The organism is Schaalia hyovaginalis (genome assembly GCF_014208035.1).
Classification (GTDB): domain Bacteria; phylum Actinomycetota; class Actinomycetes; order Actinomycetales; family Actinomycetaceae; genus Pauljensenia; species Pauljensenia hyovaginalis.
Genome location: NZ_JACHMK010000001.1, coordinates 1,494,674 through 1,950,617, shown reverse-complemented (window position 1 = coordinate 1,950,617; position 455,944 = coordinate 1,494,674). Strand labels below are relative to the sequence as shown.

410 protein-coding genes, 17 tRNA genes, 3 rRNA genes, 1 other RNA gene and 10 pseudogenes (1 of these 441 only partly in view) are annotated in these 455,944 nt (G+C 67.2%); 312 read left to right on the top strand and 129 right to left on the bottom strand.

What is annotated here, in order from left to right; translation table 11 throughout:
* Positions 1-8: 8 nt before the first annotated feature.
* The gene (locus HD592_RS08580; RefSeq protein ID WP_343058778.1) at positions 9-1,289 is read left to right on the top strand and encodes a YlbL family protein; all 1,281 of its coding nucleotides are present in this window, start codon (positions 9-11) and stop codon (positions 1,287-1,289) included.
* A 28-nt stretch (positions 1,290-1,317) separates the two neighbouring features.
* On the opposite strand, the gene HD592_RS08575 is transcribed toward HD592_RS08580, so the two are convergent.
* Complete coding sequence (locus tag HD592_RS08575; RefSeq protein ID WP_184453358.1) at positions 1,318-1,887, bottom strand: PPA1309 family protein; 570 nt, start codon at positions 1,885-1,887, stop codon at positions 1,318-1,320.
* 121 nt (positions 1,888-2,008) lie between these two features.
* Here HD592_RS08575 and HD592_RS08570 point away from each other — a divergent pair, with 121 nt between their 5' ends.
* From HD592_RS08570 to HD592_RS08470, 22 genes and pseudogenes are all read left to right on the top strand, one after another.
* Positions 2,009-5,053 (top strand): UPF0182 family membrane protein, encoded by a 3,045-nt coding sequence (locus HD592_RS08570; protein WP_184454590.1) that lies wholly within the window; start codon positions 2,009-2,011, stop codon positions 5,051-5,053.
* A gap of 156 nt (positions 5,054-5,209) precedes the next feature.
* Positions 5,210-5,286, top strand: a tRNA-Met gene (locus HD592_RS08565).
* Positions 5,287-5,961: 675 nt separating this feature from the next.
* Positions 5,962-6,135: pseudogene (locus tag HD592_RS12665) on the top strand (helix-turn-helix domain-containing protein); the annotation flags it as partial.
* 360 nt (positions 6,136-6,495) lie between these two features.
* A complete protein-coding gene (locus HD592_RS12210) occupies positions 6,496-6,975 on the top strand; it encodes a hypothetical protein (protein WP_246430008.1) in 480 nt (159 codons plus the stop codon).
* A 77-nt stretch (positions 6,976-7,052) separates the two neighbouring features.
* Positions 7,053-7,490: a single-stranded DNA-binding protein gene (locus HD592_RS08555; protein WP_184453354.1), complete on the top strand. Its 438-nt coding sequence runs from the start codon at positions 7,053-7,055 to the stop codon at positions 7,488-7,490.
* 203 nt (positions 7,491-7,693) lie between these two features.
* A complete protein-coding gene (locus HD592_RS08550) occupies positions 7,694-8,614 on the top strand; it encodes a conjugal transfer protein (RefSeq protein WP_184453352.1) in 921 nt (306 codons plus the stop codon).
* 16 nt (positions 8,615-8,630) lie between these two features.
* Positions 8,631-8,855, top strand: coding sequence for a hypothetical protein (locus HD592_RS08545; RefSeq protein ID WP_184453350.1), 225 nt, complete (start codon positions 8,631-8,633; stop codon positions 8,853-8,855).
* 5 nt (positions 8,856-8,860) lie between these two features.
* Positions 8,861-9,406: a hypothetical protein gene (locus HD592_RS08540; protein WP_184453343.1), complete on the top strand. Its 546-nt coding sequence runs from the start codon at positions 8,861-8,863 to the stop codon at positions 9,404-9,406.
* 487 nt (positions 9,407-9,893) lie between these two features.
* On the top strand, positions 9,894-11,885 hold the full coding sequence (locus HD592_RS08535) for an ATP-binding protein (RefSeq protein ID WP_184453341.1): 1,992 nt from the start codon (positions 9,894-9,896) through the stop codon (positions 11,883-11,885).
* Positions 11,875-12,300, top strand: a complete 426-nt coding sequence (locus HD592_RS08530; RefSeq protein ID WP_184453339.1) for a hypothetical protein — start codon at positions 11,875-11,877, stop codon at positions 12,298-12,300. The genes HD592_RS08535 and HD592_RS08530 overlap by 11 nt, the downstream gene beginning before the upstream one ends.
* Positions 12,270-14,174 (top strand): hypothetical protein, encoded by a 1,905-nt coding sequence (locus HD592_RS08525; RefSeq protein ID WP_184453337.1) that lies wholly within the window; start codon positions 12,270-12,272, stop codon positions 14,172-14,174. The genes HD592_RS08530 and HD592_RS08525 overlap by 31 nt, the downstream gene beginning before the upstream one ends.
* A 320-nt stretch (positions 14,175-14,494) precedes the next feature.
* Positions 14,495-14,872, top strand: coding sequence for a hypothetical protein (locus tag HD592_RS08520; protein WP_184453335.1), 378 nt, complete (start codon positions 14,495-14,497; stop codon positions 14,870-14,872).
* 13 nt (positions 14,873-14,885) lie between these two features.
* Complete coding sequence (locus tag HD592_RS08515; RefSeq protein ID WP_221437861.1) at positions 14,886-15,878, top strand: C40 family peptidase; 993 nt, start codon at positions 14,886-14,888, stop codon at positions 15,876-15,878.
* Positions 15,879-15,891: 13 nt separating this feature from the next.
* Complete coding sequence (locus HD592_RS08510) at positions 15,892-16,122, top strand: hypothetical protein (protein WP_184453331.1); 231 nt, start codon at positions 15,892-15,894, stop codon at positions 16,120-16,122.
* Positions 16,123-16,413: 291 nt separating this feature from the next.
* Positions 16,414-17,118, top strand: a complete 705-nt coding sequence (locus HD592_RS08505) for a replication-relaxation family protein (protein ID WP_184453329.1) — start codon at positions 16,414-16,416, stop codon at positions 17,116-17,118.
* A complete protein-coding gene (locus HD592_RS08500) occupies positions 17,118-19,154 on the top strand; it encodes a type IV secretory system conjugative DNA transfer family protein (protein ID WP_184453328.1) in 2,037 nt (678 codons plus the stop codon). The genes HD592_RS08505 and HD592_RS08500 overlap by 1 nt, the downstream gene beginning before the upstream one ends.
* 592 nt (positions 19,155-19,746) lie before the next feature.
* Positions 19,747-19,983 (top strand): glutaredoxin-like protein NrdH, encoded by a 237-nt coding sequence (gene nrdH / locus HD592_RS08495; protein ID WP_184453326.1) that lies wholly within the window; start codon positions 19,747-19,749, stop codon positions 19,981-19,983.
* A 660-nt stretch (positions 19,984-20,643) separates the two neighbouring features.
* Positions 20,644-21,084: a hypothetical protein gene (locus HD592_RS08490; protein ID WP_184453324.1), complete on the top strand. Its 441-nt coding sequence runs from the start codon at positions 20,644-20,646 to the stop codon at positions 21,082-21,084.
* 117 nt (positions 21,085-21,201) lie between these two features.
* Positions 21,202-21,477 carry a hypothetical protein gene (locus tag HD592_RS08485; RefSeq protein WP_184453322.1) on the top strand — a complete coding sequence of 92 codons (276 nt, stop codon included), beginning with the start codon at positions 21,202-21,204 and terminating at the stop codon, positions 21,475-21,477.
* A gap of 138 nt (positions 21,478-21,615) precedes the next feature.
* Positions 21,616-22,158: a recombinase family protein gene (locus tag HD592_RS08480; RefSeq protein ID WP_184453320.1), complete on the top strand. Its 543-nt coding sequence runs from the start codon at positions 21,616-21,618 to the stop codon at positions 22,156-22,158.
* Positions 22,159-22,200: 42 nt separating this feature from the next.
* Positions 22,201-22,452, top strand: coding sequence for a hypothetical protein (locus tag HD592_RS08475; protein WP_184453318.1), 252 nt, complete (start codon positions 22,201-22,203; stop codon positions 22,450-22,452).
* Between the two features lie 31 nt (positions 22,453-22,483).
* The gene (locus tag HD592_RS08470; protein ID WP_184453316.1) at positions 22,484-22,762 is read left to right on the top strand and encodes a ribbon-helix-helix domain-containing protein; all 279 of its coding nucleotides are present in this window, start codon (positions 22,484-22,486) and stop codon (positions 22,760-22,762) included.
* 56 nt (positions 22,763-22,818) lie between these two features.
* Here the strand turns inward: HD592_RS08470 and HD592_RS08465 are convergent, their stop codons facing one another.
* From HD592_RS08465 to HD592_RS12660, 4 genes are read right to left on the bottom strand one after another with little or no spacing between them, the layout of a single operon-like run.
* Entirely contained in the window at positions 22,819-23,160 is a 342-nt protein-coding gene (locus HD592_RS08465; protein WP_184453314.1) for a hypothetical protein, read from the bottom strand.
* Positions 23,157-23,999 carry a ParA family protein gene (locus tag HD592_RS08460; RefSeq protein ID WP_184453312.1) on the bottom strand — a complete coding sequence of 281 codons (843 nt, stop codon included), beginning with the start codon at positions 23,997-23,999 and terminating at the stop codon, positions 23,157-23,159. Before HD592_RS08460 ends, HD592_RS08465 begins: the two co-directional genes overlap by 4 nt.
* Positions 23,999-24,199 (bottom strand): hypothetical protein, encoded by a 201-nt coding sequence (locus HD592_RS08455; RefSeq protein WP_184453310.1) that lies wholly within the window; start codon positions 24,197-24,199, stop codon positions 23,999-24,001. The genes HD592_RS08460 and HD592_RS08455 overlap by 1 nt, the downstream gene beginning before the upstream one ends.
* 11 nt (positions 24,200-24,210) lie before the next feature.
* Positions 24,211-24,903, bottom strand: a complete 693-nt coding sequence (locus HD592_RS12660; protein ID WP_407826451.1) for a tyrosine-type recombinase/integrase — start codon at positions 24,901-24,903, stop codon at positions 24,211-24,213.
* A gap of 936 nt (positions 24,904-25,839) precedes the next feature.
* Here HD592_RS12660 and HD592_RS08445 point away from each other — a divergent pair.
* Positions 25,840-26,613: a sulfite exporter TauE/SafE family protein gene (locus HD592_RS08445; RefSeq protein WP_184454588.1), complete on the top strand. Its 774-nt coding sequence runs from the start codon at positions 25,840-25,842 to the stop codon at positions 26,611-26,613.
* Between the two features lie 87 nt (positions 26,614-26,700).
* On the opposite strand, the gene HD592_RS08440 is transcribed toward HD592_RS08445, so the two are convergent.
* On the bottom strand, positions 26,701-27,312 hold the full coding sequence (locus HD592_RS08440) for a DUF5052 family protein (RefSeq protein WP_184453308.1): 612 nt from the start codon (positions 27,310-27,312) through the stop codon (positions 26,701-26,703).
* A 9-nt stretch (positions 27,313-27,321) separates the two neighbouring features.
* Positions 27,322-27,873: a rhodanese-like domain-containing protein gene (locus tag HD592_RS08435; protein WP_184453307.1), complete on the bottom strand. Its 552-nt coding sequence runs from the start codon at positions 27,871-27,873 to the stop codon at positions 27,322-27,324.
* 249 nt (positions 27,874-28,122) lie between these two features.
* Here HD592_RS08435 and HD592_RS08430 point away from each other — a divergent pair, with 249 nt between their 5' ends.
* Together HD592_RS08430 and HD592_RS08425 are read left to right on the top strand one after the other, a co-directional pair.
* Positions 28,123-28,719, top strand: a complete 597-nt coding sequence (locus HD592_RS08430) for a SatD family protein (protein WP_184453305.1) — start codon at positions 28,123-28,125, stop codon at positions 28,717-28,719.
* Positions 28,720-28,722: 3 nt separating this feature from the next.
* A complete protein-coding gene (locus tag HD592_RS08425) occupies positions 28,723-29,145 on the top strand; it encodes a hypothetical protein (RefSeq protein WP_221437860.1) in 423 nt (140 codons plus the stop codon).
* A 512-nt stretch (positions 29,146-29,657) separates the two neighbouring features.
* Here HD592_RS08425 and HD592_RS08420 read toward each other — a convergent pair.
* On the bottom strand, positions 29,658-30,614 hold the full coding sequence (locus HD592_RS08420) for a GIY-YIG nuclease family protein (RefSeq protein WP_221437859.1): 957 nt from the start codon (positions 30,612-30,614) through the stop codon (positions 29,658-29,660).
* Between the two features lie 259 nt (positions 30,615-30,873).
* Between HD592_RS08420 and HD592_RS08415 the strand changes: the two genes are divergently transcribed.
* The 10 genes and pseudogenes from HD592_RS08415 (at position 30,874) to HD592_RS08370 (ending at position 42,381) form a co-directional block, all read left to right on the top strand.
* Entirely contained in the window at positions 30,874-32,433 is a 1,560-nt protein-coding gene (locus HD592_RS08415) for a type I restriction-modification system subunit M (protein ID WP_184453301.1), read from the top strand.
* On the top strand, positions 32,433-33,659 hold the full coding sequence (locus HD592_RS08410) for a restriction endonuclease subunit S (RefSeq protein ID WP_184453299.1): 1,227 nt from the start codon (positions 32,433-32,435) through the stop codon (positions 33,657-33,659). Before HD592_RS08415 ends, HD592_RS08410 begins: the two co-directional genes overlap by 1 nt.
* A gap of 5 nt (positions 33,660-33,664) precedes the next feature.
* Positions 33,665-34,660 (top strand): GIY-YIG nuclease family protein, encoded by a 996-nt coding sequence (locus HD592_RS08405; protein ID WP_343058777.1) that lies wholly within the window; start codon positions 33,665-33,667, stop codon positions 34,658-34,660.
* Positions 34,657-37,701: a type I restriction endonuclease subunit R gene (locus tag HD592_RS08400; RefSeq protein WP_184453296.1), complete on the top strand. Its 3,045-nt coding sequence runs from the start codon at positions 34,657-34,659 to the stop codon at positions 37,699-37,701. The genes HD592_RS08405 and HD592_RS08400 overlap by 4 nt, the downstream gene beginning before the upstream one ends.
* Positions 37,702-37,771: 70 nt before the next feature.
* Positions 37,772-38,293, top strand: a complete 522-nt coding sequence (locus tag HD592_RS08395; protein ID WP_184453294.1) for a hypothetical protein — start codon at positions 37,772-37,774, stop codon at positions 38,291-38,293.
* Positions 38,259-38,546: pseudogene (locus HD592_RS12655) on the top strand (helix-turn-helix domain-containing protein); the annotation flags it as partial. The gene HD592_RS08395 and the pseudogene HD592_RS12655, both read left to right, overlap by 35 nt.
* 62 nt (positions 38,547-38,608) lie before the next feature.
* A complete protein-coding gene (locus HD592_RS08385; RefSeq protein ID WP_246430006.1) occupies positions 38,609-39,217 on the top strand; it encodes a hypothetical protein in 609 nt (202 codons plus the stop codon).
* A gap of 61 nt (positions 39,218-39,278) precedes the next feature.
* Positions 39,279-40,277: a DMT family transporter gene (locus tag HD592_RS12490; RefSeq protein ID WP_184453288.1), complete on the top strand. Its 999-nt coding sequence runs from the start codon at positions 39,279-39,281 to the stop codon at positions 40,275-40,277.
* A 90-nt stretch (positions 40,278-40,367) separates the two neighbouring features.
* Positions 40,368-41,597: an exonuclease domain-containing protein gene (locus HD592_RS08375; protein ID WP_184453286.1), complete on the top strand. Its 1,230-nt coding sequence runs from the start codon at positions 40,368-40,370 to the stop codon at positions 41,595-41,597.
* Between the two features lie 190 nt (positions 41,598-41,787).
* Positions 41,788-42,381 (top strand): cation efflux transmembrane domain-containing protein, encoded by a 594-nt coding sequence (locus HD592_RS08370; protein WP_184453283.1) that lies wholly within the window; start codon positions 41,788-41,790, stop codon positions 42,379-42,381.
* Between the two features lie 24 nt (positions 42,382-42,405).
* Here the strand turns inward: HD592_RS08370 and fumC are convergent, their stop codons facing one another.
* Positions 42,406-43,812, bottom strand: a complete 1,407-nt coding sequence (fumC, locus tag HD592_RS08365) for a class II fumarate hydratase (protein ID WP_184453282.1) — start codon at positions 43,810-43,812, stop codon at positions 42,406-42,408.
* 186 nt (positions 43,813-43,998) lie between these two features.
* Complete coding sequence (locus HD592_RS08360; RefSeq protein ID WP_184454584.1) at positions 43,999-45,234, bottom strand: MFS transporter; 1,236 nt, start codon at positions 45,232-45,234, stop codon at positions 43,999-44,001.
* A 184-nt stretch (positions 45,235-45,418) separates the two neighbouring features.
* Here HD592_RS08360 and HD592_RS08355 point away from each other — a divergent pair, with 184 nt between their 5' ends.
* Together HD592_RS08355 and HD592_RS08350 are read left to right on the top strand one after the other, a co-directional pair.
* Positions 45,419-45,859: an MmcQ/YjbR family DNA-binding protein gene (locus HD592_RS08355; RefSeq protein ID WP_184453280.1), complete on the top strand. Its 441-nt coding sequence runs from the start codon at positions 45,419-45,421 to the stop codon at positions 45,857-45,859.
* Positions 45,860-45,991: 132 nt separating this feature from the next.
* Positions 45,992-49,171, top strand: a complete 3,180-nt coding sequence (locus tag HD592_RS08350; protein WP_184453278.1) for a hypothetical protein — start codon at positions 45,992-45,994, stop codon at positions 49,169-49,171.
* A 151-nt stretch (positions 49,172-49,322) separates the two neighbouring features.
* On the opposite strand, the gene HD592_RS08345 is transcribed toward HD592_RS08350, so the two are convergent.
* Genes HD592_RS08345 through HD592_RS08325 form a run of 5 tightly spaced genes read right to left on the bottom strand, consistent with a single transcriptional unit; the run spans position 49,323 to position 52,420 of the window.
* Complete coding sequence (locus HD592_RS08345) at positions 49,323-49,853, bottom strand: dihydrofolate reductase (RefSeq protein ID WP_184453276.1); 531 nt, start codon at positions 49,851-49,853, stop codon at positions 49,323-49,325.
* Entirely contained in the window at positions 49,850-50,653 is an 804-nt protein-coding gene (locus tag HD592_RS08340) for a thymidylate synthase (protein ID WP_184453275.1), read from the bottom strand. Before HD592_RS08340 ends, HD592_RS08345 begins: the two co-directional genes overlap by 4 nt.
* Positions 50,654-50,693: 40 nt before the next feature.
* Positions 50,694-51,479, bottom strand: a complete 786-nt coding sequence (locus HD592_RS08335) for a VPDSG-CTERM exosortase interaction domain protein (protein WP_184453273.1) — start codon at positions 51,477-51,479, stop codon at positions 50,694-50,696.
* Positions 51,457-51,915: an OsmC family protein gene (locus tag HD592_RS08330; protein WP_184453271.1), complete on the bottom strand. Its 459-nt coding sequence runs from the start codon at positions 51,913-51,915 to the stop codon at positions 51,457-51,459. Before HD592_RS08330 ends, HD592_RS08335 begins: the two co-directional genes overlap by 23 nt.
* 25 nt (positions 51,916-51,940) lie before the next feature.
* The gene (locus tag HD592_RS08325) at positions 51,941-52,420 is read right to left on the bottom strand and encodes a DUF2505 domain-containing protein (RefSeq protein WP_184453269.1); all 480 of its coding nucleotides are present in this window, start codon (positions 52,418-52,420) and stop codon (positions 51,941-51,943) included.
* A gap of 82 nt (positions 52,421-52,502) precedes the next feature.
* On the opposite strand from HD592_RS08325, the gene HD592_RS08320 reads away from it, so the two are divergent.
* Positions 52,503-53,963: a sensor histidine kinase gene (locus HD592_RS08320; protein ID WP_184453266.1), complete on the top strand. Its 1,461-nt coding sequence runs from the start codon at positions 52,503-52,505 to the stop codon at positions 53,961-53,963.
* A gap of 116 nt (positions 53,964-54,079) precedes the next feature.
* On the opposite strand, the gene HD592_RS08315 is transcribed toward HD592_RS08320, so the two are convergent.
* Together HD592_RS08315 and HD592_RS08310 are read right to left on the bottom strand one after the other, a co-directional pair.
* Positions 54,080-54,328 carry a WhiB family transcriptional regulator gene (locus HD592_RS08315; RefSeq protein ID WP_154476617.1) on the bottom strand — a complete coding sequence of 83 codons (249 nt, stop codon included), beginning with the start codon at positions 54,326-54,328 and terminating at the stop codon, positions 54,080-54,082.
* A 156-nt stretch (positions 54,329-54,484) separates the two neighbouring features.
* Positions 54,485-57,502: an FtsK/SpoIIIE domain-containing protein gene (locus HD592_RS08310; RefSeq protein WP_184453265.1), complete on the bottom strand. Its 3,018-nt coding sequence runs from the start codon at positions 57,500-57,502 to the stop codon at positions 54,485-54,487.
* 156 nt (positions 57,503-57,658) lie between these two features.
* Here HD592_RS08310 and ligA point away from each other — a divergent pair, with 156 nt between their 5' ends.
* Complete coding sequence (gene ligA, locus HD592_RS08305; protein ID WP_184453263.1) at positions 57,659-60,028, top strand: NAD-dependent DNA ligase LigA; 2,370 nt, start codon at positions 57,659-57,661, stop codon at positions 60,026-60,028.
* An 87-nt stretch (positions 60,029-60,115) separates the two neighbouring features.
* Here the strand turns inward: ligA and HD592_RS08300 are convergent, their stop codons facing one another.
* The 3 genes from HD592_RS08300 to HD592_RS08290 form a co-directional block, all read right to left on the bottom strand.
* On the bottom strand, positions 60,116-60,559 hold the full coding sequence (locus HD592_RS08300; protein WP_184453261.1) for an SIR2 family NAD-dependent protein deacylase: 444 nt from the start codon (positions 60,557-60,559) through the stop codon (positions 60,116-60,118).
* Positions 60,556-61,320: a macro domain-containing protein gene (locus HD592_RS08295; protein WP_184453259.1), complete on the bottom strand. Its 765-nt coding sequence runs from the start codon at positions 61,318-61,320 to the stop codon at positions 60,556-60,558. The genes HD592_RS08300 and HD592_RS08295 overlap by 4 nt, the downstream gene beginning before the upstream one ends.
* A 77-nt stretch (positions 61,321-61,397) precedes the next feature.
* The gene (locus tag HD592_RS08290; protein ID WP_184453257.1) at positions 61,398-62,024 is read right to left on the bottom strand and encodes an NAD(P)-dependent oxidoreductase; all 627 of its coding nucleotides are present in this window, start codon (positions 62,022-62,024) and stop codon (positions 61,398-61,400) included.
* Positions 62,025-62,150: 126 nt separating this feature from the next.
* Between HD592_RS08290 and HD592_RS08285 the strand changes: the two genes are divergently transcribed.
* Positions 62,151-62,486, top strand: a complete 336-nt coding sequence (locus HD592_RS08285) for a winged helix-turn-helix transcriptional regulator (RefSeq protein WP_184453255.1) — start codon at positions 62,151-62,153, stop codon at positions 62,484-62,486.
* Positions 62,487-62,609: 123 nt separating this feature from the next.
* Here the strand turns inward: HD592_RS08285 and HD592_RS08280 are convergent, their stop codons facing one another.
* Positions 62,610-63,875: a phospholipase D-like domain-containing protein gene (locus HD592_RS08280; RefSeq protein ID WP_184453253.1), complete on the bottom strand. Its 1,266-nt coding sequence runs from the start codon at positions 63,873-63,875 to the stop codon at positions 62,610-62,612.
* Positions 63,876-63,960: 85 nt separating this feature from the next.
* Between HD592_RS08280 and gatC the strand changes: the two genes are divergently transcribed.
* The 4 genes from gatC (at position 63,961) to HD592_RS08260 (ending at position 68,601) form a co-directional block, all read left to right on the top strand.
* A complete protein-coding gene (gatC, locus tag HD592_RS08275) occupies positions 63,961-64,257 on the top strand; it encodes an Asp-tRNA(Asn)/Glu-tRNA(Gln) amidotransferase subunit GatC (RefSeq protein WP_154476633.1) in 297 nt (98 codons plus the stop codon).
* Positions 64,257-65,762, top strand: coding sequence for an Asp-tRNA(Asn)/Glu-tRNA(Gln) amidotransferase subunit GatA (gene gatA / locus HD592_RS08270; protein ID WP_184454582.1), 1,506 nt, complete (start codon positions 64,257-64,259; stop codon positions 65,760-65,762). Before gatC ends, gatA begins: the two co-directional genes overlap by 1 nt.
* Positions 65,762-67,258: an Asp-tRNA(Asn)/Glu-tRNA(Gln) amidotransferase subunit GatB gene (gene gatB / locus HD592_RS08265; protein ID WP_184453251.1), complete on the top strand. Its 1,497-nt coding sequence runs from the start codon at positions 65,762-65,764 to the stop codon at positions 67,256-67,258. Before gatA ends, gatB begins: the two co-directional genes overlap by 1 nt.
* A gap of 953 nt (positions 67,259-68,211) precedes the next feature.
* Positions 68,212-68,601 carry a hypothetical protein gene (locus tag HD592_RS08260; protein ID WP_184453249.1) on the top strand — a complete coding sequence of 130 codons (390 nt, stop codon included), beginning with the start codon at positions 68,212-68,214 and terminating at the stop codon, positions 68,599-68,601.
* 122 nt (positions 68,602-68,723) lie between these two features.
* Here HD592_RS08260 and HD592_RS08255 read toward each other — a convergent pair.
* Positions 68,724-69,135: pseudogene (locus tag HD592_RS08255) on the bottom strand (transposase domain-containing protein); the annotation flags it as partial.
* A 10-nt stretch (positions 69,136-69,145) separates the two neighbouring features.
* On the opposite strand from HD592_RS08255, the gene HD592_RS12650 reads away from it, so the two are divergent.
* The 4 genes from HD592_RS12650 to HD592_RS08240 all read left to right on the top strand — a co-directional run bounded on the left by HD592_RS12650 (position 69,146) and on the right by HD592_RS08240 (position 74,391).
* Complete coding sequence (locus HD592_RS12650) at positions 69,146-69,538, top strand: hypothetical protein (protein ID WP_407822382.1); 393 nt, start codon at positions 69,146-69,148, stop codon at positions 69,536-69,538.
* Positions 69,539-70,224: 686 nt separating this feature from the next.
* Positions 70,225-71,775, top strand: a complete 1,551-nt coding sequence (locus tag HD592_RS08250; protein ID WP_184453248.1) for a sugar ABC transporter ATP-binding protein — start codon at positions 70,225-70,227, stop codon at positions 71,773-71,775.
* 34 nt (positions 71,776-71,809) lie between these two features.
* Positions 71,810-73,066, top strand: coding sequence for an ABC transporter permease subunit (locus tag HD592_RS08245; protein ID WP_184453246.1), 1,257 nt, complete (start codon positions 71,810-71,812; stop codon positions 73,064-73,066).
* Between the two features lie 197 nt (positions 73,067-73,263).
* Positions 73,264-74,391 (top strand): substrate-binding domain-containing protein, encoded by a 1,128-nt coding sequence (locus HD592_RS08240; protein ID WP_184453245.1) that lies wholly within the window; start codon positions 73,264-73,266, stop codon positions 74,389-74,391.
* A 344-nt stretch (positions 74,392-74,735) separates the two neighbouring features.
* On the opposite strand, the gene HD592_RS08235 is transcribed toward HD592_RS08240, so the two are convergent.
* Entirely contained in the window at positions 74,736-75,485 is a 750-nt protein-coding gene (locus HD592_RS08235; protein ID WP_184453243.1) for an ATP-binding cassette domain-containing protein, read from the bottom strand.
* The gene (locus HD592_RS08230) at positions 75,482-76,678 is read right to left on the bottom strand and encodes an ROK family protein (protein ID WP_184453241.1); all 1,197 of its coding nucleotides are present in this window, start codon (positions 76,676-76,678) and stop codon (positions 75,482-75,484) included. Before HD592_RS08230 ends, HD592_RS08235 begins: the two co-directional genes overlap by 4 nt.
* A gap of 159 nt (positions 76,679-76,837) precedes the next feature.
* Between HD592_RS08230 and HD592_RS08225 the strand changes: the two genes are divergently transcribed.
* The 6 genes from HD592_RS08225 (at position 76,838) to HD592_RS08200 (ending at position 87,473) form a co-directional block, all read left to right on the top strand.
* Positions 76,838-78,058, top strand: coding sequence for an ABC transporter permease subunit (locus HD592_RS08225; RefSeq protein WP_246430005.1), 1,221 nt, complete (start codon positions 76,838-76,840; stop codon positions 78,056-78,058).
* A gap of 104 nt (positions 78,059-78,162) precedes the next feature.
* Positions 78,163-79,590, top strand: coding sequence for an NAD-dependent malic enzyme (locus tag HD592_RS08220; RefSeq protein WP_184453239.1), 1,428 nt, complete (start codon positions 78,163-78,165; stop codon positions 79,588-79,590).
* Positions 79,591-80,525: 935 nt separating this feature from the next.
* A 16S ribosomal RNA gene (locus HD592_RS08215) occupies positions 80,526-82,070 on the top strand.
* Positions 82,071-82,379: 309 nt separating this feature from the next.
* Positions 82,380-85,504, top strand: a 23S ribosomal RNA gene (locus tag HD592_RS08210).
* Positions 85,505-85,635: 131 nt separating this feature from the next.
* Positions 85,636-85,753, top strand: a 5S ribosomal RNA gene (gene rrf / locus HD592_RS08205).
* Together the 16S, 23S and 5S rRNA genes form the textbook arrangement of a ribosomal RNA operon.
* Before the next feature lie 355 nt (positions 85,754-86,108).
* Positions 86,109-87,473: a threonine/serine exporter family protein gene (locus tag HD592_RS08200; protein WP_184453237.1), complete on the top strand. Its 1,365-nt coding sequence runs from the start codon at positions 86,109-86,111 to the stop codon at positions 87,471-87,473.
* A 662-nt stretch (positions 87,474-88,135) separates the two neighbouring features.
* On the opposite strand, the gene HD592_RS08195 is transcribed toward HD592_RS08200, so the two are convergent.
* On the bottom strand, positions 88,136-89,731 hold the full coding sequence (locus HD592_RS08195; protein ID WP_184453235.1) for an aspartate:alanine exchanger family transporter: 1,596 nt from the start codon (positions 89,729-89,731) through the stop codon (positions 88,136-88,138).
* Between the two features lie 314 nt (positions 89,732-90,045).
* Between HD592_RS08195 and HD592_RS08190 the strand changes: the two genes are divergently transcribed.
* The 7 genes from HD592_RS08190 (at position 90,046) to cydC (ending at position 99,551) form a co-directional block, all read left to right on the top strand.
* On the top strand, positions 90,046-91,899 hold the full coding sequence (locus HD592_RS08190; RefSeq protein WP_184453233.1) for an acetolactate synthase large subunit: 1,854 nt from the start codon (positions 90,046-90,048) through the stop codon (positions 91,897-91,899).
* A 3-nt stretch (positions 91,900-91,902) separates the two neighbouring features.
* On the top strand, positions 91,903-92,415 hold the full coding sequence (gene ilvN, locus HD592_RS08185; protein ID WP_184453231.1) for an acetolactate synthase small subunit: 513 nt from the start codon (positions 91,903-91,905) through the stop codon (positions 92,413-92,415).
* Positions 92,416-92,417: 2 nt separating this feature from the next.
* Complete coding sequence (ilvC, locus tag HD592_RS08180) at positions 92,418-93,443, top strand: ketol-acid reductoisomerase (RefSeq protein ID WP_184453229.1); 1,026 nt, start codon at positions 92,418-92,420, stop codon at positions 93,441-93,443.
* 130 nt (positions 93,444-93,573) lie between these two features.
* Positions 93,574-94,632 (top strand): 3-isopropylmalate dehydrogenase, encoded by a 1,059-nt coding sequence (locus tag HD592_RS08175; protein ID WP_184453227.1) that lies wholly within the window; start codon positions 93,574-93,576, stop codon positions 94,630-94,632.
* Between the two features lie 124 nt (positions 94,633-94,756).
* A complete protein-coding gene (locus tag HD592_RS08170) occupies positions 94,757-95,902 on the top strand; it encodes a branched-chain amino acid aminotransferase (protein WP_184453225.1) in 1,146 nt (381 codons plus the stop codon).
* 203 nt (positions 95,903-96,105) lie between these two features.
* Positions 96,106-97,707 (top strand): ABC transporter ATP-binding protein/permease, encoded by a 1,602-nt coding sequence (locus tag HD592_RS08165; protein WP_184453224.1) that lies wholly within the window; start codon positions 96,106-96,108, stop codon positions 97,705-97,707.
* The gene (gene cydC, locus HD592_RS08160) at positions 97,704-99,551 is read left to right on the top strand and encodes a thiol reductant ABC exporter subunit CydC (protein ID WP_184453222.1); all 1,848 of its coding nucleotides are present in this window, start codon (positions 97,704-97,706) and stop codon (positions 99,549-99,551) included. The genes HD592_RS08165 and cydC overlap by 4 nt, the downstream gene beginning before the upstream one ends.
* Here cydC and HD592_RS08155 read toward each other — a convergent pair.
* On the bottom strand, positions 99,520-100,713 hold the full coding sequence (locus HD592_RS08155) for a cobalamin-independent methionine synthase II family protein (protein WP_184453220.1): 1,194 nt from the start codon (positions 100,711-100,713) through the stop codon (positions 99,520-99,522). The two genes, cydC and HD592_RS08155, sit on opposite strands and share 32 nt — an antisense overlap.
* Before the next feature lie 187 nt (positions 100,714-100,900).
* Between HD592_RS08155 and ilvD the strand changes: the two genes are divergently transcribed.
* The 10 genes from ilvD (at position 100,901) to lplAB (ending at position 113,311) form a co-directional block, all read left to right on the top strand.
* On the top strand, positions 100,901-102,772 hold the full coding sequence (gene ilvD, locus HD592_RS08150) for a dihydroxy-acid dehydratase (RefSeq protein WP_184453218.1): 1,872 nt from the start codon (positions 100,901-100,903) through the stop codon (positions 102,770-102,772).
* Between the two features lie 12 nt (positions 102,773-102,784).
* A complete protein-coding gene (cimA, locus tag HD592_RS08145) occupies positions 102,785-104,401 on the top strand; it encodes a citramalate synthase (RefSeq protein ID WP_184453216.1) in 1,617 nt (538 codons plus the stop codon).
* Positions 104,402-104,479: 78 nt separating this feature from the next.
* On the top strand, positions 104,480-105,526 hold the full coding sequence (locus tag HD592_RS08140) for a LacI family DNA-binding transcriptional regulator (RefSeq protein ID WP_184453214.1): 1,047 nt from the start codon (positions 104,480-104,482) through the stop codon (positions 105,524-105,526).
* Between the two features lie 141 nt (positions 105,527-105,667).
* Positions 105,668-106,417: a cupin domain-containing protein gene (locus HD592_RS08135; protein ID WP_184453212.1), complete on the top strand. Its 750-nt coding sequence runs from the start codon at positions 105,668-105,670 to the stop codon at positions 106,415-106,417.
* 38 nt (positions 106,418-106,455) lie between these two features.
* Positions 106,456-107,490 (top strand): substrate-binding domain-containing protein, encoded by a 1,035-nt coding sequence (locus HD592_RS08130; RefSeq protein ID WP_184453210.1) that lies wholly within the window; start codon positions 106,456-106,458, stop codon positions 107,488-107,490.
* A 66-nt stretch (positions 107,491-107,556) separates the two neighbouring features.
* Positions 107,557-109,080 (top strand): ATP-binding cassette domain-containing protein, encoded by a 1,524-nt coding sequence (locus tag HD592_RS08125; protein WP_184453208.1) that lies wholly within the window; start codon positions 107,557-107,559, stop codon positions 109,078-109,080.
* On the top strand, positions 109,077-110,123 hold the full coding sequence (locus tag HD592_RS08120; protein ID WP_184453206.1) for an ABC transporter permease: 1,047 nt from the start codon (positions 109,077-109,079) through the stop codon (positions 110,121-110,123). Before HD592_RS08125 ends, HD592_RS08120 begins: the two co-directional genes overlap by 4 nt.
* Positions 110,120-111,124, top strand: coding sequence for an ABC transporter permease (locus HD592_RS08115; RefSeq protein WP_184453204.1), 1,005 nt, complete (start codon positions 110,120-110,122; stop codon positions 111,122-111,124). Before HD592_RS08120 ends, HD592_RS08115 begins: the two co-directional genes overlap by 4 nt.
* Positions 111,124-112,179: a DUF4432 family protein gene (locus tag HD592_RS12645; protein ID WP_184453202.1), complete on the top strand. Its 1,056-nt coding sequence runs from the start codon at positions 111,124-111,126 to the stop codon at positions 112,177-112,179. The genes HD592_RS08115 and HD592_RS12645 overlap by 1 nt, the downstream gene beginning before the upstream one ends.
* An 82-nt stretch (positions 112,180-112,261) precedes the next feature.
* Positions 112,262-113,311, top strand: coding sequence for a lipoate-protein ligase LplAB (lplAB, locus tag HD592_RS08105; protein WP_184453200.1), 1,050 nt, complete (start codon positions 112,262-112,264; stop codon positions 113,309-113,311).
* Between the two features lie 37 nt (positions 113,312-113,348).
* On the opposite strand, the gene HD592_RS08100 is transcribed toward lplAB, so the two are convergent.
* Together HD592_RS08100 and HD592_RS08095 are read right to left on the bottom strand one after the other, a co-directional pair.
* Entirely contained in the window at positions 113,349-115,088 is a 1,740-nt protein-coding gene (locus HD592_RS08100) for an SWIM zinc finger family protein (protein ID WP_184453198.1), read from the bottom strand.
* A gap of 10 nt (positions 115,089-115,098) precedes the next feature.
* Entirely contained in the window at positions 115,099-115,797 is a 699-nt protein-coding gene (locus HD592_RS08095) for a YggS family pyridoxal phosphate enzyme (RefSeq protein ID WP_184453195.1), read from the bottom strand.
* 173 nt (positions 115,798-115,970) lie between these two features.
* Between HD592_RS08095 and HD592_RS08090 the strand changes: the two genes are divergently transcribed.
* Together HD592_RS08090 and ybaK are read left to right on the top strand one after the other, a co-directional pair.
* The gene (locus HD592_RS08090; protein WP_184453194.1) at positions 115,971-116,360 is read left to right on the top strand and encodes a YccF domain-containing protein; all 390 of its coding nucleotides are present in this window, start codon (positions 115,971-115,973) and stop codon (positions 116,358-116,360) included.
* Positions 116,360-116,869, top strand: coding sequence for a Cys-tRNA(Pro) deacylase (gene ybaK, locus HD592_RS08085; protein ID WP_184453192.1), 510 nt, complete (start codon positions 116,360-116,362; stop codon positions 116,867-116,869). Before HD592_RS08090 ends, ybaK begins: the two co-directional genes overlap by 1 nt.
* Here the strand turns inward: ybaK and HD592_RS08080 are convergent.
* The 4 genes from HD592_RS08080 to HD592_RS08065 form a co-directional block, all read right to left on the bottom strand.
* Complete coding sequence (locus HD592_RS08080) at positions 116,860-118,215, bottom strand: CapA family protein (protein ID WP_184453190.1); 1,356 nt, start codon at positions 118,213-118,215, stop codon at positions 116,860-116,862. The genes ybaK and HD592_RS08080 overlap by 10 nt on opposite strands.
* Positions 118,216-118,385: 170 nt before the next feature.
* The gene (locus HD592_RS08075; protein WP_184453188.1) at positions 118,386-118,592 is read right to left on the bottom strand and encodes a hypothetical protein; all 207 of its coding nucleotides are present in this window, start codon (positions 118,590-118,592) and stop codon (positions 118,386-118,388) included.
* Positions 118,593-118,675: 83 nt separating this feature from the next.
* Positions 118,676-119,428 carry a GIY-YIG nuclease family protein gene (locus HD592_RS08070; RefSeq protein ID WP_184453186.1) on the bottom strand — a complete coding sequence of 251 codons (753 nt, stop codon included), beginning with the start codon at positions 119,426-119,428 and terminating at the stop codon, positions 118,676-118,678.
* Positions 119,429-119,435: 7 nt separating this feature from the next.
* On the bottom strand, positions 119,436-122,099 hold the full coding sequence (locus tag HD592_RS08065) for a DEAD/DEAH box helicase (protein ID WP_184453184.1): 2,664 nt from the start codon (positions 122,097-122,099) through the stop codon (positions 119,436-119,438).
* 181 nt (positions 122,100-122,280) lie between these two features.
* Here HD592_RS08065 and HD592_RS08060 point away from each other — a divergent pair, with 181 nt between their 5' ends.
* From HD592_RS08060 to HD592_RS08040, 5 genes are all read left to right on the top strand, one after another.
* Entirely contained in the window at positions 122,281-123,759 is a 1,479-nt protein-coding gene (locus HD592_RS08060; protein ID WP_184453182.1) for an alanine/glycine:cation symporter family protein, read from the top strand.
* 142 nt (positions 123,760-123,901) lie between these two features.
* Positions 123,902-124,675: a fumarylacetoacetate hydrolase family protein gene (locus HD592_RS08055; protein ID WP_184453180.1), complete on the top strand. Its 774-nt coding sequence runs from the start codon at positions 123,902-123,904 to the stop codon at positions 124,673-124,675.
* Positions 124,672-125,466 carry a fumarylacetoacetate hydrolase family protein gene (locus tag HD592_RS08050; protein WP_184453178.1) on the top strand — a complete coding sequence of 265 codons (795 nt, stop codon included), beginning with the start codon at positions 124,672-124,674 and terminating at the stop codon, positions 125,464-125,466. Before HD592_RS08055 ends, HD592_RS08050 begins: the two co-directional genes overlap by 4 nt.
* 151 nt (positions 125,467-125,617) lie before the next feature.
* Complete coding sequence (locus tag HD592_RS08045) at positions 125,618-127,102, top strand: purine-cytosine permease family protein (RefSeq protein ID WP_246430004.1); 1,485 nt, start codon at positions 125,618-125,620, stop codon at positions 127,100-127,102.
* A gap of 1 nt (position 127,103) precedes the next feature.
* Positions 127,104-127,916: a purine-nucleoside phosphorylase gene (locus tag HD592_RS08040; RefSeq protein ID WP_184453176.1), complete on the top strand. Its 813-nt coding sequence runs from the start codon at positions 127,104-127,106 to the stop codon at positions 127,914-127,916.
* 171 nt (positions 127,917-128,087) lie between these two features.
* Here HD592_RS08040 and HD592_RS08035 read toward each other — a convergent pair whose 3' ends face one another.
* Positions 128,088-129,272, bottom strand: coding sequence for an aminotransferase class I/II-fold pyridoxal phosphate-dependent enzyme (locus HD592_RS08035; protein WP_184453174.1), 1,185 nt, complete (start codon positions 129,270-129,272; stop codon positions 128,088-128,090).
* Between the two features lie 115 nt (positions 129,273-129,387).
* Between HD592_RS08035 and gltX the strand changes: the two genes are divergently transcribed.
* The 4 genes from gltX to HD592_RS08015 all read left to right on the top strand — a co-directional run bounded on the left by gltX (position 129,388) and on the right by HD592_RS08015 (position 131,687).
* Positions 129,388-130,893 carry a glutamate--tRNA ligase gene (gene gltX, locus HD592_RS08030; protein WP_184453172.1) on the top strand — a complete coding sequence of 502 codons (1,506 nt, stop codon included), beginning with the start codon at positions 129,388-129,390 and terminating at the stop codon, positions 130,891-130,893.
* A 501-nt stretch (positions 130,894-131,394) separates the two neighbouring features.
* A tRNA-Gln gene (locus HD592_RS08025) sits at positions 131,395-131,466 on the top strand.
* A 29-nt stretch (positions 131,467-131,495) separates the two neighbouring features.
* Positions 131,496-131,568: transfer RNA gene (locus HD592_RS08020), tRNA-Glu, on the top strand.
* A gap of 46 nt (positions 131,569-131,614) precedes the next feature.
* Positions 131,615-131,687, top strand: a tRNA-Glu gene (locus tag HD592_RS08015).
* A gap of 423 nt (positions 131,688-132,110) precedes the next feature.
* On the opposite strand, the gene HD592_RS08010 is transcribed toward HD592_RS08015, so the two are convergent.
* A complete protein-coding gene (locus tag HD592_RS08010; protein WP_184453170.1) occupies positions 132,111-132,845 on the bottom strand; it encodes an IclR family transcriptional regulator in 735 nt (244 codons plus the stop codon).
* A gap of 124 nt (positions 132,846-132,969) precedes the next feature.
* Here HD592_RS08010 and leuC point away from each other — a divergent pair, with 124 nt between their 5' ends.
* The 5 genes from leuC to HD592_RS07985 all read left to right on the top strand — a co-directional run bounded on the left by leuC (position 132,970) and on the right by HD592_RS07985 (position 138,302).
* On the top strand, positions 132,970-134,370 hold the full coding sequence (gene leuC / locus HD592_RS08005; protein ID WP_184453168.1) for a 3-isopropylmalate dehydratase large subunit: 1,401 nt from the start codon (positions 132,970-132,972) through the stop codon (positions 134,368-134,370).
* Between the two features lie 22 nt (positions 134,371-134,392).
* The gene (gene leuD / locus HD592_RS08000; protein ID WP_184453166.1) at positions 134,393-135,052 is read left to right on the top strand and encodes a 3-isopropylmalate dehydratase small subunit; all 660 of its coding nucleotides are present in this window, start codon (positions 134,393-134,395) and stop codon (positions 135,050-135,052) included.
* 168 nt (positions 135,053-135,220) lie between these two features.
* Positions 135,221-136,546 (top strand): UDP-N-acetylglucosamine 1-carboxyvinyltransferase, encoded by a 1,326-nt coding sequence (gene murA, locus HD592_RS07995; protein ID WP_184453164.1) that lies wholly within the window; start codon positions 135,221-135,223, stop codon positions 136,544-136,546.
* Positions 136,543-137,490, top strand: a complete 948-nt coding sequence (locus HD592_RS07990) for a diacylglycerol/lipid kinase family protein (protein WP_184453162.1) — start codon at positions 136,543-136,545, stop codon at positions 137,488-137,490. Before murA ends, HD592_RS07990 begins: the two co-directional genes overlap by 4 nt.
* A 23-nt stretch (positions 137,491-137,513) precedes the next feature.
* Positions 137,514-138,302 (top strand): lysophospholipid acyltransferase family protein, encoded by a 789-nt coding sequence (locus tag HD592_RS07985; RefSeq protein WP_184453160.1) that lies wholly within the window; start codon positions 137,514-137,516, stop codon positions 138,300-138,302.
* 41 nt (positions 138,303-138,343) lie between these two features.
* Here HD592_RS07985 and HD592_RS07980 read toward each other — a convergent pair whose 3' ends face one another.
* A complete protein-coding gene (locus tag HD592_RS07980) occupies positions 138,344-139,015 on the bottom strand; it encodes an AMIN-like domain-containing (lipo)protein (RefSeq protein ID WP_184453158.1) in 672 nt (223 codons plus the stop codon).
* Between the two features lie 51 nt (positions 139,016-139,066).
* Between HD592_RS07980 and HD592_RS07975 the strand changes: the two genes are divergently transcribed.
* The 8 genes from HD592_RS07975 (at position 139,067) to HD592_RS07940 (ending at position 147,342) form a co-directional block, all read left to right on the top strand.
* A complete protein-coding gene (locus tag HD592_RS07975; protein WP_184453156.1) occupies positions 139,067-140,098 on the top strand; it encodes an NAD(P)H-dependent glycerol-3-phosphate dehydrogenase in 1,032 nt (343 codons plus the stop codon).
* 60 nt (positions 140,099-140,158) lie between these two features.
* On the top strand, positions 140,159-141,292 hold the full coding sequence (locus HD592_RS07970) for a D-alanine--D-alanine ligase family protein (protein WP_184453154.1): 1,134 nt from the start codon (positions 140,159-140,161) through the stop codon (positions 141,290-141,292).
* A gap of 60 nt (positions 141,293-141,352) precedes the next feature.
* Positions 141,353-142,270: an ATP-grasp domain-containing protein gene (locus tag HD592_RS07965; RefSeq protein WP_184453152.1), complete on the top strand. Its 918-nt coding sequence runs from the start codon at positions 141,353-141,355 to the stop codon at positions 142,268-142,270.
* Positions 142,271-142,313: 43 nt separating this feature from the next.
* Complete coding sequence (locus HD592_RS07960) at positions 142,314-142,667, top strand: metallopeptidase family protein (RefSeq protein WP_184453150.1); 354 nt, start codon at positions 142,314-142,316, stop codon at positions 142,665-142,667.
* A 121-nt stretch (positions 142,668-142,788) separates the two neighbouring features.
* Positions 142,789-142,861: transfer RNA gene (locus HD592_RS07955), tRNA-His, on the top strand.
* Between the two features lie 97 nt (positions 142,862-142,958).
* On the top strand, positions 142,959-145,355 hold the full coding sequence (locus HD592_RS07950; protein WP_246430003.1) for an ATP-binding cassette domain-containing protein: 2,397 nt from the start codon (positions 142,959-142,961) through the stop codon (positions 145,353-145,355).
* 132 nt (positions 145,356-145,487) lie between these two features.
* Complete coding sequence (locus HD592_RS07945; RefSeq protein ID WP_184453146.1) at positions 145,488-146,309, top strand: formate/nitrite transporter family protein; 822 nt, start codon at positions 145,488-145,490, stop codon at positions 146,307-146,309.
* A 49-nt stretch (positions 146,310-146,358) separates the two neighbouring features.
* Positions 146,359-147,342, top strand: coding sequence for a potassium channel beta subunit family protein (locus tag HD592_RS07940; protein WP_221437856.1), 984 nt, complete (start codon positions 146,359-146,361; stop codon positions 147,340-147,342).
* Positions 147,343-147,503: 161 nt separating this feature from the next.
* On the opposite strand, the gene HD592_RS07935 is transcribed toward HD592_RS07940, so the two are convergent.
* A tRNA-Pro gene (locus HD592_RS07935) sits at positions 147,504-147,580 on the bottom strand.
* 103 nt (positions 147,581-147,683) lie between these two features.
* Here HD592_RS07935 and HD592_RS07930 point away from each other — a divergent pair.
* The 5 genes and pseudogenes from HD592_RS07930 (at position 147,684) to HD592_RS12740 (ending at position 150,284) form a co-directional block, all read left to right on the top strand.
* Positions 147,684-147,757: transfer RNA gene (locus tag HD592_RS07930), tRNA-Gly, on the top strand.
* Between the two features lie 204 nt (positions 147,758-147,961).
* A pseudogene (locus HD592_RS12640) lies at positions 147,962-149,054 on the top strand (IS1249 family transposase).
* Between the two features lie 198 nt (positions 149,055-149,252).
* Complete coding sequence (locus tag HD592_RS07920) at positions 149,253-149,894, top strand: phage antirepressor (protein ID WP_343058774.1); 642 nt, start codon at positions 149,253-149,255, stop codon at positions 149,892-149,894.
* Entirely contained in the window at positions 149,833-150,054 is a 222-nt protein-coding gene (locus HD592_RS12485) for a phage antirepressor KilAC domain-containing protein (RefSeq protein ID WP_343058773.1), read from the top strand. The genes HD592_RS07920 and HD592_RS12485 overlap by 62 nt, the downstream gene beginning before the upstream one ends.
* On the top strand, positions 150,051-150,284 hold the full coding sequence (locus HD592_RS12740) for a DUF7768 domain-containing protein (RefSeq protein ID WP_484592953.1): 234 nt from the start codon (positions 150,051-150,053) through the stop codon (positions 150,282-150,284). The genes HD592_RS12485 and HD592_RS12740 overlap by 4 nt, the downstream gene beginning before the upstream one ends.
* A 14-nt stretch (positions 150,285-150,298) precedes the next feature.
* Here the strand turns inward: HD592_RS12740 and HD592_RS07915 are convergent.
* Positions 150,299-151,277, bottom strand: a pseudogene (locus tag HD592_RS07915) (IS256 family transposase); the annotation flags it as partial.
* Positions 151,278-151,461: 184 nt separating this feature from the next.
* A pseudogene (locus HD592_RS07910) lies at positions 151,462-152,569 on the bottom strand (phage portal protein).
* A gap of 273 nt (positions 152,570-152,842) precedes the next feature.
* Between HD592_RS07910 and HD592_RS07905 the strand changes: the two are divergent.
* Positions 152,843-153,619, top strand: coding sequence for a hypothetical protein (locus tag HD592_RS07905; RefSeq protein WP_184453144.1), 777 nt, complete (start codon positions 152,843-152,845; stop codon positions 153,617-153,619).
* Here the strand turns inward: HD592_RS07905 and HD592_RS12480 are convergent.
* A pseudogene (locus tag HD592_RS12480) lies at positions 153,605-154,257 on the bottom strand (terminase TerL endonuclease subunit); the annotation flags it as partial. The gene HD592_RS07905 and the pseudogene HD592_RS12480 overlap by 15 nt on opposite strands.
* A gap of 140 nt (positions 154,258-154,397) precedes the next feature.
* Positions 154,398-154,769: an NINE protein gene (locus tag HD592_RS07895; protein ID WP_246430002.1), complete on the bottom strand. Its 372-nt coding sequence runs from the start codon at positions 154,767-154,769 to the stop codon at positions 154,398-154,400.
* Positions 154,770-154,923: 154 nt separating this feature from the next.
* Here HD592_RS07895 and HD592_RS07890 point away from each other — a divergent pair, with 154 nt between their 5' ends.
* Positions 154,924-155,202, top strand: a complete 279-nt coding sequence (locus HD592_RS07890; protein WP_184453142.1) for an FMN-dependent dehydrogenase — start codon at positions 154,924-154,926, stop codon at positions 155,200-155,202.
* A gap of 30 nt (positions 155,203-155,232) precedes the next feature.
* Here HD592_RS07890 and gndA read toward each other — a convergent pair whose 3' ends face one another.
* On the bottom strand, positions 155,233-156,699 hold the full coding sequence (gene gndA, locus HD592_RS07885; RefSeq protein WP_184453140.1) for an NADP-dependent phosphogluconate dehydrogenase: 1,467 nt from the start codon (positions 156,697-156,699) through the stop codon (positions 155,233-155,235).
* A 76-nt stretch (positions 156,700-156,775) separates the two neighbouring features.
* Entirely contained in the window at positions 156,776-157,489 is a 714-nt protein-coding gene (locus tag HD592_RS07880) for a FadR/GntR family transcriptional regulator (RefSeq protein ID WP_184453138.1), read from the bottom strand.
* A 140-nt stretch (positions 157,490-157,629) separates the two neighbouring features.
* On the opposite strand from HD592_RS07880, the gene HD592_RS07875 reads away from it, so the two are divergent.
* Together HD592_RS07875 and HD592_RS07870 are read left to right on the top strand one after the other, a co-directional pair.
* Positions 157,630-158,172 (top strand): gluconokinase, encoded by a 543-nt coding sequence (locus HD592_RS07875; protein WP_320658254.1) that lies wholly within the window; start codon positions 157,630-157,632, stop codon positions 158,170-158,172.
* A 42-nt stretch (positions 158,173-158,214) separates the two neighbouring features.
* Positions 158,215-159,615, top strand: a complete 1,401-nt coding sequence (locus HD592_RS07870) for a GntP family permease (RefSeq protein ID WP_184453136.1) — start codon at positions 158,215-158,217, stop codon at positions 159,613-159,615.
* A gap of 123 nt (positions 159,616-159,738) precedes the next feature.
* Here the strand turns inward: HD592_RS07870 and HD592_RS07865 are convergent, their stop codons facing one another.
* The gene (locus HD592_RS07865) at positions 159,739-161,148 is read right to left on the bottom strand and encodes an MBL fold metallo-hydrolase RNA specificity domain-containing protein (protein WP_184453134.1); all 1,410 of its coding nucleotides are present in this window, start codon (positions 161,146-161,148) and stop codon (positions 159,739-159,741) included.
* Positions 161,149-161,369: 221 nt separating this feature from the next.
* Between HD592_RS07865 and tig the strand changes: the two genes are divergently transcribed.
* From tig to HD592_RS07850, 3 genes are all read left to right on the top strand, one after another.
* Positions 161,370-162,698 (top strand): trigger factor, encoded by a 1,329-nt coding sequence (gene tig, locus HD592_RS07860; RefSeq protein WP_184453132.1) that lies wholly within the window; start codon positions 161,370-161,372, stop codon positions 162,696-162,698.
* A gap of 269 nt (positions 162,699-162,967) precedes the next feature.
* Positions 162,968-163,549 carry an ATP-dependent Clp protease proteolytic subunit gene (locus HD592_RS07855; protein WP_154477784.1) on the top strand — a complete coding sequence of 194 codons (582 nt, stop codon included), beginning with the start codon at positions 162,968-162,970 and terminating at the stop codon, positions 163,547-163,549.
* Positions 163,546-164,190, top strand: coding sequence for an ATP-dependent Clp protease proteolytic subunit (locus HD592_RS07850; protein ID WP_184453130.1), 645 nt, complete (start codon positions 163,546-163,548; stop codon positions 164,188-164,190). The genes HD592_RS07855 and HD592_RS07850 overlap by 4 nt, the downstream gene beginning before the upstream one ends.
* A gap of 59 nt (positions 164,191-164,249) precedes the next feature.
* Here the strand turns inward: HD592_RS07850 and HD592_RS07845 are convergent, their stop codons facing one another.
* The 7 genes from HD592_RS07845 to HD592_RS07815 all read right to left on the bottom strand — a co-directional run bounded on the left by HD592_RS07845 (position 164,250) and on the right by HD592_RS07815 (position 172,279).
* Positions 164,250-165,404, bottom strand: coding sequence for a Gfo/Idh/MocA family protein (locus tag HD592_RS07845; RefSeq protein WP_184453128.1), 1,155 nt, complete (start codon positions 165,402-165,404; stop codon positions 164,250-164,252).
* Positions 165,397-166,797, bottom strand: a complete 1,401-nt coding sequence (locus HD592_RS07840) for an alpha-L-fucosidase (protein WP_184453126.1) — start codon at positions 166,795-166,797, stop codon at positions 165,397-165,399. Before HD592_RS07840 ends, HD592_RS07845 begins: the two co-directional genes overlap by 8 nt.
* Positions 166,787-167,926: a GNAT family N-acetyltransferase gene (locus HD592_RS07835; RefSeq protein WP_184453124.1), complete on the bottom strand. Its 1,140-nt coding sequence runs from the start codon at positions 167,924-167,926 to the stop codon at positions 166,787-166,789. Before HD592_RS07835 ends, HD592_RS07840 begins: the two co-directional genes overlap by 11 nt.
* On the bottom strand, positions 167,926-168,804 hold the full coding sequence (locus HD592_RS07830; protein WP_184453122.1) for a carbohydrate ABC transporter permease: 879 nt from the start codon (positions 168,802-168,804) through the stop codon (positions 167,926-167,928). The genes HD592_RS07835 and HD592_RS07830 overlap by 1 nt, the downstream gene beginning before the upstream one ends.
* Positions 168,801-169,691 carry a carbohydrate ABC transporter permease gene (locus tag HD592_RS07825; RefSeq protein WP_184453119.1) on the bottom strand — a complete coding sequence of 297 codons (891 nt, stop codon included), beginning with the start codon at positions 169,689-169,691 and terminating at the stop codon, positions 168,801-168,803. The genes HD592_RS07830 and HD592_RS07825 overlap by 4 nt, the downstream gene beginning before the upstream one ends.
* A gap of 102 nt (positions 169,692-169,793) precedes the next feature.
* Positions 169,794-171,089: an ABC transporter substrate-binding protein gene (locus tag HD592_RS07820; protein ID WP_184453117.1), complete on the bottom strand. Its 1,296-nt coding sequence runs from the start codon at positions 171,087-171,089 to the stop codon at positions 169,794-169,796.
* Positions 171,086-172,279, bottom strand: a complete 1,194-nt coding sequence (locus HD592_RS07815) for an ROK family transcriptional regulator (protein WP_184453116.1) — start codon at positions 172,277-172,279, stop codon at positions 171,086-171,088. Before HD592_RS07815 ends, HD592_RS07820 begins: the two co-directional genes overlap by 4 nt.
* Before the next feature lie 961 nt (positions 172,280-173,240).
* Between HD592_RS07815 and clpX the strand changes: the two genes are divergently transcribed.
* The 5 genes from clpX (at position 173,241) to HD592_RS07790 (ending at position 176,217) form a co-directional block, all read left to right on the top strand.
* On the top strand, positions 173,241-174,497 hold the full coding sequence (clpX, locus tag HD592_RS07810) for an ATP-dependent Clp protease ATP-binding subunit ClpX (RefSeq protein ID WP_184453114.1): 1,257 nt from the start codon (positions 173,241-173,243) through the stop codon (positions 174,495-174,497).
* 20 nt (positions 174,498-174,517) lie between these two features.
* The gene (locus HD592_RS07805) at positions 174,518-174,856 is read left to right on the top strand and encodes a chorismate mutase (RefSeq protein ID WP_184453112.1); all 339 of its coding nucleotides are present in this window, start codon (positions 174,518-174,520) and stop codon (positions 174,854-174,856) included.
* Between the two features lie 66 nt (positions 174,857-174,922).
* Positions 174,923-175,198: a hypothetical protein gene (locus HD592_RS07800; RefSeq protein ID WP_184453110.1), complete on the top strand. Its 276-nt coding sequence runs from the start codon at positions 174,923-174,925 to the stop codon at positions 175,196-175,198.
* The gene (locus HD592_RS07795; protein ID WP_184453108.1) at positions 175,198-175,821 is read left to right on the top strand and encodes a hypothetical protein; all 624 of its coding nucleotides are present in this window, start codon (positions 175,198-175,200) and stop codon (positions 175,819-175,821) included. The genes HD592_RS07800 and HD592_RS07795 overlap by 1 nt, the downstream gene beginning before the upstream one ends.
* A 159-nt stretch (positions 175,822-175,980) precedes the next feature.
* Positions 175,981-176,217, top strand: coding sequence for a hypothetical protein (locus tag HD592_RS07790; protein WP_184453106.1), 237 nt, complete (start codon positions 175,981-175,983; stop codon positions 176,215-176,217).
* Between the two features lie 105 nt (positions 176,218-176,322).
* Here the strand turns inward: HD592_RS07790 and HD592_RS07785 are convergent, their stop codons facing one another.
* The 6 genes from HD592_RS07785 to HD592_RS07760 all read right to left on the bottom strand — a co-directional run bounded on the left by HD592_RS07785 (position 176,323) and on the right by HD592_RS07760 (position 186,952).
* Positions 176,323-178,209: an AMP-dependent synthetase/ligase gene (locus tag HD592_RS07785; RefSeq protein ID WP_184454571.1), complete on the bottom strand. Its 1,887-nt coding sequence runs from the start codon at positions 178,207-178,209 to the stop codon at positions 176,323-176,325.
* A gap of 267 nt (positions 178,210-178,476) precedes the next feature.
* Positions 178,477-181,209, bottom strand: a complete 2,733-nt coding sequence (gene valS / locus HD592_RS07780) for a valine--tRNA ligase (RefSeq protein WP_184454569.1) — start codon at positions 181,207-181,209, stop codon at positions 178,477-178,479.
* A gap of 122 nt (positions 181,210-181,331) precedes the next feature.
* On the bottom strand, positions 181,332-182,678 hold the full coding sequence (locus HD592_RS07775; protein WP_184453104.1) for a Na+/H+ antiporter family protein: 1,347 nt from the start codon (positions 182,676-182,678) through the stop codon (positions 181,332-181,334).
* A 56-nt stretch (positions 182,679-182,734) separates the two neighbouring features.
* The gene (proC, locus tag HD592_RS07770) at positions 182,735-183,541 is read right to left on the bottom strand and encodes a pyrroline-5-carboxylate reductase (RefSeq protein ID WP_184453102.1); all 807 of its coding nucleotides are present in this window, start codon (positions 183,539-183,541) and stop codon (positions 182,735-182,737) included.
* A 127-nt stretch (positions 183,542-183,668) separates the two neighbouring features.
* Entirely contained in the window at positions 183,669-185,519 is a 1,851-nt protein-coding gene (locus HD592_RS07765; protein WP_184453100.1) for a helicase HerA-like domain-containing protein, read from the bottom strand.
* 47 nt (positions 185,520-185,566) lie between these two features.
* The gene (locus HD592_RS07760; RefSeq protein WP_184453083.1) at positions 185,567-186,952 is read right to left on the bottom strand and encodes a hypothetical protein; all 1,386 of its coding nucleotides are present in this window, start codon (positions 186,950-186,952) and stop codon (positions 185,567-185,569) included.
* Between the two features lie 74 nt (positions 186,953-187,026).
* On the opposite strand from HD592_RS07760, the gene HD592_RS07755 reads away from it, so the two are divergent.
* Positions 187,027-188,043 (top strand): hypothetical protein, encoded by a 1,017-nt coding sequence (locus HD592_RS07755; RefSeq protein ID WP_184453081.1) that lies wholly within the window; start codon positions 187,027-187,029, stop codon positions 188,041-188,043.
* 5 nt (positions 188,044-188,048) lie between these two features.
* Here the strand turns inward: HD592_RS07755 and HD592_RS07750 are convergent, their stop codons facing one another.
* From HD592_RS07750 to HD592_RS07740, 3 genes are read right to left on the bottom strand one after another with little or no spacing between them, the layout of a single operon-like run.
* Positions 188,049-189,704 carry a WXG100 family type VII secretion target gene (locus HD592_RS07750; protein WP_184453079.1) on the bottom strand — a complete coding sequence of 552 codons (1,656 nt, stop codon included), beginning with the start codon at positions 189,702-189,704 and terminating at the stop codon, positions 188,049-188,051.
* A 2-nt stretch (positions 189,705-189,706) separates the two neighbouring features.
* A complete protein-coding gene (locus HD592_RS07745) occupies positions 189,707-190,012 on the bottom strand; it encodes a type VII secretion target (RefSeq protein WP_184453077.1) in 306 nt (101 codons plus the stop codon).
* Between the two features lie 8 nt (positions 190,013-190,020).
* The gene (locus HD592_RS07740) at positions 190,021-190,449 is read right to left on the bottom strand and encodes a YbaB/EbfC family nucleoid-associated protein (protein WP_184453075.1); all 429 of its coding nucleotides are present in this window, start codon (positions 190,447-190,449) and stop codon (positions 190,021-190,023) included.
* 144 nt (positions 190,450-190,593) lie between these two features.
* Here HD592_RS07740 and HD592_RS07735 point away from each other — a divergent pair, with 144 nt between their 5' ends.
* From HD592_RS07735 to holA, 3 genes are all read left to right on the top strand, one after another.
* Positions 190,594-191,316 carry a ComEA family DNA-binding protein gene (locus tag HD592_RS07735; RefSeq protein WP_221437850.1) on the top strand — a complete coding sequence of 241 codons (723 nt, stop codon included), beginning with the start codon at positions 190,594-190,596 and terminating at the stop codon, positions 191,314-191,316.
* A complete protein-coding gene (locus HD592_RS07730) occupies positions 191,313-193,052 on the top strand; it encodes a ComEC/Rec2 family competence protein (RefSeq protein WP_184453073.1) in 1,740 nt (579 codons plus the stop codon). Before HD592_RS07735 ends, HD592_RS07730 begins: the two co-directional genes overlap by 4 nt.
* A gap of 79 nt (positions 193,053-193,131) precedes the next feature.
* Positions 193,132-194,112 (top strand): DNA polymerase III subunit delta, encoded by a 981-nt coding sequence (holA, locus tag HD592_RS07725; protein ID WP_184453072.1) that lies wholly within the window; start codon positions 193,132-193,134, stop codon positions 194,110-194,112.
* Positions 194,113-194,270: 158 nt separating this feature from the next.
* Here holA and rpsT read toward each other — a convergent pair whose 3' ends face one another.
* Together rpsT and HD592_RS07715 are read right to left on the bottom strand one after the other, a co-directional pair.
* On the bottom strand, positions 194,271-194,534 hold the full coding sequence (gene rpsT, locus HD592_RS07720; protein WP_184453070.1) for a 30S ribosomal protein S20: 264 nt from the start codon (positions 194,532-194,534) through the stop codon (positions 194,271-194,273).
* Positions 194,535-194,750: 216 nt separating this feature from the next.
* Positions 194,751-195,317: a type II toxin-antitoxin system PemK/MazF family toxin gene (locus HD592_RS07715; RefSeq protein WP_184453068.1), complete on the bottom strand. Its 567-nt coding sequence runs from the start codon at positions 195,315-195,317 to the stop codon at positions 194,751-194,753.
* A gap of 257 nt (positions 195,318-195,574) precedes the next feature.
* Between HD592_RS07715 and HD592_RS07710 the strand changes: the two genes are divergently transcribed.
* The 10 genes from HD592_RS07710 to HD592_RS07665 all read left to right on the top strand — a co-directional run bounded on the left by HD592_RS07710 (position 195,575) and on the right by HD592_RS07665 (position 207,314).
* Positions 195,575-196,537, top strand: a complete 963-nt coding sequence (locus HD592_RS07710; RefSeq protein WP_184453066.1) for a tetratricopeptide repeat protein — start codon at positions 195,575-195,577, stop codon at positions 196,535-196,537.
* Positions 196,538-196,631: 94 nt separating this feature from the next.
* Positions 196,632-198,488, top strand: coding sequence for a translation elongation factor 4 (gene lepA, locus HD592_RS07705; protein WP_303778102.1), 1,857 nt, complete (start codon positions 196,632-196,634; stop codon positions 198,486-198,488).
* Positions 198,485-199,336: a tRNA (guanosine(46)-N7)-methyltransferase TrmB gene (gene trmB / locus HD592_RS07700; RefSeq protein ID WP_343058769.1), complete on the top strand. Its 852-nt coding sequence runs from the start codon at positions 198,485-198,487 to the stop codon at positions 199,334-199,336. The genes lepA and trmB overlap by 4 nt, the downstream gene beginning before the upstream one ends.
* Complete coding sequence (hemW, locus tag HD592_RS07695) at positions 199,333-200,586, top strand: radical SAM family heme chaperone HemW (RefSeq protein WP_184453064.1); 1,254 nt, start codon at positions 199,333-199,335, stop codon at positions 200,584-200,586. The genes trmB and hemW overlap by 4 nt, the downstream gene beginning before the upstream one ends.
* Positions 200,587-200,748: 162 nt before the next feature.
* A complete protein-coding gene (locus tag HD592_RS07690; RefSeq protein WP_154477237.1) occupies positions 200,749-201,165 on the top strand; it encodes a cupin domain-containing protein in 417 nt (138 codons plus the stop codon).
* 159 nt (positions 201,166-201,324) lie between these two features.
* Positions 201,325-203,292: an OPT family oligopeptide transporter gene (locus HD592_RS07685; RefSeq protein WP_184453063.1), complete on the top strand. Its 1,968-nt coding sequence runs from the start codon at positions 201,325-201,327 to the stop codon at positions 203,290-203,292.
* Positions 203,293-203,375: 83 nt separating this feature from the next.
* Entirely contained in the window at positions 203,376-204,284 is a 909-nt protein-coding gene (locus HD592_RS07680) for a DUF3097 family protein (protein WP_184453061.1), read from the top strand.
* A gap of 84 nt (positions 204,285-204,368) precedes the next feature.
* Complete coding sequence (gene hrcA, locus HD592_RS07675; RefSeq protein ID WP_184453059.1) at positions 204,369-205,388, top strand: heat-inducible transcriptional repressor HrcA; 1,020 nt, start codon at positions 204,369-204,371, stop codon at positions 205,386-205,388.
* 40 nt (positions 205,389-205,428) lie between these two features.
* Positions 205,429-206,544: a molecular chaperone DnaJ gene (gene dnaJ / locus HD592_RS07670; RefSeq protein ID WP_184453057.1), complete on the top strand. Its 1,116-nt coding sequence runs from the start codon at positions 205,429-205,431 to the stop codon at positions 206,542-206,544.
* On the top strand, positions 206,541-207,314 hold the full coding sequence (locus HD592_RS07665) for a 16S rRNA (uracil(1498)-N(3))-methyltransferase (protein WP_184453055.1): 774 nt from the start codon (positions 206,541-206,543) through the stop codon (positions 207,312-207,314). The genes dnaJ and HD592_RS07665 overlap by 4 nt, the downstream gene beginning before the upstream one ends.
* Positions 207,315-207,346: 32 nt before the next feature.
* On the opposite strand, the gene HD592_RS07660 is transcribed toward HD592_RS07665, so the two are convergent.
* A complete protein-coding gene (locus tag HD592_RS07660; protein WP_184453053.1) occupies positions 207,347-208,246 on the bottom strand; it encodes an aldose-1-epimerase in 900 nt (299 codons plus the stop codon).
* Between the two features lie 135 nt (positions 208,247-208,381).
* Here HD592_RS07660 and HD592_RS07655 point away from each other — a divergent pair, with 135 nt between their 5' ends.
* Positions 208,382-209,728 (top strand): C1 family peptidase, encoded by a 1,347-nt coding sequence (locus HD592_RS07655; RefSeq protein WP_184453051.1) that lies wholly within the window; start codon positions 208,382-208,384, stop codon positions 209,726-209,728.
* A gap of 94 nt (positions 209,729-209,822) precedes the next feature.
* Positions 209,823-210,434, top strand: coding sequence for a peptide deformylase (locus tag HD592_RS07650; protein WP_184453049.1), 612 nt, complete (start codon positions 209,823-209,825; stop codon positions 210,432-210,434).
* Positions 210,435-210,517: 83 nt separating this feature from the next.
* On the opposite strand, the gene HD592_RS07645 is transcribed toward HD592_RS07650, so the two are convergent.
* The 10 genes from HD592_RS07645 to pflB form a co-directional block, all read right to left on the bottom strand.
* Positions 210,518-211,690, bottom strand: a complete 1,173-nt coding sequence (locus tag HD592_RS07645) for a 5'-nucleotidase C-terminal domain-containing protein (RefSeq protein WP_221437849.1) — start codon at positions 211,688-211,690, stop codon at positions 210,518-210,520.
* 8 nt (positions 211,691-211,698) lie between these two features.
* Positions 211,699-212,760 (bottom strand): metallophosphoesterase, encoded by a 1,062-nt coding sequence (locus tag HD592_RS07640; protein WP_184453045.1) that lies wholly within the window; start codon positions 212,758-212,760, stop codon positions 211,699-211,701.
* A gap of 235 nt (positions 212,761-212,995) precedes the next feature.
* Entirely contained in the window at positions 212,996-213,181 is a 186-nt protein-coding gene (locus tag HD592_RS07635) for a hypothetical protein (RefSeq protein WP_154477245.1), read from the bottom strand.
* A gap of 17 nt (positions 213,182-213,198) precedes the next feature.
* Complete coding sequence (locus HD592_RS07630) at positions 213,199-213,699, bottom strand: NAD(P)/FAD-dependent oxidoreductase (protein WP_184453043.1); 501 nt, start codon at positions 213,697-213,699, stop codon at positions 213,199-213,201.
* A gap of 292 nt (positions 213,700-213,991) precedes the next feature.
* Positions 213,992-215,305 (bottom strand): hypothetical protein, encoded by a 1,314-nt coding sequence (locus HD592_RS07625; protein ID WP_184453041.1) that lies wholly within the window; start codon positions 215,303-215,305, stop codon positions 213,992-213,994.
* Between the two features lie 10 nt (positions 215,306-215,315).
* Complete coding sequence (locus HD592_RS07620) at positions 215,316-216,107, bottom strand: hypothetical protein (RefSeq protein WP_184453039.1); 792 nt, start codon at positions 216,105-216,107, stop codon at positions 215,316-215,318.
* A gap of 123 nt (positions 216,108-216,230) precedes the next feature.
* Positions 216,231-216,617, bottom strand: coding sequence for a hypothetical protein (locus HD592_RS07615; RefSeq protein WP_184453037.1), 387 nt, complete (start codon positions 216,615-216,617; stop codon positions 216,231-216,233).
* A gap of 128 nt (positions 216,618-216,745) precedes the next feature.
* Positions 216,746-217,675 (bottom strand): pyruvate formate-lyase-activating protein, encoded by a 930-nt coding sequence (pflA, locus tag HD592_RS07610; protein WP_184453035.1) that lies wholly within the window; start codon positions 217,673-217,675, stop codon positions 216,746-216,748.
* A gap of 100 nt (positions 217,676-217,775) precedes the next feature.
* A complete protein-coding gene (grcA2, locus tag HD592_RS07605; RefSeq protein ID WP_154477258.1) occupies positions 217,776-218,027 on the bottom strand; it encodes an autonomous glycyl radical cofactor GrcA2 in 252 nt (83 codons plus the stop codon).
* A gap of 73 nt (positions 218,028-218,100) precedes the next feature.
* Positions 218,101-220,221 (bottom strand): formate C-acetyltransferase, encoded by a 2,121-nt coding sequence (gene pflB / locus HD592_RS07600; protein WP_184454561.1) that lies wholly within the window; start codon positions 220,219-220,221, stop codon positions 218,101-218,103.
* 354 nt (positions 220,222-220,575) lie between these two features.
* Here pflB and HD592_RS07595 point away from each other — a divergent pair, with 354 nt between their 5' ends.
* From HD592_RS07595 to HD592_RS07470, 27 genes are all read left to right on the top strand, one after another.
* Entirely contained in the window at positions 220,576-221,883 is a 1,308-nt protein-coding gene (locus HD592_RS07595) for a homoserine dehydrogenase (RefSeq protein ID WP_184453033.1), read from the top strand.
* Positions 221,884-221,887: 4 nt separating this feature from the next.
* Positions 221,888-222,835 carry a homoserine kinase gene (gene thrB / locus HD592_RS07590; protein ID WP_184453031.1) on the top strand — a complete coding sequence of 316 codons (948 nt, stop codon included), beginning with the start codon at positions 221,888-221,890 and terminating at the stop codon, positions 222,833-222,835.
* 285 nt (positions 222,836-223,120) lie between these two features.
* A complete protein-coding gene (gene rho / locus HD592_RS07585; RefSeq protein WP_184453029.1) occupies positions 223,121-224,869 on the top strand; it encodes a transcription termination factor Rho in 1,749 nt (582 codons plus the stop codon).
* A gap of 76 nt (positions 224,870-224,945) precedes the next feature.
* The gene (locus tag HD592_RS07580) at positions 224,946-225,776 is read left to right on the top strand and encodes an inositol monophosphatase family protein (protein WP_184453027.1); all 831 of its coding nucleotides are present in this window, start codon (positions 224,946-224,948) and stop codon (positions 225,774-225,776) included.
* 263 nt (positions 225,777-226,039) lie between these two features.
* The gene (rpmE, locus tag HD592_RS07575; RefSeq protein WP_154477266.1) at positions 226,040-226,261 is read left to right on the top strand and encodes a 50S ribosomal protein L31; all 222 of its coding nucleotides are present in this window, start codon (positions 226,040-226,042) and stop codon (positions 226,259-226,261) included.
* An 86-nt stretch (positions 226,262-226,347) separates the two neighbouring features.
* Positions 226,348-227,454 (top strand): peptide chain release factor 1, encoded by a 1,107-nt coding sequence (prfA, locus tag HD592_RS07570; RefSeq protein ID WP_184453025.1) that lies wholly within the window; start codon positions 226,348-226,350, stop codon positions 227,452-227,454.
* The gene (locus HD592_RS07565; RefSeq protein WP_343058767.1) at positions 227,451-228,356 is read left to right on the top strand and encodes a N5-glutamine methyltransferase family protein; all 906 of its coding nucleotides are present in this window, start codon (positions 227,451-227,453) and stop codon (positions 228,354-228,356) included. Before prfA ends, HD592_RS07565 begins: the two co-directional genes overlap by 4 nt.
* A complete protein-coding gene (locus HD592_RS07560) occupies positions 228,353-229,000 on the top strand; it encodes an L-threonylcarbamoyladenylate synthase (RefSeq protein ID WP_184453023.1) in 648 nt (215 codons plus the stop codon). The genes HD592_RS07565 and HD592_RS07560 overlap by 4 nt, the downstream gene beginning before the upstream one ends.
* A 24-nt stretch (positions 229,001-229,024) precedes the next feature.
* Positions 229,025-230,152 carry a glycosyltransferase family 4 protein gene (locus tag HD592_RS07555; protein WP_184453021.1) on the top strand — a complete coding sequence of 376 codons (1,128 nt, stop codon included), beginning with the start codon at positions 229,025-229,027 and terminating at the stop codon, positions 230,150-230,152.
* Positions 230,145-230,570 (top strand): hypothetical protein, encoded by a 426-nt coding sequence (locus tag HD592_RS07550; protein ID WP_184453019.1) that lies wholly within the window; start codon positions 230,145-230,147, stop codon positions 230,568-230,570. Before HD592_RS07555 ends, HD592_RS07550 begins: the two co-directional genes overlap by 8 nt.
* A 138-nt stretch (positions 230,571-230,708) precedes the next feature.
* Positions 230,709-231,566, top strand: a complete 858-nt coding sequence (atpB, locus tag HD592_RS07545; RefSeq protein ID WP_303774702.1) for a F0F1 ATP synthase subunit A — start codon at positions 230,709-230,711, stop codon at positions 231,564-231,566.
* A 54-nt stretch (positions 231,567-231,620) separates the two neighbouring features.
* Positions 231,621-231,830 (top strand): ATP synthase F0 subunit C, encoded by a 210-nt coding sequence (gene atpE, locus HD592_RS07540; protein WP_184453017.1) that lies wholly within the window; start codon positions 231,621-231,623, stop codon positions 231,828-231,830.
* A 5-nt stretch (positions 231,831-231,835) separates the two neighbouring features.
* Complete coding sequence (gene atpF, locus HD592_RS07535; RefSeq protein ID WP_184454555.1) at positions 231,836-232,399, top strand: F0F1 ATP synthase subunit B; 564 nt, start codon at positions 231,836-231,838, stop codon at positions 232,397-232,399.
* Entirely contained in the window at positions 232,396-233,214 is an 819-nt protein-coding gene (locus HD592_RS07530; RefSeq protein WP_184453015.1) for a F0F1 ATP synthase subunit delta, read from the top strand. The genes atpF and HD592_RS07530 overlap by 4 nt, the downstream gene beginning before the upstream one ends.
* A gap of 42 nt (positions 233,215-233,256) precedes the next feature.
* Positions 233,257-234,894 carry a F0F1 ATP synthase subunit alpha gene (gene atpA / locus HD592_RS07525; protein ID WP_184453013.1) on the top strand — a complete coding sequence of 546 codons (1,638 nt, stop codon included), beginning with the start codon at positions 233,257-233,259 and terminating at the stop codon, positions 234,892-234,894.
* 3 nt (positions 234,895-234,897) lie between these two features.
* A complete protein-coding gene (locus HD592_RS07520; protein WP_184453011.1) occupies positions 234,898-235,827 on the top strand; it encodes a F0F1 ATP synthase subunit gamma in 930 nt (309 codons plus the stop codon).
* 23 nt (positions 235,828-235,850) lie between these two features.
* On the top strand, positions 235,851-237,299 hold the full coding sequence (gene atpD, locus HD592_RS07515; RefSeq protein WP_184453009.1) for a F0F1 ATP synthase subunit beta: 1,449 nt from the start codon (positions 235,851-235,853) through the stop codon (positions 237,297-237,299).
* Positions 237,299-237,562, top strand: a complete 264-nt coding sequence (locus tag HD592_RS07510) for a F0F1 ATP synthase subunit delta/epsilon (RefSeq protein ID WP_184453007.1) — start codon at positions 237,299-237,301, stop codon at positions 237,560-237,562. Before atpD ends, HD592_RS07510 begins: the two co-directional genes overlap by 1 nt.
* A 78-nt stretch (positions 237,563-237,640) precedes the next feature.
* Positions 237,641-238,051: a DUF2550 family protein gene (locus tag HD592_RS07505; RefSeq protein WP_184453005.1), complete on the top strand. Its 411-nt coding sequence runs from the start codon at positions 237,641-237,643 to the stop codon at positions 238,049-238,051.
* Positions 238,052-238,072: 21 nt separating this feature from the next.
* Positions 238,073-238,771 (top strand): endonuclease NucS, encoded by a 699-nt coding sequence (gene nucS, locus HD592_RS07500; protein ID WP_184453003.1) that lies wholly within the window; start codon positions 238,073-238,075, stop codon positions 238,769-238,771.
* Positions 238,771-239,307, top strand: a complete 537-nt coding sequence (locus HD592_RS12195) for a DNA glycosylase AlkZ-like family protein (protein WP_246430001.1) — start codon at positions 238,771-238,773, stop codon at positions 239,305-239,307. Before nucS ends, HD592_RS12195 begins: the two co-directional genes overlap by 1 nt.
* Positions 239,214-239,705: a DNA glycosylase AlkZ-like family protein gene (locus HD592_RS12190; RefSeq protein WP_343058819.1), complete on the top strand. Its 492-nt coding sequence runs from the start codon at positions 239,214-239,216 to the stop codon at positions 239,703-239,705. The genes HD592_RS12195 and HD592_RS12190 overlap by 94 nt, the downstream gene beginning before the upstream one ends.
* A gap of 34 nt (positions 239,706-239,739) precedes the next feature.
* Positions 239,740-240,951, top strand: a complete 1,212-nt coding sequence (locus HD592_RS07490; protein WP_184453001.1) for an N-acetylglucosamine-6-phosphate deacetylase — start codon at positions 239,740-239,742, stop codon at positions 240,949-240,951.
* Positions 240,952-240,967: 16 nt separating this feature from the next.
* Positions 240,968-241,267 (top strand): hypothetical protein, encoded by a 300-nt coding sequence (locus HD592_RS07485; RefSeq protein WP_246430000.1) that lies wholly within the window; start codon positions 240,968-240,970, stop codon positions 241,265-241,267.
* A 136-nt stretch (positions 241,268-241,403) separates the two neighbouring features.
* Positions 241,404-242,786 (top strand): hypothetical protein, encoded by a 1,383-nt coding sequence (locus HD592_RS07480; RefSeq protein WP_184452997.1) that lies wholly within the window; start codon positions 241,404-241,406, stop codon positions 242,784-242,786.
* On the top strand, positions 242,783-243,787 hold the full coding sequence (locus tag HD592_RS07475) for a hypothetical protein (RefSeq protein WP_184452995.1): 1,005 nt from the start codon (positions 242,783-242,785) through the stop codon (positions 243,785-243,787). The genes HD592_RS07480 and HD592_RS07475 overlap by 4 nt, the downstream gene beginning before the upstream one ends.
* Before the next feature lie 45 nt (positions 243,788-243,832).
* Complete coding sequence (locus HD592_RS07470; protein ID WP_184454553.1) at positions 243,833-244,693, top strand: tetratricopeptide repeat protein; 861 nt, start codon at positions 243,833-243,835, stop codon at positions 244,691-244,693.
* Between the two features lie 88 nt (positions 244,694-244,781).
* On the opposite strand, the gene glgB is transcribed toward HD592_RS07470, so the two are convergent.
* The 5 genes from glgB to glgX all read right to left on the bottom strand — a co-directional run bounded on the left by glgB (position 244,782) and on the right by glgX (position 253,500).
* Complete coding sequence (gene glgB / locus HD592_RS07465; RefSeq protein ID WP_184452993.1) at positions 244,782-246,977, bottom strand: 1,4-alpha-glucan branching protein GlgB; 2,196 nt, start codon at positions 246,975-246,977, stop codon at positions 244,782-244,784.
* Positions 246,978-247,079: 102 nt separating this feature from the next.
* Positions 247,080-249,125: an alpha-1,4-glucan--maltose-1-phosphate maltosyltransferase gene (locus tag HD592_RS07460; protein WP_184452991.1), complete on the bottom strand. Its 2,046-nt coding sequence runs from the start codon at positions 249,123-249,125 to the stop codon at positions 247,080-247,082.
* Positions 249,126-249,198: 73 nt separating this feature from the next.
* Positions 249,199-249,942 carry a VIT1/CCC1 transporter family protein gene (locus HD592_RS07455; RefSeq protein ID WP_184452989.1) on the bottom strand — a complete coding sequence of 248 codons (744 nt, stop codon included), beginning with the start codon at positions 249,940-249,942 and terminating at the stop codon, positions 249,199-249,201.
* Positions 249,943-250,074: 132 nt separating this feature from the next.
* A complete protein-coding gene (gene trpS / locus HD592_RS07450) occupies positions 250,075-251,175 on the bottom strand; it encodes a tryptophan--tRNA ligase (RefSeq protein ID WP_184452987.1) in 1,101 nt (366 codons plus the stop codon).
* A 30-nt stretch (positions 251,176-251,205) separates the two neighbouring features.
* A complete protein-coding gene (glgX, locus tag HD592_RS07445) occupies positions 251,206-253,500 on the bottom strand; it encodes a glycogen debranching protein GlgX (RefSeq protein WP_184452985.1) in 2,295 nt (764 codons plus the stop codon).
* A gap of 212 nt (positions 253,501-253,712) precedes the next feature.
* On the opposite strand from glgX, the gene HD592_RS07440 reads away from it, so the two are divergent.
* From HD592_RS07440 to HD592_RS07420, 5 genes are all read left to right on the top strand, one after another.
* On the top strand, positions 253,713-254,504 hold the full coding sequence (locus tag HD592_RS07440) for an electron transfer flavoprotein subunit beta/FixA family protein (RefSeq protein ID WP_184452983.1): 792 nt from the start codon (positions 253,713-253,715) through the stop codon (positions 254,502-254,504).
* Positions 254,505-254,506: 2 nt separating this feature from the next.
* Entirely contained in the window at positions 254,507-255,505 is a 999-nt protein-coding gene (locus HD592_RS07435; RefSeq protein WP_184452981.1) for an electron transfer flavoprotein subunit alpha/FixB family protein, read from the top strand.
* 4 nt (positions 255,506-255,509) lie between these two features.
* Positions 255,510-256,757 (top strand): aminotransferase class V-fold PLP-dependent enzyme, encoded by a 1,248-nt coding sequence (locus HD592_RS07430; protein ID WP_184452979.1) that lies wholly within the window; start codon positions 255,510-255,512, stop codon positions 256,755-256,757.
* Positions 256,757-257,908, top strand: coding sequence for a tRNA 2-thiouridine(34) synthase MnmA (gene mnmA, locus HD592_RS07425; RefSeq protein ID WP_184454545.1), 1,152 nt, complete (start codon positions 256,757-256,759; stop codon positions 257,906-257,908). Before HD592_RS07430 ends, mnmA begins: the two co-directional genes overlap by 1 nt.
* A 39-nt stretch (positions 257,909-257,947) precedes the next feature.
* Positions 257,948-258,028: transfer RNA gene (locus tag HD592_RS07420), tRNA-Leu, on the top strand.
* Between the two features lie 59 nt (positions 258,029-258,087).
* Here the strand turns inward: HD592_RS07420 and HD592_RS07415 are convergent.
* A complete protein-coding gene (locus HD592_RS07415) occupies positions 258,088-259,722 on the bottom strand; it encodes a Na+/H+ antiporter NhaC family protein (RefSeq protein ID WP_184452977.1) in 1,635 nt (544 codons plus the stop codon).
* A gap of 100 nt (positions 259,723-259,822) precedes the next feature.
* On the opposite strand from HD592_RS07415, the gene HD592_RS07410 reads away from it, so the two are divergent.
* Positions 259,823-260,299, top strand: a complete 477-nt coding sequence (locus HD592_RS07410; protein ID WP_184452976.1) for a peroxiredoxin — start codon at positions 259,823-259,825, stop codon at positions 260,297-260,299.
* 467 nt (positions 260,300-260,766) lie between these two features.
* Here HD592_RS07410 and HD592_RS07405 read toward each other — a convergent pair.
* Both HD592_RS07405 and HD592_RS07400 read right to left on the bottom strand, forming a co-directional pair.
* Positions 260,767-260,839, bottom strand: a tRNA-Lys gene (locus HD592_RS07405).
* Between the two features lie 34 nt (positions 260,840-260,873).
* Positions 260,874-260,946, bottom strand: a tRNA-Lys gene (locus tag HD592_RS07400).
* A gap of 97 nt (positions 260,947-261,043) precedes the next feature.
* Between HD592_RS07400 and HD592_RS07395 the strand changes: the two genes are divergently transcribed.
* Positions 261,044-261,739 (top strand): metal-dependent transcriptional regulator, encoded by a 696-nt coding sequence (locus HD592_RS07395; RefSeq protein ID WP_184452974.1) that lies wholly within the window; start codon positions 261,044-261,046, stop codon positions 261,737-261,739.
* Positions 261,740-261,756: 17 nt separating this feature from the next.
* Here HD592_RS07395 and HD592_RS07390 read toward each other — a convergent pair whose 3' ends face one another.
* Positions 261,757-262,203: an HIT family protein gene (locus tag HD592_RS07390; protein ID WP_184452973.1), complete on the bottom strand. Its 447-nt coding sequence runs from the start codon at positions 262,201-262,203 to the stop codon at positions 261,757-261,759.
* Between the two features lie 121 nt (positions 262,204-262,324).
* Between HD592_RS07390 and HD592_RS07385 the strand changes: the two genes are divergently transcribed.
* Positions 262,325-265,255 carry a leucine--tRNA ligase gene (locus HD592_RS07385; RefSeq protein WP_184452971.1) on the top strand — a complete coding sequence of 977 codons (2,931 nt, stop codon included), beginning with the start codon at positions 262,325-262,327 and terminating at the stop codon, positions 265,253-265,255.
* Between the two features lie 86 nt (positions 265,256-265,341).
* Complete coding sequence (locus HD592_RS07380; RefSeq protein ID WP_184452969.1) at positions 265,342-266,304, top strand: Fpg/Nei family DNA glycosylase; 963 nt, start codon at positions 265,342-265,344, stop codon at positions 266,302-266,304.
* Positions 266,305-266,326: 22 nt separating this feature from the next.
* Here the strand turns inward: HD592_RS07380 and HD592_RS07375 are convergent, their stop codons facing one another.
* The 6 genes from HD592_RS07375 to HD592_RS07350 form a co-directional block, all read right to left on the bottom strand.
* On the bottom strand, positions 266,327-266,818 hold the full coding sequence (locus HD592_RS07375; RefSeq protein WP_184452967.1) for a GNAT family N-acetyltransferase: 492 nt from the start codon (positions 266,816-266,818) through the stop codon (positions 266,327-266,329).
* A 97-nt stretch (positions 266,819-266,915) separates the two neighbouring features.
* On the bottom strand, positions 266,916-267,524 hold the full coding sequence (cysE, locus tag HD592_RS07370) for a serine O-acetyltransferase (protein WP_184452965.1): 609 nt from the start codon (positions 267,522-267,524) through the stop codon (positions 266,916-266,918).
* 120 nt (positions 267,525-267,644) lie between these two features.
* On the bottom strand, positions 267,645-268,577 hold the full coding sequence (cysK, locus tag HD592_RS07365; protein ID WP_184452963.1) for a cysteine synthase A: 933 nt from the start codon (positions 268,575-268,577) through the stop codon (positions 267,645-267,647).
* Positions 268,578-268,812: 235 nt separating this feature from the next.
* Entirely contained in the window at positions 268,813-269,469 is a 657-nt protein-coding gene (locus HD592_RS07360; protein WP_184452961.1) for an IMPACT family protein, read from the bottom strand.
* A gap of 1 nt (position 269,470) precedes the next feature.
* Complete coding sequence (locus tag HD592_RS07355) at positions 269,471-269,638, bottom strand: hypothetical protein (protein WP_184452959.1); 168 nt, start codon at positions 269,636-269,638, stop codon at positions 269,471-269,473.
* A gap of 67 nt (positions 269,639-269,705) precedes the next feature.
* On the bottom strand, positions 269,706-270,758 hold the full coding sequence (locus HD592_RS07350; protein WP_184452957.1) for a GTP-binding protein: 1,053 nt from the start codon (positions 270,756-270,758) through the stop codon (positions 269,706-269,708).
* 108 nt (positions 270,759-270,866) lie between these two features.
* Here HD592_RS07350 and rpmB point away from each other — a divergent pair, with 108 nt between their 5' ends.
* From rpmB to HD592_RS07295, 14 genes are all read left to right on the top strand, one after another.
* Entirely contained in the window at positions 270,867-271,103 is a 237-nt protein-coding gene (gene rpmB, locus HD592_RS07345) for a 50S ribosomal protein L28 (protein ID WP_184452955.1), read from the top strand.
* A complete protein-coding gene (rpmG, locus tag HD592_RS07340; protein WP_154477334.1) occupies positions 271,103-271,273 on the top strand; it encodes a 50S ribosomal protein L33 in 171 nt (56 codons plus the stop codon). The genes rpmB and rpmG overlap by 1 nt, the downstream gene beginning before the upstream one ends.
* A gap of 1 nt (position 271,274) precedes the next feature.
* The gene (rpsN, locus tag HD592_RS07335; protein ID WP_184452953.1) at positions 271,275-271,580 is read left to right on the top strand and encodes a 30S ribosomal protein S14; all 306 of its coding nucleotides are present in this window, start codon (positions 271,275-271,277) and stop codon (positions 271,578-271,580) included.
* A 100-nt stretch (positions 271,581-271,680) separates the two neighbouring features.
* Entirely contained in the window at positions 271,681-271,959 is a 279-nt protein-coding gene (locus HD592_RS07330) for a type B 50S ribosomal protein L31 (RefSeq protein WP_184452951.1), read from the top strand.
* Complete coding sequence (gene ykgO, locus HD592_RS07325) at positions 271,956-272,078, top strand: type B 50S ribosomal protein L36 (protein WP_154477337.1); 123 nt, start codon at positions 271,956-271,958, stop codon at positions 272,076-272,078. Before HD592_RS07330 ends, ykgO begins: the two co-directional genes overlap by 4 nt.
* 223 nt (positions 272,079-272,301) lie before the next feature.
* Positions 272,302-272,472 (top strand): 50S ribosomal protein L32, encoded by a 171-nt coding sequence (gene rpmF, locus HD592_RS07320; RefSeq protein ID WP_154477338.1) that lies wholly within the window; start codon positions 272,302-272,304, stop codon positions 272,470-272,472.
* A gap of 221 nt (positions 272,473-272,693) precedes the next feature.
* Positions 272,694-272,816, top strand: coding sequence for a hypothetical protein (locus HD592_RS12355; RefSeq protein WP_281398999.1), 123 nt, complete (start codon positions 272,694-272,696; stop codon positions 272,814-272,816).
* Between the two features lie 32 nt (positions 272,817-272,848).
* Entirely contained in the window at positions 272,849-273,139 is a 291-nt protein-coding gene (locus HD592_RS07315) for a putative quinol monooxygenase (RefSeq protein ID WP_184452949.1), read from the top strand.
* A 95-nt stretch (positions 273,140-273,234) separates the two neighbouring features.
* A tRNA-Arg gene (locus tag HD592_RS07310) sits at positions 273,235-273,307 on the top strand.
* A gap of 285 nt (positions 273,308-273,592) precedes the next feature.
* A complete protein-coding gene (locus HD592_RS07305; RefSeq protein ID WP_184452947.1) occupies positions 273,593-274,039 on the top strand; it encodes an IS110 family transposase in 447 nt (148 codons plus the stop codon).
* 53 nt (positions 274,040-274,092) lie between these two features.
* Entirely contained in the window at positions 274,093-274,365 is a 273-nt protein-coding gene (locus tag HD592_RS12635; RefSeq protein WP_221437845.1) for a transposase, read from the top strand.
* Positions 274,355-274,579: a transposase gene (locus HD592_RS12630; RefSeq protein WP_221437844.1), complete on the top strand. Its 225-nt coding sequence runs from the start codon at positions 274,355-274,357 to the stop codon at positions 274,577-274,579. Before HD592_RS12635 ends, HD592_RS12630 begins: the two co-directional genes overlap by 11 nt.
* A 37-nt stretch (positions 274,580-274,616) precedes the next feature.
* Entirely contained in the window at positions 274,617-274,922 is a 306-nt protein-coding gene (locus HD592_RS12625; protein WP_221437843.1) for a transposase, read from the top strand.
* 24 nt (positions 274,923-274,946) lie between these two features.
* On the top strand, positions 274,947-275,300 hold the full coding sequence (locus tag HD592_RS07295; protein ID WP_184452945.1) for a hypothetical protein: 354 nt from the start codon (positions 274,947-274,949) through the stop codon (positions 275,298-275,300).
* A gap of 126 nt (positions 275,301-275,426) precedes the next feature.
* Here HD592_RS07295 and HD592_RS07290 read toward each other — a convergent pair whose 3' ends face one another.
* The 4 genes from HD592_RS07290 to HD592_RS07275 all read right to left on the bottom strand — a co-directional run bounded on the left by HD592_RS07290 (position 275,427) and on the right by HD592_RS07275 (position 279,896).
* On the bottom strand, positions 275,427-275,936 hold the full coding sequence (locus tag HD592_RS07290; protein ID WP_184452943.1) for a hypothetical protein: 510 nt from the start codon (positions 275,934-275,936) through the stop codon (positions 275,427-275,429).
* Positions 275,937-276,141: 205 nt separating this feature from the next.
* Positions 276,142-276,645 carry a hypothetical protein gene (locus HD592_RS07285; protein ID WP_184452941.1) on the bottom strand — a complete coding sequence of 168 codons (504 nt, stop codon included), beginning with the start codon at positions 276,643-276,645 and terminating at the stop codon, positions 276,142-276,144.
* A 132-nt stretch (positions 276,646-276,777) separates the two neighbouring features.
* Positions 276,778-279,540, bottom strand: a complete 2,763-nt coding sequence (locus HD592_RS07280; protein WP_184452939.1) for a hypothetical protein — start codon at positions 279,538-279,540, stop codon at positions 276,778-276,780.
* A gap of 17 nt (positions 279,541-279,557) precedes the next feature.
* Positions 279,558-279,896, bottom strand: a complete 339-nt coding sequence (locus HD592_RS07275; RefSeq protein WP_184451430.1) for a hypothetical protein — start codon at positions 279,894-279,896, stop codon at positions 279,558-279,560.
* Positions 279,897-280,076: 180 nt separating this feature from the next.
* On the opposite strand from HD592_RS07275, the gene HD592_RS12620 reads away from it, so the two are divergent.
* The gene (locus HD592_RS12620; RefSeq protein WP_425503096.1) at positions 280,077-280,337 is read left to right on the top strand and encodes a hypothetical protein; all 261 of its coding nucleotides are present in this window, start codon (positions 280,077-280,079) and stop codon (positions 280,335-280,337) included.
* Between the two features lie 51 nt (positions 280,338-280,388).
* Here HD592_RS12620 and HD592_RS07265 read toward each other — a convergent pair whose 3' ends face one another.
* Positions 280,389-280,547, bottom strand: a complete 159-nt coding sequence (locus tag HD592_RS07265) for a hypothetical protein (RefSeq protein WP_184452937.1) — start codon at positions 280,545-280,547, stop codon at positions 280,389-280,391.
* A gap of 161 nt (positions 280,548-280,708) precedes the next feature.
* Here HD592_RS07265 and HD592_RS07260 point away from each other — a divergent pair, with 161 nt between their 5' ends.
* Positions 280,709-280,849 (top strand): hypothetical protein, encoded by a 141-nt coding sequence (locus HD592_RS07260; protein WP_184452935.1) that lies wholly within the window; start codon positions 280,709-280,711, stop codon positions 280,847-280,849.
* A 141-nt stretch (positions 280,850-280,990) separates the two neighbouring features.
* Here HD592_RS07260 and HD592_RS07255 read toward each other — a convergent pair whose 3' ends face one another.
* The 4 genes from HD592_RS07255 to HD592_RS07240 all read right to left on the bottom strand — a co-directional run bounded on the left by HD592_RS07255 (position 280,991) and on the right by HD592_RS07240 (position 286,159).
* Entirely contained in the window at positions 280,991-282,496 is a 1,506-nt protein-coding gene (locus HD592_RS07255) for an endonuclease/exonuclease/phosphatase family protein (protein ID WP_184452933.1), read from the bottom strand.
* Positions 282,497-282,773: 277 nt separating this feature from the next.
* The gene (gene nhaC, locus HD592_RS07250) at positions 282,774-284,249 is read right to left on the bottom strand and encodes a Na+/H+ antiporter NhaC (protein WP_184452931.1); all 1,476 of its coding nucleotides are present in this window, start codon (positions 284,247-284,249) and stop codon (positions 282,774-282,776) included.
* Between the two features lie 36 nt (positions 284,250-284,285).
* A complete protein-coding gene (locus tag HD592_RS07245; protein WP_184452929.1) occupies positions 284,286-285,494 on the bottom strand; it encodes a MalY/PatB family protein in 1,209 nt (402 codons plus the stop codon).
* Positions 285,491-286,159, bottom strand: a complete 669-nt coding sequence (locus tag HD592_RS07240; RefSeq protein ID WP_184452927.1) for a helix-turn-helix transcriptional regulator — start codon at positions 286,157-286,159, stop codon at positions 285,491-285,493. Before HD592_RS07240 ends, HD592_RS07245 begins: the two co-directional genes overlap by 4 nt.
* Before the next feature lie 363 nt (positions 286,160-286,522).
* Here HD592_RS07240 and HD592_RS07235 point away from each other — a divergent pair, with 363 nt between their 5' ends.
* Entirely contained in the window at positions 286,523-286,954 is a 432-nt protein-coding gene (locus HD592_RS07235; RefSeq protein ID WP_184452925.1) for a winged helix-turn-helix domain-containing protein, read from the top strand.
* A 38-nt stretch (positions 286,955-286,992) separates the two neighbouring features.
* Here HD592_RS07235 and ilvA read toward each other — a convergent pair whose 3' ends face one another.
* Positions 286,993-288,273: a threonine ammonia-lyase IlvA gene (gene ilvA, locus HD592_RS07230; protein WP_184452923.1), complete on the bottom strand. Its 1,281-nt coding sequence runs from the start codon at positions 288,271-288,273 to the stop codon at positions 286,993-286,995.
* Between the two features lie 104 nt (positions 288,274-288,377).
* Between ilvA and orn the strand changes: the two genes are divergently transcribed.
* The 3 genes from orn to ettA all read left to right on the top strand — a co-directional run bounded on the left by orn (position 288,378) and on the right by ettA (position 291,624).
* Complete coding sequence (orn, locus tag HD592_RS07225; protein ID WP_184452922.1) at positions 288,378-289,010, top strand: oligoribonuclease; 633 nt, start codon at positions 288,378-288,380, stop codon at positions 289,008-289,010.
* Between the two features lie 176 nt (positions 289,011-289,186).
* Positions 289,187-289,822: a single-stranded DNA-binding protein gene (locus tag HD592_RS07220; protein ID WP_184452920.1), complete on the top strand. Its 636-nt coding sequence runs from the start codon at positions 289,187-289,189 to the stop codon at positions 289,820-289,822.
* Positions 289,823-289,941: 119 nt separating this feature from the next.
* Positions 289,942-291,624: an energy-dependent translational throttle protein EttA gene (gene ettA / locus HD592_RS07215; RefSeq protein ID WP_184452918.1), complete on the top strand. Its 1,683-nt coding sequence runs from the start codon at positions 289,942-289,944 to the stop codon at positions 291,622-291,624.
* A gap of 397 nt (positions 291,625-292,021) precedes the next feature.
* Here ettA and HD592_RS07210 read toward each other — a convergent pair whose 3' ends face one another.
* Positions 292,022-292,969 carry an acyl-CoA thioesterase gene (locus HD592_RS07210; protein WP_184452916.1) on the bottom strand — a complete coding sequence of 316 codons (948 nt, stop codon included), beginning with the start codon at positions 292,967-292,969 and terminating at the stop codon, positions 292,022-292,024.
* Positions 292,970-293,086: 117 nt separating this feature from the next.
* Between HD592_RS07210 and HD592_RS07205 the strand changes: the two genes are divergently transcribed.
* Positions 293,087-293,335: a PTS sugar transporter subunit IIB gene (locus tag HD592_RS07205; RefSeq protein ID WP_184452914.1), complete on the top strand. Its 249-nt coding sequence runs from the start codon at positions 293,087-293,089 to the stop codon at positions 293,333-293,335.
* Between the two features lie 101 nt (positions 293,336-293,436).
* On the top strand, positions 293,437-295,587 hold the full coding sequence (malQ, locus tag HD592_RS07200) for a 4-alpha-glucanotransferase (RefSeq protein ID WP_184452912.1): 2,151 nt from the start codon (positions 293,437-293,439) through the stop codon (positions 295,585-295,587).
* A gap of 70 nt (positions 295,588-295,657) precedes the next feature.
* Here malQ and HD592_RS07195 read toward each other — a convergent pair whose 3' ends face one another.
* The 4 genes from HD592_RS07195 to HD592_RS07180 all read right to left on the bottom strand — a co-directional run bounded on the left by HD592_RS07195 (position 295,658) and on the right by HD592_RS07180 (position 298,529).
* Positions 295,658-296,122: a PTS sugar transporter subunit IIA gene (locus HD592_RS07195; protein WP_184452911.1), complete on the bottom strand. Its 465-nt coding sequence runs from the start codon at positions 296,120-296,122 to the stop codon at positions 295,658-295,660.
* A complete protein-coding gene (locus tag HD592_RS07190) occupies positions 296,119-296,349 on the bottom strand; it encodes a PTS sugar transporter subunit IIB (RefSeq protein ID WP_184452909.1) in 231 nt (76 codons plus the stop codon). Before HD592_RS07190 ends, HD592_RS07195 begins: the two co-directional genes overlap by 4 nt.
* A gap of 95 nt (positions 296,350-296,444) precedes the next feature.
* The gene (locus HD592_RS07185) at positions 296,445-297,701 is read right to left on the bottom strand and encodes an MFS transporter (protein ID WP_184452907.1); all 1,257 of its coding nucleotides are present in this window, start codon (positions 297,699-297,701) and stop codon (positions 296,445-296,447) included.
* A gap of 9 nt (positions 297,702-297,710) precedes the next feature.
* Positions 297,711-298,529 carry an HAD family hydrolase gene (locus tag HD592_RS07180; RefSeq protein WP_184452905.1) on the bottom strand — a complete coding sequence of 273 codons (819 nt, stop codon included), beginning with the start codon at positions 298,527-298,529 and terminating at the stop codon, positions 297,711-297,713.
* A 247-nt stretch (positions 298,530-298,776) separates the two neighbouring features.
* Here HD592_RS07180 and HD592_RS07175 point away from each other — a divergent pair, with 247 nt between their 5' ends.
* The 6 genes from HD592_RS07175 to HD592_RS07150 all read left to right on the top strand — a co-directional run bounded on the left by HD592_RS07175 (position 298,777) and on the right by HD592_RS07150 (position 309,003).
* Positions 298,777-301,149: a glycoside hydrolase family 3 N-terminal domain-containing protein gene (locus HD592_RS07175; protein ID WP_184452903.1), complete on the top strand. Its 2,373-nt coding sequence runs from the start codon at positions 298,777-298,779 to the stop codon at positions 301,147-301,149.
* Positions 301,150-301,239: 90 nt separating this feature from the next.
* Positions 301,240-301,665, top strand: a complete 426-nt coding sequence (locus HD592_RS07170) for a hypothetical protein (protein WP_184452901.1) — start codon at positions 301,240-301,242, stop codon at positions 301,663-301,665.
* Between the two features lie 99 nt (positions 301,666-301,764).
* Positions 301,765-304,698: a glycoside hydrolase family 3 C-terminal domain-containing protein gene (locus HD592_RS07165; RefSeq protein WP_184452899.1), complete on the top strand. Its 2,934-nt coding sequence runs from the start codon at positions 301,765-301,767 to the stop codon at positions 304,696-304,698.
* A 115-nt stretch (positions 304,699-304,813) separates the two neighbouring features.
* A complete protein-coding gene (locus tag HD592_RS07160; RefSeq protein WP_184452897.1) occupies positions 304,814-307,216 on the top strand; it encodes a glycoside hydrolase family 3 C-terminal domain-containing protein in 2,403 nt (800 codons plus the stop codon).
* Positions 307,217-307,265: 49 nt separating this feature from the next.
* Complete coding sequence (locus tag HD592_RS07155) at positions 307,266-307,877, top strand: hypothetical protein (RefSeq protein WP_184452895.1); 612 nt, start codon at positions 307,266-307,268, stop codon at positions 307,875-307,877.
* A gap of 106 nt (positions 307,878-307,983) precedes the next feature.
* A complete protein-coding gene (locus HD592_RS07150; RefSeq protein ID WP_184452893.1) occupies positions 307,984-309,003 on the top strand; it encodes a glycosyltransferase in 1,020 nt (339 codons plus the stop codon).
* Here HD592_RS07150 and HD592_RS07145 read toward each other — a convergent pair.
* Together HD592_RS07145 and HD592_RS07140 are read right to left on the bottom strand one after the other, a co-directional pair.
* Entirely contained in the window at positions 308,996-310,318 is a 1,323-nt protein-coding gene (locus tag HD592_RS07145; RefSeq protein WP_184452891.1) for an ATP-binding protein, read from the bottom strand. The genes HD592_RS07150 and HD592_RS07145 overlap by 8 nt on opposite strands.
* Complete coding sequence (locus HD592_RS07140; RefSeq protein ID WP_184452889.1) at positions 310,318-311,028, bottom strand: LytR/AlgR family response regulator transcription factor; 711 nt, start codon at positions 311,026-311,028, stop codon at positions 310,318-310,320. Before HD592_RS07140 ends, HD592_RS07145 begins: the two co-directional genes overlap by 1 nt.
* Positions 311,029-311,137: 109 nt before the next feature.
* On the opposite strand from HD592_RS07140, the gene glf reads away from it, so the two are divergent.
* The 4 genes from glf (at position 311,138) to HD592_RS07120 (ending at position 315,116) form a co-directional block, all read left to right on the top strand.
* The gene (gene glf, locus HD592_RS07135) at positions 311,138-312,280 is read left to right on the top strand and encodes a UDP-galactopyranose mutase (protein ID WP_184452887.1); all 1,143 of its coding nucleotides are present in this window, start codon (positions 311,138-311,140) and stop codon (positions 312,278-312,280) included.
* A 43-nt stretch (positions 312,281-312,323) separates the two neighbouring features.
* Complete coding sequence (locus HD592_RS07130; protein WP_184452885.1) at positions 312,324-313,259, top strand: AEC family transporter; 936 nt, start codon at positions 312,324-312,326, stop codon at positions 313,257-313,259.
* An 88-nt stretch (positions 313,260-313,347) separates the two neighbouring features.
* Positions 313,348-314,973, top strand: coding sequence for a sodium-dependent transporter (locus tag HD592_RS07125; RefSeq protein ID WP_184452883.1), 1,626 nt, complete (start codon positions 313,348-313,350; stop codon positions 314,971-314,973).
* Complete coding sequence (locus HD592_RS07120; RefSeq protein WP_184452881.1) at positions 314,970-315,116, top strand: methionine/alanine import family NSS transporter small subunit; 147 nt, start codon at positions 314,970-314,972, stop codon at positions 315,114-315,116. The genes HD592_RS07125 and HD592_RS07120 overlap by 4 nt, the downstream gene beginning before the upstream one ends.
* 69 nt (positions 315,117-315,185) lie before the next feature.
* Here HD592_RS07120 and HD592_RS07115 read toward each other — a convergent pair whose 3' ends face one another.
* The 4 genes from HD592_RS07115 to HD592_RS07100 form a co-directional block, all read right to left on the bottom strand.
* Positions 315,186-316,061 (bottom strand): TrmH family RNA methyltransferase, encoded by an 876-nt coding sequence (locus HD592_RS07115; RefSeq protein WP_184452879.1) that lies wholly within the window; start codon positions 316,059-316,061, stop codon positions 315,186-315,188.
* A complete protein-coding gene (locus tag HD592_RS07110; RefSeq protein ID WP_184452877.1) occupies positions 316,058-317,113 on the bottom strand; it encodes a quinone-dependent dihydroorotate dehydrogenase in 1,056 nt (351 codons plus the stop codon). The genes HD592_RS07115 and HD592_RS07110 overlap by 4 nt, the downstream gene beginning before the upstream one ends.
* Positions 317,114-317,131: 18 nt before the next feature.
* The gene (locus HD592_RS07105; RefSeq protein ID WP_184452875.1) at positions 317,132-317,632 is read right to left on the bottom strand and encodes a hypothetical protein; all 501 of its coding nucleotides are present in this window, start codon (positions 317,630-317,632) and stop codon (positions 317,132-317,134) included.
* A 129-nt stretch (positions 317,633-317,761) separates the two neighbouring features.
* Positions 317,762-318,352, bottom strand: a complete 591-nt coding sequence (locus HD592_RS07100) for a DUF3043 domain-containing protein (RefSeq protein ID WP_320657664.1) — start codon at positions 318,350-318,352, stop codon at positions 317,762-317,764.
* A 92-nt stretch (positions 318,353-318,444) separates the two neighbouring features.
* Between HD592_RS07100 and HD592_RS07095 the strand changes: the two genes are divergently transcribed.
* From HD592_RS07095 to HD592_RS07060, 8 genes are all read left to right on the top strand, one after another.
* Positions 318,445-319,821, top strand: coding sequence for a M20/M25/M40 family metallo-hydrolase (locus tag HD592_RS07095; RefSeq protein ID WP_184452871.1), 1,377 nt, complete (start codon positions 318,445-318,447; stop codon positions 319,819-319,821).
* Positions 319,818-320,807: a glycerate kinase gene (locus tag HD592_RS07090; protein ID WP_184452869.1), complete on the top strand. Its 990-nt coding sequence runs from the start codon at positions 319,818-319,820 to the stop codon at positions 320,805-320,807. The genes HD592_RS07095 and HD592_RS07090 overlap by 4 nt, the downstream gene beginning before the upstream one ends.
* A gap of 119 nt (positions 320,808-320,926) precedes the next feature.
* The gene (erpA, locus tag HD592_RS07085) at positions 320,927-321,280 is read left to right on the top strand and encodes an iron-sulfur cluster insertion protein ErpA (RefSeq protein WP_154477369.1); all 354 of its coding nucleotides are present in this window, start codon (positions 320,927-320,929) and stop codon (positions 321,278-321,280) included.
* 10 nt (positions 321,281-321,290) lie between these two features.
* Complete coding sequence (locus HD592_RS07080) at positions 321,291-322,262, top strand: FKBP-type peptidyl-prolyl cis-trans isomerase (RefSeq protein WP_184452868.1); 972 nt, start codon at positions 321,291-321,293, stop codon at positions 322,260-322,262.
* Positions 322,263-322,393: 131 nt separating this feature from the next.
* A complete protein-coding gene (locus HD592_RS07075; protein WP_184452866.1) occupies positions 322,394-322,789 on the top strand; it encodes a response regulator transcription factor in 396 nt (131 codons plus the stop codon).
* A gap of 286 nt (positions 322,790-323,075) precedes the next feature.
* A complete protein-coding gene (locus HD592_RS07070) occupies positions 323,076-323,909 on the top strand; it encodes a lysophospholipid acyltransferase family protein (protein WP_184452864.1) in 834 nt (277 codons plus the stop codon).
* A gap of 137 nt (positions 323,910-324,046) precedes the next feature.
* Positions 324,047-325,264, top strand: a complete 1,218-nt coding sequence (locus tag HD592_RS07065; protein WP_184452862.1) for a pyrophosphate--fructose-6-phosphate 1-phosphotransferase — start codon at positions 324,047-324,049, stop codon at positions 325,262-325,264.
* A complete protein-coding gene (locus HD592_RS07060; protein ID WP_343058763.1) occupies positions 325,261-326,691 on the top strand; it encodes a class II 3-deoxy-7-phosphoheptulonate synthase in 1,431 nt (476 codons plus the stop codon). The genes HD592_RS07065 and HD592_RS07060 overlap by 4 nt, the downstream gene beginning before the upstream one ends.
* A gap of 70 nt (positions 326,692-326,761) precedes the next feature.
* Here the strand turns inward: HD592_RS07060 and pknB are convergent, their stop codons facing one another.
* Entirely contained in the window at positions 326,762-328,642 is a 1,881-nt protein-coding gene (gene pknB, locus HD592_RS07055) for a Stk1 family PASTA domain-containing Ser/Thr kinase (protein WP_184454543.1), read from the bottom strand.
* A 233-nt stretch (positions 328,643-328,875) separates the two neighbouring features.
* Between pknB and HD592_RS07050 the strand changes: the two genes are divergently transcribed.
* Positions 328,876-329,226 carry an Rv2175c family DNA-binding protein gene (locus tag HD592_RS07050; RefSeq protein ID WP_184452858.1) on the top strand — a complete coding sequence of 117 codons (351 nt, stop codon included), beginning with the start codon at positions 328,876-328,878 and terminating at the stop codon, positions 329,224-329,226.
* Between the two features lie 20 nt (positions 329,227-329,246).
* On the opposite strand, the gene HD592_RS07045 is transcribed toward HD592_RS07050, so the two are convergent.
* Positions 329,247-330,332, bottom strand: coding sequence for a polyprenyl synthetase family protein (locus tag HD592_RS07045; RefSeq protein WP_184452856.1), 1,086 nt, complete (start codon positions 330,330-330,332; stop codon positions 329,247-329,249).
* 131 nt (positions 330,333-330,463) lie between these two features.
* On the opposite strand from HD592_RS07045, the gene HD592_RS07040 reads away from it, so the two are divergent.
* The 19 genes and pseudogenes from HD592_RS07040 (at position 330,464) to HD592_RS06955 (ending at position 348,061) form a co-directional block, all read left to right on the top strand.
* Positions 330,464-332,074, top strand: coding sequence for an RNA polymerase sigma factor (locus HD592_RS07040; protein ID WP_407822380.1), 1,611 nt, complete (start codon positions 330,464-330,466; stop codon positions 332,072-332,074).
* A gap of 196 nt (positions 332,075-332,270) precedes the next feature.
* Complete coding sequence (locus tag HD592_RS07035) at positions 332,271-332,600, top strand: hypothetical protein (RefSeq protein WP_184452852.1); 330 nt, start codon at positions 332,271-332,273, stop codon at positions 332,598-332,600.
* A gap of 48 nt (positions 332,601-332,648) precedes the next feature.
* Positions 332,649-333,866, top strand: a complete 1,218-nt coding sequence (gene ftsY / locus HD592_RS07030) for a signal recognition particle-docking protein FtsY (RefSeq protein WP_184452850.1) — start codon at positions 332,649-332,651, stop codon at positions 333,864-333,866.
* A 47-nt stretch (positions 333,867-333,913) separates the two neighbouring features.
* A pseudogene (locus HD592_RS12615) lies at positions 333,914-334,072 on the top strand (hypothetical protein); the annotation flags it as partial.
* 52 nt (positions 334,073-334,124) lie between these two features.
* Complete coding sequence (locus tag HD592_RS11915; RefSeq protein ID WP_221437990.1) at positions 334,125-335,900, top strand: [protein-PII] uridylyltransferase family protein; 1,776 nt, start codon at positions 334,125-334,127, stop codon at positions 335,898-335,900.
* A gap of 129 nt (positions 335,901-336,029) precedes the next feature.
* Positions 336,030-337,622, top strand: coding sequence for a signal recognition particle protein (gene ffh / locus HD592_RS07020; protein WP_184452848.1), 1,593 nt, complete (start codon positions 336,030-336,032; stop codon positions 337,620-337,622).
* A complete protein-coding gene (locus HD592_RS07015) occupies positions 337,619-338,695 on the top strand; it encodes an amidohydrolase family protein (protein ID WP_184452846.1) in 1,077 nt (358 codons plus the stop codon). Before ffh ends, HD592_RS07015 begins: the two co-directional genes overlap by 4 nt.
* A gap of 232 nt (positions 338,696-338,927) precedes the next feature.
* A complete protein-coding gene (rpsP, locus tag HD592_RS07010) occupies positions 338,928-339,389 on the top strand; it encodes a 30S ribosomal protein S16 (RefSeq protein ID WP_184452844.1) in 462 nt (153 codons plus the stop codon).
* Positions 339,390-339,391: 2 nt separating this feature from the next.
* Positions 339,392-339,631 (top strand): RNA-binding protein, encoded by a 240-nt coding sequence (locus HD592_RS07005; RefSeq protein WP_154477396.1) that lies wholly within the window; start codon positions 339,392-339,394, stop codon positions 339,629-339,631.
* 105 nt (positions 339,632-339,736) lie between these two features.
* Positions 339,737-340,258, top strand: a complete 522-nt coding sequence (rimM, locus tag HD592_RS07000) for a ribosome maturation factor RimM (protein ID WP_184452842.1) — start codon at positions 339,737-339,739, stop codon at positions 340,256-340,258.
* Positions 340,255-341,619, top strand: a complete 1,365-nt coding sequence (trmD, locus tag HD592_RS06995) for a tRNA (guanosine(37)-N1)-methyltransferase TrmD (protein WP_184452840.1) — start codon at positions 340,255-340,257, stop codon at positions 341,617-341,619. Before rimM ends, trmD begins: the two co-directional genes overlap by 4 nt.
* A gap of 161 nt (positions 341,620-341,780) precedes the next feature.
* Positions 341,781-342,137 carry a 50S ribosomal protein L19 gene (gene rplS / locus HD592_RS06990; RefSeq protein WP_184452838.1) on the top strand — a complete coding sequence of 119 codons (357 nt, stop codon included), beginning with the start codon at positions 341,781-341,783 and terminating at the stop codon, positions 342,135-342,137.
* 128 nt (positions 342,138-342,265) lie between these two features.
* The gene (gene lepB, locus HD592_RS06985; protein WP_246430107.1) at positions 342,266-342,949 is read left to right on the top strand and encodes a signal peptidase I; all 684 of its coding nucleotides are present in this window, start codon (positions 342,266-342,268) and stop codon (positions 342,947-342,949) included.
* The gene (locus HD592_RS06980; RefSeq protein ID WP_425503094.1) at positions 342,946-343,620 is read left to right on the top strand and encodes a ribonuclease HII; all 675 of its coding nucleotides are present in this window, start codon (positions 342,946-342,948) and stop codon (positions 343,618-343,620) included. The genes lepB and HD592_RS06980 overlap by 4 nt, the downstream gene beginning before the upstream one ends.
* A gap of 34 nt (positions 343,621-343,654) precedes the next feature.
* On the top strand, positions 343,655-343,954 hold the full coding sequence (locus HD592_RS06975; protein WP_115727455.1) for a DUF2469 domain-containing protein: 300 nt from the start codon (positions 343,655-343,657) through the stop codon (positions 343,952-343,954).
* A 113-nt stretch (positions 343,955-344,067) separates the two neighbouring features.
* Entirely contained in the window at positions 344,068-344,478 is a 411-nt protein-coding gene (locus HD592_RS06970; RefSeq protein ID WP_184452834.1) for a YraN family protein, read from the top strand.
* On the top strand, positions 344,457-346,013 hold the full coding sequence (locus HD592_RS06965; protein ID WP_246429999.1) for a YifB family Mg chelatase-like AAA ATPase: 1,557 nt from the start codon (positions 344,457-344,459) through the stop codon (positions 346,011-346,013). Before HD592_RS06970 ends, HD592_RS06965 begins: the two co-directional genes overlap by 22 nt.
* Positions 346,000-347,142: a DNA-processing protein DprA gene (gene dprA / locus HD592_RS06960; protein ID WP_184452832.1), complete on the top strand. Its 1,143-nt coding sequence runs from the start codon at positions 346,000-346,002 to the stop codon at positions 347,140-347,142. Before HD592_RS06965 ends, dprA begins: the two co-directional genes overlap by 14 nt.
* A gap of 10 nt (positions 347,143-347,152) precedes the next feature.
* Positions 347,153-348,061 carry a tyrosine recombinase XerC gene (locus tag HD592_RS06955; RefSeq protein ID WP_184452830.1) on the top strand — a complete coding sequence of 303 codons (909 nt, stop codon included), beginning with the start codon at positions 347,153-347,155 and terminating at the stop codon, positions 348,059-348,061.
* A 36-nt stretch (positions 348,062-348,097) separates the two neighbouring features.
* Here HD592_RS06955 and HD592_RS06950 read toward each other — a convergent pair whose 3' ends face one another.
* Entirely contained in the window at positions 348,098-348,712 is a 615-nt protein-coding gene (locus tag HD592_RS06950; RefSeq protein WP_184452828.1) for a peptidoglycan DD-metalloendopeptidase family protein, read from the bottom strand.
* A 205-nt stretch (positions 348,713-348,917) separates the two neighbouring features.
* Here HD592_RS06950 and rpsB point away from each other — a divergent pair, with 205 nt between their 5' ends.
* From rpsB to HD592_RS06900, 10 genes are all read left to right on the top strand, one after another.
* Entirely contained in the window at positions 348,918-349,751 is an 834-nt protein-coding gene (gene rpsB, locus HD592_RS06945) for a 30S ribosomal protein S2 (protein ID WP_184452826.1), read from the top strand.
* Positions 349,752-349,777: 26 nt separating this feature from the next.
* Positions 349,778-350,605: a translation elongation factor Ts gene (gene tsf, locus HD592_RS06940; protein WP_184452824.1), complete on the top strand. Its 828-nt coding sequence runs from the start codon at positions 349,778-349,780 to the stop codon at positions 350,603-350,605.
* An 87-nt stretch (positions 350,606-350,692) separates the two neighbouring features.
* The gene (gene pyrH, locus HD592_RS06935; RefSeq protein WP_184452822.1) at positions 350,693-351,409 is read left to right on the top strand and encodes a UMP kinase; all 717 of its coding nucleotides are present in this window, start codon (positions 350,693-350,695) and stop codon (positions 351,407-351,409) included.
* An 18-nt stretch (positions 351,410-351,427) separates the two neighbouring features.
* The gene (gene frr, locus HD592_RS06930) at positions 351,428-351,985 is read left to right on the top strand and encodes a ribosome recycling factor (RefSeq protein WP_184452821.1); all 558 of its coding nucleotides are present in this window, start codon (positions 351,428-351,430) and stop codon (positions 351,983-351,985) included.
* A gap of 5 nt (positions 351,986-351,990) precedes the next feature.
* The gene (locus HD592_RS06925; protein ID WP_184452819.1) at positions 351,991-352,863 is read left to right on the top strand and encodes a phosphatidate cytidylyltransferase; all 873 of its coding nucleotides are present in this window, start codon (positions 351,991-351,993) and stop codon (positions 352,861-352,863) included.
* Positions 352,864-352,870: 7 nt separating this feature from the next.
* Entirely contained in the window at positions 352,871-354,106 is a 1,236-nt protein-coding gene (rlmN, locus tag HD592_RS06920; protein WP_184452817.1) for a dual-specificity RNA methyltransferase RlmN, read from the top strand.
* Positions 354,103-354,654 (top strand): DivIVA domain-containing protein, encoded by a 552-nt coding sequence (locus tag HD592_RS06915; protein WP_184452814.1) that lies wholly within the window; start codon positions 354,103-354,105, stop codon positions 354,652-354,654. The genes rlmN and HD592_RS06915 overlap by 4 nt, the downstream gene beginning before the upstream one ends.
* On the top strand, positions 354,651-355,886 hold the full coding sequence (gene dxr / locus HD592_RS06910; protein WP_425503093.1) for a 1-deoxy-D-xylulose-5-phosphate reductoisomerase: 1,236 nt from the start codon (positions 354,651-354,653) through the stop codon (positions 355,884-355,886). Before HD592_RS06915 ends, dxr begins: the two co-directional genes overlap by 4 nt.
* Positions 355,883-357,124 (top strand): M50 family metallopeptidase, encoded by a 1,242-nt coding sequence (locus HD592_RS06905; protein ID WP_320657652.1) that lies wholly within the window; start codon positions 355,883-355,885, stop codon positions 357,122-357,124. The genes dxr and HD592_RS06905 overlap by 4 nt, the downstream gene beginning before the upstream one ends.
* 7 nt (positions 357,125-357,131) lie before the next feature.
* Positions 357,132-358,184, top strand: coding sequence for a threonine aldolase family protein (locus HD592_RS06900; RefSeq protein WP_343058760.1), 1,053 nt, complete (start codon positions 357,132-357,134; stop codon positions 358,182-358,184).
* A gap of 46 nt (positions 358,185-358,230) precedes the next feature.
* Here HD592_RS06900 and HD592_RS06895 read toward each other — a convergent pair.
* A pseudogene (locus HD592_RS06895) lies at positions 358,231-359,223 on the bottom strand (aldo/keto reductase).
* Between the two features lie 105 nt (positions 359,224-359,328).
* Between HD592_RS06895 and ispG the strand changes: the two are divergent.
* From ispG to HD592_RS06835, 12 genes are all read left to right on the top strand, one after another.
* A complete protein-coding gene (gene ispG, locus HD592_RS06890) occupies positions 359,329-360,504 on the top strand; it encodes a flavodoxin-dependent (E)-4-hydroxy-3-methylbut-2-enyl-diphosphate synthase (protein WP_184452808.1) in 1,176 nt (391 codons plus the stop codon).
* A gap of 30 nt (positions 360,505-360,534) precedes the next feature.
* Positions 360,535-361,023 (top strand): hypothetical protein, encoded by a 489-nt coding sequence (locus HD592_RS06885; protein ID WP_184452806.1) that lies wholly within the window; start codon positions 360,535-360,537, stop codon positions 361,021-361,023.
* 90 nt (positions 361,024-361,113) lie between these two features.
* On the top strand, positions 361,114-361,563 hold the full coding sequence (locus HD592_RS06880; protein WP_184452804.1) for a hypothetical protein: 450 nt from the start codon (positions 361,114-361,116) through the stop codon (positions 361,561-361,563).
* 56 nt (positions 361,564-361,619) lie between these two features.
* A complete protein-coding gene (locus HD592_RS06875) occupies positions 361,620-363,434 on the top strand; it encodes a proline--tRNA ligase (RefSeq protein WP_184452802.1) in 1,815 nt (604 codons plus the stop codon).
* On the top strand, positions 363,431-363,922 hold the full coding sequence (gene def, locus HD592_RS06870; RefSeq protein WP_184452800.1) for a peptide deformylase: 492 nt from the start codon (positions 363,431-363,433) through the stop codon (positions 363,920-363,922). Before HD592_RS06875 ends, def begins: the two co-directional genes overlap by 4 nt.
* A gap of 141 nt (positions 363,923-364,063) precedes the next feature.
* Positions 364,064-364,567 carry a DUF3145 domain-containing protein gene (locus HD592_RS06865; protein WP_184452798.1) on the top strand — a complete coding sequence of 168 codons (504 nt, stop codon included), beginning with the start codon at positions 364,064-364,066 and terminating at the stop codon, positions 364,565-364,567.
* Positions 364,567-364,908 (top strand): phosphopantetheine-binding protein, encoded by a 342-nt coding sequence (locus tag HD592_RS06860; RefSeq protein WP_184452796.1) that lies wholly within the window; start codon positions 364,567-364,569, stop codon positions 364,906-364,908. The genes HD592_RS06865 and HD592_RS06860 overlap by 1 nt, the downstream gene beginning before the upstream one ends.
* A gap of 72 nt (positions 364,909-364,980) precedes the next feature.
* Entirely contained in the window at positions 364,981-365,691 is a 711-nt protein-coding gene (locus HD592_RS06855) for a succinate dehydrogenase/fumarate reductase transmembrane subunit (protein WP_184452794.1), read from the top strand.
* A complete protein-coding gene (locus HD592_RS06850) occupies positions 365,688-367,700 on the top strand; it encodes a fumarate reductase/succinate dehydrogenase flavoprotein subunit (RefSeq protein ID WP_184452792.1) in 2,013 nt (670 codons plus the stop codon). The genes HD592_RS06855 and HD592_RS06850 overlap by 4 nt, the downstream gene beginning before the upstream one ends.
* Positions 367,697-368,443, top strand: coding sequence for a succinate dehydrogenase/fumarate reductase iron-sulfur subunit (locus tag HD592_RS06845; protein ID WP_184452790.1), 747 nt, complete (start codon positions 367,697-367,699; stop codon positions 368,441-368,443). Before HD592_RS06850 ends, HD592_RS06845 begins: the two co-directional genes overlap by 4 nt.
* A 147-nt stretch (positions 368,444-368,590) precedes the next feature.
* Complete coding sequence (gene aspA / locus HD592_RS06840) at positions 368,591-370,060, top strand: aspartate ammonia-lyase (RefSeq protein WP_184452788.1); 1,470 nt, start codon at positions 368,591-368,593, stop codon at positions 370,058-370,060.
* Positions 370,061-370,171: 111 nt separating this feature from the next.
* Positions 370,172-370,798 carry a thymidine kinase gene (locus tag HD592_RS06835; RefSeq protein WP_184452786.1) on the top strand — a complete coding sequence of 209 codons (627 nt, stop codon included), beginning with the start codon at positions 370,172-370,174 and terminating at the stop codon, positions 370,796-370,798.
* A gap of 67 nt (positions 370,799-370,865) precedes the next feature.
* Here the strand turns inward: HD592_RS06835 and aceE are convergent, their stop codons facing one another.
* Positions 370,866-373,607, bottom strand: coding sequence for a pyruvate dehydrogenase (acetyl-transferring), homodimeric type (aceE, locus tag HD592_RS06830; protein WP_184452784.1), 2,742 nt, complete (start codon positions 373,605-373,607; stop codon positions 370,866-370,868).
* Positions 373,608-373,887: 280 nt separating this feature from the next.
* Between aceE and HD592_RS06825 the strand changes: the two genes are divergently transcribed.
* Together HD592_RS06825 and HD592_RS06820 are read left to right on the top strand one after the other, a co-directional pair.
* Positions 373,888-374,286 carry a DUF3052 domain-containing protein gene (locus tag HD592_RS06825; RefSeq protein WP_184454535.1) on the top strand — a complete coding sequence of 133 codons (399 nt, stop codon included), beginning with the start codon at positions 373,888-373,890 and terminating at the stop codon, positions 374,284-374,286.
* Between the two features lie 66 nt (positions 374,287-374,352).
* A tRNA-Val gene (locus tag HD592_RS06820) sits at positions 374,353-374,426 on the top strand.
* A 179-nt stretch (positions 374,427-374,605) separates the two neighbouring features.
* Here the strand turns inward: HD592_RS06820 and HD592_RS12610 are convergent.
* From HD592_RS12610 to lipB, 7 genes and pseudogenes are all read right to left on the bottom strand, one after another.
* Positions 374,606-375,403 (bottom strand): annotated as a pseudogene (locus tag HD592_RS12610) (LysR substrate-binding domain-containing protein); the annotation flags it as partial.
* On the bottom strand, positions 375,400-376,974 hold the full coding sequence (gene ahpF, locus HD592_RS06810; RefSeq protein WP_184452781.1) for an alkyl hydroperoxide reductase subunit F: 1,575 nt from the start codon (positions 376,972-376,974) through the stop codon (positions 375,400-375,402). The gene ahpF and the pseudogene HD592_RS12610, both read right to left, overlap by 4 nt.
* A 10-nt stretch (positions 376,975-376,984) precedes the next feature.
* A complete protein-coding gene (ahpC, locus tag HD592_RS06805; RefSeq protein ID WP_154477456.1) occupies positions 376,985-377,548 on the bottom strand; it encodes an alkyl hydroperoxide reductase subunit C in 564 nt (187 codons plus the stop codon).
* Between the two features lie 152 nt (positions 377,549-377,700).
* Positions 377,701-379,074 carry an NAD(P)/FAD-dependent oxidoreductase gene (locus tag HD592_RS06800; protein WP_184452779.1) on the bottom strand — a complete coding sequence of 458 codons (1,374 nt, stop codon included), beginning with the start codon at positions 379,072-379,074 and terminating at the stop codon, positions 377,701-377,703.
* A gap of 70 nt (positions 379,075-379,144) precedes the next feature.
* A complete protein-coding gene (locus tag HD592_RS06795) occupies positions 379,145-380,659 on the bottom strand; it encodes a class I adenylate-forming enzyme family protein (protein WP_320657650.1) in 1,515 nt (504 codons plus the stop codon).
* A 1-nt stretch (position 380,660) separates the two neighbouring features.
* Positions 380,661-381,710 carry a lipoyl synthase gene (gene lipA / locus HD592_RS06790; RefSeq protein WP_184452777.1) on the bottom strand — a complete coding sequence of 350 codons (1,050 nt, stop codon included), beginning with the start codon at positions 381,708-381,710 and terminating at the stop codon, positions 380,661-380,663.
* Positions 381,707-382,378, bottom strand: a complete 672-nt coding sequence (gene lipB / locus HD592_RS06785; protein WP_184452775.1) for a lipoyl(octanoyl) transferase LipB — start codon at positions 382,376-382,378, stop codon at positions 381,707-381,709. Before lipB ends, lipA begins: the two co-directional genes overlap by 4 nt.
* Positions 382,379-382,504: 126 nt before the next feature.
* Between lipB and HD592_RS06780 the strand changes: the two genes are divergently transcribed.
* Both HD592_RS06780 and HD592_RS06775 read left to right on the top strand, forming a co-directional pair.
* Positions 382,505-383,314, top strand: a complete 810-nt coding sequence (locus HD592_RS06780; RefSeq protein WP_184454530.1) for a Nif3-like dinuclear metal center hexameric protein — start codon at positions 382,505-382,507, stop codon at positions 383,312-383,314.
* Entirely contained in the window at positions 383,311-384,048 is a 738-nt protein-coding gene (locus HD592_RS06775) for a zinc ribbon domain-containing protein (RefSeq protein WP_184452773.1), read from the top strand. The genes HD592_RS06780 and HD592_RS06775 overlap by 4 nt, the downstream gene beginning before the upstream one ends.
* Before the next feature lie 37 nt (positions 384,049-384,085).
* Here the strand turns inward: HD592_RS06775 and HD592_RS06770 are convergent, their stop codons facing one another.
* Positions 384,086-384,901, bottom strand: a complete 816-nt coding sequence (locus HD592_RS06770; protein ID WP_184452771.1) for a peroxide stress protein YaaA — start codon at positions 384,899-384,901, stop codon at positions 384,086-384,088.
* Positions 384,902-384,943: 42 nt separating this feature from the next.
* Between HD592_RS06770 and rnpB the strand changes: the two genes are divergently transcribed.
* Positions 384,944-385,295: RNase P RNA component class A (gene rnpB, locus HD592_RS06765), an RNA gene on the top strand.
* Positions 385,296-385,299: 4 nt separating this feature from the next.
* On the opposite strand, the gene HD592_RS06760 is transcribed toward rnpB, so the two are convergent.
* Complete coding sequence (locus HD592_RS06760; protein WP_184452769.1) at positions 385,300-387,096, bottom strand: chloride channel protein; 1,797 nt, start codon at positions 387,094-387,096, stop codon at positions 385,300-385,302.
* Positions 387,093-389,093 carry an alpha/beta hydrolase family protein gene (locus HD592_RS06755; protein WP_184452767.1) on the bottom strand — a complete coding sequence of 667 codons (2,001 nt, stop codon included), beginning with the start codon at positions 389,091-389,093 and terminating at the stop codon, positions 387,093-387,095. The genes HD592_RS06760 and HD592_RS06755 overlap by 4 nt, the downstream gene beginning before the upstream one ends.
* 126 nt (positions 389,094-389,219) lie before the next feature.
* On the opposite strand from HD592_RS06755, the gene dxs reads away from it, so the two are divergent.
* Positions 389,220-391,115 (top strand): 1-deoxy-D-xylulose-5-phosphate synthase, encoded by a 1,896-nt coding sequence (gene dxs / locus HD592_RS06750; protein ID WP_184452765.1) that lies wholly within the window; start codon positions 389,220-389,222, stop codon positions 391,113-391,115.
* Between the two features lie 109 nt (positions 391,116-391,224).
* Here the strand turns inward: dxs and HD592_RS06745 are convergent, their stop codons facing one another.
* Positions 391,225-392,469 carry an HRDC domain-containing protein gene (locus tag HD592_RS06745; protein WP_184452763.1) on the bottom strand — a complete coding sequence of 415 codons (1,245 nt, stop codon included), beginning with the start codon at positions 392,467-392,469 and terminating at the stop codon, positions 391,225-391,227.
* A 3-nt stretch (positions 392,470-392,472) separates the two neighbouring features.
* On the bottom strand, positions 392,473-393,024 hold the full coding sequence (locus HD592_RS06740; RefSeq protein WP_184452761.1) for a DUF3000 domain-containing protein: 552 nt from the start codon (positions 393,022-393,024) through the stop codon (positions 392,473-392,475).
* A gap of 161 nt (positions 393,025-393,185) precedes the next feature.
* Here HD592_RS06740 and HD592_RS06735 point away from each other — a divergent pair, with 161 nt between their 5' ends.
* From HD592_RS06735 to HD592_RS06675, 13 genes are all read left to right on the top strand, one after another.
* The gene (locus HD592_RS06735) at positions 393,186-394,229 is read left to right on the top strand and encodes a lipid II:glycine glycyltransferase FemX (RefSeq protein WP_184452759.1); all 1,044 of its coding nucleotides are present in this window, start codon (positions 393,186-393,188) and stop codon (positions 394,227-394,229) included.
* 140 nt (positions 394,230-394,369) lie between these two features.
* Positions 394,370-394,442, top strand: a tRNA-Gly gene (locus HD592_RS06730).
* Between the two features lies 1 nt (position 394,443).
* A tRNA-Val gene (locus HD592_RS06725) sits at positions 394,444-394,515 on the top strand.
* Positions 394,516-394,577: 62 nt separating this feature from the next.
* A tRNA-Gly gene (locus HD592_RS06720) sits at positions 394,578-394,650 on the top strand.
* Positions 394,651-394,691: 41 nt separating this feature from the next.
* Positions 394,692-394,762, top strand: a tRNA-Cys gene (locus tag HD592_RS06715).
* 1 nt (position 394,763) lies between these two features.
* Positions 394,764-394,838 (top strand) — tRNA-Val (locus tag HD592_RS06710).
* Between the two features lie 226 nt (positions 394,839-395,064).
* The gene (locus HD592_RS06705; protein WP_184452757.1) at positions 395,065-396,309 is read left to right on the top strand and encodes a carboxylate--amine ligase; all 1,245 of its coding nucleotides are present in this window, start codon (positions 395,065-395,067) and stop codon (positions 396,307-396,309) included.
* Positions 396,310-396,321: 12 nt separating this feature from the next.
* A complete protein-coding gene (locus tag HD592_RS06700) occupies positions 396,322-397,356 on the top strand; it encodes a lipid II:glycine glycyltransferase FemX (RefSeq protein ID WP_184452755.1) in 1,035 nt (344 codons plus the stop codon).
* Positions 397,357-397,455: 99 nt separating this feature from the next.
* Positions 397,456-399,447: a threonine--tRNA ligase gene (gene thrS / locus HD592_RS06695; RefSeq protein WP_184452754.1), complete on the top strand. Its 1,992-nt coding sequence runs from the start codon at positions 397,456-397,458 to the stop codon at positions 399,445-399,447.
* Position 399,448: 1 nt separating this feature from the next.
* Positions 399,449-400,009, top strand: a complete 561-nt coding sequence (locus tag HD592_RS06690; RefSeq protein ID WP_184452752.1) for an HIT family protein — start codon at positions 399,449-399,451, stop codon at positions 400,007-400,009.
* Positions 400,009-400,671: a phosphatidylinositol phosphate synthase gene (gene pgsA / locus HD592_RS06685; protein ID WP_184452750.1), complete on the top strand. Its 663-nt coding sequence runs from the start codon at positions 400,009-400,011 to the stop codon at positions 400,669-400,671. The genes HD592_RS06690 and pgsA overlap by 1 nt, the downstream gene beginning before the upstream one ends.
* Positions 400,672-400,766: 95 nt before the next feature.
* Positions 400,767-401,846 carry a PrsW family intramembrane metalloprotease gene (locus HD592_RS06680; protein WP_184452748.1) on the top strand — a complete coding sequence of 360 codons (1,080 nt, stop codon included), beginning with the start codon at positions 400,767-400,769 and terminating at the stop codon, positions 401,844-401,846.
* Positions 401,843-402,385 (top strand): NUDIX hydrolase, encoded by a 543-nt coding sequence (locus HD592_RS06675; RefSeq protein WP_184452746.1) that lies wholly within the window; start codon positions 401,843-401,845, stop codon positions 402,383-402,385. Before HD592_RS06680 ends, HD592_RS06675 begins: the two co-directional genes overlap by 4 nt.
* Before the next feature lie 18 nt (positions 402,386-402,403).
* Here the strand turns inward: HD592_RS06675 and serB are convergent, their stop codons facing one another.
* A complete protein-coding gene (gene serB, locus HD592_RS06670) occupies positions 402,404-403,102 on the bottom strand; it encodes a phosphoserine phosphatase SerB (protein ID WP_184452744.1) in 699 nt (232 codons plus the stop codon).
* On the bottom strand, positions 403,099-404,337 hold the full coding sequence (locus HD592_RS06665) for a glucose-1-phosphate adenylyltransferase (protein WP_184452742.1): 1,239 nt from the start codon (positions 404,335-404,337) through the stop codon (positions 403,099-403,101). The genes serB and HD592_RS06665 overlap by 4 nt, the downstream gene beginning before the upstream one ends.
* Before the next feature lie 170 nt (positions 404,338-404,507).
* Here HD592_RS06665 and glgA point away from each other — a divergent pair, with 170 nt between their 5' ends.
* From glgA to HD592_RS06630, 7 genes are read left to right on the top strand one after another with little or no spacing between them, the layout of a single operon-like run.
* Entirely contained in the window at positions 404,508-405,740 is a 1,233-nt protein-coding gene (glgA, locus tag HD592_RS06660; protein ID WP_184452740.1) for a glycogen synthase, read from the top strand.
* A gap of 31 nt (positions 405,741-405,771) precedes the next feature.
* Complete coding sequence (locus tag HD592_RS06655) at positions 405,772-406,569, top strand: ABC transporter ATP-binding protein (RefSeq protein WP_184452738.1); 798 nt, start codon at positions 405,772-405,774, stop codon at positions 406,567-406,569.
* Positions 406,570-406,581: 12 nt separating this feature from the next.
* Positions 406,582-407,043: an NfeD family protein gene (locus HD592_RS06650; RefSeq protein ID WP_246429997.1), complete on the top strand. Its 462-nt coding sequence runs from the start codon at positions 406,582-406,584 to the stop codon at positions 407,041-407,043.
* Positions 407,040-407,936 carry an SPFH domain-containing protein gene (locus tag HD592_RS06645; protein WP_184452736.1) on the top strand — a complete coding sequence of 299 codons (897 nt, stop codon included), beginning with the start codon at positions 407,040-407,042 and terminating at the stop codon, positions 407,934-407,936. Before HD592_RS06650 ends, HD592_RS06645 begins: the two co-directional genes overlap by 4 nt.
* A 31-nt stretch (positions 407,937-407,967) precedes the next feature.
* Positions 407,968-409,302, top strand: a complete 1,335-nt coding sequence (locus HD592_RS06640) for a glutamine synthetase family protein (RefSeq protein WP_184452734.1) — start codon at positions 407,968-407,970, stop codon at positions 409,300-409,302.
* Positions 409,302-412,244 carry a bifunctional [glutamine synthetase] adenylyltransferase/[glutamine synthetase]-adenylyl-L-tyrosine phosphorylase gene (locus tag HD592_RS06635; RefSeq protein WP_221437837.1) on the top strand — a complete coding sequence of 981 codons (2,943 nt, stop codon included), beginning with the start codon at positions 409,302-409,304 and terminating at the stop codon, positions 412,242-412,244. Before HD592_RS06640 ends, HD592_RS06635 begins: the two co-directional genes overlap by 1 nt.
* Positions 412,245-412,256: 12 nt before the next feature.
* Positions 412,257-412,937, top strand: coding sequence for a histidine phosphatase family protein (locus HD592_RS06630; protein ID WP_184452730.1), 681 nt, complete (start codon positions 412,257-412,259; stop codon positions 412,935-412,937).
* Here the strand turns inward: HD592_RS06630 and HD592_RS06625 are convergent.
* Positions 412,928-413,143 carry a hypothetical protein gene (locus HD592_RS06625; protein WP_184452728.1) on the bottom strand — a complete coding sequence of 72 codons (216 nt, stop codon included), beginning with the start codon at positions 413,141-413,143 and terminating at the stop codon, positions 412,928-412,930. The genes HD592_RS06630 and HD592_RS06625 overlap by 10 nt on opposite strands.
* Before the next feature lie 39 nt (positions 413,144-413,182).
* Here HD592_RS06625 and HD592_RS06620 point away from each other — a divergent pair, with 39 nt between their 5' ends.
* The 25 genes from HD592_RS06620 (at position 413,183) to HD592_RS06500 (ending at position 439,514) form a co-directional block, all read left to right on the top strand.
* On the top strand, positions 413,183-413,674 hold the full coding sequence (locus HD592_RS06620) for a SixA phosphatase family protein (RefSeq protein WP_184452726.1): 492 nt from the start codon (positions 413,183-413,185) through the stop codon (positions 413,672-413,674).
* 98 nt (positions 413,675-413,772) lie between these two features.
* Positions 413,773-414,531: a YebC/PmpR family DNA-binding transcriptional regulator gene (locus tag HD592_RS06615; RefSeq protein WP_184452724.1), complete on the top strand. Its 759-nt coding sequence runs from the start codon at positions 413,773-413,775 to the stop codon at positions 414,529-414,531.
* Between the two features lie 2 nt (positions 414,532-414,533).
* Positions 414,534-415,436, top strand: a complete 903-nt coding sequence (pdxS, locus tag HD592_RS06610) for a pyridoxal 5'-phosphate synthase lyase subunit PdxS (protein ID WP_184452722.1) — start codon at positions 414,534-414,536, stop codon at positions 415,434-415,436.
* The gene (gene pdxT / locus HD592_RS06605; RefSeq protein WP_184452720.1) at positions 415,430-416,020 is read left to right on the top strand and encodes a pyridoxal 5'-phosphate synthase glutaminase subunit PdxT; all 591 of its coding nucleotides are present in this window, start codon (positions 415,430-415,432) and stop codon (positions 416,018-416,020) included. Before pdxS ends, pdxT begins: the two co-directional genes overlap by 7 nt.
* 10 nt (positions 416,021-416,030) lie before the next feature.
* Positions 416,031-416,660, top strand: a complete 630-nt coding sequence (gene ruvC / locus HD592_RS06600) for a crossover junction endodeoxyribonuclease RuvC (RefSeq protein ID WP_154477503.1) — start codon at positions 416,031-416,033, stop codon at positions 416,658-416,660.
* A gap of 45 nt (positions 416,661-416,705) precedes the next feature.
* A complete protein-coding gene (ruvA, locus tag HD592_RS06595; protein WP_184452718.1) occupies positions 416,706-417,305 on the top strand; it encodes a Holliday junction branch migration protein RuvA in 600 nt (199 codons plus the stop codon).
* Positions 417,306-417,309: 4 nt separating this feature from the next.
* Positions 417,310-418,344, top strand: a complete 1,035-nt coding sequence (gene ruvB, locus HD592_RS06590; protein WP_184454521.1) for a Holliday junction branch migration DNA helicase RuvB — start codon at positions 417,310-417,312, stop codon at positions 418,342-418,344.
* An 83-nt stretch (positions 418,345-418,427) separates the two neighbouring features.
* On the top strand, positions 418,428-418,817 hold the full coding sequence (locus tag HD592_RS06585; RefSeq protein ID WP_320657639.1) for a preprotein translocase subunit YajC: 390 nt from the start codon (positions 418,428-418,430) through the stop codon (positions 418,815-418,817).
* Between the two features lie 31 nt (positions 418,818-418,848).
* Positions 418,849-420,774, top strand: coding sequence for a protein translocase subunit SecD (gene secD, locus HD592_RS06580; RefSeq protein WP_184452716.1), 1,926 nt, complete (start codon positions 418,849-418,851; stop codon positions 420,772-420,774).
* Complete coding sequence (gene secF / locus HD592_RS06575) at positions 420,774-421,868, top strand: protein translocase subunit SecF (protein ID WP_184452714.1); 1,095 nt, start codon at positions 420,774-420,776, stop codon at positions 421,866-421,868. Before secD ends, secF begins: the two co-directional genes overlap by 1 nt.
* Positions 421,865-422,410, top strand: a complete 546-nt coding sequence (locus tag HD592_RS06570) for an adenine phosphoribosyltransferase (protein WP_184452713.1) — start codon at positions 421,865-421,867, stop codon at positions 422,408-422,410. Before secF ends, HD592_RS06570 begins: the two co-directional genes overlap by 4 nt.
* Before the next feature lie 46 nt (positions 422,411-422,456).
* On the top strand, positions 422,457-424,763 hold the full coding sequence (locus tag HD592_RS06565; RefSeq protein ID WP_184452711.1) for a RelA/SpoT family protein: 2,307 nt from the start codon (positions 422,457-422,459) through the stop codon (positions 424,761-424,763).
* A gap of 171 nt (positions 424,764-424,934) precedes the next feature.
* Positions 424,935-426,263 carry a DUF349 domain-containing protein gene (locus tag HD592_RS06560; protein WP_320657636.1) on the top strand — a complete coding sequence of 443 codons (1,329 nt, stop codon included), beginning with the start codon at positions 424,935-424,937 and terminating at the stop codon, positions 426,261-426,263.
* A 2-nt stretch (positions 426,264-426,265) separates the two neighbouring features.
* Positions 426,266-426,991, top strand: coding sequence for an MBL fold metallo-hydrolase (locus HD592_RS06555; protein ID WP_184452707.1), 726 nt, complete (start codon positions 426,266-426,268; stop codon positions 426,989-426,991).
* Between the two features lie 59 nt (positions 426,992-427,050).
* On the top strand, positions 427,051-428,400 hold the full coding sequence (gene hisS / locus HD592_RS06550; RefSeq protein WP_184452705.1) for a histidine--tRNA ligase: 1,350 nt from the start codon (positions 427,051-427,053) through the stop codon (positions 428,398-428,400).
* Positions 428,384-429,787 (top strand): dynamin family protein, encoded by a 1,404-nt coding sequence (locus HD592_RS06545; RefSeq protein WP_184452703.1) that lies wholly within the window; start codon positions 428,384-428,386, stop codon positions 429,785-429,787. Before hisS ends, HD592_RS06545 begins: the two co-directional genes overlap by 17 nt.
* 115 nt (positions 429,788-429,902) lie before the next feature.
* Complete coding sequence (locus HD592_RS12605; protein ID WP_011113070.1) at positions 429,903-429,956, top strand: chloramphenicol resistance leader peptide; 54 nt, start codon at positions 429,903-429,905, stop codon at positions 429,954-429,956.
* A gap of 21 nt (positions 429,957-429,977) precedes the next feature.
* Positions 429,978-431,153: a chloramphenicol efflux MFS transporter Cmx gene (gene cmx / locus HD592_RS06535; protein ID WP_005297378.1), complete on the top strand. Its 1,176-nt coding sequence runs from the start codon at positions 429,978-429,980 to the stop codon at positions 431,151-431,153.
* A complete protein-coding gene (locus tag HD592_RS06530; RefSeq protein ID WP_011273866.1) occupies positions 431,153-432,142 on the top strand; it encodes an IS481-like element IS5564 family transposase in 990 nt (329 codons plus the stop codon). Before cmx ends, HD592_RS06530 begins: the two co-directional genes overlap by 1 nt.
* A 38-nt stretch (positions 432,143-432,180) precedes the next feature.
* Complete coding sequence (locus tag HD592_RS12475; RefSeq protein ID WP_184452701.1) at positions 432,181-432,531, top strand: hypothetical protein; 351 nt, start codon at positions 432,181-432,183, stop codon at positions 432,529-432,531.
* Positions 432,522-434,123 carry a GTPase family protein gene (locus HD592_RS06520; RefSeq protein ID WP_184452698.1) on the top strand — a complete coding sequence of 534 codons (1,602 nt, stop codon included), beginning with the start codon at positions 432,522-432,524 and terminating at the stop codon, positions 434,121-434,123. The genes HD592_RS12475 and HD592_RS06520 overlap by 10 nt, the downstream gene beginning before the upstream one ends.
* 179 nt (positions 434,124-434,302) lie before the next feature.
* Positions 434,303-436,480, top strand: coding sequence for a DEAD/DEAH box helicase (locus HD592_RS06515; protein ID WP_425503088.1), 2,178 nt, complete (start codon positions 434,303-434,305; stop codon positions 436,478-436,480).
* Positions 436,481-437,072: 592 nt separating this feature from the next.
* Complete coding sequence (locus tag HD592_RS06510; RefSeq protein ID WP_184452696.1) at positions 437,073-438,431, top strand: C2 family cysteine protease; 1,359 nt, start codon at positions 437,073-437,075, stop codon at positions 438,429-438,431.
* Positions 438,428-438,883 carry a hypothetical protein gene (locus HD592_RS06505; protein ID WP_221437835.1) on the top strand — a complete coding sequence of 152 codons (456 nt, stop codon included), beginning with the start codon at positions 438,428-438,430 and terminating at the stop codon, positions 438,881-438,883. The genes HD592_RS06510 and HD592_RS06505 overlap by 4 nt, the downstream gene beginning before the upstream one ends.
* 301 nt (positions 438,884-439,184) lie before the next feature.
* Complete coding sequence (locus tag HD592_RS06500; protein ID WP_184452693.1) at positions 439,185-439,514, top strand: hypothetical protein; 330 nt, start codon at positions 439,185-439,187, stop codon at positions 439,512-439,514.
* Positions 439,515-439,573: 59 nt separating this feature from the next.
* Here the strand turns inward: HD592_RS06500 and HD592_RS06495 are convergent, their stop codons facing one another.
* Entirely contained in the window at positions 439,574-440,938 is a 1,365-nt protein-coding gene (locus HD592_RS06495) for an MFS transporter (protein WP_184452690.1), read from the bottom strand.
* Positions 440,939-441,039: 101 nt separating this feature from the next.
* Here HD592_RS06495 and aspS point away from each other — a divergent pair, with 101 nt between their 5' ends.
* The 14 genes from aspS to trpC all read left to right on the top strand — a co-directional run.
* Positions 441,040-442,854 carry an aspartate--tRNA ligase gene (gene aspS, locus HD592_RS06490; RefSeq protein WP_184452688.1) on the top strand — a complete coding sequence of 605 codons (1,815 nt, stop codon included), beginning with the start codon at positions 441,040-441,042 and terminating at the stop codon, positions 442,852-442,854.
* 140 nt (positions 442,855-442,994) lie between these two features.
* The gene (locus HD592_RS06485; protein WP_184452686.1) at positions 442,995-443,366 is read left to right on the top strand and encodes a PadR family transcriptional regulator; all 372 of its coding nucleotides are present in this window, start codon (positions 442,995-442,997) and stop codon (positions 443,364-443,366) included.
* A 46-nt stretch (positions 443,367-443,412) separates the two neighbouring features.
* Complete coding sequence (locus HD592_RS06480) at positions 443,413-444,948, top strand: hypothetical protein (RefSeq protein ID WP_184452684.1); 1,536 nt, start codon at positions 443,413-443,415, stop codon at positions 444,946-444,948.
* Between the two features lie 19 nt (positions 444,949-444,967).
* Entirely contained in the window at positions 444,968-445,585 is a 618-nt protein-coding gene (locus HD592_RS06475) for an L-threonylcarbamoyladenylate synthase (RefSeq protein WP_184452682.1), read from the top strand.
* Positions 445,586-445,668: 83 nt separating this feature from the next.
* On the top strand, positions 445,669-446,733 hold the full coding sequence (locus HD592_RS06470) for a hypothetical protein (RefSeq protein ID WP_184452680.1): 1,065 nt from the start codon (positions 445,669-445,671) through the stop codon (positions 446,731-446,733).
* A 2-nt stretch (positions 446,734-446,735) separates the two neighbouring features.
* The gene (locus HD592_RS06465; protein ID WP_184452678.1) at positions 446,736-448,079 is read left to right on the top strand and encodes a replication-associated recombination protein A; all 1,344 of its coding nucleotides are present in this window, start codon (positions 446,736-446,738) and stop codon (positions 448,077-448,079) included.
* A gap of 126 nt (positions 448,080-448,205) precedes the next feature.
* The gene (gene rpsD, locus HD592_RS06460; RefSeq protein ID WP_184452675.1) at positions 448,206-448,829 is read left to right on the top strand and encodes a 30S ribosomal protein S4; all 624 of its coding nucleotides are present in this window, start codon (positions 448,206-448,208) and stop codon (positions 448,827-448,829) included.
* Positions 448,830-448,935: 106 nt separating this feature from the next.
* Positions 448,936-451,635 (top strand): alanine--tRNA ligase, encoded by a 2,700-nt coding sequence (gene alaS / locus HD592_RS06455; protein WP_184452673.1) that lies wholly within the window; start codon positions 448,936-448,938, stop codon positions 451,633-451,635.
* Complete coding sequence (gene ruvX / locus HD592_RS06450) at positions 451,632-452,114, top strand: Holliday junction resolvase RuvX (RefSeq protein ID WP_184452671.1); 483 nt, start codon at positions 451,632-451,634, stop codon at positions 452,112-452,114. The genes alaS and ruvX overlap by 4 nt, the downstream gene beginning before the upstream one ends.
* Complete coding sequence (gene mltG, locus HD592_RS06445; RefSeq protein ID WP_184452669.1) at positions 452,111-453,382, top strand: endolytic transglycosylase MltG; 1,272 nt, start codon at positions 452,111-452,113, stop codon at positions 453,380-453,382. The genes ruvX and mltG overlap by 4 nt, the downstream gene beginning before the upstream one ends.
* A gap of 3 nt (positions 453,383-453,385) precedes the next feature.
* A complete protein-coding gene (locus HD592_RS06440; protein ID WP_184452667.1) occupies positions 453,386-454,216 on the top strand; it encodes a shikimate dehydrogenase in 831 nt (276 codons plus the stop codon).
* Complete coding sequence (locus tag HD592_RS06435) at positions 454,213-454,911, top strand: prepilin peptidase (RefSeq protein ID WP_184454511.1); 699 nt, start codon at positions 454,213-454,215, stop codon at positions 454,909-454,911. Before HD592_RS06440 ends, HD592_RS06435 begins: the two co-directional genes overlap by 4 nt.
* 44 nt (positions 454,912-454,955) lie before the next feature.
* Positions 454,956-455,321, top strand: coding sequence for a phosphoribosyl-AMP cyclohydrolase (gene hisI / locus HD592_RS06430; protein ID WP_184452665.1), 366 nt, complete (start codon positions 454,956-454,958; stop codon positions 455,319-455,321).
* Positions 455,322-455,426: 105 nt separating this feature from the next.
* Positions 455,427-455,944, top strand: partial view of an indole-3-glycerol phosphate synthase TrpC gene (trpC, locus tag HD592_RS06425; protein WP_184452663.1) — the 5' portion only. It continues 367 nt past the right edge of the window; 518 of the gene's 885 nt are visible here — the first part of the coding sequence; it begins with the start codon at positions 455,427-455,429; its stop codon lies beyond the right edge, outside the window.

Sequence of the window (455,944 nt, the reverse complement as noted above, 5' to 3'; positions counted from 1 at the left end):
ATGCCAGGGTGAAAGAAGAGGAGCATGCGGTGAACGGCCTTCAAGACCCCCGGGGCGACGAGGGCGGGGCGCGCAGTCGACATGGCGGAGACGAGCGGGAGGGGCGCTGGAACGGGCGCGCTCCGGGAGGCGGCGCTGCCCTTGCCGGGCCCCTCGGCCGACGCGGGCCCTTCGGATTCGGCGCCGGGCGGATCGGCCTCCTGGCCCTGGCCCTCGTCGTCGCCCTGGTGCTGTTCATCGTGCCGATGCCCTACGTCGTCGAATCCCCCGGCCCCACCTTCGACGTGGCGGGCCAGTACCGGGGGACGGCGCTCATCGAGGTCTCGGGGACGGACCCGAAGACGGGCGGGCAGATCGAGGCCGAAGCTGCGCATGAGGCCGGAACGGGCGCGGGCGAACTGCGGATGGTGACCGTCTCGGAGTCCGGAGGGCCCGGGCGCCGCCTGAATCTGGTGCAGCTCATCTCCGCCTACTTCGATTCGACGGCAAAGATCATCCCCTATTCCCAGGCCTATCCCGATAGCGCGACGAAGGAGCAGGTGGATGCGGCGCAGTCCGTGTTGATGCGCTCCTCCCAGTCGACTGCGGAGGCGGCTGCCCTGACGCACCTCGGGTGGGAGGTCCCCGCGAAGGTGACGATCCGCGGTGCGACCGCGGGCTCTGACGCGGAGGGGAAGGTCGAGGACGGCGACGTCCTGGTCTCGGTGACCGACGCCCAGGGCGTCGAGCACCCGATCGACCGGGCCGCAACGGTCTTCGACCTCGTGAAGGCCACCCCGGTCGGCTCGGTCCTCACCGTGAACACGGAGCGGGACGGGGAGCCGATGTCGGCGAAGATCACGACCGTGTCCGGAGGGGAGGGGGCCCGGGGCTCCCGCCTGGGCGTCTACCTGGACGTCGACGTCGACCTCCCGCTTCAGATCGCCTTCAATCTCGGTGAGGTGGGAGGCCCCTCGGCGGGCATGATGTTCGCCCTCGGGATCATCGATCGACTCACGCCGGGCGACCTCATGGGCGGTCGTTCGATCGCGGGCACGGGCACGATGAGCTACGACGGCGAAGTCGGGGCGATCGGCGGCATCGTGCAGAAGATGAACGGTGCGAAGCGCGACGGCGCCGCCTTCTTCCTCGCCCCGGCCTCGAACTGCGGCGAAGTCGTGGGCAACGAGCTGCCCGGATTGCAGGTGGTGGCCGTTTCAACGCTCGACGAGGCGGTGTCGGCGGTGAAGACGATCGCCGCAGGAGACGGCGAGTCCCTTCCGACCTGCGCTTCCGCCCTCGGGAAGTGAAGCGGGGCCTTCGAGGCGGTGGGCCGGTTCAGTCCCGCTGCTCGGGCTCCAAGGAGACCAGGAGCGCCTCGACGAGGTTGGGGACCAGGCGCGATCCCTGCCCGACCTTGTCATCGGCATCGAACGCGCGCGTGCGCAGGGCGCACCAGGACTCGCCGGTGCGCAGCGCGCCGACGGCGAGGCGCACATCCGAGCGCTGCGGGTGGTTCGTGATGAAGGCGAGAGCCTCTTCGGGGTCCTCGGGAGCCTGAGCCTCGACCTCGGGCGGGACGATGACGCGCTCGACGGTGAGGGCCGCGCCCACGACCTGCTCGGGCCATCCGAGGTGGCCGAGCACCTCCTCGAGCTCGTCTTCGGCGAGGTCCTCCTGGACGATCGCGGACAGGTGATCGGCGGTGCCGTCCCATCCGGCGCGGATCTGCGCGGCGACGTCCTCGGGCAGTCCCGGCTGGTCGAGCAGTCCTGCGGTCGGCACGAGCGCGTACAGCGACGGGGCGTGGTCCCATCCGGCTCGGGCCGCTGTGCGCTCGATATCGACGACGACATTGGCGAGGGCGATCTGGCGCGATGTCGGCATCGCGGAGTTCTCGATGGTCATGGCCCCTATCGTCTCACGCGCAGTTCCGGGCGGCGGCCTCCAGCGGGCGATCCGGTCGCCGCCGGGTAGGATGGGGGCACTTCCGTCGATGTCAAGGAGTGAGGCTGTGAGCGCCTTCCCCATGTCAGGATCCTTTCCGCGACCGCCGAAGAAGGGAGGTGAAGAAGCCGACCGTCCTCGCATTGGACCGGGTTCGTTGACGATCCTCGTCCTCCTCGCGATCGTCGGCCTCATCTACGCCGCTTCGAGCGTGTGGACGGAGATCCTGTGGTTCAAGCAGATGAACTCGACGCGCGTGCTGCTCACCCAGTGGTTCGCATTCGCGGGCCTGTTCCTCGTGGGATTCCTCGTCATGGCCTCGGCGATCCTGCTCACCCTGAACTTCGTCTACCGGCACAGGGCCGCCTCGACGCGCGGTGAGGCCTCGGCGAATCTCCGCCAGTACCAGGAGTCCCTCGAGCCGCTCCGCCGGGTCGTCTTCTGGGGCCTCGCGCTGCTCCTGGGCGTGACCTCGGGTGCGAAGCTGGCGGGGGAGTGGCAGACCGTCCTCCAGTTCGTGAACCGCACGCCCTTCGGGACGACGGATCCGCAGTTCGGCCTTGACGTCTCCTTCTTCGTGTTCACGCTGCCCGCCCTCGACCTCCTCGTCTCCTTCCTCATGAAGACGACACTCTTCGCCCTCGCGGCGGCGATCGTCGTGTCCTACCTGTACGGGACGATCCGCCTGTTCCCCAGGCCGCACGCCTCCAGGCCCGCGCGCCACATCACCGGGATCCTCGCCGCGGTGGCCTCCCTGCTGTTCGGCGCTAATTACTGGCTGGGCCGCTACGGGCTGCTCACCAAGCGCGGCTCCAACGTGGACGGCGCCATGTACGCCGACATCAAGGCGACCCTGCCGGCGCATTCGATTCTCGCGGTGATCTCGGTGCTCGTCGCCGTCCTCTTCCTCATCGCGGCGTTCAAGGGGACCTGGCGCCTTCCGGTCATCGGCGTCTCCGTGACCGTCGTGTCGGCCCTGGTCGTCGGCGGGATGTATCCGGCGCTCATTCAGCAGTTCCGGGTCACCCCGAACGAGCGTGAACTGGAATCCCCCTACATTCAGCACAACATCGATGCGACCCTGAAGGCCTACGGGCTCGAGGGCCTCGAGTACACGAACTACGATGCGGCGACGACCGCGCAGCCGGGCCAGCTGCGAGAGGACTCGGAGTCGACCTCGCAGATCCGCCTGCTCGACCCGCAGGTCATCACGAAGACCGTCCAGCAGCTCCAGCAGTCGAGGCCCTATTACGGCTTCGACTCGGGCATGAAGGTCGACCGCTACACCGTGGGCGATGAGCGCCGCGACACCGTCATCGCCGTGCGCGAGATGAACCTCGCGGGCCTGTCGGCCGAGCAGCGCACCTGGGTGAACATGCACACCGTCTACACCCACGGCTTCGGCGTCGTCGCCGCTTACGGCAATACGCTCACCTCCGACGGCCTGCCCTCCTACTGGGAGCAGTCCGTGCCCTCCCGCGGTGAGATGGGCGACTATGAGGAGCGGGTCTACTTCTCGCCGAACGCCCCGCAGTACTCGATCGTGGGCGCCCCCGAGGGCGCGGACCCGCAGGAGCTCGATTACCCGGATGACAACGCCAAGGGCGGTCAGGTCGCCACTACCTTCACCGGCGATGGCGGTCCGAGCGTCGGCAATCTCTGGAACAAGCTCCTCTATTCGATCAAGTTCGCCTCGACGGACATCTTCTTCTCCTCGCAGACGAATTCGGCTTCGCAGATCCTGTACGTCCGCGACCCGCTGGCCCGTGTCGCGAAGGTCGCCCCCTTCCTCACGCTCGAGCAGGAGGCGTACCCGGCGGTCGTCGACGTTGACGGGGACCCCTCGACGCCCAAGCGCCTCGTGTGGGTGGTCGACGGCTACACGACGACGGACGACTACCCGTATTCGCAGCACGAATCGCTCGCGCAGACGACGATCGACTCGCAGTCGGACACCATGAGCCAGTACGTGCGCGCTGAGACGATCAACTACATGCGCAACTCCGTCAAGGCCATCGTGGACGCCTATGACGGTTCGGTCCGCCTGTTCCAGTGGGACCAGGAGGATCCGATCCTTCAGACCTGGATGAAGATCTACCCGGATCGCGTCGAGCCCCTGTCGCAGATCTCGGGCGACCTCATGAGCCACATGCGCTATCCGGAGGACATGTTCAAGGTTCAGCGCGAACTGCTCACGAGCTACCACGTGAAGAACGCCTCGGACTTCTACGCGGGCGGCGACCGCTGGCGCCTGGCCGAGGAGACCTCGACCGCCGTCTCGTCCTCGCCCGAGGGCGCGGTGGCGCCGTCGGCGACCCAGCCGCCCTACTACCTCACGATGCAGATGCCGGGACAGGAGACCGCCGAGTTCTCGCTCACCTCGGTCTTCGTCCCCGGCGGCGAGTCCAAGCGGGAGGCGATGGCGGGCTTCCTCGCGGTCGATTCCGAGACGGGCAATGAGCCGGGCAAGATCCGCGAGGGGTACGGCAAGCTGCGTCTGCTGGCCCTGCCCTCGTCGACGACGGTTCCCGGTCCGGGGCAGGTTCAGAACGCTTACGACTCGAACGAGACCATCGCCCGTCAGCTCAACCTGTTGAACCAGGCGGATTCGAAGGTCATTCGCGGCAATCTCCTCACGCTGCCCGTGGGAGGCGGTCTGCTTTACGTGCAGCCCGTGTACGTCCAGGGCACGGGTTCGGCCTCTTATCCGGTGCTGCGCTCGGTTCTGACGGCCTTCGGCAACCAGGTCGGTTTCGCGCCGACCCTGGCCGAATCCCTCGACCAGACCTTCGGCGGCGACTCCGCGGCGACGGTCGCGGGCGCCGATCAGGGCGGCGGGGCCGATCAGGGCGCCGAGGGCGAGGCACCCGTGACGCTGAGCGCGCAGCAGAAGCTCTCTCAGGCGCTGTCGGCCGCTTCGAAGGCCTTGCAGGACTCGCAGACCGCTTTGAGCGGGGGCGACTGGGCCGCTTACGGCAAGGCCCAGGATGCCCTCGATGCGGCGATCGCCGCGGCGGTCGAGGCTCAGAGCCAGATCGACGGGGCTGCCGGTGCCGGAGGTGCTGCTGGTGCGGACGAGGGCGGGGCCGGGTCCTCGACCGGTGCCGATTCGGCTCAATCGCAGTAGTGCGATAGCTTTTTCGGCGGTCGTGAAAGCCGGAGCCGCCGTGCGTGCACGGTGAGCTGCGCACTTGATCCGGGGCGGTGAGCTTCCTCTTGTTAGGAAGCTCACCGCTCTCGGTTTGAAGGTCCAGGCCGTGAGGGCTACTGTAGGTATCACCGACGCGGGGTGGAGCAGTTCGGTAGCTCGCCGGGCTCATAACCCGGAGGTCGCAGGTTCAAATCCTGTCCCCGCTACCACTCGTGAAGACCCGGTCCCGACAGGGGCCGGGTCTTTCGCACGTCCGGGAACGTAGGGAGCCGGGATCCAGGAAGTCCCTTCGCGTGTTGGATACAGATTCTCAACAGCGACGCCAAAGGTTGCGGCAGCGATCGCGAGGTCACCCGCTGTCCAGCGAACCTTTCCCCGTAGCCGATTGGATACGCTCTGGCCAGGAACGCCAAGCAGTTCCCCAAGCTGGGCTCGTGTGATCCCAAGAGTGAACAAGTGCTGCTGAACGGTCACCCCAATCGCAGCATCGAACCCATGAAGCGATTCTGAACCCGGATCCATCGAGCGGAACATCATGCAACTAGCGTAACGGATGAAACTCAACGTTACAAGTGTCGCTTGTAAATGCTTATGAAGTGTTGCATAGTGATGGTGTGAATGAAACGTCAGACTTCAAACACAACGTTGAGTTGCTGACTGCTCGGCAAGTCGTCGAGCAGTATCCCGAAGCGGGATTCTCGCAGAACGCTCTTTGGAGATGGGCGCGAGAGGGGCTCATGGAGTGTGTGAAGCTCCCGTCTGGTCGAGTCCGTTTTCGTCGTGCCGATATCGAAGCTTTGCTCGTTCCCACGACTGAGTCCTCTGACCGTCCTCTTCCTGGTCTTGGGCGTGTGAGGGGCTGATCGGTTGTGAGTATTCAGGCGATGACGTGGGCGTGGGGACTGACTGAGTTGGATCAGTCGGCGACCTTGGTCTTACTCGCTCTCGCTGATGCTGCCAACGATGAGGGCATTGCGTGGCCGTCGCAGGCGGAGATCGGGCGCAAGTCGAGGCTTCAAGAGCGGGCGGTCCGCCGTCAGCTCGTCGTGTTGAGGGATCTCGGTCTGATTTCGTGGGAGTCACGGGCGACTTCACGGGGCCGGAGATCGAATCTCTACCTGGTTCATGTTGGTGCCGAGCCTGAGCGTGTTTCTCCTGGTCAGAGCCAACCGGTCGCAAAGACCGGTTGGGGTGCCGCCCCCCAGGGGGAGCCTGTGGATAACTTGGAAATGCGCAGGCCAGAGCCAACCGGTCGCAAAGACCGGTTGGAGAGCCAACCGGTCGCAGACGACCGGTGCCAACCGGTCACGGGCGACCGGTGCCAACCGGTCACGGGCGACCGGTTGCATATAGAGGAACCTAACCCCCATAGAGAACCCCCAGACCTGACCTATCCCGACCTCGAAGGAGAGTCGGGCGTGGGCGCGAGGTCGGGTCCGGTCAGGAGTGCCGGCGACGCTGGGGGAGTGGCCGCCGAGGCGGCCGACTCCCTGGGGGAGGAGACGGCGAGGCTGATCGTGGAGTGCTTGCCCGAGACGATGCAGGCGTTGGACGCTGTTGGGGCCCGGCGCGTGGTGGATCTGCTCGTTGAGCGTGTTCAGGCGGGGTGGACTCCCCGTCAGATCCGGGCGGCGATGGATTCTCCGCTTCCGCCGACGGTCCACCGTTTGGCGGCCCTGGTCGCTAAGCGCCTGGAGGTCAACGTCGATCCGGCGTTGGCTCCGGAACGTCTGCGATCAGCGGCTGAAAGCGTTCAGCGGGCTCGCTTGCGCCCCGTGGATGAGCCCGAGGACCCCGTGTTCGCTGCGGCGTGCGCTGCTGTGCGCGCCGAACATCCGGACGCCTCGCATATCGAGGTCGTTCGTATCGCAGAGAGGCGGCTCACCTCTGGCGCATAGGTGCCTTCTGCCCACTGTTTCACATCCATCACTGAGCGAAACCGAATCCAACTATTTGGTTTCTGGAAGGAGTACCCATGCTGCACACGTTCATCGGGAATCTGACGGAGGACCCGACCTTCTCGAAGACGGATCGAGGTGTGACATCGGTGCGCCTGCGTCTGGCGGTCAACGAGGCGTATCGGGACAAGAAGGGGAACCTTCAAGAGAAAGCCCCGACGTTTTGGGATTGCTTCGGCTGGGGAAACCGGGCGGACAGGATCCGGGACGCGGCCTGGAAGAAAGGACAGGCTGTGATCGTCGTCGGCGAGTTCACCTCGTCGTCGTGGGTGAGCGATGACGGTGTCAAGCACAGTCGGACGACAGTAACAATCCTCAACGTCGGAGCAGATGCGACGCGCCAAAGGCGCACCGTCGAGGCGAAGGAACACGTAGAGGCCCCTGCCCCTGCGGCGCCGGCGGAGGAGCTTCCGGGCTTGGGGACCGTGGACGCTGATGCGGAGCTGGGGCTATGAGTCCTCGTCAGACGTTCGGAAATGGGGAGTTTCCTCCTCCGTACCCGCCAGTGCCGGCTCCTGTCTTGTCGCCCGATGGGAGCGTGGGGGAGCCTGTGGGCTCGAAGCGGTTTGTGTGGCCGTTCGGAAATGGGGAGTTTCCTCCTCCGTACCCGCCAGTGCCGGCTCCTGTCTTGTCGCCCGATGGGAGCGTGGGGGAGCCTGTGGGCTCGAAGCGGTTTGTGTGGCCGTTCGGAAAGAGTGCGAAGAAGGCGTCGGCGACCCTGGAGGCCGGTCAGGAGGGTGATGAGCAGGTTTGGGAACCTTTGGGGCCGTCGCGTGCTCAGCGCGCCTTCCGGGCGATCGTCGCCGTCGGGGTCGTGGGCTTGCTTGGTGTGAATCTCTGGTCGATCACACACCCTCGGGCCGTGGTTGCTGGCCCTCAGTCCTTCTCCATTCCTGAGACGGTAGGGGTGGATGTGGCCGGCGCAGCAGCGGTCGCCGAGGAGGCGACAGTCGCGTTCCTCACCCTCGATGATCCCAAGGCCCGCGAGGCGCGTCTTGAAACCGTGTGGGCAACGCCTGACAGCTTGTGGGATGGCAAGGGGAGCTTCACGATCGATGCGGCCAGGGTGCACGCCGTGAAGACGACGGTCAAGGATGCGAGCAACGTCGATGTCCTCGTTGCCGCCAGGGTCGACGCCGACGGCGTCGAGGGGCCGTGGGTGGGGGTGCTCGTCCCGGTGATGGTCTCGCCGGCCGGGGCTTCGGTTGCAGGGGCCCCCACGATCGTGGGCTTGCCTGAGCCTGTTGAGGTCTTGGCGCCGGCAATGCCCGATATGGACGCGGAGCTGACGGCTGCCACGAAGACTGATATCGATGCCTTCTTCAAGGCTTGGGCTGAAGGGGATGTCTCAGCCCTGACAGCTCCGGGCTCTGCGGTTGATGCACCTCCCGCAGGTCTGGGGAGCATCACGGTCGACTCATGGAAGGCCTTCGAAGGCTCAGGGCCGACACGGAGCGGCCACGCCCAGGTGACCTGGTCGATTGGCGGGGCGAAGCTCGCCGCGACCTACACCCTCACCCTCACCCAAGTCTCCGGCGGCGAAGCGAGCCGCTGGCAAGTCTCATCACTGTCCTACTAAGCAAGGAGAAACCATCATGTCCTACACCGGCCAGCCGATCGTCGACTGGGTCCTCACGATCGCAGGAAACATTCTCATCATCGTTCTCGTCTACAACGCGATTCAGTACTTCGCGCAAAAGGCGTGGGGTGCGATGGCAGGCCTGGTAGCGGCAGCTGTCGTCGTCGGCTCGTTCGTGTGGGCGAACGCCCAGACGATCACGTTCTTGAAATGGATCATCGGCCAGTTCTTCGGAGCCTGAACACAATGGATGGGCGCGTCTTTACCCGAAGTCTGGAGTTCCAGACGAAACAACACAGCATCCTCGGGCTCGACCTCGGCGACGGCGTCGACAGGGACCTGTTGTTCCTCGGATCCGTGGGTACCGCAGCCTGGTTTGGCGCTTTGACTCTTCTGTTCGGGCTTCCGACCCAGCAGACAATCATGGTCTACCTGACCTTGCCGATCGTGGTCTTCTACCTCGGGTTTCAGCCCGACTCGAACCGGGAGAGGCGCAAGAAACTGACGACCTGGATTCTGTGGGGACGCTATGCCCTCGTTGGGCATCGGCCGATCATCAATGGAGCGATCACGACGAGGCGGGGCGAATACCTCAGCCTTCAGCGCCGCTTCGATCTGTCGAAAGTGCGGGAGTGGTTCACCAAAGACGAGGTCGTCTGGGAACCGCGGAGTCACGAGACGATCAGCTTTCCAAAAGCAGCAGCCCTCGACTTCACCTTTGCTGCGACACTGATCGGCTTTGACGCGATGCAGCAGGTGCGAACCGCGAAGGAAAGGAGAAGGAGTGTTTGAGAAGATTCGTCGTATCGTCGGCGTGACCTCTGGAATGTCGAAGCCACTCCCCAGCTACCGCGTCATCGCAGACGGCCTGGTGGTTACCGATGAGCGAGCGACGGCATGGATGAGCCTGTCGACGAGCTCGAATGAAATGGCCGCAGAAACAGACCTGGACGCTGAGCTCCTGAAGGTCATTGCCTCTGCGAGGAGGACTCTTGCCAATCGGGACTGCCAGTTGAAGATCGTCTGGGGCAAGATCGAAGCGGGCGAATACTTCGAATCCGCCGGCGCCTTCACGATCCCCGAGGCGATGACGTGGGCACAAGCTCGTGCAGACTCAATCGACTCATGGGAACAGCCTGAACGACACGTCTTCCTTGGCATCGAGATTGAAGACCGTTCGGATGCGAGGATCATCAGGGCGATCAACAACGCCCTCGACTGGGGAAGGGGAGATCGCCATTCGATCCCCGTCAAGGAACTGCGCTTCCTCGACGAGAGGATGCGAGCCCTTGCCGGCAGCCTGGCCGGCGGCGTATGGAAAGCACGCCCGACCCCCGTCGAGACATTGTCCTGGCTGATTGCCCGGGATTCATTCCGCACTAGCGGATCGGCGCCGATGGAGGGCCTAATCCACGGGGCCAGCCTGGCACGGCTGACTCGGGGGCGTGCTGTGCCCCTGCGCGATCACATCCGCTTCTACGACGATGCTGGTCAGGAGGTCGCCTACACAGCGGTATTGGCGATCACACAGTTCCCTGAGGACATGGACACGGCTCCCGGCGGGAATGGCCAGTGGCTCTTGGCCCTGTCGCAGATCGTCAAGCCACCTCGGTACGAGAGCGCCTTTGAGGAGAGCGTGTGGCCGGAGGCGTCCGTGCGCTTCCGCTTCCGCAGCCAGGCCTCAGCCGTCAAGACTGTCGACAAGGTCCGTCAATCCGCGAAAGAACAACGTCTCGAAGCGAGCCGGAGCGCAACCGGTGAGCCCGATCAGACGATCTCTGACTCAGAAATCGAAATGATCGAGCTCAAACGAGACCTACAACGTGGCAAGGTCGGCCTCGTTGAGGCGTGGCCGATTCTCACGGTGAGTGAAGACAGCCTCGATGACCTGCATTCGAGTGTCGACGCTGTCATCGAGGCTTACGCCGAGAGGGGCATCACCGTCGAGGTTTGCTCGGACACGCAGGCCGAAGCCTGGGCATCCACGCTCGTCGGAGACGAGGTTCGTCTCGACGCGTACAACCACATCATGGACTCGGTGGCCTTCTTCGGGTCCGGATTTTGGGGCGGCTCCCTCGTCGGCGACGATGAGGGGCCGGTGATCGGCTACACCACCGGGTCAACGCCGGCGATCGTTCGCCACCACGCGACCGAGGCTGCCCTGAGGGGCGATACGACCACGGTGGCCGTGCTCGGGCGAAGCGGGCGAGGCAAGACAACCCTCGTTCAGCTCCTTTCCTTGGATGCTGGAGCCGAAGGTGCGTGGGTGCCTGTTCTTGATCTCAAGGGCGATCTGAACAACGCCTCCGGCGGGATTGTCACGGCCGCGAAGACTCATGGGATTCCCGCAGACAGGGTTGAGATGAGTGCCGAGCATGCGGGTGCGTGCGACCTCCTGGCGGTCATGGACCCCGAGGACGCCCTCATTCATGCTCACTCTCAGCTCATGCTCCTCATCTCCGACAGCCTGCGCGTGGCCGCGCATCCTGTCCTCATGGAACAGATCTCGACTCTCATCGAATCTGGCGAGCCGCGATCGTCAGCGCGGTTGATCGACCAGCTCGCCGCGAGCAGCGACGAGATCGCTCAACGGATTGCCCGTGAGCTTCGGACTTTCCAGGGGTCGGCCGTGGGCCGCATGATTGTCGGAGCGCCGACGGGCGTGACTCTGTCGGCGACTTCGGGGATCCACCTGCTCCAGTTCCCCAAGCTGGATCTTCCCGATGCGAAGACCGCGCCGGCGGATTGGACGGTTCCCGAACGTGTGAGCGCCGCCGTGATTCGCGGTGCCCTCGCGTGGATCACCAACGTATCCCGGCGTCCGGAGCTTCGGGGGATGCGCAAGCTCGTCGCGGTCCCAGAAGCTCATATGCTCACGGCCACCAGAGAAGGTGCCGCGTTCTTGAGTCTGACAGCGCGCCTGGCTCGGGCCCTGGGACTCACGCTCGTCATTGATTCGCAGGATCCGGCGTCGATCTCCGCTCATGACGGGATCATGGAGCAGATCTCCACGGCTTATGCCTTCAGCCAGTCAACGGCCACGCAGCAGGATGCGGTCGCGAAGATCCTCGGGGTCGAGCCGAGTGAACGGATGCGGCAAGAGATCGAACAGGTCTCCGTCGACCCGTTAAGCGGGGACGTGTGGCATGGACACTGTCTCATGAGACATCGAGGCCGGCTGGCGGCCATCCAGGTCGCCGTCCCGAACGATCAGGTCCTTGCCGCCCTCGACACCTCGCCGACGAGTGAAAGGAACAACCATGTCGCGTAAGTTCTCTGCACTGTTTGCCGCCGCCGGATTAGCGATCGCTGCCTGCCTGGCCGGGTGTGCTCACGAGCCCACCGCCGCCGACAAAACCCCCGAAGGGGTCGAGGTCGCGGTTCGAGAGACCTATGACATGGTCCGCAACGGGCCGGTCTTGAAAGAAACCTGGGAAAAGTACTGCGCTGACTACATCACCGAGGCTTCGCGTTCCTTGGTGACGATCTGCGAGCATCCCTATGACGATTCAGGGGCCGCGCGCGACGAGATCATCCGCATCTCCAACATTCAGATCGTCGACGACCATGCAAGCGTGGACGTCGACGTTCAGCAGCACCTCTACCCGGGCCATTTCCAAACCTGGCATGAGGAGTTCGAATGGGAGGAGGGACGATGGAAGCGCGTCGCGACCGGCCAATACTGACGAACAGGCTGTTCCTCGGGCTCCTCGTTGCTTTCGTGGGCGTCTTCCTCGCGGCTTCTCCCGCCGTGGCTGATGACACCGAGGACGATGCCTACACGCCCTCGGGCATGGGTTCCCTGTTCTCAACTCCGGACTTGAAGCAAGGACAGGCTCCGACTCTGTATGAGCAATACCCCGAGTCCGTGTACACCTTTGATTTCGTTGACGGCGGTCTGCTCGACTTCGGGATCGTCGACTACAACCTCAACACCTTCGCCAACACGATCTTCACTTCGACGAGGACGCTTGCCAACGCGGCGATCACGCTGACCTGGCAGATTCAATCCTTCGATGGATTCGCAGAATTCAGCCCGGCCTTGTCGAGCAGCGTGGGCGCCGCCGGAACTGCGTTCGCCGGCTGGCTCTTACCGTCGGCCCTCGCCGTCGGCGCACTCACCATCCTCATCAAGATGCGAGGAAACACTGGCGAGGCGATCAACCAAGCATTCCTCGTTGGCTTGTCAGGCGTCGTCGCACTGTCCCTGGCCGCCCATCCTGACGCGTGGTTGGGAGCGATGCGAACCGTCCACCAGGCCGGCGTTGCAAGCGCCAGTCAGGCCGTCGCTTTGGCGCCCGCTACGACCACGAACCCCTTCGAGGGGCCCACCCCGACCTTCACAGACGATGCGCAAACGACGGGCATGCGCGTCATGGGAGATTCCATCTGGCGCACCTTCGTCGTGACACCCTGGTGCCTGGCCGAGTTCGGCACTCAATCCGCCTGCCAGCAGTGGGGATCCGAACTGTTGGCCAGGACCGAAGCCGAACGCGGAACCTACATCACCCAGACGATCAGGAACTCCATCGGAGGTGACAAATCATCCGCCTACACGATCGTCTCCGGACACAACGGCGCCTATAGGCTCGGGGTGGCCACCATGTCGCTCCTCATGGCAACCGTGTTCTGCCTAGTCATCATCGCCCTCGACCTGATCGTCGTCGCCAACATCATCTCAGCCCTCATCATGTTGATCCTCGGCGGCTTCTTCTCAGCCATGTGGGCGATCCCTGGGGCACCTCGGGGATGGGCGAATCGATGGTTCTCCCTCCTCGTCGGATTCGTCGCAATGGCATTCCTCAGCCTCCTCATTTTGGCCGCAGCACTGGCGGTCACAAATGTCGCGATCTTGTTGAGTACACGCTTGGGCTGGATGTCGGCGGTCCTCATCGCCCTCGTCGCCATCATCGCTGCCTTCGCAGCGATCGGACACATCCGCGCGATCTTCGGTGCCTCCTCCACCGGCGTGGGGCGCACGATCGGCGGCGCGGTCGGCCTCGCCATGATGACAAAGAGCTTCATCAGCGGATTCGGACGGAGCGGACGTCGCAGAGCCTCCCGGCGCCGCGATGACCGGAATACATCGAATGGTCAGGACACGCCTGGTGGCTCTGAAACCGATGGACGCCCGTCACCCAATGGGCCCTCTGGAGACCATCGGCCCCAGCGGACTTCGACGGTGTCTAACCGACGTCGGCCAGGTCCTCAACGCGTCACTGCTGTCTATGGGCGCCAGTCTCCGGGCACTACTGGTCATCCCGGGTATGTCAGTGAGGAGCGCTCATCCTACGCAGGATCACCTCGTTCCGCTTCCCCGAGGCGCCATAGTCGGGTACGCGCACACTCGCCTGAAGCTCCCCTCGTCGTTGAGCGCACGACACAGGAGAGGCGTGGGCCTCGTCACGCGGCGGTTGAAGAGACTCCCGCGATTAGGAGGGGTCGACGTGCCCCTGTTAGGCCTTCGGCCCAAGCGTCGAGACATCGGTCCAACGGTAGGCGATCCTTGGGCTCTGCTCACCTGCGTGCTAACCCGCCCAGGCGGAGGAGACCGATGTGAGCGACAAATGGGAAGGCCTCCTCAGCGGCCCCCTGCCGGCCCCGGTCGTCAAGAGACCCGCACAGCCCGACAGGATCGTCCCGTGGACACGGATTCTCGGACTCATCCTCGTTCTTGTCCTGATCGGGGTGGGAGTGTGGCGAGCAACGAGCAGAAGTGCTAATCAATCCCCGGCTCCCGTCACGGCGCCGGTTGACGCTGAGTCTTCAGGCTCGCAATCGACCCCGACTCCTGCTCCTTCGCTTGCTCCCTATTCCGTGGACACTTCTGGAGGCGAGAAAGAGGAAGAGCCTCCGGTTGGGGCCGAGTCGACGCCCGCTGTGGACGGCCTCTTCGACGGAGCCCATCGGGTCGTTGACGACTACGCTCACGTCTTCTACGACCGTGCCGACGGTGAGGAGTGGACGCAGGTCGTCCAGAAGATCCAGGGGCTGGCAACGACCGCGTGGGCGGTTGAACTAACGAATAGTCCCGAGCTCCAGGACACGATGCTCGCCCCCATGATGCGGGTGGTCGACGTCGCCGTCACGGTTGAGGATGCGAACCCGCAGACCCCTACCCAATGGGCGGGGACGCTCGCCCTCGTCTTCGAAGACGAGGAGGGGAACCGCGTCGAGCGCAGTGTGAATGCGGGCGTCGAAGTCGTCCCAGGCGTTGGATGGCGGATCACCCGATGGGAGGAAGTCGGCAATGAGTAGTCCCCTAGGAGCAATGGGGCGAACGGCCTGGAGGATCATCACCGTCAAAGCCGCGATCGCCAGCGCCGGAGTCCTCGCACTCGTCGGTGCGATCACGGTGATCCCCTTCCTCGCCTTCGCCGGCAAAACAGCCAGCGCAGCAAACGCTGCTGGCATCTCCGAGGAAGTGCCGGCCGAATACCGGGCCGACGTGCTGAGGGCCGGCAGCCTGTGTCCGACCATCACACCCGCTGTGATCGCAGCTCAAATCGAGGTCGAGTCCGGATGGCGAACTGATGCCGTCTCCCACGCCGGCGCCCAAGGGCTCGCCCAATTCATGCCCACCACGTGGGCCCAGTACGGCACTGACGGGGACGGTGACGGAAAAGCCGACATTACCAATCCTCACGATTCGATCCTTTCCCAAGGCACATACATGTGTGCACTCCTCGGGATGGTGACCTCTCACCTTGAATCAGGTCGCCTCCAAGGGAACCCGCTTCAACTCTCTTTGGCTGCATATAACGCGGGGCTTGGAGCAGTCCTCGCAGCCGGAGGAATCCCAGACAACGGCGAAACAAACACCTACGTTCCGAACATTCTGTCTGCGATGTCCCGCTACCAAGGGACAACCCTCATCTCCTCGCCAACTGGAGAGGCAAAAGAAGCATTGAATTGGGCAATCGGAATCGCCAATGACGACTCCCACCGCTACGTTTTTGGTGCAGCAGGACCCGCTCACTACGACTGCTCCGGCCTGACCCTTACCTACGCAAAAATGCGTGGGATAGACCTTCCCAGAACCGCCGATCAACAAGCCCGAACTGGACGACACATTACAGAAGCGGAAGCGCAGCCTGGAGACCTCATTTTCTGGAGCTCAAACGGCGGAGTCCACTTCTATCACACGGCAATATATCTCGGAAACGGGCAAATGGTCTCCGCAGATAACGAAGCGCAAGGAATCAATGTCGAACCGATCTGGGGACGCGACCAATACATGACGTTCAGAACCCACTGGCACTAGAAAGGACCAGCTCGTGCAGTACTCACGCAAACGCTACCTCGACTCCAAAGGAATCGTCACACGTCCTGTCTACTCCCAACTGGAAATCCCCGTATGGGAACTCCTCCATGAAATGAAATACAAGTACGGCCGCACCTACTCCGAACTCATCAGCGGCGCCATCGTCGCCACTTACGCGGCCGAATCGGAAATCTATCCGACGCATCCGGATGCACAGTCAGGTCAAGGGGAAGCAGGCGACTGAGCGGCCCGGCTGCGCACCACACCACACTACATAACCCAATACATAGAGGACTACATACCCACATGTATCACCATCCCGCACAGTTCCAAGGGAAACGGCCCGCCCACCACCGAGACCCCCCTCCTTCAACGACTGCGCGCAGAACGAGGGGGGTCTCGGTGGTGGGCGGGCCTAAGAGTGGGTGCGGGATGGTGAAGAGAAAAAGTCAGGTTGGGTGATGTGTGGTGTGGTGCTGAAACGGTGCTGAAGGTAACTGTTGGGTGCTAATCGAGTGTGATGAAGGAGAGTGAGATGGCGGGGCTGAACGATTCGGATCTGAGGATATTGCGTTTTCTTGGAAAGTTTCGGTTTGCTCCAACTCGCGTGATTGAGGCTGAGTGCTTTCCGACTCAGAGTGAAAAAACTGCGCAAGCGTGGACATCGCGATGCTTGAAAAAGCTCCGAGATAATGGTCTCGTTGAGCGCGTGCAAGCGTTCGGTGGCGTGTGGGCGCATTTCCTCACGGAAAGTGGATCATCGCTCATTGGCGCTGAAGGCAGTGGAGGTGGCGTCAAGCTCGCTGAGTATCATCACGATCTTGCAGTCCTGGAACTGTGGCGTGTTCTGTCAAAGCGCGGTGATATTGCTTCCCTCGTGACTGAGCGGGACGCCCGAGTGGTTGAAGCTGAGCCGACCAAGAATCCCTATGCAATTCCTATCACGCGCCTTTCAGGAAAGCAGGGAATTGCGTGGCCCGATCTTGTCTCTGGCTCTCAAGGGCAGTTCACTGGATGGGAGGTTGAGTATTCGTCGAAGAACAGGATGCGGCTAGTGCATCTCATGCTCGGATACGGGTACTCGCCGAACTATCGGATCGGCGTGTATTTCACGACGCCAAGCTCGAGCACGGTCGTCACGGAGTGCGCGAGCGAGGCGAATCGCATTCTGGAGTCCCGAGGGCTTGGCCGGCCGATCGCGGTTCGCCGGCTCTGTGATGTTGTGGAAGGAGTCGAGTGATGAGCGCGGCAAGTCCGAAGCTGCGAATGAAGGGCGACCAGGCGCCACCCACCCAGGGGCAGCAGGTCTGGCGCATGCTGGCCCTCATGTTGGCGATCACGCACCTCATCGCTGCCAGCGTCGCCCTGGTCGTCGTCGTGGGGGTCCGCTGGCTTGGCCGTGGACGCGTTAGGGGATGGATGGTCCTCGTCTGCGGGCTCGCCACCACTGTGGTCGGGCTCCTCATGGGCAGTGGACGCGCCTACGTCGGCGCGTGGCGCCAGGTCGGCGCCGCGCTCGTCGACGGGGTACGCTCCCACGCGTCCCCACTGGAGATCTTGCGGCCGCACCTGATGGACTGGGCACTCGCGCAAGCCCCCTTCTCCGTGGGCGTTGCTCTGATCATCGCGGGCGCCTACCTCATGGTCCGTGACCGCTACACCGCCCACTGGAGGAGACGAGAATCCACGCCGGCAACCGAGGCGGGCGCCCGCGCCATCGCGACGGCCAAGACGAAGCAGATGCGCGCGATCTCCACGCAGACCCCGGTTGCCAGGGTGGGCGACCTGGAGATCCCGATCGGCATCGACGCACACTCCGCTTCCCCCGTCTCCATTCGAGCCGACGAGCTGCGCACCCACGGCATCGTCATTGGGCCTACCGGAGTAGGAAAGACCCAAGCGCTCGAGCGCATCGCCTACGGATTCACCGCAGCCCCAGCCGCCCGTCGTCTGCGCCTGCCCCTCGTCGTCATCGACATGAAGGCCGACCCCGGACTTCGCACCTACCTCCAAGCGATCGCGAAAGAAAGCGGCCGACGGTGCCATGTCATCACGACGAAGGCATCGACCTCGACGAGCCGGTATAATCCGGCCGGCCGACTGGACGGCGATGAACTCGCCGATGCCGTCTACGAAGTCACCTTCGCAGACGACGATTCAGCGAACCTGCACTATGCGACGCTTTCCAGGCGTCTCCTGCAGGTCGCAGCACACGCCCTGACCGACCTGGCCGCGACCCGCGCCCGCAAGAGCGGCGCTGGCCGCGCGTGGGAGGTCAGCCTGCCGGATCTCGTCGACCTCATGTCGCTTGACGACTTGCGTGCGAACAGCCCCCAGCTCTCCGCCGAGAATGCGGCACGCGTTTCCCGCTACCTCGCAGACGTTGAAGCCAACGGAAACGAGAAGGACGTGGGAGACGTGCGCGACCGCCTGGCGATCATTACCGACACCGCAGCAGGACGCGTCCTCGCCGCCGGCGGCATGACCCTCGACGACGCCATCCGTAGCGGTGACATCGTGTGCTTCAGCCTCGACGCCGCAGGCTCGCCTGAGACCGCTCGCACCATCGGGCGCCTCGCCATCCAAGACCTGATCGCGACCTTCGCGCGACTCGCCGCCACCGGATGGGGCGCTGATCGGATGTGCCCGATCCTCCTCGACGAGTTCGGTGCACTGGGCACACCCAGAGTCGCTGACCTCTATGCTCGGGTCCGCTCCGCTGGAGGCGCCGTCATTCTCGTCACCCAAGACCTCGATGGTGACCTGGAGGCAGTCTCCCCACAGTTCGCGGCCGCCGTGCGCACCAACGCGAATGTCTGGCTCATCCTGCGTCAGACGCGAGGGGAAGTCGCCGAAGGGATCGCTTCCGACATTGGGTCGCGGGCAGCGTGGAAAGAGACCGTTCAGGTCCAAGACGATTGGGACCTGCTCGGGGGAGTGCACGCCGCCAGCGGTGTCGGATCCCTCCGAGAAGTCGAGGAGTTCATCCTCCACCCTAACCAGATCAAGAGCCTGCCCCAGGGGGGCGCGTACCTGCTCGTCAAGGTGCCCGCAGGCACCCTCAACGAGGGGCGCGCCGACACCCGGATCCAGCGGATTCACATCACCGCGCCGGCGCCGACGACTACGCTGCCGGCGCCGCAACGCACCCAGGTACAACAACCGGCTGTGCGCGAGCGGCCTCAGACGCATGCAACAACGAACTTCAACGAGCGCCAGGTGCATGACGTCGACGCGCCGGCGGCGTGGCCGGCGCCCCCGCCCGATCTCGACTAACCCCCCGCTCCGTTGTGGGTTGGGTGGTGTCGTCCCCAATGTGCACAGCCTGCGAGCTCGTGGGCGGCTCTACGGCTGCACACAGTGGGGACGACACCTGGAGGATGGGGGCCGGTCGTCGTCTCGCCCACCCCGCGCCTGGTGACGGCCGCGCCGCCCCGAAGGGGGGCAGGCGGCGTCGGCGTCACCGACGGCGCGCGTGGACGATCCGCCAGGAGATGGTGGCGTTGGAGTGTGAGGGGGCGGGAAGGCGCTTCCTTCCCGCCCCCTCATGCTGTCGCCGGACGTGTCCGCTCCGCCGGCCTTTGGCCGGCGGAGCTCGTTGGGTATCCCTGTGTCGTGGGCTTCCCAGTGTGGGCGTGTCGGCCCCTTCGGGTCGGGCCGTCAAGGTGCTTCTCGCCCGCTGGCCCTGACGTTCATCTCATCGCCCCTACGGGGCGATGACCGGCACACAAGGTGCCTGATGAACGTCACCGCGCGGGCTGCGACTCCACTCTTGACTGCCCTGCCGCCACGCCCCAACCGGGGAAGCGCCCCCGACACAGGGGGCCCGGAGAACCACCTCCGGCCGATCGCATCTAAGGAGACCGCCATGTGCATCACCGTCTACACCAAGCCCCGCTGCCCCCAGTGCGACGCGACCAAGCGAACCCTCGATAAGCAGGGCATCGATTACCGGAGCATCGACGTCACCGAGGACGCCGAAGCCCTCGACTACATCAAGAGCCTCGGCTACCAGCAGGCCCCCGTCGTCATCACTGACGAGGATGCCTGGAGCGGATTTCGCCCCGATCGCATCAAGGCCCTCACCACGACGACGAGCGCGTAAACGAGGGCGGGCGGCGAAGAACCACCTTCGCCGCCCTATGTGTCCTCTAAGGAGACCACCCCTCCATTCTACCCGCTCCGTTGTGGGTTGGGTGGTGTCGTCCCCAATGTGCACAGCCTGCGAGCTCGTGGGCGGCTCTACGGCTGCACACAGTGGGGACGACACCTGGAGGATGGGGGCCGGTCGTCGTCTCGCCCACCCCGCGCCTGGTGACGGCCGCGCCGCCCCGAAGGGGGGCAGGCGGCGTCGGCGTCACCGACGGCGCGCGTGGACGATCCGCCAGGAGATGGTGGCGTTGGAGTGTGAGGGGGCGGGAAGGCGCTTCCTTCCCGCCCCCTCATGCTGTCGCCGGACGTGTCCGCTCCGCCGGCCTTTGGCCGGCGGAGCTCGTTGGGTATCCCTGTGTCGTGGGCTTCCCAGTGTGGGCGTGTCGGCCCCTTCGGGTCGGGCCGTCAAGGTGCTTCTCGCCCGCTGGCCCTGACGTTCATCTCATCGCCCCTACGGGGCGATGACCGGCACACAAGGTGCCTGATGAACGTCACCGCGCGGGCTGCGACTCCACTCTTGACTGCCCTGCCGCCACGCCCCAACCGGGGAAGCGCCCCCGACACAGGGGGCCCGGAGAACCACCTCCGGCCGATCGCATCTAAGGAGACCGCCATGTCCTCATACATCGTCGACGCCGAACACATCAACGTCCTCGTCTGGGCCGCCTACACCTACGGCGGCAACGAACTCGTCATCGACGCCTTCGACGCCGTCCAGCCGATCATCTTCACCCGGACGCCAGCCTCGATGAGCCGCCTCGGCCAGTACCTCCTCGACGCCAACGCCCGAGCCGTCAACGACCGCTACAACGAGGACTCGCTGTTCATCTACCAGTACACGCAGCCGCGCAGCGTGGACTGGAGCGAAGTCGAGATCCTCAAAGCCATCAACGGCTACACCTACCAGACGATCGACTGGAGCGACTGGCCGACCTCGATCGCCGCCGCGATCTGCCAACGCATCACCAGCGACGTCATCCAGCACCTGCCCGGCTACGACGAAGCCACCAGCTGGAACATCACCCGATCCTCCATTCCCGGATCCTGGTCCTGACCCGACCAGAAGGGGCCCCGGCACCCGCTGGGGCCCCTTCACCCCCACGGGAACGCACACAAACGCCCATGCTCACACTTACCCTGAAAACACAGAAGACATCACAGGAGGTGAGTCATGGGAGACCTCGCGATCCTCGCCACCATCACGCCGACGACATGGGCCCTCATTGCCGCCGGATGGATCATCCCCGGCCTGTGGAGCCACTTCCGCCACCACGAACCCTGGAGGACTGCGCTGACCCTCGTGCCGCTGCGCCTGTGGGCGCACATCGCCTGGAGCATCATCACCGTCCTCATCGACGCCGCCTTCACCATCCTCAGAATCATCGTCGGTCTCATCGCCGGAGCATTCCTCCTCACCGCCTTCACGGACACAGGACGAGGGCACTGATGAGACAGTGCGCACAGAGGTGTCAGAATCGATCGGTTTCGGTGCCCTCAGCACAAGCGCGTGGAGGGGCCGACACGCCGAGTCAAAACCCCCCGCCAAAACCAGGAGGCGCAGAAGGGGCGCGCCTACGGTTTGGGTATGAGCATCACGGGTTATGTCAGGGTCTCGACGGACGACCAGGACGAGGCCAGCCAGGTCGCCGCCCTCGAGGAGGCCGGCTGCTCCGTCCTCTACGTGGAGCGCGCCTCCGGAGCCACGACATGCCGGCCGGAATGGAAGGCCTGTCTCCGCTCCCTTGGGCGAGGTGACACCCTCGTAGTCGTCAGAATCGACCGCCTCGGCCGCTCCCTCGTCGAGCTGGTCCAGATCATCGACGAGCTACACGCCAGAGGCATCGAGTTCCGCTCCCTCACAGAGGCGATCGACACGACCACCCCCGCTGGGCGCATGGTCTTTCAGGTGGCCGGCGCCTTCGCCGAGTACGAGCGAGCCCTCATCCGAGCCCGGACACGCGAGGGCCTGGCGGCCGCTCGGGCGCGCGGCGCCCACATCGGCAGGCCCCGAGTGCTGACTCCCGAGCAGGCAGCCCATGCGCGCGCCCTGCGTGCACAGGGGCAGTCCGTCTCGACGATCGCGCGGATCCTCAGCTGCTCAGCCTCAACGATTCGGCGACTTTCCTGACGCCCCGCGGTTTGTGGCCCCTATTTGTAGTACCCTTTAGGTATGTTCAACGAAGACGAAGTTGAGTTCACGCAGTCAGCCGCCAAGCACGGCATCAGCAAGGCGGATGCGTACTGGACGATGACTCACCCACTCACGGTCGACGAGATCGACGGAGAGCCGGGAGACAAGACATTCGCCTTCGTTGGGCATCCTCACGCCCAGACGGATCGGGTGATCGAGGTGTTCGCCGCCTTGAAACCTTGGCGGACCGTGGTGATCTTCCATGCGATGGATCGCCCTGACCTGGTGTGAGAAAGGACCGGAGACGACGATGACTAAGGACATGACCGACTACGACGCTCTTGCCGCGCGGGCGGAGCGTGGGGAGCTGAAGACCGTGCGCCGCATCTACGAAGGCGACGGCCGCCCGATTGACCTCGCCGACATCTTCATGACGGCCGGGCGCCCCCGGATGGAAGAAGCAACAACCGCGCGACACACCTGGAAGACGCGAGCCACCGATGAGCTGGATGCTGCGCTAACGGAGCGAGCGCGGAAGGAGAACCTTCCGAAGTCTGCTCTCATCCGCAAGGCGGTCGCCGCCTATCTTGCAACGGCCTGAACAGACAGGGTGGCCGACAGCAACACCACACTGTCGGCCACCTGCGTCCTGAGTCCTTAGCTCCTGCGCCCCGTCGGGATCTCGCCTGCAGGCACCGGATCGAATCGGCGGCCGCCATTGAAAGCGGCTCGATCGCGCTCAAGCTTTGCTGCGATCGCATCGGCGACCCACGCAGACAGGGACCGCGTGCCCGTCTGTGGGCCCGTCTGCCAAAAGGCGGACCGGGCTTCCTCGAGAAGATCCTCCGAGATGCGGACGGTGAGCTTCGCCTGGTCTCGAGTCATCGGTCGATCAACAACGCCCCCCTTGCCAGCGTTGCCACTCTTGCCGTCATTGCTGGCAGACGGGGCGACCACCGAGGCGGAAAGCGCGCTCTTGCGCGGTTCAATGCGAGTCATTTCGCTTCTCCTTCCGTGCCAGCGTTGCCGCTCTTGCCCGCCTTGCCATGCGTGCCAGCGTTGGCGAGCAAGGCCTCCAGGTGACTCTCGTAAAGGTCCTGGAGATCCATCTGGGGAGGTGTCCACTGGTCAAGACCTAGGGCAGCCTCGGCGGCGTCGGCAATGACGACGCGGCGCGGGATGGCAGGCAGCAACAGCGGCAGCCCTCGCGCCGCGCACGCAGCCTCAAGCTCGTCGAGCCAGTGCCTCGCCGAGACCGTCTGCCCCTCATGGAGATTGACGAGGACGCCAGCCACCTTCAATCCCGAGTTGTAGTACTCACCGACCTGGCTGATCGTCTCGAGCAGGTGAGCCAGCCCGGAGGAGGACCAGAGCTTTGCTTGGGTGACGATGAGGACCGCATCGGCGGCCGACAGAGCGTTGATAGAGAGCTGATCAAGGGAGGGCGGGCAGTCGACAAGGACGAGATCGAAGACCTGCCCGACAGAGGCGATCGCACGCCGGAGGCGCTGCTCACGGCCAGCCTGAACGCCGATGAGCTCGTCGCGCACGGCGGCGAGGGCATCGCCGCCCGATGGTGCGAGGGTCACACCCTCCCAGACCGTCGGCACGAGGACATTGGCAAGTGTGAGTGGCGAGCGCGCGGAGAGGGCGTCGGCAACTCCTGCCTGGCCGTCGACGATGCCATCAGCAGCCAGCGCCGCCGACAGGTTCGCTTGCGGATCCATATCGACGACGAGGACGCGCGCGCCTGAGCGTGCGGCCGCGCGGGCTAGGTGAAAGGTGGTCGTGGTCTTGCCGACGCCGCCCTTCTGGTTAGAGATGGCGATGATGGTCATCAATGGTGCTCCTTCGCTTTGACGGCGATGACTGATGCGCTGGAGATCAAGCGCGTGAGGCTGATGATCTTGTCGAGCTCGTCGACAAGGGCAGCGCGTTCAACCGCGCCGCAGTCGCTATCAGGGGCGAAGATCGGGAAGTCCGCGAAGTCCGCTTGCTTGTGGGCCCATCGATCAAGGGCTTCGATCAGCGATTGCATTTCAGACCCTTTCAGTGTTCGACAGCAAAGAGATCAGCGGCCTCCACAGCCCGACGAAGAGCATCGTTAGGAGGCTCGGCATAGCGTTGAGTCGTTTCGACCGAGGCGTGCCCAAGAAGGCGCTGGACGGCGAGGAGGTCGCGCTGAGCCCGATAGGCGGTGGTCGCGAATCGGTGCCGCAATGTGTGAAGAGTCCACGGAGACGGAAGGGCCGTCGCTCCAAGCTTGGAGACGTGAGCAGGCGATAGATGGCCGCCGTACTTCGAGGGGAATGCCCATCCGCCGCCGCGCGCACACGCACGCTCAACCTCGGCAGCGAGCCACGCGGAAAGGGGAACGAGGCGAACGACCCCACCCTTTCCACGAACCACCAACGAACGCCCGCCGAGATCATCCACAAGGTCATCAGCACACACCCGGGCGATCTCCCCAGCTCGGAGACCGGACAATGCCGCCAGGCACAAGATGAGGCGATCGCGCCCCGAACTGCGACGCAGGGCCTCCTCGAGAACACTGGTCGGCACGGGCCGAGGCGCCCCTCGAGGCCGGCGCACATGGGGCAAGACGCGAGACGGATCCTCGGCGACACCAGCCGTCCACCAGGTGAAGAAGCTGCGGATCGACACGTAGTAGGAGTGCCGAGTCTCCGGCGCCCACTCTCGGCTGCCGCACCAGGCGAGCAGGAGATCCCCAGTGACTTCCATGGGATCGTCGACCTCGAGAGCGCGTGCGAGATGCCGAAGATGCCGTACACGAGTGCCGATGGTGCGCTCACTGCGACCACCCGATCTCAGAGTCAGCTCCCACTGCTCGAGAGCCGCAGCCCACGTCGGAGGAACCGGAAGTGAAAGAACATGAGGCGTTGTATTCATACTCACCACACTCGCGCGCGATCGTCACGCAGGCCGACTGCCCGGACGTCACGACCGGCAACGCTGGCACGCATGGCAAGGCGGGCAAGAGCGGCAACGCTGGCGCATCGGCTACGAAACGGTGCACGAACGTGAGCGCGAGACCGATGAACGCGAGGAACCCGGAGGTCGTCAGTTCAAATCTGGCCCCCGCTACTAGGAAAAGCCCCTGACCAGGCGAAACAACTGGTCAGGGGCTTTTGTCATGCCTGGTGGAATGAATGCCGAGGGGCCAAGAATCGGGTCGGAAAGCTCGCTCGAGGTGGGCGACGGGGCGCAGTGCTCCTTGCGCGGGGTTGGCGTCTTGTGTGTGGGGTTGGCGTCTTGTGTGTGGGGTTGGCGTCTTGTGTGTGGGGTTGGCGTCTTGTGTGTGGGGTTGGCGTCTTGTGTGTGGGGTTGGCGGGCTCATTGGAGGGGTTAAGTCCGCAGTGTGTTTTTTGTGTGTGGGGTTGGCGTCTTGTGTGTGGGGTTGGCGTCTTGTGTGTGGGGTTGGCGGGCTCATTGGAGGGGTTAAGTCCGCAGTGTGTTTTTTGTGTGTGGGGTTGGCGTCTTGTGTGTGGGGTTGGCGGGTCCGTGGGAGCGTGCGCTTCGCAAGGGCATTCGAAAGACATAGCCCGACTAGAGCTCTGAGACGCACCCCGCCCGAGGGCCTTCGGATCACCGGGCGTAGAATCGCCAGTCGTGAGCGCGATTGATCAGTTCCGGGAGGGCGCCGAGCCTTCCGGTCGAATGGGACCGGCGCGCCTCGCCCTCGTCCTCCTGACGGGCGCGGCCGCAGGATTCCTCGCCGGCCTCTTCGGCGTGGGCGGAGGCCTGGTCATCGTCCCGGCCCTCATGACGGTGCTCGGGATGGATCAGCGCAGGGCGTCGGCCGCCTCCCTCGTGGCGATCATTCTCACGGCGGGTGCTGGCGTCACCTCCTACGCCCTCGGAGGGCGGGTCTCGTGGATCGCGGCCCTGTTCCTCATGGCGGGCGCACTGGTGGGCGCGCAGATCGGCGTGCGCTTGCTCCAGCGGATCCCCGACAGGGTCCTTCCGTGGATCTTCACCGCGTTCGTAGCGCTCGTCGTGATCGCTCAGCGGGTGCATGTTCCCGTGCGCGATGCCGTCCTCGTTCTCGATGCGCCGCGCGCGATCGGCTTGGTCATCGTCGGCCTGCTCTCTGGCGTCTTCTCGGGCCTGGTGGGCGTCGGCGGCGGCTCGATCATCGTCCCGGGCCTCGAACTGCTGGTCGGGGTCGGCGATCTGCTCGCCCGGGGGACCTCTCTGCTCGTCATGATCCCGACGGCCGTGTCGGGCACTTGGACCAATGCGCGGCGCGGACTGGTGGATCTTAAGGCCGGCCTGCTCGTCGGCGCGATGGCGGCCCTGGTGACTCCTGCGGGAGCCTGGGCGGCGCACTCGATTTCCCCGCGCGTGGGCGGGATCCTGTTCTCCTGCTTCCTCGTGGCAGTGGTGGTGTCGATGCTGGGGAAGGCGCGTCGTGCGCGCACCGGTCGCTAGGCGCCCCGGCACCTGCGTGGCCATCGGCTCCTCGTCGGCGACGAGGGCGGAAGTGCGGCTCCCTCAGAGCGGGGCGAGCTGGGGGTTCTATTGGATGAGCTCCGAGGAATAGATCGTGTAGTCGCAGCGGTAGATGAACAGGCGCTTGTGGTCGATGAGGAGCACGGTCGAGTTGGGGATGCCCTCGGCGGAGTAGGAACTCACTTTGTCTCCGGAGTAGACGGCGATGGGGGTCCCCTCCTGGGAGCGGATGAGGACGGTGTAATCCTTTCCGGTGAAGAACTCATCGAAGGAGGTCTTCAGGCGCGAGAGGAAGGGGACCGAGGACTCGGTCGAGTTGACCTCGGCCTTCGCGTTGGCGTCGTTGAGGATCGATTCGAGGCCCTGCTCGGCGAGGATGAGCGAGCTGCCGACGTGGTAGACGGGTTCACCTCCGACGGTGAGTTTGAGAACGGAGGATTCCTTCGTGATCTTGCCCTCGGCGTCGGTGATGTCGAAGCGGTCGTCGGTGGTGACCTGGATGGATTTGCCGGTGATGCGGTCGAGGGCGTTGGCGTTGACATCGAAGGTTTCGACGGTCGCGGTGATCCCGCGGAATTCGGCGCTCACGTCCTTGACGGACTGCTCGAAGTACTGGCAGCCGCCGAGGGCGAGGGCCGTGGCGGCGAGGGCGCCGATCAGGGAGGTCCTTGTCTTCACGGGGCTCCTTCATGAGGTCATCGCCTGTCGGTACGAGGGGGCGGCGACAGCGGGTGCGTTCGGGCTGCGTGCGATGCGGGGCTTCGCGCTTATCGCGGGGGGGGATGGCCAGTCGGTGACGATCGGGAGGCCGAGAGACTTCGCGGCCTCCTCGAGTCCGCCCGCGTTGCGGACCTCGGTGAACCCGGCGGCGGTCATGAGCTCGGCGGCCCGAGCGGCCCGGTTTCCCGAGCGGCAGTAGAGGGTGTAGGCGCCTTTCGGATCGAGCTCTGCGATCCGCTCGGAGAAGTCCGCGGCTGTGGCGTCGATGTTGACGGCGCCGTCGAGATGGCCAGCGGCGAACTCTTCGGGGGTTCGGACGTCGATGATGAGGGGCGTCGCGCTCGTCTCGGACGACTGCCCGCTGTTGGTGGACGACTGCCCGCTGCTGGGCGCCTGTTCCGCCGATGCACCGGCTGCGGCGGGAGTGCTCGCGGATTGGGGGGAGGTGCAGGCCGACAGGGCGAGGAGTGCGATTGCGGCGGCGGATGCGGCGCGGAGCGCGGGGGAGAAGGGGCGCATGGGTCCTCTGGGTCGTGGGGCGTGGGCGCGGCCAGTCTTTCAGGAATCGAGGGGCGGCGCGACCGCTGCGCCGGAAGGGCCTCGTAGGGTGGGTGTTGCGGGGCCTTGTCGCGCTCGCTTCTGCCGAGGAGGGAGTGGTTCAGGTCAACAGCTGAATCAGCCTTAATTAAGCTCTGAACCTTATGTAGATATTATGAAGCTGCTATGCTTCATTCAAGGTGTTGGCGTGCCTCAAGGGAAGGAGACGCGATGTTCGTCCTCACGATCGATCAGCGCCGCTCGCGAGAAGAGGAGGACCGCGTTCCGGGCATTCTCGCCGAACTCGCGTCGATCCCGATCGAAAGCCCCTTCGTCCGCACCGCCGGCGACGAGATTCAAGGGGTTGCCGCTGAGCCCGAGGCCGTCGTCACGATCATCGACAGGCTTCTGCGCTCCGGCCTCTGGCGCTGCGGGATCGGCGCAGGGGCTGTTGAGCTCCCCTTCGCCGAGGACGCCCCCGATTCCCGTTCGGGCCGGGGCGAGGCCTTCGTCCTCGCCCGCGAAGCACTCGAAAGCGTGAAGAATTCACGTCATTCGATCGCCCTGCGCTCGCGGGCCGAAGAGCCGGCCCGCGAGGGTGAAGCGCTCATCCGACTCATCGAAGCGGTCTCGGCGTCCCGGACCCGTCGCCAGTGGGAGGTCGTCGAAGCCGTGGAGGCCAGTGAGACGATGGCCGAGGCGGCCGAGCGGCTCGGTGTTTCCGCATCGGCGATCTCGCAGGTCTACGCCCAGTCCGCCAGACGCGAGCAAGTCGCCTGCTACGGTCTTGTGCGCAGGCTGTTATCGGAGTGCGAGCCGAAGGAGTGACCGATGAACGAGCCGCCCTCGCTTCCCGTCATCCTCGCCGGGGCCGGCGTCGTCCTCGCCGCCGTCCTCATCGGCTGGGCGATCACCGTCCTCGTCCTGCGTTTCGCGCGGCTTCCCGACAAGACCGCGCATTCGCGCGAGGACGGGGGTGAATTCATCCTCGAGGCGCCCGCGCCGAAGACGGAGGTGCCGAGGGGCGGCACCCTGGTCGGCCTCCTCGAGCGGGCCGCCGTTGCGACCTGCGTCGTCACGGGGCATGCGGAGCTCATCGCGGTCGTCGTCGCCGTCAAGGGGCTCGGTCGTTTCGCCGAATTGCGCGATGATCCGGCTTTTGCCGAACGATTCCTCATCGGGACCCTCACCTCGATGCTGACCGCCGTGTGGGTCGCCCTGCTCGGCGCGTGGATCATCCAGGTCGTGCACTGAGGCGCGTCTCTTGATCGGGCAGGATGACGCAGGCGTCGAGGGGCGCCTCTTTTCTGTCGGTTTCTCTGCCGGTGGCGGGGTGTTCGCCGAGGCGGGCGGCGGGGCGCCTTCCTCCGAAGGATGAGGTGGGAGCTCGATGTTGATCGGGGGATAGCAGCCGCTTCAATATGTCGATGAGATCGACCTGTTCTCGAGACGTGTCGAAATATCGTCCGAATATCGACACGTTCCTCCAATGTGGTGACGAGGAGAGGGCCCACGAGCGGCACGCCCGCCTCTCACCGCCCGACATGCCACATTCGAGGACGGTCCGGGTCTTCACCGTCGGAATCGCAGATGAAGAATCCAGTGAGTTTGTCGACGGTTCCCGGTGGACTGTCGACTCGGGTGATGAGCATCTCGTCATGGGGTCGTCATCGTGCTCCATACGCTTTCCGCTATCTGCAGATGGCATGGGGCGCTGAAAGGGAGTCAATGTCGATAGCTGGCAGAACGGCATTTCCAGTGGGAATTCACGCTTCACTGAGTGCGACCAGCAGATCATCGGTGAGATCGTCGGAATGAGTCTTCGCGAATAGCGTTGGGTTCTTCCGCATGAGAGACAGCGCGAGGGAACGCGATGCGTGGGAGAGTCCAGGGACCTCCGTGAACCAGTGCCTGAGCGAGCCAGCGACCCCGCCGTTGACCTGCCCGCATCGCCCGATGGACCGATAGGAATCGGTGCAGTGATAGGCCTGGCGGAGTTCACGGGGAAAGTCTCGTGGTGACAGATTCTGGTGGTCGACGTTCATGAACCAATAGACCTCCTGGGTATCGCGCTCTTCATAGACCACGAAGGTTTCCACTTTTCCGCAGTTGACTGTGAAGAGACGCCGCCAATGCCGGTCTTTACCCGTCACAGGAAGCGGTGTGATGGTCCAGAATCGTTCTGCGGTGACAGACGGCCACACGATCGATGACTTCACGTAAGTGACGAGGTCGGCGAATACCTCTTCGTAGTGGGGATGGGAGCGGAGTTCGTCGTATCGGGGGCGGAGACGGAGGCGGCGTTGCGCCCGCAGAGTTCGATCATCGGGAGTGGCGTCGGCGATGCCGTCCGCAAGCCAAGACTCTTGGAGCGGCCGATCCACTTCTGCATCGAGCGGACTCGAAGCGCGAGAGGCAATGACGAGGTCGATGTTGCGAAGGCGGTGCCCGGCATCTACCTGACTGCGGATCGTGGAGCGCTCGGCCTCGTTGAGGAACTCGCGCGGGTGGGGCAGGAACTGAATCGCTTCGATATCGCCGAAGCGCCGGGCGTGATCGCGGAAGCGGCGCACGACGTCAACGGTCTGGCCGACGTAACGCTCACCGTTTGCGAACTCGAGAATGTAGATGCCGCATCGAGAAGCGCCCGGAGGGAAGTGTGCAGCCAGGGAGCTCTCCGGGGGCGTCGCCCAGCGGGCGAATCGCAGGGGTCGTGCTTTCACGGTGTCATCTTCGTTGCAATGCCCGGGTTGCGCGTGCTTTCGGGTCAGGATTCTTGAAACTCACAGGTCGTGGGGTTTGAGTAGCGTCTGTGCCGGCGTCGATATGCAGTGGCATCGGGCCGGGGGTGGCGCACGAGCGCCGAACGCCCGGCGGATGAATCGGAGAACCTCGGCTGAACTGCATGTGCTGGCCGGAAACGAGGGGGCGGGGTGGCACACTCTATGAGGAAGTCACCGCCCCGCGAAGAAGAGGCATGCAATGGCATCGGAGAATCAGCGCGCTGAGCTGCATCGGACGATCTGGCAGATCGCGAACGACCTGCGAGGAGCCGTTGACGGTTGGGACTTCAAGTCCTACGTGCTCGGCTTCCTGTTCTACCGCTTCATCTCCGAGAACCTGACGGTCTTCATCAACGAGGGCGAGGCCGAGTCCGGGAATGAGGGATTCGATTACACCCTGGCGTCGGATTCGGATGCTGAGGATCCCAAGTTCCGTCGCGACCTCGTCAACGAGAAGGGCTTCTTCATCCGCCCGTCCGAGCTCTTCGTCAACGTGAGGGCCAGGGCCGCCCACAATGAGAACCTCAATGAGACTCTGTCGACGGTCTTCGCGAACATCGAGCGCTCCTCGATCGGGACCCGGGCAGAGAAGGACATGAAGGGCCTATTCGCCGATATCGATGTGAATTCGCCGAAGTTGGGGAACACGGTCGCTCAGCGCAATCTCAAACTCGTGAAGATCCTGGACGCGATCGGTGATATGGATCTGTCCTACGGGGAGTCGACGATCGATGCCTTCGGTGACGCCTACGAATACCTCATGACGATGTACGCTTCGAGCGCGGGCAAGTCGGGCGGTGAGTTCTTCACTCCGCAGGAGGTGTCAGAGGTTCTTGCACGCATTGCGATCGATGGGCGTGAGTGCGTGGGGCGGGTGTACGACCCCGCCTGCGGTTCGGGCTCGCTCCTCTTGAAGTTCGCGAAGATCCTCGGCGCTGACAAGGTCGAGGGCTTCTTCGGCCAGGAGATCAATCTGACGACCTACAACCTGTGCCGGATCAACATGTTCCTGCACGACATCAACTTCGCGAACTTCGACATCGCGCTGGGGGATACGCTGCTCGAGCCCGCGCATTGGGATGACGAGCCTTTCGACGCGATCGTGTCGAACCCGCCGTATTCGACGAAGTGGGTGGGCAAGGATGATCCGACGCTGCTGCATGATCCGCGGTTCGCCCCCGCCGGAGCCCTGGCGCCGAAGTCGAAGGCGGATCTCGCTTTCACGATGCACATGCTCAATTGGTTGAAGGTCGACGGGACGGCGGCGATCGTCGAGTTCCCGGGTGTCTTGTATCGCGGGGCGGCCGAGCAGAAGATCCGCCAGTACCTCGTGGACAACAACTACGTCGATGCGGTGATCCAGTTGCCGCCGGACCTGTTCTTCGGCACGACGATCGCGACCTGCATCATCGTGTTGAAGAAGTCGAAGAAGGATAATGCGGTCTTCTTCCTCGACGCCTCGGATCAGTTCGAGCGTAAGGGGAACAAGAACGTTCTGACTGAGGCGAATCGCGACTTCATCATTGATTCCCTGGTGGCGAGGGCGGATATCGAATACAAGGGGGCGCTGATCGACGCGGAGACGATCGCGGGCAACTCCTACAACCTCTCGGTCTCGTCCTATGTGGAGCCGGAGGATACGCGCGAGGAGGTCGACATCGCCGAGCTCAACGAGCGGATCGCCGGCATTGTCGAGCGCCAGGCGGAGCTGCGGGCGAAGATCGACGCGATCGTTGCTGACCTCGAGGGCGGTGAGTGATGAACCGGATCGAGCGCATGGTCGCCGAGATGTGTCCGGATGGGGTGGAGTTCGTTCCGCTCGGCGAGGCTGTCCACTACTCCAGTGCCCGGGTGAGTGCCGGCGCACTTGATGGGACGACATTTGTTGGTGTTGACAACCTCGTTGCGAACTGTGGTGGACGTGTCGATGCCGACTATTCGCCGAATACCGACTATGTTTCAGCCTTCGATGTCGGCGATGTTCTGATTGGGAATATTCGGCCCTACTTGAAGAAGATCTGGCTTGCGGATCGCTCAGGTGGAGCGAGTGGTGATGTGCTCGTCCTTTCGATCGTTTCGGATTATCGGTCGAGGCTGGATTCGGGATTCTTATTCGTTCTCTTGTCGTCAGATGACTTCTTCGCATTTGATCAACGGCACGCTCGTGGCGGAAAGATGCCTCGGGGAGATAAATCGGCGATCCTCAAGTATCGAATTCCGGTTCCGCCGATTGAGATTCAGCGGGAAATTGTTGACATTCTCGATTCTTTCACTAGACTTGAGGCGGAGCTTGAGGCGGAGCTTGAGGCGCGGAGGCAGCAATTTCGTCTTGTTGCAGATCGATTCATTGAGCTAGCTGCAGGTGAGCAAGCTCGTATTGCTGATCATTTAGACTTTATTCGAGGAGTGACCTATTCAAAGTCTGATGAAGTGTCTGCAGGGTATGGGCGCGGGGTTCTTCGCGCAAGTAACATTGATGGTTTAAGTCGCCGGATTGTTTTCGATGATCTTCGCACTGTTTCTTCAGGTGTAAAATTCAAAGATCAGCAGCTGCTTCATCTTGATGATGTGCTCATGGTTGGTTCGAGCGGCAGTCTAGTGCACTTAGGAAAATCTGCTCTTGTTCGAGAAGATGACTTGAAGTCTGGCCCGATGCTGTTTGGTGCATTCATGATGGTGCTACGAGTCCGCGATACTCTCGATGCGAGGTTTTTGTTCCATCTCCTCGGTTCCTCGAGATTTCAAGAATTCACGTCGTCGGACTCATCATCTGCAACTATCAATAATCTCAATCCGACGAAGATTGGACGTTTTGTCTTCTCACTCCCGCCCCTCGAGGTCCAGCGTCGCATTGCAGATGTCCTCGATGACTTCGATGCCCTCGTCAATGACCTCTCTTCCGGTCTGCCCGCCGAGATCACGGCTCGGCGTCAGCAGTACGAGTACTACCGCGATCGACTCCTGACTTTCCCCGAAAAGAAGTGATTCCCGTGGCACGCGGCATGCACATCGAACTCTTCCTCGTCGACGGCGAGGTCGGCGGTATCGCGACCGCCGACCTCGTGTCCTGGTCGGGTCATGTCCTCTACGGGCCCCGCTCGAAACTCTCCGAACTGCTCGCCCGAGAAGAAGCCCACCGCAACGGCGTCTATCTGCTGCTCGGCGATGACCCGGAGGCGATCGAATCGACGCGCTGCTACATCGGGAAGACCGAGGACTTCACCAAGCGCTTCCTCGACCACAAGCAGAAGAAGGACTGGTGGGACCGGGCCGTCCTCATCTCGTCCGCTGATGACTCCTTCAACGAAGGGCACTGGGGGTACATCGAATCGCGCTTGGTCGAGATCGCGATGCGTGCCGAACGTGCGACCCTCGATGACAACAAGCAGACTCCACAACGGCGAAAGCTTTCCGAAGCGCAGAAATCCGATGTTGAGGACTTCATCGACAAGGTGCGGTTGATCCTTCCCGTCCTCGGTGTCGCAGCCTTGAAGACCCGGACGAAGGACCTCGTCGAAACGCCCGTGCTCACCGGTGCAAGTGAGGAATCCCCGATCTTCCACCTCGAAATCCCCAGGCGCAGCATTCATGCGCGAGCCCAGTTCATCTCGGGAGAATTCATCATGCTCGAGGGCTCGCGGGTCGCCGGACGATGGGCGGGCAAGGCGAAAGCCGATACGACCCAACGTGCCTACAACGGTCTGCGTTCCCGCTTCGAGAAACTCGTCGCCGATGGTTCGATCCGGGTCGACGAGGCGGTCGGCATCGTCACCCGAGACATCCCCTTCTCCTCGCCCTCGGCCGCCGGTGCAATCGCATCCGGTCGCTCATGCAATGGCCGAATCTCCTGGATCACCGCAGACGGCCTCACCTATGGCGAATGGGAAGAACGCGGCGTCGCCGCTTCCGATTCGTCCAGCCCCGCAGCCCCGCCCTCGTCGGCGGGAACGGAAACAAGAATCATCAACGGGGAGGAACCCGCATGAGTGCTTCGGTCGACACGGGCTTCAATCCCTCCATGCGGATCGAACCGATCATCCTCACCGACGAGGCGACGGTCGTCGCCCAATTCGAGCCCGGACCCGATACCGACCCGTCGTATCAGTCCGAAGCCGCCCTCGAAAAGGAATTCCTCACCCAACTCCAAAGACAGGCCTACGAGTACATCGTCTTCGACTCCGAAGCGGCGATGATCGCGAACCTGCGCACCCAACTCGAAGCCCTCAACCATTACGCCTTCACCGACTCGGAATGGGAGCGCTTCTTCGCCGAGAAGATCTCAGGGCGCAACGACGGCATCATTGAGAAGACGCGGCGCATCCAAGAAGACCACGTCCAAGTCCTCCTGCGCGACACCGGAGAAACCAAGAACATCCGCCTCATCGACAAGGAACGGATCCACAACAACCGACTCCAGGTGACGAACCAGTACGTCGTCGAATCAGGTGCGCACGACAACCGCTACGACGTCACGATCCTCGTCAACGGCCTGCCCCTGGTCCACATCGAACTCAAACGCCGCGGCGTCGCCCTTAAAGAAGCCTTCAACCAGATCAACCGCTACCAGCGCGACTCATTCTGGGCGGGCGCGGGCCTCTTCGACTACGTGCAGGTCTTCGTCATCTCCAACGGGACGCACACGAAGTACTACTCGAACACGACGCGCCGCGACCACATCACCGAAGACCGGCCCGGACGCCCCCAGGCGAAGGCCGCCACCTCCGACTCCTTCGAATTCACCTGCTGGTGGACCGACGCGCGCAACCACCAGATCACCCGGCTCGAGGACTTCACGCGCACGTTCTTCGCCAAGCACACGATCCTCGCGATCCTCACCCGCTACTGCGTCTTCACCACCGAGGAGAAGCTCCTCGTCATGCGCCCGTATCAGATCGCCGCAACCGAGGCGATCCTCCAGCGGATCCACACCTCGACCATCCAGAAGACCACAGGCAGCCTCGAGGCCGGCGGCTACATCTGGCACACGACCGGATCGGGCAAGACCCTCACCTCGTTCAAGACCGCGAAACTCGCCGCCGGACTGCCCGAGATCGACAAGGTCCTCTTCGTCGTCGACCGCAAGGACCTCGACCACCAGACGATCAAGGAATACAACCGCTTCGCCGCCGGAACCGTGTCGGCCAACCAGTCGACCAGCCAACTCGCCGCGCAGATCAACGACCCACACGTGCCGATCATCGTCACGACCATCCAGAAGCTCTCGAACTTCGTCGCCGCCAACCGCGGGCACGCCATCTACTCCGGACACGTCGTCCTCATCTTCGATGAATGCCACCGCAGCCAATTCGGCGACATGCACACCGCGATCACCAAAGCCTTCACGAACTACCACCTCTTCGGATTCACGGGGACGCCGATCTTCGCCGAGAACTCCTCAGCCTCGGGAAACATCCACCTGCGCACCACCGTCCAGGCCTTCGGCGACCAGCTCCACTCGTACACGATCCTCAACGCCGTCGCCGACCGGAACGTCCTGCCCTTCCGCGTCGACTACATCGACACCTTCCGCCACTCCGGCGAGGTCGAGGACGCCGAAGTGGCCGGCATCGACACCGAAGCGGTGTTCCGCGATCCGCGCCGCATCGCCGGGATCGTCACCTACATCCGCGAACACTTCGACCAGAAGACCAAACGTCAGTCCAGCTACACGCTGGGCGAGCGGCGCATCCGAGGCTTCAACTCCCTGCTCGCCACCCAATCGATCCCGGCAGCCCGCGACTACTACGCCGAATTCCAACGCCAACAGGAGGACCTGCCAACGGATGAGCGCCTCAGCGTCGGCATCATCTACTCCTACGCGCCCAACACCGAAGCGCCGGGGGATTCCCTCGCGGAGGAAAGCGTCGATCCTACCGCCCTGACGCGAGACGACCGCGACTTCCTCGATCGTGCGATCGCCGACTACAACGCCAGGTTCGGAACGAACTACGACTCTTCCGCCAACGGCTTCGAGTCCTACTACGAAGACATCGCGAAGAAGCTCACCACCCGCGAAATCGATCTCGTCATCGTCGTCAACATGTTCCTCACGGGCTTCGACTCGAAAACCCTCAACACGCTGTGGGTCGACAAGAACCTGCGGACGCACGGGCTCATCCAGGCCTTCTCGCGCACCAACCGCATCCTCAACGCGGTGAAGTCGTACGGGAACATCGTCTGCTTCCGCAATCTCAAGGACGAGGTCGATGCCGCGATCACCCTGTTCGGCAACAAGGAGGGCGGCGGTTCCTTCCTCATCCGCCCCTACGAGGAATACCTCGGCGAATACGTCAACGCGGTCGTCGACCTGCGCGAATACCCGCGCGATCGTCTCATCATCTCCGAATCGGAGATGGAAGCCTTCGTGGAGCTGTTCTCCAAGGTCCTCAGGCTGCGGAACATCCTCACCTCCTTCGACGAATTCGCCGCCGACGACCCGCTTTCCGAGCGCGAATTCGCCGACTACAAGGGCATCTACGTCGACATCTACAACGAGCTGCGACCCCGTGCGGACGCCGAGAAGGCCGTCATCAACGACGACCTCGTCTTCGAGATCGAACTCATCAAACAGGTCGAGGTGAACATCGACTACATCATCCGCCTCGTCGAAGAGCACAAGGCCGCCCATGGTGAATCGAAGGACGCCGAGATCAGGGCCGACGTCACCCGGATCGTCAAGGCCAGCCCCTCGCTGTACTCCAAGCGCGACCTCATCGAGCGCTTCCTCGCCACGTACACGGCCGGCACGGATGGAGGCGCTCACTGGGAGGCGATCCTTTCAGCCGCAAAAGCCTCCGAGCTCGAGGAGATCATCGACACTGAACGCCTGAAGCCCGAAGCCGCGCGCACTTTCGTCGCAAAAGCCCTCGACCGCGGCTACCTGGCCGAGGAGGGCACGGAGATCCTTTCGATCCTGCCGCCCATGTCCCGCTTCGCGAAAGCCGCAGGCGCCGAAACGCGGGCTGAGAAGAAGCAGCGGGTGATCCGGGCTCTGAAGGAATACCTCGAACGCTTCCTCGGGGTGTAGGTCGGCGTCGCCCCGATCCGCACCAGAAGGGCGAGCGTCACGTGCCCATGGCACTTGTTACCGTCGCTTCATGAAAGAGCTTCCCAGGCGTGTGTCGATCTGCGCTTCACCCAGGGCGGTGCCCGCTACCGTGCACCGTGCTCGTTTTGACGCGATTGACGTGCAACGCGAGATCACGGAGGTCGTATATGAAGCTCTCAGGGCGAAGGGACTGAAAGGGCGCGGTCTGGAAGTACAGGGTGCTCATTTGGTGGGGGAGGTCCTCGGCCAGCTGAAGTCGTTTGCAAAAGGGCGGCTTCCCGAGGGTCGTCGAGGGGCCTTCGAACCCGTCGTCTCGCAGCCCGACCTGTGGGAGATCCGAGTGAATGGCAGACGATTCGGCGCCTTCCGTCTCTATCACGCCGAACCAGAAGGGGGTGACCCCGACATCGTCGTCCTCCGCTTTCATCAAAAGGACGCTCCGGGAATCCCATCGGAGTCCATGAGTGACGTGCAGAATCAGGTCATGGCCGACGCTCAAATGGTCTTCGAGTCGGGCTTGTCACAGCGGTGGGGTCATGTGGATCACTGTGCCGCATGTCTCGAGTCGTGATAGGTTTGGAGCTATGTTGACGCTCAAGAGTCGTCTGGACTCGCGGACCTTCGATGAGTTGGTCGAAGCGAGCGAGCGCCTGGCCCTGGCTGATAATGACTTGCGCTGGGCCCTCATTGAAGCCCGTAAGCGTGCGGGATATACGCAGCGGGAGCTCGCTGAAATACTCGGCGTATCTCAGCCGACTGTTGCCAATTTCGAACGCCAGGACAATGACCCGCGACTGTCGACCTTGCGCCGCTACGCCCTCGCGGTAGGCGCAGATATTCGACATCAGGTCCTTCTTCCCGATGGTGCTCAAGTCGAGACGGCGTCATGGCAGGCCTGTGCGAGCGTCGAATACATCTTCGTGTCTTCGGCGGATCCAGATTCTCGGGTGCAGAATTCTCGGCGAAGTGGACCATCCGCTGCGGGGCAGCTCGATCGGCGCGACTATGTGAGTGCAGCGTGATGACTCAACCGCTGTCGACTCTCGAAGAAGTGATCCGTGTATCCGACCCTGCCGAGGATGTTCTTTTCGGTGTGCAGCTCGAAACTGAAACTGTAGCTGCCTCCTTCAAGGACATGCCGGTGTCGTGCCAGATCACCGGAATGTACAGCGTTCGGCCCGGCATCGTCTCTTTCAGGGCGATCTTCACTGTAGGAGCTGAGATCTTCACGCACGCGTCGATCGATGTCGCGGTGAACTACTCGATTCCCGAAGATGCTGCTTTCGCCCGCGAAGCCTTCTTCGAGTTCGCGAATGCGGTGGCGACTCCGCACATGAGGTCGTACGCGCAGTCGATCCTCGACAACCTCCTCGGACAGATGAAACTTCCCGGCAAACTCCTGCCGCCGATCAATGCCTACGGTGAAGGGGTTTTCAAGCCCGATCATGCGCCGGATGTGATCGCCGCTGACGGCGTATTCGAAGTGACGGAATAAGGGGTGCGAGCGCACGATCCCCTCATTCGCGATCCGCCCGCCTCGGGCATAGGCTCATCGGGTGCTCGTCCTCCTCATCGTGGTGCTCACCGGCCTGCTCCCGCCCCTTCAAACGGCGATCAACTCTCGCCTGAACGGTTTCGTCGGATCGCCCCTGAGGGCGGCACTCGTCTCCTTCTCGACGGGCGCGCTGATCCTCGTCCTCTTTGTCGTTCTCGCCTTCGGGCCCGCGGGCGTCCTCGCAGACCTCGCCGAAGCGACGCGCGCCCCTGCGTGGATGTGGCTGGGCGGCCTCCTCGGCGCGGCGATCGCGAGCTCCAGCATCTTCGCCTTCCCCCGCCTCGGCTCGATCGAAACGGCGCTATGGCCCCTGCTCGGTTCCGTCACCGCCTCCATCGGGGTCGATGCGGCGGGCTGGCTCGGCGTCGATCAACGCCCCCTCTCCCTCCTGCGGGTCCTCGGCGCCCTCGGCGTGCTCATCGGCGTCTCCGCCGCCTCCGGGGCGCTCGTCCTCGGCCGCTCGGATTCAGGCGGGCCCGGCCGGGGAACGAGGGCGGAACACCCGGACGCCGAGCGGGGGAGTGCTCGACCCCTTCCCGGAACGGCCCACCCGTGGCCCTGGCGCGTCCTGCTCCTCGTCGCCGGCGCGGGCGGCGGCATCCAGGGCGCGGTGAACGGCGCCCTCGGCAGGCGGATCGACGCGCCCTTCGTGGCGGCGCTCATCTCCTTCCTCACCGGCGCCCTCGCCCTCGCCCTCGTCGTCGGCATCCAGGCGATCGGATCGCGCGGGGCGCCCGAGGCCGAGCGGACGGCGGGCGGACCGTGGTGGATGTGGCTCGGCGGGCTCCTCGGCGCAGTCTTCGTCACGACGGCGACCTTCGCCGTGCCCGCGATCGGAGCGGGGCCCGCCAATGTCGCGACCTACGCGGGAACCTCGGCGTCCTCCCTTCTCATCGACCGTTTCGGATGGCTCCTGGCGCCCCGCAAGTCCGTCGCGCCCCTCCAGGTGCTCGGCGTCCTCCTCGTCCTCCTCGGCGTGCTGGCGGTGCAGCTCGGCTGACTTCGAAGCCCCCTCGCCGGAATCGAGCGGTGCGTGCCGCACATGCCTGCGGTGCGGAAGATAATGGCTGCGCACCGAAGGAGGACGTCGATGGAGCACATCTTCTCCGTCATCGATACCGAGACAACCGGTCTCAACGCGCGCGGGTACGACCGCATCGCGGAGATCGCGATCGTCAGCGTCGACCGGACCGGCGACATCGTCGAACGCTGGGAGACCCTCGTCAATCCAGATCGTGACCTCGGCAAAGCCTCGATCCACGGCATCACCGCCGCGGAAGTCCTCGACGCGCCGAGCTTCGCGGACATCGCCGACGAAGTCGCGTGGCGCCTCGCCGGCACGATCCCCGTCGCCCACAATCTCTCCTTCGATGCGGCCTTCCTCGATGCGGAGCTGCGGCGCGCCGGTTGCGCGCCGCACCCCCGCTATTTCGCCGACGGCCTGTGCACGCTCAAACTCTCTCACCGATACCTCGATGCGCCGGCGCGCAATCTCCGGGCGCTCTGCGAAGCCCTGGGGCTGGCGATCGATCGCCCCCACAGCGCCGGCGACGACGCCGAAGCGGCGGCGGGCCTTCTCGGCGTCTATCTCGCCTCCGAGCCCGTGCCGGGCTTCTACGACCTCCCCTTCCAATCCGCGTCTTTCCGGGAATGGAGTCACCCGGAGCCCGTCGCCCACCCCCGGTGCCGCCTGCGCGGCGCGCCGACCGCGGGCGGGGCTCACTTCCTCGAGCGGCTCGTCGATCGCCTTCCCCCGGGCGGGACGACCGCCGATGAGGGCGCGTACCTTGATCTCATCGATCGGGCCCTCCTCGATCGGAGGATCTCCGTCCACGAGGAAGCCGAGCTCGTCCGCCTCGCAGGCGAACTCGGCATTGATCGCGGTCGCGCGATGGAGCTCCACGAGGAGTACTTCATCCAATTCGTCGCCTCTGCTTTCTCCGACGACGTTCTCACCGACGCGGAGCGGACCGACCTCTACGCGGTCGCGGGGATGCTCGCGATCGACATCGAACGCGCCGAATCAATGGTCGCCGACGGGCGGAGTGGTCGTCTCTCAGCGCCCCCGCGGCATTCGGCACTGCGCCTCGAGCCTGGCGATCTTGTCGTCCTCACCGGAGACATGTCGCGATCGAGACCCGTCATCGAAGAGCTCCTCCTCGAACGGGGATACCGCGTCCATCCGAATGTGACGAAACGGGTCAAGCTCGTCATCGCCGCCGATCCGGATTCTTTGTCCGGGAAGGCGAAGAAGGCGCGCGACTACGGGATCGACGTCGTCTCCGAGTCCTACCTCTGGGACGTGATCCTCGCCGATTGAAAGGGCGGGGGCCGGTTCCGACGGGATCGTTCGGGCGCTCTGCCCTCGTAGGTGTTCCGCCCTCGCGGACATTCACAAGCGCCCGCGGCCTCGCCGCGGCCTCGCCCTCGTGCCCGCGGGCGTGCCACACTTGATCCTCGTGTCGACCACAGAACCCCGCAGTGGAGAATCCCATGGATACACCGGCCCGATGAGGCGGATCATCGCGATCGTCGCGCTGCTCAACCTCGCGGGCATGGTGATGGAGATCCTCGTCGGCTCCCTCATCGGGTCCGCGTCCCTCTTCGCCGACGCCGCCGACTTCCTCGAGGACTTCCTCATCAACGGGCTCGTCCTCGCAGCCCTCGGATGGTCGGTGGCATCGCGGCGCAGGGCCAGCGTGTGGCTCGCCGGCCTCATCCTCATCCCCGCGCTCGCCGCCCTCGGCACCGCGATCTGGAAGGTCATCAGCGGCGTCCCGCCCGAGCCCTTCACCCTGTCGATCACCGCCGCGATCGCCCTGGGCATCAATCTCGCATGCGCGCTGCTGCTCATGTCCCTTCGGCAGGCCGGGTCCGCCCTCGTCCGCGGCGCGTGGCTCGCCGCCCGCAATGACGTTCTCGCGAATGCGCTCATCATCTGCGCCGGCGTCGTCACGCTCTTCGCGCCGAGCGTGTGGCCCGACGTCCTGGTCGGCGTCGTCATGGCGTTCATCAACGCGCGCGCCGCGAAGGAGGTCCTCGAACAGGCGCGGGCCGAGGTGCCCGAACTCGAGATCGACGAGGACGACGAGGACGACGACTGAGGGGCGGGGCGACCGCTTCCCCCTTTACTCCTGCGCCGCGCTCGGGTGCGTCATATCCGCGGGCACGACCCAGGCGTCGAACTGCTCGGCGGTGACGAAACCGAGTTCGAGCGCGGATTCGCGCAGTGACAGGCCCTCGTGGTGGGCGTGCTTGGCGATCTTCGAGGCCGAGTCGTAGCCGATGTGCCGGTTGAGGGCCGTGACCTGCATGAGGTTCGTCGACAGATTCGCCTCGATGCGCTCCGTGTTCGGCTCGATCCCGTACGCGCAGTGCTCATCGAAGGACACGCACGCGTCCCCGAGGAGGCGGATCGACTCGAGGACGGCCCACGCCATCACCGGTTTGAAGACGTTGAGCTGGAAATTGCCCTGAGAGCCGGCGAAACCGACCGTCGCGTCGTTGCCGAAGACCTTCGTGGCGACCATCGTCATCGCCTCGCACTGGGTCGGGTTGACCTTGCCCGGCATGATCGACGAGCCCGGCTCGTTCTCCGGGATGAGGAGTTCGCCGATGCCGTTGCGCGGACCGGAGGCGTACCAGCGGATGTCGTTCGCGATCTTCATGAGCGCGTCGGCGAGGACGCGCAGGGCCCCGGAGACGAGGACGAGGGCGTCGTGGGCGCCCAGGGCGGCGAAGAGGTTGTCGGCCTGAGTGAATTCGATGCCGGTCTCCTCGCTGATCCTCTTCGCGGCGAGGGGCCCGAAATCCGGGTGGGCGTTGAGGCCCGTGCCGACGGCGGTGCCTCCGATCGCGAGCTCGCGGGCCCTCGAGTCCGCGTACGCGATGCCGTCGAGGGCGAAGTCGATCTGCGCGACCCAACCGGAGAACACCTGCCCGAGGCGGATCGGCGTCGCGTCCTGGAGGTGCGTGCGGCCGACCATGACGACCCCGTCGAACTCCTTCGCCTTCCGGTCGAGCGTGTCGCGCAGACGGCGCACCCGCGGGTACATCGCGGCGAGCTCGGACACGACCGCGATGTGCATCGCCGTCGGGAAGGTGTCGTTCGAGGACTGGCCGCGGTTGACGTGATCGTTCGGGTGGACGGGCGTCTTCGATCCGAGGGCGCCCCCGGCGAGCTCGATCGCCCGGTTCGAGATCACCTCGTTCGCGTTCATGTTCGACTGCGTGCCCGACCCCGTCTGGAAGACGACGAGCGGGAAGTGATCGTCCAAGTCGCCGGCGATCACCTCGTCCGCCGCTTTCGCGATGAGTTCGGCGATGTCGGCGGGCAGTTCACCGAGCTCGGCGTTGGCGAGGGCCGCGGACTTCTTCAGGACGCCGAGGGCGCGGATCATCGGGCGCCCCCAGACGAAGGTGTCGCGACCGATGTCGAAGTTGTGGAGGGAGCGTTCGGTCTGCGCGCCCCAGTAGCGGTCGGCGGCGACCTCGACGGCGCCCATCGAGTCGGTTTCTTTACGAGTAGCGGCCATGCGTGCTCCTCCTTCGCAGGCGGTCTTCCGGTTCCGGCCATCCATCGCCGAGGGCGGAGCCTCCTCCTGAGAAGCGGGGGGCGGGCGCCCTCGGCACGGGCGGGCCGTCTTCGAGAGTATTCGAGCCCCGCGCTTTCGGCAGCGCGAAAGGGCGTGAGGGTGCTCGGGGAGCCGGTGTGACGGCGCTCAGCGGGCCTCTCCCTCGCCGCCGTGAACGCGCCACGCGAAGGCGAGGGAGATCGCGAACAGGCCCAGCGACACGAGGAAGGGCGAAGCGGCATGCCAGCCGTACAAGGCGGTCGCGATGACAGGTGCGAAAATCCAGGTCAAGGCGCCTGTCGCACTCACAACGCCCGCGACGCCGCCCTGCTCCGCGTCGCTCACCGCCAGGGAGGCCCCCGCTGAGAAGCCCGGGGAGGCCAAGCCGCTAGCCGCGCCCAAGGCGAAGGTCGACAGCGCCAGGAGGGGAGCCGACGACACGAGGCTCAGAGCGATGAGCGAGACGAATCCGGAGGTCATGCCGAGACGAAGGAGGACCTTGGGCGCAAGAGCCGCTCGCGGCACGACGACCAGCTGCATGAGCATCCCGCCCGCGGCGTTCGCGAGGAGCATGAGGGCGGTAACGCTCACCGTCTTCTGCGGGTCCAGGCCGATCCGATCCTGCACGAGGAAACCCATGGTGATCTGCACGACCCCGTTGGCAAAGAAGATCCCGAAAATGCCGAGGATCCAGGGGAGCACCCTCGGATCAGCCCATCGGACCTTCGGCGGCAAAGTCGCGCGCGCCCTCTTGGACGCGGAATCGGCGGATCCGCTCGCGGCGCGTGCGGGCCCGTCCTTTGGTATCGTCACAAGGCCGATGCCGAGGGCGATCGCGATGAACACCGGGGTCGCGTGCACGGGCCCGTAGATCCACCATGCGCCCAGAGCCGAAGAGATCAGCGAACCGATCATGATCGACAGCTGAACCGCGCCAGAGAAGGCCGAAATGCCGGCGACGCGGGTCGTCTCATCGGGGGTCGCCTCGGCGATGAGCGCCTGACCCGTCGGGGGGATCGCGGCGACCGCCGCCCCGAAGAAGGGGCCGCGCGCGATCATGATGGCGGCTCCCGCGGCCAGGGGGCCGACGAGGGCGAATGAGCGGAGCAGGACGGCCCCGGAGAAGAGCGAGCCTGCGATGAGGGCGAGGAGCAGGGCCGCCAGGAGGACCCTGCGCCGTCCCCAGGAGATCGAACGCCTCCCCCAGAACTGGCTGAGGGCGGCGACGGTGAGCGCCGCCAGGGAGACCGCGGCGCCGACGACCCAACCGGGGATGCCCAGGGCGCGCGACAGCGGCGCGATCGACGCGTTGAGCATGTTCTGAGCCGTGTACGTGAACAGTACGATCGCCAGCAATGCGCGAAGCGTCGGATTCAGGGGCATCCTGCGGCCCGGGCGCTCGGCGGAGGGGGCGCTTCGCGGGTCGGGCGTCGGATCAGAGGGCACCGGCAGATTCTATCGCTCGCCTCTTCTCGCTCCACGAGGAGGGGAGTGAGCGTCGCTCTTCGTTCCATCGAGGCCGGGGACTACCGTGAAGCCGGAAGGACATCGCTGGAGGGAGAGGCCCATGCGCGGCGCCGAGCTTCATCGTTTAGCGGAAGAAACCGCCCTCGAACTGCCTCAATCCGAACTCACGTACCCTTTCGGACCCGATTGGGAGGTGTACAAGGTCGTCGGGAAGGTCTTCCTCCTCCTGACGCGAGCGGCGGGGCCTCAGATGGTGACCTTCAAGGTCGAGCCTCGGGAGGGGCGGGCGCTGGTCGGCGCTTTCGACAATGTCGTGCCCGGGTACCACATGAACAAGACGCACTGGGTGACGGTGCTTCCTTCGACCAAGGGGCGGCCCTGCCTGCCGGCTGAGGAGCTCGAAGAACTCATCGTCTCGTCCTACCTGCTTGTCGTCGCCGGATTGGCGAAGAAGGAGCAGCCGGTGGATCCCTACGCCTTCGGGGCGGCTCGTGATCGCCGTTCGGGCCGGGAGGCGCATCCGGGTCCGCTCCCTCGCTGAGGACAGAGCGCCCTTGGCGTTCAGGGGAATCCGGAAAGCGCCTTCGATCTTGTGAACTCCGTCTCTAGACAATAATGAAGTCTCCCCTCAGTATTCATAGGGTTACCTAAGTTAATCGAGGGGATTTGATACATGCAGAGACGGAAAACGCCCACCACCATCGCGATCACGGCGCTCGCAGCCGTCGTCATGACGATGATCGCCGCGTCCCCCGCCCATGCGGACCCCGAAAGGCGCGCGGCAGGATCGGATTCGGACTCCCTGCGATGGTCCTGGATCCACACCTCCCGCTACGGCGACATCATCCGCAAGACCGACCGCGTCACCTACACCGATGCCGGGGCCTTCACCCCGATCGGCTGCGACGCCACGGCCGACGGCCTCCCCGACATCGTCTTCGCCAACGGCGAGGGCCTCCACGTCCTCGGTTACATCCCCTACGGCGATCCCGCCGATGAAGTCACACGGACGCTGGCCGAGCAGAACGAGCTCGTGACCATCCCGCGGCCCGAGGGCTCCCAGGACTTCGGCAAGCTCGTCACCTGCCTTCCGGGCTCCGCGAAGGGCTCGGCCATGATCGGCGTCTCGGACGAAACCCGCGTCTACCTCTACGCTCCGGGGGCTGAGGGGAGCGCCCCCGTTCTGGTCAAGACGATCGACATCGGCGAGCGGATCACGGCACTGGCCGGAGGACCGCGCAACGCCCTCTCACCGAGCATCGCCATCGGCACGGCGAAGGGAGTCTCCGTCGTGAAGACCGAGCCCCTTCTGTCGAAAGGCGGATCCGTGGGCCTGTCAGAGACCGATCCTCAGACGTGGACCATCGACGGATCGCAAGGCCTGAGCATCATCGCCCTCGAAACCGCGCGCGGGCACTACGCCGTCGGATCACCCGCGAGCCGGACCGTCTTCGTCGCCTCCGCCGCCACGAAGAGCGCGCAATTCACCGAGAAGGCGATCCGAATCGAGGACAAGGCGGAAGCGGCGGACACGGCCTTCGGAGCCTCCCTCGCAGCCATCGCGGACCTCGACGGCGATGGAACGCCGAATCTCGCCATCGGCGCCCCCGGAGCCAACGGAGGACGCGGAGCGGTCGCCCTCGTCACAACTCCCGACAGCGGGAGCATCACGGTCACAACCTCCTCCCGAGACTCCTCGCCCGTCGTCAATGAACTCGGAGGGGACGCCGGATTCCTGCTCCTGCGGGGAAGCGCCGGACGCCTCGGCGCCTCGCTCGCCTGGATCGACGGCGGAACGGAGGCCGGAGCCCTCCTCGTCGGACACCCCCAGGACCCCGAGCACACCGGGGGCGTCATCATCTCCCAAAAGGCCCTGAACAGGAACTACAACACGGGCCAGGGCATCGCCGACATCCCCTCGGGGCAGATGGCGACCATCGCCTCCGCCGAAGGGGGCGAAGGCGATGCGGGCAGCCGCGTCGGGATCATCCCCCGAAGGGGCGACGACCCCCTCGTCGGCCTCTACACCGCTGACTCGACGAATCGAGTCGACGTGTGGACGGTCGATATGAGCCGCCAGTCGGAGCCGACCCACGACGAGAACGAACCCATCGTCGCCCCCATCCCCGAGCCCCCCGCGCCCACGGCCGAAGCCGCGCTCTCCCCGCTCGACACGGACGCCAAGAAGATCTGGCTCGGCGAATTCACCTCCGGACTGGGCTCCTCCCTGGCTCGAGGCCGCTGCGACGTCACCGGCGACGGGAAGGCCGACATCGTCTCCGGCAACGTCGTGCGCTCCGAATGGAAATGGGACCCCTTCTACGCCGAGAGCACCCCGACGAAGGGCTGGGTCTTCAACGTCACCGGCCAGATCCAGATCATCCCGGGCGGAACCCCGGGCAAGGAGCTCCCCTCCGAAGAGACCATCTCGATCAACGGCCCGAAGCGGACCCCCGATCCGGCCGTCGACTCCGCCATCGGCCTGTCCGTCGCCTGCCTCGGCGACGTCAATGGGGACCGGATCGACGACATCGCCTTCGGATCCCACACCACCGCCAAAGTCTGGGTGCTCTTCGGAGGAGAGCATCTGCGGGAAGTCGACCTCAACGCCCTCAAGCCCGAATACGGCTGGGCCGTGGACCTTCCCGAGAAGGGCAGCGGAGGATTCCAGATCAGCCGCGTCGGGGACGTCGACAATGATGGTCTGGCCGACCTCGGCTTCGTCGTGGCGAACGCCGCCTACGCCTCCGGGACCGGCGCTTCCGAACGCGGAACCGCCTACATCCTCAAGGGCAAGAAGGACGGCGCCACGATCGACCTCAAGAATCTCGAAGCGCCCAATGAAGCCGTCATCAAGAAGATCCACACCCCCGAGGGGCACACGATGAACGCTTTCACCCCGGTCGGCGACATCAACGCCGACGGCGTCGAGGACTTCGTCGTCGCGGACTTCCAGCACCGCAACGACGAATGGGTCATGCCCGGAATGGCCTGGGTCGTCTACGGCGACTCCTCACCGGAGGTCCGGGCCGGGCAAGCGGGACGAGGATTCGTTCTGAGCATGCCCTTCGACCGCTCCCACCGCCTCGGCGCGGGCAACTCGATCGCCCCGCTCGGCGACGCGGACGGCGACGGAGTCGGCGACTTCCTCATCGGCTTCGACGGGGGACAGCTGCTCCATCAGGGAAGCGGGGGAGTCGCCCTCGTCCTGGGGCGCAAGACGCCCGTCGGAACCCCGGTCGCCGATCTCGTCATCTCCCCGCTCGACGCCGCCGCGCAATCGGACCGCGTGCGCGTCATCACCGGGAGGGCCGGCGAAGAGGGGATCGGATTCGGATACGCCGTCGACGCCCTGGAACGCGCGGAGCAGCCGCCGCTCATCGCCCTCGGGGCCTGGGGCGAGAACACGAACGGGCGCGCCCGGCTCTTCTCAGCCGACCAATTCACGGCCCCCGTGCGCTCCATCGACGAGGTCGAGGCCGAGATCATCGAATCCGCCGGAGAACGGGCGCGCTTCGGCCGCTCGATCGCCTTCGTCGGAGACCTCCTCGGCGCCCCGAGCCTCGCCATCGGCGCAGACGGCGTCATCGACGACGAGGCGAAGGACGAGCAGGGCTACGCCCACTCCGCCCACATCATGGCCCTGCGGGTGAGCGAGCCCCCGTCCGAGGACGGGAGCGGGGCCGACGGGAAGCACGGGAAGCAGCAGAAGAACGACGGAGGAGCCTCCTCCGCGGGTTCCGAGAAGGCATTGGCCCGGACCGGCTTCGATGCGAGGATCGGCCTTGGGGCCCTCGTCCTGCTCCTGGCGGGAGCCGCCCTCCACGGCCGTCGCTCCGCCCGGCGCGAATAAAGGACTCCGCCCCGCTTGTTTCCTTTCACGGGGCGGACGAGCCGGGGCGGGGAGGATGCGAGCCCTCCCCGCCCCGCAACTCCGCCTCATCAGAAGGAAGGGCAGACGTCCGCATCAGAAGGGCGAAAAGAGCGGGCGCGGTGCCGCGCCTTCAGCGCCGAACGTAGGTGGTGACGCGCCATCGGGCATCACCCGACTTCGGCGCCCACTCGGCATCCGAGCGGGAGGCGTCGACGGCCCAGGTCCCGGCCGGGATCTCGGGGGCCCGAACCACTATCTCGCCCGGATGAAGCGCTGCGACATCAAGATCGAGATCCGTGACGACCAGCTCATCCACCAGGTCCATCGTGTCCGCGTAGACCTGCGCGCCGCCCGCGATCCAGATCGTGGGCGCAGCGGTCGAAGCGGCGATGCGACGCGCCAGTGCCAAGGCCTCGTCCATCGTCGGCACGACGGCCGCGCCCTCGGCCTCGTAGCCCGGCGAACGCGTCAGGACGATGTTCGTGCGCCCGGGCAGCGCACCGCCCAGAGCCTCCCAGGAGCGGCGCCCCATGATGAGGGGACAGCACATGGTGGAGCGCTTGAAGTGCGCGAAATCAGCGGGAACGCGCCAGAGCATCCCCGTGCCCGTCCCGAGGACGCCGCGCCGGTCCTGCGCCCAGATCGAAGCGATCCGCGTCATACGGCCACCGGCGCCTTGATCGTCGGATGATGCCGGTAGCCGTCCATGACGACGTCATCGAAGCCGTAGTCGAAGATCGAGCCCGCCCTCCTCAGGTCGAGCCTCGGGAAGGGGTAGGGCTCGCGCGAGAGCTGCTCGGTCACCTGGTCGACGTGGTTGGAGTAGATGTGGCAATCGCCGCCCGTCCAGATGAAATCCCCGACCTCGAGGCCCGCCTGCTGAGCGAACATGTGCGTGAGCAGCGAATACGAGGCGATGTTGAAAGGAACGCCGAGGAACATGTCGGCGCTGCGCTGGTAGAGCTGGAGGGAGAGGCGGCCGTTGGCGACGTAGAGCTGGAAGAAGGCGTGGCAGGGCTCCAAAGTCATGTCCGGCAAGGCCCCGACGTTCCAGGCCGAGACCACCATTCGCCGCGAATCCGGGTCCGACTTCAAGGTCTCGACGACCTTCGCGATCTGATCGATCTCCTCGCCCGAGGCGGTCGGCCAGCGGCGCCACTGCACCCCGTACACCGGTCCGAGCTCCCCGTCCTCGTCCGCCCACTCGTTCCAGATGCGGATGCCGTTGTCCTGGAGCCAACGGACGTTGGAGTCGCCGCGCAGGAACCACAGGAGCTCGCCGATGACGGACTTGAGGTGGACGCGCTTCGTCGTGATGAGGGGGAATCCCCTCGACAGGTCGTAGCGCAGCTGCGCGCCGAAGAGCGAGCGCGTGCCCGTGCCGGTGCGGTCGCCCTTGAATACGCCTTCGGACATGATCCGCGCGAGCAGATCCTCGTACTGCCGGTCCACTTCGGTCACGGGGAAGGCCTCCTCTATCGTCTTTCCAGCTTCGCTTCCATTATCCCCGTCCGGAAGAATCCGGCTCGTCGGCCGCCGCGGCGTCGAGGGCGTAGGCCTCGAAGATCCGGGAGTCCTCGGGATCGCCCAGAGGCAGGACGTCGACGACGCGCTCGGGCGCGAAGGACGCGGGTGCGGGGCCGAGGGCGAGCATGAGCCCGTCGACCGTCGAGCGGGCGAGGGAGGACCCCGCCTTCCAGCCGATGAACGCGCCGATCCCGAAGGGGGCCAGGCGCCCGATCGTCGATGCGGCGAACTTCGACTGGGCCGTCCGCTTGAAGCGCTTGAGAAGAATCTCATTGACCTTCTGGGCGGAGATCGTCCTCACGTCCACGAAGGAAGAGGAGAACCACGCCAGGGCCTGCACCCCCGTCCTCATGGAGATCTCCTGCGCCCCTAAGGACCCGGTGAGGGCCGCCAGGACCAGGCCGGTCCGCTTCGCGGGATCCTTCAGATCCAGGCCGTACAGATGCGCGACCGTCAGGCAGTGGTGGGCGGCCTCGGCGATGAAGGCGAGGAACTGGACCCCCGAAGCGCCCGCGCTCAGGGCAGTGCCCATGCCCGGCCAAGCGGCGACCGCGCCGACCGTCGCCGACTCGCCGGACGCCCGTCGGATGAAACGCGCATTCGCGATCTCGACCAGGCGCGCCGGAGTCGCATCGGGGAAAGCCGCGCGGAGCCGCTCGGCGGACGCCCTGGTCGAAGCGCGCTCGACCTCGAGGGCCGCGGCCCAGGCGCGCGCCGGGATCCGCAGGAGCGAGGCCTCAGGCTTCCTCGACGGGCTCATCCGTGAACATCTTCCGATAGGTCGCGCCAGCGACGAGCGTGTGCCCGATCGTGCAATTGCGGTCGATCGCGCCCTCGGCACGACGGATCATCGCAGCGCGCTCCTGCGCGTCCACGGGGGACAGGTCCTGGATCAGCTCCACGTCGAAGGAGGCGTAGCGGTCCTCTCCTTCGACGTACTCGCCCGCGACGCCGATGAGCTGGGCGAAATCCTCGCCCAGACGATCGGCCAGGCGCTTGTCGCTCGACATCGCGTTGCAGCCCGCCAGGGCGATCTTGAGCAGTTCGCCCGGGGAGAAACGGCCCGGCCCGTCGCCGACGAGGACCTCGGCGCCGCGGGGATTCCTCGCCACGTACTGGCGAACCCCCTGGCGCTCGAGGAAGAGGGCGGGATTCGGCGCCGGAGCGGGTGCGTTCACAGGATTCGTGTCAGTCATAGTGCGATTCTCCCGCCAAAGCGCCTCAGGCGCCACGGGCGGCCAGCCACGCCCGGGCCAGATCGCCCTCGGCGTCGAGCACGAGCGACACCCTCGACAGGGCCTCCTTCTCCACGCGCCCGCCGAAGAAGGGGATCCTCACCGACAGCTCCCCCTCGAGGCTGCGCGAACTGAGGGCGTCTTGAGCCTCGATGACCGAGAGCGCCTCGAGCCTCACCGGCGCGCCCGTCACCTCGAGCACGCTGCGCGCCCTGCGCGCCCCGCCCTCGTCGCTCCACTCCTCCCGGAAACGGACGCGCGCATCGGCCGGAACGAAGGCCCGCGCCGCCGGGGGAAGGGCCGCCGGATCGAGCTTCGCGCTCGCGTGAACCGAGCGCCCCTCGACGAGGATCTCCGGGTCGAGGCCCGCCGCGGCGAAGCGCGAACGGACGAACTCGGGATCAAGGCTCATCCGCTCGACATCCTCCGGCGGCATCGGATATCTCAAGGACTCGGAGAACTTCATGGGCCTTCCTTCCTTCGGGGAACGATCCGCGGGGCGACGGGCGGGACGCTTCGAGCCCGCGCATCGCACTAGAGTTGATCCTATGAGAAGCCTGACGCAATTGGCGGAGGAGGCGTCGAGGAACGCCCTGTCCGAGAAGGACATCGAGTGGCTGCACCTTCTGCTGGCTGATTGGCAGGTGCTCGCCGATCTGGCGGCGGCCGATCTGGTCCTGTGGCTCTCCACCGACGACGATCGCTTCATCGCTGCGGCGCACTGCCGGCCCGCGACCTCCACGACGGTCCACGTCGACGACATCATCGGCTTGCAGCTGCCCGTCGCGCGCGAGGTCGAGTTGCGTCGCGCGATCGCCACGGGGCAGGTCGTCAAGTCGCCCTCGGCCCACTGGGCGGGCACCTACTCGATGATGGAGTCCTGCGTTCCCGTCCTGCACGACGGGCGCATCATCGCCGTCGTCACCCGTGAATCGAACCTGTCCTCGCCGCGCCTGTCCCTCGGATTCGAGGGCTGGACGGTCGCCGCGGCCGACATCCTCTGCCAGATGATCGCCCGCGGGGAGTACCCCTACGAGACGACGCCGACGGTCACCGCGCACGGCGTGCCCCGCGTCCTCGACGGCGTCCTCATGATCGATCCTGAAGGCGCCGTCCTCCAGACGACGCCGAACGCGATGTCGTGCCTGCGGCGCCTCGGCATTCGCACCTCGGTGCGCGGCAGGGTGCTCGCCCAGGAGATCACCAACGTCATCGGCGACGAGACGATGATCGAGGAATCCATGCCCGTCGTCGTCATGGGGCGCGCCTCGTGGCGGGCCGAGATCACCGCTCACTCGTCGACGATCACGATGCGGGCCCTGCCTCTCATCGAGGGGCGCAAGCGACTGGGCGCGATCATCCTCACGCGCGACGTGTCGGAGGTGCGCCGCCGTGAGCAGGAGCTCATGACGAAGGACGCGACGATCCGCGAGATCCACCACCGCGTGAAGAACAACCTCCAGACGGTCTCGGCGCTGCTGCGCCTGCAGGCGCGGCGTTCGGACCAGCAGGGCGTCAAGGACGCCCTGGCCGAGGCGGAGCGGCGTGTTCAGGCCATCGCGACCGTTCATGCGGCGCTGTCGCAGAACGTGGATGAGGCCGTCGACTTCGATGAGGTCGCGCGTTCGATCCTGAGGATGGCGGGCGCGGTCGCCCAGACCGAGCACGCCGTCGATGTCGTGACGAGGGGGTCTTTCGGCACGATCCCGGCCGATCAGGCCCAGGCCCTGGCGACGGTGCTCAACGAACTGGTCGCGAACTCGGTCGAGCACGGCCTCGCGGGGCGCGACGGCCGCATCGTCGTGGGCGCGAACAGGGACGGCGAGTCCATGGTGATCACCGTCGCCGACGACGGCGTGGGAATCGAACCGGGCACGCCGATGTCGGGCCTGGGCACGCAGATCGTCCATCAGATGGTGCGCGGGGAGCTCAACGGCTCGATCGATTGGTCGCCCCGGGACGAGGGCGGGACCGTCGTCACGCTGAAGATGAGGGTCGAGGCCGTTTAGGGTCCGATGCGCGAGAAACGGGGGCGGGGCTGACCGATGGTCAGCCCCGCCCCCGTCGTGAAGGAGGTTCCGGGTCGCGGGCGGAGCGCCCGCGGAACCCGGCCCGTGAAAAGGGGTCAGGAAGCGCGGCGGGCGCGTGCGGCGCGGCGCTTGAGGGAACGGCGCTCCTCTTCGCTCATGCCGCCCCAGACGCCGGAGTCCTGGTTGTTGTCGATGGCCCACTGGAGGCACACGGCCTCGACGGAGCAGGTGTGGCAGACGGCCTTCGCCTCACTCGCCTGGGCGATGGCGGGCCCGGTGTTGCCGATCGGGAAGAAGAGTTCGGGGTCAACACTGAGGCAGGCGGCCTTGCTACGCCAGTCCATCGTTCGCATCTCCTTGAGTGAGCGCTGTCGAAACACAAAAGCCCGCGACGCCGTGATCGTCTTCGGCACCCGGACACTGCCGTTTAGTTTCCGTTAATCTTCCCTTCGGTTCAAGTGATTAGTGTCACATAGTCGCGAAGTTGTCTGTGGGAGTCGTCACTCCGTCGATTCCGCTGCGACGATCCCGATCCGGAACCAGCGCCCCCGGATGCGCCCGAAGCCCCGTCGCCGGTCCTCGCACCGATGCTGAAGCGCAGGCGGCAGGGGGAGCGGGCCGTGGGCGAAGGCGCGGATCGCATCACCGCTCGGATTGAGGACCAGGAGCGCTAAATCCTCGTCCGACACCGCCTGACTCCAGGACGCCGATGGGAGCGAGCGGATCCTCGGCGCAGGCAGCCCCCGCCCCCGGGCGATCCCCTCCAGCGCCCGTTCCGCAAGATTCTCGCGATCGCCGAGGATCAACCACGATCCGCTCTCCGGAGGATCCAGGCGCGTCCACGAAGGGCCCGCGAGGATGACGGGCTCCTCGAAGGCCCCGGCCGAGGCCCTCGCCTCAGCCCAGGGCCTGACCGCTTCGCGGGGCGCCTCGGCCCTGCGATGATCGACGAGGGGCAGGCATACCAGGCGCGGATCGCCGACGGGATCGCGGATCCACCAGTGACTCTCCGAGGCGGGCCGGCGGCCGCGCCCCTCGGCGGCGCCCGAGGCGTTCGAGAGGGGCGCCGCCGACGAGGGGCCCGCGCCCGCGAGCGTCTCGAAAGGATCGGACGACCTGCTCAGTACGGTTTTCGCAGAGGACACGAGCGCATTGCCCACCCCCGGGGACTCCCCGCTCGAACGCCCGCCCGCCCACGCCGCCACGGTGACGCAGCCGGAGGCCTCCGCCGCCCGGATCCCCTCAAGCGCGAGTTCGTCGGCGCGCAGGGGTCCGTACACCGCAACGAGCAGGCGGCGGATCTCGACGAGATCGGGGATGACGAGGACCTGCGCTCGCCCATCGGAGGCCGCCTCGAGTTCGAGGAGGAGGTCCTCCGCCCGATCCGCCTGCGATGCCGGCGCATCGCAGGCGCCTTCGAGGCAGCGCATGCGCATCCCGAGCGACAGGGCGATCACGGCCCCGATCGAGCGCGCGGCCCGGGCGGCGAGCCCGGCCTCATCCGCATCCGCGCGCAGTACGACCCGGCCGCCGCGCCACCTGAGCGCGTGATGCGCGCCGTCCTCGATTCCGTCGACGAGGGCGATGGGCGCGCCCGCGGCGGCGCCCGCCTGACAGGAGCGAGCGGCGAGGAGGCCGAGCTCCTCCACGCCGATCCTGGCGGGGAACTCGGGAGCCCAGGGCAGGGGGATGGCTTCGATGGGCCAGGCGGGCGCGGACCAGCGGCTGCCGAGGGCGAATTGAACGACGCCGGCTCCCGGGATGATCGCACGACCGGGGACGCGTTCGAGCCGGGCGGCATCGGGACTTCCGATGAGGTCGATCGAATCCGACTCGCTGACGCATCGCAGCGCGATCCTCAGATCGAGGTTCTGCCTCATCGAAGCCGGTATCGCGCCCGCCGGACGCTGAGTGGAGGCGATGAGGTGGATGCCGAGGGAGCGGCCCTGCGCGCAGATCCTGTTCATCGCGTCGATGGCGCGCGGGTGCGCGTCGATGAGGGAGGCGAATTCGTCGACGACCACGAGGATCCTCGGCGGGGGCTGCGAGGGCCCGCCCAGCGAGCAGCGCGCGGGGTAGTCGGGGACCGCGAGCGCGGCGAACTCGCGCTCCCTTGCGCGCACAAGCGCGAGGAGCCCCCGGATGGCGCGCGCGGTGCCTTCCGTGCTCAGGTCGGTGAACACGGCTTCGACGTGGGGGAGGGCGGACAGGGGAGCGAAGGCGGCGCCTCCCTTGTAGTCGATGAGGATGAGCCGGAGCTGAGCGGGGGAGTAGGTGCTGCTCAGGGCTTTGAGCCAGGTGAGCAGCGCTTCGGACTTGCCCGATCCGGTCGTTCCGGCGATGAGGGCGTGCGGCCCGTCATTGACGAGGTCGATCCGGACGACGCCCTGAGCGTTTTCGCCGATCGGCGCGGCCAGCCCGCTCCGCGCATCGTCTCCCGATCGCTTCGCGCCCTCGAGGAGCGGCACGAGGTCGAGGCGCTTCGGCAGGCTCCGCGCAGGATCCTCGGCCCCGAACTGATCCCACCACCGGGCCGTGAGCGCGAAGCCGTCCGCCTCGAGGATCGCCTCGCACCACTCGGGCGCCTGGGCGATGTCGGCGGCGATGCCGATCCGAAAGCGCGGAATATCGGCCTCAGTCGCGCGCGGATCGGCGCGGGTCCGACGAGGGGGCGCCGAGTCGATGATCTCGACGAGGGCCCGCCCGTGCCCGAAGAGGAGCCGGCGGCCATCGGGCAGGTCGAGGACCGCGCCTCCGAGCCGTGCGATGAGGGAGGCGGCGATCCCGTCGGCCATGCGCGCGCCGTCCGGGCCGATGCAGGCGATCGCCCGAGGCGCGTCCGGGGATCCCGCATCCGCCCTGCGCGCGCTCTTCGCCGAGGGGATGGGGATGCGGAGCGAGTCGTGCTCCGGGAGCCGACCGCCGTGCCCCGATGCGGCCGCGAGCATGGCGAGGCGGAGGGCGAGGACTCCGGGATCGCGTTCCCGTCGGCGCCGTCGGGCCACGAGGGCGGCAGCGGTGAGCAGGAGGGAGGCGAGGGCGAGGCCCAGGAGCGGGAGGAGCTGCGGCCCCCGGGGGAGGCGTCCGGCGATTCGAGGAGCCACCAGGAGGGCGAGTGAGACGAAGGGGAGGAGGAAGAGGGCGGAGGGGCGACGCCCGCGCCCCTCACGCCGGCTCAGTGACGCGGGGCGGGCGCGCACCGCGAAGACGTCGGAGCCGGCCAGGATCCGGCTCCCGGGCGCAAGGGCGCGCTCGCGACCCGCTGGAAGCCCCCTCTTGAAAGGCCCCCACCGAAGGGCGGTGCCGTTGCGCGACCCCAGATCCGTCAGGAGCGCCCTGGCGCCGCGCATCCTCACGCGGGCGTGATGGCGTGAAAGCAGAGGATCCGCCAGCCCCGTCCCCTCCCTTCCGATCTCGCAGGGCAGGGGGAGGACGAGTCCGGTGTCCGGGCCCCGGACGCAGACGAGGTGATGCCCGGACCTCAAGGCGAGTCGTGCGCTCGCCGCCGCTTCATCCATCGTGCATCCCCGTCTCGCGTTTCCTCCTGCCCGTACTGTGGCGCCGGCGCGTGAAAGCCGCGAAGGGCGCGTGCGCGGATTGTGGATAACCTCGGTCGTGCAGGGGGACGTGTACGAGCGGGCCGAAGAGGCCCCCGCCGATGCGACAATGGGCCCATGACTGACAAGGACGCGCCCGCGCAGGAGCACTCGCCCCGTTGGACCGCCGTTCGCGAACGCCACGACGCCCTCGTGGCCGTCATCGAGCGCGCGCGCAAGGCGTACTACGAGAACGACGCCCCGGAGATGAACGACGAGGACTACGACCGCCTCTACCGGGAGCTCGAGACGATCGAAAGGGACCACCCCGAACTCGCGGGCGCCGACTCGCCGACGGCGAGCGTGGGGGGCGCCGCCCGATCGGACTTCGCCTCGGTGCGCCACCTCGCGCAGATGACCTCGATCAGCGACGTCTTCTCCCCGGGCGAGCTGGCCGAATGGATCGAGCGCGTCGAGACCGACCTCGGAATGAGCGATCTCGACATGACCGCGGAGGTGAAGATCGACGGACTCGCCGTCAATCTCCTCTACGTCGATGGGCGCCTCGTGCGCGCCGCGACCCGCGGGGACGGCTACACCGGCGAGGACGTCACGGCTAACGCCCTGACGATCGCCAGCATCCCCCAGGCCCTGCGGGGCGGCCCCTTCCCGCATCGCGTGGAGATCCGGGGCGAGGTCTACATCCCCATCGCGGACTTCGAGGCCTACAACGCCGAGCGCGAGAAGGCGGGGGAGCCCCTGCTGGCGAACCCGCGCAACGCCGCGGCCGGCTCGTTGCGTCAGAAGGACCCCGCGATGACGGCGAAGCGCCCGCTCGCGGTCCTGGCGCACGGCGTCGGCTTCCTCGAACTCGGAGGATCCGGCTTCGAAGCCCCGAAGAGCCAGTTCGCCTGGTACAGGCTCATCGAGTCCTGGGGCCTTCCGGTATCGGAGCACACCCGGCTCCTGCGGGGCCGGGAGGCGATCGAAGAGCGCATCGGCGAACTCGCCGACGCCCGCAAGGACCTCGCCTACAAGATCGACGGGGTCGTCGTGAAGGTCGATGACCTCGACCTTCAGCGCAGCCTCGGCATGACCTCCCGGGCCCCCAGGTGGGCGGCCGCCTACAAGTTCCCGCCCGAGGAGGTCCACACGCGACTCCTCGACATCCGGGTCCAAGTCGGGCGCACGGGCCGGGTCACGCCCTACGGCGTCATGGAGACCGTCCTCGTCGACGGATCCAAAGTGTCCCGGGCGACCCTGCACAATGCGCAGGAAGTCGCGCGCAAAGGGGTCCTCCTCGGCGACCTCGTGGTCCTGCGCAAGGCCGGGGACATCATCCCCGAGATCCTCGGCCCGGTCACGGCCGCGCGCACCGGGGAGGAGCGCCCCTTCGTCATGCCGAATCGCTGCCCTTCGTGCGGCTCGGAGCTGGCGGCGGAGAAGGAGGGCGACGTGGACCTGCGCTGCCCGAACAAAGCGGGATGCCCGGCGCAGATCACCGAGCGCGTCGCCCACATCGGCGCGCGCTCGGCCCTGGACATCGAGGGATTGGGTGATGAAGCGGCACTCGCCCTAACGCAACCGGAGGCGGCCCGTGAGGATGTCGCCGCATCCCTCGTCGCCGGTCAGGCCGTCCTCCTCGAGGACGGAACCGTCTTGCGCCTGGCGGGAGTCGACGACCTCGCGCCCGCGGATCAGCTCGCCGCCGCCGAGTCCCTTCTGCCGGCGCCCCAGCGGCCCGCGCTGAAGCGCGAAGCTGATCTCTTCGACCTCGATGCCGATGCGCTGCGCGAGGTCTTCGTATGGCGGCCCGCGATGGAGCGGGGCGAAGCGACCGGCGACTGGACGCGCGTCCGCTACTTCTGGACGAAGGCGTTCAAAGCCTCGACCCGGAAGTCCGAACCGGGCATGGTCCCGATCGAGACCCAGCCCTCGAAGTCCACTCTCGACATGCTCGCCGAACTCGACAAGGCGAAGAACAGCCCGCTCGCTCGAATCCTCGTCGCCCTGTCGATCCGGCACGTCGGTCCGACCGCGGCGCGCGCCCTCGCCGACGCCTTCCACTCGATGGAGGCCCTGCGCGCGGCGAGTCTCGAGCAGCTCTCAGCGGTCGAAGGCGTCGGAGCGACGATCGGCGCCTCGCTCATCGAATGGTTCGGGGTCGATTGGCATGTCGAGCTCCTCGAGGCGTGGATGCGTGCGGGGGTTTCGATGGAGGACGAACCCGTCGAAGCGGTCTCCAACGTCCTCGAGGGCCTCGCGATCGTCGTCTCCGGGGCGATGCCCGGATACGACCGGGAATCCGCGAAGGAGGCGATCGTCAAACGCGGCGGGCGCGCCACCGGCTCGGTGTCGAAGAAGACGGATCTCGTGGTCGCGGGTCCCGGTGCGGGGTCGAAGGCGACGAAGGCGGAGTCCCTGGGCGTCCCCGTCATCGACGAGACGCGTTTCCAGGAGCTGCTCGACGGGGGCCTCGAGGCCCTCGGGCTGGTGCGGCGGGAGTAGCGGAGCCCCCGCCCCTCCCCGCGCCGATGGCGCTCCCGCTCCGGCGGGGTTGTGAGGCGCAGAGCCCCGATGCCCCACCGCTGCGCCTCAGGCGCTCTGCTTCGCCCTCGTGAGCCCGTGGATCGAGGTCGCGATGTCCCCGGGGAGTGCGATCGAGCGCTCGGCGATCTCGGCCGGGACGAGCGGGTGCGAATCGAGGGTCGCGAAGACGGCGTCCGGGGAGGCACGGGCGGCCTGCCAGAAGGGGTACTTGATGATGCCCGGCGTGTTCATCCCGACGCCGAGCTCGAGGTAGACGGTGCGGCCGGGGCGGGCGGTGAAGTCCCGGTAGCGGGCCGCGGCCTCGTGCCACTGGGCGTCCTCGACGAAACGGGAGTCGATGCGCAGGTGCATCATGGCCTCCGCCCCGCACCACGGGCAGCGCGGGATCGACGAGGTCGGGACTGCGAGGCCGGACTGGTCGGCGGCCATTGAGCGGATGGCCGCTTCGTTGTCCCATGTCTCAGTGCGGGACAGGCCGGGCGCGGTCATGAGAGGAGCTCCTTGTAGAGGGCCTCGTCGGACTCGTGGTACACGCTAAAGACGATGCGCTCGGGCAGGGGGTTGGATTCGGCGAAGGCCTTCGTCTCGTCGACGGCGATCCGGGCGGCGCGCTCGGCGGGGAAGCCGAAGACGCCGGTGGAGACGCAGCACAGGGCGAGCGAGCGCATGCCGTGGGCGGCTGCGGCGTTCAGGACGGAGCGGTAAGCGCGGGCGAGGAGGGCCTCGTGCCCGGCGGTGAGCTCCCCGCGGACGATCGGTCCGACGGTGTGGATGACGAAGCGGCTCGGGAGGTTCCACGCCTTCGTCACCCGGGCATCGCCCGTCGCGAGTGCGCCGCCGCGCATGAGGGCGTCGCATTCGTTGCGCAGCTGGAGGCCCGCCGCGGAGTGGATCGCGTTGTCGATGCAAAAGTGGAGGGGCGCGAAGCAGCCGAGCATCGCGGAGTTCGCGGCGTTGACGATCCCGTCGACTTCGAGGCGGGTGATGTCCCCGCGCCAGACCGACAGCCGTCCGTCATCCTCGGGGGCGAGGGCGCGCGCCGCGTTCTCCTCGCGCAGGAGTTCGTCTTGGAGTGCGAGCCATTCGACGGGGAGCGGGCCGGGCGCGCGGATGTTCATGAGGGCGCGCAAGGCGAGGCGCGACGAATCGAATCGCGCGCAGAAGTCCTCGACGCAGGGCGCTTCGGGGGTCTCGTCGAGGAGTCCCTCGATGAGTCGGCGGACGCGCGGGTCGGTGAGGGTGCTCGTCATCGCTCGGCGGCTCCTTTCTTCCTCATTCTTCGGATCGGGGCGGCGGGGAGGCGACCCCGCCGCCCCGGGAAGGGCGTTCAGGCCCAGCGGACCGAGAGGTGCTCGCGGACATGCCCGCCGTCCTCGACGAGGTCGGCGATCGCGATCGCGTAGTCGGCGTAGGAGAGGGCGGAGGTGCCGTCCTCGCCGACGGTGAAGCGGTTGTCGCCCAGGACGTAGGAGCCGCGCCGTTCGCCGTCGGCGAGGAAGACGGCGGCGGGCGAGACGAAGGTCCATGCGGCGTCTTCGCGCGTCTTGAGGAGGGCGACCTCGTCCGCCTGCGCGCTTGCGAGGGGACGGAACTCCTCCGGGAATCCCGGGGTGTCGAGGAGGCGCGTGCCGTCCTCGTCGACGAGCAGGGAGCCCGCGCCGCCGACGATGCAGAGGCGGGCGCCGGTCGTCGCGACGAGGTCGGCGAGGTGCGAGGCCGATGCGGAGTGGAGGTGGAGGGCCTCGGAGATGAAGGCGCCGAAGGCGTCGACGACGGCTTCGAAGCCGGCGAGGTCCTCGGCGGTGATGTCGAGGATGTCGCGGAGGATCGCGTGCGGGGCGTTCGAGCGGTTCTCCGTTCGGACGACGGCGGTGACATCGTGTCCGCGTGCGATGAGCTCGTCGGTGATGAGGCGGCCGGCCTTGCCGTTGGCCGCGACGACGGCGATCTTCATGGTGCTTCTCCTTCAGGCGTTCATTCGCTGACGGAATGACGATACGATTGCCGGTATCGGAATGGAAGTAGGCACTTTATTGTGCTGTAGGCACCATTTGGAAACTAAACAGATCAGAAGGCATTCATGACGACTCTCGAGAAGCTTCCGGCCTGCCCTGTCGAAACGACGCTCCTCCTCATCTCGAACCGTTGGCGCACCCTCATCGTCCGCGACCTCCTCACCGGGACGAAGCGCTTCAGCGAACTCAAGCGCTCCGTCACGGGCGTCTCCCAGAAGGTCCTCACCGCGAACCTGCGCGAGATGGAGGGGACGGGCATCGTCCGCCGGGAGGTCTTCGCACAGGTCCCGCCCCGCGTCGAGTACTCCCTGACCGAGCTCGGTCGCACCCTCGAACCCGTCCTCGCCGCCATGGACCAGTGGGGAACCCGCTACAAACGCTCCCTCACGACCTCGAACTGAGGCCGACCGGTGCTCGGAGCAAGCATCGCAGTCCGAAGGGGGAGCGCCTTCACCCGCTCACGGGCGGACACGAGGAGCGCCGCCCTCGTCGCCGATCCCCGCCGAAGGACGCGGGGCAACGGCTCACACGACGAACTTGAAGGGGTGGAGGAGGCGCTCGGCGATCTTCGTGAGCACCGTGCGCCCCTCCCATTCCTCGATCGTGAGCCGACGCGAGGTGGTCAGGTCGTTCGCGAAGATCTCCTCCATCCGCTCGGCCAACTCGCTCGAGAAGAACTGCATGTTCACCTCGTGGTTGCCGCGCATCGACAGCCGGTCGATGTTCGCAGTCCCGATCGTCGACCACATCGAATCGACCGTCATCGTCTTCGAGTGGACCATCGCATGCTGGTACAGCCAGATCTCAATGCCCTCGCGCAGGAGCTGCCCGTAGTAGGGGCGGGCCACCCAGTCGGCGAGGATGTGGTTCGAGAACTCGGGGATCAGGACGCGCACGCGCACGCCCCGGCGGGCCGCCGCGATGAGCGCCTGAAGGACCTCCTTGTCGGGGATGAAATAGGCGGTCGTGATCGTGATCGACTCGGTCGCCCTCTCCATCGCATCGATGTACATCCCGCGGATCGGATAGAGGAATCGGTGCGGCGCGTTGAAGGACGCCGTCGTCTTCGCCTCCCAACGCCGGGCCCCCTGGTCGGGGAGCCTCGGGGCGCGCTTCGGCTTGAAGTGATTCCAGAAGTCGACGAAGCCGTTCTCCAGCTCCCACACCGCCGCGCCCGACACGCGGACGTGCGTATCGCGCCATTCATTCGCGAAAGGATCGCCGATGTTGTACCCGCCGACGAAACCGACTTCCGAATCGACCACGAGGATCTTGCGATGGTCCTGCCCCGTGTTCCGAAGATTCAAGGTGAGCAGGCCCGAGCGGATCGCCGGGAACTTCCTCACCCACAGGTTCGGAAGCTTCGGGAACATGAAGAAGCGCGGGTCCTGATTGAGCACGCCGAAACCGTCGTACACGCAGTACACCTGCACGCCGCGCTTCGCGGCCGAGATGATCGCGTCCTTGAAGCGCTGACCCCACTCGTCCGAACGCCAGATGAAGGTCTCGAAGTAGATGTGGTGCTTCGCCCGGCCGATCGCGTCCAGCATGTCCGCGTACAGGGAGCGCCCCTCGGTGTAGGTCCGGACGGTCGTGCACGAGACCTGCGTATCGGCGGGCTCGAGGGCGGGGAACCCGTGCCGCCCGCCGGGAACGCGCTGCTTGCGCATATGGTCGACCATGTGGACCGCGATGAGCGCGGTCGTCTGGGCCGCGATGATGCCGAGGCCGACCTTCTTCACGATGCTCAGGGTGTCGGCGCTGAGGCGGGGTCTGCGGCTCCAATCCATGGCCTCAAGGATAAAGGGACTCGTCCGGCCCGTTTGGCGAGCGGCGGGAATCAGTCAACGGCCGCCAATGAGTAGGATGGCGAACATGTCACGCATCAGTACTGACGAGGTCGCCCGCGTTGCGGGCCTGGCCCATATCGCATTGACTCCCGAGGAGATCGAGCGCTTCGCCGGTGAACTCGACGTCATCGCCGACTCGGTCGCCAAGGTGTCCGAAGTCGCCACGCCGGACGTTCCCGCGACGTCGCACCCGATCCCGCTCACGAACGTGTGGCGCGAGGACGAGATCGCGGACACCCTGGACCGCGACGAGGTCCTCGCTGCGGCGCCCGCCTCCGAGGACGGCATGTTCCTCGTTCCGCAGATCCTCGGGGAGGAATGATGAACGCACTCGTGAAGAAATCGGCGCTCGAACTCGCCGAGCTGCTCGCCGGCGGACGGATCACCTCGGTCGAGCTCACGACCGCCTGCCTCGACCGGATCGAGGCCCTGAACCCGAAGCTCAACGCATTCCTGTTCGTCGATCGCGAGGGGGCGCTCGCCACCGCGGCCGAGGTCGACGCCAAGCGCGCGGCGGGCGAGGATCTCCATCCGCTCGCCGGCGTCCCGATCGCCCTCAAGGACAACATGGTGACCCGCGGGATCCCGACGACTTGCGCCTCGAAGATCCTCGAGGGCTGGCTGCCGCCCTACGACGCGACCGTCGTGAAGAAGATCCAGGAGGCGGGCCTTCCCATCGTCGGCAAGACGAACATGGATGAGTTCGCGATGGGCTCCTCGACCGAGCACTCCGCGTACGGCCCGACCCTCAACCCGTGGGATACGACGAGGATCCCGGGCGGATCCGGCGGAGGCAGTGCGGCGGCGGTCGCCGCCTACATGGTGCCGCTCGCCCTCGGCTCCGATACGGGCGGCTCGATCCGCCAGCCCGGTTCGGTCACGGGCACCGTCGGCGCGAAGCCGACATACGGTCAGGTGTCGCGCTACGGGCTCGTCGCAATGGCCTCCTCCCTCGACCAGATCGGCCCGGTCACGCGCACGGTCGCCGACGCCGCCGCGCTCACCGAGCTCATCGCCGGACACGATCCCCTCGACTCGACCTCGCTCAATGAGCCGGTCCCGGAACTCCGGCGCGCGGTGGAGGCCGCCGTCGGCGCCAAGCGCATCGAGGGCCTGAAGATCGGCGTCGTCAAGGAGCTGTCGGGCGAGGGCTATCAGGACGAGGTCCTCTCCGCCTTCAACGCGACCGTCGAAGCCCTGCGCGAATCGGGCGCCGAGGTCGTTGAGGTGTCCTGCCCGAGCTTCGATTACGCGCTCGCCGCCTACTACCTCATCATGCCGGCGGAGGTCTCCTCGAACCTCGCGCGCTTCGACGGCATGCGCTACGGCATCCGCGTCGAGCCGAGCGAGGGCCCGGTGACCGCCGCCTCCGTCATGGCCGCCACCCGCGAGGCCGGATTCGGCGATGAGGTGAAGCGCCGCATCATCCTCGGCACGCACGTCCTGTCGGCCGGCTACTACGACGCCTATTACGGCAGCGCGCAGAAGGTCCGCACCCTCATCCAGCGCGATTTCGATCGCGTGTTCGGCGAGGTCGACGTCCTCGTGTCCCCGACGGCGCCCACCACGGCCTTCGCATTCGGCGACAAGATCGACGACCCGATGGCGATGTACCTCAACGACGTCGCCACGATCCCGGCGAATCTCGCGGGCGTGCCGGCGATGAGCGTTCCGAACGCCGTGAGCTCCGAGGGCCTGCCGATCGGGTTCCAGATCATCGCGCCGGCGCGCGGCGATCAGATCATGTACGAGGTCGCCGGGCTCGTCGAAGCCCTGAGCGACGAGGTCGCGGCCTCCTGCCCGGCCGGAAGCTGGGAGGGGAACTGATGACTGAGCTCATGGCATACGACGAGGTCGCAGCCGCTTTCGATCCGGTTCTGGGTATCGAGGTGCACGTCGAGCTCGGCACGAAGACGAAGATGTTCGACGCGGCTCCCAACGCCTTCGGCGGCGATCCGAACACCTATGTGACGCCCGTGTCGCTCGGCCTGCCCGGCTGCCTCCCGGTCGTCAACAGGACGGCCGTCGAGTACGCGATCAAGATCGGCCTCGCCCTCAACTGCGAGATCGCCGAGTACTGCCGATTCGCGCGCAAGAACTACTTCTACCCCGATCTGACGAAGGCCTTCCAGACCTCGCAGTTCGACGAGCCGATCGCGGCGAACGGCTACGTCGATGTCGAGCTCGAGGACGGGACCCTGTTCCGCGTCGAGATCGAGCGCGCGCACATGGAGGAGGACGCCGGGAAGAACACGCACGTGGGCGGCGCCGACGGCCGCATTCACGGCGCGGATCACTCCCTCGTGGACTACAACCGCGCGGGCGTGCCGCTCGTCGAGATCGTGACCCGGCCCATCACGGGCGCCGGGGAGCGCGCTCCGGAGGTCGCGGCCGCCTACGTCCAGACCCTGCGCGACATCTTCCGGGCGCTTGGGGTCTCCGAGGCCCGCATGGAGCGCGGCAACGTCCGCGCCGACGTCAACGTGTCGCTTCGCCCCTCGCCCGAGGCGCCGCTCGGCACGCGCACGGAGACTAAGAACGTCAACTCCTTCCGCGGCATCGCGGCGGCCGTGCGCTACGAGATGCAGCGGCAGGGCGCGATCCTGGCCTCGGGCGGCGAGGTCGTCCAGGAGACGCGGCATTTCCACGAAGAGGACGGCTCCACGTCCCAGGGGCGCGAGAAGTCCGATGCCGAGGACTACCGCTACTTCCCCGAGCCCGATCTCGTCCCGGTCGCGCCGGCTCGCGAATGGGTCGAGGAGCTGCGCGCGACTCTGCCCGAGCTCCCGGTCGCCAAGAGGCGCAGACTCCGGCAGGAGTGGGGCTTCGCGGACATGGAGATGCGCGACGTCATCAACGCCGGGGCGCTTGAGATCATCGAGGCGACCGTCGCCGCGGGCGCCGATCCGAATTCGGCGCGCAAGTGGTGGATGGGCGAGCTGTCGCGCCGTGCGAAGGAGCGCGAGCTGTCCCTTGAGGACATGCCCGTGACGCCCGCGCAGATCGCCGAACTCCAGTCGCTCATCGATTCGGGCCGGATCAACGACAAGCTCGCGCGTCAGGCGCTCGAAGGGGTTCTCGAGGGCGAGGGCTCGCCGACTCAGGTCGTCGAGGCCCGCGGTCTCGAGGTCGTGTCCGACGACGGTGCGCTGACCGCCGCCGTCAAGGAGGCCATCGAGGGCAATGCCGGAATCGTCGCGAAGATCCGGGGCGGCAAGCTCCAGGCGGTCGGGGCCCTGGTCGGTGCTGTGATGAAGGCGACGCGCGGGCAGGCCGATGCCGCTCGCGTGCGTGAGTTGATCATGGAGATGGTCGAGGCCTGAGCTTTCAGGAGCCGTGTCGGCCCCGTCGGCATTCGCCGACGGGGCCGCGGCGTGGTTGATGCGATGTCCGGACGCCTTCGTCTGGATCATGTAATGCGAGTTCGCAGATGAACACCCGCCGTGACAGGCTTGAAGATGGAATCGCTGAGGGGAGGTCTCCTCGTCCCCCGCCACTCAGTCGAGTGCTGCTTCGACCTGCGAGCCGGGTTGACGTTGGCCCGACCGCTCGGATGAACAGCCGAGGCACGATTCGATAGAGGTCATTAGACACATGTTCATGTATCACTTCGTATAGCGGCTTACCCATTGACAGGTTTTCCGCTCAATGAGAGAATTATCACATTGGGTTCCATCTCCTGAGTATGTTGAGGTACGAGTCCGATGAAGTGTTTCCGCTTTGCGGTCCCCGTTTCGCTCTTCTTGTCGGTCGTCCTGATTTTCGTCGGTGCGAGTGCGCAGGCGGATCCGATGCCGGAGGCCGATGAGCGGGAGGATCCTCAAACCGCGGTTGTTCTCCGAGGCTCGGATTTCGTCGTGGTCGATGAGTCTAGTCCTGCGGTTTTACGGGTAGGAGAGTCGCGTTTCTTCCCGACTGGCGTCATTGACCAGTCGACGACCGTGATTCTCGTCGATGGCGATTTTGAGCCCATATCGGCTCGACTCGGAGAATCCGCGGTGTCGCGCGATGACATCTTGAGTCTCATAAAGGAGTCTCGCCCGGGTGAATCGCCGCAACCATCCCGAGCCTCCCGGGGCTACATCGCCAATTACGGAGTATGGAGTCAAGGGTATTGGGGTGACAATGTTATCGGGATGGACGATTCCACAAGGGTTTACTACGGCTTTGATGTGAATGATGCGTCGTGGATGCAGGTCTGTGGTCAAGGGCGGGGCTATTATCGGGGGTACAACGGCTCGGATTTCGGAGTCTGGGAGTCTTGGTATTCACTGGGGTGCACGTCTACGACATCGTACGGCTCTGCAGGCGCTTCCGTGCCGTGGGGGAACGTTGCTTCCACAAAACGATTCAAGGCATACAGCACCGGCGTCTGGGCTTCAGGATCGTGGTGGTGAACATGCGGAATCAAGAAAGGCGCCGGAGGCTTCTACTAGGGATTCTCGGGACTTTCGTCGCCGCCGTCGTTCTTCGATACGTGCCGTCGGTGGTCCTGCTACCCGCGCTTACCGAGTCGGGCATGATCCATGCGGGCTCGGGATTGCATGTGCTCGTCGCCAATGCCCTTCTCGTTCTCGCGGAGATCTCAGCGGTCGCCTGCGGTCTTCAAGTTGCTGTGTTGATCGTCGGTTGGACCAGGATTCAGGACGACGATTTCGAACAGTAGATGCGTCCCGTCCTCCGGGGAAACGCCTGGTGAACCGCTCCGGGTTCGGCGAGACTGGGTTTATCGGTGTGTGGCCAGTTCCAGGCGCTTACCGTGGGCAGCGTCGTACGGTTCCGAACCAGGGGTGGTCGGTGGTCCGGGACGGCTGCGAAGCGATGGTGGTTGTGCCAGTAGACCCGTTCCGAGGTGGCGAGTTCGACTTCTTCGATGCTCTTCCACGGCCCTTGATGGCAGGCCCGCGGATGCATTCGGCGTTGTAGTGGTCGTTGACACTCTCAGCCAACGTTGTCGTAGCTGTCGCCGACCGTGCCGATGGAAGGGGTTGCTCCGATTGCAGCTCGGCGTTGCCCGTAGCGAATCGAGGTGAACTGAGGCCCGACCTTCGCTGTGACAGCGAAGACGTCACTGATGAAACAGACATGGGCAACACCGGGTTCTGGTGGAAACGTAGGTCAGGTCCGTGACCCACAGCCGGTTGGGCGCACTGGCGGTGAAGTCGCGGCCAAGCAAATCCGGGTGGTGTGGCGCTTGAGGGGTGCGCACAATGTGGCACGCCCTCAGGCGCGCAGGTTGGAGTGCGGGGCGAGAGCAGGTAGCGCGGCTCGTGCGCGCAGCGGGTATCCGTGGTGTTCGCCCAGGCCGGGCCCCTATCATCACCTGGAGGCGCAAAGACAAGGATGGGCGCCCAGACCATTTCAAACGCACGTTCACGGCCGATGCGCCATCGCTTGCGGTTCGCCGACATTCCCCGCGAGCGGGAGGTCCGCCTCGTGCGTGCGAACTAAGGTCGGATTCGTCTGCACCGCGTTCGTCACCAATGCCTTTCCCGCAAGATCGCGGGCTGATCGACGCGCTCGTCCGCGAAGACCAAAAGCTCTGCCGTTGGAAGCATGAGACCAAGCGATTGCGCAGCCCGAAGGGAACCTCCACGGTCTGATCCATTCGGATCACGGCTCCCAGTACGTCTGGTTTGTCTGCAATGACACGCTCGCTGAACTGGGAATTGAGGCGTCGACGAGGGCCGTGGGAGATTCCTGCGACAACGCGCTCGCCCAAACGGTCAACGGCTTGTGCAAGACCGAGCTCATTTCCTCCCAGCCGTAGGAGTCCTTGGCCGAAGTTGAATTCGCGACCCTGTCATGGGTGCACTGGCAGAACACAATCCACCCCCACGAGGCCCTGGACTGCCAGACGCCCGAAGACCTCATCCGCGCCCACAATCAACACTGGACGCCAGAGGCGACATCCACCCACTCAAGAAGCAGGACAAAACCCGGAGCGCTTCACCCGAAACAACACGGCTCGACGAGGCATCTGAAGCAGCCTCAACCTTCCTCTGCGACATGACTCCCTCCTCTCCTTCCAAGGGATGAGGTCTCCACCGAACCCAGAGCGGTTCAAACCATCACGACACGCCCGACCAACGTCACACGTCCTCGCCGGTATCCCTGATTCCGCAGGCTCGAAACCTTGTCTTCAAGAGATGAAGTCAAAATAACGGTTTGATTACAGTTCGTGAAATCAGAGTTTTTCGACCTCGGAGGCAGTGCACACTTGAGGCCGCAAGCCGATGTCGAAGTCGACACGGCGGAACCTATCGGTCCACAGTTCAGCGGAGAACCAATGACTGACTCATGTCGTGAACGCGTCGTCCTCCAGATGCGTCACATCACGAAGGTCTTTCCAGGGGTCGTCGCCCTCGACGACGTCAACCTGGCCGTGCGCAACGCCGAGATCCACGCCATCTGCGGCGAGAACGGGGCCGGGAAGTCGACCCTCATGAAGGTCCTCTCCGGCGTCCACCCGCACGGCACCTACTCGGGAGCCATCGAGTTCGAGGGCGAGGAGGTGAGCTTCTCCTCGATCCGCGACTCCGAGAAGGCGGGCATCGTCATCATCCACCAGGAACTCGCGCTCATCCCCCAGCTCTCCATCGCCGAGAACATGTTCATGGGCAACGAGGTCAAGCGTCACGGCGTCATCGACTGGCACGCCACCCGGGAGCGCGCCCTCAAGTACATGGCCGAAGTCGGGCTCGATGAGAACCCCGATGAACTCATCAAGGACATCGGAGTCGGCAAGCAGCAGCTCGTCGAGATCGCGAAGGCGCTCGCGAAGGACGTGAAGCTCCTCATCCTCGACGAACCCACGTCCGCGCTCAACGAAGAGGAATCCGCGCACCTCCTCGACCTCATGCGCAAGGAGCGCGAACGCGGCGTCGCGATGATCATGATCTCGCACAAGCTCGATGAGGTCTCCGCCGTCGCCGATGCGGTGACGATCATCCGGGACGGGAAGACCGTCGGATGGATGGACACGGACGAGGGCCCGATCAACCAGGAGGAGATCATCCGCCTCATGGTCGGCCGCTCCCTGGACAACCGCTACCCGGCGCGCGATCCCCATCCCGGTGAGATCAAGTTCGAGGTCGAGGACTGGTGGGTCCGCCACCCGATCAATCCCGACCGCTACGTCTGCAAGGGCTCCACCCTCAACGTGCGCGCCGGAGAAGTCGTCGGCCTCGCGGGCCTCATGGGCGCGGGCCGCACCGAACTCGCACGATCGATCTTCGGCCACTCCTACGGAGTCCACGAACGTGGCGAGGTCCGCATCGACGGTCGCAGGATCAAGGCGAACAGCGTCCCCGAAGCGATCGATTCGGGCATCGCCTACCTCTCCGAGGACCGCAAGATGCTCGGCCTCAACCTGCTCGAGCTCATCCACGAATCCGTCGTCTCCGCGAAGCCCTCCAAGATCAAGAAGGGGGTCGCGCTCGACATCGAACTCGGCAAGCGCTACGCGGAGGAGTACCGCGAGAACCTGCGGATCAAGGCCCCCTCGGTCATGACCGGCGTCTCCACACTCTCGGGCGGCAACCAGCAGAAGGTCGTCCTCGCCAAGTGGATGTTCACCGACCCGGAGGTCCTCATCCTCGACGAGCCGACGCGGGGCATCGACGTCGGCGCGAAGTACGAGATCTACACCTTCATCCACGCCCTCGCTGAGCAGGGCAAGGCGGTCATCGTGATCTCCTCGGAGCTCCCCGAGCTCCTGGGCATCACCGATCGCATCTACACCATCTTCGAGGGCGAGGTCACCGGCTGCATGGACACGGCCGATGCCGATCAGGAAAGCCTCATGCACCTGATGACAAGCCATACCGCCTCGAACTGACCACCCCACTCAACACGCTCGAAGGTCCACTTCCATGAAGAAGAATCTCAAATCACTGTTCGGCGGGGACTTCCGTCAGGTCGGCATGGTCGCCGCCCTCGCCGCCATCGCCCTGTTCTTCCAGTTCAAGACCGACGGCAAGGTCTTCCAGGCGCAGAACCTGATGAACCTGGTCATGGGCAACACCTACGTCCTCGTCCTCGCGATCGGCATGGTCCTCGTCATCATCGCCGGGCACATCGACCTGTCCGTCGGATCCGTCGCCGCGACGGTCGGCATCGTCGTCGCCGTCGCCATGCGGGACTGGAGCCTCAACCCCTGGCTCGCCATCCTCCTGGGCGTCGCGGTCGGCATCCTCATCGGCACCTGGCAGGGCTTCTGGGTCGCCAAGTGGGGGATCCCGGCATTCATCGTCACCCTCGGGGGTATGCTCCTCTTCCGCGGCGTCAACCAGCTCATCGGCAAGTCCCTCACCGTTCCGGTTCCCGAGCTCTTCCAGACCCTCGGCGCCGGATACCTGCCCGACATCGCCCCCGAGGTGATCCCCTTCAACCTGCCCACGATGATCCTCGCGCTCATCGCGGTGCTCGCCCTGGCCTGGAAGGAATGGCGCTCCTACGTCGCGAAGAAGGGCTTCGAGGCCGACCCCGCCCCGATCTGGGTGCCCGCCGTTCGCATCCTCGTCCTCGGCGGCGCGATCCTCATCTTCGCCTGGATCTTCGCGACCGGCCGTACCGGTACGTCCTTCCCGATCCCCGGCGTCATCGTCGTCGTCCTCGCCCTCGTCTACTCCTTCCTCGCCGAGCGCACGGTCCTGGGCCGATCCGTGTACGCGATCGGCGGCAACAAAGCGGCGGCCGAACTCACTGGCGTGAAGGTCGTCAAGACGAACTTCTTCGTCATCTGCAACTCCGCCGTCCTCGCCGCCCTCGCCGGGATGCTCTTCATCGGGCGCTCGACGGCGTCGGGACCGGCCGACGGCAACATGTGGGAGCTCGACGCGATCGCGGCCGTCTTCATCGGCGGTGCTGCGGTCTCCGGCGGTGTCGGCACCATCATGGGCACCATGGTCGGCGCGCTCGTCATGGCCTTCCTCAACAACGGCCTCCAGCTCATGGGCGTCGGATCCGACTGGACGCAGATCATCAAGGGCCTCGTGCTCCTCGCAGCGGTCGCGGTCGACGTCTACTCCAAGAGGCAGGGGAAGCGCTCCATCATCGGGACCTTCCAGAACGCGCGAGCCAACCAGAAGGCCGCCCAAGCGGCCGAAGCCAAACCCGCCGAATCCTGAGCCCCGGCTCGGATCGGAATGCCGGGGGAGCGCAGCGCGCTCGCCCGGCACCCCGGGGCCCGCTCGGAAACGAGCGGGGAATCCCGGAAACCCAAGCGGGAGGATCAATCCCGGAAACCCTGGGCCCATCGGATTCGGTGGAGACCCGATCGAACACCAACTCAGTGGTCAACCAACAACTCAGTGGAGAAGAGACAATGAAGACTCTCAACGCCCTCGCCGCGGGCTCCGCGGCTGCGGCGCTCGCCCTTACGATGGCCGGCTGCGGCGCCCGGGATACCGGCAGCGCCGCCAGCGGCGATCAGTCCGCGGCTCCGGCTTCGGACGGCATCTCGGTCGGCATCGCGATGCCCCAGAAGACCTCCCAGAACTGGGTCGAGGCCGAGGACATGTTCAAGCAGAACTGCGAGGCGGAGGGCATCACCTGCACCATCCAGTTCGCGAACGGCGGCGTTGCCGAGCAACAGAACCAGATCTCCGCGATGATCGAGAACGGCGTGAACGTCCTCGTCATCGGCGCGATCGACGGCTCCCAGCTCGGCACCCAGCTGAAGGCCGCGAAGGACGCGGGCATCGCGATCGTCGCCTACGACCGCCTGCTGACGAACACGAAGGACATCGACTACTACATCGCCTACGACAACTTCGGGGTCGGTCAGCTTCAGGGGACCGCTCTCCTCGAGGGCCTGGCGGCCAAGGCCGGCGAGTCCCCGTGGGACATCGAGCTCTTCGGAGGTTCCCCGGATGACTCCAACTCCCTCAAGTTCTTCGGCGGCGCGATGGACGTCCTCCAGCCGAAGATCGATGACGGTACCCTCGTCGTGAAGTCCGGGCAGACCGAATTCACGCAGGTCGCCACGCAAGGATGGCTCCCGAAGAACGCCCAGGACCGCATGGCCGCGCTGCTCACCTCCACCTACCAGGGCGATGCGGTGCCGGACGGCGTCCTGTCCCCGAACGACACCCTCGGTCGCGCGATCATCACCGCCGTCGAGCAGGCCGGCAAGCCGGTCCCGGTCGTGACCGGTCAGGATTCCGAGGACGAGTCGGTGACCTGGGTGACCCAGGGCAAGCAGTACTCGACGATCTTCAAGGACACCCGTCCGCTCGTGAAGGCCACGGTCGCCCTCTCGATCCAGCTCGCCAAGGGCGAGGCCGCCCCGAAGGTGGACGGCGCGACCCTCGATGACAAGCAGTACGAGTCGATGGAGGGCAACCCGGTCAAGTCCTTCCTGCTCACCCCGCAGATCGTGACCTCTGAGAATGCCGCCGACGTCTACAAGGACGACGCGCACCGCCTCGATCTGGTCAATGCCGCGAAGTGAAGCCCTGACCCTCCGCTTCACCGCGTCTCGGGGCGCCATGGGCGCGTCGAGGTGAACTGAGGGCCGCTCGTCGAAGACGACGCCGGTGCCCCGCCTCCGAAGAGGCGGGGCACCGGCGCATTCGCTCTCCTGGGCGTTGAGCGGGGGGAGGAAAAGCACGTCGAGCACTTCGTGAGATGTCAAACGCATCGTGGATGCGCCTCGTGGAAGCGTGCAAGCGCAGTGCGGATGCGCCTCATGAAAGAGCATCGCGGATGCGCCTCATGAAAGAGCATCGCGGATGCGCCCCGTGCGCCTCGCAGGAGGCGCAAGCCTCCGTCCGCCCGCCCCGCCGCGAAGGAGGCCTACAGGGCGACCCGGGAGGCCCCGGTGATCGCGGCGATGATGTCCTCGGCGTTGAGATCCGGGGCGACGAAGGAGCCGTTGTTGCGGCCGTGGCGGAAGACCTCGACGCGGTCGGCGATCGTCACCACGTCCGTGAGATTGTGGGAGATGTACACCACTCCGATTCCGAGGTCCCGGAGGCGGGCCACGTGCATGAGGACCTCGGCGGTCTGCGCGATCGACATCGACGCCGTGGGTTCGTCGAGGATGACGAGATCGGGATCCGAGACGAGGGTCCGGGCGACTGCGACGCACTGCCTCTGACCGGCGGTGAGACGGCGCAGGGGCACCCGCAGGTCGGGGATCCTCGCCCCCAGACGGTCGAGATAGGACCGGGCGCGCAACTCCATCTCCTCGTCATCGAGGAGCCGATGATCGAAGACCTCCCGGCCGAGGAAGATATTGGAAACGACGTCGAGGTTGTCGCACAGCGACGTCTCCTGGAAGACGGAGGCGATGCCGTGCCTCAGGGCGATGATGGGGGAGGAGAGCGAGACCTCCTTCCCCTTGAGGCGGATCGAGCCCTCGTCCGGGGCGAGGACGCCCGCAAGCGTGCGCGCCAGGGTCGACTTGCCTGCGGCGTTATCGCCGACGAGGGCGACCACCTCGTGCCGATGGACCGCGAAATCCACACCGACCAGCGCCTCCACGCCGCCGAAGCGCTTCGTGAGGCCGGAGATCTCCAGCAGGGGGTTGCGCGGATCGATCATGAGTCCTCCGTCGATGCAGTCGATGGGGGTGCGTAGGACGGGACGAAGGCGTCGCGCGCCAGTGCCGCCGCGCCCAGGGGCTCGGCATCGTCGCCGAGTGCCGCGCGCACAAATTCCACAGCGGCCGAACCGGCCATCGGACGATCGGACAGGGCCCGGCGTATCGGCTCGAAGAAGACCTCGCCGGCCTGTGCGAGCTCACCGCCGATCGCGATGCGATCCAAACCGATCGCGGTGGTCAGGTCGGCCAGGACCTGACCGATGGTCGCGCCTGCGTCGGTGATGACCTGCCGGCACCCGGGGTCGCCCGCGGCTGCGAGGGACAGGAGGTCGGACAGGGTCATCGGCCCCCTGCTCAGGCGCAGGAGGTCGAGGAGCGACTCGGCTCCGACGACCGTATTGAGGCAGCCCCTGGCGCCGCAGGCGCAGATCCTCCCAGCGGGGTCCACGATGATGTGCCCGATCTCGCCGGCGATCCCCCGAGAACCCGTGCGGAGTCTTCCGTCGAGGATCATGCCGGACCCGGTGAAGTAGGAGGCGCGCACGTAAGCGCAGGAATCGGAGCCGCGCAAGGAGCCGAAACGGTTCTCGGCGAGGGCGGCGGCGTTCGCGTCGTTGACGACGAGGACGTCCTTGTGCAGGCGCCGCTTCAGCACGGAGCCGACGTCGATGTCCTCCCAACCGCGCATGACGCCGCGCGCTGAGATCATCCCCGATGCCGGGTCGACGGGGGCGGGCAGGGACAGTCCGATCGCCGCGAGGCCGTCCGGGTCGCCCCCGGAGGTCTCGAGGAGCTCCATGAGCAGCAGGGCCGCCCGGTCGAGAGTCGTATCGACCTTGTGATCCAGGGGAAGGGGGAGGGTCTGGCGGGCGTGATCCTCGCCGGAGGCGTCGAAGATCCGGGCGACGAGGGCGCGGCGTCCGATCGCGATTCCGGCGACTAGGGTGCCGGTCCGCGCGAGCGAAACCAGCTGCGCGCGCCTGCCCGAACGGATCGTGGACGACAGTTCGACCGTTCCGTTCGCCGCCAGCTGTTTGACGATATTGGAGATCGTCGCCTGGGACAGCCCCGTCATCGCCGAGAGCTCGACCTGCGTGATCCGCCCGTAACGCTTCACGGCCTCGAGGACGCGCGCGGAATTGGCCTCCCTCAAGGAGGTCTGCGACCCAGCGAACACCCCGGACGTTTCCACAGCTCGAGTCTACCGACCAAGCCTTGACCTTCGGTGATGGGAATCGCCGAGGGCGCGCGAGAGAGCGCGCACGCTCCCAGGACGGGGCCTTCCCGCTCGCCCGGACACGCGCCGCGCCCTCGGCCCCTAGTATTTACGCAGGCGGAAGCGAAGGCGCCGATGTCGAACAGGGCGGAGGACATGATGAAGTGGACCGTGAACAACGAAGGATTCGCGCAGGTCGGCTTCGTGGGGGCGCTTGTGATCGTCCTCCTCGTCGTCTTCCAGTTCATCACCGGCTCCCATATGCTCGCGCCGACGAATCTCCAGAACATCGTGATGGCGAACGCCCATATCGCGGTGCTCGCAATCGGCATGATCCTGGTGGTCACGGTCGGGCAGCTCGACCTTTCGGTCGGCTCGACGGCCGCCTTCTCGTCGATGTGCGCGGCACTCGTCCTGGCGGCGTCCGGCGCTCCGTGGTGGATCGGCCTCGTCCTCGGACTCGCGATCGGCGCGCTCGTCGGGGCCGCGCAGGGCTTCATCGTCGCCCGCTTCGCGCTTCCCGCCTTCATCGTGACCGTCGCAGGCATGATCATCCTGCGCGGCGGCGTCCAATGGGGTTCGGCGGCCCTCTCGGTGCCCGTGCCTTCGGAGTTCACCGTCCTCGGCGCCGGATACCTGCCGTCGATCGGCAACATCGCCGGGATCAACCTCGCGACCGTCGCCGTCGGCGCCGTGTGCGCGGCCCTGGCGGTTTCACGGATCTTCGCTTCGAGGATCCGTCGGCGTCGGCACGGCCTCGAGGAATCAACGCTCCGGCCCTGGCTCGCCTCCGCCGCGGCGATCATCGGGATCGGCATCCTCACCTTCCTCTTCGCCTCGGGGCGTCCCGGCACCTCCTTCCCCATCCCCGGAGTGGTCGTCCTCGTCCTGGTCGCCGTCTACCACGTGGTCTCGACGCGCACCGCCTTCGGGCGCCACGTGAGGGCGATCGGGGGGAACGCGAGAGCCGCCGCTCTTTCGGGGGTGAATGTTCAGAAGGTTCAGATCCTCGTGATGGCCAACATGGGGCTTTTGGCGGCTCTCGCCGGAATGATGTTCGCGGGCCGGTCGACGGCTGCCGGGCCGCTCGACGGGCAGCTGTGGGAGCTGGACGCGATCGCCGCGGTCTTCATCGGAGGCGCGGCGGTCGCCGGCGGTCGAGGATCGATCCTCGGTGCGGTCCTCGGCGCCGCATTGATGGCGGTTCTCTCCAACGGCCTGCTCCTCGTCGGCATCGGATCGGCGCCGGCCGCGGTCGTCAAGGGCCTCGTCCTGCTCGCCGCCGTGGCGCTCGACGCTGAAGGCCGCCGCCGCGCGGATACGGGTTCGGAGCCGAAGCCGTCGTTCACGGCGTGACGGGGGACGGTGTCCACCTTTCGCCCTCGCCGAACCCGTTGAGGCTCAGGCGCCTACCATGGCCGAGTACAAGGCTTCGGCTGCACCTACTGGCGAGGAACACCATGCGCACATCTCCCTCATACACGGCTTCCTACCGGATCGAGATCGACGAATCGGCCTCTTCGATCGCCGCAGTCGTCGACGCGGCGGTCGAGCAGGGCGCTGAGGTGCGCGGCCTCGACGTCGCCGAGTCCATGCGCGGTTCGATCGTCCTCGACCTCACCTGCGACCTGCGCGACTCCGAGCAGCGGCGCGAGGTCCGCAACGCCCTCGCGGCACTCCCCGGCGTGATCGTGTCCTCGACGGCGGACCAGACCTTCCTCTCGCACATCGGCGGCAAGATCGAAGTCGCCTCGAAGGTCCCGCTGCGCAATCGCGATGACCTGTCGCGCGCCTACACCCCGGGCGTCGCCCGCGTGTGCACAGCGATCCACGACATGCCCCAGAAGGCGCATCTGCTCACGATGAAGTCGAACACGGTCGCCGTCGTCTCCGACGGAACCGCGGTCCTCGGCCTGGGCGACATCGGGCCCGCGGCCGCCCTTCCCGTCATGGAGGGCAAGGCCGTGCTCTTCAAGGAGTTCGGCGGCGTCGATGCCTGGCCGGTCGTCCTCGACACGACCGATACGGAGGAGATCATTTCGATCGTCAAAGCGATCGCCCCGGCCTACGGCGGCATCAACCTGGAGGACATCTCCGCGCCCCGCTGCTTCGAGATCGAGGAGCGCCTGCGCGCCGAGCTCGACATCCCGGTCTTCCACGACGACCAGCACGGGACCGCGATCGTCGTCCTCTCCGCGCTGATCAACGCCCTCAAGCTCGTCGGGAAGAAGATCGAGGACGTCCGCATCGTCGTCTCGGGCGTCGGCGCGGCGGGCAACGCGATCATCCGGCTCCTCCTCGCTCAGGGCGCGAAAGACATCGTCGGCTACGGGCGCACGGGGGCCCTCGCCGCCGATGACACCGAAGGCATGCACCCGAGCCGCAAGGCGCTCGCCGAGGCGACCAACCCGCGCCTGGTCCACGGCACCCTCGTCGAGGGCCTCAAGGACGCCGATGTCTTCATCGGCGTCTCCCAGGGCAACATCCTCACTCCCGCCGACATCGCCACGATGGCCGACGACGCCATCGTCTTCGCCCTGGCGAACCCGACTCCCGAAGTGGATCCGATCGGCGCTGCGGAGCACGCCGCGGTCGTGGCGACGGGGCGTTCGGATTACCCGAACCAGATCAACAACGTCCTCGCCTTCCCCGGCCTCTTCCGGGGGCTCCTCGATGCCAAGGTCAAGGAGATCACGACGGAGGTTCTGCGGGTCGCGGCCCTGGCCATCGCTTCGGTGATCTCCGAGGACGAGCTCTCGGCGAACTACATCATCCCGGGCGTGTTCGATGAGCGCGTTGCGCCCGCGGTCTCGCGCGCGGTCCGTCAGGCCGTTCGCGACCTGCCGACCGTCGACATCCCCGTTCAGGAGGACATCGACGGACGCTGATCCTCGGCCCTTCGCCGAGGGCCTCCGATGCGATGCCCCTTGAAGCGGGCCGTGCGCGATGCGCACGGACGCGCGGCACTGACGTCTCACGGAGGTGCGACGCTGCCATCTCGCCGCCGCGCGGCGCCTTCGGCAATGGGCGGAAAGACTGCGGTGAACCGCGGCATGCGGCCGGAATCGGGCGAAGAGCCCGGCTCCGGCCGCTGCTCTTAGCGGCCCGAGCGGCGAACCGTCCTCCCGATACGGGGGCTGAGGGGCTTCTGATGGGGGATGAGGGGATCGATGCGCGGCGGGCCGGACGCTTCCCGGGAGGCGCCCGGGGAGCCGCGGGGCGCCTGGCGTTCCTCGGAGGGCAAGGGGGCAGGTGCGCTGCAAGGCCGCTATCGGGGAGCGGCGGATGACAGCCTCGGATCCTCTCCCGGCCGTGCGTCCCCATGCGCTCCCTCCCGCTTCCCGTATCCCCCTCGCCCTTCGCCCGGGCCCTTCGGGGCATGAGATCGCCGTGCACCGCTCCACCGGGAGCGGCTGATTCTGTGCACTGCGAAACACGAATAGATCACAAGCGCCTCGAATAAGGCCTGAGCTGCGTCGGTGTTCCGCGTAATTCCAAGGAAAACCTCGTCGTCGCGCGCTCGGGAGGGGAGGCGGGGGCGATTTGACGGTTTGTGTGGGGGTGGGTAGTGTTTTCTCTTGTCGCTGCGGCTTTGTGGTTGTGGTGGTGGCCTCTTCCTTTGGGTGGTTCTGGGTGTGTGCTTGGGGTTGCCTTGGGGGTGTGTGGGTGTTGTTTGTGAACTCGATAGTGTGTTTGTTGTTTATGCCTGTTTTTTGTTTTTGAGTTGTTTTTTGGTTGGGATTGCTTGCCGTGTGGCTGCTGCTGCTGTTGTTGTTGTTTGTTGTGGTGGTGGTTGTGTGGTGGGTTTTTCTGGACTTTGTTTTGTTCGGAGAGTTTGATCCTGGCTCAGGACGAACGCTGGCGGCGTGCTTAACACATGCAAGTCGAACGCACGGCCTTGGGGTTTTCCTTGGGGTTGGTGAGTGGCGAACGGGTGAGTAACACGTGAGTAACCTGCCCTCTTCTTTGGGATAACGGTCGGAAACGGCTGCTAATACTGGATATTCACACATTGTCGCATGGTGGTGTGTGGAAAGGTTTTTTCTGGTGGGGGATGGGCTCGCGGCCTATCAGCTTGTTGGTGGGGTGATGGCTTACCAAGGCTTTGACGGGTAACCGGCCTGAGAGGGTGACCGGTCACATTGGGACTGAGATACGGCCCAGACTCCTACGGGAGGCAGCAGTGGGGAATTTTGCACAATGGACGGAAGTCTGATGCAGCGACGCCGCGTGAGGGATGGAGGCCTTCGGGTTGTGAACCTCTTTCGCTCATGGTCAAGCCGCAGCTTTGGGTTGTGGTGAGGGTAGTGGGTAAAGAAGCGCCGGCTAACTACGTGCCAGCAGCCGCGGTAATACGTAGGGCGCGAGCGTTGTCCGGAATTATTGGGCGTAAAGGGCTTGTAGGCGGTTGGTTGCGTCTGCCGTGAAATCCTCTGGCTTAACTGGGGGCGTGCGGTGGGTACGGGCTGGCTTGAGTGCGGTAGGGGAGACTGGAATTCCTGGTGTAGCGGTGGAATGCGCAGATATCAGGAGGAACACCGGTGGCGAAGGCGGGTCTCTGGGCCGTTACTGACGCTGAGGAGCGAAAGCGTGGGGAGCGAACAGGATTAGATACCCTGGTAGTCCATGCTGTAAACGTTGGGCACTAGGTGTGGGGGCCACCCGTGGTTTCTGCGCCGTAGCTAACGCTTTAAGTGCCCCGCCTGGGGAGTACGGCCGCAAGGCTAAAACTCAAAGGAATTGACGGGGGCCCGCACAAGCGGCGGAGCATGCGGATTAATTCGATGCAACGCGAAGAACCTTACCAAGGCTTGACATGCACCCAGAGCCTCCAGAGATGGGGGTGCATTTGGTTGGGGGTGTGCAGGTGGTGCATGGTTGTCGTCAGCTCGTGTCGTGAGATGTTGGGTTAAGTCCCGCAACGAGCGCAACCCTTGCCCTATGTTGCCAGCACGTTGTGGTGGGGACTCGTGGGGGACTGCCGGGGTTAACTCGGAGGAAGGTGGGGATGACGTCAAATCATCATGCCCCTTATGTCTTGGGCTTCACGCATGCTACAATGGCTGGTACAGAGGGTTGCGATGCTGTGAGGCGGAGCGAATCCCTTAAAGCTGGTCTCAGTTCGGATCGAAGTCTGCAACTCGACTTCGTGAAGGTGGAGTCGCTAGTAATCGCAGATCAGCAACGCTGCGGTGAATACGTTCTCGGGCCTTGTACACACCGCCCGTCACGTCACGAAAGTTGGTAACACCCGAAGCTCATGGCCTAACCGGTTTTCCGGGGGGAGTGGTCGAAGGTGGGATTGGCGATTGGGACGAAGTCGTAACAAGGTAGCCGTACCGGAAGGTGCGGCTGGATCACCTCCTTTCTAGGGAGCCCTGTTGGGGATTGCTGTGCTGTGCTGCTTGTGGGTGGTGTGGTGTGGTGGTTTCTTGTGCTCATGCTTGGTCATCATGCGTTGTGTGTGGTGGGTGTGGGTGCGTTGTGGGGTTGGGTGTAGATGATGGACACGCTGTCGGGTTCACGGTCAATACCTGTTGGCCGGTGGCCCTGCTGTGTTGTGGGGTTGTGTGGCTTGCTGGCTGCCTGCGCGCGTGTGGTTGTGTGTGGTGGTTGGTGTGGTGGGTTGTTTGTGATTTGTATAGTGGTTGTGAGCATCTTTTTTGTTCTGTGGTTTTGTTTAGTTGTGTGGGGCATTCGGTGGATGCCTTGGCATCAAGAGCTGATGAAGGACGTTGCGGCCTGCGATATGCCTCGGGGAGTTGGCGAGCGAACTGTGATCCGAGGGTGTCCGAATGGGGGAACCTAGCTGGGGTTGTGCCTGGTTACCATCATCTGAACGTGTATAGGGTGGTGGGGGGAACGCGGGGAAGTGAAACATCTCAGTACCCGTAGGAAGAGATATTCCGTGAGTAGTGGCGAGCGAAAGCGGAGGATGGCTAAACCGTGTGCGTGTGATACTCGGCGGGGGTTGCGTGTGCGGTGTTGTGGGGCTCATTCGTCCATTCTCTGCCGGGGGTGGGCTGGTGTGTGTTGTGGGAGTCGAACCATTTGGGATGGTGGACCGTAGTGCGTGAGAGTCGTGTAGGCGGACTGTGACATATGCTGGTGGGGTGGGTGCCCGAGTAGTGCGGGGCTCGTGGAATCTCGTGTGAATCTGCCAGGACCACCTGGTAAGCCTGAATACTCCTTGATGACCGATAGTGGATAGTACCGTGAGGGAATGGTGAAAAGTACCCCGGGAGGGGAGTGAAATAGTACCTGAAACCGTGTGCCTGTAAGCCGTCAGAGCCTTGTGGGGTGATGGCGTGCCTTTTGAAGAATGAGCCTGCGAGTCAGTGATACGTGGCGTGCTTAACCCGTGTGGGGTATGCGTAGCGAAAGCGAGTCTGAAATTATGGCGTGTGTCGCGTGTTCTGGACCCGAAGCGGGGTGATCTACCCATGGTCAGGTTGAAGCAGGGGTAAGACTTTGTGGAGGACCGAACCCACCAGGGTTGAAAACCTGGGGGATGAACTGTGGGTAGGGGTGAAAGGCCAATCAAACTCCGTGATAGCTGGTTCTCCCCGAAATGCATTTAGGTGCAGCGTTGTGTGTTGCCTGGCGGAGGTAGAGCTACTGGATGGCTGATGGGCCCTTTGGGTTACTGACGTCAGCCAAACTCCGAATGCCGTTAGGTTGAGCATGGCAGTGAGACGGCGGGGGATAAGCTTCGTCGTCGAGAGGGAAACAGCCCAGATCATCAGCTAAGGCCCCTAAGTGTGCGCTAAGTGGGAAAGGATGTGAGATCGCGGTGACAACCAGGAGGTTGGCTTAGAAGCAGCCATCCTTGAAAGAGTGCGTAATAGCTCACTGGTCAAGTGGTTTCGCGCCGACAATGTAGCGGGGCTTAAGCGTACCGCCGAAGCTGTGGCACTCACACGTTATAGCCTTGAGGAGTTTAGCTTCTTGCGGGTGTGTGGGTGGGTAGGGGAGCGTCCTGCGTGCGGTGAAGCCTGCTGGTGATGGTGGGTGGAGCGTGTGGGAGTGAGAATGCAGGCATGAGTAACGAATGGGAGGTGGGAATCCTCCCCGCCGATTGACTAAGGGTTCCAGGGCTAGGTTTATCCGCCCTGGGTTAGTCGGGTCCTAAGGCGAGGCCGACAGGCGTAGTCGATGGACAACCAGTTGATATTCTGGTACCGCGTTGTAACCGCCCAATGCTGAAGCCATTGTGCTAACCATCATGCTGTCTGGGTGCGTGCCTTCGGGTGCGTGTTCGGGTGGTGTCGTGGGATCCTGGTGGTGTGTAGGTAAGCGTGTTAACAGGGGTGACGCAGGAAGGTAGCTGCCGCGCACCGATGGTTGTGTGTGTCTAAGGTTGTGGCCCGTCTTCCAGGTAAATCCGGAGGGCGTTGTGGGTGAGGACTGATGGGGGTGCCCCTTGTGGGGTGTCTGGTGGTGATCCTAGGCTGTCAAGAAAAGCCTCGACGTGAGGGTGCAACGCGCCCGTACCCTAAACCGACTCAGGTGGTCAGGTAGAGTATACCGAGGCGTTCGAGTGAATCATGGTTAAGGAACTCGGCAAAATTCCTCCGTAACTTCGGGATAAGGAGGACCTTGTGCTGTCCCACTGTCTTGCGTGGTGGTGGCGGTGTGGGGTCGCAGAGAAGAGGGAGAAGCGACTGTTTATCAAAAACACAGGTGCGTGCGAAGTCGTAAGACGATGTATACGCACTGACGCCTGCCCGGTGCTGGAAGGTTAAGAGGAAGACTCAACCACTTCGGTGGTGAAGGTTTGAATTTAAGCCCCAGTAAACGGCGGTGGTAACTATAACCATCCTAAGGTAGCGAAATTCCTTGTCGGGTAAGTTCCGACCTGCACGAATGGCGTAACGACTTCTCCGCTGTCTCGACCGTGAACTCGGTGAAATTGCAGTACGAGTAAAGATGCTCGTTTCGCGCAGAAGGACGGAAAGACCCCGGGACCTTTACTATAGCTTGGTATTGGTGTTCGCTTAGGCTTGTGTAGGATAGGTGGGAGACTGTGAAGCGGCCGCGCCAGCGGTTGTGGAGTCGTCGTTGAAATACCATTCTGGTTTAAGCGGTCATCTAACCTTGGCCCGTGATCCGGGTTGGGGACAGTGCCTGGTGGGTAGTTTAACTGGGGCGGTTGCCTCCTAAAATGTAACGGAGGCGCTCAAAGGTTCCCTCAGCCTGGTTGGTAATCAGGTGGCGAGTGCAAGTGTACAAGGGAGCTTGACTGTGAGACCGACGGGTCGAGCAGGTGCGAAAGCAGGAACTAGTGATCCGGCCATGGCACGTGGGTGCGTGGTCGCTCAACGGATAAAAGGTACCCCGGGGATAACAGGCTGATCTTGCCCAAGAGTCCATATCGACGGCATGGTTTGGCACCTCGATGTCGGCTCGTCGCATCCTGGGGCTGGAGTTGGTCCCAAGGGTTGGGCTGTTCGCCCATTAAAGCGGTACGCGAGCTGGGTTCAGAACGTCGTGAGACAGTTCGGTCCCTATCCTCTGTGCGCGTAGGAAACTTGTGGAGGGCCGTCCCTAGTACGAGAGGACCGGGATGGACGAACCTCTGGTGTGCCAGTTGTACCGCCAGGTGCATGGCTGGTTGGCTACGTTCGGAAGGGATAACCGCTGAAAGCATCTAAGCGGGAAGCCTGCTCCAAGATGAGGTTTCCGTCACCCCCATTGGGGGTGTGAAGGCCCCCAGTAGACGACTGGGTTGATAGGCCAGAGGTGGAAGCACAGTAATGTGCTCGTGAGCCGACTGGTACTAATGGGCCGACACTAAACACAACCCAACCCCCTAACCAAAACAAAAGGGGGGGCGGGGCAAGAAAGACACTGCTTGCAACCACTATACGAATCACACTCAACCCACAACCCCCCAACAAGACCGGGGGGTAGGGGAGAGGTTTTGAAGACTTTGCGGTGGTCATAGCGTGGGGGAAACGCCCAGAACCCATTCCGAACCTGGAAGCTAAGCCCCACAGCGCCGATGGTACTGCACCTGGGAGGGTGTGGGAGAGTAGGACACCGCCGCAACCACACCCAACAAGAGTGGGGGGAGGCGAGCACCAACACCCGGTGCACGCCTCCCCCCTCCCCATTTCACACACACGCGAACACGAGCGAACACACACGCACACGAACACGAGCGCGACGGCACGCCAACACGCACACGCACACGAGCGCGACGGCACGCCAACACGCATACGGGCGAACACAAGCGGGCGAACGCATAGAAACACGCACATGCGCGGCGAACGTGGACCACGAAACACGCACACGGGCGCAAGCGCACAGAAGCGCGAACACACGCGGACGAGTGGCCAACACGACAGGGTGATCGAGACGTTCGTCGGATCGCCGTGCACCGATCCCGTGCGATTCTTCTTCCATGACGGATAAGAATCCCGACAGCGCGCAGTCTTGCGAAGACGGCGCTCTCGAAGACTATTCGGCGGCGCTGCATTCCCAGGCCCACGATCGACTGGCCCATCAATCCCGGGTCGTTCTGAGACTCGGTCAGATGCTCCTGGCCTCGGGAGCGAGCGCCTACCGGGTCAAGGCCTCGATGGCGACCGTGGCGAAAGCGGTCGGCATCGCCGAACACCAGGCGCAGGTGACCTTCACCGAGATCATCGCGACCTCGTACGCGAATGGCACCTTCCGAACAGGACTGGCCGAACAACGCACGATGGGCATCAATGCCGATCGCATCGATCGACTCACCAACTTCGTCGCCTCCCTCGACGGCTCCTCGGCGCGTGTCGAAGAGGTGGATGCCGCCCTCGACGACATCGAGAAGATCGGCCCCCTGTACGACTGGTTCCCCAACGCAGCGGCTTCGGGGCTCGCCTGCGCCGCATTCGCCTTCCTCAATTCGGGCGGCTGGGTCGAGTGCTCGGCGGTGGCCGTGGCGGCATTCTTCGGGCAGGCCCTGCGCAGGCAGATGCTGCATCGCCGGATGAACCACTTCGGCGTGTGGATGACGTGCGGTGCGCTCGCCGCACTCGTTTACATCCTTCTGGTGGCGCCGGCTCAGCACTTCCTCGGTCTCGAACCGACGCACCAGGCGGGGTTCATCTCCGCGATGCTCTTCCTGGTTCCGGGCTTCCCGCTGGTGACGGGCATCATCGATCTCGTCCGTCATGACTTCCAGGGCGGTATCGCCCGCCTGACCTACGTGTTCATGCTCATCCTCTCCGCGGGCGTCGCGACCTGGGCGGTCTCCTCCGTGTTCCACTGGTCGGTGACGCCGGAGTACTCCTACGTGCTCGCCCCGTGGCTGCTCTACACGCTGCGCTTCCTCACGAGCTTCGTGGCCTCCTTCGGCTTCGCCATGCTGTTCAACTCTCCGCGCAGGGTGGCGGCGGTCGCGTCGCTCATCGGCGCGATCATCAACACCGGTCGTCTCGGACTCGTCAATGAGTTCGGGATGTCAGTACCGGCCGCCGTGGCCCTCGCCGCTCTGGCGGCCGGGCTGCTGGCGAATGCCGCGGCCAACCGGACGAAGTTCTCCCGCGTGACGCTGTCGGTCCCCGCCGTTGTCATCATGATTCCGGGCGTGCCCCTGTACCGCTCGCTCACCTATCTCAATGACGGGCAGATGCTCTTGGCGCTCACGGCGCTCTTCACCGTGGTCTTCACCATCGTCGGCATCGGCATCGGTCTGGCGGTCGCGCGCATGCTGACCGACAAGAATTGGCTGATGGAACGGCCGCCGGCGGTGCCCGCGCTGGACGATACCTATTTCGAGTAGACGGACCCGTCCCGACTGAGGGGGAGGCGCTCCAGGCGCCTCCCCCTCAGTTGTTCGCCGACTCGTGCGTGAATGCTGAAGAGGAGGATCCTCCGCACCCGAAAGGTGCCCAAGAAGGCCTCTGGCGACCGCCAGAGGCCTTCTTGGGCACCTTTCGGGGGATGGGGGGAGTTGTGGGATGGGGGGAGTTGTGGGATGGGGGGAGTTGTGGGATGGGGGGAGTTGTGGGATGGGGGGAGTTGTGGGATGGGGGGAGTTGTGGGATGGGGGGAGTTGTGGGATGGGGGGAGTTGTGGGATGGGGGGAGTTGTGGGATGGGGGGAGTTGTAGGAGGAGGGAGGAGGTACGGGAGGGGAGGCCATGGGAAGGGAGGAGGTGTGGGAGGGAATGGAGGCGGACTGCCGGCCCGTGCGGCGATGCTCTTAGATCGGGACGAGGACCCGCAGGAAGAGGGGAGGCGGGGGATGCGGATCCTTCCCCGAGCGCAATGGCGGCTCTGGCAGCGGCGGGAAGCCGCAGAAACGAGCAGGCGGGAGCGTGAACCCGTGGCGCAGACGCGCACGGGGGCCGCTGCCTGAAGCAGCGGCCCCCGTGGGATCGAATCGGCCCGAAGGCTCAGCGACCGGCGGATCGAATGCCCGCGTTCGTCAACTGAACGGGCCTCAGCCCAGTCCGCCGAGAACCGTGGCGACGAGGATCTTGCCGACCATCGCGACCGGGTAGATGAGCGCGTAGCCGAGCGACACGCGCGGGTCGGAGTTCGTGCGGCCGTTCGCGAAGGCGAGGACGGCGGGCTGGGTCTGGGCGCCGCCGAGGAAGCCCGACAGCTGCGTGCCGCCCATCTTGAACATCCACCGCATCGTGCAATAGATGCCGACGGCCATGATCGACGTCATGATGAAACCGAGGATGAAGATCTTGATCCAGTCGCCCGAGGTGAAGGCGTTGGCGATCTGCCCGCCGGCATTGGAACCCGCCTGCGCGAGGAAGACGAGGAGGCCGAACTCGGCGAGGACCTGGCACGCCGTGAAGGGGAGGGCGGTGACGACGGGGCCGATGCGGCCGAGGCGGCCGAAGACCAGGCCCACGATGAGCGTGCCCGCAGCCGAACCGATCGAGAAGTAGTCGCCGGAGGGCGTCAGGATCGGGAGCTCGCCGATCGCGATGCCGATGGCCATGCCGATGCCGAGGGCGATCGGGTTGAGGTCGGACAGGCCGCGGGCCGAGTCCCCGAAGAACTTCGTGATCGCCTTCATCTTCGAAGTCGGTGCGACGATGCGGACGCGGTCGCCCTGCTGGAGGACCAGGCCCGGCTCGGCGATCATGTCGACGTCGCCGCGGCGGACGCGCGAGATCGTCGCGGAGAACTTCTTCGCGAGATCGAGTTCAGCGACCGTGCGGCCGGCGACCTTCGGATCCGAAACGGTCATGCGGCGGAAGTCCAGGTAGGAGCGGTCCTGCATGAGCGAGTGCGAAGAGGCGTGGCCGAGCTCCGTGGCGGCGCGGGCGACGAGCTCGCGCGGGCCGACCACGGTGACGAGATCTCCGGCGTCCAGGGTGTCGGACATCGAGGGGCGGGTGATCGGGCCGGTCTCACCGCGACGGAGGCGGGAGAAGGTGACCTTCGAGCCGAGCTTCTCGTAGATGTCGCCGACGAAGGGGTGATCGTCGCGTTCGACGCGGATCGTGCGGTTCGCCAGCGGCGAGGGGGTGTCGCGGTCGTTCTTGCCGTAGGATAGCGCCGCCATCGATGCGGCGAGCATCCCGATGACGCCGAAGAGGTAGGCGATCGAGTAGCCGACCGTGGCGCGGTCGAGCTGACCGCTCGCGTCACCGGCTGCCGCCAGGGCGGGAGTGTTCGTCACGGATCCCGCGAAGGTGCCGGCGATGAGGGCGATGTCCATGCCCATGGCCTTGCCGATGGCGAGGCCGGCGCCCGCGGCGAGGATGTAGAGCACGACGACCGCGAGGATCGGACCGATCGCCGTCTTCAGATTGTGGAAGAAGGAGGAACCGGAGTTGATGCCGATCGCGAAGGTGAAGAGCGTGAGGCCGAGAGTGCCCAGCTGCGGGGTCACGCGCAGCTCAACACCGTAGGACTGGGCCCAGGCCGCGAGGATGATCGCGAGGAAGAGCACGGCGGCGGCGCCGAGGCCGATGCCCTTGATCTTGATATGGCCGAAGGCCATGCCGATGCCGATGAGGATGAACAGGAAGAGGACCGGCTGCTCTGCCAGTAGGGTGAAAACCGTTTCCACAGTCGTGGACTCCAAGTCTCGTGTTGTCGACGAATCCCTCTCATTATCCGGGATCGTCTTCGTCTCCGAGTTGGCCCATCGTCCCAGGACCCCGGCCCCTCGAAGGACGAAGGGCTGTGCGGCCCGTCACTCGACTCGCAGCACCGAGGGCGGGCCGACGGAATCGGCGAGGACGCGCAAGTTCCGAAGTGTGAGACATCACGAGTCGTGAAAGCCGCGGGGCCTACGGTAGAAGCGTGCTCGACATTCTCTCGGTTGGAATTCTCGCCTCGGTCCTCGTACCCGGGCGTGCGATTCCTGCCGCGTGACAACGGATGGATCGCACGCCCCTCCCCAACTCGCACCGGCGGCTGGGGATTTTTTCTTGGGATCCATCCACATCAAGAGAGGACCACGCGGTGAACGACACACCCACTGCCCAGCCCCGGACGATGACCGGCGCGCAGGCCATCGTCGCCAGCCTGGAGGCGATCGGCGTGACCGATGTCTTCGGAATGCCCGGCGGCGCGATCCTTCCCACCTACGACCCGTTGATGAGCTCGTCCCTGCGGCACATCCTCGTGCGCCACGAGCAGGGCGCCGGACACGCCGCTGAAGGCTACGCCCTGGCGACGGGCAAGACCGGGTGCGCGATCGTCACCTCCGGCCCCGGGGCCACCAACGTGCTCACCGCCTTGGCGGACGCCAACATGGATTCGGTGCCGATGGTCGTGATCTCCGGCCAGGTGGGCGCCTCCCTCATCGGAACCGACGCCTTCCAGGAAGCGGACATCGTCGGCGCGGCCATGCCGCTGACCAAGCACTCCTTCCTGGTGACAGATGCCGCCGAGATCCCCTCCCGGCTCGCAGAGGCCTTCGAAATCGCCTCCACCGGGCGCCCCGGCCCTGTCCTCGTCGACATCACCAAGTCCGCGCAGACGGCGACGATGGAATTCTCGTGGCCGCCCGTCATGGACCTGCCCGGCTACAAGGTGGCCGGCAAGCCGCATAAGAAGCAGATCAAGGCCGCGGCGGAGGCGATCCTGCGCGCCCAGGCGCCGGTCTTCTACGTGGGCGGCGGCCTCATCCGCTCCGGAGCCTCCGACGCCCTCGCCCGCCTCGTCGAGGCGAGCGACGCCCCCGTCGTGACGACCCTGCCGGCGCGCGGAGCCTTCCCCGATTCGGACCGCCACAACCTCGGCATGCCGGGGATGCACGGCACGGTCGCCGCAGTCGGCGCCCTGCAGAGGTCCGACCTTATCGTCGCCCTCGGCGCGCGTTTCGATGACCGCGTGACCGGACGCCTTGACTCCTTCGCCCCCAGGGCCCGCGTCGTCCACATCGACATCGACGCCGCGGAGATCTCGAAGAACCGCTACGCGGATGTTCCGATCGTCGGCGACCTGGCCACCGCCCTGCCGATCCTCGCCGACGAGGTCGAGAAGATGCGCGACGAGGACGGGGCGCAGGACCTCTCCGGCTGGTGGCGCTACCTCGACCGGCTCAAGGAGCGATACCCGATGGGCTGGACGGACTCCGAAGACGCAATGATGGCCCCGCAGGACGTCCTCACGCGACTGTCGAGGATCGTCGGCCCCGAAGCCGTCTACGTGACCGGCGTCGGCCAGCACCAGATGTGGGCCGCGCAGTTCATCGAATACGAGAAGCCCCGGCACTTCATCTCCTCCTCGGGCCTGGGCACCATGGGCTACTGCATCCCGGCCGCGATGGGCGCGCAAGTCGGGCAGCCGGACAAGGTCGTGTGGGCGATCGACGGCGACGGCTCCTTCCAGATGACGAACCAGGAGCTCGCGACCTGCACCGTCAACAACATCCCGATCAAGGTTTGCCTCATCAACAACTCCGTGCTCGGCATGGTGCGCCAGTGGCAGTCCCTGTTCTACGGGAAGCGCTACTCGAACACGACGCTCAACCCCGTCGAGGGCGAGCAGATCCCCAACTTCGAGATGCTCGCCACCGCCTACGGGATGGCGGCGCGCACCGTCCGCTCGATCGACGAGGTCGATGAGGCGATCGAATGGGCGATGTCCATCAACGACCGGCCGGTTCTCATCGATTTCAGGGTCTCGAAGGACTCGATGGTGTGGCCGATGGTCGCCGCGGGAGTGTCCAACGACGAGATCCGTTACGCCAAGGGAATGGCGCCCGACTGGGATGTGGAGGACTGAGCGATGACCCAGACGCATACGCTGTCCGTGCTCGTGGAGAACAAGCCGGGCGTCCTCACGCGGGTCGCCGCCCTCTTCGCGCGCCGCGCCTTCAACATCAAGTCCCTCGCCGTCGGTGAGACCGAGCACCCCGAGGTCTCGCGGATGACGATCATCGTCAAGGCCGACGAGCAGCCCTTCGAGCAGGTGACCAAGCAGCTCAACAAGCTCGTCAACGTCCTCAAGGTCGTCGAACTGGCCGCCGAGGACTCGGTCGAGCGCCGCCTCCTGCTCATCAAGGTCCGCGCCGATGAGGAGCGCCGCACCGGCGTCCTCCAGGTCGTCGACCTGTTCCGCGCCCACGTCGTCGACGTGCAGCCCGAATCCGTCGTCATCGAGTCGATCGGCTCGCTGTCCAAACTGGAAGCGCTCGTCGCGGCCCTCGAGCCGTACGGCGTGACCGAAATCGTCCAGTCGGGCGCCGTGGCGATCGGCCGCGGTCCTCGCTCGATCACGGATCAACTGAAGGAGAAATGACAATGGCCGAGATCATCTACGACGACGGGGCGGACCTGTCGATCATCCGGTCCAAGAAGGTCGCCGTCATCGGTTACGGCTCCCAGGGCCACGCCCATGCGCTCAACCTCAAGGACTCCGGTGTCGAGGTCGTCGTCGGCCTCCGCCCCGGCTCGTCCTCGTGGGAGAAGGCGGAGGCCGCCGGACTCGCGGTCAAGGACGTCCCCGAGGCGGTGAAGGAGGGGGACGTCATCATGATCCTCCTTCCCGACCAGGTGCAGCGCACGGTCTACGCCGAGCAGATCGCCCCGAACCTCAAGCCCGACACCTCGCTCTTCTTCGCGCACGGCTTCAACATCCGCTACGGCTACATCGCCCCCGAGGCGGGCCACGACATCTGCATGGTCGCCCCGAAGGGCCCGGGTCACACGGTGCGCCGCCAGTTCCTCGAGGGCAAGGGCGTCCCCGCCCTCGTCTGCGTCGAGCAGGACGCGTCCGGTGCGGCCTGGGAGCTGGCCCTCTCCTACGCGAAGGGCATCGGCTCCACCCGCGCCGGCGTCATCAAGACGACCTTCACCGAGGAGACCGAGACGGATCTCTTCGGCGAGCAGGCCGTGCTCTGCGGCGGCGTCTCGCGCCTCATCCAGTACGGATACGAGACCCTCACCGAGGCCGGCTACATGCCGGAGATGGCCTACTTCGAGGTGTGCCACGAGATGAAGCTCATCGTCGACCTCATCAACGAGGGCGGCCTGACCAAGCAGCGCTGGTCCTGCTCGGACACCGCCGAGTACGGCGACTACGTCTCGGGCCCGCGCGTCATCGGACCGCAGGTGAAGGAGGCCATGAAGGAGGTCCTCACCGACATCCAGGACGGCACCTTCGCCAAGCGCTTCATCACCGACCAGGACAACGGCGGCCTCGAGTTCAAGGCGCTGCGCGCCGAGGGCGAGAACCACCCGATCGAGAAGACCGGGCAGAAGCTCCGCGCGGCCTTCGGCTGGACGAGCGGCGATGCCGACTACACGGACGGCTCCGCCGCCCGCTGAGCCTCATCCCGAATGAGCCCTCGGGGCCCGCGCCGCACGGCGCGGGCCCCGTTTCTCGTTCCTCGGACGAGCCGCCCAGTGGGCGGACGCGCCCTCGGCGCCGATGCCGACCGGGCACACAATGGGCCCTATGACGACACTTGATCTGGCAGTAATCCCCGGCGACGGCATCGGTAAGGAGGTCGTGCCCGAGGGGCTCAAAGTCCTTCAAGCCGTTCTCGAGGGAAGCGGCATCGGCTTGAGCACCACCCATTACGACCTGGGCGCGGAGCGCTGGCACCGGACGGGGGAGACCCTCACCGATGAGGACCTCGAGGCGATCAAGAAGCACGACGCGATCCTCCTCGGCGCGGTCGGCGATCCCTCCGTCCCCTCCGGCGTCCTCGAGCGAGGCCTTCTGCTCAAACTCCGCTTCGCCCTGGACCACTACGTGAATCTGCGCCCCTCGAAGTACTTCGAGGGCGTGCCCAGTCCCTTGGCGGCACCCGGCGACATCGACTTCGTGGTCGTGCGCGAGGGGACCGAGGGCCTCTACGCGGGCAACGGCGGCGCGCTCCGCGTCGGCACGCCGCAGGAGATCGCGACCGAGGTCTCGGTGAACACGGCCTTCGGCGTGGAACGCCTCGTCCGCTACGCCTTCGAGAAGGCGAATGCGCGTCCGGCCAAGCACCTCACCCTCGTTCACAAGCACAACGTCCTCGTGAACGCCGGTCACCTCTGGCGCAGGACCGTCGAGGCCGTGGGCGCCGAATACCCCGAGGTCCGGGTCGACTACTGCCACGTCGATGCCGCGACGATCTACCTGGTCACCGATCCGCAGCGCTTCGACGTGATCGTCACCGACAACCTCTTCGGAGACATCCTGACCGACGAGGCGGGCGCCGTCACCGGCGGCATCGGCCTGGCCGCCTCGGGCAATATCAACCCCGACGGGGCCTTCCCCTCGATGTTCGAGCCGGTTCACGGATCGGCGCCGGACATCGCGGGCCAGGGCAAGGCGGATCCGACCGCGACGATCGCCTCGGTCGCCCTGCTCCTCGATCACATCGGGCGCCCCGACCTGGCCGCGAAGGTCGACGCCGCGATCGAGGCGGACATGGCGGCCCGTGCGCGGGCCGCTGCCGCGGGCGAGCCCCTGGTGCGTTCGACCTCGCAGATCGGTGACGCCCTGGTCGCGGCCCTCGGCTGATCGGCGCCCTCCGTTCATCTCGCCCGCCCTCGTTCCCGGCCGGAAGGCCACATGACGGAACCCGGGCGGGCGAGGCCCATCCGGGTCATATCCTGTGAGCACATGAACCGACCAGGAGGAGAACATGGCGACCACACACGTCCCGACGGAACTCGAGGCCCTCTCGGGCAAGCCGATCGCCCCCGCCTCCGAACTCGCGGGTCGTTTCCCGCTCACTCCGAGCGCGCATCCCGCATCAGCGGAACGCTACGAGAAGGTGATGAGCGAGCTCGCCTTCGGCCGTGAGTTCACCGATCACATGGCCCACATGCGCTGGACCCGGGACGGCGGCTGGGAGGACCGGGGCGTGATCCCCTACGGTCCGCTGACCCTCACCCCCGGCGCCTCCGTCCTCCACTACGCGCAGTCGGTCTTCGAGGGCCTCAAGGCCTACCGTCACGCCGACGGCTCCATCTGGACCTTCCGTCCGACCTACAACGCGGCGCGCCTGAATCATTCGGCGAGGCGCCTGGCTCTGCCGGAGATGGACGTCGAGGATTTCGTCGCCTCGCTGGTCGACTACGTGCGGGCGGATGCGAAGTGGGTTCCCGAGGGCGACGGCACCAGCCTGTACCTGCGGCCCTTCATGTTCGCCTCCGAGGAGTTCGTGGGCGTTCACCCGGCGGGGGTCGTGGACTACTACGTCATCGGCTCGCCTTCGGGCCCGTACTTCACCTCCGGTTTCACCGGCGTGCCGATCTGGGTGGTGAAGGGCTATCACCGCGCGGGTCCGGGCGGGACCGGTTCGGCCAAGTGCGGCGGCAACTACGCGGCCTCGCTCATGCCGCAGACCCGGGCCGCTGAGAAGGGCTTCTCGCAGGTCTGCTTCCTGGACTCCTATGAGGAGAAGTACCTCGAGGAGCTCGGCGGGATGAACATGTTCGTCGTCATGGCCGACGGTTCGGTGCGCACGCCCGAGCTCACCGGGGTCATCCTCGAGGGCGGGACGCGTTCTGCGATCTGCCGGCTCCTGAGGGACGAGGGCGTGGACGTCCGCGAGGAGCGGATCGCCCTGGACGAGCTGGTCGCGGGGATGCGCTCCGGGGAGGTCGCCGAGGTCTTTGCCTGCGGCACCGCCGCAGTGGTCACCCCGATCACCCGCCTGGCCGGTGACGACTTCGATGTCGAGCTGCCGGTCGGGGAGCGGACGAAGCGCATCCATCAGCGTCTCACCGATATCCAGCTCGGCCGTGCGGAGGATCCCTACGGCTGGATGTACCGGATCGACTGATCGGGCATCGCGCGACGAGGAGCGCCCCCGCCATCGGGTGGGGGTGCTCCTTCATCGGCCGATGGAGGCCCTTCCCGACGACTGGGGAGAATCGGATGAACGGGGATCGTTTTCGAGTCAGGGGCGAAGGGGAGCAGGATCAGACATAATGTCATAAACTTACTTAGTTGCACCTAAGCTGACTGATGCGGAAGGTGGTCCGGGTGCGAAACAGCCTGATTGTCATCCTGTCATGGTCCTCGTCCCTCGCCCTCGCCGGCGTCTACCTGATCCTCGGCGGAGGACTCGACGCCGCACTCCAAGGCGAGCCCTGGAACCGCGTGCCCGAGGCGATCGCGGCGGCTCTCCTTACCGGCCTGTGCGCCTGGGCGGCATCCTCGCTCGGCGCGGCGGCGATCGCCCCGCAGGAGGCGAAGACCCGCCGATCGATCATCGCCCATGTCTTCGCCCTCGGCCCCTCGGAACGCGCCGGCGCACGCGCGGGAAGGATCATCAACACCGCGACCGACGGAGTCGAGCGCAATGCCGTCTACCGCGCGACCTTCATCGCCTCGATGATCGCCTCGCTCACGACCCCCGTCCTGATCGTCATCATCGTGGCGCTCTTCCTCGATCCCCTGAGCGCAGGCCTCCTTTCCCTCTCGATCCCCCTCGTCCCCGCATCCGTCCTCGCATTCCACAGGGGTTTCAGGCCCGTTTCACGCCGCTACCGGAACGCATCGCGCGCACTCGCCGCCCAAGAGCTCGACGCCATCCAAGGACTCGGCTCCCTCGTCCTCATGAACGCGGGCAGACGAATGGGGGAGGAACTCGCGCGAGCCGCGGAAGAGGTCCGCTCGAAAGTCATGAGCTACCTCGCCGGCAACCAACTCGTCCTCCTCGTCATCGACTCCGTGTTCACCCTCGGAATGATCACCGGAGCGACCCTCCTCGCTCTTGCGAGGTCCTCGTTGGGGGCCCTCTCACCCGGCCAAGGCCTCGCCCTCGTCCTCCTCTCGACGATCATGCTCGATCCCCTCGACCGGATCGGCCAGTTCTTCTACATCGGAATGGGCGGCATCGCGGCGGGCAAGGAGATCTCCCGCTTCACCGCACTCGTCCCCGCATCCGTGGACGAGGCCGGCGTCCGCGCCCCCACCCGTCCGTCCGACCCCGGCGCACTGCGAATCGACGACGTCTCCTTCAGCTACGACGGGCAGATCCCGATCCTCGAACATGCGGACCTGGAGCTTCGCGCAGGGGAGAAAGTCGCGCTCGCGGGCCCCTCCGGCGCAGGAAAATCGACCCTCAGCGCGCTCCTCCAGGGCGATCGCCGCCCGGACTCGGGACGGATCCTCATCGAGGGCGAGAACCTCAGGAAGGTGCCGCTCTCCTGGGCGCGCTCGCGCATCGCAGTCGTCGAACAGACGACCTACCTGTTCAGCGGGAGCCTCCGAGACAATCTCCTCCTCGCGTCCCCCCACGCCGCCGACGAAGAACTGCTCGCCGCTCTGAAGACCGCCGAGCTCGATGACCTCATGGCGAGGCTGCCGGAAGGACTCGACACCCGCGTCGGGTCGAGGGGCCTGGCGCTCTCCGGAGGTGAAGCGCAGCGCGTCGCCATCGCGAGAGCACTGCTCAAGGATGCGCCGATCCTCATCCTCGACGAGCCCACCGCCCACGTCGATCTCGCGAGCGAACAGGCGATCCTCGCCGCACTCGAGGCGGCGACGCGCGGGCGCACCGCGCTCACGATCTCCCACCGGCAGGCGACCATCGACAACGCGGACCGACGCGTCGAACTGCACGAAGGAGCACTGCGGTGACGCCGACGCACGCATCATCGGGGCGAGAAGGATTCAGCCGACCCGCCCTCGCGAGGAAACTCCTCCGCGTCACGCGGCGCGTCCTCGCCCCTCTCGGACTCTCGATCCTCGCCAGAACGCTCTTCCTGCTCCTCGGCATTGGGATCTTCGGGCTCGCGGGATGGGCCGTCGTCGCGATCCCCACCGGGACCACCCCCTTGAAGGGCCTCGCGCCGATCGCGGGAGCGATGATCGCGCTCTCGCTTCTCAAAGGACTGGCACGCTATCTCGAACAGTTCGCGGGGCATTTCGTCGCCTTCCACTCGCTCGCGATCCTGCGCAACCACTTCTACGACCGTCTCGAACCCCAGGCTCCCGCCTTCACGGAAGGACGAGACTCCGGAGACCTGCTCAATCGAGTCACCAAGGACATCGATAGGATCGAGGTCTTCTTCGCGCACACCCTCGCGCCCGCGACGACCGCGATCCTCGTCCCGGCCATCGCCCTGGCATGGATGGGAGTCGCGACCTCCTGGTGGCTCGCCATCGTCCTCCTCCCCTTCCTCGTCCTCGCAGGCCTCATCGTGCCCCGTCTCGGCGTCGGGCGCACCGATGCCGCTGCTCGCGAGCTGCGCGCCGAACGAGGCCGACTTGCAGCCCACGTCGCAGACTCCGTTCAGGGCGTCCGCGAGGTCCTCGCCTTCGGAATCGAGGATCCCCGGCTCCGCGAGATGGAGCGCATCGAGGAGCGAATCGGCGAACAGACCGGCATCATCGGCCGAAGGATCGCCGCGCGACGCGGCCTCAACCAGACGGTGCTCGCCCTGTCCATGATCGTTCTCGCAATGACCGGGATCAGCCTGCATTCCCAGGGACGGCTCGAGCTGGACAGCCTGGGGCTCGCCCTGGGCATCGCCCTGGGCTCCTTCGCATCGGTCATCGCGGTCGAGGACTTCATGGCGGACCTCGACCAGGCCTTCGCCTCGGCCGAACGGGTCTTCGCCATCACCGAGCGGACGCCCCTCGTCGTCGACGCCCCCGATCACCGTGAGGCGGGCGCGGACACGGGAATCGAGGTCGACTCGGTCTCCTTCACGTACCCCCTCCTCGACGAGCCGAACGAGGGGGCCCGTCGGCCCGAAGTGCTCCACGCGGTCTCGCTCTCGATCGCCCCGGGCTCCTTCACCGCGATCGTCGGCGCATCGGGTTCGGGGAAGTCGACGATCGCGGGCCTCCTCACTCGCACGTGGGATCCGGATTCGGGCGCCGTGCGGATCGGGGGAGTCGATGCGCGCCGGATCGGGCTCGCGAGCCTCCGCTCAGTCATCGCCTCGGCGACCCAGCGCCCCTACCTCTTCAACGACACGGTGCGGGCCAACCTCCTCCTCGCCGAACCCGAGGCCTCCGAGGAGGAGCTCCACGAGGCGCTGCGAATGGCCGGATTGTCGGACTGGATCGCCCAAGAGCCCGAAGGGATCGACACCGTCGTAGGCAACATGGGGGAACGACTCTCCGGCGGGCAGCGCCAACGCCTCACACTCGCACGCACCCTCCTGCGGCAGGCCCCGATCACCCTGCTCGACGAAGCGACATCGCAGCTCGATGCGAGCACGGAACGGCTCGTCCTCGAAGGGATCCGGGAGGCGACGCGCGGACGCACGCTCATCGTCATCGCCCACCGGATCTCCACGGTCGTCGGGGCCGATCAGATCATCGTCATGGACTCCGGGCGGGTCGTCGAATCCGGGACCTACGAGGAGCTCATCGCAGGGGACGGGGCTCTTGCCGCGCTCGTCGCGAGGCAGGACGGTCCTGAAGACGCTCGTGAGAGCCTCACTTCGAGGCGAGGCGAGCCCCTTCGGTGAGAGCGGCGAGCTTCGCCCAGGCGATCGAGGGGTAGATGCGCCCGCCGAGACCGCAGTCGGTCGACGCGACGACGCGCTCGTCCCCGACGATGTCTGCGAACTGGCGGATGCGCTGCGCGACGAGCTCGGGGTGCTCGACGACGTTCGTTGAATGCGAGACGACCCCGGGGATGAGGTACTTGCCCTCGGCCAGATCGATGTCCTTCCAGATCGTCCACTCGTGAGCATGGCGCGCGTTCGCGGCCTCGAAGGTCAGGCCGTTCGCGTTCACCTCGAGGGCGAGGTCGACGATGTCCTTGAAGGGGATGTCCGTCGTGTGCGGGCCGTGCCAGGATCCCCAGCAGACGTGGTAGCGGACGAGGGCGGGGTCGATGCCCTCGAGGGCGTGATTGAGGGCCTCGATGCGGACCCGCTGGAAGGCGCGGTAGTCCTCGAGGGCCGGCTCGACGGCGAACTGGTCCCATCCCTCGGCGAGGTCGGGGGCGTCGATCTGGACGGTGAGGCCCGCATCGGTGATCCGCCTGTACTCCTCGCGCAGGCCCTCGGCGAAGGCCCAGACGACGGCTTCATCGTCCTCGTAGTGGGCGTTGGCGATGCGGGCGGCCGAACCGGGGGAGAGGGCGGCGACGAAGCCGTCCGAGACCGGACGGTCCGCGGCCTCGAGGGCGGCCTTCGTGCCGGCGATGTCCCGATCGACGGCCTCCTCGCCGATGTAGGCGATCGCGGAGGTGATCGTCGGGAACGCGACGGGGTTCTTGTTCGCGATGTGGATGCCCGACTCGGGGTCGCAGTAGGCATCGGCGAACAGGTTCCAGTCGCGGCGCTCGGCGAAGGAGGAGTAGGAGAGACGGCCTTCACGGCCGGCCGGGGGCTTGACGTCGAAGCGGGCGATGTCTTCGAGGGAGAGCCCCGAGAAGCGGGAGAAGGAGTAGGTCCACCAGGCGCCGTAGTCGACGTTGTCGATCATGGCGTGCCCGTACTCGCCGTCGTTGAGGATCGTCAGGCCGAGCCCGGCCTGACGGGCCACGACGCCGTTGACCTCCTCCTGGAGGACAGCGGTGAACCCCTGTTCGTCGAGAGAACCGGCTCGACGCTCGCGATTGGCCTCGATGAGGCGCTCGGTGCGGGGCAGGGAGCCGACATGCGTGGTGCGGATTGTCATCGCTGGACCTTTCGTGGGACGACCGCGTTGCTCGAAGACTACGTCCCCGGTGCCCTCGCGAAAGCGGCTGTCCGCCCTCGGGACGATTGCAACAGAATCGCGGAGCCCCGTCCATCTTCCGGAGCCTTCGGCGAAGCCCTTTTCCCAACTCCTAGGCTGGGGCCCGGATGAACTCAGGAGGACTTTCATGAGCAGGCAGCTTCGCTCGGCGACATCGACGCAGGGACGCAACATGGCGGGCGCACGCTCGCTCTGGCGGGCGACCGGGATGACCGATGAGGACTTCGGCAAGCCGATCATCGCGGTCGTCAACTCCTTCACCGAGTTCGTTCCCGGCCACGTCCACCTGCGCGACGTCGGCAGGCTCGTCTCCGACGCGATCCGCTCCGCGGGCGGCGTGGCGAAGGAGATGAACACCATCGCCGTCGACGACGGCATCGCGATGGGGCACACGGGCATGCTCTACTCGCTGCCCTCGCGCGAGGTCATCGCCGATTCGGTCGAATACATGGTGAACGCCCACTGCGCCGACGCGATGGTGTGCATCTCGAACTGCGACAAGATCACACCCGGCATGCTCATCGCCGCGATGCGCCTCAACATCCCCGTCGTCTTCGTCTCCGGCGGGCCGATGGAGGCCGGGAAGAACATCGATCCCGCGGCGATCATCGGACCGGCGACCACCGGTCACGGCAACCTCATCACGGTGATGAACGCGACGGCGAATGACGAGGTCTCCGACGAGGACCTCCTCGCGATCGAGAAGGCCGCGTGCCCGACCTGCGGCTCCTGCTCGGGAATGTTCACCGCGAACTCGATGAACTGCCTCACCGAGGCCCTCGGCCTGTCCCTCCCGGGCAACGGCTCGACGCTGGCCACCCAGGTGGCGCGCCGCGCCCTCTTCACCCGCGCGGGCGAACTCATCGTCGACCTGTGCAGGCGCTACTACGAGGAGGAGGATGACTCGGTTCTGCCGCGCTCGATCGCGAGCGTCGACGCCTTCCGCAACGCGATGACCCTCGACATGGCGATGGGCGGCTCCTCGAACACCGTCCTCCACCTCCTCGCCGTCGCGCACGAGGGCGGGGTCGGCTTCGACCTCGGCGACATCGCCGAACTCGGCAAGACCGTCCCCTGCCTGTCGAAGGTCGCGCCGAATCACAACGACTACCACATGGAGGACGTCCACCGGGCCGGCGGCATCCCCCGCATCCTCGGCGAGCTCGACCGGGCCGGACTGCTCACCCACTCGGTCCATTCGATCCACTCGCCCTCCCTCGAGGAATGGCTCGCGCGCTGGGATCCGAAGTCTCCGAGCGTCGCCCCCGAGGCGATCGAACTGTGGAGGGCGGCGCCCGGCGACGTGCGGACCGCCGAGGCCTTCTCGACCTCGAACAAGTGGGCCGAACTCGACCTCGACGCCGAGAAGGGCTGCATCCGCGACGTCGAGCACGCCTACACCGCGAACGGCGGCTTGACGGTCCTCTTCGGCAATCTCGCCCCTGAGGGCGCGATCATCAAGGCCGCCGGCATCGATCCGGAGCTCTTCCACTTCGAGGGCTCCGCCCGCGTGATGGAATCCCAGGAGGAGGCCATCGAGAAGATCCTCGACAAGACGGTCGAGGCCGGCGACGTCGTCGTCATCCGCTACGAGGGCCCCGCCGGGGGCCCCGGAATGCAGGAGATGCTCTACCCGACCTCCTTCCTCAAGGGCCGCGGCCTGGGCAAGGCGTGCGCGCTCATCACCGATGGCCGCTTCTCGGGCGGCACCTCGGGCATCTCCGTCGGGCACATCTCCCCGGAGGCGGCGGACGGCGGGCTCATCGGCCTCATCGAGGACGGCGATCGCATCATCATCGACGTCGACGAGGGGCGCCTCGAACTCGACGTCCCCGCAGACGAGATCGAAGCCCGCCGCATCGCCCAGGAGGCGCGCGAGCACCCGTGGACCCCGAGGAACCGCGACCGCGTCGTCTCCCCCGCACTCCAGCTCTACGCGGCCACCGCGATGTCGGCCTCCAAGGGCGCGGCGCGCGACGTGTCGCGGGTGCTCCGCTGAAAGGAGCCGATCGTGAAGGACCACGTCGCCATCTACGACACCACGCTGCGTGACGGCGCCCAGCAGGAGGGCATCTCCCTCACGGTCTCCGACAAGATCGCCGCGCTCGCGATCCTCGACGACCTCGGCGTCGACTACATCGAGGGCGGTTGGCCGGGCGCGATCCCGAAGGACACGGCCTTCTTCGAGCGGGCCCGCAACGTCAAGCTCCACCACGCGAGGCTCGCGGCCTTCGGCGCGACGACCAAGGCCGGTGTCCGGGCCGCCGAGGACCCTCAGGTCGCGGCGCTGCTGCGATCGGGCGCCTCCGTGATCACCCTGGTCGCGAAGTCGGACCCGCGGCACGTGACGAGGGCCCTGCGCACCACCGTCGAGGAGAACCTCCGGATGGTCCGCGACACCGTCGAGTACCTCACCGCCGAGGGCGTGGACGTCATGGTCGACCTCGAGCACTTCTTCGACGGCCTGGCCTTCGATGCGGACTACGGCATGACGGTCATGCTCGAGGCGGCCCGGGCCGGGGCCGTCGCCGTGATCCCCTGCGATACGAACGGCGGGAACCTGCCCTCCGTGATCGGCGAGGTGACGCGGCGCGCCCGCAGCCTCCTCGACGAGGCCGGTTCCACCGGGTGCGTTCTCGGGATCCACACCCACAACGACACCGGCTGCGCGGTCGCGAATGCGATCGCGGCGGTCGAGGCCGGGGCGCGGCACGTCCAGGGCACGGTGAACGGCTACGGTGAGCGCACGGGCAACGCGAACATCCTGACCTGCGCGGCGAACCTCCAGCTCAAGCTCGGATACGACGTCATTCCGCCCGCTTCGATGGGGTCCTTGGACTCCGTGTCGCATCGCATGGCCGAGCTCGTCAACATCCCGCCCTTCGCGCGCGACCCCTACGTCGGGCAGTCGGCCTTCGCCCACAAGGCGGGGCTTCACGCCTCCGCGATCCGCGTCGACCCCGACTTGTATCAGCACATCGATCCGGCGGTCGTCGGGAACGGGATGCGGATGCTCGTTTCGGAGATGGCGGGCAGGTCCTCGATCGAGCTCAAGGCCGAGGAACTGGGCATCGACCTCACCTCCGTGCCGAACGCGGCGGCGATCCTCGCCCAGAAGGTCAAGGAGCGCGAGGCCGAGGGCTACACCTACGATGCGGCGGACGCCTCTTTCGAGCTCCTCGCCCTGTCGGAATTGGGACGCCTTCCGAGGTTCCTGCGCGTCGAGTCGTGGAAGGTCACGACCCAGGAGATCGCCGAGGTGCAGGGCGAGCCCTACGCTGCGACCGAGGCGACGGTGAAGATCCACACGGATCGGCGCCACATCCGCACCGCGGAGGGCAACGGCCCGGTCAACGCCCTCGACCGCGCGCTGCGCCACGTCATGACCCGCGACTACCCGGTGTGCGCGAATTTCGAACTCACCGACTTCAAGGTCCGCATCCTCGACGAGGACCGCGCGGGCACGGACGCGACGATCCGCGTCCTCATCGAGATGACGGACGGCCGGCGCGCATGGTCGACGGTCGGCATCGGCACCGACGTCATCGAGGCATCCTGGGAGGCGCTCTTCAACGCCTACTGGTGGGGGCTGCTCCACTCCGGGGCGACCTCGCTCCTTCAGGAGTAGAAGGCGCGGCCGTGTCTTCAATGATGCCTCGTGTCCACTATCGTTGAACCGGTTTAGAATCGGCGCGGGGGATACGGCATGAATGCTCGAAAGTCCAGTGGGGGTGGCAAAGGGTTTCAATTCGTCGGCGTTCGGCAAGTTGCCGCTGCTGCTGGTGTATCCACAGGCACCGTTTCCAACGTTCTAAATCGCCCCGAGACTGTCAGTGAACAGACGCGGTTGAGAGTCCAGGGCGCGATCGATGCTCTGGGATTCGTGCCATCGATTGCCGCGGGTCAGTTGAGGGGACATCGATCCAAGCAGATCGGTGTTGTCGTGCCAGATGTAGGAAACCCCTATTGGGCATCGGTTCTGCGAGGCGTTGAGTCAATTATCGAGGCAGAAGGACTGTCGATGCTTGTCAGTTCGACGCACCAAGATCGAAAGCGCCAACGATCGATCCTTCGTGCGCATCGAAGTCAGGGGGTTGACGGTCTTATCCACGTCCCCATCTCCGAGTCCGCGATGGAATGGCAGGAGTTTGAAAGATGCACCTACGGGATCGTCACTATCAAACCCGCTGAACAGGGAACTGACAGGGCTGCTGTTGGATCTGATGACGTGACGGGCGCGCGGTTGGCGATGGAGCACCTTCTCGAGCTGGGTCATAGGTCGATCTGCTTCATCAACGGTCCGCACTTCGTTCCTTGGTGCGCGAATCGTCTTGAGGGCGTGCGCCGAGCAATCGAAGCAAGAGGCCTTAGACCCTCAAAGGTCCTCAAGGAGATCAGCGTTGCTGATCTAACCGTTGCAGAAGGCAAGATCGCAGCGAAGCGGATTCTTGCCGAAGGTGAAGCGACAGCAGTCCTATGTGCGAACGATGTCACGGCGCTTGGCGTCATCCTTGCCTGTGATGAGGCGCGTGTCACTATTCCTCAGGATCTTTCCGTCGTTGGGTACGACGATGTCGACTTCGCTCCGGCTCTCCGACCTTCACTAACGACCGTCCATCAGCCGTCATTCGAGATTGGAGTCGCGGCCGCGTGCCGACTGTTAGGGCGCGCCTATGAAGTCGATGCGACGATGCTGGCTCCGAAACTCGTCGCTCGCGACTCCACCGGTGTCCCGACGTCAATTCGCGACTGATACTCCCTCAGCTCGAAACGTTACCGAATCGAGATCTATTCAACGTTCCCTGTGATGCGCCTTACGTCATATTCTTGAACCGGTTCAGAGCTGAACCGGTTCAATGCGGCGATGGAGCCGTGAGTCTGCGTGGGAGGTCCGATGACTAGAACATTCATCACTCGCAAGGAATATGACGACTGGATCCTGAGTGCTGCGAGCCTCGCCCGCGCGCTTCGGTACCCGATCACTGAGTCGATGATCAATGACAGCGCTGGCATTGTTTACGGTGACGATCAGTATGAGGCCTTCGAGAAGGGGCTTTGGTGTCCGGATCCTTACGAGATCATGATCATCTTCGAGTCGCTCAACCAAGCTGCGGTCGACGGGCTCCCGGCTGCCGGAGCCCCCTACTCTGAGTATTCTGGGCTTTGCGACAAACTGATGATTCTCCATCCAGGCAAGTACTGCGCCTCCCACTACCATCTGCGTAAGACGGAGAGCTACGAGGTCGTTCTCGGTTCGATGGACGTCTTCTATGGAGCCGAGGGGCTAAATCCGCGCGACGAGGAGCTGCTCGAATTCGAGAAGATGCCTTCTGGCGAGTCGTGGCCCGAGGGCGTTGAGCTCCCGAAGGGGCGTGAAGAGTCGTACTCGCAGCTTACGAGCTATGTTCGTCTCGAAGCGGGTGACCCGAAGTTCGTGATGCACCGGAAGCATCTGCACGCATTCCGCTGCCCGCCTGACGCCAAGGTGCCTTTGGTTGTGCGCGAGGTGTCGACCTACAGCCATGAACCCACAGAGGCTGCGCACGACAAGCCAGTTCCCCTCGAGGCCTGGCGCGGCGTGCACGACAACACCTTCCTTGCGCCTGCGGCGAACGCTGGCCGACTCATTACCAAGATCATCTGATCGACGAAGCACATTCAAGGATTTCAAAGGAGAGATTCATGAAGTCACTCATCAAGTTCTCAGCTATCGCAGGAGCAGCTGCACTCACGATGGCGGCATGCGCCTCCGGTGCCGATACTGCAGCGCCCGGATCAGCCGAGACAGCACAGTCCAGTGCGGCTGTTCAATTCGAAGCGAAAGACCCACTTACCCTTGGCTACTCGGTCTATGACCTTCAAAATCCGTACTGGCAGTCGTATGCGGCAGGTGTCAAGGCAGGTGCTGCCGACGCGGGAGTCAAGGTGACTGTGGTGGACCAAAAGTCGGATCAGGCCAAGCAAGTCTCCGGTTCCCTTGACCTGATCAATCAGAACATCTCAGGATTGATCATCACTCCCGTTCAGCCCACGGCGCTTCCGTCGACGGTGGACGCAGCGCACGCTGCGAAGATTCCCGTCGTCATTGGCGATATTGGAACCGGCGGCAACTACGATGCGTACATCCAGTCGAACAACGCCAACGGTGGTGAGTTGGCTGCACAGTACGTCATTGACAAGTTTGCGGGTAAAGAGGGCGTTCACAAGGTTGGTGTGATCGAACTTCATGCAGGCTCGGTTGTCGGTGAGGAACGAGTTGGTGGATTCGTCAAGAAGATTGAGTCGCAGGACAACTTGAAGATCGTGGCCTCACTTGACGGCAACGACACCGTTGATGGCGGCTTCTCTGCGGCGCAGGACATGCTCTCTGCGAATCCGGATCTCGAAGTCATTTACGCAGCGAACGATGACTCGGCCATTGGTGCGCAAAGGGCAATGGAGACAGCGGGGAAGTCTGTTGCAGATGGCTTTGTGCTCATCGGCTTCGATGGTTCGAGCTCCGCACTTGACCTGATCGAACAGGGAAAGATGAGCGCGACTGTCGCTCAGGATCCGTATGGCCAGGGCAAGAAGGCCGTTGAGACGGTCCTGGCGCTTCTCAAGGGTAATGATCCCGGATTTGACGATCCGTCGGCAAAGACGATCTTCTTCCCTGTGCAGATGGTTGACAGCAGCACGCTCGCCGACTTCCGAGCGAGCCGCGCCGAGCAGAAGTAGTGCGCTCGGGGGGCGGATATCTTTAGATATCCGCCCCCCGGCGCCCGAGCAGAGGACTGGTGACCGGTGGACAATTCAGAAATCCTGCGGGTGGAGGAACTCCATCAGAAATACCCGGGAGTACACGCCGTAAAGGGCGTCACGCTCACCATTCAAGAAGGAATGGTCCTGGGACTTGTTGGCGAAAATGGCGCTGGAAAGTCCACGCTGATCAAAATGCTAGGAGGGATTGAGCGTCCGTATTCGGGCCGTATCGTTGTTCGTGACGCCGAGGTTCAGTTCGGCTCTTCAAGTGATTCCCAAGCGGCAGGTATTGCCGTTGTAAGCCAGGAATTTATGCTGGTCCCAGATCTTTCGATCGCCGACAACATATTCCTCGGCCACGAACTGACACAGGGTCCCTTCGTAAAAAGCGCGACCACACTCAAAGAGGCACGCGAACTTCTCAAGCAACTCGGCCTCGAGCTGGATCCGAACCGCCTGGTATCGACCCTAACCGTCGGAGACCAGCAACTCGTCGAAATCGCGCGGGCGCTATCGTACGACTTTTCTGTAATAATCATGGATGAGCCCTCTGCGGCGCTAAATGATGCAGAAATTGCGAATCTTCATGTCATTGTTCGTCGCCTCGCAAAGGCGGGCAAAGCAGTCATCTATGTTTCGCATCATCTTGATGAGATATTCGAAATCTGTTCGAACGTTGCGGTGATGCGTGATGGAGCCCTCGTTGCCGAAGTGCGTCCATCAGACATTAGTCAGGATGAGCTCATTGAGGCGATGCTTGGGCGCAAGCCTGAGAAGTTCTCGCGTGAAGCAAAGCTTGATTCCGGTGCTGTCTTTGCACTTCAAGTCCAGGACGTTCTGCTCCCGGGAAATGCTAATCGACACAACTTTAAGTTGAGAAATGGGGAGATCCTAGGCCTTGCGGGCCTCGTTGGATCTGGCAGATCTGAAATGACTCGTGCGCTATTTGGCGCAATTCCCATCATCGCGGGCAGCGTCATTGTTGGCGGAAAGAATGTCAGAATTAGGGACAGTCGATCAGCAATTCGGAATGGCATATTCATGTTGTCTGAAGACCGAAAGGCGGAAGGCATCTTCCCGCATCTGTCGGTGCTCGAAAATGCCCTGGTGTCGAAAGATCGAAAGAACTTGAAGTCCGTTGGGCGCTATCTTCCGATTGGTGCGATGGAGAGTGGGGCCTTTGGCAAGCTGCGAGAGTCGATGAGGATCCGTGTCGCAAATTCGCGCCAGCTCATTGCATCGCTCTCAGGAGGAAACCAGCAGAAAGTTCTGCTTGGTCGGGCGCTTCTTTCCGGATGCCCAATCTTGATTCTCAATGAGCCCACGCGAGGAGTGGATGTTGGGGCGAAGGTCGAAATATATCAGCTGATTAAGGAGCTTGCGGATCGTGGTGTATCTGTGATCATCTCAAGTTCTGATGCGCCGGAATTGGCCGCGATTTGCGATCGTTGTCTCGTCTACTTCTCTGGCAAGATAATTTCTGAGATATCTGGTGCCGATAATACTGAAGAGGCGATTATTGCTGCGGCCGTGGGTCAGGGGATGGAAGGGGGCGATGTCGAGTGAGTGAGATTGTGTCACAGGGCTCGATTGATTCGCTTCAGGAGCAGGCGAGAGTTCAATCAGAGCGTGATTCGAAGCGGGCGCTCCGCTTGCGATCGCTCATGCAGAATGCTGGAGTTCTGATTCCGTTTGTATTGATCCTTGGGCTCTGCGTCGCGTTTGTGCCCAATTTCCTATCGGCATCAAATGTTACGAATGTCTTGATTGGTTCAGCGATCCTTGGCATCATTGGGCTCGGTCAGACAGTCGTAATCGGCGTTCGAGGTATTGATCTGTCGGTTGGTTCTGCTCAGGCGCTCGTTGCGTGTTCCACGGCAATAGCCATGGCACATGGTGGAGCGCTTGCTGGAGTGGTTTGCGGTATTGGCGTCGGCTTGATTACAGGCCTCATCAATGGACTGCTGGTGACACAACTTAGAGTTCCTGACTTTATTGCGACATTGTCGACCATGAGCGTATATCGCGGCGCAGTGCTTCTCATTACGGGAGGTGCTCCGGTGGTGATCAGTAGTATCGGGTTCAAGGGATTCGCGACGACCTCTGTCATTGGCCTGCCGTTACCGTTCATTGTGGCGATGGCTATCGGGTTTGCGTGGTGGCTCGTCGTGGCGAGAGCGCGCTTTGGACGACATCTGATCGCGGTGGGCGATGCGCCGGCTGCTGCGACCGATTCGGGTATTTCGGTTTCGCGCATGGTCGTCTCTGCATACGTTCTCTGCGGGTTGATGGCGGGCGTCGCCGGTGTGCTGCTGGCGAGTCAGTTGGGAATTGTTAATGGAACCGTGTCGACGGGTCTTGAGTTGAAGGCGATTGCGATCGTTGTGCTCGGTGGCACGTCGATGATGGGCGGACGCCCACGGATCGTGGGCACGCTGATTGGTGCCCTTCTACTGTCGATGATCTATGCAGCGTTGAATCTGCTCAACGTCTCTTCGTTCTATCAGTACATCGCGCTCGGCGCGCTACTGGTCTTCGCGCTTTCATTGGACTCTCTCCAGCGCGCGGTCGTGAAGAAGGCGTTCCTAGGTGGGAAGGCGAGTCGATGAACGACAAGAATCCTGAGATGTTGAAGCCCTCATCTGATGAACATTCCCCGGCGTCAGGTGCCTTATGGCGCCTACTGAAGGCGCAATACTTAACGGCGACGCTCATTGTTGTTTGCGTGCTGCTCGGATTGTGTAGCCGTTCGTTCTTTGGGGCCGGAAATATCGCGAATATCTTGGCTCAGAGTGCTTTTGCGGGAATAGCTGCATGCGGAATGACAGTCCTCATTGCGGGTGGCTTAATTGATCTTTCGGTTGCCGGTCAGATTGCGATATGTTCGATTGTGGTGGCGGTTGCTTTGCCACACATGACCATTGGAGCGGCCTTCGCTCTCGCGCTCGTTCTCGGTGTGATCATGGGTCTGGTAAATGGTCTGCTGGTGGCGGGCCTGAGGATTCCGCCATTCATCGCGACACTCGGGTCGCTTTATCTTTTCCTGGGCGCGGCGTTTATCTTCACCGATGGAAACGTTGTTCCGATTAGCTCGCATTATTTTCGAGCGTTTACAACCGGTTCGATTTCAGTGGTGCCGATTGCGTTCATTGTGTTCGCGTGTTTGGCCGTCTTGACGTACCTCCTGTTCCAACATACGTATTTTGGTCGCGAGATTCGCGCAGTGGGTTCGAATGAGAGGGCTGCGGCTTTAGCGGGGATCTCAATTCCGCGCGTAAAGACGCTCGCATTTGTCTTCGCTGGATTCTGTTTCGCGCTGAGTGCGATGTTCATTTGTGGACGCCTGTCATCGGCCGAAGGAAACATGTCGATCGGGTATGAAATGACCGTGATTGCTGCGGTTGTTATCGGCGGAACGAGCATGCGGGGTGGCTCTGGAACGATATGGGGTACCGTGATCGGTGCTCTCCTGTTTACAATTCTGGGAAATGCTCTCAATCTCCTCGGGGTGCCGTCGTATTGGCAGTATGTCGTGACGGGTGTCGTTCTCATCGTTGCGATCTCCATCGGCACTGTGCGGCAACGTGCCGTTCCACTTAGGAGCGAGTAGTGCTGCAGATTTCTAACGAAGCGAGAGCGCTGCTTCGGTCGGAAGTGGGGGGCCGCCTCGGTGCGATTGAGCAGCTGATCGACGTGAGTCGAGTGAAAGCGGCAGATGGCTTGGCAGAGGGTGAGGATCTTCTGCTAGTTTCGAACCCGCAAGGTTTCTCTGTCGAACTTGAAATCGATCGCTGTCTGGATATCGGTCGGGCCTCGGCCGCGAACCTTCCCATTTCGTGGATTAGTGGATGTGGGCGGGTAGCCTCAGCGCGCACGAGCAGTTTGGGTTCTGACTGGGTTCGCTCATTCGGAGGAGGTCTCCTGACGACGTGTGGCATGCTCGCTACCGGTATGCCCAGCGTCGACATGGGGCGGGAGTTCGGACTTCACGGTAGGGTTGGCGCCCTTCCCTCTTCAAATGTTGTTGCTGAGCTTGTTATGAATGCTGGGCGCACCTGTGAAGAGTTGGAGTGCTGTGATTGGCGGTCACGCTTGTCACTCCGGGTTCGCGGCGAGGTCGTTGAGTATTCCCTTGGGGGAGAGTGGCTGCGACTTCAGCGCGAATTGCGATTCGCTCTAGACCGTCCCTTGATCGAGATTATCGACACCGTAACAAATGATGGCTTCGAAAGTGTTGAACACATGTTTCGGCATCATATTAACCTCGGGTATCCATTGGTGCAGGAAGGTACGACGGTTTCGTCTAATGCGGTGTTTCTTGGGGTTCGGGAATCCTCGCCTAGCGCAATTGATGTGCTTCCAGTTCAGCTCCGCGAGGAGCCTGCGCCTGAAGGTGTGAGCTACTTCTTGCCGCCTAGTGACGGTAGCGCATGCGTGGTGAACGTCGAAGCCGCAGAGGTAGGGAAGGTAAGAGTGTCATTCGATTCGGAAGATTGGAAGATACTCATACTCTGGCGTGACCCGTCGCCTGGTAGAAACGTCCTAGCGGTTGAACCGTCGACGTCCCGGGACGGCGGCCGCGCCGACGCGCGGGTGCAGGGCGAACTTGTTCACCTCGACCCGGGGGAGTCTCGGACCTATCGCACACTGATCGAGCGCTGTTGATGGCGGAAGACACGACCTTTCGGGTACGTGGATTCTGGCGCTCTGGTGGAGTCGGACCCGCAGGTGAGAGACAATGAGCGCCATGCATGGTGAGTACAAGGTTCCCGGTGGAAAGCTCGTCGTCGTCGACTGCGAGGTCGACGGCGACGCCCTCGTCGACGTCACCCTTTCGGGCGACTTCTTCCTCGATCCGGACGACGCCCTCACCCGGATGACCGCGGCTCTCGAAGGGGCGCCCGCGTCCGCCAGCGGCCAAGAGATCGCCGTCCTCGTCGAGAAGTCCCTCGTTCCCTCAGACATCCTCATGGGGATCACGCCGGCCGCGGTCGGCGTCGCCGTCCGCAGGGCACTCGGCCACGCTCTGTCCTGGGACGACATCGACTTCGAGGTGATCCACGGGCCCGTCGTCGACCCGATGGTGAACGTCGCGATGGACGAGACACTCGTCGAGGACGTCGCCGCGGGGCGTCGCAAGCCCTTCATGCGCCTGTGGGAGTGGAACGCCCCTCAGGTCGTCATCGGCTCCTTCCAGTCGTATCAGAACGAGATCCAGCCCGAGGGGCAGAAGAAGCACGGGATCATGGTGTCCCGCCGCGTCACCGGCGGCGGCGCGATGTTCATGGAGCCCGGCAACTGCGTCACCTACTCCCTCGTCATCCCCACGGCCCTCGTCGAAGGGATGAGCTTCGAGCAGTCCTACCCCTTCCTCGACCAGTGGGTGATGGAGGTCCTCGAAAAGGTCGGGATCAAGGCGAAGTACGTGCCGCTCAACGACATCGCCTCCGAGGTCGGTAAGATCGGCGGCGCCGCGCAGAAGCGCTGGTCGAACGGCTACATGGTCCACCACGTGACGATGGCCTACGACATCGACGCCGAGAAGATGAACGAGGTCCTGCGCATCGGCATGGAGAAGATCCGCGACAAGGGCACCCGCTCAGCGGTCAAACGCGTCGACCCGATGCGCTCGCAGACGGGTCTTCCGCGCGAGCAGATCCTCGACGCCTTCTACGACCACTTCAAGGAGAAGTACCACGCGACTCCCGGCGAGATCACCGCCGAGGACATCGCGGTCGCCGAGGAGCGCTGCCGGACGAAGTTCGCGACGCCGGAATGGACCTACCGGATCCCCTGACGGATCCTTCCCCTCTGGCCGACGGATAACCCGCCGGTCAGAACCCGGCCCGGTCGAGCGCTTCGAGGAGCCTCGGCCGGTTCGTGTATTCGGAGCGGATACGACTTACGAGTTCCTCGACCTGCACGAGCTGCGCGGGATCGAGGCGCTTCGCCTCCTTCGCCATCGCCTTCAGGCGCTTGACGACCTCGGCCGCGCCCTCGCGTCCCGCCTTCTGCTTCGGCGACTCGAGCACCCAAGGACGGAAGAGGGCGACGGCCTCGGCGGCGTGGTCGGGGCCGCTCGCCGCGACGAGGTCCCGCCATGTGTAGCCCGCGCCCCAGCCCTTCGCGTACTCCCAGGCGCGCTCGACGTCGCCCTCGTGGAGGGCGAGGGCGATCGGCTTCTCGCCGGTCGTGCGAACGGCCCTCTCGGCGAGGTCGACGGCCCAGGCGCGCATCTGCTCGGCGACTCCGAGTTCCTTGCCGGCGCGCAGGACCCGGTCGAAGTCGGGCGGGTCGAGACGATACGAGAAGACGAGCTTCGCGACGTCGAGGGCTTCTTCGCCGCGTCCGTCGTTCAGGTAGAGGCCGACCATCGTGTCGACGTTCATCGGGAGGACGAGGGGATTGAAGGCGCGCCGCGCGATCTGGGCGTCCATCCTGGCGCGGGCGCGGTCGACCCAGCTCATCGCCTCGCGCTCGCGCTTCGCGGTCATGAGGCGCGAGACGATCGCGTCGAAGTCGATGTGTTCGGTCTCCGAGAGGATCGCGACGGCGGCGTCGACGTCGCCGTCGAGATCGGCGAGTTCAAGTCGGAGTCCGCGGATCGTCGACGCGCGGAAGTCGTACCCCTCCGCCGGATGGGCGAGCGACTCCGCGTGCGCCTTCTCGATCGCCTTCCGATACGCGGCAAGCCCCTTCTCGTCGAGCGCCCCGGCGAGCTCTCCGAGAGACGGCTCCGGCCAGCCGGGGGACTCGAGCTGGAACTTCGCGAACCACTTGCCGAGGACCGCGCCGTGCGGACCTGAGTCGTGAAGCGCGCGGGCGTAGACCTCCCACGCGTACTGGCATGAACTGCCGAAGGCCCCCGCGGAATCGTCGACGTTCGAGAAGAGCATCTTCTGCATCCGGAGCAGGGTCTTGCGCGCGAGCGGGAGGACCTCCTTCGCGTAGCCGTGCTCGCGAAGAGCATCGATCTGCTCGATGAAGGCGTCGGCCTCTCGGGCGAAGTCCATCGCCTCCCTCCAGTCGATGCCGCGCCGCGTGGAGAGGAGGGAGGAATAGGTCTGGTCGAGCAGATCGAGGACGTCGCCGATGTCTCCGGCCGCGATCGATGCGGTGCGCATGAGGGCGGTCATCGCCTCGTCGGAGTAGCCGGCCAAGTCGAGGACGAGGCGTTCGAGGGAGGCGCGGTCGAGGGACTCGATATAGGAGCGGACCTGATCGGGCGTCGCGGAACCCACCTCCGTCGCTGCGCCGTCGGGAGACCCCGAGGGGGCGGATCCGTCGCCGTCGAGGACCTCGAGGGCCGCGAGCCCGACCGCGACGAGGTGCTTGCAGAAGAAGCCCGAGTCGAAGTGCAGGCACGTGCACCGGGCGTCGAACGCTCCCTCCTCCTCCCACAGGAGCTCTACGGCGTAGGGGTGCGTGCCCGTGACGATCGCGCTCGCGCTCGTGGCCCCGATGTCGAGTCCGACGACGCGGTCGACGTAGCGCTTGCCGCGCGCGAAGACGACGTCGCCGGCGGAGAGCCTGAGGGCGGTTTCGCTCAATCCTGGGTGGGGCGCAGTGCTCATCGGGTTCTCCTCAGACTCGCGGGGCGCGGGGTCCGAAGACCGCCGTCCCGATGCGGACGAGGGTCGCGCCCTCGTCGATCGCCCACTCGAGGTCGTTCGACATGCCCATCGACAGCGCAAGGCCGCCGATCCCGGTCGCGACCTCGGCGTCGTCGCGGATGCGGCGCAGGAGCGCGTAGGCGGCGCGCACGTCCTTCTCGACGGGGGAATTGAGGCCGACCGTCATGAAGCCCTCGAGATCGAGGTTCGTCGAGCCGACGACAGCGTCGACGAGGGCGACGACCTCCGTCGGTGCGCACCCGTGCTTCGAGGATTCGCCAGAGACGTTGACCTCGACGAGGACGGGGAGGCGCCGGTCGAGTCGCGCGTCGAGCTTGGCGACGAGGCCGGGGGAGTCGATCGACTCGATGGCGTCGACGCAGGCGAGGGCCTGATTGATCTTGTTCGACTGGAGCGGGCCGATGAGGCGGATCGAGGCGCCCTCGACCTCGCGGATCGCGGCGGCGGTGTCGCGCGCCTCCTGGACGCGGTTGTGCCCGAGGAGGATCGGGCGGCCGAAGTCCTTGAGGCATTGCGCGGCCTCGCGGCACTCCTCGGGCGTCCGGGTCTTCACGGCGAGCTCAAGGTCCACCTCACCCGAGCGTCCGACGGCGTCGGCGGCCGACTCGATACTCTCGAGCACACGCTCGATCCCTTCGCGAATCGTCATGGTCCGATCCTACGGCCCCGACGTCGACCGGGTTCAGGGAGAGCCGAGAGCGGCCCGCGGGATCGGGTCGAATCAGGGGAGGATCGGGGGACGCCGATGAGCGGAGAGAGCGGCGGCGAGAGATAATTGAGGGTTCCGGCGACCGCCGGCATCGCCTCTTCAAGGAGAACGCATTGCGCACCCTGCTCAACATCATCTGGTTCCTCTTCGGAGGGTTCTGGCTGTGGTTGGCGTACATCTTCTTCGGCGTCCTCGCCTGCCTCTTCGTCGTGACGATCCCCGCGGGCGTCGCGTGCTTCCGCATCGCCCAGTACGTCGTCTGGCCCTTCGGGAAGCGCGTCGTCGAACTGCCGACCGCCGGCGCGGGCTCGGCCCTCATGAACGTCGTGTGGTTCTTCGTCGCCGGCCTCTGGCTCGCGATCGGGCATGTCGCGACGGCCCTCGCGCAGTCCCTGACGATCGTCGGCATCCCCGTCGCGATCGCGAACATCATGATGATTCCCGTGACGTGCTTCCCCTTCGGGAAGGCCGTCGTCACCGACCCGACCGCCTCGATCCTCTGATGGCGAAGAAGAAGCACGACGAGCACGGCTCGGGGCCGACCCGCGCCATCGAGGCCCTGACCGCCGCGGGCGTCGACTTCGAGGTCCTCGAGTACGAGCACTCGGCCCGCGCCCGCGCCTTCGGCGCGGAGACCGTCGAGAAGCTCGGCGTCGATCCCGCCGCGACCTTCAAGACGCTGATGGTGCGCACGACGCCCGAGGAGTACGTCTTCGGCATCATCCCAGTCCTCTCCCACCTCTCGATGAAGCTCATCGCGAAGGCGGCGGGCGCGAAGTCCGCCGAGATGGCCGACCCGAAGGTCGCCGAGCGGCGCACGGGCTACGTCGTCGGCGGGATCTCCCCGCTCGGGCAGACGACGCCGCATCGGCTCTTCATCGACGAGTCGTGCCTCGACCACGAGGAGCTCATCGTCTCGGGCGGCAGGCGCGGCCTGTCGGTGAGGCTCTCGCCCCTCGACTTCCTCGAGGTCTCGGGCGCCGAGGTCGCGCCGCTCACCGCTCAGGAATAGGCGGGCGCCCTTCGGCGCTGGCACGCCTGAGGCGAAGCTCCGCGCTCGCGGCCGATCAGCCCTCTTCGAGACAGACCCGTGGCGGGCGGCGCGCCCGGACCCGGATCCTCGCTCATCGGCGGAGCCTCGGGCACGCCGAGCGAGAAGACGACGTCGTGCGTGACGGCAAGGGCCGTCTCGAGGTCGGCGGCGACCCCCTCGCCCGCGCCGAGAGCCGAGGTCACGTGCCGAAGAAGCGGCGTCTGACCCGTCCAGTACGAATCCATGAGCGTCGGAATGTAATGCGCGCGGGCGACCGCGAACCCGCCGCCCGGCTGTTCGACGAAGGTGAAGCGCGCCGTCACGCCCTCATGAGAGCGCCGGTAGTCGACCGGGGGAGTGGCGATCATGTTCCCGAGCCCGTAGACGACCCACTTCCCGTTGACGATCGCCCAGGGCTGGACGACGTGCACGTGGTGGCCGTAGACGAGGTCAATGGCGTCCGATGCGGTGAGCGCCTCGGAGAGCTCGATCTGCTGGGCGTTCGGCTCGGCGACGTACTCCTCGCCGGCGTGGACGGCAGCGAGGACGATGTCGGCTCCGGCGGCCTTCGCCGCCTCGGCCCGGGCGATCATGTCGGCGGCGTCGAGCATCGCGACCGACCATTCGCGCCCCTCCGGAAGGGGGATCCCGTTCGTCGAGTACGTGCCGGAGACGACCGCGATCCTCACGCCCTCGGCGGTCGTGGAGATCGTGGGCATCGCGCGCTCCTCGGGGCTGCGGAAGGTGCCGGTGTGGAGGACGCCGACCTCGTCGAATTCCCGCAGCGTCGTCTCGATCCCGGCGAATCCGCGGTCGATCGAATGATTCGACGAGGTCGTGCACAGGTCCCATCCGGTCTCCGCGATCGCCGGGGCGACCTCTTGCGGCGCGCCGAAGACGGGGTAGCCCGAGGGGGTCTGGTCGTCGGGGGAGAGAGGGACCTCCTCGTGACAGATCGCGAGGTCGGCGCCCTCGATGACGGGGCGCATCCCGGCGAACAGTTCGGAGAAGTCGTAGGGGAGGCGACCGGTCCGGGCTCCGACCGCCGCCGTGGTCTCCCACAGCCCCGAGTGCCAGAGGAGATCGCCGCTCATCACCACCGTCGCCGTGCGCGAGGGCGCGGGTTCGGGTTCCGGCTCGGACGTCGCGGACTGGGGGACGAGGGCGGGGCCGGGCTCGGAGGCGTCGGATCGGCCCTCGGATGCGGAGGGAGCCCCGTCCGGTGCGAGGGACGGGGTGCAGGCCACCATGAGGGCGCCCGTCGCGAGGACGAGCGGGAGGCCGCGCGCGAGACGGCCTCGGAGATTCCGTCCGTGCCGGGTCACGGGCCCATGGTATCGGGGCTCACCTGTTGTGCGATACGTCCCGCCGGGCGGCCCGGTTTCGAACGCGGATTCTGCGACTCCTCCCCTAGAACATCTGCAATTCCTCCCCTAGGAGGTCTGCAATTCCTCCCCTAGGAGCTAGTCGTCGCAGGTGACGAGGACTTTCTATGTCATTCGACAGGGTCGTCGTACGCGATGAGGATCTCCTCGTAGGCGCGTCGGGCGAGTTCGGGGGAATGCCACCGCTTGAACATCGATGACGGTCCCTTGCGCATGAGCGCGAGGCTCGTTCGTCGCACCGCCGACTGCATGAACGCGATGTCCATGAGCTCAGGCAGAAGGCCGACGGGCACGGTGATCTGATCCATCCACGTCATGGGGTACTCGACTCGGTCAGCCGCGGCGATCCACCCGAAGTCCTCGTTGGGAACTGCGGGGTTCCACTCGCCCTCGTCGGTGATCAGAGTTCCCGGGAGAAGATTGAGACGTGAGCACGGCGTCCTCGTCCACACGGGCCCCTGTCCCAGCTCCTCATCCCATCGCGGAATATAGAGAAGCTCGAGGGATCCCGCGTTGAGCGTTGCGAAACGACCGCCCGAGGTTCTCGGATAGTCGCTGATCGTCCAATACTCCCTCTCGAGGTCGACGACCTGGGGAATGGTGTCGAGTACGGCAGCGAGATCCGCGACGACGGCATCCGCGATGGTCCGTTCTCGGCCCCCTCATTGAACGCCCACAATGCTCGTCCTTCTCGTTCGGTGAAGAGTCGCGGCTCGGAGCCTTGCGGCCGGTGCGCCGCGGATTCGATGGCCGGGAGGTCGTGAGTTCCGCCGCCTGTCGACCAGTGCTCCTGCTGGAGGGGCGGGATCCAGTGATCGAGTGCGCTCGCTCCCGCGAAGTCGAAGTTCCAGGTCTTGTTCCTCAGAAGGTGACCGAGCGCGCGTTGCTGGGCGATCGTCTCCCTCTCGACTCGGGTGAGGTCGCCCTCGTCAATGCGTTGGAATTCGACGCCGACGATGTCCGTCCACGGCGGGTGATGCCGTCCCCCGTGGCGATGCGTCGCGAAGCGATGGGTGAAGTCGATCGTCTGGCCGACGTAGCGCTCGCCGTTCGCGAAGACGAGGACGTAGATGCCGCGCGCGCCGGAGCGGAAGATCGGAGCGACGCTCTCGAGTTCGCGAACGTCGTACGCGAACCGCGTCTCGCCGGTCATCGGGCAATCACCGCGGCCCGACGTCGAGGATCCGCAGATCGACGCTCCCGCGCCGATCGGACTCGGTGAGGTCGACGAGCGCGACGATGCGCCAATCTCCATCGCCGTTCGGGTCGAGGAGCGTCTGCGTCGCGAGCCAGTAGCGGCCCGACGCCGCGTCGACGTCCGCGCCATTGGCGGCCAGGTCCGCCTGCGAGGGCGACTCGTCGAGGGCGCTAAGGGACGCGGAGCGCGCCGCCTGATCGATGCCGATCCAGTCGTACTCGGCCCAGTAGCGGCCGAGGACCTCGTCCCACTTCGACTCGTCCCAGCCGGAAGCCCCGTCCTCGCGCCCGAGGGCCTCGACGGCGTCGCGGCTCATGAGCTCGACGCGGTGGAAGAGCGCCGTCCGCACTGCGGTGCGCAGGGCGTGGAGGTTCGCCGTGAAGGAGACCGTCCCGTCCTCGTCGGCGCCGTAGGCGAGTTCGGAGCCGACGGTCTGCGCATCGGCGGAGATCTCACGGCCCTCGGCGAGCGCCTCCCACTCGTCGAGGAGGGACGAGTCGACCGCGCGAATGAGGGCGCCCAGCCAGGAGATGATCGCCTCGACCTCCGGGGTCATCGCCGAATCGGGGATCACCTGGCGCATCGCCCGGTAGACGTCGGTGAGGTAGCGGAGGACGACGCCCTCAGAGCGCCCGACGTCGTAGCGGGAGACGAGCTCGGTGAAGGTCATCGCATTCTCGACCATCTCCCTGACGACCGACTTCGGGGAGATCTCGAGCGAACCGACCCAGGGATTCGCCCGCACATAGGTCGCGAAAGCCGACTCGAGGAGTTCAGCCAGCGGCCGGGGCCAGGTGACCTCCTCCAAGGCCTCCATCCGGTCCTCGTAGTCGAGGCCCTCGGCCTTCATCGCGTTCACGGCCTCACACTTGGCCGCATACCGCTGGGCGTACAGCAGGGGCCTGGGATCCTCGAGGACGGACTCGACGACCGAGACGACATCGAGGGCGAAAGTCGGCGACTCCGGATCCAGGAGCTCCATCGCCGCCAGAGCGAAGGGGGAGAGGGGCTGATTGAGAGCGAACTCATCGGGCAGGTCCGTGGCGGCGCGCAGACGGGGCAGGCCGTCTAGGGCGGCTTGCTCGGAGGACACGTGCTCGACGACGCCGGCGGCGCGCATCGAGGAATAGATCTCCCCGAGGCGGCGCAGATGCGGATTCGCGGCCGTCACGGGATCGTCGTTGTTCCTCGCGAGATCGACGAGGTGCTCGCCCGGATCCCGATTCGCGGTGCCCGCACCCGCGAGGACGTTGAGCACCATCGCGTGCGTCAAGCCGAAATGAGAACGGAGCTGCTCGGGCGACTCGGCGACGAGACGATCGAAAGTCCCCTTCGTCCACGAGATCGTCCCCTCGGCCGGACCCCTGCGCTTCTTCGCCTGCTTCTTCTTCGCGCGTTTGAGATCGCGGGCGTCCCTCGCCGCTTCTTTCGCCGCGGTCAAACGCGCGCGCTCGCGGGCGGCCTCGACTTCATGCTCGGGAGCGAGCACCCGGACGAAACCGACCGTGTCGAAGCCCGCGCGCCCCGCGCGCCCCGCGATCTGATGGAATTCGCGTGCGGACAGGTGCCGCATCCGCTCGCCGTCGAACTTGACGAGCGAACTGAGCAGCACGGTGCGGATCGGGACGTTGATGCCGACACCGAGGGTGTCGGTCCCGCAGACGATCGGAAGGAGGCCCTGCTGGGTGAGGCGCTCGACGAGCCTGCGATAGCGGGGGAGCATCCCCGCGTGATGAACGCCGATCCCCTGCGACAGCAGCGAGCGGAGCGTCTGGCCGAACCCGCGCCCGAAGGAGACCCCCCGAAGCTCCTTCGCGATCCGCTCCTTCTTCTCGGCGTCGATGAGTTTCGCCTTGTCGAAGGACTGCGCTGTCTCGACCGCGTCCTTCTGGGCGAAATGCACGATGTAGACGGGCCAACGGCCCTCCTTCAAGAGGCGTTCAACCGTGTCGGGCAGGCGGTCGACGACGTATTCGAACTCGAGAGGGACGGGGCGCTCGGCATCATCGACCAGGGCGGCATCGCGGCCGGTCCGCTCCTTCCACGCCTTCTCGAAACGCGAGGTGTCCCCGAGGGTCGCCGACATCGCGACGAATTGCGCCTTCTTCAGTTCGAGCAGCGGCACCTGCCACGCCCACCCGCGCTGAGGATCGCCGTAGAAATGGAACTCGTCCATGACGATCATGTCCGCGTCCAGATTCGCCCCTTCCCGCAGCGCCTGGTTCGCGAGGATCTCCGCCGTGCAGCAGATGATCGGAGCCGCCGCGTTCAAGGACACGTCGCCGGTCACCATCCCGACGTTGTCGGCGCCGAACAGGGCGACGAGGTCGAAGAACTTCTCGGATACGAGGGCCTTCAGCGGAGCCGTGTAGTAGGAGCGGCCGCCGTGCGCCATCGAGACGAAATGAGCGGCGAGGGCGATCATCGACTTGCCCGAACCCGTCGGCGTGGCCGCGATGACGTGCTTGCCGTCGAGGATCTCGAGGAAAGAGTCGTCCTGGTGGGGGTAGAGAGGCCTGCCCGTCGACTCCGCCCACGAGGAGAAGGCCGTGTACAGGGCGTCGGCGTCGTCGAGGAGTCCATCGTCCTCGAGGTCGTCGAGCAGGGAGTTGAGCGGAGCCGTCATGCCTCCATTATCCCGGATCGCGGGTGCCCACTCGGGTACCTGTCCGAGCGTGCGGGCCGGAACCTCCATTATCCCGGATCGCGGGTGCCCACTTGGTGGATCCGCGGGGAAGGGCCGCCTGAGTTGTGACATCCTGTGCGGGTCCCGGAAGGAGCCGCTTGCGGCGAGGAAGGAGAACGACGTGGAGGATCTTGCGAATGGAATCCTGACGGTCGCGGACTGGCTCACCCTTCACGTCACCGTGTGGGTGCTCGTCGGCACCGGCCTGTTCCTCACGGTCGCCTCTCGCGGCCTCCAGCTGCGCCATTTCGGAACGATGATCCGCACCGTGACGGGGTCCCGCCAGGGCGCCAAGGGCGGGATCTCCTCCTTCCAGGCCTTCACGATCTCCCTGGCCGCCAGGGTCGGCGTCGGCAACGTCTTCGGCGTCGCGGCGGCCCTCCTCATGGGCGGGCCCGGCGCGATCTTCTGGATGTGGGTCGTCGCCCTGGTCGGCATGGCGACCGCCTTCTTCGAGGCCACCCTCGCGCAGATCTTCAAGGTCCGCGCCGGCGACGGTTCCTTCCGCGGCGGCCCCGCCTACTACATCAAACTCGGCATGAAGAACAGGGTCCTCGCCTCGGTCTTCGCGATCATCACGGTCGTCACCTGCGCCTTCGTCATCACCTCCGTCCAGTCGAACGCGATCGCGGGCACCCTGCTGTCCGCCCTCGGCGACACCGGGACCACGCCGGTGCTCTGGGGCCTGTCCCAGGCGCAGCTCATCATCGCGGCCCTCCTCTTCGTCTTCTCCGCGATGGTGATCTTCGGCGGCATCCGCACGGTCGCGCGCGTCACCGAGTGGATGGCCCCGATCATGGCGACGATCTACGTCATCATGGTCGCGATCATCGTCATCATGAACATCGGCCAGTTCGGCGCCGTCCTCAGTCAGATCCTCGAGGGCGCCTTCGCCCCCGAACCCCTCGTCGGGGGCCTGGGAGGCGGCATCCTCGCGGCGCTCATCAACGGCACGAAGCGCGGCCTCTTCTCCAACGAGGCGGGCCAGGGCACGGCTCCCAACGCGGCCGCAACGGCGACCCTGCCCCATCCGGTCAGCCAGGGCATGATCCAATCGCTCGGCGTGTTCATCGACACGATCGTGGTCTGCACGGCGACCGCCTTCGTCATCCTCATCGCAGGCCCCGAGGTGTGGGGCGCCGAGGGCGTGAACCCCGCGAATCTCACGAGCCTGGCCGTCGCCGAGGAACTCGGCGCCTGGACCATCATGCCGATGGCCGTCCTCATCTTCGTGCTCGCCTATTCGTCGATCATCGCCGCTTACGTGTACTCCGAGACGAACATGACCTTCGTGACCGACTCCAAGGCGGCCACCTGGGCGGTGCGGATCATCTCGGTTGCCTCGGTCGTCATCGGCGCCCTCACATCCCTCGATCTCGTGTGGAACACGGTCGATATCGCGATGGCGATCATGACGCTGACGAACCTCGTCGCCCTGCTCGTCCTGTCGAAGTGGGGACTCGGGGCGCTGCGTGATTTCGAGAAGCAGCGCAAGGCAGGGATCGAGGCGCCTGTCTTCGTCGGTGTCTCCAACCCGCTTCTCCCCGGTGATGTGCCGACGGATTCCTGGGCGCCCGCGGCCGGATCCGTCAATCGATGAGGGGGACGTCGGCCTCTTGAGGCGACGGGGGCGGTGCCGGCCGGCACCGCCCCCGGGCGTTCGCCTCGACGGGCTCGAAGGCCCGCCGCCCCGATGCGATGACCGCGTGCCGATTCGCCGCCGCGCGCACTAGGCTGGCCGCATGAGAATCGTGCGCTTCTCCGATGGAGACTCCCCCCGCTACGGCGCCCTCGAGGAGGGCTCGACCCGCATCGTCGTCCTCAAGGGCGACCCGCTCTTCAACGAGATCGAACCCGACGGGCGCATCGTCGAACTCGACGAGGTCCGCCTCCTTTCACCCGTGATCCCCAGGTCGAAGGTCATCGGCATCGGCACGAACTTCGCAGATCAGGTCCGCGCCCCCGGCTCGCCCGAACCCGAGACGATGCCCCCGGTCTTCCTCAAGGCGAACACCTCCGTCATCGGCCCCGACGACCCGATCGTCCTGCCCGAATGGAGCCGGGACGTCATCTACGAGGGCGAGCTCGCCGTCGTCATCAAATCCCTCGCCAAGGACGTGCCCCTCGACGAGGTCGACCAGGTCATCCTCGGTTACACCCTGTGCAACGACGTGACCGCGCGCGATGCGATGGACGGCGGCCCCTGGCTCAAGGGCAAGTCCTTCGACACCGCCTGCCCGCTCGGCCCCTGGATCGTCGTGGACCCGAAGCTCGACGTCCAGAACCTCACGATCTCCGGCCGTGTCGGCGACGCGCACGCCTTAGGGTCAACCGCCTACATGCTCCACACGGTCCGGGAACTCGTCGCCTACTGCTCGACCCTGTTCACCCTCCTCCCCGGCGACGTCATCACGACGGGCTGCCCGGGAGTCTCCGGTCCGATCACTGACGGCGACACCGTCTCTTTCGAGATCCCCGAGATCGGCCGCCTCACGAACCCGGTGCTGCGCCGATGAGCGCCGCGGAGCGCTACCTCAGATTCCTCATCGAGGGCGAGGATGAGCCCCGTTTCGGCGTGCTGGCCGAGGGCTCCGAAGACATCCTCGAACTCGCCTCGGCGCCCTTCCCCTCCGGGGCCGTAACGACCGGTCGCGCCTACGCCCTCGACTCCGCGCGCCTTCTCGCGCCGGTGGCCGCGCCCTCGAAGATCATCGGCATCGGGAAGAACTACGCGGATCACGCGCGCGAAATGGGCGGTGAAGCCCCGGACCAGCCGGTGATCTTCCTCAAGCCGAACACCTCGATCATCGGGCCCGACGACCCCATCATCCGTCCCGCATGGTCCGACGAAGTCCACCACGAGGGCGAACTCGCCGTCGTCATCAAGACCCTCGCCAAGGACGTTCCCGTCGAAGAGGCCGACCGGGTCGTCCTCGGCTATACGATCGCGAACGACGTGACGGCGCGGGACATTCAGCGGACCGACGCGCAGTGGACGAGGGCGAAGGGCTTCGACACCGCCTGCCCGCTCGGCCCCTGGATCACCGCCGACCCCCGGCTCAACGTCGACGACCTGCGCGTGACGACGCGCGTGGACGGGCAGCCCCGCCAGGACGACACCACCGCGCACATGATCACGCCCGTCCGCGAGCTCATCTCTTACGTCTCCTCCGTCTTCACCCTCCTGCCGGGAGACGTCATCATCACCGGGACCCCGGCCGGCGTCGGCCCGATCGGAGCCGGACAACGAGTCGAAGTCGAGATCGAAGGCATCGGCGTCCTGTCCAACCCGGTCGTCGACGCCTGAGGCCCGCTCTCGGCCCGTCGGGGAAGGCGCCGACGCCGCGCACGGGAACCCCCGCCTGCTCCTGCGAGGCACGCGAGCGCCCGCCGCGGAGGTAAAATCATGCCTCCGCGGGTCCTGCGGAAAACCCGTCACCATTTGAGGAAGTAACGAAATGTCGACGACGACTTCGTCCCCGGCGCCAGGCGGCGCCGACACTGCAACTGCTGTCGAAATGGCCGGACTCGATGTCATCCCCGAGTCCCAGCGCAAAGGCCGCCCCGCCGACCTGTTCATGCCGTGGTTCGCGGCCAACATCTCGGTCCTCGGAATCTCGTGGGGCTCATGGGTCCTCGGATTCGGCATCTCCTTCATCCAGGCCGTCATCGTGTCGGTCATCGGCGTCGTCCTCTCCTTCGGGGTCTGCGGCCTCATCGCGATCGCGGGCAAGCGCGGCTCGGCCCCCACCCTCGTGCTCTCCCGAGCCGCCTTCGGCTACAACGGCAACCGGATCTCAGCGGTCATCTCATGGATCCTCACGGTCGGCTGGGAGATGTTCCTGTGCGTCATGGCCGTTCAGGCCACTGCGACCGTCATGGGCGCCCTCGGCTTCGAGAACCATCTCCTCGCGCAGATCATCGCCCTCATCCTCGTCCTCGTCCTCGCCGCCGGCTCCGGCATCCTCGGCTTCGACACGATCATGAAGGTCCAGACCTGGATCACCTGGGCGACCGCCGTCCTCACGATCATCTACCTCGTCCTCGTCTTCCCCTCGATCGATTTCGCAGCGGTCATGGCCATCCCGGCCGGCCCGGCCACCGCAGTCATCGGCGCGGGCATCATGCTCCTCGTCGGCTTCGGCTTCGGCTGGATCAACGCGGCCGCCGACTACTCGCGCTACCTGCCCCGCGCGGCGTCCACGAAGGGCGTCGTCGGCTGGACGACCTTCGGCGCGGCCCTGCCCTGCGTGATCCTTGTCTTCTTCGGCCTGCTCCTCGTCGGTTCCAACGCGGAGCTCGGCGAGGCCATCGGCGCCGACCCGATCGGCGCGCTCACGACGATCCTTCCCACCTGGTTCCTCGTCCCCTTCGCCCTCGTCGCCATCCTCGGCCTCATCGGCGGCATCGTCATGGACATCTACTCCTCGGGGCTCTCCCTCCTCGCCACCGGCCTTCCCGTGATCCGCCCGGTCGCCACCGCGATCGACGGCACGATCATGCTGGTCGGCACCGTCGTGGTCGTCTTCTTCTCCGACTCCTTCTTCGGCCCCTTCCAGGGCTTCCTCATCACCCTCGGCGTCGTGATCTCGGCCTGGGGCGGCGTCATGCTCGCCGACATCGCGCTGCGGAAGAAGGACTACGACGAGCCCTCGCTCTTCGTCGCCGACGGCCGATACGGATCGGTCAACTGGGGCGCGATCGCCTCGCTCCTCCTCGGATCCTTCGTCGGCTGGGGCCTCGTCGTCAACACCTACGCCGGATGGCTCTCGTGGCAGGGCTACTTCCTCGGCCCGCTCGGCGGACGCGAAGGCGCATGGGCCTACTCGAACCTCGGAGTCCTCGTCGCGATGATCATCGGCTTCCTCGGATACTGGCTCACCTCCGCCAAGCGCGTGCGCAACCAGGAACTCCAGCCCTCCCGCTCCTTCGAGGAGGCCTGACATGACGGCCGACCCGCGTTTCGCCGAGGCGCTCCTCGATGAGAGGACGCGCGAAGGCGCGGCCCGCCTCGCCGAGCTCACAGGCGCGGACCGCCATGACGCCCTCGTCGTCCTCGGCTCGGGCCTGGCCGGGTCCCTCGATTCCGCCGAGCGCTGGGGCGAAGCCGTCGCCCGGATGCGCCTCTCCGATCTGCCGGGCGTCCTCGCCCCGGTGGCGGACGGCCACCTCGATGAGCTGCGCTCCTACGACATCGACGGCCGACGCGTCCTCGTCGCCCTCGGCCGCACGCATCTGTACGAGGGCGCGGCCCCCGCGCAGGTGACGGCCCTCGCCCGTATCGCGGTCGCAGCCGGAATCGACCGCGCGGTGCTCGCCAATGCCAACGGGTGCCTGCGCGACTGGGAGCTCGGCGACGTCATGGCGATCCGCGACCACGTGAACCTCTCCGGGAGCTCGCCCTTCGACGGGCCCCTGTTCACCGACGTCATGGGCACGTGGGATCCCGGGTTCACGGCCCTCCTCGAGGGCGTGTGCGAACGCTCCGGCTCCTACGCGATCCTCAGGGGACCCGAGTACCAGACGATGGCGGAGACGAGGATCCTCGCCGCGCTCGGGATCGACTGCGTCGGCATGTCGACCATCATGGAGGCGATCTGCCTGCACGGCCTCGGTATCCGCGTCGCGGGGATGAGCGTCGTCTCCGACCTCTCCTTCGCCGAAGCGCCGACCGACCCGGGCGCGGTCGTGGAGGCCGCCGCCCGCGCCGGAGAAACGGTCCGGATCGGCATCGAAACGGTCCTCGCGGCCGACTGAGACGCAGCTGGCCCGAACGAAGGACGCGGGGTGCTGCGGCCATGCGGCCGCAGCACCCCGCGCTCGTGCGCGGACGCTGCTTCTCGCGCACATCCCGCACATATCCCGCGCATCCGGCACTTCTTCGCGCAGCGCCCCGTGCTCGTGCGCGGGCGGGGGCCGCAGCCCGGACTAGCGCAGGCTCGCGCCCGAGATCAGGGCGAGAGTCCGTTCGATGATGTCGGCGACGACCTCGTGCGAAGTCGCCAGATTCACCCGCGCCCACTGCGAGTAGTCGGCGCCGAGATCCTTGCCGTCGTTCACCCCGATGCCCGCCAGCTCGCGCATCGCCACTCCGGGGGAGGGCTCCAGACCAAGGCCCTCGAATCCCCACCAGGTCAGGTAGGTGCCCTCCGGCCTCGTGAAGGCGATCGGGGAATTCGCCAGGGCCTGCTCCACCGCGTCCACGTTGAGGCGGATGTAGTCGAGCACCTCGCTCTGCCATGAATCCGTCGAAGTGTAGGCCGTGATCTGCCCGATCGTGCCGATGACGCTCGCTCCGAAGGCCAGGCGCTGACCGAAGGAGTCCCAGCGCTTCGCCAAGGAATCGTCGAGGAGAATGACCTGGGCCGACGGCAGGCCCGCGATGTTCCAGCCCTTGGAGGCCGCAGTCGCGGTGACCGTCCTCGCCGCCGCGGCCTGGCTCACCCGCGCGTAGGAGATGAAGGGGAGGTCATCGAGGACGAGAGGGGAGTGGATCTCATCGGAGAAGACCAGGGCGTCCGAGCCGTTGAGCACCGCGTCGAAGGCGCGGAGCTCTGCCTCGGAGAGCACGCGCCCCGTCGGATTCCACGGGTTGCACAGGATCACGAGTCCCGCGCCGGCCTCCAGGCCCCGGCGAATCCCCTCGAGGTCGAGGGCCCAGCCCCGCCCGCCGGCGGCCCCGCCGCGCAGTGAGGGCACTTCGATCACCGGGTGGCCGAGGTCGACCGGGATCGTGAGGAAGGGCATGTACGCGGGGGTCGGCACGATCACGGGCGCGCCCTCGGGGACGAGATTCCGGATCACCGCCTCGAGCGCCGGAAGGACCGAGGCGACCAGGCGCACCTGGGCGGGCTCGAGCGACCAGCCGAAGCGCTCCGCTTGGAAGGACGCCGTTGCATCCGCAATCGCCGAGGCGAGCCACTTGGGCTGATAACCGAGCAGACCCTCATCGATCGCGGCCTTCATGGCGGCGGCGACCGCGGGCGAGGTGCCGAAGTCCATTTCAGCGACCCACGCGCCGATCGTCGGCGAACCGTCCTTGCGCGTGATCCCCGTCCACTTCAAGGTGCCCGTCCTGCGCGCCTCTTCCGGCGAGAAGATCCTCAAGGTCATCGATGCTCCTTACTCGTCCAAACGTCCACAGGCTATCCTTCGATCGTCCCAGGGGGCCAGAACCTGCCGACGAGGGCCGAACTGTCCGCTTCGGGCGAGTAGAATCGGCCGCATCATGAGTGAAACGACTGCCTCCGGCGCCGATGTGCGCGTCCGATTCTGCCCGTCCCCGACCGGAACCCCTCACGTGGGGATGGTCCGCACCTGCCTGTTCAACTGGGCGTACGCGCGCCACACAGGCGGCACCTTCGTCTTCCGCATCGAAGACACCGATGCGGCGCGCGACTCTCAGGAGTCCTTCGATCAGATCATCGACTCCCTGTCGTGGCTCGGCCTGGACTGGGATGAGGGCGTGAACAAGGGCGGGCCCCACGGCCCGTACCGCCAATCCGAGCGCATGGACATCTACAGGGACGTCGCCGCCAAGCTGCTCGAGGGCGGGTACGCCTACGAGTCCTACTCGACCCCCGCCGAGATCGAGGAGCGCCACCGCGCCAAGGGCGAGGACCCCAAACTCGGGTACGACGGATTCGACCGCGACCTCTCGGACGAGCAGATCGCCGCCTTCAAGGCGCAGGGGCGTGAACCGGTCCTGCGCATGCGGATGCCCGATGAGGACATCACCTTCACCGACCTCATCCGCGGGGAGATCACCTTCAAGGCGGGGTCGGTGCCGGATTACGTGATCGTCCGCGCGAACGGCGATCCGCTGTACACGCTCGTCAACCCGATCGATGACGCCCTGATGGAGATCACGCACATCCTCCGCGGTGAGGACCTCCTGTCGTCGACGCCGCGCCAGATCGTGCTCTACAGGGCCCTCGAGGAGCTCGGGATCGCGAAGTTCATGCCGCGCTTCGGCCATCTTCCCTACGTCATGGGGGAGGGGAACAAGAAGCTGTCCAAGCGCGACCCCGAGTCGAATCTGCTCTTGCACAAGGAGGCGGGCATGATCCCCGAGGGGCTCAACAACTACCTCGCCCTCCTCGGCTGGTCGATCGCCCCCGACCGCGACATCTTCTCTATGGCCGAGCTGGCCGAGGCCTTCGACATCTCCGCGGTCAACCCCAATCCCGCGCGTTTCGACCAGAAGAAGTGCGTGGCGATCAACGCAGAGCAGATCCGCCTGCTCCAGGGCGATGACTTCCGGGCCCGCCTCGTGCCCTTCCTCGCGCGCGAGGGCCTGGTGCCCGCCGACTCGTACGAGGAGCTCGCCGAGGGCGATCGGCGGGTTCTCGACGCCGCGGCGCCGCTCGCGCAGACGCGCATCCAGCTGCTCGGCGAGGCCGGTCCGCTCATGCGCTTCCTCTTCGTCGACGCTTCTCAGATCGCTTATGACGAGAAGGCGCTCGGCAAGCTGAAGGACACTGCGCCGGCGGTTCTCGCCAAGGCCCGCGAGGTCCTGGCCGGTCTCGAGGACTTCTCGGCCGAGGGGATCAAGCTCGCGCTCGATGAGGCCCTCGTCGAGGGGCTCGGTGTGAAGCCCCGTTTCGCCTTCGGCCCGCTCTTCGTCGCGATGACCGGATCGAACGTTTCGCTGCCGGTCGTCGATTCCATGGCGATCCTCGGACGTGATGAGGTGCTCACCCGTATCGATCGGCTCATCGAACGGTTGGGGTGATCCGGAATCGTGCTGCGGGGCGGGCCTTCGGGTCCGCCCCGCGAATGCTGTCCGGAGGGCTTCTTCGGGCGGGGCTCCGTCGATTTCGTCCTCCCTACAGGAGTGCTGTTTGGAGGGCTTGTCAGGCTTCGCCCCGCGAGTGCTGTCCGGCGATGCTGCGGGCCCTTCGGACCTCTCGCGTGTCTGGGGTGCTCGTGCCTTTGTCGGAGCGTGCGGGCCCGTCTAGAGGCGTGTGAGTCCCTTCCTGGAGTGCGTGAGCTCCAGGCGCATCGGGGCGTTTTGGTTCCCATGCGCGTCCGCGAGGGCGTCCAGAACCCCCGAAGGCGCCCAAGAGGGCCCTGGCCCTTGCCGGGAGGCGTTCTCGGGCACTTCCGGGGTGGGCTTTCCGCCCCAGGCGGGCGTGATCGGGAGCACTCTCTCTCGATTTGTCAGTGGGCATGCTGCTCGGCTAATGTCTTCTCTTGTCGCCAGCGACTCGACGGAGTCGAGGGTGATGCCCAATGGGGTATGGTGTAATTGGCAACACAGCTGATTCTGGTTCAGCCATTCTAGGTTCGAGTCCTGGTACCCCAGCGATCACAGGCATTGCTTGTGCTCATCAGGCCCCCATCGTCTAGCGGCCTAGGACGACGCCCTCTCACGGCGTTAACACCGGTTCAAATCCGGTTGGGGGTACGCAGATCGCTTCGGCGGTCGACAAACACTCGCTCGCGAGTCATACGCCCCCATCGTCTAGCGGCCTAGGACGACGCCCTCTCACGGCGTTAACACCGGTTCAAATCCGGTTGGGGGTACGAGAAAAGCGGAGGAGCCCATCGGGTTCCTCCGCTTCTCGCGTATGCGGGGGGGTGCGGGCCCGCGCGGGTGGCGACAAGTCGGACAGCGGATTACTGGTAGGCGGTCACAAGTCGGACAGAGCTGTCCCCGTGAGAAGCGGCCGTAATCGCTGACCTGCGAATACAGTCGGAGCGTCAGCTCGCTCCGTCCGAGTTGTTGTCACTCCTGGAACAGGGTGCGTCCGGGTTGGTGCCGAGGTCGGAAGGGGGTGTGTGCGGGTTGTTGCCGGGGCCGCAAGACGGCGTGTCCGACTTGTCGCCCAGAACAGAGCAGGGGCGCTCAAGCGCGAACGAGCCCGGAGCGGAGCGGGTCCATCTCTGAGCGGAACGGGTCCGTCTCCGAGAGTCCCGCCCCATCCCGAGGCGTCATTCCGAGACGCCTCAGAGCTCGACGTCCTCGACGCTGCGCAGGAAGTCCGAGAGGCGATTGGCGGCGGCGACCACCGAGGGGCCGTGCTGGCGGCCGGGCTGGCGGCCCATGCGCTCGATCGGTCCGGAGATCGACAAGGCGGCGAGGACGCGGCCCGAGGGGCCGCGGACGGGGGCCGACACGGAGGCGACGCCGGGTTCGCGCTCACCGACGGATTGGGCCCAGCCGCGCCGACGCACCTGGGAGAGCATCGTCGCATTGAAGGAGGCTCCGTAAAGCCCCCGGTGCAGACGATCGGGCTCCTCCCAGGCGAGGAGGACCTGTGCGGCCGAACCCGCCGACATCGACAAGGCGGCGCCGACCGGGATCGAGTCGCGAAGGCCCATCTCCCGTTCCGAAGCGGCGACGCACACGCGGTAGTCGCCCTGCCGGCGGAAGAGCTGGGAGGATTCCTTCGTGTGATCGCGAAGGGCCTGAAGGACGGGCATCGAGGCGGCGAGGAGCCTGTCCTCGCCGGCGGACGACGCGAGCTCCTGAAGGCGGGGGCCGAGGACGAAACGGCCCTGCATGTCGCGGGCGACCATGCGGTGATACTCGAGGGCAACCGCGAGGCGGTGCGCCGTGGGACGAGCCAGACCGGTCGTCGAGACGAGTTGGGCCAAGGTGGCGGGACCGGCCTCGAGGGCGCCGAGAACCAGCGCCGCCTTGTCCAATACGCCGACTCCGCTAGATGTCGAGTCCTCCATGCCTCAAAAGTGTGCCATCTCAGTCAGTGAGACTGCAAGTCCTCGCATTGTGGAACGATCGACGATGGTCGTGGAAGAGGGCATGACAGGTGCGACGCAGCCCTCGCATCGCAAGGGAGGAACCATGACCGGCACGATGGCCGAGAAGGTGTGGCGCGACCACATCGTGAAGAAGGGCGAGGGCGGCGCTCCCGACCTCCTCTACATCGACCTCCACCTCGTTCATGAGGTGACGAGCCCCCAGGCTTTCGAGGGCCTTCGACTCGCCGGTCGGCGCGTTCGCCGCCCGGAGCTCACGATCGCGACCGAGGATCACAACACCCCGACCCTCGACATCGACCTGCCGATCGCCGACGAGACGAGCCGCACCCAGATCCAGACCCTCCGCTCCAACGCCGAGGAATTCGGGATCCGCCTCCACTCCCTCGGCGACGCCGACCAGGGCATCGTCCACGTCGTCGGCCCTCAGCTCGGCCTCACGCAGCCCGGCATGACGATCGTCTGCGGCGATTCGCACACCTCGACCCACGGGGCCTTCGGCGCTCTCGCCTTCGGCATCGGCACCAGCCAGGTCGAGCACGTCCTCGCCACCCAGACGCTGCCACTCGCCCCCTTCAAGACGATGGCGATCACCGTCAACGGATCCCTGCCGGAGGGCTCGAGCGCGAAGGACATCATCCTCGCCGTCATCGCGAAGATCGGCACCGGCGGCGGCCAGGGCTACGTCCTGGAATACCGGGGCCGGGCCATCCGCGAGCTCTCCATGGAGGGCCGCATGACGATCTGCAACATGTCGATCGAGGCCGGCGCCCGCGCCGGAATGGTCGCCCCCGATGAGACGACCTTCGAGTACATCAAGGGGCGGCCCCACGCCCCCGAGGGCGAGGACTGGGAGCGCGCGGTCGAGTACTGGACCTCCCTGCGCTCCGATGAGGACGCCGTCTTCGACGCGGAGGTGGTCCTCGAAGCGGCCGACATCGAGCCCTTCGTCACCTGGGGCACGAACCCCGGGCAGGGCGTCCCCCTCTCCGCAGTCGTCCCCGACCCTGAGGGCATCGCCGACGAGACCCAGCGCTTCGCCGCCGAAAGGGCCCTGGAGTACATGGGACTCGAGGCCGGGACCCCGATGCGCGACATCAAGGTCGACACCGTCTTCCTCGGATCGTGCACGAACGGGCGGATCGAGGACCTGCGCGCAGCGGCGGCAGTCGTCAAGGGGCGCAAGAAGGCGGACTCGGTGCGGATGCTCGTCGTGCCCGGCTCAGCCCGCGTGCGCATCCAGGCCGAGGCCGAGGGCCTTGACGCGATCTTCACCGAATTCGGCGCCGAATGGCGCAATGCGGGCTGCTCGATGTGCCTGGCCATGAACCCCGACAAGCTCGCCGAGGGGGAGCGCTCCGCTTCGACCTCGAACCGGAACTTCGAAGGCCGTCAGGGCAAGGGCGGGCGCACGCACCTCGTCTCCCCGCTCGTCGCCGCGGCCACCGCCGTGCGCGGCACGCTGTCGAGCCCGGCCGATCTCTGAGACGACGACAAAGGAGCACATCATGGAGAAGTTCACGACCCACACCGGCGTCGGCGTTCCGCTTCGTCGTTCGAACGTCGACACCGACCAGATCATTCCCGCCGTCTACCTCAAGCGGATCACGCGCACGGGCTTCGAGGACGCGCTCTTCGCCGCATGGAGGAACGATCCCGAATTCATCCTCAACCAGGACGCCTATCGTGCGGGCTCCGTGCTCGTGGCCGGTCCCGACTTCGGTACGGGCTCCTCGCGCGAGCACGCCGTATGGGCGCTCAAGGACTACGGCTTCCGCGTCGTCCTCGCCCCGAAGTTCGCCGACATCTTCCGCGGCAACGCGGGCAAGCAGGGACTCGTCGCGGGCGTCATCTCCCAGGAGGACTGCGAGCAGCTGTGGAAGGTGCTCGAGAATGATCCGGGCACGGAGGTCACGGTCTGTCTCGAGACGAAGACCGTGAGCGCAGGGCCGGTGACCTGCTCCTTCCAGATCGACGACTACGTCCGCTGGACGCTCATGGAGGGCCTCGACGACATCGCGCTCACCCTTCGCGAAGAGGACGCCATCGCCGAGTACGAGGCGAAGCGCCCCTCCTTCAAGCCCAAGACCCTGCCCGCGAAGCACCTTCCGAAGGAAGAGGTGACGCCCGCCCGTCCGGCGGCGCTCCCCGCCCCTTCGATTCGCTGAATCATCGCGCTCCGCACGTCACGCGCCGCTCTCGCCTGTGGGGGACAAGACTCTCCTTGCTCCGCGAGGGCGGCGCGCCTTGCCCTACAGTTGAGCCCAGTGGGCCGATGAGACTACCGGCCCGTACCTTCGCGTCCAGCGCGACAGTCGACCGAGGAGACACACCCTATGCACTCCGTGCTTCGAGTCGAAGGCGGTCATCCGCTTCAGGGAACCATCACGGTGAGGGGCGCGAAGAACTTCGTGCCGAAGGCCATGGTCGCCTCGCTGCTGGGCGACGGGCCCTCGCAGCTGTCGAACGTCCCCCTGATCCGGGACGTCGACGTCGTCTCCGACCTGCTGTCCCTGCACGGCGTCGCGGTCGAGTTCGACCAGCGGACCGGCGTCATGTCCTTGGACCCGAGGAACGTGACGGTCGCATCGCGCACGGACATCGATTCCCTCGGCGGGGCCTCGAGGATCCCGATCCTCTTCTGCGGTCCGCTCCTGCACCAGATCGGCGAGGCCTTCATCCCCGAACTCGGAGGATGCAACATCGGCGGCCGTCCGATCGACTTCCACCTCGACACCCTGCGCCGCTTCGGTGCGGTCGTCGACAAGCGGAGCGACGGCATCCACATCACGAAGCCGCTTGAAGGTCTTCACGGCGCCGTCATCGATCTGCCCTTCCCCTCCGTCGGGGCGACCGAGCAGACCCTGCTCACCGCCGTCATGGCCGAGGGCGTCACCACCTTGAAGGGCGCGGCGGTCGAACCCGAGATCATGGACCTCATCAACGTGCTCCAGAAGATGGGCGCGATCATCTCGGTGAACACGGATCGGACGATCCGGATCGAGGGGGTCCCCGTCCTTCACGGCTATCGCCACACGGCCCTCCCCGACAGGATCGAAGCGGCCTCGTGGGGGGCCGCGGCCCTGGCGACCGGCGGGGACATCCGGGTCCTGGGGGCCCATCAGCCCGATATGACGACCTTCCTCAACACCTTCCGGAAGGTCGGCGGCGCCTTCGACATCGAGGACGACGGCATCCGCTTCTACCACCCGGGCGGTGAACTCAGTTCGATCGCCCTCGAAACCGCGGTGCATCCCGGTTTCATGACGGACTGGCAGCAGCCGCTCGTCGTGGCGCTCACCCAGGCGCAGGGCCTGTCGATCGTGCATGAGACCGTGTACGAGAACCGCTTCGGCTTCACGAAGGCGCTGCGGAAGATGGGGGCGAACATCCAGGTGTACCGCGAATGCCTCGGCGGGACCCCCTGCCGCTTCGGCGAGAGGAACTTCTTCCACTCGGCCGCCATCTCCGGGCCGACTCCGCTTCGCGCCGCCGACATCGAAGTCCCCGATCTTCGGGGCGGCTTCTCGCACCTCATCGCCGCCCTGGCCGCGGAGGGCACGTCGACAGTGTCCGGTATCGACGTCATCTCGCGCGGCTACGAGCACTTCACCACGAAACTCCACCAGCTCGACGCCCGGGTCGAGTACGTCGACGCATGACCTCCGCGCCCGCGGCGCGCAAGGGCGCGCGTTCGATCCACCTGTTCGTCTCCTCGATGTCGGCGGGCGGGCGCTCCGTGTCGGTCGGGCCCTCGGTCGTGCGCGCGCTTCGCGCGGGCGGCTGGCGCGTGTCGGTCACGCTGACGACGCAGTCCGACGATCCTTCGGCGCTCGCGGGGCAAGCGCGGGCCGATGTCATCGCAGGCCTCGGCGGGGACGGCTTCATCTCCGCGATCGCGCGCGGCTGCCACGAGTCCGCCTCCCTGTTCGCCCCGATCCCGGGCGGGAGGGGCAATGACCTGTGCCGGGCTCTGGGCATCGGTGCGGATCCCCTCGCCAGGGCCAGGTCCTTGGCGGAATTGGGCTTGTCGACCGACGAGACGGATCTCCTGATCGCGCAGCGCACGAAGCCGCTCGACGGCATGTGGGTGAGGGAAAAAGGCGCCGAAGGGCGCACCCTGGTCCTCGGGGTCGTGTCCATGGGCATCGATGCGAGGGCGAATGTCCTGGCCAACGAGTCCTTCTTGACGAGCGGGCCCCTGGCCTACGGCTACGGAGCCTTCGCGGCGCTCGCCTCTTTCAGGCCCGTGCCGGTCAAGGCCCGCATCGACGGCGAGGACCGGGATCTCACCGGCTGGCTCGCGTCGATCTCCAACTCGGGCCGGATCGGCGGCGGCATCCACCTGGTCCCTCAGTCCGATCTTCACGACGGGCTCATGGAGGTCTGCCACGTCGGGACGGTTCCCCTGCGCACCGTCGTCTCCGCCCTCGTCACCGTCGTGGCGGGGCGTTCGCGCGGCCACGAGGAGATCGCCGTGGAGACCGCCGACACCGTCGAGGTGCTCGAGCCGGTCGGCCTGGTCGCCATGGCCGACGGCGATCGTGTCGCCGAGGTGCCCTTCACGACGACGCGTGCGCCGCACGTCGTTGACGTCCTCCTCTGAAGGCGCGGCTAGACTCCGAAACCATGAGCTCCTCATTGCACGGCATGTACCGCTTCGCGCGCGCGGTCCTGCGCCCGATCATGACGCCGTGGGTGCGCATCGAGGCCACGGGGGAGGAGAACATCCCCGAACGCGGTCCGGCCATCCTGGTGTTCAACCACCTGTCCGAGGTGGACCCCCTGTGCGTGTGCTGGTTCTTCATGAAGAGGGATCTGCCGGTGCGCTTCCTCGCGAAGAAGTCGCTGTTCGAAGTGCCGGTCTTCGGCTCCATCATCTCGGCGATGGGACTGATCCCCGTCGACCGCGAGGGCGATGCCGCGCGCTCCTTGGACGCGGCGAAGGAGGCGCTCGCCCGCGGGGAGGTCATCGTCATCATGCCCGAGGGCACGCTCACCCAGGAGCCGGACATGTGGCCCATGTCCTTCAAGACCGGCGCCGCGCGGCTCGCCCTGGACACGGGGGCGCCGATCGTGCCCGTCGCCCAGTGGGGCCCGCAGGACATCATGGACCGTTACGAGCCCGGCATCGATCTGCGTCCGGGCCGCCGGGTGCGGTACGCCTTCCGTCCGGCCCTCGATCTTTCGGACCTGAGGACGCAGGCCGGATCGCAGGATCGCGAGGCGGTTGCGCAGGCCGTGTCGCGCATGCACCGTGAGGTGACCACCGGTGTGGAGGGGCTTCGCGGGCTTCCGGCTCCTGAAACGATCTGGCGGGCGGGCACTCGGACCGGCCCCTGGTGGGAGGCCGAGCTCAAGGAGCGCGCCCGCAAGGAGAAGAAGGCGGCCCGCAGGGGGCGCCGTCGCGGCGAGTGACGGCGCCTCGGCGACGTTGAAGGGGTCTTGCTCCTCGACACCTATTTCTTGATGTCGATGACCATCCGCACCGGATCGTCCAAGAAACCGACTTGGAATTCGCGCGCCCGGTCCATGCCGATGACGATGTGCGTGGTGTCTTCGAAGGTGCCGTCTTCGCGCACTTCGAGGGGGCCGATCGCAAGGGTGTCGGGGCCCGTGTATTCGAGGCCTGCGAGTTCGGCGCCGATGGGCATGGACGTGCCGTTCACCATGAATTCGAGGAATGCCGAGCCTGCGACGCCGAGCGCCTGCCCTCGGCCCTGTTCGACGGGGGTGTCCGGCCAGTTCTGGAAATAGCCGGGGCGTCCTTCGCCGCTGAATTCGACGACGACCCGGTAGAAGGCGGGGTGCTCGCCGCCGCGCAGATCGGTGAAGACCATGGGGGCGTCGGTCGTCCGGGGGGCGAGCGGATCGAGGGCGTTCACCCAGGCGTCACCGTTGATGGGGGTCAGGGGAGCGGCGTCCTTCGCTCCCGAGGTCTCCGCGCCCGACGGGGAGGCTGCGGACTGCCCGCTGTCGGTGCTCCGGGGAGCGTCCTTGCCCTTCGGGGCGGATTGGGCGCTCGAGGGGGCGGGGGCGTCGGGGGCGTCCGCCCCGGAGCCCGTGCACGCCGCGAGGAGCCCGAGGGGGACGAGGGCGAGAAGCGCTGCGCTGCGCCGGAGGTGGAACATCTCGGACTCCTTGTGGGGTGGATCTCATCGCTTACGAGTAGGCTCTCACACATGAGTGCTGAACGTTCCTTCTCACGCGCGGCAGTCCTGGGAACGGGGGCCTGGGGAACGACTTTCGCCCAGGTCCTCGCCGATGCGCGCGTTCGCGTGCATATGTGGGGCCGCAAGGAGACGATCTGCGACTTCATCAACTCCGGTGAGAATCCGACCTACCTGCCCGGGATCGAACTGTCGGACGTGATCTGCGCGTCGACGTCCTTGCGGGAGGCGGTCGAAGGCGCTGATCTCGTCGTCGTCGCCGTTCCGGTGCGGGCGATCCGCTCGACTCTTGGGGCCTGTCGGGACTTCATCGACGAGGGCGCGGTCATCTTGTCGCTGGCGAAGGGGTTGGAGTTCGAGACGCGGCTGAGGGTCGATGAGATCATCGCGGATGCCGCCGGAGTGGATCCCGCGCGGATCGCGGTCCTGTCGGGGCCGAACCTGTCGCGCGAGATCGCCGAGCACAATCCGACTGCGACGGTGGTCGCGTCGAAGGACCCGGAGCTCGCGGTCGCTATCGCGAAGGCCTGCCGGACGGACTACTTCCGCCCCTACGTCTCGGCGGATGTCGTGGGATGCGAGCTGGCGGGCGCCACGAAGAACGTCATCGCGGTCGCGATCGGCGCGGCGGAGGGCATGGGTCTGGGGCACAACACGCGTGCGACCCTCGTGACGCGCGGTTTGGCCGAGATGACGCGCCTGGGCACGGCGATGGGGGCCGATCCGGAGACCTTCGCGGGATTGGCCGGCATCGGCGACCTCATGGCCACCTGCTCCTCGCGCCTGTCGCGCAACTTCTCCTTCGGGCACAGGGTGGGCTCGGGGATGAGCGTCGCCGAGGCGCTCTCCCTTTCACCGGGCGTCGTCGAGGGCGCTCATTCGGCTGAACCGATCCTCCAGGTCGCCGGGGAGCTCGGCGTGGAGATGCCGATCACCGGTGCGGTGGTCTCCGTGATCCGCGACGGCGCGACGATCGAGGAGATGGGGCGGATGCTCCTGGACAGGCCGCAGAAGAGGGACGGGTGGAGGATCGACCTGGTCTGAGGGCGGGCGCGCGGGGCGCGAGGCCCGGCCGGGGCGCCCGAGGGGTCTACTCTTTTCCCCATGACATCGACTTCCACGCGCCGCGTCCTCATCGTCTTCGGTGGCCGTTCGAGCGAGCACGAGGTTTCGTGCGCGACGACGGCGGGGATCCTGAAGGCCATTGATCGAAGCAAATGGGATGTCGTTCCCGTGGGCATCACGCGCGACGGCGAATGGGTCCGCGTCGCGGATGATCCCTCCGCTCTCGAATTCCGCGATGGTCACGGCCAGTCGGTGACGGCGGGCGATTCGCGCGTCATCCTCGCCTCCGGCGGGGCTCTGTTCAACGTCTCCTACGAGGGCGATCCCGCTTCCGGTGAGGCGAGTGTCCGCGAGGTGGAGGATCTGGGGAGGGTCGACGTCGTCCTGCCGCTGCTGCACGGCCCCTACGGCGAGGACGGGACGATCCAGGGCCTCTTCGAGATGGCGAATGTGCCCTATGTCGGTTGCGGCGTGACCGCGAGCGCGATCTCCATGGACAAGCACCTCACGAAGACGGTCCTCGCGGCCGCGGGCATCGATGTGGGCTCGTGGGAGCTCGTGACCCGTGTGGAGTGGGAGGAGGATCCCACGGCGGTGACCGAGCGGATCGGCGCCCTCGGCTACCCGGTGTTCGTCAAGCCGTGCCGCGCGGGTTCGTCGATCGGCATTTCCAAGGTCGAGGACGAGGCCGAACTCGCGGTCGCGATGAAGGAGGCGCAGAATCACGATCCCCGTGTGATCGTCGAGGCGATGCTTCCGGGCCGCGAGATCGAGTGCGGCGTCCTCGGGTCCTCGTCGTCGCATCCCCGGACAGCGCCTCTCGGGGAGATCGAGCTCCCCGAGGGCGAGTTCTACGACTACGAGCTCAAGTACGTCGACACCGAGGCGATCGGCCTGGTGTGCCCCGCCAGGGTGCGGCCCGAGCACGAGGCGCTGATCCGGGAGACGGCCGCGAGGGCCTTCGAGGCTCTGGAGTGCGAGGGCCTGGCCAGAGTCGACTTCTTCTACGACGAGGATTCGTCCCGGATCATCATCAACGAGGTCAACACCCTGCCGGGCTTCACGCCGGTTTCAATGTTCCCGCAGATGTGGGGCGCAGCGGGCCTCGACTACACGAGGCTCATCGACGTGCTCCTTGAAGAAGCGCTGCTGCGGCCGCCCGGTCTTCGCTGAACGCTTCCGGGCATGGGCCGGAGGGCCCATGCCCGCCCTGATCGCGGTATCGTGTTCCTCATGACGATGAAGCCGAAGGTCACCCTCGTAACCTCATCCGCAATGCCGCACCTGTACCGCGGTGAGGAGGGGATTCTCGATGCGCTCGCCGAGCGCGGCTGCGATCCGCAGATCAAGGTCTGGAACGACCCGGAGGTCGATTGGGCGCAGGCCGGGATGGTGGTCGTGCGTTCCGTGTCCGATTACCCGCTCCAGCGCGACGCCTTCCTCGAATGGTCGAAGCGGGTCCCCAGGATCTTGAACCACCCCGATATCCTCGAATGGAATTCGCACAAGACCTACTTGCGCTCCCTCGCCAAGCGCGGGCTGCCGACGATTCCGACGATCTGGCTGGAGCCGGAGCAGAAGCTCTCGAAGCATCAGATCCACACGCGCTTCCCCGCATCGGGCGAGTTCATCGTCAAGCCCGCGGTCTCCTCCGGCGTGCGCGACATCGGCCGCTACACGACCGTGTCGACCCAGCAGCGCCAGGCCGCGATCACCCAGGTGAGGAACCTCCTCGATGAGGGGCGCGCGGTCATGCTCCAGCGCTACGTCGAGGAGATCGACACTCACGGCGAGATCTCCCTCGTGTTCTTCAACGGCCTCGTCTCCCATGCCGTCGAGAAGCGGGCGGTCCTCCACCCGGCGTCGGTGACCGAGGCGACCATGCATGAAGCGGTCGTCACGGCAGAGCCCGCCGATACGGTCGCCTGGCAGTGGGGGGAGAAGATCCGACAGGTCCTCCACGCCTACGTGCGCGAGCGCCTCGGCCGCGATGAGCAGTTCCTCTTCAACAGGGTCGACATCGTCCCCGACGGCAGGGGCTCCTTCCTCGTCATGGAGGTGTCCTTGGTGGATGCGGATCTCTACCTCGGCGCGACCCCGGATGCGCTCGGCAACTTCGCCGACGCGATCGCGGTGCGCGCGCACTGGTGATCCGCTCCGCGTGTGCGGGCCTTCGAAGGACGGGTGAGGCGCGATGAGCGTTGAGATGAGCCGCGAGGCCTTCGAGGAGCTCGTCGCCGACGCCCTCGATGAGATCCCCGAGGAGTTCTGGGCGCGTCTCGACAACGTCGTCTTCATCGTCGAGGACGAGCCCGGCGAGGACATGGAGCCCGATCTTCTCGGGCTCTACGACGGCGTCGCCCTGACCGAACGCGGCGACTACGCGGGCGTCCTGCCCGATCGGATCCTCATCTTCGTCAATCCGACCCTCGCGATCTGCGAGACCGAGGAGGAGGTCGCAGACGAGGTGAGGACCACCGTCTTCCACGAGGTCGCCCACTACTTCGGGATCGACGACGAGGAATTGCACGAACTCGGCTGGGCATGATCGCAAGGGCGCTCGCCCGCGCTCGGAAGGTGGCGCGCGCCACCGTCGGAAGCGCGCCGACGATTTTCTCCCGCGCCTGATCTTTGCTACAGTTCCCTTCGTTGCGCGACGCGCAATGATGGTGGCTGTAGTTCAGTTGGTAGAGCACCTGGTTGTGGTCCAGGACGTCGCGGGTTCGAGTCCCGTCAGCCACCCCGAGATCCCCGGAGCGATGAGCTTCGGGGTTTTCTCACCCTTTTCGCGCCATCCGCGCCGACGGCGCGGCCCCGCCCTCGTGCTTGAATGTTCCACATGACTGACACGGCCGGATCCGGCTTCATCCGCGTGCGCGGCGCCCGCGAGAACAACCTCAAGAGCGTCGACCTCGACATCCCCAAACACAGGCTCACCGTCTTCACCGGGGTGTCCGGCTCGGGTAAGTCCTCGCTCGTGCACGACACGATCGCGGCCGAAGCGACCCGTCAGCTCAACGCGACCCACACGGCCTTCATCCAGGGGATGCTCGACACACCGCCCAGCCCGGACGTCGACTCGCTCACGGGCATCACGGCGACGATCGAGCTCGACCAGGAGCCGATGGGCGCCAACCCGCGTTCGACCGTCGGGACGGCGACCGATGTCGATGCGATGCTCCGCGTCCTCTTCTCACGGGCCGCCGAGCCGAGGATCGGCGGGCCCAAGGCCTATTCCTTCAACGTCCCCTCGGTGTCGGGCGCGGGCGCGATCAAAGAGGTCAAGGGCGGACGCGAAGTCGTGAGCCGGGCGTCCTTCTCGATCACGGGAGGGATGTGCCCGAGGTGCGAGGGGCGCGGTTCCGTCTCCGATATCGACCTTGCGGCCCTGTACGACAAGACGCTGTCGATCAATGAGGGCGCGATCCTCATCCCGGGTTTCAAGGTCGGCGGCTGGTCGGTCCGTCAGTACGCGGAATCGGGCCTGTTCCCCGCGGATCAGCCGATCGCGGGCTTCACGAACCGCCAGCTCGAGGACCTCCTCTACGCCGAGGGAAAGAAGGTCCGCGTCGCCGAGATCAATATGACCTACATGGGACTGGTCCCCAGGGTCCGTCAGTCACTCCTGTCGAAGGACCCGGAGTCCTTGCAGCCGCACATGCGGGCCTTCGTCGATCGGCTCGCGACCTTCCAGACCTGCCCCGAATGCGCGGGGACCCGCCTGTCCGAGGGGGCGCGCACCTCGAGAATCGGGGGCCTGTCCATCGCGGACGCCTCGGCGATGCAGGTGAGCGACCTCGCGGCCTGGGTCGCTTCGCTCGACATCCCCGAGGCGGGCCCGCTCCTCGCGCGCCTCGGCACGGCCCTGGACGCGATGGTGACGATCGGGCTCGGATATCTCAGCCTCTCGCGCTCGACCGGGTCCCTGTCCGGCGGGGAATCCCAGCGCGTCCGGCTCGTCCGGCAGATGGGCTCGTCCCTGTCCGACCTCACCTACGTCTTCGACGAACCGACCACCGGCCTCCACCCCCATGACGTCGCGCGGATGAACACTCTGCTCAAGGGGCTGCGCGATCAGGGGAACACGGTCCTCATCATCGAGCACGACCCGGCCACCATCGCGATCGCGGACCACGTCGTCGACATGGGGCCGGGCGCGGGCGCTTCGGGCGGGCGGGTCGTCTACGAGGGCGATGTCGCGGGATTGGCGGCATCGGGGACGAAGACCGGCGCCCACCTCGCCGTGCCCGCACGCCTGAAAGGGGCTGCGGCGCTGCGCGAGCCCGGAGGCGCGCTGCGGATCGAGGGGGCGCGCACGCACAACCTGGACGGAGTCAGCGTCGATGTGCCCCTGGGGATGCTCGTCGCAGTCACCGGGGTCGCGGGCTCGGGCAAGTCCTCGCTCATCCCGGGCTCCCTTCCCAAGGGGGCTGATGCCACGGTCATCACCCAGGAGGCGATCAAGGGCTCGGCGCGCTCGAATGCGGCGACGTGGACGGGGATGCTCGAGCCGATCCGCAAGGCCTTCGCCAAGGCCCACGGTGTCAAGCCCGCCCTGTTCTCCGCGAATTCCGAGGGCGCGTGCCCGCAGTGCAAGGGCCTGGGCGTCATCACCACGGAGCTCGGTTTCATGGAGTCCGTGTCCGCAACCTGCGACGCCTGTCAGGGGCGCCGCTTCGACGCCGCGGTCCTCGAATACCGTCTCGGCGGCCTGTCGATCGCCGACGTCCTCGACCTCTCGGCCGCCCGGGCGGCCGAGTTCTTCGCGCGCAAGGAATCGAGGGTCGCTGCGGCCGCGAGGCTCGCCGAAGGCATCGCCGCGGTCGGTCTCGGGTACTTGGGGATCGGCCAGCCCCTGTCCACCTTGTCGGGAGGCGAGCGTCAGCGGCTCAAGCTCGCCGTCGCCCTCGGCTCCGATGCGCCGATCCTCGTTCTCGATGAGCCGACGACGGGCCTGCACCCTGCCGATGTCGACGCCCTCGTCGATGTCTTCGACCGGATCGTCGATGAGGGCCGCTCCGTGATCCTGGTCGAACACGATCCGGCCGTGATCGCCCGAGCCGATTGGGTGATCGACCTCGGTCCGGGAGCGGGGACGCAGGGCGGTCGGATCGTCTTCGAGGGCAGGCCCGCGGATCTCGCATCCTGCTCCCGTTCTCTGACGGGGCATCACCTGGCCCTCGCGCTCGAGGGCGCCGAGCTCCGCGATGGCGCCTTGGACGGTCCGGGCCGCTGAGGGGCCTGTGCCGCCGTCGTCCGCAGTCCCGCCCTCGTGAAGGGATGTTGACGAGGGCGCGCCCGGCCGTCCAGGACGTGAGGAAGACAACGCGAGTGGAGTGCGGCGGGGCGCATCGGTGAAGATTTCACCATGCTCACCATCAGCGAGAACCTCGACTATCAATCCGTCTACGCCGTGACCCGGACGGGCGGCGCGGCCAAGCCCTGGGCCTTCCTCGTGTCCTCGATGCTCGGCGGGGCCTTCATCGGCATCGCCGACGTGTTCATGATGGCGGCGGCGGGCCCCCTGAAGGCGGAGCACAGTCCCTGGGCGCCCCTCATCGGCGGCGCGGTCTTCGGGATCGGCCTGATCCTCTGCGTTTTCGCCGGGGGAGAGCTGGCGACGAGCGCGATGATGACCTTCACCATCGGCGCGGCGAAGAGGACGATCACCTGGGTCAAGGGCGCAGGCGTCCTCTTCGCGATGCTCGGCGGCAACCTGGTGGGCTCCGTCGTCTTCGCGGGCCTGGTCTTCGGCTCGGGCATTGCGAAGGAGGGGACCGGGGCCGGGCGGATGCTCGCCCTCATGATCGAGGGCAAGGGGCATTACGCCGCGGGGGAGCTGTTCTTCCGCGGGATCCTGTGCAACATCCTCGTGTGCCTGGCCATCTGGATCGTGACGCGCTCCTCGAGCGAGATGACGAAGATCATCGCGATGGCGTGGTGCCTGGCGGCCTTCGTCGGCTCGGGGTTCGAGCACGTCGTCGCGAACATGACGACCTTCTCCCTCGGGATCATGCACGGCGTCGAGGGCGCGACCCTGGGCGCTATGGCCCGTAACCTCGCGCTGGTCGGCGCGGGCAACATCGTCGGCGGGGCGCTTTTCGTCGCGGCCGCTTATCTGGCGATGCGGCCGACGGAGGACGCTGCGGCCGAGGCCCGTTCGCGGGCGGGCGTCGACGTCGCGCATTGATTCGCCTGGCCTGCTCGCCCCGGCGGGGCGAAGCAATTAGGATCGAAGCATGACAAATTCATTGTCGCCCATGCGCTACAAGCGACTCGGCACCGCCGGCCTCAAGGTCTCCCAGTTCGGCTTCGGCTCCTGGGTGACCTTCGGCCGCCAGGTCGACACCGGACTCGCCAAGGAGCAGATGGCCGCCGCCTTCGAGGCCGGCGTCAACTTCTTCGACAACGCCGAGGTCTACTCCGACGGCCAATCGGAGACGATCATGGGCCGGGCCATCCGCGACCTCGGCTGGAAGCGGCACGAGTACGTCATCTCGACGAAGCTCTTCTGGGGCATCCACGAGGGCGTCGTCAACATGAAGAACACGCTCAACCGCAAGTACCTCATGCAGGCGATCGATGCCTCGCTCGAACGGCTCGGCCTCGACTTCGTCGACCTCCTCTACTGCCACCGGCCCGACCCCGAGACCCCGATCGAGGAGACCGTGTACGCGATGAGCGACATCGTCGCCTCCGGCAAGGCCCTGTACTGGGGGACCTCGGAATGGAGCGCGGAGGAGATCCGGGCGGCTTGGGAGATCGCCGATAAGCGCAACCTCCGCAAGCCCGTCGTCGAGCAGCCCCAGTACAACCTCATCCATCGCGCCCGCGTCGAAGTCGAGTACGCTCGCCTCTACGAGGACCTCGGCATCGGCCTGACGACGTGGAGCCCGCTCGCCTCCGGCATCCTCACCGGCAAGTACGTCGACGGGATCCCCGAGGGCTCGCGCGCATCCCTCTCCGGCTACGGCTTCATCACCAAGCAGGCGAGCGATGCCGCGCTCATCGAGAAGGTTCGCGCCTTCGTCGCAATCGCGCGGGAGGCCGAGACGAGCCCCGCGAAGCTGGCGCTCGCCTGGACCGCGTCGAACCCGAAGGTGTCCTCCGTGATCCTCGGGGCCTCCTCGGTCGCCCAGCTCGAGGAGAACCTCGGCGCGCTCGAAGTCCTCGACCGCCTCACCCCGGAGCTCTGCGCCAGGATCGAGGGCGTCTTCGCCTGAGAAGCGCTGCCCGTCGGCCCCGCTTGAAAAGGCGGCCCCGCGTCTTCTGGGCACGTGATCGCGCGTCCGATTGGCTATAGAGATGGGCGCAGGGCCCCGTATTGAGGGAGGTGAAGAACGGCCTGATTGCAACTTTTCGTTGCAATCAGGCCGTTTTCTCGTGGTCGGGGTGACAGGATTTGAACCTGCGACATCCTGCTCCCAAAGCAGGCGCGCTACCAAGCTGCGCCACACCCCGGCATCGGGGTCGCCGACGAGGGAATCATACTGGTCAACGGACGTGGATTCGCAATCGGAACCGCTTGCCGCTACTATCGTTCCTGCGCGCTTTCGAGTGCGACGCGGACGTAGCTCAATGGTAGAGCCTCTGCCTTCCAAGCAGATCACGCGGGTTCGATTCCCGTCGTCCGCTCCATTTGCACGTCACTCTGGATACAAAGATTCTCGGGTTTTCCGGGACGTATCCGGAGTGGCGTTTTTGCTGTTCTGGTGCGGTTTTCGGTGTGTTGGAACCGTGCGTGCGGGGGTTAAAGGACAAAACGTGTTGGTTTGATGGGGCTTTTCGGCTGTGTGGTGCGGGAAAGTCGGTGTTGAAGTTGGGTGTTTCATCGTGTGAGGGGTGAACACTCCGAAATGCCCGTCGTGTGGGCGCGTCATGACCCGTCACGGCCATTCCTCCTCGGGAGCTCAACGGTGGCGGTGCAGGCCGTGCAACATCAGCCAGGTCGGCCGGATCGACGCCTCAGCGAAGCACCTCGAAGAGTTTGTGGCGTGGCTGCTCAGTGGTCGGCGTCAGGCGGACATGCCTGGTGGTGGCAGGTCGTTTCGCCGCCGATCCAGGGAGTTGTGGGAAGTGTGGCCCTTGGCGCCGCTCATCGATGAGGTCCATGAGGTCGTGTTCGTCGACGGGATTTACTTGGGCCGTAAAGCGGTCGTGTTGATCGCCTGCAGTGAGGAGCACGTGCTGGGCAGGTCATGTGGCGCGCAGTGAGAACTCTCGGGCGTGGGCGGCTCTCATGGAGAGGATCGCGCCGCCGGGGCTGGTGGTCACCGATGGGGGCAGCGGGTTCGAGAAGGCGCGCAAGAACGTCTGGCCGCAGACGCGGGTGCAGCGGTGCACCTTCCATGTGTTCGGCAGATCACGCGGGCGACGACGACCCGCCCGAAGCTTGCCGCGTCCAAGGAGCTGTACGCCCTGGGCAAGCGGCTCATTCGTATCTGCGATCTGGGGCAAGCTGAGGCATGGGTGAGCGAGTATCAGGCGTGGTGCGTGCGCTGGGAGGCGTTCCTCGCCGAGAAGACCCCCACGCCTGGCGGTGGGTGGGAGTACACGCACGCCCGCCTCGTCAAGGCCCGTAACGGCTTGAACCGACTTGCTAGTCGGGGTGTGCTCTTCACGTTCGTGGATCCAACCTGGGGGCGGGCGATGCCGGCGATGAACAACCGGATCGAAGGGGCCACGAACGCGCCCTTGCGTCAGGTGCTGCGCGATCACCGGGGCATGCGGTTGAGTCGGCGGATCAAGGCGGTTTTCTGGTGGTGCTACATGCACACCGAGCATCCCCTTGCCAGCGGCTCAGATCCTCAAAACCATGCCAACCGACGCCCAGATCGAAGACGCCTGGCACCAGGCCTCACGCGAGCACGCCGCCAACGGTGCCATCCCCCGATGGGGCGACGCCATCGCCTCCCGACGCTGCTCATCAGTGTAAACAACCTTCATCACAGTCTCCTAAAAATCTCCAAGAAACTGTCCGGACCCCCTTTCGTCCTATAACCCGAAAGCCTCGATAGCCGTTCTTTCGGCTGGGGGTTATCAAACCGGGTGGCTCGCCGCCTAGGGCCTGAGAGGAAAAGAGAGCGGTGCACGGTGTATCGCCATTGGGAGCCTCTCAGGAAGGCAGCTCGACATGAGCACCGATTTGGAACTGTTGTTCACCCACCCCAACTTCGGGTACCTACGCACCATCGTCGACGGCGAGACCATCTATATCTGCGCCAAGGATGCCGCCACGGCGCTGGGATATGCCAACACGAATAAGGCGATCAAGGATCACTGCAAGGGGGTAACGAAACGGTACCCCCTTGAAACCCCCGGCGGTACACAAGAATTCAGCTTCATCACCGAAGCTGACCTGTATCGGTTGATCTTCTCCTCCCACCTGCCAGCAGCTCAGCAGTTCGAGAAGTGGGTGGTAGCCGAAGTGCTCCCATCGATCCGCAAACACGGCATGTATGCCACTGACCACCTGATCGAGGACACCCGCACCAACCCGCGCGTCATCATGGCCATGCTGCAGGTCTACATCGACGAAAAAGAACGCAGCGAGAAACTCCTCGCAGACAACTACCAACAGGCTCAGCTGCTGCTCGAAGCCCGCCCTAAAGTCAACTACTACGACATGGTGCTGCAGTCAGAAAGCCTGCTGACCACCACCGAGATCGCCAAGGACTATAGATTATCAGCCCGCAAGCTCAACCAGCTGCTCCATGAGCTCGGCGTGCAGTTTCAAGCGGTCGGGCCGCTGGTACCTCTACGCAGAACATGCTGAATCCGGCTTGGCCCAGTCCAAGACCTTCGTTTACGACGAGGAAACCGGCAAAACCAGCACCCACCTGTGCTGGACTCAGAAGGGTCGGCTCTTCATTTACGAGACCTTGAAGCATCAGTGTGGTCTACTGCCCGTCGTCGAGCGTGAGATGGCCGAATGATCCCCACTGAGGCCAAGATTCCGCGCCTGAATGCCTCAGGCTGCCCAGACCCGACCGTGTTCGAAGTACTCAAACGGGAGCAGCGCGCCCAGTTCGGATACCGCCCCTTGGCCTACATCTGCTCACCATATTCCGGAGACGTGGAAGCCAACGTTGCTCTGGCCCGCCGCATGTGTGCTGCCGCGGTTGCTCGCCGGTCAAGTTCCGGCAGGTGGTGTAACTGCTCGTGATCGCGGGGTCGGGGTCAGCGGGCGAGGGCGGGCATGGTGGTCTCCTGTTCGGGTTGGTTGGTGATGAGGCTGAGGCGGCTCTTGGCGAGGATTTCGGGGCCGAGGTAGCGGCGTCCTTCGGCCCATTCATCGGTCTGTTCGGCCAGGACAGCGCCGACGAGCCGGACAATGGCGGCCCTGTTGGGCAAGATCCCGACGCTGTCGGTGCGGCGCCGGATCTGCCGGTTCAACCGTTCGGTGGGGTTGTTCGACCAGATCTGCTGCCAGACCCCGACGGGGAACTGCGTGAAGGGCGAGGATGTCGGCCCGCGCGACATCGAGGTGCTGTGTGACCTCGGGAAGCTTGTCGGCGGTGTCGTCCAGCAGCCGGTCGAACTGGGCCTGGACGGCGCCGGCGTCGGGCTGGTCGTGGACCGAGTGCAGCATTGCCTTGACCGCTGGCCAAAGGCTCTTCGGGGTGATGGCCATCAGGTTCGCGCTGTAGTGGGTGCGACAACGCTGCCAGGACGCTCCAGGCAGGTTCGCCGCGACCGCTTCCATGAGTCCAGTGTGGGCGTTGGAGGTGACCAGGCGGACCCCTGTCAGGCCGCGGGCGACCAGGTCGGCGAAGAACTCGTTCCAGGCCGGTCCGGTCTCGGCGGTGGCGACACGCATCCCTAGGACTTCGCGGTGACCGTCGGCGTTGACACCGGTCGCGAGCATCACGACCGAGTTGACCACCCGGCCGCCCTCGCGGACCTTCATGGTCAACGCGTCTGCGGAGATGAAGGTGAACGGCCCGGCATCACCCAGGGGCCGGTGGCGGAACTGCTCGACGTGTTCGTCGAGGTCGGTGGCCATCCGGAAGACCTGGGACTTCGAGAGTCTGTCGATGCCCAGGGTCTTGACCAGCTTGTCCATGCGGCGAGTACTGACGCCGGCGAGGTAGCAGTCAGCCACCACCGTGATCAGGGCGGACTCGGCGCGCTTGCGGCGTTCCATCAGGCACCCGGGGAGTTGATCCAGACTTGGATGGGGCCTGATCCGGCTTCTAGTTCGGTGCGGAAAATACCTGGGGTGACGTCATCATCGAACCAGGAATCCGCAGCGATGACCCCGCCGATACACAAAACCCGGTGGGCGTCATGCTCACCGGGCGGGTGTGGGGGCTGCTCCCAGTTCCAGAAACGCTTAACGCTCATAGGGTGCCGCCTCTCTGGCGAGGTGTTGTGCTGGCAGTCCGATTGTCATGCCTGTTCTCCTCAGACGTTGTCGATGGTTGCTGCTGGGTGGTGGCGTATGCGCCGGCAAGGGAGAGCGGCAGCATGTTGCCGTTGACCAGGTAGAGGTCTCCGCCGTCCTCGGGTTTGATGCGGTCGAGGTTTTCCAGCTCTCTGATGTCGTTCGCGCTCATCCACCCGTTTTGGCGGGCAACCGCGTAGCCCTGCATGCGCGAGGCGTAGTCGCCCCGCAGGAGACCTTCGAGGTTAAACTTCACAAACACGCCGGTGTCTCTGGGGTCGAGCAGGGTCTTGGTCAAGGCTTGCTCCCACCGGATCACCCACGGATCCAGCGTGTATTTCACGAACTCCAGGGATTGTTGCTCAATGTTCGAGAAGCTGGATTTGTCGAGGTCACCGATCATGTGCGGTGGGATACGGAAAATCCGGGCGATCTCACCCATCTGGAATTTACGGGTCTGCAGAAACTGTGCCTGCTCCGGAGACACCGAAATCGGCGTGTATTTCATGCCCTCTTCCAACACGGCGATCTTGTTGCCGTTTCGCGCCCCACCAAACGTCGCGGTCCACGATTCACGCACCCTCGAGGGGGTCTTTGATCGTGCCCGGGTGCTCCAACACGCCACCGGGCGCTGCACCATTAGCGAAGAAGCTAGCGCCGTAGTCTTCGCAGGCTTGCGCCATGCCGATCGCGTTTTTCGCCATCGCAATCGGGGAATACCCAACCAACCCGTCAAACCCCAACCCCGGAATATGCAGTACCTCCGAGGGTGGGAGCACCACCTTCTCGTACTGGGCAGCAGGTGGTTCCTCGGTGGTGCGCTGGTACTCGTAATAGAGCTGGCCCGCACTATCGCGACCCACGCTCATGCGGTTCGGCATCAAGGGGTAGAGGCCGATGACCTCACCGCGGCCGTTACGGATTACCGGCGCATAGGCGTTACCCCACAAGAGCAGGTGGGGCATGAGCGTTTCCCGGAACACGAAGCTCGTCATTTCCGGGTTCGGCTCATCATGCAACAACCGGTAAAGCGGATGGGTGACCGCCTTCTCCCTTCCCACCATCGGAGCGGGTCTGGTAGACGTGCAGGGGCAGGCCAGCGATCGTCTCAGCCAAAATCCTCACACACGAATAGACAGCGGTCATCTGCATGGCGGTGCGCTCATTGACCGCCCGCCCAGCCGAAATGGGGCCGAACAGGAACGAGTAGCCGGATGAGAGCTGCGTGTTGGATGGGGTTCGGCGTCGAAGTCTTGACCAGAGTGTCATTTGGATCGCCCTCCCATCCTTGAGAGAATAGGGAAAAACCAGTGACGAGGACGGGTGGATGCGCCTTGATGGATGGTCGCGAAGAGGGTAAGAAAACCGCTGACCCCGGGGGTGTACCGATGTTTCGCGGCATTGACCTTCCCGGGGCCTATCGCTCTCAAGACTACCACGATGCCGCCCAAGTCACGCAAGAGGACCTGGAACAGTGGTTCTCGGCTTCGCGCATGCGCCGCTACGGCGGCGTCGATCCTGTGGCCCGATACGTATGGAACACGCGCATATCGAAAGCGTTCTTGGAAGATATTGGACATGTTGAAGTCCTCCTACGAAACTTCATTGATTCCAGGCTTACGGCAGATACCGGTATCAGGATGTGGTGGGAATCGGACAAATACCCGCGATTAGGCGCTTTTCGTCGGAACGTCGACAAAGTCGTCACCCGCATCAGGGAGGCGGGACACGAGCCAGAACCAGACCAGATCGTCGCAGGCCTATCACTGGACAACTGGCGTTTCCTGCTCATCCCCCGCTTGGAAGCCACAATCTGGAAAGCCCTGATCAACCCGGATAACGGTGGAATGCCGCACTATCCCGGACACTCCCGCAAGCGCTTTGAGGCAAACGTCGAACTCATCCGCTTCGTACGAAATCGAGCCTCGCACCAAGAACCCCTGATCAGCGACTCCGATAATGCAAGTGACATCCAAAGGCTATGCGGCTACCTGACAGCCATCGACATGGTCGCCTCGAGCATTGACCCCACAGCAGCCGCATGGATCGCATCGAACTCACGAATCCCATCTGTACTCCCACAACACCCAGGGCATCCATCACAGCACGAGTAGTCCCCGCTCGTCGTAAACCGAGTGCGCAGGCTGGGTATTGCCGTTCCTGATGGCCCGGTCCAGGGCCATGATGAGTGCGACGACGCCATCGATCTTCTCGGTGCTCTTTTGCTTGTCGGGTTTGATGTTGCCGGCAGGACCGGTGCGGATGTGGATGTTATCCACCATCCATGCCAGCACCTTGTTGCCACCGTGCTGAATCTTGCCTTCCAGGGCGAGCTTCATCAGCTCCTTGGACGGTGGGCTCATGTCTTTGAAGCCTTGCCCGAAGGCACGACGGTAAAGCCCAGGCCTTCGAGGTTCTGCGACATTTGGACCGCACCCCACCGGTCGTAGGCGATCTCCCGGATATCGAAGCGGGTACCGAGTTCCTCAATAAACTGCTCGATTGCGGCGTAGTGGACCACGTTGCCTTCGGTGGTGTGCAGTAGTCCTTCCCTGGCCCACTGGTCATACGGGACGTGGTCGCGGTTGACCCGTAGCTCAATGTTGTCTTCGGGAATCCGGAAGTACGACACCACCACGTACGCCTCGGTCTCATCCCGGGGTGGAAACACCAGCACCAGTGCGGTGATATCGGTGGTGGAGGCCAGGTCAAGTCCGGCATAACACACCCGTCCCTCCAATGAAGCCATGTCGATAGGCTGGTTTCCTTTATCCAAACGAGAAACGGCCCCGCACCCGAGGAAACAGGGTGCGGGGCCGCTTCACATCCGCAGGGCTCGTCTTGCGGCGGGCGCGCCGGTCATCGGGCCCGCGCCCCCGGGGATATGGCCGCTTAGACGAGCGGGACCCCCTGCGCATCGGTCGCGTAACGGCCCTTCCTCGTGAGGATCTGGATGAACGCGATGAGGATGAGGATGCCCAGCGCGATGAACGCGATCACCGAAAGCGCGATGAGCGCACCGATCGCCCAGCTTCCGGAGCCGGTTTCCAGCGCCTTGACGGCCAAGGCGGAGGACCACCAAGCGGAGCCGTAGGCGACGACGGTCAGGCCGATCTTCGTGATCGCCTGGGGGATGTATCCGAGGTAGAAGTCGCCGACGCCGATCTGGCCGAGGAAGAAGGTCAGAATGGCGGCGACCATCCGGGACTTCGCCTGAGAGCCCTGCGGCGCCCGGGGTGCTTGCGGGGGAGTGTTCATGCTCATGTGAGGCTCCTCTCGTCGAGTCGTATTGCGAGTACAAGGATCGTCGAGCCCGATGCTCGTCTGAAGACCCCAAGGGGTGGACTTCGGCGCGCTTCCTCCTCCTTTTGTGCGGTGCGGGCGCGCCGGCCCGCTCGCGGATGCCTACACTTCCCCCATGCCCTCCTTCCGGACGATCCTCACGGTCTCGACGCTCCATCCCGGTCGCGCTCCGCAGGAGGTCGAGACCGCGGCGCGGCGGGTGCGGCGTCTGGAATCCTTCGACATCGGGATCGAGGCCGGGCAGGCGCGCGTCACCTTGCGCTTCACCGCTGAGGACGAGGCCGAGGCGCGTCTTGCGCACGCTGAGTTCCTTCGCGCGGTGCGGGAGGTCGCCGATGTCCCCCGCGCGCGCCTCGCGCAGGTGGTGCGAGGGCGGAGCGTTCCGCTCGAATAAGGGGAGCGCCCCGCCCGGGCGCCGAGGGGGTCACTTTTGACGGACTTCGGGGCGCCCTTCTTCAGCCCACAGGACGTGGTGGGTCGTGCCGGGGTCGTCGATGCGCCGGTAGCCGTGCGCGCCGAAGAAATCGCGCTGCCCCTGAATGAGGGCAGCCGGAAGGCGCTCGGACCTCAACGAATCGATGTAGGCCAGACCTGAGGCGAACACGGGGGCGGGCACGCCCGCGAGAATCGCGTCGGCGGCGAGCCTGCGCCATGCGGGGAGTGCCTTCTCAAGCGCCGAGGCGAATGCGGGAGCGGTGAGCAGAGAGGGCAAGGCGGGTTCGTCCTCGTATGCGGAGGCGATGTCGTCGAGGAAGCGGGCGCGAATGATGCAGCCTCCCCGCCAGATCCTCGCGATCTGTGCGAGGTTGATGTTCCAGCCGTTGAGTTCGGAGGCCGTGGCGATCTCATGGAAGCCCTGAGCGTAGGCGGCGATCTTGGCGCCGTACAGGGCCATGCGCACGGATTCGACAAAGGCCGCACGGCTGGCGGGAGTCCGTTCGGCGGTTCCCGGGGTGATGTTCGCATTGCGAAGGGCGGTGCGCTGGGCGATCGCCGAGGAGGCGGAGCGGGCGAAGGTCGCTTCGGCGATCGCTGGCACCGGGACGCCGTGGTCGAGCGCGGTTTGCGAGGACCAGACGCCGGTGCCTTTCTGACCGGCTTGATCGACGATGACGTCGATGAGGGGGCGGCCGGTCCTCGAATCGACCTGATCCAAGACCTCGGCGGTGATGTCGATGAGGTAGGAGTCGAGTTCGGTGCGCCTCCAGCTTCGGAAGACTTCGGCGATCTCATCGATGCTGAGGCCTCCGATACGACGGAGGAGATCGTATGCCTCGGCGATCACCTGCATGTCGGCGTATTCGATGCCGTTGTGCACCATCTTGACGAAGTGCCCGGCTCCGTCGGGGCCGACGTGCGCGCAGCAGGGGCGGCCGTCGACTTGGGCGGCGATGTCTTCGAGGAGGGGGCCGATCCGCGTGTAGGACTCGTCGGCTCCTCCGGGCATGAGCGAAGGCCCCTCCAGGGCGCCCTCCTCCCCTCCGGACACCCCCATCCCGACGAAGTGGATCCCTTCAGTCCGTAAAGCCTTCTCGCGGCGGATCGTGTCGGGATAGAAGGCGTTGCCCCCGTCAATGATGATGTCGCCGGGGGAGAGGACGGATCTGAGCTGGTTGACGACGGATTCCGTCGCGGTGCCGGCGGGGACCATCACGAGAACGACCCTCGGGGTCTTGAGGGAGGCAGTGAAGCCTTCGATGTCCCGAGCGGGATGGAAGAGCCCCTCGTGGGAGTAGTCGTTGACGAAGCGCTCCGTGAGATCGGGCGTGTAGTTGAAGAGGGCGACCTCGTGGCCGTGATGGGCCAGGTTGCGGGCGAGGCTCGTCCCCATGACGCCGAGTCCGTAAACGCCGATGTCGGCGCGGGGGAGGCGGTTCGGTGCGGTGGTCATGTCTTGCCTTTCCGTCCGCCGCCGCGATGCGCGGGCGGCGGACTCCTCACCGGGGCATCGATGCTGGGGTGAGGGGTCAGTCCGTGGTGAGGAACCCGCGCAGCCCTTTTTCGAGGAGGGCTTCGCGGACTTCGGCGACGAGGGCGCGCATCGCGTGTTCGGCTGCTTCGGAGGAACCGGTGGCGATGGCGCGCGCGACCTCGTCGTGGAGGTCGAGGGCGATCGGCTCGGGGTGGGCGGGGTAGAGACCGAGGCGCGTGCGCCCGGCCAGGACCTCGGCGACGAGCTCCCTCAGCGCGTAGAAGGTGTCGTTGTGGCTTGCGGCGAGGATTGCCGAATGAAGCTCGATGTCGGTGGCGAGAAAATCGGTGAGGTCGTCCTTCGCGCCCTCGGCCCGCAATCGTGCGGCGAGTTCGAGGATCCGGGTGCGTTCGCCCTCGGTGGCCCGGCGCGCGGCCGCGGCCGCTGCGACCGGTTCGATGGCGGCGCGCATCTCGTTGAGGGCGCCGAGTTTGGGCCCTCGTGGATCGGCATCGAGCTGCCAGCGGATCAGGGTCGGTGAGAGCGCATCCCACTCGGACGCGGGGCGGATCAGGATCCCTGCGCGTCTGCGGGATTCGACGAGCCCCATGGATTCGAGCGACTTCACGCACTCGCGGGCGATGCTGCGTGAGACCCCGAACTCCGTCTGGATCCATTCGAGTGTGAGCGCGCCGCCGATCGGCAGATCGCCTGCGGCGATCCGGCGTCCGAGCGCCTCGAAAACATCACTGTGGAGCGAGGGGGACACGTTGAGCTCCTTTTGTTGAGGCTTCTGCGCCAATCATAGGGGTCTGTGATCTATGGGACTTTCCTCCTTCTTGAAACGTATGACGTATTCGGTACTATAAAAATACTACATGGACGAAGACGTCATATTTAGGAGGAGTCGTGGACGACACTCGCGAATCATCGCTGACCCACCTCGTCGTGATGGGCGTTGCCGGCAGTGGAAAGACGACCGCCGCAGCTTCACTGGCCGCTCTGACATCGTGGCCCCTCGCCGAAGCCGACGACTTCCACCCCGAAGCGAACATCGTCAAGATGTCTGCGGGCACCCCCCTCACCGACGAAGACCGTTGGCCCTGGCTCAGGAGCCTGCGCGATTGGATGAGCGGGCAAGCGGACAAGCAGAGCTGCTCCATCGTCACCTGCTCGGCCCTCAAACGCGTCTACCGCGACCTCCTTTCCGAAGCGAAGGGCCGCGTGCTCTTCGTCCACCTTGTTGCAGAACAGGACGCCCTGCGCGAACGCATGGAACAGCGTGAAGGGCACTTCATGCCCCCGCAGCTCCTCCCCTCCCAGTTCGCGACCCTCGAGCCCCTCAAGCCCGACGAGGACGGCATCGTCATCGAATCGCGCGAAACCCCGGAACAGACCCTCGCCGCCGTACTCGACGCACTTGAGAGCGCGGGCGTCGCCATCGCCCGCTGATCACCATTCGCACAGGATCATCACTTTCCAATGGAGGAATTCATGATGTCACCCCTTCTCGGAGCAGCCGCCAAGGCAGTCGTGCACTCCGACAATGAACTGCAGCTCGTCGGCGCAGCCCTCGCAGGCATCGCGACGATCATCGTCCTGATCGTCTGGAAGAAGGTCCACCCCTTCCTGGCCCTGACGCTCGGCTCGGCCGTCCTCGCCCTCGTCGCAGGCATCCCCTTGACCGACACCTTCACATCCTTCTCGACGGGCCTCGGCTCGACCGTCGGAGGCGTCGGCACCCTCATCGCCTTCGGCGCGATCATCGGCAAACTCCTCATCGAATCCGGCGGCGCCGATCGTATCGTCGACACGATCCTCGACAAGACCCCCGTCTCCCGACTCCCCTGGGCGATGGCGCTCATCGCCTTCGTCGTCGGCATCCCCCTCTTCTTCGAAGTCGGCATCGTTCTGCTCATCCCGGTGGTCATGCTCGTCGCACGCAGGGCCGAGCAACCGCTGATCCTCGTGGGCGTGCCCGCGCTCGCCGGCCTGTCCGCCCTGCACGGCCTCGTACCGCCTCACCCCGGCCCGCTCATCGCGATCGACGCCCTCGGCGCCGACCTCGGCATCACACTCGGCCTCGGCCTCCTCGTCGCCATCCCGACCGTCATCATCGCAGGGCCCATCGCCGCCCGTGTCATGGCCCGGTGGGTTCCGATCGAGGCCCCGGCCCCTCTCGGCGGCGAATCGACCATCACCGAGCCGCAGAAGCGCCCCTCGTTCGCCATCTCGATCTTCGTCGTCCTCCTCCCCGTCCTCCTCATGCTCGGCCGCACCCTCGTGGAGACTCTGATGGGCTCCGCCAAGGAGACGCTGCTCTACACCTGCGCGGAGTTCCTCGGCCAGCCGATCGTCGCCCTCCTCATCACCGTGATCGTCGCGATCCTCGCCTTCGGCGTGGCACCCGGCCGTAAGGCCGACGAGATCTCAACGATCGTCGGCGCCTCGCTCGGCCCGATCGCGGGGATCCTCCTCATCGTGGGCGCCGGCGGCGGCTTCAAACAGACCCTCGTCGACTCCGGCATCGCCGACGTCATCGCAATCTGGATCGAACAGGCCTCCGTCCCGGCACTCATCGCCGGCTGGCTCGTCGCAGTCGCCGTTCGCCTGGCAACGGGGTCTGCGACCGTGGCGACGATTACGGCTGCAGGCATCATGGCCCCCCTCGCAGGCGCCATGCCCCCGGTCGAGGCCGGCCTCCTCGTCCTCGCCATCGGTGCCGGCTCTGTGTTCCTCTCGCACGTCAACGATGCGGGATTCTGGCTCGTCAAGGAGTACTTCGGCATGACGGTCGGCGAGACCCTCAAGACGTGGTCGCTCATGGAGACGCTCCTCTCGCTCGTCGCAGGCGTCACGGTCTTCCTCATCGGAGCGATCCTCGGGGTCCTCTGATCGCGAGCCCCCGCGCGGATGCGCGCGGAAGGACAGAAGGCCGGGGCCGCGGGATCTGAACCCCGCGGCCCCGGCCCCATCCGGGTCCGAGGCCGACCCTCAGCAGGCGCAGACCCGGCCTCCTCATTCAGCGGAGAGGAACTCCGCGAGAACGATCCTGTGATTCGCGCGCCCGGGCATCGCCTCGAGAGTCAGCTCCTGCGCCAAGCGCACTGCGAGGGCCTCGGCGGACTCCTTCTCGCCGTGGACCGTCAGCACCTTCCGGGGCCGAGGACGCAGGGCCCCGACCCAATCGATCAACTCCGATGCGTCCGCATGCACGGAGAACTCCTCGTCCTTGACGATCCGGGCGCGCACGGCGACCTCGGTGCCGAGCATCTTCACGCAGGGGGCTCCCTCGGCCAGGGAACGGCCACGAGTGCCGGCGGCTTGGTACCCCGTGAGGACGACGCAGTTGCGCTCATCGGGGAGCATCCGGGCCAGATGATGGAGAATGCGGCCGCCGGTGGCCATCCCCGAGGCCGAAATGATGATCGACGGGCGGGAGAAGGCGTTGAGGCTCTTCGACTCGTCGACGCTGCGCAATTCGTGGAGCTCGAGGTGGGGCAGGCGCAATCCCCGTGCGCCCTCGCTCAGCTCCTCCGCCTGCGAACGGGCCCGATAGATCTCCAATGATGCGAGCGCCATCGGGGAATCGACGAAAACGGGCACCCGCGGGATCCGCCCCTCGGCGCTCATCTCGTCGAGCGCCAGGAGGACGACTTCGGTCCGGTCCACGGCGAAAGCCGGGACGAGGACCGATCCTCCCGCGTCAACGGCCGAGCGGATCGCCTCGGCGAAGGCTTCGTGCGCAGGGCCCTTAGGCTCGGGGTGCTCGCGGTCGCCGTAGGTCGACTCGACGAGGACGAGGTCGGCGCCCTCGGGGATCTCACGGCTGCGCAGCACGGGGTGCGTCGAACGCCCGAGGTCGCCGGAGAAGAGGATGGACCCCTCCGGGGTGGCGAGTCGGATCGACCCGGATCCGAGGATGTGCCCCGCCCTCGTCCACCGAGCCTCCAAGCCGTCGCCGAGCTCGAGCGGGCGGTCGAACTCGACCGAGCGGAACAGCGGCAGGGTGCGCTCGACGTCGCCGATCCGGTACAGGGGCTGCGCCTTCTCGTGACGTGAGAATCCGTGCGCGTTCGCGTACTCCGCATCCCGCTCCTGAAGATGGGCCGAGTCGCGCAGGACGATCTCGGCCAGCGCGAGGGTCGTGTCCGTTCCCCAAATCGCCCCCGAGAATCCGTTCTTCACCAGGCGCGGCAGGTAGCCGGTGTGGTCCATATGCGCGTGGGTGAGCAGGACGTCGGTGATCGAGGCGGGCGGGACCGGGAAGTCCGACCAGTTGAGGAGGCGCAGGCGCTTGACGCCCTGGAACATTCCCGCATCGACGAGCAGGCGGCGCGGGCCCTCGGGGGCGTCGATCTCGACGAGGTACTTCGAGCCGGTGACCGTGCCGGCGCCGCCGAGAAGGGTCAGGGTCGTTGCTCCCATGCCACCAGTGTGCCCCGCCTCACTCCTTCGCGCCGGGCAATGAGCCCCTGCAGCGCGAATCGTCCCGCAGATCGCGGACCTTCGAGTGGAATCGGCTGCATTTGGGCCGAAGACGCGCTCCGAGCGGCGACACCGGGAGGCGCCTGTCGTAAACTGGGCGAGTTGTCATGCGCCCGTTTCCAGGGCGCCCCTCAATCGAAGACGTTTTGGAGTGCACGCACGTGAAGAGCACCGTTGAGACCCTCGAGCCCACGAAGGCTCGCCTGACCGTCGAGGTCGCCTACGAGGAGATGGCCTCCGAGATGGAGAAGGCCTACAAGGACATCGCGTCCCAGGTTTCCATCCCCGGTTTCCGCAAGGGCCACGTGCCGCCGCGCATCATCGACCAGCGCTTCGGCCGCGCCGCCGTCATCGAGCAGGTCGTCAATGAGATCCTGCCCGGGCACTACTCCGATGCCGTCGCCGAGCACTCGCTCCGCCCGCTCGCCCAGCCCGAGGTCGAAGTCACCGAGATCCCGAACACGAGCGGCGCCCAGGGCGGCCAGCTGGTCTTCACCGCCGATGTCGACATCGTCCCCCCCTTCGAGCTCCCCGAGTTCGACGAGTCGACCGTCATCACCGTCGATACCGCCGAGGTGACCGATGAGGACGTCCAGGCCGAGCTCGACGAGCTGCGAGGCCGCTTCGCGACCCTCAAGACCATCACCCGCAAGGCGAAGACCGGCGATTTCGCGACCATCGACATGGTCGCCACGATCGACGGCGAAGAGATCGACTCCGTCTCCGACGTGTCCTACGAGATCGGCTCGGGCAACATGCTCGACGGTCAGGACAAGGCGCTGCGCGGCACGAAGGCCGACGAGGTCGTCACCTTCACCTCCACCCTCAAGGGCGGCGAGCACGAGGGCGAAGAGGCCGAGGTCACCATCACGGTGAAGAACGTCAAGACCCGTGAACTGCCCGCCGCTGACGACGACTTCGCCCAGATGGTGTCCGAGTTCGACACGATCGACGAACTCATGGGGGATCTGCGCACCCAGGCCGGCCAGACGAAGATCTCGCAGCAGGCGCTCCAGGCGCGCGATCGTCTCGTCGAGCACCTCCTCGACAAGGTCGAGATCCTCCTGCCCGAGGGCGTCGTCGAGCACGAGGTCTCGCACCGCGTCGCCGAGGATGCCAAGCCCAAGGAGAAGAAGGAGGCCCGCGAGGCCATCGAGAAGGAGCTGCGCACCGAGCTGCTCTCCGAGGAGATCGCCAAGAAGTTCGAGGTCCAGGTCTCCCAGCAGGAGCTCATCGACTACGCGATCCAGATGTCGCAGAACTTCGGCCTCGACATCAACAAGCTCTTCTCCTCCAGCCAGCAGATGGCCTCGGTCGTCGCCGACCTCGGACGCGCGAAGGCGCTCATCGAGGCGCTGCGCAAGGTGACCGTCAAGGACGAGGCCGGCGCGGTCATCGACCTCGCCCCCTTCTTCGGCGACGTCCCGGCCAAGGACGGGGAGGCCGAAAAGGCCTCCGAGGACGAGGCCGAGGGCGGCGAGGAGGCCTGAGCCCCATCGACCCCTTCGAGGATCTCCTTGAAGCCGAGGTGCTGTCCGCCTGATCGGACCCGGGTGCGGGGCCGGAGCGAGTCCGCTCCGGCCCCGCACCCGTTCTCGCCGGGAACTGCGCCCACAGCGAAAAGGCGCCCTCGGGGAGTGCCTGGAGCCCCCGTCGCGGCTAGGTTTAAGCCAGTGGGATCCGACAAGTGGGTCCATGGACTTTAGGAGGGCACGTGAACGACGTGCGCATCGCGGCGGCCGGGGGAGCCGAGTCGCCGATGGGCCTGTCCGACTCCGTCTATCAGCGCCTGCTCAAGGAGCGCATCATCTGGCTGAGCGGCGAGGTCCGCGATGACAATGCGAACGCGATCTGCGCGCAGATGCTGCTCCTGGCGGCGGAGGACCCGGACCGCGAGATCTACCTGTACATCAACAGCCCCGGCGGTTCCGTGACCGCGGGCATGGCGATCTACGACACGATGCAGTACATCAAGCCCGACGTCGTCACCGTCGGCATGGGTCTGGCCGCTTCGATGGGGCAATTCCTCCTCACCGCGGGCGCACCCGGGAAGCGCTACATCACGCCGCACACGCGCGTCCTGCTCCACCAGCCCCTCGGCGGTGCGGGCGGCTCGGCGACCGAGATCCGCATCAACGCCGACCTCATCCTCAAGATGAAGAAGGAGCTCGCCGAGATCACGGCCGAACGCACCGGCAAGTCGGTCGAGCAGATCGAGCTCGACGCCGATCGCGACCACTGGTTCAGCGCGCACGAGGCCCTCGAATACGGCTTCGTCGACAAGGTGATCGAGACGCCGCAGGAAGTCGGCTCGCTCGGTCGGGAGGGAGAGAAGCGATGAGCACCGCCCCTTACTTCGAGGCCGTCGCCCGCCAACTGCCGCAGGCCCGCTATGTCCTGCCCAATTTCGAAGAGCGCACGGCTTACGGCTTCAAGCGCCAGGACCCCTACGCGAAGCTCTTCGAGGACCGGATCGTCTTCCTCGGGGTCCAGGTCGATGACGCCTCCGCCGACGACGTGATGGCTCAGCTCCTGGTCCTCGAGTCGCAGGACCCGGATTCGCTCATCACGATGTACATCAACAGCCCCGGCGGCTCCTTCACGGCGCTCACCGCGATCTACGACACGATGCAGTACATCCGTCCGCAGATCCAGACCGTCTGCCTGGGCCAGGCCGCTTCGGCCGCCGCGGTCCTGCTCGCAGCGGGCTCTCCGGGCAAGCGCCTGGCCCTGCCCAACGCCCGCGTCCTCATCCATCAGCCGGCGATGGAGGGCATGCAGGGGCAGGCCTCCGACATCCAGATCGTCGCCGATGAGATCGACCGCATGCGCCTGTGGCTCGAGGAGACCCTCGCGAAGCACTCGGGCACGCCGGTCGAGCAGATCCGCCGCGACATCGAGCGCGACAAGATCCTCACCGCGCCCCAGGCGAAGGATTACGGCCTCATCGACCAGGTGCTGGAGTCGCGCAAGGCTCAGTGACCCGACCATGACGCGGGGCCCCTCCTCAAGAGGGGCCCCGCTCTTCGTCCGTCGAACGCCTATTCGCATCCGGGGATCGGCAAGACCGCGCCTCCCGAGCGGATCGAGCGCGCGCCGAACACGGCCGCGGCGACGGCGTCCCTCGCATCCTTCGCGCTCGTGACGGTCGCGCCTCCCGAATCGAGGAAGCCGAGGAACTCGGCCATCGTGAGGCGGTCCGCGTCCTCATGGCCGCCGGCGTCGCCGAGGATCGGGTACTCGAGATCGCCCTCGGGGGCGTAGGCGTGCCGCCGGTTCCATACGCGGACGACCCCGCCCTCGCCGTCGCCGAAGTTCTCGAGGCGCCCCGCGTCGCCGATGACCGTGTAGTTGCGCCAGTAGTCGGGCGTGAAGTGGCACTGCTGGTAGGAGGCGAGCACACCGTTTGACAGGCGCATCTGGATCATCGAGATGTCCTCGACGTCGATGACGGGATTGAGATCCCGTGATGCGCGCGGCGGCCAGTTCTCGTAGGAGAACCAATCGGGCATCGTGCGATCGGAGTTGTCCCTCCGGCTGGCGACCCCGCCGTACACCATGAGGTCTCCGAGGCCCTGGACGAGCTCGCTGGAGGCGCCCGCCAGGTAGTGGATGACGTCGATGTCGTGGGCGCCCTTCTGCAGGAGGAGGGTGCCCGAGCGGCTCCGCTCGGCGTGCCAGTCCTTGAAGTAGTAGTCGCCGCCGTTGCCGACGAAGTGGCGGCACCAGATCGCCTGGACCCGGCCGATCGCGCCCTCGTCGATGAGGCGCTTCATCAGGCGGACGACGGACATGTGGCGCATGTTGTGCCCGACGTAGAGCGGCGTGCCGGTCCGCCTCGCGACCCGCAGGATCTCGTCGGCGTCCTCGACGGTGATGGCCATCGGCTTCTCGAGGTAGACCCCGATCCCCGCTTCCAGGAGCTCGGCGGCCACCGCCGCGTGGGTGTCATCCGGAGTCGCGACGATCGCGCCCGCGACCCTGCCCGAGCCGGGCCCGCCGGTCGCGCTGATGAGCTCGGCGGTGCTCGAGTGGAGGGCGACCTCGTCACCGAAGAGGGCGCGCGCCCGATCCCGCCCCGACGGTGAAGGATCGACGGCCCAGGCGATCCGGGATCCGGGTTCGAGGGCGGGGATGTGGGTGCCGATGACGGCGCGCGCTCCGCATCCGACGACCGCGTAGAGCTTCTCACTCATGGGGGTGCACCTCTTCCTCCTCCGTTCCCCCGCTTTCACGCAGGGCGATGTCGATGACGGTGCCGCGCCCCTGCGGAAGGGGGAAGGTGAAGGCGTCGTCCTGCCCGGGCGGGGCGAAACTGAGGAAGGCGACATCCGGATAGGCGTCGATGACCCAGGACTTCGCGACGCGCACGTGCCCGTCGCCGCCGATGAGGCGAACCGATTCGATGTCCTGCGGGCGCACTCCGACCAGGGGAAGCGGGCCGATGGGCTCTTCCCAGACGTGGGCGTACAGATGCGAGCCGCGCATGGTCCAGCGCCCCCATTCGGGCTTGGCGATCCCCGCGGGGCCCGCCCCCTTGAGGGCCTCTTCGTGCGCATGCACCCAGGAGCCGAAGGCCCTGAGCGTTTCGGCGGATTCTTCCGGAATGCGCCCCTCGCCGTCCGGGCCGACGTTGAGCAGGAGGTTGCCGCCCTTGGAGACGACTTCGACGAACTTGGCCGCGAGGGTCGAGGGGGCCTTCATCGCGGTATCCGAATGATGCCAGGCCCAATGGTTGTTGAGGGTCACGCAGGACTCCCAGGGCACCGGGGCGCCGTCCTCGCAGAGGATCCCCGAGGGCGGGATGAGCTGTTCGGGGGAGACGAAGTCGCCCGCGAAGGGGCTCGGCTCGGCGGTCACGATCGAACCGAAGGCGGAGGCCGACACCTCGAGGCGGTTGTCGATGAGGACCTGCGGTTGAAGGGAGCGGACCATCTCCACGAGTTCGCGCGCCCGCCACCGCTCGCCCGTCATCTCGTCGTAGGAGAAGTCGAACCAGAGGATGTCGAGTTCGCCGTAGTTCGTGCACAGCTCCTTCACCTGCGCGTGCATCTTCGTGAGGTAGGCGTCGAAGTCGTGTCGGACCCCGCAGAAGGCGGGGTCGTTGCGCTGGGGGTGGAAGGCGTCCCCCCAGACGGGGTAGTCGGGGTCGGCCCAGTCGATGAGGCTGAAGTAGAGTCCGACGCGCAGGCCCTCGGCGCGGAAGGCCTCGAGGAACTCGGCGACGAAGTCGCGGCCGGGCGCCATTTTCGCCGAGGTGAAGTCCGAGTGGGCCGAATCGAAGAGGCAGTATCCGTCGTGGTGCTTGGCGGTCAGGATCGCGTACTCCATCCCCGCCTCCTTGGCCAGCCGCGCCCATTCGTGGAAGTCGACGGACTCGGGGTTGAAGGCCTTCGCCCAGGGGAGGTAGTCCCGGGCGCTCATCTCCTCGTGCGAGCGGACCCATTCGCCCCGGCCGAGGAGGGAGTAGACGCCCCAGTGGATGAACATTCCGAGGCGGGCGCGCCGGAACCATTGCGAGCGGGCGAAGCGCTCGGGCACGGCGGGCGGGGTGTAGCGCGGGGGGATCCGGGGGGTTTCAGAAACCATGGGACATGCTCCAGGGGGCGATGCGGGCGGCGCGAATGAGGTCTTCGGGCAGCGGAGGGAAGTGGCGGTCGACGGGGGCGCGGATCCCGGCGACGAGTGCGCTCAGGGAGTCGATGCCGTGCGCGCTGAGCGTTCCGGGGTCCGCGCTCTCGCGGTGCGCGCGGGCGCGCCCGTCGTCGAGCTCGAGGACGAAGACGCCGGTGTTGGCGCTGAAGAGCTCGTCCCGCACGGCGAAGCGCCAGTGCCCGCTGATGCCCTCGGACCAGGGGCGCGCTTCGAGGGCTGCGGCGAGGTCGAGGACGCGTCCCATCGGCGTGACCCGGGCGCCGAGTGAGGCGTTCGCGTTCAGCCAGTGCCAGGAGGAGTCGTGCGGGGCGCCGTAGATCTCGACGGTGTCGATCCCGGTGTGGGAGGCGAGCAGGGCGAGGGCGTGCTCCCAGGCCTCGGCGTCGAGGGCGTGGAGGAAGTCGCAGGTGAGGGTCGCGCCCTCGCGCGTGAAGCGTGTGAATGCGCGGATGGCGGCGGAAGAGGGGGTGTCCCCCGGCTCGGCGGGGGCCTCGACAACGAGGTCGACGGTGGCGCCCGTGGGCCTGCTGAGCGGTCTTACGACGCCATTGAGCCCCCGGGTGCTGGCGTCCAGGGCCTCGGCCCGTGACCGGTCGTCCTCGGGATCGAGGATCCGTCCGCGCAGGGCCTGCGAGCGGCGGGCCCTAAGGAGGTCGGCGGTCGGGATCCGCACGGCGTCGCGCTGGGCGACGATGGCGTACCCCAGGGGGCGATAGATCGCAGGGGCCGCGGGATAGAGGAGGGAGAAGAGCGCTCCGGAGTCCGACTGGCGGGCCAGAAGCTCGCGCATCATCCGAGTCGCGAGCCCCCGGCCCCGGTGGGGGAGGGCGACGGTGACGTCACAGACTCCGGCGGCGGCCAGGGTGCGCTCGCCGAGTCTGAGCGCGAGGGGGTGCGAGGCGGCCGTCGCGATGAGGGCGCCCTCGTCGAAGGCCCCGAGGGCGTAGGGGGCGGCGCGGTCGAGGCTCCACGACGCCGGGCGCAGCGGACAGGAGCCGAAGGCCTCGCGCATCGCGCGTTCGTAGTCGGCGAGGTCGCGGTCTGCGAGCCGTCGGATCTCCATCAGCTCTTCACCGCCCCTGCGACCATTCCGGCGACGATGTGCTTTTGCGCGAAGATGTAGACGATGAGGACGGGGATCACGGAGACGACGATGTTCGCGCAGACCAGCGCGTAGTTGTACGAGTGCATGCCCTGGAAGTCGAAGACGGTCATCGGCATCGTCCACTTGCTCTGATTGGGCATGAGGAACAGGACGTTCTGGAACTCGTTCCACGCGTAGGTGACGAGCAGGACGAGGCTCGTCACGGACACGGGGCGCAGCAGGGGCAGGATCACTTGGAAGAAGGTCCGGATCGGTCCGGCTCCGTCGATGATGGCGGCCTCGTCGAGGCTGCGCGGGAGGCGCTGGATGAATCCCACGTACATGAGCGTGATGAAGGGGATCTGGATGCCGACGTCGACGAGGATGAGGCCGGTGAAGGTCCCGTACAGCCCGAGCACCTGGAGGACTTTGATCGCGGGGATGAAGCTGAAGGGGGCGATCATCCCGGCGAGGAGGTACTGGTAGGCGCGTGCGGGGAAACGGGCGGGGGAGCGGGCGATGACGTAGGCGGCCATGGCGCAGACGAGGACGGTGAGTCCCGTGACGCCGACGGAGACGATGAGTCCGTTGAGGAGGCCGCGGGCGACGCCCTCGGTCCCCAGGACGGTCGCGTAGTTCTCCCACTGCGGGTGCGCGGGCAGGCTGAAGTCCATGATCTTCGACTCGGCCTCCGACTTGACGGAGGTGAGGAGGACCAGGGAGAGGGGGATGAGGTAGATCGCGCTGATGAGCGCGGCGACGAGGTAGATGAGGCCCAGTCGAAGCGCTTTGCGCGTTCTCGCCCCCGATGAGGGGGAGCGGCGGGGCGCCCGCTTGGGGGAGTGTGCGGCGGTCATTCGGCATCGGCCTCGTTTCGGCGGATGAGGGTGTTGATGAAGAAGGCGAGGGCGGTGATGAGGACGAATTGCGCGAAGCTCGCCGCGGCGGGGATCGCCAGGGATCCCGTCACCATCTGTTTCGCGATGAAGGTGGAGATCACTTCGGTCGAGTGACCGGGACCGCCTCCTGTGGTCGCGTAGATGATGTCGAAGGCCTTCATCCCGGAGATGAACGTCAGAAGGAGCGCGAGATTGATCGCGTGCGCGACGAGGGGGAGCTTGACGTTCCACATCACGCGCAGGGCTCCGGCGCCGTCGATCCGGGCCGCTTCGATGGTCTCCTGCGGGACGGACTGGAGGGCGGCGAGGACGATGACGACGGTCCAGCCGACTCCGACCCAGACGTCGACCGCCGCGACGGAGGCGAGGGCGGTGTCGAAGTCGCCGAGCCAGGGACGGGCGAGGGAGTCGAGGCCGATGACGCGGAGGAATCCGTTGAGGATCCCGTCGTTGTCCAGGAGGAAGTTGAACACCATGCCGACGACGACGAGGGAGATCATGATCGGCGCGTACACGAGGGCGCGCAGGAAGTCCCGGCCGACGAAGGCCTGATCGAGGAAGAGGGCGAGGAGGACTCCGAATCCGGTCTTGCCGAGGGTGACGAGCAGGGCGAAGATGAACTGGTGGAGGACGGCCGGGATGAATTGGCCCGACGAGGCGAAGAGCGTCTCATAGTTGGCCAGGCCGACGAAGTGCATCGCCGAGGAGGTGAGCTTCGCGTCGGTCAGCGAAAGACCGAGTCCGACGAATGCGGGCACGATGTAGAAGATCGTGAAGATGAGGAGGGCCGGTGCGAGGAAGGCCGTGGGGTAGGTCTTGAGCACCCGCTTCGAGGGGTGGGCCATGGTTGCTCCTTGGATGCCGAGCCGGGGCTCCGCAGCGCGGATGAGGTGTGGGGGTGATGCGGCCGGGGCGCGGGCCGAGCCGAGGGCCTGCGCCCCGGGCGATCAGAATCCGGGGATTCCCGCGGCCTTCCCGGAGGCGATCATGCCGTCGGCCTCGGTGGTGAGGAAGTCGGCGGCGCTCATCTGCCCGGCGACGAGCTGCTGGTAGGCGGCGATGAGATCCGATTCGGGTGCGGGGACGAGCGAGGCGTTGTCGATCGCGAGGGTCGACGCGCCCTTCTCGATGGCGGTGGCGATGTCGGTCATCGCCTTGGGGGCCTTCTCGGGGACGGTGACGTCGGTGAAGTTCGAGATTCCGGGCGCGGCGTCCATGAACTTCTGCGCGACCTCGGGCGAGGCGAGGTAGCTGAGGAAGGCCTTCGCGCCCTCGACGTTGGCGCTCGACTTGGCGATGTGCAGGCCGTCCGCGCCGGACAGGCCGAGCATGGTGCGCCCCTCGGCGCTCGGGAGCGGGAAGAAGCCGATCGAGGTCGCGGCGTCGTCGGCCAGTCCGCTCATTTCGCCGATCGCCCAGGAGCCGTTGATGATCATCGCCGCGGAGCCGTCGACGACGGCCTTCAGCGATTCCTCGTAGGTGGCGGTGAGGACGTCCTCGTTGAGGAGCCCGTCCTTCGCCCAGGATTCGAGGGCGTTGTACTGGTCGGTCAGGGCGGGGATCTGGTCCCAGCGCATCTCGTTGGCGTTGAGCTTCGAGATCGTATCGCCGTCGAGGTTCATCAGGGGGTTGACGGAATTGCGGTGCTGGAGGAGCGTCCATCCGTCCTTGCCCGCGAGGAAGAGCGGCGTCGTCCCCTTGGCCTTGAGGGCCTTCATGGCTTCGGTCATCTCCGCAAGGGAGGTCGGCACCGCGACGCCGGCTTCTTCGAAGACCTTCGTGTTGTAGAAGACGCCGAAGGTCGCGCCGGGCGTGGGCGAGGGGAAGGAGTAGACCTTCCCGTCGGATGCGGTGAGCGAGTCGACGCCGGCCTCGGTGAGGCGGTCGAGGAAGGGCTCGCCGGTCAGGTCGACCATGACGTTGGGGACGTCGAAGAGGGTGTAGGCGCCGGCGAAGATGTCGATGTCGGTTCCTCCGGCGAGGCGGGATCCGACGACCGAGTTGTAGTTCTCGTCGGGGATCGCCTGGAGGGTGACGGGTGATGCGGCATCGGCGTTGTAGGCGTCGACGGCCTCGGTGAGGACGGCGACATTCGCCCAGGACGTGGGGACGACGTAGACGATGCCTTCGGTGCTGGAGGCGGAGCCGGACTCGGCGGCATCGCCGCCGCCTTGGCAGGCTGCGAGTCCGAGGGCGAGTGCGCCGGCTGCGCCGAGCGCGATGGCGGTTCTCAGGGTGTTCATTCGTTCTCCTCGTTGAGTACTGAATCGTGTTGAGGTTTGCAGGGGATCGGGATCGCGATCGGGCTCGCGTTGACGAGGGCGTCGATCGTGGAGGGGGCGCCGAGCAGTCGGGTCTCGATCGCTTCGAGGCCGCGAAGGGCCGCGCCGAGGGCGGGGCCCCAGGAGCGAAGGGCCGCGACTTCGATCACGAAGGAGGGGCCGGTCGGCAGTTCCTTGTCGAGCGCCAAGATCAGACGGTCGACGAGCATGGGGGAGCGGTGGGCGAGAGGGCCTCCGAGCACGATCTTGTCCGGGTCGATGCTCATGGCGAGGTAGGCGATCTGGGTGGCCGTGAGCGCGCAGAAGCCGTCGACCGACTCGAGGGCGCGCGCGTCGCCCTTCTCGGCGGCGAGGAGGGTTTCCAGGAAGCGGGGCCATGTGGTCCAATCCTCGGGGGGCGGCATCGAGGTCGAGGCGACCATGTTGAGCTCTCCGGCGAGTTCGCGCGCGCCTCGCCGGATGCGCCCGTCGAGGATGATCCCCGCCGCGACGCGGTACCACAGGAGGGCGTGGATCACGTCGAGGGCGTCCTGGGCGCATCCGATGCGGTGTTCGGCGTATGCGGCGGCTTTGAGGTCGTTCTCGAGGATGAGCGGCGCGGGCAGTCGTGAGGCGAAGTCGGAGTCGATGAGCGCGTTGCCGACGGGGAGGCGCCCGAGGCTGCCGCGCTGGTCGACCTGTGCGCCGATGGCTGCGCTGAACAGCGAGACGCGATCCGTCGGGGTGTCGGCTTCGCCGAGGAAGTCGTGCAGTTGCTCGATGAGGAGACGGCTGCGGTCGCCCGGGGCCGGAGGCGCGGGGAGTTCGCAGACCCGGGCCGCGCGCACCGTGCCGGCGAGGTCGACGAGCATGAAGCGGTGCTCGTGGAGGGAGATGTCCATCGCGACGAGGAGGGCGCCGGAGGCGTTGAGGGAGTAGGAGGCCGCTGGGCGCCCTCCCTGGGTCCCGACCCTCGCCTCCTCGCGGGTCGCGATCCCGGCGGTGACGAGGGTGTCGAGGTGGCTCTTGAGGGTCGGGCGCGACAGGCCGGTCGCCTCGGAGAGGAGGTGCAGGGGGAGGGAAGCGCCCTTGCGCAGCTCGGAGACGAGCTTCGCGCGATTGGCCGCGCCGAGGTCGGCGAGGCGATCGTTGTGCGGGTTCGACGCTTCCATCGGCGACTCCTTCGTCCCGGTTATGAAAGGCTCTTTCATAACGAGAGCATAGTGTCTTCCCGATGGTTAGTAAAGGCCCTTTCATTACAGCTGTGTAACGGAGCGGGATCGGCGTGCCCGCGAACGGCTTCGCAGCCTGCTAAGACGCGGATCCGCATCGATGGAGGAGATCGTGAATCGGGAGGCGCTCATCGGCCGCTTGCGGCCATCACTCCCGCTCCCTTCCTTCAAGCGCGCCGCTGCGCAATGCAATTCGCAGCGCAAGGACCTCGGCGATCAAGGCGGCGCTCGACACCACTGCGAAGGAACGGCTGAGGACATTCACCATCCCCTCATCGGGGCCGAAGAGCCAGACGAGGAAGGAGACTGCGAAGACCGTGAGACTGACGGCGAGCCCGGAACAGTGCGCAATCCGCCTCCACCGCCAAGCGCGCGGTTCGGGCTCCTGAGCGGAATCCGGCTCCCGAGCGTCTAGCACTTCGTACCGAACCTCACCTGCGGGATTCGATATCCGCATTGGAAGATGCGATCGCGAACAACAACGCCAAGACGAGTGCGAATGACGCGCCCGTGAGAGACATGATGATCGCTCCCGCATTCAGCACTCCCTCAAGGAGGGCGAGCAGCAGTGGCATCGCAAACCCCCTGTCATCGTGTCCCTCAACCCGTGATGCTCGGGTTCACAGTGCAGTAATCGTAATAAAATTCAGTCTTCGGAGCCCAAGGATTCAAAGTGTCGCTCGCCCAAACCGTCCCGATCTGTCCTGCATGCCGGGAATCGCCGTAGTACTGAGCGTTTGATGCCGCTCTTGAAAGGATGGCGCCGGAACGTTCACGGGTGGCGGCATCGAGGGTGCTTTCCTCCACAGGACAGCGCGCCGGTTGGCGCGCAGTCTCCACCTGCAATAGGCTGAATCGCGAGGAAAGCGCCTGTCGGTGCCCATGATGAAGCGGAGGAACCGTGGCTCGTTTGACCGATGGAGCAGAACTGCTCAAGTGCTCCTTCTGCGGGAAGAGCCAGAAGCAGGTGCGCAAGCTCATCGGCGGCTCCGGCGTATACATCTGCGATGAGTGCATCGAGCTGTGCAACGAGATCATCGAAGAGGAACTCGGGGACAAGCCCCAGGAGAGCGAAGCGACGCCCCTGCCCAAGCCCCGGGAGATCAACGACTTCCTCGACTCCTGGGTCATCGGGCAGGACCGCGCCAAGCGCGCCCTCTCCGTCGCCGTCTACAACCACTACAAGCGCGTCCGCTCCCGCGAAGCCGGCAACGAGGAGGACATGCTCGGGACGAAATCGAACATCCTCCTCCTCGGCCCGACCGGCACCGGTAAGACGCACCTGGCGCGCTCACTCGCCCGACTCCTCAAGGTCCCCTTCGCGATCGTCGACGCCACTGCGCTGACCGAGGCGGGATACGTCGGCGAGGACGTGGAGAACATCCTCCTGCGCCTCATCCAGGAGGCCGACGGGGACATCAAGAAGGCCGAGCGGGGCATCATCTACGTCGATGAGATCGACAAGATCGGCCGTAAGGGCGAGAACGCCTCGATCACCCGCGATGTCTCCGGCGAGGGCGTCCAGCAGGCGCTCCTGAAGATCATCGAAGGGACCGTCGCCTCGGTTCCCCCGCAGGGCGGGCGCAAGCACCCCCACCAGCAGTTCCTCGAAATCGACACCTCGGGGATCCTCTTCATCGCGGCGGGCGCCTTCGCGGGGATCGAGGACATCGTCAAGGCGCGAATGGGGCGCCGTTCGACGGGATTCGGATCCGACCTGAAGTCCGATGCGGAGATGGGCGATCTCTACGAGTCCGTCACCCCGGAGGACCTCCACAAGTTCGGCATGATCCCGGAGTTCATCGGGCGCCTCCCGATCCTCACCTCGACGAAGGAGCTCACCGAGGAGGATCTCGTGCGCGTCCTCACCGAGCCCACCAATTCCCTCGTGCGCCAGTATCAGCATCTGTTCGATCTGGACGGCATCGACCTCGAATTCACCCACGAAGCCCTGCTCGCGATCGCCGCCCTCGCCAATACGCGGGGAACCGGGGCCCGCGGTCTCGCCTCGATCATGGAGATCACCCTGGCCGACCTCATGTTCGAACTGCCCAGCCGGGATGACGTCGCCCGAGTCGTCATCACGCGCGAATACGTCGCAGGGCAGGGCGATCCGGAACTGTACGCGGAACGTGCGAGCGGCGCACGCAGCGCCTGAACGGGAGGAAGGAGCAGACGATGAGCGCGACTCCCGGTGCCCGGGCCCCCCGTCCCGACGAGGAACTGCCCGTCGAACTCCTTGAAGCGCGCGCGACGATCGACAACATCGACGCGGCCCTCATCCACGTCCTCGCCGAGCGCTTCCGCTGCACGCAGCGCGTCGGGCACATCAAGGCCCGCCACGATCTGCCCCCCGCGGACCCGGCGCGCGAGGCCCGGCAGGTCGCCCGCCTGCGCGCCCTCGCCGAAGAATCGGGCCTCGATCCCGACTTCGCCGAGAAATTCCTCGCCTTCATGGTCAAGGAAGTGATCCGCCACCACGAGGACATCAAAGCGGGCTACCGGGCGGATTCCTGAACCGGATCGCGAGGCGGCCCCGAGATCGCCCTGGAACCCCGAATTCGACCGAAGGAGCTTGAAACGGTGGCCGACCTCCCCGTCGAACGCACTTCACTGCCGGCGCGAGCCCCCTTCCACGCATCTGCGCCATCACCGATCCCGCCGAGCGGGCCCGTTCACGGGGACGAGGCCCGGACCGAGCGGAAGAAGCGGACCCCGGTGCTCGCACTGGCGAGCCTCGTCACCCTCGAACTCGTGGCGAGCACCGCACTGGGGCTGCTCGCCTGGAAGGAGCATCGTCTCAACATCGAGCTCGAACGCGAGATCAGCACCATCGGCCTCGTCGGGGAGAGGGTCTGATGCGCCCCCGGACCTTCAGGCCCTCGCTCCTGCTCGCCGCCCTCGCCCTGCTCATGGTGCCCCTCCTCGTCGCTTCGGCAGCCTGGCTGACCGCGGAGAAGCAACGAGGGCGTGATCTCCACGATCTTCGCGAGGCGAGACGCGAAGAAGCAGCGCGGGAAGAAGCGCGTGTCCGCGCGGAACGGGAAGAGGCTGCCTCTCAGATCTGCGCATCCCTGAGCGCGTACGGATTCGATGACGTCTTCGATCTAGGACGGGCCTACAGGAACGCGGAGGGGGAGGTCCGAGCGATCGCGGATCGCGAGTGCGATGCCGCGTCGCTCATCGCGAGGAATGACGCTCTGCTCGATGCGCTGAGTGAGGGGATCGCCCTCGGCGACTGCGTGATCGAAGGATCTTCGGTGCGCGCAGGGCTCACGGTGCGCAATCCCGTCGACTATCCGATCGACGTCCGCCTGCACGTCGCGATCCTGTCCGGGGATCTGCTCATCGATGAGCAGGTCCTGGTCGAATCGGCAGTGCAAGCGGGTGAGGAACGCGCAGGAGCACTCGCCTTCCAGATCCTCGATCAGGGTGTGACGCACTGCCGCGTCACGCGATTGGCCGCGATCCCGAGCCGGTGAACGCCTGTGCTTGATGCGCGCCCGTCGATCGGCTAGCTTGCTCCGCAAGGAGGCCGGACTGCGCTCGATATCCGGGCCGCCAAGAATCAAATGAGTATCGGGGGGGCGATGAATCGCGTGACGGGTGATCTTCGAAAGGTCTCGACGAGTCTGTGGAAAATGGCTCTTCTCGTCTATGCCGTCTCCTTGGCGTCGAGAACGGTCCTCATGTCGGCCGTCTTTGCGCCTGATCTGGAACGCTTCAGCCGCCCACTGGCGACGGCGCTTCAGTTCCTGGTGACGGAGCTGCAGGCGCTGACACAGCCGATGCTGGCGACGGCGCTCGTCATCGGCGCCCTCGTCTGCCATCCGATTCTCTCGACGAGGGTTCCGGCGGACGCCGAAGCAGACGAGTGACCTGAAGAGGCGGGGCGCACGACACGGTCGGCGCCCCGCTTCGCTTCCATCTGCGCCGCGAAGGCCGGAGCGCCCGGGAAGCGGGCCGGCTCCCGCGGTCCGCTCTCAGTGCCCCGCTTCGACAGGCCCGCCGTACATCTCATCGATTTCGGGGGCGAAGCGCGTGAGAGCCTCTTTGCGCTTCACCTTGAGGGACGGCGTGAGCAGGCCGTTCGCTTCGGTGAAGTCGGTCGCGAGGACGGTGATCTTGCGGATCGACTCGGCGCGCGACACGTGCTCGTTCGCGCGCTCGACCGCCTTGTCGAGGGAGGCGAGCACCTCGATGTTCGTCGCCGCCTGCGCGACCGACATGGTCGGCAGGCCGTGGGCGGACAGCCACGCGGGCAGCATCTCCTCATCCAGGGTGATGAGCGCCGAGATGAAGGGGCGCTGATCGCCGACGACGAGGACCTGGGAGACGAGCGGGTGAGCGCGCAACTCGTTCTCCAAGGACGCGGGCGAGACGTTCTTGCCGCCCGCGGTCACGATGATCTCCTTCGCGCGGCCCGTGATCGAAAGATACCCGTCCCGGTCGAGCGACCCGAGATCGCCCGTGCGGAACCACCCGTCCTCGGTGAAGGCCGCCGCCGTCGCCTCCGGGTCGTTGTGGTACTCGACGAAGACGGAAGGGCCCTTGATGAGGACTTCCCCCTCCTCGGAGATCTTCACCGAAGTCGGCGGCAGCGGGGTGCCCACGGTCGCGATCTTCGCCAGACGCGGGGTGGAGACGGCGACAGGGCCGACGGTCTCCGTGAGCCCGTAGCCCTCAAGCACGGGGATGCCGAGGCCCCGGTAGAAATGCGCGAGCCAGGGGGCCAGCGGCGCTCCGCCGGAGATGATGTAGTCGGCATTCCCGCCGACCAGTTTGAGGATCGTCTGATAGACGAGCCTGTCGGCGAGCGCACGCTGGGCCTTGAGGGAACGGGACGGGCCCTCGGGGGTGTCGAGGGCCTTCGAATACTCGATCGCCGTGCGCGCCGCCCAGCGGAACACCCGCTTCTTCGCTCCCGCGGAGGCCTTCGCGTCCGCGGAGTTGTAGATCTTCTCCAAGACGCGCGGGACGACGAGGAGGTAGCTCGGCTTGAAGGACGCCAGATCGGGAAGGAGGGACTTGATCGACGGCACGTGACCGAGGACGCCCTCGCCCGACAGCTGGAAGACCTCGAGGAACCTCGCGAAGACGTGGGCGAGGGGGAGGAAGAGGAGGAGGCGCGACTCCGCGGACATCGCGATCTCCGGCATCCAGGCGTGCGAGTTCACGCACAGCTCGGTGAAGTTGCCGTGCGAGAGCACCGTGCCCTTCGGCCGGCCCGTCGTCCCCGAGGTGTAGACGATCGTCGCGATCGACGAGGTCGAAAGCCCGTTCGTCCGCGACGCGACTTCCGTGCGGGTCACGGCGCTGCCCTCGGCGACGATCGTGGCGAGCGCGTCGGAATCGAGGGAGAGGACCCGCAGGCCGTCCCGGCCTGCCCGTTGAGCGGCCGCCCGGACGAGCTCGGCCATCGTCACCGTCTCCGTCACGACGAAGTCGACAGCGGCGTCGGTGAGCACGAATGCGATCTGCTCGATCGAACTCGTCTCGTAGATCGGCACGGGCACGAGGCCTGCGGTCCAGCTCGCGTAGTCGAGGAGAGTCCACTCGTAGCGGGTGCGCGACATGATCGCGAGGCGGGCGCCCGGCTCGAGCCCGAGTCCGATGAGGCCGGCGGCGACCTGCTGGACCTCCTCGTAGAAGGCCCGGGCCGAGATCGGGCGCCACGTGTCGGCGACGGGCTGCTTGCGCAGGATGAGCGGGCGGCGCGCAGAGCGCTTCACACGGTCCTCGAGGAGACGAGGGATCGTCAGCGACTCGTCGATCCTCACGAGGACGGGGGCATGCCATTCCAAGGCGTTCGTCGCACCGCCCGAATCGATCGTCTCAGCGCCCTCGTCGATCGCGGCGCCGTCGGGCATGGCGTCGGTGATCGAAGGGGCGGCCGCCGGATCCTCAGCGCGGGACTCGTCCATCGTCGTTCCAATCCTTCGGGGGCAATCGCCCTTCACTTTAGACTTCGGGCCCCGAGGACGGCAGCGGCGACCGGCCGCGAGGAGCGCGAATGTCGTCTTCGCGACAGCCGAGCCGAAACGATCGGGACCCGCGCGATCAGGGCGACGAGGACGAGCGAAGAAAGCGGGGCACCGGTCGGCACCGGTGCCCCGCGGACGGGTTCCAGGGGAGGATCAGCCCTTCTTCTTCGCCGGAGCCTCACCCAGCTCGAAGGAGGCGACGCGCGCGCCGATCTCGGGATCCGCCTCGCCGGACAGAGCGACGAGATCGAAGGGGCCTTCGATCTTGGACGCCGCGGCGAGATCCGCCCGCACGGACTCGAGGGCGGTGAGCGAATCGGCGGGGGCCTCGAGCCTCACCGCGAGGAAGGGCGTGCGGGGGGAGACCTTCGCCTCGGACTTCACGCGGCGCAGGGCGATGAGGGTCGCCGAAGCCGTTGACAGGACCGCCGGATCGCCGCCGACCGATTCGAGGAGGGCCGCGGTCGGCCATGCGGAACGGTGGATCGAGCCCGTCCGGTACCAGCTCCACACCTCTTCGGTGACGTAGGGGAGGTAGGGGGCGAGCAGACGGATGACATTGTCGATGACGAGCGCGAGCGCCGCCCTCGCGGAGGCCGCCTCGTCCTCGGACCACTTGCCGTCGCGGTTGTAGGCGCGCTCCTTGACCAGTTCGAGGTAGTCGTCGCAGAAGGTCCAGAAGAAGGACTCGGTGACCTCGAGCGCGCGCGAGTGATCGTAGGAGGCGAGGGCCTGAGAGGCCGTCTCGATGACGCGCCGGAGCTCGGCGATGACGGAACGGTCGAGGTCCGCCGTGATGCGGGCGGGATCAAGGTCGAGGTCCGCGCCCTCGCCGCCCATAGTGAGGGCGAACTTCGAGGCGTTGAGGACCTTGATCGCCAGCCTGCGGCCGATCTTCATCTGCTGCTCGTCGAAGGTCGCATCCAGTCCGAGGCGCGCCGAGGCCGCCCAGTAGCGGACCGCGTCCGAACCGTACTTCTCGAGCAGCCCCATGGGGGTGACGACATTGCCCTTCGACTTCGACATCTTCTTGTGATCCGGATCGAGGATCCAGCCGGAGATGCCCGCGTGCTTCCAGGGCAGCGCGCCGAACTCGAGGTTCGCCCGCACGACGGTCGAGAACAGCCAGGTGCGGATGATGTCCTGGCCCTGAGGGCGCAGATCCATCGGGTAGGTGCGCGAGAAGAGGTCCTCGTCGACGAGCCAGCCGCAGGCGAGCTCGGGCGACAGGGACGAGGTCGCCCAGGTGTCCATGATGTCGAGCTCCCCGACGAAGCCGCCGGCCTGCCCGCGCTGCTCCTCCGTGTAGCCCTCGGGCACGTCGCTCGACGGATCCACCGGAAGGGCCTCGAAGGAGGGCGTGATGACCTTCGAGTAGTCGACTTCGCCGTTCGCATCGACCTCGTACCACAGCGGGAAGGGGACGCCGAAGAAGCGCTGGCGCGAGACGAGCCAGTCGTTGTTCAGGCCCGTCACCCAGTTCTCGTAGCGCACGCGCATGAAGTCCGGATGGAACTCGAGGTCGCGGCCCCGCCCGACGAGCTCGGCGTTGAGGTCCGCCCCGGAAGCCGGGTTCGTCCAGGGCTTGCCGCCGTTGCGGATGTACCACTGGCGCGAAGTGACGATCTCGAGCGGCTTGTCGCCCTTCTCGAAGAAGTTCGTCTGACGGACGGTCTTCACCGGCTCGCCGCTCATCTCACCGGATTCGCGGAGCATTTCGACGAGTGCCTCGCGGGCCGAGTAGGTCGTCTTGCCCGCGATCGCCTCGAAGGCGGCGACGCCGGCGGGAGCCGTGATCCACTCGGGCACTTCGACCTGGATGCGCCCGTCCTTGCGCAGGATCGCGCGCAGGGGAAGATCGAGGTCGCGCCACCAATCGATATCGGTCGTGTCGCCGAAGGTGCAGCACATCGCGATGCCGGCCCCCTTGTCCATCTCGGCGGCCGGATGGGCGAGGACCGGGACCTCGACGCCGAAGACCGGCGATGCGACGGTCGTGCCGAAGAGCGGCTTGTAGCGCTCGTCATCGGGATGCGCGACGAGGGCGACGCAGGCACCGAGCAGCTCCGGACGGGTCGTCTCGATGTAGACGTCGACGCCGTTCTCGATCGGCGCCCCGGCCTCGGCGGCCGTCGCCGCGGCCGCCGGGTCGGTGATGTGGAAGGCGAGTCGGTGGTAGAAGCCCGGGTACTCGCGCGACTCGAGCTCGGCCTGTGCGACCGCCGTCTGGAAGGTGATGTCCCACAGGCCCGGCGCCTCGGACTGGTAGGCCTCGCCGCGCTCGAGGTTCTTGAGGAACGCGGCCTGGGCGATCTTCCGGGCCTTCGCGCCGATGGTCTGGTAGTTCTGCTTCCAGTCGACGGAAAGACCGAGGTAGCGCCAGAGCGCTTCGAACTGGGCCTCGTCCTCGACCGTGAGGCGCTCGCACAGTTCCACGAAGTTCTTGCGCGAGATCGGGAGCTGATCGCGCGCCTTGATCGACTTGCCCTCACCGCCCTCGTGCGGCGGGGTGAAATCCTCGACGTAGGGCAGGGTCGGGTCGACGCGCACGCCGTAGTAGTTCTGGACGCGGCGCTCGGTCGGCAGGCCGTTGTCATCCCACCCCATCGGGTAGAACACGGCCTTGCCCGTCATGCGCTGGTAGCGCGCCACGACGTCGGTGTGCGTGTAGGAGAAGACGTGGCCGACGTGCAGGGATCCCGAAACGGTCGGCGGAGGGGTATCGATCGAGTAGACCTCCTCGCGGACGGCGCTCCGGTCGAAGGCGTAGGTGCCCTCCTTCTCCCAGAGCTCCCCCCACTTGGCCTCCAGGCCCTCGGCGCCGACGCGGTCGGGCGCATTCGGGGCGGGAACGCGGGTCGGGGTGGTGTCGGGACGCTCGCCCATGTGTGTTGTCTCCATCCGAGTCGTGGACATGTACCCGCCCAGCGTAGTCACCGCGCGCCCCGGCGACAAAGACAACGCGGGCGGCCGCACGGGCCGGTCGCGTGTACGGCCCCGTGCAGCGCTCAGAGGACCATCGCGGCGATCCACCCGCCGATGAGCAGAGGGATGTTGTAGTGGAGGAAGGTCGGGATCACGGTGTCGCGCATGTGGTCGTGCTGGCCGTCCACGTTGAGCCCGGTGGTCGGCCCGAGCGTCGAATCCGAAGCGGGCGACCCGGCATCGCCGAGCGCGCCGGCCGTGCCGATGAGGGCGACGGTCGCCATCGGCGAGAAGCCGAGCGCCGCGCACAGGGGCACGTAGATCGCCGAGATGATCGGGAGGGTGGAGAACGACGAGCCGATGCCCATCGTGATGATGAGGCCGACGACGAGCATCGCGAAGGCGGCGAGGAGCTTCGAACCGGAGAAGAGGCTCGCCGTGTCCTTGACGAGGGGCTCGATCGCGCCCGAGGCGTTGAGGACCGAGGCGTAGCCCTGAGCGGAGATCATGATGAGGCCGATGAGGGACATCATCTTCATGCCGCCCGAGAAGACGTCATCGGCCTGCTGCCACGGCACCACCCGGAAGGCGAGCAGCACCGTAAGGCCGACGACCGCTCCGATGAGCAGGGGGTCCGCATCCGAGTCCGCGATCGTGAGCCAGGTCTGGATGACGAAGCAGATGATGATCGCGGCGAGCGCCGCCCAGACCTTCTTCGGCTCGATGCTCTCGATCGGGCGCGTGTACTCCGACGGCGACGCCCCGTACTCGCGGGGCCTGCGGTAGGAGACGAAGGAGAGGATGAGGCCGACCAGCATGGAGGCGGCGGGGATCGCCATCGCGAGGACCGGATTCACGCCCGTGAGGTCCATTCCCGCCTTCTCGATGTTCGCGAAGAGGATGTCGTGGAGGTAGATCCGTCCGAAGCCGATCGGGAGGAACATGTAGGCCGTGACGATGCCGAAGGTGATTGAGGTCGCGATGATGCGCCGGTCGAGCTTGAGCTCGTTGAGGATCCCGAGGATCGGCGGGACGATCAGCGGGATGAAGGCGATGTGGATCGGGATGAGGTTCTGGCTCATCACGCCCATCGCGACGACGCCGCCGATGATGCCCCACTTCGTCGCGCGGCGCACGTGCTCGCCCGTCGACTCGTCGGCCTTCGGCATCTTCGCGATCAGCCAGTTCGCGAGGAGCTGGGGCAGCCCCGAATGGGCCACCGCCATCGCGAAGGCGCCGAGCAGCGCGTAGGACAGGGCGATCTTCGCGCCGCCCGCGAGGCCCTCCTGGAACGCGACCATCGTGCCTTCCAGGCCCATCTGAGCGGTCAGGCCCGCGACCAGCGCGGCGATGAAGAGCGAGATGACGACGTGGACGCGCGCGACGGAGAGCGCGAGCATCACGACGACGGAGATGACGACGGCGTTCATGAAGATCCTGTGCGTGGGGGAGTGATGGTGAAGAGGAGAAGCGATGCGGGACGGCTTCAGGACAGTTCGGCGTCGCGCTCGACCGCCGCATCGACGGCCGCGACCAACGAGGTCGAAAGCCCGTGGGCCTCGGCGGCGAGCAGGCCCGCGATCGTGGTGCCGCCCGGCGAGGTCACCTGGTCGATGAGCTGAGCGGGGACGACGCCGCGGCTGCGCGCATCCGCGACGAGGTTCGCGGAGCCCGAAAGGGCCTGTGCCGCGATCGCCACGGCCGTGTCCTTGGGCAGGCCGTGCTTGACGCCCGCACGGGCCAGGGCGTCGATGATCTGGAAGACCCATGCGGGCGAGCAGCCCGCGAGCGCTGAGAAGACAGGGAAGTCCTTCTCTTGGATCCGCACGGAACGGCCGACCGCGTTCATGAGGCGTTCAACGGCCTGAATCTGCTCCTCGGAGGCGTTCACGGCGCAGATCCCCGACATCGATTGGCCGATCTGGGCATTGACGTTCGGCATGACGCGGATGAGGGGAACGGCGGCGCCGAAATCGGCGAGGATCGCGTCGAGGGTCCGGCCCGCCGCCAGCGAGACGACGCACATGTCGGGGCGTTCGCGGACGATGTGCGCGATCCTTTCGATCACGGCGCGCTGGGCGTGGGGCTTGACGCCGAGGACCAGCAGGTCGGCCCGGTGGGCGAGCGAGCCGTTCGAACGCGCGACTTCGCCGCCGAGCTCCTCGGCGAGGGCCGGGGCGTGCACGCCGTGCGCGTCGGTGAAGAGGAAATCCGAAGCGTTCATGCCGGCTGCGACAGCGCCGCGGGCGATGGCGGCGACCATTGATCCGGCGCCGATGAATCCGATGCGCATTGGGCGTCCTAACGTTGGGGCGGGCAGGGGTTGAAGTGACAGTAGCGCTTCGGCGCCTCCCGCCACCGCGCGGTCCGCATCGAGGGCGTGATGATGCCGGACCCGTGGCGGAATGCCGAGGCGGGGTTCAGCGCCTGCGGTTGCCGAAGATGGAGCGCGTGATCTCCCTGCCCGCGGTCCGCAGGACCTGACCGACGACGCTCTCCACCTGCTTGGCGCGGCGTTCGGCGGCGCGCCGCCTCGCCGCCTCCTCCTTCTCCCTCTCGCGCGCCGCCTCCTTCGCGGTGCGCTCGAGGGCCTTCTCGGCCTCCCGTGCGGCCCTCTCCTCGGCCTTGGCCCGTTCGGCCGCCTCCTTCTCGGCGGCGATCCGCGCCTCCTCCTCGGCCTTCTCCCGTGCCGCTCGGGCCTCGGCCTCGGCCTTGCGCGCGGCCAGCTTCTCCTCGGCGGAATCGGGGTTGACCGCCCGGGCGTATTTCGCGTGCAGCGGCGACGAGGCGGTCACGAGGGCGAGGGCGGGAGCCGATGCCGGGCCCATGACGGAGGCGGGGGCCCACAGGGAGGTCGGGGCCACCGGAGTGGGACGGCCGTCCTCGCCGAGGACGGTGACGACCGCCTGGCCCGTGCCGAGGGTCGTGAGGACTTCGTCGAGGACGAGGCCGGTCTCGGGGAAGGTGTCCACGGTCGCCTTGAGCTTCTTGAGATCATCCGGGGTGATCGCGCGCAGACCGTGCTGGATGCGCGAGCCGAGCTGGGCGAGCACGTCCGCCGGGATGTCCTTCGGGGTCTGGGTGACGAAGACGACGCCGACGCCCTTGGAGCGGATGAGGCGGACGGTCTGGACGACCTGACGGGTGAATTCCTTCGTCGCGTCGGCGAAGAGGAGGTGGGCCTCGTCGAAGAAGAAGACGAGCCGGGGCTTGTCGAGATCGCCGACCTCGGGGAGGGAGGAGAACAGGTCGGCGAGCATCCACATGATGACCGCCGAGACGAGGGCGGGTCGCTGGGAGATGTCGCCGACGCCGAGCAGGCAGATGACGCCGCGCCCGTCGGGCGCGGCCCGCAGCAGGTCCTGAGTGTCGAAACCCGGATCGCCGAAGAAGGCGTCGGCGCCCTGGGATTCCAGTGCCGTGAGGGTCCGCAGGATGACTCCCGCCGTCGCCTTGGAGACGCCCCCGATGGAGTCGAGTTCGCTCGCCCCCTCCTTCGAGGTGAGGAAGGTGATGACCGCGCGGAGGTCGGCCAGGTCGACGAGCTCGAGTCCTTCGGCGTCCGCCCAGGAGAAGATGAGCTGGAGCGCCTGCTCCTGAGTCGTGTTGAGCGAGAGGGCGCGCGCCAGGAGGATCGGACCGAAGTCGCAGATCCGGGCCCTGATCGGCGTCCCGTCGAACTGAGTGGTCGCACCGCCGAGGCAGAGGAGGTCGATCGGGAAGGCGCGTCCGCTCCAGTCCTGGCCGTTCGCCGAGGTCCGGGACAAGAGCTTGTCGGAGGGGGCGCCCGCTTCGCCCAGTCCCGTCAGATCCCCCTTCACATCGCACAGGAGGACCGAGGTTCCGGCTGAGGAGAGGGATTCCGCGAGGAGCTGGAGGGTGCGGGTCTTGCCCGTGCCCGTCGCGCCCGCCACGAGCAGATGGCGGTTCATCATCGCGAAGGGGAGGCGCGTGAGGACGCCGGGCACCCGCTGTTCGCCGTCGAGCAGGGTCCCCAGGACGATCGAGGGGTTCTCGAAGGCGTAGGCGGCCCGGATGGAGACCGCGAAAGGCGAGGTCGGGGCCGTGGCGGGCGCCGGAGCTGCGGCGGGGGCCGCGTTCGCGGGTGCGGGCTCCTCGGAAGAGGAAGGCGCGGTCGGGGAGGGGGATCCGGCCGCGAGGCGCGCCTTCAGGGCCTCCGCCTGGGCGCGCGCCGCCGCGGCCTCGGCCTGGGCGGCCCGGGCTTCGGCCTGCGCCAGTTGGACCTTCAGGGCTTCGATGTCGTCGGTCATGGCGCCTCCTTGAGGGGTACTTGCGGGGCGGATCCGCCTGGCGGCGATCAGCCGTGTTCGGCCTGGTACAGAATATCTTCGCGCTTGCGGATTCTCGTGGGAGGAATCTCCTGAAGCTGCGGGTCAACCCCATCGGGGAGGATTCGTTGAGCGAGGAATGCTCCCGAACTGACGGACTGGCAGAGCCACTGGTCCCCGTCGGTGTCGGTGAGACGGGTGACGGCATTGATGACGCTCGCGCCCGGGTCGAACTGGGTGATGGGGACGAGGGCTCCACCATCGGCATCCGCCCATGCCTCCCGGCAGCCGGGAACCATCACCTGGAGTGCGCGGCGGTCGGGGACGCGAATCACCGGGTGAGTGCGACCGTCAGGTCCGGGTGCTGCCCATAGGGGTACGGGGGCGCGATCCTGCTGATGGAGGAAATACTGCTTGAACGCAGCTTCCTCCCCGGAAAGGAAAGGAGCCGCTTCATCGGGGCGCCCGGGACGTCGTCCTGGAGTCAAGCCACTCATCGCGATCGTGTAATCGCTGACTTCCGATCGGGGGAGGCGGGCGCGGAATCCGTGGTACTGGTCGCCGACGAAACCTGCTTCCGCCATGCCCTGATAGGGACGCCCGACGAAGAGGACATCGACGTGTTCGTCGGTGATGCCCTCGACGCAGATCGTCAGGTCTTGCCAGCGCGCGGTGGTCTCCAGCCTGTGGAGTGAGTCGATGTGGGCGAGCGAGTAGATGGACAGGACTCGGCCCGGGCCCGCGAGCACGTAGTCGTCCGCCGCAGGGTGGCAGAACCAGGCGGCTCGTGAATCGGGCGCGATGAGGGCGAGATGGTCGGGGTCCTGCATGTAGGCGGGGAGCGCGTGTCCTCCGATCTCCATGAAGAGGGCGTGCTCACCGTCTTGAAGGAGTACGTGTCCCTCATCGGGAGCATCGGCGGAGATCCACCTGGGTGCTCCCTCCGGTGTCGCCGAATAGGTCGCCAGGACCGTGCTCACTCCATCAGCGTCGATTCGTCGGATCTGGTCGCCGGGGGCCAGAAGCGCGCCGGTGATGCTGAGGTATTCGGGGATGATCGAGTCGTTCGTCGATGCTGCGAATCCGGTGCCGGTCACGGGCGTTGAGAAGCGGGTGAGAGGAGGGTCCGACTGCTCGGAGAGAGTGGAGGACGTCGTCGCCATCTGAACATCGGGATTGACATGGACGATCAGGACGTGAAGCTCGCGCGGGTTGTACTGCTGGTAGGCGCCCGTTAGCGTCTGATGCTCGGGGCGCACCGCGGCGAGGATGTCAACGGGCTTGAGACCGGCGACATCCGCCTCTCGGCAGAAGAAACCCGCGATCCTGCCGGGGTGGATGCCTGTGCTCGCGGTGTTGCTGAGGTAGGCCTTGGCCTGCGCCTCGGTGAGCACTTGAAGGTAGGTGTCAGACATGGTCAAATCATAGGCGAGGCTTCTGGCGTTTCTCGGAGAACGCCAACGCGCGTGGATCCAGCAAGAGGTAGACCGTGGCCACTGAAAGCGTGCTCTGTTGTGCGGATGGACACTTGGAAGAGCTGAGCCATTATGACCGTGCCGAGCTGCTTGTGCCCGTGAAGCTGCGCAAGCGCGGGTGGTTCAGGTGGCCGTGGGACGTACGGTGGGATCGCCTGCGGCACCGCATCCTCACCCCCGGTACCGAGATCGTCTGGGTCAGGATCACTGGCGAGATTGATGGAGTGAATGCCGCGCTTGGGTCGGGGCCGAAGGGTGATCTCATCGAGGATCGTTACGATGTCTACTTCAATCGGACGGATCCGAGTTTTGTTGCGAAAATTGAGCAGCTGGGGCTCACGAAGACCTATGGGGATTATGGGGCACCAGAGTGGAGCGGGATGGTTCCGGCTTCGGCGTTGACGCGGCTCTACGCGCGTTTTGCTCGGCTTTACCCTGCTCCTGAAGAGTGTGAAAGGGAGTTTGGCGAAGCTGTCGAGCTGGTGCCGGGGGATGTCGAGGCGAGTCGGCGGATCTTCGAGGAGGCGATCCGTTCGCGTCCGCGACCGGCGGAGTGGGAGGGTCCGTATTATCGGCCGGAGCTCTTCGGTGGTGCGGAGTCTGTGCGTGCTCAGTCCTGGGGGGCGCCTTTTGCTGAGGTGCCCTGTGAATCTGAGGAGCAATGGCGTCAGGTTCTGCCGTCTCGGGTGTACTGGATGATGCGCGGCAGACGGCTGGGGGACGCTGATCATTCAATGCCAGGGAAGAGCGGGAGCCTGGTGTGCGGGGCGTGCTCGGGGCTGATCGCGGCGGAGTCGCTGTGGGAATGGACTGGTCGTCTTCTGGCGTTGAGCGCCGAGGCTGATCTGCGGATCGTCGACGATCGGATGATCATGGACGGAAGCGGCCCTGATTGGAGGGGGAGTGATCGTTTGCTCGCCTGCGAGCGCTGCGGATCCTTCGTCGCGCGCGTGTTCGGTCAGCGTTTCGCTGATGTGCGCGGTGCGCGCGTCGCCATCCTTCCCTGCGTGAATGGTCTGTCAGTGGTCTGACGGAATCAGCGCCCGAAGGTCGGAATCCTGATCGGATTGCCCGTGAAGGGATTTGATACGACGATCGAAACCCGCCTGCCGTTTTGCAGGTTGTAGGTCTCCTGATAAACGACGGGTTTGGGTTCACGCGAGTAGGCTCGGCTGAGCATTGATTCAGGGACGGTCGTCCCCGTCGTCGAGGCAGTGTAGCCGTGACCGGTGTAGGGGCCCGTGTGGCCTAGATTCTGATCGAGTCGCGTCCTCCCGATGTCGCTTTTTGCACCGTGAGCGCGCATTTCTGAGGAGTAGGCCGGCTTGGAGGCTTCAGCCATCGCTTCATCCGCCATCACCCGGGTCTGGTACAAAGGTTTGCTTGAATCGAAGTGGAGGGGCTCAGTTGCTTCGGCGCTCGGGTAATAATCACCTCGAAGCGAGTCGAAAGTGGCTCGTGCGTCCAGACCCGCCATATCATCCGCTCTGGAGATGAAACCGCCGAGGGTGTTGTACGTGGGCAGAGAAGCAGTCTGATCGAGATGCACCTTGGAGACGATATCGCCACCCTTGAGCTTGAGCATGTCATCGTCGCGGATGAGGAGGAGCATCTCCAGATCGGCCGAACTCAGCCCCGGATCTCCGACGCCCAAACGGGTCTTCGCCTGGAACTCCTCAAGGGACCACCGAGTCAGTCCAAGATCTGCAAATTCGCTATCAAATCTTCCGCTCGACAGGGCGTCGTCGATGCGGCGGGTCGCCGACTTTCCCGCATCGAGCATGTCGTCCGTGTGCTTCGGATTGAAACATGCATCGACGGCGAATTTCAGATCCTGTGAAAAAGATCGATCTGCGATCCGACCGGGAATTTTCTTGATCGTCTCAAAGGTGGATGCGACTTTGTCGACGAGATTCTTAGCGCGGGTCATGAGGCCGCTGAGCTCATCGAAGGACTTGACGAGCTTCGTGACCGTTCCGCTCAATCGATTGGCCCACTTGCTCACAGTCGTGACAACATTGGCTATCGCGTGCGGGCTGGCAAGCCCCAGGGTGAAGGCGATCTCAAGAGCTGAGGATGAGGCTTTTCCGATGACATCCGCGAGGGCGTCACGAACGAGATCATGAACGATCTGAACAAGGGTGGAGGCGACTGTCAGTCCTGTTGAGATCGCCCCGGCGAGATTGGCGGACATCGACAGATGCTGCGCGGCGGCTGATTGGAGTCGACGATAGGCGTCGACAGCGAGGGACCTCTGCTCGGCGAGTGCGGAATCGAGCGATGACAGCAGGTCGGCCCCCGCCGTCTCCAGATGACCTGCGATATTGCTCCACGTGCCAGCGGCTGCGGCGACCTCACCGGCATCACCGGTCAGATCTTCGAGCCAGGATTTGAGCGGATCGACATGATCGAGGACCCAGCCGATCCCCATCGAGAAAGCAGAGCCGAGAGGATCCGCCAGCGTCGATGCGAGGTCCGCGAAACTCGAGAAAGCGGCCATCCCCCCGCTGACCCAGTCCCTGTTGTTGAAGGCGTCGACCAATTGCGCGCCATCCTCGAGGAGCTGCGTACCGGAGAATGGCGTTGCCGTATCCACGGGGGCGACGATCAGAGAATTGGTGCTCTGCGCTCCGCTCGCGCTCGACCCGACTCTCCCGCGGATGCCGTAGACGTCAGCTGCTTCGTCACTCATATTCACAACTCCACCGAATGAAAGGCGTGAACGAGCTGATCATCATGATCTTCGAAGTCATCAGCGGTCTCGCGCAGATTCGCCGCTGCGGAGGACACTGCGGATGCGGCCGAACTCATCATGGCATCGGCAGCAGCAGCAAAGGGCGCGTACAGGGGCAGCAAGAGTGGGGAGCACATGAGGCCGAAGGCGTTATCGGCGAGAGCCTGGCCTGCTGCGATGCGGGCGGTGTTGATCTGCGAGGCTGCGGAATCGGCCTGATAGGCAGCCGTGCGCAAGATGTCCGTTGAGATGTCGATATCCGTCATGGCGATGCTCAGAGCTCCCGGCGCAGGATCGGCCCCCTGTTCTTCGGCGGGGCTCCGGTCTCTTCGGGGGCCGCTGGCATGGTGCGTTCGTAGGCGGCCAACAGCTGCTCGGTCACGGGCGAGTCCTCTCCGAAGGTGTCGATGGCGAGGATCCGGGCGGTCGCTGCAGCATCTTTACGGGCGGCGGCTAAGGTACGCAGAAAGACGTCTGCCATCTCCTGTGTTGACAGTTTGGCGAAACCCGCGGTGAATTCGACATCGGTTAGTCGTCCTCCAGAATCGACCTGGACACTCACCTCGCGCCGCTGGGAGGTCGCGGTGCCACGCAGCTCCTCGACGCGTTGCTGGAAAGACTTCATGAGATCGGCACGCTGATTGGCCTGGGCGACCTGTTCCTCGATGCGTCGGATCTGAGCCATGGCGGCTTCGCTTGTCATACGGTCAGAATATCTGCCCGTGAGGAAGACAGCCAGGAGCGGGCACGAGGCCTCCCTCATCCACAGGCCCGAAGGATCCCGGCACCTCCACACCCTCTCCGATGCGCACGCGTCCCGCGCCCCCGGCGCACCTAGTCTTCGGTCATGGATCTCAAGACGCGCCTGCGCCTGCACCGCCTCACGCGCGCCGTCTACCTGCCCGAATCCGAGCGCCCGCCGAGCTCCCCCAGGTCCTGCCTCCTCCTGCCGTCGAGGTGGTCCGCCCTCGTCCTCGTCTGCGCGATGGGCCTGCTGGGCGTGATCGGATTGTCGAGGACGATCGGCGCCGACGCGCACGGCGTCGAAGACGAGGGGGCCGCGAGCGCGCAATCCGTCCCTGAGCCGATCGAAGCGAGCGGATCCGGCCAGTCGCACGCCCCTGCCGAGCAGTCGGAGTTCCTCGTCCACGTCGCCGGGGCCGTGTCCGCGCCCGGAGTGGTGAGATTGACGCCGGGCGCCCGGGCGGTCGACGCGATCGAGGCCGCGGGCGGCCCCCTGCCCGACTCCGACCTCGACGCCCTCAACCTCGCGGCTCCCGTCGCCGACGGGGCGAGGCTCTACGTCCCCCGTCTCGGCGAGCAGGCGCAGGACGCCGAAGCCGCTGGCTCCGGCGGCGCCCTCGCGGCGGAGCAGCCCGCCTGCGTCGACCTCAACACGGCCGACGCCTCAGCGCTGCAAACGCTCGACGGCATCGGTCCGGCCCTCGCCGAGAGGATCCTCGCCTTCCGCCGATCCTCCGGGCCCTTCGCCTCGCTCGAGGACCTGGACGCCGTGCCCGGCATCGGCCCGGCACTGCTCTCCCGCATCGGCCCCGGGGTCTGCTCATGACCCTGGCGAAGCGGATGCCGGACCTGGACGATCTCCGTCTGCTCCCGGTGGCGCTCGCCGCCTGGGCCGGCGCGTGGTGGGGGACGGGCGGAGGACGGGCCCCTCTCATCCTCATCATCGTCTCCCTCCTCATCGCAGCGCTCGCCCTCGCCCTGCTCATCTCGAAGGGGCCCGGGCCCGCGCCCCTCCATGCGAGAAGCCCCCGGGGATCGCTCGGAGCGGGGCTCCTCGTCGTCGCCCTCGCCCTCGCCGTCGCCACGGGGACCGCAGGCGCGCACCGGCGGGCCTTCGACGCCTCCGAAGCGGTGCGAGCAGCTCGCTCCGGCTCGCTCGTGAGCGTGACGGCGCGCCTCGAGGAGGACCCGGTTCCCGTGAAGGCCCGATCCGGGGTCTCGCGCTCGAGGGCGAGGGCCCGGGTGCTTGAAACGGGGGAGGGGAGGTCCGAGGGGGCCTACGTGCGCATCATCGTGACGGGCGAGCTCGCCGAAGCGCGGCGCGGGGACCGAGTGGAGGTGCGAGGCGTCCTCGACACCTCCCATCCCCAGGGGCCGCCGACCGCCGGCCTGCTGAGGGGCGAGAGCATCGTCATCGCCGCACGGCCCGGCGGATGGCGGGGATCGGTGCGGCGCCTGCGTGAGCGGCTCGTCGAGGCCTGCGCCGGCCTCGACGAGCAGGGACGGGCCCTGGTGCCGGGGATGGCGATCGGCGACGATCGCGCGATGGGCCCCGAGCTCCGCAAGGCCTTCCGGACGGCGTCCTTGACGCACCTGACGGCCGTATCGGGATCCCACTTGGCGATCGTGCTGGGCGTGGCTCCCTACCTGCTGCCGAGGTCGCGACGGGGCCGCATCCTCGGGATGGGGATCGTCCTCGTCGTCTTCGTCGCGATCGTCGGACCGACTCCCGCGGTGTTGCGGGCGGCCCTGTCGTCGGGAAGCGCGCTCCTCGGGGCCCTCATCGGAAGGAACGGGCAGGGGATCGCGACCCTGGGGGCGGTGGTCACGGGAATGCTCCTCATCGACCCGTGGTGCTCGAGGGATTTCGGTTTCGCGCTTTCAGCCGCCGCCACCTTCGGCGTGCTCGTTCCCGCCAGGGCGTGGCTGCGATCGGGACGGGCCCGGCTGCGCGATGACGCGCCGCTCGGCCGCTTCCTCGGCAGGCTCCTCGCTCTGATCGCGGTGCCCGCGTGGTGCGCGATCATGACGGCCCCGATCCTCCTCGCGATGAATCCCGCCCTTCCGGCCTACGCGGTCCCGGCGAACCTCGTGGCCGCCCCCGCCGTCGCACCAGCGACCCTCCTCGCCCTGGGAAGCGCCCTGCTCGCTCCCCTCTGGATGCCCGGTGCGGCGGCGCTCGCCCGTGCTTCGAGCGTGTGCACGGCGTGGATCGCCGCAACGGCGCGGAGCGTCGCGGACCTGCCCGGTGCGCGATTCGAAGCGAGCGGGGCCCGGCTCGCCCTCCTCGGGGCGCTTGCCGGGCTCTGCGCCCTCGTGCTCATCTGGCGCCGCGGGCGGGCGCGGGCCTCGACGAAGAAGGACGGCGGGGCGCCTCGCCACGCCCTCAAGGCCTCGTGGCGGCCTTCATCCGGGACACGAAGGCGACGAGATCCCTGCGCGCCGCAGCAAAGCCCTCGGCCTCGTCCCCGCTCCCTGAGGCCACGAGGGCGTCCGAGTGCTCCTCGACGATCTTCACGACCGCCGAACCCGAGATCGCACCGGCGGCGCCCGCCCGGGTGAGCCCCGTGCCCGTAATGACTCCTCCTCGTGACACACTGGGAGGGCACGGCGGTGATCAGCGGACGGATCGGGAGGATTCATGGCGGCGGGTGGGCGGAGGAGCGCGAAATCCGAGCGGATCGAACTCGCGCCCGTCATCCTCATCAAGGGCAAAGAAGGACTGCTCATCGATCGGGCCCTGTCCGCGATCCGCGCCCTGGCGCTCCAGACCGACCCGCGGCTCGAACGCTCCGAGATCTCAGCGGCCGGCTACGCCCTCGGCAATCTCGACATCCTCACCTCGCCCTCCCTCTTCGGCGAATCCCGACTCGTCCTCGTGCGCGATGCCGAATCGATGAACGACGACTTCGTCAAGGACCTCCTCGCCTACATCGAGGCCCCGGCTCCCGAGGTGTGGATCGTCATCTGCCACCCGGGCGGGAACGCGCGCGGCAAGAAGGTCCTCGACGCGATCGCGAAGGCAGGCTTCCCCGTGATCCCCGCCGAAGAGATCAAGAAGGACCAGGACAAGTTCGAACTGGTGCGCGCCGATGTTCGGGCCGCCGGGCGGAGCATGGACGTCGACGCGATGCGCGCCATCGTCGATGCCCTGGGATCCGACCTGCGCGCGATGGCGGCCGCCGTCGCCCAGCTCCTCGTCGATGTCGAGGGGACCGTCCGCATCGAGGACGTCCACCGTTACTACGCCGGGCGGATCGAGGCGACGGGCTTCACCATCGCCGACGCGGCGATCGCGGGGGAGACCGCCCGTGCGCTCACCCTGCTCAGACACGCTCTCGTCACGGGCGTCGATCCGCTCGCGATCGTGAGCGCCCTCGCGATGAAGTTCCGCACCCTCACGAAGGTCTCCTCAGGGTCGAGGGCGGTGATCGCGAAGATGCCCTCCTGGCAGGTCGATCGGGCGCGGCGTGAACTCAGGGGCTGGCACGATCATGCGCTCGCCGATGCGATCAGCGCGATCGCCCTCGCCGATGAAGAGGCGAAGGGCCTGTCCAAGGACCGCGAACGGGCGATCGAGAAGGCCGTCATCACGATCTGCCGCCTGCGCGATCGCCGCTAGACCCGGGCGGGCGGATCGGCCCGGGGCTCAACCGGGCTCAACCGGGGCCCATCCTTGGGGCGAGCGGCGCGCGGCATCGGACGCGCAAGCTCTCGGGAATGCGGGAACACGGATCGGGGGCCGCCTTCCGGCGACCCCCGAACGCGATGAAGATCGATTCAGCCGAGCTTCGACACGCGACGCGCGAGCTTGGACTTGCGGTTCGCGGCCTGGTTCTTGTGGATGACGCCCTTGGAAACGGCCTTGTCGAGCTTGCGGGAGGCGAGCCGGAGGGCGGCGAGCGCCGCTTCCTTGTCGCCGGCGTCCACGGCTTCGCGGGTCTTGCGAACGAGCGTCTTGAGCTCGGACTTCACAGACTGGTTGCGCAGGCGGCGCTTCTCGTTGGTGCGGATCCGCTTGATCTGGGACTTGATGTTCGCCACAGTGGGAAAACTCCTTGAAAGATTGTCGTGCAGGGTCGGTGAGGGCTGTGTCTGAACCGGGACTGGGACGTGGGGACATCCTCGAACGGTTCCGACCAGACCCCCTGCCCGACCAGGCTGGGAGTCCGAAGGACAAGGATACCAGCGAGACTCGGCTCAATGCCAATGGCATCGGTCCCTTGAGTCCGTGAAGACGCTCACGTCCGCGCGGCCGCTCTAGGCGTGCTCCCTCATGGCCGCGACGATCCTCCGGAAGGTCTGCTCGGGCAGGCTCGCCCCCTCCCGCCGGATCTCGGACAGGGGCGCCCACAGGGCGCGGTCGAGCCGCACCTTTGAGGGCCGGCGCTTGGGATCCCAGGGACCGCTTCCGATGTCGAGCCAGTAGCGGCCCCAACGGGCCTCCTGCGCCGCATCCCGATTATGGTCCTTGGAGGTGAGCTGGGCGAGGTAGACGCCGCCCCGCGCGCGGCCGAGGACGACCACCGGACGGTCCTTGCCCCTGGTCGCATCCTCCTCGAAGGGGACCCAGGTCCAGACGACCTCTCCGGGGTCGGCCTCGCCGTCGGGATCGGGGCTGTAGGAGGCCGCTGCGAGGGCCTCGCTCAGCTCCGCCTCGCGGATCGCGCCGCGCGCCTCGGATCCCGGGCGGCTCTGCGCCGAGGAGGGGTCCTTGCGGCCCCGAGGCGTCGCGGGCCCTCCGGGAGATCCCGCGGAGGGGGCCTTGTCGGAGAGCGCCTCCACCAGGAGGCCTCCCAGGGAGCCGAGCAGGGACAGGAGGGACATCGCCGATCTCCATTCGCATCGATGTGAAGGGGCCCGGTATCCCGGGGAGCGGTTCACGTCGGGCCCTTGAGCGCCGACGGGCCGAGCCTATTGCCTGCCGGGGCAAGAGCCCAGTCGAAGCGCGGCGCAGTCACAGGCCCGCTGCCCCCTCCCTTATCCACAGCCCCGCGGGATCCCCTGTACCAGAACCGGGCGAATCCGTGAAAGTGGAACCGTCCGCGGATCACCGAGGACTTCAATGAGGAAGGGGGTGCGCCATGAAAGGGCGCGAGGGAGGATCTCGAACGGGGAGGGGGCGCCTGGAGCAGGCGCTCTCAGCGGCGGCGCGAGGGCGCTTCGCCGAGGCCATCGATGCGGCCGCTCCGCTTCTCGAGTCGAATCGGCTGGGCGTGGACGAACGCCTCGACCTCATTCGTCTGCTCATCGAATGGAACGGCCTGACCGGATCGTTCATGGAGTGCCGCCGCCTCGCCGGACGGGCGGTCGAATTGGGCACGAGCGCATTCGGGGCCCGGGATCCCCGGGTTCTCATCGCGCGCTCGTCGGAGCTGTACTGGATGTGCGAAGTCGGCTACGACGCACTCGCAGAGCACCGCTTCGCGCCGCTCATCGACGATGTGAAGCAGGTGCTGGGAACGGAGCACGACCTGTGGTGGGCGGTGCGCACCAACTCGGCGATGCCCGCCAAGGCTCAGGGGCGCTTCAACGACGCCGCCGACATCTACCGGGGGATCATCGTCGACATCGCCGAGTGCCTTCCGGACAACGACCTGCGCGTCCTGACCGTCCGGGACAACTACGCGGAGGCTTTGTTCCTCGACGGCCAGTACGACGAGGCGATCGTCGTCTACTCGTCGATCCTCGATGCGATCGCGGAGGAGATGGGGGCGAAGGACCGCCGCGCCCTCAGGGTGCGCTACGAGATCGCGAGGTCCCGCTTCGCCTCGGGCGATCACGGGCGGGCCCTCCAGGAATGGGCCTGCCTCGTCGTCGACATGGAGCGCGCCCTGGGAACCCACGACGACCTCACGGTCTCATGCCGCTCCCTCCTCATCGCCGCCGCCGTGGAGGCCGATCGGAACGAAGTCGCGGCCGAGCAGTGCCGAAGACTCGTTGAGGACCCTCCGGCCTCTTTCGAACCCCGCGAATGCGAGGCCTTCGAGGAGATCCTCAGGGACTGCGAGCGCAGAATCGCCGCCGAGGAGTCCCCGGCGGAGTGAAACCGGCGACTGCGCAGCCCCTTTTCGCGCGTGCGGTTGGCGCGAGCGGCGCCGGGAATGGGACGATGGGGGAGTAATCGAGACGGAGGTAGACGTGCCGATCCCCACTGCCGCGCAAGAAGCGATGATCCGACCGGCTCACACCGAGCAGTCGCGCATCCGCAACTTCTGCATCATCGCGCATATCGACCATGGCAAGTCGACGCTCGCGGACCGGATGCTGCAGCTCACGGGGATCGTCGGGCAGCGCGACATGCGCGACCAGTACCTCGATCGCATGGACATCGAACGCGAACGGGGCATCACGATCAAGTCCCAGGCCGTGCGCATGCCCTGGGCGGTCGGCGATGAGGCCTACGCGCTCAACATGATCGACACGCCCGGGCACGTCGACTTCACCTACGAGGTCTCCCGATCGCTCGCCGCCTGCGAAGGCGCGGTCCTCCTCATCGACGCGGCTCAGGGCATCGAGGCCCAGACCCTCGCCAACCTGTACCTCGCGCTCGAGAACGACCTCGCGATCATCCCCGTGCTCAACAAGATCGACCTGCCGGGCGCCCAGCCCGAGAAGTACGCCCACGAGGTCGCCCAGCTCATCGGTTGCGATGAGGACGAGGTCCTGCGCGTCTCCGGCAAGACCGGCGAGGGCGTGACCGAGCTCCTCGACCGGATCGTCGAGGTCGTGCCCGCGCCGGCCGGAGACCCCGAGGGCGCGACGAGGGCGATGATCTTCGACTCCGTGTACGACACCTACCGGGGCGTCGTCACCTACGTGCGCGTCGTCGACGGGCGGCTGGGCACGCGTCAGCGCGTGAAGATGATGTCGACGGGCGCGACTCACGAGCTCCTCGAGATCGGCGTGATCTCCCCGGAGCCGACTCCCTCGGAGGGCATCGCCGCGGGCGAGGTCGGGTACCTCATCACGGGCGTGAAGGACGTGCGCCAGTCCCGCGTGGGCGACACCGTGACCTCGAACGTCCGGGGCGCCGACGAGCCCCTGGCCGGTTACCGCGATCCGAAGCCGATGGTGTTCTCCGGGATCTACCCCGTCGACGGCACCGACTTCCCGGATCTGCGCGACGCCCTCGAGCGCCTCCAGCTCAACGACGCGGCGCTCACCTACGAGCCCGAGTCCTCCGCGGCGCTCGGCTTCGGCTTCCGCTGCGGCTTCCTCGGGCTCCTCCACCTCGAGATCATCCGCGAGCGCCTCGAACGCGAGTTCGGCCTCGATCTCATCGCCACCGCCCCCAACGTCGTCTACACGGTGATCGCCGAGGACGGGAGCGAGATCCGCGTCGAGAACCCCTCGGCCTTCCCCGAGGGGAAGATCTCCGAGGTCCGCGAGCCCCTCGTCGAGGCGACCATCCTCACGCCGACCGACTTCACGGGAACGGTGATGGAGCTGTGCCAGGAGCGCCGCGGCGCGATGAAGGGCATGGATTACCTGAGCGAGGAGCGGGTCGAACTCCACTACACGATCCCCATGGCCGAGATCGTCTTCGACTTCTTCGACCAGTTGAAGTCCCGGACCCGCGGCTACGCCTCCCTCGACTACCAGGAGAAGGGCGAGCAGGTCGCCGACCTCGTCAAGGTCGACATCCTCTTGAACGGCGATCGCGTGGACGCCTTCAGCGCGATCGTCCACAAGGACGCCGCCTACGCCTACGGGCAGCGGATGACGAAGCGCCTCAAGGAGCTCATCCCCCGTCAGCAGTTCGAGATCCCCGTCCAGGCGGCGGTCGGCGCGCGGGTCATCGCCCGCGAGACGATCAAGGCCCTGCGCAAGGACATGCTCGCGAAGTGCTACGGCGGTGACATCACCCGCAAGCGCAAGCTCCTGGAGAAGCAGAAGGAGGGCAAGAAGCGGATGAAGTCGATCGGCCGGGTCGACGTACCGCAGGAGGCCTTCATCGCGGCCCTCACCTCCGACGTGCCGACGGGCAAGAAGTGAGCGGCGCTTCGCGGCGGACCCTGGAAGAGGGCGTCGCCGAGGGCGTCTTCCTCGCGCGGACGAAGTCCTTCATGCGCCGAACGCGCGAGCTGCCACCCAATCTCCAGCGGACCTGGGACGAGCACGCCTCCCGCTACGTCATCGAGGTCGAGCGCGATCTCGGCCATACGACCGTCGCCGCCGGTGTGCGCTTCGATCCGGTCGCCCTCTTCGGGCGCAGGGCGCCGCTCACGATCGAGATCGGCTCGGGCACCGGCGAGCAGATCGTCGCCGCGGCGGCGTCCCATCCCGAGCGCGACTACCTCGCCTTCGAGGTGTGGGTCCCCGGCATCGCCAAGCTCATCTCGAAGGCGGTGTCCGCGGGGGTCGGCAACATCAGGGTCGTCGAGGCGGACGCCCAACTCGCGCTCCCGATCGTCTTCGACGACGCGATCGCCGACGAAGTGTGGACCTTCTTCCCCGACCCCTGGCGCAAGGCCCGGCACCGCAAGCGCCGCCTCGTCTCCGACTCCTTCGCCCCCGAGGTCGCCCGCGTCCTCGTCGACGGGGGAGCGTGGAGGCTCGCGACCGACTGGGACGACTACGCGTGGCAGATGCGCGACGTCATCGAGGCCTGCGAGCTCTTCGCGAACCCCTACGAGGGCGAGCGCCCCGATCCTTCCGACCCGGAGCCCGAGCGCGGCGGTTTTGCACCGCGTTTCGCGGGGCGCGTGGTGACTCATTTCGAGACGCGCGGCATCGACGCCGGGCGGAGCGCTCACGACCTCGTCGCCGTCCGTCTTCCCCGTGGTGACGAGGGCGGGACCGCGGAGCCTGCGAGCGATGGGGACGGAAGCGCGGGCCGATGAGCCCCGCCCAGCCGGACGGCATCGCCTGGCCGAAGGACGGGCGTCTTGAGGCCGAGCTCGCCGAAGCGGACTCCGGCAGGCCGCTCAGCCTCTACGTCCACGTCCCCTTCTGCTCGGTGCGCTGCGGCTACTGCGATTTCAACACCTACACGGTCGGCTTCGGTCCGGGAGCGGAGCCCGGCTCCTATGCGCGGAGCGTGCGCGCCGAGGCCGAGCTCGCCGGCCGCGTCCTGGCCGAGGCCGGATGGGCCCGGCGCGATGCGAGCACCGTCTTCATCGGAGGCGGAACTCCGACGCTCCTCGAGGCGACTGAGCTCGCGCGGATCCTCGCCGATCTGCGCGACGTCATCGGCATCGCGCAGGACGCGGAGGTGACGATCGAGGCCAATCCCGATTCTGTCGATGCCCGGGCGCTCGCGGCCCTCGCCTCGGCGGGGGTGACGCGCGTGTCCTTCGGCATGCAGTCCGCCGTGCCCTCCGTCCTGGCCGTCCTCGACCGGACCCACGATCCGGCTCGGGTCCCCGAGGTCGTCGCCGCCGCGAAGGGCGCGGGGCTCGAAGTCTCCCTGGATCTCATCTACGGGACGCCGGGGGAGGGGCTCGACGATTGGCGCCGCTCCCTCGATGCCGCGATCGCGATGGAGCCCGGTCATGTCTCCGCCTACGCCCTCGTCATCGAGGAGGGGACGAAGATGGGGGCGATGCTCGCCCGCGGTGAACTCCCGGAGCCCGATCCGGACGATGAAGCGGCGAAGTACGAGCTCGCCGATGAACTCCTCGGGAGTGCGGGCTACCGCTGGTACGAGATCTCGAACTTCGCCCGCCCCCGTCAGGCCGAGGACGCCGCTGCGGCCTCGGATCTCAGTCGCGCCTCGAGGCACAATCTCGCCTACTGGCGCGACCATGATTGGTGGGGATTCGGCCCGGGCGCGCATTCGCACGTCGGGCGCTACCGCTGGTGGAACGTCAAGCACCCGGGCGCGCACGCCGGGAGGCTCGCCGCCGGGCAGAGCCCGGCCGCCGCGGGCGAGGTCCTCGACGAGGAATCGCGACGGCTCGAGAAGGTCATGCTCGCGGTGCGGATCGCGGAGGGGATCGGAGCGGGGGAGGTCCCGGCGCCCGGGGCCGTTCCGGCGCTCATCGCCGAGGGGCTCATCGACGGCCGGGCCGCGCTCGAGGGCCGGATCATCCTCACCTTGCGGGGGCGCCTCCTGGCCGATCGGGTGACCGGCGCGCTCATGGGGTTCTGAGGGGCGGGGCTCCGCCAGCCGTCTTCTCGGCGCTCGATGAGCCCGAGGGACGGCGCGAACACGCCGCCGCTGCCGCTTCGGCCTGCGGGGACCGAACGCGGGCCCTACCCTGGAGGGGAGGGTCCCCGCGCATCCGGGGACCAATGAATCGAGGAGGACACCATGACGCAGGATCAGGGGCCCAAGCCCTACGTCGTCGACATCGAACAGGCGACGCTCGAGAACACGAACTACCGGACGACCCTGTGGACCGGGACGAATCTTCAGCTCACGGTCATGTGCATCCAGCCCGGGCACGACATCGGCCTCGAGATCCACGAGGACCACGACCAGTTCCTCCGCATCGAGTCCGGCTCCGGGCTGGTCCAGATGGGGCCGGCGAAGGACGAGCTCAGCTTCGAGGTCGAGGCGCACGACGACGATGCGATCTTCATCCCGGCCGGTACCTGGCACAACGTCACGGCGATCGGCGATGCTCCGATGAAGGTTTATTCGATCTACTCCCCGCCCGAGCACGCGCACGGCACCGTTCACGTCACCTACGAGGAAGCGATGGCCGCCGAGGCCGCCGAGCACTGACGCTCCGATCGCCGTGCGCCCCCGGGTCCTTCGCGGACCCGGGGGCGCAGGCGCGTTGGCGGGGCACGAGCAGCACGATTCGTCCTGCGACGCCGGATCGTCAGGGGCGGGCCGGTGATAGGCTCGCCGGTGCTGAACTCGATACAGAAACGAGCCGAAATGAGCAAGCCCTCAACCAGTGCCGGTGCGTCGATCAAGGAGCTGACCCTCCGCGGCGTGGCCATCGGCGGCATCATCACCTTGGTCTTCACCGCCGCGAACGTATACCTCGGCCTCAAGGCCGGTCTCACCTTCGCCACCTCGATCCCCGCCGCGGTGATCTCGATGGCGGTCCTGCGCTCCTTCAAGGACCACACGGTCCAGGAGAACAACATCGTCCAGACCATCGCCTCGGCGGCCGGAACCCTCTCCGCGATCATCTTCGTCCTGCCCGGACTCGTGATGATCGGCTGGTGGCAGGGCTTCCCCTACTGGCAGTCCGTGCTCGTCATCGGCCTCGGCGGCATCCTCGGCGTCATGTACTCGATTCCGCTGCGCCGCGCCCTCGTCACCCACTCCGACCTGCCCTACCCCGAAGGCGTGGCCGGAGCGGAGGTCCTCAAGGTCGGCGACACCTCGGAGGGCGCCGAGGAATCCGGACGGGGCCTTCGCGCGATCATCTGGGGCGGCCTCTCCTCGGCGGGCTTCGCCGTCCTCGGCTCCCTCAAAGCGGTGGGGACCGAGATCGGCACGGCCTTCCGGGTCGGCGCGGGCGGCTCGATGGCCTCCGCGTCCCTGTCCCTCGCCCTCATCGGCGTCGGCCATCTCGTGGGCCTGGGCGTCGGCGTGGCGATGATCGTCGGCGTCCTCATCTCCTACGGAGTGATCCTCCCGATCCTCTCCTCCGGTCAGATCGCTGATCCCGCCGGCCTCGCCGACACCGTCGCGAGCGTCTTCCGCTCCGACGTGCGCCTCATCGGCGCCGGTACGATCGCCGTCGCCGCGGTCTGGACGCTCATCAAGCTCCTCGCCCCGATCATCGGGGGCATCCGGGAGTCCCTCGCCTCCACGGCCAAGCGCGCGGCGGGCGAGCAGCTCCCCCTCACCGAGCAGGATCTGTCCGGCAAGGTCGTCATCGGAGTCACCGTCGCCTCGATGCTCCCGATCGGAGCCCTCCTGTGGCTCTTCCTCAAGGACACCCCGGTCGGGCACAACGCCCTCGGCCTCATCCTCGTGTCCATCCTCTTCATCCTCCTCACCGGCCTGGCCGTCGCCTCCGTCTGCGGCTACATGGCGGGCCTCATCGGCTCCTCGAACTCGCCGATCTCAGGGGTCGGCATCATCGTGGCGATCGCGGCGGCGCTCGTCGTCAAGGCCGTGCACGGCACGGTCCAAGGCGACGAGCTCTCCGCACTCGTCGCCTACACCCTCTTCACCGCGGCGATCGTCTTCGGCATCGCGACGATCTCGAACGACAACCTCCAGGACCTCAAGACGGGCCAGCTCGTGGGCGCCACGCCCTGGAAGCAGCAGGTCGCCCTCGTCATCGGCGTGGGCTTCGGCGCGATCATCATTCCGCCCGTCCTCAACCTCATGTCGAACGCCTTCGGCTTCCAGGGCGCCGCCAACGCCGGCCCCAACGCCCTGGCCGCCCCGCAGGCCTCCCTCATCACCGACCTCATCACCGGGGTCTTCGGCGGGGACCTCAACTGGAAGCTCCTCGGCATCGGAGCCCTCATCGGCGTCGGCGTCATCATCATCGACGAGGTCCTGAAGAAGACGACGAAGCGCTGCTCGCTCCCGGGCCTGGCCGTGGGCATGGGCATGTACCTCCCGATGGCCATCACGATCATGATCCCGATCGGCGCGCTCCTCGGCGCGATCCACGACCGTTGGGCCCTCACGGCGAAGAACCCCGAGTCGGCCAAGCGCCTCGGCACGCTCGTCGCCACCGGCCTCATCGTCGGCGAATCCCTCTGGGGCGTCGTCTACGCCGGAATCGTCGGCTTCTCCGGGAACGACTCCCCGCTGGCGCTCGTGCCGGACTCCTTCGCAGGGGCGGCGCCCTGGATCGGCGCGATCGTCTTCACCGCGATCGTGGCGCTCCTCTACCGCCGCGTCCGCAAGGACGCCCAGACCGTCGCCTGACGGACTCGAACACGGACCCGGCCAAGGCCGGGTCCGTGGCGTTTTGCGAGCCTGGAGCCCCCGGGAGCCTCTAGGGTGGGCGGGTGAGCCTACCGAACCCAAACGATCCCTACGGCACCGATGTCCTGAACGTCGACCCCCACCGGGAGGGGCCGGGCGCCCGTCGTCCCCGCTCAACCGAGGTCCGTCTCGAAATGGGAATGGTCCTCGAGGACGTGACGACCGGGTGGGTCGGCGCCGTCGTCGGCATCGAGAAATCCGGCGGCATCCATCTCGTCGAGCTGGAGGACCGCCGCGGGCGCACGCGCTCCTTCCCGCTGGGAGCGGGCTTCTGGCTCGAGGGAAGGCCGATCATCGCCCTGCCGCCGCTGCCCTCTTCGGCGCATCGGGCGCCTTCGCTCGCGACGCCGGCGGGCAGGAGGCTGACGAACTCCGGGTCGATCGCCGCGCCGAAAGCGCGGGCGCGCGTGGCCAGGGCCTCGCGCATCTGGGTCGAGGGCAAGCACGATGCGGAGCTCGTCCAGCACGTGTGGGGCGATGACCTCGCAGAGGCGGGAGTCGCAGTCCAGCTGCTGGAAGGCGTCGACAACCTGGAGGAGATCCTCGAAGTCTTCTCGCCCTCGGATGACGTGCGCGCGGGGATCCTCGTCGATCATCTCGTTCCGGGCTCGAAGGAGTCGCGCATCGCAGAGCGGGTGATGAAGCGCTGGGGGAGTTGCGTCCTCGTCCTCGGCCACCCCTACGTGGACGTCTGGCAGGCGGTGAAACCGGCACGACTCGGCCTCGAGAAGTGGCCCGAGGTGCCGCGCGGGACGGACATCAAGACGGGGACTCTGCGGGCGCTGGGCTGGCCGGCGCGGACGCAGGCGGATACCGCGATGGGCTGGAAGCGCATCCTCGCGGCCGTGGGCGACTACCGCGACCTCGAACCCGCACTGCTCGGCCGCGTGGAGGCCCTCATCGATTTCGTCACGGAGCCGGGCACCCGCTAGGCGCGGTGCGCCATCGCGGGAAAAGCGGAGTAGGCTTGGCACTCAGGAATGACGAGTGCCAGATCGAGATCCCGGGGAGGTGTCATGAGCGAGGACCGCAGGCTCGACGTCCTCCGTGCGATCGTCACCGAGTACGTCCACACCCGCGAGCCCGTCGCCTCCAAGGCCATCGCCCAATCCCACAATCTCGGCGTCTCCTCGGCCACGATCCGCAACGACATGGCACTCCTCGAGGAGGCGGGCCTCATCTACCAGCCCCACACGAGCGCGGGGCGCGTCCCCACGGACAAGGGCTACCGGGTCTTCGTCGATTCGCTCGCGGCCCTCAAACCGATGAGCGCACCGGAGAAGCACGCCGTCGAAGCCTTCCTCGGCGACTCGGTCGACCTCGACGACGTGGTCGCCAAGACCGTGCGCCTGCTCGCGCAGGTCACCCACCAGGTCGCCGTCGTCGAATATCCGAGCCTGTCGCGCCAGGCCCTGCGCCGCGTCGAAGTCTTGGACCTCGGGCCCCGCAGGCTCCTCGTCATCGTCATCACGCGGCTCGGCAGGGTGGACGAACGCACCCTCGACCTCGCCCGGCCCGTCGCCCCCGCGACGATCCAGGCGCTGAGGGAGAAGCTCAATGAGATCGGCGAGGGGCGGAGCGCCGACGAACTGCTCCTCCTGGTCGACGACCTCGCCGAATCCTTCCCGCCCGAAGAACGCCCGGCCGTCGACGCGGTCGCCGACGCCCTCGTCGATCTGCTCCGCCCGACCGGTGAATCGAAGATCGTGATCTCGGGGATCTCCAACCTCGCGCGGGGCGCCCTCGACTTCCACGACCTCGCCCCCGTCCTCGACGCCCTGGAGGAGCAGGTCGTCCTCCTCCGCCTCTTCTCGGAGTTCAAGGACGACGACATCCACGTGCGCATCGGGGCCGAGAACGCCCACGACGCCCTCGCGCAGACCTCCGTCGTCGCGGGCACCTACCGTGCGGCGATGCCCGCCGGCGATTCCTTCGCGCACCTGGGAGTGGTCGGTCCCACGCGCATGGACTACGTCCGCACGATGTCGACGGTGCGAGCCGTCGCCGCCTACCTGTCACGATTCCTCGACCGATGACACGGACTCCATCCCGGATCCCCACGAGAAACGAACGAGAGTGAACGATTACTACGAGGTCCTCGGCGTCGCCCGCACCGCGAGCCAGGACGAGATCAAGAAGGCCTACCGGAAGAAGGCCCGGCAGCTGCACCCCGACTACGCCGGTCCCGAATCCGAAGAGGCCTTCAAGGAACTCTCGGTGGCGTACGAAACGCTCTCAGACCCCGAGAAACGGCAGATGTACGACATCGGGGGCCCGGACGCCCTGCGCGGAGGCGGCGGGGCCCCCTTCACGGGCGGCGGCTTCTCGGACTTCTTCGACGCGATGTTCTCCGGCTTCTCGGGCGCCTCTCAGGGGCCCGCGTCCAGGACCCGGCGCGGCGCCGATCAGCTCATCGGACTCGACATCACCCTCGAGGAGGCGGCCTTCGGCGCGAAGAAGTCCGTCTCCTTCGGGACCTACGCCATCTGCTCGACATGCTCGGGGTCGATGTGCGAGCCGGGCACTCGCCCGGTCGTGTGCCAGACCTGTTCGGGGACGGGGTCGGTGACCCGCATCCAGAACACCATGTTCGGGCGCATGAAGTCGCAAGGGCCTTGCCAGACCTGTCAGGGCTACGGGACGATCATCGAGAAGCCCTGCCACGAGTGCTCGGGCCAGGGGCGCGTGAGAACGCGGCGCACCCTGTCGATCGACGTGCCGGTCGGCGTCGACGAGGGCGCGCGCATCCGCGTCATGGGCGAGGCCGAGGTCGGACCCGGCGGCGGTCCGCAGGGCGACCTCTACCTCGAGGTCCACGAACTCCGGCACGAGGTCTTCGATCGGCGCGGAGACGATCTGCACGCGTGGATCACCATCCCGATGACGACCGCCGCCCTCGGCACCGAATTCGAACTCACCACCCTCGACGGGCCCAAGGCGGTGAGGATCGAGGCCGGGACGCAGCCGAACGCCGACATCGTCTTGAGGGGGCTCGGAGTCGGACGCCTGCAGCGCCCCGGGCGCGGCGACCTCCACGTCCACATCGACGTGGCGATCCCGACGAAGCTCGATGAACGGTCGCGCGAGCTGCTCGAAGAGCTCGCCTCGCTCCGCAAGGAGACGCGCGTGGAGCCCAAGCGCCGCGAGCAGGGCGTCTTCGGCAAGCTCAAAGAGAAACTCACGGGTCAGTGACTCGCCCGGTCTTCTTCTTCGAGGATCGCGGCCTGGTCGAGGCCGCTCCCGGCGACATCGTGAGCCTCGACGGGGATGAGGGGCGGCACGCGGGCGCCGTGAAGCGGATCGGGGCCGGCGAGGAGATCGACCTCGTCGACGGCCGCGGAACCCGGGCGGTGTGCGCGGTGCTCGCCGCAGACCCCAAGGGCCTGTCCCTGCGCGTGCTCCGCCTCGACAGGGAGCCCGGGGTGGAGCCGCGCCTCCTCCTCGTTCAGGCCCTTGCCAAGGGCGGACGGGATGAGCAGGCGATCGAGACCTGCACGGAGATCGGCATCGATGAAGTGATCCCGTGGCAATCGGATCGCGCGATCGTCAGGTGGTCGGGTCCCAAGGCCGTCAAGGGCCGGGCGAAGTGGGTCTCGGTCGTGCGGGCCGCCGCGAAGCAGGCCCGCAGGGCCTTCATCCCCGAAGTCGCCGAAGTCCTCGACACCAAGGCGTTGCTCGCCTTCGTCCGGGACGCGACCGATTCGGGCTCCCTGGTCCTCCTGTGCCATGAGGAGGCCCGTGCGCCCCTCACCGGCCTCATCGCCTCGGATCCCGACCGGTTCCGCGACGCGCCCTCCCTCGTGGTCCTCGTCGGACCGGAAGGGGGAGTGTCGCCGAAGGAGACCGCCGACCTCGTCGAGGCCGGCGCGATCCTCATCGGACTCGGGGGCAACGTCCTGCGCTCCTCGACGGCCGGCGCGGTTTGCGTGACGCTCCTCGCGGCGGCCGCCTCGCGGATCTGAGCCGTCGGCGCCCCAGTGGGCCCTGGCTCCCCTCAGCCCAGATCGCCCGAGATCGTGAAGGTCATCGAATGCGACTGGCCGGGCGCGAGGACGATCACGCCCTCGTGCGAATTGAAAGCATCGGGCGGGCAGGTCATCGGTTCGACGGCGACCGATCGGCGGCCGAGGTGATCGGCGGTGAAGACCTGCACCCAGGGGGCGTCGGCGGCGAGGGACACGGACTTCCCGTTTGACGGGTCGCGGAGCGTCACCGCCCAGCCGCCCTCGGGCAGGCCCGTGAAGGCGTGATCGACCGACTGGTCTCCCAGGAGGTGCCCCGTCCGGAAGTCGCGATCGAGTTCGCCGACCGGGCGCAGGGCCACCGGGGCGAGACGCTCGTCGACCTCGAGGATCGAAGCGGCCGGAACGCTCAGCTCGTAGCCGGCGTTCGGGGCGTTGTCGAGCGTGAGGTAGGGGTGCGAGGAGACGCCGTAGGGCGCGGGCTCATCCCCGATGTTCGTGGCGTGGAGCGTCACCGAGAGGCCGCGCTCCTCGCTCAGGGCGTAGGTGACCCAGGCCTCCAGGGCCCAGGGGTATCCGTAACGCGGGGCGATGAAGGCCCCGAGGGTCGCCGAGTCCGAATCCGCGTGGACGATGTCCCAATCGACCCAGGTCATCAGCCCGTGAAGGGCCGCTCCGGTGGCGGGCTCATTCACGGGCACCCGGTATTCGACGCCCTCCCAGGTGTAGGCGCCCCCGGTGATGCGATTCGGCCAGGGCATGAGGGTCTTGCCGAGATAGCCGTCGGGGAGTTCGTCCGCCGCATGGGGCATGACGAGGTCGGCGCCGTCCAAGGTCAGTCCTGCGATGCCCGCGCCGACGGAGACGATTCGCGCCTCGTAGGCCCCCGAGCTCAAGCGGATCTCGGTGCCTGAAGCGTGTCGCGTTTTCATGGAGCCTCCTCATCGATGGATCTTCGCAACATCCTAAGACCAATCGTCCCTCCTCAAGCCCGACATGGGATAGCGAGTACGATCGGGAGGGTCGTGGCCGCCAGGCATGCCCGCTTCAGGAGGAAGGATTCTAAGATGACTGCTCTCACCGGCGATTGCGCCCTCGCCCCGGAATCGATCGACGCCCTGCGCGCCTCGAGCGCCGATCCCGCGGCGCGTCTCGCCCGCAACGCGGTGACCGTGAGCGGGATCGACAAGGCGAGCGTGGATCGCGAGCGCGTCATCGCCACCCCGAGCGTGGTCTCCCACAAACTCGACACCTGGAAGGTCACCGCGCAGAAGAAGTCGGGCCGGTGCTGGTTGTTCTCCTCCCTCAATCTCCTGCGTTCGAGCGCCCGGGTGAAGCTCGGGGTCAAGGACTTCGAGTTCTCGCAGAACTACGTGTTCTTCTGGGACAAGCTCGAGCGGGCCAACTGGTTCCTCACCGACGTCATCGCGACCGCGGGTGAGCCCCTCGACGGGCGCCTCCTCCAGTTCCTGCTCGCCGATGTCCTCGGCGACGGCGGCCAATGGGACATGGCGGTCTCCCTCTACCTCAAGCACGGGCTCGTCCCCAAGGAGGCGATGCCCGAGACGGAGGCCTCCTCGAATTCGCACCGGATGAACACCCAGCTCCAGGTCCTCCTGCGCCGGTCGGCCCTCGAGCTCCGCGGGCTCGTCGCGTCGGGCGCAGCCGAGGACGAGGTCGGGGCCGCGAAGGCGGAGGTCCTGAAGAAGGTCTGGCGGATCCTCGTCATCAGCCTCGGCGAACCGCCCCGATCCTTCGACTGGGAGTGGCGCGACGACGAGGGCGCCTTCCACCGCGAGGGCGAGCTCACGCCGCTCGAGTTCGCTGAGAAGTACGCGGGGATCGACCTCGCCGATTACGTGTGCCTCGTCGACGATCCGCGCCCCGAGCATCCCAAGGGCGCGGCCCTGACGGTCGATCATCTCGGCAATGTCGTCGGCGGCCGCCAGATCCGCTACATCAACGCCGACATCGCCGAGATCAAGCGGCTCGCCGCCCGCGCGATCGCCGAGGGCGAGCCCGTCTGGTTCGGCGCCGACGTCCTCCAGCAGTCCGAGCGCGATGCGGGCCTCCTCGTCGCGGGCGTCCACGACTATTCGGGGCTCTTCGGGGTCGATCTGACCACCACGAAGGAGCAGCGCCTGCGCACGGGTGAATCCGCGATGAACCACGCGATGCTCTTCACCGGCGTCGACATCGCCGAGGACGGGTCGACGCGCCGCTGGCGCGTCGAGAACTCCTGGGGGGAGGATGCGGGCGAGAAGGGCTACTTCACGATGGATGACGCGTGGTTCGACGACTACGTCTTCGAGGTCGTCGTCCGCGCTTCGGCCCTGCCCGAGGATCTGAGGCCGGCGTTGGACGCCGAGCCGATCCATCTGCCCGCCTGGGATCCGATGGGCACTCTCGCCTGATCCTTCTCGCCGGGGCCGTGCGCCCCTTCGGCGGGGTCATGCCCGTCGAGGGCGTGCGGAGGGTTTTGATTTCACGGGCGACGAAGGAGGCCGCATGACCGTTCGACCGATCGTGGTGATGGGGGAGGAGGTCCTCCACCGTCCGGCCGCGCCCGTGACCGCCTTCGACGGGGCTCTTCGCGGACTCGTCCGCGACATGTTCGACACGATGCGGGCCGCCCCGGGAGTCGGTTTGGCGGCGCCCCAGATCGGCGTCGACGCCCGGGTCTTCGTCTGGAGTTACGGCGGGCTCCACCCCTTCGACGGGGAATACGGTCCCGCCCTGGGGATGACGATCCCCTCGCCGTCGAGCGGGGCGGTCATCAATCCGCACCTCGAACTCGACTGGAAGGGGGTGGAGCTTCTGCCCGAGCGGCTCGATCTCGAGCGCGAGCACGAGGGATGTCTGTCCTTCCCGGGGTACCAGTATCCGATCAGGCGCGCGCCCCGGGCCGTCCTTGAAGGATTCGACATCGATGGCGGGCCGATCCGCATTGAGGCCGTCGCGTGGCTTGCGCGGATCTTCCAGCACGAGTACGGGCATCTCCTCGGGGAGCTCTACATTGATCGTCTGGCGGGGCCGTGGGCGGACGAGGCCGCAGTGCAGGCCCGCATCCGGGGATGGGGGCGTCCGGGCGTCTCATGGATGCCCGGATCTGAGGGATGAGACGCGCTCCGGCCCGTCGTCCGAATGCTCGCGCATCCGAATGACGGGCCGGAGTCTGGCGCTCAAGGGCCGGGATCTGGATCTCAGCCGGCGCGGCGGCGCAGCGCCACGGCTCCCAGGCCGGCCAGGAGGCCCGCAGCGAGGATCAGGCCCATCGCGTCGCTACCGGTGTTCGCCAGCGCCGCGCCCTTGCCCTTGCCGGGCGTGACGGCTCCGGGGGCCGGTGTGGGCGCCGGCGCCTTGACCGTTAGCGCCACTTCGGCTGCGGCGCCCGTCGAGGCGTCGGTGAGGATCACCTTGTGCGCGCTCGGTGCGGTCTCCTTCGGGACCGCGAAGGTGAAGACCACGGTGCCCTTGGCGTCGGCCTTCGTCTTGCCGATCGTGAAGGGATCGGAGTGGAGGACGGCTTCGATCTCGTGATCGGCTTCGAAACCGGTGCCCGTGACGGTGACGGTGGCGCCCGCGACGACCTCGGGCGCATCGATGACCGCAGTCGGTCCGTCCTGGGGTCCGGGCTCGGGCTCGGGAAGCGGGCCGGGCGTGAGCGACCAGTTGGCGACGAAGAAGTCCTTCGGATCGATCGTGCCGGAGGCCTGAGCCGAATCGATGAGGAGCTGGCGGATTTCGACGAGCTCGTTGTAGACGATCGGAGCAGCCGTCACGTGCGGGTATCCGCCGCCGCCGGACTGGCGGTAGTTGTTGATCGTCATGACGAACCTCTGGTCGGCCGTCACGGGGGCACCGTTCCAGGCGAGGTCGACGATGCGTTCGCCCACGGGCTTCGTCACGTCGATCGTGTAGGTCACGCCGGTCAGGGCGTCGTAGTTGTAATCGGGAACGGGCTTGCCCTCGAACACGGCGTTGAGATCCGTGTCCGGATTCAGCGTCGCTCCGGACTCGAGCTGCTTGAAGTACTTCGCGGAGTACTCCAGGTAGTCCTTGATCTGGGAGCCGGTGACCTCGACGCCCAGGAGGGTGTTGTCGTAGATGTACAGGCCCGCGATGTCCTTGATCGAGACCGGGCCCTTCGGGAACACGGCGTCCTTGGAGAAGGGGGAGACCTGGGCGATCACCGGGAGGCCTTCAGCGGCGGTGCCCTTGACGCCCGCGCGGACCGCGTCCTCCATGTTCGTGCCGATGAAGTCGAGGATGGCGGTGTCCTCGTAGCGGGCGGTGCCTGCGGGCATCTGCTCCGTCGCGTTGGCGACGACCGTCTTGACGTAGCCCACGGTGTCGGCGTGATCGGTGCTGAGCACCGGGTCCTTCATGAGGGCGTCGCAGGCGGTGCCGCTCGCGGCATGCGCGTGACCCAGGAGGCGACCGTAGCGTCGACGTCAGTCGTCGGCCAGGCGACGGAGGCCCTGTCCTGCGCATCGAAGACGAGGGGCAGTGAGATCTCGGGCAGGGAGGAGGAGAAGTACTTCGGCTGCGTGACGATGAGGGGCTCGACGTTCGGCGTGTGGGTCACCTTCACCGGTTCGTCCTTGTGGGTGTGCCCGATGACGAGGAGGTCGATGTCATCGACCTGAGTCGAGAGGAACTGGGCCGTGTCCTCGTCGAGTGCGGAGGCATCCCAGGCGGTCGACTGCCCCATGCCGGTGTGCGCGAGGACGACGATGATATCGGCGCCGGCCTCCTTCATCTGCGGGACGTACTCGCGGGCGACCTCCGTCGGGTCGCGGAACTCGAGGGTCCCCTCGACGTTCGCCTTGTCCCAGATCCTCACTCCCGGGGTGACCAGGCCGAGGACGCCGATCGTGACCGGTTTGCCCGCAACGGTCTTCTCGATGAGCTCGTAGGGCTCGAAGTAGGGCTCCGTCGTCCCTGGCGCCACGGCATTGGCGTTCAGGGCGGGGGAGTCGAGGTCGCGCATGTACTTCGCGAGGGTGTCGAGGCCGTAGTTGAATTCGTGATTGCCGAGGGCGTTGGCGTCGTAGCCCAGGCGGTTGAAGGCCTGCGCCATGGGGTGGATCGGATCCCCGGTGAGCTTCGCGGGCTGCTTCGCCGCGAGGTAGGTCAGGGGCGAGCCCTGAATCGCGTCGCCGTTGTCGACGAGGAGCACGGACTCGGCCCCCTGCTTCGCGCGGACATCCTCGATCGCGGAGCAGACGTTCGCGAGGCCGACTTCCTTGCCCGCCGCGGGAGCCGAATCCTTGAAGTAGTCCCAGTTGTAGACCCGGCCGTGGACGTCCGTGGTCGCGAGGACCGTGAGGGTCCCGGTGTCCCCCTCGGCCGCGTGAGCGGGTGCGGATACCGGCAGTACGGTGAGTGCGAGGGCCGACGCGAGTGCGAGCGGCAGCACTGAGCGTTTCTGCAAAGAAGTCATCCTTGATCCTTTACATGTTGATGGTCCCGGAGTGAAGAACCGGGATTGGGAAGGATATCGCTCCCAGGGCTTACTTCGAAATCGTTTCGCAGAATCCGTCCTGTGGGGCGCGTCACCAAACGTTGTGAGTCCTCAACCTTCTTGCTGTGCAAGAGGGGGAGCACCGCCCTCGAAAAGCACGGGAATGCGGGGTGGACGCCGACGCGCCCGCCCCGCATCACGCATCATTCCGCGTTCAGGACGCGATCTTCTCCCGGATCACGATGTCCATGATCCGCAGGTTCATGACGATGAACTTGCCGAGCTGATAGATCTTGTTTCTGCGATGCCGCAGCGTCGAGGGCATGGGCAGGGGCGCCCGCCCGATCCGCTCCTGCTGCTCGGGGTCGAGCTCCTCGATCGAGACTCTCTTGTCGCTCATGATTCCTCCTTCGATGATCACTCGGGGATCAGGGGCCACCCCGGCCGGGCCTTCGCCTTGTAGATGAACAGGTGATGGAGCATGTACTTGATCCAGTGCCCGAACAGGCCGATCTCGCCGCGCGTGTGATAGGGGTGCCGCCCGGTGAGCGGGTACTTCTCGGGGTTCGGCACGATCGGGTACATGATCATGGCCGCAGCCGAACCGTTCAGGAGGTTCGCGCCGGTGGAGGCGACGCGGGAGGCGCCCATTTCGGTCATCGAGGCACGGCGGGGCGGGCGCTTCTTGCCCTTGATGCGGTCCGCGATCGTCTCGGCGACGGCGCGGGCGATCGTCCCTGAGGGCTGGCCGGTGCGCGGGGGAGCGGGGGCGATCGGCGTGCCCTTCGCGTTCTTGCGCGGCTTGGAGATCTGGTGCGGCGGGGCGAAGGCGATGCCCGCGGCGAACATGTTCGGGTAGCTCGGGTTCTGGTAGGTCTCCGGCCAGTCCTCCGGCGCCCATTGGGACCAATGGCCCATTTTCGCCTTCGTGAACCGTGAGAATCGCACGACTCCGCGCATTCGGGCGGGCGCGTGTCCGCGACGTAAGTCCCGATCGTGCCTTCTTCGATCCCGCCTGCTGAGGAGGCCCCTGCCCCGGGAGCACAGGCGGGCGCGATTCCGCCGAGTGGCATTGCGCTCAGTTCCAAAAGCGCCCCGCCTGCCCGAGTCTCGGCCTGCGAGGCCGGAGTCCCGAGCGAATCAGCGGCGGGCCCATCGCGCCGCGGGGATGAAGCGGGATACGGCGGCGAACATGCGGGAATCGAAGGACTCAGTCCTCAATCGTGCTCAGCCACGACGGGTTCACAGCGATTCCTTCAACGACGGATTCTTTCCGATACGGGCCGAGGGAATCGATGGTGAGGAGGCTCTCCTTGCGTCCGTTCGCCCAGTCGTAGCGGGCGAGTTCCAGAACCTGACCGGGATCCTCCCCGTAGTCGAGGGCATAGGCGTAGTTCCTCGTCACGTGGAAGCTCTGGGGCCAGAAGTCGGGGCCGCTGTTCGTCGCCGTGAAGGCCTGGCGGGCGACGGTGCTGTCCAGGTCGACGACGAATCCTCTGCCGTCGAAGAGGACGACATAGGCGGTGTTGCCGTCTTGGAGGAATTCGGGATTCGTGAGGTCGTCGGCTCGCAGGCTGAGGGGGATCCCATCCGCATCAACCCACGGCACGACGGAGCGCGTTCCGTCGGCGAGGTCCCAGATGATGAATGCGGGGGAGCCCTGTTTGCGCTTGTCCCGCTCCTCGGGTGCCGGATGCGCCTCGAGGCGCCGGAAACCGGGGAAGTAGACCCGATCCCCCCGGCAGGCGATGTGCTTCGAGCCGCTGAAGCTCTGCTCGTCCAGGGGCGCGCTCGCGAGCACCTTCACGGGCTCATCGGGGTCTGAGGGGAGGAGCTCGGCGAGGAACTGGTAGTGGGTCCCCTCTTCGGCGGTGATGTCAGGAGGCAGGTGCGCGATCGCTTCATCCCTGAGGGAGGGCGCCCACGACGTTTCCCCGATCATGAAGAAGCGGTCGTCGCAGTAGCCGAAGTTGGTGAACACTCCGGGCGCTTCGACCCCGACGAATCCTTTTGAGTCGCCGTGGACGAGATACTGGATGAAGTCGGTGCCGTTGCCGCCCTCGTTGTAGAAGGCCGTGTAGCCGCCGTCGTCCGGGTGGGGGTAGCGATCGAGTTCGCGGTACTGATGGCGGCGCTCCCGGCGATGGAGTCCCGAGTCGTCGACGAACCCTTCGTGATCGGGCATGCCGAAGTACAGGCCGTCCTCGGTCCACAGGGGAGTCGCGTACTCCATGATCCCCGTTTCGCTCACGCGCGCCTCGCCCTTCTCATTCACGAGGGCGAGGTATCCCTTCGTCCCCTCGCCGTAAAGGGGAGCGACCCTGCCGCTGAGCTGGATCGCGAGAACCGCATCGTCGAGGGCGAAGTCCTTGTCGGAAACGCCGATCAGTGCACCGGCTTCGATTGTCGAGGAGCTTTGAGCGTTGCCCGGATCGCTCGCGGAAAGCAGGGGCGTGCAGGCGCCCGCGAGGCCGAGGGTGCTCAGGATGAGAAGGGGGAGAAGGGCGCGTGCGTTCCTTGTCATCTAGCGGCCTCTATCGCACTTCCCAGTTCTGTTTCGTATAGGGAGAGTCCTCGATGTCGTAGGGAAGGATTAATCTCGGAAGAAGCTCGCTCCCATCGAGATCGACTCCGGTGGTTCGCAGATAGGCGAGCCAGACGAGTTGCGAGCATGTGAGTGAGTTCGGATTGGTGTCTCTCGGGCTGACCATGTTTGGAACAGTGTCGAGCAGTTTCAGTGAAGGATAACGGTATCCTCGGAGATTCGTGTAGGCGTAGTCGGCGGCGAGGTTCTGAGCGTGCTGGCTCAATGTTGTTTCAAAGAGCTTCGTGCCGGATGGACCTGCGATTTCGTTCGTGTAGTGCCAATTGCTGAGGGTGCCGGGCCCGCTCGCCTCGACGACCCAGTAGGTGTCGCCGTAGATCCCGGTATGCCCGTGATTGAAGATGTGAGTCGCAGGGCTGATATAGATGTCGCCCTTGTAATAGGAATCCGGAAGTTTGGGGTATGCTGCGCGTGTCTGGATGCCGCCTGAATCGCTGGGCGCTTGTCCGTCGATGGATTGGCGCATCGCTTCATCGTTGAGGCGAGTTTCCTCAATGATCTGTTCAAGGTATTCATCGGGCGCGTAACCGAATTTCTCGGCCTGCTTCGCGAATACGTCGATAAGAAACTCTCTTGATGCCTGCTTCATCTCGGGATAAAGCTCGATCAATTCCTGATACAAATCGCGATCTTCGGCGCTCGTTGGTGGAGTGATGCCGGTAATGCTGAGAAGGGAAAGGGCTGCCACTGTTATTGTTTTGAAGAGAATTCGGTTCATCATTGAGCCTCTCAATCAATGGACGGGGAGCTGATATTCAATACCGGGGAGTTTTCTGAAGGTGTCGAAGATATTTGGAAAAGTGCGAGTCCGGGAGTTCGCGGGGGTGTTGATCGTGAAGATTCTTTAGCGTGATTGCGCGGGTGCGTTGCCGGTCGCTTCTTCTACGGCCCTCCGCATCGCCTCGTCGTTCTCGCGAGTCTCCCTGATCACGACTTGCAGATAGTCCTCGGTCGTCATCCCCACTTTCGCAGCATATTCCGAGAATGCCGCGACTAGCCTCTCTCGTGGCATCTCCGTCATTTCGGGGTAGAGCTCGATCAGCTCGTCGATGGTGCTCTGAGCGACACCGTCGATAGTGCTCTGGGGAGTGTCGGCGGAACTCTGAGCAGAACTTTGAACGGCGTCATCCTTCGGGGCCGCGGGGGAGCAGGCGCCGATGGTCAGGGCGATGGAGGCGAGGCCGAAAGTGAGGAGGAGCATCGGCCTGGGCGCTGAAGAACGGGACATCATCGTCTCCTTGACTCTTCAATGGAAGGGCGTCTCCGGCAGGCTATCAAAAACTTCCAATGCTCGGAAGAACCCGCAGGGGCCCTGCGCGCACTCTGCTTCGCATGGGACCGCATCCTCGGGTGGCGAAATCAGTGCACCTCGAAGCCCAGGGAACGGAAGTACTCGCGCACCTCTTCGGTCGCCTCCGGCGTCGGGGGCTTCGTCTCCTCCAACTCGTACTTCAGCTCCAAGGACCGCCACTTGTCGCGGCCCATCTGATGGAAGGGGAGCACCTCGACCCGGTCGATCACGTTCTTCCACGCGGAGATGATCCGGCCGATCGCCTCGATGTTCTCCTTCGCGTCGGTGAGCCCGGGGACCAGGACGAAACGGATCCACACGCGCGTCGTTCCGCGAGCCGCGAGACGGTCTCCGAAATCGATCGTCGGTTGGAGCCGACCGGAAGTGACGCGGTGATAGGTATCGGGATCTCCGGACTTCACGTCGAGGAGGACGAGGTCGAGATCGTCGAGCATCGCGTCGTCGCAGTTCGCGCCCAGGAACCCGGAGGTGTCGAGGCAGGTGTGGACGCCCATCTCCTTCGCGCCCCGCAGGATCTTGCGCACGAATTCGGGTTGCATCATGGCCTCGCCGCCCGACAGGGTCAGGCCTCCGCCCGTCGCCTTGAAGATGCGGCGGTAGCGCTTGATGCGCGAGAGGATCTCCCCCGTCTCGACAGGCGTTCCGTCCTTCATGAGGAAGGTGTCGGGATTGTGGCAGTACAGGCAGCGCAGGCCGCAGCCGTTGAGGAAGACCGTCAGACGCGTTCCGGGGCCGTCGACAGCGGTGACGAGCTCCCAGGAGTGGACCGAGCCGAGGTCGCCCTCGTGCATCTTGCGGAGCCGCTCGGAGCGCTCGACATCGGTGAGCTCGGCGAGCCCGGCGACGCCCTGGCCCGAGGTGCGGCCGACGGGCGCGTCGAAATCCTGATCCCGCCGTTGAGGCGCATTCGGATCGAGGGGCAGCGGAACGATGCTCGACCCGTCGCCGAGGGGGATGGCGGTCGATGCGGTGCTCATGGGGTCCTTAGGGGGAGAAGAGGGGAGGCGCAGCGCGCGGGGCGCAGGAGGATCCTGCGCCCCGCGGCGATGAGTGCCGACCGGGGCCGGCGCCCTCGGCTCAGGCCGAGTGGTGGAAGGTGCGCGAGAGCACGTCGAGCTGCTGCTCGCGGGTGAGCTTGACGAAGTTCACCGCGTAGCCGGAAACGCGGACCGTGAGGTTCGGGTACTTCTCGGGGTGCTCGATGGCGTCCTCGAGGGTGGAACGGTCGAGGACGTTGATGTTCGCGTGGTAGAGGCCGTCGGTGACGCCGCGCTCGGTGCGCGCCGCGCGCATATCGGCGAGTCGCTCTTCGTAGGTCTTGGTTGCCATTTTTCGGATACTCCTTTGCGAGGTGGGGCGGATTCGGCGGGGGAGGGTCCGTCCGTCCCCCGCCTGGGATCGATCAGAGGGAGGCGCTGACGGAGCAGGATTCGTCGGGGACGAAGCCCGCGTCGAGGATGCCGACGAGGTTGGTGATCTGCTCTTCCTTCGTGCGGCCCAGGCCGGACGGAGTGATCGTATTCGTCAGCGAAATGCCGTCGAGCGCGTCGTTGTAGTCGAGCTTGCCGACCGAGAGCATGGAGGCGACCATGCCGTGCGTGTCGATGCCATTCTCCGGGTTCGCGCCGGGGGCGAAGGGGGTGCCCGCCTTGTGGCCCGAGGGGAAGGCACCGGTGGCCTTGCCGTAGACGACGTTCGAGGTGATCGTGAGGACCGACTGGGTCGGGATCGCATCGCGGTACATCGGGATGGCGCGGATCTTCGACATGATCGTGTGGACGATCGTCGCGGCGATGTCGTCGGCGCGGTCGTCGTCATTGCCGTAGGTCGGGAACTCGCCCTCGGTCACGTAGTCGACGACCAGCCCGGTCTCGTCGCGCACCGGCGTGACCTTCGCGTACTTGATGGCCGCGAGGGAGTCGGCGACGATCGACAGGCCCGCGATGCCGCAGCCCATGGTCCGGATGATCTCCGAATCGTGGAGCGCCATTTCGATCGACTCGTAGGCGTAGCGGTCGTGGCAGTAGTGGATGATGTTGAGGGCCTCGACGTAGGTGCCGACGACCCAGTCGAGCATGTCCTCGTACTTCGCCCAGACCTCGTCGAAATCGAGGGGGCCGTCGCCCAAGACGGGCTCGTAGCCGGTCATGATCTGCTTGCCGCTCATCTCATCGCGCCCGCCGTTGATGGCGTAGAGGAGGGCCTTGGCGGCGTTGACGCGGGCTCCGAAGAACTGCATCTGCTTGCCGACCTTCATCGGGGAGACGCAGCACGCGATCGCCGCGTCGTCGCCCCAGTGCTCGCGGATCTGCGGGTCGGACTCGTACTGGATCGACGAGGTCTCGATCGAGATCGCCGCGCAGAACTCCTTGTAGCCCTTCGGCAGGTTCTCATCCCAGAAGATCGTGATGTTCGGCTCGGGGGCCGGGCCGAGGTTGCGCAGCGTCTGGAGGAGGCGGAAGGAGGTCTTCGTGACGAGGGTGCGGCCGTCGTCGCCGAAGCCGGCGTCCGACCAGGTCGCCCAGTAGGGGTCGCCGGAGAAGATCTGGTCGTAGTCGATCGTGCGGAGGAATCGCGTGATGCGGAGCTTGATGACGAGGGCGTCGATGATCTCCTGGGCGTCGGACTCGGTGATGAGACCGGCGGCGAGGTCGCGCTCGAAGTAGACGTCGAAGAAGGCGGAGAGGCGGCCGATCGACATCGCGGCGCCGTCCTGCGACTTCACGGAGGCGAGGTAGCCGAAGTAGGTCCACTGGACCGCTTCCTTCGCGGTCTTCGCGGGCCCGGAGATGTCGAAGCCGTAGTCGGCGGCCATCTTCTTGAGCTTCTTGAGGGCCTTGATCTGCTCGGAGTGCTCCTCGCGGTAGCGCGCCCAGTGCTCGGAGAAGGGCTGGTCCGCGTAGCGGTCCTTGTCCTGCTGCTTCCACTCGATGAGCTGATCGACGCCGTAGAGGGCGACGCGGCGGTAGTCGCCGATGATGCGCCCGCGGCCGTAGGCGTCGGGCAGGCCGGTGATGATGTGGGAGGAGCGGGCGGCGCGGATGCGCGGCGTGTAGATGTCGAAGACCGCGTCGTTGTGGGTCTTGCGGTACTGGGTGAAGATCTTCTTGACCTCGGGGTCGACCTCCTTGCCGGCCTCCTTGATCGCGGTCTCGACCATGCGCCATCCGCCGTTGGGCATCATGGCGCGCTTGAGGGGCGCATCGGTCTGGAGGCCCACGATGACGTCGTCGTCGGCGCAGATGTAGCCGGGCTTGAAGGCGTCGATGTCGGCGGGGGTGTGGGTGTCGACGTCGAGGATGCGGACCTTGCGCTCTTCGGCGAGGAACTCCTTCTCGAGGGTGTCCCAGACGCGCAGCGTCTTGTCGGTGGGGCCGGCGAGGAAGGCCGCGTCGCCTTCATAGGGGGTGTAGTTGCGCTGGATGAAGTCGCGGACGTCGACCTCCTTCGCCCAGTTTCCGGTTGCGAAGCCCTCCCAGGCCTCGGGTGCGGGGACGGAAGGAGCGGTCTGCTCTGTCGTCATCATTCCTTCTCTCGATTGTTCCGAATTCCCGGTGTGCGGGTCCGGTCCTGGATGATTCTCCAACTCATGCCGGTGGGCACCTGCTTCGATTCTCGTACCATCTTCAAGCAATTGCCATGCTCATCGCCTGAATCGGCCTATGCGGCTTCTCACAGGCGACGAAAGCAGGCGGCCCAGGACTTTAGGGCCAGGACTTTGGTCCCTTCCCGCTTTCGTCCGCGCGCCTCCCGCTGAGGATCGCCCAGGGCCGGGCGGCGGATCTGATCCGTGGAAGCGCCGGGCCTTCCGACGCCGCGCCGCCTATGCTCTAAGACGCTCAGCCAATCCGCATGACGACCTCTTCAAGGAGCCCTCGTGACCCAGTCCCTCCCAGAGCTTCAAATCGGGGTGCTCGGCGCCGGAACCGTCGGATCGCAGGTCATCCGGATCCTTAGTGAACAGGCGGAGGACTTCGCGGCCCGGGCCGGAGCGCGCATGAGCGTCTCGAGCATCCTCGTGCGCGATCTCGGAGCCGAACGCGACGAGGCCATCGACCGGGACCTGCTCACCACCGACCCGGACGAGGCGATCCTCGGCAAGGACATTGTCGTCGAACTCATCGGCGGCATCGAACCCGCCCGCACCCTCGTCCTGTCCGCACTCGACAAGGGCATCAGCGTCGTGACGGGCAACAAAGCCCTGCTGGCGGCGCACGGCCCCGAGCTCTACAGCGCGGCGGCGGCCTCCGGAGCGGACCTCTACTATGAGGCGGCGGTGGCCGGCGCCGTCCCCGTCGTCTACGGCCTGCGCGAATCCCTGGCCGGCGACCGCATCACCAAGGTCGTGGGCATCGTTAACGGGACGACCAACTTCATCCTCGATGCCATGGCCACCCGGGGACTCGGCTACGCCGAGGCCCTCGCGCAGGCCCAGGAGCTCGGCTTCGCCGAAGCGGACCCCTCCGCCGACGTCGAAGGCCTCGACGCCGCGGCGAAATGCGCGATCCTCGCCTCCCTCGCCTTCCACACGCGAGTCGGCATCGACGACGTCGACGTCGAGGGCATCACGAGGATCACCCCCGCGGACATGTCCGAGGCCGCCTACTTCAACCGCGCGATCAAACTCCTCGCCATCGCCGAAAGGCGGATCGGCGAGGACGGGGTCGAAGGCGTCGCCATGCGCGTCCACCCCGCCCTCGTCCCCGTGGACTCCCCCCTGGCGAGCGTCGACGGCGCCTTCAATGCCATCGTCGTCGAAGGCGAATACGCCGGGCGGCTCATGTTCTACGGGCAGGGGGCCGGCGGCGCCCCGACCGCCTCCGCCGTCCTGTCCGACCTCGTCGCCGCCGCGCACCACCGGGTCTACGGCGGGCACGCGCCGCGCGAGTCCGTGTACGCCCACCTGCCGATCCTCGACCCGGGGACCACCAGGACCCGCTATCAGATCAGGATGGCCGTTGAGGACCGTCTCGGAGTCCTCTCCGATGTGGCCGGGATTTTCGCGCGGCACGGCGTCTCGATCCAATCGGTCCATCAGCGCGACGACGAGGTCCCCGGCACCTGCATCATCGTCGCCACCACGCATCTGGCGCGCGAAGCGGACCTCAAGGCCGTCGTGAAGGCCCTGGCCCACTCCGAGGCGGTCCGCGAGGTCACCAGCGCGATCCGCGTCGAAGAGGAGTGACGCCGTGCAGCTCCGCGATGACTTCGTCGCCGTCGCCGTCCCCGCGACGAGCGCCAACCTCGGCCCGGGATTCGACTCGATGGGCATGGCCCTGGACCTCTGGGACGAGATCTCCGTTCACGCCACTGCAGGCGGTCCCACCTCCGTCGTCGTCGAGGGCGAGGGCGCGGGCGGAGTGGGGGAGGGGGAGGACAATCTCGTCGTCCAGGCGCTCCGCCTCGCCCTCGATCGCGTCGGGGCCCCCCAAGTGGGCATTCGAATGCACTGCCGAAACCGGATCCCGCACTCGCGGGGCCTGGGATCCTCCGCTTCGGCGATCGTCGCGGGCATCGCGCTCGCACGGGCCCTCATCGGCGATCCCGATGTGCTCACGCCGCAGGAGATCCTCGAGCTCGGCACCGACATGGAGGGCCATCCGGACAACGTCGCGCCCGCAGTCCTCGGCGGAGCGACCGTCGCATGGCTCGAGGAGGGCCGACCGGGGGCGCTGCGCCTCGATCCCCCCAACGGCATCTCCCCGGTCGTCTTCGTCCCGGAGTACGAACTGCCGACCTCCACAGCGCGCGCCGCGCTGAAGGACGAGCTCGCGCGCACGGACGCGATCTACAACCTCTCCCGCGCGGCGCTCCTCGCCGCCCTCATGACGGGCGCGCGAACGGCGGCGGACGGCGCCTCCTTCCACGACCTCCTCATGAATGCGACGCGGGACCGCCTCCACCAGGAGCATCGCCGGAGCGCGATGGAGCCCTCCCTCGCCCTCGTCGACTGGCTGCGCGCCGGCGGAATGGCCGCAGTCGTCTCCGGCGCGGGCCCCTCGGTGCTCAGCCTGGAGCAGGTGCCCGCAAGCGTGCGGCACGACGCTCAGGCCGCGGGATGGCGGGTCCTCACGCTTCCGGTCGCGACCGAGGGCGTGCGGATCACCCGGGGGCGCCTGGCGCCGCGGAAGGGCTGAAGCCCGCCCGATCGGCGCCGGACGGGCCCCGGGCACCCCTGTGACTGAGAGCGCATCCCGGGGATTCCGCCCCATTGCGCCCATCGGGCGATCATCGCGCTATACTCGCCGCAGAGGTCGTTCGACCCCGCCGAATCATGGCACCATGCGCCACGAGATCTCATCGCCGCGCATCCCCTCCCCGCGCACCGCGCATTCCATCGGGAGACCGTATCTCCGCCCCGAGCGGGCGACCCATCCAGTAGAGGATCATTCTTGAGCAACGAACAAGGCGCCCAAGCTTCCATGACGGAGCTTAAGAGCATGAAGCTGGCCGAACTCCACAAGCTCGCGTCAAGCCGGGGTCTCAAGGGCACGTCGAAAATGCGCAAGTCCGAGCTCATCGACGCGCTCGCCGCGCAAGGCGGAGCCCCGCGACCGGCCCAGGCCGCCTCCGAGCGCAAGGCCCGCGCCCCCAAGGCCTCCGCCGACGAGAGGCCGGGCTCTCCAGCCGACGCCCAGCCGCAGCCCGCGGATTCACCCCGGCGCGAAGACCGATCCGCCGCCGAGGACGAGCGCGCGGAGGCCCCCCGCAAGTCGCGCAGGCGCCGCGCGGTGATCGAGACCAAGGAGCCCTCGGCCCTCGCGATCGACCTGCCCGAACCGGTGGGGAGCAGCGAGCGCCCGGCGGCGCAGCAGGCCCAGGCGCCCGTCAAGGAACTCGGGGCGATCGAACTGCCCGAGGGCGACGATTCCGAGGATCGCGGCCGCAACCGCCGCGATCGCAACAGCCGCAGGCGCAACCGCGACCGCCCCGATCGCCAGGACCGCTCCGAGCGCAACGGGCGCAACAACCGTCGCGATCGTTACCGCGACGAGCGCCCGGATCGCGCCGATCGCGACGAGGCCGTCCGCGAGGACGAGCAGCTCGCGCCGATCGCGGGCATCCTCGACGTCCAGGACAACCACGCCTTCGTCCGGACTTCGGGCTACCTGCCCGGTCCGAACGACGTCTACGTCACCCTCGGCAACGTGCGCCGTTGGGGCCTGCGCCCGGGCGACGCCGTCGCGGGCGCGGTCCGCCAGCCCCGCGAGGGCGAGCGCCAGCGCCAGAAGTACAACGCGCTCGTGCGCGTCGACTCCGTCAACGGGATGTCGATCGAGGACGCCCAGGCCCGACGGGAATTCGGCAAGCTCACGCCGATCTACCCGAGCGAGCAGCTGCGCCTGGAGACCTCGGCCAAGGCCTACACGCCTCGCGTCATCGACCTCGTCGCCCCGATCGGCAAGGGGCAGCGCGGTCTCATCGTCTCCCCGCCCAAGGCCGGCAAGACGATGGTGATCCAGCAGATCGCCAAGGCGATCGAGCTCAACAACCCCGAAGTCCACCTCATGGTCGTCCTCGTCGACGAGCGGCCCGAAGAGGTCACCGACATGCGCTCGATCGTCAAGGGCGAGGTCATCGCCTCGACCTTCGACCGCCCGGCCTCGGATCACACCATCGTCGCCGAACTCGCGATCGAGCGCGCCAAGCGCCTCGTCGAGCTCGGCCAGGACGTCGTCGTGCTCCTCGACTCCCTCACCCGTCTGTCGCGCGCCTACAACCTCGCGGCTCCCGCATCGGGACGCATCCTCTCGGGCGGCGTCGACGCCTCGGCGCTCTACCCGCCCAAGAAGTTCTTCGGCGGCGCCCGCAACCTCAAGGAGGGCGGCTCCCTCACGATCATCGCCTCGGCGCTCGTCGAGACGGGATCGAAGATGGACGAGGTGATCTTCGAGGAGTTCAAGGGCACCGGCAACATGGAACTGCGCCTGTCCCGCCAGCTCGCCGACCGCAGGATCTTCCCCGCGATCGACGTCAACGCCTCGGGCACGCGCCGCGAGGAGATGCTCTTCGGCCCCGAGGAGCTCCGCATCATGTGGAAGCTCCGCCGCGTCCTGGGCACCCTCGACCAGCAGTCGGCCCTCGAGCTCATCCTCGAGAAGCTCAAGGACACCCAGTCGAACGCCGAGTTCCTCATGCTCGTCCAGAAGACGACGCCGAGCGTGGACTGATCAGAGCAACGAGGATCGGGTCCCCATCCATTCGCGGATGGGGACCCGGTCTTGAAAACGGAGCGGAGGGCTGCGGATGAGGCGGGTCGCGAGAGCATCGGACGCCGAGATCGCCATTATGGCGGCGAAGGAGGCCTCGCGCGTGCTCCTCGAGCGTGAGGGGGCGCCGCACGAGCGGATCTTCAAAGGCGGTGGGGACTTCGCTACCGAGGCCGACGTCGCCGCCGAGCGCGCCGCGCTGGCCCTGCTCCGTGAATGCAGGCCGGACGACGCGGTGATCGCCGAGGAGTCGGGCTGGAGCGGGCCGAGGGAGGCTGAGCGAGTATGGATGCTCGATCCCCTGTGCGGAACGTTGAACTATGCCTCGCGGACGGGACCCTATGGCGTCAATGTCGCGCTGACGAAGGGGGACGAGGTTCTGGCGGCTGCTGTCAGCGAGCCCTTGTACGACCGTGTCATTTGGACTGACGGTTCTGCTGTCCTCATCGGATGCGGCGATGAGGAGGCCCCCGCCTCGCCCTCGCCCGAGTCGCGGGTGGTGGAGATTCTCATGGACGCCCAGGATCCGGATGCTCGGGGGTTCTCTCTCGCTCGATTTTGGAGATCCTCGGCTTTCGACACTCTGAATCCGAGGTACGTGGGCACGGGGATCTCACTGGCGTGGGTGGCCGCGGGGCTGCGCGCCGGCTTCGTCATCGCGGGAGATCGCGCGGCGAGCGTCCACTTCTCCGCGGGCATCGGCCTGTGCCGCGCGGCCGGCTGCATCATGTCGGGGCTGATGGGAGAGGATCTTCACCTCGCCAACAGCGGGATAGTGTGCGCGGCCGACGGGCGGACCTACGACGCGCTGATGAACGGGATCGGCGAGCAGTTTCAATCCGGCCCCGTTGATCCCCCGGTACGCTGACATCGGCCAAGACCCGACGGCGCCACCGCTCTTCATGCGTCGGAATCGGGCTCGTCCGTTGACGCCCCGCCCCGGCAGTCGCGCGTCTCACGCTTTCGCAGGCGCCGCCGCGTGGACCGGCACGCCCGCCAGGTGGCACAATGGGCCGGTCGGCATCCGGTTCACCGGTTCGCCGCCGCATTCGATGCGGCAGGACGCCCTTCGTCCGATGCGAAGGGGTCTGCGGATCCGGACCCGGGGCACCAACGAACCCAGGAGTTCCCATGAAGAAGGACATCCACCCCACGTACGTGGACACCGTTGTGACCTGCACCTGCGGCAACAGCTTCCACACCCGTTCGACCCTCGCCTCCGGCGAGATGCGCGTCGACGTCTGTTCGGCCTGCCACCCCTTCTACACGGGTAAGCAGAAGATCCTCGACACCGGCGGCCGCGTCGCCAAGTTCGAGGCCCGCTACGGAAAGCGCGTCCGCCCCTCCAAGTGAGGCCAAGGCGCACCGAGGCGACAGTGCGGCGCCGGTGACGAAGGTCACCGGCGCCGTCGCGCATCACACGCACGAGGAGGATTCGCATGCCCATCGAATCGGAGATCGAGGTCGATCTTCGCGCGCTCACGCCCCTGCTCGAGGAGTATGAGCAGGTCGAAGCCCTCATGTCGGATCCCGCGGTCCTCGGCGACCAGACGAGGATGCGCAAGGCCGGTCGGCGATTCGCAGAACTCGGAAGGATCCGCCAGGCGGCCGAGCGCATCTCGACAGCCAGAGACGACCTGGGCGCGGCGCGCGAACTCGCCGAGGAGGACCCCTCCTTCCAAGCGGAGATCCCCGCCCTCGAAGCCGAAATGGCCGCAGCGCACGACGACCTCATGCGCATCCTCGCGCCTCGCGATCCCGAGGACGCGCTCGACGTCATCCTCGAGATCAAAGCGGGGGAGGGGGGCGAGGAGTCCGCCCTCTTCGCCTCCGATCTCGCCCGCATGTACGCCAGGTACGCCGAATCGAAGGGCTGGTCGGCGACCGAACTCTCCTCGACGACCACCGAGCTGGGCGGCTTCAAGGACATCTCCCTGGCGATCCGGGCGAAGGGCGCTCCGACCCCCGACGAGGGCGTATGGGCGCACCTCAAATACGAAGGCGGAGTCCACCGCGTTCAACGAGTGCCCGTCACCGAATCCCAGGGGCGCATCCACACCTCCGCGGTCGGAGTCTTCGTCATGCCCGAGATCGAGGACGACTCCGAGATCGTCATCGATCCGAACGATCTGCGCATCGACGTTTACAGGTCCTCCGGACCGGGCGGGCAATCCGTCAACACGACGGACTCGGCCGTGCGCATCACCCACATCCCCTCCGGCATCGTCGTGTCGATGCAGAACGAGAAGTCCCAGCTCCAGAACAAGGAAGCGGCCCTGAGGGTGCTCGCCTCGCGGCTCGCGGCCGAAGCGAGGGCGAAGCGCGAAGCCGAGGCCTCGGCGCAGCGCCTCTCCCAGGTGCGCACCGTCGACCGCTCCGAGCGCATCCGCACCTACAACTTCCCCGAGAACCGCATCGCGGATCATCGCACCGGCTACAAGGCGCACAATCTCGATCGCGTCCTGGGCGGCGAACTGGCGCCCGTCATCGATTCGCTGCGCAGCGCCGACGAGACGGAGAGGCTCGCGAGGGCGGCCGGGCAGTGACCGGACGAGGGGACGCGCCGGACCGGGGCGCTTCGACGAGCCTCAACGCGCTGCTCCGCGCAGGAGCGCGCCGTCTTGAGGGGATCGAAGGCGCATCGCCCGCGGGCGATGCGCGTGAACTCGCCGAATGGGCCTTCGGAGCCGAATCCGTGTGGAGCATCCGCGAGCCCCTCGACCCCTCGGCGGTGCTGCGCTTCGAAGAGGGCGTCGCGCGCCGCGAACAGCGCGAGCCGCTCCAATGGATCACATCGCGGATGCACTTCGCCGGGCTCGCGCTGAAGGCGAGGCCCGGGGTGTTCCTCGTGAGGCCCGAAACCGAAATCCTCGTCGAAGAGGCGATCCGTCGATGCCGCGCGATCGCGGCCGAGCGGGGCGGCGTGAATGCGGTCGACCTGTGCGCAGGTTCGGGGGCGATCGGGATCGCGATCGCCCGCCACGTGCCCGGCGCGCGCGTGTGGGCCGTCGAGATCGACCAGATCGCTCGGGGCCTCGCGGCCGAGAACATCGCGGCCCTCGTCCCCGGACGGGTCGCGCTCGTCCCGGGCGATGCGACCGATCCCGGTACGCTCGCCGAACTCGACGGCGCGATCGACATCGTGGTGTCGAACCCCCCCTACGTTCCGCCCTCAGAGGCCCCCACCCAGCCCGAAGCGCTCCGCGATCCCGATCTCGCCCTCTTCGGGGGCGGAGCCGATGGAATGCAGATCCCCACCGGGATCCTCGCCCGAGCGCTCCGCCTCCTGAAGGCGGGGGGCTGCGCCCTCGTCGAACATTCCGAGAGCCAGGGGAAGGCGATGCGCCGGACGGCCCTCGGCTTCGGCTTCTCGGCGGCCCGCACGATGCCGGACCTGACCGGGCGCGACCGCTGCCTCATCGCCGAGCGTGGCAGAATGACGCGGTGACTCCTCGAATCATCCGCTGCACTCCCGCATGGAACCCTAACGACCTCGCCGAGGCCGCGGACCACGTCCGCAAGGGCGGGCTCGCCGTCGTGCCCACCGACACGGTGTACGGGATCGGAACGACCGCGACCGACGCGCGGGCCGTCCAGCGCCTCCTCGACGCCAAGGGGCGCGGCCGTCAGATGCCGCCGCCGGTCCTCGTCGCCCACGCGGGCGCCGCCGATGAACTCGCCGTCGACATCCCCGAAGGCGCGCGCCGCCTCGCCGATTCCCACTGGCCGGGCGCGCTGACGCTCATCCTCCGGGCCCGTCCCGAGCTCGGATGGGACCTGGGCGAGACTGCGGGGACGATCGCACTGCGCATGCCGGATCACGCGCCCCTTCGCGAACTCCTCGAGCGCACGGGACCGATGGCGGTGACGAGCGCGAACCTGACCGGCGAGCCCCCCGCGACGCGCATCGACGAGGCGCTGGCCTTCTTCGGGGACCGCGTCCTCCACATCGACGGCGGCCCGACGCGAGCCGCGACCCCCTCGACGATCATCGACTTCGCCCACGGCGCTCCCAGGGCTTTGCGACTCGGAGCCGTATCCTTGGAGGACCTGTCCGCATCCGCCCGGATCGACATCCTTCCCACGATCTGACATCCGATAGGGAACGCCTCCCGCATGAAGGTTTATGTCCTGCTCACGCTCATCGCGATGGGCGTCACGCTCCTCATGACGCCCCTCGTCAGGTGGGCCTGCCTGCGATGGGGGATCGTTCCCGAGCTGAGGTCGCGCGACATCCAGAAGGCCCCGATCCCCAGGCTCGGCGGCATCGCGATGACGATCGGCCTGGTCGTGACCCTCCTGATCGCCTCCCGCATCCCCTACATGGCGCCCCTGTACGCGACGAGCGTGCCCTGGGCGGTCATGTTCGCGGCCTCGGCGATGTGCCTGCTCGGCGTGATCGACGACGTCATCGAACTCGACTGGATGACCAAGCTCTCCGGGCAGATCCTCATCGCGGGCGTCATGGCCTACGCGGGCGTTCAGCTGGTCTCCTTCCCGATCTTCGGCGTGACGATCGGCTCCTCGCGCCTGTCATTGATCGTCACCGTCGTCCTGGTGGTCGGCATCGTCAACGCGGTCAACTTCATCGACGGCCTCGACGGCCTGGCCGCCGGAATGGTCGCCATCGGGGCCGGCGTCTTCTTCGTCTACTCGTACATGCTGTCGAGGCTCATGGGCGCCGCGTCCTATGCGACGACCGCCTCGCTCATCGTCGTCGCGCTGGTCGGGGTGTGCGTCGGTTTCCTGTGGTTCAACTTCCACCCCTCATCGATCATGATGGGCGGCGGCGCCGAGACCCTCGGACTGGTTCTCGCCGCCGCGGGCATCATCGTGACCGGCCAGATCGATCCGGCCCTGCTCGGGCGCCAGCAGGTCCTCGTCGGCGTCCTCCCGATCATCCTGCCGCTCTCGGTCATCTTCATGCCGATCCTCGACCTCGTCGTCACCTCGATCCGCAGGATCCGCAAGGGCAAGAGCCCGTTCAAAGCGGATCGTTCGCATTTCCACGACCGTCTGATCTTGCGGGGCCACTCGCATCGGGCGGTCGTCGCGATCCTGTGGATGTGGACGGCGCTGGTGTGCGTGCCCGCGGTCGGGCTGCTCGTCTTCGACTGGACGCGCGTCCTCTGGTTCGCCCTGCCGGCCTACGCTATCGGTGCGACGATCACGGCCTCCGAGTTCCCCGCGGCGCACCATCGCCCCTCCGCCCGCCCGCAACGAGAAGGAGACGCACGTGAGTGAGCCCACCCGGCCCGCGCCTCTTCAGAAGGCCGTCGCCTCTTTGAAGAGGCCCCTGCTCGTGATCGGCCTCCTCGCCGTCGCCTCCGCCGCGGGCTGCGGGTGGTTCGCGGGCCTCCCCCTCGCATCGATATGCGCAGCGGCAGTGATTCCCGGCGTCCTCCTCGCAGCGCAGTGGTGGGCGTTGTCGAGGGCGGCGCGGCCCGGTGCGAACGGGCCCGCATGGATCGCGGGCGCCTATCCGCTCCGGATCATACTGGTGGTCGTCGGTCTGTACGTGCCGGAGTTCTTCGGCGTCGACGTCCGATTGGCCACCGCGGTCGCCATCGCGACGATCGCGGTCTCGATGCTCGCGGAGGTGATCGTCCTGTCGAAGGCGCGTATCCCCGCGGTCGATGCGCCCCCGCTGAAGGGCGAATGAAAGATCGCGGGCCTGCGCGGGGTTGTACGGGCAGTCTTCCCGCGCCCTGCTAGACTGGCCGGGTCGCCCGGAGGGCGATTGCCCATCGATGCTGATTCGCACTAGGAGGCTGCGCTGTCTACGTCAACGACTTCGTCCGTGAGACGGGGGAGCAGCTCGAAGCCACTGTGGTACTGGGTCCTGCTGATCCTGCTCCTCGTCGTCATCGCTCTGACCGCAGTCCCCGCTTTCACGCAGCACCCGCATCAACCCGGCATCGGCGACTTCTTCCCCTCCGCCCTCTTCGGCGAGGGAACCTTCTTCGAGTTCAACCGCCTCACGCTGGCGCGCGTCGTCATGGGCGTCCTCGTCTGCATCGTCCTACTCGCAGTCGCGCGCAAGCCCAAGCTCGTGCCGGGCCGGGGCCAGATGGCCGTCGAGGCCATCGCCGAGTTCATCCGCTCGAACGTCGCCCTCGAACTCCTCGGCCCGACCAGGGGCCGCAAGTGGGCCGGTTTCGTCGGATTCGCATTCTTCGCCGTCCTCGCGATGAACCTCGCGGGCATCCTCCCGGGCATCAACATCGCCGCGTCCTCGGTCGTCGCGGTGCCGATGACCTTCGCCGTCATCTCGTACATCGCCTTCATCGGCGCGGGCGTCAAGGCCCACGGCATCGGCGGCTTCCTCAAGTCCCAGCTCATGCCCCCGGGCCTTCCGAAGCCGATGTACATCCTCATCACGCCGATCGAGTTCCTCTCGAACCTCATCGTCCGGCCCGTGACCCTCACCCTGCGACTCCTGTGCAACATGGTCTCGGGGCACCTCCTCCTCGGCATGACCTACTTCGGCACCGCGGCCCTCCTCCAGGGGATGAACGCCCTCTCGACGGCGGGGATCCTCACCGGCGCAGCGATGGTCGTGATGACCGCCTTCGAGGTCTTCGTCGCCTTCCTCCAGGCCTATATCTTCACGATCCTGACGACCGTGTACATCAAGCTGTCCGTCGAGAGTCACTGACACTCGTCGCAAAACCGCGCCCGCAGGGCGTCCGACCCAAAAGGAAAGAGCATCATGACCACCGCTGCATTCGCCTACATCGGCTACGGCCTCGCGACCCTCGGCCCGGGCCTGGGCATCGGCCTCCTCGTCGGCAAGACCCAGGAGGCGACCGCCCGTCAGCCCGAGGTCGCGGGCCGCCTCTTCACGAACATGATCATCGGCGCCGGCATGGTCGAGGCCCTCGGCCTCATCGCCTTCGTTCTTCCGCTCATCGTCAAGTGACCGCCATGCACCAGGTTTTCGCAGCCGCGGAGGAGGCCGGGGGCCTCAGCTTCATCCTCCCGCCGCTCTACGAGATCTTCTGGTCGGCGCTCGTCCTCCTCCCCGTCCTCCTCCTCGTCGGGGGCGTCGCCCTTCCCCGCCTCTACGCCACGATGGACGAGCGCCAGGCGAAGATCGCCGACGGGCTCGCCGCGGCCGATAAGGCCAAGGAGGAGCAGGCCCTCGCCGAGCGCGAGCGCGCCGACGTCCTCAAGGCCGCCAACGCCGAGGCGCACGAGATCCGCGAACGCGCCTCCGAAGAGGCGAAGGGCATCGTCGCCGCCGCTCGGACGGAGGCTCAGGAAGAGGCGTCGCGGATCCTCGAGAACGCCCAGCGTCAGATCCTCGCCGAGAAGCAGGCCGCGGAGATCTCGCTGCGCGCCGAGGTCGGACTCCTTGCGACCGAACTCGCGGAGAAGATCGTCGGCGAGCACCTCGCCGACACCGCCCTCACGAGCAGGGTCGTCGACCGCTTCCTCGATGATCTTGAGGCCGATAACGCCCGAGTCGCCCAGGAATCCGCCCGATGAACGCACAGGGAGGACTCGGCGGCGTCGCCTACTCGTCGAATCTCGAGGACGCCCTGGCGGTGCCCGGCGCCCCGGCGATGCGGATCGCCGAGGACTTCTTCGGCCTGTCCGACCTCGTCAAGACTGACGCCCGGCTCCGCCGCGCGCTCACCGATCCCTCGCGCAGCGCCCAGGAGAAGGCGTCCCTCGTCGAAGCGCTCTTCTCGGCGAAGATGAACGAGGGCACCGTGAGGATCGTGAAGGAGATGGTGGCCGGCCACTGGTCCAAGCCCGAGTCCCTCCACGACGCCGCCGAAGTCCTCGGCATCCTCGCGGTCCTCGCCGCGGCCAAGCGCGAGGGCGAGCTCGCCGCCGTGGAGGGCGAGCTCTTCGAGCTGCGCCGTTTCCTCGCCTCGCATCGCGAACTCCGGCTCACGCTGTCGGACATGTCGACCGGCGATCCCCACGAAAGAGGGGACCTCGCGACCCGCGTCTTCGCATCGAGGGTCTCGGTGTGGACGATGCGCTTGCTCCGCAGGGCCGTCGGCCGCTCGCGGCACGGACGCCTCCTGGCGAATCTTCGCCGCTTCGCCCAGTGGGCGGCCGCGATCGAGTCGAAGCTCCTCGTCACCGTCGAGACCTCGGCCGAGATGAGCGCCGAGCAGGCGGCCCGCCTGCGCAGCCTCCTCGAGGCCCGTTTCCAGCGCGAGATCGCGCTCTCGGTCTCCGTGGAGGACGGCGTGGTCGGCGGCTTCAGGCTCCGTGCCGACACCACCGCCATCGACGCGAGCCTCGCGACGAGGATCGCCGACATGAAGCGCGCTCTCGCGAGTTGACGCTCACCCCAGAACTCATACACGCACATAGAAGGAAGACTCATGGCTGACCTGTCAATCAGTCCCGAGGAGATCCGCGGCGCACTGGACGACTTCATGGAGTCCTACCGCCCCTCCGAGGTGGCGACCGAAGAAGTGGGCCACGTGACGGAGACCGCGGACGGCATCGCCCACGTCGAGGGCCTGCCCGGGACGATGGCGAACGAACTCCTCCGCTTCGCCGACGGCACGCTCGGCCTGGCGATGAACCTCGATCAGCGTGAGATCGGCACGGTCGTCCTCGGCGACTTCGGGGGCATCGAAGAGGGGCAGGTCGTCCATCGCACGGGTGAAGTCCTCTCGGTGCCGGTCGGCGACGGCTACCTCGGCCGAACGGTCGACCCGCTCGGCCGTCCGATCGACGGACTCGGTGAGATCACCGATGTCGCGGGCCGCCGCGCCCTCGAACTCCAGGCCCCCGGCGTCATGATGCGCAAGTCGGTCCACGAGCCGCTCCAGACGGGTCTGAAGGCCATCGACTCGATGATCCCGATCGGCCGCGGACAGCGCCAGCTCATCATCGGCGACCGCAAGACCGGCAAGACGGCGATCGCCCTCGACACCATCCTCAACCAGCGCGAGAACTGGAGGAGCGGCGACCCGGACAAGCAGGTCCGCTGCATCTACGTCGCGATTGGCCAGAAGGGCTCGACGATCGCCTCTGTCCGCTCGACCCTCGAGGACGCGGGCGCCATGGAGTACACGACGATCGTCGCCTCCCCGGCCTCCGACCCTGCCGGCTACAAGTACATGGCCCCCTACACGGGCTCGGCGATCGGCCAGCACTGGATGTACGAGGGCAAGCACGTCCTCATCATCTTCGACGACCTGTCCAAGCAGGCCGAGGCCTACCGGGCAGTCTCCCTCCTGCTGCGCCGCCCGCCGGGGCGCGAAGCCTACCCGGGCGACGTCTTCTACCTCCACTCCCGCCTCCTCGAGCGCTGCGCGAAGCTCTCCGACGAGCTCGGCGGCGGTTCGATGACCGGCCTGCCGATCATCGAGACGAAGGCGAACGACGTGTCGGCCTACATCCCGACGAACGTCATCTCGATCACGGACGGCCAGATCTTCCTCCAGTCCGACCTGTTCAACTCGAACCAGCGCCCCGCGGTCGACGTCGGCATCTCGGTGTCCCGAGTCGGCGGCGACGCTCAGGTGAAGGCGATGAAGAAGGTCGCGGGCACTCTCAAGCTCACGCTCGCCCAGTACCGCTCGATGGCTGCCTTCGCGATGTTCGCCTCGGACCTCGATGCTGCGACGCGTCAGCAGCTCACGCGCGGCGAGCGCCTCATGGAGCTCCTCAAGCAGCCCCAGTTCTCGCCGTACACGACCTCCCAGCAGGTCGCGTCGATCTGGACGGGCACGCACGGATACCTCGACGACCTCGAGGTGGCAGACGTGCTCCCCTTCGAGCACGCGCTCCTCGAGCACCTCAAGGCGAACTCGGCGGTCCTCGACGAGATCCAGTCGACCGGCCTGCTCACCGAGGAGACCGAAGCGGAGCTCAAGGCGCAGGTCGAGGCCTTCCACGAGCAGTGGATCCTCGCCGGCCGCGGCGCCGCCCTCGATGATTCGGATGTGGAGGCGGAGCGCACCCGCGAGGAGATCACGCGGAGCCGTCCCTCGGGCGAGAAGGCCTGAGCGATGGGCGGTCAGCAGAGGATCTACAAGCAGCGCATCGCCTCGACGCGCACGCTCGCGAAGGTCTTCCGCGCGATGGAGATGATCGCGGCGTCGAGGATCGGGGCCGCCCGCCGTGCGGCCGCCGGCCTCGGGCCCTACGAGAAGGCGCTCACGCAGGCGGTCGCGGCGGTCGCGGTCCACACGGATCTCGATCATCCGCTCACCCTCGAGCGCTACGACACCCCTCGCGTGGCCGTGCTCGTGATCGCCTCCGATCGCGGCATGGCGGGAGCCTACTCGGCGACGATCCTGAGGGAGTCGGAGCGCCTGGTCGCCCGTCTCAAGGACGAGGGCAAGGAGCCCGTCGTCTACACCTTCGGGCGGCGCGCCAAGTCATACTTCAACTTCCGGGGCGTCCCGATCGAGCGCTCCTGGGAGGGCGAGTCGGATGCGCCGACCCCGGAGACGACGCGCGAGATCGCACGTGAACTCCTCGAGCGCTTCCTCGACGAGAACCGGATGGGGGGCGTGTCCGAGGTCCACCTCGTCTACACGCGCTTCGTGTCGGTCATGCGCCAGGTCCCGGAGGTCCGGCAGATGCTGCCCCTCCTCGTGGTCGACGCGCCCGAGGGCGATGCCGAGCGCGGGGCCGAAAGGGGATTCCAGGACGATCCTTCAGCGACCTTGCCCGAGTACGAATTCATCCCCTCGGCCGAGGCCGTCCTCGATACGCTGCTCCCGCTCTACGTCGAGAGCCGGATCCACAACGTCCTCCTCCAGTCGGCGGCTTCCGAACTGGCCTCGCGCCAGCGCGCGATGCACACCGCCACAGACAACGCCGAGGAGCTCATCACCAAGTACACGCGCCTGGCGAATTCCGCCCGCCAGGCGGACATCACCCAGGAGATCAGCGAGATCGTGGGCGGGGCCGACGCGCTGGTCGCCGGCTGATCCCAAGGACACGGAGTAAGAACATGAGTCAGGAAACAGCAGTCGCGCAGGGCCGCGTCGCCAGGGTCGTCGGACCCGTCGTCGACGTGGAGTTCCCGCCGGATTCGATCCCGCCCCTGTACAACGCGCTTCACGTCGATGTGAACCTCGCCGGGCAGGGCGAGGGCGAGGCGAGCTTCACAATGACGCTCGAGGTCGCCCAGCACCTCGGCGACAACCTCGTGCGCACGATCGCACTCAAGCCGACCGACGGTCTGGTCCGCGGGGCCCTCGTCACCGACACGGGAGCCCCGATCTCGGTGCCCGTCGGCGACATCACGAAGGGCCACGTCTTCAACGTGACGGGCGAGCCCCTCAACCTCAAGGAGGGCGAGACCCTCGAGATCACCGAACGCTGGCCGATCCACCGCCAGCCCCCGGCCTTCGACCAGCTCGAGGCCCGCACGAAGATGTTCGAGACGGGCATCAAGGTCATCGACCTGCTCACCCCCTACGTCCAGGGCGGCAAGATCGGCCTCTTCGGCGGTGCGGGCGTCGGCAAGACGGTCCTCATCCAGGAGATGATCCAGCGCGTCGCCCAGGATCACGGCGGCGTCTCGGTGTTCGCCGGCGTCGGCGAGCGCACCCGTGAGGGCAACGATCTTATCCGCGAGATGGAGGAGGCGGGCGTCTTCGACAAGACCGCCCTCGTCTTCGGCCAGATGGACGAGCCGCCGGGGACGCGTCTTCGCATCGCGCTGACGGGCCTGACGATGGCGGAGTACTTCCGCGACGTCCAGCACCAGGACGTGCTCCTCTTCATCGACAACATCTTCCGCTTCACGCAGGCCGGTTCGGAGGTCTCGACCCTGCTCGGCCGCATGCCCTCGGCCGTGGGCTACCAGCCGAATCTCGCCGATGAAATGGGACAGCTCCAGGAGCGCATCACCTCCGCGGGCGGCCACTCGATCACCTCGCTCCAGGCGATCTACGTCCCGGCGGACGACTACACGGATCCGGCGCCGGCGACGACCTTCGCCCACCTCGATGCGACCACCGAGCTGTCGCGCGAGATCGCCTCGAGGGGCATCTACCCGGCCGTGGACCCGCTCGCCTCGACCTCGAGGATCCTCGATCCTCAGCTCGTGGGCCGCGAGCACTACGACACGGCGACGCACGTGAAGGCGATCCTCCAGAAGAACAAGGAGCTTCAGGACATCATCGCGATCCTCGGCGTCGACGAGCTGTCCGAAGAGGACAAGGTCACGGTGTCCAGGGCGCGCAGGATCGAGCAGTTCCTCTCGCAGAACACCTACATGGCCGAGAAGTTCACCGGCGTCCCGGGCTCGACCGTACCCCTGTCGGAGACCATCGAGGCCTTCAAGCGCATCGCCGAGGGCTACTACGACAAGGTCCCCGAGCAGGCCTTCTACAACATCGGCGGCATCGAGGACCTCGAGCGCAAGTGGCACGAGCTCGAGAAGGACGCCTGATGGCGAATCGCGTTCTTCAGGTCGAGATCGTCTCCCACGAGGGCAGGCTCTGGCACGGCACCGGCAGCGCCGTGCGGATCCCCCTGGTCGACGGTCAGCTCGGCATCCTGCCGGGCCGTCAGCCCCTGCTCGCCCAGCTCGATTCCGGTTCGGTGGCCGTGACGACCGGTGAAGGAGTCAAGATCTTCGACATCGAAGGCGGATTCGCGTCTGTCGACTCCGATTTCGTGACCGTCGTCGCCGATCACGGTACAGTTTCCTGAAAGAGGAGCCCCCGTCCGGAGCACCCGGACGGGGGCTCTCCTCATCGACATCACCATCTTCGCGATCGGAGGGGAATCATGGACGGAGTACTGCTGCCGCTCGCGGTTGTGCTGATCGCCCTCGTCGTCATCGCCCTTGCGGTCCTCGCGTACATCAATATCCGTGCGCGCCGGTTGGACGGCAGACTCGGCGCCTTCAGATGCTGGTCGCGTCCCGATACCCAGTCGGGGTGGACATCCGGGATCGGCTTGTACGGCTCCGAGGAGCTCTCCTGGTACCGCCTCGTGGGCTTCTCGAACAAGCCCGTCTACACGGTCGCACGACGCAATCTCGAACTGTCCTCCCCGGTCCAGCACTCCCAGGACGGCTCGATGCTCGAGATCCGCCTCCGTTCGGGGGACAAGCGCTACGAAGTCGCGGTCGCATCGCACACCTACAACGCCCTCGTCTCCTGGATCGAATCGGGGCCGCCTCGGCCCAGGGCGTGATCCGCTGCTAGGCTCGCCCCCGTGCGAGTTCTCATTGCGACGTGCACTGTCGACTACTCCGGTCGGCTGAGCGCCCATCTCGATCCCGCCAAGCGGGTCATCATGTTCAAAGCGGACGGGTCGGTCCTCATCCATTCCGATGGGGGCTCCTACAAGCCTCTCAACTGGATGAATGCGCCGTGCTCCGTCACCTGCGAGGCGATGGACGAGGCCGAGGAGGCCGACGGCGTGACGGAGGTGTGGACGGTCCAGGCCGATAAGACGGATGATCGCCTCGTCATCCGCATCCACGAGATCGTCTCCGATGTCGTGGAGGACCTCGGAGTGGATCCGGGACTGGTCAAGGACGGGGTCGAGACCCACCTTCAGGAACTGCTCGCCGAGCAGGTCCCCCAGATCCTCGGCGAGGACTTCTCCCTCGTGCGACGCGAGTACCCGACCCCCATCGGGCCGGTCGACCTCATGGTGCGCGATGCGGGCGGCGCCTATTACGCGATCGAGGTGAAGCGAAGGGGCGGGATCGACGGGGTCGAGCAGTTGACGCGCTACCTCGATCTGCTGTCCCGGGATCCGCTGCTTCCGGAGCTGTCTGGGATCTTCGCCGCTCAGGAGATCACGAAGCAGGCGCGCACTCTTGCGCAGGACCGCGGAATCCGATGCCTCGTCCTGGATTACGACGCGATGCGCGGCTTCGACGACCCCGAGTCGAGACTCTTCTGATGCGGGCCCTGCCCACGGGCCTGTCCCTGCTGCGCATCGTGGCCCAGGGGCTGGTGCCCGCGACGGGCAGCCCTTCGCCCGTCGCCGCGGTGGGGCGCATGCTGGCGATCCAGGGCCAGCAGGTGTCCGCGATTCCTCACGCGATCCTCGCGCGGGCTCCGCATTCGTCGCGCGCCGAGGTGAAGGAGGCCTTCGATTCCGCCCGCCTCGTGCGCTCCTGGCCGATGCGCGGCACCGTTCACATCACGATCGCCGAGGATCATCACTGGCTCCGAGCGGCCCTCAAGCACCGCTACGGCGCCTCGCAGCCCGCGGCGCTTCGAGGCGTCGATGACGCCCTCGTCACGAGGGCGGGCGAGCTCGCCCTGAGCGCCATCGCGAGGCGCTCGCCGAAATCGCGAGGCGTTATGCGATCGGGCACGGGCCGGTTGGCGTTCACGACCTGGCGCGCTGGACGACGCTGCCCCTCGGGGAGTCCCTGCGCGCCCTCGAGGACGCCTGCGAGGCCGGTGAAGACGACGAGGGGAGGGCGCTGAAGCGGATCCGCGTCGAAAGGGGCGCGCGCGGCGGTTGGGCGCCCGAGCCCCGCAGGCCCTCGCTTTCGGACCCGGATGTCTACTACATGCTTTCGGACCTCGAGGATCGTGCGAGGGAGTCGCTGGACGCGGCCAGGGCGACGATGCTCCTCGCCTCCTTCGACGAACTCCACGTCGGGTACAAGGACCGCTCCTGCCTCACCGACGAGTCGGGGGAGGCGCTCATCTGCCCGGCGAGGAACGGCATGTTCAGGCCGATCGTCGTGGACGCGGGGCGCCTCGTCGCGGTCCATCCGGTCAAAGAGGGGCTGATCTTCCTCGAGGAGGCGCCCTCTGCGGCCCTGCGCGGCCGCGTCGAGCGGGCGCTGTCGGCGACTCTGAGCAGACTCGGGGGCTGAGCGCCGCCCTTCGCACCGGTGGCACAATGGAGCCATGAGTTCAATGGTGAAGATTCGCGGAAGAATCGTGACGGCTGATCGGATCGTCGAAGACGGTGTCATCGTCGCTAAGGACGGGGTCATCACTGAGGTCATCGATGCCTCTGGGCCGAAGAGCACCCGTGAGGAGGACGCCCTTAGATCGACCCCCTCCCGGGGGACGACGATTCTCCCCGGCCTCGTCGACGTCCACTGCCACGGCGGGGGCGGGGCCTCCTTCCCGAACGCGGGGACGCGCGAGGAGGCGATGACCGCCGTCCTCGAGCACCGCAGGCACGGGACCACCTCGCTGGTCGCCTCGCTCGTCACGGCCTCCCGCGACGTCCTCCGGGAGCGGTCGGCGCTTCTCGCCGAGCTCGCCGATGACGGCGAACTCGCGGGGATCCACTTCGAAGGCCCCTTCATCTCCTTCGAGCGCTGCGGCGCCCAGGACCCCGCCTACATCATCGATCCCGATCCGCGCTTCACCCGGGAGCTGCTCGGCATCTGCCGCGGGCACGCGCTCACCATGACGCTCGCCCCCGAGAAGCAGGGGGCTTACGGTGAGGGCTCGGTCGCCGAGGCCCTGGTCGAAGGCGGGGCCCTGCCCTCATGGGGCCACACCGATTCGGGCTCGCTCCATGCGCGCGAGGCGCTCGAATACTCGCGCGACATCCTGGACCGCACCGAGGGGCGGCGCAGCGCGAATGCAACGATCACGCATCTCTTCAACGGCATGCGCCCCCTGCATCACCGGGACACGGGCCCGATCGCCGAATTCCTGTCCGACGCCACCAGGGGAGGGGCCATCGCGGAGATGATCTGCGACGGCGTCCACCTCGATCCTTCGCTCGTCCGGGACGTCGTGGAGATCCTCGGCCGTGACGCCTGCGTCCTGGTCACCGATGCGATGGAGGCCGCCGGAATGCCCGACGGCGAGTACGTGCTCGGTTCGCAGAAGGTGTCGGTCGAGGACGGGCGCGCGCTCATCAGCGGGCAGGGGACGCTCGCCGGCGGCACAGCCCACCTCCTCGATTGCGTGCGCACGGCGGTCGGGGCCGGGATCAGCCTCGTCGACGCCGTGTACATGTCCTCCGTTCAAGGCGCGAGAATCCTCGGCCGCGAGGACATCGGGTGCATCGAGGCGGGCAGGCGCGCGGACCTCCTGGAGGTCGATGAGGGGCTCCGTCCGATCCGGGTGTTCAAAGACGGCGCGTTGATCCGATGAACGGCGCATCGAAGCGATGAGAGGACGGCGTTCGCGCAAACGCCCGTGGAATGAGCATCACCGTGATCTCGACATGGGATCCCTGGCCTCGATGCCGCGCACTCAGAGCGGGCCGGACGGCCGCGAATACCGGGTGCAGCGCCTGAGCTCCTCGGCGAAGGCCTACATCTGCCCCGCCTGCGCCCGCCCGATCCCCCTGGGAACGGCCCACGTCGTGGCATGGCCCCTTGAAGCCCCCTACGGGCTCCCCGAAGGGGTGGATGCGCGCAGGCACTGGCATACGGAGTGCTGGAGGCGGGGCCTGCGCCCTCTGTGAGGCCCTTTCCCGCCCTGATGAGCGCGATGGTTATCATGCATTTGATCACTGGAGGCCGTCATCGGCTGTCGTCGCCAGCACGGGCCGCCTATCGTTGAACAGATAGGGACTTCCGAACGACCTAGGAGTAACTCGAGTGAAGCGCCTCAAGCAGTACGCGTCGGCTGCGATCGCCGCAGCCGTGGCACTTGTCTTCCTCATCGTGGGCGCGCTCGCGCTCACCGTGCTCAAGCCTTCCCAGGAGCTCGCCTCGTCGGTGGTCGCTTCGAACGCGCTCGTGATGACCCGGGACGGCGTCCTGCCGCTGGTGGCGAACGACGTCCGCATCGACGCCCGTTCGCTCAGCGGAGCGCCGGTCGCCCTCGGGGTCGGCACTCCCGGTGACGTCATCGGCTGGATCGGCGATGACGAGTACACCGAGGTCGTGGGCATCACCTCCGACCGTTCGGTGCTCAAGGTCGAAGAGCATCCGGGCGCGAAGCAGGCAGAGTCATCCCAGTCGGGGAGCGCGGCGCAATCGGGCGCGAAGCAGGCAGAGTCATCCCAGTCGGGGAGCGCGGCGCAATCGGGCGCGCAGCGGACGGCCTCGGCCTCCGAGGGCCCCCAGTCGGCGGATTCGTCCCAATCCGCATCGCTTCCCGCCCAGGCCCTGGAAGCGGATCTCGAAGGCTCGGACATGTGGCTGGACAAGACCGCGGGTCAGGGCAGCGCGACGCTGGCACTCAGCGACATCCCCGTCGGCCGCTCGCTCATCGCCGTCTCGGCTGCGGGCAAGGGCGACCTGGAGCTCACCCTCACCTGGAGCATGCAGCGGGTCAACACCCTCGCGATCATCGCTTTCCTCGGCGCGGGGCTCGCCGCCCTCATCTCCGCCGTCCTCGTCCTGTCGCGCCGACATCTGCTCCAGCGGCGCCGCGAACGCGCTCAGGTCCTCACCGAGCGCGCGGGCGCCGATACGACTCAGACTCAAATGATCGATACGGCGCAGGTCACGGGGCTCATCGACGCCGGGCGCGCTGATGACGCCCCCTCGAAGGAGACGAGGGACGAGGCCCCCGCCGGAACCGAGCAGACCGGCGAGGATCCCGGTGAGGCGCAAGGCGCCGCGGACGCGAGTCATGACGAGAACGATGGGCCCCTCGGCTCCGCCGATCACGCTGAAGAATACGGCGCAGCCGAGACGGACGCCGGCGCGGAGGCGGCTCACGGCCGTCACGCCCTGGCGGAGGGGGCGATCGACGCGGATCCGCCCGAGAAGGTGCCCACGGACACGGGTATCATCGATCTGTCCGCGATCCGTCCCGGCGTCGCCCTCCCCAGCCGTCGCGCGCTGCGCGAGGCGAGGGAGAAGGGCGAGGAGAAGATCGTCATCGAGGGCCGCGAATTCGACACGGGCCTGATCCCGGTCGTCGCGAAGGAAGGGCCCGCCCCCGCGTCGGACGATCCGGCTGAAGGGGACGATGCGACGAGCTCCTGGAAATCGTTGATGTTCGGCTGGCTGAAGAAGGACGAGTCATGACGAGGCGTGTTGCGGTCGCCGGAGTCGCGGTCATCGCCGCCCTGGCACTCGGGGCCTGTTCGACGGGCGAGCTCGTCGCGAAGGAGACGGCCCAATCGGCTCAGCAGGCTCCGAACCTCGATGCGGACCGAGTCGACGAGGTCCTCGAGGAGGTGGCGCTCACGCTCGACAAGGCGGACTCCGCCCTCGACAAGGGGGCCTTCGAGGAGCGCATCATCGCCGGGGCCGCCCGGACGCGCGCCGCGCAGTACGCCTACGCGCAGGCCTCCGGGGACACGATCCCCTCCCTGGACCTGACTCCGCAGAATCTCGCCGTCACGAACTCCGCGCAGTGGCCGAGGGCGATCCTCAACATCCGCCAAGCGGACGCCTCGCAGCTGCCGGTGGTCCAGGTCTTCGTCCAATCCGATGCGCGCTCCTCCTACGCGCTGACCGCCTGGTGCCGGATGCTCGGCGGGACCTCGGTGACGATGCCGGCGATCGAGCAGGGATCGGCCTTCGTGACGAACGACTCGCCGGGATTCGTCTCCACTCCCGAAGAAGCGCTCAAGGCTTACGTGGACATGCTGAATGCGGGGCAGACCTCCTCGGAGGCCTTCGCGGGGGATGAATTCACCGCTCAGTACCTCGACACCGTGAAGACGCTCGCATCGAGTCTCGAGGCCGCGGGCACTGTCACCGCGAACGCCGCTGCGACCTCCGATCCGATCGCCGGCGTGGTCCTGCAGGACGGTTCGGCGCTCGTCGCCGCGAATTTCACGTACACGCTCAACTACTCGCGCACGATCGCGAAGTCGACGATGCGTTTGGGCGGGCAGACCGCCACGATGAACTCCGGAGACGACGACACGGTCAAGGGCACGGCGATCGTCACCTATGTGGCGACCGTCCTCATCAACATCCCCTCATCCAGCCAGGGCGGGGTCTCGCGCATCGTCGGCGCCGACAGGGTGATCGAGTCGGTGGCGATGGATGATTCGACGAATCCCGATAACGCCTGACACGCCGATGCCGGGGAGGAAGGAACGACTGTGAACACTGACGATATGCGCGCGGCGGACTCGCACGGCGCGGTTGATCTCTCCGCGGGGCCGGCGTCGGCGGCGTCCGCGGCGGCCCCCGAGGCCGTGGCGGCCCTTGACGCGCCGCTCATCGTGGTGGGGGACGAGGTGAATTTCGACGAGGTCATGTCGGTCTCTCAGACCGTCCCGGTCGTCATCGCGATGTGGTCGGGGCGCTCGCTGGAATCGAAGCCGGTCCTTGCCGCATTGGAGGAGCTGGCCCGGGACTTCGCGGGCGCCTTCCAGTTCGTGAAGATCGACATCGAGGCGGCGCCGCAGATCGCCCGGGCTTTCCAAGTCCAGGCGGTGCCGTCGGTGGTGGCCCTGATCGGGGGCCGTCCGATCCCGCTGTTCCAGGGATCCGCATCGAAGGAGCAGATGAGGCCCCTCATCGACGAGGTCACCAAGGCCGCCGCCCAGATGGGCGTCACGGGCCGGATCGCGGTGTCGGCGGAGCAGACGAGCGCTCCGACGCCGAACGAGCACCTGGCGCCCCTCGCTCTCGAGGCGGACGGCGATCTTGAGGGCGCGATGCGCGCCTGGGAGCGGGTCGTCGAGTTGAATCCGCGCGACGGCGCGGCGAAGACCCACCTCGCGCGCGTCCGCCTCGAGGCGCGCACGGCGTCCCTCGACGGGGCGGATCCGATGGCGAGGGCGGATCTGCTCTTCTCCGAGGGGGACGCCGAGGCCGCTTTTTCGCTCCTGCTCGATCTCGTGGAGCAGGGGCAGACTCCGGAGGACAAGGACGGGGCGCGTCTGCGCCTCCTCGATCTCTTCGCCGTTGCGGGCAACACGCCCGAGGTGATGAAGGCGCGGATGCGCCTGTCCACCCTCGTGTTGATCTGAGGCCCACGCGCCGCAGGCGGCGCGAGAAGCGGGCGCCCCTGAGCCGATCGGCTCAGGGGCGCCCGCTCTTCCGAGTGGGGAGCTGGCTTCAGCCCTCCTGGCTCACGGGTGCGAGCCAGAGCGCGCCGAGGGGCGGAACACGCAGCTCGACCGAGAAGGGGCGCCCGTTCCACGGCACCGCCTCCGCGACGATCGTGCCGGGGTTGGTCACCCCCGAGCCTGCGAACTCCTCCTCATCGGTATTGAGGATCTCCGTCCACTCCCCGCCGAAGGGCAGGCCGATACGGTAGCCCTCGTGCGGGTTGCCGGCGAAGTTGGCGGCGCAGACGACGACGGGCTGGAGCGCGCCGTTGCGCTGGCCCTTGCGCAGGTAGGAGATGAGGTTGTGATCGCCGTCGGAGGCGTCGATCCATTCGAAGCCCGTGTAGTCGTCATCCCAGAAGGCCGAATGGGTCGTGTAGATCCGGTTGAGCTCGGCGACGAGGCGCTGGATCCCGGCGTGCCCCTCGAAATCGGTGAGCCACCAGTCGAGCGAGTAGGAGTCGTTCCACTCCTGGCGCTGGCCGATCTCCTGGCCCATGAAGAGGAGTTGCTTGCCCGGATGCGACCACTGGTAGGCGAAGAGGGCGCGCAGGCCCGCGAAGCGCTGCCAGTCGTCTCCGGGCATCTTCTCGACCAGCGTGTTCTTGCCGTGGACGACCTCGTCGTGCGACAGGGGCAGGATGTAGTTCTCCGAGAAGGCGTAGACGAGGGAGAAGGTGAGCTCGCCGTGATGCCAGCGCCTGTTGACCGGGTCCTCGCTGAGGTAGCGCAGGGTGTCGTTCATCCATCCCATGTTCCACTTCATGCCGAAGCCGAGGCCGCCTCCGCTCGTCGGCGCGGTGACCCCCGGCCATGCGGTGGACTCCTCGGCGATCATGACGATGCCGGGATGGCGCCTGTAGGCGGTCGCGTTCGCCTCCTGGATGAATTCGATCGCTTCGAGGTTCTCGCGGCCGCCGTACTGGTTGGGGCGCCACTGGCCGTCCTTGCGCGAGTAGTCGAGGTAGAGCATGGAGGCGACGGCGTCGACGCGCAGGCCGTCGATGTGGAAGTCCTCGAGCCAGTACAGGGCGTTGGCGACGAGGAAGTTGCGCACTTCCCGTCGGCCGAAGTTGAAGACGTAGGTGCCCCAGTCGGGGTGCTCGCCGCGGAGCGGATCGGGATCCTCGTACAGGGGGGTGCCGTCGAAGCGGGCGAGGGCCCAGTCGTCCTTCGGGAAGTGGGCGGGCACCCAGTCGAGGATGACGCCGATCCCGGCCTTGTGAAGCTCATCGACGAGGTAGCGGAAGTCGTCGGGTGTGCCGAAGCGCGAAGTCGGAGCGTAGTAGGAGGTCACCTGGTAGCCCCAGGACCCGCCGAAGGGGTGCTCGGCCAGCGGCATGAACTCCACGTGCGTGAAGCCCATCTCCTTGAGGTAGGGGACGAGCTCGTCCGCGAGTCCGCGGTAGCCGAGGCCCTGCTTCCAAGAACCGACGTGGATCTCGTAGATCGACATCGGCCCGCTGTGCACGGAGTGCTGCGCGCGGGAGGCCATCCACTCCTCGTCGGTCCATTCGTGGAAGTAGTCCGTGACGACCGATGCGGTGGCGGGGGGGATCTCCGTCGCGCGGGCGAGGGGGTCGGCCTTCTGGAACCAGTTCCCGCCGGGGCCCTGGATCTCGTACTTGTAGCGGGCGCCGACCTCGACCCCGGGGATGAAGATCTCCCAGACGCCCGAAGCGCCCAGGGAGCGCATGGCGGTCGCGGAGCCGTCCCAGAAGTTGAAGTCGCCGACGACGCGCACGGCGCGCGCGTTGGGCGCCCAGACGGCGAATGCGACGCCGGACACCGGGCCCATCGCCCCCTCGTAGTGCTTGACGTGGGCGCCGAGGACCTTCCAGAGCTGCTCGTGGCGGCCTTCGGAGATGAGGTAGGTGTCCATCTCCCCGAGGGTCGGCAGGTAGTGGTAGGGGTCGTCCAGGAGGGTGATCTGATCGCCGTAGGTGACGCGGACCCGGTAGTCGGGGATCTCCGTCAGGGGCAGCACTACCGCCCACACGCCGGCGCGTTCGTGGACCGCGGCGTAGCTGTCGTCGGCGGTCACGATCTCCACGGCATCGGCGAGATGGTGGACCGTCCTGATCGTGACGGAATTCTCACCGAGGTGGGCACCGAGGACGGCATGGGGCATGTAGTGGCTGCCGCTGCCGACAGCGTCGAGGACTGAGGGGTCGACGGGCAACGGTGTCATGTCGGGTTCCATGCCTTGATTGTCCCACGTCCGAAGCGATGATGTGAGCCGCGCGACAGCTCAGGTCGAGGTGATTCTCACCCGCTCACCGCTTGCACGCCTTGAGCTGCGCACTCATCGCGTCCTCGCCCAGGGGTCGAGGTCGAGGAGGGGCTCGACCGAAAGGACGTGCCCGAGCCGCGTGACGGGGGAGAGCTCGACCCAGTTGCGCGTCCCCCAGGTGTAGGTCCGCCCGTCGAGTTCGTCCACGACGCGGATCCTGCCCCCCGGGGTTTCGACGCCGAGGGCGGACAGGTCGATGTCGACGGTGCCGGAAACGCCCTCGTGCGGGTTCAGGGAGACGACGCAGATGACGGTGTCCGTGCTCGACCCGGTGAAGCGCCCGGCGATCTGCTTGGAGAAGCAGATGATGTCGGGGTGCGAGGTCGGGTGGATCGTCAATGAGTGGAGCTGACGGAGGGCGGGGTGCTTCGCCCTGGCGGCGTTGAGCAGGGTGAGCAGACGGGAGATCCCCAGGGGTTCGGCCTCGGCGAAGTCGCGGGGCCTGAATTCGTACTTCTCGTTGTCGATGAATTCCTCGAAGCCGGGGCGCTGGACGTTCTCAACGAATTCGTAGCCGGAGTAGATGCCCCAGTTCGGCGAGCCGAGGGCGGCCAGCATCGCGCGGATGGCGAAGATCGCGCTGCCCCCGCTCGTCATCTGGGGGGTGAGGATGTCATGCGTCGTCGGCCAGAAGGTGGGGCGCATGAGGTGAGCGGTCTGGGTGGAGACCTCTTCGAGGTAGGCCTCGATCTCCTCCTTGCCGGTCCTCCAGGCGAAGTAGGTGTAGGACTGGTCGAAGCCGATCGCGCCGAGGGTGCGCATCATCGCGGGCCGGGTGAAGGCTTCGGCGAGGAAGAGCACCTCGGGGTGGGCCGCGCGGATCTCGGCGATAAGCTGCTGCCAGAAGCGGACGGGCTTCGTGTGGGGATTGTCCACGCGGAAGATCGTCACCCCGTGCGAGATCCACAGTTCGACGACGTCCCGGATCGCCTCGTAGATGCCCGCGTAGTCGTTGTCGAAGTTCAGGGGGTAGATGTCCTGGTACTTCTTGGGCGGGTTCTCCGCGTAGGCGATCGTCCCGTCGGCGCGAGAGGTGAACCACTCCGGATGGGCCTCGACCCAAGGATGATCGGGCGAGCATTGAAGGGCCAGATCGAGGGCCACTTCGAGCCCGAGTCCGCGGGCGCGCTCCACGAATGCGTCGAAATCGTCGAAATCGCCGAGCTCGGGGTGGATCGCCTCGTGGCCGCCGGTCTCGGCTCCGATCCCGTAGGGGGAGCCGGGATCGCCGGGCTCGGCGACGAGGGTGTTGTTCCTGCCCTTGCGGTTCGTCGTCCCGATCGGGTGGATCGGGGTGAGGTAGACGACGTCGAATCCCATCTCGCAGATCCGCTCAAGGCCCTTGGCGGCCGCCTTGAGGGTGCCCGAGACCCAGGTGCCGTCGGGGTTCTGGAAGGCTCCGAATGAGCGCGGGAAGATCTCGTACCAGCTGCCGGTGAGCGCCCTCTCCCGGGCGACGGCGAGCGGGTAGACGGCCGAGGAGCCGAGGAGGTCGCGGAGGGGGTGCGTGCGGAACACGGCGCGCACCCGCGAGGAGACCCCCGCTGAAAGGCGCTGCTGCGCGGAGCGGGTCCGGTCGCGCAGGTGCGCGGCCGCATCGGCGAGCACCGCGGCGTCCTCGGGCGCGGCGGGGTGCTGAGTCGGATTGAGGAGGGCCTCCCCGGCGATCGCGCGCTCCATGAGGCGCGCGCCTTCTTCGAGCATGAGCTCGACATCGACACCGGCGTCGATCTTGACGGTCGCATCGTGGCGCCACGTGGCGTAGGGGTCCGACCAGGAGTCGACGCGGAAGCTCCATGCGCCGGGCCGGTCCGGCATCACCCAGGCCTCGTAGCGGTCCAGTCCCGGCGCGATGTCCACCATCGGGACCCGGCAGTGCTCGCGCCCCTCGGGATCGAGGAGGATCGCCTCAGCGGCGAAGGCGTCGTGGCCCTCGCGGAATACGGTCGCCCGGATCGGGAAGGGCTCCCCCTCGGTCGCCTTGGCGGCGAGACGGCCGTCCTCGACGACGGGGAAGAGTTCGGTCACGGGGATCCGGGGCAGGAGAATGTCGCTCACCTCACCCAGGGTACCCAAAGGAGGGGGCCGGTCGGGGGCGCTTCGCCCGCGGACCGGCCCCAGCGCCTCGTCCTCAGACATTGACCCCGAAGGCGTGGCCGACGACGAAGGTGAGGGCCATCGCCGCTGCTCCGCCGAGGAGGAGGCGGATCACCGCGCGGCCGCGCGGCGCGTCGCCGAGCGCCGCCGACACGTAGCCGGTGAGGGCCAGAGCGATGAGAACCGCGACGAAGGTGGCGGGGATGCGAATCGCGGGCGGGAAGACGAGCATCGTGAGCAGGGGGAGGAGGGAGCCGAAGAGGAAGGCGAGGAATGAGGATCCCGCTGCCGCCCAGGGGTTGGTGAGGTCGTCCGGGTCGATGTTGTGCTCGGTCGTCAGGTGCGCGTCGAGCGCATCGTGACGCGACAGATCCCGGGCGACGAGGGCGGCCGTCTCCTCGGAGAGCCCGCGGCGGACCCACATGTCCGCGAGCTTGCGCTCCTGGCCCTCGGGATCGGCTTCGAGGAGGCTCTTCTGGACGCGGACGAGCTCGCGCTCCGTGTCCCTCTGAGTCGACACCGACACGTACTCGCCGACCGACATCGAAAGGGCGGCGGAGACGATCCCGGCGACGCCCGCGATGGCGATCGCGGGGGTGTTCGTCGGATCGGCCGCGGCGACGCCGACGAGCAGGCCCGAGATCGACACGATGCCGTCGTTGGCCCCGAGGACGCCGGCCCTCAACCAGTTGAGGCGCCGCGAGACGGAGTGCTTGCGTTCGGGAGCGGGGCGAGCATCCGCTGAGACGGGGGCGGCGATGGTGAGCACGGGTTCCATAGCTCGAAAGCTAGACGCTCGGCACAGGGCCCACCAGCAAGGATATGCGCGCCTTGGGGAGGTCCTGGGAGCATAGAAAAGGGTGCCCTCAGGGGTCTGAGGGCACCCGGAGCCGAGTCGCTCAGCAGTCCGTCAGTAGTCCATCTGCATCGCGGTGCGGACCTCGTCGAGGGTCTCGTCCGCCTGCGCGTTCGCCTTCTCGTCCCCGGCGCGCAGGACCGACCACAGGTAGTCCTCATTCGCGAGGAGCTCCGCGCGCCGTGCGCGCATCGGGGCGAACATCTCGTTCAGGGACTCGGTGACGAAGGCCTTGAGGGCGCCCGCGCCCCTGTCGCCGATCTCATCGGCGATCTCCTCGGGCGCCCGTCCCGTCGACAAGGAGGCGAGCATCAGGAGGTTGGAGACCTCGGGACGGTTCGCAGGGTCGAAGGTGATGCGGCGTTCGGCATCGGTCTTCGCCTTCTTGAGGATCTTCGCGGTCTCGTCGGCGCTCATGCCGAGCTCGATCGTGTTGCCGCGCGACTTCGACATCTTGGTGCCGTCGGTGCCCAGCAGCAGGGGCACCTCCGAGAGCAGCGCCTCGGGGCGCGGGAAGACGGGACGATCAGGATTGGCGCGGCCGTAGCGCTTGTCGAAGCGCTGGGCGATGAGGCGCGCCTGCTCCAGGTGGGGGAGCTGATCCTGCCCGACGGGCACGAGATTCGCCTTGCAGAAGAGGATGTCGGCCGCCTGATGCACCGGGTAGGTGAGCATGAGCCCGGACATCGCACGGCCGTCGCTCGCCTCGAGCTCCGCCTTGACCGTCGGATTGCGGTGCAGTTCGGACTCGGTGACCAGCGACAGGAAGGGGAGCATCAGCTGGTTGAGCGCGGGGATCGCCGAGTGGTTGAAGATCACCGAGCGCTCAGGATCGATGCCGACCGCGATGTAGTCGGCGATGAGCGCGAGGACGCGCTCGCGGATCGGGCCCACGCCATCGCGGTCGGTGATGACCTGGTAGTCGGCGATGAGCACCCAGGTCTGCACGCCCCGCTCCTGGAGGAGGACCCGATTGCGCAGGGTCCCGAAGTAGTGGCCGAGATGGAGGTGCCCCGTGGGACGGTCGCCGGTCAGGATCCTAAAGCGCGAGGGATTCTCATCGATCGCCCGGTCGATCTCGGCCGAGCGCGCCTTCGAGCGCGCGAGCGACGCGTCGGAAGTGGAATTGGCGAGGGCATCTTCACTGGAGGTCATGGGCAGATCCTACCGTGGCGCCGCCCCGGCTCATTCCCGCGCGTCCACCGCGAGGTCGGACAGGAGGACCTTCACGGAGATCGGCGCGATCGACACGGTGTCCTGATGAGCGACCTGCTCGAGATCCAGACTGAGCGCGAGCGGATCGGTCGAGGGCGGGATCGCTTCGTCGATCGGCCCCCACGCGGTGTCGACGGCGACGAGCCAATCGAGGCCGTGGCCCTCGGGAAGGCGCACCTCCTGGGGCTCCAGGGTTCCGTTCACGATGACGAGGGCGTCGCGATCCGACCAGCGCGCTCCTGAGCGGAGCATCTGGAAGACGCGGTTCTCCGATCGGGTCCAGCCCTCGTTCGGCATCGGATCGCCGTGGGCGGTGTGCCAGGACAGATCGGGCACCGTGTCTGCGTGATACGGGAGGCCGGAGGCGTAGACGTCGGGGCGCAGGACGGGGTGAGCCGAGCGGAGGGCGATGAGCCAGCGGGTGAGGGCGAGCTGATCGAGCTGGGGGGCGGAGAGGTTCCAGTCGAGCCAGGAGATCGGCGAGTCCTGGCAGTAGGCGTTGTTGTTGCCGAACTGAGTGCGCGCGAATTCGTCGCCGCCCACAAGCATCGGAGTCCCGGCCGAGATCAGCAGCATCGTGAGCAGGTTGCGCTGGGAACGGCGGCGCCTCCAGTAGACGAGTTCCTCGCCCTCCTCGCCGGGGCGCGCCGCGGCCGCCTCGGCCGTGGAGGAGAGCGTCGAGGCGACCCAGCCCTCGATCCCGTGGTTCCACGAGCGGTTGTCGTTCGAGCCGTCTCGGTTGCCCTCGAGGTTCGCCCAGTTGTGCTTGGCGTCGAAGGCCGTGAGATCGGCCAGGGTGAAGCCGTCATGGGCGGTGATGAAGTTGATCGACGCCCTCGGCCCGCGACCGCGGCCCTTCCCGTGGTCGTAGACATCGCGGGAGCCGGCCAGGCGCGTTGCGAGGTTGTTCGGCCCGGAGGCCTCCCGGCCCTCGATGAGGGACTTGACGTCGGAGAGCCAGAAACTGCGCAGGGCGCCCCGGTAGTGGTCGTTCCATTCGGAGAACGGCAGGGGGAAGTTACCGGTCTGCCACCCGCCGGGCCCGATGTCCCAGGGTTCGGCGATGAGCTTGCAGGTGCCGATCTCAGGGTCGGTGGCCATCGCGACGAGGAGGGGGTGCATGGGGGTGAATCCCGTCGAGAAGCGCCCGAGGGTCGCGGCGAGATCGAAGCGGAAGCCGTCCACCCCCATCGAGGTCGCCCAGTACCGGAGCGAATCGAGCACCATCGCCATGGTCGCGGGCTCGTCGAAGTTCACGGTGTTCCCCGTGCCCGTGTCGTCGATGTTCTGAGTCGGCCGGGTGTTCGTGTGCCGGTAGTAGAGGGGCGAATCGAAGCCCCGCCACGACAGGGTGGGGCCGCCGTCCCCGCCTTCGCAGGTGTGGTTGTAGACGACGTCGAGGATCACTTCGATCCCGGCCTGATGGAGGATCGACACCATGCCGCGGAACTCGTCGACGACGGCCTGGGCCCCGTTCCTGCGCGCCGCCGGCGTCGCGTAGGCCGGCTCGGGGGCGAAGAAGGACAGTGTCGAGTACCCCCAGTAGTTCGTCAGCCCCCGTTCGGCGAGGAAGGCCTCTTCGCATTTCGCGTGGACGGGGAGGAGCTCGACCGAGGTGACGCCCAGTCGCTTGAGGTAGTCGACCGACGCCGGATGCGCCAGTCCCGCGTAGGTCCCCTGAAGCTCGGCGGGGACGCCGGGCATGTTCTTCGTGAAGCCCTTGACGTGGATCTCGTAGACGATCGTCTTCTCCCAGGGGATCCGGGGCTTGGGGGCGACGGCGAAACGATTGTCGACGACGACCGAAACGGGGACGTGCCCGCGAGAATCCAGGGGGGAGCGCTTGAAGGGGTAGGCGGCGGGGTACAGGTCGTCGTCGACCATGTGGGCGTAGACGGCGGGGCCCATGTCGACCCCGCCCTCGATGCCGCGGCCGTACGGGTCGAGGAGGAACTTCGAAGGATTGTGGAACAGCCCCGCATCGGGGTCCCAGGGCCCGTGGACGCGGAATCCGTAGCGCGTCCCCGCGCCCCGCCCGGGAACGCGTCCGTGCCAGATCCCCTCGTTCGAGGGGAGCAGGGGATAGCGGGTCTCCGTGGAGTCGGCTTCGAGCACGCAGAACTCGACCGCGGTGGCGCTGCGCGCCACGACTGAGACGTCCAGGCCGTCCGGGCGCAGCGAGACGCCGAGGCGGCGGGGAACGGGATGAGGCTCCACGACCTTCGCGTACGCGGCGTGATGGTCGTGGGCAAAGTCCCGAGTCATGATCCCCCTCCTCTTGCGGCGCGTGCCGCGCACGCCTCTTTAACGGCCGAGGCGAACGTTACAGCCAATAAGACTAGGCCGCGCGGCGGAGGAATACCGGGAAACGGCCCCCGTGGCGCACAAACGCCGTCGCGGGCGCATAAGATGTGCGCTTCGCCATGGAGCATCGGCCCCCGCTGAGTGAAGCGGCGCGAATGTGGCACTCTAGGCCCATGAGAATCATCGTGTGCGTCAAGCACGTCCCCGACATGCAGTCGGATCGACGTTTCGAGGATCACCGGATCGTCCGAGGAGAGGACGATGTCCTCAACGAGCTCGATGAGAACGCGGTGGAAGCCGCCGTTCAGCTCGTCGAGGAGCACGGCGGCGAAGTCATCGCCCTCACCATGGGCCCCGAGGACGCCGAGGACGCCCTGCTCCGCGCGCTTCAACTCGGCGCCGACAGGGGGGTCCTCGTCACCGACGAACGACTCGAAGGCGCCGATGCGGGCCTGACCGCGACGGTGCTCGCCGCCGCGGTCCAACGCCTCGGGGACGATGAGCCGATCGACATGGTCGTCACCGGCATGGCCTCGCTCGACTCGATGACCTCCATGCTTCCGGCCGCCCTCGCCACCCGACTCGGAATGCCTCTCCTCGGCCTCGCCCACTCCATCGAGGTCGACCTCGATGCCCGCAAGGCCACGATCGCGCGCAACGCCGACGGGTACGAGGACGTGCTCGCGGCCCCGATGCCCCTCGTCGTCTCGGTGACCGACCAGATCAACGAGCCCCGCTACCCGGCCTTCGCGGCGATGAAGGCGGCCCGGAAGAAGCCGATGGACTCCTGGGGCCTGGACGAGATCGCCGCGACTCGCGCCGGCGCGCTCATCGTGGACCGCTCGAGAGTCCTCGAGGTCCTCGAATCCGCGGAAGTGATGAAGAACGGCCCCGGCACGATCATCCCCGACTCGGGCGATGCCGGCGAGCGCCTCGCCGCCTACCTCCTCGAAGTGGTGAAGTGACGATGACTGACCTCCTCAACACCCCGATCCTCGTCCTCGTCGAGCACCAGCGCGGCGACGGGGGCTCATGGCGCCTCACCCCGGCCTCCGCGCAGGTCGTCTCGCTCGCGAAAGAGCTCACCGACGGAGGGGTTCACGTCGTCGCCCTCCCGTCGACGCCCGACGCCCCCGCCCTCGGAGCCCTCGGCGCGGGGAAGATCCTGCGCCCGAGGCTCGACGATCTCGCCCCGCGGGTCAGCGGCGTCATCGCCGACGCGGTCCTCGCCTGCATCGCGGGCGACCGCTACGGCGCATTCCTCGTGCCCTCGTCCTACCGGGGACGGGAAGTCGCCTCCCGGGTCGCGATGCGCCTCGACTCCGGTGTCGTCGCCGACGCGACCGCCCTCGAGGTCGAGGGCGAGGCCCTCATCGCGACGACCGTCGCGCTCGCGGGGACCTGGACGAACCGGATCCGCGTAGCGGGCGCCCTGCCCGTCGCCACCGTGAAGACCGGCGCTCACGCCGTCGTCCCGGCCGCGACACCGAGCGACCCCGTGATCGAGGACGTCGACTTCGAGGTGAGCCCGGAGGCCGGGGCCGTCGAGGTCGTCTCCTCCACCGCCGAGAGCGGGACCGGCCGCGTCAGCCTCGCCGACGCCGATGCCGTCGTCGTCGCGGGCCGAGGGACCAACGGCGACATGTCGGTCGTGAACGCCCTCGCCGATGAACTCGGCGCCGCAGTCGGAGCCACGCGCGTCGTCGCCGATGAGGGATGGGCCCCGAGGAACCTCCAGATCGGTCAGACCGGTGCGAACATCTCGCCGAAGCTCTACATCGGCCTCGGCGTGTCCGGAGCGATCCACCACACGGTCGGCATGCAGTCGAGCGCGCATATCGTCGCCGTGTGCGACGATCCGGACGCGCCGATCTTCGAGATCGCCGACTTCGGCGTCGTGGGCGATCTCTTCGAGGTCGTGCCCCAGGCCCTTGAGGCGATCCGGGCGGCTCGCGGCGAGAACTGACGCCGTGACGCACTACCTCGATCACGCGGCGACCTCGCCGATCCTCGATTGCGCGCGCGAGGCGTGGATCGAGGCGCAGTGCGCCCTCGCGCTCGAGCCGGGCAATCCCGCATCGCTTCACGCCGGCGGCCGCAGGGCCAGGCGGATGCTCGAGGACGCCCGGGAGCGGATCGGGGCCGCCCTGGGGGCCGAGCGCGCCGAGGTCGTCCTCGTGTCGGGCGCGACCGAATCCGATGCGCTCGCAGTCGCGGGGGCGGCCCGAGCGGTCCGCGCCCTCGCCCCCGGGCGCACCCGCGTCCTGCTGTCCGAGGTCGAGCATGACGCGGTCGGCGAGCAGGCGCAGGGCCTGGCCGACGAGGGCTTCGAGGTCTCGCGCCTCAGGGTCGCGCCCTCGGGCGTCGTCGAGGTCGATCCGGCGGCCCTGTCGGCCGACGCGGATTCCCTGGCGCTGGCCTCCCTGACGCTGGTGAGTTCGGAGATCGGAACGATCCAACCGCTCGGGAGCCTCGTCGAGGCGCTTGCGGCCGCCGCGCCCGAAGCCGCGGCGACGGGCGGCCGCCCCCTCGTCCATACGGATGCCGCGCAGGCCGTGGGCGTGCTGGATACGGATTTCGCCGGGCTCGGCGTCGATCTGCTCTCCCTCGGGGGGCACAAGATCGGGGCCCCCGTGGGCACCGGGGTCCTCCTCGTGAAGAGGGGGACGCCTCTGCGCACGGACCGGCCCGGTGGCGGGCACGAACGGGGCCTGCGCTCGGGAACCCCCGATGTCGCCGGCGCGTGCGCCCTGGCCGCCGCGCTGGAGGAGACGGTGCGGGAGCGCGGTGCGCGACGCGCGCACGCGCTCGGATTGCGCGAGCAGCTCCTCGACGGCCTGAACGCTGCGAGCGATTCCCTGGGGGCGCCGATCCGCCCGAGCGTCGATCCGGGGCTCGCCTCGCCGGCCATCATCCACCTGTCGATCCCGACCGCGCATCCCGAGGCGGTCCTCATGGCGATGGATGCGGCGGGCGTCGCCGTCTCGGCCGGATCGGCGTGCCATGCGGGCGTCACCCGTCCCTCCGCGGTCCGCCTCGTCATGGGCGCGAGCGAGGCCGAGGCGCTGGGGGCGCTGCGGGTCTCGACCGGGCCCTCGACCGCCTCGGAGGACATCGGGGCCTTCCTCCGCGCACTCCCTCGGGCCGTCGCCGCGGGGCGCGCCCTTGATGAGCGCGAGGGATCCCGCGCGGCGCGTTCGTCTTCGAGGAGGTCATGATGCGCGTTCTCGCCGCGCTTTCCGGCGGCGTCGATTCCGCCGTCGCCGCCGCTCGCGCCGTCGATGCCGGTCATGAGGTCGTCGGCGTCCACATGGCCCTGTCCTCCCAACCCCTCGAATGCCGGATCGGCTCGCGCGGCTGCTGCTCGGTCGAGGACGCGGGGGACGCCGCGCGGGCCGCGGAGATCATGGGGATCCCCTTCTACGTGTGGGACCTCGCCGAGGATTTCGAGAAGACCGTCATCGAGGACTTCGTCGAGCAGTACTCACTCGGCCGCACGCCCAACCCCTGCGTGCGATGCAACGAGTTCGTGAAGTTCCGCGAGCTCGCCGAACGCGCGCGCGCCCTCGGATTCGACGCCGTCTGCACCGGCCACTACGCGTCGATCGTCGAGGGGCCCGCGGGCCCGGAGCTTCATCGCGGCGCCGATCCGCTCAAGGACCAGTCCTACGTGCTCGCCGTCATGGGGCGCTCGGAACTGTCGCGGGTCCTGCTGCCCCTGGGCGGAGCGAGCTCGAAGGCGGAGGTGCGCGCCGAAGCGGAGGCTCGCGGCCTGGGCGTCTGCGACAAGCCCGATTCCTACGACATCTGCTTCATCCCCGACGGCGATACGCGCGCTTTCCTGCGCGCGAGGCTCGGCAGCCGACCCGGCAGGATCGTCAGTCCCGAGGGCGAGGCGCTCGGCTCGCACGGGGGCTATTGGAACTTCACGGTCGGGCAGCGCAAGGGCCTGCGCATCGACCGGCCCGCGGCCGACGGCCGCCCCCGCTACGTCCTCGAAACCCGTCCCGCGACGAACGAGGTCGTCGTCGGCGCCTCCGAGCTCTTGAGCGTCAACGAGATCGCCTGCACCGATGTCGTGTGGTTGGCGCCGGATGATCTCGGGGACCAAGGCGGTGGCGCTGCCGCGAGCGGGACTTCGGATCTCTTCGTCCAGGTGAGGGCCCACGGCGAACCCGTTCCGCTCGCATCGCTGACTCATTCGGATGCCGGGGCCGCTCGCGAAGGGGGCGAGTCGGCGCTGACCGTGCGCCTCGCCCTCCCGATCCGCGGCGTCGCCGCCGGTCAGTCCGCGGTCCTCTACCGCGGCTCGCGGGTCATCGGCGAGGCGACGATCGAGAGGGCCCGTCGGGGCGCGGGGGAGGACTGAGTCGGGCCCGAGCTCCACTTCCCCTTAGGATGAAGGGGCGCGCAAGTGGCGGAATTGGCAGACGCGCTGGATTTAGGTTCCAGTGTCTTTGACGTGGGGGTTCGAGTCCCCTCTTGCGCACCGGGGTGTCCTGCGGGATCCGGCCCGGGAATCGGGGCGGCCGACTGCGTGAGGCGGGTTCAGCGGTGCGAAGGGCGCTGAGGCTCTTCCGGGAGCCGCGCGCCTGAGCGGGAGCCCGCCTCCGCTCCTTTGATGAGGGGCAGGCACGTTCGGACGACGACCGTCAGTGCGACGAGCGCTCCGATGACGACGATGAGGCCGATGAGCGCGTTGAACGTCAGGGCGTAGACGATGTATCCGAGCAGCGATGCGCCGGCGCCCGCGAGGGCGTAGGGGAGCTGCGTGTTCACGTGCGTGATGTGGTTGCAGCCCGCGCCCGTCGAGGAGAGGATCGTCGTATCCGAGATCGGCGAGCAGTGATCGCCGAAGACGGCGCCGGCCAGGACCGCGCCGAAAGCCGGGATGAGGAGCCCGGCCCCCTCGGGAACCGCTGCCATGATCTCGCCGGCGATCGGCAGGAGGATGCCGAAGGAGCCCCACGAGGTGCCGGTCGCGAAGGCCATCGCGCCGGCGACGATGAAGAGGAGCGGGATCAGCCAGGCCGCGGGGACCTCCGCCGATTCGACGAGTCCGCCGAGATAGGCGCCGGTGCCGAGTTCGGAGATGAGCGAGCCGAGCATCCACGCGAGGAGGAGGATCTCGATCGCGGGGAGCATCGAGCGCGCCCCTTCGGCGACGCCCCTGAGGGCGGTCCTCACCTCGAAGAGGGGATCCTCGTGCGTGTAGTGGAAGTAGTAGTAGGCCGCCGAGACGAGGCCGAGGACGCCGCCGATGTTGAGGGAGAGCGCGACGTCGGTGCTCGCGAGGATCTCGAGGGCGCTCCACGAGCCCGAGGCCGAGTGGCCGGTCCAGACGATCCCGCCGAGGACGCCGGCGACGAGGATGAGGAAGGGGACGATGAGCGCGCGCTTCGCCCCGGGTTCGTGGCGGGGGAGGTTGTCGGTGAGCTGGCCGGGAACCTGCGCCTCCGGGGCGAAGAGATCCCCGGATTCGACGGCGCGCCGCTCCTCGCGGCGCATCGAGCCGAAGTCGACCTCGAAGACGACCGTGAGCCAGAGCAGGACGATCGCGCCGATCGCGTAGTAGTTCATGCCCGCTGAGCGGATGAAGGCGCCCGCATCGGAGACGTCGATCGCGGCGGCGGCGACGATCGGGGCCATGATGCCGATGATCGAGGCGCCCCAGGAGGAGAAGGGCGCGAGCACGGCCACGGGTGCGGAGGAGGAATCGATGAGGTAGGCGAGCTTCGCCCTCGACACCTTGTGACGGTCGCTAACCGGGCGCGCGACCTGCCCGACGGCGAGCGCATTGAAGTAGTCGTCGATGAAGATCGCGGTGCCGAGGGCCGCTGCGAGGATCTGAGCGCCGCGACGGGATTTGATCTTCGTCATTGTCCACTCCGCGAAGGCTCCGGTGCCGCCGGCCATGAGGACGAGGGAGGTGATGACGCCGAGCGTGAGGAGGAAGGCGAGGATCAGGACGTAGTAGGCGTTGATCGCGCCCTCGGACCAGAAGATCTGCGCGAAGGAGTTCCACACGAGGACGGCCGTTCCGGTGAGCGATCCGTCGGCCACGAGGAGGGCCGCGGAGACGACGCCGGCGGCGAGCGAGGCGAGCACGCGCTTCGTCGTGATGACGAGGACGATCGCGAGAATCGGCGGGATCAGAGTGAGAAGGGGGTGGGCCTCGATCACGGTGCGCTCCTTCCGAGGACTGGAATGCGACCAGGCTAAGGCAAAGGAGGCGTCGGGCGTCGTCGGGCGATCCTATTCGGACGGCTCTAGACTCTCGACCATGGCACAGCTCAGCGAAGGCGCGCAAGCGCCCGATTTCACCGCGGAATCCACGCAGGGGACGATCACTTTGTCGGGGCTCCTCGCTCAGGCGGTTGAAGGGGTCGTCGTCTACTTCTATCCGAAGGCCTCGACTCCCGGCTGCACGACCGAGGCCTGCGATTTCAGGGACTCGCTCAATTCGCTCAAGGGCGCGGGCTACGCGGTGATCGGCGTGAGCGCCGATCCGATGCCCGCTCTCGAGCGCTTCGCCGAGAAGCAGTCGCTCAACTTCCCCCTCGTGTCCGATCCCGAGCATGAGATTCTTCTCGCCTGGGGCGCGTGGGGCGAGAAGAAGAATTACGGCAGGGTCTACGAGGGGATCATCCGTTCGACGGTCGTCGTCGGCAGGGACGGTCTCGTCCGGCTCGCGAAGTACAACGTGAAGGCGACCGGGCATGTGGCGCGCCTGCGCAAGGAGCTCGGCCTCGACGCCTAGGCGTATTCGGCCGGGACCTGCTCGGGATTTGAGGATCCCGGGTGACGAGGGCGGGGCTGTGCGCCGGACTCGGGGTCGGTGATGAGCCGGGCGCAGTCTGTTGCAACCTCGGCGACGTCTCGGGCGGAGCTTGTTCGGGCTGCGGCGACATCTCGGACATGCCCTGTTTCAGCCTTGGCAACAACTCGGTCGCAGCCCGTTTCAAGGGTGACAACAACTCGGACATGCCCTGTTTTAGTCTTGGCAACAACTCGGTCGGAATGAACCGGTGTGCCGAGTGTATTCGCAGGTCAGCGCTCGCAGTCGTTTCAGACGGGAACGGCTCTGTCCGACTTGTCGCCACCCGCCCGTGGCTGGTGTTCGACTTGTCGACGCCTGCCTGTGGCCTGGTGTTCGACTTGTCGCCACCCGCCCGCAGCGCGAATGAAAAAGAAGCGGCGCGACCGATCCGGTCGCGCCGCCGCGCGTGCGTCATGGGGGACTTGAACCCTCAACCCGCTGATTAAGAGTCAGCTGCTCTGCCAATTGAGCTAATGACGCGGGACTCCGCAGCGAGATCATCGCTCCGAAGCTGTGCGTCATGGGGGACTTGAACCCTCAACCCGCTGATTAAGAGTCAGCTGCTCTGCCAATTGAGCTAATGACGCGGGGGCCTTGCGGCCGAGACACCACTTTACCGCCAGAGCGGGATCGATGCAAAAATGCGTGGTGAGAAGACCGCCACAGAATCGAATCGAGGGGCGCATGGCTGGAGTGACTCGCAGGTCCGGCGGGGAACCGCGCGCAACACAAGTCGCCCAGGACTACCTCAAGGCGATGTGGAGTTGCGAAGAAGCCGGGGAGGACGGGATCTCCGTGAACGACTTGGCGGTGCGGATGGGGGTCGTCGCCTCGACGGCCTCGGAGAACGTCGCGAGGCTCGCCTCGCAGGGGCTCGTCACGCATGAGCCCTATCGGCGAGTGCACTTCACGGATGAGGGGCGCGCGCTGGCGATCGCGATGATCCGGCGTCATCGGCTCCTCGAGACCTACCTGCACGAGCACCTCGACTTCGAATGGGACGAGGTGCACGAAGAGGCGGAGATCCTCGAACATGCCGTGACCGATCGTCTTCTCGATCACATCGATGCGGCGCTCGGCCATCCGAATCGCGATCCGCACGGCGATCCGATTCCCGATGCCGCGGGTGCGGTGGAGGCCAGGCCGATGCTCCCGCTGGTGGACCTGGCCGAGGGGGAGTGGGCGAGCGTGGCGCGGCTCTCGGATGAGGACCCGCAGGCGCTGCGCGATCTCGATGCCGCGGGCCTTCGCCTCGATGCGCGCGTGCGGCTCGTTCGACGGCGCGGTGAGGGCCTGATCCTCGATGTCGAGGAGCGGACCGGGATCCGCGTGTCGGGTTCGACCGCCCGACTCGTGCGGGTGACGCCCCTCGACGGCTGAACGGGCGGCGGCCTCGTTCAGGCGCGCGCCGCCGATCCCATGTCCTCGGGGACGTGCGCGGTGTGCCCCTGCGCGAGGAGCGCTTCGCGCAGACGGAGCATCGCTTCGTCGAGCTCCTCGGCGCTCGCCTGCGCGGCGTTCGAAAGGAGGACATCGGCCTCGGTGCGCAGCGGGATCACATGAAGATGAGTGTGCGGCACCTCGAAACCCGCGATGACCAGGCCCGCCCTCGGCACCCCGAAGGCCTTCTCCTGGGCGAGGCCGATGATGCGGGCGACGCGCATGAGGTGGGAGGCGACGTCGGTCGGGGCGTCGGTCCATTTCGGGTACGGCTCGCGCGGGACGACGAGGACGTGGCCGGGCGCGGTCGGCTCGATCGTGGCGAAGGCGACGCACACCTCGTCGGCCCACACGAAGCGTCCGGCCCATTCGCCGGAGATGATCTTCTCGAAGACGGTTGTCATGCGCTCATTCTCACCCCTTCCACCCCGCTCCGACCAGTGGGCGCCGGGGCTTGGCGAGGAGGCGATGGTCTACCCTTGTCAGGGTCGCACATGTCGAAAGTGGAGAAGGGGAGGGCCCCATATGAGCCAGACGCCGGGCATGGAACCCGCACATCGGTACACCGCTGAACTCGCAGGCGATATCGAGACCGCGTGGCAGGACCGGTGGGACGAGCGGGGGACCTTCAACGCGGACAACCCGGTCGGCGACTTCGCTGGCCCCCTTTCGGAGGCGAAGCCCTTCTTCCTCCTCGACATGTTCCCCTACCCCTCGGGCAAGGGCCTGCACGTCGGCCACCCGCTCGGGTACATCGCGACCGACACCGTGGCGCGCTTCCACCGGATGAAGGGCGAGAACGTCCTCTACACGATGGGCTACGACGCCTTCGGCCTGCCCGCCGAGCAGTACGCGGTCCAGACGGGCCAGCATCCGCGGATCACGACCGAGCAGAACATCGCGAACATGCGCCGTCAGCTCCGTCGCCTCGGCCTGTCCCACGACCGGCGCCGCTCGCTCGCAACGACGGACACCGAGTACGTGAAGTGGACGCAGTGGATCTTCCTCCAGATCTTCAACTCCTGGTTCGATGAGACCGCGACGGCTCCCGACGGCTCCCTCGGCGCTGCCCGTCCGATCGGAGAACTCGAGGCGAAGCTGGCCTCCGGTGAGGTCGCCGTTCCCGACGGCCGGGCCTGGGCGGAGCTCGATCGCGTCGAACGCGCGAAGGTCGTCGATTCCTTCCGCCTCGCCTACGTCTCCGAGGCGCCCGTCAACTGGTGCCCGGGCCTGGGCACCGTCCTCGCGAATGAGGAGGTCACGGCCGACGGCCGTTCCGAGCGCGGCAACTACCCGGTCTTCAAGCGGAGCCTGCGCCAGTGGATGATGCGGATCACCGCCTACGGCAAGCGCCTCGCCGACGACCTCGACACGATCGACTGGCCCGATAAGGTCCGTGCGATGCAGCGCAACTGGATCGGCCGCTCCGAGGGCGCGCGCGTCGTCTTCCCGGTGCCCGGCGCCGAGGGCGCGGGCGCGGCCCCGAGGGAGCTCGAGGTCTACACGACGCGTCCCGACACCCTGTTCGGAGCGACCTTCATGGTCGTCGCGCCCGAGCACCCGATCCTGGGCGGCACCTTCGCCGGCGACGCCCAGGACGCCGAGATGCTCACCGTTCCCGCGCAGTGGCCCGAGGGCACGAAGGGCGCCTGGACCGGTGGAGCTGCGAGTCCGCGCGAGGCGGTCGCCGCCTACCGCGCCCAGGCCGCCTCCAAGTCCGAGGCGGAGCGCGCCGACGAAGAGCGCGTCAAGACCGGCGTCTTCACCGGTTTCTTCGGAGTGGACCCGGTGAACGGCCGCGAGATCCCGGTCTTCGTCGCCGATTACGTCCTGTGGGGTTACGGGACCGGCGCGATCATGGCGGTGCCCGCCCATGACGATCGCGACTGGGAGTTCGCCCGCAAGTACGAGCTCGAGGTCATCCGGACGATCGGCCCGGCCGAGGATCCTTACGGTCATGACCTGTCCGAGAGCGCCTACGTCGGAGACGGCGTCGCCGTGGACTCGCGCAATGACGAGGTCTCGCTCGACGGCCTCGGCAAGGACGAGGCGAAGGCGGCGATGATCGCCTGGCTCGAGGAGAAGGGGGTCGGTCGCAAAGCGGTGACCTACCGTCTGCGCGACTGGCTCTTCTCGCGTCAGCGCTACTGGGGCGAGCCTTTCCCGATCGTGTGGGACGAGGACGGCCTGCCGCACGCCCTGCCCGAGGACCAGCTCCCCGTCGAGCTTCCCGAGGTCTCCGACTACTCGCCGCGGACCTTCGATCCCGACGATGCGGACTCCGAGCCCGAGGCGCCGCTCGGCCGCGCCGAGGAGTGGGTGAATGTCGAGCTCGACCTCGGCGACGGACCGAGGACCTACCGTCGCGAGACGAACACGATGCCCCAGTGGGCCGGTTCGTGCTGGTACGAGATGCGCTACACCGACCCGAAGAACGACGACGCCCTCGCCGCTCCGGAGAACCTGGCCTACTGGATGGGCGGGCGCGAGGGCAAGGAGTCCGGCGGCACCGACCTGTACGTCGGCGGCGTCGAGCACGCGGTGCTCCACCTGCTCTATTCGCGCTTCTGGCAGAAGGTCCTCTTCGACCTCGGGCACGTCCCGGATGCCGAGCCCTACCACACCCTCTTCAACCAGGGTTACGTCCAGGCTTACGCCTACACCGACGCGCGCGGCCAGTACGTCCCCGCCGACGAGGTCGAGGGCGATGAGATCGCCGGATTCACCTACAGGGGCGAGCCCGTCAACCGCGAGTACGGGAAGATGGGCAAGTCCCTGAAGAACATCGTCACGCCCGATGAGATGTACGAGGCCTACGGCGCCGACGTCTTCCGTGTGTACGAGATGAGCATGGGCCCGCTCGACCTTTCGCGCCCCTGGGAGACCCGCGCGGTCGTCGGCTCGCAGCGCTTCCTCCAGCGCCTGTGGCGCAATGTCGTCGACGAGGAGACCGGTGAGCTCACGATCAGCGAGGGCGAGGCGGATCTCGAGACGAAGCGCCTCGTCGCGCGCACGATCGCGGATGTCACGGTCGAGTACGAGAACATGCGCGTGAACACGGCGATCGCGAAGCTCATCGTTCTCAACAACCACCTGACCGGCCTTGAAGCCGCTCCGCGCGAGGCGGTCGAGGTGCTCATCCTCATGGTCTCCCCGGTGGCCCCGCACATCGCCGAGGAGCTGTGGATGCGTCTCGGGCACGCCGAATCCCTCGCCCGTGAGCCCTTCCCGGTCGTCGCCGACGAGTCCCTCCTCATCGAGGAGACGGTGACGGCGATCGTCCAGGTCAACGGCAAGGTGCGCGCTCGCCTCGAAGTTTCGCCCTCGATCGGCGAAGATGAATTGCGTGAGGAGGCGCTCGCCCAGGGGCCGATCGTCAAGCTGCTCGACGGCCGCGATCCGCTGAAGGTGATCGTGCGCGCCCCTTCGCTGGTGAACGTGGTGCTTCCGCGCTGATGATCCGCGATGGTGCGGCCCCTCGATTCGATTCGGGGGGCCGCATTCATGGGGTCGTGCCGCGGAGCCGAGATGAAGGAGGCGACATGCCCGAAGGCGATGCGATTCGTCGGCTCGCAGGAACGATCACCGAGCTCTTCGAGGGCGGCGGGGTCGTCGCATCGTCGCCGCAGGGCCGCTTCGCCGCTTCTGCGGCCCGGATCGACGGGAAGATCCTTCAGGCCGTCCGCGTTCACGGCAAGCACATGTTCATCGGCTTCGTCGCCGAGGGCGAAGGCGAGGGGCCTCCCGAGGAGTGGATGCACATCCACCTGGGGCTCTACGGGTGGTGGCGCTTCAACGGCGACGAGACCGTCGTCGACGAGGGCTACGGCGTGGCGCACCGCGTGCCCCCCGTTCCGGCGGGGGAGTGGAACGGCCATTCGGAGACCCGATGGGGGGAGGGCTTCGGCGAGGCCGAAGCGGGCACCTGGGAGCCGCCCGAGCCGGTGGGCCAGGTCCGTTTCCGCATGTACAACGCGCATGCGGTCGCCGATCTCGTCGGCCCGAATCGCTGCGAGCTCATCACGGACGCCGAGCGCGAGGCGGTCGAGGCGCGGCTCGGCCCCGATCCTTTAGAACGCGGCGCGCGGGATGATGAGGATGCTGCCGCGCGCTTCGCCGAGACGGCTCATGCGAAGAAGCGGGCGATTGGCGAGATCGTGATGGACCAGTCGATCATCGCGGGCGTGGGGAACATCTATCGCGCCGACGCCCTGTTCCTCGCGGGGATCTCACCGCATCGCAAGGGTGCGAATGTCTCCGTCAAGCGCTTGAAGGAGCTGTGGGTGCTGATCTGCGATCTCATGAATCGCGGCTTGGCCGCGGGCCGTCTGGAGACCATGGATCCCGATGAGGCCCCGGATCCTCCCCTCGAAGGCGATGAGGAGGCCTCGCGCTGGTACGTGTATCACCGCACGGGCAGGCCCTGCCTGCGTTGCGGCACGCCGATCCGCGAGGCGCTCATGCAGAACCGGCGCCTGTTCTGGTGCCCGTCGTGCCAGAGGTGAGCCGCTGAGCGAAGGGGCGGGGTCAGTCGACGTCCTCGAAGCCGAGGTCGTCGTAGAGTTCGGCGGCGCCCGCGTGCCGCGCGTCGATCCTCAGGGCGAGCGAGTCGTACCCCCAGTCCTTGCAGCGCCGTGCGATCTCGCCGACGAGGGCGGTGGCGATGCCGCGTCTGCGGTACTCGGGGTCGACGATGAGGTCGACGACGAAGGGGCCGTCGGGTGCGTCGTCCCAGGGCGATTCGCGGACGACGAGGATCGCCCCGACCAGGGTGCCCCCGTCCCAGGCTCCGACGAAGGAGTCGTCCGTCGTCGCGCCGAATGCGCCGTCGAAGGTCATGCGGAGCTCTTCGGAGGCCTGGAGGAGTGCTTCGGGGGTCGTCTCGAAGCCGTAGGCGTCCAGGTCGAGGACCGCGAGCACGGGGATGTCGTAACGGGTGAGCGTCGCGATCTCGACTCCTGCCGGGCGATCGACATCGGTCAACGCATCCACCTGTGCGTGAAGTGTGCGCTGTTCCATGAATCCAGCATAGGTGGCGCGCATCACATGCGCGGGTTTTCCATCCGTTCCGCGCGTCGGGATCGCGAGCGCCCGCAGGAGGGGGCACCGGGGTCTGTCAGATGTAGAGCTCGGGCTCGGTGAGGAAGTAGGAGGGGTCGATGATGAGGTCGTCGTCCTCCGTGTCCTCGCAGGCCTTGGGGATGAGGCGGGCCGGGACGCCGATGGCGACATTGCCGCAGGGCACGTCCTTGACGACGACGGCGTTCGCCCCGACCTTCACGCCGTTCCCGATCGTGATCGGGCCGAGGACCTTCGCTCCCGCCCCGATCATCACGTGATCGCCGACGGTGGGATGGCGCTTGCCCGGGGTCATCGACACGCCGCCGAGGGTCACGCCGTGGAAGATGACGACGTCTTCGCCGACCTCGGCGGTAGCCCCGATCACGACGCCGGTCGCATGGTCGATGAAGACGCGTCTGCCGATCCGCGCGGCGGGATGGATGTCGACTCCGGTGACGGAGCGGCTCGCCGAGGAGAGCATCCTGGCGGGCAGATGGGCCCCTCGCCGCCAGAGCGCATGCGAGACGCGGTGCGCCCACAGGGCGTGGACTCCGGGATAGGTGAGGGCCACTTCGAGGGTGGAGGTGGCCGCGGGGTCGCGGCGACGCGCGGTCTGAAGATCTTCCTTGAGGAGCTGAAAGGCCCTGCGGGGGTTCAACGGCATGCGCGTGTCCTTCGTGCGAGGTTCTGCTCAGTCTATCCCGCCTCGTAGCGGGGAGTCTTCGGAGGGGTGCCTGCGGGAGCGGGGCTCGCGGCTCGATGGGCCGCGAGCCCCGTCCGGGCTTCAGTCGACGAGGTCCTCGAAGAGCTTCGTCGAGAGGTAGCGCTCGCCCGTGTCGGGCAGGAGGGTCACGATGCGCTTGCCCGCGAATTCGGGCCGGGCCGCGACCTCGGCGGTGCCGGCGAGCGCGGCGCCCGAGGAGATGCCCACGAGCAGCCCCTCCTCGGCGGCGGCGCGGCGCGCGTAGGTCATCGCGGTGGCGGTGTCGATGGAGACGACCTCGTCGACGATCTGCCCGTTGTAGTTCTCGGGGAGGAAATTCGGCATGAGGCCCTGGATGCCGTGCGGGGCGGGGTTCCCGCCGGTGAGGATGGGCGACTCGGCCGGCTGGACGGCGATCACGCGGATGTCGGGGTTGTGGGCCTTGAGGGCCTTGGCCACTCCGGAGATCGTTCCGCCCGTGCCGACGCCCGCGACGAAGACGTCGACGGCGCCGTCGGTATCGGCCCAGATCTCCTCGCCGGTGGTCGCGGCGTGGATTGCCGGGTTCGCGGGATTGGCGAACTGGGAGGCGATGATCGATCCGGAGCGCTCGTCGCGGATCCGCTCGGCCTCGGCGACGGCCGCGGCGACGCCGCCCTTGGGGTCGGTGAGGACGAGCTCGGCGCCGAATGCGCGCACGATCATGCGGCGCTCGACGGACATCGAGGAGGGCATGACGATGACGACCTTGTAGCCGCGGGCGGCGCCGACCATCGACAGGGCGATACCGGTGTTGCCCGAGGTCGCTTCGATGATCGTGCCTCCGGGGGCGAGCTCGCCCGAGGCCTCGGCCGCATCGATGATCGAGGCGGCGATGCGGTCCTTGACCGAGGACGCGGGGTTGAAGGCCTCGATCTTGGCGACGACGTCGACGTCCTCGCCGGTCACGCGGTTGAGGCGGACGAGGGGGGTGGAGCCGATGAGTTCTGCGACGTTGGAAGCGATGTGCGACATGGTGTTCTCCTGATGAATGCAGTGGAGGCGAGGGGGAGGGGTGCGCCGTTGAGGATCGTGCTCAGGCATGCGGCGCACGCGCCGGGGCGGGTGGCGATACAGGACGAATGACGACGCGATGACGCGTCATGAAGGTCATTCGCCCGCAGGACACTGACACGGGTACGCGGAAACCGCGACACCTGCAAGGGCCAGGCGCGCTTCGCTGTTCCGGTATCCGATCACGTTGAAAACTTTACGACTCGGGTGAAGGGCCGTCCACTTCAACGCGGGTCGTGCCCACGATCCGGAAACGTGAAACACCCTGCGTGCAGGCCGCAACGAGGGAATCGAATGGCCTGCTTCGACCCGGTTCCACGCCGATCCGGATCTCGACGTCATCGCTCCAGGTGACATCGAGCACCGTCGCGCCGGCGGCGCGCAATTCGGCTTCGATGCGACCCGCTTCGGCCAGGGGCAGGCGAGCGGAGAGCACTTCGAGATCGCGCATATGGGCGCGGGGCGCGAGGGCGAGGGCTTCGGAGACGGAGGAGGAGTAGGCGCGGATGAGTCCGCCGCCTCCCAGGAGGATCCCGCCGAAATAGCGCGTGACGACGGCGCAGACGTTCCAGGTCCCGGACAGGCGGAGCGCATCGAGCATCGGGGTTCCGGCGGTTCCCGGGGGTTCGCCGTCGTCGCTCGAATGCTGCTGGGGATTGAGGCCCTCTTCGATGACGAGGTAGGCGGAGCAGTTGTGGCGCGCCTGCGGATGCTGGGATTTCACGAGGTCGATGAGCTCGCGCGCCTCGCAGACCGAGTCGACGCGCCCGAGGGTCGTGAGGAAGCGCGAGCGCTTGATCTCGATCTCATGCTCGATGAGGGTTCCCGAGCGGATCGTGTCGATCGATGCCATCTCAGAGGCTTTGCGACTTGCGCGCGTCAATGATGAAGGCGAAGGGTGTGCGGTCGGGGTACTCAATGAGCCGATAGGCCCCGTCTTCGCCGCGCTTCATGAGCTCGGGCCGCCCCGCCCACGCGGACTCGCGGGTCTCCTCGAGGGATTCGAGACTGGCGGTGTTCATGGGCTCCTCCGGGCGGGCTCGTGCGTACCCGGCCAGGATATGCGCTTCGGCGCCCTCGGCGCCGGGATCATTCCTCCTCGGGGCCGAACCAGTCGGCGAGGCCGTCATCGGCTCCTACGAAGGCGAGGGCCCCGGCCATCTCCTCGGGCGTCATGAGGAGATCGTTGAAGGCGCGCGTGAGCTCGTCCTTCAGCGAATCCGGCCCGGTTCCGGTGATGATGATGTGCGTGTAGGCGTCCTGCGTCCATTCGCCCGCGCGTCCCACTTGGACGCGTCCGCCCGAGACCTCCCAGGCACCGATCATCGTCGGGCGGCTGGGCAGCCAGAAGCATCCCCTGGCGCAGACGCCCATGGGTGCGAGGCTCGTCGCCGCGGATGCGAGTCGTTCCGGATGGAAGGGGCGCTCCGAGTGGAGATCGAGGGTCCACACGCCCCTTTCGCCGGGGCCGCCCCAGGCTTCGGTCGAAGCCGGGTGGATGCGAGCGATCGCGCCGTCGGGATCGTGGAGTGTGTCGAAGAGGAGTTCTGGGCTGAGCTCGTCGAGGTGGCGGATCATGAGGGAGTCGAAGGCCCGCAAATGCTCGACGAGGTCGAGGCCGAGGCCCTCCTCGCCGAGGGCGATGATGAGGTCGGCGTAGCCCACGCCGTTCATGAGGACTTCGCCGGTGCAGCGCTCGTCGCCCTCGAAGATCGCCAAGCCTAGGTCCTCGAGGGGGACGTGGGCGAAGAGGTCCTCGGAGGCCTGAGCGAGGTCGACGAGGTGCGCCTGGGTGCAGACTTCGACTCCTTCGAGGATCTGCGAGGGCGCGGTGAGGTCCGCGAGGGCGGGGATGCAGGTCAGTGCTTCGACGTTGACGGGCAGGACGAGGATGAGCCGCTCGAGGCCGGCGTCGCGCAGTTCGACGAGCCAGGGGATGACGCCCTCGCGGAGGGAGCAGGACATGCAGGCGTGCGCGAGGGGGACTTCTCGGCGTTCGATTTCCTCGAATCCTTCGATGAGGCGCATTGAGACGCCGTCCTCGTCGATGTCGACGACGAGGGCGGGCGCGATGTCCGAGGCGGCGAGGAGGCCCGCCGTGCGGAGCATGGGGGAGGGGGAGGAGAGGGAACTCAGTCGCATCGTGATCCTTCGCTCAGCGCTTGCATGAGAATGATTCTCAATACTATAACTGGTTCCGGGCACGTACGAGTCGCGAACTTGCGACCCGAATCGACGAAAGGACGCGCCGTGAGCAGAACCTGCCAGGTGCTCGGCACAACGCCGGGCTTCGGCAACGCCGTCTCGCACTCGCACAGGAAGACGAAGAGACGCTGGGACGTCAACGTCCAGAAGAAGCGCTATTGGGTGCCCTCCCTCGGGCGCACGATCACGCTCACCCTGTCCGCGAGGGGGATCAAGACCATCGATAAGCGCGGAATCGAGGCGGTCGTCGCCGACATGCGCGCCAGAGGGGAGAAGTTCTGATGGCCGCGAAGAGCAAGGACCTGCGTCCGATCATCACCCTGCAATCGACGGCGGGAACCGGATACCGCTACGTCACCACCAAGAACCGCCGCAACACGCCCGATCGGATGCGGATCCGCAAGTACGACCCCATCGCCCGCAAGCACGTCGAATTCGTGGAGACCCGCTGACATGGCCAAGAAATCCAAGATCGCCCGGAACCTCCAGCGCGAGCGCGTCGTCGAGAAGTACGCCGAGCGCCGAGCGCAGCTCAAAGCCGCATCCGTGAACCCGAATTCATCCGCGCAGGAGCGGGAGGCGGCGATGCGGGCCCTGCACGCCCTGCCCCGCAACGCCTCGCCGACCCGCCTGCGAGGGCGGGGCGTCACCGACGGCCGACCGAGGGGGTACCTCCGCCGATTCGGCCTCTCGCGCGTTCAATTCCGATCCATGGCGCTGCGCGGCGAACTCCCCGGCGTCGTCAAGTCCTCCTGGTGACGCCCTCGTCCGCGGCGCCGACGAGCCGATGCCCGAGGGCCTCGGCGGCCTGCGGCCCCGCCGGGACGGGGCGCATCCGAACACGAGAAAGGAGATTCCCATGAAACCGGGAATCCACCCCGACTACCACAGAGTCGTCTTCAGGGACCGCGGCGCCGACTTCGCGTTCCTCACCCGATCGACCCTCACCTCCGATCAGACCATCGAATGGGAGGACGGGAACACCTATCCCGTCATCGACGTCGAGATCTCCTCGGCCTCCCACCCCTTCTGGACCGGCAAGTCCCGACTCGTCGACACCGCCGGCCGGGTCGAGAAGTTCCGCGCCCGCTACGGCGACCGCTACACGAAGGCCGATCGTCAGGAGGCACGGGCATGAAGGTTCGCGCATCCCTGCGATCGCTCGCCAAGCAGCCCGGCTCCGTCGTCGTGCGCCGCCGCGGTCACCTCTACGTCATCAACAAGAAGAACCCGAGGCTCAAGGCCCGTCAGGGCTGAAGCGGCGGTGCGCCGGTGCGACGCGCCCGATTTTGTAGCGAGGATCGCATTGTGCGCACTCGCGGCGGGCTACAGGGCTTCGCGCGCGCCGTGCTAAGCTTTTCGGGTTGCCGTCAGTGGGAACGGGCCGGTCGGGTCCTTCTCGCGGCGCTGAGCGTCGGGCGGCGGCCCTCGGGCCACCAACCGACCACACGACTCACGAGAAGAGAGGGGAGGCACGACAATGGCAGTTCCGAAGCGAAAGATGTCCCGTGCGAACACCCGCACTCGCCGTTCCTCGTGGAAGGCTGACCTCACCGGTCTGGACAACATCAAGGTTGCCGGCCGCGAGGTCCGTATTCCGCGTCGTCTGGCGAAGGCGTACAAGAAGGGTCTGCTGGACGTCGAGGCCTGACCTCGATTCCGCAAAGGGCCCGGCGCAGCAGCGCCGGGCCTTTTCCCTTTTGTCCGGCTCTCCGCTTTAGCAAGATCCGCCACCCCCGGTGAAGCGGCGTTGCGGATCCTCTCGCCGGGCATTTCTGGAATGCCTTTCGCCTTCGTCATCGGCGGACTCGCAGCGATCCCCCACGTGGCCCTGCTCCTCAGCAGCCGTTCCCCCCCCGGGCGGCTGCATTGGTGCTCGTCTTCCTCGTCGCTGCGGGCGGCGTATCGGTGCTCCTCTTCCCGCTGCTCGCGAGCCTCGAGAAGCTCGTGCCGACGCCTAGAATGATCGTGAGGGCGCCGGGACCGGCGCGCTGATCAGGCCAGATCACGGATCAAAGGAGATCGGCATGGTGATCCTCATCGCCCGTTTCACTGCGAAGCCCGGATTCGAGGATGAAGTCGCCGAGATGATCGCGGGCCTCGCGCGCGACGTGCGGACCGAGCCCGGCAACATCGTCTTCGAGCCGCATCGCGAGACCGACGACCCCCGCGCCTTCGTCGTCTTCGAGAAGTACCGCGACGAGGAGGCCTTCCAGGCCCACATGTCGATGCCCTACGGGACCGTCTTCAACGCGCGCCTCAACGAGATCATCGAAGAACCGGAGTCCCAGCTCACCTTCCTCACTGCGGTGGAGTAGGCCGGGCATTCGAATACGGCGCAGCGGCGGGGCGCGCCCTGCTTTGGGCCGCCCGCCCTTCGCGGCTATCCTTGACCATGGCGCGAAGGCGCCACGCCTCCGTAGCTCAATGGATAGAGCAAGGGCCTTCTAATCCCGAGGTTGCAGGTTCGAGTCCTGTCGGGGGCGCAAGAAAGGGCCTCTGACCAGTGTAAATGTTGCTCAGGGGCTCTTGTTGTGCCCGGCTAGGCGGTGTGGGTGATCTCGATCGGGGGCGGGGGCTCTGGCAGCCCGGGGCCTTGTCGCGCAATGATTCATGGATTGCCGGACAGGGGGCGGCCTGTCTGGCCTTTCCGATATACGTGGGGCCCTGGTGTTTACCGGGCGTACGAGTGCCGGCCTGGACGTGCATGCCCGCTCCGCGGTGGCGCACGCGATGGACGTCCAGACCGGAGAAATCTTCAAAGCCCGACTATGCCGACCCCCGCTGAAGTCACCGGCTGGATCAAGCCCCTGCCCGGCCCGGTCGCGGCGATCTACGAGGCCGGCCCGACTGGATACGGCCTCGCCAGGGTGCTGCTGAGCAACGATATCCGGACGGTCGTCGCGGCCCCGTCCAAGCTGCAGCGCCCTTCGGGGTCGCGGGTGAAGACCGATGCGATCGATGCTGAACACCTCTCAGCGTTGCTCTGGCTGGACGCGTTCACGGCAGTGACGGTCCTCGATGAGTTCACCGAAGCGGCTCGTGACCTTGTCAGGGCCCGGGAAGACTGCTGCTCCGATCTGATGCGAGCCCGACACCGGTTGTCGAAGCCCTTGCTGGGCCATGGGATCATCTACTCGGGCTCCGGCCTGGGTAGGCGCCCACGGCGCGTGGCTGAGACGGCAGCGCTATTGATTCGCCCGCCTTGTTCGCGTTGATCCAGGAAGGCCTGACCGATCCCGACCTCGTCCACTCGGGCGTGTTCTGACCGATGCTGCAGGCGGGACTGCAGGACCTGATCAACGCTGAAGCGAGCGCGAGGATTGGTGCGGCCCGGCACGAGCAGGCCCCCGAGCGCACGACCCGGCGTAACGGGACGCGCCCCAAGACGCTGGCGACCCCGGCTGGCGAGGTGGAACTGGTGATCCCCAAGTTGAAGGAAGGATCCTTCTTCCCCCCCGTCTACTGTCTCCTCAAAAGAGGGTCGACAAGGCCCCTGTACGCACTGATCTGCAAAGCCTGGATCGACGGGCGTGACCCGTAAAGTCGACCAGCTGGTGCGAGCCCTGAGCAACGAGACCGGTATCAGCCGTTCGACCGTGTCGCGGATCTGCACCGAGATCGACGAAGCCGTCGCCCGCTTCCCGACACGCCGCCTCGACCACACCTGGTTCCCCTACCTGTTCCTAGAGCTGATCTCCACGATCTTCGCTCAGACCGCGCACAAGGGCCGTCACCGCTCAATAGCGGGCGGTTAGCGACTCCCTGGCCGTTTCCTTCCCCCAGATCGCCCAGATGCTCACCGACGCCGAGGCCGACCTCACCGCCTTCGCGACCCTCACACCAGAGCACTGGCAAAAGGTCTGGTCCAACACCCCCATCGAGCGGCTCAAGTGCGAAATCAAGCGCCGCGCCGACCTCGTCCAGATCTTCCCCGACCGCCAACCCGCAAACCCCCTCATCGGCGCAGTCCTGCTCGAACAGCACAAGGAATGGCAATACGGCGAACACCGCTACTTCTCCGACACCCCATACGCAAACTCATCCACACCCCCACCGACCAGCACAAAAGCACCAAACCCCACCCCCCTCACCACCTAAACAAGTAACACCACAACACAAGACTTGACCGATCCGAAGCAGAAGACGACCTGCGTCAACCACGCGATGGCGGCAGGCGGCCCCGCGACGAACGCCGCAGTCGCCATCGCGGCCCTCGAGGCCCTGCGGCCCGGTCCGAGCGCCGGCGCGCCCTCGGCGGTCACCCTCCTCACTGCCCTGGGCGAGGGCGCGATCGCGAGAACCCTCGCCCAAGACCTCGTGAATTGCCGGGTCGATGTGCGCGATGCCGCCGATCCGGCATCCTCGGTGCGCGAACCCGCGATCTCCTCGATCATCGAGCACCCGGGCGGTCGCATGGCCGCCTCCACGAACGCGCGGGTTTGGGCTGGTCCGGTGGTGGCGGGGAGGGCAGCCTAAGAGACTTCGGTTGTTGAGTTGAAGGCGGTGTTGACCCTCGGTGCGGGCGATGTGTTCTGCGGGGTCTTCGCGTGCCGTGCGGTGCTGCTTCTTGTGCTGGCCTGGGTTCTGGCGTGGTCTGGGTGTTCACGATCCTGCCGGGGTCCAGGAAATGGAGTCGAGGGCGGTGAGGACTTCGGGGGAGAGGGAGTCGCCACCGGTTGCGGAGCGGGCAGAAACATTCCAAATGCCGTCGTGGCGCGCGAGAATCCAGGCTTGCGCGTAGTGGGGGTCGTCTGCCCTTGTCCACATGAGGGAGAATCCGAGGGCGTGGGCATCGCCGATGGTGCGGGCGGGAAGTTCTTGTACGTCCGCAGTCTCCTCGTGCTGCTCGGCCGAGGAGATGCTCTCGCGGTAGTGGGCGGTGAGGTCGATGTCGAAGGGAACCTCATCGGGGTAGTTGAAGGAGAAGGCGAGATTCTCCGGTGACCATCGGTTGATGCGAATCGCGCCGCCGCTTTCGCCTTCGCTGGCCGTGGCGAGGAAGGAGTCGGGCCTGGTCGCCGCATTCTGGACGATAGCCCAGCCTTCGGGCAGAGTGAGATTCACATGGTCGTATTCGTTTTGGGTGATGCTGACGATCATCGGGGTGGACATGGGGGACTCCTTGGCAGACATCGAGGATGTGGGGGCCGGGCTGCAGGAGGTGAGCCCTGCAGCCGCCGCGAATACGACGGCGAGGGCGAGGCCGAAGCGCGGGGCGGACTTTCGCCCCTGATTCGGGGAGCGGTGCAAATCATTCATCAACACTCCCATCGTCGGTGTCTCATGCTCGCGTGCCCGACCCGCACGAAGCACATACTCACGATCCTGCCGGGGTCCAGGAAATGGAGTCGAGGGCGGCGAGGACTTCGGGGGAGAGGGAGTCGCCACCGGTTGCGGAGCGGGCAGAAACATCCCAAATGCCGTCGTGGCGCGCGAGAATCCAGGCTTGCGCGTAGTGGGGGTCGTCTGCCCTCGTCCACATGAGGGAGAATCCGAGGGCGTGGACGCCGCCGATCGTGCGGGGAGATAGTTCTGTCACCTCTGCTGTTTCTTTGTGCTGCTCGGCCGAGGAGATGCTCTCGCGGTAGTGGGCGGCGAGGTCGATGTCGAAGGGAACCTCATCGGGGTAGTTATAGACAAAGGAGAGAGACTGCGGTGACCATCGGTTGATGCGAATCGCGCCGCCGCTTTCGCCTTCGCTGGCCGTGGCGAGGAAGGAGTCGGGCGTGGACGTCTGGACGATGGACCAGCCTTCGGGCAGATTGAGATTCACATGGTCGTATTCGTTTTGGGTGATGCTGACGATCATCGGGGTGGACATGGGGGACTCCTTGGCAGACATCGAGGATGTGGGGGCCGGGCTGCAGGAGGTGAGTCCTGCAGCCGCCGCGAATACGACGGCGAGGGCGAGGCCGAAGCGTCGACTTTTCGGGTGGTGGGGCACGATCATGGGTCAGTCTCCGTAGATGATGCGGGCATCGCCGTGCAATTGGCGGGCATTGTTGACTGAGGTCTCGACGTAGTTGGAGGCGGCGGAATAAACGAGGGAATCGCCATTCTCACTGATGTACTTCTGGAAGGCGGATCGCTGCCTTGCGGTCATGGTGTCGTAGGGGATGACGTGTCCGTTCGTATCGAGGAACTGATCCCAGGTGTCGAGTTTCTGGTGGTGTTCTTCGAGCGGGATTTGTGCTCCCGTGAAGTCCCCGTGGGTGGAAATCTCCTGGTAGAGGGAGTCTTTCATGTAGTCGTAGACCATTGTCTCTCTCGTCGTCTTCTCGGTGGTGTTATTCGCGTCGGTTGTGAGAAGGGAGTCGAGGACCGGGGCGACGCCGTTCGATTTCGCCTGCTCGATGAAGTACCCTGCGACCTCGCGCGTCGCTTCGTTGTTGATGGCCCCTTCGAGGATGTCGCCAAAGGGTACGGCTCCGATCCCCGCCTGGATCAGCCCCTGCCAGCGTTCGTTACGGGCGTTGAGGGCTTCGATGGCTTCTTGGCTGGCATTTTCAGGCGCGGTGAAGAGCGATTCCATCAGGGGCGACCACCCGTCCGTAACATTGTTGATGGAGCGGCCGCCGATGCCCTGAACTGCATCTGCCAGATCAGCGCGATACGCGCTTTGTGCGGCGAGTAGGAGATTGTCGGTGGCGGGTGCGCGTCCGCCGATATAGAAGTCATCGGATGTGTCGTCGGGAGTCCCATTGTCACTGATCTCGGGGTTGTCGAAGCCGATGTCGGTGAAGAAGCCATTCTTGCCGAGCAGCCGCTGACTCATGACACGGTCGAAGGCGATGAAATGACGGCCACCGGCACCGGTGACGACACCGTTATGCTTGGCCACCTCGTCAAGACTTCCGGCGATCCCTTCAATGTGAGGCGCGAGGATCGTTCCGGCCCACGAACGCAGTTTGCTGTTCGCATGCCCGAAGACGTCTTGGCCGTGATCCTGGTCCTGATCGCCGAACCACCACGTGTCATGGTCGGCGTCGAGCCCGTCCTCGTAGCCGAAGAGGAAGTTCGCGCCGATCTGGGTGCGTCGCTCGTCATCTGCGCTCGCTTGGCGGTAGCGGCGCTCGGCTTCGAGGTAGTCGGGATCACTGGAGCCGCCGTAGTCGGCGGGGTCGGGGAAGGTGAGATCGGCCTTCGGATCAGGGCTGCTCGCATCGGAAATCATGTTCCCGAATGCCTCGCCGCCGTCTTGGAAACCGTAGAACTCGTTGCCCCGGCCCCGATGACCCGTGAGATACCGGGTCATATCCATCGAAGCATCACCGACCTCGAAGGGAGTGTCACGCGTGAGGAAACGACGCATCGCATCAAGGCGTTCGCCCTCGGCCGCCTGGAGCGCCTCAGAACCGGCCCCGCCCTCGAGGGAATCCGGCGTATCGGACAGCAGAGCGAGGGAATGAACAGGATCGAGGATCGAAGCGTCATACCCGGTCAGAAGGACCCCAGGCATCACCGCTCCGGCGTTGATGCGATTAGCGTATGCGCCCTCAGAATTCTCGTGATCCCAGGCGACCAGATCATCCGCCATCGAAGGACCGTTATCGGAGGTGTAGAACTGGGGCCCGAGGGCAAGATCGGGGTTCGTCTGCGCTGCAAGGCCTGCCAGCTGGGAAAAGATCGAGTAGCCGGCATGTTCGCCATAGGGCGCGTCCTCGCACAGGTCGGCGTAGTCATAGACGGTACGACCAGAATCCTTGTACTCCTGGATCTGCTTGGCGACGAGCTGATCCATCGTGGTGCCCTGCGTGCCGCGGAGGCCATCACGAGCGGCAAGGAAAGCCTCGTTCTGCTGAGTGAGCACCCCCGTGGCATTGACCCCTCCTGTCGACAAGACCATCGCGGTGCCGACCTCACTCAGGACCGTAGAGACGAGCTCCGACTCGGGGCTGGCGGGTTCAAACCCCAGAGCGGAGGCGCGCACGGCGAAACCGTTGAGCTCATCCGCACTCAGCTCTTCCATGAGCGCATTCGCTATGAATGGGTTTTCGAGTAGGGCGCCGTACGTGTCCTGAATCGCCCGAAGATCATCAGCGGTGAGATCCTCATCGCGCAAGGCGGCGGCGATGCGCGGTGCGATTTCTTGGGCGTATTCCCATTCGGCTTGCCCGTCAACCAGGGGGATATCATTGAAGAGTGCGGCACCGATCTCGTTTCGGGTGCGCTTCGGCCCTTCTCCAATGAGGGAGCTCGCGGCCCCGATGAAGGCGTTCGCGGCAGTCTGCGCCTCACCGTCGAGAGTATCCATCGCGGTGCTGTACTCGCCGATGATCTCGTTGCGGGTGTCATCGCGCATACCCTTCAGGGAATCGACGCGCATATCAATCTCCGCCTGGGAGACGTCCTCTCCGGCAGTGATACGAGCGCGGACCTCATCATTGAGGGCGTTGACGGCATTGTCATAGTCAGCCTGCGCCTGGTCATAACGCGCTTGGAAATCGGGGACCGTGACGCTGCGAGCATGAGCGACAGCCTCAGACCACGCGAGGATCGCATTCCTCGGCCCGGCGAAAGCCTCCGCGAAGCTGCGAGCATGCTCGCCGAGTCTTTGAACGGAATCGATGTAGGCGTCGGCTGCTTCGCCTGACCATCCGGGCACACCCGCAGCCGTGTCGGCGGCGACCTGCGTATGAGAGATCCTGGTGGCAACGGCCCACAAGTCCTCACGTAAGGTCTCACACGCGCCGCTCACATCGTCAGGGAGGGGCATCGCTTCGGCTCCGCTTGTCATTGGCCACCTCCCAAGCGCTTTGCGATCTGGGCAAAACCGGTCGTGGATTGATACTCCGAGACATCGAAAGCACCGATCACGGACTCCTGCCCGGCACCCAGGACTGCACAGGCATCATTGAACTCAAAAGCGACCACCCGCATATCCCGAACAAAGTCTGCGGCCGCCTGCCGCAATGCGCTCACACCACTGTTGCCACCGACAGGCAGACTCAGAGCCACAGAGGCTGTTGGAATCGTTGAAAGAAACGATCCGATTCTGCCGAACTCCTCGCAGTCCCTCCAGTCTTTTCGGGCATTCACACCCACAGCTTCGCGATCGAACTCAAGATCCATGATGACCTTCCAAACGGCCGCCGACTCGCGGGCAGTGTATCGGCCGCGATGAACGGGGGACAAGCATTTGGTGTCAGCACAGCGTCAATAGCCCCGATCATTGGTCTTCGATCACCGCTGACATGACAGCAAGAGGAGTATTCGTGCCGTTCGCGCGATCCGCTTTGCGACAATGAGCCCATGCACGCACTCCTCGCCGGACTGACGACCCTCGACGTCATCCACGCCCTCGACCACGAGCCCAACACGACCACGAAAACGACCTGCATCGACCACGCGATGGCGGCAGGCGGCCCCGCGACGAACGCCGCAGTCACCATCGCGGCCCTCGACGCCCTGCAGCCCGATCTAAACGCCGACGCGCCCTCCAGGGCTTCGGGAGCCCCTGACGACCAGAAGAGGTCGAGCATCGCCTCGGCCGGATCTGCGATCGCCGCGTAGCGCTACTTCTTCGATCCGCAGGCTGTCCGTACTTGTCGTCCCCGCCCGAAACTAAGGGGAGAAGTCGAACAGGCTCAGGAGCCGGACTCGAATAAGAAACTCGGCCCGGGGCCTTTCTTCGGCGAGGGAAGCATCGAGGCGCCGCAGATGGACGATGCGGTCCGCGCACTTGGCGACGAGCTCCGGATCGTGGGGCCCGACGATCACCATGCCTCGCCCTCGGCGATATCGCACAACTGTGCGCAGGTCTCGACGAGCTGGCGGTGATCTACTCCCGATATCGGCTTATCGAACACGTGGACGCGAGCGCTACGAGCGACCGCCACGGCGACTGTCAGTCGTTGCTTCTACCCGCCCGACAAGGACAGGGGATGACGATCCGCGAACTTCGCAAGAGTGGAACGGTCGAGAAAAGCCTCGACGTCGACCTCAGCGAGGTGATCGGGAGTCAAGCCGAGTCCTTCATCGCCTGGCTGTCCGGCTCGGCTTCCCCCAGCGCGTCACGGAAATGATTGCCGCAGCAGCGGCATCGGCTCCCTCTGATCGCAGGAGCGAGGATGTCGGGGATCTTCAACACCGCGACCGGTCGGATACAGGTCTCATCCTGTAGCCGACCGGTCGCCGGTGATCGCTTCTGGAGAAAACGGCGAGGCTCAGGGGCGGCGGCGCACAATATAGGCCGTACCGAGGGCTGCGAGCACTAGCGATGAGGCGAGTATGAACTCGGCAGCTGTTCCTGTCTTAGCCAAAACGACGGATTTCTCAACCGGTTTCGTCGATCCTGAGTCCGAGCTTCCGTGAGCGTCCTTGTCGGAGATCACGTGGCCCGTGGACTGGCCGGGTTGGGAGGGATGCTCGCCGGGCTGTTCACTGGGCGGCTCGGACTGACCGGATTGAGATCCCGGCTGTGCCGGGTCGTGGGGGGGGGCGGTCGTATCGGCCTTCGGGAAACGCAACTTCGTCCAGACCATTCGGTGATCGGAAGTGGGGAATGGATGGATTCCCGTGAGGCGGAACAGCTCGTCATCGCGCGTCGGCCAGAAGACCTTCGCCTCGTCGACTTGCGTGCCCGCGTTCGGCAGGACGTAGTCGATGCGCAGATTGCCCGGGCGCGGCTCGTCGCCGAAGTCGCCGGTGTCGTACTTCGGATCCGTCTTGTGGACAAGGTTCGCCCCGCCTTGGAGTTGCGCCTCGAGGGGCCCGCCCTCGGACGTCGGCAAGGTGTCCACGACACGGGGGCTGGCGAGCAACTGATCGATGGCCCCGGGATGCGAATCTCCGTCGAGAGGATCGGAGTTGTAGTCGCCGAGGATCACGAAATTCGCGTCGGTCGACAAGCCGCCCTTCAGGCCGGCGTCGTCGTACAGGTAGTCGGCGTTGTTCGCGATGTAGTCGGCCCACACGCGGATTTCGTCGAAGTTGCGTTTCTTGTTGCGCTGCTCGGGTCCATCGAAGGAAGGCGGAGTCGGATGGGCCGCGAGGACGTGGACGATCGTGCCGTCGACATCGATGGGCAGATCAGCGTGCGTCTTGGAGGACAACGGGAGATGAGCGATCTCCTCATCGGAGTACCAATTTGTTCCGTCCGGATTGGTCGGCAGAAGCGCTCCGGGCATGTCCTTCCACAGGAAGTGCTGGAAGGTGCGGATCATGTCAGTCTTGATCGGGTACTTCGAGTAGACGACGAAACCGTATTGGCCGGGGAACTTGCCGAACCCCAAGGCATCTCCCGGTCCGTCCGCGGCTCCGTCGTTGTCGAGATCGTGTCCGCTGGGAACGCCGGTGTTCACCGGGCCCGACCATGCGTAGGGGTAGGTCACGGGCGCGGCGCCGTTGTGGGCGATCTCGAGGTAGTTCTTGCGGAACAGGTCGACCGCCCTGCCGTCGGCATCGTAATCGAATTCATTGATGAGCAGAATGTCCGGGGCGACGCGTTGAATGGTCTCCGCAGCGTTCGAAGCTTGCGGATTGTCGGGGGCGGCGAGGTCGGCGAGGAGCTGTCCATCGGAATCGCGATTGAGACTGGCGTTGAAGGTCGCGATGGTCAGAACGTCGGTGGTATCCAACTGCGTCGGGGCGGCGAGGGCCGGAGAGGGCGAGGCGAGGCCGAGCACCGGTGTGAGGCAGAATGCGGCGGCTACAGACAGGGGTTTCGTCATTGAATCTCCTTCATCACGGTTCTGGATCGGTTCCACGGATATTAGGTAGACCTTTGCGCAAGCGCAAGGAGATGTACGGTTCTTGTCACCACCTCCGGATTCTGGGAGAACAGCTCGGGGAGTGTTGTGCGCTCCGAGTACGGGGACCCCTGTCCCTCTGAAGGCCCGAACATTGATGGCAGAGGCCCGAACGCCGACGAGCGGGGCCCGAAGCCGAAGCTCCGGACCCCGCTCGATGGTGCGCTCCCGTCCACGAGAAGCGGTGCTCGATGGGGGCTCAGGCCTCCTGGAGGGCTCCCTTCTCTTCCTCGCTTAGGCGGGCGATCCCGATGCCCGTCGCGCCCCACAGGAGGGCGAATCCGATGGCGATCCAGTTGCACACGGCCCAGGGCATGTAGGAGAGCGTGGCCACGCCCAGGGTCCCCGCCATGTACGCGCCTGCCGAGGTCCAGGGGAGGATCGGCTCCCACAGAGTCGCCGAATCCTCGATGGTCCGCGACAGGTTCTTCGGGTCCAGGCCGCGCTTGACGTATTCCTCGCGGAGCATCTCGCCGGGGATGAGCAGGGAGACCTGCCCGTTCGAGGTGATGCCGATCGTGGCCAGACCGGTGATGATGGTCGCCGCGATGAGGCCGAAGGCCCCTTTCACGGGCTTGAGGAGCGTCGAGATCAGGACGTCGAGCGACCCGGAGACCGAGACGACGCCCGCGAAGGTGATCGCGCAGAAGCAGATGAGGAGGACGGACATCATGGAGTTCATGCCGCCGCGGTTGAGAAGCCGGGTCACGTCCTCGATGACCGCGGAGGGGTCGAATCCGTTCTTGCCGATCATCTCCACGTTGAAGCCGTTGACGGCGGAGACGACGGTGTCCTTGAAGGAGATCCCCTGGAAGACGACGGCGTTGAACATCGCGACTGCGCTGGAGACGAGGATGACGGGGATCGTCGGCTTCTTCCACATCGATCCGCCGAGGACGATGAGGACCGGCAGGAGGAGCAGGGGATTCCACGAGAAGGCCGAATCGAGGGTGGCGAGGATCGTCCCGACCTTCTCGGGAACCTCGCCCCCGTGGGCTCCGATGCCGAAGAGGAGGTAGACGAGGGCGGCGACGAGGAAGGAGGGCAGGGTCGTCCACAGGAGGTGGCGGATGTGGGTGAAGAGGTTGACGCCGGTCGCCATCGAGGCGATGTTCGTCGTATCGGAGAGCGGGGAGAGCTTGTCGCCGAAGTATGCGCCCGACACGACCGCGCCGGCGACCATCGCGAGATTGGCGTCCATGCCGACGGCCACGCCCATGAAGGCGACGCCGACCGTGCCCGCAGACCCCCAGGAGGTTCCGGTGCACAGGGAGACGATCGCGGTGACGACGAGGGCGACGAGGGCGATGTACTGGGGGGCGATGATCTTCAAGCCGTAGTAGATGAGCATCGGGATCGTTCCGCCCGCCATCCACGTGCCGATGAGCATGCCGACCGAGATGAGGATGAGGATGGCGGGCATCGTCTTGGCGATCTTGTCCGCCACCGAGCCCATGATCTCATCCCAGGAGTAGCCCAGGCGCCAGGCGAGAAGACCCGCGACGACGGCGGAGGCGATGAGGAGGGGTTCGACCGGGAGTTCGGCGAGGATGTAGCCGCCTCCGAGCAAGAGGATGAGGGTGAGGACCGGGATCGCGGCGAGAGCGATCGAGGGCCGCCGATGGGTTCGGTCCTTCGCCTCCGTCGCAGTCCTCGTTTCGTTCTTCGATGACATCTTCGTCCTTTCCTTGGTCGGGTAGTCGATGGGGGATCAGTTGATGAGATCGGTGCTGGGGGATGCGAGGGCGCGGCTGAAGCGGCGCAGGGCCTCGAGGAGGGGGTCGAGGGGCATCGCCGTGTTGATCCGGAAGAAGCCCTCGAAGGCCTCGCCGAATTCCCCTCCCGGTGTCACGAGGACCCGTGAGGCGCGGCAGGCCCCCTCGATGCGGGCGGCGGAGGGGGCGTAGGCGCGCGCATCGACCCAGAGGAGATAGGTGCCTTCGGGATCGGCGACCCTCGCTTCGGGCAGTTCGAGGGCGAGGAGGGCCCGTGCCGCCCGGATGTTCTCGGTGATCGTCTCGTTGAGGGCGTCGACCCATCGCTCCGCGTGCTTCCACGCGGCGATGGCCGCCGGAATCGCGAAGTAATTCGGATTGTGAAGCCCGAGTCTGCGCTTCGCGTTCTCGAGCTCGTCGATGATCCGACCGTGTGCGAAGACCGCGCTCGCCTCCAGTCCCGCGATGGTGAAGGTCTTGCCGGGGGAGGCGCACTGGAGGATCCGGCCCGCCTCCCACAGGTCGGGGGCGAGGTCGGCGAGGGGCGTGTAGGGGGCGCCGCCCGGGCGGGTGAAGTCCGCGTGGATGTCGTCGGAGAGGACGAGGGCGCCGCCCGGGCGCGTGATCGCGGCGATCCTTTCGAGCTCCTGGCGGCTCCACACCCTGCCGCTCGGATTGTGGGGGTTCGTCAGGAGGAGGAGATCGGCCCCGGTCATCGCTGATTCGAGGGCGTCGAAATCGATGCGCGCCTTCGAGGCCGTGTCGAGGAGTTCGACGAGTTCGATGGAGGCGCCCGCCCGCTCGCAGACTTCGAGGAGGGGGTGATACGCGGGCGTGAAGGAGACGACCCGTGCTCGCCTCCCGGTCCTGTCGGGGATGATGAAGTTCGCGAGGGCCGCGACGCATTGGACGATCCGCGGGAAGAAGACGAGGTCGTCGGGGTCGGGGTTCCATCCGTGGCGTCGACGCTGCCAGTCGGCGGCCGCCCGGCGGAAGTCGTCGAAGACCTCCGTGTATCCGTACGTCCCCAGCTTCGCGGCGTTCTCAACGGCCTCGATGACGGCGGGGGCGGTGCGGAATTCCATGTCGGCGACGGACAGGGCCACGGCGTCGCGGCCGTAAGGGGCTGCGAGGAGATCCCATTTCGCGCTGTGGGTGTCCCAACGGTCGACGGGGGTGCGGAAGTCGAATCCGTCCGTCGTCATTCTTCGTCTCCGTCGAGTTCGTTCAGGTAGTTGTAGATCGAGAATCGACTGCATCGCAGCGCCTGGGCCGCCATCTCCGCGGCGTCCCGCAGGAGGAAGAAGCCCCTTGCGCTAAGGTGGCGGACGACCTCGACCTTGTGCTCCTTCTTCATGTCCTCCACGGGGACGGGAGCGGCTGCGACCGCCTGGGCGAGCAGGAGGGCTCCGAGTTCGTCGACGTCGCGGACGAAGACCTCTTCGTCCGCCTCTTCCTGGAGTGCGGGGGTAGGGGCTCCTGCGAGGGCGGTGGCGAGCGCCTGGAGCCGCTCCCATTCGCTGATGTCCCGGTTGATGCACAGGGCGGCGGCGGGGGCTCCTTCCGCATCGCGAAGGATGATCGTGGTGGACAGGAGCCTTTTGCCCGTCGGGGAGGTCGTGCGGTATCCGATGCTCGTTTCGAGTCGTCCGGCGACCGCCGCGTGGAGGAGTTTGTCGGTCGCGGGGTCTCCGACCGTGCGGCCTGTCACGTCCCCGCTGATCGCGATGATCGAATTCGGGAGGCAGGAGAGGTCGTGGACGATGACCTCCGAGGGGCCGACCAGTGTTGCGGCGAGGGGTTCAACGAGTTGTTGAAGTGTTGCGAGGAGCTGTTCGTTCTTCGGCGGATGCGAATCGATCGCTGACATGACGCTCCCTTCTTCGGGTGCCACTCTCTTTAGTTTTTTAGCGTAATGAATTGAAGGTCGCGGTGTCAACAAACTGTTGAAATCCGGGTCGTGTCTTCACGATCTTCAGCGCTTCGAGAGGAGGGGAGGGGCGCCGCCTGTTCCCATGTCTCAGAATCCGGTCCACGAATGGCGCGATTCCTCGAAGCCCCCCATACTCGTGTGCATGACGACCTTCGCGAACGAGATGCGCTGCCCCCAGGGGCGCATCATGCGTGCGCGAATGTGTATGTGATCAACGCTCCCGACCCTGTTGATCACCGCCGCCAAGAGATGACCCCCGCAATGCGGGCGATGCGGCGCCGAAGAATCGGATACAGAATCATGACCCTCGTCTACACCCCTGCGCCCTCGTCTGATATCGACGACGCCCCCGCCCAGTCCTTCGAAGACTTCCTCGACGTCTTGGCCGGATTGAGCCTGTCCCCGGCCCACGTGGACCTCGATCTGGATCGGCGCTCCCTCGTCATCCGCGGGGATCGCGTGAAGCTCTGCACCAAGGAATTCGAACTCCTGGCCCACCTCGCTGCCAACGCCGACCGCGCGGTCTCGCGCGAGGAGCTCTTCGCCACCGTCTGGTCGGGCTCGGACCTCGGCCCCGAGTCGCGCACCGTCGACGCCCACATCCGTCGCCTGCGCAAGAAGATCGATGCCGCCCCGGACCTCGTGTCGACGGTGAGGGGCGAGGGCTACCGCTTCAACACGACCTCGGGCGTCCGCGTCCGCACGAGCCGCCTTCACACCCTCGCCGCCTGAGGGCCCGCGACCGAAGGGGCCCGGGGCTGCGCGCCCGGTCAGATCACGAGGCGGAAGAACTCCGAATCGGCGAGGAGCTCTTCGACGTGCAGGGGGGAGGACTCCATCCTCCTCCGCAGCCCCTCGATATCAGCCTTGTCCTGGATATCGATGCCGACGAGCGCGGGCCCGGATTCCCGGTTGTTCTTCTTCGTGTACTCGAAGTGGACGATGTCGTCGTTCGGCCCCAGAACCTCTTCGAGGAACATGCGCAGGGCGCCCGGCTGTTGGGGGAAGGTGACGAGGAAGTAGTGGCGCAGCCCCTCGTGGCGCAGTGAGCGCTCCATGACCTCCGCGTAGCGCGTGAGGTCGTTGTTCCCCCCGGAGACGAGGGCGACCAATGCCCCTTCAGCCGAGCCGAGGAGCTCGAAGCGCTGCTCGGCAGTCGACAGCCTTTCGTGGATCGCCGCCGAAGCGAGGGCCCCTGCGGGCTCGGTGATCACGCCGTCGGTCTGGTACAGCTCGAGCATCTCCGTGCACACCGCGCCCTCGGAGATGACGAGGACGTCATCGACGTATCGGCGGGCGGCCTCGAAGGCGAGCGCTCCCGCGCGACCGACCGCAGTGCCATCGACGAAAGGATCGACCGAATCCAGATCGACCGGACGGCCCGCGTCGAGGGCGGCCCGCATGGAGGCGGCGCCCTCCGGCTCGACGCCGATGACCTTGACCTCCGGGCGCATGTGCTTCACCCACGTCGCCACGCCCGCGAGGAGGCCGCCGCCCCCCACCGGTACGAGGATCGCCGCGGTGCCCGCGGGCATCTGCTCGAGCAGCTCCACGCCGATCGTGCCCTGGCCCGCGATCGTCACCGGATCGTCGTAAGGATGGACGTAGACGCGCCCGGTCGCTCGGGCGGTCTCCTGCGCGAGGGCGTTGGCGCGATCGAAGGTGCCGTCGACGATGACCTGCTCGACCCAGTCGCCGCCGATGACGCGGATCCGATCACGCTTCTGCCGGGGCGTATTGGACGGCAGGTAGATCGTTCCGCGCACGCCCAGATGCGCGCAGGCGTAGGCCACCCCCTGCGCATGATTGCCCGCCGACGCGCACACCACGCCGCGTTCACGTTCAGCGGGCGTGAGGGCGGCCATGCGCGCATAGGCGCCGCGCACCTTGAAGGACCGGCACTTCTGCGAGTCCTCGCGCTTCAAGAGGACCTCGACGCCCGTCTCATCCGACAGGCGTTCTGACCGGGCGAGGGCGGTACGGCGGACGACCCCCGAAAGGATCGACGCGGCGGCCTCGATGTCCGCCGGTGCCGGTCCCGGTCTCGTCATTCGCCTCTCCTGATCGCCCATCTGCTGATCTCCCCGATTAAAGCCGTCACCCTCGTGACTCCTCGATGAGGGGAAGTCTAATGCGCACGCCTTAAACTGAAGCAATGACTTCCAAGCTCAAGGATCCGCTCGTATGGATCGACTGCGAAATGACCGGACTCGACATCCGTGAGGACGCGCTAATCGAGGTGGCGGTCGTCATCACGGATTCGGATCTCAACGTCGTGGACAAAGGGATCGATGTGCTCATCGCCCCCCCTCAGTCGGCGCTCGATCACATGAACGACTTCGTGCGCAACATGCACACCTCCTCCGGGCTGCTCGACGATCTCGCCGAGGGCCTGACCATGGCCGAAGCGACTCAGAAGGTCATGGCCTACATCCGCGGCCACGTCCCCCAGGAGGGCAAGGCCCTGCTCGCCGGGAACTCCGTGGGGACCGACAAGGCCTTCCTCGAGGCCAACATGCCCGAGGTCATCAACCACCTCCACTACCGGATCGTCGACGTGTCGACGATCAAGGAACTGGCCCGGCGCTGGCACCGGAAGGCCTTCGAGGGCGCTCCCGCCAAGCACGGGGGCCACAGGGCGCTCGCGGACATCCTCGAGTCCATCCAGGAGCTCGAGTACTACCGTCGGGTCCTCTTCCCGGCCGAACCCGTCACCAAGGCGCAGGCCGATGCCGCTCGTCAGGACGCGCTCGCCCTCGACATCCCCGCTCTGGGGGCCCGGGACTGAGGACGGGCGCTTCACCCGCGCTCGGGGCGCGGACTGGAGTCCGCGCCCCGAAGAGCATCCACAGCGCGAGTCCCGGCCCCGGCGTCCACAGCTCCCCCTGAGCCTTGAAGCGCGAAGGGCGCCGCCGGTCCATCCTGCTCTCACCGGCGAAGAGGCCGGCGACTGAAGGAGGAGCTATGAGCGATACAACGATCACCCTGCGGGGCAGGGTAGGCACCGAACTCGCCGCGCACAAGACGGCGAGCGGACAGGTGACGACGAGGTTCAGGCTCGCGGTCACGAACTGGTTCGCCGCCTCGAACGGCGAGCTCGTGCAGGGGCGCACGCACTGGTATTCGGTGAGGGCCTGGGACCGATTGGCCGACAACGCCCTGCATTCGATCAAGAAGGGCGAACCCGTGATTGTCGTCGGCCGCCCGACCGCCAATGCCTGGATCGACAAGAACGGCGAAAGGCACGCCGAGCTCGTCATCACCGCGCAGTCGATCGGGCATGACCTGGCGAACGGGCGCGCCGCCTACGCGCGCGCACCGAGGATCGAGATCCCGGACGTCTCCCGGGAGACGTCGATCGCCTCCTCCGCTCCGGCGCTCCAGACGGAGCACGGGGAGGGAAGCGCCCCCGCGGCGCAGGTGCCCCTCGCCCTCGGCGAGGAACTGCGGGAGGAGGCCGAAATGGGGGAGGACGACGTCTACGAGGACGAAGTGGAGGCCGAAAGGCGCATCGTGCGGGACGGGGAGACCCGCCCCGAAGGGGACGAGGACGCATACGGCGCCGACAACCCGGGCGTCTTCGGGCATCGGAGGGTGTGACGTGTCCACGCCCACGCCTTCGTCGGGCCCGTGAGGGGCTCGAAAGGGCGGGGCGTGGCCTAGCATGGAGGCGACCTCGGCAGCGATGCTGCCCACCCCACCACTTCGGATGGAGAACAGTGGCTGAGTACATCTACCAGATGATCAAGGCTCGCAAGGCGCACGGGGACAAGGTGATCCTCGACGACGTCAGCATGTCCTTCTTCCCGGGCGCGAAGATCGGCATGGTCGGTCCGAACGGCGCGGGCAAATCGTCGATCCTGAAGATCATGGCCGGGCTCGATGAGCCGAGCAACGGCGAGGCGCGCCTCACCGCCGGTTACACGGTCGGCATCCTCGAGCAGGAGCCGAAGCTCGACGACTCGAAGACCGTGATCGAGAACGTCCGCCTGGGCGCGGCCGACATCTTCTCCAAGCTCGAGCGCTTCAATGAGATCTCCGCAGAGATGGCGAGCCCGGATGCCGATTTCGACGCCCTGATGGACGAGATGGGCAAGCTCCAGGACGCATTGGACGCGGCGAACGCCTGGGACATCGACTCCCAGCTCGAGCAGGCGATGGACGCGCTGCGCTGCCCGCCCGCCGACCAGCCCGTCTCCGTTCTCTCCGGTGGCGAGAGACGCCGCGTGGCCCTGTGCCGCCTCCTCATCGAGGCGCCCGATCTGCTCCTCCTCGACGAGCCGACGAACCACCTCGACGCCGAGTCCGTGCTCTGGCTCGAGAAGCACCTGTCGACTTACGCGGGCGCCGTCATCGCCGTCACCCACGACCGCTACTTCCTCGACCACGTCGCCGGGTGGATCGCCGAGGTCGACCGAGGTCACCTCTACCCCTACGAGGGCAACTACTCGACCTACCTCGAGACCAAGGAGAAGCGCCTCCAGGTCCAGGGCCAGAAGGACGCCAAGCTCGCGAAGCGCCTCAAGGAGGAGCTCGAGTGGGTCCGTTCGAACCCGAAGGGCCGTCAAGCGAAGTCGAAGGCGCGACTCGAGCGCTACGAGGAGATGGCGGCCGAGGCCGAGCGCACGCGCAAGCTCGACTTCGAGGAGATCCAGATCCCGCCGGGCCCGCGCCTGGGCTCGGTCGTCATCGAGGCGAAGGACCTGAAGAAGGGATTCGGGGACCGCACCCTCATCGACGGCCTCTCCTTCTCGCTGCCGCGCAACGGCATCGTCGGCGTCATCGGCCCGAACGGCGTCGGCAAGACGACGCTCTTCAAGACGATCGTCGGCCTCGAGCCCCTCGACGGCGGCGAGCTCACGATCGGCGAGACCGTGAAGATCTCCTACGTCGATCAGAATCGCGCGGGGATCGATCCGGAGAAGACGCTGTGGCAGGTCGTCTCCGACGGCCTCGACTACATCCAGGTCGGCAATGTCGAGATGCCTTCGCGCGCCTATGTCTCCGCCTTCGGGTTCAAGGGCCCGGATCAGCAGAAGCCCGCGGGCGTCCTGTCGGGCGGCGAGCGCAACCGTCTCAATCTCGCGCTCACCCTCAAGCAGGGCGGCAACCTGCTGCTCCTCGACGAGCCGACGAACGACCTCGATGTCGAGACCCTCGGATCCTTGGAGAACGCGCTCCTCCAGTTCCCGGGCTGCGCCGTCGTCGTCACCCACGACCGGTGGTTCCTCGACCGCGTCGCTACCCACATCCTCGCGTGGGAGGGCACCGAGGAGGATCCCGCCCAGTGGTACTGGTACGAGGGCAACTTCGAGTCCTACGAGAAGAACAAGATCGAGCGCCTGGGCGCCGATGCCGCCAATCCGCACCGCGTCACCCACCGCAAGCTCACGCGCGACTGAGCCGAGACGCCGAAGCGCTTGCGTTTCGAGCGCGAGGCGATGGAGGCGCGCCGTAGGGCTGGGCCCGAATACGCGCGACTGAGCCGAGACGCCGAAGCGCTTGCGTTTCGAGCGCGAGGCGATGGAGGCGCGCCGTAGGGCTGGGCCCGAATACGCGCGACTGAGCCGAGACGCCGAAGCGCTTGCGTTTCGAGCGCGAGGCGATGGAGGCGCGCCGTAGGGCTGGGCCCGAATACGCGCGACTGAGCCGAGACGCCGAAGCGCTTGCGTTTCGAGGACGGCTTGAGGGCCGCGACTCTTCAGGGGGTCGCGGCCCTTCGGCGCATCCGGCGCCCGGCCGCGCCCTCGTGAATCGGCGCCGGAGGCGGCGACGGGGACCCCGGGCGCGCAGGGGACCTCAGCCCCGCGAGCCTCGCAGCTGGTCCACCCCGAAGCCCCAGCGCCCCGAGCCACGCTGGCCCTCGCCCGGCACCCGCAGCATCCCCTGCTGCTCGGCCTCTGCGAGGAGAACGCCCTCGCGGGTGAAGACCCTGCAACGGCACAGGGTGCGACCGTTGTTCACATTGGAGCACTCGCCGTCGAAGAGGAGCCAGTCGTTGATGTCGAGATCGCGGTGGAACCACATCGCGTGGTCGAGGGACGCCGCGGACATTCCCGGCGTCATCCAGGACAGGCCGAGCACGCGCATCGCCGGTTCGAACATGATCTGGTCGATCACATAGGCCAGCAGCGCGCGGTGAAGGTGCTGACCGGCGGCCCCCGGGATCACGGCCCGGGGCTTCATCCACAGCTGCTGAGTGCTCGAGCGCGCCGGATCGGGCTTCGTGTAGAGGGATTGCTGGACGTGGCGCACGTCGAAGGCCGTCGTCTTCCCGAGGAAGCGGCCGACGGGATGATCGATGGCCCGGAAGATCTCGATGGCGGACTCCAGATGCTCGGGAGCGGGGACCGGCGGCGCGGGCGAAGTGAAGACGAGGCCCTCCTCGGGTCCCTCATAGGAGGCTTGGAGGGCGAGGATCTCCGCATCGTCCTGGGAGCAGATCACGCGGCGCGAGGAGAAGGAGCGGCCGTCGCGGAGACGGTCGACCTTCAGGGTGAAGGGCGCCGAAGGGTCGCCGCCGCGCATGAAGTAGGCGTGGAATGAGTGGGGGAGGCGGGCGGCGTCGACCGTCGCGGCCGCTGCGAGCAGAGCCTGGGCGATCACCTGGCCTCCGTAGACGCGGCGCACCTGGGGGAGCGAACGGCCGGTGAAGGCGTCCTCCCCGCTTTCGTGGAGCGCGAGGATCCGCAGGACTGAGGCGACGGGCTCAGTCGAGATCAGGGGAACGTCGACGGGTCGGGTCATGGCCTCCATTGTCGTCCACCGTCGGAGTCAAGGGCCGAGGGGAATCGTTGCGTTGCCCACTTCGTGAGACGAGCACTAGGCTGTGACGGGGATCGCAGAGATGACGGAAGGGAATCAATGAGCGCGGCTGTCGAGCTGATCGACGCACTGGGCGGAAGCGGGAACATCCGCGACATCGAGCCCTGTGCGCTGCGGATTCGCGTCGAGGTCAATGATCAAGCGGCCGTCGAGGAGGCGGCCCTTCGCTTGGACTGCGTGCTCGCGGTCGTCCGCTCGGGCAATGTCGTGCAGATCGTCGCGGGTCTCGCTTCGGATGCGATCGCCGACGAGATGGGGAGGATCCTCGACGGCGACGCGCCCCAGTGAGAGCGCACACGCTTCGAGTTTTTCCCCTCCGAGGCCGTCCCCGGTGGTTGTCGACGAATTAGACTGGCGCTCGCACGACGCGAACCGAAGGAGCCGAATTCGTGGATCTCAACGCCCCTGCAACCGCCGACATCGGAGCCTTGCGGACCCTCGCTGATCGAAACGGCGTATCGGCCCACTTCTGGGATTGGTACGGCAATCAGAAGGATGTGAGCGCCGAGTCCCTTCTGGCGGTTCTCGAGTCGCTCGGCGTGGCGGTTTCGCGCTCCTCGACGGTCGGGGACGTCCACGCCGCGCTCGAGGAGACGGAGACCCGGGAGTGGAGGCGCGCCCTGCCTGCGACGATCGTCGCGCGCGAAGGCTCATCCCGGGAGTTCCCCGTCCACGTCCCCGATGGCACGTGGGTGCGGGTGACCTGGGTCGCCGAGGACGGAAGCACGGGGGATTGCGTCCAGCTCGATCGCTGGGTGCCCCCGAGGTGGGTCGATGGCGCCCTCGTGGGGCGCGCGACTTTCGAGACCCCCGCTCATCTGGGCGCGGGCTGGCACCGGGTGATCGCGACCCTCGAGGGCGGCGATGTGCATTCGACGACGCTGCTCGTGGCGCCGAACCGCATCGACAACGGTCCGCTCGCCGATGGGAGGCGGCGCTGGGGGGTGGCGGCGCAGTTGTATTCGACGCGCTCGTCGAAGTCCTGGGGGCTGGGCGATGCCGAGGACCTCGCGGACCTCGTCGCCGTGTGCGCCGATCGCGGTGCTGATTTCCTCCTCATCAACCCGATCCACGCGTCTTCGCCGATCGCGCCGATGGAGAGCTCACCGTACCTGCCGGTTTCGCGCCGCTGGGTGAATCCGGTGTACGTGCGCCCCGAGGCGATCCACGAGTACTCGGCCCTGACCCTCGAGGCGAAGAAGGCCATCGAGGAGCTGCGCCTGGCCGCGAATGCGACCGATACGACGGACGCCCTCGTGGATCGCGATCGTACTTGGGAGGCGAAGCGCAAGGCCCTCGAACTCCTCTTCGCAGTGCCGCGCTCCTACCACCGGAATTCGGAGTTCCGTCATTTCGTCGCCGAGGGCGGGCAGGATCTGCGCGACTTCGCGCTCTGGTGCGCCCTGGTGGAGGCGAATGAGGGCGTCGTGCTCCCCGATGAGGTGGGTTCTTGCGGTGCTCCGAGCGCGGATCAGGCGCGGCTCGAACTCGCCGATCGCGTCGAGTTCTGGCAGTGGTGCCAGTGGATCGCCTCGGAGCAGTTCCGCGAGGCCCAGAAGGTCGCGAAGTCGGTCGGCATGGATATCGGCGTGATGGCCGACTTGGCCGTCGGCGTTCACTCGAAGGGCTCGGAGACATGGGCTCATCAGGGCCTCTTCGCGAAGGACATGACGGTGGGGGCGCCGCCGGACATGTATTCGCAGCAGGGGCAGGACTGGTCGGAACCGCCGTGGTCGCCGCGCGCGCTGGCCGAATCGGGGTACGAGCCGCTGCGCCGGATGGTGCGGGCCGCCCTGGCGAATGCGGGCGCGATCCGGATCGACCATATTCTGGGCCTCTTCAGGCTGTGGTGGATCCCCGCGGGGGGCGGTGCCTCCGAGGGGACCTACGTCTACTACGACCACGAGGCGATGGTCGGCGCCGTGCTCGTCGAGGCCCAGCGCGCCGGCGCGGTCGTCATCGGCGAGGATCTCGGAACGGTTGAACCCTGGGTGCGCGACTACTTGCGCGATCGGGGGATTCTGGGCACCTCGATCCTCTGGTTCGAGAAGGACGAGGGCGGGTGGCCCCTGCATCCGGGCGCCTACCGGCGCGAATGCCTCGCGGCCGTGAACACGCACGACCTCCCGCCTACGGCCGGTTATCTTCAGGGGATCCAGACCACTTTGCGTCATGAGCTGGGGCTCCTCGTGGAGGACGTCGAATCGGTGAGGGCGCAGGATCGTCTGGAACTCGAGCAGGTGACGGCGCGTCTGCGCGAGTACGGCCTCGTGTCTTCGGCCTCGCCCACCGAGGAGGAGATCATCGAGGCCCTGCACGCGTACGTGGCGAAGACCCCCTCGCAGCTGGTGGTCGCCTCGCTCGTGGACGCCGTGGGCGATCGGAGGCCGCAGAACCTCCCGGGCACCTACCGGGAGTACCCGAATTGGCGGGTGCCCCTGGGCGACGGCGACGGGGTGGAGGTCCTCATCGACGCCCTGCCTTCGAACCCGCGCCTGAACTCCCTCTTCTCCGTCCTCAACGCGCAGGTGAGGGCTTAGACGCTTCGAACGCGGGAGAGGGGCGGGCGCATCCGGGAAAGGATGCGCCCGCCCCCTCGTCCCGCTTGGCTCAGCCGAGTGCGAAGCCTGCGATGGGGTCACCGGCTTCCACCCGCGCACCCGCGTCGACCATCCTGGTGACGCGCGCCGCGGGGGACAGGGCGATGACCGGCACGACCGTGGGCAGGCCCGCCGCCCTCGCGACGCCGAGGTCCCATTCGATGAGGGGGTCCCCCTGGCGGACCGGCTCGTCCTCGCCCGCGAAGGCGGTGAAGCCCTCGCCCTTGAGATCGACCGTGTCGATGCCGAGATGGACGAGGACGGGCGCCTCGCCCTCGGCGCTGATGACGAAGGCGTGGGGGTGGAAGGCGGAGACCATGCCGGACGCCGGTGCGCGGACCTGGGTGACCCGCTCTTCTGCGTCGGGGAGGATCGCGAATCCCGGTCCGATGATCGCCCCGGCGAAGACCGGGTCGGGAACGTCCTCCACATCGATCACGACCCCGCTGAGGGGTGCGTGAACGATGAGAGTCACCGAAGAGCCTCGATCGCGGTGACGATCGCCTCGGTCTCGGGGCCCATGACGACCTGGACGGTGTCGCCGATGGTGACGACGCCGAAGGCCCCCGCCTTCCGGAGCGCTGCTTCGTCGATGGCTTCGTCGTCGAGGACATCGGCTCGGATGCGCGTGATGCACGCTTCGAGCCTCCTGATGTTGTCCCAACCGCCCAGTGCCGCAAGAATCGTTTCCGCTTGGTTCATCGCGTCCTCCTTCAAGCTGCGCGACTAGGATGTGCGTCACATTCAGGATAGCGCGCTCGGAGCCCCTCGCCCTGGTCATCGGCGAGACGAATCGGTCAATCCAGCCGGTGGCGCGCCGGGTCGCGTCGCGTATCCAGACGGCCCGCGGGGGTGAAGGCCATGAGCGCCGCCGCGATGAGATTGCCCGCGATGAACAGGTAGAGGGCGGCGGTGGTGCCCAGGACCCCCGCGAGGGCTCCGCACGCGAGTGAACCGAGGGGCATCATGCCCCATACGGCGAACCTGAAGGTCGCATTGAGGCGTCCGAGGAGCTCCGGAGGGCAGATCCGCTGACGCAGGCTCATCTGCGTGACGTTGTAGATCGTGAGGAAGAAGGAGGAGACCACCGAGGCGCCCACGATCAGCGGAACGGCGCAAGGCCCGAGACCGGCCGAAAGCGGCAGGCCCAGGGTCGCGGCCACTCCGAGGAGGGCGCACACGCTGATGGAGCGGCCCTCGCCGAGCCTGCGCGACAGCCACGGCCTGGCGATCGCTCCGGCGATGCCGCCGATCGCCCCGAGCGACAGGAGGACGCCGAGGGCGGTCGCGGACATCCCGAGCTCGCGCAGGACGAGCACGGGGAACAGCACGACCTGTCCCTGCGAGAAGAAGGCCGAGGCGGCGATGCACGCGAAGAGCGGGGCGAGCAGGGGCTGCGAGCGCACATAGGCCACTCCCTCGCCGATCCGCTTCCACAGGCCCGGCCGGCCCGCGCGGGAAGGCGCGGGCTCGGGGTCTGAGATGAAGAGGATCGCCCCGGCGCTGAACAGGTAGGCCGCAGCGGTGAACAGGTAGACGAAGGGGGCGGCGAGGACCCCGAGGAGCCATCCGCCGAGGCCTGGTCCGCCGACCCTGGCGACCTGGAAGCTCGCCTCGAGACGGCCGTTCGCATCGGCGACCAGGCCGGGGCCGACGAGGGCGGGGACGTAGGACTGGTAGGCGACGTCGAAGAAGACGGTCGCGAATCCGAGAACCGCGGCGACGATCATGAGATGAGTCAGGGTGAGCGTCCCGAAGGCCTCGGCGAGCGGGACCGTGAGGAGGACGGCGACACGGATCAGATCCGCGACGATCATCGTCGGGCGCTTGCGCCATCCGTCGACCCAAGCGCCCGCGGGCAGCCCGATGAGGAGGAAGGCCGCCGTTTGAAGCGCACTGAGGACTCCGAGGGCGCGGGTCGAGGCGTGCAGGTGCGTGATCGCAATCGTCGAGGTCGCGATCGTCGCCACCTGGAAGCCAAAGAGGCTCGCCGTCTGCCCGACCCAGAGCCGCAAGAAGGCGGGGGAGGAGGACAAGGGGGAGCGGGAGCGCACCGGAGCAGTCTAGATCAAGGCGGCGATGCGCAAGGCCCGCGCGAAACCGTCTTCGTGGATCGGGGCCGTCACATGGTCGGCCGCGGCCTTCACCCGGGCACAAGCCCCGCCCATGGCGATCCCCACACCGGCGGTGGTGAGGGCTTCGAGGTCATTCGTCGAATCGCCGATCGCGACGGTTCGGGCGAGCGGGATGCCGTAGTGCTGCGCGACGAGCTCGATCCCGCGTCCTTTGGAGACGTCGGCCGGGTAGCTTTCGACGACGAGCGTTCCTTCGGATTCGATCGAGCCGGGTATGAGTCGCATATCCGCGGGGATGAGATCGAGCAGTTCATTCACGCTCGTTCGCCCGTGCTCGAAGTAGACCGTGCACTTCGTCGTCGAGGAGGGGAGGCCTTCTTCGAGGAAGGGGGCGAGCGCCTTCGCGTACTCCTCCCAACCGGAGAGCTCTGCGTCCATGAGGCGCATGAAGGAATTCATGAAATCCGGGTGGGGATGCATGGCGTCCGGTCCCTGCCAGATCCATCTGCCGTCGAAACGATCCCAAATACGGGTCAATCGCCGAATGGTCGTCGCGTCGATCCTCCGGTCGTGAATGACCTCTCCATCGACGCGGACGTATCCGCCGGCGCCCGCCACGATCCCGTCGAAGCCCAAGTCCCACAGACGGGGGTAGATCTCCGGCAGGGAACGCCCCGTGCACATGAAGAGGCGGTGCCCCGCGTCGTGCGCCGCCGCGAGAGCCTCGACGGCTGAATCGGGGATCCGTTGCGAGTGGTCGATGAGCGTTCCGTCGAGGTCGGTGAAGACGAGCATGGGATCGGGCATAACGCCACCGTATACGACCGGGGGCTTGGAGAAACGGGGGAGTCCTCCCGCCGATCACGATTCCATAGCGGCCCGATCACGCTTCGATAACGGAGCGACAAATCATGTCGGCGAAGCGACAGATCATGCAGAGGCGCATGAGTTCGCCCCGACGGCGTTCATAGGCTCGGGGCGTCACTCAGAGTCCATGCAGGCGACGGGTGCTCTCACAACACTGGAGTTGAAGTTCAAACCTGAGGAGAAACCAATGAGGATCTCTCGCAGTACAAGCGCGGCCGCCGCAGTCGGCGCCCTCGCGCTCGTGCTCGCCGGATGCTCGACGACCACCGGGGCGTCGGGATCGGGCAACACCTACACCACCGCTGAGAAGACCGATGGCAAGACCGCCTTCACTCAGGTCGTCAACCCCAACGGCGGCCAGGTGCTCTCCTTCTCCACCGAAGGCGGGATGAAGACCGTCGAGGCCAAGGACGGCGACTACACCTACGCCTTCAAGGACCTCAACGGCAACGGCGAACTCGATCCCGCCGAGGACTGGCGCCTCGACGCCAAGGAGCGCGCCGCCGACTACGTGACCGGCCTGTCCAAGGAGCAGATGGCCGGCCTCATGCTCTTCTCCTCCCACGAGCGCGCCCCCGGCGACGGCCTCACCGACGAGCAGAAGACCTACTTGTCGCAGTCCTTCCTGCGCAACGTCCTCAACGCGGGCACCTCGGATGCGAAGCAGAACGTCCAGTGGGTCAACGAGATGCAGGCCTACGTGGAGACCCTCGCCGCCGAGGCAACCCCCTACATCCCGGTGAACTACTCCTCGGACCCCCGTTCGGACGCGTCGAACACCGGCCTGTTCACCGAGGCCGGTGAGATCTCCAAGTGGCCGTCCTCGCTCGGACTCGCGGCGACCTTCTCGCCGGAGACGGTCCTCGAATTCGCCAAGGCCGCCTCCTCGGAGTACAAGGCCCTCGGCATCTCCACCGCCCTGTCCCCGCAGATCGACCTCGCCACCGAGCCCCGCTGGCTCCGCGTATCCGGAACCTTCGGCGAGGACGCGACGATGGCCGGTCAGATGGCCGCCGCCTACGTCGAGGGCTTCCAGGGCACCTTCGACGAGAAGGGCGAGGACCAGGGCTGGGGCGCCGACTCCGTCAACGCGATGATCAAGCACTGGCCCGGCGACGGCGCCGGCGAGGGCGGGCGCGAATCCCACACCGAAGCCGGCAAGTACGAGGTCATGGTCGGCGCCAATTCCGCCGAGCACATCTCCGTCTTCCAGAAGGCCCTCGACGCCGCCGCCGTCATGACCTCCTACTCGGTGACCCTCGACGCCAACGGCGAGCCCGTCTACACCGATCGCAAGGGCTCCTCCTACGACGCCGGCAAGCTCACCGAGCTGCGCGAGAAGAACGGCTTCGACGGCGTCGTCTGCTCCGACTGGGGCATCACGAACGCCCTGTCCGACCCGGACGTCTTCATCGCGACCGGCTGGGGGATCGACGACATGACGAAGGAGGAGCGCCACTACGCCGTCATCAAGGGCGGCACCGACATGTTCGGCGGGAACAACGACGCGGCGCCCGTCCTCGCCGCCTACGACATGTGGCAGAAGGACTTCGAGGCGGGCGTGAACGACATCGACGCCCAGACCCGCTGGCAGCAGTCCGCCCAGCGCGTCCTCGCGATGGAGTTCAACGCCGACGCCTTCGACAACCCCTACCTCGAGCTCGAGGCCTCGCAGGCGAGCGTCGGCTCCCAGGACAAGGTCGACGCCGGTATCGAGGCCCAGCTCAACTCGATCGTCACCCTGAAGAACGACGGCGCGATCACGCTGAACGAGAAGGCCGACTTCTCCGACAAGACCGTCTACGTCCCCCACACCTTCGATCTCGGCCGCACCTCGCTCTTCGGCCCCGGCGAGATCACCGAGGGCCTCTCCCTCGACGAGGACGTCCTCAAGAAGTACTTCAAGGCGGTCGTCACCGACGAGGTCACCGAGAATGCCGACGGCACCTTCAGCTACACCGCGCCCGACCTGTCCGAGGTCGACATCGCCCTCGTCGGCATGAACTCCCCGAGCGCCGGCGCCGTCTTCGCCAACTCCGGCCACGACACCGAGACCAACACCTGGTACCCGCTGTCCCTCCAGTACCGCCCCTACACGGCCGACGGGCCGAACGTCCGCAAGGTCTCGATCTCCGGCGACATCCTGCCCGACGGCACCAAGGAGAACCGCTCCTACTTCGGCAACACCTCGCGCCTCACCAACGAGGCCGACCTCGACGCGATGCTCCGCACCCGCGAAGCGGTCGACGCCTCCGGCAAGGACATCCCGGTCATCACGATCATCCGTGCGACCAACCCGGTGATCCCCGCCGAATTCGAGTCCGCCTCCGACGCGATCGTCATCGGCTTCGGCACCGCCGATGAAGCCCTCGTCAAGATCACCCTCGGACTGCACGAATCCAACGGCCGCCTTCCGATCCAGTTCCCCAAGGACATGGACACGGTCGAGGCCAACAAGGAGGACGTCGCCAAGGACGTGACCCCCTACACCGACGCTGCGGGCAACACCTACGACTACGGCTTCGGACTCCACCTCGACGGCTCGGTCATCACCGACTGAGCCCCCGGGCCGCGGGGCGGGCCGCCCCGCCCCGCGGCCCCAGACCATCATGAACGAGGGCGCAAGCCCTGTGAAGAAAAGGACACTCCCATGAAGAACTCGCTCCTGCGCATCAGCGTCGCGCTCGCCCTCGCGCTCACGGGCTCCTCGGCCCTCGCCGCGTGCTCGGGCTCCGACGCCCCCGCCGCCCAGTCCGCCGCCTCCGACTCGGCCGCTCAGGGCGAGGACGCCGAGACCAAGGCCGACCTCGAGCTCGCCCGCCAGACGATCCTCGACACGCTCGCCGACAACCCCGACCTCGACCAGATCTACCTCGCCTCCGACGTGAAGAAGCCGACCGAGAAGTACGGCATGCTCGTCGTCCCCTACGCCTACTCGGAGGCGACCGAGAAGCTCACGACCTCGATCGTCAAGATCGAGAAGGGCCCGAAGTTCATCATCGGCGCCGTGGCGGCGCAATCGCAGAAGACCTGGGAGATCGACCAGGACGGCAACATCTCGGAGAAATCCGAGTGACCTCGGGCTCGTCCCGAACACGCCCCCACGGGCACTCCTGAACACCCCGCGAGCTAAGGAGCTTGGGAAATAGTGGCTGCCTCAACGAAGAAGCCCCCGATGACGAACAAGAAGTTCATGGCGATCTGGATCCTGATCCTCGCCGTCCTCCTCGTCCTCGTCGTCGTGGTGAACATCGCGATCGGGATCTTCGACAAGTGGATCGGATCGCAGCTCGGAGCCGGAACCTACACGGTGGAGAACTCCGACTCGGCGAAAGACTGGGATACGGACTACTACGACGCCGACTACGACAACGTCGACGATCTCAACGCTCCGGCCGCTGATCTCATCGAGCGGATCGAGGGCGAGGGCATCGTCCTCGCGAAGAACTCCGAGGGCGCCCTCCCGCTCGCATCGGGCGCGAAGGTCACGATGCTCGGACGTTCGGCCGCGGACCCGATCTACGGGGGCTCCGGATCGGGATCGGTCGACACGACGAGCGCGATCGACGCGAAGACCGGCCTGGTGAACGCCGGATTCCAGGTCAACGAATCCGTCTACTCCGCCATCGAAGCCTTCGCGGCCGAGAACGACCGGGCGATCATCGAGATGGACAGCCCCGCGACCTCGACCTACACGGTCGGCGAGCTCCCCATCGACCAGTACCGGGCTCAGGAGTCCACCTTCGCCGAATACGGTGACGCGGCGATCGTCTTCATCGGCCGCGCCGGCGGCGAGGGCGGCGACCTCGCCCAGTCCATGGAGGGCTGGGACGACAACTACGCCGACGGCCAGCACCAGCTCGAGCTCAACAAGGACGAGAAGGACCTCATCGCACTCGCGAAGAAGGACTTCGACAAAGTCGTGGTCGTCGTCAACTCCTCGACGACGATGGAACTCGGCGAGGTCCAGGCCGACCCCGGGATCGATTCGGTGCTCCTCATCGGCTCGCCCGGCCTCACCGGCTTCAGCGCCGTCGGCAAGGTCCTCTCCGGCGAGATCAACCCCTCCGGCAAGACCAGCGACACCTGGGCCGCGGACTTCACGAAGGACCCGACCTTCGTGAACTTCGGAGGCTTCATCTACGACGACCTCGCCGTCAGCTACTCCTCCTCGGCGCTGTCGAGCGCGGCCTCGAACGCCACGGTCACGCAGGAGGCCCCCTTCGTCCAGTACCAGGAGGGCATCTACGTCGGCTACCGCTACTACGAGACGGCAGGCGCCGAGGGCTTCATCGACTACGATTCGGCCGTCGTCTACCCCTTCGGCTACGGCCTCAGCTACACCGGCTTCTCCCAGAAGGTCGTCTCCCAGACCTTCGACGACGTCAAGGGGAGCATCTCCGTCGACGTCGAGGTGACGAACACCGGGGGCGTCGCGGGCAAGGACGTCGTCGAGGTCTACTACTCGGCCCCCTACACCCCGGGCGGCATCGAGAAGTCCGAGGTCGTCCTCGGAGGCTTCGCCAAGACCGGGCTCCTCGAGCCGGGCGCCTCGCAGACGCTCACCGTCTCCTTCCCGGTCGAGGACATGGCGTCCTACGACTACGAGGGCGAGGGCGCCTACGTGCTCGAGGCGGGCGACTACGTGATCAGCGTCCGCACGGACTCCCACACCCTCGCCGAGGGGACCGAGCCGATGACTTACACGGTCGCCGAGACCGTCGTCTACGACGAGGACAACCCCCGGTCGAGCGATGCGGCGGTGGCGGCCAACCGCTTCGACGACGTCTCCGGCGACTTCAGCGACGACGCCGCCGATACGGCGAAGATCCTCAACATGTCGCGCGCCGACTTCGCGGGCACCTTCCCGACCTCGCCGCTGGGCACCGAGCGCATGCACGCCTCCGAGGCTGCGAAGGCGGGATTCGCCGAGTACGACGCGAAGGCTGCGGCCGAGGCCTCCGACGCGGAAGAGCCCACGACCGGGGCGGACACCGAGCTCACCCTCGTGGATCTTCGCGGACGCCCCTACGACGATCCGAAGTGGGATGAGCTCCTCGATTCGCTCGACGTCTCCGACATGACGGACATGCTCCTCAACGGCGCCTACAACTCGGCGGCGCTCCCCTCGATCGCGAAGCCGGCCGTCACCGACCTCGACGGACCTGCGGGCTTCTCCTCCTTCATCAACGCCTCCGTCAACGGCCCCGCCTACCCCTCCGAGTACACGATCGCCCAGACCTGGAACGTCGAACTCGCCAAGGAGATGGGCACGATGGTCGGCAACGAATCGCTGCTCAAGGACGTTTCGGGCTGGTACGCGCCCGCGATGAACCTCCATCGCAGCCCCTTCGCGGGCCGCAACTTCGAGTACTACTCCGAAGACCCGCTCCTGTCCGGCCTCCTCGGCGAGGCGGTCTCCCAGGGCGCGATCGAGAAGGGCCTCTACACGACGCTCAAGCACTTCGCGCTCAACGATCAGGAGACGAACCGCGTGAACAACGGCGTCGCCTCCTGGGCGAACGAGCAGGCGATCCGCGAGCTCTACCTCAAGCCCTTCGAGATCGCCGTCAAGGGCGTGAGCTCCGAAGTCAGCTACATCGCCGACGACGAGGGCGCGACGAAGACCGCGCCGATCGGATCCCTCGCCGTCATGAGCTCCTTCAACAGGGTGGGCGGGACCTGGGCCGGCGGCTCCAAGGCCCTCATGACCGATGTCTTGCGGAAGGAATGGGGCTTCACCGGCTTCGCGATCACGGACTTCAACCTCTACAACTACATGAGTCCCGATCAGGCGATCGACGCCGGAACCGATCTCACGCTCTCCTTCGCCCCGTCCAAGTCCTACAAGGACACGAAGTCGGCGCTGGCGAAGACGAACATCCGCAAGGCCACGAAGAACATCTTGTACTCGGTGGCGAACTCGAACGCCATGAACGGCCTCGCCCCCGGTGCGACCGTCACCTACACGCCCCCGACCTGGAAGTACATCCAGTACGGCGCGTCCGCGCTCGTGCTCCTCGGCATCCTCGGCGGCGCCTACGGCGTCGCGCGCAGGGTCCGCGAAGTGAAGGCCCCGGGCGCGATCAGCGTCGACGAGGGCGAGTGAGCCGATCCCGGGGCGGGCGCCAGACCGCCCGCCCCGGGGACCGGCTCCTCCACCACCATCGAAATCCCCGCTCACGGGCACGATCGCCCGAAGCGAACCCGAAGGGAAGACCGCCGTGAACTCCCACGACCTCACGCTCCTCGAAGCAGCCGCCCTCCTGTCCGGCGCCTCCGAATGGGACTCCAGGGCCCTGCCGGCCCGCTCGATCCCCTCCTTCGTGATGTCCGACGGCCCTCACGGCGTCCGCCGCCAGCTCGGCAGCGGCGACCACCTCGGGATCGCCGCTGCCGAGCCGGCGACCTGCTTCCCGACGGCCGCCGCCGTCGCCTCCTCATGGGACCCCTCACTCGCCGAGGAGATGGGGGCCGCCCTCGGCCAGGAGGCGCGCGCCCTCGGCGTCGACGTCCTCCTCGGACCCGGGCTCAACATCAAGCGCTCCCCGCTGTGCGGGCGCAATTTCGAGTACTACTCCGAGGACCCCCTTCTCGCCGGACGGATGGCGGCCGGACTCGTGCGGGGCATCCAGTCGCAGGGCGTCGCCGCCTGCCCCAAGCACTTCGCCGTGAACTCCCAGGAGCTGCGGCGCCAGGCCTCGGACTCGATCATCGACGAGCGCACCATGCGCGAGATCTACCTCACGGGCTTCGAGATCGTCGTCAAAGAGGCCCGCCCTCGCACCCTCATGTCGTCGTACAACATGGTCAACGGCACCTACGCCCACGAGAACCCCGAACTCCTCACGACGATCCTGAGGCGGGAATGGGGATTCGAGGGGATGGTCGTCTCCGACTGGGGAGGATCGAATGACGCCGCAGCGGCCGCCGCCGCCGGAGGCAGCCTCGAGATGCCCGCCCCCGGCCTGGAATCCGCCCGCCGCATCGTCGAAGCCGTCGAGAAGGGGCTGATCGACGCCGAAGACGTGTACGCCAGGGCTCAAGAGGTCCTGGACATCGCCTTCGCCGCCCCCTCGAGGGGTCCGCGCCCCGCCCTCGCCGCCGAGGAGCACGCCGCACTCGCCAGGCGCGTCGCCGAAGAGTCGATCATCCTGCTGAAGAACGATGAGGACCTCCTGCCCCTGGCGCCCGGAACGAGGGTCGCCGTCATCGGCGACATGGCGAAGAACCCGCGCTACCAGGGCTCCGGCTCCTCCCAGGTGAACCCCGCATCCTTGGAGACGACCCTCGGAGTCCTCGCCGGCTTCCCGCTCGACACAGTCGGATACGCCGCAGGATACGACCGCCTCGGCAGGCCCGATCCCGCCCTCGTCGCAGAAGCGGTCGGGCTGGCCCGAAGGGCCGAGGTCGCCCTCGTCTACATCGGACTCGATGAGCTCTCCGAATCGGAGGGCCTGGATCGCGCGCACATGCGCATCCCCGCCGTCCAGGTGGAGCTCCTCGAAGCACTCGCATCGACCGGCGCGAAGATCGTCGTCGTCCTCTCGGCCGGAGCATCGCTGGAGATGCCCTGGGAGGGATGCGCCCAGGCGATCATCCACCAGTCCCTGTCGGGCCAGGCGGGCGCCTCCGCCGCGCTGCGCGTCCTCACCGGAGCCGTGAACCCCTCGGGCCGCCTCGCCGAAACCTACCCGGTCCGCTACGAGGACCTGCCCGTCTCATCCTGGTACCCGGCCACGGGCCGCTACTCGCTGTACCGCGAGGGCCCCTACGTCGGCTACCGCTTCACGAGCACGACCGGCACGGCGGTGACCCGCCCCTTCGGCTTCGGCCTGTCGTACTCGAGCTTCGCCTACTCCGATCTGCGCATCAGCGACGAGGGGGCGAGCTTCACGGTGACGAACACTTCGCAGCGCGCCGGTGCGGATGTCCCGCAGCTCTACGTCGAATCGCCCGGAGGAGTGTGGGGACCCGTCCGCGAACTCAAGGGATTCGCCAAGGTCCATCTCGAAGCGGGGGAGTCCGCCCCGGTCACCATCCCCTTCGACGAATACACCTTCCGCCACTTCGACGCCTCCCGCTCGGCCTGGAGCGTCGAGGGCGGCACGTGGCGCATTCGCATCGGGCGGAATTGCGAAGACCTCGTGCTCGACGGGGAGATCGAGGTCGAGGGCGAGGAGGCCGTGCGCGAGGGCGAGGAGCTCGGGGCCTACCTGAGCGGGCGCGTCACCGGCGTGAGCGACGCCGAATTCGCCGCCCTCCTCGGGCGCGAGGCTCCTGAGGAGTCGGACTCGGGCCCCCTGAAGGATTCGGACCCCCTCTTCCAGATGAGCCGCGCCGCCTCGCCCCTGGCCCGCTTCGGCGCGCGAGTGCTCGCGAAGAAGAAGGCGAAGGCGGACGCGACGGGGATCCCCGATCTCAACATCAACTTCATCTCCAACATGCCCTTCCGGGCCTTGGGGAAGATGAGCCACGGCCTCGTCTCGCTCGAGATGGTCGACGGACTCGTCGCCCTCGTGAACGGCCGTCACCTCAAGGGGCTCGGGGCCCTCGTCGGGGGCTTCTTCTCCAATCGCAGGGCCAACCGGGCGACCCGGCGCCGCCTCGAGGGCCCCCACGACTGAAGGCCTCACGGCCGCACGACCCGAACTCACAGCGAAAGCGACGACACACATGAACGCGTTCACCCGGTGGTGGAAGAACTTCTCCGAAGAGCATGAGACGGCCTCCCAGTTCATCGTCTTCTTCATCCTCTCCAACGGCGTCACCGTCCTCCAGCTCATCCTCATGCCCGCGTTCAAATGGGCCTTCGGGAAGACCCCGATGGTGGACACGGCCTTCCAGTTCCTGCCGATCGGAGTGAGCAACGGCCAAACGGTCCACCTCTTCGAATACGCGGCCGGCGCCATTCAGGACGGCGGGGGAGGAGGCCTCGCCTACTTCCTCGCCGTTGAGATCACCCTCCTCATCGCGCAGGTCATCAACTTCTTCGCCCAGCGCAACATCACCTTCAAGTCGAACTCGTCCGTGTGGCGCGCCGCCTTCTGCTACTTCGTCGCCTACGTCGTCATCACGGTCGTCGCCGCGGCGCTGCAGGTGCTCTACAAGGACCCGATCTACTCCTTCTTCACCTCGGCCATGGGCGGCGCCGGGGAGACGATCGCCGACGTGATCACCATGATCATCAACTCGGCGATCTCCTTCTGGGTCTTCTTCCCGATCTTCAAGGTCATCTTCAAGCAGGTCCCCGCCGGCGATGCCGAGGAGGCGGCGCTCTCGCACTGATCGGCGACCGGGCGCTCGGGGCGCTTCGGTTTCGGGCCGACCGCCCCGTATCCTTAGGGGACCGCGGCCCGTCCCCTGGCCGACACGGAAAATGAAGGAAAACGACATGACAGCGCAGGCGCCGCTCCTATCCGTCATCGTTCCGGCGTACAACTCCGAGGCGTACCTCGACCGGGCGCTCGCCACCCTGGTCGACTACGACGGCGAACTCGAAGTGCTCATCATCGACGACGGCTCCACGGATCGCACCCCCGAGATGGCCGATGAGTGGGCCGCCTGTCATCCCGGAGCGGTTCGCGCGATCCACCAGGAGAACAAGGGGCACGGCGGCGCCGTGAACGCCGGGATCGCCGCTGCCACGGGCGGGCACGTGCGCGTCGTGGACTCCGACGACTGGGTCGACCGTTCCGCCATGCGCAAGGTCCTCGACCTGCTCCGCGATGAGCGCGCCGCGGGGCGCGAGCTCGACCTGCTCGTCACGAACTACGTGTACGAGAAGCAGGGGAAGACGCACAAGGCGACGGTCCGCTACCGCAATGTCCTGCCCGAAGGACGGACGATCGGCTGGGAGGAGGTCAGGCCCTGCCGCTACGACCAGTACATCCTCATGCATTCGCTCACGATGCGCACCGACCTCGTCCGCGAGTCGGGGCTCCATCTGCCCGAGCACACCTTCTACGTCGACTACATCTACTCGCACGCGCCGCTCCCGTGGGTGCGCACGCTCCGCTACCTCGATGTCGACCTCTACCGCTACTTCATCGGGCGGGACGACCAGTCCGTGAATGAGCCGGTGATGATCTCGCGCCTCGATCAGTTGATGCGTGTGAACGCGGTCATGGTCGACTCGATGCCCGATCGCGACGCGGTGCCCGAGAACCTCTACCGGTACATGGTCCACTACCTGCGGATCAACTTCGTGGTCTGCACGATCATGGCGATCCTGTCGGGGACTGCGGAGCACCTGGCGATGAAGGACCGGATGTGGGCCGATCTGGAGGCGAAGGATCCCACGGCCGCCCGGGCCGTCGAGGACGATCTCCTCGGACGGCTTATCCGCAGGCGCTCCGACAGGTTCTTGAAGGCCGGCTACAGGATCGCCCGGACGATCCTCGGATTCAACTGACCGGATCCGAGGTCTTCGGCAGGATCACGGTGAGCGTGAACCACTGACCGTCGAAGCTCGTCGAAAGCTCGCCGCCGTACTTGCGCGCCGTGTAGCGGATCGACTTGATGCCGAAACCGTGCCGGCGTCGATCGGGCTTGGCGGACACGAAGTTCCCGGACTCGTCCTGGGAGACGGCGGCCGAGTACCAGTTCTCGACGCGGATGACCGTCATCTCGCCCATGGCGTGAAGCGCGAGCTTGATGATCCGGTGCGAGGGGTCCTCGACCCGGCGCGAGGCCTCGATCGCATTGTCGAGGGCGTTGCCGAAGAGCGTGGCGATGTCCATCGAGCTCATGGCGCCGAGCAGCTTGCCATCGGCGACGGCCGTGAAGTCGATGGAATCGGCGTTGCACGCGGAGGCCTTCGAGGCGAGGATGACGTCGAGCACCGGGTTCCCCGAATGGTACTGATGACCGAGGGCGTTCACGGACTCCTCCAGTTCGGCGAAGTCGGCGCGCTGCGCCTCGGGGTCGACTTCGGAGCGGATGAGCGCGATCTGGTGCTTGAGGTCGTGGTGGGCGCGTCCGAGCTCCTCGACTGCGGCCTTCGATTGCAGGTACTGGGTGTGCTGGGCCTCGAGGGACGCCTGGATCGACGCCACCTCCGCGCTCGCCCGGATCTGCATGATGCGCTCGTGCTGGGCGTAGAGGGCCGCGAGGCCCGCGAGATCGACGAGGGTGCGGATGTAGAAGACCTCCGGTCCGAGGCGGCCCGAGAAGGGCGTCGAGGTCGACAGGAAGGACAGGTTCGACATCGCGAAGGTCGTGAGAGTGATGAGGAGCCCCATGAGGAGGTCCTTGTTCTCAAGGGACAGCGGTTCTTCGGAGGAGAAGTTCCGGTTCTCCAGGGCGCCCCAGACGGGCACGATCACCGCGTAGGAGGCGGACATGACCGTGATGCCGAGGGCGCAGAGCGGATCGACATGGGGCAGGAAGTACACCTGGAGCTGCCATTCCAATGAGGCGAGGAACTCCGCCAGGATGAAGGCCCGGAAGGTGAGGTGCCACGCCGCCACCCAGTGGGCGCCCGACAGGAGCTTGACGGAGGCGAGGATCCCCAGGACCGCGACGAGCATTCCGGGGATCCACAGCGAGTCCGGCAGGCGCCCGGCGAAGAGCTGGATCGCGATGAGGGCGATCAGGGACAAGGGGGCCCCGATGGCGAGCCTCCGGTTGGGCCCCTTGCGCGTGAGCAGGACCACGTAGAGGACGACCGCGCTCCATTCGGCGGCGGCCGTGTAGAGGCGGGGGATGTCCGGGAGCGGTTCGAACATCAGCGGACCCCGCCCGCGAAGGCGGCGAGCGCGAAGAGGAAGTCCTTCTTCCGGGGCCTGGAGATCCGCAGTTCATGCCCGCCCGTCATGACGCACGACTGATCGCGAACGCCGCGCACGTGGGCGAGATTCACCAGATAACCGGAGTTGGACCGGAAGAAGTCCCGGCCCTCGAGCTGGACCTCCATCTCCTTCAAGGTGCCCGCGACGGAGATGACCCCGTCGACGGTGTGGATCTCGAGACGGTGCTTCACCGATTCCACGTAGACCACATCGGCGATGTCGACCCGTGAGACGTCCTGGCCGGATTGAAGGAGGAGGGAGGCGCTCCGCCGCTTCTTCGCGATCGCGATCGAGCGGGAGAGCTCCTGCTCGAAGGCGAACCAGGGGAGGGGCTTCAAGAGGTACGAAGTGGCGTCCACCTCGTAGCCCTTGATCGCGAATTGGGGCGAGGAGGTGATGAACACGAGGACGGTCTGCTCATCGACCTCACGAATGCGCTTCGCCGTCGTCATTCCGTCGACGGCCCCCATCTGAATGTCCAGGAGCAGCACGTCGAAACGGGGACGGTACCCCTTGAGGATCTGGGCGCCGTCTTCGAAGACCGAGACCTCGAAGACCTCCCCGTGCTCCTCCTCGTAACGGTGCAGATAGTCCAGGACGAGTTTCCGACTGACCGCATCATCTTCGACGATGCCGATCCGAATCATCTGCCCGCTCCTTCCGCAGCGCCTACACCCCGCGCAATTCTACGGGAGCGGGGCCGAGCGGCCGTTTCCGGGTAGCATGAACGACAATATCGCTTGGGAAGGACACCTCATGGATCTCCTCGTCGTCGGATCGGGATTCTTCGGCCTCACGGTGGCCCGCAGGGCAGCCGAAGACCTCGGCATGCGGGTGACCGTCATCGAGCGGCGCGACCACATCGGCGGCAACGCCTGGTCCTCGATCGACCCGGAGACGGGCGTGGAGGTCCACCGCTACGGCACGCACCTGTTCCACACCTCCAACGAACGGGTGTGGGAGTACGTCAATCGCTTCACCTCCTTCAACTCCTACCAGCACCGCGTCTACGCCAACCACGCAGGCGAGGTCTACCCGCTGCCCATCAACCTCGGGACGATCAACCAGTTCTTCCGCTCCGCCCTCGGGCCCGCCGAGGCGCGCACCCTCGTCGCCGAACAGGCCGGGGAACTGGCGGGCAGGACGCCGGCCAATCTCGAGGAGAAGGCGATCAGCCTCATCGGCCGCCCCCTCTACGAAGCCTTCATCAAGGGGTACACGGCGAAGCAGTGGCAGACCGACCCCACGGACCTCGACCCGGCGATCATCGCGCGCCTTCCCGTGCGCCTCACCTACGACAACCGCTATTTCAACGACACCTACGAGGGGCTTCCCCTGGACGGCTACGGGGCCTGGCTCGAGCGCCTCGCCGACCACCCCCGGATCGAGGTGCGCACCGGCGTCGACTTCTTCGACGAGTCCCAGCCCTTCTCGAAGTCGAGGGCCGTGGGGCAGCTCGGCGTCGTCTACACCGGTGCGCTCGACCGCTACTTCGATTACGAGGCGGGACGGCTCACCTGGCGCACCCTCGACTTCGAATCCGAGGTCGTCGACACCCCCGATTTCCAGGGCTGCTCGGTGATGAACTACGCGGACCAGTCGGTGCCGTACACGCGCATCCACGAGTTCGCCCACCTCCACCCCGAGCGGGACCGCTCCGAGGCGCGCAACACCTTCATCATGCGGGAGTACTCGCGATTCGCCGGCGCCGAGGACGAGCCCTACTACCCGGTGGCCGGCCCCGCCGACCGCGAGGTCCTCGCGGCCTATCGCGAGCTCGCGGCGGGGGAGGACAAGGTCCTCTTCGGCGGGCGCCTCGGCTCCTACAAGTACCTCGACATGCACATGGCGATCGCCTCCGCCCTGACGCGCGTCGACGAGGTCGTCTCCACCTGGTGAGGCCCGGGGGCGCCTTCGCCCGGCCACCTCCTATGCTGGTCGGGTGGGCCCCATCATCTCGTCGATCGCAGGGATCGGAATCGTCATGGGAGTCGGCTGGCTCCTCCGGCGCTTCGGCGCCCTGGGCGATGAGGGCGTGCGCGCGCTCACCTCCGTGGTGTACTGGGCGGCGTCGCCCGCGCTCCTCTTCCACGCCGTCTCCGAAGCGGACATGGCGACGGTCGTCGGCGCTCCCCTCGCCGTCGCCGCGATCTGCGGCATCGGCTCCGCACTCGTCTTCAGCCTCATCTCCGTGCCCGCGCTCCGTCCCTCGCGCGGTGACCTCGTCCTCGGAGCGATGTCGGCCTCCCTCAACAACGCCGCCTACATCGGCATTCCCATCGCCGTCTACGTCCTGGGCGATGCGAGCAGAGTCGTACCGGTCATCGTCTTCCAGCTCGGCTTCTTCACGCCCATGTTCTTCGTCCTGGCGGATCTGGCCGGATCCGGACGCAAACCGACGCTCAGGGGCGTCCTCGCAACCGTGTATTCGAATCCGATGGTCATCGCCGCGGCGCTCGGCTTCGCTTGCTCGGCCGTGAAGGCGCCCATCCCCGAGGCCATCGCGACGACCGCGTCGATGCTCGGGCAGGCGGCGCCCCCGCTCATCCTCATCGCCTTCGGAGCATCCCTGATCGGCTCCGGCGCTCCGCTCGTCACCGCGAACGCCGCGGCGGTCGCCCTCGCCTCCACCTGCAAACTCGCAGTTCAACCGCTCATCGCCCTCGGCGCCGGGTTCCTGATCGGCCTGCGCGGCCCGGAGCTCATGACCGTCACCGTCATGGCGGGGATGCCGACCGCCCAGAACGCCTTCATCGCCGCGACCCGCACGCGGACGGGGGAGCGGATTGCCCAGGGCGCCGTCATCATCACGACCCTCGCCGCGCTGCCCCTGACGATCCTCACCGCATGGCTCTTCACCCTCACGGGCTCGATCTGATCGCGCCGGGCGTCTGAGAAATGGACGCCCTTCCTGGGGCGGGCGCGAAGCGCCTAGCCTGGCGGGGAAATCCTGTGAAGGAGAATCCATGTCAACATCATCAGCAGCGGTCCGACAGCCGAAGCGCCAGGACACCTGGACCGGTCAGACCGGCTTCCTCCTCGCGGCCATCGGCTCCGCGATCGGTCTGGGGAACATCTGGCGTTTCCCGGGCGTCGCCTATTCGAACGGCGGCGGCGCCTTCCTCATCCCGTACCTCGTCGCCCTCATCTTCGTCGGCATCCCGATGCTGTGGCTCGACTACTCCCTCGGCCACAAGTTCCGCGGTTCCCCGCCGTGGGCGTTGCGCCGCATCCGGGCCGGGGGCGAATTCATCGGATGGTTCCAGGTCCTGGTCTGCTTCGTCATCCTCGTCTACTACGCGGCCGTCATCGCATGGTCGGCCCAGTACACGATCTACTCGGTGAACCAGTCCTGGGGCGATGATGCGCTCGGCTTCTTCACGGGGGACTTCCTCCAGGTCGTCGGCGGCGACGAGTTCTCGTGGACTCCGGTCGCCGCGGTGGCGATCCCGCTCGCCCTCGTGTGGGTCTTCGTGCTCCTCATCCTCGGCCGGGGCCTGTCCAAGGGCGTCGAAGCGGCGAACAAGATCTTCCTGCCGCTCCTCGTCGTCCTCTTCGTCGTGATGGTCGTCCGCGCCCTCTTCCTCGAAGGCGCCGTTGAAGGCCTCAACGCCTTCTTCACGCCTCAGTGGGACTCCCTTTCGGACCCGCACGTCTGGCTCGCCGCCTTCTCGCAGGTCTTCTACTCCCTGTCGGTCGGATTCGGCATCATGCTCACCTACGCGTCCTACCTCAAGCCGAAGACCAACCTCACGGGCACGGCCCTGGTCGCCGGCTTCGCGAACTCCTCCTTCGAGATCCTCGCGGGCATCGGCGTGTTCTCGGCCCTGGGCTTCATGGCGCATGGCCAGGGGGTCGCGGTCGGTGAGCTCGAGGGCCTGACCGGTCCGATCCTCTCCTTCGTGACTTTCCCCCAGATCGTCTCGATGATGCCGGGGGGCTCGCTCTTCGGCGTCCTCTTCTTCGCCTCCCTCGTCCTCGCGGGCATCACCTCGCTGCTCTCGCTGCTCCAAGTCGTTTCCGGCGGCCTTCAGGACAAGTTCGGCTTCACCCCGGTGAGCGCGGCCCTCGCCTTCGGCATCCCCGCGGCGATCGTCTCCCTCGCCCTCTTCGGCACGAAGTCGGGCCTCAACAACCTCGACATCGTCGATAACTTCATTAACAACATCGGCGTCGTGTCCGGCGCCGTCGCGATGGCCCTGCTCGCAGCCGCCTTCAGCCCGAGGCTCAAGGGCCTGCGCGCCCACCTCAACCTCGTCTCGACGGTCAAGGTCCCCAGGGCGTGGGACGGGCTTGTCGGACTCGTCGTCCCGGCGGTCCTCATCTTCATGCTCTTCTCCGCGATCGTGGGGTACGTGCAGGAGGGCTACGGCGGTTACGCGCAGTCCTTCGTCAATATCTTCGGGTGGGGCTCCGTGGCCTTCGCGCTCCTCGTCGCCGCCATCTTGACGCTGCTGCCGTGGAGGCATTACGGCGTCTCGGCCCAGACCGTCACCGAGCTCCTCGCTGAGGATGACGCGCCCGACGCGCCCGGGGCCGCGGTCCCCGTCGAGTCGAATCCCACCGAGCTCAGGGAAGGAGTGGAGGAATGAACGCCACCGCGATCTTCATGATGCTTCTCACGATCCTTCTCGTCTGGGGCGGTCTCGTCGCGTCGGTCGTCCTGCTCAGGGTCCTGCCCGATCCACAGATCGACGACGCCGAGCTGGATCGCAGCCTCGGGAACGACGAATAGGTCCCGGATCATGACGAAGGGCGGTCGGAAGTCTTCTTCCGACCGCCCTTGCGCCTTACGGCGCCGGCTTTAGCGGGGCTCTCCCCCGAGGCGCCGGGTCGCCCAGAAGACGACGGCCGAGGCCGCGGCGACGTTGAGCGAATCCACGCCCCCGGACATCGGGATCCTCACGACGACATCGGAGTTCGAGATCGTCCGCTTCTTGAGGCCGTCGCCCTCGGTGCCCATCACCAGGGCCAGGCGCGCATCGGGTGCGGTCACGCAGGGAAGAGCGACGAACTCGTCGAGGGGGACGGAGTCGTCGGACAGGGCGAGCGAGGCGACGGTGAATCCCGCCGCGTGCAGTTCGTCCATCGCGGGCCAACGCTCGATCCGCGTCCACGGCACCTGGAAGACCGTCCCCATCGACACCCGGACCGAGCGCCTGTACAGGGGATCGGCGCACGAGGGCGTGACGAGCACGGCGTCGACGCCCAGCGCCGCGGCCGAGCGGAACGCCGCTCCGACATTCGTGTGATCGACCAGGTCCTCGAGGATCACGACCCTGCGCGCGGGTCGGCCCTCGCGGGCGTTCGCGAGGAGTTCGGCGAGCGGTGGGAGTTCCGGGCGCTGCATCGCGGCGAGGGCGCCCCGGTGGAGGTGGAAGCCGGTGATCTCCTCCAAGAGGGACTCCTGCGCCATGAAGATGGGGACGTCGCCGCCGTCCGGCGCCCCCGTCGCCTCCTCGATGAGCGGCGCGAGATCGTCGAGCCACCGGGGCGCCATGAGGAAGGAGCGGGGCCGATGACCGATCTGGAGGGCGCGGAGGATGACATTGGTCGATTCGGCCATGTAGAGGCCGCGTTCGGGCTCGAGCTTCGAACGCAGTTGGACATCCTTGAGGCGGGTGTAATCAGCGAGCCTCGGGTCGGCGGAAAGATCGGGGGAGTCCAGGGGGATGATCACGCACGGCCCCTCGCGAGTTCCCGATTGACTTCGCCGGGCCATGAGGGGCCCTCGAAGACGAAGGCGGTGAAGGCCTCGACGAGGTCCGCTCCAGCGGCGAGCATCGCGCGCGCGTCGTCGGCGCTGAAAACACCGCCGGTTCCGATGAGCACCTGCTCGTCATCGAGGTGCTCGGCGACGAGGCGCACGACTTCGAGGGCGCGCTCGCGAAGGGGGGCTCCCGAGACTCCGCCGTCGCCGAGATCGTGAGCGATCGTCGTGTTGGTCGCGACGACGCCCGCCAGGCCGAGCTCCTTGACGAGGGCGACGATCTCGAGGATCTGCGCGTCCGCCAAATCCGGCGCGATCTTCACGAAGAGGGGCGCATCCCGATTCGAGGAGCGGCAGCCCCTCTGGGCGGCGAGGAGGATGGGGCGCAGATGCTCGACGGATTGCAGGTCCCTGAGCCCGGGGGTGTTGGGCGAGGAGACGTTGACGACGACGAAGTCCGCCCAAGGGGCTAGGAGGGTCGCGCAGTACTCGTAGTCCCCGGCGGCGCGCTCCTCCGGGGTGGTCTTGTTCTTCCCGATGTTGACCCCGACGATCGCGGCCCGTCCGTCGCGCGTCGACCTGAGATCGCGCAGGCGCTGCGCCGCCGCATCGGCGCCCTCGTTGTTGAAGCCCATCCGGTTGCGCAGGCCGCGGGAGTCCATGAGCCGCCAGAGGCGCGGAGCGTCGTTGCCCGGCTGCGGCTTCGGCGTGATCGTCCCGACTTCGACGAAGCCGAATCCCATGGCCGTCAGGCCCAGAATCGCGCGCGCGTCCTTATCCATGCCGGCGGCGAGCCCCAGGCGCCCGGGCACGAGCCGCTCGCCGATGTAGACCTTGCGCTTGCGCGGCATGCTCGCCACGTCGGGGGCGTCGAGGTGGCCGATCGTGGCCCGCATGAGCCGCCGGGTCAGAGCGCAGTCGCCCGCGAGCCCGATCGCGCGGATGCCCGCGTGATGCGCCCACTCGGGATCCGTCCGGTGGATGAGGGTGCGGAACAACCATGAATACGCTGCACGGATCATGCCCCGATTCTATGCGCCTCAGTCCCACCAGAGCCACCAGCCCAAGGACCCGGAGGCGCAGCGCAGGGCCCTCAACTCATCGGGCCCGCTTCGCGCCGAATCGAGGCCGAGGGCCGTTCCGAGTTCGCCCCAGCGATCGAATTCGCGCGGATTGAGAGGATCCGGGGCTGCGAGTCCGGGCAAGGCCGGGACGAAGAGGCCGTCGATGCTGATCCGCTCGTCCCAGCGCGGGGCCGACACGAGGTAGCCCGAGAGGACGAGGCCCTCGTGCGCCATCGCCGCACGGAGGAGTTCATCGACCCGCGGACCGTTGTTCTGACGATCGGCGAGGTTCTGCTCGGGAAGGAGCTCGAGGAGCCGCTCTGCCTGCGCCGCCCCCAGCCCCTCGAAGCGGGCGAAGTCCGCGAAGGGCCGCGGGTGCACGAGGAACGGCTCGAGGATCGCCGCGGCCCCCGAGGAATCGGTCCAACCGGAGGGGGCGTACAGGCACGGATTCGATGCGCTCAGATCGACTGACAAGGTGGTCTCCTCTCCCTATGGGAAGAGGAGACCACCTTGGGGCCCGCGGCGCCCGCCCGGGCGCCGTGAACTGTGGACAAGCGCTCCTGACCGGGTCCTGGGGAGGAGCGGAACGGGGTTGCGCGGCGGCTACTTCGCGGCGACCTCGGGGAACTCGCCCCGAGCGACCAGGGGGCGCGGAGAGCGCCAGCGGCGCGCCATGATCATGCGCGAGTAGGTGTAGTACCAGGTCCCCTTCGGGATCGAATCGTTCGGGAAGCGCAGGGCGATCCGCTTCTTCAGGCGCTGCCAGACGATCACGCCCTCGATGATCGACACGGCGAACAGGGAGTACAGGCCGATCGTGAATCCCACCATGATGTGCGCGCCGAACTCGGTCTGAAGGGACTTCACGAAGGAGGAGGCCATCATCGCCACGAGGAAGAGGACCATGAGGGGCAGGAGGAACTCCGAGAGGGACCAGCGGGCGTCCACCCAATCGCGCACGAAGCGGCGGATCCTGCCCTTGTCCCTCAACGGGAGGTAGCGCTCATCACCGGTCTCCAGTGCCATCCGCTCGCGGGCGAAGGCCTCATCCCGCTTCTGGCGGGCCAGCCTCTTCGCCTCTTTACGATCTGCGGGGACGAGCGGGCGCGCGTTCCGCGCCTGCGCCTCCTTGCGCTTCGGGGTCGGACGGCCCTTGCCCGTGCGGTCGTCGCGGGCGTTGTGAGAATCGGACACCTGGAGTCTCCTCGTGCCTTCTGTGACTGTGAACCCCCTCAGGCTAGTCGATCGGGGGCGCGCCGGTTGACGTGCTCCACTACTCTGGCCGCATGACTGAAAATCACGACTCCGTCCTGCCGTCATCAGAAATCGCCTCCCGCGTCGATGCGGCCTTCGACTCCCTGCTCGATGAACTCGCCGCGATCGTCGCGATCCCCTCGGTGTCCTCCGATCCGGCTCACGCCGACGATCTCGAGCGCTCGGCGATCCACATCCGCGACCGCTTCGCCGCCATCGGCCTCGAAGCCGAGGTCCTGTCGGTCGACACCCCCGAGGGCGTCGCCGGCAAGCCGGCCATCGTCGCCAGGTCGCAGCGGATCGAGGGCGCCCCGACGGTCCTGCTCTACGCCCACCACGATGTCCAGCCGACCGGGGACCTCTCCCGCTGGACCTCCGACCCCTTCGTCGCGCGCATCGAGGGCGATCGCATGTACGGGCGCGGCGCGTCGGATGACGGTGCGGGCGTCATCGTCCACCTCGGGGCGCTGCGCGCCCTCGGCGCGGATCTGCCCGTGAACGTCATCGTCTACATCGAGGGCGAGGAGGAGATCGGATCGCCCTCGTTCACGAACTTCCTCCAGACCTACAAGGAGAAGCTCAGCGCGGACGTCATCGTCGTCGCCGACTCCGACAACTGGAAGGTCGGCGAGCCGGCCGTCACCGCGAGCCTGCGCGGCAACGCCGTGGCGACCGTCGACGTGACCGTGTCGGACCACGCGGTGCACTCGGGGATGTTCGGAGGGCCGATGCTGGATTCGGTGACCCTCGCCTCGATGCTCATCGCCTCCCTGTACGACGAGGCCGGGGACATCGCGGTCGCGGGCCTGGGAGGTCGTGACGCCGCCGACGTCGACTGGCCGGAGGCGGAGTACCGCGAGGCCGCGGGGATCCTCGAGGGCGTGCGCCTCGCGGGCACGGGCGACCTGGCGGCCCGGACCTGGACGAAGCCCTCGATCTCCGTCATCGGCTTCGATGCGCGCCCGGTCGCCGACGCCTCGAACACGATCGCCCCGCACACGCGCTTCAAGCTCTCGATGCGCGTCGTCCCCGGCGTCGATCCCCGCGATGCCATGGATCGCCTCATCGAGCACCTCGAGTCGCACGCGCCCTTCGGCGCGCGCGTCGAGGTGACCCCCAACGAGTTCGGACCGGGATACCAGGCCGACCTCGGATCGCCCGTCACGCGCCTGCTCCACGAGGTCCTCACCGAGGCCTGGGGGCACCCCTCGGTCAACATCGGGGTCGGAGGGTCCATCCCCTTCATCTCCGACTTCCAGCGCCTCTTCCCCGAGGCGCAGGTCGTCGTCACGGGGGTCGAGGATCCGATGACGAACGCCCACTCGGAGCAGGAGTCGCAGTCGATCTCCGATCTGCGCTGCGCGATCCTCGCTGAGGCGCTGCTCCTGACCCGTCTGCCGCGCCTGTGAGCCGACGCGTCCTCATCGCGGGGCACTGGGTCGGCGCTCGGGCGCCGATGCCCTCGAGCCGCACCGCGCTCGAGGCGGTCGCGCGGGGCTTCGGGTCCCGTCGACCGGACTGGGAGGTTTCGCTCCTGCCCTTCGGAGCGGGGGCGGCCTTCGGGGAGTCGCTGCCCGACGAGGCGATGAGGGCCCGCACGGTGTCGATCGCCCCCGACGAGCCCTCGACCCTCAGGGCCGGACGGAGGGCGCGTGAGATCCTCGAAGGGGGCGCCACCCCCGTCGTCGAGGGCGCGAATGTGCGCTCTCCGGATGCGGGCATCGGATTCCTCGCGGGTTTCACCGGACGCCCGATCCCGCGGGACGGCCTCCCCCTTGCCGAGCGCCTCGAGGCCGTGGCGCAGCTGATCGCCGAGGGCGAACGGGCGCTCGCGAAGCGGGACCTCATCGGTGCGGCATCGACGTCGCGCCCCCTCCTCGGTCTGGATTCCGTCCTCGCCGTCGACGTCGATCTCGAGGCGCGGCCGCATCAGGACCGGGACCTGTCCCTCGTGCTCGCCCGCCTGCTCGCGAGGGCGCCGCGCCGCTCGCTGCCGCTCCTCGACGCGAGCTCCGAGGCGGCGGCCCCGGGGCGGATGCCGGGTTCGGGGCTCGGCGGGGGAGCGGGCGCCATGATCGCCGCGATCGGGGGGAGGATCGTGGACGCGGCGGCATTCCTCGCCGCGTCGGCCCCGCTGTCCGATGCCGTCGAGGGCTGCGACCTCGCCCTCGTCCTCGAACCCGATCTGCATTCGCCCAGGCTCGCCGAGGCGATGCTCGACACGCTCACCCGCGCAGCCTCCCAGGCGGCCATCCCCGTCGTAGGAGTCGGTGAAAGCTCCTCGCTGTCGGGCCACGAGCGGGCCGAATGGGGCCTCCACGGGCAGTTCGTCACCGAGGGGCGCGTCGATCTCGAAGAGGCCGGATCGAGGATCGCGAGGACCTGGACCCGCTGAATCGGCACGGGGTGGGATCCCTCACCACTGGGCCGTCCGGGCCCGCCCCGCCTGGCAGAGCGCGGATCGCGAACGTAGGGTGGGACCGATACGAACACCGTACGCACGATTGGAGCATCATGTCCGACACCGGCATCGAAGCACCTGCTCACGAGGTCGTCCTCACGGACGCCGCCGCGGCCAAGGTGAAGAGCCTTCTCGAGCAGGAAGGGCGCGACGACCTCCGACTGCGGATCGCGGTGCAGCCCGGCGGCTGCTCGGGCCTGATCTACCAGCTCTACTTCGACGACCGTCTGCTCGACGGCGATGCCGTTCGCGACTTCGACGGCGTCGGCGTCGTGGTCGACCGCATGTCCGTGCCCTACCTCAACGGCGCCACGATCGACTTCGCGGATTCCATCGAGCGTCAGGGTTTCACCATCGACAACCCGAACGCGTCGAACACCTGCGCCTGCGGCGAGTCCTTCCACTGAGGAGAGGGCGATGAAGAAGACCGTACGCGCACGCATCGGCGCACTCGCCCTGTCCATGGCCCTCGTGGCCTCGCTCGCGGCGTGCTCCTCCGCCGACTCCGCCCAGTCCGCGTCCTCCGATCAGTCGAGCGCCCAGTCCGCGTCCGCCGCGCCTGAAGTCGACCGGAGCGGCAAGGCGAATTTCCCCGATGTCACCGGGAGCTTCGGCGAGGATCCGGAGATCTCGGCGGGCAAGGGGGATGCGCCGACGAAGATCAGCGTCAAGACCTTCAACGAGGGCGACGGCGCGGCCCTGACCACGAGCGACACGGTGATGGTCAACTACGAGCTCGCCCTCTGGGACGGCACGAAGGTCGAGTCCTCCTTCGAATCGGGCAAGCCCGCGACCTTCTCGCTCCAGCAGGTCATCCCCGGATGGACCTACGGCCTCGAAGGCGCCCACGTCGGCGATCGCGTCGAGATCGTGGTGCCCTCGGAATTCGGCTACGGCGATCAGGGCAATTCGTCCATTCCCGGCGGATCCACCCTCGTCTTCGTCGTCGACGTCCTCGCCTCCTCCTCCGGCTCGCAGGCCGATGCGCAGACCCTGTCGAAGGGCGCGCCTTCGGGCGAGACCGCCCCTGAGGGCATCGTCGTCGAGGGCGAAGCCGGGAAGGAGCCGACCCTCAGCTTCACCGAAGGGGCGGCGGCTCCTGCGGGCGACTCGCGCACGACGATCATCAACGGCGTCGGCGATGAGATCAAAGCGGGCGACTACGTCCTCTACCGGGCCGTCGGCGGCGTCTTCGGCGACAACGCGACCGTGAGCTCCGCATGGCAGCAAGGCCCGCTGGCGGTCCCCGCGGATCAGGTCGAACTGGTCGGCGCTCATGTGGGCGATCGCGTCGTCTTCGTCATGGACACGGGCGCGGCGGCGGAATCCGGCGCTTCGCCGATGACCGTCATGGTCATCGATCTCGTCGGCGTCATGCGCGCGCAGTGATGTCCGGGGCCCGGTGACGGGTTTCAGCGCCGCGGGCGGTCCGCTCATCGGGGACCGCCCGCTCGTGCGTACAATGGGCGAGATCGCCGAGCGCTGCGTGCGCCGGCGCCGAACCACAGGAGTGCACATCAGTGAGTGAGAACACCGTCCGCGTCCTCGTCTTCTCGGGCGACGTCGATAAGCGTCGCGCCGTCATCGATGGGATCGGCCTGCGGGCCTCGAAGAACACCCCGGTCATCGAATGGTCCGAAGCCGCCACTCCCTTCGGCGCCAAGGAACTCGTCGAGTCCACGGACTTCGCCCTGCTGATCCTCGATGCGGAGACCACCAAGGAAGGCGGGATGTCCCTCGCGCACGAGCTCCGCAATACGCTCGACGAGCTTCCCCCGATGATCTTCCTGACCGCGCGCCAGCAGGACGACTGGCTCGCCTCCTGGGCGGGCGGCGCTGCGGCGATTCCGGATCCCCTCGATCCGATCGTCCTGCAGGAGACGGTCGCCCGGGTCCTCGCATCGGCTCGTCGCTGAATCCGCGACCGAGGGCCGGGCGCCGCTGGGGCGCCCGGCCCTCAGTGCATCCGAGCCGCCGCGGGCGGCGCGCGCCGAAAGGCTCCGGGGCTTCGCCTCGCGAGGCTCCGGCTCCCGGTTCCGGGCAGGGACGACGGGGCTCCGGAGGGGGCGGCGATGGGCACCTGTGCAGGTGCGCGCGCACGAGTGTCCCTACCCCGGTCGCAGCGGCCTGCCGGAGGCGGCAGCGGGGAAACGGGCATAGAGTGGGTGCTGATCCGTGACTCGACGAACTCGTGGAGGAGCCGTGGCGTTCTACCAGGCACTCAAAGCAACCGGCGGCCCGATTCTCAAGGCCGCCTACAAGCCGTGGATCCGCGGGAAGGAGAACGTCCCCGAGTCCGGGCCGGCGATTCTCGCCTCCAATCACAACGCCGTGTGGGATTCGGTCTTCCTGCCGATGATGCTCGATCGCGAAGTCGTCTTCATGGGCAAGGCCGACTACTTCACCGGCACCGGCGTCAAGGGATGGGCGACGAAGGAGTTCATGCGCGCAGTCGGCACGATCCCCGTCGACCGCTCCGGGGGCTCGGCTTCTGAAGGCGCGCTCAAAGCGGGCCTCGAGCGCCTCCGCTCGGGCGAGCTCTTCGGCATCTACCCCGAGGGGACGCGTTCACCCGATGGGCGCCTCTACAGGGGCAAGACCGGTGTCGCCCGCCTCGCCCTCCTCTCGGGCGCCCCCGTCATCCCCGTCGCCATGATCGGCACCCATGCCGCCCAGCCGATCGGCCAGAAGTTTCCCTCGCGGACCAATATCGGCATGGTGATCGGCGAGCCGCTCGACTTCTCGCGCTACAAGGGCCTCCACAAGGACCGTTTCGTCCTGCGGGCCATCACCGACGAGATCATGTACAACCTCATGCTGCTGTCGGGGCAGGAGTACGTGGATCTCTACGCCGCGGATGTGAAGGCCAAGCTCGCCGCCGAGGGCAAGTTCGACGGCCCGGTGCCGACCAATGGGCGGCCCGGGCCGGGAGGCAGGACCGCGCCCGTCGTCGAAGTCCCTCGGCGCCCCGAGGACCCGCGTGAAGGCGAGGGGCCTCTTGCGGGCGCGAACGATGAATCGGGGCCGACGGCCTGAGCCCCCGCGTGGACGCTCTGATCGCGGACGAGTCCGCGGGACGGGCGACCCATGCCCATCCCCGTCCTCCGGGTAGGATGAACCCGGTGCGTGCGCGCCGTCCGGCCGCACGATCTCAACGCTGAAAGGTGTCATCAATGTCGGTTCGCCGCGTCGCCCTGCTCACTGCCGGTGGTTTCGCCCCGTGCCTCTCCTCCGCGGTCGGCGGTCTCATCGAGCGCTACAACGAGATCGATCCTTCGATCGAGATCATCGCGTACCAGAACGGCTACCACGGCCTGCTCACCGGCAACTTCGTCGTCGTGGACGAGGAGGCCCGCAAGCACGCGGGGATCCTTCACCGTTTCGGCGGCTCCCCGATCGGCAACTCGCGCGTCAAGCTGACGAATGCGAAGAACCTCGTGGAGCGCGGTCTTGTCGCCGAGGGCGAGAACCCCCTGCAGAAGGCGGCCGAGCAGCTTCGCGCCGACGGCGTCGACGTCCTCCACACGATCGGCGGCGACGACACGAACACGACCGCGGCCGATCTCGCCGCCTACCTCGAGGAGCACGACTACCACCTGACGGTCGTCGGTCTCCCCAAGACGATTGACAACGACGTGATTCCGATCCGCCAGTCGCTCGGCGCCTGGACCGCCGCCGAAGAGGTGTCCGAGTACGCCCAGAACATCATCGGCGAGCACCGCTCGAACCCCCGCATGCTCATCATCCACGAGATCATGGGCCGTCACTGCGGCTGGCTGACCGCCGCGGGATCGAAGGAGTACCACGAGTGGCTGAAGACCCAGGAATGGGTGCCCTCGATCGGCCTGTCGAAGGAGCGCTGGGACATCCACGCCATCTTCCTGCCCGAAATGGCGATCGACATCGACGCCGAGGCCGAGCGCCTCAAGGCGATCATGGACGAGCAGGGCAACGTCAACATCTTCCTCTCCGAGGGCGCGGGCGTCCCCGAGATCATCGCCGAGATGGAGGCCGCCGGCCTGGAGGTCCAGCGCGATCCTTTCGGTCACGTCAAGCTCGACACGATCAACCCCGGACAGTGGTTCGCCAAGCAGTTCGCGGCGAAGATCGGCGCCGAGAAGGTCATGGTCCAGAAGTCGGGCTACTTCTCGCGCTCCTCGCGCGCGAACGCCGAGGACCTGCGCCTCATCAAGTCGATGACCGACTACGCCGTGGAATGCGCTCTGAGGGGCGAGTCCGGTGTCATCGGCCACGATGAGGACAACGGCGATCGCCTGGCCGCCATCGCCTTCCCGCGCATCGCCGGCGGCAAGCCCTTCGACATCACGCAGGAATGGTTCACCGCTCTCATGGCCGAAATCGGCCAGGATGTGAAGCCCGCGGCGAAGTGAACCTGCCCGTCAAGCCCGGTCGTGGTGGATCGAGATACGTTCGCGACTCGATCCACCACGATCCGGAACAGTTGAACGCCCCGGATTCGGGGAGCGACGCCCCCTGGGATTCGTGGCGTTCGCACGACGCCGTTCAGCAGCCCGACTACCCGGACTCGTCCGCGGTCCGCGAGGTCGCGGCGAAGCTGAGGCGCCAGCCTCCGCTCGTCTTCGCAGGTGAAGTGGATGACCTGCGCGAATGGCTCGGCGCTGCGGGCAGGGGAGAGGCCTTCGTGCTCACCGGCGGCGACTGCGCGGAGACCTTCGCGGAGTCGACGGCGGATCACCTGCGCTTGAAGATCCAGACGCTTTTGCAGATGGCGGTCGTGCTCACCTACGGCGCATCGATGCCGGTGGTCAAGATCGGGCGCATCGCCGGCCAGTACGCCAAGCCGCGGTCGAAGGACACGGAGACCCGCGGGGGCGTCACACTGCCCTCGTACCGCGGTGACGCCGTGAACTCCTTCGAATTCACGGCCGAGGCCCGGACCCCCGATCCTCACCGCCTGCTCGACACGTACCATCATGCGGCGGCGACCCTCAACCTCATTCGCGCCTTCACGAAGGGCGGGTACGCGGATCTGAGGCTCGTCCATCACTGGAACCGGGGATTCACGGCCAATCCGGCATACGCGCGCTACGAGTCCCTCGCGGAGGAGATCCACCGGGCCGTGAAGTTCATGGAGGCCGCGGGGGCGGACTTCGATTCGCTGCGGGAGGTGGATCTCTACTCCTCGCACGAGGCTCTCCTCCTCGAATACGAGTCGGCGATGACCCGCATCGATTCGCGGACCGGGCGGGCCTACGACACCTCCGGCCACTTCCTCTGGGTCGGGGAGAGGACCCGGGATCTCGACGGCGCCCATGTGGAGCTCCTGCGCCGCATCCGCAACCCGATCGGCGTGAAGCTGGGCCCCACGACGACGCCCGAGCAGATGCTCGGCCTCGTCAAGCGCCTCAATCCTGACGGCCAGGAGGGGCGGCTGACCTTCATCACGAGGATGGGCGCGGATCGCATCCGCGACTGTCTGCCGGCGCTGCTCGAAGCGGCGAAGGCCGATGGCCGTCCGGTCACGTGGATGACCGATCCCATGCACGGGAACACCATCACCTCCTCCTCGGGGTACAAGACCAGGCGCTTCGAGACGATCATGGATGAGGTCAAGGGCTTCTTCGAGGCTCATGACGACGCGGGGACCGTCCCCGGCGGCATTCACGTGGAGCTCACCGGGGATGATGTCACCGAGATCGTCGGCGGCTCCGAGGAACTCGATGAGGCCTCTCTGGCGAGCCGTTACGAGACGCTGGTGGATCCCAGGCTCAATCACCAGCAGTCCCTGGAGCTGGCCTTCCAGGTCGCGGAGCACCTCAAACGCTCCGGGGAGTGATCCCGGCGAGAATGCGGCAGGGGGCTCGACGCGCTGGCGTCGGGCCCCCTGCCCATGGGGCCCCAGGGGATCAGACGACGTACAGGGTGATGGTCGAGCCGACCTTCACGACATCGCCCGCACCGGGATCGGTGGAGCGGGCGGTGCCGAAGATCCCGCCGAGCACGCGTTCGACGCGCACCTGGAGGCCGGCTCCTTGAAGGATCGTGATCGCCTCGCTCTCCTGCTTGCCCTGCACCGAGGGGACCTGGACGTTCTCGGGCCCCTTCGAGACGACGTATGAGACTTCGTCCCCCTTGAAGAGGGTCGTGCCCTCCGCGGTCGACTGGGAGACGACCGTGCCCGCGGGAACGGAATCGGAGAACTCCTCGGTCGGGCGCGGGGAGAGGCCGAGGCCCTCGAGTGCGGCCTTCGCCTCATCGGCTAACAGGCCCCCGAGCTTCGGGACTGAGAGCGGCTCGCGGCCCTTGGAGACGACGACCCCGATCTGCGTGTCGTGGGGGATCGAAGAGTCCTTCTCGATCTTCTGAGAGATCACCGAGCCTTCGGGGACGTCTTCGGAGAACTCCTCCTCGACATCGCCCAGCGCGAGTCCCGCGGCCTCGAGGAGGGCCGCGGCCTGCGCCTTCGATGAGCCCACGACATCGGGCACGATGCGCATGTCGACGCCCTTGGACACGATGAGGCGCACTTCCGCGTCCTTGTGAACGGGCTGACCGCCCTCGGGATCCGAAGAGACCACCTGGCCCTCGGGGACCGTGTCCGAGAACTCCTCCTCGATGATCGCACCGAGGCCGAGAGCGGCCAGATCGGATTCGACGGCGCTCGCCGAGCGCATGGCCGTCTGGGGCATCGTGATGTAGGAGCCGGGACCGTATTCGGTCCACCACCACCAGCCCCCGCCGGTGCCGATGATCGCGAGAAGGACGAGGACGGTGATGATCCGGCCGATCCTGCGGCGCTTCTTCGCCGTCGCGGGAGGCGGGGACTCGGGTCCGTGCGCGCGCACCACCGCTTGGGATGTCGCGGGCAGCGGCTCGGGGAGGGGGGAAGTGGGCGCGGGGATCTCACCCGTCGCGGGGGCGGGGGCCTTCGGGGCGACCTCGGCCCGGCGGCTGCCGAGCTCGGCGGGGATGGCGGCCTGGACCCGGGCGAGCTGGTCGAGCGCCTCGGCGGCGTCGGCCGGGCGTTCGAGGGGGTTGCGAGCCGTCAGGGACGCGATGAGGTCGTCGATCTCCCGGGGGATCCAGGGCAGGGCCCTCGAGGGCTCCGGGACGGCGTCTGAGACGTGATGCTGGGCGATCTGAAGCGCGGATTCGCTTTCCCAGGGGACTGATCCGGTGAGCATCTCGTAGGCCATGATCCCGACCGAGTACAGGTCGGTCCGCTCGTCGATCGGCCCGGCGACTGCGATCTCGGGGGCGATGTATGCGATCGTGCCGAGCATCGAGCCGGTCGTCGACATCGAGACTTCCGAGGCCGCGCGCGCCAGTCCGAAGTCCGTGACCCGGGCCGGGGGATCGGCGGGCATGAGGACGTTCTCGGGCTTGATGTCGCGGTGGATGACGCCGACACGGTGAGCGGCGCGCAGGGCGTCGAGCACATCGTGGAGGATCTGCAGCGTCCGCTGGATCGACAGGGCGCCCTCCTGGTTGAGGAGGGTCCTCAGGTTCGGGCCGTCGATGAACTCCATGACGAGGAAGCCCTGACCGTGGATGACCCCCTGGTCGAAGACGGAGACGACTCCGGGGTGGATGACGCGCGCGGCGGAACGGGCCTCTCTGCGGAAGCGCGCGACGAAGTCCGCTGATTCCGCGAGGTGCGGGTGCATGATCTTGAGGGCGACCGCGCGGTCGAGGCGCTCATCCTGGGCGAGGTAGACGGTCGCCATGCCGCCGCGGGCGAGTCGGCGCTGAATGCGGTAGCGGCCGTCGAGGAGCATTCCGATCATCGGATCGGGAGCGGCGGGCCCTTCGCCGTTCTCCGCGCCGTTCGGTGCGCCCGGCGCGGGGAACGGCGCCGCAGGGCGCAGAACCTCGGTGGGTCGGCCCGGGGCGGGCGACGCATCGGGAGCGGAATCGAAATCGGTCACCCGTGGATTCTATGGGAGGGCGCGCCCCGATCTGAGTGACGCGGGCGGCGCGCCCGAATACCGGCGCCCCCGGCGTGGACTAGGGTGGGCGCATGGCCGATTTTCCCGAGACCGTTTCTTTCGAAGAGGCGAGCCGTCTCCTCGGTGTGGAGCCGAGGCGCATCAAGCAGCTCGTCCGTGACCGGATCCTGTTCAGCGTCGCGCTCCCCGACGGGTCCCGCGGGATTCCTCGCGAGATCATCGTGTCCGGTGAGAACGGATGGGAACCTCATTTCGCGCTGCCCGGCACGCTCACCCTGCTCTCCGACGACGGCTTCACCCCCGATGAGGCGGCCGCTTGGCTGTACACCTTCCAGGAGGAGCTCGCTCAGACCCCGATGGCGGCGATCCTTTCGGGGCGGCACCATCGGGTGAACGCGATCGCCTCGACTCTCGCGTTCTGAGCGCCCCGGGCGAGGCGCCCTCAGCTCGTCCGCGCGGTGATGATCCGCGACAGTTCGAGGAGCTCGCTTCTCGTCTTCGGGGCGAGGGGGGAATCGTCGAGGGCGCGGGCCCCTTCTTCGATGAGCGCCTCGATGAGGTGCTCGTGATCGGCGCGGCCCCGGGCCTCGATGATGTCGGCGGCCGCCGTGAGCTCCTCGGGGCCCGGCTCGGGGTTGCCCAGTGCCCGCTCGAGGCGGAGGCGTTCGGCCTCGGAGGCGTTCTCCCAGGTGAGCGCGAGGAGGACCGTCCGCTTGCCCTCGCGGATGTCGTCGCCCGCGGGTTTGCCCGTGACCTCGGGGTCTCCGAAGACGCCGAGGTCGTCGTCGCGGAGTTGGAAGGCGATGCCCCAGGGCGTGAGCGCGGATTCGAGGGCGTGCAGGACGTCCTCGTCGGCTCCGGCGGCCGCCGCTCCCAGGAGCGTCGGTTGGACGACGGAGTAGCGGGCGGATTTCCTCAGCACGACTTCTCGCGCGTCTGAGACGCTCGGCCCGAAGGCCCGAAGGGGGAGGTTCTCCGCCCGGACGTCGAGGTACTGGCCGAGTGCGACTTCGGAGTGCATGAGCGCGTAGCGCGCCAGGAGGCGCACCGCCCGGTCGTGCGGGAGGCGCTGGCTCTGGCGGATCATCGCGGATTCGGCGGCCGAGAAGAGGAGGTCGCCGAGCAGGACCGCTGCTGCGGCGCCGAAGTCCGGCGCGGAGCCGGACCATGAGGAATGCGCGTGCGCGCGGGCGAAGCGGACGTGGGGCGTCGCGATGCCGCGGCGCGTCAGCGCCTTGTCGATGAGGTCGTCGTGGACGAGGGCGCTCGCCTGGTAGAGCTCCAGCGCTGCGCCGAGCAGGTGGACGTCGCCGTCGCCGAGCGGCGTCCCGGATCCCAGCGAGGCCCCGAAGTGCGCGAGGAGGGCGCGCAAGCGCTTGCCCGATCGGACGGAGTCCCTGGCGGCATCCACGAGCTCGGCGGCCGTATCGCCGGGTGCGAGCGCGCTCAAGGCGTCGTCGAGGGCGTTCGCCGTGTCGAGATCGATGCGGGGACGAAGTGCTGCGAAGCGCTTGTCGAGTGTCGTCATGGGCTTCAGCCTAGTGCAGGGCGAAGAGTGAGAAGGGGCTCCATTTAGCACGAATCGGTGCGCGAGGGCAATAGTTCTGAGAGAAATCTGGGAATCTCGGATTATAATGGTCACTGATTGCGCCGTCATCGATTGGATCGGCGCTGTTCCCGTCTTCTGCGAAAGGGATACGTGTGGCCGCATCGAGCACTGCCAGGGGATCGTCGAGGAATGCGAAGGCTGAGGAGGTCGAGCAGGACGCCCAGGTGACCGAACAGGCCAAGCCGAAGCGGCGCGCGACGAAGAAGGCCGCTTCTGGCGCCGAGGGCGAAACGGAGAAGGCGGCGACGCCGAAGAAGACGGCTGCGAAGAAGCCCGCGGCCAAGAGGCCCGCTGCGAAGAAGGCCGCCGCGAAGACGGCCGCGTCTGAGGAGGCGCCCGCGGCCGATGAGGGCGCCCCCGCCGAGGCTCCGAAGGCGAAGAAGCCCGCTGCGAAGAAGACGGCTGCGAAGAAGGCCTCTTCGAGGAAGTCGACTGCGAAGAAGGCGGCCGCGCAGGCGGCTCCGGCCGATTCCGAGGAGCCTCTCGACGAGGCGGACGCCGCCGAGGACGCCGAGGTCGATGTCACCGACGAGGACATCGAGATCTCGGATGAGGATCTCGAGGTCGATGACTCGGACGATTCGGAGGACGCTTCGGGCGAGGATGCGGATTCGGGCGAGGACGAGGACGAGGCCAAGAAGGACAAGGAGAAGGACCGTCCGGCGGCCTCCCTCGCCGCGAAGGGCGCCTTCGTCGTCTCGGACTCCGACGACACGGATGAGCCCGTTCAGCAGGTGACGGTGGCGGGCGCGACCGCGGATCCCGTCAAGGACTACCTCAAGCAGATCGGCAAGGTGTCGCTCCTCAACGCCGAGCAGGAAGTCGACCTCGCCCGGCGCATCGAGGCGGGCCTGTACGCCGAGTACAAGCTCAAGAACGAAGCGGATGCGATGACGCCGAAGGAGCGTCGTGAGCTCCACTTCCTCGCTCAGGACGGTCAGCTGGCGAAGAACCACCTCCTCGAGGCGAACCTCCGGCTCGTCGTGTCGCTGGCCAAGCGCTACACGGGTCGGGGGATGCAGTTCCTCGATCTCATCCAGGAGGGCAACCTCGGTCTGATCCGCGCGGTCGAGAAGTTCGACTACACGAAGGGCTACAAGTTCTCGACCTACGCCACGTGGTGGATCAGGCAGGCGATCACGCGCGCGATGGCGGACCAGGCCCGGACGATCCGCATCCCGGTGCACATGGTGGAGGTCATCAACAAGCTCGCCCGCGTTCAGCGTCAGATGCTTCAGGATCTCGGCCGCGAACCCACGCCGGAGGAGCTCGCGAAGGAGCTCGACATGACTCCGGAGAAGGTCGTCGAGGTCCAGAAGTACGGTCGTGAGCCGATCTCCTTGCACACGCCCCTCGGCGAGGACGGGGATTCCGAGTTCGGAGACCTCATCGAGGACTCGGAGGCGATCGTGCCCGCCGATGCGGTGTCCTTCACCCTCCTGCAGGAGCAGCTCCACAATGTTCTCGACACCTTGTCCGAGCGCGAGGCGGGGGTCGTCTCGATGCGCTTCGGTCTCGGGGACGGGCAGCCCAAGACCCTCGATGAGATCGGCAAGGTCTACGGCGTGACGCGCGAGCGGATCCGTCAGATCGAGTCGAAGACGATGTCGAAGCTCCGTCACCCCTCTCGCTCGCAGGTTCTGCGCGACTACCTCGACTGAGCCCTTTCTCCGTCATGACCCGGGCGGGGCGCCGCTGAAGCGCCCCGCCCGGGCCGCGTCCCGGTCCGGGTCCTGGCGCTTCCCGGCGCATGCGGGATCGTCCCCGCGGGTCGTGGTGAGGCATCTCATTGTCACGAAACGGCCAATGGCGTGTGCCCGACTCGACCTGCGAGGCGGGTGCGAGGACGATGGAGGCATGCTCGAGGGCTTCGCTGTCATCTTCTTCCTGCTCGCCGTCATCGTCATCGCGGCGATCGCGGTGATCGTCGGTCTCGCCCTCGTTCGCCGTCCCGCGCCCGACTGGCAGCGCCACCTGCGCGCGCAGGGACAGGCGATCTCCGAGGAGCCCCCCTCGGAGGGCGTCGCCGCCCGGGAGACCACCCTGGGTGATCTGCTCGATGCGAACAGGGTGCAGAAGAACGGCTATTTCGATCCGGACCGTCTTCCCGGTATCGATCGGATCGAGGGCGTCGCCGATCGGATCGAGCGCATTCAGGAGAACCGGCAGTCCGCGAAGGACTCCTGACCGCTTCTCGGCTGGAGTCGTTCACCCCGGATGGGGGATGATGGCCCCATGGACGCTGTTCTCACTTTCCTTTCCACACCGCTCGGCATCGCGCTTGCGGTCCTCGTCGTCGTGGCGATCACCGCGCTCGTCGTCTTCGCCCTCCGCTCCCGTCCTTCTGCGCCGGAGCCGCAGGCCGCGCCTGTCGCGCATCCGGAGCGGGGCGCTAAGGAGCCGCTCGAATCGGCGGAGATTGGAGAATCGCCCGCGCGCGCCGGACCGGGGGAGGCCGCTGGTGATGGCGCTGGCGAGGAATGGGCGGCCGTCGAGGCGCCCGCGGAGGCGGAGGTCCCCGAGTCGGTCCCCTCGCGCCTGCAGCGCCTGCGTTCGCGCCTGGCCGGCACCGGGTCCCTCGGCCGCGCGATCGTCGAGATCCTCGCCCGCGGCGATCTCAAGGCGACCGATTGGGAGGAGATCGAAGACACCCTCCTCGTCGCCGACTTGGGGCTGGAGGCGACCGATGAGCTCATCTCGTCCTTGCGCTCCAGGGTCGCCGTCGCGGGAACGAGCGATCCTGCGCGGATCCGCTCCCTTCTGGCCGAGGAGCTCCTCGCCCTCGTCGGTCCGGACATGGATCGTTCGCTCCATCTCGATCGCGGTGCGGGCGCGGAGGATCATCCCGCGTCGGTGCTCGTGGTCGGCGTCAACGGGACGGGCAAGACGACGACGGTCGGCAAGCTCGCTCGTGTGCTCCTCGCCGAGGGGCGGAGCGTCCTGCTCGGCGCGGCCGACACCTTCCGCGCCGCTGCCGCCGATCAGCTGCAGACATGGGGCGATCGCGTCGGCGTCGAGGTCGTGCGTTCGGATCGGGAGGGCGCCGATCCCGCCTCGGTGGCCTTCGATGCTGTGAAGGAGGGGGCGGCGCGGGGAGTCGATGTCGTGCTCGTCGATACCGCGGGCCGCCTTCAGAACAAGTTGACGCTCATGGATGAGCTCTCCAAGGTCAAGCGCGTCATGGAGAAGCGGGCGCCGCTCGCGGAGGTCCTCCTCGTCCTCGACGCGACGACGGGGCAGAACGGGCTGAAGCAGGCGGAGGTCTTCGCTGAGGCAGCCGGTGTGACGGGCATCGTCCTCACGAAGCTCGACGGCTCGGCCAAGGGCGGGATCGTGGTGTCGGTTCAGCGGGCGCTCGGGGTCCCGGTCAAGTTCGTCGGTCTGGGCGAGGGGCCGGATGATCTCGCCCCCTTCGATCCGCAGGGCTTCGTCGACTCGATCATCAAGGGGTAAAGTCTAGACCCTGAGAAGGTAAAGGCAAAGCAAAGTTTTTGTCTAGAATGGGCCGCGTCGGTATCCCGATCGAAAGGCCCATCATGCAGCTCGATACCGGGGCAACCGCCTGGATGCTCATCTCATCCTCGCTCGTCCTCCTCATGACAGTGCCCGGACTCGCCCTCTTCTACGGAGGGATGTCGAGAACCAAATCCGTGCTCAACATGTTCATGATGTCCTTCGGAGCCTTCGCCCTCGTCGGCGTGATCTTCCCCCCTGTGGGGATGGTCGACGTCCTACGGCGGCGGCGACATCGCCGGACTCTTCGCCAACCCCTTCGCCCAATTCGGACTCGGCGGCAGCTTCGACGGAACGGCCATCGACGACTACGGCGTCCCCATGTGGGTGTCCGTCGGATTCCAGATGACCTTCGCGATCATCACCGTCGCGCTGATCTCCGGCTCCCTCGCCGAAAGGGTCAAGTTCTCCACTTGGATGGCCTTCACGGCGATCTGGGTCACCCTGTCCTACTTCCCGATGGCCCACATGGTGTGGGGAGGCGGCCTCCTCTCGGCCGACGGGCCGATCGCGAAGCTCGTCGGCGCCGCGCCCATCGACTTCGCGGGCGGCACCGTCGTCCACATCAACGCGGGCATCACGGGCCTCGTCCTCGCGCTCATCATCGGCAAGCGCCCCGGCTTCGGGGTCGAGGCGATGCGCCCCCACAACCTGCCCTTCGTCATGGTCGGCGCGGCCCTCCTCCTCTTCGGATGGTTCGGCTTCAACGCCGGATCCGCCTTCACCGCCGACGCCCTCGCCGGTTCCGCATGGGTGAACACGGCGGCCGCCGCCGCAGCGGCCTCCCTGGCCTGGATGGCGACCGAGAAGCTCCGCGACGGCTCGGCGACCTCCCTCGGCGCCGCCTCCGGCATCGTCGCGGGACTCGCCGGCATCACCCCGGCGGCGGGCGCCCTCGACACCGTCGGAGCGCTCATCCTCGGCCTCATCGTCGGCGTCCGCGACGCCCTCCACCTCGTCACGCGGCGCCACACGGCCAAGCTCCTGCGCGCCGACCAGCGGGAGGTCGCCCGAGTCCTCGGATTCGAGGGCGAGGAGGCCGAGGCCGATCTGCGCAGACTCCTCACCGGCGCGGGCACCGAGATCGACGCCGCCGAACGGCAGGCCCCCTCCTGGGGCGCGGGCGCCCTCGCCCGGCGCGTCATCCGCGCAGTCGCCCCGGGCCGGGGGAGGAGGAGCGGAGCCTACGAGGCGACGATGGTCTCCGAGTCGACGAGCCTCGTCGACTCCCGGCTCGCCTTCCCCGCACCCGCCCTCGCCTCGGACACCGCCGCCGTCCTCGACATGGCCCGCTGCTGCGCGGACACGGGGATCGAACCCGCCGGCTCCGCCCTCGACGCGATCTCCGCGGCGGTGTGGAAGGGGGAGCACGCGATCCGCGGCCGGTGGACGCCCGAAGTCACGCGCTCCTTCGAAGCGCTCCTCGCCGCCCCCAGGGGCTTCGTCCGAGCCTGGACGCACCTGGAGACGACCGGCGTCATCGACGCCTGGATCCCCGAATTCGCCGAGGTCCGCTCGCGTCCGCAGTCCGCGGCCTTCCACCGCTGGACCGTCGACCGGCACCTCGCCGAAACCGTGGCGCGGGCCAATGACGCCCGAACGGGCGTCGAAGCGTGGGCATGGCCCTTCCCCGAAGCCATCGTCCCCTGGGACAGCGTCCTCCTCGCGGCGTTCCTCCACGACCTCGGCAAGCGCCCGGGCGCCCACGGCCCCGACTACCCCGTGCTCGGAGCGGCCCTCGTCCCGACCGTCCTGGAGCGCCTCGGCCTGGGAGGACGCTGCGCGGACGTCTCCCTCCTCGTCGACCGGCACCTCGTCCTCGCCGAACTCGCCACCAAGGAGGACCCGGCCGCTCCCCGGACCGCGGACCGCCTCCTCGAGGCCGTCGGCGGGAGCGAACGCGCGCTCGCCGCCCTCGCGGTCCTCACCCGGGCGGACTCCCAGGGCGCAGGGCCCAAGGCCTGGACCGCGTGAAGGGCCGAGCTGATCGCGACACTGGTCCGGAGCGCCTGGGAGCGCCTCGGGCGCGGCACCGGCGTGCGTTAGGCTTGGACGAGTCCGCGGGGCGCCGCCCCGACCAGTAGAGACGAACGGGAGCCCTCAGTGTTCGGAAACCTCTCCGACCGGTTGACGCAGTCCTTCAAGCAGCTGCGGAATCGCGGAGTCCTCACCGAGTCCGACGTCGACCAGACGATCTCAGAGATCCGGCGCGCGCTGATCGACGCCGATGTCGCCCTGCCCGTCGTGCGGAGCTTTACGAACGCCGTGCGCGAGAAGGCGTACGGGGCCGCCCGCTCGAAGGCGCTCAACCCGGGCCAGCAAGTCATCCGCATCGTCCACGACGAGCTCGTCGAGGTGCTCGGCGGTCAGACGCGCGAACTCCGTTTCGCCGAACGCGGGACGACCGTCTTCATGCTCGCGGGCCTCCAGGGCGCCGGTAAGACGACGCTCGCAGGAAAGCTCGGAAAGTGGCTGCGTGAAGAGGGCAAGTCGGTCCTGCTCGTCGCCTCCGACCTTCAGCGCCCCAATGCGGTCACTCAGCTGCAAGTCGTCGGCGAACGCGCAGGGGTCGAGGTATGGGCGCCCGAACCGGGCAACGGCGTCGGGGATCCCGTCCGGGTCGCCCGCTCCGGACTCGACCACGCGATCCAGTCCGGCATCGACGTGGTGATCGTCGACACCGCCGGCCGCCTCGGCGTCGACGAGGAGCTGATGGATCAGGCGCGCCGGATCCGGGACGCCGTTCAACCCCACGAGATCATGTTCGTCCTCGACGCCATGGTCGGCCAGGACGCGGTCCGCACATCGACGGCCTTCCGCGACGGCGTGGGCTTCACCGGCGTCGTCCTGTCCAAACTGGACGGCGATGCCCGCGGCGGCGCGGCCCTGTCCGTCCGCGGGGTCACCGGCGCCCCGATCCTCTTCGCCTCCACGGGCGAGGGACTCGATGACTTCGAAAGATTCCACGCCGACCGCATGGCCGGGCGCATCCTCGACATGGGCGACGTCCTCACCCTCATCGAGCAGGCCGAGAAGCGCCTCGACGCCGAGGAGGCCGAGCGCATGGCCGCCAAGGCCATGTCCGGCGAGCTCACCCTCGGCGACTTCCTCTCCCAGCTTCAGCAGATCAAGAAGCTCGGCTCGATGAAGAAGATGCTCGGAATGATTCCGGGGGCCGCTCAGATGCGCGAGCAGATCGAGAACTTCGACGAGAAGGAGATCGATCGGATCGAGGCGATCGTCCGCTCGATGACCCCCGCAGAGCGCGAGGACGTGTCGATTCTCAACGGCTCGCGGCGCGCCCGTATCGCCAGGGGCTCGGGCACGACCGTCGCGGAGGTCAACGGGCTCGTCAAACGCTTCGAAGCGGCGAAGACGATGATGGGCCAGATGGGGGGCATGGGGAGCATGGGCCCGGGCGGCTTCGGCTCCCTGCCGGGCCGGGGCGGCAAGGCCAAGCAGAAGGCGAATGCCCGGAAGGCCCAGGCCGAGCGCCAGAGGGTGAAGAAGAAGGCGCGTTCGGGCAACCCCGCGAAGCGCCGCGCTCAGGAACTCGAAGCGCTGCTCCCGCCCGAGCAGCGCAAGTCCGGCAAGCAGGGCTCGGCCTTCGGCGCGCCCTCGGCGGAGCCCGCGCCGCGTCCGACGATGGACGACCTGCCCGACGACGTGCGCCGCATGCTGAACGGCCTCAAGTGATCTTCTCCGGGACCCTCCTGACCGAGGGCGGGGACGGGCTGGGCGAGGAACGGGGGGCCTTCCGCGTCACCCCGAAGGGACTCGTGCGAGTCGGGGAGGGCCTCGAGCCCGACCGCGTCGGCTTCGCGCTCCCCGGCTTCGTCGATTCGCACGCCCATATCGGAATCGGCTCCTCGGGGCCGTCGACGCGCGAGGAGCAGGAGGCGCAGATCCTCGCCCAGCGCGCAGCGGGCGTCCTCGCGATGAGGGACTGCGGCTCGCCCGTGGACACGGGCTGGATCGACGAGCGGCCGGACCTGCCCCGCCTCAAGCGGGCGGGACGCCACATCGCCAGACCGAAGCGCTACATGCGTTCGCTCCCCGTCGATCTTGACGACCCTCATGACCTACCCGCAGAGGCCGCGCGCCAAGCGGCGGCGGGGGACGGGTGGGTCAAGCTCGTCGGCGACTGGATCGATCGCTCCATGGGCGCCGACGCCGATCTCGCGCCCCTGTGGGATCGGCGGATCCTCATCGACGCGGTCGCCGCGGTCCACGACCTCGGTGCGAAGGTCGCCGTTCACGCCTTCGCCCGCGAGACGATCGACGATCTTCTCGAAGCCGGCGTGGACGACATCGAGCACGCTTCGGGAATGGATGAGGACCAGGCGCACGAGATCGCGGCCAGGGGCGTGCTCGTCACGCCGACCCTCCTCCAGATCGAGCTCTTCGCCGACTTCGCCGAGCAGGCGGGCCCCAAGTACCCCGTCTACGGCCGCCGCATGCTCCGGATGTTCGAAGAGCGCCACGAGCGCTTCGCGATGATGCGCGACGCGGGAGTGCGCCTCGTCATGGGGACCGATTCCGGCGGGTACCAGGAGCACGGCACGATCGGTGCTGAATTCGCGATGTGGGAGGCCGAGGGCGTTCCGCGCGAGGAGCTCCTGTACATCGCCTCGATCCGATCCCGCGCCGACCTCGGCTTCGGCGCCCCCTACGAAGGCGGCGATCTCATCGTCTTCGCCGAGGACCCACGCACCCCGCCCGTCCTCGGCGCTCCCGATGCCGTGGTCCTGCGCGGCGAACTCTGCTGACTGCGGAACCGGGGCGCACCGCGACGTGATCGATCGCACGCGCCCGAAACGCGATGGCGGGGCCCGATGTTTGGGGAGGGGCGCACGGGCATGGCACAATGGTTCGCTGTACCCGGTCATTTGAGGACCCTCTCACCTCACGTGATCGTGTCCCGGAGCAATCGCGAAGCCGTGTTCCCTGCCGGACGAGCATGCGCTCCACACCTTTTGAGAAACAGGAGTGACCACACCAGTGGCAGTTCGAATCCGCTTGAAGCGCGTGGGCAAGATCCACGCCGCCGCATACCGCGTCGTCGTCGTCGATTCGCGCAAGAAGCGCGACGGCCGCGTCATCGAGGAGATCGGCATCTACGATCCTCAGCCGAACCCCTCGAAGATCCGCATCGATTCCGATCGTGCGCAGTACTGGCTCGGCGTGGGCGCGCAGCCCTCCGACCAGGTCCGCAACCTGCTCGTCCTCACGGGCGACATCGCGAAGTTCAACGGCAAGAAGGACGCCGTCTCGCGCGTCCTCGTCTCCGAGGCCGATAAGGCCGCGCAGGCCGCCGAGGCAGTGAAGGCCGCTGAGGCCGAGGCTGAGAAGTCGAAGGCCGCTCAGGCCGCCGCCAAGGCCGAAGAGGCCAAGGCGGCCGAGGCCGAGGCGTCGCAGGCCGCCGAGGAAGCGCCCGAGGCCGAATCCGGTGAGGAAGCCTGAGCATGCTCGCCGATGCCTTGGAGCACCTCGTCGGGGGGATCGTTGATCACCCCGAGGACGTCCAGGTCTCCTCGCGCTCAATGCGCCGGGGCCGCCTGCTCGAGGTCCGGGTCAACCCGGACGACCTCGGACGGGTGATCGGGCGCGGAGGTCGGACCGCTCGGGCGCTGCGCACCGTGATCGGTGCGCTCTCGACCCACGGTCCGGTTCGGGTCGACGTCGTCGACACCGATCGCGAGTGATCGAAGGAAAGCAACGCCACGGAGGGGTCCGGTTCGCCGGGCCCCTCCGTGGCGTCACCGTCCGCCCGACCGGGCCGGGCGGTTCGGATGAATGAGGAGGACCCCATGCTGCTGACCGCCGGAATCATCGGCCCCGCGCACGGACTGCGCGGGGAGGCCATCATCGACGTGCGCACCGACGACCTGTCGATCTTCACCCCCGGATCCCTCCTCGGAGTCGACGGGGACGAAGGCCTGGAACTCACCGTGCGCGCTTCGCGGACGCACAAGGGCAGACTCCTCGTCTCCTTCGAGGAGCTCAGGAGCAGGGAGGACGCGGAGGCCCTGCGCGGACGCGCCCTCCTCGTGGAGGAACGCACGGAGGAGGACGCCTGGTACCCCCATGAACTCGTGGGCTTCAGCGCCGTGACTCCGACGGATGACGAACTCGGCACTGTGTCGGGATTCCGCTTCGGCGCCGCCCAGGACCTGCTCCTCGTCACGACCCCCCGGGGCGAGGTGATGGTCCCCTTCGTCAAGGCGCTCGTACCCGAGGTGGACGTCGAAGGCCGTACCGTGCTCATCGACCCGCCGCCGGGGCTCTTCGACGATGACGCCGTCGACGCGGGGGACCGGGACGCGCGATGAGGATCGACCTCGTTTCCATCTTCCCCGACTACTTCGCCCCGCTCGAACTGTCCCTTCTGGGAAAGGCCGGAGAAGCGGGCCTCGTCGAGGCGCGCGTGCACGACCTGCGCCGATGGACCCGCGACCGGCACCGGAGCGTCGACGACACCCCGTACGGCGGCGGAGCCGGGATGGTGATGATGCCGACCGTGTGGGGGGAGGCCATCGATGAGCTCCTCGACGGCGCGCCGCACGCCCGCGACGGCGCTCGACCCGAGCCGTTCCGCACGGTGCTCGCGATCCCCACCCCCTCGGGGACCCCGCTCACCCAGGCGATGGCCTCGGACCTCGCCGCTGCGGGGCACCTCATCATCGCCTGCGGACGCTACGAGGGCATCGATCAGCGCGTCGCCGACCACTACCGGGGACGCGGACTCGAAGTCCTCGAATACTCGATCGGCGACTACGTGCTCAACGGCGGCGAGGCCGCCGCACTCGTCCTCGTCGAGGCGGTCACCCGCCTGCTCGACGGATTCATGGGCAATCCCGAGTCCATCGTCGAAGAATCCCATTCCGACGGGCTCCTCGAATACCCGGCGTACACGAAGCCCCGCACCTGGAGGGACCTCGAGGTGCCCGCGATCCTCCTGGGCGGCGATCACGCCGCAATCGCCAGGTGGCGACGGGACCGGGCCCTTGAACGGACCGCGGAGCGGCGGCCGGACATGGTCGGCGGCCTCGCCCTCGGCGCCCTCGACTCGGCTGATCGGACGACCCTCGCCAGAGCAGGAGTCCTCCTCACCGATGAAGGGCCGCGGCATCTCGAAATCCGTCCGGCCCGCGCCGATGAAGCCGGGATCCTCGCCGGACTCGCCGCCCGGACCTTCCCCGACGCCTGCCCGCCCGGGCTCCCCGGCGAGGCGATCGAAGCCTTCATAGCGGACGAACTCAGCGAAGAGGCCTTCGCCGCCCACCTGGCGAATCCGGAGGACCGGATCCTCCTGGCCCTCATCGACGGCCAGGCCGGCGCCTATTCCCTCGTCCGCACCGGAAGCGAGGCGATCGACGCCAGTATGCTCCGCCCCGGGAAGATCGAAATCGGGGACGCCTACCTCTCGAAGTGCTATGCGGACGCCCCCTGGCGCGGAACGGGGCTCGCGGGGGCCCTCCTCGAAAGCGCCGTCGAAGACGCGGCCGCCCACTCCCGGGCGCAGCGGATCGTCCTGGGGACCAACAGCGCGAATTCCAGGGCCCAGAAGTTCTACCGCAAGCACGGCTTCGTGAAGAAGGGGAGGCGGACCTTCACCGTCGGCGGAGTGCCCAACCACGATGTCGTCCTCGTGCGCGATCTCACGAATCTCAGGTCCTCTTTCGCGAACTGAGTCACCGGCCGCGGCCGCGATTTGTGGCACACTGATCGAGTCGCATTCGGACGCAGCCTGCCGCGGGGGGACGTCCGCACGAATGCGGCGCTCGAGAAACGCAGGCACGACCTGCCGAATCTGACGCGAACGACCTGCGGCGCGCGCGTTGAGGAGTACACATGCAGAAGCTGGACGCAGTCGACGCCGCTTCCCTCCGCACCGATCTTCCGGCCTTCCGCGCCGGTGACACCGTCAAGGTGCACGTGAAGGTCATCGAGGGCAGCCGTTCCCGTATCCAGGTCTTCCAGGGCGTCGTGATCGCCCGCCGCGGGCACGGGGTCTCCGAGACCTTCACCGTCCGCAAGGTCTCCTTCGGTGTCGGCGTCGAGCGCACCTTCCCGCTCCACGCCCCCACGATCGACCGCCTCGAGATCGTCACCAAGGGTGACGTCCGCCGTGCGAAGCTCTACTACCTGCGTGAGCGCCACGGCAAGGCCGCCAAGATCAAGGAGCACCGTTCGGGAAGCGCGGAGTGATCGCGTAGGAACGAACCGCGGCGCCCGGTACCCTGAAGGGGTGCCGGGCGCCGCGCATGAGCGCGACAGGACTGAGGAGCTGAATGAACGCCACACACAGGGATTCCGCGTCCCCGCGCTTGGACGCGATGCACCGGGCTGCGCCCCCGAAGAAACGGGCGGCCTCGGGGCCGCTCGCCTTCCTCCGCGAGCTCGGCCTCGTCCTCGTCATCGGCCTCGTCATCTCCACGCTGCTCAGGGCCTTCGTGGTTCAGGTCTTCTGGATCCCCTCGCCCTCGATGAATGACACGCTCAAAGTCGACGACAGGATCGCCGTGTCGCGCATCGACGGGCTTCGGGGCACGATCGAGCGGGGCGACGTGGTCGTCTTCCACGATTCCCTCGGCTGGATCTCGACCCCGGTCCAGTCGCGCACCCCGCTCCAGACCGTCGGGGAATTCGTCGGCCTCGTGCCGAGCGGCGGCGAGCAGACCCTGGTCAAGCGTGTCATCGGCATCGGCGGAGACCGCGTGAGCTGCGGAGACGACGGGGTTCTGAAGGTCAACGGCGTCGCGATCGACGAACCCTACATCGCACCCGGCCAGGTCCCCTCCGCCTTCCCCTTCGACGTGGTCGTCCCCGAAGGCACCCTGTGGGTCATGGGCGACAACCGCGGAAACTCCGCGGACTCGCGCTACCACCAGGGCGAGGGGCAGAGCCCCTTCGTTCCCGTCTCCTCGGTCGTCGGCACGGTCCAAGCCGTCATCTGGCCCATCTCGAACTGGAAGTGGGGTCTGAGCGAACCCGGCCCCTTCGCCGGTGCGAGTCGGTGACCCGCATATTCGCGACGCGTGAGACCGAGCTCGATCTCCTCGCGCAGCGCGCCCCGCTCGTCGGCATGGACGAAGTGGGCCGAGGCGCGCTCGCAGGACCGGTCGCCGTCGGCGCTTGCGCGCTGACGGGCGGGGAATCGGAGCCCCCGGAGGGGCTGGCCGATTCCAAACTGCTGTCGCCCCGCAGGCGCGCGGGCCTCGTCGAGCCCGTTCGCGAGTGGGCGGCGGCCCACGCGGTGGGCTGGGCCTCGAATGAGGAGATCGACCGTTTCGGGATCATCGCCGCGCTGCGGCTGGCGGGCATGCGCGCCCTCGAGGACCTCGCACGGGTCATCGGCGCCCCCGCCCTCGTCCTCCTCGACGGATCGCACGACTGGCTCACCCGCCCTGACGATCTCCTCGCAGCACTCGACGGGCCCGCCCTGCCGCAGATCGCAACACCCCCGGTGGTGACGAAAGTCAAAGCGGACGCGAGCTGCACGGTCGTAGCGGCGGCGTCGATCCTCGCGAAGGTCGCCCGCGACGAGTTCATGTGCGGGCTCGACGATCCCGGATACGCCTGGGAGCGCAACAAGGGCTACGCGTCCCCGGCGCATGCCGAAGGCCTTCGTCGCTACGGGCCCTCGCAGCTGCACCGGCGTTCGTGGAGACTCCCCGGCGCGCCGAAATGATGCTCTTCGTGCCTCAGCAAGGCATCATTGAGGAGTGAGTGAGGACATCGAAGGATACGAGAACGCGCTGGAGCTCGAGCTGTTCCGCGAGTACCGCGACGTCATCGGCCTGTTCAAGTACGTAGTCGAGACCGAGCGCCGCTTCTACCTGTGCAATCAGGTGGACGTGCAGGCCCGCCCCGTGGGCGGGGACGTCTTCTTCGAACTCACGCTGACGGACGCATGGGTGTGGGACATCTACCGTTCGTCCCGTTTCGTCCGCTCGGTGCGGGTCATCACCTACAAGGACGTCAACGTCGAGGAGCTGTCGAAGCCGGAGCTCGACATCCCCTGAGCGGCTCAGGACCGCCGTCCACAGCCCGGGCCGGGCCCCGCCCGTCCACAGTCCGAGCGGCGCCGCCCGACGCCCGAGCGCATTCCCCGAGAGGATCGCCTCGGAGGTGGCGCATGGGAAACGATCATCGGCGCGCGCTCGGAGCGCTCGGCGAATGCACGGCGGCCCGGATCCTCGGCGAGGAGGGCCTGGAGATCCTCGACCGGAACTGGCGCGACGGGTCGCGCGGGGAACTCGACCTCGTGGCCCGCGACGCGCGGCAGGTCGTCGTCGTCGAAGTCCGCACGCGGATCGGGGACGCCTTCGGATCCGCACTCGAGTCCGTCGATCCGCTCAAGGTCGCCAAGCTCCGCCGCCTCGCGATCGCCTGGGCCCGGGCGCATGCCGTTCACCGGCCGATCCGGATCGACGTCATCGCGATCACCGTGCCGCGATGCCGCCGCCGCGAGGTGATCGCGGCTCCCGCCGCCGCGGACCTGCGCGCTTTCGGCGCGAAGACCGAATGGGTCCGGTCGATCTCATGAACGTCCGCACCGCTTCGGTCACCTCGCTCGCACTCATCGGACTCGAGGGGCACCTCGTCGACGTCGAGGCGCACATCGGGCGCGGCCTCGTCGGATTCACCCTCGTCGGACTGCCCGATGCGGCCCTCAGAGAAGCCAAGGACAGGGTCCGTTCCGCATTGCAATCCTCCGACCTCGAAGTCCTCGACCGGCGCATCACGGTGAACCTCTCACCCGCGGGACTGGCGAAGTCCGGTTCGGGATTCGACCTGGCGATCGCCATGTCGGTCCTCCTCGCCTGCGGAAGAGTCGCGCCGGGCCTCTTCGAGGGCGCCGTTCTCATCGGCGAGCTCGGACTCGACGGCGGCCTGCGCCCCGTCCGCGGGATCCTGCCCGGAGTCGCGGCGGCGAAGGGGCTGGGCGCGCGCCGAGTGATCGTGCCCGCGCCCTCGGCGCACGAAGCGGGGCTCGTCTCCGGCATTGAAGTCCTCGCCTTCGAGCACCTCGCCGAGCTCGTCGGCGCAGCCGGGGGAGTGGCGCACAGGGCCGTGAGAACGGGGGCCCCGCACGCCGCACCGCCGCCGCGCACACGCCCCCGTCCCGAGCTCGACCTGCTCGACGTGCGCGGTCAGGACCATGCGATCGGCGCCCTCGAGGTGGCCGCCGCCGGAGGGCACCACCTCCTGCTCATCGGCGAACCGGGATCGGGCAAGACCATGCTGGCATCGCGCCTTCCCTCCGTGCTCCCCGACCTCGATGACGCCCTCGCCCTCGAGGTGTCGGCGCTCCATTCCCTGGCCGGCGCCCTCGGCGAGGAGGGGGCGCTGCTCCGCAGGCCGCCGTTCCAAGCGCCGCATCATTCGGCATCCACGCCCTCGCTCATCGGCGGGGGATCGGGGATCGCGCTGCCGGGCGCGGTCTCCCTCGCCCATGGCGGCGTCCTCTTCCTCGACGAGGCCGCCGAATTCGCCCCCTCGGTGCTCGACGCCCTGAGGCAGCCCCTCGAGGAACGCGCGATCACGATTCACCGCTCCAAAGGACGCGCCCGCTATCCGGCTGGATTCCAACTGGTGCTCGCCTCGAATCCGTGCCCGTGCGGCGGAGCGGGGCGGACATGCAGGTGCTCGTCGCTCCAGCGCCGCCGCTACATGTCGCGCCTGTCCGGGCCCCTGCTCGATCGGATCGACATCACCGTCGAGATGAGACAGCCGACCAGGGCGGACCTGCGCATGAGCCGAGCGCGCAGCTCCGCCGAGGTCCGCCTGCGAGTGGAGGGGGCGCGCAAGCGGATGCGGGAGCGCCTCGCGGGCAGCGGCTACTCGCTCAACGCGGAACTGCCGGGGGCGTGGTTGAGAAGACGCGGCCGGATGCCCGCCGCTCTCGTCGAGCGCCTCGACCGGGCGGTGGACGAGCGGCGCCTCACGATGCGCGGAGCGGACCGCGTCCTGCGGCTCATGCGCACCCTGGCCGATCTGGACGGCCGGGACCATCCGGACGAGATGGACCTCGCCCGAGCACTCAGCCTGAGGAACGGAGGGCGCGATGTCGACGAATGATGAGAAGCGCCTGCAGGCGGCCTGGTGGACCTGCATCGTCGAACCCGAGGACCCGCACGCGGCGGCCCTGCGCCGGGCCCTCGGAGACGAGGAGGCGATCCGCTGGGCGTGCGCGCCGACCCCCGGAGCGCTTCCCGGCCCATTGCGGGCCCTGAGTGCGAAGTGGCGGGAAGCCCACGAACGATGGCGGGCCAGGATCGCGGTCGCAGAGGCCGGGCGTGAACTCGACGCCGTGCGCCGACTCGGGGGAGATTTCCTCATCCCCGATGATCCCGACTGGCCGCCGCTCCTCGAGGCCCTGGGGGAGCGCGCGCCGATCGGCATCTGGGTCCTCGGCACCATGCCCGCAGAGCGCGCCGTCGCCATCGTCGGCTCGAGGGCCGCAACGGCCGCCGGATCCAGGACGGCGGCGGACATCGCCTCGCATCTTGCCGAGGAGGGCATCACGGTGGTGTCCGGAGGCGCCTTCGGCATCGACATCGCCGCGCACCGGGGAGCCCTCGCCCTCCACGGGCGCACGGCGGCCGTCATGGCGGGCGGCCTCGAGCAGCCCTACCCGACGGCCCACGTCGAGGACTTCCGGAGCATCGTGTCCGGCGGCGGGGCCCTGCTATCGGAGTGCCCGCCGTCGTGGAGACCCGCGAAGTGGAGATTCCTCTCGAGGAACCGCCTCATCGCCGCCCTGAGCCGGGCCACCGTCGTCGTCGAAGCGGGAGCGCGCTCCGGCGCCCTGGCCACGGCCAGGCGCGCCATGGAGATGGGGCGTCCGGTCGGGGCGGTGCCGGGGCCGGTGAGCTCCGCTTCGTCGAGCGGGTGCCATGAGCTCATCCGGAACGGGGCGACCCTGGTCCGGGACGGACATGATGCGCACGAGCTCGCCTTCCCCTTCGAGTCCCTCGAACAGGGCGCGCTCTTCGGCGAGCCGGTGGAGGAGGACCGGGGGATCGCCGCCCTTCCACCGATCAGCCGGCGCGTCTACGAAGCCCTGCCGAAGGCCTCGAAGACGACGCTCCCCAGGTTGACGCGCGCATCGGGCCTGTCCGAGCGCGAGGTCGTCGCCGCCCTCGCCGAGCTCGAGTTGCGCGGGCTCGTCGCCTCGTCGACGAGGGGATGGGGGCGCCGGCATTAGGCTGTGCCCCATGAGCGGAGGAGCGATCGAGCAGTGGAGCGACTACCTGGCTCACGCCAAGGGACTCGCGGCGAACACGATCCGCGCCTACTCGGGGGATCTCGGCGCGCTGTGGGCGGCGCTCGGCCTGGCTGAGGACGCCCCCTGGGAGCAGATCGCCCTGCGCCTGACCACCCGGCGCATCCGCCTGTGGTTGGGGGGCCAGGCCGAGCAGGGGGCTTCACGCTCGACGCTCTCGCGCCGCACCGCCGCTGTGCGCAACTTCTGCGCGTGGGCCGCCGAACGGGGGTTCTTGGACGCGGATCCCTCCGCGGGGCTCCAGAGCGCGCGTCCCGACCAGAGGCTGCCGCGCATCCTGTCGGCGGGGGATGCGGATCGGCTCTTGGAGGACGTCAGGAGCAGGGCCGGCCAAGGGTCCAAGGACCTGCGCGATTGGGCGATCCTCGAGACGATCTACGCCTCGGGGATGCGGGTGAGCGAGCTGAGCGGCCTCGACCTCGATTCGGTGGATGCCCTCGCGAAGACGGCCCGGGTCATCGGGAAGGGCGACAAGGAGCGGGTCGTTCCTCTCTCACTCCTGGCGGCGCAGGCCATCGAGGAGTGGATCGATCGGGGGCGGCCCGAGTTCGCGAATGCGCGATCCGGCCGGGCCCTGTTCCTCGGCGAGCGCGGGGGCCGGATCGACCCCCGGGTCGTGCGCAAGATGCTTCACGTCGAAACCGGTCGCGTCGGCGTATCGGATCTGGCCCCCCATGCGCTCCGGCATTCGGCGGCGACGCACCTCCTGCAGGGCGGGGCGGACCTGCGCACGGTCCAGGAGATCCTCGGGCACTCCTCCCTGCAGACCACCCAGCGCTACACGCACGTCGATTCCGAGCGGCTTGCGGCGATCTACCGGCAGGCGCACCCGCGGGCCTGAGCCCGCGCCATCCCCGATGCCCGCGCCGCATCCCCGTCACTCCCAGGGCTTGAGCCCGATGGGGCCCTGCAGCATCCGGAGCGGATCGATGTAGTGATCGCCCTCGAGTTTCGCGCCCCAATGCAATCCTGAAGGCTCGTGCCCATCGACGAGGACGGCGACCGCCTGGCCTGCTCGGACCTCTTCGCCGACCTCCACGAGCGCAATGACGGGCTCGTAAGTGGAGCGGATCCGCCCGTGCGAGAGCGCCAGTACCGGCCTGCCCGCCAGGACCCCCGCGAAGGCGACGCGCCCCGGTGCTGGGGCGAGGACCACCGCCCCGACGTCGAGATCGAGGTCGACTCCGCGGTGCCCCTTCAACCAGGGGAGCGGCGGCGGGTCGAAGGGCCGCACGACCGCGACCCGTTGAGCCGCGGGCCAGCGCCACGGCGCCGGCGCCTCGAGCCCCGGCGAGGGCCGGACGAGGAGCAGCGGCGCCACGAGGGGGATGAGGAGGGCGAGCATGCGGTGCATGCGCCCATGATCGGGCTGGAGCGCCGCGGAGCCGCTCGGCGCGGCATCAGGATTGTGGACGAGGGCGGGCGGGATGCGGCTGTGGATGCGGCGAGCGACGAGGGTCACAAGCCGGGCTCCGGGAGGGGCATCGCGCATGGTCTAGACTGGACGGGCACCTGCGTGCAGGTGACTTCGCGCGCCGTTTCCGCACCGCATCATCCGATCGGTCGGGACGCGTCGATCCGGTCCTCTTCGGAGGCTCTCGACGGTCACGGCGCCAGGGCCCCGGCGACAGCACCGGGGCGGCAACCGAATCGGGAGTCCGCTCCCACGATCCCGCGCGAGCGGGGGAAGGACGATCATGGCAGTCGTTACCATGCGTCAGCTCCTCGAGTCCGGCGTCCACTTCGGGCACCAGACCCGCCGTTGGAACCCGAAGATGAAGCGCTTCATCCTCACCGAGCGCAACGGCATCTACATCATCGATCTCCAGCAGACGATCGCCGATATCGACATCGCCTACGACTTCGTCAAGCAGACGGTCGCCCACGGCGGTTCGATCCTCTTCGTCGGCACCAAGAAGCAGGCCCAGGAGGCCGTCGCGGAGCAGGCCCAGCGCGTGGGCATGCCCTACGTGAACCACCGTTGGCTCGGCGGCATGCTCACCAACTTCTCGACCGTCTCCAAGCGCCTCCAGCGCCTCAAGGAGCTCGAGCAGATCGACTTCGACGACGTGGCCTCCTCGGGCCGCACCAAGAAGGAACTCCTCATGATGCGCCGCGAGAAGGACAAGCTCTCGCGCACGCTCGGCGGCATCCGCGACATGGCGAAGGTCCCCTCGGCCGTGTGGATCGTGGACCCCAAGAAGGAGCACCTCGCGGTCTCCGAGGCCCGCAAGCTCAACATCCCGATCGTCGCGATCCTCGACACGAACGCGGATCCGGACGAGGTCGACTACCGCATCCCGGGCAACGATGACGCCATCCGCGCCGTCGCCCTCCTCACCCGCGTGATCGCCGACGCCGTCGCCGAGGGCCTCCTCGCGCGCTCCGAGACCCGCAAGTCGGCCGACTCGGCCGAGACCGTCGCAGAGCCCCTCGCCGAGTGGGAGCGCGAGCTCCTCGAGGGCGAGGCCGCGCAGGCCCCCGCCGCCGAGGAACCGGCCGCCGAGGCCGAGACCCCCGCCCAGGACTGAGCTGAACGGAACGAAAGGAAACGTCAATGGCGAATTTCACCGCTGCCGACGTGAAGGCGCTGCGCGAGCAGACCGGCGCCGGAATGATGGACGTCAAGAAGGCTCTCACCGAGGCCGACGGCGACGCCGAGAAGGCGCTTGAGATCATCCGTCTGAAGGGCCTGAAGTCCCTCTCCAAGCGCGAGGGCCGTCAGGCCTCCGCGGGCCTCCTCGCCGCCCAGGTCGAAGAGGGCGTCGGCGTCCTCGTCGAGGTCAACTCCGAGACCGACTTCGTCGCGAAGAACCAGAAGTTCATCGATTTCGCGAACGAGGTCCTCGCGGCCGCGGTCGCCTCGAAGGCGGCCGACCTCGAGACCCTGCTCGCGGCCCCCATGGGCGACGAGACCGTCCAGGACAAGCTCAACGGCATGGCCGCCGTCATCGGCGAGAAGCTCGAGATCCGCCGCGTGGTCCGCGTCGAGGGCGAGAACGTCGATCTCTACCTCCACCAGACCAGCCCGGACCTGCCCCCGCAGGTCGGCGTCTTCGTCGTGACCGATGCCGCCGGCGCGGCCGTCGCCCACGACATCGCGATGCACGTCGCGGCCTACATGCCCGCTTACCTCGATCGTGACCACGTCCCGGCCGACGTCCTCGAGAAGGAGCGTCAGACCCTCGTGAAGATCACCCTCGAGGAGGGCAAGCCGGAGAACATCGTCGACAAGATCGTCACCGGCCGCCTCGAGGCCTACTTCAAGGACAACTGCCTGGTCGATCAGGCCTTCGCGCGCGATCCTTCGAAGTCGGTCGGCAAGGTGCTCGCTGAGGCGGGCGCGACCGTGACGGAGTTCGTCCGCGTTCACGTCGGAGCCTGAGCCAAGGTCGATGGCCCCGCCCTTCGGGCGGGGCCATCGCGGTGCATGAGCCCCTTTCCGGAATTTTCACCACAAGGAGATCCAGTCATGGCAAAGCCCCGTAGAGTTCTTCTCAAGCTTTCGGGAGAGGCCTTTGGCGGCGGCGCCGTCGGCCTCGACCCGACGATCGTCAGGGACATCGCCCGTCAGATCGCCACCGCCGTCCGGCGCGGCGTCGAGGTCGCGGTCGTCGTCGGCGGCGGCAACTTCTTCCGCGGGGCCGAGCTCGCCCGCGCGGGGATGGACCGCTCGCGCGCGGACTACATGGGCATGCTCGGCACGGTCATGAACGCCCTGGCGCTTCAGGACTTCATCGAGCAGTCGGGCGTCCCCGCGCGCGTGCAGAGCGCGATCACGATGACCCAGGTGGCCGAGCCCTACATCCCCCTGCGCGCGATCCGCCACATGGACAAGGGGCGCGTCGTGATCTTCGGGGCCGGCGCGGGCATGCCCTTCTTCTCCACGGACACCGTTTCGGCCCAGCGCGCCCTCGAGACGCACTGCGACGAGATCCTCGTCGCGAAGAACGGCGTGGACGGGGTCTACGACGCGGATCCCCGGACGAACCCCGAGGCCCGCAAGCTCGACCACGTCACCTACTCGGACGCCCTCGCGCGCGAACTCAAGGTCGTCGATGCGACGGCATTGGCCCTGTGCAGGGACAATGGACTGACCATGCGGATCTTCGGGATGTCCGAACCCGGAAACGTGACCGCGGCCCTCCTCGGCGAGGGAATCGGTACTCTTGTCAATGCCGAAGACTGAACGACATAGGAGCCACCAGTGATCGATGACATTCTCCTCGAGGCTGAGGACAAGATGGACCGCGCCGTTGAGGCGGCGTCGGGCGAGTTCGGGAACATCCGGACCGGCCGTGCGAATTCGGGGATGTTCGACAAGATCCTCGTCGACTACTACGGCGCGCCGACGCCCATGCAGCAGCTCGCCTCCTTCCAGATCCCGGAGGCGCGCACCGTCCTCATCTCGCCCTTCGACCGGACCGCCACCGCCGAGATCCTCAAGGCCCTGCGCGAGTCCGATCTCGGTGTGAACCCGACGGACGACGGGAACGTGATCCGCGTGGTCCTGCCCGCCCTCACGGAGGAGCGCCGCCGGGAGTACGTGAAGCTGGCGAAGACGAAGGCCGAGGACGCGCGCGTCTCCGTCCGCAACGTCCGCCGCAAGGCGAAGGAATCCCTCGATCGTCTGAAGAAGGACGGCGAGGCCGGAGAGGACGAGGTCGATCGCGCCGAGAAGAGCCTCGAAGCGACGACGAAGAGCCACGTCGACCAGATCGACAAGCTCCTCGCCTCGAAGGAAAGCGAACTCCTGACCCTGTGAGCCCGATGAATTCCCCTTCACTCCCGAGCCGGATCCTGCGTCCGCTTCCGACTCGGGAGGGGGAGCCCCTCGCCGCGACCGGTCGCGCCGGCCGCAATCTGCCCGCCGCCATCACGATGGGGGTCGTGCTGATCGCCGCGGCGGGCGTCCCCCTCTTCTTCGCGCCCGCCGTTTTCGTCGGCGTCATCTGCCTTCTCATCCTCGGCGCCTTGTGGGAGCTCGGCGGCGCATTCGCGCGCCTGGGCACCCACCTGACGATGGCCCCGCTCTACGCGGGCGCGATCGGCATGGCGGTGTGCGCCTGGACCCTCGGCGCGGAGGCCCTCCTCTTCGCCCTCTACGCGACCGTGTTCGCCTGCGTCGCGTGGCGGATCCTCGATCCCGAAGCGAATGGGCGGGTCAGTGATGTCGTCTCCTCGGTCTTCGCCGCGGTGTACGTGCCTTTCCTCGCCTCCTTCGTCCTCTTGATGCTGAGGGATTTCAACCCCCGGCTCATCCTCGTTTACGTCGCCCTCGTGGTGGCGAGCGACACGGGCGGCTGGGCCGCGGGCGTGATGCTCGGCAAGCATCACATGGCGCCCCGCCTCTCGCCGAAGAAGTCGTGGGAGGGGTTCATCGGCTCCGCCCTCGCGACGATCGCCGTGGGAGTGGGATGCTTCATCGCCTTCGACGCCCACTGGGCCTTCGGATTGCTCGCAGGCATCGGCGCATGCGTGATCGGCACGATCGGGGACCTCACCGAGTCGCTCATCAAGCGCGAGACGGGTCTGAAGGACATGTCGCGCCTGCTGCCCGGGCACGGCGGCCTGCTCGATCGTCTCGACGCCCTTTTGATGGTCGCCCCCTTCATGCACCTCGTCTACTCCCTCGCCTTCTAGGAGCCCCGTGACCGCGCTTGCTGGTACGCCCCGTCATGAGGTGCGTCCGACCGATCAGCCGCCCGAGGGCGCCTCGAGCCCGGACGCCAAGCCGATCGTCTCCTTCGCCCCGCGGCGACGGGGGAAGGCTCCGGCGCATCTGGCGGATCTCGATCTGCCAGCCCGCAAGAGCGCGCTCAAGGACCTGGGCTTGCCCGCCTTCCGCGCCGATCAGCTCTCGCGGCACTACTTCGACCGCTTCACCGCGGATCCGGAGCAGATGACGGACGTCCCCGCCTCGATGCGCGACGCCGTCGCCTCCGTGCTCCCGCCTCTCGTCGAGCGGGTCGTCACTCAGCGGGCCGACGGGGGGACGACCCTCAAGGATCTGTGGAGGCTCTTCGACGGCGCCACGGTGGAATCGGTCCTCATGCGCTACCCCCAGCGCACGACCCTGTGCGTCTCGTCCCAGGCGGGCTGCGGCATGGCCTGCCCCTTCTGCGCGACCGGGCAGATGGGCCTGACGCGCAATCTCTCGACCGCCGAGATCATCGATCAGGTGCGTCAGGCCCAGCTCGCATGCCGTGAGGGCGAGCTCTCGGGCGGGCCGGGCCGCCTCTCGAACGTCGTGTTCATGGGCATGGGGGAGCCCCTGGCGAATTACAAGGCCGTCATCGGGGCCTTGCACCGGCTCATCAATCCCAGCCCCGAGGGCTTCGGGATGTCGGCTCGCTCCATCACGGTCTCGACGGTCGGCCTCGTCCCCGCGATCGACAAACTCGCCCGGGAGGGGCTTGCGGTCACCCTCGCCGTCTCGCTCCACGCCCCCGACGACGATCTGCGCGACGAACTCATCCCGGTGAACTCGCGGTGGAAGGTGGGGGAGCTGCTCGATGCGGCGCGCCGCTACTTCCTCGCCACGGGCAGGCGCGTGTCGATCGAATACGCGCTCATCAAGGACATGAACGATCAGGTGAGGCGCGCGAAGCTCCTCGCCGACGAGCTCAATGCGCGCGGCAGGGGCTGGGCGCATGTCAATCCGATCCCGTTGAATCCGACGCCGGGCACGATCTGGACGGCCTCGACACGGCGAGCGCAGGACGCATTTGTCGCGACTCTGCGCGACAATGGGATCTCAACCTCGATCCGCGACACTCGCGGATCCGACATCGACGGCGCGTGCGGCCAGCTCGCGACGGCGGTGAAGGATTCCTTGAGATCCGCGGAGCCGAACACTTCGGGAAGGAAGCAAGGGACTCGATGAGTGACGCATTCCCCATGACGGGTTTTTGGAAGCATGGTTACGCGCCGGAACGCGTGGATGCCTTCTTCGAGGATGCGCGCCGTGCGTACGAGGGCGGGGTCCCCGCCGAGCAGTTCTCGGCCCAGCAGGTCCGTCAGGCGACCTTCCCCCTCAAGCGCCGGGGATATCGAGTCGACGCCGTCGACGCGGCGATGAATCGCCTCGAAGCCGCCTTCGTGCAGCGCGATCGCGCCGACCACGTCGCGGTGAACGGCGAGTCGGCGTGGCTGGAGAAGGTCGCCGACCGGGCGACGACGCTCTACGAGCGGCTCCTGCGCCCTCGCGGCGAGCGCTTCGCGAACCCGGAATCGGGCCGGGGCTACGACAAGGCCGAGGTCGACGACCTCCTCGACCGCCTCGCCGCCTATTTCGATGCGGGCGAGCCGCTCGGCGTCGATGAGGTCCGCTTCTCGGTGTTCCGCCCCGCTCGGGGCAAGAAGGCCTACGCCGAGGGCCCGGTCGACGCCTACCTCGGTCGCGCCGTTGAAATCCTGCTCGCCGTCGAATGAGCGCCATGGACACCGCTGACGCCCCCCGGCGGATCGTCATCCTGGGATCGACCGGGTCGATCGGCACGCAGGCGCTGGACGTGGTACGTCAGCACCCGGACCGTTTCGAGGTCGTCGCCCTGGCCGGCGGGGGAGGCAATCTCGAACTCCTGGCCCGCCAAGCGGTGGAGTTCTCCGTTCCCGTTGTCGGCGTCGCCGCCCCCCGCGCAGCAGAACTCGCCGGGCTGATCCGGGCCCTCGACCCGAATGCCGCCCCCGATATCCGCGAGGGGGGCGCCGCGGCGAGCGAGCTCGCGGCCCTCGTGCCCGAGGGAACGGTGCTCAACGGCATCACCGGGGGAGTCGGCCTCGAGCCGACCCTCGCCGCACTGCGATCGGGGGCGCGCCTCGCGCTCGCGAACAAGGAATCCCTCGTCGTCGGCGGCCACCTCGTCAAGGGGGCGTGCCGGCGCCCCGGTCAGATCGTCCCTGTCGATTCCGAGCACTCGGCCATCGCGCAGGCCCTGGCTTCGGGGGTCCACGAGAAGGGCCTGTGCTCACCCGTGCTCTCGGGGCTCAGCGAGGTGGCCGATCTCATCCTCACGGCATCCGGAGGCCCCTTCCGAGGCAAACGGCGAGCAGAGCTTCACGGCGTGACGGCCGCGCAGGCGCTCGCGCATCCGACGTGGAACATGGGGCCGGTCGTCACGATCAACTCCTCCACCCTCGTGAACAAGGGCCTCGAACTCATCGAGGCCCATCTCCTCTTCGACGTCGCCCCCGAGCACGTCCTCACCACCGTGCACCCGCAGTCCATCGTGCATTCGATGGTGACCTGGATCGACGGCGCGACGACCCTTCAAGCCTCCCCGCCGGACATGCGCCTGCCGATCGCCCTCGGACTGACCTGGCCGAAGCGCCTCCCAGGGATCGAGCGCCCGCTCACCTGGTCCGACCCTCAGGAATGGACTTTCGAGCCGATCGACGAGGAGACTTTCGCAGCGGTGGGGCTCGCCCGTGCGGCCGTTGCGGCTTCTGCGACGCATCCGGCGGTCTACAACGCGGCGAACGAGGTCTTCGTCGACGCCTTCTTGAAGGGGCGACTCGAATGGCTCGAGATCGTCGACTCCCTCGAGGAGGTCCTCCTCGCCCACGAGGGGATCGCGGATCCGACCCTCGATGACATCATGGGCGTCCAGGAATGGGCGCGTTCGCGCGCGCGCGAATCCGCATCGCGAGGACGCCGGGCGTGAGCGGGTCGCTTTGGGGGATCGGGGCGATCCTCGTGGGCCTGGTCCTGTCCGTCGCCCTTCACGAGTTGGGCCACCTCCTGCCGGCCAAGCGCTTCGGGGCTCTCGTCCCCGAGTTCGCGGTGGGCTTCGGCCCGGCGCTGTGGAAGCGGGAGCGCGGATCGACGGTGTATGCGATCCGGGCGCTTCCGCTCGGCGGATACGTCCGGATCCTGGGGATGTTCGGCCCGGGTTCGCCGACGCGGAAACGGAGGCGGCGCGACGGGAGGCCCACTCTCGCCGAGGAGGCCCGAATCGCTTCTCGCGAGGAGGTCCCGCTCGGCTGCGAGCACAGGGCCTTCCATCGCCTGTCGTGGTGGCGCAAGGCGATCGTCATGGTCTGCGGCCCGCTCGTCAATCTCGTCCTCGCCCTCGTCTTCCTGATGGGCGCGATGATCGGGATCGGTTCACCGGCGCCGAGCCTCACCCTGGAGTCCGTGTCGCCGAGCGTGTCCTCCTCGCTCGGCGAGGTCCCCGGGCCCGCGCACGAGGCGGGCCTGCGGGCGGGGGACACGATCGAGGCGGTCGACGGGCGGGCGGTCGAGGACTGGAGGCGCTTCCAGGAACTCGTGGCGGCGAGCGGCGGCGGGGAGATGGAGATCTCCTACCGTCGTGAGGGCCGGAGCCAGAGCGTGCGCCTCCATGCGGTCGAGACCCCCCAGGGGGCTCATGTCCTCGGCGTGGCCTCCGCCCTCGAGCGCCGCAGGGCGGGACTGTCCGAGACCCTCGCGGCGTATGCGCGTCTTGCGGGAGGGACCGCCTCGGCCGTCGTGAGGCTGCCCGCGGCCGCGTGGGACGTGGGGGCGGCGCTGGTGACCGGCGCGGAGCGCGACGGCGCGGGTCTCATGTCGATCGTCGGCGTCGGGCGGATCGCGGGCGAGGTCACCGGTGACGGGAGCGCCCTCGGCATCGACGGCGCCCTCCAGAAGTTCGCGGTCATCCTGTCGCTGCTCGCCTCGCTCAACATGGCGCTCGGCATCTTCAATCTCATCCCCCTGCCGCCCCTCGACGGCGGTCATATCGCCGGTGCGCTGGTCGAGGGTGCGCGGGGGCTATACTCGCGGCTTCGGGGACTCGATGCGCCAGGGAGCGTGGACACGGCCAGGCTCATGCCGCTGACGTGGTGCGTGGCGGCCGTGCTCATGGCGCTCACGGCGCTTCTCGTCCTCGCCGATATCATCTCGCCCCTGACGCTCCGATAGGACAGCCGTGACCATCGCTCATCCCTTCACGAACGATTACTCGCGTTCCGCCCACCCGCGGATCCTCGAAGACCTCGCCTCCTTGGGGGCGCGCGCCTTCGACGGCTACGGATGCGATGGGCTCACCTCCCGGGCGTCGGAGCTCATCCTCGAGGCGTGCGCCGCACCCGGGGGAGCGGTGCACCTCGTCCACGGCGGCACGCAGGTGAACGCCCTCTACGTCGACTTCGCCGTGCGCCCCTGGCAGTCGGTGGTGTGCGTCGAATCCGGTCATATCGCAACGCATGAGGCCGGCGCCGTCGAGCACCTCGGGCATCGTCTCGTCACCCTGCCCGCCGACGAGGGGAGGATGGACGCCGCGGTCTTGGAGGACTACCTCCGCGGATGGAGGGATTCGCAGCTGAGGGAGCATATGACGGAGCCGGGGCTCGTCTACATCTCGCAGCCGACGGAACTGGGGACGCTCTACTCGCTCGAGCAGCTCGAGGCGCTGTCCTCCGTGTGCCGCTCCTTCGGCGTCGGCCTGTACGTCGACGGGGCGCGCATGGGCTACGGCCTGGCATCTAAGGCGAACGACGTTTCGCTCGCCGACCTGTCCCGGCTGACCGACGCCTTCACGATCGGCGGAACGAAGTGCGGGATGCTCTTCGGTGAAGCGCTCGTCATCCCGGATGCGGCTCATGCGGGTTCGATGCGGACGCTCATCAAGGCGCACGGGGCGCTTCTCGCGAAGGGCTGGCTCCTCGGCGTTCAGTTCCTCACGATGTTCCGCGACGGCCTCTACACCTCGATCACGAGGACCGCGAATGAGCGGGCGGCGCGACTGTCGCGGGCCTTCGCCGACGCCGGTTTCGACATGCTCATCGCCTCGCCGACCAACCAGATCTTCCCCGTGCTGCCCGTCGGGCTCGCGCGCGAGCTCATCGAGGAGTTCGGGGTGTACGAGTGGGAGCCGGTCGGCGATTCGCGCCTGTGCGTGCGCGTCGTCGTCTCATGGGCGACCACTGACGAGGACGAGGCCGCTCTGATCGCCTGGATCGCCTCTCACACTCTGCGCTGAAGGGGAGGCGGTGCGGGCCTTGGATGGGGCCCGCCCCGCCCGGCGCTCACCAGCGGTCGTGCACGTGAGCGCGGATCCGCTCCTCGTACAGCGCCTCGAGGGCCTCATTCAACGCGGGGTCGAGCCGTGCGATCCGGGCGGCCGAGGCGTTGGCGACGGCCTGTTCGCGCGAGCGCGCCCCGGGGATGACGGTCGTGACCCCCGGACGCTCGATGAGCCACTTGAGGGCGATCTGAGCGGGGGTGGCGCCTTCGGGCCCGAATTCGGCGCAGAGGGCGGCGAACTCCCGGGCCGCCTCGACCCCGATGTCGAAGGGGACGCCCGCAAAGGTCTCGCCCACGTCGAAGGCGGAGCCGTCCCGGTTGTAGCTGCGGTGGTCCTTGGTGTCGAAGCGCGTCTCGCGCGTGTACTTGCCGGAGAGGAGCCCGGAGGCGAGGGGGACGCGCACGATGATGCCGACGCCCTGCTCGAGGGCGCGGGGCAGGACTTCATCGAGCGGCTTGCGGCGGAAGACGTTGCAGATGATCTGAATCGTCGCGGCGCCGTGGTCCATCGCGATGAGGGCCTGCTCGCAGGTCTCGACCGAAGCGCCGAAGGCCGCGATCCTCCCTTCGTCCCGCATGCGCTTCAGGGCGTCCCAGGTGCGGGCAGAGGCGAGGACCTCGGTGGGAGGGCAGTGGAGTTGGACGAGGTCTAGGGTGTCGACGCCGAGGAGGCGGCGCGAGCGCTCATTCCACTCGAGCATCGCCTCGGGCGTTTAGTTCTCGGGCTCTTGGGGCGCGCGGCGGCCCATCTTGGTCGCGACGAAGGGGCGCGCGCCCCCGTGATCCTCCAGTGCGTCTCGGATGATCGATTCCGAGCGGCCGTCGCCGTAGACATCGGCGGTGTCGAGGAAGGTCACGCCGGATTCGAGTGATGAGGCGATGACGCGCCCGGCCTCGTCGGCCGTGACCTCGCCCCAGTCCGCTCCGAGTTGCCACGTGCCGAGGCCGATGACCGAGACGTCCGCCCCGGTTGATCCGAGTGGGCGGATTTCCATTTCTCTCCTTCGAGTCGACTGCGCATCCATCATAAGTGAACGTTCACTGAGGTGAGGGCCGCATCACGCCGGCCTGCCGGCCCGGGGCCGTCCCTTCGTGGGCGAATGCGCGATAATGTCCGGGTGACTGAGATTTCCCTGGGGATGCCCCACGTCAAGCGCACGCCGTTCCCGCGCAGCAGGACCCGCCGGATCTCGGTGGGTTCGGTTCCCGTCGGCGGAGGCGCCCCCGTTTCCGTCCAGTCGATGACGACGACGAAGACGCATGACATCGGCGCCACCCTTCAGCAGATCGCCGAGCTCACCGCCGCCGGATGCGACATCGTCCGCGTCGCCTGCCCGACGGACAAGGACGCCGAGGCGCTGCCGATCATCGCGAAGCAGTCGCGGATCCCCGTCATCGCCGACATCCACTTCAATCCCAAGTACGTCTTCGCCGCGATCGATGCGGGCTGCGGGGCCGTGCGCGTGAACCCGGGCAACATCCGCAAGTTCGACGACCAGGTCAAGGAGATCTGCAAGGCGGCCTCGGACGCGGGCGTCTCCTTGCGCATCGGCGTGAACGCCGGCTCGCTCGACCCGCGCCTGCTCAAGAAGTACGGCAGGGCCACCCCGGAGGCGCTCGTCGAGTCCGCCGTGTGGGAGGCCTCCCTCTTCGAGGAGAACGACTTCCACGACTTCAAGATCTCCGTCAAGCATCACGACGTCCTCACGATGATCGAGGCCTACCGCATGCTCTCGGAGAAGGGCGATTGGCCGCTGCACCTCGGCGTCACCGAGGCCGGCCCCGCGTTCCAGGGGACGATCAAATCCGTCTCGGCCTTCTCCGTCCTGCTCTCCGAGGGGATCGGGGACACGATCCGCGTCTCCCTGTCCGCGCCGCCGGTCGAAGAGATCAAGGTCGGCACGAAGCTCCTCGAGTACATGGGCCTGCGCGATCGGACGCTCGAGATCGTCTCGTGCCCCTCGTGCGGCCGCGCCCAGGTGGATGTGTGGACTCTCGCGGAAGAGGTGACCGAGGGCCTCAAGGACCTCAAGGTCCCGCTTCGGGTCGCCGTCATGGGGTGCGTCGTGAACGGCCCGGGCGAGGCCCGCGAGGCGGATCTCGGCGTCGCCTCGGGCAACGGCAAGGGGCAGATCTTCATCCGGGGCGAGGTCGTCGAGACGGTTCCCGAGGATCGGATCGTCGAGACCCTCATCCGAATCGCGAACGCCCTGGCCGAGGAGATGGGGCTGGAAGAGGGGGAGGGCTCGGTCGAAGTCCTTCCCGTGATCCGCTGAATCGAAACCCGTACGACCGCAGGAGAGAAGATGAAGAAGCGCTGCGCCCTCGCCCTCGGGCTCGCCGGGACGGCCTTGGCCGCCTGGGCGACTGGATTCCCGAAACGGATCGGCCTGACCGCCTCAGAGGCGTCCGTCTCGCTTCCCGGCGATCTGCTCGTGCCCGACCCTGGCGTCGTCGTCGATCGGGGCATCCGCATCGATGCGCCGGTCGAGGCGGTGTGGCGCGTCGTGGAGGCCGCGTACGAGGGCGATGAAGCACGGGTCGCGGCTCGGGAGGAGAACTCCTGCCTCATCCTGCGGGTGCCCGCTCCGGGCCTCGGCGACGAGGATGAGCTCTCGGGCACCTGCGTCTTCGCCCTGCTGCCCCTGCCCAATGGGCGCACCCTCCTCCACCTGAGGGAGCGCCATGCCTCGAGGGACGACGCCTCCGACGGCTTCCTCCTCGCGCTCCTGGCCCTCGAGTCCGTGTCGACGATGCGCATGCTCTTCGGCATCCGTTCGGCCGCCTGCGCCTGATCGGCGCCGACTCGCCTCTTCCCGGGCGCCGGGTAGACTGGGCCGGGTCCCGCGCATCGGAGAGCGGGCTGCAGCCGAAGGAGGTGCGCGATGGCGCATTGGGGCGCGATAGCGATGCTCGTCGGCACTGGCGTCGCGATCCTCGCCGCCTGGGGCTGGATCTGGCTGGGCCTGACCCGTTCCATGCGCCGCATCGCCCTGGAACGCCTCTACCCCTGGTCGTCGACCGCCGCGATTCCGAAGGTGCAGGCGGTGATCTGGCCCGCGATGCCCCTGGTCGGATTCGCGTGGATCGGCGTCGGTGGGATGACCGTGCGCATCGCATCGGGCCACGATCCGATGTCCGCGGCCGTCCTCGTCGCCCTGCTCTTCGGCGCGGTCCTGGTCCTGGGCGTACTCGCCCTGCTCGATCAGGAGCTGCCCGGCTGCTGCTATCCCGGGTGGAGGGCGAAGCGGTACTACCTCAAGCATCCTGAGCGTGCTCAGGAGGAACTGGACGCGCGCGTCGGGCGCCGCCTTAGGGCCTCGCGGGCCGCTTAGCGCCCCGCGGAGGGGCGGACTCGCAGTGCTTCGGCCCGGTGGACTAATCTGGAGCGGTGCTGAGAACTCTGTCTACTTACTTCCTGCGAACGCTACGTGAAGATCCGGCCGACGCCGAAGTCGATTCCCATAAGCTGCTCGTGAGAGCGGGCTACGTGCGCCGCACGGCGCCCGGCATCTACACCTGGCTGCCGCTCGGCCTGAGGGTCCTGCGCAAGATCGAGGACATCGTACGCGAAGAGATGGATCGGATGGGCGCCCAGGAGGTGCTCTTCCCGGCCCTCCTGCCCGCGGATCCCTACAAGGCGACGAACCGTTGGGAGGAGTACGGGCCGACCCTCTTCAAGGTCGTGGACCGCAAGGGCGGCGACTACCTCCTCGCACCGACCCATGAGGAGATGTTCACCCTTCTCGTCAAGGACATGTACTCCTCCTACAAGGATCTGCCGACGACCCTGTACCAGATCCAGACGAAGCACCGCGACGAGGCCCGTCCTCGTGCCGGCCTGATCCGCGGCCGCGACTTCGTCATGAAGGACGCCTACTCCTTCGACATCGATGATGAGGGCCTGGAGGCCTCCTACCTGGCCGAGCGCGAAACCTACGAGCGGATTTTCACCCGTCTCGGCCTCGAATACGTCATCGTCTCGGCGATGTCGGGCGCGATGGGCGGCTCCCGATCGGAGGAGTTCCTCCATCCGAGCCCCATCGGCGAGGACACCTTCGTCCGCTCGCCGGGCGGGTACGCGGCGAACGCGGAGGCCGTGACCACTCCTGCGCCCGCCCCCGTGGACGCCTCGGGCGTCGGTCCGGCCAGGGTCGTCCCGACCCCCGACGCGCCGACGATCGAATCCCTGGTCGACCTCCTCAACGCCGAGTATCCGCGCGAGGACGGAAGGGCGTGGACTGCGGCGGACACGCTGAAGAACGTCGTCGTGCGCCTGACGCACCCGGACGGCACCGGTGAGCTGCTCGTCGTGGGCGTCCCCGGCGATCGGGAGGTGGACATGAAGCGCCTCGAGGCGGCGGTCGCCCCCGCAGAAGTCGAAATGGCCGTCGATGAGGACTTCGAGGCCCATCCCGAACTCGTCCGCGGCTACATCGGTCCGCAGGCGATCGGCCCGAACTCCCCGGCCCGCACCGTCGATGAGAACGGGGCGGCGAGCGGTTCGGTCCGCTACCTCGTCGATCCGCGCATCGTCGAGGGCACGAGCTGGGTGACTGGCGCGAACCTCGACCGTCACCACGTCCTCGACCTCGTGATGGGCCGCGACTTCGGGGTCGACGGCACGATCGAGGCCGCCGAGGTCCGCGAGGGCGATGAGGCGCCCGACGGCTCCGGACCGCTCCACCTGGAGCGCGGCATCGAGATCGGCCACATCTTCGCCCTCGGGCGCAAGTACTCCCAGGCCCTGGGGCTCAACGTCCTCGATGAGAACGGCAAGTCGCGCGTCGTCACGATGGGCTCCTACGGGATCGGGGTCTCCCGCGTGCTCGCGGCCCTCGCCGAGTCGAACCACGACGATGCGGGCCTGGCCTGGCCGGCGCGGATCGCCCCCTTCGACGTTCATGTCCTCGCCACCGGCAAGGACGACGAGGTCTTCGACACGGCGCGAGAGCTCGCCGAAAGGCTCGACGCCTCGGGCCTCGACGTGATCTTCGACGATCGGCGGAGGGTCTCCGCCGGCGTGAAGTTCGCGGACGCCGAACTCATCGGCATGCCGCTCGCCCTGGTCGTCGGTCGCGGACTGACCTCGGGCGTGGTCGAGCTGCGTGAACGCGCCTCGGGCGAACGCGCGGAGGTGCCGCTCGCCGAAGCCCTCGATGCGGTCCGGGCCGCCCATGAGCGTCTGATGGGAGGACAGCGATGACCCGCCGCGAGATCCGCGTCATCGGCGATCCGGTGCTGCGCACGCCCTGCGAGGAGATCCGGGAGATCGACCAGTCGGTCAAGTCCCTCGTCGAGGATCTGCTCGAGAACGTCGACATGGAGGGGCGGGCGGGCCTCGCCGCGAACCAGATCGGCGTGGGGCTGCGGGCCTTCTCCTACAACATCGACGGCGAGATCGGTTACGTCCTCAATCCGAGGATCGTCGCCCTGTCCGAGGATGAGTACCAGGACGGTGACGAGGGCTGCCTCTCGGTTCCCGACCTCTGGTACCCGACGCAGCGCGCATGGTACGCGCGGGTCGAGGGCATCGATCTGGATGGGAAGCCGATCACGGTCGAGGGCGAGGAGCTCATGGCCCGCTGCCTCCAGCACGAGACCGATCACCTCAACGGCATGATCTACATCGATCGCCTGGACCGGAAGACCCGGAAGAAGGCGCTGCGCGACATCCGCAATTCGAGTTTCTGAGCAGCGATCCCGATCCTTCGGCCGCGTCGTCCCCGGATGACGCGGCCGAAGGGCTATAGTGAGGGCGGACGCCGCGATTCGAAGCGACGGGTTGTGGAGGACGTAGGGGAAGACGCTCCTCAACGACAACCGGAGGTCACTTTGAGAGGGACATACACCCGCGGTGTGCTTTTCGTGCACTCGACTCCGCCCGCGTTGTGCCCGCACATCGAGTGGGCCGTCGGCGCGGCCCTGGGGCAAGAGGTCCATCTCCAGTGGACGAACCAGGAGGCCGCTCAGGGCCTCGTGCGCTCCGAATTCTCCTGGGTGGGCCCGACCGGCTCGGGCGCGCGTCTGGCATCGGCGCTGCGCGGATGGGAACACCTGCGTTACGAGGTGACGGAGGAGGCGACGGCCGCCACCGACGGCGGCCGCTGGTCGCACACCCCCGCCCTCGGCATCTTCCACTCGCAGATGGACTCCGTGGGGAACATCGTGGTGCCCGAGGATCGCATCCGCGCCGCCCTCGAGCGCGCGAGCACCCTCGAGGAGCTGCAGGAGGGACTCGATTTGGCCCTCGGTCAGGCTTGGGACGACGAACTCGAGCCCTTCCGCCACGCGGGCGCCGGCGCGCCCGTCCGCTGGTTGAACAACCGGGTCGGCTGATGGGGTCGATCGCGGAGCTCCTCGGGTACTCGCTCGTGCCCGAGCCCGATGCCGCCCCCGACGACGAGGCTCCCCGAGGGGCGCCCGCCGCATCGAAGGCGGATCTGGCGCGCGAGGCCGCCATTGCGGCCGTGCTCGAGGAGACCGGGCTGGATCCGGATGCCGCCCGGGTGGATCTGACCCTCAGGGGGGACCTGGATCTCGACGATCTGGGGCTGTACGCCATCGTCGCGAGGATCGAGCACGACCTGTCGCTGGTCCTCCCCGACGACCTCGTCGACTCGTGGGGGACTTTGGGCTCGATCCTGGACGATACCGCGAGGCTCGCCGCGGGGGAGTAGCGGTGCTCGGATCGTGAAACCCTGATACGACGATGCGCACCTCCTACTCTTGGAGTGGGAGGTGCGTCACATATGCCGAGAGCTTTCGCCGGGCTGCAAGCACCCGAGCGCCGTCCGCCCTCCTGGGTGCTGCGCTCCATCCTCGCGCTCAGCGGACTCGTGATGGCCGCCTTCGTCCTCGTCCACATGCTCGGGAATCTCAAACTGCTCATCGATCCCGAATCCATGGACGCCTACGCCGCCTGGCTTCGGGACGTGCTCGTCCCGCTCCTGCCGCGAGAAGGGGCCCTCTGGATCGCCCGCATCCTGCTCGCCTCGTGCCTCATCGCACACGCCTGGTCCGCCCTCGTCCTCAAGGCGCGCGCTGCGGCGACGAGGACCCGGGGCGCGCGGCGCAAGAGGCCCACCGGCATCCTCGCCGCGCTCATGCTGCCCAGCGGCCTCATCCTCCTCGCCTTCATCGCCGTTCACCTGCTCGACCTCACCCTCGGCCGGATCGTGCAATCCGAGGCCTTCGCCCCGCCCGATCCGCAGTTCCACGCCGCCGCCAACGTCATCGCCTCGCTCGCCCGCCCGGCGATGGCCGCCTTCTACGCGCTGAGCCTGCTCGCCCTCGCAGCGCACCTCCTTCACGGCATCGGACTGGCCGCTAAGGACCTGGGCGCCGTCTCACGGGGCTCCTTCGCCCTCTGGCGGATCGTGGGCGTCCTCGTGGCGGCGATGATCCTCCTCGGCGACGGGGCGATCGTGATCGCCTCACTCATGACAGGGGCTCCGGCATGACGATCCTCCCCCCGATCCCGCGCGCGACGGCCCCCTCGCCCCCCGAGGGCGCCCGAGGATCCCGGCCGCCGATCACCGAGGGCGAGGCCCTCAACCCCGGGGAACCGGACGGCCCGCCCCCGGGCATGTGGTCCGACTTCGTCGCCGGAGCCCGGCTCGTCGCCCCCTCGAACCGCAAGCGCTTCACGGTGCTCGTGGTCGGCACCGGCCTGGCCGGAGCGGGTGCGGCCGTGGCGCTCGCCGAACTGGGATACCGGGTCGAGGCCATCACCGTTCACGATTCGCCCAGGCGCGCCCACTCGGTCGCGGCTCAAGGGGGCATCAACGCGGTCCGGGGAAGGGGCGTCGACGGGGACTGCCTGGCCCGATTCGTCAAGGACACCCTCAAGGGCGGGGACTTCCGGGCCCGCGAGTCGGAGGTGTTCCGGCTCGCAGAGCAGTCGGCCCGGGTCATCGACTACATGGCGGCGCTCGGAGTCCCCTTCGCCAGGGAGTACGGTGGATCCCTGGCGACGCGTTCCTTCGGGGGCGTCCAGGTCTCCCGCACCTTCTACTCGCGGGGCCAGACGGGCCAGCAGCTCGAGATCGCCGCGGCGTCCGCACTCGTGCGCGAAGCCAGGGCGGGCCGGATCCTCCTGAGGACGCGCACGGAGATGCTCGAGCTCGTGGTCTGCGAGGGCAGGGCCGCAGGAGTGGTCGCCCGCGACCTCGTCACAGGGGAGCATCTCCTCCTCAGAGCCCACGCCGTCGTCCTGGCCACCGGGGGCTACGGGAATCTCTACTTCCATTCGACGCTCGCGAAGAACTCGAATGCGACCGCCGCGTGGCGGGCGCATCGCGCCGGCGCCGCATTCGCCTCCCCCTCCTTCATCCAGTTCCACCCGACGGCGCTGCCCGTCTCATCCGACTGGCAGTCGAAGACGACTCTCATGTCGGAGTCCCTGCGCAACGACGGACGCATCTGGGTGCCGATGGATCCGCAGGATCCGCGCCCGCCCGGGGACATCCCCGAGGCCGAACGCGACTACTACCTCGAGCGCAGGTACCCGGCATTCGGCAACCTCACGCCCCGCGACATCGCTTCGCGGGCGGCGAGTGCCGAGATCCGCGCGGGCCGCGGGGTCGGGCCGGGGAGGAACTCCGTCTACCTCGACTTCGCCGACGCCCTCGCCGCCCAGGGGCGCGAAGCGATCGCCGGCAAGTACGCGAACCTCTTCACGATGTACCGCGACGCCACGGGCGAGGACCCCTACACGCGGCCGATGCGGATCGCTCCGGGCGCGCATTTCACGATGGGCGGCCTCTGGGTGGACTACCGCCTCCAATCGACGATCCCCGGCCTCTTCGTCGCGGGGGAGGCGAACGCGGCGTATCACGGGGCGAACCGCCTGGGCGCGAATTCCCTGCTCGCCGCCTGCGCCGACGGGTCCTTCACTATTCCGCACGTCGTCGCGGACTATCTCGCCCCACGGCTCGCCGACCCCCTGATCGACAGTGGGGATGCGGCCTGCCGGGCGGCCCTGGAGCGCGTCGAGTCGCGCATCGGCGCGCTCTTGTCGAACCCGGGCTCGACGCCCGCGAAGCGCTTCCACCGCGAGCTGGGCGCGGTCATGTACGAGGCCTGCGGAGTGACGAGGACGGCCGAATCGACCTCGGCGGGTGCGAGGAGGATCCGCTCCCTGCGGGCGGCATTCGACGAGGACGCGCGCGTCACCGGTCGAGCGGGGGAGTTCAACCCGGATCTCGTCGAGGCGATGAGGATCCGCGACTATCTCGAGCTGGGCGAGCTCGCGTGCATCGACGCCCTCAATCGCGAGGAGTCCTGCGGCGCGCACTTCCGGGCCGAGCACGTCTTGCCCGACGGCGAGGCGCGACGCGATGACGCGCATTGGATGTGCGTGTCGGCATGGCACAGCTCCGCGTGGGATTCGGGGAGCCCGGAATTCGTCCACCGCCGCGAGGAGCTCCGCTACCGCCTTGTCGAGCCGGGAACGAGGGACTACAGATGAAGCTCACGATCCGGGTCTGGCGACAGCCCTCGAGTGACCGGCCGGGATTCTTCGAGGAGCACGTCCTGGAGGAGGCCGATGCGAGGATGTCGGTCCTCGAGCTCCTCGATGCCCTCAATGAGCGCCTGTCCGAGCAGGGGCTCGCCCCGGTCGCCTTCGACTCGGACTGCCGTGAGGGCGTGTGCGGCGCCTGCGGACTGCTCGTCGACGGCCGGCCCAACGGGAGCGGGGACAATCTCCCCGCCTGTCACCAGCGGATCGGGACTCGGCGCGAGGGCGGGACCGTGACGATCGAGCCCTTCCGCTCCGCCGTGATGCCCGTGGTCAAGGACCTCGTCGTCGATCGTTGCGCCCTCGACTTCCTCCAGGGGGAGGCGGGGGCATCGGCTGCGGCGACGGGGAGGGCCCCCGATGCCGACGCCGTGCCGGTTGCCCGCGATGCCGCGGAGAGGGCGCTCGACTTGGGCGCGTGCATCGGCTGCGGCTCATGCGTGGCCGCCTGCCCCAATGGATCGGCGGCCCTGTACGCGGGCGCGCGCCTCGCCTCCCTCGCACTCGCCCCCATTCCGGCGAAGCAGCGCCGGGCGCGGGCGCGGGCGATGGCGAGGGCCGTCGAGATCTTCGGACCGTGCTCCGGGTACGGCGAGTGCGCCCTGGTGTGTCCAGCGGGCATCCCGCTCGCGGTCACCGGCTTCGTCACGCGTGAGCGCTGGGGAGCGCTCTTCGCGGGCGAGGACGAGTGATGGGTCATGACGAGGTCAAAGATTGACCGCCTCTCTTTCAGGACTTGCTGAAATTTCGACAAGGGGCGGACTTTCGTCCCTCATGCGTGCATGATCGTTGTGCGGCCGCGAATCGAAGGCCGCAAGCGCTGTGTACGAGGAGTTGACGTGGGACGAGCCTTTCGGACGGAAGAGGACCTCTTGGGAACCCGTGAGGTCCCGCTCGAGGCGTACTGGGGGATCCATACGCTCAGGGCGATCGAGAACTACAGGATCTCCGGCCTGACGATCGGCGACGAGCCCGCATTCATCCGAGGCATGGTGACGGTCAAGAAGGCCAGTGCGCTCGCCAACCTCGAGCACGGCATCCTCCCGGCTCAGATCGCGGAGGCGATCATCTGGGCGTGCGATCAGATCCTCGAGGACGGCCGCTGTCTCGATCAGTTCCCGATCGACGCCTTCCAAGGCGGTGCGGGGACGAGCGTCAACATGAACACGAACGAGGTCGTCGCGAACCTCGCACTCGAGCGCCTCGGCTTCGCCAAGGGGCGGTACTCGCACGTCAACCCGAATGATCACGTCAACAAATCGCAGTCGACCAATGACGCCTATCCGAGCGGCTTCCGCCTCGGGCTCCACGAGAAGGTCGAAGGGCTCATCGCCGAGCTGGAGCGCCTCATCGACTCCCTCGACTCCAAGGGGCGCCAGTTCGCGAACGTCTTGAAGATGGGGCGCACCCAGCTCCAGGACGCGGTGCCCATGAGCCTCGGCAAGGAGTTCGAGGCCTTCGGCGTCCTCCTGGGCGAGGAGATCCCGAGGCTGCGGAACAACTCCGCCCTCCTCCTGGAGGTCAACCTCGGGGCGACGGCGATCGGCACGGGGCTCAACACGCCCGAGGGCTACCAGGAGACCGTGGTCCGCCATCTCAGGGCGATCACGGGCCTGGACATCCGCGGCGCGGAGAATCTGCTCGAAGCGACGAGCGATACCGGCGCCTACGTCTCCATGCACGCCGCGATCAAGCGCCTCGCCGTCAAACTGTCGAAGATCTGCAATGATCTGCGCCTCCTCTCCTCGGGACCGAGGGCGGGGCTCGGTGAGATCCGCCTGCCCGAGCGCGCCGCGGGCTCATCGATCATGCCGGCGAAGGTGAACCCGGTCATCCCCGAGGTCGTCAACCAGGTCTGCTTCAAGGTCATGGGCAACGACGTCGCCCTCACCTTCGCGGCCGAGGCCGGTCAGCTCCAGCTCAATGTCATGGAGCCGGTGATCGCGCTGTCGCTCTTCGAGTCGATCAACCTGCTCACCAACTCGATGAGGACCCTGCGAGAATTCTGCATCATCGGGATCGAGGCGAACGAGGACGTCTGCCGGAACAACGTGCTCGATTCGATCGGCATCGTCACCTATCTCAACGAGGTGATCGGTCATGCGAACGGCGACATCGTCGGCCGCGAGTGCGCCAGGAGCGGACGGAACGTCCGCGAGGTCGTTCTGGAGATGGGCCTGCTCGACGAGGCGACCCTCGACGAACTCCTCTCCGTCGAGAACCTCCTGCGGCCCAAGTACCGCGATGCCCGCTACTACTCCGGCGCGGATCCCTCGGTCGTCGAGATCGTGGAGGAGCAGGAGGGGTGAGCGGCGCAGACGGGGGCCTCCTCGCCCTCGTCATGCCCGCGCTCGCGATGCGGCCCGGCCTCACCTGATCCCCTCGTCCCGCTAGGATCGAGGGGGCAGAAAGGAACCCTCGTGGCGAAACTCTATTACCGGTACGGGGCGATGAACTCGGGCAAGTCGACGGCCCTGCTCCAAGCGGCGTACAACTACGAGGAGCGCGGACAGCGGGTCCTCCTGGCCAAACCGCTCATCGACACCAAGGGGGACCGCACGATCGTCTCGCGCCTGGGCGTCGCCCGGGAGGTGGATCTGCTCGTCGAGCCGGAGGTCGACCTCTACGCCCTTGTGAGCGGGATCGCCGACGAGGGCGCCGCCCGCGGCGAGCCGGTCGCCTGCCTCCTCGTCGATGAGGCCCAGTTCCTCGAGGAGTCCCAGGTCGACGACCTCCTCGAACTGGCGGTGCGCGCGTCCATCCCGGTTCTCGCCTACGGGATCAGGACCGACTTCCGGACGCATTCCTTCCCGGGGTCCCGGCGGCTCCTCGAAGTGGCCCACTCCTTGGAGGAGCTCAAGACCATCTGCCGCTGCGGGCGCAAGGCCATGTTCAACGGGCGCAAGATCGGCGAGCGCTTCGTCTTCGACGGCGCTCAGGTGGCGATCGACGGCGTCGAGGTCACCTACGAGTCGCTCTGCCCCTCCTGCTATCTCGAGGCCGGGGGAGTCCTGCCCTATCGCGCCGCGAGGAATGCGCGCCGATGACGCCCGTCGCTTGAAATGACGGTGCCCTCGTCCTTGAGGACGAGGGCACCGTTCTATGCGGCGGAGCTCACTGCGCGCCGGGGCGGGCAGCCGCGTCGACGGCGTTGTTGAAGAGCTCGTACTTGGCGATCGCCTGGGCGACGAGCGCGCGGTCGATCCGCCCCTGGTCGGCGAGGGCCTGGAGCGTGCGGACCGCGAGGGACTCGGCGTCGATGTGGAAGTAACGGCGGGCGGCGCGTCGGGTGTCCGAGATGCCGAAGCCGTCGGCGCCGAGCACGCGGTACTCGCCGGGGATCCACGGCCGGATCATGTCCTGGGTGAGCGAATCGAAGTCGGAGGTCGCGAGGAAGGGGCCCTCGGCTCCGGCGAGCTGGCTCGTGAGGAAGGCGGTGCGCGGCTCCTCCCCGGGGTGGAGGAAGTTGTGCTCGTCGGCTTCGAGGCCGTCGCGGCGCAGTTCGTTCCACGAGGTCACCGACCACACGGCGGCGTCGACGCCCCAGTCCTCGGCCAGGAGCCTGCGGGCCTCGCGCGCCCACGGCACACCCACGCCCGAAGCGAGGAGCTGGGCCTTGGGGCCGCCGAAGCCCTGGTGGTCGTCGAGCTTGTAGATGCCGCGCTTGACGCCCTCGACGTCGAGGCCCTCCGGCTCGGCGGGCTGGTGGATAGGCTCGTTGTACACGGTGAGGTAGTACATGACGTTCGGATCGCGGCCGTCGTTGCCGTACATCCGCTTGAGCCCGTCCTCGACGATGTAGCGGATCTCGTAGGCGTAGGCGGGGTCGTAGGAGACGAAGGCCCGGTTCGTCGATGCGAGGACCTGGGAGTTCCCGTCCATGTGCTGGAGCCCCTCGCCGGCCAGCGTGGTGCGCCCCGCGGTCGCGCCGATGACGAAGCCCCTGGCCAGCTGGTCGGCGGCCGCCCAGAACTGGTCGCCGGTGCGCTGGAATCCGAACATCGAGTAGAAGATGTAGATCGGCACCATCGGCAGATCGTGGGTCGCGTAGGCGGTGCCCGCGACCTGGAAGGCGGCTGCGGAACCGGCCTCGGTGATGCCCGTGTGGAGCACGTGGCCCTGCTCGGACTCCTTGTAGGAGAGCATCATGTCGGCGTCGACGGCCGTGTAGTTCTGGCCGTGGGTGTTGAAGATCTTCGCCGAGGGGAAGATCGCGTCCAGGCCGAAGGTGCGCGCCTCGTCGGGGATGATCGGCACGAAGTACTTGCCGACGGTCTTGTCCTTGAGGAGGTCCTTGAGGAGTCGGACGAGCGCCATGGTCGATGCGACTTCGAGCGAACCGGAGCCCTTGGAGAGCGACTCGAAGGGCTTGGAGGGCAGCGGCGGCAGGACCGGGTTGCGGTCGGCGCGGCGCTCGGGGACCCACCCGCCGAGCTTCTCGCGGCGCTCCTTCATGTAGAGGAGGGCCGGGTCGTCATCGGCCGGACGGTAGTAGGGCGGCAGGTAGGGATCCGCCTCGAGCTGCTCGTCCGTGATCGGGATCTGCAGGCGGTCGCGCAGCTGCTTGGCGTCCTCGAGGGTGAGCTTCTTCATCTGGTGCGTCGCGTTGCGGCCGGCGAAGTGGGTGCCGAGGGCGTAGCCCTTGATCGTGTGGGCGAGGATGACGGTCGGCTGGCCGGTGTGCTCCATCGCCGCCTTGTAGGCCGCGTACACCTTGCGGTAGTCGTGACCGCCGCGCTGGAGGGCCCAGATCTGATCGTCGGTCCAGTTCTGGACCATCGCCTTCGTGCGGGGATCACGGCCGAAGAAGTGCTCGCGCACGTAGGCCCCGTCGTTCGCCTTGAAGGTCTGGTAGTCGCCGTCGAGGGTGTCGTTCATGAGATGGACGAGGGCGTCGTCCTTGTCCGAGGCGAGGAGCTGGTCCCAGCCGCGGCCCCAGATCACCTTGATGACGTTCCAGCCCGCTCCCTTGAAGAAGGCTTCGAGCTCCTGGATGATCTTGCCGTTGCCGCGCACCGGGCCGTCGAGGCGCTGGAGGTTGCAGTTGACGACGAAGGTGAGGTTGTCGAGGCCCTGCTGGGCGGCGAGCTGGAGCATGCCGCGCGATTCGGGCTCGTCCATCTCTCCGTCGCCGATGAAGGCCCAGGTGTGCTGCTGGGAGGTGTCCTTGATGCCGCGCAGGTGGATGTAGCGGTCGAACCACGCCTGGTAGATCGCTTCGGCGGGCCCCAGGCCGAGGGACACGGTCGGGTATTCCCAGAACTCGGGGAGCTGGCGGGGGTGCGGGTAGGAGGGGAGGCCGTTCGGCGTGGAGGCCTGCTGACGGAAGCCGTCCATCTGCTCCTCGGTCAAGCGGCCCTCGAGGAAGGCGCGCGCGTAGGGGCCCGGGGAGGCGTGCCCCTGGAAGAAGACGTGGTCGCCGCCGCCGGGGTGGTCCTTGCCCCGGAAGAAGTGGTTGAGGCCGACCTCGTACAGCGTCGCGACGGAGGCGTAGGAGGAGATGTGCCCGCCGACCTTGACTCCGGGGCGCTGGGCGCGGGTCACCTGAACGGCGGCGTTCCAGCGGATCCAGCGGCGGTACTGGCGCTCCATCGCCTCATCGCCGGGGAAGTAGGGTTCCTGCTCGACCGGGATCGTATTGACGTAGGGGGTGGTGTACTCCTGCGGCATCTGCACGCCCTGGCGCCGGGCCTGGGCGAGCATGTGGAGCAGGATGTAACGGGCGCGGGGCCCGCCCTTCTCGTCGATGAGCCCTTCGAGGGACTCGATCCATTCTGAGGTCTCTGCCGGATCGTTGTCGGGGACCTGGCTGAGCAGGCCGTTGACGACCGGGTGGTTCTCACTCGCGTGACTCACGGATTGCCTCTTCTTCCGGGTAATTCGGCTCTCGCGCACTGCTGCGTGCGCACCCCACCATTGTCCCCCGAATCCTGTGTATATGCGAGCGAATATGGGACCTCAGACCCATGATTCATGCCTCATTCGGTGGTTCCGCGCCTCGAGACGGCCTCTCCGATCGAGGACTTCGCGCGCGTTCGGCCCGAAGTCGTCGAGGAATGCCGGGAGTGCTCTACGATGAGCGCGTGTTTGAAACAGCAGCGCGCCAGGCGCTCTTCCCGAAGGGTGGTTGTTCGTCGTGGCGGTGAGCCTCGGATTCGCACCGGGACAGATCGTGCAGGAGTTCTACGTCGACGATGACGCCGACCAGGGCCTTCGTTCGCTCATCGAGGAGGAGACCGGCTCCGAACTCGTCGATCCCGATTACGGGGATGTGGTGGACGGCGCCGTCGTGTGGTGGCGCGCCGATGACGCCGAGGAGGAGGATCTTGCGGATCTCCTCGTCGACGCCTTGACCAATCTCGATGACGGGGGCCTGATCTGGGTCTTCATCCCCAAGCCCGGGCGGCCCGGAACGGTCGCCGTCGCGGACGTGGAGGACGCGGCGAAGACCGCGGGACTGCATTCGACCTCTGCGGCGTCGGTCGGATCCGATTGGGCGGGCATCCGCCTGACCGCCCGGCCCCGGAGCCGCTGATTCGGCGGATCGGGATGCCGTCCCCCATAATGGGACGGTCCCGCTCACGATGTCGGCGCGGGCGCGGGGCCTGTAGCTCAGTTGGTCAGAGCGCTGCGTTTACACCGCAGAAGTCGTCGGTTCGAACCCGGCCGGGCCCACATCCCGGAGTCGGCGCCCCTGCGGGCGTCGGCTCCTCTTCGCGCAGCGGCGATACGGCGCCGGACGCCTCCCCTCCGTCGAGGATGAGGGGGGAATCGATGGAGGGCATCAGCGAAGCGCTCAGCTCGGCGAGCCGGCGCCCCCTCGGCGAGGTCGTTCTCCACACGAACCGGATGTCCCGGTGCGGCGCATCCGGGCCCAGGCGCTTGAGGGCGATTCCGGGGAAGCGCGGAACGGGATCGATGACGGACAGGGCCGGCAGGAGGGCGATCCCCTGCTCGAGCATCACGGCGTGACGGAGGGTTTCCAGGCTGGTGGCCCGGTAGTCGTCGAGGAGGGGGACGCCCTCGGCGATGGCCCAGCGCTCGATCTGCTCTCCGAGGCAGTGCCCCTCGGTCAGGAGCAGGACCCGGCGGTCGGCGAGGTCTCGCGCGGTGACCGCGGGGGCCTGGGCGAGGGGGTCGCCCTGCGGGATCGCGAGGATGAACTCCTCCCGGAAGAGGGGGCGCTCCTTGAAAGGGGGAACGGGCAGGTCCGAGCCGACGAGCGCGCCGTCGATCTCGCCCGCGTCGAGCATGTCGATGAGGCGGGGGGTCTTCTCCTCGACGAAGAGGGGGCGCAGATCGGGGCGCTCGTCCTTGAAGCGGGGGAGGATCCGGGGGATGAGATAGGGGCCGAGCGTCGGGAAGACCCCGATGCGCAGGGGCGAGGCGGCCCCCTTGGCCTCGCGCGCGATCTGCTCGATCTGGGCGGCGCACTCGATCGCCGTGCGGGCGCGCTCGGCGATATCGCGGCCGATCGGGGTCAGTCCGATCGGGGAAGCGCAGCGGTCGACGAGGTCAACCCCGAGTTCGTCCTCCAGGCGCCGGATCTGCACCGACAGGGTCGGCTGCGAGACGCCGCAGGCGGTGGCCGCGGCGCGGAAACTGCGCCCTTCGGCCACCGCCACGAGGTATTCGAGACTCCTCAGGTTCATGCGTCGATGGTAGCGGGAGCGGCGGCCCCCTCCCGCATGAGGTGGTCGAAGGCCGTCAGGGCGGCCGTCGCCCCCGATCCCAGCGCGGTGAGGATCTGCTTGTAGGGGGTCGTCGCGCAGTCGCCGGCGGCGAAGAGGCCGGGAACGGCGGTCGCTCCGCGCGGATCGACGAGGATCTCACCGCGGGAGTTGGTGAGCGCGGGGGCTTCGAGCCATCCGGTGTTCGGCACGAGGCCGATCTGGACGAAGACGCCCGCAACGGGGATCTCCTCGCGAGTCCCCTCCGAACGGTTCTCGACCTCGAGTGCGGTGACCGCCTTCCCGTCGCCGAGGACGCTGAGCACGCGCACGCCGGTGCGCACGGTGACGTTCGGCAGGGAGTTCAGCGTCTTGACGAGGACCGCGTCCGCCTTGAGCTCATCGAGGAACTCGACGACGGTGACCCGGGAGGCGATGGCGGCCAAGTCGATAGCGGCCTCGATCCCGGAATTGCCCCCGCCGATGACCGCGACCTCCCGCCCGGCGAAGAGGGGGCCGTCGCAGTGCGGGCAGAAGGTCACGCCCTTGTTGCGGTACTCCTGCTCCCCGGGCACTCCCATGAGCCGGTAGCTCGCCCCCGTGGCGAGGATGACGCTGCGCGAGCGCAGGCGCGCCCCGCCCGTCGTGAGGCTGAAGAGGGGATCGGACTCGGAGGGGGCGGTGAGCGCGCTGACGCGGTGCCCCGTCATGATCTCGACGTCGTAGGAGCGCACGTGCTCCTCCAGGGAGGAGGCGAGGGCCGGGCCCTCGGTGCGCCGGATCGAGCTGAAATTCTCGATGGATGCTGTGTCGAGGATCTGACCGCCGAAGCGTTCCGCGATGATCCCGGTGCGCAGTGCCTTGCGGGCCGCGTAGATCGCCGCGGTGGCGCCGGCCGGTCCGGCGCCGACGACGAGCAGATCGAAGGGCTCGAGGGAGTCGAGGGCCTTCGAACGGGCTTCGGCCGAGGAGGGGTTGAGCTTGTCGAGGATGTCCCCGATCTCCATGCGCCCGTGGGCGAAGACCTCCGAGTCCTTGTAGACCGCGGGGACGGCCGTGATGCCCAGTCCTGCGACCTCCGCTTCGAAGGCGCCCCCTTCGACCGCGGTGTGCCGGATTTTCGGGTTGATGACGCTCATGGTGTTGAGCGCCTGGACGACCGTCGGACAGTTCTGGCACGTCAGGGACATGTAGGTGACGAATTCGCCCCCGTCGAGGGCGCGGATCGCCTCGATCACGTCCTCGTCGAGCTTCGGCGGGTGGCCGCCGACCTGAACGAGGGCCAGGACGAGGGAGGCGAACTCGTGGCCCATCGGCAGGCCCGCGAAACGGACCCCGACATCGCTTCCGATGCGCCGGATCGCGAAGGACGGGGTGCGCGCATCGGCTTCTTCGACGAGGGTGACCATGTCGCTGAGCGATGCGATCTCCTCGAGGAGTTCGCGCAGGCGCCGCGAATGAGTCGAGTCGTCGAGTGATGCGGCGAGTTCGATCGGCTCCCGGATGAGGGTGAGGTACTCGGAGAGCTGGGAGAGGGCTGCGGTGTCGAGCATCGAGCGGGCCTCAGATCTTCCCCACGAGGTCGAAGGAGGGCTTGAGGGTCTCCTGGCCCTCCTCCCACTTGGCGGGGCAGACCTCGCCGGGGTGGGAGCGCACGTACTGGGCGGCCTTCACCTTGCGGACGAGTTCGGCGGCGTTGCGGCCGACGCCCTCGGGCGTGGTCTCGATGTACTGGATGATCCCGTCGGGGTCGATGAGGAAGGTGGAGCGGTCGGCGAGACCGGACTCGGGCCTCATGGTGTCGAAGTTCGCGGTGATGACGCCGTTGACGTCGCCGAGCATCGGATAGGTGAGGGTGCCGACTTCGGGCGAGGTCTCGTGCCACGCCTTGTGCACGAAGTGGGAGTCGCGGGAGACGGAGTAGACCTCGACTCCGAGGGACTGGAGCTCGGGGTAGACCTTCTCGAGGTCCGCGAGCTCAGTCGGGCAGACGAAGGTGAAGTCCGCCGGGTAGAAGAAGACGATGCCCCACTTGCCCTGGAGGTCGTCGGAGGAGACGTGGATGAAGGAGCCGTTGTGGTAGGCCTCCGTCTCGAAGGGCTTGATTCGCGTGTTGATCAACGACATGAGCTGGCCTTTCGTCCGAGCGTGAACTGACGATAGAAAATCTATATCGATTCTGGTTCGAATGAGACATTGAGGCTATTAAATCCAGGGGGTCCCTGATTCCCGAGGAAGTCTTTCGCTCCGTTGAACGAAGAAGCAGGCGTCCTCCCGACTCACTCCTCCCGGGAGTCGCCGGGGCGCCCTTCGGAGCCCGTCGGATCCTGGCCCGCGACGAGTCTTCCGGAGGAGTGGGCGCCCAAGTGCTCGAGCGCGAGGCGGGCGACGAGCTGCTGGTTCGTCGTCGTCCTCTGCGAGCGCGCTCCGGAGGCGAAGCTGAAGAACCAGTGGACGAGCGTGCCGATCTGCGACTTGAAGCCGACGATGTAGAGCAGGTGGAGGAAGCACCACGCCGCCCAGGCGAGGAAGCCGGTGAGGCGGAAGCGGCCGATCTTGACGACGGCCTTGAATCGGGCGATCGTCGCCATCGAGCCCTTGTCGCTGTAGGCGAACTCCGCCGGCGCCCTGCCCGCGCCGAGGCGGGCGAGGATCGTCTTCGCCGCGAAGCGGGCGGACTGGATCGCGCCCTGCGCGACGCCGGGCACGCCCGGGACGGCCATCATGTCGCCGAGGACGAAGATCTCCGGGTGGTCCGGGAGGGTCAGGTCCGGTCCCACGATGACGCGGCCCGCACGGTCGAGCTCGGCGCCCGCGCGCTCGGCGAGCACCCGGCCGAGTTCGCTCGCCTGGACGCCGGCGGCCCACACCTTGCACTTCGACGGGATCGTCTCGCTCGAGCCGTCCTGGTGGCGCAGCGTGACCGTGTCGTGATCGAGTCCGATGACGAGGGCGCCTGTGCGCACCTCGACGCCGAGCCTTTCGAGCTCGCGCCGCGTGACGTCGCCGAGCCTCTCGCCGAAGGCGGGTAGGGGCAGGTCCGCTCCGTCGACGAGGAGGACGCGCGCGGCGCGCGGGTCGATCGCGCGGAATTCGTTCGCCAGGGTGTGCGAGGCGAGTTCGCGGATCTGGCCGGCCATTTCAACGCCGGTCGGTCCGGCGCCGACGACGACGAAGGTGAGTAGGCGCTCGATCTCGGCCGGGTCCTCGGCGATCTCGGCCTTCTCGAAGGAGCCGAAGATGCGGGCCCTCAGTTCGAGGGCGTCGTCGATGGTCTTCAACCCCGGCGCGAACACGGCGTAGTGGTCGTTCCCGAAGTAGGACTGGCCCGCGCCGGCGGCGACGATGAGCGTGTCGTAGGGGGTTTCGCGGACCTCGTTGTGATTGCGCCAGGTGACGATGCGCTTGTCGACGTCGATGTCCTCGACGAGGGCCTGGAGGACCCGCGCGTTCTTCTGCCTCTTGAGGATCTCGCGCGTCGTCGGCGCGATGTCGCCCTCGGAGAGGATCCCGGTCGCCACCTGGTAGAGGAGGGGCTGGAAGAGGTGGTGGCCCGTCCTGGCGAGGATCGTGATCTCGGCGTCGGCGCGCTTGAGGCCCTTGGCTGCGGCGAGTCCGGCGAAGCCGGATCCGATGATGACGATGCGGTGCATGGAAGACCCCTTCTCGGAAATTAAGTCACGAGAAGATTACCGAATTCGGTCGCGCGATCATGCGCGGTGTTCACCACATTCGGCGCTGCTCCGCCTCCATCAGCATCCGCTCGGCGGCCAGGGCATCCGGCTTGCCGTTGGGCAGCTGGGGCAGCGACTCGACCCAGGCGGCCCTGCGGATCCGCTCCCAGGGCGCGAGGTGGCGGTCGAGGACCGCCACGGTCTCGCGCGCCGAACCCGAGCGGAGGCCGGAGCGGTCGACGAGCAGGGCCGAGACGACCTGGCCCCAGCGCTCATCGGGGACGCCCACGACGATGGCGTCGTCGACCCCGTCCAATCCGCGGATGAGCTCCTCCAGGCGCGCGGGGGCGACGAGCTCGCCGCCGGTGTTGATCATCCGCGAGGCGCGACCGACGATGGTGTACCAGCCCTCCTCGTCCCGGGTCGCCAGATCCCCGGTGGCGAGCCAGCCGTCCCGCACGCGCGCCGGGCCGCGCTCGCCCGCCGAGATGAAGGTCTGCGCCACACCCGGCCCCCGCACCTCGATCTCCCCGATCTCGCCCGGCCTCGCGGGCGCTCCATCGGCGAGGACGAGGCGCGCGTCGACATAGGGGAAGGGCGCGCCGAGGGCGCCCGCGGGAGCCGCCGAATCGGGGGAGGCCATCATGCCCGCACCCGCGGTCTCCGTCATCCCCCACACGTGGATGGGCCTCAAACCGGCCGAGCGGAGGCGCTGGGCGAGCACCGGACCCATGGCATCGCCCCCCACCAAGGGGCGGTGCCAGGAGGACAGGTCCGCGCCGAGGGAGGCGTTCGCATCGAGCAGCAGGTGGCACATGACCGGGACGACGAACATCATCGAGATACGATCAGCCTCGATGGAGGTCAAGACCTCCACGGGGTCGAAGCCGGAGAAGACGCGGATCGCGCCGCCGTGACTGAAGACGTCGAGGGAGGTGCCGTTGAAGCCGCCGATGTGCGACACCGGGGCGCAGACGCCGACGACCTCCTCGTAGGGCGCGTATTCGAAGCCATCGCGGAAGCACATCGAGCCCCACCACAACTGGGCGTGCGAGAGCTCGACGCCGCGAGTCCTGCCCGCCGAACCCGAGGTGTAGACGATCGCCGCGGGCTCCGATCCCAGCGCCCGGGGGGCGCCCGGCGCGGGCGGGGACGCCAGGCTCAGCGAGGCGAAACCGCCCAGCTCCAGGACCCGCATCCCGGCGCGCCCGGCCAGGGCGGAATCGGGATCGGTCAGGACCAGTCGCGGCCGGATCGAATCGATGATCCCCTCGAGGACGTCGAGCGGAAGGCGCTCGGAGACCGGCACGGTGACCGCGCCGATCCATGCGCAGGCGACGTGGAGAAGGAAGACCCAGGCGCTGTTCGCCGCTGCGAAGACGACGCGATCGCCCTCGGCGATGCCGAGAGCGCGCAGGGCGCTGACCGTCCGCGAGACGACGTCGGCGCTGCGCCCGACCGTCCAGGGCTCTTGGCCGTCGGGCCAGATGATCGACTTGCGATCGGGATGCTGCTTGGCCGCGCGCAGGAGGGCGCGGGCGGGGGAGTAATCCGGAGCGATCACCTCAGGCCGACACTCCCGCTGCCCGGCGATCGGCCCGCTCGCGCATCTTGCGCAGGACCGTGCGGGCCTCCTGCAGGGTGGAGCCGGAATCATCGAGGTGGGACAGCCTCTCGGGGATCTCGAAACCCCGGGCCCGCATCCCCTTCGCCCACAGGAGCCCGGCGCGATACGAGGAGCGTACGAGCGGTCCCGCCATGACACCCGCGAAGCCGATCTCCTCGGCCTCGGCGGCGATCTCGACGAACTCCTCGGGATGCACCCAGCGGTCGATCGGGTGATGCAGCGGCGAGGGGCGCAGGTACTGGGTGATCGTCAAGAGGTCGCAACCCGCTAAGTGCAAGTCGCGCATGGCCTCGGAGATCTCCTCGCGGCTCTCGCCCATGCCCAGGATGAGATTCGACTTCGTCACCATCCGCCCGTCATGCGCGCGCCGGATCATGTCGAGGGAGCGCTCGTAACGGAAGGCCGGTCGGATCTTCTTGAAGATGCGGGGCACGGTCTCCAGGTTGTGCGCGAAGACCTGCGGTCCCGCTTCGATGACCATGTCGATCGACTCGGCCTGCCCCCGGAAGTCGTCGACGAGGAGCTCGACGCCGGTCGATGGGCTGAGCTCGTGGATGAGGCGACAGGTCTCGGCGTAGAGCCACGCCGCCCCGTCGGGCAGGTCATCACGGGTGACCCCCGTGATCGTGGCGTAGCGCAGCTCCAATTCGGCGACGGATTCGGCGATGCGGCGGGGCTCGTCCCGGTCGTACTCGCTCGGACGGCCCGTCGCGATGTCGCAGAAGTCGCAGCGGCGCGTGCACAGGGCGCCGCCCAGGAGGAAGGTCGCCTCGCGGTCCTGCCAGCACTCGTAGATGTTCGGGCACCCGGCCTCCGCGCACACGGTGTGCAGTCCCCTCGAATGCGACAGGCTCCGCATGTCCTGGTAATTCGCCCCGGCCTTCGCGGTCGTGCGGATCCACTCCGGTTTCGACTCGATGGGGGTCTGGGAGTTCCTCACCTCTACGCGAAGAAGCTTGCGGCCTTCGGGGTCGGGCAGGGTGCTCATGAAGCGCTCCAGTTCTCGAGAATGGGGTCGGGGTCCGCCAGTTGCGGGCGGATCGAGTCGAAGAGGCGGACGACGAGGGCGTTCGCGGCCTCGCGAACGGTGGTGCGCACGCCCTCCCACGAAAGCGAGGCCACATCGGCGTCGGCGAGGCCGCACGGGATGATGCCCGAGAAGGCCGCAGCCGGATCGATGTCGACATTGAGGGCGACCCCGTGAAGGGTCGCGCCGCGCGCGACCTTCAGTCCGATCGCGCAGATCTTCCGGTCCCTGCGCCCCTCCTCGGTGAGCCATACGCCCGCGCGGCCGTCGATCCTGCGGGCGTCCAGTCCCCAGTCCTCGCGGACGGTGCCGATGACCCCCGCCTCGACCGAGCGGATCCAGGCGTACAGGTCGACCGGCTCCTTGAGCTTGACGACGGGATAGCAGACCACCTGCCCGGGGCCGTGCCAGGTGGCCGAGCCGGCGCGATCGGTGCGGATGATGGGCAGCGTCGTGTCGGGGACGTCCTCGGGCTTCGTGTGGCGCCCCGCCGTCCACGTCGGCGTGAATTCGGCGAGGATGAGGAAGTCGCCCTCACCGGCAGCGGCTTTCCCGTGGAGCTCCCTTTGGAGGCGGTCCACTTCCGCGTAGTCCGTGAGGCCCGAGTCGATGAGATCGATGACGCGCACGGATCGAATCATAGCCCTGGGACATTGGCTCTACCCGCCGAGCGCCGAGGGCGCCACGAGCGCCAGGAGGCCCGATATCCTTGCCGGGTGAGCAGTTCATGGAGCGTGGGTGACATCGTCACCCGGATGAATACGTGGTACCCGCCCGAGCGCGCGGAGGCCTGGGACAGGGTGGGGCTCATCCTCGGCGATCCCCGGCGCCGGGCCGGAAAAGTCCTCCTCGCCCTCGACCCCGTGGCGGACACCGTTGAGGAGGCCCTCGACGAGAAGGCCGACATGATGCTCGTCCACCACCCCCTCTACCTGCGGGGCACGAGCTTCCTGCCGGAGTCGGATCCGAAGGGCCGTCTCGTGGCGAAGCTCATTCGTTCCGGGATCGCCCTCTTCGCCGCTCACACGAACGCCGACTGCTCGCACGAGGGCACCGGTGACGCCCTCGCCGCCCTTGTCGGCATCCGCGACGCCGTACCGCTCGTCGAATCCGGACGGGACGAGGAGGGGCGCCCCTACGGCCACGGACGGATCGGCGCGATCACCCCCGCGCGACTGGGCGACTTCGCCGATCTCGTGGCGAGCAGGCTCCCCGCGGGGCCGACGGGCCTGTTCAGCAGCGGAGACGAGGACGCCCTCATCGCGAGGGTCGCGGTGTGCCCGGGCGCCGGCGACTCCTTCCTCGAGGCGGCAAGGGCTTCGGGGGCCGATGCCGTCCTCACCGCCGACCTGCGCCATCACCCGGCCTCGGAGCATCGCGAAGGGGGAGCGCCGGCCCTGCTGTGCGCGAGCCACTGGGCGACCGAATCCGTGTGGCTGCCGCGCCTCGCCGAGCGCCTGAGGGCGGGTGCGCAGGGGGCGGATGTGGATCTCGACGTGAAAGTCTCTACGATTGCGACGGAGCCGTGGACGAGCCACCGGCCGACTCTAGGAGGACTCTTGTGAAAGCGACCTATCTCGATCAGTCGAGCCTGCTCGAACTCCTCGCCCTCGATCAACGCGAATCGGTTCTCCGCCACAAGCGTGACACCCACCCCGCCTTCGACACCGTGCGCGAGCTCGCGGGCCGGGCCGAGGACCTCCAGCGGGCTGCCGTCACCCAGTCGGCGGTCATCTCCGACATCGCGCGCGAAGCGGCGCGCATCGAGAAGGAGATCGAAGCGGTCTCGGCCCGCTGCGAGCGCCAAAGCGAACGCCTGAAGAAGAATCAGGTGCCCCTTCGCGACATCTCGGCTCTGGAGCACGAGATCGACCAGGTGAAGGCCCGACGCTCCAAGCTCGAGGACGATCTCATCGCCACCGAGGTCAAGCGCGAGGCCGCGGTTTCGGCGCGCGAGGCCATGCTCGCCGAGGCGCGAGCCATCAAGGAGGACGTCGAGGCCACCAAGGCGGCCTTCAACGAGGACGTCAAGGAGCTCGACGCGGAGCTGCGCGAGGTCATCAAGAAGCGCCGCGACCTGGCCGCCTCGCTTCCCGCTGAGCTCCTCGACGCCTACGAGTGCTCCCGGGCCCTCAACGGCGCCTTCGCCGTGCTCGAGTTGCGCAACGGGATCGCGGTGGGCATGGCGACCGAGCTCGCCCCGGCCGAACTGCAAAGGATCCGTCTCGCACCCGAGGACGAGGTGTGCTGGACGGAGGAGACCCGCGCGATCGTCGTGCGGACGAGGCGCGAATCCTGAAACCGGGCTGGTCGGCCGGTGACGATCCCGAATCCGGCTAGTCGGTGACGAGGACGAGTTCGCGGACGCTCCCTCCCTGCGATGCGGGGAGCGCATCGCCGATCTCGACGGCCCCGATCGCATGCGGAACGCCCTTCGCATCCGTGAAGGCGACCCGCCCCGCCATGCGCGCCACTGCGTCGAGCACCACGTCGGCACCGGCTTCGGGGGCGAGGCCCGCGAGCGCGCGCACCACGAGGCCCCGCCAGCGCTTCGCATCGTGCGAGATCGAAGCCCGTGCGCCCGCGCGCTCCCGCACCGCCTGAATCCTGATGATGCGGGCCCAGGGCGCCGGACACGCGGCGGCGTAGGGCCCCGAGCGCGCATCGATGACGGTCTCGCCTTCGGCCCGGACCCGCAGTTCCTCATCGAGCGCGGAGCGCCAGAACCCGGCGAGCCCTCCGATGCCGGGAAGGCGCACGCCCATGGCGAGACGATGATCGGGGAGCGCATCGTCGAGGGCGACGACCCCGAAGAGGCCGGAGAAGACGAGCGCGCACCGGCGCAGACGGGCCTGTTCCCCGTCGGTGAGCGAGGCGAAATCGAGGGCGTCGAAGAGAACGCCGGTGAAGAGCTCGGACGCGGGGGCGCACGCGGACGTGAGAAGGGCCTCGTTCGCCCGCGCTAAAGCCGCAGACGCGGGTCCCAGTCTGAGGACTTCGGCGGCGCGGGGCCCGCTGCCGAGCTCCGCGAGGGCTTCGATGAGCCTTTCGCGGGGCGCGCGCAGGCCGGGGAGAGTGAGGGAATCGAGATCGAGAAGCGGCCCCTGGCGAGGGGCGAGCTTCGATTCGGACGGCGGGAGCCAGATCAACACAGGGGGAATCGTAGCGGGAGGGGCTATGATCGAGGGCGCGGATGAGTCGGTCGGGCGGCCGCGTGGGGGAACCCACGAGGAACGTCCGGGCTCCACAGGGCAGGGTGATGGCTAACGGCCACCCGGGGCGACCCGAGGGACAGTGCCACAGAGAACAGACCGCCGCAGGAGACTGCGGTAAGGGTGAAACGGTGGGGTAAGAGCCCACCAGCGATCCGGGCGACCGGATCGGCTCGGCAAACCCCACCCGGAGCAAGACCGAGCAGCAGGCAGTGGGCGGCCCGTCCCCGTCCTGCGGGTAGGTTGCTGGAGGCTCGCGGCAACGCGGGTCCTAGAGAGATGGTCGCCGCCGTCGTCGACGGAACAGAACCCGGCGTACAGACCGGCTCATCCGCGCTCTAACGGGCGTGCCGCTGCTTCCACCGCGAGCCCCACGAGGACTCTGCGCGCGCGGCCAGGGCCCGTTTCTGCTCCTCCTCGAGCCGGGCGACCAGACTGCGCTCGGACACCCAGCCGACCGGACGCCCCTCGGCGTCGAGGACGGGGACCCCGGAGGTCCCCGATGTCAGCAGGCGGGACAGGACGAGATGCGGCGAGTCCTCGGCGTTGACGCTGACCTTCAGGGAGACGAGCTCCGCCAGGGCGCGGCCCTGCGAGGGATGAGCGCTCAGGAGGTCGAGCGCGGACACGAGGCCCGTGAAACGCCCCTCGGCGTCGACGAGGGGCAGCTCGGCGCTCCCGCTCGTGCGCATGAGCGCCGCCGCCCCGGCCGGCGGCGTCGTGGGGGTGAGCAGGGCGGGAAGCCCCTCCATCCACTGCTTGACCGGCTTGGAGCCGACCAGGGTCGCTTCGACGGGGTCGGCGAGCACATCGCCGCGCCTGCGGAGCTTCTCCGTGTAGATCGTGCCGCGGGTGAGGAAGCGCGAAACCCCGGTCGCCAGGACGACCGCGAGCATCATGGGCAGGATGAGGCTGTAGGTCCCGGTCATCTCCACGATGATGAGGACGGCGGTCATCGGTGCGCGAGCGGCTCCGGCGAAGGCCGCGCCCATCGCGATCACGCCGAAGACGCCTGGCGCCGATGCCGTCAGGGGATCGATGAGGGTGCCGAAGGCCGTCCCTGCCATGGCGCCGATGAAGAGGGTCGGGGCGAAAACGCCGCCGGACCCGCCCATGCCGATCGTGAACGAGGTGTAGAGGGCGCGCCCGAGCATCGCGAGGATGAGGAAGCCGAGGGCGTAGCGGCCGTCGAGGGCCGCCTCTTCGATCGGGGTGCCCGAACCGTACATCTGCGGGAAGCAGATGAGCCCGAGTCCCAGGAGCGGTGCGAAGACGATCGGGCGCGCCCACTCGGGGGCGGGGATCTTGGACCAGACGGCGTCGAGCCCGTCCTCGATCAGGTAGAGCAGTTTGGAAAAGCCCAGGCCGACGAGTCCGGCGAGGACCCCGAGGAGCGCCACCCACCACATATCGGTCAGGGTCCACGCTTCGAGGTCGGCGGCGACTCTCACGACGGAGGAATCGCCCTGGAGGGCGCGCGCGATGATCGAAGCCGCGACCGAGGAGATGACGACGTAGCCGAAGGTCTCGGCCGTGAAGCGCGTGAGGATGACCTCGAGCGCGAAGACCGCGCCGGCCAGCGGCGCGTGGAAGGTAGCGGCGATCCCGCCGGCGGCGCCGCAGGCCGCGAGGAGGACGACGCGACGCGCGTCCAGGCCGAGGAAGCGGGCTATCGACGAGCCGAGCGCGGCGCCCACCTGCACGATGGGCCCCTCCCGCCCGGCCGAACCGCCCGAGCCGATCGTGAGGGATGAGGCGATGAGCTTGACGACCGCGACTCGGCCGGGAATCGCCCCCTCCTTGCGGCGCACGGCGAGCATCACTTCCGGGATGCCGTGGCCCCGAGCCGACGGGGCGAAACGGTGCACCAGCGGTCCGTAGACCGCCGCGGCGACGAGCGGTGCCGCGAGGAGAAGGGCCCACGAGGGGATGGCGAGCACCCCGTGCGGAGCCCCGCCGCGCGTCGAGTACTCCTCGTAGCCCGTCGACACCCAGGTCCACCCCTCGATCATCAGGGTGAACAGGACCGAGGCGAGCCCGACGAGCACGCCGACGGCGGCGGCGACGAGGCCGATGAGCGAGCGGTGCCCGCCGATCCTCGCGCCGATGCGGCGCCTGGAGTCCGCGGCGCTCACAGGTTGGTGATGACGAGATCGGACTCGACCCGGGAGTCGATGCCCCACACCTGAGAGTAGAACGACAACTCGGCGTCCCAGGCGTCCCGGATCGTCGTCGCCTTCGTGAATCCGTGGCCCTCGCCCTCGTAGATCCTCATCGCAACGGGATTACCGCGGGCGACGAGCGCATCGTGCATCTCCTGCGCCTGATTCATGGGGACGACCCTGTCTTGAGCCCCCTGAAGGAGGAGGAGGGGGGCGCGGATGGCGTCGATGTGGAAGAGGGGGGAGCGCTCCTTCCAGACCGGATCGTCGACATCCGACGATCCGAGCAGGCGGAAGGAGTAGCCGACTTCGAACTTGTGGGTCTCTAGCTCGAGGCGCTTGAGGTCCGCGATGCCGTAGAAGGAGGTGCCCGCGGTGAAGACATCGGAATTGACCAGGGCCGACAGGGTCGTGAAACCCCCCGCGCTGCCGCCGCGAATCGCGACGCGCTTCGGATCGACGAGCCCGCGTTCGATGAGGGAACGGGCGCCATCGGCGCAGTCCTGGACGTCCATCAAGCCCCAGTTGCCGTTGAGGCGTTCGCGGTAGGCACGTCCGAATCCGGTCGAACCGCGGTAATTGACGTCGAGGACCGCGAAACCGCGACTCGTCCAGTACTGGAGGGGGATCCTGAGCCCGGGGCGGGTCGAGGAGGTCGGTCCGCCGTGGACATTGACGATGAGCGGGGGGAGCTCGCCCTCGGGGGCGGTGAAATCGGGGTTCTTCGGCGGGTAGTAGAAGCCGTGTGCCTTCTCGCCGTCGGAGGTGGGCCAGGTGACGATCTGGGCGGGCGAGACGAGGTCGGCCTCGATCTCGGCCTCGGTCGAGGGCCTCACGATGGAGGTCTTCCCATCCTCGACCTGCACGATCGCGGGCGTACGGGTCGGCGAGTCGGCGAGGAAGACCACCCGGGAATCGGATGCGGCGACATTGCCGATCGGCCACCAGCCCGTTGCCCATTCCTCGGTGAGCCCGTTGTCGATGCGCACGGTGCCGATGTGCCAGGTGAGGTCCTCGGCCCACGAGCAGATGAGATTCTCGTGGTCGAGGTTGTCGAAGGAGTGCAGGCCGAGCTGCCAGTGCGGGTGGGAGAAGGCGCGGGTCCCGGGATGAAGCGCGCGCGTCCGCAGACGCTCGGCCCACGCCTCGGCGTCCTCGTCCTCCTTCCAGGAGAACCCCTCGGTGCGGAACAGATTCGCCCAGCCGGTCGAATCGTCGACGTGGATGAGATCGCCGCGCAGAGTCCAGCGGGGCTCGTAGACGCACACCTCGGGGGAATCGACGAGGACGACCTCGCGGGTGAGCCTGCCTTCGAAATCGAGGGAGGCGACGTGGAGGGCCGATTGATTCCACGGCATATCCGGGTGGTTCCAGGTGAGCCATGCGAGCTTCGTCCCATCGGGGGACAGGGCCGGAGCTGCGACGAAGTCGGTACCCGAGAAGACCGTGATGAGGGCGGAATCGTTGCGGGCCGCGGAGCCGTCGAGGGGGATGGCGACGAGGGTGTTGACCGGCTCGCCCTCGGGCGAGTGGTCCTCGCGGACCGCGTAGACGAGACCGCGGACCTCATCGAGCTCGAAGTCGCCGAAGCGGGACTTCGACAGGGTCGTCAGCGGCTGCGCGGTGCGCTTGGGATCGCTCGGGTCGAATCGGTACACCCGGGAGTCGAAGCCGTCGGAGAAGACGACGAAGCCGTCGAGCACCGCGTAGGCGCGGCCGCCGTACTCGTGGACGCGAGTCCTCACATCGGCCAGGCGCACCCCGTCGATGAGGGGCAGGACCTCACTGGTCTCTCCGGCGCCGTTGCGCTTGAGCAGGGTGCCGCGCCCGTCCTCCTTCGGATGGCCCTCGACCCAGTAGGTGTCGGGGCCGTCGACGCGCACCTGCGACAGCGTGACGCTCCGCGCGGTGAAGGATTCTCCGGTGATGGGGGATGTCCATTCGCCATAGGGCGCGACGGTCACTGACATGCTTCCTCCTGGAGGACGATTCGAACGCTCGGACGACACGTGATCCACATCCTAGTCCGAGGCGTCGGCCGCGCGCGCGGGCCCGAGAGCCGCAGCCCGCGCTCAGGGCCATTAGACTCTTGAGCCATGCAGTCATCTGATCCGGCATCGTCCCTCCTGGGAAGAATCGACGCGCCCTCGGATCTTCATGAGCTCACGCCCTCCGAACTCGTCGATCTGTCCCACGAGATCCGCGGATTCCTCATCGAATCGGTCTCGAAGACCGGCGGGCATCTCGGGCCGAACCTCGGCGTCGTCGAGTTGACGATCGCGCTTCACCGAGTCTTCGACTCCCCCCGGGACACGCTCATCTTCGACACGGGGCATCAGGCCTATGTGCACAAGCTCCTCACGGGGCGCAAGGACTTCTCCCGGCTGCGTTCGCGCGGGGGCCTGTCCGGCTACCCCTCGCGCGCGGAGAGCGTCCACGACGTCGTGGAATCCTCGCACGCCTCGGCATCGATCGCCTGGGCGGACGGGATCTCATGGGAGAAGCGCCGCCGGGGGGACGACTCGTGGACCGTGGCGATCATCGGCGACGGCGCGCTCACCGGTGGCATGGCCTGGGAGGCGCTCAATCGCATCGCCGCATCGAAGAACCGCCGCGTCATGGTCGTCATCAACGACAACGGGCGCTCGTACGCGCCGACGATCGGCGGTCTCGCGCATCATCTCGACGCGATTCGCACCTCCGAGGGCTATGAGAGGGCGCTCGCCTGGGGGAAGCGGAGGCTTCTGGCGATGGGCGAGCCCGGGCGCGCGGCTTTCGACGCGCTCCACGGCCTCAAGACCGGCCTCAAGGACGTGTTTGTCCCCCAGGTGATGTTCGAGGATCTGGGCTTGAAGTACCTCGGCCCGGTCGACGGCCACGACATCGTCGCCGTCGAGGACCTCCTCAGGCTGGCCACGGGGCTCGACCAGCCCGTCCTCGTCCATGCGATCACCCAGAAGGGCAGGGGCTACGTGCCCGCCGAGGAGAACACCGCGGATCGCCTCCACGCGGTCGGCCCGATCCATCCGGAGACCGGATTGCCGGTGGTCCCCGAGCGCTTCGGATGGACGAGCGTGTTCGCCGAGGAGCTCACCGCTCTCGCGCGGGAGAACCCGAAGATCGTCGGCGTGACCGCCGCGATGATGGAACCGGTCGGCCTCGCCCCGCTGAAGAAGGAGTTCCCCGCCCGCGTCATCGATGTCGGCATCGCCGAGCAGGAGGCGCTCGCCTCGGCCGCGGGCATGGCCTACGAGGGCGCGCACCCCGTCATCGCCCTCTACGCGACCTTCCTCAACCGCGCTTTCGACCAGCTGCTCATGGACGCGGCGCTCCATCGGGCGGGGGTGACCCTCGTCCTCGACCGCGCGGGCGTCACCGGCGCCGACGGAGCCTCCCACAACGGCGTCTGGGACATCGCCATGTGCCAGATCGTGCCGGGCCTCGAGCTCTTCGCCCCCCGCGATGAGTCCACCCTGCGCGAATGCCTCCGGCTGGCCGTCTCGATCGAGGACCGCCCGACCGTGCTGCGCTACCGCAAGGGCGCCCTTCCAGAACCCGTGCCCCGACTGCGCAGCGTCCGGGGAGTCGACGTCGTCTTCGAATCCGATGAGTCCGATGCGGATGCGCTGCTCATCGCGAGCGGCTCCCTCGTCCCGGAGTGCCTGGAGGCCGCCCGCGCCCTCGAGTCGCGCGGGGTGAAGGTCCGGGTCGTCGATCCGGTCCGCCTGCTCCCGGTGAAGGCGGGTCTGGCGGATCTCGCCGCCGGAGCCGAGGTCGTCCTCACCGTGGAGGACGGGATCGTCGACGGGGGCTTCGGCTGGGCCGTGAGGGAGCTCCTGGCCGACCGGGGCAAGCGAGTCCTGTGCGCGGGCGTGCCCAAGGCCTTCCTCGCGCACGGCGAACGCTCCGAGATCCTGTCCGAGCTGGGGCTCGACGCGACGGGCATCGAGGCCCGCATCCTCGAGGCGTGCGCCGGAGCCGCTTCGCGCTGAGACCGGCCCGAAGAGGCTCCGGGGCGCTTCGGGGAAGCTGCGGAAGGGGCTCCGGACGGCCGGGCTCGCCCGAGGGCGGATCCCCCGGAATGCCGGGGGCGCGAGGGCCTCAGCCTTCGAGCGCGTCCGCGATCGGATCGAGGCTCAGATCCATCTGCCAGTCCCGGGCGCCCTTGTCGTACATGCGCTCCTCCACCTCATCGCCCGAAGGACGGGAGGGATCGAGCGGGGCCCAGGCGAGATAGCGCTGGATCCGCGGTTCCAGAATGACTTCGGGGGCGATGCCGATCCGCTCGGAGAGCGCGTGCATGGCCGAGCGGACCGCGGCGAGACGGGCCGCGGCCTCGGGGTCGATGCGCGCCCAGGATCGTGGCTCGGGTATCGCGCCCGGGGTCCTCGGGGGCCGCAGCGCCGGCAGCTCGTCCTCGTTGAGATGAAGGGCGCGGACGATCGCCCGCATCCACTCGTCGCCGTGCTGGCGCGCGACGGGGGAGCGGAACTCGGAGATGGCCTGCAGGGCGCGTCGATTCCGAGGGGGATTCATCGCGGCCTTCACAAGGGCGGCGTTGCGCACGAGGCGCCCCGGGGCGATGTCGATCCGCCGGGCGATGTCTTCGCGCACCTCCCACAGGCCCTTGAGGACGGCGAGCTCGCGCCGGGAGCGGATCTTGCCCGCGCCGGGCAGTGAACGCCAGCGCTCGGCCTTCGCGGGCGCTTCCGGCGAGGAGACGAGGTGGGCGTTCTCCTCGAGCGCCCACTCCCAGCGGCCGGCCTCATCGAGGGCGAGCGCGAGCCTGCGGTAGAGCTCGCTCAGCAGTTCGACGTCGAGGGCCGCGTAGCGCAGCCAGTCCCTCGGGAGCGGCCGCACGGACCAATCGGAGGCCTGATGGTCCTTGACGAGGCCGAGGCCGAGCACCTGCTCGCACACCGCCGACAGGCCGAAACGCTCGAAGCCGAGGAGTCTGGCCGCGATCTCCGTGTCGAAGAGCGTGGCGGGCGCGAGCCCGCACTGGCGGAGATTGGGCAGATCCTGGGCCGCATCGTGAAGGATCCAGATGTCCGCGACGCCCTCAGCGAGCCCCGAGAGGTCGGGGAGCGTGGCCGTGTCGATGAGAAAGGTCCCGACGTCCTCCCTGCGGATCTGGACGAGATAGGGGTCGCTCCCGTATCGGAATCCCTGTGCGCGTTCGACATCGAGGGCGATCGGGCTCGTCCCCTTCCCGAGGGCGAGCGCGGCCTCCTCCAGCCCCCGGAGCGTATCGATCACCTCGGGGATCCCTTCGCGCGGCGAGGCGATGAGCTCGGGGTTCTCGGTGTCTCCGGCGGGAAGACCGGCGGCGTTGACGATGCGCACGCCTCACACTCCTTCGAGGAATCGACTGGCGGCGACGCCCGCCGTCCGGGTCATCAAATCGGTCCAGGCGCTCAGGTGCGGGGCGAGATCGGGCGGGGACGGGGTCCAGGAGGCGCGGATCTCGACGTTGAGGGTCGAGCCCTTGAGCTCGAGGCCCCCGAAGGCCTCTGACAGCTCCCGCGTCACCGTGCCGGCCAGATCGTGGTATCCGGCCCCCGCTTGGAAGAGGCATTCGTCCGCCCATCCCCAGAGGGCTTCCGCGAGCAGGGGGTCGGTGCCCATCTCCGGATCGATGTGACTGCGGATCTGGGCGACGACCCGGAAGTTGCCGTTCCAGCCGGGCTGGCCCCCGGGGTCGTGAAGAACGACGAAGCGGCCGGTCGCGGCGGGCTCGCCGAATTCCTCGGCGAGGGTGCGCATCGCGAGGGCGGCGGTCAGGGGCGCCAGGCCTCGCGGAGGCGGGACTTCCTCGAATTCGACATCAGTGCGTCCGCTTGCTTCGCGCAGACCGAGCAGCGCCAGGCGAAACGCCTCGGGAATTGCTCGTGAGTCCACGTGCTCAGGCTAGGGGCGCATGAGCACCGAGTCCCTGCGGCGCGCCGTCGGGGAGGAGGATGGGCGCTGAGTAAGACAGGCACGAATCGAGGGTGCATACTCATGACAAACTGTCGAGCCTGTTCTCACGCACGCCGTGCACACTTTTTGGGGAGATGACGATGACGCGACCGCGATGGATCCTGCGCCGAGGTTCTCACGAGGAATTCGATGCGCTGGTGGCGGGGGCCGCCATCGATCCTCCGATCGAGCAGACCATCGAGTGGGCGCAATTCGAGGAGAGCGATGAGGATCGGCAGGCCCTCGGCGTCTTCGTCGTCGAGGATCCGGCCGGGCGTCCTCGCGCCGTCTTCCGTGCGACGCGCATCAACGATCACGGGACGCATTTCGTGTGGCTGAGGCACGGCCCGGTCTGGTTGGGCGATCCCTCCACCGAAGAGGAGCGCGAGCTCGTGGACGCCCTCGTCAACGACATGAAGATCATCGACGCGGGGGCGACCCACATCCGACTCGATCTTCGCTTCCCCGCGGAGGGGACGATCCTCCCCGCTTCGATGATCACCTACGACCGCACGGTCGTGGTCGACACCTCGATCTCCTCGCGCGGCCTCGGGCACGACGCGGCGGCGGAGGAGATCCTCTCGCGCTTCAAGTCGCGCGGCCGTCGGGACGTCCGCAAGTCCATTCGCGAGTCCGGGCTCGTCTGCGCCGATGAGACCGAGCGCGCGCGGGGGGACTTCGAGGAGTACCACGCGGTGATGCGCGAAACGGCTGAACGGGACGGTTTCGCGCCCTGGCCGAAGGCGACCTATGAACGGATGATCCGCATCCTGGGCCCGGATCGCGCGCGCGTGTACGCGGGGCGCATCGAGGGCGAGCTCGTGTGCTGGGCGATCGTCACGATCTCCGGCGCCCGCGGCTGGTACTTCTGTGCCGCATCGAAGTCCGCGGTTTCGCGGCGCCTCGTCGCCGATCGCCTCCTCCTCTTCTTCTGCACCGAGCTCGCCCTGTTGGGCGTGGAGCAGGTCGACCTGATGGGCATCGGCTCCGATGTCGCGCCCGGCCTCATGAGCCTCAACACATTCAAGACGAAGTTCTCCCCTAAGATCAGGGAGGTCCCGGCCGCTCGGGAGATCGTCGTGCGCCCCTGGCTGTGTTCGAGCGTGTCGAGGGCGCGGCGCCTCGTGCGTTCCCTCCGTCGATAGGCATCGACGCGGAAAACGGCGGAATCCAGCGGAAATACACGCTTGTGATCCGTGTTACGCCGCTTCGATTTCTCAAATCGTCTTCGGGGCTGCTAATGTCTTCCCTGTTCGCAGCGAGCCCCTCAGGGCGAAGGCGACACGCGGATGTGGCTCAGTTGGTAGAGCATCACCTTGCCAAGGTGAGGGTCGCGGGTTCGAGTCCCGTCATCCGCTCGGGCGATTGGCGCAGCGGGAGCGCGCTTCCCTGACACGGAAGAGGTCACTGGTTCGATCCCAGTATCGCCCACGGTCGTTCCGATTCCATCGGACTCGACGGGACGGATGTCCCAGGTCGCTTGGCGATCATTCGCGGATGTGGCTCAGTTGGTAGAGCATCACCTTGCCAAGGTGAGGGTCGCGGGTTCGAGTCCCGTCATCCGCTCGTAGTCCCGCCGCTGCGCGTCGCGTGTGCGACGGGCACCTGGTGGGTTGGCCGAGAGGCGAGGCAGCGGCCTGCAAAGCCGTATACACGGGTTCGAATCCCGTACCCACCTCGGGCGATTGGCGCAGGGGTAGCGCGCTTCCTTCACACGGAAGAGGTCACTGGTTCGATCCCAGTATCGCCCACCATTCAGATCCAATCTTCTGGATCCGAGTCTCATCGGATCCGGACGTTTCTGGGCAGTCCTTTAGACATTGGTTTTCTCGCCCGTGCCTTCTCGCAATGGATTTGCATTCTCATTCGGGTGCGATCGCTCACTCACCGGCAACGATGGGCAGCTTTCAGGCCTTCCCCCTTATCCTTGCCCTTGGAAACTCGACTAGATTCGCACTTCAGCAGTAAAGGTGATCAAGCATGAGCGAAAATCGTCTGACGCTCCTCCCGGTGATCCTCGGAGGCGATTTCGGTGTCTACGGTATCGGTCGCTCCTTTAATGAGGCTTTCGGATGCCGCTGCCTCTGCGTCGCTAATGAGCCGACCGTCTCGATCACCGCCTCCGGCTTCTTCGACGTCCACCACATCCCGGCTCGTTTGTCCGATGAGAACCTCCTCGCAGAACTTCTCGGGATCGCTGCGGCCAATCCGGACCGCGAGCTCGTCCTCATGGCGAACCACGACGTTCATTCCGCCTTCATTGCGCGCAACGCCTCTGCTCTTGGTGCCTGCTTTGCGCTTCCCTTTCCGTCGCTCGAGGTCATCGAACACCTCACGGACAAAGCCGCCTTCTCAAGGGCTTGCGCCGCAGAGGGAATCCACACGCCGACGATGATCGAGGTTGACTTTTCCGACTACTCGGCCGACTGGTGCGCTCCGCGTATCGACTTCGCCTTCCCCGTCGTTGCGAAGGCGGCGCGCGGCGAGGCCTATGACCTCATCAACATGCCAGGTAAGAAGAAGATTTGGTTCATCGAGTCCCAGGGTGAGCTCGATGTGCTGTGGGCTCACCTCGGAAAAGCGGGCTTCCGCGATGTCTTCCTCGTTCAGGAGCTCATCCCCGGTGACAACACGCAAATGCGCTCGATTACCGCCTACGTCGACTCTCGAGGCGAGGTCTCCCTCATCGGCTCGGCCCGAGTCCTCCTCGAGGATCATGCACCGACGATGATCGGCAACCCGGTCGCGATGATCACGGAGCCTTTCCCTGAACTGTGGGAAGCAGCCCAGTGCCTCCTCACGCACTCGGGTTATCGGGGCTTCGCGAACTTCGACGTGAAGATCGATCCGCGCGACGGGCGCGCCGTCTTCTTCGAGGTCAACCCCAGGATCGGGCGGAACAACTGGTACATGAGCGCCGCCGGCGCGAATCCGATGCCCGTCATGGTCGCCGACCTCCTCGACGGCAAGTGCCCGCCTCGGCGGACCGCCACGGAGGAAGTACTCTATTCGATGGTCCCTGATCGCCTTCTTCTCCGTTACATCCGCGATACCTATCTCGTCGCACGAGTCAAGCGCCTCATCTCCATGGGCCGTCGATTCGACCCGCTCCTTAATCCGAAGGAGAAGAATCTCCGCCGCAACATCACTGTGCGCCTCCAGAAGCTCAACCATTTCCGCAAATTCGCCCGCTACTACCCCGAAGCGACCGACCGGTCGTTCTGAGAGGACCGTCTCATGACCGCCGTTACCCGAATCGTCGAACTGAGCGCTGATGAGATGAGGTGCGCTGCATCCGGCGTGGGGGGGCTGCCGATCGAGCAGTCCGAGCACTGGGAGCTTTTCGCCCGCAGGAGGGGCAGCATCCCGACGGCTCGGATCGGATGGTTCGAAGGTGACAAATGCGCGGCCGTCCTCGCGCTCTACGAGCATCGGATCCGCCATTGGCGCTACCTGTGGGCCAAGAACGGCCCCGTATGGATCAAAGAACCGACACCCGAGCGGGAAGCGGCCCTTCGCGTAGACCTCGCCCGCTGGCTGCGCTCCCGTGATCGGGGAATCCTCTTCGTCCGACTTCACGCGTGGTATCGGGCCGGGGACCTTCACGATCTCCTCCAGACCCTCACTTTCGACCGGACCATCGTCATCGATTGCTCGGGCGGGACCGAAGATACGATCCTCGAGACAATGACGTCCGACGGGAGGCGGAGGATTCGACGATCGCGTGCAAAGGCGGAAAAGATCGGTTCACGGATCAGCGAAGAGACCGGCATCAGCCCGGAAGGCTTCGAGGAGTTCTATGCCGTCCTCGATGAGACAGCGAAACGCGACGGATTCCGCCAGCACCCCAAGGAGGTCTATCTCGACCTCCTTGAGGCTCTCGGCCCTGATCATGCCCGGCTCTTCGCCTCGCGCGACGCGAGCGGGGCGATTCTCTCCTGGGATCTCGTTCTCACGAACGGGAAGCACGCCCAGGTCGAGTACGGCGCCTCGAGCGAGCGAGGACGAGCCCTCGGCGCGACCCAGCTCCTCGACCTCGAAGTCGCGATCCGACTCGCTGCCGAGGGCTTCGAGGGCCTCGACCTGCGAGGTGTCCATTCTCCGCGCGTTCCCGAGCTCTTCAGCGTCGGAAAGTACAAACGCTCCTTCGCCTCGCACTACACTGACGTCGCTGGGGCATGGGACATGCCGCTGTCGAACGCGCGCTACGCTCTCGTCCGTACCCTCCTCGCCGCGAAGCGGCGCCTCGTCGCACCGAAAACCCTCGACTGAGAATGAAGTGTCGAGAGCCTCGACCCGAATCCGCGGCGCAGGCCCGAGGCGAGTAGACTCATGGGGCAATAGAATCCGACCCCTTCGAGGAGGACCATCGTGCCCGTGATTGAGCTCGTCATCGACGGAGAATCTCAGACCGTCCCGGCAGGCACCACCGGCACTACGTGGTACGAGGGGAGGAACGAGGTCGTCGCCCTGTCGGTCGACGGCGCGCCGAAGGATCTCGACTCCGCCCTCGTCGCCGGGACCTCGGTCGAGGCGATCACCCTGGACTCCCCGGCGGGACTCGACATCCTGCGCCACTCGACGACCCACGTGCTCGCCCAGGCCGTTCAGGACCTCTTCCCCGAGGTGAACCTCGGGATCGGCCCCTTCATCACCGACGGCTTCTACTACGACTTCGGCAACATCGACGCCGTCACCCCCGAGCTGCTGCGCGAACTCGAGAAGAGGATGAAGCGCATCGTCAAGGAGGGCCAGGCCTTCCGCCGCCGCGTCATCTCCGAGGAGGAGGCGCGCGTCGAACTCGCCGAGCAGCCCTACAAGCTCGAGCTCGTCACGACGAAGGGCAAGGGCGATGAGAGCGCGAGCGTCGAGGTCGGCGCCGGCGAGCTCACCATGTACGACAACGTCCGGCGGGACGGCTCGGTCGCGTGGTCGGATCTGTGCCGCGGCCCGCACCTGCCCTCGACCCGCCTCATCGGCAACGGCTTCGCCCTCACGAAGTCCTCGGCCGCCTACTGGAAGGGCGATCAGGCCAACGACCAGCTCCAGCGCATCTACGGCACCGCGTGGAAGTCGAAGGAGGACCTCGCCGCCTACCAGGAGCGGATCAAGGAGGCGGAGCGCCGCGACCACCGTCGTCTCGGCGCCGAACTCGACCTCTTCTCCTTCCCGGAGGAGCTCGGCGCGGGCCTTCCCGTCTTCCACCCCAAGGGCGGCGTGCTCAAGCGGGTGATGGAGGACTACGTCCGCCAGGCGCACATCGCCAACGGCTTCCAGTACGTGGGGACCCCCCACATCTCGAAGGAGGACCTCTTCCACACCTCGGGGCACCTGCCCTACTACGCGGACGGCATGTTCCCCCCGATGGACGACGACGGGCAGCAGTACTACCTCAAGGCCATGAACTGCCCGATGCACAACCTCATCTTCCGTTCGCGCGGGCGCTCGTACCGCGAGCTGCCGCTGCGCCTCTTCGAGTTCGGCACGGTCTACCGCAATGAGAAGTCCGGTGTTCTTCAAGGGCTCACCCGGGTCCGGTCCATCACTCAGGATGACTCCCACAGCTACGTGATGCCCGAGCAGGCGGCCGATGAGATCACCCACCTCCTCGGATTCATCCTCACGCTCCTGAAGGACTTCGGCCTGGAGGACTTCTACCTCGAGCTGTCCACGCGCGATGAGGACGGCAAGAAGAAGGACAAGTTCATCGGTTCGGACGAGCAGTGGGAGCAGGCGACCTCGATCCTGCGCCGATGCGCCGAGGAGTCCGGACTCGAATGCGTGCTCGATCCGGGCGGCGCGGCCTTCTACGGGCCGAAGATCTCGATCCAGGCCAAGGACGCCATCGGCCGTACCTGGCAGATGTCGACGATCCAGTACGACTTCAACCAGCCCGCGCGCTTCGGACTGTCCTACACGGCCCCCGACGGCTCCCACCAGGAGCCGGTGATGATCCACTCGGCGAAGTTCGGGTCCATCGAACGCTTCATCGGGGTGCTCACCGAGCACTACGCGGGCGCATTCCCCGCCTGGCTCGCCCCCGTCCAGGTCAAACTCGTGCCCGTGGCCGAGGCCTTCGACTCCTACGTCGACGAGGTCGCGGCGAAGCTGCGGGCCGAGGGCCTGCGCGTCGAGGTCGATCACTCCGACGACCGCTTCGGCAAGAAGATCCGCAACGCATCGAAGGAGAAGGTCCCCTTCACCCTCATCGCCGGCGGCGAGGACGTCGAGGCGGGCGCCGTCTCCTTCCGCTTCCGCGACGGCTCCCAGGACAACGGAGTGCCGGTCGACGAGGCCGTCGCCCGCATCGTCCGCCACGTGCGGAACCGCTCGAACTCCGACCTCTTCGAGACCGAGGCCTGAGATGACCGAGGAACCCCTGCCGGTCGAGGATTCCCGCTCGCTGGCGGGGGTTCCCGACGCCTTCGGCCGCTTCTGGACGCCCTACCGGATGGCGTACATCCAAGGGGAGGGCAAGCCCGCCGACGCGACGGATGCGGCCTGCCCCTTCTGCGCGGCGCCCGGGAAGACGGACGAGGAGGGCCTCATCGTCCACCGGGGCCTCAGCTGCTTCGTCCTCATGAACCTCTACCCCTACAACTCCGGGCACCTCCTCGTCTGCCCCTACCGCCACATCTGCGACTACACGGAACTGGAGCGCGAGGAGCGCGTCGAATTCGGCGAGCTCACGGCGAAGGCGATGAGGGTCATCCGGAGGGCGAGCGGGCCGGGGGGATTCAACATCGGGATGAATCAGGGCGAGATCGCCGGTGCGGGCATCGCTGCCCACCTCCACCAGCACGTCGTGCCGAGATGGCTCGGGGATGCGAACTTCCTCCCGATCATCGCGCGCGTGAAGGCGGTCCCTCAGCTGCTCGATGACGCCCGGCGGATGCTGGCCGCCGCTTGGCAGGAGGAGGACTAGTGCTCGGCAACCACGGACGCTCGGTGACGAAGGCGGTCTTCACGCCGCTTGCCCGAGTCCTGGCGCGCGCGGGGGTCACCCCGAATCAGGTGACGATCGCCGGCACCCTCGCCTCGGTGGCGGTGGCGGTCTCGACCCTGCCCTTCGGGCACGTGTGGGAGGGCGCCCTCCTCCTCGGCATCGTGCTCTTCGGGGACTCGGTCGACGGCACCCTCGCGCGCATGACCACGGGCGGATCCCGCTTCGGGGCCTTCCTCGATTCGACCCTCGACCGCCTGTCCGACGGCGCCGTCTTCGCCTCCCTCACCGCGTGGGCGATCTTCTCCTTCCCCGAGGGCGCGGCCCGGACGTGGGCGATCGTCGCCGGACTGGCCGCGATCATCGGAGCGGGCACAGTGCCCTACGCCAGGGCGCGCGCCGAATCCATCGGCATCGAGGCGAAGCTCGGGATCGCGGAGCGGACCGATCGTCTCATCGCGGCCCTCCTCGGAGGGCTGCTCGCCGACTGGGGGTGGGGCGAGTGGTGGCTCACCGCCGGACTCGGGTGGGTCGCCCTAGGCTCCTTCATCACCGTCGTGCAGAGAATCGTCTTCACCGCCGCCGAAGCATCCCGGCGGGAGCGAGAAAGCGCCGATCCCGGCGCGGAACGGGAGAGATCCTGAGTTTCGGTCACTCGATGCCGGCGCCGGGCGCCCCGACGCCGAGCTGGAGCATCCCTCACGCCCCTCGCAGGCGGACTGGCGCCTTCGAGATCGTCGTGAGCATCATCGGCGCATTCGCGATCGGATTGTCGATCCTCGGCTACCTCGGACTAGCGGGCTACTCCACGACCCTCCACGTCGCCGTCTACGCCCTCGTTCCCCTCATGATCGTCATCGCCGTCCTGGTGCGGATCGACCGATGGGAGCCGGAGCCCTTCTGGACGAAGGCTACGGCGTTCATATGGGGAGCCGGCCTCGCCATCGTCTTCTCCTCGGTGGTCAACACCGTCTTCCTCCTCTCGGCCGAAGCGGCCCTCGCCGATGCGGGCACGGCGATGCGGCTCACCACCGTCGCGGTGGCGCCGATCGTCGAGGAGAGCGCGAAGGGCCTCGGCGTGCTGCTCATCGTCCTCGTGAGGAGGGAGACGATCCACTCGGTGCTTGACGGCGCCGTCTACGCCGGATTCGCGGGCGCGGGCTTCGCCTTCATCGAGAACATGCAGTACTTCATCGCTGCCTCTCAGGAGTCCATGACCTCTCTGACGGTCACCTTCATCCTCCGAGGGGCCTTCAGCCCCTTCGTGCATCCGATGGCGACCTCGATCACGGGAATGGCGCTCGCCTGGGCGCTGCTCCACGCGGGGACGGCCCTCGGCTGCCTCGCCCTGAGCGCATCCGGCTGGCTCGGAGCGGTCCTCCTGCACGCGCTGTGGAACTTCCTCGCCGGGCTGGCGACCTCCGAGTGGTTCCTCGCCTACCTCATGATCGAGGTGCCCCTCTTCATCGCGTGGCTCGCGTTCCTCCTGCGCCTGTCCCGACTCGATGCCCGGTCCATCCGCATCGGTTTGGAACCCTACGCCCGCACGGGATGGATCCTCCCCGGCGAGATCGATCTGGTCACAGACGCTGCGGCGAAGAAGGCGGCACGGGCTTGGGCGAAGGCCGGGGGTCTGCGCGCGACCCGCGCCTTGGACGAGTTCCTCGTCGCACTGGCCGCCCTCGGACTCGACGCCGCGATCATGAATCGACGCGGCCCCCAGACGGCGCGAATCGCGAAGGATCGGGAGCTCCTCGCATCCGCGGCCTCGAACCGGGCGGAGTTCCTCGACCTCGTCGCGCGCGGAGGAAGGCGATGACGAGCCCCCTCGGCGACGAATGGCCGCTCGACGCGGAGGGCTACCCGCACCGCGAAGCCGCGCGCGTCCTCCTCTTCGACGGGGCCGGCAGATTGCTCCTGGCCCGCGGGCACGACGCGGATCAACCGGGCCGTTCGTGGTGGTTCACGATCGGAGGCGGGATCATGCCGGGGGAGGGCCCTCGCCAGGCGGCAGTGAGGGAGCTGGAGGAGGAAACGGGCATCCGTGTCGCCCCGGACTGCCTCGAGGGGCCCGTCGCCTACCGCAGCGCCGAATTCGATTTCCTCGCCGTCACCGCCCGGCAGGACGAGTGGTTCTTCCTCGCCCGGACGACTTCGGTCGACCTCAGCTCCAGGGGCTGGACCGAGCTCGAGAAGGACGTCATCGACGAGCAGAGATGGTGGGACCTCGATGAACTCGAAGAGGCGATGAAGGACCCGGATCTGGAGGTCTACCCGCGCAGGCTGGTCGCCCTTGCCCGCCGGTGGATCGCCGGCTGGGACGGGGGCGTGACGCGCATCATCGAGCGGGAGTATTAGAGCCCCCGCTTCGTCGCCTCACCCCAAGCCGAGGGGGCCGATGAGCGCATCGAGCCGACGCAGGTCGAGAGCGTGCCGGGCGGCTTCGCGAACCGCGGGCTTGGCGCAGAACGCGATGCCGATACCCGCCGTCCGCATCATCGGAATGTCATTGGCCCCGTCCCCGATGGCGACGGTGAGGGCGAGGTCGGCGTCATGGAGGCGCGCCCACTCCTTGAGCGCCCGCGCCTTCGCCTCCGCCGTGACGATGTCGCCCAGGAGCCGGCCGGTGAGGCGGCCCGCGCTGATCTCGAGGCGATTGGCGAGGAAATGATCGATCCGCATCCGCCGGGCGAGGGGGGCGACGACCTCCTCGAAGCCCCCGGACACGACGCCGAAGGCCCCGCCGTGGGCGTGCACGGCGTCGATGAGCTCCTGGGCGCCCTCGGTGGGATGCACCTCATCGAGGACCTGCGCGAAGACGCTCTGCGGAACCCCGGCGAGCGTGGCGACGCGCTCGCGAAGCGAATCGGCGAAGTCGATCTCGCTGTTCATCGCCCTCGCGGTGATCCGGGCGACGCGCTCACGGGTTCCGGCCCGGGCGGCGAGCTCTTCGATCACCTCCTCGGCGATGAGCGTCGAATCGACGTCCGTCACGACGAGGCGCGGCGGAGGGGAGGCGGCGCTCCTGCCGAGTGAAGCGGCGGTCGGGACGAGGGGGTCGCGGGCCTGCCTCACCGGCTGACGACCGTGCCCTTGGGAACGATCGTGATGCCCGACTCGGTGACGGTGAATCCGCGCTGGCGGTCGTACTCCAAGTCCACGCCGATCGCGGCGCCCTCCTCGACGAGGACGTTCTTGTCGAGGATGGTCTTGGCGACGACCGCATGGCGCCCGATGCGGCAGCCGTGCATGAGCACCGAGTCGGTCACCTGCGCCCACGAATGGACGTAGCAGTTCGGCGAGACGATCGAGTGGTAAACCTCGCCGCCCGAGACGATGACGCCCGGGGAGACGAAGGAATCGACCGCATGGCCCATCCGGGAGTGCTCGTCGCCGTAGACGAACTTGGCGGGGGGCAGGGAGCCGTCGATCATCGTCATCGTCGGCCAGTCGCGGTTGTACAGGTTGAACACCGGGTGGACCGAGATGAGATCCATATTGGCGTCGTAGTAGGCGTCGAGGGTGCCGACGTCGCGCCAGTAGTTCCGATCGCGATCGGTCGATCCCGGCACGTCGTTGTCCTTGAAGTCGTAGACGCCGCATTCGCCCCGTTCGACGAACCAGGGCACGATGTTCCCGCCCATGTCGTGCTTGGAGTCGGGGTTGTGCGCGTCTTCGCGGAGTGCCGCGATGAGGTCCTTCGTCGTGAAGACGTAGTTGCCCATCGATGCGAGGACCTTCGTCGGGTCGTCGGGCAGGCCCTCCGGCGCCTCCGGCTTCTCGAGGAATTCCTTGATGACTCCGTCCTGGGCGTCGATCACGCCGAGGGCGGAGGCGATCTCGATGGGCTGGCGGATGCCCGCGACGGTGGCGGGCAGACCGGAATCGATGTGGTGCTGGACCATCTGCGAGAAGTCCATCCGGTAGATGTTGTCCGCGCCGATGATGACGATGTAGTCGGGCTGCTCGTCGTCGACGATGTTGAGCGACTGGTAGATCGCGTCCGCGCTGCCGAGGTACCAGTGGGGGCCGCGCCGCTGCTGGGCCGGCACCGGCGCGATGAAGTTGCCCAGGAGGGGGGACGTGTACCAGGTCTTCGTCACGTGGCGGTCGAGCGAGTGCGACTTGTACTGGGTGAGGACGACGACCTTGAGGTATCCGGAATTCACGATGTTCGACAGGGCGAAATCGATGAGCCGGAAATGACCGCCGAAGGGAACGGCGGGCTTCGCGCGGTCATCGGTGAGCGGCATGAGCCGCTTGCCCTCTCCGCCGGCGAGAACGATAGCGAGCACGTGATTCTTGGCCATGAGCACAGACTATGCGGCAATGGTCCCGGCGCGCAGGAGTTCCGCGGGTGTGGCGCCGATCATAGACCGCGGGGCGGGGTGAGGGCGCGCTCCGGGCCCCGCTCGTGCGTGACCTCAGTCACGGCTTGGTACGCTTGGAGCGCATATGCCGGTCGCTCGGAAGGAAACCCATGCGCGTCGACCTCCTCACCCGTGAATATCCTCCGCACGTCTACGGAGGAGCCGGTGTCCACGTCCTCGAGCTCGCCAAAGTCCTGAGGGACAGGGTCGCCGACCTGCGCGTCCACGCATTCGACGGCCCCCGGGTCGACGGGGGGCCCGGAGCGGACCCGGGCGTGACCGGGCACGCCGATCTCGCGGAGCTCGCGGGCGCGAATCCCGCCCTCAAGACCCTCGGCGTCGACCTCGCGATCGCGGATGCGACCTCGGGCGCCGACCTCGTGCACTCCCACACCTGGTACGCGAACTTCGCGGGTCACCTCTCGGCCCTCCTCAATGACGTTCCGCACGTGATCTCCGCCCATTCCCTCGAGCCCCTGCGGCCGTGGAAGGCCGAGCAGCTCGGCGGGGGCTACCGGGTCTCCTCCTTCGTGGAGCGCACCGCCTACGAGGCGGCCACCGCGATCGTCGCGGTGTCGAAGGGGATGCGCGACGACATCCTCCGCTGCTACCCGGCGATCGACCCCGAACGCGTCCGAGTGATCCACAACGGCATCGATCTCGAGAAGTGGAGGGCCCCGCGGACCCAGGAGGAGCTCGAACGCCAGGAGCGCGTCCTGAAGGAGCACGGGATCGATCCGCGGCGGCGCACGGTCGTCTTCGTCGGGCGGATCACCCGGCAGAAGGGGCTCCCGCACTTCCTGCGCGCCGCCCGCCTCCTTCCCGACGACGTCCAGATCGTCCTGTGCGCTGGCGCCCCCGATACGCCCGAGATCGCCGCCGAGGTCGAGGGGCTCGTGAAAGAGCTCCGCCGAGGCCGAGCGGGCGTCGTCCTCATCACCGAGATGCTGCCCCAGCCGGAGGTCGCGGCCATCCTCGATGCGGCGACCGTCTTCATCACCCCCTCGGTCTACGAGCCCCTCGGGATCGTCAACCTCGAGGCGATGGCCCTGGAGCTGCCGGTCGTCGGAACGGCCACCGGGGGCATCCCCGATGTGATCGTCGACGGGCAGACCGGCTACCTCGTTCCGATCGACCAGCTCGATGACGGGACGGGGACCCCGCTCGATCCCCGGCGATTCGAAGGGGACATGGCCGAAAGGCTCACGGCGGTCCTGGACGACGCCGAGCTGGCGGCGCGGATGGGCGCGGCGGGACTGGCCAGGGCCCGTGACCTCTTCTCGTGGGAGGCCATCGGCGATGCGACCGCCGCCCTCTACGGCGAACTCCTGGGTACCGAATGACCCGGGCGGATCTCGCAGGTAGGGTTGGGGCATGAGCTCTGTACTCTCACTCGACGCCGCGGTGGTCGCCCGCAGGGGGCACCCGATCCTCGACGGCGTCTCCTGGACGACGGCGCCCGCGCAGCACTGGGTGGTCCTGGGGCCCAACGGCGCGGGGAAGACGAGCCTCGCGCGCGCCGTTTCGGGGCGTCTGCGCCTCACCTCGGGGACCGCGACCCTGCTCGGCGAGGACGTCGCGCGCATCCGTCCGGCCGAACTGGCGACCCGCGTCGCCCTCGTGTCGAAGTCCTCGGCCCCCTCGATCCGGCCCGGGAGCACGGTGCGCGACCTCGTGCGCACGGGGGCATGGGGCGTCACGGTGCATCGGGACGAGCAGTACGAGGCGCTCGACGACGCGCGCTGCGAGGACCTTCTCTCGGCCTTCGGGGTCGCCCGCCTGGCGGACCGCGAATTCTCCACCCTCTCGGAGGGGGAGGCCCAGAGGGTGCTCCTCGCGCGCTCGCTCATGCCCGATCCCGAGGTCCTCATCCTCGACGAGCCCACCGCCGGACTCGACCTGGGGGCGCGCGAGCTGCTCGTCGGCGCCCTCGAGGAGATCATCGCCGCGCCCGACGCGCCCCAACTGGTCCTCATCACTCATCAGGTCGAGGAGATCCCGGCAGGCGTCACTCACGCGGCCCTCATGTCCGGGGGATCGATCCTGAGCGCCGGTCCGATCGACCGGGCGATCAACGGCGTCGACCTCTCGGCCGCATACGGATTGCCGCTCCTGGCGGGCCGTGGTGATTCGGGCCGCTGGTGGGCGCGGGGCGCCGCACGGGCCCGATAGGGAGGGAACGCCATGGGACACGCGATGTGGTGGCTCGCCGGGGCCGTCGTCCTCGGCATCATCGAGGTCGGCACGGTCGACTTCGTCTTCCTCATGCTCGCGCTGGGCGCGCTCGGAGCGGGCGCCGCGAGCGCCCTCGGGGCGGGATTCGCGATCGAGGTCGCGGTATTCTCCCTCGTCGCCGTCCTCGGCCTCCTCCTGGGGCGGCCGTGGATCAAGGCGCGCCTGGCCGCCTCGACGCCGGACGTGAGGACCAACGTCCACGCCCTCGTCGGCGCCCGGGCGGTCGTCCTCGCCGAGACCGATGCGCACGACGGGCGCATCAGGCTCGAGGGCGAGGTCTGGTCGGCCCGCACCGAGGGCCCGCCCCTCGCCCAGGGCGCGCAGGTCCGCGTCCTCGCGATCGACGGGGCCACGGCGCTCGTCGAAGCCTCAGATGACGGTTCCGAACCATCGAAAGGAAGACACCCGTGACCGAGCTCCCGCAGATCTTCGGAGGATGGATCGTCCTGATCCTCCTCGTTCTCCTCGTCGCATTCGCCCTCGGACGGGCGATCCAGATCGTCCCGCAGTCCCGGGCCCTCGTGATCGAGCGCCTCGGCAAGTTCCACACCGTCATGTACGGGGGCTTCCACGTCCTCGTGCCCTTCGTCGATCGCATCGCCTCGCGCGTCGATCTGCGCGAGCAGGTGACGAGCTTCCCGCCCCAGCCGGTCATCACGGCCGACAACGTCGTCGTCTCGATCGATTCGGTCATCTACTACCAGGTGACCGACCCGATGCACGCGACCTATGAGATCGCCAATTTCATCCAGGCGATCGAGCAGCTCACCGTGACGACCCTGAGGAACGTCATCGGCTCCCTCGACCTCGAGCAGACCCTGACCAGCCGTGATTCCATCAACACTCAGCTGCGGGGGGTCCTCGACGAGGCGACTGGCCGTTGGGGCATCAGGGTGAACCGCGTCGAGCTCAAGGCCATCGATCCGCCGCCCTCGATCCAGCAGGCCATGGAGCAGCAGCTGCGCGCCGAACGCGACAAGCGCGCCGCCGTCCTGACCGCCGAGGGCGTGCGCCAGTCCCAGATCCTCCAGGCCGAGGGCGAGAAGGAGTCGGCGATCCTGCGGGCCCAGGGCCAGGCGGAGGCCGCCGTCACCCGCGCGCGGGGCGAAGCGGAGGCGATCGCCACGGTCTTCGCCTCGATCCACGACGGCAACCCGACTCCGGATCTGCTGAGCTACCAGTACCTCCAGATGCTGCCCGAGCTCGCCAAGGGCGAGTCCTCGAAGGTGTGGGTCGTGCCGACGGAGCTCACCGCCGCACTGGATTCGATCTCGAAGGGCTTCGGCGCCGCGAAGCAGGACTGAGCCTCGTCGGGCGAGGCGGCCAGGAGGAGACATGGACCATCAGCAGGAACAGGTGATGCGGGAGGTCGCCCAGCGTGACATCCGCTTCATCCGACTGTGGTTCACCGACGTCGCCGGCGTCCTCAAGTCCGTGGCGATCGACCCGGGCGAACTCGAGGACGCCTTCACGGAGGGCATCGGTTTCGACGGCTCCTCGATCGAGGGGCTCACCCGTGTGCACGAGTCCGACATGCTGCTCCGGCCGGACGCGCAGACCTTCCAGCTCCTCCCGTGGAGGGGCACCGCTGATCCCGTCGCCCGCATGTTCTGCGACGTGTACACGCCCGACGGTCAGCAGGCCCACTCGGATCCTCGGGCGGTCCTGGAGCGGGTCGTGGCGCGCGCCAGGGAGCTGGGCTTCACGGTGATGGTCCATCCGGAGATCGAGTTCTACCTCCTGCGGCCGCCGGTCTCGGTCGACCGCATGGTGCCCGTCGACAACGCCGGCTACTTCGATCACGTCGCGCGGGGGGATTCCAACGACTTCCGCCGCCGAGCCGTGAGGATGCTCGAGGACATGGGCATCCCCGTCGAGTTCTCCCACCACGAGGGCGGGCCGGGGCAGAACGAGATCGATCTACGCGCGGTCGATGCGGTGACCGCGGCGGACAACATCATGACGGCGCGCACGGTCATCGAGGAGGTCGCGCTCCGCGAGGACCTGGTCGCGACCTTCATGCCCAAGCCCTTCATCGATCACCCGGGATCGGGGATGCACACGCACCTGTCCCTCTTCGAGGGCGAGGAGAACGCCTTTTACGACCCCTCGGGCGAGTACCAGCTGTCGCGGACGGGGCGCTGGTTCATCGCGGGCCTGCTCGCGCACGCGCGGGAGATCACGGCGGTCACGAACCAGCACGTGAACTCCTACAAGCGTCTGTGGGGCGGGGGAGAGGCGCCCTCCTTCGTGTGCTGGGGCCACAACAACAGGTCCGCGCTCATCCGCGTTCCGGTGTACAAGCCGGACAAGCGGCGGGCGGCCCGCATCGAGTACCGGGCCCTCGATCCCGCGGCGAACCCCTACCTCGCCCTCGCGGTCCTCATCGCGGCCGGGCTCGACGGGATCGAACGGCGCCTCGAGCTCATGGACGAGGCGGAGGACAACGTCTGGGACCTCACCGACCGCGAGCGCCAGGTCCTGGGCATCGAGGCCCTTCCCGCGTCGCTCTCGTCCGCGGTCAGGCTCATGCGTGAATCCGACCTCGTCGCGGCGGCCCTCGGCGAGGAGGTCTTCGACTACGTCGTGAGGAACAAGGAGAACGAGTGGCTGGAGTACCGTCGCCAGATCACTCCGCAGGAGATCCGCCAGTTCCTCAAGGTCTACTGATGCCCGTGACCTCGAAGGACCTGCGGCAAGCGGGGTTCCTGGACCCCCTTCGCGCCGAGTCCTTCCTCGCCGGCCTCCCGGGCGACCCGAAGACGTGGGTGCGGGTGTGCGCCCGCTGCGCGGATCCGGATTTCGCCGTGCTGACGGCGCTGCGACTGGCCGAGGCCGATCCGCCGATGCTGTCCGGCCTCATCGACGAGGGCGGGGACCGGCTCGCCCGATTGGTCGGGGTGCTCGGCGCCTCGCCGTGGTGGGGCGATCATCTCGTCGCGGAGCCCTCGCGCGCCGAGGGCGTCTGGGTCGAACCCCCGCCCGCCCGCCGCGCGCTTCTCGAGTCGCTCGGAGCGGATCCGGGTGCGGATCTCCCGATCGCCGCGCCCCGGGCGAGCGCCGATGACATGAGGCGGGCCTACCGGAGGGTCCTCCTCGACCTCGTCGCCGACGACCTCGCGAGCCCGGATCCCGTTCGGGACATGCCCTCGGTGGGCAGCAGGCTCTCGGATCTGGCCGATGCGGCCTTGGAGGCCGCGCTGGCCCTGGCGAGGAGGGATATCGATCCCGAGGGGCGCGCGCGCCTGGCCGTCATCGCGATGGGCAAGACCGGGGCGCGCGAACTCAACTACGTGTCCGATGTGGATGTCGTGTATGTCGTGGAGCCCGCCGAGGGCGTCGATGAGCGCGAGGCGGTGGAACTGGGGGCCCGTTTGGCGGCGATCGCCGCCCAGGCGTGTTCGGGGGCGGGCGCCGAGCAGCCCCTGTGGACGGTCGATGCGAATCTGCGTCCCGAGGGCCGCAACGGCGTGCTCGTGCGCACCTTGGACTCCTACGTCCAGTACTGGAGGAAGTGGGCGCAGAACTGGGAGTTCCAGGCGCTGCTCAAGGCGCGCCCGGCCGCCGGCGATGCGGAGCTCGGCAGGCGATTCGCCCTGACCGCTTCGGAATTCGTCTGGTCGGCCGCCGGGCGCGAGGGCTTCGTCGAGAACGCGAGGGCCATGCGCCGGCGGGTCGAGGACTCGATCCCGCGCAACCAGGCCGATCGGGAGCTCAAACTCGGCAGGGGCGGGCTGCGCGACGTGGAGTTCACGGTCCAGTTGCTCCAACTCGTCCACGGCAGGACCGACGAGTCCTTGCGGGTCGCCTCGACGGTCGAGGCGATCGACGCGCTGAGCGCGGGCGGCTACGTCGCCCGGAGCGATGCGGCTGAGCTCAAGGAGCACTACTGCTTCCTGCGGGCCGTCGAGCACAGGGTCCAGTTGACCCGGATGCGAAGGACGCACCTCGTCCCCACCTCCGCTGCGGAGCTGCGCAGCATCGGCCGGGCGATCGATCCGGAGCGCTTCGCCACGGAGGCCGATTTCCTGCGCGAACTGGAGCGCGTCCGTTCCAGGGTGCGCGAGTTGCACGAGGAGGTCTTCTACCGGCCGATCATCACCGCGACGGCGGGGCTGAGCCCGGACGAGGCGGCCCTGGATGAAGAGGGCGCGCGCGCCAGGCTCGCCGCGATCGGCTACATCGATCCGAACGGGGCGCTCGGGCACATCGGGGCGCTCACACGGGGGACGAGCAGGCGCGCGCTCATCCAGCGCCATCTGCTCCCCGTGTTCATCTCCTGGCTCGCCGATGGCGCCGATCCCGATCTCGGCCTGCTGTCCTTCAGGACCCTGTCCGAGCAGATCGGCGACTCGCACTGGTACCTCGCGCTGCTCCGCGATTCGGGGGTCGCGGCCTCGCGCCTGTGCCGGATGCTCCCGAATTCGCGGTGGATCGCCGAGGCGCTGTCGACCGCCCCCGAGGCGGTCGCCTGGCTCGACTCCGATGCGGACCTCGAGGCCCGGATGCCCGCGGCCCTCGGGAGGGAAGTCGATTCGCTCATCGGCAGGCACCCGGATGCCGAGGACGCGGCGGCCCGCACGCGCGCCGTGCGTTCGCGCGAGCTCCTCCGCTCGGCGATGGCGGATCTGCTCATCGGGATCGCGCCGACGAGGAAGGCGATCGCCCAGGCGACGGACGCGGCGCTCATCGGCGCGCTGAACATCGCCCAGCGCGAGGACGCGGAGCGCCACGGCGCCGATAGGGCGCGCGTCGTCTTCTTCGCGATGGGCCGCTACGGGGGATCGGAGTCCTCCTACGCCTCGGACGCCGACGTCATCGCCTGTCACGCCGAGGCCGGGGGCGCGAGCCCCGCGGAGGCGGCGGAGTCGGCGACGTGGATCGTCAACCGCGTCAAAGCGCTCCTGGGCAGGACGACCTCGCAGATGAGCGTCGCCCTCGACCTCGATCTACGCCCCGAGGGCAGATCGGGGCCGATGTCGCGGACCGTCGATTCATTGAGGGACTACTACTCGAAGTGGTCCTCGACCTGGGAGCGCCAGGCGCTCCTGCGGGCCCGCCCCGTCGCCGGACCGGCCGAGCTGATCGCATCCGCGGGGGACGCGATCGACGCTCTCCGCTGGTCCGGGCCCCTCGGCGCCGCCGGGCTCAAGGAGATCCGCCTCCTCAAAGCGCGGATGGAGAGCGAGCGCCTCCCCCGGGGCGCCGAACCCGCGAGGCACGTCAAGCTCGGCCCCGGCGGGCTCAGCGATGTCGAGTGGGTCGTTCAACTCCTCCAGCTCCGCCTGGCCTCCGATCACCCGGCATTCCGCTCGCCCTCGACGATGGAGGCCCTGGAGGCCCTCGTCGCCGAGGGGGCGATCAGCGCCGAGGACGGGGAGGTCCTGTCGGCCGCGTGGAGCCTCGCCTCGCGGATCCGTGCGGGCAACGTCCTCACGACGGGTAGGATGTCGGGCGCTAAGCTCGACGCCCTGCCGCGCGATGCGCGCGAGCTCATTCCGCTCGCCCGCGTGCTCGGCTACCGTGCCGGTTCCGAGGCGGATCTCGAGGAGGACTGGATGAGGGCTGCGAGGCGGAGCCGGGCCGTGATGGACCGGCTCTTCTGGGAATGATTGAGGGAACGAATGGAACTTGTCCTCGTCCGTCACGGCGAGACCTACGCGAACAGGGCGCACGCCCTCGATACGGGCAGGCCCGGCCTGCCGCTGACTCCCGATGGCCTCGCTCAGGCCGAGCGCCTCGCCGAGCGCTGGGAGAGGGAGGTCGCGGGCCCGCCCCTCGTCCTGGCGGTGTCCCCCTTGACGAGGACGCGCCAGACCTGTGCGCCGCTGTGCGCGAAGTACGGCCTCACGCCGCTCATCCGCCCGGGGATCCGGGAGCTGCGCTCGGGCGATGTGGAGATGAACGCCGATCCGCATTCGGATTCGCTCTACGTCGAGGGCACGGGGCGCTGGTCGCATGCGCGTCCAGACTTCAGGATGCGGGGAGGGGAGACCGGGAGCGAGGCGCTCTCACGCGCGCTCCCCGTGGTGGCCGAGGTCGCCCGGCGCGTGCGCGCGATCGACGCCGGGGGAGTCGGGGTGATCGTCGCGCACGGCGCGCTCCTGCGGCTGCTCGCCTCGACGCTCGCCGACAACATCTCCGGGGGCCTGGTGATGACGCATTTCATGGGGAACACGGGCACCGTCGTATGCGAGTGGCCCGAGGATCTGGGCGCCGAGGACCCGGGCCGCCTCATCGGCGCGCTCCACGCGCGCACCTGGAACGATCGCCCGGTGGACGCCTGGGAGCGCCCTCAGTCCTGAGCATCCCCGATCGGCGCGATCTCGAAGGGGAAGCCCCGGTATCGCATGTAGTCGGCGAGGAAGGCCTCATGCTCGGCGCATGAGAGCCAGACCTTCGACACCGCCCAGGGGATCTTCGGGTTCGACCACTCGATGCGCAGGGTCGCCGGTCGCGAGCACTCCCGCGCCGCGCACACCCCCTCTTCGGGTCCGCGTGCCAAAGACATGTCGACCACCTCCTCCCTGCGGCACTGTAGTGTTCCCGCATGGAACAGCGCACCCTCATCCTCGTCAGGCACGCCGATGCCTGCCCCGGCGGGCCCCGCGACGAACTGCGCGACTTGACGCCTTCGGGGGCCATGCGCGCCCTCGAGCTCGGAAGGATGCTCGCCCCCGTCTCAGGGGCCGTCGATCTCGCCCTCGTCTCCCCGGCGCTGCGGGCACGGCGCACCTTCGAGGGGATCGCCCGGGCCCTCAGCGTCTCGCAGTCGCTCACGCACTCCGCGCTCTACCTCGAGGGCGCCCGCTCGCTACTCGCGGATGCGCGCGCACTCGACGCCGGAACGCTGCTCGTCGTCGGCCATGAACCGACGATCTCCCAAGCGGGCCTCCTCCTCGGCGATGAGGAGGCGAAGGCCTTGCTCGCACGGGGCATGCCGACTGCGAGCGCGCTCGTCATCCGCTACCCGTCCGCGCTCGAGGCCTTCGAGGGCGCGGGCCTCGGCGTGGAGATGCTCATCGCCCCCCGCTTCGAGTGATTCGTCACCTCGTCCCACGCGGAGCGCTCCATCTCGAAGTGGGCTTTCGCGGTCGGTAGAATGGGCCGGTATTCAATCCATCCCAAGAGGGAGCACTGATGTCGGGACACTCCAAGTGGGCGACCACCAAGCACAAGAAGGCCGCGATCGACGCCAAGCGCGGCAAGCTCTTCGCGCGACTCATCAAGAACATCGAAGTCGCCGCGCGCACGGGCGGTGGCGACCCCGCGGGCAACCCGACCCTCTTCGACGCGATCCAGAAGGCGAAGAAGAACTCCGTCCCCGCCGACAACATCACGCGCGCCGTCAAGCGCGGTTCGGGCGCCGAGGCCGGCGGAGCGAACTACGAGACGATCATGTACGAGGGCTACGGCCCCAACGGCGTCGCCTTCCTCGTCGAGTGCCTCACCGACAACCGCAACCGCGCCGCCTCCGACGTCCGACTCGGCTTCACCCGTCACGGCGGCTCCCTCGCCGATCCCGGTTCGGTCTCCTACCTCTTCTCGCGCCGGGGCGTCATCGAGGTCCCCGCCGAGGGCGTTGATGAGGACGCGCTCACCGAGGCGGTGCTCGACGCGGGCGCCGAGGACGTGACCGCCGCGGGCGAGCTCTTCGTCGTCGAATCCGATCCCTCCGACCTCATCGAGGTCCGCAAGGCCCTCCAGGCCGCCGGCATCGATTACGACTCCGCCGAGGTCCAGTTCGTCGCCTCGACCGAGGTCGAGCTCGACCTCGAAGGCGCCCTCAAGGTGAACAAGCTCATCGACGCCCTCGAGGATTCCGATGACGTCCAGAACATCTACACGAACATGACGCTGCCCGACGAGGTCCGCGTGCAGCTCGAAGAAGAGGAGTGACCATGACCGAGGTCGAGTCCACCCGCGAGGTCGGAACCGCTCGCGTCAAGCGAGGAATGGCCCAGATGCTCAAGGGCGGCGTCATCATGGACGTCGTCACCCCCGAGCAGGCGAAGATCGCCGAGGACGCGGGCGCGGTCGCCGTCATGGCGCTCGAGCGCGTCCCGGCGGACATCCGCGCCCAGGGAGGCGTCGCCCGCATGTCGGACCCCGACCTCATCGACGGCATCATCAACGCCGTGTCGATCCCCGTCATGGCGAAGGCCCGCATCGGGCACTTCGTCGAGGCCCAGGTCCTCCAGTCCCTCGGCGTCGACTACATCGACGAATCCGAGGTCCTCACCCCGGCCGACTACTCCCACCACATCGACAAGTGGAACTTCACCGTCCCCTTCGTCTGCGGTGCGACCAACCTGGGCGAGGCCCTCCGCAGGATCAACGAGGGCGCGGCGATGATCCGCTCCAAGGGGGAGGCCGGGACCGGCGACGTCTCGAACGCGACGACCCACATGCGCAAGATCCGCGACGAGATCCGCCACCTCACGAGTCTTCCCGAGGACGAGCTCTACGTCGCGGCCAAGGAGCTCCAGGCCCCCTACGAGCTCGTCGCCGAGGTCGCCCGCGAGGGGCGCCTCCCCGTCGTCCTCTTCACCGCCGGCGGCATTGCGACCCCCGCGGATGCGGCGATGATGATGCAGCTCGGCGCCGAGGGCGTCTTCGTCGGCTCGGGCATCTTCAAGTCGGGCGATCCCGCCAAGCGCGCCGCGGCCATCGTCAAGGCGACGACCTTCTACGACGACCCCTCGGTCATCGCGGAGGTCTCGCGCGGCCTGGGCGAGGCGATGGTCGGCATCAACGTCGACGACGTCCCCGTCAGCCACCGCCTCGCGGAGCGCGGATGGTGACGATCGGCGTCCTCGCCCTTCAGGGCGATGTCGGCGAGCACGTGCGGGCGCTGGAGGAATCCGGCGCCCGCGCGCTCGCAGTGCGCAGGCCCGGGGAGCTCGAAGCGGTCGACGGCCTCGTCATCCCCGGCGGGGAGTCGACGACCATGTCGAAGCTCCTCCTCGCCTTCGGCCTCTTCGACCCCCTCAAGGCGCGGATCGACGCGGGCCTGCCCGTGTGGGGCACCTGCGCGGGCATGATCATGCTCGCCTCGCACATCCTCGACGGCCGCCCCGACCAGAAGAGCCTCGGGGCGATCGACATGGTCGTGCGCCGCAACGCCTTCGGGCGCCAGGTCGACTCCTACGAGGAGGACCTCGAGGTGAAGGGCCTCGCCGACCCCTTCCACGCCGTCTTCATCCGGGCCCCCTGGGTCGAGTCCGTGGGGGAGGGCGTCGAGGTGCTCGCCCGTGCGGGCGACGACCCTGCCGGGCCGATCGTCGCGGTTCGCTCCGGCAGGGCGCTCGCGACGAGCTTCCATCCGGAGATCGGAGGGGACCGCAGGATGCACGGGCTCTTCGTCTCCCTCGTGCGGGGATCCTGAGGACCGGCCCATGAGGGTGATGGGGATCGACCCCGGACTCACGCGCTGCGGCATCGGCGTCGTCGACGTCGACGCGGCCCGCAGGGCGCGCCTCGTTCACGTATCGGTCGCCCGTTCCGACAAGGACCTCGCCACGCACTTCCGCTTGCGGACGGTCGCCGACGCGATCGATGAGGCGATCCGCCTCTACGAACCGGAGGTCGTCGCCATCGAAAGGGTCTTCGCGCAGGACAACCTGCAATCGGTCACGACGACGATGCAGGTCATGGGGGCGGCGATGACCTGCGTGGGCAGGGCGGGACTGCCGATGGCGGTCCACACGCCCTCGGAGGTGAAATCCGCCGTCACGGGCAACGGGCGCGCGGGCAAGGCGCAGGTCCAGGCGATGATCGCCAGGATCCTCGGTCTCGACGCTCCGCCGCGTCCCGCCGACGCAGCCGACGCCCTGGCCATCGCGATCTGCCACTCATGGCGGGGGACCGGACTGCTCGGGGCGGGCGACGACTCCTCGGTGAGCGTCTCCCTCTCGGGGCGCCTCACATCGAAGGGGAGCATGACCCCCGCCCAACGGGCCTGGGCGGAGGCCCAAGCGGCGCAACGCCGCACCGGAGCCGTCGATCCCAGGCTGCGCCGGGGCTAGAATCGTACAGGTGTTCGCCCTCGGCAAGAGAAAGCAGGGACCTCAGTGATCGCTCAGCTCACCGGAACGGTCGCGTCGACCGATCTGGAATCGGTCGTCCTCCTCGTCGGGGGCATCGGATTCTCGGTGAGGGTCGCGCCCGCGCTCTCGCAGTCCCTGACGCCCGGTGAGGAGACGACGATCCATACGAGTCTCATCGTGCGCGAGGACTCGCTGTCGCTCGTCGGCTTCGAGACCCCCGACGAGAGGGAGGTCTTCACCGTCCTTCAAACGGTCTCGGGCATCGGTCCCAGGATCGCGCTCGCCGCTCTCGCGGTGCTCACCCCGAACGAACTGCGCCGGGCCGTCCGCGATCAGGATCTGACGACCCTCCAGCGCATCCCCGGAGTGGGGAAGAAGTCCGCTCAGCGCATGGCCCTCGAGATCGGGGACAAACTCGGCGTTCCCGCGGCGCTCGAGGGCATCCGCGAATCGGCCCCCGCCTCCTCGGGCGCCGTCGAAGCGGAGGTGCGCGCCGCCCTCGTCTCCCTCGGATGGTCCGACGCGCAAGCGGGAGGCGCGATCGACGCCCTCGGGGGTCAGGGGCTGGGCGCATCCGATCTCCTGCGCGCCGCGCTCGTGAGACTGGGAGGCGGACGTGCCTGAACCCATGGACATGCTCGGGCCCGAGGCCGCGCGGATCGTCGCCCCCGACGCCGGGGAGCTCGAACGGGCCGCCGAAGCCGCGCTGCGGCCCAAGCACCTCGCGGAGTTCGTCGGCCAGAGGGTCGTCCGCGACCAGCTCCAACTCGTCCTCGACGCGGCGCGCGGCCGGGGCGCGCCCCCCGATCACGTCTTGCTCGCAGGCCCCCCCGGACTGGGCAAGACGACGCTCGCCATGATCATCGCGGCGGAAATGGGGACATCCCTGCGCCTCACCTCCGGCCCGGCGATCCAGCACGCGGGTGATCTCGCCGCGATCCTCTCGGGCCTTCAGGAGGGCGACGTCCTCTTCATCGACGAGATCCACCGGCTCGCGCGGACCGCCGAGGAGATGCTCTACCTCGCCATGGAGGACTACCGCGTCGACGTCATCGTCGGCAAGGGGCCTGGCGCGACCTCCATCCCCCTCACGCTTCCGCCCTTCACCGTCGTCGGCGCGACGACCCGCTCCGGCCTGCTGCCGGCCCCTCTGCGCGATCGCTTCGGGTTCACCGCGCATCTCGAGTACTACGAGACCGACGAACTCGAGTCGGTGGTCACCCGTTCGGCGGAGCTGCTCGGGGCGCCGATCGCCGCTTCGGCGGCGCATGAGATCGCGTCGCGATCGCGCGGGACGCCGCGGATCGCCAACCGCCTGCTCAGAAGGGTTCTCGACTACGCGCAGGTGCGGGGCTCGGGCTCGCTCGATCTGGAGGCCGCGAAGGGCGCCCTCGCCCTGTTCGAGGTCGACCCGCTCGGACTCGACCGGCTGGACCGCGCTGTACTCGACGCGGTGTGCCGGCGCTTCGCGGGCGGCCCCGTGGGCCTGACGACCCTCGCGGTCACGGTCGGCGAGGAGGCCGAGACGGTGGAGACGGTCGCCGAACCCTATCTGGTGAGGGAGGGCTTCCTCGTGCGGACGAACCGCGGCCGGGCGGCCACGCCGAAGGCCTGGACGCATCTGGGCCTCACCCCTCCGCCCGATTCGACTCTCTTCGGCTGATCGGCGTCTTCGTCGCTCAGCGGCGTCGACTACGGGTAGACTGTCCCGGGCGCGTCAGCGCATACCGACGAAAGAGGCGATCAGTGGAGCAGTTCATCAGTCAGTACGGCATGTTCATTATGCTCGGCATTCTTCTCATCGCGATGATGTGGTTCTCGAACCGCTCGCGCCAGAAGGCTGCGGAGAAGCAGGCGGAGCGCGAGCGCCAGCTCGCCGAGGAGCTCGTGCCGGGCGCGTGGGTCCGCACCGCGGTCGGCTTCTGGGGCCGTTTCGTCGATCAGGACGGCGACGTCGTCGTCCTCGAGACCGTCGACGGTACGGAGATGTACTGGGACCGCCAGATGATCCGTGAAGTCGGAACGCAGCCGCCCTTCGCCGCCGAGTCGCAGGAAGCGGATGAGGAGCCCGAGGCGATCGAACCGGTCCTCGGCCTCGACATGCCCGAAGACGCGGCAAACGAAGAAAAGAACTGAAGTCCCGCAATCCGGGATCGGGAGAATCATCGTGTCAACTCGTAAGCGCCGACCCCTGCGCTCGCTCGTCACCCTGTTCGTCGCGATCATCGCGGCCGTGACGGCGCTCGTCATTGGCAACCTCACACAGGGGGCGTCCTACGTCCCCTCGCTCGCACTCGACCTGCAGGGCGGAACGCAGCTCATCCTCACCCCGACATCGACCGAGGCCGATGACCGGCAGATCACCGAAGAGGACATCACTCAGGCGATTTCGATCATCCGCAATCGAATCGACGCCTCCGGCGTCGCCGAATCGGAGATCACCTCGATGGGCCAGGACAACATCGTGGTCTCGATCCCGGGAACACCTTCCCAGGAGACCCTCGATCTCATCCGCTCCTCTTCGCAGATGAACTTCCGGCCCGTGCTTCAGATCGCGGCCGCCCAGGCCGCCGCCCCCTCGGCGGCTCCCGCGGTGACCGCTCAGTCGGGCGCGACCGGCGCTCAGTCGGGCGAGGCGCCGCAGTCGGCCGAAGTGGCCCAGTCGGGCGATCAGCCTCAGTCGACCAAGCTCACCTCGACGGCCCTCGATGAGGCCTCGGCGATGCAGCTCGCCGACACGAACGGGGACGGCGCGCTCTCTGCCGATCCCGCCTCCTCGCCCGAGAACGCCTCGGACCTCGCGTGGGTGACCGAGCAGGCGCTCTTCGACTTCTACACGCTCGACTGCGCGGCGGGCGATTCGGCGAAGCGCCGCGAGGGCCCGGCCGACAAGCCCTTCGCCGCATGCGACGACTCGGGCGCGATCAAGTACCTCCTCGGACCGGTCTCCGTCGCCGGGGCGAACCTCGATTCGGCCAACGCCGGTCAGATCACCAACTCGACCGGTCAGACGACCGGCCAGTGGGGGGTCGATCTTCAGTTCGACAAGACCGGGACCCAGCAGTTCGCGGACTCCTCGAAGATCCTCTACTCCTTCCAGACCCAGGACGCGCAGGGCCAGTCCTTCTTCGGCAAGCCCGACCGCAATCACTTCGCCGTCGTGCTCGACGGCGTCGTCATCACCGCGCCCTCGATGAACGCGATCATCTCCGACGGCCGCGCGCAGATCTCGGGCAACTTCACGGCGAAGTCCGCGACGGCCCTCGCCAACCAGCTCAACTTCGGTTCGCTGCCCCTGAACTTCGAGGTCCAGTCCGAGCAGAGGATCTCGGCGACCCTGGGCTCGGATCACCTGGAGAAGGGCCTGCTCGCCGGTGCGATCGGCCTGCTCCTCGTCATCTGCTACCTCATCTGGCAGTACAGGGGCCTGTCGATCATCTCCGCGGGTTCGCTCATCCTCGCAGCGGGACTGACCTACCTCACGATCGCGATCCTGTCCTGGACGCTCGGCTACCGCCTCTCGCTCGCGGGCGTCGCGGGCCTCATCATGGCGGTCGGCGTGACGGCGGACTCCTTCATCGTGTACTTCGAGAGGGTGCGCGATGAGGTCCGCGACGGGCGCCCGCTCGTCGCCGCAGTCGACGAGGGCTGGGATCGGGCCAAGCGGACGATCCTCGTCTCGGATGCGGTCAACATCGTCGCGGCCGTCGTCCTCTACCTGCTCGCGGTCGGCGGCGTCCAGGGCTTCGCCTTCACGCTCGGCGTGACGACTCTCATCGACCTCGTCGTCATCTTCCTCTTCACGCACCCGATGATGAAGCTGCTCATCAGGACCCGTTTCTTCGGCCAGGGCCACCCCCTGTCCGGCCTCGATCCGGAGCACCTCGGCGCGAAGTCCGGGCTCGTGTACGCGGGCCGCGGCCGGGTCGCCGTGCGCGCCCCCCTCGCCCAGGCGGCGGGCGAGGATGCGCTCCCCGAGGGCGAGGGCTCCTCGATCGCTCAGAGGCGGCGCGCCGCGAGGCTCGCCGCGAAGGCCGAGGCGCCCGCGCCCTCGGGCCTTGAATCGAACGCCGACACGGACGGAGACAAGTGATGATGTCCTTCGCTCAATGGGGCAACGCCCTGTACTCGGGTGACAAGTCCTACGCCGTCGTCCCCAAGCGCAGGCTCTTCGTCGGCATCGCGGCGGTCGTCATTATCATCGGCCTGCTCCTGCCGCTCTTCGTGGGCCTCAATCGCTCGATCGAGTTCACCGGCGGCGCCCAGTTCGACGTGGCGAACGTCTCCGACCAGTCGGAGACCAAGGCGAGCGAGATCGTCACCGCCACGAAGATCGTCGACACGGCGAAGGTGACGCGCGTCGGCACGAGTTCCGTGCGCATCCAGACAGCCTCGGTGGACTCCGATCAGGCGGCTCAGATCCGCGATGCGCTGGCGGCCGGTTACTCGGTCGATCCCGCCGACGTGCAGTCCTCGTCGATCGGCCCTTCGTGGGGTCAGTCGGTGACCTCGAAGGCCGCTCAGTCGCTCGTCATCTTCATGGTGCTCGTGGCGCTCTTGATGACGGTGTACTTCCGCTCGTGGACGATGGCGGCGGCCGCGCTGCTCGCCCTCGTGCACGACGTCGCGGTGACTCTGGCGGTCTTCGTCATCACCCAGGTGGAGGTCTCGCCGGCGACGGTGATCGGCTTCCTCACGATCCTCGGCTACTCGCTCTACGACACGGTCGTCGTCTTCGACAAGGTCCGTGAGCTCACTCAGGACTTGTACGACCAGAAGCGCTACACCTTCGCCGAGTACGTGAACCTCGCGGTGAACCAGACGATGGTGCGCTCGATCAACACCTCCGTCGTGGCCCTCCTGCCCGTGGGCGCGATCCTCATCATCGGCTCGCTCATGCTCGGCACGGGCACGCTCACCGACATCTCCCTCGCCCTCTTCGTCGGCATGATCGCGGGCACGTACTCCTCGATCTTCATCGCCTCCCCGCTCCTCGTAATGTTCCAGGAGCACCTGGCGCGCACGAAGGAGCACGATGCGGTCGTCGCGAAGGAGCGCGCGGGCCGGCTCGCCGTTTCGGAGGGCCCGGGCCGGGGCGCATCGGCCGCCGTGAAGGTGGCGCCGATCGCACCGGGGCACCGCCTGCCGAACGCCTCGCAGCCCAGAAGGAAGAAGGCCGGACGATGAGCGGTGAACTCGGCGCGCACGTGGGGGACCTCGTCTCCTCGAATCTCGGCTCGATCCCCGACTTCCCCGAGCCGGGCGTCCTCTTCAGGGACATCACGCCGCTCATCGCGAACGGTCCCGCTTTCAAGGAGCTCATGGAGATCCTGGGGGAGCGCTACGCGGGCACGATCGATGCGGTTGCGGGCCTGGAGTCGCGCGGCTTCATCCTCGGGGCGCCGCTGGCGACGGAGCTCGGCGTCGGCATGCTCACGATCCGCAAGGCCGGGAAGCTGCCCGGGCACGTGATCGGGGTCGACTACGCCCTCGAGTACGGGACCGCCCGCATGGAGATCCGTCCCGAGTCGGTCCGCCCGGGCTCCCGGGTGCTCGTCGTCGACGACGTCCTGGCGACGGGCGGGACGGCGAACGCCTCGGTGGAGCTCCTGCGCCGTTGCGGCGCCGAGGTCGAGACGATCGCGGTGCTCCTCGAACTCGAGGCCTTCAACGGGCGGGAGGTGCTCGCCGGATCGGGCGTGAAGGTCGAGTCCGCCCTGCTCGTGTAGCGCCCTCGTTTCGTGTATCCCAGGTCACAAGCCCTATCATGGGGGCATGACCGACCAGACAACTGACGCAGGCTCCAAGCCTCCCGCGGCCGGATCGTTCGTACGATCCGGCCTCGTCTGGTTCGGTGCGCGCTCACGCCCGACGATTCCCGAGATCGAACCCCTCGTTCGCGCTCTGAGGGCGAATCATCCGAAGGCGGACGTCTCCGTCATCGAACGCGCCTACCGGACCGCTGAGGAACATCACCGCGGACAGGTGCGCAAATCCGGCGAACCGTACATCACCCACCCGGTGGCGGTCGCGACGATCCTCGCCGAGATGGGGATGACGACCCCGACCCTCGTCGCGGCCCTCCTCCACGACACCGTCGAGGACACCGACTACACGGTCGAGGAGCTGCGCGCCGATTACGGCGAGGCGATCGCCGCCCTCGTCGACGGGGTGACGAAGCTCGACAAGGTGCGCTACGGCGCGGCGGCGCAGTCGGAGACCCTCCGCAAGATGATCGTCGCGATGAGCCGCGACATCCGCGTCCTCCTCATCAAGCTCGCGGACCGGCTCCACAACGCGCGCACCTGGAAGTTCGTGCCCGCGGCGTCCGCGCAGGCCAAAGCCCGCGAAACGCTCGAGATCTACGCGCCGCTGGCTCACCGCCTCGGGATGAACATGGTCAAGTGGGAGCTCGAGGAGCTCTCCTTTAAGACGCTCTACCCCGAGATCTACGAGGAGATCGATCATCTCGTCTCCGAGCGGGCGCCGCAGCGCGAGATCTACCTGCGCGAGGTCGTCGGCCAGATCGAGGAGGACCTGAGGAAGTCCGGGACGAAGGGGACGGTGTCGGGCCGCCCGAAGAACCACTACTCGATCTATCAGAAGATGATCGTGCGCGGGAAGGCCTTCGACGAGATCTTCGACCTCGTCGCGGTCCGCGTGCTCGTCGATTCGGTCAAGGACTGCTATTCGGTCCTCGGCTCCCTTCACGGGCGATGGAATCCGATCCCTGGTCGCTTCAAGGACTACATCGCGATGCCGAAGTTCAACCTCTACCAGTCCCTGCACACGACGGTCGTGGGACCGGGCGGCAAGCCGGTGGAGATCCAGATCCGCACCTACGAGATGCACGAACGGGCCGAGCACGGCGTCGCCGCACACTGGAAGTACAAGCAGAACCCGAATGCGACGGGCCCGGATTCGGACAAGATGACCTCGGACGAGCAGGCGAACTGGCTGCGCGCCCTCGTCGAGATGGAGCGCGAGACGGGAGACCCCGAGGAGTTCCTCGATTCCCTGCGCTACGAGATCGCCGGCGACGAGGTCTACGTCTTCACGCCCAAGGGCGAGGTCGTCGTCCTCCCGGCGCGTTCCACCCCCGTCGACTTCGCCTACGCGGTGCACACGGAGGTCGGGCACCGGACGGTCGGTGCGAAGGTCAACGGCCGTCTCGTCTCCCTCGACACCCGCCTGGAATCGGGCGAGACCGTCGAGGTCGTCACCTCGAAGTCCGATAAGGCGGGGCCCTCCCACGATTGGCTCGCCTTCGTCGCATCGCCGAGGGCGAGGTCGAAGATCAAGGCCTGGTTCTCCAAGGAGCGCCGCGAGGAAGCGGTCGAGGACGGGAAGGAGGCGCTCGCGAAGGCGATGCGCAAGCTCAACCTTCCGCTTCAGCGCCTCATGAACCACGAGTCGATCCTCTCGGTCGCGAATTCCCTCGGCTACCCCGATGTCTCGAGCCTGTACGCGGCCGTGGGGGAGAACCAGGTATCGCCCCGCAACGTCGTGACGAAGCTCGTCGACAACCTGGGCGGGGGCGACGGCACCGAGGAGACCCTGTCGGAGGCGGTGACGCCGGGGGCCGCGGGCCCGCGCCGGGCGGCTTCCTCGGATTCGGGCATCACCGTCGCGGGAATGGACGCGAAGGACATCTGGGTCAAGCTCGCGAAGTGCTGCACGCCGGTGCCCGGAGACGAGGTCGTCGGCTTCATCACGCGCGGCCAGGGCGTCTCGGTCCACCTCGCGAGCTGCCGGAACGCGGTGCGGCTTCAGGAGCTGCAACCGGAGCGCTTCATCGACGTCGCCTGGGAGGAGGGCGTGACGGGCCAGGTCTTCCGCGTCCAGATCCGGGTGCGGGCCCTGGACCGTTCGGGACTGCTGTCCGATCTCACGCGGGTGATGAGCGACTACGGTGTGAACATCATCACCGCGACGACCCGCACTTCGAACGATCAGGTGTCGACGGCGCAGTTCTCCTTCGAAATGGCGGACATGGGCCACCTCAACGCGGTGCTCTCGGCATTGAGGAGGGTCGACGGGGTCTTCGAGGCGGTCCGCCTGTCGGGACAGGACCGGGCCTGAATCCCCGGCGAATGTGACATCCAGGACTCGATTCGGTCACTGCGTCGAGTTGGAGCCCCTCGTGGTCCTAGACTGGGAGAGGTGCGCCACATCGGAGCACCTCGCGCCACCACGCGTGGAGCATCTTCCATGCACGGGTGCCCCGCACCCTCGTCCTCGAAAAGGAATACCGTGACCACGACGCCCAACGAGCAGGCCAACGTCCCCGCCACCGATGCCGGATCCACGGCGACCAACGAGGCGCCGGCCGCGGCGAGCGCCTCCGCCCTCGTCCACGAGTTCGCCCGCATCGACGAGAACGGCAGCGTCTACGTGATCGACGCCGGCGTCGAGCGCGAGATCGGCGGATACCCGGAAGGCGCTCCCGCCGAGCCCTTCGCCCTCTACGAGCGCCGCTTCGCGGATCTTGAGGCGACGGTGAAGCTCTTCGAGGACCGCCTCGCGACCCTGTCGCCCAAGGACATCGATCAGACCCTCGCGACCATCGTGGAGGCGGTGAGGGAACCCGCTGCCATCGGCGACCTCCAGGGCCTGCGCGACCGGGTCGAGGCGGTGAAGGCGCGGGCGGAGGCCCGGAAGGAAGAGGCCAAGGCGGAGCGCAAGGCCGCTCGTGAGGAGGCGCTCGCCCAGCGCACCCGGGTCGTCGAGCAGGCCGAGGCGATCGTTGAGCAGGACCCCGAGAAGACCCACTGGAAGCAGTCCGGCCAGACGCTGCGCGAGCTGCTCGACGAGTGGAAGACCCTGCAGCGCAAGGGGCCCCGCCTGGACAAGGCGACCGAGGACGAGCTGTGGAAGCGCTTCTCCTCGGCGCGCACGCAGTTCGACCGGCATCGCCGCCAGTACTTCTCCGCCCTCGACCAGGCCCAGTCCGAGGCCAAGCGCGTGAAGGAGGCCCTGATCGCCGAGGCCGAGGCCCTGTCCTCCTCGACGGATTGGGGAGCGACCTCGGGCGCCTATCGGGAGCTGATGAACCGCTGGAAGGCCGCCCCGCGGGCCTCCCGCAAGGAGGACGACGCCCTGTGGGCGCGTTTCCGCGCTGCTCAGCAGGTCTTCTTCGACGCCCGTCGGGCCAAGGACGAGGCGACGGACAGCGAATACCGTGAGAATCTCGTCGCCAAGGAGGCCCTCCTCGAGGAGGCCGAGGCGATCGTGCCGATCGGCGATCTCGAAGCCGCCAAGGCCGCCCTCCGTTCGGTCCAGGACCGCTGGGACGAGATCGGCCGCGTGCCGTCCTCGGATCTGCACAGGATCGAATCGCGTCTGCGCGCGGTTGAAACGGCCATCCGCGAAGCGGAGGAGAAGGAGTGGCGTCAGACCAACCCCGAGACCCGCGCCAGGGCTCAGGGCATGCTCGGCCAGCTCGAGGCCCAGATCGAAGGGCTCGAGGCCGACCTGGCGGCCGCTGAGACGGCGGGCGACGAGGGCTCGGCGAAGGCGCTGGCGGAGGCCCTCGCGACGAAGCGGAGCTGGCTGGAGCAGATCCGCTCGACGATGGCCTGAAAATGCGCATCAGCGTCATCCCGACCCCCTACTACGGGGCGAATTGCGTGGTGATCGTGCCCGATGAGGGCGCGGACGCCCTCGTCGTCGACCCGTCGTGGGGGGTGACGGATCGGATCCGCGAAGTCCTCGAAGGGACCGGATCGCGCGTCGGTGCGGTGCTCGCGACTCACGGGCACCCCGACCACGTGTGGCAGTGCCGGGAAGTCGCCTCCTGGGCGATCGAGGAGCAGGGGCGCGAGGCCCCCGTCTTCATCCCGGGTCCGGATCGCTACCGCATGCAGGATCCGGGCGCGCATGTGCCGCTGCCCGTCCCAAAGGAGGCGGGCGAATGGATCGCCCCCGCTGATCTCCGCGATGCGCCCGGCGGCGCATTCGAAGCGGTCGCGGGAGTCCGTCTGCTCATGGTGCCGGCACCCGGTCATACCGAGGGCTCGTCGGTGTTCCTCGGCGAGGCGCGCTGGTCGGTGGACAGCGGGGGAGTCGAACTCGCGGCGGCCGATGCGCCCGCGCCCTTCGCCCTGAGCGCCGATGTGATCTTCGCGGGTTCGGTGGGGCGCACGGATCTTCCCGGGGGCGACGAGCAGACGATGCGTCATTCCTTGAGGACCCTGGCCAATGCCCTGGATCCCGCGACGCTGCTCATCCCGGGGCACGGTGCGCTGACGACGATGGCGGCCGAACTCGAGTCGAACGCGTACCTGCGCAGGGCCCGGATGATCGGCTGAAGGGCTCGCGACTCGACGTCGAATCGTAAGGGGTGCGTGTGTCGTGGGAGAATGCCCCCATGGCACGCGCATCTCTTTCCGGATTTCCCGAATGGCTCCCCGAGGGCCGTATCATCGAACAGTTCGTCCTCGACCGCATCCGCGAGGTCTTCGAACTCCACGGCTTCAGCGGCATCGAGACCCGGGCCGTGGAGACCCTCGAGCAGCTCGAGGCGAAGGGGGAGACCTCGAAGGAGATCTACGTCCTCGATCGCCTGCAGGCCCTGAAGGACGCCGAGGCGGGGCGGCACTCGGGCAAGGAGCGCAGGATCGGCCTCCACTTCGATCTGACGGTGCCCTTCGCGCGCTACGTGGTCGAGAACGCGAATGATCTCGACTTCCCCTTCAAGCGCTATCAGATCCAGAAGGTCTGGAGGGGCGAGAGGCCGCAGGACGGCCGCTTCCGCGAGTTCATCCAGGCCGATATCGACGTGGTCGGCGATGGCGCACTGCCCTTCCACTACGAGGTCGAATTGCCCCTCGTCATGGCCGAGGCGCTGTCGCGGCTGCCGATCCCCAAGGTGACGGTTCTGGTGAACAACCGCAAGGTCGTCCAGGGCGTGTGCGAGGCGCTCGGGGTCGAGGACGTGGAGGCGGCGCTGCGCGGCCTCGACAAGATCGACAAGATCGGTCCCGAGGGCGTGGCGGCCGAGCTGGCGGAGTCGGGGATCACGGGCGAGCAGGCGGGCGCGCTCCTCGACATGGCGTCGATCCGCAGCGCCGATCCGGCCGAGATCCGCGCTCGGATCGAGGCTTTGGGAGCGTCGGGGGAGATCCTCGAGGAGGGCCTGGACGAGCTGTGCGCCCTGCTGGAGACCGCCGCCGCGCGCATGCCCGGTGCGATCGAGGCCGATTTGAAGATCGCCCGCGGTCTCGACTACTACACGGGCTCGGTGTACGAGTCCGTGGTCGAGGGCCACGAGGACCTCGGATCGATCTGTTCGGGCGGGCGCTACGACTCGCTCGCCAAGGACGGGAAGCGCACCTATCCCGGCGTCGGCCTGTCGATCGGCGTGTCGCGCCTCGTGTCGCGGATGATCTCCGCGCCGATGGTGCGCGCCACGCGCAAGTCGCCCGCGGCGGTCGTGGTCGCGGTCATCGACGAGGACGACCGTCAGCGCTCCGAGTCGATCGCGCGGATCCTGCGCGACCGCGGAATCGCGACGGAGGTCGCCCCCACGGCCGCGAAGTTCGGCAAGCAGATCAAGTTCGCCGACAAGCGCGGCATCCCCTTCGTCTGGTTCCCGGGCGGGCCGGGCGAGCCGGACACGGTGAAGGACATCCGCTCGGGAGAGCAGGTCGAGGCCGCGCCTGGGACCTGGACGCCCGCGGCGGAGGATCTCGCGCCGCGGGTTGAAGCGATCGGCTGAGATGGACGCGATCGCGGCGCTCGAGGACCTGCGAGGCGCGCTCCGCTCGGTCTTGCTCCCCCTCGGGACTCCGGGCGCCGCCCGGGGCCGGGATGCGCGCGAGCGCGCGCTGCGGCGCCTGGACGACTTCGTCCTGCCCCGGGCCTCCTCCCTTGACGCGCCCCTGCTCGCCGTCGTGGGGGGATCCACGGGATCGGGCAAGTCGACCCTCGTCAACGCCCTGGCGGGAGCGCGGGTCTGCGCCTCCTCGCCGCTCCGTCCGACGACGCGCCGCCCCGTCCTCCTGCACAGGGGCGATGACCGGTCCCATTTCGACTCGCCCCGAGTCCTTCCGGGCCTCGTGCGCGTGCATCGCGGCGCTTCGGATCCGGTCGCGCCCGCGGGAGCGGGGAGCGCCGGTGAGCTCGAAATGCGCGAGTGCCCGGAGCTGCCCGAGGGGCTCGCCATCCTGGATTCGCCCGATGTCGATTCCATCTCCGATGAGAACCGGGCGCTCGCCCGCCGCCTTCTCGACGCCGCCGATCTCTGGGTCTTCGTGACGAGTGCGGCCCGTTACGCCGACGAGGTCCCCTGGAGGCTCCTCGATGAGGCCGCGGTCTCGGGGATCACCGTGCTCGTCGTCCTCGATCGCGTCGCCCCCGGAGCCCGCGAAGCGGTGGCGGGGGACCTGCGCGCCCTCATGGATCGTCGGGGCCTCGAGCGGGCCCCCTTGCTCGTCGTGGAGGAGTCCGCCCTCGTTGACGGGATGCTGGAGCCCGGGGCGGTCGCGGAACTGCGCGCACGCCTCGCCGAAGGCGCAGCGAGTGCGGATTCGCGCAGGGAGCTCGCCCGCATCGCCTTGACCGGGGCCATCGGCGAGGTCGTGAAGCTCGCGGAGCTCCTCGCCGATGCGATCGATCGCGCCTCCCATGCGCGCGCCGAGGCCTTGACGGTCGTCGACCGGGCCGAGGAGGCGAGCCTGGCCCGCCTGCGCGCTGCGACCGCCGACGCCTCGGAGCTGAGGGGGGAGGTGCTGGCCCGTTGGAACGAGGCGGTGGGAGCCGCCGACGCGACGCGCCTCCTGTCGACCTCCTTCCTAAGGGCGCGCGACCGCTTCGGCGCGTGGCTGCGCGGACGGCCGGCCCCGATCACGCCGGTCGAGGATGCGATCGAGGCCGGGCTCGTCTCACTCGTCCTCGAGGAGCTCCACCGCGCCGACGACGAGGCCCGCGCGGGCTGGGAGGGCCCCGAGTGGACGCGTCGCCTGTCCCGATCGCTTCCGCGCGCCCCGATCGACGAGGTCGAGGCCCGTGCTCTAGATGTGATGTCCAGGGACGTTGTTCTGGCCCCCGCCCGTAATGACACCGTGCCGATTCAAGAAGTATCTGTCCAGACCGCTTGCCATTGAAGGCATGTTAGAGTTTGGGGCATGTCGAGTCCCGAATCAGACAGGTCAGGGGTTGTCGGTCACACCGCCAGCCCCTTGAACCACTAGTTACGACGCCCACGATCTGTGTGGGCGTATGTCTGGCGTACCCGGGGCGCTGGCCGTGGTGACAAGAAGAACCATTTCTTGATCTCACACCTCGGAGTACTCGATGCCTTTTGCCCTCTACATGCTTGCCCTGGCGGTCTTCGTCATGGGCACTTCAGAATTCATGCTCGCGGGATTGCTCCCCGCGATCGCGACCGAACTTGACGTCTCGGTCGGCACTGCGGGCCTGCTGACCTCCGCATTCGCAGTCGGTATGGTCGTCGGCGCGCCAGTGATGGCGGCATTCGCTCGCCGTTGGCCACCGCGGCTCACATTGATCGTTTGCCTTCTCGTGTTCGCGGGAAGCCACGTCATCGGAGCGATGACACCAGTGTTCTCTCTCCTGCTCATCACCCGGGTGCTCAGCGCTCTCGCAAACGCAGGATTCCTCGCCGTAGCACTGAGCACGGCCACTACCCTCGTGCCAGCGAACCAGAAGGGGCGTGCACTGTCGATCCTGCTCTCCGGCACGACGATCGCAACCGTCGTGGGCGTCCCCGCCGGGGCACTGCTCGGCACAGCGCTGGGCTGGCGAACGACGTTCTGGGCGATCGCCATCCTCTGTATTCCCGCGGCCGTTGGAGTCATTCGTGGCGTCACGAACAATGTTGGTCGGAGCGAGACTAGCGCGACCTCACCAAGGCTCCGTGTCGAGCTCAGCCAGTTGGCGACGCCGCGGCTCATCCTGGCCATGGCACTCGGAGCGCTGATCAACGGAGGGACCTTTGCGGCATTCACCTTCCTGGCACCCATCGTGACCGAGACCGCGGGCTTGGCCGAAGCGTGGGTGTCCGTCGCGCTGGTGATGTTCGGCATCGGATCGTTCCTTGGCGTCACGATCGCAGGACGACTATCAGATCAACGACCTGGCCTCGTGCTCGCAGTCGGCGGACCGCTATTGCTGACAGGCTGGATCGTGTTGGCAGTGGTCGCATCTCATCCCGTTGCGCTTATCGTCCTCGTCCTCGTTCAGGGATTCCTGTCGTTCGGCGTCGGCAGTACTCTGATCACGCGTGTGCTGTATGCAGCATCGGGTGCGCCAACGATGGGCGGTTCGTACGCAACCGCAGCATTGAATATCGGAGCTGCAGCGGGGCCCGTGCTTGGTGCGCTCGGGCTCGCGACCGGGCTGGGGCTGCTCGCGCCGGTTTGGGTCGCTTCGGTGCTGACAGCGATCGCTCTCGTCATCATGCTTCTCACCAGACGCGCGCTTACGAAGACCGCGGCGGAGGCCAATTGATGACCCATCCGAACGCTCTTCTCACTCCTCGTGCCCGTCTCCGGTTAGCTCGGCTGATTGTCGAAGACGGCTATCCGGCCACGATCGCCGCAAAGATGTTCATGGTCTCCCCGATCACTGCCCGGAAATGGGCAGGCCGCTACCGGGAAGAGGGTGAGTTTGGGATGCAGGATCGCTCCAGCAAGCCGCACCGGATCCCAGGCAGGACGCCCGAGCATGTCAAGAAGAAGATCATCAACCTGCGCTGGCGGCTTCGACTGGGGCCAGCCCAGATCGCTGCGCGACTTGGTCTCTCGACGTCGACTGTTCACGCGGTCCTCGTCCGTTGCCGCGTGAACCGCCTCTCGCATATCGATCGTGTCACTGGCGAGCCATTGCGGCGATATGAGCATCCTCATCCGGGATCGTTGATTCATGTCGATGTCACGAAGTTCGGCAACATCCCCGACGGCGGTGGACATCGTTACGTAGGTCGGCAGCAAGGCGCACGGAACAAGCTCGCGACTCCGGGATTACCACGAGGAAAAGATCACAAGCCGCGCACCGGGACGGCGTTCGTTCACACAGTCATCGACGACCACTCCCGCGTCGCATACGCAGAAATCTGGTCGGATGAGCAGGCGAGCACAGCGGTGGGAGTTCTCGAACGCGCCGTGGCCTGGTTCGCCGAACGAGGCGTGACCGTCGAGCGAGTCCTATCCGACAACGGGTCGGCATACAGATCCCACGCATGGAGGGACTTCTGCGCTCGGCTCGGCATCCGACACAAGCGGACACGCCCCTACCGGCCGCAGACGAACGGGAAGATCGAGCGATTCCACCGCACGCTCGGGGACGGCTGGGCCTATGCCAGGTTTTACGGTTCAGAGGCCGAACGACGCCTGGCGCTGCCCGGCTGGCTCCACTTCTACAACCACCACCGACACCACTCTGCGATTGGCGGCGTACCCTTCGACCGACTCAACAACGTCCCTGGACATCACATCTAGAGCTCACGCGCGCCTGGCAGCGGCGCCTCCTCGAGACGGTGCGCGCCGAGGGGAGCGACCGGAGGGCGAGGGCCCGGATCGCGGCCGTCGGGCTCAATGCCGTTTCCGTGGCGCTCATCATCGCGGTCTTCGCCTCCACGGGAGGGCTCACTGGTGCCGAGGTCGGCATCGCGGGCGCATCGGCGGTGCTCGCCCAGAAGCTCCTCGAGACCGTCTTCGGCGATCAGGCCGTGCGGGCGATGACGAGGGCCGCGAGGAAGGATCTGGAGGACAGGATGAGGGCGGCACTGGCCGAGCAGCTCGGCCCGCTGAGGAGGGCGCTGCCGCAGGAGCAGTCCTCGACGGCGCTCCTGGAATCGATCGCTCAGGTGCGCGGCTCATGGCTGTGAGGATCCTGGAACGCGCAGAAGGGCTCGAGCGGGCCTTCGAGCTCCTCGGCGACGAGCTTGCGAAGCCCGTGAGAGACGAGGCCGCGGCGGATCTCCTCATCGTTCGCGAGCGCGCGGTCCTGGACCCCGAGACGGTCGTCATCGCCCTCGTCGGCGCCACGGGGTCGGGCAAGTCCTGCCTGTTCAACGCCCTCGTCGGCGATGTGCTCGCCGAGGTCGACGTGCTGCGGCCCACCACCCGCGCGCCCCTGGCCGCGCACTCGCCGGGCCTCGATGCGGCGGAGCTCCTCGACTGGCTCGGCGTCGAGCGCCGTGCGAGCGTCGAGGGGATGCGGATCCCGGGGAACGTCGTCATCGTCGACCTGCCCGATATCGATTCCCGCGCCGCTGAGCATCGCGAGGTCGCCCGGCGCGTCTCGGAGCGCGCGGACATGATCCTGTGGGTCGTGGACCCGCAGAAGTACGCCGATGAGGTGATCCACTCCGAGTGGGTCGCGCCGATGGCGCACTCCGCGCGGGCAACGGCGACCGTGCTCAATCAGGTCGATCGCCTCGACCCGTCCGAGCGCAGGGCCGTCGTCGAGCATCTGCGCCGCCTCCTCGACGAGGACGGCGCCCGCGGCAGCGCGGTGCTGGCGGTGTCGGCACTGACCGGCGAGGGGATCGCCCCGCTCGCCGACGTCATCGACGCCGTTGCGCGGATGGTGCGCGCGAGTGCCGTGAAGGCCGTCGGGGCCCTCGGGCGGGTCGGGGAGCTGTTGCGATCGGGCGCCGAGATCCCCGATTCGCTCCCCGCCTTCGACTCGCGGGGCCTTGCGGGCGCCTTCGCCGACGAGATCGCGCGCTCCGGCGGGCTCGACGGGCTCGCCGATGCGGTCGGGGACTCCTACCGGCATCGGGGGGTCACCCGGGCGGCGTGGATCCCCACCCGGTGGATCCGTCATCTGCGCGCCGATCCGGCGCGCCGGGCCCACCTTCGGAGGAACGAGGGGCATCCCGGGGCGCCCGTCGTCGACTTCGCTGTCGATCCGGCGATGCGCGCCCGAACGGCGACCGCCCTGCGCAGGGTCGGTGCCAAGATCGGACGGGGCCGGCCTCATGCCTGGGCGGCGGCGATGTCGGCGATCTCCGCCCGGCTCGTCGATGCGGTTCCCGATCTGTGCGACCGCGTCGTCGGCAGGTCCGGAGTCGATCCGAATCCGATCCGGCGGTGGTGGCGCGCATCCTCCGGGCTTCAGGCCATCGCGTGGATGGTGGCGATTGCGGGCGCCGGCTGGTTGGCAGCGGCCCGCATCGTCGAGGACGCGCTCCTCGTCGCGCTCCCCGTCCCCCTGAGGCACGGCGTGCCGGTGCCGACGTGGTGCCTGCTCCTCGGCGTCGGGGCGACGGTGCTGATCGCTCTCGTGTCACGGATCGGCGTCGCCTGGGGCGCTGCGAGGGCGTCGGCGGCGGCGCGTCGGCGCTTCCGGAGCCTCCTCGCCGACGAGCTCCTCGAGGGCCCGGTTGCGGCCTTCGAGGCGGAGGACGCCCGCCAGCGCGAGATCGTGCGACTGCTCTCCGATCGGGGCTCCGGGCCCGCCGGCGGTGAGTGAACTCACGGAGGGGCGTCGCTGCGGCGCATCGCTCCTCGGCTAGGCTGGAAGGGCGATGAGGCGCGCCTTTCGTGTTGTGATGGGCACCTGCGGGTGAGTGTTGTGTGTACGAGGCGGCGCCGAAGGCCCCGATGGGCCCGGTCCGGTGATACCGGCCTCGAATGACCACGACTCCAAGGATGATTGTGCCCGATACCCCCATGCCCGAAACCCCCGACGCTGAAGACTTCTCGGCCCCTGTTGAACTTGACGGGCCCGCTGCTGCGCCCCCGGTCGACCTCGACGAGCCCGTCGATTCCGAGGAGGCGCTCGACGCCGGGATCGAGGATGCCGACGAGGAGGAGGCCGGGGACCGTGTGAGCTTCGCCGATCTCGGTCTGCCCGAGGAGATCCTCGCCGCCGTCACCTCCATGGGCTTCGCGACCCCGACCCCGATTCAGGCCGAGGCCATCCCCGCTCTGCTCGAACTGCGCGATGTCGTCGGCATCGCGCAGACTGGCACCGGCAAGACGGCCGCCTTCGGCCTTCCGATGCTCGCGATCGTCGACGCCGAGGAGCAGGGCGTTCAAGCCCTGGTCCTCGCGCCCACGCGTGAGCTCGCGATGCAGTCGGCTCAGGCCATCGAGGACTTCGCCGCGCGCACGCGCGGTCTCGTCGTCGTCCCGGTCTACGGCGGCTCCCCCTACGGCCCGCAGATCTCGGCCCTGAGGCGCGGCGCCCAGGTCGTCGTCGGAACTCCGGGAAGGGTCATCGACCTCATCGACAAGGGGGCGCTCGACCTCTCCGGAGTGCGGATGCTCGTCCTCGACGAGGCCGACGAGATGCTGCGCATGGGCTTCGCCGAGGATGTCGAGACGATCACCTCCGAGGTGCCCGAGGACCGCGTGACGGCCCTGTTCTCGGCGACGATGCCTGCGGCCATTGAACGGATCGCGAAGACCCACCTCACCGATCCGGTGAAGATCGCCGTCTCGGAGGAGTCCTCGACGGTCGACACGATCCATCAGACCTACGCGGTGGTTCCTTACAAGCACAAGATCGGGGCTCTTTCGCGCGTCCTGGCCACCCGCGCCCAGCACATCGCGAAGGGCCAGGAGGAGGCGGACGCCGCGATCGTCTTCGTCCGCACCCGGGCCGACGTGGAGGAGATCTCCCTCGAGATGTCCGCCCGGGGCTTCCGCGCGGCGGGCATCTCCGGCGATGTCGCCCAGACCGAGCGCGAGCGCATGGTGGAGCGCCTGCGCTCCGGGTCCCTGGACGTCCTCGTCGCCACGGACGTGGCGGCCCGCGGCCTCGACGTCGAGCGCATCTCCCTCGTCGTGAACTTCGACGTGCCCCGCGAACCCGAGGCCTACGTGCACCGCATCGGCCGGACCGGCCGGGCCGGCCGCCAGGGCCGCTCCCTCACCTTCTTCACGCCCCGCGAGCATTCGCGGCTCAAGCGCATCGAACGCCTCACCGGCACGCCGATGGAGGAGGTCGCGATTCCCTCCCCGGCCGCGGTTTCTGAATTCCGGGCGGGTCGCGTCCTCGAGACGCTCCCGGCGCGGATCGAGAAGGGCCGCCTCGAGATGTATCGCGAGCTGCTCGACACGGCGGTGCGGGCCGAGGGCCTGGAACTGGTCGATCTCGCCGCGGCCCTCATGGCCGATGCGGTGGGGGACGAGGGCCCCAAGCCCCGCGTCGAGAAGGGGCGCGCGAAGGGCCGCCAGCGTGATGAGGGCGAGGTCGATGAGACCGGTGAGTTCATCGGCGCCTCCTTCGAGGGCCAGCGCGACAAGGACCGTCCCCTGCGTCCGGGGCGGGATTCGGCGAAGCGGCGCGCGGGCGGCCGGCCGGTTCACGGGCCGAGCGTGAAGTACCGCGTCGAGGTCGGCAAGAAGGATCGCGTGAAGCCCGGTTCGATCGTGGGCGCCATTGCGGGCGAGGGCGGGATCGACGGGCGCGACGTCGGCCATATCGAGATCTATCCGACCTTTTCCCTGGTGGAGATCACCGCTGACTTGTCGCAGGAGCAGCTCGACAAGATCGGTCGCGGCTACGTCCAGGGCAGGCCCTTGAGGATCCGTCTCGACGAGGGGCCGGGCGCCCGGGGCGCGGAGCGCTCCGAGGGCGCGCAGCGCTTCGATCGTTCCGGCCGTCCGCCGCGCGACCGCGAGGAGCGCGAGTACGCGAGGCGCTATGAGAGGCGGGACTCCTTCGGCGAGCGCGAGGACCGCGGGCGCGGTTTCAAGGGGCGCGATTCGCACGGCCTGAGGGGGCGGCGTTTCGAGCGCCATGAACGAGATGACCGCCGGGATTCTGACGGTCGCGGACAGTCTGGAGGCCGATCCTTCGGGAAGCGCCACTACCGTTAAGCGATGAGGAGCGCGGCTGCCGGGAACTTCCCGGCAGCCGCGTTCATTGTCGGTGTGGGTTGCGTTCGACGATCCTCATGACGGTGACGAGGGTATGCCGAGAGGGGACACAGGACGAGTTGAGGAATGTCGAGTAGGGGATGACGGCGAGAAAATGGGATGGAAGGGGCTGATTACTCGGGGCTTGCCCCTGTACGGCTCTCTATCAGGTCGCATCGAACGCGTGTGCTAGCCTGCTGACGTGTAGTGATTTAGGACACAATGGTGGTGAGGTGATGGTCCTGTGAGCGACTTCCATATGGATTCTGACGAGATGTCCGCTTTGAAGGGCAGGCTCGGCGCTGGCGCAGATGCGTATGCAGGGCTTGTACTTCCCGATGATGTGGGTGTCGCGACATGGGGTTTCCCCGTGACTCAGAGTGCGTACGGGAGTTTTCGTTCAGATGCTGGGGAGCGCGTGCGGGCTTTGGGGCGGTGGTGTTCGCGAGTCGCGGATGCAGTCGGGGACACTTCGAATCAGACCCAGGCGATGGAGGAGGAGTTGCAGGTCTTGTTCGCTTGGGACGAGAACGCGTATCAGTGAGGAGATCCAATGGGCGTGTTCGCAGGGTGGATCGAAGATATTCCCGGGGATGGACCGCGTCTGCATGCTGTTGCGGATGGATTGTCATCGGCCTCGACTGAGGCGTGGCGGATTCGTGATGAGATGCGCGACAGCGGGCGTGCTGCACCTTCGTGGGAGGGGCGGGCGCGCGATGCTTTCGACGATGAACTCGATCAGGTGTGTGCGTCGGGCGCATCCTTGGCTTCAGGAGTGGATAGCGCACTGAGGGCGGTTGACACCTATGCGTGGGTCGTGGATTCGGCGAAGCAGAGTGTTGCGGATCTGAGGGGGCGGATGGCGGATATTGATGAGGCGTGGGAGCTGGCTCCTCAAGATGAGCGCCGCGCTCAGTTCTTCTTCCTGCTGCCCGAGGCGATGTCTTTGTTGGGCCGGTATCACGAGGTTCTTTCGCGGGTGCGTTCAGAAGCGATCGCCTGCGGGGCCGTTGTGTGCGAAGCCGTGCATCTTGAGCCTGTGAACCTGGATCCCAATGGGAACAACGTCGGTGAGTTGCACGTTCTCACCGTTGATGAGATGACGGCGATGTGGGAGGGCTTTGATTCGCTCTCGTACAGGGATGTTCGGCAGGGAGGTATCGGGGATTGCTACTACCTGGCCGGTCTCATGGCTGTGTTGGCATCCCCTGAGGGCCGGGCGTGGTTGAAGTCCTGCGTTCGGGTGAGACGCAGGCCGCGCACCGATGGGGTTCCCGGTTTCGTTGTGGATGGCTTCTTCGTCACGGTTTACGATGATCCTCTTCATCCTGAGGAGTCCGCGAAGAGGGAGGTCTTCGTCGACTCGACGTATCAGCGCGGGGTCAATGGGCTGAAGCCGAATATGGTGTCCGTATTCGAGTCGGCTTATGGGCAGATACATCCCGGGGGGACTCTCGACAGCGGCCCGTACAACGGCATCGGTGGGGGCAGCCGCGCAGAGGCGCTCCAGGACATCACGAATGTCACCCCAGGCGGCGTGTCGCGTCATCAGGGGTTCTTCGGCTGGGGCGAGGGCTATCACTCAGAGGATCAGGAGCAGATCATGCGGGCCCTGTCGGAGCGCCGACCGATGACTGCGGGAACGGGGAGCGCGCCCGAGGCGCACTTCCCTGATGCTGGATGGGCAGATGTGGAAGTTACGATCAACGGGGCCGAGCAAAGCATCCGCATCCCGCACGGTCACGCCTTCATGGTTGAAGAGGCGACGAGCGAGGGCGTGACCCTGCGCAATCCTTGGGGCTGGAATGATCGCCCCAAAGGTGTGGTGAAGGCTCCTGCGTCCTTTGTCATGTCGTGGGAGGATTTCGGCCATTACTACGGGGATGTGGCGATCGGAGGGCCTTACCGGTGATCAATATGAGAGCAGTCGTCGGTTTCGCTGTCTTGGCGGTGGCGTTGAGCGGTCTTGTGTCGGGGTGCGGGTATCGTGACGCTTCGAAGCAGTATCCGGATTCGCCGACCTTTATGAGGGAGGATGATTTCATGTCATGTACGAACGGGCATCTGATTAGCGTCGCTGAGAATACTAACTTCGATCTTGGGGAAGATATTTCGCTTACTGTTGCCGGAGTTCGGATTGAAGACGGAGTGATGAAGGCATCCTTTGTCAGCATCGGTTATACCAGTGGTGTTCATGCGTCGTTGGTGGTGGGTGAGGCTGTGACGCATGCGGGGGTGGGGACGTTTACGTTGTTGGATGTGGTGCCGCGTACTCGTCCTCCGGGTTTTGATGGTGGTGGTGGTACGGCGACTTTCTGTTTCGAGCCCGATCCGGATTTCGTTTTGGATCCCCGTGTATCTTGATCCGCCAGGTGAAGGTCTTCAAAGGCGAGGGTGAGGCATTCGTCGGCGGCTCCCGGTCTTCAGCGGGAACCGGTGCCACTGGTCCGTGTGATTGGCGGGTTTCGGTGGGGGTGCTCTGTGCTAAGCGGGGATTGTTGTAGGGGTGTGCTGATTGGGGGCGGTATCGGTGAGCGGGGCGCGTAGGACGGTTTGCTGTGCTGTTGTTGCGGTTGTGGTGGGTGGTCTTGTGTCGGGGTGCGGGTATCGTGACGCTTCGAAGCAGTATCCGGATTCGCCGACCTTTATGAGGGAGGATGATTTCATGTCATGTACGAACGGGCATCTGATTAGCGTCGCTGAGAATACTAACTTCGCTCTTGGGGAAGATATTTCGCTTACTGTTGCCGGAGTTCGGATTGAGGATGGCGTCATGATGGCTACGCCGGACACTGTTGACCTAAGTGGGGCTACTCGTGGTGTTCATGCGTCGTTGGTGGTGGGTGAGGCTGTGACGCATGCGGGGGTGGGGACGTTTACGTTGTTGGATGTGGTGCCGCGTACTCGTCCTCCGGGTTTTGATGGTGGTGGTGGTACGGCGACTTTCTGTTTCGAGCCCGATCCGGATTTCGTTTTGGATCCCCGTGTATCTTGATCCGTCAGGTGAAGGTCTTCAAAGGCGAGGGTGAAGCATTCGTCGGCGGCTCCCGGTCTTCAGCGGGAACCGGTGCCACTGATCCGCAAGGCGGAGGCGAGTGCGAGGATCGAGAAGACCAGTGCGATGAGCGGAGCGGGTAGGTAGGCGAGGCTGCCGCCCGTCCCGAGGGAGTTCCAGGCAGCCATGACGATCGACATGATCGCCAGTTCGATCGCGGCGCCCGAGGCGTCGGCCACCTGGAGCCAGCTGGCGACCTTGCCGTGCTCTGCCGGACGGGTCAGATCCAGGGACAGGACGGACAGCGTGGAGTGCATGAGTCCCGTGCCCGCCCCGGCGATGAACCAGCCGAGCATCGCGACCCAGATCCATGCCCGCGGGTGGGCCAGCGCGACGATGGGAACGATGCCGAGCGTCAGCAGGGCCACGCCGATCAACGGCAGGCGCAGCCGTCGTCCGGAGCCCGTGATCCGGGATTGAAGGGTCGCCCCGGCGGACCATGAAACGGTGCCGATCGTGACGGCGAGCGCAGCGGATTCGGGCTCCCAGTCGTGGACCCGCTGAAGGACGAGGGGGAGGACGGCCGCGGCGCCCGCCTGCGCCCCCATGGCCAGGAGCCTCGTCATGATCGCTGCGGGCAATCCGGGCCGAAGCGCGAACGCGCCCTTCGGCAGGAGTCGGGGGAGCGTGAGCCCGGTGAGCACGAGTCCGAGGAGCGCGACCGCGACCAGGGGCAGGCCGCCGAGCGCGCCCGACAGCTGGAGGAGGACCACGCCGCCCCCGGCGAGGACCGCGAGGCGGAGCAGGCGCGCGAGGGAGGAGGGCGAGCGCTCGTGCGCGCCGAGGGCGCGGAGCACCCCGATGAGGGGGAAGAGGGCGATGAGCGCGAGCGCGGGCACGGAGAGGAACACCGGGCGCCAGCCCACGAGTGAGACCGCGTATCCGGCGATCGCGGGGCCGACGAGTCCGGGCAGGACCCAGGAGAGGGAGAAGGCGGCGAAGAAGCCCGGTCGGTGCGAGGGGGCGGCGATCGACCCGATGAACACGTAGAGGGGGACGATGATGAGGCCGCCGCCGACTCCCTGGATGATCCTCCCGATGACGAAGATCTCGATCAGCGGCGCGCACCCGGACACGAGGAGGCCGAGCGCGAAGAGGGCGACGCCGTATCCGAGGACGCGCCTGGGCCCCCGAGAGTCCGAAAGGCCGCCGGCGACCACCGTGGCCGAGAGCTGGGCGGCGAGGGCCGCGCCCGAGGCGATCGAGAACCAGGAGTCGGCGTGGAACTCGGCGACGACGTTGGGCATGATCGTGGTCGTCGCGAGGCCCTCGAAGGCGGCGAGGGTGATGAGGAGGACGGATCCGATGAGGAGGGAGATCTCGATCGGGCGCCAGGGCTCCTTCGCGGGGGTGTCAACACTCACCAGCGAATCCTCCCACCCGTCTTGGGGGCGTCCAAACTCGGGCGTAGAATTCCCGGGTGCCTCCGCCCGTCTCGCGGTCGGCAATGATGAAAGGAATGCACGTGCTCCGAACCCATAACATCGGCTCGCTCGGTGTCGAAACCATCGGCCAGACGGTCACCCTCACAGGCTGGGTCGACCGTCGCAGGGATCACGGGGGCGTGGCCTTCGTCGATCTTCGCGACGCCTCCGGGATCGCCCAGGTCGTGGTCCGCGACGAGTCGGTCGCACACGAACTCCGCTCCGAATTCGTCCTCAAGGTGACCGGCGAGGTCTGCGCCCGCCCCGAGGGCAATGAGAACGCGAATCTCGCGACCGGAGCGATCGAGGTGATGGGGGACGAGATCGAGATCCTCAACACTTCGGCCCCCCTTCCCTTCCAGGTGTCCGCGCACGCCGAGGACTCCGGGAACGTGGGCGAGGAGACCCGTCTGAAGTACCGCTACCTCGACCTGCGCCGCGAACCCGAGCAGTACGCGCTGCGCCTGCGTTCGAAGGTCTCGCGGGCCGCCCGCGACACCCTCTACGCGCACGACTTCGTCGAGATCGAGACTCCGACCCTCACGCGCTCGACGCCCGAGGGCGCGCGCGACTTCATCGTGCCCGCGCGCCTCAATCCGGGTTCGTGGTACGCGCTGCCGCAGTCGCCCCAGCTCTTCAAGCAGATGCTCATGGTCGCGGGGATGGAGCGCTACTTCCAGATCGCGCGCTGCTACCGGGACGAGGACTTCCGCGCGGACCGTCAGCCCGAGTTCACCCAGCTCGACATCGAGATGAGCTTCGTCGACCAGGACGACGTCATCGCGGTCGCCGAGGACGTCATGAAGAACGTCTGGTCCCTCATCGGCTACGACCTGCCGACTCCGCTGCCGCGCATGACCTACAAGGACGCGATGGAGAAGTACGGCTCGGACAAGCCCGACCTGCGCTTCGGACTCGAGCTCGTCGACCTCACCGAGTACTTCGCGAACACGGGCTTCCGCGTCTTCCAGGCGCCCTACGTCGGCGCGGTCGTCATGCCCGGCGGCGGCTCGCAGCCGCGGCGCACCTTCGACAAGTGGCAGGAGTGGGCGAAGGCCCGCGGCGCCAAGGGGCTCGCCTACGTCACCGTCGGCGAGGACGGGACGCTCGGCGGTCCGGTTGCGAAGAACATCACGGAGGCCGAGCGCGAGGGCCTCGCCGAGGCGACCGGGGCCAAGCCCGGCGATTGCATCTTCTTCGCCGCAGGCAAGGCGACTCCTGCGCGCGAGCTGCTCGGCGCCGCGCGTCTCGAGATCGGCAAGCGCTGCGATCTCATCGATCCCGATGCCTGGGCCTTCACCTGGGTCGTCGATGCGCCGCTGTTCAAGCCGACCGGCGATGCCGAGGCCGAGGGGGACGTGGCGCTCGGGCACAGCCCGTGGACGGCCGTTCACCACGCCTTCACTTCTCCGAAGCCCGAATGGCTCGACAGTTTCGACGAGGATCCGGGCAATGCCCTCGCCTACGCCTACGACATCGTCTGCAACGGCAACGAGATCGGCGGAGGGTCGATCCGCATCCACCGCCGCGACATCCAGAACCGCGTCTTCAACGTCATGGGCATCGGCGAGGAGGAGGCGCAGGAGCAGTTCGGATTCCTGCTCGACGCCTTCAAGTTCGGTGCGCCGCCGCACGGCGGAATCGCATTCGGGTGGGACCGGATCGTCGCGCTCCTGACGAAGGCGGATTCGATTCGCGACGTCATCGCCTTCCCGAAGTCGGGCGGCGGCTACGATCCGCTCACCGATGCGCCGGCTCCGATCACGGCCCACCAGCGCAAGGAGGCGGGCGTCGACGCCGAGCCGAAGAATCGCGGTGAGCAAACGGCGCAGGATGAATCCGGGAAGACCGAGTGAATTGAGGGGCGTGCGCTCATCCCCACGGGGATGAGCGCAGCGGGGCGGCATGCGCGTCATGCCGCCCCGCTGCGTTTCCTCACCGACATGCGCAAGTCATATGCCTGTTGATGGCATATGACTTGTTGTATGGTTATTCCATGAGCACTTCGCTGACGCGCAACTCCTTCTGGATCCTCACCGCCCTCGCGCAGGGGCGCAGGCACGGCTACGACATCATGCGCGAGGTCGCGAGCCTCTCCGATGGGGGCGTCGTCTTGAAGGCCACCTCCCTGTACGCCGCCCTCGAGCGTCTTGCGGGCGAGGGGCTCATCGTGAGCGACGGGGAGGAGATCGTCGACGGTCGGGCCCGGCGCTACTACCGGCTCACGGACGAGGGCGGGGACGCGCTCGACGAGGAGGTCCGCGCCCTCGAGGCGAGGGCCGCCATCGCCAAGGCCCGCATGAATGCTCTGAGGCGGCTCAAAGCGGGCCCGGCGCGGCCTGCTCGCGCGCGGGGCGCCACGGCGTGACCCGCGTTCCGGCGTTCCGTGAGATCGAAGAAAGGGGATGAGGGGCATGCCGCTGAACGAAGGGGCTTTCGCCCGGCTCCTGCGCTTCTACCCGAAGCGCTGGCGTGAGGACAAGGGTGAGGAGTTCCTCACGACGCTTCTCGAGGACGCTCGGGCTCGTGGTCTCGAACGGCCGGACGGGGCGCTCGTGCGCTCGGCGATCGTCCACGGCTGGGGGAGTCGGCTGACGCTCGGGGTCGCGCTCGCCGCGGCGGCCCTGGGGTGTCTTCTGGCGATCGTGCATCAGTGGCTCTACACCGGCCTCCTTCCCGGATTCGACGCGGGAACGTTGACGAGAGTGATGGAGGCGCATCGCGGGGCCTACCTGCTGGTCGAAACCGCGATGGGGGGTCTCGTCGTGCCCTTCGTCTCCCTGCTGGCGATCGCCGCCCTCATGCGCGTGAGGGGCAGGCTGTCCCCTCCTCGGGCCCTCGGATTCGTCGTCGGCGCGAGCGCCTCCTTCGCCTGCGGGTGGCTCGCCGGCGCTATTCGACTGATCCTCGAGGAAACGCGGGGCGCTCAGGATCGAGTCCTCTTCGAGGCCGTCGGCGTGATCGGCGTATGGGCGATGGTGCTCGTGATGGCCGTGACGCTCGCCTTCGCGGTCGACGAGATTCTCGAGGGCGCCGTAGCGCACAGGGCGGTGCGCTGGATCATCGGGCTCGCCCTCGGGGCGCCCATCGGGGCGATCGCGATCGGGCTCGAAGCCTTCGTCATCGGCTGGTTCGTGATCGATGCCGCGGCTCTCGCGGCTGCGATCGTCGTCGCCCTCGTGGTGCGCTTCCCGAGCGGCGATTCATCGCCGGCGGCGAACGGGCAGGAAAGACGCAAGCCGAGCATCTCATCGCGCCGATTCGAGTCCCTCCCGATGCACGTGAGGATCCTCGCAACGCTCGGAGCCGTCCTCGCCCTCGTCCTCGCCTCGTGGACAGACCTCCTCGGATTCCTTCCCGGCCTGTCGAGCCTCGTCGCAGGAGAGGGTGGCGCCGGAGGGCCCTGGGACCAGGCGTTCCTCTTCATCGGCCGGATCGTCCTGCTCCTCTCCCCGATCGTCCTGTTCGTGGCATGGGCCAGCGTCGACTCGGCGCTCGGGCGCCATTCGCTCGCGAGCATCTGGGGTCCGGCGGTGTTCCTCTCCGCGGCGTGGGGGCTCGTCTGGCTCCTCGTCATGAGCGGCACAAGTATCGGTGGGGCTCTGTGGCGCGCAGCGAAGACCCTGCCCTTCTTCACCGATCCCAAGGGCTTCGACATCATCGCGACTGCGATGTTCATCGTCGGCCTTCCCGGCGTCGTCTGGCTGGTCGAGCGCTACATTCCGCGTCGAAGGGCGATCCGGGTCCTCGTCGCCCTCCTCGTCGCGCTCGCCTGGTACTTCGCCGCGCTCTTGGTCTTCTTCGGACTGGCGTCCTTCTTCGTCCCGTTGGGAGCGCTCATTCTGCTGGTGCGCGCATGGAGTGCGAAGAGACTCGTCAGCGACGAGCCGAAGACGGGATGCGCTGAAGCTCGGGGTAATGACCGCGCGTTCACCGGCGCGAATCCGTGAGGTGGGACACAATAGAGGCATGTCGTACGTGGAGATGCACCCGGAGAACCCGCAGGCCCGATTCGTCACCAGGGCTGTCGACCTGATTCGGAAAGGGGGAGTGATCGCGCTGCCGACCGATTCCGGTTACGCGATCGCCTGCGCCCTCGGGAACAAGGCCGGAATGGATGCGATCCGGCAGATCCGCAAGCTGGACGACAAGCACAACTTCTCGCTCCTGTGCCACTCCTTCGCCCAGCTCGGCGAACTCGTCATCGTGGACAACTCCCAGTTCCGGACGATCAAGGCCCTCACGCCCGGCCCGTACACCTTCATCCTCCCGGGCACGAAGGAAGTGCCCCGCATGACGCTGAACAAGAAGAAGCACACGGTCGGAGTGAGGATCCCCGATCACGTCATCACCCAGGCGATCGTGGCGGAGCTCGGCGAACCGCTGCTGTGCTCGACGCTCATCATGCCCGGGGATGAGGATCCCCTGATCGACGGCTTCGAGGTCGATGATCGGATCGGCTCGCTCATCGACCTCGTCATCGTCGGTCCCGTGGGCACGGCCGGCGCCACCACCGTGGTCGACTACACGGACGGGGCGGGGCGCATCGCCAGGCGCGGGGCGGGCGACTATTCGCTCTTCGAGTAACCATTCCCACTGCCCGCGCTCCCCGACGGCTGATACGCTGAGTCACTGGTGCGCCTCGCGGATGCGGGGCAGGAGAGGATGAGATGCCACGAGCGGGCCGTTTGCGGGGCGTTGCGCCCGTGCGCGTCCTCGCCGTGCTCGCGATGATCCTCACCGTGTTCGCCCTCGGATTCTCCGCCGCTCAGGCGACCCAGATCGCGCCGAGCCCGGTGTCGAACGCAGTCGTTCGGGGCGACGGGCGCACGGCCGATACGCCCGCCTTCAAGTACGAGGGCGCGAGCTCCTTCACCCTCAGGCTCTCGGGCTGCCAAAAGGCCATCGGCGAACCCGTCGCGGTGATCGTCCGCATCGATCCCTCATCATCGGAGGGGCCCGAAGAGCGGCGCGAACCCCTCGTCGACGAGGCGGGCGCAGCGCTCGCCCCGACGATCTGGGCGTACGGCTCCTCACTTCCCGATACCGGCGGTTTCGCAATCGTCGCCGAGATACCGAACGCGCAGAACTCGGCGTCGGGCATCGGCTGGCGACCCGGCGATGTGCACGTCTTCGAGGTCTCCTACGACGCACCGGGTCTCAGCGCGTGCACCAGGCGCTTCTACGCCGGCGTTCTGGAGAACCCCGATCGACCGAAGGAGCCTGAAGCCGCGCCCGAGGCGCCGAACGGCGGCGAGGACGCTCCTCAGTCGCCTCCCGCAGTCCAGGGGGAGGACGAGCCCGCGCCCCGGGGCGACGCCGTCCAGGAGCCGGCTGAAGAGGAAGAAACGCCCGAAGAGGAGGAGGCGCCGCTCCAGGAGCCCGCCCCCTCGTCGAACACCGGCGCTCAGATCCGGGCGGACTCCGCTCGCGCCGCGTCCGAACCGGCTCCGTCCCGCTCCTCCTCCGGGCGCCAGACCCTCCCCGCGCCGCCCGTGAGCGTGGAGCCCGCGAAGCTGTCCGAACCGGCCCGTCGACTCCTGAACTCCCAGGTCCGCACGTCGAACTCCTCGGCGCTCCGGGCGCACGAGGCCCAGACCACCTCCGATGCGGTTGCGCAGTCGCTCACCGCTCTTACCGGTTCGGTGGTGGCCGCAGGGAGCGTCCTCGTCCTGGTCTCCGCCGCCGTGATCACGCACGTCCTGAGATCGGCGAACGCGAAGCCGGAGCTGTGAGCATGGACCTGTTCGAGGCTCAGAGCCTCGATGCCCTCGGCACGCCCTCCTTCGATCCGAATGCGCCCCTCGCGGTCAGGATGCGCCCCCGCACGATCGCCGAAGTCGTCGGTCAAGAGGCCGTTCTCGCCGAGGGCTCGCCCCTGAGGCGCTTGCTCGAGGGCGCCAAGCGCGGAGCGCCGCAGGGCTCCTCCCTCGTTCTGTGGGGCCCTCCCGGAACGGGCAAGACCACCCTGGCCTATCTCGTCGCTCGTGCCGAAGGGCGCCGCTTCGAGGAGCTCTCCGCCGTCTCGTCCGGAGTCAAGGACATCCGCGACGTCGTCAGCGCTGCGAGACGACGCACCGCGACCACGGGCGAGCAGACGGTCCTGTTCATCGACGAAGTGCACCGCTTCTCGAAGTCCCAGCAGGACGGACTCCTGCCCGCCGTCGAGAACCAGTGGGTCACCCTCATCGCGGCGACGACCGAGAACCCCTCCTTCTCTGTCATCCCGCCGCTCCTGTCGCGATCGCTCCTCCTCGTCCTCGAGCCCCTGGACGAAGACGCGATCGGAACCCTCATCGATCGGGCCCTCGACGACGAACGCGGCCTTCGCGGCGCCTTCGGAATCGAAGAGGAGGCGAAGGACGCGCTCATCCGTTTGGCCGGCTCCGATGCGCGCAAGTCCCTCACGCTTCTCGAGGCGGCCGCAGGGGCCGCGGCGGACACCTCATCCGCGATCATCAATGCCTCGCACATCGAGATGGCGGCGAATACGGCCCTGGTCGCCTGGGACCGGGACCAGCACTACGACGTCGCCTCGGCCTTCATCAAATCGATGAGGGGATCGGACGCGGACGCCGCGATCCACTACCTCGCCCGCATGCTCGAGATGGGCGAGGACCCCCGTTTCATCGCGCGGCGCGTCATGATCTGCGCTGCGGAGGACGTGGGCATGGCGGCCCCCGAAGTCCTGTCCACAACGGTCGCGGCAGCGCAGGCCGTGGCCCTCATCGGGATGCCCGAGGCCCGGATCATCCTCGCCGAAGCGGTGATCGCGGTGGCCACGGCGCCGAAGTCGAACGCCGCCTATCTCGCGATCGACGAGGCCATCGCGGATCTGCGCGCCGGCAAGGGGGGCCCGGTCCCCAAGCATCTGCGCGATGCGCACTATGCGGGGGCGAAGCGCCTGGGGCACGGGAGCGAATACCTGTACGCCCACGACGCCCCGCACCACGTCGCCGCCCAGCAGTACCTGCCCGACGACCTCGAGGGCGCCCGCTACTACCGGCCGAGTGCCAACGGGCATGAGGCGCTGCTCACGAAGAGGCTCGCCGCGCTTCGCGAGCTCCTCGCCATGCGCTAGACTGCTCGGGTTGCCGTTGCGGCACCCCTGGGGCCTTAGCCGATGGAACACCCCGTTCCGGGAGTCGGCCCCGTGGTCCGGGAATCCGCCCGGGCCATGACATGAGAAACAGGAAAGACAGAGGAAATGGCTCAGAACCGTTCCCGCAAGCAGGTGCGCGAGTCGCGCGCCCTCGGCCTCGCCCTGACCCCGAAGGCCGTCCGCTACTTCGAGAAGCGCCCCTACGGACCGGGCGAGCACGGCCGTTCGCGCCGTCGGCAGGATTCCGACTACGCCGTCCGCCTCAAGGAGAAGCAGCGTCTGCGCGCCCAGTACGGCATCCGCGAGGCCCAGCTGCGCCGCGCCTTCGAGGAGGCCCGCCGCACCGCCGGCCTGACCGGTGAGAACCTGGTCGAGCTCCTCGAGATGCGCCTCGACGCCCTCGTCCTGCGTGCGGGCTTCGCCCGCACCATCCAGCAGGCCCGCCAGTTCGTCGTCCACCGTCACATCCTCGTCGACGGCAAGATCGTCGACCGCCCCTCCTTCCGCGTGAAGCCGGGCCAGACGATCCAGGTCAAGCCGAAGTCGCAGACGACGGTCCCCTTCGAGATCGCCGCGCAGGGCATCCACCGCGATGTCCTCCCCGCCGTTCCCGAGTACCTCGATGTCGAGCTCGAGCGTCTCAAGGCCACCCTCGTGCGCCGTCCGAAGCGCGCCGAGGTGCCCGTCACGGTCGATGTCCAGATGGTCGTCGAGCACTACTCGCGCTGATTCCGACTCTACGGACCCCGGGAACTCGGTTCCCGGGGTCCGCCATATTCCACCGTCGCGCCGGCGATGTGCTCGTCGCGGCCCGACCCGACTACGATGAGGACCCATGCGCACCTCTGAGATCCGCTCCCGCTGGCTCGACTACTTCCGGTCCAAGGACCACCACATCGCCGAGTCGGTCCCCCTCATTTCCCCCGATCCTTCGATCCTCTTCACCGTCGCGGGGATGGTCCCCTTCATCCCCTACATCCTGGGAACGGAACCCGCTCCGTGGCCCCGCGCCGCCTCGGTTCAGAAGTGCATCCGGACGAACGACATCGACAATGTCGGCAAGACGACGCGTCACGGCACGTTCTTCCAGATGAACGGCAACTTCTCCTTCGGGGATTACTTCAAGGAAGGCGCGATCGACTTCGCCTGGGAGCTGCTCACGACCCCTCAGGACCGCGGCGGCTACGGCCTCGACGGCGATCGTCTCTGGATGACGATCTGGGAGGAGGACGAGGTCTCCTTCGATCACTGGACGAAGACCATCGGGCTGCCCGCCGAGCGGATCCAGCGCCTTCCCTTCGCGGAGATCTCCTGGTCGACGGGGCAGCCCGGTCCGGCCGGCGCCTGCTGTGAGATCCACTACGATCGCGGTCCCGAATTCGGGCCCGACGGGGGTCCGGTCGCGGACCTCGCCGGTGATCGCTTCCTCGAGATCTGGAACCTCGTGTTCGACGAGTTCGTCCGGGGCGAGGGCGAGGGGCACGATTTCGAGCTCGTCGGCAAGCTCGACAAGACGGCCATCGACACGGGTGCGGGCCTGGAGCGCTTGGCGTTCATCATGCAGGACAAGCCGAACATGTACGAGATCGACGAGGTCTACCCCGTGATCGCGGCCGCTCAGGAGATGTCCGGCAAGACCTACGGGCTGGGAGCCGCCGGCCCCGCGGCGGGCACCGCCTACGACGACGACGTGCGCATGCGCGTCGTGGCCGACCACGTGCGCTCGGCCCTCATGCTCATCAACGACGGCGTCAGGCCCGGCAACGACGGCCGCGGCTACGTCCTGCGCCGCCTCATCCGCCGCGCCGTGCGCTCGATGCGCCTGCTCGGCGTCGACGAGCCCGCCCTGCCGACGCTGCTCACCGCGTCGAAGAACGTGATGGCCCTGTCGTATCCGGAGCTCAACGGGAACTGGGCGACGATCCAGGACGTCGCCTACGCCGAGGAGGAGGCCTTCAGGCGCACCCTCAGCGCCGGGACCTCGATCCTCGATCTGGCGGTCGCCGACGCGAAGGCATCCGGGTCGAAGGTGCTCGACGGCGCTTCCGCCTTCTCCCTCCACGACACCTACGGCTTCCCGATCGACCTCACCCTCGAAATGGCCGCTGAACAGGGGCTCAAGGTCGATGAGGACGCCTTCAAGGCCCTCATGCTCGAGCAGAAGGAGCGCGCCCGCGCCGATGCCCGCGCCAAGAAGACCGGGCACACCGATGTCCGCGTCTTCCAGGAGATCGGCAAGCGCATCGGAGGGGCGAGCGAATTCCTCGGCTACACCGACCTCGCGGCGGAGGCGACGATCGAGGCGATCCTCGTCGACGGCGTCGACGTCCCGGCCGCATCGGCACCCGCCGAAGTCGAGATCGTCCTCGACCGCACGCCCTTCTACGCCGAGATGGGCGGCCAGCTCGCCGACCACGGCGTCATCCGGCTCGCGGACGGGGCGATCATCGAGGTGCATGACGTCCAGGCGCCCATCCGCGGCCTCTTCGTGCATCGCGGCACGATCACGGAGGGGACCGTGCTGCCCGGTGCGAAGGCGTGGGCCGAGATCGACGCCCAGCGCCGACTCGCGATCGCACGCGCGCACACGGCGACCCACATGGTCTATGCAGGTCTGCGCCGCGTGGTCTCCGAGGACGCGGCCCAGGCCGGTTCCGAGAACTCGCCGTCGCGCCTGCGCTTCGACTTCCGCCACTCCTCGGCCCTCGAATCCTCGCAGCTCAACGATATCGAGGCGCTCGTGAACGAGAAGCTCGCCGAGGACCTCGTGGTCTCCACGGAGATCATGTCGCTCGATGCTGCGCGCAAGGCGGGCGCGATCGCCCTCTTCGGTGAGAAGTACGGCTCCGAAGTGCGCGTCGTGACCATCGGGGATGGATTCGACAAGGAGCTCTGCGGCGGGACGCACGTGCCGACGACCGGTCGGATCGGACGGATCGCCGTCCTGGGCGAGGGCTCGATCGGTTCGGGGGTGCGCCGCATCGACGCGCTCGTCGGGGACGGGGCCTACGACTTCCACGCGAAGGAGCACGCGCTCGTCTCGCAGATCACGACTCTTCTCGGCGGGCGCCCGGAGGACGCGCCATCAAGGATCGAGCAGGTCCTCGCCAAGCTGAAGGAGGTCGAGAAGGAGCTCGATCGTCTGCGCCTCGAGCAGACGCTCGCCGGAGCGGCCTCACTCGCGGAGTCGGCCGAGGACCACCCGCGGGCGAGGCTCGTCGCCGAGGACGCGGGAGAACTCCCCTCGACGGACGCCCTGAGGACCCTCGCCCTCGATGTCCGGGATCGACTCGGCGACCGTCCGGGCGTGGTGGCGCTCGTCGCGAGGGTGAAGGACAAGCCCGCGATCGTCGTCGCCGTGACCCCCAAGGCCCGCGAAGCCGGTTTCAAGGCGGGCGCCTTCGTGCGATCGGTCGGCGAGTACCTCGGAGGCGGAGGCGGAGGCCGCGACGACATCGCCCAGGGCGGCGGTTCGAGGACGGACCGCATCCACGAGGCGATCGCGGCGATCCGCGCCGAGGTGGCGGCTTCGTGACCCTTCGCCGGGGAGTTCGACTCGGTGTCGATGTGGGGACCGTCAGGGTCGGGGTATCGCGCTCCGACCCTGAGGGGATCCTCGCCGTGCCCGTCGAGACGGTTCTTAGGCGCGACGACTGGTCGGACATCGGCGACATCTGCCGCATCATCGACGCATTCGACGCCTTCGAGGTGATCGTCGGCCTGCCCCGCCACCTCAAGGGGGGCGAGGGCGTGTCGGCGAAGGGGGCCCGCAAGTACGCGCGCCGCATCAAGGCGGAGCGTCCGGGCGTTCGCGTCGCCCTCGTCGATGAGAGGCTGAGCTCGAACCAGGCGCACGCCCGGCTCCGGCAGTCCGGGATCCCGGAGAGGGAGCACCGGCAGGTCATCGATCAGGTGGCCGCACAGATCATCCTTGAACTTGCGCTCGACGAAGAGCGGATGTCGGGGCGTGCTCCCGGTATCGAGATCACGAAGGAAGGGAACGACCGTTCATGACGACGCCGCCCCCGAGGCCCCCGTTCAAACCTCGCCGTGAGATCCACTCCCACGGCGCTCACGCAGGCTCGCGCAACGAGGCGCCCCGGCGCGCGCCGAGGGCGGACGGCGCCGTTCAAGCCCCCGATGCGGTGGGCCTCGAGACCACGGGAATGCGCTCACGGAGGTTGGAGCACGAACGCCTCCGCGTGAAGCGGCGTCGGAGGAACCGGCGGATCCGATCCGCTTTCGTGATCCTCCTCGTCCTCGTCCTCCTCGGAGGCGCCGGATGGTTCGCGATCAACCAAGTGATGGATTCGAGCTCTCAATCGGCCCACCTGGCCGACGACTACCCGGGACCGGGCGAGGGCAGCGTCGAAGTGACGGTGGATGTCGGACAATCCGGCGTGGAGATCGGCCAGACCCTCGTGAACGCGGGCGTCGTCAAATCCCTCGACGCCTTCACCCGCGCCTTCAACGCGAATAAGGCGTCGACCTCGATCCGTCCGGGCACCTACACGCTCAAACTGAAGATGAGCGCTTCGGAGGCAGTCGCGGCCCTGCTCGACGACGCGAACCGTTCGGAGAACACGGTGACCGTCGCGCCGGGGCAGACCGCGGCGCAGATCGTCGAGCGCATCGTCGCCGTCACCGACTTCACTCAGGAGGAGGTCGACTCGGCGCTGGCCGACTCCGCGGCCATCGGCCTCCCGGCCGAAGCGGGCGGCAACGCCGAGGGCTGGCTGGCCCCCGGATCCTACGAACTCGCCTCGACCGACACGCCCGCGACTTTGCTGGGCCAAATGGTCGCGAAGACGGTCGCCGAGCTCGACGCCCTGGGCGTCGCGGTCGCGGATCGCCAGGCCGTTCTCATCAAGGCGTCGATCCTCGAACGCGAAGTCAACATCGACGAATACCTGCCGAAGGTCGCCCGAGTCATCGAGAACAGGCTCGCCGATTCGGAGGGCGAGACCAAGGGGCTCCTCCAGATGGATTCCACGGTGCTCTACGGCGTCGGGAAGACCGGCGGAGTGCCGACGGTGGATGATCTCGCCGACGAGAATCCCTACAACACCTACCTGTACAAGGGACTGCCGCCCACGCCCATCGCCCAGCCGGCCAAGAGCGCGATCGAGGCCGTCATCAACCCGGCATCGGGGCCGTGGCTATACTACGTGACCGTTGATCTCGACACGGGGGAGACCCTCTTCGCTCAGACCCATGCCGAGCAGGAGGCCAATGTCGAGAAGTTCAAGGCCTACTGCACGGCGAACCCGGGGAAGTGCTGAAGCGTGCGCTGGGCCGCGGTCATCGGTTCGCCGATCGCGCATTCCCTGTCGCCGATCCTCCATCGAGCGGCCTGGGACGGCCTCGGCCTGCCGGCCGAGTGGAGGTACGAGCGGATCGAGACCGGCCTCGACGGCCTCGGCGCCCGCTTGTCATCGCTCGATGACGACTGCCTCGGCCTGTCGGTCACGATGCCGTGCAAACGCGCGGTCCTCGACTACTGCGACGCCGTCGATCCCGTCGGCGCCGCGGTCGGGGCCGTGAACACGCTCGTCCCCTCCGCGGGGATCCTCACGGGCTTCAACACCGATGTCCACGGCATCGCCGAGGCCCTGAGGGAGGCGGTCGGAGCCGCCGGGATCACTCCGCACAGGGCTCTGGTCCTCGGCTCGGGCGCAACCGCCGCATCAGCACTGGCCGCATTGGGCACCCTGGGCGTTGCGGACCTGAGCGTGGCCGCGCGACGATTCGGCGGCCCGGCCTCGATCCTCGCCGCGGCCTCCCGCCTCGGCGTCGCCGTCGAGCAGGTGATGTGGGGGGACGGGGACGCGGTCCGCCGAGCGATCGACGCCGCGGATGTCGTCGTCTCCACGCTTCCCGCCGGAGTCGCCGATGACTTCGCCCGCACCATCGCCCCCACGGGCCGGCGGGCCTTCCTCGACGTCGTCTACGCGCCCCGCCGGACCCCGCTGCTGGAGTCCTTTAAGAACGGCGGCGCCGCGATCGCCCACGGCCTCGACATGCTCGTCCATCAGGCCGCCCTCCAGGTCCGTCTCATGACCGGATCGGATCCCGACCTGGATCGAATGAAGGCGGCGCTCGAACCGTGGAGATGAACGAACGGGGCTTCGCGCTGCTCGCACCGCTGCTCGGCGACGTCTGCCTGCTCTCCGGGTTCGCGACGTGGATCCTCATCGTCTGGTGGCTGTGGCTCAGGGGATGGCGCGTTCAGAGGCGCTACTTCATCGAGGCCACATTGCCGCCCCTGAGGCGCACCCAGATCACCTGGATGTCCGCGCTCATCGGCATCCTCGCCGTGATCGCGGCTCATTCGACTCCTTCCGCCGCCGCCCTCGTGAGCGTCGCGATGATCGGAACCCTGTCGGCGCTGACGGATGTGCGCACCCACAAGCTGCCGAACGCCTACACCGGGGCGATGGCCGTCGGCGTGTCCATCGGATGCGTTTGCGCGGTCCTCGTCTCGGACTCGCCGACCTCGGTGCTCGCCGACGTCGCCTGGGGCGGCGCGATCTGGGCGGTCCCCATGTGGCTCCTCTCGCGATTGCCGGGCGGCGTGGGTTTCGGCGATGTGAAGCTCGCCCCCGTGCTGGGCGCGATGCTCGGGACCGAGGGCATCACCGCCGCCGTCTTCGGAGTGTTCATGTCCGTCATCGCCGCGGGGCTGGGCGCGGTCTGGCGGCTGGTCATCGGTTCGGCGGGGACCAGTTCGCGGATGCCCCTGGGCCCCTGGCTCGTGGTCGGCTCGATGACCGCCCACATCCTTCACGGCGTGATCCCGCAGTGGACGTGAGCTCGGCGCATGCGCCCGGGTCATGACCGTGGCAGGATGATCCGGTGACTCTCGATCCGATTCTCGCAGCGCGCTTGAAACGCGATTCCGCCGGACTCGTCGCGGCGATCATCCAGCAGTACGACACCCGTGAGGTGCTCATGCTCGGGTGGATGGACGACGAGGCCCTGCATCGGACCCTCACGACCGGGCGCGTCACCTTCTGGTCGCGCTCGCGCCGGGAGTACTGGCGCAAGGGGGACACATCGGGGCACGCCCAGTACGTGAAGTCCGTGTCGATCGACTGCGACGGGGACGCGCTGCTCGTGGAGGTCGATCAGGTCGGGGCGGCCTGCCATACGGGTCAGAGGACCTGCTTCCTCGAGGGCGGGGACTTGGGCGCTTCGGTCTCTGAGCGGCCGGAGCGCTAGGCCCCGATCATTCGCCGATGCGGATCCGTTCGCTGAACCGATTCGGGCTGCGCGCCGCAGTCGGGATAGCATCGAAGGAGTCGTCGACGACGGGAGGAGGGATCCGTGAACGTCTTGGACGAGATCATCGCCGGCGTCGTCGATGATCTGAAGAAGCGCGAATCCGAGGTTGCGCTGTCGGATGTCAAACGGCGCGCTCAAAAGGCCCCCGACGCCCATGATGCCCTGGCCCTCCTGCGCGAGCGCGAGGGCGCGGTCGCGATCATCGGCGAGATCAAGCGGGCGACTCCGATGATCGGGCCCCTGGCGCGCATCGACGACCCGGGCGCCCTGGCCGCTGCCTACGAGGCGGGCGGGGCGAGCGCGATCTCCGTCTGCACCGAGTCCCGTCATTTCCTGGGCTCGCTCAAGGACCTCGATGCGGTGCGCGCCGCCGTGGACATCCCGGTGATCTGCAAGGACTTCATCGTCACCTCGTATCAGATCCATGAGGCGAGGGCCCACGGGGCCGACCTCGTGCTCCTCATGACTCAGGCCCTGGACCAGCCCGCGCTCGTCTCCCTGCTCGAGCGCGCGCACTCGCTGGGCATGCACGCGCTCGTGGAAGTGCATTCGCGCCTCGA

What these genes read in the sequence shown, in the direction of transcription:
- leuD (WP_184453166.1), top strand. Translation starts at nt 134,393, where the DNA reads ATGGAGAAGTTCACGACCCACACCGGCGTCGGCGTTCCGCTTCGTCGT.
- gltX (WP_184453172.1), top strand. Translation starts at nt 129,388, where the DNA reads ATGAGTGAAACGACTGCCTCCGGCGCCGATGTGCGCGTCCGATTCTGC.
- HD592_RS07265 (WP_184452937.1), bottom strand. Translation starts at nt 280,547, where the DNA reads ATGGTGATCGTCGGGCCCCACGATCCGGAGCTCGTCGCCAAGTGCGCG.
- HD592_RS06705 (WP_184452757.1), top strand. Translation starts at nt 395,065, where the DNA reads ATGAGCGAAAATCGTCTGACGCTCCTCCCGGTGATCCTCGGAGGCGAT.
- HD592_RS08575 (WP_184453358.1), bottom strand. Translation starts at nt 1,887, where the DNA reads ATGACCATCGAGAACTCCGCGATGCCGACATCGCGCCAGATCGCCCTC.
- HD592_RS07520 (WP_184453011.1), top strand. Translation starts at nt 234,898, where the DNA reads ATGGGCGGTCAGCAGAGGATCTACAAGCAGCGCATCGCCTCGACGCGC.
- HD592_RS07865 (WP_184453134.1), bottom strand. Translation starts at nt 161,148, where the DNA reads ATGGGAGCAACGACCCTGACCCTTCTCGGCGGCGCCGGCACGGTCACC.
- HD592_RS07835 (WP_184453124.1), bottom strand. Translation starts at nt 167,926, where the DNA reads ATGGAGATCCGACGGCTCGCAGACCGCGACCTCGCCGACTACGAACGC.
- HD592_RS07150 (WP_184452893.1), top strand. Translation starts at nt 307,984, where the DNA reads ATGACAGCGCAGGCGCCGCTCCTATCCGTCATCGTTCCGGCGTACAAC.
- HD592_RS06800 (WP_184452779.1), bottom strand. Translation starts at nt 379,074, where the DNA reads ATGCACCGCATCGTCATCATCGGATCCGGCTTCGCCGGACTCGCCGCA.
- HD592_RS07870 (WP_184453136.1), top strand. Translation starts at nt 158,215, where the DNA reads ATGATGTCACCCCTTCTCGGAGCAGCCGCCAAGGCAGTCGTGCACTCC.
- HD592_RS07470 (WP_184454553.1), top strand. Translation starts at nt 243,833, where the DNA reads ATGCGCGCGGCGGACTCGCACGGCGCGGTTGATCTCTCCGCGGGGCCG.
- HD592_RS06665 (WP_184452742.1), bottom strand. Translation starts at nt 404,337, where the DNA reads ATGGCCAAGAATCACGTGCTCGCTATCGTTCTCGCCGGCGGAGAGGGC.
- HD592_RS07975 (WP_184453156.1), top strand. Translation starts at nt 139,067, where the DNA reads ATGAGTGCTGAACGTTCCTTCTCACGCGCGGCAGTCCTGGGAACGGGG.
- HD592_RS07970 (WP_184453154.1), top strand. Translation starts at nt 140,159, where the DNA reads ATGACATCGACTTCCACGCGCCGCGTCCTCATCGTCTTCGGTGGCCGT.
- HD592_RS07710 (WP_184453066.1), top strand. Translation starts at nt 195,575, where the DNA reads ATGAAAGGGCGCGAGGGAGGATCTCGAACGGGGAGGGGGCGCCTGGAG.
- HD592_RS06675 (WP_184452746.1), top strand. Translation starts at nt 401,843, where the DNA reads ATGACGAGCCCCCTCGGCGACGAATGGCCGCTCGACGCGGAGGGCTAC.
- rpmF (WP_154477338.1), top strand. Translation starts at nt 272,302, where the DNA reads ATGGCAGTTCCGAAGCGAAAGATGTCCCGTGCGAACACCCGCACTCGC.
- HD592_RS07110 (WP_184452877.1), bottom strand. Translation starts at nt 317,113, where the DNA reads ATGATCCGTGCAGCGTATTCATGGTTGTTCCGCACCCTCATCCACCGG.
- HD592_RS06555 (WP_184452707.1), top strand. Translation starts at nt 426,266, where the DNA reads ATGCGCATCAGCGTCATCCCGACCCCCTACTACGGGGCGAATTGCGTG.
- HD592_RS07005 (WP_154477396.1), top strand. Translation starts at nt 339,392, where the DNA reads ATGCTCGCCGATGCCTTGGAGCACCTCGTCGGGGGGATCGTTGATCAC.
- HD592_RS06530 (WP_011273866.1), top strand. Translation starts at nt 431,153, where the DNA reads ATGACCCATCCGAACGCTCTTCTCACTCCTCGTGCCCGTCTCCGGTTA.
- HD592_RS07715 (WP_184453068.1), bottom strand. Translation starts at nt 195,317, where the DNA reads ATGTCCCTCCTGTCCCTGCTCGGCTCCCTGGGAGGCCTCCTGGTGGAG.
- HD592_RS06885 (WP_184452806.1), top strand. Translation starts at nt 360,535, where the DNA reads ATGAAGAAGCGCTGCGCCCTCGCCCTCGGGCTCGCCGGGACGGCCTTG.
- HD592_RS07660 (WP_184453053.1), bottom strand. Translation starts at nt 208,246, where the DNA reads ATGAAAACGCGACACGCTTCAGGCACCGAGATCCGCTTGAGCTCGGGG.
- grcA2 (WP_154477258.1), bottom strand. Translation starts at nt 218,027, where the DNA reads ATGGCAACCAAGACCTACGAAGAGCGACTCGCCGATATGCGCGCGGCG.
- HD592_RS06860 (WP_184452796.1), top strand. Translation starts at nt 364,567, where the DNA reads ATGGGGTCGATCGCGGAGCTCCTCGGGTACTCGCTCGTGCCCGAGCCC.
- HD592_RS07095 (WP_184452871.1), top strand. Translation starts at nt 318,445, where the DNA reads ATGACTGAAAATCACGACTCCGTCCTGCCGTCATCAGAAATCGCCTCC.
- HD592_RS06465 (WP_184452678.1), top strand. Translation starts at nt 446,736, where the DNA reads ATGGACCTGTTCGAGGCTCAGAGCCTCGATGCCCTCGGCACGCCCTCC.
- secF (WP_184452714.1), top strand. Translation starts at nt 420,774, where the DNA reads ATGATGTCCTTCGCTCAATGGGGCAACGCCCTGTACTCGGGTGACAAG.
- HD592_RS08175 (WP_184453227.1), top strand. Translation starts at nt 93,574, where the DNA reads ATGACGACACTTGATCTGGCAGTAATCCCCGGCGACGGCATCGGTAAG.
- HD592_RS08515 (WP_221437861.1), top strand. Translation starts at nt 14,886, where the DNA reads ATGGGGCGAACGGCCTGGAGGATCATCACCGTCAAAGCCGCGATCGCC.
- HD592_RS12620 (WP_425503096.1), top strand. Translation starts at nt 280,077, where the DNA reads ATGCACGCACTCCTCGCCGGACTGACGACCCTCGACGTCATCCACGCC.
- HD592_RS06700 (WP_184452755.1), top strand. Translation starts at nt 396,322, where the DNA reads ATGACCGCCGTTACCCGAATCGTCGAACTGAGCGCTGATGAGATGAGG.
- HD592_RS06470 (WP_184452680.1), top strand. Translation starts at nt 445,669, where the DNA reads ATGCCACGAGCGGGCCGTTTGCGGGGCGTTGCGCCCGTGCGCGTCCTC.
- HD592_RS07890 (WP_184453142.1), top strand. Translation starts at nt 154,924, where the DNA reads ATGCCCTCCTTCCGGACGATCCTCACGGTCTCGACGCTCCATCCCGGT.
- rpsB (WP_184452826.1), top strand. Translation starts at nt 348,918, where the DNA reads ATGGCAGTCGTTACCATGCGTCAGCTCCTCGAGTCCGGCGTCCACTTC.
- HD592_RS07730 (WP_184453073.1), top strand. Translation starts at nt 191,313, where the DNA reads ATGACCCTGGCGAAGCGGATGCCGGACCTGGACGATCTCCGTCTGCTC.
- gatC (WP_154476633.1), top strand. Translation starts at nt 63,961, where the DNA reads ATGTCACGCATCAGTACTGACGAGGTCGCCCGCGTTGCGGGCCTGGCC.
- glgB (WP_184452993.1), bottom strand. Translation starts at nt 246,977, where the DNA reads ATGGAACCCGACATGACACCGTTGCCCGTCGACCCCTCAGTCCTCGAC.
- ligA (WP_184453263.1), top strand. Translation starts at nt 57,659, where the DNA reads ATGACTGACAAGGACGCGCCCGCGCAGGAGCACTCGCCCCGTTGGACC.
- HD592_RS08325 (WP_184453269.1), bottom strand. Translation starts at nt 52,420, where the DNA reads ATGAAGTTCTCCGAGTCCTTGAGATATCCGATGCCGCCGGAGGATGTC.
- HD592_RS12485 (WP_343058773.1), top strand. Translation starts at nt 149,833, where the DNA reads ATGAGCTCGGCGTGCAGTTTCAAGCGGTCGGGCCGCTGGTACCTCTAC.
- HD592_RS07625 (WP_184453041.1), bottom strand. Translation starts at nt 215,305, where the DNA reads ATGACAAGGAACGCACGCGCCCTTCTCCCCCTTCTCATCCTGAGCACC.
- HD592_RS08370 (WP_184453283.1), top strand. Translation starts at nt 41,788, where the DNA reads ATGAGGCGGATCATCGCGATCGTCGCGCTGCTCAACCTCGCGGGCATG.
- HD592_RS06620 (WP_184452726.1), top strand. Translation starts at nt 413,183, where the DNA reads ATGGAACAGCGCACCCTCATCCTCGTCAGGCACGCCGATGCCTGCCCC.
- HD592_RS07785 (WP_184454571.1), bottom strand. Translation starts at nt 178,209, where the DNA reads ATGCCCGACGGCGCCGCGATCGACGAGGGCGCTGAGACGATCGATTCG.
- ftsY (WP_184452850.1), top strand. Translation starts at nt 332,649, where the DNA reads ATGGACGCTGTTCTCACTTTCCTTTCCACACCGCTCGGCATCGCGCTT.
- HD592_RS08040 (WP_184453176.1), top strand. Translation starts at nt 127,104, where the DNA reads ATGACGGCCGACCCGCGTTTCGCCGAGGCGCTCCTCGATGAGAGGACG.
- HD592_RS08190 (WP_184453233.1), top strand. Translation starts at nt 90,046, where the DNA reads ATGGATCGCACGCCCCTCCCCAACTCGCACCGGCGGCTGGGGATTTTT.
- tsf (WP_184452824.1), top strand. Translation starts at nt 349,778, where the DNA reads ATGGCGAATTTCACCGCTGCCGACGTGAAGGCGCTGCGCGAGCAGACC.
- HD592_RS12625 (WP_221437843.1), top strand. Translation starts at nt 274,617, where the DNA reads ATGCTCACCGACGCCGAGGCCGACCTCACCGCCTTCGCGACCCTCACA.
- HD592_RS07355 (WP_184452959.1), bottom strand. Translation starts at nt 269,638, where the DNA reads ATGAACACCGCCAGTCTCGAATCCCTCGAGGAGACCCGCGAGTCCGCG.
- HD592_RS07205 (WP_184452914.1), top strand. Translation starts at nt 293,087, where the DNA reads ATGAGCGCGGCTGTCGAGCTGATCGACGCACTGGGCGGAAGCGGGAAC.
- HD592_RS08320 (WP_184453266.1), top strand. Translation starts at nt 52,503, where the DNA reads ATGAGAAGCCTGACGCAATTGGCGGAGGAGGCGTCGAGGAACGCCCTG.
- murA (WP_184453164.1), top strand. Translation starts at nt 135,221, where the DNA reads ATGCACTCCGTGCTTCGAGTCGAAGGCGGTCATCCGCTTCAGGGAACC.
- HD592_RS07640 (WP_184453045.1), bottom strand. Translation starts at nt 212,760, where the DNA reads ATGACTTCTTTGCAGAAACGCTCAGTGCTGCCGCTCGCACTCGCGTCG.
- rpmG (WP_154477334.1), top strand. Translation starts at nt 271,103, where the DNA reads ATGGCCGCGAAGAGCAAGGACCTGCGTCCGATCATCACCCTGCAATCG.
- HD592_RS07940 (WP_221437856.1), top strand. Translation starts at nt 146,359, where the DNA reads ATGACAAATTCATTGTCGCCCATGCGCTACAAGCGACTCGGCACCGCC.
- HD592_RS07985 (WP_184453160.1), top strand. Translation starts at nt 137,514, where the DNA reads ATGAGCTCCTCATTGCACGGCATGTACCGCTTCGCGCGCGCGGTCCTG.
- HD592_RS07815 (WP_184453116.1), bottom strand. Translation starts at nt 172,279, where the DNA reads ATGGAAGCGTCGAACCCGCACAACGATCGCCTCGCCGACCTCGGCGCG.
- HD592_RS08300 (WP_184453261.1), bottom strand. Translation starts at nt 60,559, where the DNA reads ATGACCGCGCCCGGCCTGTCCCGCACTGAGACATGGGACAACGAAGCG.
- HD592_RS07760 (WP_184453083.1), bottom strand. Translation starts at nt 186,952, where the DNA reads ATGTCTGACACCTACCTTCAAGTGCTCACCGAGGCGCAGGCCAAGGCC.
- HD592_RS07745 (WP_184453077.1), bottom strand. Translation starts at nt 190,012, where the DNA reads ATGACGGATATCGACATCTCAACGGACATCTTGCGCACGGCTGCCTAT.
- HD592_RS08280 (WP_184453253.1), bottom strand. Translation starts at nt 63,875, where the DNA reads ATGGATTGGAGCCGCAGACCCCGCCTCAGCGCCGACACCCTGAGCATC.
- rpmE (WP_154477266.1), top strand. Translation starts at nt 226,040, where the DNA reads ATGAAGAAGGACATCCACCCCACGTACGTGGACACCGTTGTGACCTGC.
- HD592_RS07490 (WP_184453001.1), top strand. Translation starts at nt 239,740, where the DNA reads ATGAGTTCAATGGTGAAGATTCGCGGAAGAATCGTGACGGCTGATCGG.
- rho (WP_184453029.1), top strand. Translation starts at nt 223,121, where the DNA reads ATGACGGAGCTTAAGAGCATGAAGCTGGCCGAACTCCACAAGCTCGCG.
- HD592_RS06955 (WP_184452830.1), top strand. Translation starts at nt 347,153, where the DNA reads ATGAGCGGAGGAGCGATCGAGCAGTGGAGCGACTACCTGGCTCACGCC.
- trmD (WP_184452840.1), top strand. Translation starts at nt 340,255, where the DNA reads ATGAGGATCGACCTCGTTTCCATCTTCCCCGACTACTTCGCCCCGCTC.
- HD592_RS07620 (WP_184453039.1), bottom strand. Translation starts at nt 216,107, where the DNA reads ATGATGAACCGAATTCTCTTCAAAACAATAACAGTGGCAGCCCTTTCC.
- lplAB (WP_184453200.1), top strand. Translation starts at nt 112,262, where the DNA reads ATGCATGGTGAGTACAAGGTTCCCGGTGGAAAGCTCGTCGTCGTCGAC.
- HD592_RS07240 (WP_184452927.1), bottom strand. Translation starts at nt 286,159, where the DNA reads ATGTCAGCGATCGATTCGCATCCGCCGAAGAACGAACAGCTCCTCGCA.
- gatA (WP_184454582.1), top strand. Translation starts at nt 64,257, where the DNA reads ATGAACGCACTCGTGAAGAAATCGGCGCTCGAACTCGCCGAGCTGCTC.
- HD592_RS06435 (WP_184454511.1), top strand. Translation starts at nt 454,213, where the DNA reads ATGAACGAACGGGGCTTCGCGCTGCTCGCACCGCTGCTCGGCGACGTC.
- leuC (WP_184453168.1), top strand. Translation starts at nt 132,970, where the DNA reads ATGACCGGCACGATGGCCGAGAAGGTGTGGCGCGACCACATCGTGAAG.
- ahpC (WP_154477456.1), bottom strand. Translation starts at nt 377,548, where the DNA reads ATGTCGTTGATCAACACGCGAATCAAGCCCTTCGAGACGGAGGCCTAC.
- HD592_RS08065 (WP_184453184.1), bottom strand. Translation starts at nt 122,099, where the DNA reads ATGACGGCTCCGCTCAACTCCCTGCTCGACGACCTCGAGGACGATGGA.
- HD592_RS06780 (WP_184454530.1), top strand. Translation starts at nt 382,505, where the DNA reads ATGAATACGTGGTACCCGCCCGAGCGCGCGGAGGCCTGGGACAGGGTG.
- HD592_RS08385 (WP_246430006.1), top strand. Translation starts at nt 38,609, where the DNA reads ATGGCAGGCCTGTGCGAGCGTCGAATACATCTTCGTGTCTTCGGCGGA.
- HD592_RS08400 (WP_184453296.1), top strand. Translation starts at nt 34,657, where the DNA reads ATGAGTGCTTCGGTCGACACGGGCTTCAATCCCTCCATGCGGATCGAA.
- ilvA (WP_184452923.1), bottom strand. Translation starts at nt 288,273, where the DNA reads ATGACGAGACCGGGACCGGCACCGGCGGACATCGAGGCCGCCGCGTCG.
- HD592_RS08355 (WP_184453280.1), top strand. Translation starts at nt 45,419, where the DNA reads ATGCGCGGCGCCGAGCTTCATCGTTTAGCGGAAGAAACCGCCCTCGAA.
- HD592_RS08500 (WP_184453328.1), top strand. Translation starts at nt 17,118, where the DNA reads ATGAGCGCGGCAAGTCCGAAGCTGCGAATGAAGGGCGACCAGGCGCCA.
- HD592_RS07315 (WP_184452949.1), top strand. Translation starts at nt 272,849, where the DNA reads ATGGTGATCCTCATCGCCCGTTTCACTGCGAAGCCCGGATTCGAGGAT.
- HD592_RS07830 (WP_184453122.1), bottom strand. Translation starts at nt 168,804, where the DNA reads ATGACCGCCGCACACTCCCCCAAGCGGGCGCCCCGCCGCTCCCCCTCA.
- HD592_RS06485 (WP_184452686.1), top strand. Translation starts at nt 442,995, where the DNA reads ATGAGCACTTCGCTGACGCGCAACTCCTTCTGGATCCTCACCGCCCTC.
- ruvB (WP_184454521.1), top strand. Translation starts at nt 417,310, where the DNA reads ATGGACATGCTCGGGCCCGAGGCCGCGCGGATCGTCGCCCCCGACGCC.
- HD592_RS06630 (WP_184452730.1), top strand. Translation starts at nt 412,257, where the DNA reads ATGGAACTTGTCCTCGTCCGTCACGGCGAGACCTACGCGAACAGGGCG.
- HD592_RS08445 (WP_184454588.1), top strand. Translation starts at nt 25,840, where the DNA reads ATGGGACCGGCGCGCCTCGCCCTCGTCCTCCTGACGGGCGCGGCCGCA.
- cysK (WP_184452963.1), bottom strand. Translation starts at nt 268,577, where the DNA reads ATGTCGCACATCGCTTCCAACGTCGCAGAACTCATCGGCTCCACCCCC.
- HD592_RS08425 (WP_221437860.1), top strand. Translation starts at nt 28,723, where the DNA reads ATGAACGAGCCGCCCTCGCTTCCCGTCATCCTCGCCGGGGCCGGCGTC.
- ruvC (WP_154477503.1), top strand. Translation starts at nt 416,031, where the DNA reads ATGAGGGTGATGGGGATCGACCCCGGACTCACGCGCTGCGGCATCGGC.
- pdxT (WP_184452720.1), top strand. Translation starts at nt 415,430, where the DNA reads ATGGTGACGATCGGCGTCCTCGCCCTTCAGGGCGATGTCGGCGAGCAC.
- glgA (WP_184452740.1), top strand. Translation starts at nt 404,508, where the DNA reads ATGCGCGTCGACCTCCTCACCCGTGAATATCCTCCGCACGTCTACGGA.
- HD592_RS07630 (WP_184453043.1), bottom strand. Translation starts at nt 213,699, where the DNA reads ATGGGCCATTGGTCCCAATGGGCGCCGGAGGACTGGCCGGAGACCTAC.
- ispG (WP_184452808.1), top strand. Translation starts at nt 359,329, where the DNA reads ATGCGCGATAATGTCCGGGTGACTGAGATTTCCCTGGGGATGCCCCAC.
- HD592_RS07210 (WP_184452916.1), bottom strand. Translation starts at nt 292,969, where the DNA reads ATGACCCGACCCGTCGACGTTCCCCTGATCTCGACTGAGCCCGTCGCC.
- HD592_RS07820 (WP_184453117.1), bottom strand. Translation starts at nt 171,089, where the DNA reads ATGAACACCCTGAGAACCGCCATCGCGCTCGGCGCAGCCGGCGCACTC.
- hisS (WP_184452705.1), top strand. Translation starts at nt 427,051, where the DNA reads ATGGCACGCGCATCTCTTTCCGGATTTCCCGAATGGCTCCCCGAGGGC.
- HD592_RS08545 (WP_184453350.1), top strand. Translation starts at nt 8,631, where the DNA reads ATGTCCTACACCGGCCAGCCGATCGTCGACTGGGTCCTCACGATCGCA.
- HD592_RS07350 (WP_184452957.1), bottom strand. Translation starts at nt 270,758, where the DNA reads ATGCGACTGAGTTCCCTCTCCTCCCCCTCCCCCATGCTCCGCACGGCG.
- HD592_RS07850 (WP_184453130.1), top strand. Translation starts at nt 163,546, where the DNA reads ATGAGCACCGCCCCTTACTTCGAGGCCGTCGCCCGCCAACTGCCGCAG.
- ilvD (WP_184453218.1), top strand. Translation starts at nt 100,901, where the DNA reads ATGAGCAGGCAGCTTCGCTCGGCGACATCGACGCAGGGACGCAACATG.
- HD592_RS07650 (WP_184453049.1), top strand. Translation starts at nt 209,823, where the DNA reads ATGACCGTTCGACCGATCGTGGTGATGGGGGAGGAGGTCCTCCACCGT.
- HD592_RS12195 (WP_246430001.1), top strand. Translation starts at nt 238,771, where the DNA reads ATGCGGGCCCTGCCCACGGGCCTGTCCCTGCTGCGCATCGTGGCCCAG.
- HD592_RS07790 (WP_184453106.1), top strand. Translation starts at nt 175,981, where the DNA reads ATGGCTCTTCTCGTCTATGCCGTCTCCTTGGCGTCGAGAACGGTCCTC.
- HD592_RS07455 (WP_184452989.1), bottom strand. Translation starts at nt 249,942, where the DNA reads ATGGAACCCGTGCTCACCATCGCCGCCCCCGTCTCAGCGGATGCTCGC.
- pyrH (WP_184452822.1), top strand. Translation starts at nt 350,693, where the DNA reads ATGGCAAAGCCCCGTAGAGTTCTTCTCAAGCTTTCGGGAGAGGCCTTT.
- HD592_RS07475 (WP_184452995.1), top strand. Translation starts at nt 242,783, where the DNA reads ATGACGAGGCGTGTTGCGGTCGCCGGAGTCGCGGTCATCGCCGCCCTG.
- pknB (WP_184454543.1), bottom strand. Translation starts at nt 328,642, where the DNA reads ATGATCGGAATGCTCCTCGACGGCCGCTACCGCATTCAGCGCCGACTC.
- HD592_RS07965 (WP_184453152.1), top strand. Translation starts at nt 141,353, where the DNA reads ATGACGATGAAGCCGAAGGTCACCCTCGTAACCTCATCCGCAATGCCG.
- HD592_RS07555 (WP_184453021.1), top strand. Translation starts at nt 229,025, where the DNA reads ATGAAGGTTTATGTCCTGCTCACGCTCATCGCGATGGGCGTCACGCTC.
- HD592_RS07990 (WP_184453162.1), top strand. Translation starts at nt 136,543, where the DNA reads ATGACCTCCGCGCCCGCGGCGCGCAAGGGCGCGCGTTCGATCCACCTG.
- dxr (WP_425503093.1), top strand. Translation starts at nt 354,651, where the DNA reads ATGAGCGCCATGGACACCGCTGACGCCCCCCGGCGGATCGTCATCCTG.
- HD592_RS08240 (WP_184453245.1), top strand. Translation starts at nt 73,264, where the DNA reads ATGAAGACTCTCAACGCCCTCGCCGCGGGCTCCGCGGCTGCGGCGCTC.
- atpF (WP_184454555.1), top strand. Translation starts at nt 231,836, where the DNA reads ATGCACCAGGTTTTCGCAGCCGCGGAGGAGGCCGGGGGCCTCAGCTTC.
- HD592_RS08075 (WP_184453188.1), bottom strand. Translation starts at nt 118,592, where the DNA reads ATGACGTGGATGGATCAGATCACCGTGCCCGTCGGCCTTCTGCCTGAG.
- HD592_RS07840 (WP_184453126.1), bottom strand. Translation starts at nt 166,797, where the DNA reads ATGGTTTCTGAAACCCCCCGGATCCCCCCGCGCTACACCCCGCCCGCC.
- gndA (WP_184453140.1), bottom strand. Translation starts at nt 156,699, where the DNA reads ATGACCACCGCACCGAACCGCCTCCCCCGCGCCGACATCGGCGTTTAC.
- HD592_RS07280 (WP_184452939.1), bottom strand. Translation starts at nt 279,540, where the DNA reads ATGCCCCTCCCTGACGATGTGAGCGGCGCGTGTGAGACCTTACGTGAG.
- HD592_RS07285 (WP_184452941.1), bottom strand. Translation starts at nt 276,645, where the DNA reads ATGTCCACCCCGATGATCGTCAGCATCACCCAAAACGAATACGACCAT.
- HD592_RS07375 (WP_184452967.1), bottom strand. Translation starts at nt 266,818, where the DNA reads ATGGAACAGCGCACACTTCACGCACAGGTGGATGCGTTGACCGATGTC.
- HD592_RS07080 (WP_184452868.1), top strand. Translation starts at nt 321,291, where the DNA reads ATGAAGAAGACCGTACGCGCACGCATCGGCGCACTCGCCCTGTCCATG.
- HD592_RS08285 (WP_184453255.1), top strand. Translation starts at nt 62,151, where the DNA reads ATGACGACTCTCGAGAAGCTTCCGGCCTGCCCTGTCGAAACGACGCTC.
- fumC (WP_184453282.1), bottom strand. Translation starts at nt 43,812, where the DNA reads ATGGCCGCTACTCGTAAAGAAACCGACTCGATGGGCGCCGTCGAGGTC.
- holA (WP_184453072.1), top strand. Translation starts at nt 193,132, where the DNA reads ATGGCGGCGGGTGGGCGGAGGAGCGCGAAATCCGAGCGGATCGAACTC.
- HD592_RS08480 (WP_184453320.1), top strand. Translation starts at nt 21,616, where the DNA reads ATGAGCATCACGGGTTATGTCAGGGTCTCGACGGACGACCAGGACGAG.
- HD592_RS07580 (WP_184453027.1), top strand. Translation starts at nt 224,946, where the DNA reads ATGAGGCGGGTCGCGAGAGCATCGGACGCCGAGATCGCCATTATGGCG.
- HD592_RS08235 (WP_184453243.1), bottom strand. Translation starts at nt 75,485, where the DNA reads ATGATCGATCCGCGCAACCCCCTGCTGGAGATCTCCGGCCTCACGAAG.
- mltG (WP_184452669.1), top strand. Translation starts at nt 452,111, where the DNA reads ATGACGACGCCGCCCCCGAGGCCCCCGTTCAAACCTCGCCGTGAGATC.
- gatB (WP_184453251.1), top strand. Translation starts at nt 65,762, where the DNA reads ATGACTGAGCTCATGGCATACGACGAGGTCGCAGCCGCTTTCGATCCG.
- HD592_RS08245 (WP_184453246.1), top strand. Translation starts at nt 71,810, where the DNA reads ATGAAGAAGAATCTCAAATCACTGTTCGGCGGGGACTTCCGTCAGGTC.
- HD592_RS06480 (WP_184452684.1), top strand. Translation starts at nt 443,413, where the DNA reads ATGCCGCTGAACGAAGGGGCTTTCGCCCGGCTCCTGCGCTTCTACCCG.
- HD592_RS07165 (WP_184452899.1), top strand. Translation starts at nt 301,765, where the DNA reads ATGACGAACAAGAAGTTCATGGCGATCTGGATCCTGATCCTCGCCGTC.
- HD592_RS08360 (WP_184454584.1), bottom strand. Translation starts at nt 45,234, where the DNA reads ATGCCCCTGAATCCGACGCTTCGCGCATTGCTGGCGATCGTACTGTTC.
- HD592_RS07385 (WP_184452971.1), top strand. Translation starts at nt 262,325, where the DNA reads ATGAGCCAGACGCCGGGCATGGAACCCGCACATCGGTACACCGCTGAA.
- HD592_RS07410 (WP_184452976.1), top strand. Translation starts at nt 259,823, where the DNA reads ATGGCACAGCTCAGCGAAGGCGCGCAAGCGCCCGATTTCACCGCGGAA.
- prfA (WP_184453025.1), top strand. Translation starts at nt 226,348, where the DNA reads ATGCCCATCGAATCGGAGATCGAGGTCGATCTTCGCGCGCTCACGCCC.
- HD592_RS07960 (WP_184453150.1), top strand. Translation starts at nt 142,314, where the DNA reads ATGAGCGTTGAGATGAGCCGCGAGGCCTTCGAGGAGCTCGTCGCCGAC.
- HD592_RS08475 (WP_184453318.1), top strand. Translation starts at nt 22,201, where the DNA reads ATGTTCAACGAAGACGAAGTTGAGTTCACGCAGTCAGCCGCCAAGCAC.
- HD592_RS07435 (WP_184452981.1), top strand. Translation starts at nt 254,507, where the DNA reads ATGACTGACCTCCTCAACACCCCGATCCTCGTCCTCGTCGAGCACCAG.
- HD592_RS06880 (WP_184452804.1), top strand. Translation starts at nt 361,114, where the DNA reads ATGGCGCATTGGGGCGCGATAGCGATGCTCGTCGGCACTGGCGTCGCG.
- HD592_RS07505 (WP_184453005.1), top strand. Translation starts at nt 237,641, where the DNA reads ATGGACGGAGTACTGCTGCCGCTCGCGGTTGTGCTGATCGCCCTCGTC.
- HD592_RS07125 (WP_184452883.1), top strand. Translation starts at nt 313,348, where the DNA reads ATGTCAACATCATCAGCAGCGGTCCGACAGCCGAAGCGCCAGGACACC.
- hemW (WP_184453064.1), top strand. Translation starts at nt 199,333, where the DNA reads ATGAGCCCCGCCCAGCCGGACGGCATCGCCTGGCCGAAGGACGGGCGT.
- valS (WP_184454569.1), bottom strand. Translation starts at nt 181,209, where the DNA reads ATGGGCGAGCGTCCCGACACCACCCCGACCCGCGTTCCCGCCCCGAAT.
- HD592_RS07735 (WP_221437850.1), top strand. Translation starts at nt 190,594, where the DNA reads ATGGATCTCAAGACGCGCCTGCGCCTGCACCGCCTCACGCGCGCCGTC.
- HD592_RS06755 (WP_184452767.1), bottom strand. Translation starts at nt 389,093, where the DNA reads ATGTCAGTGACCGTCGCGCCCTATGGCGAATGGACATCCCCCATCACC.
- HD592_RS07920 (WP_343058774.1), top strand. Translation starts at nt 149,253, where the DNA reads ATGAGCACCGATTTGGAACTGTTGTTCACCCACCCCAACTTCGGGTAC.
- HD592_RS08055 (WP_184453180.1), top strand. Translation starts at nt 123,902, where the DNA reads ATGAGAATCGTGCGCTTCTCCGATGGAGACTCCCCCCGCTACGGCGCC.
- HD592_RS08395 (WP_184453294.1), top strand. Translation starts at nt 37,772, where the DNA reads ATGAAAGAGCTTCCCAGGCGTGTGTCGATCTGCGCTTCACCCAGGGCG.
- HD592_RS07220 (WP_184452920.1), top strand. Translation starts at nt 289,187, where the DNA reads ATGAGCGATACAACGATCACCCTGCGGGGCAGGGTAGGCACCGAACTC.
- HD592_RS06655 (WP_184452738.1), top strand. Translation starts at nt 405,772, where the DNA reads ATGAGCTCTGTACTCTCACTCGACGCCGCGGTGGTCGCCCGCAGGGGG.
- HD592_RS08430 (WP_184453305.1), top strand. Translation starts at nt 28,123, where the DNA reads ATGTTCGTCCTCACGATCGATCAGCGCCGCTCGCGAGAAGAGGAGGAC.
- HD592_RS07190 (WP_184452909.1), bottom strand. Translation starts at nt 296,349, where the DNA reads ATGAACCAAGCGGAAACGATTCTTGCGGCACTGGGCGGTTGGGACAAC.
- ilvN (WP_184453231.1), top strand. Translation starts at nt 91,903, where the DNA reads ATGACCCAGACGCATACGCTGTCCGTGCTCGTGGAGAACAAGCCGGGC.
- HD592_RS06565 (WP_184452711.1), top strand. Translation starts at nt 422,457, where the DNA reads ATGACCGACCAGACAACTGACGCAGGCTCCAAGCCTCCCGCGGCCGGA.
- HD592_RS07980 (WP_184453158.1), bottom strand. Translation starts at nt 139,015, where the DNA reads ATGTTCCACCTCCGGCGCAGCGCAGCGCTTCTCGCCCTCGTCCCCCTC.
- HD592_RS08410 (WP_184453299.1), top strand. Translation starts at nt 32,433, where the DNA reads ATGAACCGGATCGAGCGCATGGTCGCCGAGATGTGTCCGGATGGGGTG.
- HD592_RS07155 (WP_184452895.1), top strand. Translation starts at nt 307,266, where the DNA reads ATGAACGCGTTCACCCGGTGGTGGAAGAACTTCTCCGAAGAGCATGAG.
- HD592_RS08130 (WP_184453210.1), top strand. Translation starts at nt 106,456, where the DNA reads ATGAAGTCACTCATCAAGTTCTCAGCTATCGCAGGAGCAGCTGCACTC.
- HD592_RS06510 (WP_184452696.1), top strand. Translation starts at nt 437,073, where the DNA reads ATGGGCGTGTTCGCAGGGTGGATCGAAGATATTCCCGGGGATGGACCG.
- HD592_RS07380 (WP_184452969.1), top strand. Translation starts at nt 265,342, where the DNA reads ATGCCCGAAGGCGATGCGATTCGTCGGCTCGCAGGAACGATCACCGAG.
- HD592_RS07180 (WP_184452905.1), bottom strand. Translation starts at nt 298,529, where the DNA reads ATGCCCGATCCCATGCTCGTCTTCACCGACCTCGACGGAACGCTCATC.
- trpS (WP_184452987.1), bottom strand. Translation starts at nt 251,175, where the DNA reads ATGACCTCCAGTGAAGATGCCCTCGCCAATTCCACTTCCGACGCGTCG.
- HD592_RS08460 (WP_184453312.1), bottom strand. Translation starts at nt 23,999, where the DNA reads ATGACCATCATCGCCATCTCTAACCAGAAGGGCGGCGTCGGCAAGACC.
- rpsD (WP_184452675.1), top strand. Translation starts at nt 448,206, where the DNA reads ATGGCTCAGAACCGTTCCCGCAAGCAGGTGCGCGAGTCGCGCGCCCTC.
- HD592_RS08250 (WP_184453248.1), top strand. Translation starts at nt 70,225, where the DNA reads ATGACTGACTCATGTCGTGAACGCGTCGTCCTCCAGATGCGTCACATC.
- HD592_RS07795 (WP_184453108.1), top strand. Translation starts at nt 175,198, where the DNA reads ATGCGCCCCCGGACCTTCAGGCCCTCGCTCCTGCTCGCCGCCCTCGCC.
- HD592_RS07905 (WP_184453144.1), top strand. Translation starts at nt 152,843, where the DNA reads ATGGATGGTCGCGAAGAGGGTAAGAAAACCGCTGACCCCGGGGGTGTA.
- HD592_RS07440 (WP_184452983.1), top strand. Translation starts at nt 253,713, where the DNA reads ATGAGAATCATCGTGTGCGTCAAGCACGTCCCCGACATGCAGTCGGAT.
- HD592_RS08535 (WP_184453341.1), top strand. Translation starts at nt 9,894, where the DNA reads ATGCGAGCCCTTGCCGGCAGCCTGGCCGGCGGCGTATGGAAAGCACGC.
- HD592_RS06570 (WP_184452713.1), top strand. Translation starts at nt 421,865, where the DNA reads ATGAGCGGTGAACTCGGCGCGCACGTGGGGGACCTCGTCTCCTCGAAT.
- rplS (WP_184452838.1), top strand. Translation starts at nt 341,781, where the DNA reads ATGCAGAAGCTGGACGCAGTCGACGCCGCTTCCCTCCGCACCGATCTT.
- HD592_RS07145 (WP_184452891.1), bottom strand. Translation starts at nt 310,318, where the DNA reads ATGTTCGAACCGCTCCCGGACATCCCCCGCCTCTACACGGCCGCCGCC.
- ilvC (WP_184453229.1), top strand. Translation starts at nt 92,418, where the DNA reads ATGGCCGAGATCATCTACGACGACGGGGCGGACCTGTCGATCATCCGG.
- atpE (WP_184453017.1), top strand. Translation starts at nt 231,621, where the DNA reads ATGACCACCGCTGCATTCGCCTACATCGGCTACGGCCTCGCGACCCTC.
- HD592_RS06475 (WP_184452682.1), top strand. Translation starts at nt 444,968, where the DNA reads ATGTCGTACGTGGAGATGCACCCGGAGAACCCGCAGGCCCGATTCGTC.
- HD592_RS08525 (WP_184453337.1), top strand. Translation starts at nt 12,270, where the DNA reads ATGGAAGCGCGTCGCGACCGGCCAATACTGACGAACAGGCTGTTCCTC.
- HD592_RS07045 (WP_184452856.1), bottom strand. Translation starts at nt 330,332, where the DNA reads ATGACGACACTCGACAAGCGCTTCGCAGCACTTCGTCCCCGCATCGAT.
- hrcA (WP_184453059.1), top strand. Translation starts at nt 204,369, where the DNA reads ATGAGCGAGGACCGCAGGCTCGACGTCCTCCGTGCGATCGTCACCGAG.
- ykgO (WP_154477337.1), top strand. Translation starts at nt 271,956, where the DNA reads ATGAAGGTTCGCGCATCCCTGCGATCGCTCGCCAAGCAGCCCGGCTCC.
- HD592_RS07655 (WP_184453051.1), top strand. Translation starts at nt 208,382, where the DNA reads ATGACTGCTCTCACCGGCGATTGCGCCCTCGCCCCGGAATCGATCGAC.
- pflA (WP_184453035.1), bottom strand. Translation starts at nt 217,675, where the DNA reads ATGAGCACCGCATCGACCGCCATCCCCCTCGGCGACGGGTCGAGCATC.
- pdxS (WP_184452722.1), top strand. Translation starts at nt 414,534, where the DNA reads ATGACCGAGGTCGAGTCCACCCGCGAGGTCGGAACCGCTCGCGTCAAG.
- ahpF (WP_184452781.1), bottom strand. Translation starts at nt 376,974, where the DNA reads ATGCTCGACACCGCAGCCCTCTCCCAGCTCTCCGAGTACCTCACCCTC.
- HD592_RS07035 (WP_184452852.1), top strand. Translation starts at nt 332,271, where the DNA reads ATGCTCGAGGGCTTCGCTGTCATCTTCTTCCTGCTCGCCGTCATCGTC.
- HD592_RS08465 (WP_184453314.1), bottom strand. Translation starts at nt 23,160, where the DNA reads ATGACTCGCATTGAACCGCGCAAGAGCGCGCTTTCCGCCTCGGTGGTC.
- HD592_RS07245 (WP_184452929.1), bottom strand. Translation starts at nt 285,494, where the DNA reads ATGACGACGGACGGATTCGACTTCCGCACCCCCGTCGACCGTTGGGAC.
- HD592_RS06915 (WP_184452814.1), top strand. Translation starts at nt 354,103, where the DNA reads ATGAGTGACGCATTCCCCATGACGGGTTTTTGGAAGCATGGTTACGCG.
- HD592_RS06690 (WP_184452752.1), top strand. Translation starts at nt 399,449, where the DNA reads ATGACCGAGGAACCCCTGCCGGTCGAGGATTCCCGCTCGCTGGCGGGG.
- HD592_RS08170 (WP_184453225.1), top strand. Translation starts at nt 94,757, where the DNA reads ATGGCGACCACACACGTCCCGACGGAACTCGAGGCCCTCTCGGGCAAG.
- HD592_RS08220 (WP_184453239.1), top strand. Translation starts at nt 78,163, where the DNA reads ATGCGCACATCTCCCTCATACACGGCTTCCTACCGGATCGAGATCGAC.
- HD592_RS07685 (WP_184453063.1), top strand. Translation starts at nt 201,325, where the DNA reads ATGAGCAAGCCCTCAACCAGTGCCGGTGCGTCGATCAAGGAGCTGACC.
- HD592_RS08455 (WP_184453310.1), bottom strand. Translation starts at nt 24,199, where the DNA reads ATGCAATCGCTGATCGAAGCCCTTGATCGATGGGCCCACAAGCAAGCG.
- HD592_RS07845 (WP_184453128.1), bottom strand. Translation starts at nt 165,404, where the DNA reads ATGAGTGAGAAGCTCTACGCGGTCGTCGGATGCGGAGCGCGCGCCGTC.
- HD592_RS07485 (WP_246430000.1), top strand. Translation starts at nt 240,968, where the DNA reads ATGAGAGGACGGCGTTCGCGCAAACGCCCGTGGAATGAGCATCACCGT.
- ybaK (WP_184453192.1), top strand. Translation starts at nt 116,360, where the DNA reads ATGGCGAAGAAGAAGCACGACGAGCACGGCTCGGGGCCGACCCGCGCC.
- HD592_RS06635 (WP_221437837.1), top strand. Translation starts at nt 409,302, where the DNA reads ATGCCCGTGACCTCGAAGGACCTGCGGCAAGCGGGGTTCCTGGACCCC.
- HD592_RS07140 (WP_184452889.1), bottom strand. Translation starts at nt 311,028, where the DNA reads ATGATTCGGATCGGCATCGTCGAAGATGATGCGGTCAGTCGGAAACTC.
- HD592_RS08010 (WP_184453170.1), bottom strand. Translation starts at nt 132,845, where the DNA reads ATGGAGGACTCGACATCTAGCGGAGTCGGCGTATTGGACAAGGCGGCG.
- nrdH (WP_184453326.1), top strand. Translation starts at nt 19,747, where the DNA reads ATGTGCATCACCGTCTACACCAAGCCCCGCTGCCCCCAGTGCGACGCG.
- HD592_RS06965 (WP_246429999.1), top strand. Translation starts at nt 344,457, where the DNA reads ATGGGTCCGGTCGATCTCATGAACGTCCGCACCGCTTCGGTCACCTCG.
- HD592_RS07290 (WP_184452943.1), bottom strand. Translation starts at nt 275,936, where the DNA reads ATGTCCACCCCGATGATCGTCAGCATCACCCAAAACGAATACGACCAT.
- HD592_RS06650 (WP_246429997.1), top strand. Translation starts at nt 406,582, where the DNA reads ATGGGACACGCGATGTGGTGGCTCGCCGGGGCCGTCGTCCTCGGCATC.
- HD592_RS08335 (WP_184453273.1), bottom strand. Translation starts at nt 51,479, where the DNA reads ATGAGCCCGTCGAGGAAGCCTGAGGCCTCGCTCCTGCGGATCCCGGCG.
- HD592_RS08100 (WP_184453198.1), bottom strand. Translation starts at nt 115,088, where the DNA reads ATGAGCACTGCGCCCCACCCAGGATTGAGCGAAACCGCCCTCAGGCTC.
- HD592_RS08345 (WP_184453276.1), bottom strand. Translation starts at nt 49,853, where the DNA reads ATGACGCGGATCGCTTCGATCTGGGCGCAGGACCGGCGCGGCGTCCTC.
- HD592_RS08095 (WP_184453195.1), bottom strand. Translation starts at nt 115,797, where the DNA reads ATGACGATTCGCGAAGGGATCGAGCGTGTGCTCGAGAGTATCGAGTCG.
- HD592_RS08330 (WP_184453271.1), bottom strand. Translation starts at nt 51,915, where the DNA reads ATGACTGACACGAATCCTGTGAACGCACCCGCTCCGGCGCCGAATCCC.
- HD592_RS07750 (WP_184453079.1), bottom strand. Translation starts at nt 189,704, where the DNA reads ATGAGTGACGAAGCAGCTGACGTCTACGGCATCCGCGGGAGAGTCGGG.
- HD592_RS08310 (WP_184453265.1), bottom strand. Translation starts at nt 57,502, where the DNA reads ATGGATGAAGCGGCGGCGAGCGCACGACTCGCCTTGAGGTCCGGGCAT.
- HD592_RS08225 (WP_246430005.1), top strand. Translation starts at nt 76,838, where the DNA reads ATGTCGAACAGGGCGGAGGACATGATGAAGTGGACCGTGAACAACGAA.
- HD592_RS07275 (WP_184451430.1), bottom strand. Translation starts at nt 279,896, where the DNA reads ATGGATCTTGAGTTCGATCGCGAAGCTGTGGGTGTGAATGCCCGAAAA.
- HD592_RS07945 (WP_184453146.1), top strand. Translation starts at nt 145,488, where the DNA reads ATGCTCACCATCAGCGAGAACCTCGACTATCAATCCGTCTACGCCGTG.
- HD592_RS06500 (WP_184452693.1), top strand. Translation starts at nt 439,185, where the DNA reads ATGTCATGTACGAACGGGCATCTGATTAGCGTCGCTGAGAATACTAAC.
- HD592_RS07690 (WP_154477237.1), top strand. Translation starts at nt 200,749, where the DNA reads ATGACGCAGGATCAGGGGCCCAAGCCCTACGTCGTCGACATCGAACAG.
- atpA (WP_184453013.1), top strand. Translation starts at nt 233,257, where the DNA reads ATGGCTGACCTGTCAATCAGTCCCGAGGAGATCCGCGGCGCACTGGAC.
- HD592_RS12740 (WP_484592953.1), top strand. Translation starts at nt 150,051, where the DNA reads ATGATCCCCACTGAGGCCAAGATTCCGCGCCTGAATGCCTCAGGCTGC.
- HD592_RS07175 (WP_184452903.1), top strand. Translation starts at nt 298,777, where the DNA reads ATGAGGATCTCTCGCAGTACAAGCGCGGCCGCCGCAGTCGGCGCCCTC.
- HD592_RS07390 (WP_184452973.1), bottom strand. Translation starts at nt 262,203, where the DNA reads ATGACAACCGTCTTCGAGAAGATCATCTCCGGCGAATGGGCCGGACGC.
- HD592_RS07065 (WP_184452862.1), top strand. Translation starts at nt 324,047, where the DNA reads ATGTCGGTTCGCCGCGTCGCCCTGCTCACTGCCGGTGGTTTCGCCCCG.
- atpD (WP_184453009.1), top strand. Translation starts at nt 235,851, where the DNA reads ATGAGTCAGGAAACAGCAGTCGCGCAGGGCCGCGTCGCCAGGGTCGTC.
- HD592_RS08315 (WP_154476617.1), bottom strand. Translation starts at nt 54,328, where the DNA reads ATGGACTGGCGTAGCAAGGCCGCCTGCCTCAGTGTTGACCCCGAACTC.
- HD592_RS06950 (WP_184452828.1), bottom strand. Translation starts at nt 348,712, where the DNA reads ATGCGCGATGCCCCTCCCGGAGCCCGGCTTGTGACCCTCGTCGCTCGC.
- def (WP_184452800.1), top strand. Translation starts at nt 363,431, where the DNA reads ATGACCCGCCGCGAGATCCGCGTCATCGGCGATCCGGTGCTGCGCACG.
- HD592_RS07950 (WP_246430003.1), top strand. Translation starts at nt 142,959, where the DNA reads ATGACTGACACGGCCGGATCCGGCTTCATCCGCGTGCGCGGCGCCCGC.
- HD592_RS06515 (WP_425503088.1), top strand. Translation starts at nt 434,303, where the DNA reads ATGATTGTGCCCGATACCCCCATGCCCGAAACCCCCGACGCTGAAGAC.
- lepB (WP_246430107.1), top strand. Translation starts at nt 342,266, where the DNA reads ATGCACCGGGCTGCGCCCCCGAAGAAACGGGCGGCCTCGGGGCCGCTC.
- HD592_RS07825 (WP_184453119.1), bottom strand. Translation starts at nt 169,691, where the DNA reads ATGGCCCACCCCTCGAAGCGGGTGCTCAAGACCTACCCCACGGCCTTC.
- HD592_RS08470 (WP_184453316.1), top strand. Translation starts at nt 22,484, where the DNA reads ATGACCGACTACGACGCTCTTGCCGCGCGGGCGGAGCGTGGGGAGCTG.
- HD592_RS08435 (WP_184453307.1), bottom strand. Translation starts at nt 27,873, where the DNA reads ATGCGCCCCTTCTCCCCCGCGCTCCGCGCCGCATCCGCCGCCGCAATC.
- proC (WP_184453102.1), bottom strand. Translation starts at nt 183,541, where the DNA reads ATGCGCATCGGATTCATCGGCGCCGGATCAATGGTCGCCGCCATCGCC.
- HD592_RS08375 (WP_184453286.1), top strand. Translation starts at nt 40,368, where the DNA reads ATGGAGCACATCTTCTCCGTCATCGATACCGAGACAACCGGTCTCAAC.
- nhaC (WP_184452931.1), bottom strand. Translation starts at nt 284,249, where the DNA reads ATGTCATCGAAGAACGAAACGAGGACTGCGACGGAGGCGAAGGACCGA.
- HD592_RS08115 (WP_184453204.1), top strand. Translation starts at nt 110,120, where the DNA reads ATGAACGACAAGAATCCTGAGATGTTGAAGCCCTCATCTGATGAACAT.
- HD592_RS08295 (WP_184453259.1), bottom strand. Translation starts at nt 61,320, where the DNA reads ATGACGAGCACCCTCACCGACCCGCGCGTCCGCCGACTCATCGAGGGA.
- HD592_RS07170 (WP_184452901.1), top strand. Translation starts at nt 301,240, where the DNA reads ATGAAGAACTCGCTCCTGCGCATCAGCGTCGCGCTCGCCCTCGCGCTC.
- HD592_RS08415 (WP_184453301.1), top strand. Translation starts at nt 30,874, where the DNA reads ATGGCATCGGAGAATCAGCGCGCTGAGCTGCATCGGACGATCTGGCAG.
- rimM (WP_184452842.1), top strand. Translation starts at nt 339,737, where the DNA reads ATGCTGCTGACCGCCGGAATCATCGGCCCCGCGCACGGACTGCGCGGG.
- HD592_RS08035 (WP_184453174.1), bottom strand. Translation starts at nt 129,272, where the DNA reads ATGACCTTGAGGATCTTCTCGCCGGAAGAGGCGCGCAGGACGGGCACC.
- HD592_RS07530 (WP_184453015.1), top strand. Translation starts at nt 232,396, where the DNA reads ATGAACGCACAGGGAGGACTCGGCGGCGTCGCCTACTCGTCGAATCTC.
- HD592_RS07510 (WP_184453007.1), top strand. Translation starts at nt 237,299, where the DNA reads ATGGCGAATCGCGTTCTTCAGGTCGAGATCGTCTCCCACGAGGGCAGG.
- HD592_RS08070 (WP_184453186.1), bottom strand. Translation starts at nt 119,428, where the DNA reads ATGACCGGCGAGACGCGGTTCGCGTACGACGTTCGCGAACTCGAGAGC.
- HD592_RS07765 (WP_184453100.1), bottom strand. Translation starts at nt 185,519, where the DNA reads ATGACCGACGACATCGAAGCCCTGAAGGTCCAACTGGCGCAGGCCGAA.
- HD592_RS07740 (WP_184453075.1), bottom strand. Translation starts at nt 190,449, where the DNA reads ATGACAAGCGAAGCCGCCATGGCTCAGATCCGACGCATCGAGGAACAG.
- HD592_RS07775 (WP_184453104.1), bottom strand. Translation starts at nt 182,678, where the DNA reads ATGAACGCCGTCGTCATCTCCGTCGTCGTGATGCTCGCGCTCTCCGTC.
- cmx (WP_005297378.1), top strand. Translation starts at nt 429,978, where the DNA reads ATGCCTTTTGCCCTCTACATGCTTGCCCTGGCGGTCTTCGTCATGGGC.
- HD592_RS07120 (WP_184452881.1), top strand. Translation starts at nt 314,970, where the DNA reads ATGAACGCCACCGCGATCTTCATGATGCTTCTCACGATCCTTCTCGTC.
- HD592_RS06735 (WP_184452759.1), top strand. Translation starts at nt 393,186, where the DNA reads ATGACGCGACCGCGATGGATCCTGCGCCGAGGTTCTCACGAGGAATTC.
- HD592_RS08540 (WP_184453343.1), top strand. Translation starts at nt 8,861, where the DNA reads ATGGATGGGCGCGTCTTTACCCGAAGTCTGGAGTTCCAGACGAAACAA.
- HD592_RS07615 (WP_184453037.1), bottom strand. Translation starts at nt 216,617, where the DNA reads ATGATGTCCCGTTCTTCAGCGCCCAGGCCGATGCTCCTCCTCACTTTC.
- alaS (WP_184452673.1), top strand. Translation starts at nt 448,936, where the DNA reads ATGCGCACCTCTGAGATCCGCTCCCGCTGGCTCGACTACTTCCGGTCC.
- HD592_RS08290 (WP_184453257.1), bottom strand. Translation starts at nt 62,024, where the DNA reads ATGAAGATCGCCGTCGTCGCGGCCAACGGCAAGGCCGGCCGCCTCATC.
- lipA (WP_184452777.1), bottom strand. Translation starts at nt 381,710, where the DNA reads ATGAGCACCCTGCCCGACCCCGAAGGCCGCAAGCTTCTTCGCGTAGAG.
- HD592_RS06615 (WP_184452724.1), top strand. Translation starts at nt 413,773, where the DNA reads ATGTCGGGACACTCCAAGTGGGCGACCACCAAGCACAAGAAGGCCGCG.
- HD592_RS07895 (WP_246430002.1), bottom strand. Translation starts at nt 154,769, where the DNA reads ATGAGCATGAACACTCCCCCGCAAGCACCCCGGGCGCCGCAGGGCTCT.
- HD592_RS06520 (WP_184452698.1), top strand. Translation starts at nt 432,522, where the DNA reads ATGGCTGTGAGGATCCTGGAACGCGCAGAAGGGCTCGAGCGGGCCTTC.
- erpA (WP_154477369.1), top strand. Translation starts at nt 320,927, where the DNA reads ATGTCCGACACCGGCATCGAAGCACCTGCTCACGAGGTCGTCCTCACG.
- HD592_RS08490 (WP_184453324.1), top strand. Translation starts at nt 20,644, where the DNA reads ATGTCCTCATACATCGTCGACGCCGAACACATCAACGTCCTCGTCTGG.
- HD592_RS08045 (WP_246430004.1), top strand. Translation starts at nt 125,618, where the DNA reads ATGTCGACGACGACTTCGTCCCCGGCGCCAGGCGGCGCCGACACTGCA.
- HD592_RS08530 (WP_184453339.1), top strand. Translation starts at nt 11,875, where the DNA reads ATGTCGCGTAAGTTCTCTGCACTGTTTGCCGCCGCCGGATTAGCGATC.
- mnmA (WP_184454545.1), top strand. Translation starts at nt 256,757, where the DNA reads ATGCGCGTTCTCGCCGCGCTTTCCGGCGGCGTCGATTCCGCCGTCGCC.
- HD592_RS08135 (WP_184453212.1), top strand. Translation starts at nt 105,668, where the DNA reads ATGACTAGAACATTCATCACTCGCAAGGAATATGACGACTGGATCCTG.
- HD592_RS06970 (WP_184452834.1), top strand. Translation starts at nt 344,068, where the DNA reads ATGGGAAACGATCATCGGCGCGCGCTCGGAGCGCTCGGCGAATGCACG.
- HD592_RS06640 (WP_184452734.1), top strand. Translation starts at nt 407,968, where the DNA reads ATGGACCATCAGCAGGAACAGGTGATGCGGGAGGTCGCCCAGCGTGAC.
- HD592_RS06845 (WP_184452790.1), top strand. Translation starts at nt 367,697, where the DNA reads ATGAAGCTCACGATCCGGGTCTGGCGACAGCCCTCGAGTGACCGGCCG.
- HD592_RS08140 (WP_184453214.1), top strand. Translation starts at nt 104,480, where the DNA reads ATGAATGCTCGAAAGTCCAGTGGGGGTGGCAAAGGGTTTCAATTCGTC.
- HD592_RS07255 (WP_184452933.1), bottom strand. Translation starts at nt 282,496, where the DNA reads ATGACGAAACCCCTGTCTGTAGCCGCCGCATTCTGCCTCACACCGGTG.
- glf (WP_184452887.1), top strand. Translation starts at nt 311,138, where the DNA reads ATGGATCTCCTCGTCGTCGGATCGGGATTCTTCGGCCTCACGGTGGCC.
- HD592_RS07855 (WP_154477784.1), top strand. Translation starts at nt 162,968, where the DNA reads ATGGGCCTGTCCGACTCCGTCTATCAGCGCCTGCTCAAGGAGCGCATC.
- HD592_RS06925 (WP_184452819.1), top strand. Translation starts at nt 351,991, where the DNA reads ATGAATTCCCCTTCACTCCCGAGCCGGATCCTGCGTCCGCTTCCGACT.
- HD592_RS06855 (WP_184452794.1), top strand. Translation starts at nt 364,981, where the DNA reads ATGCCGAGAGCTTTCGCCGGGCTGCAAGCACCCGAGCGCCGTCCGCCC.
- pflB (WP_184454561.1), bottom strand. Translation starts at nt 220,221, where the DNA reads ATGACGACAGAGCAGACCGCTCCTTCCGTCCCCGCACCCGAGGCCTGG.
- glgX (WP_184452985.1), bottom strand. Translation starts at nt 253,500, where the DNA reads ATGACTCGGGACTTTGCCCACGACCATCACGCCGCGTACGCGAAGGTC.
- HD592_RS08555 (WP_184453354.1), top strand. Translation starts at nt 7,053, where the DNA reads ATGCTGCACACGTTCATCGGGAATCTGACGGAGGACCCGACCTTCTCG.
- HD592_RS07805 (WP_184453112.1), top strand. Translation starts at nt 174,518, where the DNA reads ATGAGCGCGACTCCCGGTGCCCGGGCCCCCCGTCCCGACGAGGAACTG.
- HD592_RS12635 (WP_221437845.1), top strand. Translation starts at nt 274,093, where the DNA reads ATGCTGCAGGCGGGACTGCAGGACCTGATCAACGCTGAAGCGAGCGCG.
- HD592_RS07395 (WP_184452974.1), top strand. Translation starts at nt 261,044, where the DNA reads ATGGCTGGAGTGACTCGCAGGTCCGGCGGGGAACCGCGCGCAACACAA.
- dprA (WP_184452832.1), top strand. Translation starts at nt 346,000, where the DNA reads ATGTCGACGAATGATGAGAAGCGCCTGCAGGCGGCCTGGTGGACCTGC.
- HD592_RS08485 (WP_184453322.1), top strand. Translation starts at nt 21,202, where the DNA reads ATGGGAGACCTCGCGATCCTCGCCACCATCACGCCGACGACATGGGCC.
- HD592_RS07330 (WP_184452951.1), top strand. Translation starts at nt 271,681, where the DNA reads ATGAAACCGGGAATCCACCCCGACTACCACAGAGTCGTCTTCAGGGAC.
- HD592_RS08350 (WP_184453278.1), top strand. Translation starts at nt 45,992, where the DNA reads ATGCAGAGACGGAAAACGCCCACCACCATCGCGATCACGGCGCTCGCA.
- HD592_RS07050 (WP_184452858.1), top strand. Translation starts at nt 328,876, where the DNA reads ATGGCCGATTTTCCCGAGACCGTTTCTTTCGAAGAGGCGAGCCGTCTC.
- HD592_RS08050 (WP_184453178.1), top strand. Translation starts at nt 124,672, where the DNA reads ATGAGCGCCGCGGAGCGCTACCTCAGATTCCTCATCGAGGGCGAGGAT.
- HD592_RS08570 (WP_184454590.1), top strand. Translation starts at nt 2,009, where the DNA reads ATGTCAGGATCCTTTCCGCGACCGCCGAAGAAGGGAGGTGAAGAAGCC.
- HD592_RS07635 (WP_154477245.1), bottom strand. Translation starts at nt 213,181, where the DNA reads ATGAGCGACAAGAGAGTCTCGATCGAGGAGCTCGACCCCGAGCAGCAG.
- HD592_RS08200 (WP_184453237.1), top strand. Translation starts at nt 86,109, where the DNA reads ATGACGGATAAGAATCCCGACAGCGCGCAGTCTTGCGAAGACGGCGCT.
- HD592_RS08505 (WP_184453329.1), top strand. Translation starts at nt 16,414, where the DNA reads ATGGCGGGGCTGAACGATTCGGATCTGAGGATATTGCGTTTTCTTGGA.
- cysE (WP_184452965.1), bottom strand. Translation starts at nt 267,524, where the DNA reads ATGCCGTTGAACCCCCGCAGGGCCTTTCAGCTCCTCAAGGAAGATCTT.
- HD592_RS06850 (WP_184452792.1), top strand. Translation starts at nt 365,688, where the DNA reads ATGACGATCCTCCCCCCGATCCCGCGCGCGACGGCCCCCTCGCCCCCC.
- HD592_RS06625 (WP_184452728.1), bottom strand. Translation starts at nt 413,143, where the DNA reads ATGTCTTTGGCACGCGGACCCGAAGAGGGGGTGTGCGCGGCGCGGGAG.
- HD592_RS08155 (WP_184453220.1), bottom strand. Translation starts at nt 100,713, where the DNA reads ATGACAATCCGCACCACGCATGTCGGCTCCCTGCCCCGCACCGAGCGC.
- HD592_RS12650 (WP_407822382.1), top strand. Translation starts at nt 69,146, where the DNA reads ATGTGGCACGCCCTCAGGCGCGCAGGTTGGAGTGCGGGGCGAGAGCAG.
- HD592_RS07360 (WP_184452961.1), bottom strand. Translation starts at nt 269,469, where the DNA reads ATGGCATCGATCGACACGATCCGCTCGGGAACCCTCATCGAGCATGAG.
- dxs (WP_184452765.1), top strand. Translation starts at nt 389,220, where the DNA reads ATGCAGTCATCTGATCCGGCATCGTCCCTCCTGGGAAGAATCGACGCG.
- orn (WP_184452922.1), top strand. Translation starts at nt 288,378, where the DNA reads ATGACTTCCAAGCTCAAGGATCCGCTCGTATGGATCGACTGCGAAATG.
- HD592_RS07305 (WP_184452947.1), top strand. Translation starts at nt 273,593, where the DNA reads ATGCCGACCCCCGCTGAAGTCACCGGCTGGATCAAGCCCCTGCCCGGC.
- HD592_RS07260 (WP_184452935.1), top strand. Translation starts at nt 280,709, where the DNA reads ATGACGATCCGCGAACTTCGCAAGAGTGGAACGGTCGAGAAAAGCCTC.
- HD592_RS12660 (WP_407826451.1), bottom strand. Translation starts at nt 24,903, where the DNA reads ATGGAAGTCACTGGGGATCTCCTGCTCGCCTGGTGCGGCAGCCGAGAG.
- rpsN (WP_184452953.1), top strand. Translation starts at nt 271,275, where the DNA reads ATGGCCAAGAAATCCAAGATCGCCCGGAACCTCCAGCGCGAGCGCGTC.
- HD592_RS07235 (WP_184452925.1), top strand. Translation starts at nt 286,523, where the DNA reads ATGACCCTCGTCTACACCCCTGCGCCCTCGTCTGATATCGACGACGCC.